This is a genomic window from Roseateles agri, assembly GCF_034043675.1.
Taxonomy (GTDB): domain Bacteria; phylum Pseudomonadota; class Gammaproteobacteria; order Burkholderiales; family Burkholderiaceae_C; genus KK5.
This window is the reverse complement of the sequence record NZ_JAXCLA010000004.1, coordinates 115344-565449: the sequence shown is the minus strand read 5'-3', so window position 1 is coordinate 565449 and position 450106 is coordinate 115344. Positions and strand designations below refer to the sequence as shown.

405 protein-coding genes, 2 tRNA genes, 1 other RNA gene, 4 pseudogenes and 1 riboswitch (1 of these 413 running past the window's edge) are annotated in these 450106 nt (G+C 68.2%); of the genes and pseudogenes, 166 read left to right on the top strand and 246 right to left on the bottom strand.

What is annotated here, in order from left to right:
- Positions 1-174: the final stretch of a GAF domain-containing protein gene (locus SNE35_RS14590; RefSeq protein ID WP_320423640.1), read on the top strand. It extends 519 nt beyond the left edge of the window; only the last 174 of its 693 coding nucleotides appear in the window; its start codon lies beyond the left edge, outside the window; its stop codon occupies positions 172-174.
- Between the two features lie 13 nt (positions 175-187).
- On the opposite strand, the gene SNE35_RS14585 is transcribed toward SNE35_RS14590, so the two are convergent.
- From SNE35_RS14585 to SNE35_RS14575, 3 genes are all read right to left on the bottom strand, one after another.
- On the bottom strand, positions 188-955 hold the full coding sequence (locus tag SNE35_RS14585) for a class I SAM-dependent methyltransferase (protein WP_320423639.1): 768 nt from the start codon (positions 953-955) through the stop codon (positions 188-190).
- 105 nt (positions 956-1060) lie between these two features.
- Positions 1061-1927 (bottom strand): type 1 glutamine amidotransferase domain-containing protein, encoded by an 867-nt coding sequence (locus tag SNE35_RS14580; protein ID WP_320423638.1) that lies wholly within the window; start codon positions 1925-1927, stop codon positions 1061-1063.
- A 38-nt stretch (positions 1928-1965) separates the two neighbouring features.
- Positions 1966-2781, bottom strand: a complete 816-nt coding sequence (locus SNE35_RS14575) for an SDR family NAD(P)-dependent oxidoreductase (RefSeq protein ID WP_320423637.1) — start codon at positions 2779-2781, stop codon at positions 1966-1968.
- 204 nt (positions 2782-2985) lie between these two features.
- On the opposite strand from SNE35_RS14575, the gene SNE35_RS14570 reads away from it, so the two are divergent.
- Positions 2986-3933 (top strand): GlxA family transcriptional regulator, encoded by a 948-nt coding sequence (locus tag SNE35_RS14570; protein WP_320423636.1) that lies wholly within the window; start codon positions 2986-2988, stop codon positions 3931-3933.
- A gap of 7 nt (positions 3934-3940) precedes the next feature.
- Here SNE35_RS14570 and SNE35_RS14565 read toward each other — a convergent pair whose 3' ends face one another.
- Both SNE35_RS14565 and SNE35_RS14560 read right to left on the bottom strand, forming a co-directional pair.
- On the bottom strand, positions 3941-4336 hold the full coding sequence (locus SNE35_RS14565; RefSeq protein WP_320423635.1) for a tautomerase family protein: 396 nt from the start codon (positions 4334-4336) through the stop codon (positions 3941-3943).
- 468 nt (positions 4337-4804) lie between these two features.
- Positions 4805-5491 carry a choice-of-anchor J family PEP-CTERM protein gene (locus tag SNE35_RS14560; protein WP_320423634.1) on the bottom strand — a complete coding sequence of 229 codons (687 nt, stop codon included), beginning with the start codon at positions 5489-5491 and terminating at the stop codon, positions 4805-4807.
- A 761-nt stretch (positions 5492-6252) separates the two neighbouring features.
- On the opposite strand from SNE35_RS14560, the pseudogene SNE35_RS32090 reads away from it, so the two are divergent.
- Positions 6253-6354: pseudogene (locus SNE35_RS32090) on the top strand (PEP-CTERM sorting domain-containing protein); the annotation flags it as partial.
- Between the two features lie 30 nt (positions 6355-6384).
- On the opposite strand, the gene SNE35_RS14550 reads toward SNE35_RS32090, so the two are convergent.
- From SNE35_RS14550 to SNE35_RS14530, 5 genes are all read right to left on the bottom strand, one after another.
- On the bottom strand, positions 6385-9141 hold the full coding sequence (locus tag SNE35_RS14550; RefSeq protein WP_320423632.1) for an ATP-binding protein: 2757 nt from the start codon (positions 9139-9141) through the stop codon (positions 6385-6387).
- Between the two features lie 41 nt (positions 9142-9182).
- On the bottom strand, positions 9183-10538 hold the full coding sequence (locus SNE35_RS14545; protein WP_320423631.1) for an ATP-binding protein: 1356 nt from the start codon (positions 10536-10538) through the stop codon (positions 9183-9185).
- A gap of 407 nt (positions 10539-10945) precedes the next feature.
- Positions 10946-11569: a hypothetical protein gene (locus SNE35_RS14540; protein ID WP_320423630.1), complete on the bottom strand. Its 624-nt coding sequence runs from the start codon at positions 11567-11569 to the stop codon at positions 10946-10948.
- Between the two features lie 206 nt (positions 11570-11775).
- Positions 11776-13317 carry a methyl-accepting chemotaxis protein gene (locus SNE35_RS14535; protein ID WP_320423629.1) on the bottom strand — a complete coding sequence of 514 codons (1542 nt, stop codon included), beginning with the start codon at positions 13315-13317 and terminating at the stop codon, positions 11776-11778.
- A gap of 16 nt (positions 13318-13333) precedes the next feature.
- Entirely contained in the window at positions 13334-14074 is a 741-nt protein-coding gene (locus SNE35_RS14530) for a transporter (protein WP_320423628.1), read from the bottom strand.
- Between the two features lie 227 nt (positions 14075-14301).
- Here SNE35_RS14530 and SNE35_RS14525 point away from each other — a divergent pair, with 227 nt between their 5' ends.
- Positions 14302-14976: a glutathione S-transferase gene (locus SNE35_RS14525; protein ID WP_320423627.1), complete on the top strand. Its 675-nt coding sequence runs from the start codon at positions 14302-14304 to the stop codon at positions 14974-14976.
- A gap of 26 nt (positions 14977-15002) precedes the next feature.
- On the opposite strand, the gene nadC is transcribed toward SNE35_RS14525, so the two are convergent.
- The 3 genes from nadC to SNE35_RS14510 all read right to left on the bottom strand — a co-directional run bounded on the left by nadC (position 15003) and on the right by SNE35_RS14510 (position 17925).
- The gene (nadC, locus tag SNE35_RS14520) at positions 15003-15860 is read right to left on the bottom strand and encodes a carboxylating nicotinate-nucleotide diphosphorylase (protein WP_320423626.1); all 858 of its coding nucleotides are present in this window, start codon (positions 15858-15860) and stop codon (positions 15003-15005) included.
- Between the two features lie 64 nt (positions 15861-15924).
- Positions 15925-16860 carry an MBL fold metallo-hydrolase gene (locus SNE35_RS14515; protein WP_320423625.1) on the bottom strand — a complete coding sequence of 312 codons (936 nt, stop codon included), beginning with the start codon at positions 16858-16860 and terminating at the stop codon, positions 15925-15927.
- 18 nt (positions 16861-16878) lie between these two features.
- Positions 16879-17925, bottom strand: a complete 1047-nt coding sequence (locus SNE35_RS14510) for a YeiH family protein (RefSeq protein ID WP_320423624.1) — start codon at positions 17923-17925, stop codon at positions 16879-16881.
- An 88-nt stretch (positions 17926-18013) separates the two neighbouring features.
- Between SNE35_RS14510 and SNE35_RS14505 the strand changes: the two genes are divergently transcribed.
- Entirely contained in the window at positions 18014-18904 is an 891-nt protein-coding gene (locus SNE35_RS14505; RefSeq protein ID WP_431312751.1) for a LysR family transcriptional regulator, read from the top strand.
- Positions 18905-18916: 12 nt separating this feature from the next.
- On the opposite strand, the gene SNE35_RS14500 is transcribed toward SNE35_RS14505, so the two are convergent.
- Positions 18917-19312, bottom strand: a complete 396-nt coding sequence (locus SNE35_RS14500) for a c-type cytochrome (RefSeq protein WP_320423622.1) — start codon at positions 19310-19312, stop codon at positions 18917-18919.
- 61 nt (positions 19313-19373) lie between these two features.
- Here SNE35_RS14500 and SNE35_RS14495 point away from each other — a divergent pair, with 61 nt between their 5' ends.
- Entirely contained in the window at positions 19374-20108 is a 735-nt protein-coding gene (locus tag SNE35_RS14495) for an SDR family oxidoreductase (RefSeq protein WP_320423621.1), read from the top strand.
- Between the two features lie 5 nt (positions 20109-20113).
- On the opposite strand, the gene SNE35_RS14490 is transcribed toward SNE35_RS14495, so the two are convergent.
- The 15 genes from SNE35_RS14490 to araD form a co-directional block, all read right to left on the bottom strand.
- Positions 20114-20875 carry a sulfite exporter TauE/SafE family protein gene (locus SNE35_RS14490; RefSeq protein ID WP_320423620.1) on the bottom strand — a complete coding sequence of 254 codons (762 nt, stop codon included), beginning with the start codon at positions 20873-20875 and terminating at the stop codon, positions 20114-20116.
- Positions 20872-22353 (bottom strand): glycerol kinase GlpK, encoded by a 1482-nt coding sequence (gene glpK, locus SNE35_RS14485; RefSeq protein ID WP_320423619.1) that lies wholly within the window; start codon positions 22351-22353, stop codon positions 20872-20874. Before glpK ends, SNE35_RS14490 begins: the two co-directional genes overlap by 4 nt.
- Positions 22350-23828: an NAD-dependent succinate-semialdehyde dehydrogenase gene (locus SNE35_RS14480; protein WP_320423618.1), complete on the bottom strand. Its 1479-nt coding sequence runs from the start codon at positions 23826-23828 to the stop codon at positions 22350-22352. Before SNE35_RS14480 ends, glpK begins: the two co-directional genes overlap by 4 nt.
- Complete coding sequence (locus SNE35_RS14475; RefSeq protein ID WP_320423617.1) at positions 23825-25456, bottom strand: glycerol-3-phosphate dehydrogenase/oxidase; 1632 nt, start codon at positions 25454-25456, stop codon at positions 23825-23827. Before SNE35_RS14475 ends, SNE35_RS14480 begins: the two co-directional genes overlap by 4 nt.
- A gap of 4 nt (positions 25457-25460) precedes the next feature.
- Entirely contained in the window at positions 25461-26246 is a 786-nt protein-coding gene (locus SNE35_RS14470; protein ID WP_320423616.1) for an SDR family NAD(P)-dependent oxidoreductase, read from the bottom strand.
- Positions 26247-26253: 7 nt separating this feature from the next.
- Positions 26254-27117, bottom strand: a complete 864-nt coding sequence (locus SNE35_RS14465) for an SMP-30/gluconolactonase/LRE family protein (RefSeq protein WP_320423615.1) — start codon at positions 27115-27117, stop codon at positions 26254-26256.
- Positions 27114-27932 carry an aldose 1-epimerase gene (locus SNE35_RS14460; RefSeq protein WP_320423614.1) on the bottom strand — a complete coding sequence of 273 codons (819 nt, stop codon included), beginning with the start codon at positions 27930-27932 and terminating at the stop codon, positions 27114-27116. The genes SNE35_RS14465 and SNE35_RS14460 overlap by 4 nt, the downstream gene beginning before the upstream one ends.
- A gap of 13 nt (positions 27933-27945) precedes the next feature.
- Positions 27946-29067 carry a Gfo/Idh/MocA family protein gene (locus SNE35_RS14455; protein WP_320423613.1) on the bottom strand — a complete coding sequence of 374 codons (1122 nt, stop codon included), beginning with the start codon at positions 29065-29067 and terminating at the stop codon, positions 27946-27948.
- 39 nt (positions 29068-29106) lie between these two features.
- Positions 29107-30240, bottom strand: a complete 1134-nt coding sequence (locus SNE35_RS14450; RefSeq protein ID WP_320423612.1) for a porin — start codon at positions 30238-30240, stop codon at positions 29107-29109.
- Between the two features lie 128 nt (positions 30241-30368).
- The gene (locus SNE35_RS14445; RefSeq protein WP_320423611.1) at positions 30369-31199 is read right to left on the bottom strand and encodes a carbohydrate ABC transporter permease; all 831 of its coding nucleotides are present in this window, start codon (positions 31197-31199) and stop codon (positions 30369-30371) included.
- Between the two features lies 1 nt (position 31200).
- Positions 31201-32082, bottom strand: a complete 882-nt coding sequence (locus SNE35_RS14440) for a carbohydrate ABC transporter permease (RefSeq protein ID WP_320423610.1) — start codon at positions 32080-32082, stop codon at positions 31201-31203.
- Positions 32083-32250: 168 nt separating this feature from the next.
- On the bottom strand, positions 32251-33510 hold the full coding sequence (locus SNE35_RS14435; RefSeq protein ID WP_320423609.1) for an ABC transporter substrate-binding protein: 1260 nt from the start codon (positions 33508-33510) through the stop codon (positions 32251-32253).
- A 31-nt stretch (positions 33511-33541) separates the two neighbouring features.
- A complete protein-coding gene (locus tag SNE35_RS14430) occupies positions 33542-34609 on the bottom strand; it encodes an ABC transporter ATP-binding protein (RefSeq protein WP_320423608.1) in 1068 nt (355 codons plus the stop codon).
- Position 34610: 1 nt separating this feature from the next.
- Complete coding sequence (locus SNE35_RS14425; RefSeq protein WP_320423607.1) at positions 34611-35405, bottom strand: HpcH/HpaI aldolase family protein; 795 nt, start codon at positions 35403-35405, stop codon at positions 34611-34613.
- 13 nt (positions 35406-35418) lie between these two features.
- Positions 35419-37155 (bottom strand): L-arabinonate dehydratase, encoded by a 1737-nt coding sequence (gene araD, locus SNE35_RS14420; RefSeq protein WP_320423606.1) that lies wholly within the window; start codon positions 37153-37155, stop codon positions 35419-35421.
- 86 nt (positions 37156-37241) lie between these two features.
- On the opposite strand from araD, the gene SNE35_RS14415 reads away from it, so the two are divergent.
- Positions 37242-38309 carry a LacI family DNA-binding transcriptional regulator gene (locus SNE35_RS14415; protein WP_320423605.1) on the top strand — a complete coding sequence of 356 codons (1068 nt, stop codon included), beginning with the start codon at positions 37242-37244 and terminating at the stop codon, positions 38307-38309.
- On the opposite strand, the gene glxR is transcribed toward SNE35_RS14415, so the two are convergent.
- From glxR to gcl, 3 genes are read right to left on the bottom strand one after another with little or no spacing between them, the layout of a single operon-like run.
- Positions 38306-39220 (bottom strand): 2-hydroxy-3-oxopropionate reductase, encoded by a 915-nt coding sequence (glxR, locus tag SNE35_RS14410; RefSeq protein WP_320423604.1) that lies wholly within the window; start codon positions 39218-39220, stop codon positions 38306-38308. The genes SNE35_RS14415 and glxR overlap by 4 nt on opposite strands.
- Positions 39221-39247: 27 nt before the next feature.
- Positions 39248-40027, bottom strand: coding sequence for a hydroxypyruvate isomerase (gene hyi, locus SNE35_RS14405; RefSeq protein ID WP_320423603.1), 780 nt, complete (start codon positions 40025-40027; stop codon positions 39248-39250).
- Positions 40028-40047: 20 nt separating this feature from the next.
- Positions 40048-41844, bottom strand: coding sequence for a glyoxylate carboligase (gene gcl, locus SNE35_RS14400; RefSeq protein WP_320423602.1), 1797 nt, complete (start codon positions 41842-41844; stop codon positions 40048-40050).
- A gap of 106 nt (positions 41845-41950) precedes the next feature.
- Between gcl and SNE35_RS14395 the strand changes: the two genes are divergently transcribed.
- Both SNE35_RS14395 and SNE35_RS14390 read left to right on the top strand, forming a co-directional pair.
- Positions 41951-42856: a LysR family transcriptional regulator gene (locus SNE35_RS14395; RefSeq protein WP_320423601.1), complete on the top strand. Its 906-nt coding sequence runs from the start codon at positions 41951-41953 to the stop codon at positions 42854-42856.
- Between the two features lie 161 nt (positions 42857-43017).
- Positions 43018-43173, top strand: a complete 156-nt coding sequence (locus SNE35_RS14390; RefSeq protein WP_320423600.1) for a hypothetical protein — start codon at positions 43018-43020, stop codon at positions 43171-43173.
- A gap of 20 nt (positions 43174-43193) precedes the next feature.
- Here SNE35_RS14390 and SNE35_RS14385 read toward each other — a convergent pair whose 3' ends face one another.
- From SNE35_RS14385 to SNE35_RS14365, 5 genes are all read right to left on the bottom strand, one after another.
- The gene (locus SNE35_RS14385) at positions 43194-44120 is read right to left on the bottom strand and encodes a LysR family transcriptional regulator (RefSeq protein WP_320423599.1); all 927 of its coding nucleotides are present in this window, start codon (positions 44118-44120) and stop codon (positions 43194-43196) included.
- Between the two features lie 40 nt (positions 44121-44160).
- Positions 44161-45177, bottom strand: a complete 1017-nt coding sequence (locus SNE35_RS14380; protein ID WP_320423598.1) for a 2-dehydropantoate 2-reductase — start codon at positions 45175-45177, stop codon at positions 44161-44163.
- Positions 45178-45214: 37 nt separating this feature from the next.
- Positions 45215-45994, bottom strand: a complete 780-nt coding sequence (locus SNE35_RS14375; protein ID WP_320423597.1) for a fumarylacetoacetate hydrolase family protein — start codon at positions 45992-45994, stop codon at positions 45215-45217.
- A complete protein-coding gene (locus tag SNE35_RS14370) occupies positions 45991-46317 on the bottom strand; it encodes a hypothetical protein (RefSeq protein ID WP_320423596.1) in 327 nt (108 codons plus the stop codon). The genes SNE35_RS14375 and SNE35_RS14370 overlap by 4 nt, the downstream gene beginning before the upstream one ends.
- Positions 46318-46428: 111 nt before the next feature.
- A complete protein-coding gene (locus tag SNE35_RS14365) occupies positions 46429-46836 on the bottom strand; it encodes an OsmC family protein (RefSeq protein WP_320423595.1) in 408 nt (135 codons plus the stop codon).
- A 354-nt stretch (positions 46837-47190) separates the two neighbouring features.
- Here SNE35_RS14365 and oxlT point away from each other — a divergent pair, with 354 nt between their 5' ends.
- Complete coding sequence (oxlT, locus tag SNE35_RS14360; RefSeq protein ID WP_320423594.1) at positions 47191-48498, top strand: oxalate/formate MFS antiporter; 1308 nt, start codon at positions 47191-47193, stop codon at positions 48496-48498.
- A gap of 29 nt (positions 48499-48527) precedes the next feature.
- Here oxlT and SNE35_RS14355 read toward each other — a convergent pair whose 3' ends face one another.
- On the bottom strand, positions 48528-49148 hold the full coding sequence (locus tag SNE35_RS14355) for a Crp/Fnr family transcriptional regulator (protein ID WP_320423593.1): 621 nt from the start codon (positions 49146-49148) through the stop codon (positions 48528-48530).
- A gap of 136 nt (positions 49149-49284) precedes the next feature.
- Between SNE35_RS14355 and oxc the strand changes: the two genes are divergently transcribed.
- From oxc to frc (SNE35_RS14335), 4 genes are read left to right on the top strand one after another with little or no spacing between them, the layout of a single operon-like run.
- On the top strand, positions 49285-51048 hold the full coding sequence (gene oxc / locus SNE35_RS14350) for an oxalyl-CoA decarboxylase (RefSeq protein WP_320423592.1): 1764 nt from the start codon (positions 49285-49287) through the stop codon (positions 51046-51048).
- Positions 51049-51080: 32 nt separating this feature from the next.
- Positions 51081-52331 (top strand): formyl-CoA transferase, encoded by a 1251-nt coding sequence (frc, locus tag SNE35_RS14345; protein ID WP_320423591.1) that lies wholly within the window; start codon positions 51081-51083, stop codon positions 52329-52331.
- 24 nt (positions 52332-52355) lie between these two features.
- The gene (locus SNE35_RS14340) at positions 52356-52787 is read left to right on the top strand and encodes a PAS domain-containing protein (protein ID WP_320423590.1); all 432 of its coding nucleotides are present in this window, start codon (positions 52356-52358) and stop codon (positions 52785-52787) included.
- A complete protein-coding gene (gene frc, locus SNE35_RS14335; protein WP_320423589.1) occupies positions 52784-54040 on the top strand; it encodes a formyl-CoA transferase in 1257 nt (418 codons plus the stop codon). The genes SNE35_RS14340 and frc (SNE35_RS14335) overlap by 4 nt, the downstream gene beginning before the upstream one ends.
- A gap of 7 nt (positions 54041-54047) precedes the next feature.
- Here frc (SNE35_RS14335) and SNE35_RS14330 read toward each other — a convergent pair whose 3' ends face one another.
- On the bottom strand, positions 54048-54962 hold the full coding sequence (locus SNE35_RS14330; protein WP_431312741.1) for an inositol monophosphatase family protein: 915 nt from the start codon (positions 54960-54962) through the stop codon (positions 54048-54050).
- Positions 54963-55112: 150 nt separating this feature from the next.
- Here SNE35_RS14330 and SNE35_RS14325 point away from each other — a divergent pair, with 150 nt between their 5' ends.
- On the top strand, positions 55113-55841 hold the full coding sequence (locus SNE35_RS14325) for an RNA methyltransferase (RefSeq protein ID WP_320423587.1): 729 nt from the start codon (positions 55113-55115) through the stop codon (positions 55839-55841).
- Between the two features lie 41 nt (positions 55842-55882).
- On the top strand, positions 55883-56650 hold the full coding sequence (gene cysE / locus SNE35_RS14320) for a serine O-acetyltransferase (RefSeq protein ID WP_320423586.1): 768 nt from the start codon (positions 55883-55885) through the stop codon (positions 56648-56650).
- 19 nt (positions 56651-56669) lie between these two features.
- Here the strand turns inward: cysE and SNE35_RS14315 are convergent, their stop codons facing one another.
- From SNE35_RS14315 to yjgA, 3 genes are read right to left on the bottom strand one after another with little or no spacing between them, the layout of a single operon-like run.
- Complete coding sequence (locus SNE35_RS14315) at positions 56670-57161, bottom strand: FKBP-type peptidyl-prolyl cis-trans isomerase (protein ID WP_320423585.1); 492 nt, start codon at positions 57159-57161, stop codon at positions 56670-56672.
- Positions 57158-57733 (bottom strand): molybdopterin adenylyltransferase, encoded by a 576-nt coding sequence (gene mog / locus SNE35_RS14310; protein WP_320423584.1) that lies wholly within the window; start codon positions 57731-57733, stop codon positions 57158-57160. Before mog ends, SNE35_RS14315 begins: the two co-directional genes overlap by 4 nt.
- A complete protein-coding gene (gene yjgA / locus SNE35_RS14305; RefSeq protein WP_320423583.1) occupies positions 57726-58292 on the bottom strand; it encodes a ribosome biogenesis factor YjgA in 567 nt (188 codons plus the stop codon). The genes mog and yjgA overlap by 8 nt, the downstream gene beginning before the upstream one ends.
- A gap of 47 nt (positions 58293-58339) precedes the next feature.
- On the opposite strand from yjgA, the gene pmbA reads away from it, so the two are divergent.
- The 3 genes from pmbA (at position 58340) to SNE35_RS14290 (ending at position 61808) form a co-directional block, all read left to right on the top strand.
- Positions 58340-59716, top strand: a complete 1377-nt coding sequence (gene pmbA, locus SNE35_RS14300; protein ID WP_320423582.1) for a metalloprotease PmbA — start codon at positions 58340-58342, stop codon at positions 59714-59716.
- 86 nt (positions 59717-59802) lie between these two features.
- A complete protein-coding gene (locus SNE35_RS14295) occupies positions 59803-60885 on the top strand; it encodes a TRAP transporter substrate-binding protein (RefSeq protein WP_320423843.1) in 1083 nt (360 codons plus the stop codon).
- 104 nt (positions 60886-60989) lie between these two features.
- Positions 60990-61808, top strand: a complete 819-nt coding sequence (locus SNE35_RS14290) for a PEP-CTERM sorting domain-containing protein (protein WP_320423581.1) — start codon at positions 60990-60992, stop codon at positions 61806-61808.
- 15 nt (positions 61809-61823) lie between these two features.
- On the opposite strand, the gene SNE35_RS14285 is transcribed toward SNE35_RS14290, so the two are convergent.
- From SNE35_RS14285 to SNE35_RS14260, 6 genes are all read right to left on the bottom strand, one after another.
- A complete protein-coding gene (locus tag SNE35_RS14285) occupies positions 61824-63320 on the bottom strand; it encodes a TRAP transporter large permease (protein WP_320423580.1) in 1497 nt (498 codons plus the stop codon).
- Positions 63317-63925, bottom strand: coding sequence for a TRAP transporter small permease subunit (locus SNE35_RS14280; RefSeq protein ID WP_320423579.1), 609 nt, complete (start codon positions 63923-63925; stop codon positions 63317-63319). Before SNE35_RS14280 ends, SNE35_RS14285 begins: the two co-directional genes overlap by 4 nt.
- An 80-nt stretch (positions 63926-64005) precedes the next feature.
- On the bottom strand, positions 64006-64338 hold the full coding sequence (locus SNE35_RS14275) for a protein tyrosine phosphatase family protein (RefSeq protein ID WP_320423578.1): 333 nt from the start codon (positions 64336-64338) through the stop codon (positions 64006-64008).
- 17 nt (positions 64339-64355) lie between these two features.
- A complete protein-coding gene (locus tag SNE35_RS14270; RefSeq protein WP_320423577.1) occupies positions 64356-64802 on the bottom strand; it encodes a GatB/YqeY domain-containing protein in 447 nt (148 codons plus the stop codon).
- Positions 64803-64915: 113 nt separating this feature from the next.
- A complete protein-coding gene (rpsU, locus tag SNE35_RS14265; RefSeq protein ID WP_007833691.1) occupies positions 64916-65128 on the bottom strand; it encodes a 30S ribosomal protein S21 in 213 nt (70 codons plus the stop codon).
- Between the two features lie 159 nt (positions 65129-65287).
- Positions 65288-66505: a BaiN/RdsA family NAD(P)/FAD-dependent oxidoreductase gene (locus SNE35_RS14260; RefSeq protein ID WP_320423576.1), complete on the bottom strand. Its 1218-nt coding sequence runs from the start codon at positions 66503-66505 to the stop codon at positions 65288-65290.
- Positions 66506-66643: 138 nt separating this feature from the next.
- On the opposite strand from SNE35_RS14260, the gene SNE35_RS14255 reads away from it, so the two are divergent.
- The gene (locus SNE35_RS14255) at positions 66644-67663 is read left to right on the top strand and encodes a GGDEF domain-containing protein (RefSeq protein ID WP_320423575.1); all 1020 of its coding nucleotides are present in this window, start codon (positions 66644-66646) and stop codon (positions 67661-67663) included.
- Position 67664: 1 nt separating this feature from the next.
- Here the strand turns inward: SNE35_RS14255 and SNE35_RS14250 are convergent, their stop codons facing one another.
- On the bottom strand, positions 67665-68123 hold the full coding sequence (locus SNE35_RS14250; protein WP_320423574.1) for an EVE domain-containing protein: 459 nt from the start codon (positions 68121-68123) through the stop codon (positions 67665-67667).
- Between the two features lie 836 nt (positions 68124-68959).
- Complete coding sequence (locus SNE35_RS14245) at positions 68960-69187, bottom strand: helix-turn-helix transcriptional regulator (protein ID WP_320423573.1); 228 nt, start codon at positions 69185-69187, stop codon at positions 68960-68962.
- Positions 69188-69671: 484 nt separating this feature from the next.
- Between SNE35_RS14245 and SNE35_RS14240 the strand changes: the two genes are divergently transcribed.
- A complete protein-coding gene (locus tag SNE35_RS14240; protein ID WP_263568800.1) occupies positions 69672-69926 on the top strand; it encodes a hypothetical protein in 255 nt (84 codons plus the stop codon).
- A 157-nt stretch (positions 69927-70083) separates the two neighbouring features.
- The gene (locus SNE35_RS14235) at positions 70084-70734 is read left to right on the top strand and encodes an ATPase (protein WP_320423572.1); all 651 of its coding nucleotides are present in this window, start codon (positions 70084-70086) and stop codon (positions 70732-70734) included.
- 380 nt (positions 70735-71114) lie between these two features.
- Here SNE35_RS14235 and SNE35_RS14230 read toward each other — a convergent pair whose 3' ends face one another.
- The 12 genes and pseudogenes from SNE35_RS14230 to SNE35_RS14180 all read right to left on the bottom strand — a co-directional run bounded on the left by SNE35_RS14230 (position 71115) and on the right by SNE35_RS14180 (position 84271).
- A complete protein-coding gene (locus tag SNE35_RS14230) occupies positions 71115-72389 on the bottom strand; it encodes an HD-GYP domain-containing protein (protein WP_320423571.1) in 1275 nt (424 codons plus the stop codon).
- Positions 72390-72521: 132 nt separating this feature from the next.
- Positions 72522-72740 carry a hypothetical protein gene (locus SNE35_RS14225; RefSeq protein ID WP_320423570.1) on the bottom strand — a complete coding sequence of 73 codons (219 nt, stop codon included), beginning with the start codon at positions 72738-72740 and terminating at the stop codon, positions 72522-72524.
- 135 nt (positions 72741-72875) lie between these two features.
- Positions 72876-74285: an amidohydrolase family protein gene (locus tag SNE35_RS14220; RefSeq protein WP_320423569.1), complete on the bottom strand. Its 1410-nt coding sequence runs from the start codon at positions 74283-74285 to the stop codon at positions 72876-72878.
- 159 nt (positions 74286-74444) lie between these two features.
- A pseudogene (locus SNE35_RS14215) lies at positions 74445-74891 on the bottom strand (methyl-accepting chemotaxis protein); the annotation flags it as partial.
- A gap of 89 nt (positions 74892-74980) precedes the next feature.
- Complete coding sequence (locus SNE35_RS14210) at positions 74981-76306, bottom strand: type II toxin-antitoxin system HipA family toxin (protein WP_320423568.1); 1326 nt, start codon at positions 76304-76306, stop codon at positions 74981-74983.
- A 4-nt stretch (positions 76307-76310) separates the two neighbouring features.
- Complete coding sequence (locus tag SNE35_RS32085) at positions 76311-76655, bottom strand: helix-turn-helix domain-containing protein (RefSeq protein ID WP_431312740.1); 345 nt, start codon at positions 76653-76655, stop codon at positions 76311-76313.
- 636 nt (positions 76656-77291) lie between these two features.
- Entirely contained in the window at positions 77292-78590 is a 1299-nt protein-coding gene (locus SNE35_RS14205) for a tyrosine-type recombinase/integrase (RefSeq protein WP_320423567.1), read from the bottom strand.
- A 193-nt stretch (positions 78591-78783) separates the two neighbouring features.
- Positions 78784-79154: a transfer-messenger RNA gene (gene ssrA / locus SNE35_RS14200) on the bottom strand.
- Positions 79155-79167: 13 nt separating this feature from the next.
- Complete coding sequence (locus SNE35_RS14195) at positions 79168-79815, bottom strand: HAD-IA family hydrolase (RefSeq protein ID WP_320423566.1); 648 nt, start codon at positions 79813-79815, stop codon at positions 79168-79170.
- Positions 79815-80516: a bifunctional 2-polyprenyl-6-hydroxyphenol methylase/3-demethylubiquinol 3-O-methyltransferase UbiG gene (gene ubiG / locus SNE35_RS14190; RefSeq protein WP_320423565.1), complete on the bottom strand. Its 702-nt coding sequence runs from the start codon at positions 80514-80516 to the stop codon at positions 79815-79817. Before ubiG ends, SNE35_RS14195 begins: the two co-directional genes overlap by 1 nt.
- A 40-nt stretch (positions 80517-80556) precedes the next feature.
- Entirely contained in the window at positions 80557-83538 is a 2982-nt protein-coding gene (locus tag SNE35_RS14185) for a two-component regulator propeller domain-containing protein (protein ID WP_320423564.1), read from the bottom strand.
- A gap of 136 nt (positions 83539-83674) precedes the next feature.
- Positions 83675-84271, bottom strand: a complete 597-nt coding sequence (locus SNE35_RS14180) for a hypothetical protein (RefSeq protein WP_320423563.1) — start codon at positions 84269-84271, stop codon at positions 83675-83677.
- Between the two features lie 40 nt (positions 84272-84311).
- Between SNE35_RS14180 and SNE35_RS14175 the strand changes: the two genes are divergently transcribed.
- On the top strand, positions 84312-84842 hold the full coding sequence (locus SNE35_RS14175; protein WP_320423562.1) for an HU family DNA-binding protein: 531 nt from the start codon (positions 84312-84314) through the stop codon (positions 84840-84842).
- A 73-nt stretch (positions 84843-84915) separates the two neighbouring features.
- Here the strand turns inward: SNE35_RS14175 and SNE35_RS14170 are convergent, their stop codons facing one another.
- A complete protein-coding gene (locus SNE35_RS14170) occupies positions 84916-86070 on the bottom strand; it encodes an iron-containing alcohol dehydrogenase (protein ID WP_320423561.1) in 1155 nt (384 codons plus the stop codon).
- Positions 86071-86167: 97 nt separating this feature from the next.
- Here SNE35_RS14170 and SNE35_RS14165 point away from each other — a divergent pair, with 97 nt between their 5' ends.
- Positions 86168-87076 (top strand): alpha/beta hydrolase, encoded by a 909-nt coding sequence (locus tag SNE35_RS14165; RefSeq protein ID WP_320423842.1) that lies wholly within the window; start codon positions 86168-86170, stop codon positions 87074-87076.
- 4 nt (positions 87077-87080) lie between these two features.
- Positions 87081-87938 (top strand): YbgC/FadM family acyl-CoA thioesterase, encoded by an 858-nt coding sequence (locus tag SNE35_RS14160; protein WP_320423560.1) that lies wholly within the window; start codon positions 87081-87083, stop codon positions 87936-87938.
- Here the strand turns inward: SNE35_RS14160 and SNE35_RS14155 are convergent.
- A complete protein-coding gene (locus tag SNE35_RS14155; protein ID WP_320423559.1) occupies positions 87925-88173 on the bottom strand; it encodes a DUF4936 family protein in 249 nt (82 codons plus the stop codon). The two genes, SNE35_RS14160 and SNE35_RS14155, sit on opposite strands and share 14 nt — an antisense overlap.
- Positions 88170-89072, bottom strand: coding sequence for a CAF17-like 4Fe-4S cluster assembly/insertion protein YgfZ (ygfZ, locus tag SNE35_RS14150; RefSeq protein ID WP_320423558.1), 903 nt, complete (start codon positions 89070-89072; stop codon positions 88170-88172). The genes SNE35_RS14155 and ygfZ overlap by 4 nt, the downstream gene beginning before the upstream one ends.
- Positions 89073-89129: 57 nt before the next feature.
- Here ygfZ and mltG point away from each other — a divergent pair, with 57 nt between their 5' ends.
- The 6 genes from mltG (at position 89130) to SNE35_RS14120 (ending at position 93624) form a co-directional block, all read left to right on the top strand.
- Positions 89130-90131 (top strand): endolytic transglycosylase MltG, encoded by a 1002-nt coding sequence (gene mltG, locus SNE35_RS14145; protein ID WP_320423557.1) that lies wholly within the window; start codon positions 89130-89132, stop codon positions 90129-90131.
- Entirely contained in the window at positions 90113-90736 is a 624-nt protein-coding gene (tmk, locus tag SNE35_RS14140; RefSeq protein WP_431312750.1) for a dTMP kinase, read from the top strand. The genes mltG and tmk overlap by 19 nt, the downstream gene beginning before the upstream one ends.
- Positions 90730-91767, top strand: a complete 1038-nt coding sequence (holB, locus tag SNE35_RS14135; RefSeq protein WP_320423555.1) for a DNA polymerase III subunit delta' — start codon at positions 90730-90732, stop codon at positions 91765-91767. Before tmk ends, holB begins: the two co-directional genes overlap by 7 nt.
- A 77-nt stretch (positions 91768-91844) precedes the next feature.
- Positions 91845-92222: a PilZ domain-containing protein gene (locus tag SNE35_RS14130; protein WP_320423841.1), complete on the top strand. Its 378-nt coding sequence runs from the start codon at positions 91845-91847 to the stop codon at positions 92220-92222.
- Entirely contained in the window at positions 92222-92995 is a 774-nt protein-coding gene (locus SNE35_RS14125) for a TatD family hydrolase (RefSeq protein ID WP_320423554.1), read from the top strand. Before SNE35_RS14130 ends, SNE35_RS14125 begins: the two co-directional genes overlap by 1 nt.
- Positions 92992-93624, top strand: a complete 633-nt coding sequence (locus SNE35_RS14120; protein WP_320423553.1) for an ankyrin repeat domain-containing protein — start codon at positions 92992-92994, stop codon at positions 93622-93624. The genes SNE35_RS14125 and SNE35_RS14120 overlap by 4 nt, the downstream gene beginning before the upstream one ends.
- 3 nt (positions 93625-93627) lie before the next feature.
- Here SNE35_RS14120 and SNE35_RS14115 read toward each other — a convergent pair whose 3' ends face one another.
- Positions 93628-94371 (bottom strand): SDR family oxidoreductase, encoded by a 744-nt coding sequence (locus SNE35_RS14115; RefSeq protein ID WP_320423552.1) that lies wholly within the window; start codon positions 94369-94371, stop codon positions 93628-93630.
- Positions 94372-94536: 165 nt separating this feature from the next.
- Here SNE35_RS14115 and SNE35_RS14110 point away from each other — a divergent pair, with 165 nt between their 5' ends.
- Positions 94537-94794: a hypothetical protein gene (locus SNE35_RS14110; protein ID WP_320423551.1), complete on the top strand. Its 258-nt coding sequence runs from the start codon at positions 94537-94539 to the stop codon at positions 94792-94794.
- Between the two features lie 7 nt (positions 94795-94801).
- On the opposite strand, the gene SNE35_RS14105 is transcribed toward SNE35_RS14110, so the two are convergent.
- The 5 genes from SNE35_RS14105 to SNE35_RS14085 are packed head-to-tail and all read right to left on the bottom strand — an operon-like array spanning position 94802 to position 104389.
- Positions 94802-95143, bottom strand: coding sequence for a thioredoxin family protein (locus SNE35_RS14105; RefSeq protein ID WP_320423550.1), 342 nt, complete (start codon positions 95141-95143; stop codon positions 94802-94804).
- Positions 95143-96558, bottom strand: coding sequence for an efflux transporter outer membrane subunit (locus SNE35_RS14100; RefSeq protein ID WP_320423549.1), 1416 nt, complete (start codon positions 96556-96558; stop codon positions 95143-95145). Before SNE35_RS14100 ends, SNE35_RS14105 begins: the two co-directional genes overlap by 1 nt.
- Positions 96559-96560: 2 nt before the next feature.
- Entirely contained in the window at positions 96561-99683 is a 3123-nt protein-coding gene (locus SNE35_RS14095; protein ID WP_320423548.1) for a multidrug efflux RND transporter permease subunit, read from the bottom strand.
- A complete protein-coding gene (locus SNE35_RS14090) occupies positions 99680-102811 on the bottom strand; it encodes an MdtB/MuxB family multidrug efflux RND transporter permease subunit (protein WP_320423840.1) in 3132 nt (1043 codons plus the stop codon). Before SNE35_RS14090 ends, SNE35_RS14095 begins: the two co-directional genes overlap by 4 nt.
- A gap of 21 nt (positions 102812-102832) precedes the next feature.
- Positions 102833-104389 (bottom strand): MdtA/MuxA family multidrug efflux RND transporter periplasmic adaptor subunit, encoded by a 1557-nt coding sequence (locus tag SNE35_RS14085; RefSeq protein ID WP_320423547.1) that lies wholly within the window; start codon positions 104387-104389, stop codon positions 102833-102835.
- 233 nt (positions 104390-104622) lie between these two features.
- Between SNE35_RS14085 and SNE35_RS14080 the strand changes: the two genes are divergently transcribed.
- On the top strand, positions 104623-105084 hold the full coding sequence (locus SNE35_RS14080) for a YidB family protein (RefSeq protein ID WP_320423546.1): 462 nt from the start codon (positions 104623-104625) through the stop codon (positions 105082-105084).
- Positions 105085-105099: 15 nt separating this feature from the next.
- Here the strand turns inward: SNE35_RS14080 and SNE35_RS14075 are convergent, their stop codons facing one another.
- Positions 105100-105393, bottom strand: a complete 294-nt coding sequence (locus SNE35_RS14075) for a helix-hairpin-helix domain-containing protein (protein WP_320423839.1) — start codon at positions 105391-105393, stop codon at positions 105100-105102.
- 2 nt (positions 105394-105395) lie between these two features.
- On the bottom strand, positions 105396-106094 hold the full coding sequence (gene lexA, locus SNE35_RS14070; RefSeq protein WP_320423545.1) for a transcriptional repressor LexA: 699 nt from the start codon (positions 106092-106094) through the stop codon (positions 105396-105398).
- Between the two features lie 85 nt (positions 106095-106179).
- Here lexA and SNE35_RS14065 point away from each other — a divergent pair, with 85 nt between their 5' ends.
- On the top strand, positions 106180-107112 hold the full coding sequence (locus SNE35_RS14065) for an asparaginase (protein ID WP_320423544.1): 933 nt from the start codon (positions 106180-106182) through the stop codon (positions 107110-107112).
- On the opposite strand, the gene SNE35_RS14060 is transcribed toward SNE35_RS14065, so the two are convergent.
- Both SNE35_RS14060 and SNE35_RS14055 read right to left on the bottom strand, forming a co-directional pair.
- Entirely contained in the window at positions 107109-107534 is a 426-nt protein-coding gene (locus SNE35_RS14060; RefSeq protein ID WP_320423543.1) for an organic hydroperoxide resistance protein, read from the bottom strand. The two genes, SNE35_RS14065 and SNE35_RS14060, sit on opposite strands and share 4 nt — an antisense overlap.
- Before the next feature lie 26 nt (positions 107535-107560).
- Complete coding sequence (locus SNE35_RS14055) at positions 107561-108067, bottom strand: MarR family winged helix-turn-helix transcriptional regulator (protein WP_320423542.1); 507 nt, start codon at positions 108065-108067, stop codon at positions 107561-107563.
- A 67-nt stretch (positions 108068-108134) separates the two neighbouring features.
- Here SNE35_RS14055 and SNE35_RS14050 point away from each other — a divergent pair, with 67 nt between their 5' ends.
- Positions 108135-108491 carry a DUF1304 domain-containing protein gene (locus tag SNE35_RS14050; RefSeq protein ID WP_320423541.1) on the top strand — a complete coding sequence of 119 codons (357 nt, stop codon included), beginning with the start codon at positions 108135-108137 and terminating at the stop codon, positions 108489-108491.
- A 593-nt stretch (positions 108492-109084) separates the two neighbouring features.
- Here SNE35_RS14050 and SNE35_RS14045 read toward each other — a convergent pair.
- The 10 genes from SNE35_RS14045 to queF all read right to left on the bottom strand — a co-directional run bounded on the left by SNE35_RS14045 (position 109085) and on the right by queF (position 120429).
- A complete protein-coding gene (locus SNE35_RS14045) occupies positions 109085-111055 on the bottom strand; it encodes an ATP-binding cassette domain-containing protein (RefSeq protein ID WP_320423540.1) in 1971 nt (656 codons plus the stop codon).
- The gene (prmB, locus tag SNE35_RS14040) at positions 111052-111921 is read right to left on the bottom strand and encodes a 50S ribosomal protein L3 N(5)-glutamine methyltransferase (RefSeq protein WP_320423539.1); all 870 of its coding nucleotides are present in this window, start codon (positions 111919-111921) and stop codon (positions 111052-111054) included. Before prmB ends, SNE35_RS14045 begins: the two co-directional genes overlap by 4 nt.
- 38 nt (positions 111922-111959) lie before the next feature.
- The gene (locus SNE35_RS14035) at positions 111960-113687 is read right to left on the bottom strand and encodes an aspartyl protease family protein (protein ID WP_320423538.1); all 1728 of its coding nucleotides are present in this window, start codon (positions 113685-113687) and stop codon (positions 111960-111962) included.
- Between the two features lie 161 nt (positions 113688-113848).
- Positions 113849-114961: an S-(hydroxymethyl)glutathione dehydrogenase/class III alcohol dehydrogenase gene (locus SNE35_RS14030; RefSeq protein ID WP_320423537.1), complete on the bottom strand. Its 1113-nt coding sequence runs from the start codon at positions 114959-114961 to the stop codon at positions 113849-113851.
- Positions 114962-114980: 19 nt separating this feature from the next.
- Positions 114981-116144: a succinyl-diaminopimelate desuccinylase gene (dapE, locus tag SNE35_RS14025; RefSeq protein WP_320423536.1), complete on the bottom strand. Its 1164-nt coding sequence runs from the start codon at positions 116142-116144 to the stop codon at positions 114981-114983.
- Between the two features lie 163 nt (positions 116145-116307).
- Positions 116308-117465 carry a PilT/PilU family type 4a pilus ATPase gene (locus SNE35_RS14020; protein ID WP_320423535.1) on the bottom strand — a complete coding sequence of 386 codons (1158 nt, stop codon included), beginning with the start codon at positions 117463-117465 and terminating at the stop codon, positions 116308-116310.
- Positions 117466-117506: 41 nt separating this feature from the next.
- The gene (dapD, locus tag SNE35_RS14015; protein WP_320423534.1) at positions 117507-118334 is read right to left on the bottom strand and encodes a 2,3,4,5-tetrahydropyridine-2,6-dicarboxylate N-succinyltransferase; all 828 of its coding nucleotides are present in this window, start codon (positions 118332-118334) and stop codon (positions 117507-117509) included.
- A complete protein-coding gene (dapC, locus tag SNE35_RS14010) occupies positions 118331-119548 on the bottom strand; it encodes a succinyldiaminopimelate transaminase (RefSeq protein WP_320423533.1) in 1218 nt (405 codons plus the stop codon). The genes dapD and dapC overlap by 4 nt, the downstream gene beginning before the upstream one ends.
- A gap of 10 nt (positions 119549-119558) precedes the next feature.
- A complete protein-coding gene (locus SNE35_RS14005; protein ID WP_320423532.1) occupies positions 119559-119984 on the bottom strand; it encodes an SET domain-containing protein in 426 nt (141 codons plus the stop codon).
- Between the two features lie 13 nt (positions 119985-119997).
- Positions 119998-120429 (bottom strand): preQ(1) synthase, encoded by a 432-nt coding sequence (queF, locus tag SNE35_RS14000; protein ID WP_320423838.1) that lies wholly within the window; start codon positions 120427-120429, stop codon positions 119998-120000.
- A 187-nt stretch (positions 120430-120616) separates the two neighbouring features.
- On the opposite strand from queF, the gene smc reads away from it, so the two are divergent.
- Genes smc through SNE35_RS13985 form a run of 3 tightly spaced genes read left to right on the top strand, consistent with a single transcriptional unit; the run spans position 120617 to position 125795 of the window.
- Complete coding sequence (gene smc, locus SNE35_RS13995) at positions 120617-124132, top strand: chromosome segregation protein SMC (RefSeq protein ID WP_320423531.1); 3516 nt, start codon at positions 120617-120619, stop codon at positions 124130-124132.
- Positions 124129-125199 carry a cell division protein FtsZ gene (locus SNE35_RS13990; protein WP_320423530.1) on the top strand — a complete coding sequence of 357 codons (1071 nt, stop codon included), beginning with the start codon at positions 124129-124131 and terminating at the stop codon, positions 125197-125199. The genes smc and SNE35_RS13990 overlap by 4 nt, the downstream gene beginning before the upstream one ends.
- 20 nt (positions 125200-125219) lie before the next feature.
- Complete coding sequence (locus tag SNE35_RS13985; RefSeq protein WP_320423837.1) at positions 125220-125795, top strand: TMEM175 family protein; 576 nt, start codon at positions 125220-125222, stop codon at positions 125793-125795.
- A 5-nt stretch (positions 125796-125800) separates the two neighbouring features.
- On the opposite strand, the gene SNE35_RS13980 is transcribed toward SNE35_RS13985, so the two are convergent.
- Both SNE35_RS13980 and SNE35_RS13975 read right to left on the bottom strand, forming a co-directional pair.
- The gene (locus SNE35_RS13980; RefSeq protein ID WP_320423529.1) at positions 125801-126955 is read right to left on the bottom strand and encodes an FAD-dependent oxidoreductase; all 1155 of its coding nucleotides are present in this window, start codon (positions 126953-126955) and stop codon (positions 125801-125803) included.
- Between the two features lie 49 nt (positions 126956-127004).
- Positions 127005-127619: a 2OG-Fe(II) oxygenase gene (locus tag SNE35_RS13975; RefSeq protein ID WP_320423528.1), complete on the bottom strand. Its 615-nt coding sequence runs from the start codon at positions 127617-127619 to the stop codon at positions 127005-127007.
- A 99-nt stretch (positions 127620-127718) separates the two neighbouring features.
- Between SNE35_RS13975 and SNE35_RS13970 the strand changes: the two genes are divergently transcribed.
- Both SNE35_RS13970 and SNE35_RS13965 read left to right on the top strand, forming a co-directional pair.
- Positions 127719-128555 carry an isocitrate lyase/PEP mutase family protein gene (locus SNE35_RS13970; protein WP_320423527.1) on the top strand — a complete coding sequence of 279 codons (837 nt, stop codon included), beginning with the start codon at positions 127719-127721 and terminating at the stop codon, positions 128553-128555.
- Between the two features lie 112 nt (positions 128556-128667).
- Complete coding sequence (locus SNE35_RS13965; protein ID WP_320423526.1) at positions 128668-129975, top strand: toll/interleukin-1 receptor domain-containing protein; 1308 nt, start codon at positions 128668-128670, stop codon at positions 129973-129975.
- Positions 129976-129977: 2 nt separating this feature from the next.
- On the opposite strand, the gene SNE35_RS13960 is transcribed toward SNE35_RS13965, so the two are convergent.
- Entirely contained in the window at positions 129978-131531 is a 1554-nt protein-coding gene (locus SNE35_RS13960) for a methyl-accepting chemotaxis protein (protein ID WP_320423525.1), read from the bottom strand.
- A gap of 148 nt (positions 131532-131679) precedes the next feature.
- On the opposite strand from SNE35_RS13960, the gene paeA reads away from it, so the two are divergent.
- Complete coding sequence (gene paeA, locus SNE35_RS13955; protein ID WP_320423524.1) at positions 131680-132966, top strand: polyamine export protein PaeA; 1287 nt, start codon at positions 131680-131682, stop codon at positions 132964-132966.
- A gap of 6 nt (positions 132967-132972) precedes the next feature.
- Here the strand turns inward: paeA and SNE35_RS13950 are convergent, their stop codons facing one another.
- Positions 132973-133347: a GFA family protein gene (locus tag SNE35_RS13950; RefSeq protein WP_320423523.1), complete on the bottom strand. Its 375-nt coding sequence runs from the start codon at positions 133345-133347 to the stop codon at positions 132973-132975.
- Positions 133348-133396: 49 nt separating this feature from the next.
- A complete protein-coding gene (locus SNE35_RS13945) occupies positions 133397-134164 on the bottom strand; it encodes an SDR family NAD(P)-dependent oxidoreductase (RefSeq protein WP_320423522.1) in 768 nt (255 codons plus the stop codon).
- Positions 134165-134265: 101 nt separating this feature from the next.
- Here SNE35_RS13945 and SNE35_RS13940 point away from each other — a divergent pair, with 101 nt between their 5' ends.
- Positions 134266-135225 (top strand): LysR family transcriptional regulator, encoded by a 960-nt coding sequence (locus SNE35_RS13940; protein WP_320423521.1) that lies wholly within the window; start codon positions 134266-134268, stop codon positions 135223-135225.
- Here the strand turns inward: SNE35_RS13940 and SNE35_RS13935 are convergent.
- Positions 135131-136360: a multidrug effflux MFS transporter gene (locus tag SNE35_RS13935; protein ID WP_320423520.1), complete on the bottom strand. Its 1230-nt coding sequence runs from the start codon at positions 136358-136360 to the stop codon at positions 135131-135133. The genes SNE35_RS13940 and SNE35_RS13935 overlap by 95 nt on opposite strands.
- Positions 136361-136391: 31 nt before the next feature.
- Here SNE35_RS13935 and ligA point away from each other — a divergent pair, with 31 nt between their 5' ends.
- Both ligA and SNE35_RS13925 read left to right on the top strand, forming a co-directional pair.
- Positions 136392-138431: an NAD-dependent DNA ligase LigA gene (ligA, locus tag SNE35_RS13930; protein ID WP_320423519.1), complete on the top strand. Its 2040-nt coding sequence runs from the start codon at positions 136392-136394 to the stop codon at positions 138429-138431.
- A gap of 161 nt (positions 138432-138592) precedes the next feature.
- A complete protein-coding gene (locus tag SNE35_RS13925) occupies positions 138593-139405 on the top strand; it encodes a hypothetical protein (RefSeq protein ID WP_320423518.1) in 813 nt (270 codons plus the stop codon).
- A gap of 4 nt (positions 139406-139409) precedes the next feature.
- Here SNE35_RS13925 and SNE35_RS13920 read toward each other — a convergent pair whose 3' ends face one another.
- Complete coding sequence (locus SNE35_RS13920) at positions 139410-140330, bottom strand: LysR family transcriptional regulator (protein WP_320423517.1); 921 nt, start codon at positions 140328-140330, stop codon at positions 139410-139412.
- A gap of 65 nt (positions 140331-140395) precedes the next feature.
- Between SNE35_RS13920 and SNE35_RS13915 the strand changes: the two genes are divergently transcribed.
- Positions 140396-141373, top strand: a complete 978-nt coding sequence (locus SNE35_RS13915; protein WP_320423516.1) for a DMT family transporter — start codon at positions 140396-140398, stop codon at positions 141371-141373.
- 56 nt (positions 141374-141429) lie between these two features.
- Positions 141430-141909 (top strand): hypothetical protein, encoded by a 480-nt coding sequence (locus SNE35_RS13910; protein WP_320423515.1) that lies wholly within the window; start codon positions 141430-141432, stop codon positions 141907-141909.
- Here the strand turns inward: SNE35_RS13910 and SNE35_RS13905 are convergent.
- The 3 genes from SNE35_RS13905 to SNE35_RS13895 all read right to left on the bottom strand — a co-directional run bounded on the left by SNE35_RS13905 (position 141894) and on the right by SNE35_RS13895 (position 148084).
- Positions 141894-146195, bottom strand: a complete 4302-nt coding sequence (locus SNE35_RS13905; protein WP_320423514.1) for a DEAD/DEAH box helicase — start codon at positions 146193-146195, stop codon at positions 141894-141896. The two genes, SNE35_RS13910 and SNE35_RS13905, sit on opposite strands and share 16 nt — an antisense overlap.
- Before the next feature lie 78 nt (positions 146196-146273).
- Positions 146274-147695, bottom strand: coding sequence for a peptide MFS transporter (locus tag SNE35_RS13900; protein ID WP_320423513.1), 1422 nt, complete (start codon positions 147693-147695; stop codon positions 146274-146276).
- 89 nt (positions 147696-147784) lie between these two features.
- The gene (locus tag SNE35_RS13895) at positions 147785-148084 is read right to left on the bottom strand and encodes a hypothetical protein (RefSeq protein ID WP_320423512.1); all 300 of its coding nucleotides are present in this window, start codon (positions 148082-148084) and stop codon (positions 147785-147787) included.
- A 250-nt stretch (positions 148085-148334) separates the two neighbouring features.
- On the opposite strand from SNE35_RS13895, the gene SNE35_RS13890 reads away from it, so the two are divergent.
- Positions 148335-149090 carry a response regulator gene (locus SNE35_RS13890; protein WP_320423511.1) on the top strand — a complete coding sequence of 252 codons (756 nt, stop codon included), beginning with the start codon at positions 148335-148337 and terminating at the stop codon, positions 149088-149090.
- Complete coding sequence (locus SNE35_RS13885) at positions 149087-151090, top strand: hybrid sensor histidine kinase/response regulator (protein WP_320423510.1); 2004 nt, start codon at positions 149087-149089, stop codon at positions 151088-151090. Before SNE35_RS13890 ends, SNE35_RS13885 begins: the two co-directional genes overlap by 4 nt.
- A 6-nt stretch (positions 151091-151096) precedes the next feature.
- Here the strand turns inward: SNE35_RS13885 and SNE35_RS13880 are convergent, their stop codons facing one another.
- From SNE35_RS13880 to SNE35_RS13870, 3 genes are all read right to left on the bottom strand, one after another.
- On the bottom strand, positions 151097-151534 hold the full coding sequence (locus SNE35_RS13880) for a globin family protein (protein WP_320423509.1): 438 nt from the start codon (positions 151532-151534) through the stop codon (positions 151097-151099).
- Positions 151535-151647: 113 nt separating this feature from the next.
- The gene (locus SNE35_RS13875) at positions 151648-152928 is read right to left on the bottom strand and encodes a 3-deoxy-D-manno-octulosonic acid transferase (protein ID WP_320423508.1); all 1281 of its coding nucleotides are present in this window, start codon (positions 152926-152928) and stop codon (positions 151648-151650) included.
- 3 nt (positions 152929-152931) lie between these two features.
- The gene (locus tag SNE35_RS13870; protein WP_320423507.1) at positions 152932-154317 is read right to left on the bottom strand and encodes a phosphomannomutase/phosphoglucomutase; all 1386 of its coding nucleotides are present in this window, start codon (positions 154315-154317) and stop codon (positions 152932-152934) included.
- 109 nt (positions 154318-154426) lie between these two features.
- On the opposite strand from SNE35_RS13870, the gene SNE35_RS13865 reads away from it, so the two are divergent.
- Positions 154427-155905 carry an Ada metal-binding domain-containing protein gene (locus tag SNE35_RS13865; RefSeq protein ID WP_320423506.1) on the top strand — a complete coding sequence of 493 codons (1479 nt, stop codon included), beginning with the start codon at positions 154427-154429 and terminating at the stop codon, positions 155903-155905.
- Complete coding sequence (locus tag SNE35_RS13860; protein ID WP_320423505.1) at positions 155905-156414, top strand: methylated-DNA--[protein]-cysteine S-methyltransferase; 510 nt, start codon at positions 155905-155907, stop codon at positions 156412-156414. The genes SNE35_RS13865 and SNE35_RS13860 overlap by 1 nt, the downstream gene beginning before the upstream one ends.
- A 1-nt stretch (position 156415) precedes the next feature.
- Here SNE35_RS13860 and selD read toward each other — a convergent pair whose 3' ends face one another.
- The 3 genes from selD to SNE35_RS13845 all read right to left on the bottom strand — a co-directional run bounded on the left by selD (position 156416) and on the right by SNE35_RS13845 (position 161354).
- Positions 156416-157486, bottom strand: coding sequence for a selenide, water dikinase SelD (selD, locus tag SNE35_RS13855; protein ID WP_320423504.1), 1071 nt, complete (start codon positions 157484-157486; stop codon positions 156416-156418).
- Positions 157479-158645 carry a GAF domain-containing protein gene (locus tag SNE35_RS13850; RefSeq protein ID WP_320423503.1) on the bottom strand — a complete coding sequence of 389 codons (1167 nt, stop codon included), beginning with the start codon at positions 158643-158645 and terminating at the stop codon, positions 157479-157481. Before SNE35_RS13850 ends, selD begins: the two co-directional genes overlap by 8 nt.
- Before the next feature lie 144 nt (positions 158646-158789).
- Entirely contained in the window at positions 158790-161354 is a 2565-nt protein-coding gene (locus SNE35_RS13845) for a GspE/PulE family protein (RefSeq protein ID WP_320423502.1), read from the bottom strand.
- 52 nt (positions 161355-161406) lie between these two features.
- On the opposite strand from SNE35_RS13845, the gene pcp reads away from it, so the two are divergent.
- The gene (gene pcp, locus SNE35_RS13840) at positions 161407-162093 is read left to right on the top strand and encodes a pyroglutamyl-peptidase I (protein ID WP_320423501.1); all 687 of its coding nucleotides are present in this window, start codon (positions 161407-161409) and stop codon (positions 162091-162093) included.
- Between the two features lie 12 nt (positions 162094-162105).
- Here the strand turns inward: pcp and SNE35_RS13835 are convergent, their stop codons facing one another.
- Both SNE35_RS13835 and SNE35_RS13830 read right to left on the bottom strand, forming a co-directional pair.
- Entirely contained in the window at positions 162106-162294 is a 189-nt protein-coding gene (locus SNE35_RS13835) for an anti-sigma factor family protein (RefSeq protein ID WP_320423500.1), read from the bottom strand.
- Positions 162294-162869 (bottom strand): sigma-70 family RNA polymerase sigma factor, encoded by a 576-nt coding sequence (locus SNE35_RS13830; protein WP_320423499.1) that lies wholly within the window; start codon positions 162867-162869, stop codon positions 162294-162296. The genes SNE35_RS13835 and SNE35_RS13830 overlap by 1 nt, the downstream gene beginning before the upstream one ends.
- A gap of 94 nt (positions 162870-162963) precedes the next feature.
- Between SNE35_RS13830 and SNE35_RS13825 the strand changes: the two genes are divergently transcribed.
- The 6 genes from SNE35_RS13825 to SNE35_RS13800 all read left to right on the top strand — a co-directional run bounded on the left by SNE35_RS13825 (position 162964) and on the right by SNE35_RS13800 (position 168108).
- Positions 162964-163248, top strand: a complete 285-nt coding sequence (locus SNE35_RS13825; RefSeq protein WP_320423498.1) for a BufA1 family periplasmic bufferin-type metallophore — start codon at positions 162964-162966, stop codon at positions 163246-163248.
- 34 nt (positions 163249-163282) lie between these two features.
- Positions 163283-164119 carry an MbnB/TglH/ChrH family RiPP precursor modification enzyme gene (locus SNE35_RS13820; protein WP_320423497.1) on the top strand — a complete coding sequence of 279 codons (837 nt, stop codon included), beginning with the start codon at positions 163283-163285 and terminating at the stop codon, positions 164117-164119.
- Complete coding sequence (locus SNE35_RS13815) at positions 164116-164820, top strand: DNA-binding domain-containing protein (protein WP_320423496.1); 705 nt, start codon at positions 164116-164118, stop codon at positions 164818-164820. Before SNE35_RS13820 ends, SNE35_RS13815 begins: the two co-directional genes overlap by 4 nt.
- Positions 164821-164849: 29 nt before the next feature.
- On the top strand, positions 164850-165332 hold the full coding sequence (locus tag SNE35_RS13810) for a DoxX family protein (RefSeq protein WP_320423495.1): 483 nt from the start codon (positions 164850-164852) through the stop codon (positions 165330-165332).
- Positions 165333-165572: 240 nt separating this feature from the next.
- A complete protein-coding gene (locus SNE35_RS13805; protein ID WP_320423494.1) occupies positions 165573-167201 on the top strand; it encodes a caspase family protein in 1629 nt (542 codons plus the stop codon).
- Between the two features lie 109 nt (positions 167202-167310).
- Positions 167311-168108: a hypothetical protein gene (locus SNE35_RS13800; RefSeq protein ID WP_320423493.1), complete on the top strand. Its 798-nt coding sequence runs from the start codon at positions 167311-167313 to the stop codon at positions 168106-168108.
- Position 168109: 1 nt separating this feature from the next.
- Here the strand turns inward: SNE35_RS13800 and tolA are convergent, their stop codons facing one another.
- The 9 genes from tolA to ribD all read right to left on the bottom strand — a co-directional run bounded on the left by tolA (position 168110) and on the right by ribD (position 175072).
- Positions 168110-169024 (bottom strand): cell envelope integrity protein TolA, encoded by a 915-nt coding sequence (tolA, locus tag SNE35_RS13795; protein ID WP_320423492.1) that lies wholly within the window; start codon positions 169022-169024, stop codon positions 168110-168112.
- On the bottom strand, positions 169021-169464 hold the full coding sequence (locus SNE35_RS13790; protein WP_320423491.1) for an ExbD/TolR family protein: 444 nt from the start codon (positions 169462-169464) through the stop codon (positions 169021-169023). Before SNE35_RS13790 ends, tolA begins: the two co-directional genes overlap by 4 nt.
- 85 nt (positions 169465-169549) lie before the next feature.
- A complete protein-coding gene (gene tolQ / locus SNE35_RS13785) occupies positions 169550-170245 on the bottom strand; it encodes a protein TolQ (RefSeq protein WP_320423490.1) in 696 nt (231 codons plus the stop codon).
- Positions 170242-170652 (bottom strand): tol-pal system-associated acyl-CoA thioesterase, encoded by a 411-nt coding sequence (ybgC, locus tag SNE35_RS13780; protein ID WP_320423489.1) that lies wholly within the window; start codon positions 170650-170652, stop codon positions 170242-170244. Before ybgC ends, tolQ begins: the two co-directional genes overlap by 4 nt.
- Entirely contained in the window at positions 170649-171836 is a 1188-nt protein-coding gene (locus SNE35_RS13775) for a pyridoxal phosphate-dependent aminotransferase (RefSeq protein WP_320423488.1), read from the bottom strand. Before SNE35_RS13775 ends, ybgC begins: the two co-directional genes overlap by 4 nt.
- 24 nt (positions 171837-171860) lie before the next feature.
- The gene (gene nusB, locus SNE35_RS13770; RefSeq protein ID WP_431312749.1) at positions 171861-172364 is read right to left on the bottom strand and encodes a transcription antitermination factor NusB; all 504 of its coding nucleotides are present in this window, start codon (positions 172362-172364) and stop codon (positions 171861-171863) included.
- Entirely contained in the window at positions 172355-172819 is a 465-nt protein-coding gene (gene ribH, locus SNE35_RS13765; RefSeq protein WP_320423486.1) for a 6,7-dimethyl-8-ribityllumazine synthase, read from the bottom strand. Before ribH ends, nusB begins: the two co-directional genes overlap by 10 nt.
- Positions 172820-172838: 19 nt before the next feature.
- On the bottom strand, positions 172839-173933 hold the full coding sequence (ribBA, locus tag SNE35_RS13760; protein WP_320423485.1) for a bifunctional 3,4-dihydroxy-2-butanone-4-phosphate synthase/GTP cyclohydrolase II: 1095 nt from the start codon (positions 173931-173933) through the stop codon (positions 172839-172841).
- A 32-nt stretch (positions 173934-173965) separates the two neighbouring features.
- The gene (gene ribD / locus SNE35_RS13755; protein WP_320423484.1) at positions 173966-175072 is read right to left on the bottom strand and encodes a bifunctional diaminohydroxyphosphoribosylaminopyrimidine deaminase/5-amino-6-(5-phosphoribosylamino)uracil reductase RibD; all 1107 of its coding nucleotides are present in this window, start codon (positions 175070-175072) and stop codon (positions 173966-173968) included.
- Between the two features lie 177 nt (positions 175073-175249).
- Between ribD and dusA the strand changes: the two genes are divergently transcribed.
- From dusA to SNE35_RS13675, 16 genes are all read left to right on the top strand, one after another.
- A complete protein-coding gene (dusA, locus tag SNE35_RS13750; protein ID WP_431312739.1) occupies positions 175250-176221 on the top strand; it encodes a tRNA dihydrouridine(20/20a) synthase DusA in 972 nt (323 codons plus the stop codon).
- A gap of 7 nt (positions 176222-176228) precedes the next feature.
- The gene (locus SNE35_RS13745) at positions 176229-176798 is read left to right on the top strand and encodes a methylated-DNA--[protein]-cysteine S-methyltransferase (protein WP_320423482.1); all 570 of its coding nucleotides are present in this window, start codon (positions 176229-176231) and stop codon (positions 176796-176798) included.
- A gap of 8 nt (positions 176799-176806) precedes the next feature.
- Positions 176807-178054 carry a DEAD/DEAH box helicase gene (locus tag SNE35_RS13740; protein WP_320423481.1) on the top strand — a complete coding sequence of 416 codons (1248 nt, stop codon included), beginning with the start codon at positions 176807-176809 and terminating at the stop codon, positions 178052-178054.
- Positions 178055-178197: 143 nt separating this feature from the next.
- Positions 178198-179163 carry a PEPxxWA-CTERM sorting domain-containing protein gene (locus SNE35_RS13735; RefSeq protein WP_320423480.1) on the top strand — a complete coding sequence of 322 codons (966 nt, stop codon included), beginning with the start codon at positions 178198-178200 and terminating at the stop codon, positions 179161-179163.
- A gap of 22 nt (positions 179164-179185) precedes the next feature.
- Positions 179186-179431: riboswitch (cobalamin riboswitch) on the top strand.
- Positions 179432-179534: 103 nt separating this feature from the next.
- Complete coding sequence (gene cobO / locus SNE35_RS13730; protein ID WP_320423479.1) at positions 179535-180104, top strand: cob(I)yrinic acid a,c-diamide adenosyltransferase; 570 nt, start codon at positions 179535-179537, stop codon at positions 180102-180104.
- 16 nt (positions 180105-180120) lie between these two features.
- Entirely contained in the window at positions 180121-182238 is a 2118-nt protein-coding gene (locus tag SNE35_RS13725; protein WP_320423478.1) for a TonB-dependent receptor, read from the top strand.
- 7 nt (positions 182239-182245) lie between these two features.
- Positions 182246-183079 carry an ABC transporter substrate-binding protein gene (locus SNE35_RS13720; protein ID WP_320423477.1) on the top strand — a complete coding sequence of 278 codons (834 nt, stop codon included), beginning with the start codon at positions 182246-182248 and terminating at the stop codon, positions 183077-183079.
- Positions 183076-183861, top strand: coding sequence for an ABC transporter ATP-binding protein (locus tag SNE35_RS13715; protein ID WP_320423476.1), 786 nt, complete (start codon positions 183076-183078; stop codon positions 183859-183861). The genes SNE35_RS13720 and SNE35_RS13715 overlap by 4 nt, the downstream gene beginning before the upstream one ends.
- Positions 183858-184808: an ABC transporter substrate-binding protein gene (locus SNE35_RS13710; protein WP_320423475.1), complete on the top strand. Its 951-nt coding sequence runs from the start codon at positions 183858-183860 to the stop codon at positions 184806-184808. The genes SNE35_RS13715 and SNE35_RS13710 overlap by 4 nt, the downstream gene beginning before the upstream one ends.
- Positions 184809-184810: 2 nt before the next feature.
- Positions 184811-185824, top strand: coding sequence for a FecCD family ABC transporter permease (locus SNE35_RS13705; RefSeq protein WP_320423836.1), 1014 nt, complete (start codon positions 184811-184813; stop codon positions 185822-185824).
- Positions 185825-185833: 9 nt separating this feature from the next.
- A complete protein-coding gene (cobW, locus tag SNE35_RS13700) occupies positions 185834-186880 on the top strand; it encodes a cobalamin biosynthesis protein CobW (RefSeq protein WP_320423474.1) in 1047 nt (348 codons plus the stop codon).
- On the top strand, positions 186880-190638 hold the full coding sequence (cobN, locus tag SNE35_RS13695) for a cobaltochelatase subunit CobN (RefSeq protein ID WP_320423473.1): 3759 nt from the start codon (positions 186880-186882) through the stop codon (positions 190636-190638). The genes cobW and cobN overlap by 1 nt, the downstream gene beginning before the upstream one ends.
- Before the next feature lie 2 nt (positions 190639-190640).
- Complete coding sequence (locus SNE35_RS13690; RefSeq protein WP_320423472.1) at positions 190641-191645, top strand: magnesium chelatase ATPase subunit I; 1005 nt, start codon at positions 190641-190643, stop codon at positions 191643-191645.
- Positions 191567-192289 (top strand): vWA domain-containing protein, encoded by a 723-nt coding sequence (locus SNE35_RS13685; protein ID WP_320423471.1) that lies wholly within the window; start codon positions 191567-191569, stop codon positions 192287-192289. Before SNE35_RS13690 ends, SNE35_RS13685 begins: the two co-directional genes overlap by 79 nt.
- Positions 192286-192672: a DUF1636 domain-containing protein gene (locus tag SNE35_RS13680; RefSeq protein WP_320423470.1), complete on the top strand. Its 387-nt coding sequence runs from the start codon at positions 192286-192288 to the stop codon at positions 192670-192672. The genes SNE35_RS13685 and SNE35_RS13680 overlap by 4 nt, the downstream gene beginning before the upstream one ends.
- 1 nt (position 192673) lies before the next feature.
- Positions 192674-194005 carry a cobyrinic acid a,c-diamide synthase CobB gene (locus SNE35_RS13675; protein ID WP_320423469.1) on the top strand — a complete coding sequence of 444 codons (1332 nt, stop codon included), beginning with the start codon at positions 192674-192676 and terminating at the stop codon, positions 194003-194005.
- Here the strand turns inward: SNE35_RS13675 and mgrA are convergent.
- Positions 193976-195025, bottom strand: a complete 1050-nt coding sequence (gene mgrA / locus SNE35_RS13670; RefSeq protein ID WP_320423468.1) for an L-glyceraldehyde 3-phosphate reductase — start codon at positions 195023-195025, stop codon at positions 193976-193978. The two genes, SNE35_RS13675 and mgrA, sit on opposite strands and share 30 nt — an antisense overlap.
- Before the next feature lie 88 nt (positions 195026-195113).
- On the opposite strand from mgrA, the gene SNE35_RS13665 reads away from it, so the two are divergent.
- A complete protein-coding gene (locus SNE35_RS13665; RefSeq protein ID WP_320423467.1) occupies positions 195114-196037 on the top strand; it encodes a LysR family transcriptional regulator in 924 nt (307 codons plus the stop codon).
- A 10-nt stretch (positions 196038-196047) separates the two neighbouring features.
- On the opposite strand, the gene SNE35_RS13660 is transcribed toward SNE35_RS13665, so the two are convergent.
- The 5 genes from SNE35_RS13660 to SNE35_RS13640 all read right to left on the bottom strand — a co-directional run bounded on the left by SNE35_RS13660 (position 196048) and on the right by SNE35_RS13640 (position 200565).
- A complete protein-coding gene (locus SNE35_RS13660) occupies positions 196048-197046 on the bottom strand; it encodes a recombination-associated protein RdgC (protein ID WP_320423466.1) in 999 nt (332 codons plus the stop codon).
- Positions 197047-197086: 40 nt separating this feature from the next.
- Entirely contained in the window at positions 197087-197734 is a 648-nt protein-coding gene (locus tag SNE35_RS13655) for a DsbA family oxidoreductase (protein WP_320423465.1), read from the bottom strand.
- An 11-nt stretch (positions 197735-197745) separates the two neighbouring features.
- Positions 197746-198726 carry a succinylglutamate desuccinylase/aspartoacylase family protein gene (locus tag SNE35_RS13650; RefSeq protein ID WP_320423464.1) on the bottom strand — a complete coding sequence of 327 codons (981 nt, stop codon included), beginning with the start codon at positions 198724-198726 and terminating at the stop codon, positions 197746-197748.
- Positions 198727-198728: 2 nt separating this feature from the next.
- Positions 198729-199604, bottom strand: a complete 876-nt coding sequence (locus tag SNE35_RS13645) for a PIG-L deacetylase family protein (RefSeq protein WP_320423463.1) — start codon at positions 199602-199604, stop codon at positions 198729-198731.
- Between the two features lie 64 nt (positions 199605-199668).
- Positions 199669-200565, bottom strand: a complete 897-nt coding sequence (locus tag SNE35_RS13640; protein ID WP_320423462.1) for a DMT family transporter — start codon at positions 200563-200565, stop codon at positions 199669-199671.
- 111 nt (positions 200566-200676) lie between these two features.
- Between SNE35_RS13640 and SNE35_RS13635 the strand changes: the two genes are divergently transcribed.
- Genes SNE35_RS13635 through SNE35_RS13615 form a run of 5 tightly spaced genes read left to right on the top strand, consistent with a single transcriptional unit; the run spans position 200677 to position 205201 of the window.
- Complete coding sequence (locus SNE35_RS13635; protein ID WP_320423461.1) at positions 200677-201435, top strand: ABC transporter ATP-binding protein; 759 nt, start codon at positions 200677-200679, stop codon at positions 201433-201435.
- On the top strand, positions 201432-202154 hold the full coding sequence (locus SNE35_RS13630) for an ABC transporter ATP-binding protein (RefSeq protein WP_320423460.1): 723 nt from the start codon (positions 201432-201434) through the stop codon (positions 202152-202154). Before SNE35_RS13635 ends, SNE35_RS13630 begins: the two co-directional genes overlap by 4 nt.
- Before the next feature lie 5 nt (positions 202155-202159).
- Complete coding sequence (locus SNE35_RS13625; protein WP_320423459.1) at positions 202160-203032, top strand: branched-chain amino acid ABC transporter permease; 873 nt, start codon at positions 202160-202162, stop codon at positions 203030-203032.
- A gap of 1 nt (position 203033) precedes the next feature.
- Positions 203034-203993, top strand: coding sequence for a branched-chain amino acid ABC transporter permease (locus SNE35_RS13620; protein WP_320423458.1), 960 nt, complete (start codon positions 203034-203036; stop codon positions 203991-203993).
- On the top strand, positions 203993-205201 hold the full coding sequence (locus SNE35_RS13615; RefSeq protein WP_320423457.1) for an ABC transporter substrate-binding protein: 1209 nt from the start codon (positions 203993-203995) through the stop codon (positions 205199-205201). The genes SNE35_RS13620 and SNE35_RS13615 overlap by 1 nt, the downstream gene beginning before the upstream one ends.
- Before the next feature lie 4 nt (positions 205202-205205).
- Here the strand turns inward: SNE35_RS13615 and SNE35_RS13610 are convergent, their stop codons facing one another.
- From SNE35_RS13610 to SNE35_RS13585, 6 genes are read right to left on the bottom strand one after another with little or no spacing between them, the layout of a single operon-like run.
- Positions 205206-206366 (bottom strand): phytanoyl-CoA dioxygenase family protein, encoded by a 1161-nt coding sequence (locus SNE35_RS13610; RefSeq protein ID WP_320423456.1) that lies wholly within the window; start codon positions 206364-206366, stop codon positions 205206-205208.
- A 4-nt stretch (positions 206367-206370) separates the two neighbouring features.
- Positions 206371-207549 (bottom strand): Gfo/Idh/MocA family protein, encoded by a 1179-nt coding sequence (locus tag SNE35_RS13605; protein WP_320423455.1) that lies wholly within the window; start codon positions 207547-207549, stop codon positions 206371-206373.
- Positions 207546-208406 carry a sugar phosphate isomerase/epimerase family protein gene (locus tag SNE35_RS13600; protein WP_320423454.1) on the bottom strand — a complete coding sequence of 287 codons (861 nt, stop codon included), beginning with the start codon at positions 208404-208406 and terminating at the stop codon, positions 207546-207548. Before SNE35_RS13600 ends, SNE35_RS13605 begins: the two co-directional genes overlap by 4 nt.
- A gap of 31 nt (positions 208407-208437) precedes the next feature.
- Positions 208438-209232, bottom strand: a complete 795-nt coding sequence (locus SNE35_RS13595; RefSeq protein ID WP_320423453.1) for an ATP-binding cassette domain-containing protein — start codon at positions 209230-209232, stop codon at positions 208438-208440.
- Positions 209229-210365, bottom strand: a complete 1137-nt coding sequence (locus tag SNE35_RS13590) for an ABC transporter permease (RefSeq protein WP_320423452.1) — start codon at positions 210363-210365, stop codon at positions 209229-209231. Before SNE35_RS13590 ends, SNE35_RS13595 begins: the two co-directional genes overlap by 4 nt.
- 34 nt (positions 210366-210399) lie before the next feature.
- Complete coding sequence (locus SNE35_RS13585) at positions 210400-211437, bottom strand: sugar ABC transporter substrate-binding protein (RefSeq protein ID WP_320423451.1); 1038 nt, start codon at positions 211435-211437, stop codon at positions 210400-210402.
- Between the two features lie 197 nt (positions 211438-211634).
- On the opposite strand from SNE35_RS13585, the gene SNE35_RS13580 reads away from it, so the two are divergent.
- Complete coding sequence (locus SNE35_RS13580; RefSeq protein ID WP_320423450.1) at positions 211635-212513, top strand: MurR/RpiR family transcriptional regulator; 879 nt, start codon at positions 211635-211637, stop codon at positions 212511-212513.
- Here SNE35_RS13580 and SNE35_RS13575 read toward each other — a convergent pair.
- Positions 212461-213444, bottom strand: a complete 984-nt coding sequence (locus SNE35_RS13575) for an AraC family transcriptional regulator (RefSeq protein WP_320423449.1) — start codon at positions 213442-213444, stop codon at positions 212461-212463. The two genes, SNE35_RS13580 and SNE35_RS13575, sit on opposite strands and share 53 nt — an antisense overlap.
- A gap of 116 nt (positions 213445-213560) precedes the next feature.
- Between SNE35_RS13575 and SNE35_RS13570 the strand changes: the two genes are divergently transcribed.
- From SNE35_RS13570 to SNE35_RS13560, 3 genes and pseudogenes are all read left to right on the top strand, one after another.
- Positions 213561-214091: a carboxymuconolactone decarboxylase family protein gene (locus SNE35_RS13570; protein WP_320423448.1), complete on the top strand. Its 531-nt coding sequence runs from the start codon at positions 213561-213563 to the stop codon at positions 214089-214091.
- A gap of 141 nt (positions 214092-214232) precedes the next feature.
- Positions 214233-214691: pseudogene (locus SNE35_RS13565) on the top strand (MCP four helix bundle domain-containing protein); the annotation flags it as partial.
- Between the two features lie 304 nt (positions 214692-214995).
- The gene (locus tag SNE35_RS13560) at positions 214996-215787 is read left to right on the top strand and encodes a methyl-accepting chemotaxis protein (RefSeq protein WP_320423447.1); all 792 of its coding nucleotides are present in this window, start codon (positions 214996-214998) and stop codon (positions 215785-215787) included.
- Position 215788: 1 nt separating this feature from the next.
- Here SNE35_RS13560 and SNE35_RS13555 read toward each other — a convergent pair whose 3' ends face one another.
- Positions 215789-216805 carry a zinc-dependent alcohol dehydrogenase family protein gene (locus SNE35_RS13555; RefSeq protein WP_431312738.1) on the bottom strand — a complete coding sequence of 339 codons (1017 nt, stop codon included), beginning with the start codon at positions 216803-216805 and terminating at the stop codon, positions 215789-215791.
- Between the two features lie 106 nt (positions 216806-216911).
- Between SNE35_RS13555 and SNE35_RS13550 the strand changes: the two genes are divergently transcribed.
- Positions 216912-217784 (top strand): LysR family transcriptional regulator, encoded by an 873-nt coding sequence (locus tag SNE35_RS13550; protein ID WP_320423446.1) that lies wholly within the window; start codon positions 216912-216914, stop codon positions 217782-217784.
- On the opposite strand, the gene SNE35_RS13545 is transcribed toward SNE35_RS13550, so the two are convergent.
- Positions 217773-218981 (bottom strand): MFS transporter, encoded by a 1209-nt coding sequence (locus SNE35_RS13545; protein WP_320423445.1) that lies wholly within the window; start codon positions 218979-218981, stop codon positions 217773-217775. The genes SNE35_RS13550 and SNE35_RS13545 overlap by 12 nt on opposite strands.
- 176 nt (positions 218982-219157) lie before the next feature.
- Positions 219158-220645 (bottom strand): 3-hydroxybutyrate oligomer hydrolase family protein, encoded by a 1488-nt coding sequence (locus SNE35_RS13540; RefSeq protein WP_320423444.1) that lies wholly within the window; start codon positions 220643-220645, stop codon positions 219158-219160.
- A 210-nt stretch (positions 220646-220855) separates the two neighbouring features.
- Here SNE35_RS13540 and iolG point away from each other — a divergent pair, with 210 nt between their 5' ends.
- Positions 220856-221848 (top strand): inositol 2-dehydrogenase, encoded by a 993-nt coding sequence (iolG, locus tag SNE35_RS13535; protein WP_320423443.1) that lies wholly within the window; start codon positions 220856-220858, stop codon positions 221846-221848.
- 2 nt (positions 221849-221850) lie between these two features.
- Positions 221851-222900, top strand: a complete 1050-nt coding sequence (locus tag SNE35_RS13530; protein WP_320423442.1) for a Gfo/Idh/MocA family oxidoreductase — start codon at positions 221851-221853, stop codon at positions 222898-222900.
- On the opposite strand, the gene SNE35_RS13525 is transcribed toward SNE35_RS13530, so the two are convergent.
- Positions 222857-223261, bottom strand: a complete 405-nt coding sequence (locus tag SNE35_RS13525; protein WP_320423441.1) for a hypothetical protein — start codon at positions 223259-223261, stop codon at positions 222857-222859. The two genes, SNE35_RS13530 and SNE35_RS13525, sit on opposite strands and share 44 nt — an antisense overlap.
- 203 nt (positions 223262-223464) lie before the next feature.
- Between SNE35_RS13525 and SNE35_RS13520 the strand changes: the two genes are divergently transcribed.
- The 6 genes from SNE35_RS13520 to SNE35_RS13495 are packed head-to-tail and all read left to right on the top strand — an operon-like array spanning position 223465 to position 230791.
- The gene (locus tag SNE35_RS13520) at positions 223465-225432 is read left to right on the top strand and encodes a bifunctional 5-dehydro-2-deoxygluconokinase/5-dehydro-2-deoxyphosphogluconate aldolase (RefSeq protein WP_320423440.1); all 1968 of its coding nucleotides are present in this window, start codon (positions 223465-223467) and stop codon (positions 225430-225432) included.
- On the top strand, positions 225429-227291 hold the full coding sequence (iolD, locus tag SNE35_RS13515; RefSeq protein WP_320423439.1) for a 3D-(3,5/4)-trihydroxycyclohexane-1,2-dione acylhydrolase (decyclizing): 1863 nt from the start codon (positions 225429-225431) through the stop codon (positions 227289-227291). The genes SNE35_RS13520 and iolD overlap by 4 nt, the downstream gene beginning before the upstream one ends.
- Before the next feature lie 16 nt (positions 227292-227307).
- Positions 227308-228243 (top strand): myo-inosose-2 dehydratase, encoded by a 936-nt coding sequence (iolE, locus tag SNE35_RS13510; RefSeq protein WP_320423438.1) that lies wholly within the window; start codon positions 227308-227310, stop codon positions 228241-228243.
- Positions 228244-228245: 2 nt separating this feature from the next.
- Positions 228246-229055: a 5-deoxy-glucuronate isomerase gene (iolB, locus tag SNE35_RS13505; protein WP_320423437.1), complete on the top strand. Its 810-nt coding sequence runs from the start codon at positions 228246-228248 to the stop codon at positions 229053-229055.
- Positions 229056-229103: 48 nt separating this feature from the next.
- Entirely contained in the window at positions 229104-229850 is a 747-nt protein-coding gene (locus SNE35_RS13500) for a class I SAM-dependent methyltransferase (RefSeq protein ID WP_320423436.1), read from the top strand.
- Positions 229847-230791 carry a hypothetical protein gene (locus tag SNE35_RS13495; protein ID WP_320423435.1) on the top strand — a complete coding sequence of 315 codons (945 nt, stop codon included), beginning with the start codon at positions 229847-229849 and terminating at the stop codon, positions 230789-230791. The genes SNE35_RS13500 and SNE35_RS13495 overlap by 4 nt, the downstream gene beginning before the upstream one ends.
- A 16-nt stretch (positions 230792-230807) precedes the next feature.
- Here the strand turns inward: SNE35_RS13495 and SNE35_RS13490 are convergent, their stop codons facing one another.
- Genes SNE35_RS13490 through SNE35_RS13460 form a run of 7 tightly spaced genes read right to left on the bottom strand, consistent with a single transcriptional unit; the run spans position 230808 to position 236683 of the window.
- Positions 230808-231578, bottom strand: a complete 771-nt coding sequence (locus SNE35_RS13490) for an ABC transporter ATP-binding protein (protein ID WP_320423434.1) — start codon at positions 231576-231578, stop codon at positions 230808-230810.
- Positions 231579-231583: 5 nt separating this feature from the next.
- On the bottom strand, positions 231584-232696 hold the full coding sequence (locus SNE35_RS13485) for a succinylglutamate desuccinylase/aspartoacylase family protein (RefSeq protein WP_320423433.1): 1113 nt from the start codon (positions 232694-232696) through the stop codon (positions 231584-231586).
- A gap of 5 nt (positions 232697-232701) precedes the next feature.
- A complete protein-coding gene (locus tag SNE35_RS13480; protein ID WP_320423432.1) occupies positions 232702-233391 on the bottom strand; it encodes an ABC transporter permease in 690 nt (229 codons plus the stop codon).
- A 1-nt stretch (position 233392) separates the two neighbouring features.
- The gene (locus SNE35_RS13475; protein ID WP_320423431.1) at positions 233393-234082 is read right to left on the bottom strand and encodes an ABC transporter permease; all 690 of its coding nucleotides are present in this window, start codon (positions 234080-234082) and stop codon (positions 233393-233395) included.
- A gap of 3 nt (positions 234083-234085) precedes the next feature.
- Entirely contained in the window at positions 234086-234895 is an 810-nt protein-coding gene (locus SNE35_RS13470; RefSeq protein ID WP_320423430.1) for an ABC transporter substrate-binding protein, read from the bottom strand.
- Between the two features lie 19 nt (positions 234896-234914).
- Complete coding sequence (locus tag SNE35_RS13465) at positions 234915-235877, bottom strand: alpha/beta fold hydrolase (RefSeq protein ID WP_320423429.1); 963 nt, start codon at positions 235875-235877, stop codon at positions 234915-234917.
- Positions 235877-236683, bottom strand: a complete 807-nt coding sequence (locus tag SNE35_RS13460) for a sulfurtransferase (protein WP_320423428.1) — start codon at positions 236681-236683, stop codon at positions 235877-235879. Before SNE35_RS13460 ends, SNE35_RS13465 begins: the two co-directional genes overlap by 1 nt.
- 48 nt (positions 236684-236731) lie before the next feature.
- On the opposite strand from SNE35_RS13460, the gene SNE35_RS13455 reads away from it, so the two are divergent.
- The gene (locus SNE35_RS13455) at positions 236732-236950 is read left to right on the top strand and encodes a SlyX family protein (RefSeq protein ID WP_320423427.1); all 219 of its coding nucleotides are present in this window, start codon (positions 236732-236734) and stop codon (positions 236948-236950) included.
- Between the two features lie 10 nt (positions 236951-236960).
- On the opposite strand, the gene SNE35_RS13450 is transcribed toward SNE35_RS13455, so the two are convergent.
- From SNE35_RS13450 to SNE35_RS13430, 5 genes are all read right to left on the bottom strand, one after another.
- Complete coding sequence (locus tag SNE35_RS13450; RefSeq protein WP_320423426.1) at positions 236961-238139, bottom strand: hypothetical protein; 1179 nt, start codon at positions 238137-238139, stop codon at positions 236961-236963.
- Positions 238136-239671, bottom strand: a complete 1536-nt coding sequence (locus SNE35_RS13445) for a class I adenylate-forming enzyme family protein (RefSeq protein WP_320423425.1) — start codon at positions 239669-239671, stop codon at positions 238136-238138. Before SNE35_RS13445 ends, SNE35_RS13450 begins: the two co-directional genes overlap by 4 nt.
- A 36-nt stretch (positions 239672-239707) precedes the next feature.
- Positions 239708-240034: a c-type cytochrome gene (locus tag SNE35_RS13440; RefSeq protein ID WP_320423424.1), complete on the bottom strand. Its 327-nt coding sequence runs from the start codon at positions 240032-240034 to the stop codon at positions 239708-239710.
- Positions 240031-241311, bottom strand: a complete 1281-nt coding sequence (locus SNE35_RS13435; RefSeq protein WP_320423423.1) for a PQQ-dependent sugar dehydrogenase — start codon at positions 241309-241311, stop codon at positions 240031-240033. The genes SNE35_RS13440 and SNE35_RS13435 overlap by 4 nt, the downstream gene beginning before the upstream one ends.
- 337 nt (positions 241312-241648) lie before the next feature.
- Positions 241649-242578 carry a peptidylprolyl isomerase gene (locus tag SNE35_RS13430; protein WP_320423422.1) on the bottom strand — a complete coding sequence of 310 codons (930 nt, stop codon included), beginning with the start codon at positions 242576-242578 and terminating at the stop codon, positions 241649-241651.
- A 53-nt stretch (positions 242579-242631) separates the two neighbouring features.
- Here SNE35_RS13430 and dnaE point away from each other — a divergent pair, with 53 nt between their 5' ends.
- Both dnaE and SNE35_RS13420 read left to right on the top strand, forming a co-directional pair.
- Positions 242632-246183, top strand: a complete 3552-nt coding sequence (dnaE, locus tag SNE35_RS13425) for a DNA polymerase III subunit alpha (RefSeq protein WP_320423421.1) — start codon at positions 242632-242634, stop codon at positions 246181-246183.
- Positions 246184-246226: 43 nt separating this feature from the next.
- On the top strand, positions 246227-247510 hold the full coding sequence (locus tag SNE35_RS13420; protein WP_320423420.1) for a patatin-like phospholipase family protein: 1284 nt from the start codon (positions 246227-246229) through the stop codon (positions 247508-247510).
- Here SNE35_RS13420 and SNE35_RS13415 read toward each other — a convergent pair.
- Together SNE35_RS13415 and msbA are read right to left on the bottom strand one after the other, a co-directional pair.
- On the bottom strand, positions 247499-247777 hold the full coding sequence (locus SNE35_RS13415) for a ComEA family DNA-binding protein (RefSeq protein ID WP_320423419.1): 279 nt from the start codon (positions 247775-247777) through the stop codon (positions 247499-247501). The two genes, SNE35_RS13420 and SNE35_RS13415, sit on opposite strands and share 12 nt — an antisense overlap.
- 2 nt (positions 247778-247779) lie before the next feature.
- A complete protein-coding gene (gene msbA / locus SNE35_RS13410) occupies positions 247780-249528 on the bottom strand; it encodes a lipid A export permease/ATP-binding protein MsbA (RefSeq protein ID WP_320423418.1) in 1749 nt (582 codons plus the stop codon).
- A 41-nt stretch (positions 249529-249569) separates the two neighbouring features.
- Here msbA and SNE35_RS13405 point away from each other — a divergent pair, with 41 nt between their 5' ends.
- The 6 genes from SNE35_RS13405 to SNE35_RS13380 all read left to right on the top strand — a co-directional run bounded on the left by SNE35_RS13405 (position 249570) and on the right by SNE35_RS13380 (position 254503).
- Positions 249570-250142 (top strand): D-sedoheptulose-7-phosphate isomerase, encoded by a 573-nt coding sequence (locus tag SNE35_RS13405; protein ID WP_320423417.1) that lies wholly within the window; start codon positions 249570-249572, stop codon positions 250140-250142.
- Between the two features lie 73 nt (positions 250143-250215).
- Positions 250216-251151 (top strand): D-glycero-beta-D-manno-heptose-7-phosphate kinase, encoded by a 936-nt coding sequence (rfaE1, locus tag SNE35_RS13400; protein ID WP_320423416.1) that lies wholly within the window; start codon positions 250216-250218, stop codon positions 251149-251151.
- Positions 251148-252161: an ADP-glyceromanno-heptose 6-epimerase gene (gene rfaD / locus SNE35_RS13395; protein ID WP_320423415.1), complete on the top strand. Its 1014-nt coding sequence runs from the start codon at positions 251148-251150 to the stop codon at positions 252159-252161. Before rfaE1 ends, rfaD begins: the two co-directional genes overlap by 4 nt.
- A complete protein-coding gene (locus SNE35_RS13390) occupies positions 252158-252646 on the top strand; it encodes an adenylyltransferase/cytidyltransferase family protein (RefSeq protein WP_320423414.1) in 489 nt (162 codons plus the stop codon). The genes rfaD and SNE35_RS13390 overlap by 4 nt, the downstream gene beginning before the upstream one ends.
- On the top strand, positions 252643-253185 hold the full coding sequence (gmhB, locus tag SNE35_RS13385; RefSeq protein ID WP_320423413.1) for a D-glycero-beta-D-manno-heptose 1,7-bisphosphate 7-phosphatase: 543 nt from the start codon (positions 252643-252645) through the stop codon (positions 253183-253185). The genes SNE35_RS13390 and gmhB overlap by 4 nt, the downstream gene beginning before the upstream one ends.
- A gap of 1 nt (position 253186) precedes the next feature.
- Entirely contained in the window at positions 253187-254503 is a 1317-nt protein-coding gene (locus SNE35_RS13380) for a glycosyltransferase family 4 protein (protein ID WP_320423412.1), read from the top strand.
- On the opposite strand, the gene SNE35_RS13375 is transcribed toward SNE35_RS13380, so the two are convergent.
- Both SNE35_RS13375 and SNE35_RS13370 read right to left on the bottom strand, forming a co-directional pair.
- Positions 254500-255507 carry a glycosyltransferase family 9 protein gene (locus tag SNE35_RS13375; RefSeq protein ID WP_320423411.1) on the bottom strand — a complete coding sequence of 336 codons (1008 nt, stop codon included), beginning with the start codon at positions 255505-255507 and terminating at the stop codon, positions 254500-254502. The genes SNE35_RS13380 and SNE35_RS13375 overlap by 4 nt on opposite strands.
- 2 nt (positions 255508-255509) lie before the next feature.
- Positions 255510-256529: a glycosyltransferase family 9 protein gene (locus SNE35_RS13370; protein WP_320423410.1), complete on the bottom strand. Its 1020-nt coding sequence runs from the start codon at positions 256527-256529 to the stop codon at positions 255510-255512.
- Positions 256530-256572: 43 nt separating this feature from the next.
- On the opposite strand from SNE35_RS13370, the gene kdoO reads away from it, so the two are divergent.
- Positions 256573-257442, top strand: coding sequence for a Kdo hydroxylase KdoO (gene kdoO, locus SNE35_RS13365; protein ID WP_320423409.1), 870 nt, complete (start codon positions 256573-256575; stop codon positions 257440-257442).
- Here kdoO and SNE35_RS13360 read toward each other — a convergent pair whose 3' ends face one another.
- A complete protein-coding gene (locus SNE35_RS13360; RefSeq protein WP_320423408.1) occupies positions 257443-258333 on the bottom strand; it encodes a LysR family transcriptional regulator in 891 nt (296 codons plus the stop codon).
- Between the two features lie 133 nt (positions 258334-258466).
- On the opposite strand from SNE35_RS13360, the gene SNE35_RS13355 reads away from it, so the two are divergent.
- Positions 258467-259984: an MFS transporter gene (locus tag SNE35_RS13355; protein ID WP_320423407.1), complete on the top strand. Its 1518-nt coding sequence runs from the start codon at positions 258467-258469 to the stop codon at positions 259982-259984.
- Between the two features lie 14 nt (positions 259985-259998).
- Here the strand turns inward: SNE35_RS13355 and SNE35_RS13350 are convergent, their stop codons facing one another.
- From SNE35_RS13350 to gyrA, 11 genes are all read right to left on the bottom strand, one after another.
- Complete coding sequence (locus SNE35_RS13350) at positions 259999-260721, bottom strand: glycosyltransferase (protein WP_320423406.1); 723 nt, start codon at positions 260719-260721, stop codon at positions 259999-260001.
- On the bottom strand, positions 260721-261869 hold the full coding sequence (gene lapB, locus SNE35_RS13345; RefSeq protein WP_320423405.1) for a lipopolysaccharide assembly protein LapB: 1149 nt from the start codon (positions 261867-261869) through the stop codon (positions 260721-260723). The genes SNE35_RS13350 and lapB overlap by 1 nt, the downstream gene beginning before the upstream one ends.
- Positions 261859-262161 carry a LapA family protein gene (locus tag SNE35_RS13340; protein WP_320423404.1) on the bottom strand — a complete coding sequence of 101 codons (303 nt, stop codon included), beginning with the start codon at positions 262159-262161 and terminating at the stop codon, positions 261859-261861. Before SNE35_RS13340 ends, lapB begins: the two co-directional genes overlap by 11 nt.
- 25 nt (positions 262162-262186) lie before the next feature.
- Positions 262187-262495, bottom strand: a complete 309-nt coding sequence (locus SNE35_RS13335; protein WP_320423403.1) for an integration host factor subunit beta — start codon at positions 262493-262495, stop codon at positions 262187-262189.
- Between the two features lie 98 nt (positions 262496-262593).
- On the bottom strand, positions 262594-264303 hold the full coding sequence (rpsA, locus tag SNE35_RS13330; RefSeq protein WP_320423402.1) for a 30S ribosomal protein S1: 1710 nt from the start codon (positions 264301-264303) through the stop codon (positions 262594-262596).
- A gap of 142 nt (positions 264304-264445) precedes the next feature.
- Positions 264446-266461, bottom strand: a complete 2016-nt coding sequence (locus SNE35_RS13325; protein ID WP_320423401.1) for a bifunctional 3-phosphoshikimate 1-carboxyvinyltransferase/cytidylate kinase — start codon at positions 266459-266461, stop codon at positions 264446-264448.
- A 32-nt stretch (positions 266462-266493) separates the two neighbouring features.
- Positions 266494-267366 carry a prephenate dehydrogenase gene (locus SNE35_RS13320; protein ID WP_320423400.1) on the bottom strand — a complete coding sequence of 291 codons (873 nt, stop codon included), beginning with the start codon at positions 267364-267366 and terminating at the stop codon, positions 266494-266496.
- Positions 267367-267379: 13 nt separating this feature from the next.
- Positions 267380-268507, bottom strand: a complete 1128-nt coding sequence (gene pheA / locus SNE35_RS13315) for a prephenate dehydratase (RefSeq protein WP_320423399.1) — start codon at positions 268505-268507, stop codon at positions 267380-267382.
- Positions 268500-269579: a 3-phosphoserine/phosphohydroxythreonine transaminase gene (gene serC, locus SNE35_RS13310; protein ID WP_320423398.1), complete on the bottom strand. Its 1080-nt coding sequence runs from the start codon at positions 269577-269579 to the stop codon at positions 268500-268502. The genes pheA and serC overlap by 8 nt, the downstream gene beginning before the upstream one ends.
- A 13-nt stretch (positions 269580-269592) precedes the next feature.
- A complete protein-coding gene (locus SNE35_RS13305; RefSeq protein WP_320423397.1) occupies positions 269593-270222 on the bottom strand; it encodes a DUF2059 domain-containing protein in 630 nt (209 codons plus the stop codon).
- Positions 270223-270231: 9 nt separating this feature from the next.
- Complete coding sequence (gene gyrA / locus SNE35_RS13300; RefSeq protein ID WP_320423396.1) at positions 270232-272868, bottom strand: DNA gyrase subunit A; 2637 nt, start codon at positions 272866-272868, stop codon at positions 270232-270234.
- A gap of 272 nt (positions 272869-273140) precedes the next feature.
- On the opposite strand from gyrA, the gene ompA reads away from it, so the two are divergent.
- From ompA to SNE35_RS13280, 4 genes are all read left to right on the top strand, one after another.
- A complete protein-coding gene (ompA, locus tag SNE35_RS13295; RefSeq protein WP_320423395.1) occupies positions 273141-273803 on the top strand; it encodes an outer membrane protein OmpA in 663 nt (220 codons plus the stop codon).
- Positions 273804-273980: 177 nt separating this feature from the next.
- The gene (locus SNE35_RS13290) at positions 273981-274814 is read left to right on the top strand and encodes a DNA ligase (protein WP_320423394.1); all 834 of its coding nucleotides are present in this window, start codon (positions 273981-273983) and stop codon (positions 274812-274814) included.
- An 82-nt stretch (positions 274815-274896) separates the two neighbouring features.
- A complete protein-coding gene (locus SNE35_RS13285; protein ID WP_320423393.1) occupies positions 274897-275859 on the top strand; it encodes a GGDEF domain-containing protein in 963 nt (320 codons plus the stop codon).
- Between the two features lie 91 nt (positions 275860-275950).
- On the top strand, positions 275951-276250 hold the full coding sequence (locus SNE35_RS13280; RefSeq protein ID WP_320423392.1) for a flagellar basal body rod protein: 300 nt from the start codon (positions 275951-275953) through the stop codon (positions 276248-276250).
- A gap of 18 nt (positions 276251-276268) precedes the next feature.
- On the opposite strand, the gene SNE35_RS13275 is transcribed toward SNE35_RS13280, so the two are convergent.
- From SNE35_RS13275 to SNE35_RS13250, 6 genes are all read right to left on the bottom strand, one after another.
- Positions 276269-276910 (bottom strand): sensor histidine kinase, encoded by a 642-nt coding sequence (locus SNE35_RS13275; protein ID WP_320423391.1) that lies wholly within the window; start codon positions 276908-276910, stop codon positions 276269-276271.
- Positions 276910-278526, bottom strand: a complete 1617-nt coding sequence (locus tag SNE35_RS13270) for a response regulator (RefSeq protein WP_320423390.1) — start codon at positions 278524-278526, stop codon at positions 276910-276912. Before SNE35_RS13270 ends, SNE35_RS13275 begins: the two co-directional genes overlap by 1 nt.
- Before the next feature lie 79 nt (positions 278527-278605).
- Entirely contained in the window at positions 278606-279697 is a 1092-nt protein-coding gene (mltB, locus tag SNE35_RS13265) for a lytic murein transglycosylase B (RefSeq protein ID WP_320423389.1), read from the bottom strand.
- A gap of 14 nt (positions 279698-279711) precedes the next feature.
- Positions 279712-281754: a transglutaminase TgpA family protein gene (locus SNE35_RS13260; RefSeq protein ID WP_320423388.1), complete on the bottom strand. Its 2043-nt coding sequence runs from the start codon at positions 281752-281754 to the stop codon at positions 279712-279714.
- A complete protein-coding gene (locus SNE35_RS13255; protein WP_320423387.1) occupies positions 281751-282743 on the bottom strand; it encodes a DUF58 domain-containing protein in 993 nt (330 codons plus the stop codon). The genes SNE35_RS13260 and SNE35_RS13255 overlap by 4 nt, the downstream gene beginning before the upstream one ends.
- A complete protein-coding gene (locus SNE35_RS13250; RefSeq protein WP_320423386.1) occupies positions 282740-283678 on the bottom strand; it encodes an AAA family ATPase in 939 nt (312 codons plus the stop codon). Before SNE35_RS13250 ends, SNE35_RS13255 begins: the two co-directional genes overlap by 4 nt.
- 47 nt (positions 283679-283725) lie before the next feature.
- Between SNE35_RS13250 and SNE35_RS13245 the strand changes: the two genes are divergently transcribed.
- The 4 genes from SNE35_RS13245 to SNE35_RS13230 all read left to right on the top strand — a co-directional run bounded on the left by SNE35_RS13245 (position 283726) and on the right by SNE35_RS13230 (position 289774).
- Complete coding sequence (locus tag SNE35_RS13245) at positions 283726-284661, top strand: histone deacetylase family protein (RefSeq protein ID WP_320423385.1); 936 nt, start codon at positions 283726-283728, stop codon at positions 284659-284661.
- 50 nt (positions 284662-284711) lie between these two features.
- Complete coding sequence (locus SNE35_RS13240; protein ID WP_320423384.1) at positions 284712-286034, top strand: mechanosensitive ion channel family protein; 1323 nt, start codon at positions 284712-284714, stop codon at positions 286032-286034.
- A 71-nt stretch (positions 286035-286105) separates the two neighbouring features.
- Positions 286106-288154 (top strand): SPFH domain-containing protein, encoded by a 2049-nt coding sequence (locus SNE35_RS13235; RefSeq protein WP_320423383.1) that lies wholly within the window; start codon positions 286106-286108, stop codon positions 288152-288154.
- Positions 288155-288247: 93 nt separating this feature from the next.
- On the top strand, positions 288248-289774 hold the full coding sequence (locus SNE35_RS13230) for a methyl-accepting chemotaxis protein (RefSeq protein WP_320423382.1): 1527 nt from the start codon (positions 288248-288250) through the stop codon (positions 289772-289774).
- Here SNE35_RS13230 and aptA read toward each other — a convergent pair.
- Genes aptA through SNE35_RS13215 form a run of 3 tightly spaced genes read right to left on the bottom strand, consistent with a single transcriptional unit; the run spans position 289761 to position 292807 of the window.
- Positions 289761-291065, bottom strand: a complete 1305-nt coding sequence (aptA, locus tag SNE35_RS13225; RefSeq protein ID WP_320423381.1) for an omega-aminotransferase AptA — start codon at positions 291063-291065, stop codon at positions 289761-289763. The two genes, SNE35_RS13230 and aptA, sit on opposite strands and share 14 nt — an antisense overlap.
- Before the next feature lie 18 nt (positions 291066-291083).
- Entirely contained in the window at positions 291084-291983 is a 900-nt protein-coding gene (locus SNE35_RS13220; RefSeq protein WP_320423380.1) for a DMT family transporter, read from the bottom strand.
- A 35-nt stretch (positions 291984-292018) separates the two neighbouring features.
- Positions 292019-292807, bottom strand: coding sequence for a ferritin-like domain-containing protein (locus tag SNE35_RS13215; RefSeq protein WP_320423379.1), 789 nt, complete (start codon positions 292805-292807; stop codon positions 292019-292021).
- Between the two features lie 63 nt (positions 292808-292870).
- On the opposite strand from SNE35_RS13215, the gene SNE35_RS13210 reads away from it, so the two are divergent.
- Entirely contained in the window at positions 292871-294655 is a 1785-nt protein-coding gene (locus SNE35_RS13210; protein WP_320423378.1) for a putative bifunctional diguanylate cyclase/phosphodiesterase, read from the top strand.
- 4 nt (positions 294656-294659) lie between these two features.
- Here the strand turns inward: SNE35_RS13210 and SNE35_RS13205 are convergent, their stop codons facing one another.
- The gene (locus tag SNE35_RS13205) at positions 294660-296201 is read right to left on the bottom strand and encodes a fumarate hydratase (protein ID WP_320423377.1); all 1542 of its coding nucleotides are present in this window, start codon (positions 296199-296201) and stop codon (positions 294660-294662) included.
- Positions 296202-296401: 200 nt separating this feature from the next.
- Between SNE35_RS13205 and SNE35_RS13200 the strand changes: the two genes are divergently transcribed.
- From SNE35_RS13200 to SNE35_RS13190, 3 genes are read left to right on the top strand one after another with little or no spacing between them, the layout of a single operon-like run.
- Positions 296402-296713 carry a hypothetical protein gene (locus SNE35_RS13200; protein WP_320423376.1) on the top strand — a complete coding sequence of 104 codons (312 nt, stop codon included), beginning with the start codon at positions 296402-296404 and terminating at the stop codon, positions 296711-296713.
- Between the two features lie 28 nt (positions 296714-296741).
- Positions 296742-297491: an SDR family oxidoreductase gene (locus SNE35_RS13195; protein ID WP_320423375.1), complete on the top strand. Its 750-nt coding sequence runs from the start codon at positions 296742-296744 to the stop codon at positions 297489-297491.
- 37 nt (positions 297492-297528) lie between these two features.
- Complete coding sequence (locus SNE35_RS13190; protein WP_320423374.1) at positions 297529-297825, top strand: hypothetical protein; 297 nt, start codon at positions 297529-297531, stop codon at positions 297823-297825.
- Positions 297826-297831: 6 nt separating this feature from the next.
- Here SNE35_RS13190 and rsgA read toward each other — a convergent pair whose 3' ends face one another.
- The 3 genes from rsgA to SNE35_RS13175 are packed head-to-tail and all read right to left on the bottom strand — an operon-like array spanning position 297832 to position 300352.
- The gene (gene rsgA / locus SNE35_RS13185) at positions 297832-298746 is read right to left on the bottom strand and encodes a ribosome small subunit-dependent GTPase A (RefSeq protein ID WP_320423373.1); all 915 of its coding nucleotides are present in this window, start codon (positions 298744-298746) and stop codon (positions 297832-297834) included.
- Complete coding sequence (locus tag SNE35_RS13180) at positions 298743-299069, bottom strand: 4a-hydroxytetrahydrobiopterin dehydratase (protein WP_320423372.1); 327 nt, start codon at positions 299067-299069, stop codon at positions 298743-298745. Before SNE35_RS13180 ends, rsgA begins: the two co-directional genes overlap by 4 nt.
- Before the next feature lie 2 nt (positions 299070-299071).
- Positions 299072-300352, bottom strand: coding sequence for a M48 family metallopeptidase (locus SNE35_RS13175; protein WP_320423371.1), 1281 nt, complete (start codon positions 300350-300352; stop codon positions 299072-299074).
- Positions 300353-300410: 58 nt separating this feature from the next.
- Between SNE35_RS13175 and orn the strand changes: the two genes are divergently transcribed.
- From orn to SNE35_RS13160, 3 genes are all read left to right on the top strand, one after another.
- The gene (gene orn, locus SNE35_RS13170) at positions 300411-300965 is read left to right on the top strand and encodes an oligoribonuclease (protein ID WP_320423370.1); all 555 of its coding nucleotides are present in this window, start codon (positions 300411-300413) and stop codon (positions 300963-300965) included.
- Between the two features lie 6 nt (positions 300966-300971).
- Positions 300972-302756 carry a chorismate-binding protein gene (locus SNE35_RS13165; protein WP_320423369.1) on the top strand — a complete coding sequence of 595 codons (1785 nt, stop codon included), beginning with the start codon at positions 300972-300974 and terminating at the stop codon, positions 302754-302756.
- Between the two features lie 359 nt (positions 302757-303115).
- Positions 303116-304804, top strand: coding sequence for a DEAD/DEAH box helicase (locus SNE35_RS13160; RefSeq protein ID WP_320423368.1), 1689 nt, complete (start codon positions 303116-303118; stop codon positions 304802-304804).
- Between the two features lie 29 nt (positions 304805-304833).
- Here the strand turns inward: SNE35_RS13160 and SNE35_RS13155 are convergent, their stop codons facing one another.
- Together SNE35_RS13155 and SNE35_RS13150 are read right to left on the bottom strand one after the other, a co-directional pair.
- Entirely contained in the window at positions 304834-306024 is a 1191-nt protein-coding gene (locus tag SNE35_RS13155; RefSeq protein ID WP_320423367.1) for an MFS transporter, read from the bottom strand.
- 90 nt (positions 306025-306114) lie between these two features.
- Positions 306115-306318 carry a heavy-metal-associated domain-containing protein gene (locus SNE35_RS13150; RefSeq protein WP_320423366.1) on the bottom strand — a complete coding sequence of 68 codons (204 nt, stop codon included), beginning with the start codon at positions 306316-306318 and terminating at the stop codon, positions 306115-306117.
- 80 nt (positions 306319-306398) lie between these two features.
- On the opposite strand from SNE35_RS13150, the gene SNE35_RS13145 reads away from it, so the two are divergent.
- The 4 genes from SNE35_RS13145 (at position 306399) to SNE35_RS13130 (ending at position 310126) form a co-directional block, all read left to right on the top strand.
- A complete protein-coding gene (locus SNE35_RS13145) occupies positions 306399-308567 on the top strand; it encodes a heavy metal translocating P-type ATPase (protein WP_320423365.1) in 2169 nt (722 codons plus the stop codon).
- On the top strand, positions 308564-308956 hold the full coding sequence (cueR, locus tag SNE35_RS13140) for a Cu(I)-responsive transcriptional regulator (protein WP_320423364.1): 393 nt from the start codon (positions 308564-308566) through the stop codon (positions 308954-308956). The genes SNE35_RS13145 and cueR overlap by 4 nt, the downstream gene beginning before the upstream one ends.
- 63 nt (positions 308957-309019) lie before the next feature.
- Positions 309020-309496: a hypothetical protein gene (locus SNE35_RS13135; protein WP_320423363.1), complete on the top strand. Its 477-nt coding sequence runs from the start codon at positions 309020-309022 to the stop codon at positions 309494-309496.
- Positions 309497-309538: 42 nt separating this feature from the next.
- The gene (locus SNE35_RS13130) at positions 309539-310126 is read left to right on the top strand and encodes a cold shock and DUF1294 domain-containing protein (RefSeq protein ID WP_320423362.1); all 588 of its coding nucleotides are present in this window, start codon (positions 309539-309541) and stop codon (positions 310124-310126) included.
- A 10-nt stretch (positions 310127-310136) separates the two neighbouring features.
- On the opposite strand, the gene SNE35_RS13125 is transcribed toward SNE35_RS13130, so the two are convergent.
- Together SNE35_RS13125 and SNE35_RS13120 are read right to left on the bottom strand one after the other, a co-directional pair.
- Positions 310137-311102 (bottom strand): AraC family transcriptional regulator, encoded by a 966-nt coding sequence (locus SNE35_RS13125; RefSeq protein WP_320423361.1) that lies wholly within the window; start codon positions 311100-311102, stop codon positions 310137-310139.
- A gap of 208 nt (positions 311103-311310) precedes the next feature.
- Positions 311311-311955, bottom strand: a complete 645-nt coding sequence (locus tag SNE35_RS13120) for a TetR/AcrR family transcriptional regulator (RefSeq protein WP_320423360.1) — start codon at positions 311953-311955, stop codon at positions 311311-311313.
- A gap of 265 nt (positions 311956-312220) precedes the next feature.
- Between SNE35_RS13120 and SNE35_RS13115 the strand changes: the two genes are divergently transcribed.
- From SNE35_RS13115 to SNE35_RS13105, 3 genes are read left to right on the top strand one after another with little or no spacing between them, the layout of a single operon-like run.
- On the top strand, positions 312221-313426 hold the full coding sequence (locus SNE35_RS13115; RefSeq protein WP_320423359.1) for an efflux RND transporter periplasmic adaptor subunit: 1206 nt from the start codon (positions 312221-312223) through the stop codon (positions 313424-313426).
- 12 nt (positions 313427-313438) lie between these two features.
- On the top strand, positions 313439-316687 hold the full coding sequence (locus SNE35_RS13110; RefSeq protein WP_320423358.1) for an efflux RND transporter permease subunit: 3249 nt from the start codon (positions 313439-313441) through the stop codon (positions 316685-316687).
- A 22-nt stretch (positions 316688-316709) separates the two neighbouring features.
- Positions 316710-318086, top strand: coding sequence for an efflux transporter outer membrane subunit (locus tag SNE35_RS13105; RefSeq protein ID WP_320423357.1), 1377 nt, complete (start codon positions 316710-316712; stop codon positions 318084-318086).
- A 9-nt stretch (positions 318087-318095) separates the two neighbouring features.
- On the opposite strand, the gene SNE35_RS13100 is transcribed toward SNE35_RS13105, so the two are convergent.
- From SNE35_RS13100 to SNE35_RS13070, 7 genes are all read right to left on the bottom strand, one after another.
- Positions 318096-318926 (bottom strand): DODA-type extradiol aromatic ring-opening family dioxygenase, encoded by an 831-nt coding sequence (locus tag SNE35_RS13100; RefSeq protein ID WP_320423356.1) that lies wholly within the window; start codon positions 318924-318926, stop codon positions 318096-318098.
- 118 nt (positions 318927-319044) lie between these two features.
- Entirely contained in the window at positions 319045-319443 is a 399-nt protein-coding gene (locus SNE35_RS13095) for a hypothetical protein (RefSeq protein WP_320423355.1), read from the bottom strand.
- 129 nt (positions 319444-319572) lie between these two features.
- Positions 319573-320292, bottom strand: coding sequence for an ethanolamine ammonia-lyase subunit EutC (eutC, locus tag SNE35_RS13090; RefSeq protein ID WP_320423354.1), 720 nt, complete (start codon positions 320290-320292; stop codon positions 319573-319575).
- Complete coding sequence (locus SNE35_RS13085; protein ID WP_320423353.1) at positions 320289-321665, bottom strand: ethanolamine ammonia-lyase subunit EutB; 1377 nt, start codon at positions 321663-321665, stop codon at positions 320289-320291. The genes eutC and SNE35_RS13085 overlap by 4 nt, the downstream gene beginning before the upstream one ends.
- Positions 321666-323054 (bottom strand): FAD-containing oxidoreductase, encoded by a 1389-nt coding sequence (locus tag SNE35_RS13080; RefSeq protein ID WP_320423352.1) that lies wholly within the window; start codon positions 323052-323054, stop codon positions 321666-321668.
- A 37-nt stretch (positions 323055-323091) separates the two neighbouring features.
- Positions 323092-323835, bottom strand: coding sequence for a hypothetical protein (locus SNE35_RS13075; protein WP_320423351.1), 744 nt, complete (start codon positions 323833-323835; stop codon positions 323092-323094).
- 55 nt (positions 323836-323890) lie between these two features.
- Complete coding sequence (locus tag SNE35_RS13070) at positions 323891-324274, bottom strand: hypothetical protein (protein WP_320423350.1); 384 nt, start codon at positions 324272-324274, stop codon at positions 323891-323893.
- An 87-nt stretch (positions 324275-324361) separates the two neighbouring features.
- On the opposite strand from SNE35_RS13070, the gene SNE35_RS13065 reads away from it, so the two are divergent.
- The 4 genes from SNE35_RS13065 to SNE35_RS13050 are packed head-to-tail and all read left to right on the top strand — an operon-like array spanning position 324362 to position 329997.
- Positions 324362-325699, top strand: coding sequence for a hypothetical protein (locus SNE35_RS13065; protein WP_320423349.1), 1338 nt, complete (start codon positions 324362-324364; stop codon positions 325697-325699).
- A complete protein-coding gene (locus SNE35_RS13060) occupies positions 325696-326421 on the top strand; it encodes a hypothetical protein (protein WP_320423348.1) in 726 nt (241 codons plus the stop codon). Before SNE35_RS13065 ends, SNE35_RS13060 begins: the two co-directional genes overlap by 4 nt.
- Positions 326421-329240, top strand: a complete 2820-nt coding sequence (locus SNE35_RS13055) for an ATP-binding protein (RefSeq protein ID WP_320423347.1) — start codon at positions 326421-326423, stop codon at positions 329238-329240. The genes SNE35_RS13060 and SNE35_RS13055 overlap by 1 nt, the downstream gene beginning before the upstream one ends.
- Positions 329233-329997 (top strand): glutaminyl-peptide cyclotransferase, encoded by a 765-nt coding sequence (locus SNE35_RS13050; RefSeq protein WP_320423346.1) that lies wholly within the window; start codon positions 329233-329235, stop codon positions 329995-329997. The genes SNE35_RS13055 and SNE35_RS13050 overlap by 8 nt, the downstream gene beginning before the upstream one ends.
- Before the next feature lie 7 nt (positions 329998-330004).
- Here SNE35_RS13050 and SNE35_RS13045 read toward each other — a convergent pair whose 3' ends face one another.
- From SNE35_RS13045 to uvrC, 15 genes and pseudogenes are all read right to left on the bottom strand, one after another.
- Complete coding sequence (locus SNE35_RS13045) at positions 330005-331060, bottom strand: tetratricopeptide repeat protein (RefSeq protein ID WP_320423345.1); 1056 nt, start codon at positions 331058-331060, stop codon at positions 330005-330007.
- Complete coding sequence (locus tag SNE35_RS13040) at positions 331060-332973, bottom strand: bifunctional metallophosphatase/5'-nucleotidase (RefSeq protein WP_320423344.1); 1914 nt, start codon at positions 332971-332973, stop codon at positions 331060-331062. Before SNE35_RS13040 ends, SNE35_RS13045 begins: the two co-directional genes overlap by 1 nt.
- Before the next feature lie 14 nt (positions 332974-332987).
- Positions 332988-333566 carry an FxDxF family PEP-CTERM protein gene (locus SNE35_RS13035; protein ID WP_320423343.1) on the bottom strand — a complete coding sequence of 193 codons (579 nt, stop codon included), beginning with the start codon at positions 333564-333566 and terminating at the stop codon, positions 332988-332990.
- A 116-nt stretch (positions 333567-333682) separates the two neighbouring features.
- Positions 333683-334435: an MgtC/SapB family protein gene (locus SNE35_RS13030; protein WP_320423342.1), complete on the bottom strand. Its 753-nt coding sequence runs from the start codon at positions 334433-334435 to the stop codon at positions 333683-333685.
- A 93-nt stretch (positions 334436-334528) separates the two neighbouring features.
- Positions 334529-334876, bottom strand: a complete 348-nt coding sequence (locus SNE35_RS13025; protein ID WP_431312748.1) for an FKBP-type peptidyl-prolyl cis-trans isomerase — start codon at positions 334874-334876, stop codon at positions 334529-334531.
- Between the two features lie 30 nt (positions 334877-334906).
- Positions 334907-335257: pseudogene (locus SNE35_RS13020) on the bottom strand (FKBP-type peptidyl-prolyl cis-trans isomerase); the annotation flags it as partial.
- Between the two features lie 29 nt (positions 335258-335286).
- Positions 335287-336186, bottom strand: coding sequence for a tRNA glutamyl-Q(34) synthetase GluQRS (gene gluQRS / locus SNE35_RS13015; protein WP_320423341.1), 900 nt, complete (start codon positions 336184-336186; stop codon positions 335287-335289).
- A gap of 63 nt (positions 336187-336249) precedes the next feature.
- Positions 336250-336325, bottom strand: a tRNA-His gene (locus SNE35_RS13010).
- An 83-nt stretch (positions 336326-336408) separates the two neighbouring features.
- Positions 336409-338328: a SurA N-terminal domain-containing protein gene (locus SNE35_RS13005; protein ID WP_320423340.1), complete on the bottom strand. Its 1920-nt coding sequence runs from the start codon at positions 338326-338328 to the stop codon at positions 336409-336411.
- Between the two features lie 88 nt (positions 338329-338416).
- A tRNA-Val gene (locus SNE35_RS13000) sits at positions 338417-338492 on the bottom strand.
- Between the two features lie 11 nt (positions 338493-338503).
- A complete protein-coding gene (locus SNE35_RS12995) occupies positions 338504-338776 on the bottom strand; it encodes an HU family DNA-binding protein (protein ID WP_320423339.1) in 273 nt (90 codons plus the stop codon).
- A gap of 227 nt (positions 338777-339003) precedes the next feature.
- On the bottom strand, positions 339004-339894 hold the full coding sequence (locus SNE35_RS12990) for a DMT family transporter (RefSeq protein ID WP_320423338.1): 891 nt from the start codon (positions 339892-339894) through the stop codon (positions 339004-339006).
- A complete protein-coding gene (pgsA, locus tag SNE35_RS12985; RefSeq protein ID WP_320423337.1) occupies positions 339891-340460 on the bottom strand; it encodes a CDP-diacylglycerol--glycerol-3-phosphate 3-phosphatidyltransferase in 570 nt (189 codons plus the stop codon). The genes SNE35_RS12990 and pgsA overlap by 4 nt, the downstream gene beginning before the upstream one ends.
- Positions 340461-340483: 23 nt before the next feature.
- Positions 340484-340990 carry a hypothetical protein gene (locus tag SNE35_RS12980; RefSeq protein WP_320423336.1) on the bottom strand — a complete coding sequence of 169 codons (507 nt, stop codon included), beginning with the start codon at positions 340988-340990 and terminating at the stop codon, positions 340484-340486.
- Positions 340991-341033: 43 nt separating this feature from the next.
- Positions 341034-342953 carry an excinuclease ABC subunit UvrC gene (uvrC, locus tag SNE35_RS12975; protein ID WP_320423335.1) on the bottom strand — a complete coding sequence of 640 codons (1920 nt, stop codon included), beginning with the start codon at positions 342951-342953 and terminating at the stop codon, positions 341034-341036.
- A 31-nt stretch (positions 342954-342984) separates the two neighbouring features.
- On the opposite strand from uvrC, the gene earP reads away from it, so the two are divergent.
- Together earP and efp are read left to right on the top strand one after the other, a co-directional pair.
- Positions 342985-343992, top strand: a complete 1008-nt coding sequence (gene earP / locus SNE35_RS12970; protein ID WP_320423334.1) for an elongation factor P maturation arginine rhamnosyltransferase EarP — start codon at positions 342985-342987, stop codon at positions 343990-343992.
- Between the two features lie 67 nt (positions 343993-344059).
- Positions 344060-344614 (top strand): elongation factor P, encoded by a 555-nt coding sequence (gene efp, locus SNE35_RS12965; RefSeq protein ID WP_320423333.1) that lies wholly within the window; start codon positions 344060-344062, stop codon positions 344612-344614.
- 63 nt (positions 344615-344677) lie between these two features.
- On the opposite strand, the gene SNE35_RS12960 is transcribed toward efp, so the two are convergent.
- From SNE35_RS12960 to SNE35_RS12935, 6 genes are all read right to left on the bottom strand, one after another.
- The gene (locus SNE35_RS12960) at positions 344678-345400 is read right to left on the bottom strand and encodes an ABC transporter ATP-binding protein (protein ID WP_320423332.1); all 723 of its coding nucleotides are present in this window, start codon (positions 345398-345400) and stop codon (positions 344678-344680) included.
- Complete coding sequence (locus tag SNE35_RS12955; protein WP_320423331.1) at positions 345397-346137, bottom strand: ABC transporter ATP-binding protein; 741 nt, start codon at positions 346135-346137, stop codon at positions 345397-345399. Before SNE35_RS12955 ends, SNE35_RS12960 begins: the two co-directional genes overlap by 4 nt.
- Entirely contained in the window at positions 346134-347093 is a 960-nt protein-coding gene (locus tag SNE35_RS12950; protein ID WP_320423330.1) for a branched-chain amino acid ABC transporter permease, read from the bottom strand. Before SNE35_RS12950 ends, SNE35_RS12955 begins: the two co-directional genes overlap by 4 nt.
- Positions 347090-347953 (bottom strand): branched-chain amino acid ABC transporter permease, encoded by an 864-nt coding sequence (locus tag SNE35_RS12945; RefSeq protein ID WP_320423329.1) that lies wholly within the window; start codon positions 347951-347953, stop codon positions 347090-347092. The genes SNE35_RS12950 and SNE35_RS12945 overlap by 4 nt, the downstream gene beginning before the upstream one ends.
- A gap of 29 nt (positions 347954-347982) precedes the next feature.
- Positions 347983-349206, bottom strand: coding sequence for an amino acid ABC transporter substrate-binding protein (locus tag SNE35_RS12940; RefSeq protein WP_320423328.1), 1224 nt, complete (start codon positions 349204-349206; stop codon positions 347983-347985).
- A 137-nt stretch (positions 349207-349343) separates the two neighbouring features.
- On the bottom strand, positions 349344-350321 hold the full coding sequence (locus SNE35_RS12935) for a LysR family transcriptional regulator (RefSeq protein ID WP_320423327.1): 978 nt from the start codon (positions 350319-350321) through the stop codon (positions 349344-349346).
- A gap of 101 nt (positions 350322-350422) precedes the next feature.
- Between SNE35_RS12935 and SNE35_RS12930 the strand changes: the two genes are divergently transcribed.
- Complete coding sequence (locus tag SNE35_RS12930) at positions 350423-351145, top strand: pirin family protein (protein WP_320423326.1); 723 nt, start codon at positions 350423-350425, stop codon at positions 351143-351145.
- Between the two features lie 173 nt (positions 351146-351318).
- On the opposite strand, the gene SNE35_RS12925 is transcribed toward SNE35_RS12930, so the two are convergent.
- The 3 genes from SNE35_RS12925 to SNE35_RS12915 are packed head-to-tail and all read right to left on the bottom strand — an operon-like array spanning position 351319 to position 353491.
- Positions 351319-352245, bottom strand: coding sequence for a hypothetical protein (locus SNE35_RS12925; protein ID WP_320423325.1), 927 nt, complete (start codon positions 352243-352245; stop codon positions 351319-351321).
- A gap of 50 nt (positions 352246-352295) precedes the next feature.
- Positions 352296-353306, bottom strand: a complete 1011-nt coding sequence (locus tag SNE35_RS12920) for a DNA topoisomerase IB (RefSeq protein WP_431312747.1) — start codon at positions 353304-353306, stop codon at positions 352296-352298.
- Entirely contained in the window at positions 353306-353491 is a 186-nt protein-coding gene (locus tag SNE35_RS12915; RefSeq protein ID WP_320423324.1) for a hypothetical protein, read from the bottom strand. Before SNE35_RS12915 ends, SNE35_RS12920 begins: the two co-directional genes overlap by 1 nt.
- Before the next feature lie 191 nt (positions 353492-353682).
- Between SNE35_RS12915 and SNE35_RS12910 the strand changes: the two genes are divergently transcribed.
- Positions 353683-354600 (top strand): CheR family methyltransferase, encoded by a 918-nt coding sequence (locus SNE35_RS12910; RefSeq protein WP_320423832.1) that lies wholly within the window; start codon positions 353683-353685, stop codon positions 354598-354600.
- Positions 354585-355772, top strand: coding sequence for a hybrid sensor histidine kinase/response regulator (locus SNE35_RS12905; RefSeq protein ID WP_320423323.1), 1188 nt, complete (start codon positions 354585-354587; stop codon positions 355770-355772). Before SNE35_RS12910 ends, SNE35_RS12905 begins: the two co-directional genes overlap by 16 nt.
- A gap of 13 nt (positions 355773-355785) precedes the next feature.
- On the opposite strand, the gene SNE35_RS12900 is transcribed toward SNE35_RS12905, so the two are convergent.
- The 4 genes from SNE35_RS12900 to SNE35_RS12885 all read right to left on the bottom strand — a co-directional run bounded on the left by SNE35_RS12900 (position 355786) and on the right by SNE35_RS12885 (position 360407).
- The gene (locus SNE35_RS12900; RefSeq protein WP_320423322.1) at positions 355786-356193 is read right to left on the bottom strand and encodes a cupin domain-containing protein; all 408 of its coding nucleotides are present in this window, start codon (positions 356191-356193) and stop codon (positions 355786-355788) included.
- Between the two features lie 80 nt (positions 356194-356273).
- Entirely contained in the window at positions 356274-357719 is a 1446-nt protein-coding gene (locus tag SNE35_RS12895) for a CHASE3 domain-containing protein (protein WP_320423321.1), read from the bottom strand.
- Between the two features lie 7 nt (positions 357720-357726).
- Positions 357727-358143, bottom strand: a complete 417-nt coding sequence (locus tag SNE35_RS12890) for a response regulator (RefSeq protein ID WP_320423320.1) — start codon at positions 358141-358143, stop codon at positions 357727-357729.
- A gap of 128 nt (positions 358144-358271) precedes the next feature.
- On the bottom strand, positions 358272-360407 hold the full coding sequence (locus SNE35_RS12885) for an AsmA family protein (protein WP_320423319.1): 2136 nt from the start codon (positions 360405-360407) through the stop codon (positions 358272-358274).
- Between the two features lie 189 nt (positions 360408-360596).
- Here SNE35_RS12885 and SNE35_RS12880 point away from each other — a divergent pair, with 189 nt between their 5' ends.
- The 4 genes from SNE35_RS12880 to SNE35_RS12865 all read left to right on the top strand — a co-directional run bounded on the left by SNE35_RS12880 (position 360597) and on the right by SNE35_RS12865 (position 365376).
- Entirely contained in the window at positions 360597-361169 is a 573-nt protein-coding gene (locus SNE35_RS12880; protein ID WP_320423318.1) for an outer membrane beta-barrel protein, read from the top strand.
- Positions 361170-361171: 2 nt separating this feature from the next.
- A complete protein-coding gene (locus SNE35_RS12875; protein ID WP_320423317.1) occupies positions 361172-361324 on the top strand; it encodes a hypothetical protein in 153 nt (50 codons plus the stop codon).
- A gap of 127 nt (positions 361325-361451) precedes the next feature.
- A complete protein-coding gene (locus SNE35_RS12870; RefSeq protein WP_320423316.1) occupies positions 361452-364913 on the top strand; it encodes a response regulator in 3462 nt (1153 codons plus the stop codon).
- Between the two features lie 85 nt (positions 364914-364998).
- Positions 364999-365376: a DUF4148 domain-containing protein gene (locus SNE35_RS12865; RefSeq protein WP_320423315.1), complete on the top strand. Its 378-nt coding sequence runs from the start codon at positions 364999-365001 to the stop codon at positions 365374-365376.
- Between the two features lie 180 nt (positions 365377-365556).
- Here the strand turns inward: SNE35_RS12865 and SNE35_RS12860 are convergent, their stop codons facing one another.
- Positions 365557-365922 carry a response regulator gene (locus SNE35_RS12860; RefSeq protein ID WP_320423314.1) on the bottom strand — a complete coding sequence of 122 codons (366 nt, stop codon included), beginning with the start codon at positions 365920-365922 and terminating at the stop codon, positions 365557-365559.
- A 182-nt stretch (positions 365923-366104) separates the two neighbouring features.
- On the opposite strand from SNE35_RS12860, the gene SNE35_RS12855 reads away from it, so the two are divergent.
- From SNE35_RS12855 to SNE35_RS12825, 7 genes are all read left to right on the top strand, one after another.
- Complete coding sequence (locus SNE35_RS12855) at positions 366105-371876, top strand: HAMP domain-containing protein (RefSeq protein ID WP_320423313.1); 5772 nt, start codon at positions 366105-366107, stop codon at positions 371874-371876.
- Positions 371867-374047, top strand: coding sequence for a hybrid sensor histidine kinase/response regulator (locus SNE35_RS12850; RefSeq protein WP_320423312.1), 2181 nt, complete (start codon positions 371867-371869; stop codon positions 374045-374047). Before SNE35_RS12855 ends, SNE35_RS12850 begins: the two co-directional genes overlap by 10 nt.
- 71 nt (positions 374048-374118) lie before the next feature.
- The gene (locus SNE35_RS12845) at positions 374119-374802 is read left to right on the top strand and encodes a hypothetical protein (RefSeq protein ID WP_320423311.1); all 684 of its coding nucleotides are present in this window, start codon (positions 374119-374121) and stop codon (positions 374800-374802) included.
- Positions 374803-374818: 16 nt separating this feature from the next.
- Positions 374819-375226, top strand: a complete 408-nt coding sequence (locus tag SNE35_RS12840; RefSeq protein WP_320423310.1) for a VOC family protein — start codon at positions 374819-374821, stop codon at positions 375224-375226.
- 57 nt (positions 375227-375283) lie between these two features.
- Positions 375284-376099, top strand: coding sequence for a PEP-CTERM sorting domain-containing protein (locus SNE35_RS12835; RefSeq protein ID WP_320423309.1), 816 nt, complete (start codon positions 375284-375286; stop codon positions 376097-376099).
- Positions 376100-376165: 66 nt separating this feature from the next.
- A complete protein-coding gene (locus SNE35_RS12830) occupies positions 376166-376894 on the top strand; it encodes a hypothetical protein (RefSeq protein ID WP_320423308.1) in 729 nt (242 codons plus the stop codon).
- On the top strand, positions 376891-377142 hold the full coding sequence (locus SNE35_RS12825; RefSeq protein ID WP_320423307.1) for a hypothetical protein: 252 nt from the start codon (positions 376891-376893) through the stop codon (positions 377140-377142). Before SNE35_RS12830 ends, SNE35_RS12825 begins: the two co-directional genes overlap by 4 nt.
- Here the strand turns inward: SNE35_RS12825 and SNE35_RS12820 are convergent.
- Positions 377133-378026: a LysR family transcriptional regulator gene (locus tag SNE35_RS12820; protein ID WP_320423306.1), complete on the bottom strand. Its 894-nt coding sequence runs from the start codon at positions 378024-378026 to the stop codon at positions 377133-377135. The genes SNE35_RS12825 and SNE35_RS12820 overlap by 10 nt on opposite strands.
- A gap of 98 nt (positions 378027-378124) precedes the next feature.
- Here SNE35_RS12820 and SNE35_RS12815 point away from each other — a divergent pair, with 98 nt between their 5' ends.
- Positions 378125-379360, top strand: a complete 1236-nt coding sequence (locus SNE35_RS12815; protein ID WP_320423305.1) for an MFS transporter — start codon at positions 378125-378127, stop codon at positions 379358-379360.
- A 1-nt stretch (position 379361) separates the two neighbouring features.
- Here the strand turns inward: SNE35_RS12815 and SNE35_RS12810 are convergent, their stop codons facing one another.
- From SNE35_RS12810 to SNE35_RS12775, 8 genes are all read right to left on the bottom strand, one after another.
- Entirely contained in the window at positions 379362-388040 is an 8679-nt protein-coding gene (locus tag SNE35_RS12810; protein ID WP_320423304.1) for a GH36-type glycosyl hydrolase domain-containing protein, read from the bottom strand.
- On the bottom strand, positions 388031-388246 hold the full coding sequence (locus SNE35_RS12805) for a hypothetical protein (RefSeq protein WP_320423303.1): 216 nt from the start codon (positions 388244-388246) through the stop codon (positions 388031-388033). Before SNE35_RS12805 ends, SNE35_RS12810 begins: the two co-directional genes overlap by 10 nt.
- Positions 388243-388440 (bottom strand): hypothetical protein, encoded by a 198-nt coding sequence (locus SNE35_RS12800; protein WP_320423302.1) that lies wholly within the window; start codon positions 388438-388440, stop codon positions 388243-388245. The genes SNE35_RS12805 and SNE35_RS12800 overlap by 4 nt, the downstream gene beginning before the upstream one ends.
- A gap of 130 nt (positions 388441-388570) precedes the next feature.
- Positions 388571-389173, bottom strand: coding sequence for a PqiC family protein (locus SNE35_RS12795; RefSeq protein ID WP_320423301.1), 603 nt, complete (start codon positions 389171-389173; stop codon positions 388571-388573).
- A complete protein-coding gene (locus SNE35_RS12790; RefSeq protein WP_320423300.1) occupies positions 389170-390243 on the bottom strand; it encodes an MlaD family protein in 1074 nt (357 codons plus the stop codon). Before SNE35_RS12790 ends, SNE35_RS12795 begins: the two co-directional genes overlap by 4 nt.
- Positions 390240-391004 carry an ABC transporter ATP-binding protein gene (locus SNE35_RS12785; protein WP_320423299.1) on the bottom strand — a complete coding sequence of 255 codons (765 nt, stop codon included), beginning with the start codon at positions 391002-391004 and terminating at the stop codon, positions 390240-390242. The genes SNE35_RS12790 and SNE35_RS12785 overlap by 4 nt, the downstream gene beginning before the upstream one ends.
- Positions 391004-391849 (bottom strand): MlaE family ABC transporter permease, encoded by an 846-nt coding sequence (locus SNE35_RS12780; RefSeq protein WP_320423298.1) that lies wholly within the window; start codon positions 391847-391849, stop codon positions 391004-391006. Before SNE35_RS12780 ends, SNE35_RS12785 begins: the two co-directional genes overlap by 1 nt.
- Positions 391850-391851: 2 nt before the next feature.
- Positions 391852-392304 (bottom strand): BON domain-containing protein, encoded by a 453-nt coding sequence (locus SNE35_RS12775; RefSeq protein WP_320423297.1) that lies wholly within the window; start codon positions 392302-392304, stop codon positions 391852-391854.
- Between the two features lie 216 nt (positions 392305-392520).
- Here SNE35_RS12775 and SNE35_RS12770 point away from each other — a divergent pair, with 216 nt between their 5' ends.
- A complete protein-coding gene (locus SNE35_RS12770) occupies positions 392521-393057 on the top strand; it encodes a PTS sugar transporter subunit IIA (RefSeq protein ID WP_320423831.1) in 537 nt (178 codons plus the stop codon).
- 3 nt (positions 393058-393060) lie between these two features.
- On the opposite strand, the gene SNE35_RS12765 is transcribed toward SNE35_RS12770, so the two are convergent.
- The 5 genes from SNE35_RS12765 to SNE35_RS12745 form a co-directional block, all read right to left on the bottom strand.
- Positions 393061-393783, bottom strand: a complete 723-nt coding sequence (locus tag SNE35_RS12765) for a PEP-CTERM sorting domain-containing protein (RefSeq protein ID WP_320423296.1) — start codon at positions 393781-393783, stop codon at positions 393061-393063.
- 138 nt (positions 393784-393921) lie between these two features.
- Positions 393922-394509 (bottom strand): hypothetical protein, encoded by a 588-nt coding sequence (locus tag SNE35_RS12760; protein WP_320423295.1) that lies wholly within the window; start codon positions 394507-394509, stop codon positions 393922-393924.
- Positions 394506-394889, bottom strand: a complete 384-nt coding sequence (locus SNE35_RS12755; protein WP_320423294.1) for a hypothetical protein — start codon at positions 394887-394889, stop codon at positions 394506-394508. The genes SNE35_RS12760 and SNE35_RS12755 overlap by 4 nt, the downstream gene beginning before the upstream one ends.
- A gap of 31 nt (positions 394890-394920) precedes the next feature.
- Positions 394921-395256, bottom strand: coding sequence for a hypothetical protein (locus tag SNE35_RS12750; RefSeq protein WP_320423293.1), 336 nt, complete (start codon positions 395254-395256; stop codon positions 394921-394923).
- Positions 395257-395303: 47 nt separating this feature from the next.
- Entirely contained in the window at positions 395304-395465 is a 162-nt protein-coding gene (locus SNE35_RS12745; RefSeq protein ID WP_320423292.1) for a DUF1328 domain-containing protein, read from the bottom strand.
- A 198-nt stretch (positions 395466-395663) separates the two neighbouring features.
- On the opposite strand from SNE35_RS12745, the gene SNE35_RS12740 reads away from it, so the two are divergent.
- Positions 395664-396296 carry a response regulator transcription factor gene (locus tag SNE35_RS12740; protein ID WP_320423291.1) on the top strand — a complete coding sequence of 211 codons (633 nt, stop codon included), beginning with the start codon at positions 395664-395666 and terminating at the stop codon, positions 396294-396296.
- Positions 396293-397399, top strand: coding sequence for a glycoside hydrolase family 5 protein (locus SNE35_RS12735; RefSeq protein WP_320423290.1), 1107 nt, complete (start codon positions 396293-396295; stop codon positions 397397-397399). The genes SNE35_RS12740 and SNE35_RS12735 overlap by 4 nt, the downstream gene beginning before the upstream one ends.
- 9 nt (positions 397400-397408) lie before the next feature.
- On the opposite strand, the gene SNE35_RS12730 is transcribed toward SNE35_RS12735, so the two are convergent.
- The 5 genes from SNE35_RS12730 to SNE35_RS12710 form a co-directional block, all read right to left on the bottom strand.
- On the bottom strand, positions 397409-400021 hold the full coding sequence (locus SNE35_RS12730; RefSeq protein WP_320423289.1) for a chemotaxis protein CheW: 2613 nt from the start codon (positions 400019-400021) through the stop codon (positions 397409-397411).
- A gap of 338 nt (positions 400022-400359) precedes the next feature.
- Positions 400360-400686: a BON domain-containing protein gene (locus SNE35_RS12725; RefSeq protein WP_320423288.1), complete on the bottom strand. Its 327-nt coding sequence runs from the start codon at positions 400684-400686 to the stop codon at positions 400360-400362.
- Positions 400687-400856: 170 nt separating this feature from the next.
- Entirely contained in the window at positions 400857-402287 is a 1431-nt protein-coding gene (locus SNE35_RS12720) for a phospholipase D-like domain-containing protein (RefSeq protein ID WP_320423287.1), read from the bottom strand.
- Positions 402288-402291: 4 nt separating this feature from the next.
- Positions 402292-402825 carry a ferritin-like domain-containing protein gene (locus SNE35_RS12715; protein ID WP_320423286.1) on the bottom strand — a complete coding sequence of 178 codons (534 nt, stop codon included), beginning with the start codon at positions 402823-402825 and terminating at the stop codon, positions 402292-402294.
- 27 nt (positions 402826-402852) lie between these two features.
- The gene (locus SNE35_RS12710; protein WP_320423285.1) at positions 402853-403029 is read right to left on the bottom strand and encodes a DUF1328 family protein; all 177 of its coding nucleotides are present in this window, start codon (positions 403027-403029) and stop codon (positions 402853-402855) included.
- A 241-nt stretch (positions 403030-403270) separates the two neighbouring features.
- Between SNE35_RS12710 and SNE35_RS12705 the strand changes: the two genes are divergently transcribed.
- Positions 403271-404047, top strand: coding sequence for a hypothetical protein (locus SNE35_RS12705; RefSeq protein WP_320423284.1), 777 nt, complete (start codon positions 403271-403273; stop codon positions 404045-404047).
- 20 nt (positions 404048-404067) lie between these two features.
- Here SNE35_RS12705 and SNE35_RS12700 read toward each other — a convergent pair whose 3' ends face one another.
- The 3 genes from SNE35_RS12700 to SNE35_RS12690 all read right to left on the bottom strand — a co-directional run bounded on the left by SNE35_RS12700 (position 404068) and on the right by SNE35_RS12690 (position 407925).
- Positions 404068-406317 (bottom strand): phosphocholine-specific phospholipase C, encoded by a 2250-nt coding sequence (locus tag SNE35_RS12700; protein ID WP_320423283.1) that lies wholly within the window; start codon positions 406315-406317, stop codon positions 404068-404070.
- A 35-nt stretch (positions 406318-406352) separates the two neighbouring features.
- Entirely contained in the window at positions 406353-406922 is a 570-nt protein-coding gene (locus tag SNE35_RS12695) for a PEP-CTERM sorting domain-containing protein (protein WP_320423282.1), read from the bottom strand.
- Between the two features lie 103 nt (positions 406923-407025).
- Positions 407026-407925 carry a YihY/virulence factor BrkB family protein gene (locus SNE35_RS12690; protein WP_320423281.1) on the bottom strand — a complete coding sequence of 300 codons (900 nt, stop codon included), beginning with the start codon at positions 407923-407925 and terminating at the stop codon, positions 407026-407028.
- 159 nt (positions 407926-408084) lie between these two features.
- Here SNE35_RS12690 and SNE35_RS12685 point away from each other — a divergent pair, with 159 nt between their 5' ends.
- Together SNE35_RS12685 and SNE35_RS12680 are read left to right on the top strand one after the other, a co-directional pair.
- Positions 408085-409299 (top strand): AI-2E family transporter, encoded by a 1215-nt coding sequence (locus SNE35_RS12685; protein ID WP_320423280.1) that lies wholly within the window; start codon positions 408085-408087, stop codon positions 409297-409299.
- A 39-nt stretch (positions 409300-409338) separates the two neighbouring features.
- Positions 409339-409932 carry a YdeI/OmpD-associated family protein gene (locus SNE35_RS12680; RefSeq protein ID WP_320423279.1) on the top strand — a complete coding sequence of 198 codons (594 nt, stop codon included), beginning with the start codon at positions 409339-409341 and terminating at the stop codon, positions 409930-409932.
- 1 nt (position 409933) lies between these two features.
- On the opposite strand, the gene SNE35_RS12675 is transcribed toward SNE35_RS12680, so the two are convergent.
- Positions 409934-410143 (bottom strand): hypothetical protein, encoded by a 210-nt coding sequence (locus SNE35_RS12675; RefSeq protein ID WP_320423278.1) that lies wholly within the window; start codon positions 410141-410143, stop codon positions 409934-409936.
- Between the two features lie 225 nt (positions 410144-410368).
- Between SNE35_RS12675 and SNE35_RS12670 the strand changes: the two genes are divergently transcribed.
- From SNE35_RS12670 to SNE35_RS12640, 7 genes are all read left to right on the top strand, one after another.
- Complete coding sequence (locus SNE35_RS12670) at positions 410369-410578, top strand: hypothetical protein (protein ID WP_320423277.1); 210 nt, start codon at positions 410369-410371, stop codon at positions 410576-410578.
- 223 nt (positions 410579-410801) lie between these two features.
- A complete protein-coding gene (locus tag SNE35_RS12665; protein WP_320423276.1) occupies positions 410802-412586 on the top strand; it encodes a ShlB/FhaC/HecB family hemolysin secretion/activation protein in 1785 nt (594 codons plus the stop codon).
- 66 nt (positions 412587-412652) lie between these two features.
- Complete coding sequence (locus SNE35_RS12660; protein WP_320423275.1) at positions 412653-427178, top strand: two-partner secretion domain-containing protein; 14526 nt, start codon at positions 412653-412655, stop codon at positions 427176-427178.
- Entirely contained in the window at positions 427175-427918 is a 744-nt protein-coding gene (locus SNE35_RS12655; protein ID WP_320423274.1) for a hypothetical protein, read from the top strand. Before SNE35_RS12660 ends, SNE35_RS12655 begins: the two co-directional genes overlap by 4 nt.
- A gap of 12 nt (positions 427919-427930) precedes the next feature.
- Positions 427931-428434 (top strand): hypothetical protein, encoded by a 504-nt coding sequence (locus SNE35_RS12650; protein ID WP_320423273.1) that lies wholly within the window; start codon positions 427931-427933, stop codon positions 428432-428434.
- A complete protein-coding gene (locus SNE35_RS12645) occupies positions 428431-429243 on the top strand; it encodes an Imm49 family immunity protein (protein ID WP_320423272.1) in 813 nt (270 codons plus the stop codon). Before SNE35_RS12650 ends, SNE35_RS12645 begins: the two co-directional genes overlap by 4 nt.
- A 211-nt stretch (positions 429244-429454) precedes the next feature.
- Positions 429455-429778, top strand: coding sequence for a hypothetical protein (locus SNE35_RS12640; RefSeq protein WP_320423271.1), 324 nt, complete (start codon positions 429455-429457; stop codon positions 429776-429778).
- Between the two features lie 228 nt (positions 429779-430006).
- Here SNE35_RS12640 and SNE35_RS12635 read toward each other — a convergent pair whose 3' ends face one another.
- Complete coding sequence (locus SNE35_RS12635; protein ID WP_320423270.1) at positions 430007-431020, bottom strand: alpha/beta hydrolase; 1014 nt, start codon at positions 431018-431020, stop codon at positions 430007-430009.
- A 100-nt stretch (positions 431021-431120) separates the two neighbouring features.
- Here SNE35_RS12635 and SNE35_RS12630 point away from each other — a divergent pair, with 100 nt between their 5' ends.
- Positions 431121-431981: an AraC family transcriptional regulator gene (locus SNE35_RS12630; protein WP_320423269.1), complete on the top strand. Its 861-nt coding sequence runs from the start codon at positions 431121-431123 to the stop codon at positions 431979-431981.
- Between the two features lie 4 nt (positions 431982-431985).
- Here the strand turns inward: SNE35_RS12630 and SNE35_RS12625 are convergent, their stop codons facing one another.
- Complete coding sequence (locus tag SNE35_RS12625; RefSeq protein ID WP_320423268.1) at positions 431986-433425, bottom strand: sigma-54-dependent transcriptional regulator; 1440 nt, start codon at positions 433423-433425, stop codon at positions 431986-431988.
- 98 nt (positions 433426-433523) lie between these two features.
- Here SNE35_RS12625 and SNE35_RS12620 point away from each other — a divergent pair, with 98 nt between their 5' ends.
- Positions 433524-433817, top strand: coding sequence for a GlsB/YeaQ/YmgE family stress response membrane protein (locus tag SNE35_RS12620; RefSeq protein ID WP_320423267.1), 294 nt, complete (start codon positions 433524-433526; stop codon positions 433815-433817).
- A 35-nt stretch (positions 433818-433852) separates the two neighbouring features.
- Here SNE35_RS12620 and SNE35_RS12615 read toward each other — a convergent pair whose 3' ends face one another.
- From SNE35_RS12615 to SNE35_RS12605, 3 genes are all read right to left on the bottom strand, one after another.
- On the bottom strand, positions 433853-436369 hold the full coding sequence (locus SNE35_RS12615; RefSeq protein ID WP_320423266.1) for a hybrid sensor histidine kinase/response regulator: 2517 nt from the start codon (positions 436367-436369) through the stop codon (positions 433853-433855).
- A 102-nt stretch (positions 436370-436471) separates the two neighbouring features.
- A complete protein-coding gene (locus tag SNE35_RS12610) occupies positions 436472-437767 on the bottom strand; it encodes a cation:proton antiporter domain-containing protein (protein WP_320423265.1) in 1296 nt (431 codons plus the stop codon).
- Positions 437764-439002, bottom strand: coding sequence for a phospholipase D-like domain-containing protein (locus tag SNE35_RS12605; RefSeq protein WP_320423264.1), 1239 nt, complete (start codon positions 439000-439002; stop codon positions 437764-437766). Before SNE35_RS12605 ends, SNE35_RS12610 begins: the two co-directional genes overlap by 4 nt.
- 307 nt (positions 439003-439309) lie before the next feature.
- Between SNE35_RS12605 and rpoN the strand changes: the two genes are divergently transcribed.
- Positions 439310-440755, top strand: coding sequence for an RNA polymerase factor sigma-54 (gene rpoN / locus SNE35_RS12600; protein ID WP_320423263.1), 1446 nt, complete (start codon positions 439310-439312; stop codon positions 440753-440755).
- On the opposite strand, the gene SNE35_RS12595 is transcribed toward rpoN, so the two are convergent.
- Together SNE35_RS12595 and SNE35_RS12590 are read right to left on the bottom strand one after the other, a co-directional pair.
- Positions 440752-441777, bottom strand: a complete 1026-nt coding sequence (locus SNE35_RS12595) for a GGDEF domain-containing protein (protein ID WP_320423262.1) — start codon at positions 441775-441777, stop codon at positions 440752-440754. The two genes, rpoN and SNE35_RS12595, sit on opposite strands and share 4 nt — an antisense overlap.
- 158 nt (positions 441778-441935) lie before the next feature.
- Positions 441936-442106, bottom strand: a complete 171-nt coding sequence (locus SNE35_RS12590) for a hypothetical protein (protein ID WP_320423261.1) — start codon at positions 442104-442106, stop codon at positions 441936-441938.
- A 111-nt stretch (positions 442107-442217) separates the two neighbouring features.
- Between SNE35_RS12590 and SNE35_RS12585 the strand changes: the two genes are divergently transcribed.
- On the top strand, positions 442218-442679 hold the full coding sequence (locus tag SNE35_RS12585; RefSeq protein ID WP_320423260.1) for a PRC-barrel domain-containing protein: 462 nt from the start codon (positions 442218-442220) through the stop codon (positions 442677-442679).
- Between the two features lie 96 nt (positions 442680-442775).
- Here SNE35_RS12585 and SNE35_RS12580 read toward each other — a convergent pair whose 3' ends face one another.
- The 3 genes from SNE35_RS12580 to SNE35_RS12570 all read right to left on the bottom strand — a co-directional run bounded on the left by SNE35_RS12580 (position 442776) and on the right by SNE35_RS12570 (position 444716).
- Positions 442776-443336 (bottom strand): NADPH-dependent FMN reductase, encoded by a 561-nt coding sequence (locus SNE35_RS12580; RefSeq protein ID WP_320423259.1) that lies wholly within the window; start codon positions 443334-443336, stop codon positions 442776-442778.
- Positions 443333-444463, bottom strand: coding sequence for a zinc-binding metallopeptidase family protein (locus tag SNE35_RS12575; protein ID WP_320423258.1), 1131 nt, complete (start codon positions 444461-444463; stop codon positions 443333-443335). The genes SNE35_RS12580 and SNE35_RS12575 overlap by 4 nt, the downstream gene beginning before the upstream one ends.
- Positions 444464-444533: 70 nt before the next feature.
- Positions 444534-444716: a CsbD family protein gene (locus tag SNE35_RS12570; protein WP_320423257.1), complete on the bottom strand. Its 183-nt coding sequence runs from the start codon at positions 444714-444716 to the stop codon at positions 444534-444536.
- A 183-nt stretch (positions 444717-444899) separates the two neighbouring features.
- Here SNE35_RS12570 and SNE35_RS12565 point away from each other — a divergent pair, with 183 nt between their 5' ends.
- Positions 444900-446204: an NRAMP family divalent metal transporter gene (locus tag SNE35_RS12565; RefSeq protein ID WP_320423256.1), complete on the top strand. Its 1305-nt coding sequence runs from the start codon at positions 444900-444902 to the stop codon at positions 446202-446204.
- Here the strand turns inward: SNE35_RS12565 and SNE35_RS12560 are convergent.
- The gene (locus SNE35_RS12560; RefSeq protein WP_320423255.1) at positions 446197-446430 is read right to left on the bottom strand and encodes a hypothetical protein; all 234 of its coding nucleotides are present in this window, start codon (positions 446428-446430) and stop codon (positions 446197-446199) included. The genes SNE35_RS12565 and SNE35_RS12560 overlap by 8 nt on opposite strands.
- A 177-nt stretch (positions 446431-446607) precedes the next feature.
- On the opposite strand from SNE35_RS12560, the gene SNE35_RS12555 reads away from it, so the two are divergent.
- Positions 446608-447381 (top strand): PRC-barrel domain-containing protein, encoded by a 774-nt coding sequence (locus tag SNE35_RS12555; RefSeq protein WP_320423254.1) that lies wholly within the window; start codon positions 446608-446610, stop codon positions 447379-447381.
- Between the two features lie 15 nt (positions 447382-447396).
- On the opposite strand, the gene SNE35_RS12550 is transcribed toward SNE35_RS12555, so the two are convergent.
- Positions 447397-448743 (bottom strand): glucoamylase family protein, encoded by a 1347-nt coding sequence (locus SNE35_RS12550; protein ID WP_320423253.1) that lies wholly within the window; start codon positions 448741-448743, stop codon positions 447397-447399.
- Positions 448744-448892: 149 nt separating this feature from the next.
- Here SNE35_RS12550 and SNE35_RS12545 point away from each other — a divergent pair, with 149 nt between their 5' ends.
- Positions 448893-449144: a hypothetical protein gene (locus SNE35_RS12545; RefSeq protein WP_320423252.1), complete on the top strand. Its 252-nt coding sequence runs from the start codon at positions 448893-448895 to the stop codon at positions 449142-449144.
- A 2-nt stretch (positions 449145-449146) separates the two neighbouring features.
- Here SNE35_RS12545 and SNE35_RS12540 read toward each other — a convergent pair whose 3' ends face one another.
- A complete protein-coding gene (locus SNE35_RS12540; RefSeq protein ID WP_320423251.1) occupies positions 449147-450091 on the bottom strand; it encodes a LysR substrate-binding domain-containing protein in 945 nt (314 codons plus the stop codon).
- Positions 450092-450106: the final 15 nt, after the last annotated feature.

Below are 450106 nucleotides of genomic sequence, written 5' to 3'. Positions count from 1 at the left end.
ACCTGCGATCCCAAGGTGAAGTCCGAAGCCTGCCTGCCGCTGTTCAACGAGCGCCGCGAGGTCATCGGCATCGTCGACGCCGAAGCCTTCGAAGCCCATGTGTTCGAGGGCGAGGAACTCGCGCTCCTGCTGGCCGTGACCTCGGTGCTGTCCGGCGGGCTGATCGCCGCCTGACGGCGATCCGGTCTTACTGAGCCGGTTTCCTGAAGCGGAACACGAAGCGGTCGGTCTTGCCGCGAATCGCCGGGTCGAACACCTTCAGGGCGTGGTCGTCGTCGGGATTGGCCAGCGCCTTGATTTCGCCATCGAAGATGAAGCCGGCCTTCTCGACTTCGGCCTTGACCTCCTCGGGGTCGATCCGGTGCAGGTCTTCGGTGTTCTTCAGCTTCGACCCAGCCGCCGCGGCATGGTCGCCAATGATGAAGTAGCCGCCGGGCTTCAGCACGCTGAAGACCGCCTGGTTGAACGCGCCCACGTCGGCGCCCTTCATGAAGCTGTCGTGGAAGTCGTGATAGTTCTCGAAGGTCCAGACGATGTCGACGGTGCTGTTGATCGACGCGGGCCACTGCTGCGCCAGCGGCAGCGTGATCTGCTCGACATTGCCGCGCCCGGGCTCGGACGCGATGGCCTTGGCCGTGGCGACAGGATCGGACTTGAACCCGGCGAACTCTCCCGGAACGTAGGCGTAGACCTTGCCTTTCGGCCCCACGGCCGTGGAGAAGAGTCGCGACCAGTAGCCACCGCCCGGCACAACGTCCACGACGGTGTCGCCCGCCTTCACCTTCGAGAAGGCGACCAACTCGGCGGGGTGGCGTGACGCGTCCTGTCGGGTATCCGCTTCGGGCCGAGCCGGGTCGCTGAACGCGGCCTTCATGACTGCCGGCTGCACCTGGGCCATGCTCTGCGTGGACAGCAGAGCCCCGACGGTCGCGAGCGCAAAGGCGAGATGTTTCATGGAACCGGTCCTTCGTTGAGCGTTGTGGCACTGGATGATGCACGAGGCTACAGAGGATCTGTTGCTTCTGGATTGCTGGAGCGAAGGGCCGGTACGTTGGCGAGTTCAGTGCCTGGCTGCTTCCAGCCGATCCACGAGTGCATCACCCAGCGCGGCCGCGGAGAACGGCTGCTGCCCGGTGATCAGCTCCCGATCCACGACGACGTTGGAATGCCAGTTGGCGACCGTGTCGACGTGGGCTCCGGCCTCGGCCAGCGCATTGACGGGATAGAACTGCACGTTGCCACCCAGGCCGCCCGCGCCTTCCAGCGCCTGTTCCTCACCGGTGGAGAACACGGTGACGCGGTAGCCGGCGTACGGCCAGCCCTGGGCCAGCGCGTTGGCCTTGCCGTCGCCCGCGATCATCGACTTCACGAAGCCGTCGGCATCGTCCAGCGCCGCGAGCAGCACGATCGGGCCATGACAGACGATGGCGGTGGGGCGGTCGCTGGCGTGGAAGCTGCGCAGGATCTGGCCGAGGTTCTTGTCGGTCAGCAGATCCGACATCGGCGCGTGACCGCCTGGCACGAACACGCCGACGTAGCCCGCCGTGCCTTCCCGCACGACCGCGGCGAGGGTCTTGGGCTTCTTCAACTGCTCGATGCCTTGCGCGTAGTTCAGCGCATCGAGCCGGGCCTGGTCGTCGCCGCCGAAGAACATCTTGTTGTTGGAGGCGGCATCCATGACGGGCAGGTCGCCCTTGGGATTGGCGATCACGGGTTCGTAGCCGGCCTCCACGAGCTTGCGGTAGGGAACGATGAACTCGTTCAGGTAGTAGCCGGTGGCGTAGGTCTTGCCGTCCTTCAGGTCCAGCGAGTTGGCGCTGGACATCACGACGAGGACCTTGCCTTTGGAGGCTGCGGTGGCGGACAGGGGCAGAGCGAATGTGGTGGCCGTCGCGAGGATGGCAGCGCCGAGCTTGAGCATGTTCATGATGAGGTGATTCCTGTGAAGAGATGCGGAGGGGCGGGTCAGGCTTCGACCGCAGCCAGATAGCGCGGCGCGGGCTTGGCGTTGGAGAACTTGAAGCTGCGGCGATCGGCCTCCCAGCGGGTCCAGTCCTCGCCCTCGTGCAGGGTCGGGATCGTGACGAGCTCGCCCTGGTCCAGGCCGGCCAGCGCGGCGTCGACGAGGTCCTGCGCGCTCATCGTCGTGGGCGAAGCCTTCTGCGCGGCGTAGCCGGCGACATCCCAGAACTCAGTGGCCGTGGCGGCCGGCAGCACGGTCTGGATGCGCACGCCCTTGCTCGCCAGATCGCGCTGCAGCGAATGGCCGAAGGCCAGCACATAGGCCTTGGAGGCGCTGTACACGCCGTTGAGCACCTCGGCCGCGATGCCGACCACCGAGGAGATGTTGATGATCGTGCCGGAGCCCTTGGCGGAGAACACCGGGCCGATGGCGTAGGTCAGGCGGGTCAGCGCCGTGACGTTCAGGTCGATCATCGATTCCATCTCGTCGACATTGGCGGCCTGCAGCGGGGCGACCGCGCCGACGCCGGCGTTGTTGACCAGCACCGTGATGCTGTCGTCCTGCTTCAGCAGCGCTTCGATCCGGGCGAGATCGCTCTTGGACGAGAGGTCGGCGGCAAGCGGGGTGACGGTGCGGCCGGTCTCGGCACGCAGGCGTTCGGCCAGCGTGTCGAGGCGAGACTGGTTGCGTGCCACGAGGATCAGGTCGTAGCCGCGTCGGGCCAGGCGGTCGGCATAGATCGCGCCGATGCCGGTGGAGGCGCCGGTCACCAGGGCCGTGCCTTTGGAGGAGATGGGGGCGGGGGCGGAAGTGGTCATGGTCGGAGTCCTTGAGGAGAGTGGTTGGGGTGTTCGCTTCGGGCTTTTGTGATGGCCTGGAATGAATTCTGGTGACCGGCAGTCGTTTCCTCAATGTCGTATATGCAATGATTTAAGCCATTGGCTGCGAGAGGGCTTGGAGCGCTGCGACCCCGAAGACGCGGGCTTCAAATACAGTGGCCGCTTCGCTCTATCTGCTCGCCTATGCATTCCGTCGGGCTGGTCGTCTACCCCAATTTCCAGGTCCTGGGCCTGTCGGTGGCCACGGTCTTCGAGTACGCCAACCTGCTGAACGGCAAGCCGGCCTATGAGTTCACGCCGGTGTCCGAACGCGGCGGCGCGGTGACCTGTTCGCAGGGCTTCTCCATCAACACGGAGCGCCTCAAGGACCGCCGCTTCGACACGCTCATCGTCACCGGCGACAACGAGTGCAGGCTGCCGCCGAAGAGCCTGCTGGCGTTCATCGCGAGCGCGCCGGAGCAGTCGCGGCGGGTGGCTTCCGTCTGCACGGGCTCCTTCGTGCTGGCGGCGGCGGGCCTGCTCGACGGCAAGCGCGCGACGACGCACTGGTACCACGCGCAGGCTTTCCGCCAGCAGTTCCCCGAGGTGACGCTGGAGGAGGACCGCATCTTCATCGTCGACGGTCAGATCTGGACCTCCGCGGGCATGAGCGCCGGCGTCGACCTCGCGCTGGCGATCGTCGAGAAGGATCTGGGTTCAGAGCTGGCGCGCGCCGTGGCGCGAAAGCTCGTGGTCTATCACCGCCGGGGCGGCGGGCAGTCGCAGTTCTCGGCGCTGCTGGAGCTCGATGCCAAGTCGGACCGCGTGCAGCTGGCGCTGAATTTCGCGCGCGAACACCTCGCCGGTGATCTGTCCGTGGAGGCGCTGGCCGAGGCCGCGCGACTGAGCCCGCGCCAGTTCAGCCGCGTGTTCCGCGAGGAGACCGGGCAGTCGCCCGCCAAGGCCGTGGAGCGGCTGCGTGTGGAGGCAGCCCGCCTGATGATGGAGACGAGCCGGCACCCGATCGAGGTGATCGCCCGCGAGACCGGCTTCGGCGATCGCGAGCGCATGCGGCAGGCCTTCCTGCGCGCCTTCGGCCAGCCGCCGCAGGCGATCCAGCGACTGTCGGCGCCGCCGGAAGTAGTGGCCTGATCGCCGATCAGGCTTCGTCGGGCGACCAGTCGGGGCTGTAGCCGCCCAAGGTCGGGTGGTACATCTCGTCGCCCGTGTGCTGGGTGAACTCGACGTTGAGCCGGTCTTCGCGAATGTCGAGGATCTCGATGCAGTGCGCGCACAGCGCCTGGGCCACCTCCATCCGCAACTCGGGCGGGCGGCCCTTGCGGATGTCCAGCATCATCAGCGCCACCGGCACCGGCTCACCGCCCACCTCCGGAATACGCCAGACGCCGCCTTCGCCGAGCTCGCGGATGGCCACGCTGATGCGGCGGATGTCCACCGACATCATCCGTGCATAGGTCTCGCTCATGCGCTGAGCGAGAAGCCGCTTGGTGGTGACCGGGTAGGTCTGCGTCACGTCGAGTTGCAGATAGGGCATGTGCGCTCTCCTTCTTCATGGCCTCCACGATATGGATGGCCACCGTACGCGTCCATGTCGGATAGGCGGCGGTTTTCAGCCAACTCCAGGCAGCGCGGCGGGCTCCGAGCATCTGCGGGATGTCGTCTGTCGACCCGTTGCGGTCCTAGGGCGGCTTGAGCCGGGCGCCCGAGACCTGACGTTTAACGCTGACGTTGTGGGGCTGCGAAGCCGTCCCACGCGAACGACCAGTTACCCCGCAGCATCATTGGGTGATTGAAGGCGCCATCCGGGTGCTGGGACAGTTCGAGTCGTCGACGAACACATCGACGCGATGAAGGCGCTGCCGCTGGATCGCGGCGAAGAAATGGCCTTGGCCAGCGCGGCGCTGGCACTGCGCTTTGGCGAGCGAACCGACGAGGGTCAGGCGCCCGAAATGAAAAACAGACGCGCAAAGCGTCTGTTTGGTGACGGAGCTGTCGGGCGGTCTCAGATTCGCGCGGCGCCCGGGCGGAGCCGGCGCGACACCAGCAGGCCGCCGATGCCCAGTGCGAGCAGCAACGCGGACGCTGGTTCGGGCACGGCGGTGACGGGCGGGCTGCCGGAGGTGAGGCCGTTCCCGGAGACGCTGACCTCGTCCAGGCCGATGTAGTTGGAGTAGGTGAAGGAGCCGTAGTATTCGAACGCGATCCGGATCGAGTCGTCGGCGGTTGGCGGCAGGCCAAGCGTGAACTCGGTCCACTCGTCGGGCATCCCTGAGATGTTGAAGAGTGTCGTCTTGAAGTCGCTCCGTGCGGTGGCGGAGCCGTCCCCGACCAGCACGCGAAGGCTGTCAACCCATGGCGCATCCGGCACGCCCTGGAGGTAGAAGCTGAGCGTGTCGCCGCCGGTCAACGTGATCGCGGGCGTGATGAGCCAGTTGTCGATCGTGCCCACCACCGTGGTGAGGTAGTTCGTCGCGATGTAGCTACCGTCCGAGCCGCCCACCCCCGTGAACTCGCCCACGCCCTGGAACCAGGCGTCGCCGAACGGGTCCCGGCTGTAGTTCAGGTTCGACCAGCCCTTCGCTTGGAGGGACGAGACGTCGTCGAATCCCTCGTAGAAGTTGGTCGCCGCGTTGACGCTGCCGATAGCCGTTATCGCTATCGCACCGGCAATGGTCCGAATCAGTTTCATGAGTTTCCTTGTCGGTTGGAAATGAACGGTATGCGCATTAGCGCCGTGCTGAAAAGTTAACACATCTGCTTGCTGCCGAGGGGTATCTTGATCCCCGTCGGTATGCCGATTAACTTCATTTAACGTCGGCGTGACTTACTAATATCTGGCGGCGCCGCGCGCTGATTTAACAGTATTTGATATCACTGGGGGAATCCCTGTGCTGTGCGGTAGTGTGCGGTGCCGTCCCTGGCGTCGCGACCCATTTATCTCCAAACAGGTCTTGCCTTCGTTGGTGTCTGTAAATACTATCGGCGCACTCATTTAATCCCTCAGAGGAAACTCCCATGAAACTCAGTAGGATGGTCGCCGGACTGGTCGCAGCGACCGTTATTTCATTCGCCACGAGCGCGGCGCAGGCGTCGACATACCAATTTACCCTGACCGGCGATTACTCGGCCACCTGGGAGTTGCCGTCGACGCTGAGCCCGGGTCAATTTAATGCCCTGGATGGCGTGTTCTTCTACCTGTTCGGTGTCGATGGCACCTTCCAAGGCATCGACGGGCCCGCCAATCTCGAGTTCTACAACGACAGCGTGCACGGCGGCCTCGACATCGCCGGCGCCGTTATCGCGCCGACCTTGCTGTCGACGACGGGCGCCCAGCTCTACACGGGCACCGAGACGGACACGGTCACGTTCAACCTGGGCACCTTCGTCCTCGACGACTTCTATGCCACGGGCAAGACCTACAGCCTGACGGTGACCGACCTGAACGCCGCTCCCGTCCCGGAACCGGGCTCCATGGCGATGCTGTTGGGTGGCCTCGGCCTGGTAGGTGCCGCATCGGCACGTCGTCGCAACGGCCGCGTCGCCACCGCGTAATTCGGTGGCTCACCCGGGGCAACCGGCACCTCAGTGCCGCGCGTCCTTGGGAACGCGGAGCTCGAGCGCCGCCGCGCCGACCCCCCTGGGCATCGCGTCGGCATCGAGCGGCAGCGACGCTTGTCGCACCAGGATCTCCCAGGTCGCCGCGCCCTGTCTCGCGGCCGTAGAGGCGGCTTCGGACAGCAGTGCCCGGCGGATGGCGGGCGTCGCCGGGAGGCCGGCCGCCACCGGATGCAGGGCTGCCGCCCGGAGGATCTCCGCACTGCTCCAGCCCGATCGGCCGCGGCGGGCGCGATCGACCGACACGGCGTCCACCAGATCGGGTGCGATCGTGATGAGCAACTCCTTGTGGAACTGGTGCTGACGGGCGAACGCCGAGCGCGCCCGCGCCAGCATCGCGGGGGAGGGATCCTGGCGCACCTGCAGGGCCAGGGCGTGGGCCTGCGCCAGATCGCTGTAGAACGGGAACCCGTGCTCATGGGCCGTCTCGGCCAGGCGCTCGATGCGTGACCGGGCCAGGGCCAGGTCTCCTGCCCAGACGGCGAGGGGGACGGCGTTGTCGGCCAGGACGTAGCACAGGCTAGCGGGGTTGCGCATCGACGACAGGCCGGCCAGCGCGGCGTCGAGCGCATCGCGCGATTCGGCGATCCGCCCGCAGACGAACAGCGTCAGCGCCTGATTGGCCATCGTCGCGGCGTGCGGGTTGTAGCCGAGGCGCGCGCGGTGGATGCTTGCCTGCGCGCGCGCGTACCGGATGGCCTCCTTGCCGAACATCAACGACTGCCTCAGCCGCCCGCAGCGCGACTCGGCGAGTGCCCTCAGTCGGAAGATCAGGGCGGTCTCGAATTCGTCATTGGTATCGGCGAGGGCGACGATCTGGTCGATGTAGCCGGTCATTGCGTCGTAGTTGCCCAGGATGTTCTCGACGCGCATCATGTTCCAGAGCGCAGTCATCTCGACGCCGCGCGCACCGCGTTCGCGAGCGATGAATAGCGCTCGACGCAGCGCCCACGTCCGCTCGGGGCTGGTCGCGACGACGTTGAACTCGAGCGCGGCCTTGAGCATCCGCAGCTTCATCTCCTGCTCGCCGCCCGCCAGTCCCTCATCCGCGAGCCGCCGCAGGGCCGACTCTACGCGTGCGGCGAACTGACCCAGCCGCGCCGCGCCCGACCACAGCGGTGCGGAGGCGATGGTGAGCTCGGCGACCAGAGCGCTGTCGCCCGGTTGGTTGGTAAACCAGTCGAGCGCCGCGCGGACATCATCGATGGCGACCGCCTGGATCGCCCAGGACGGCGTGGCGTCCTCCGGCAGCGCCGAGTTGGACTCGCAAGCCTGCAGCCGCGAGCACAGATGGATCGCGTGGTCGCGCCGCGCCCGCAGTTCGGTGCCATGCGCCCGCAGTCGGGTCAACGCATGCAGGCGCGTGGTCCTCAGCATCCGGTACTGCCACGGGGCGTGCTGCCGCTCGGCGACGATCCACGAGCCGTCCACCAATTCCTCCAGCAGCGCCACCGTGTCGCCCAGGGCCAGGTCGAGTGGGCGGGCGAGGGCGGCCACGCCCTCGAGGTCGAACAAGCCCTCGAAGACGGCCAGTCGCGCCAGCAGTTCGGTGGCCTGGCTGCGCAGAAGGCCCCAGCCGCGATCCAGCAGTGCGCCCAGCGATGTGTGGCGTGCGTTGGTGCGGGGGCCCAGGGGCAGGCGCAGGATGCGATCGTGCGGCCCATCTCGTAGGGCTGCGAATCCGAGGGTCCGCGCATAGGTCGCCGCGAGCTCGATGGCCAGCGGGAGGCCGTCGAGCCGACGGCAGACGTCGACTATCTCGCCAAGGAACTGCGGCTGCCACTGGCCCGGCGGGAGCGAGTCCAGGGCCCGCTCGATGAAGAGCTGTACTGCGGGACTGGAAAGCGCCTCGGCGGGCGTCGGCGCCATCACGTCCGAGCGGGGAAGCTCCAGCGGCGCCAGGCGCCACCCACGCGCGCCGTGGACGCGGACACCGCACCGGCTCGTGACGAGCAGCCTGACACCGGCGCACGTGGCCAGCAGCAGATCGCCAAGGCGCGCCACCTCCAGGGCCAGATGCTCGCAGTTGTCGAGCAGGAGCAGGAGCTGCAAGGGCTGCAGCGCGTCGAGGAGCTGGGGTTCGGCGTTGTCTCCGGCGCTGGGCAGGCCCAGCGCGGCGGCCACCGCGCGCGCGAGTCCACGACCGTCGTCCGCTCCAGACACGTCGACGAGGCAGACCCCGTCCCGGAAGTCGGGCGCCAGGCGCTCGGCCAGCGCCACGGCGATCGACGTCTTTCCTGTGCCGCCCGCACCGGAGATGACCAGAGCGCGTGCCGAGGCGAAGGCGTCGACCATCGAGTCGATGGTCTTGCCGCGTGCGACGAGCCGGGTCACGCGCGCCGGCAGCTGCGACCTCCTTGCGCCCCGGGCCGCCGGTGCGGTGGCCGCCTGCGGGGGCGGAACGTCCGAGGACACGACGTCCTGGACGAACCGATAACCCTGGCCCGGCTGGTTGATGATGCGCGGGCGGCCATCGGCGGCGAGTCCGAGGGTCTTCTGCAGCGCGTGGACGTGCACCCGCAGATTGCCCTTCCCGACGTCGCCGGCTGGCCAGACCTTTCGCAGCAGGTCCTCGTGGCTCACCAGGCATCCGGCGGCCTCGGCCAGCACGCGCAGGATGCGCAGTGCCTTGTTTCCGAGGGCGCAGGGCGCGCCGTCCTTGAATAAGCTTAGTGGCTCGTCGTGGAGTTCGAAAGCATCGAATCTCAGTAGGGTGCTGGACATGTCATGAAGTTCTGCTCTTCGGATCCAGTCGGTCCGCCGAACTATGGAAACCGAAGCGAAGCATGCGTGCGCACCACCTCCTCGAGCCGGTAGCGTGGCGACTCTGTGCCGGGCACTGCCACCAGGATCGACTTTGAGGCCAAGGTGTAGAGGTGTCCATCCGCCAAAACACTAGCCTCGTCGGCAGCGTCGGGAAAGAGATGCTGGCAGGCGCGCCGCGCTGCCGCCAGGTCGAACGTTCCATCGATCCCGGACAGGCAGCCCAGGACGCCGCGTGTCGTGGCGGTGAGCAGCGCGAGATCCCGATCCAGCGATTCGCGCAGCATGTGATGCAGGTTGGCCTCGATGCGCGCGAGCGGCTGGTCGCGCAGGCTCGCCGCGGCCAGGCGAATGGCCAGGGGGTTTCCTTCGAGGCGACGGCAGAGGCTGCAGATGGATCCCAGCTCGGCGAGATCGGGTGCAAAGCGGGCGTCGGTCTCGCGCGCCTGCTCGATGAACAGCCGGACCGCGTCGAACGCCATGGCCAACGCCAAGCCTGGCGGATCATCCTCTCCGGGTGCGGTCAGGCCTGCCAGCCGATGCACCCATTCGCCGGCGATGCGCAGCGGCTCGCGGCTCGTCGCGACGACCTGAATGCGCGCGGCGCCGGCGAGGATCCGCTCCGCGCACTGCGCCGCCGCATCGATCACGTGCTCGCAATTGTCGAGGACAAGGACGAACTCCGCGTCGCGCAGTTGCTCCACGAGTGCCGCGACGCCATCGAACCCCGCCACCTGCAGCCCGCACGCCTCGGTGATGGCGTGGGGCACGTCGTCGGGGCGTTCGACGGACGCCAGGTCGACGACCCGAGGCGCCCGGCCCTGATCGCGGGTGCTCTGGATCATTGCGCGCACCACGGTGCTCTTGCCGACCCCGCCCGGGCCGGTAACCGTGACGCAGCGGTGTCGGCGAACGAGCGTCTGCAATTCGGCGAGCACGGTGGCGCGTCCGAGCAGTCCTGCTCGGTCGGTGTCGGATCCTGCGCCGTGGGCCTCGCGGTCGGCATGTGGCTGGCCGGCGGCAAAAGCCTGGGGCAGCAGGCTGCTGCGCACGGGTGCGGCGAATCGGTAGCCCTTGGAGGGCGTCGTCAGGATGTAGCAGGGCCGCCGGCGATCGTCCTGAAGCGTCTTGCGCAGCGCGGCGACGTGGACCCGCAACGCACCCGGATGCACCACGCTGTGCTTCCAGACCCGGGCGATCAGGTCGGCCGAGCTGATCGGATGGCCGGGCTGCTCGACCAGGGCCAGGAGGATGTCGAACGCACGGCTGCCCACTGGCAGGATGACCCCCTCTTTCAGAAGCCTTCGCCTTGAGGGAAGGAGCTCGAATGGTCCAAAGGTGATGGAGACGTCGATCATTTGTCCTGCCGCGGACGCCGCTGTATCGCTCGGGATCCGACATGTTGGTGGGCCGGGCCGTGGGGCCGTCGATGAAGAGTCGACGCGATCTGGAGCAAGAAGCGTACCGGTGTGACGTGGGGCGTCGCATCGCATCGCGCGGGAAAGTCGAGCCCGAGGGCGTCCCGGGTGGGCGGTCGGCTTGGTCTTCGAGTCGACACCCAATTCCATCTCAGCAGGGAGCGCCTGCTCGACTCGCTTGCTCTCAAGTCGAGCCCGCATGTCGTTGAGCTTTGGATGATCCATCCGGACCGATAGCTCATCTGGCTAGCACTGCAGTCGGCGGCGGGTGATGACGGGCATTGCTGTCGGTCGCCGACGTCTGGAGATGGCCGATAGAGAGTGCAGATCGGAGCACCCTTCGATGGTCACTTACCTCCGCGTAAGAGGAGCCAGCGACCGGCCAGGGCGGTCCAGATCGGATACGCCGTGCAACCGATCAAAGTGCCAATCGCGAGCGCGGCGTGGACGATTCCGTCTGCTGTCTCAGTCCCAGGCGGAGCGGGATCGTCGTCCGAAATGGGGCCGTGAAGGATCGCCGAATCGACGAACAGAGCGTAGCCGAGGGGAAAAATGCTGATCAACATGAGACCGACGCCTGCCACGATGCCCAGCCTTCGCAGGCCCTTCGGCAGATCAGTGGCGAACTTCCAGCAGACGACGATGAGCCACGCTCCAACAGCGCCCTGCGGGATCATGTACAGCACGTCCGCGGCGACGTTGGCGAAGCTCAGCAGCATGAGGACAACGACCAGGGCAAGAAAGCTAACGGCCGTGGCAGCCATCACTCGACTTGAGCCGTGCGAATGCCTGCGAACGATGGCGGCGAGCGCAAGCGCGAACGGGATTAAGCAGAGACATTGGACAATGACTCCGACGTCATGGCCTCTGAGCAAAATCTGCGCGATCCGCTGGTCTGACGGTCTCATCACCAGGAACACGATCAGGCATGCGAACGCCGCGAGTCCGAAGGCGCCGCTGATGATCGCCAACCGACCCGCCAGTCGATCTGTTGATCCTGGGGCTACGTTTGGAGATTGGATTGTCATTTTGGCCTTGGTGTGTGCACTGAGAGCCTATCCGGAAGCCATCGGCCGCGACAGTTAGCAGCTAGCCGTGTGCCCCAGCCGAATTGCAGCGATCCAGGTAGTGGACTAACTCGACTGGCTGCGGTGCTGAGCGACAGGTCGGCCGCTGCTCAGCCCAGCTTGAACTGTCCGACGACGGAAGCCAGTCTCGCCGCCTGGTCCTTCAGGCTTTCTGCAGCGGCGGCGGACTCTTCCACTAGCGCGGCGTTCTGCTGGGTCATCTGGTCAAGCTGCGACATCGCCTGGCCGACTTGGCCGATGCCTTGGCTTTGCTCCTGGCTGGCCGTGTTGATCTCGTTGATCAACGCGCTGACCTTGTTCACCTCGGAAACGAGGTCGGCAATCGTGGCGCCGGCGACGTCGACCTGGCTGCTGCCCGCCTCGACCTTGCCGACGCTGTCGCCGATCAGAACCTTGATCTCCCGCGCGGCACTGGCGCTGCGTTGGGCCAGCGTGCGCACTTCGGCGGCGACGACAGCGAAGCCCCGGCCTTGCTCGCCGGCCCGAGCCGCTTCCACCGCAGCGTTCAGGGCAAGGATGTTGGTCTGAAAGGCAATGCCATCAATCACCCCGATGATGTCCGAGATCTTGCGTGCGCTGGCCGAGATGTCGGCCATGGTCTGCACGACCTTGTCGACTGCCGAGCCGCCTTGCGCCGCCACCGCCGCGGCATTGCCCGCAAGCGCTGCCGCACGGCGAGAGGTGTCGGCGTTGTTCCGCACCGTCGCGGTCAACTGCTCCATCGAGGCAGCGGTCTGCTCCAGACTGCTGGCCTGTTCCTCGGTACGCTGGCTGAGGTTGAGGCTACCGCTTGCGATTTCGGAGGAGCCGTCGGCGATGGCATTCGCGCTCTCGCGCACCTGCCTGACGATGTGGCCCAGGTCCTGGTTCATTCGGTGCAGGGCGCTGAAGAGCTGCCCGGTCTCGTCTGCGCCGCCGCTTTCGATGTGGGTGCTCAAATCGCCCGAGGCCACGACCTCGGTCACCGCCACCGCGCGCGAAAGCGGCACGGTGATGCCGCGGCCGACGACAGCGTTGACCCCGACCAGGATCGCGGCAATGACCCCCGCGGCGCCCAGCAGTGTCGTGCGCGCTCGGCTCTCGGTCTTCGCGCCCTGGCTCTGCACCTCCTTGGCCTGCGATTCGATCAGGTCGCTCATTGCGGCCATCTGCGTTTCCAGGGTCTTGAAGGCGTTGTTGAACGAGGCCATTCGAGCCTGCGCGGCGGCCGGGTCGCTGAAGGCCAGGCGGACGACTTCGCTGGCGCTGGCGATGTAGCCGTTCAAGGGCTCCTCGGCGTTGGCGATGCTGGTCTTGATGGTCTCGCCCAGCGGCATGGCTTTGAGCTCACCGATCTGCGCGCGGAATTCCTTCACATGCGCGTCCAACTCCTGTTGGATCGCCGCTCGCTCGTCCTTGCGCTCCTGCGTGGCCGCCAGCAGGGCGCTCAGCACGTCGCCCCGCAATGCGTCGTGTATCTGGTCTGCCGCCATCTGCGCCTTCAGTGCCGAGCCGGAAAGGTTCAGCGCCTCGTTGGTGGCAGCAAGGCGGTTGATCGCGAAGTAGCCCACTGCGCCTACGGCCAACACAAAGGCCAGGCTCAGCAGGCTCAAGGCAAGCATGCGTTGCTTGATCGTCTTGAAGAGATTCATGGGGTGAAGCCCTGGCTCAGAATTTGGCGGAAATGCCGATCGTCCATCCGACGTCGGGACTGGTCTTGTTCAAGCCGAAGAAGAGTGCGCTGTCCACTTGAACCGACTCGCTCAACAGGTAGCTGGCGCCCGTGTCGAAGGTCACGACGCTGCCGCCATTGCGGGCCGAGGTGATCTGCTGGCCCGCCAGTTCCACGAAGCCGTGCAACTTCTCGGTGAAGGATTTGCCGAAGGTGGCGGCCAAGATGCCGCCGGTGAAGCTGCGCCCGGCATCGTTGCGTTCGCGGTAGGCACCGGTCATGACACCCAGCCCGTAGCCGTCCGGTAGATCCCATTCGGCTGTCAACCGCAGCGAGGGGCGTGTGCCCTGGCCTCTGAATGCGCGCGATCCGGTCGCCAGGTCGAAATGCAGGAGCCAGGCCACCGAGGGGCGATTGCTGGACTCATCGCCGTCCAGCACATGCCACTTCGTGCCAACGGAGATGTCGTTCATGCCATGTTCGCTGACGCCGCTGCTGGTCTCGCGCATCCAGCCGTCGGTTTCCATGCGCAGCTCCAGGGTGTCGCCGACGCCCAATCTCAGCAGCGTGGGCGTCGAGATGCTTCGTACATGAAGGCCATCGACCTTGCTGCGCTCGGCGGAGACGCTGGTCTCGAGCTGGAATCGGCCCTTGCCGACGACATCACTGGACTCGACGAAGTCCGGTCGGTCCGTGACGATGCCTTCGTCCGCGTGAGAGCAGAAGGCATACAGCAAGCAGAGTCCGGGACAGAGCGACCGCAGAACGCGAAACATCGGCATGAGAGTCCCCCCACGAGATGCGGGATGCTAGCAAGTCGCCGGGCGAGCTTGGGTCCGATTCAGAAGAAACGCTGGAAATGTCGCGCGCCGCGGAGTCGGGATGGCAGAAGGCCTCACACCGAAGTTCTTGGCAAACGAGCCGCGGTCCCGAGCCCACTACGGAATCGACAACGACCAGCTCGTTGAAAATCCTGCCCATGCTTTCCAGTTCCACCCCGAGCGGCTTGCCGGTCCTCTACTCGTTTCGCCGCTGCCCCTACGCTATCCGTGCCAGGCTTGCCATCAAGGTGTCGGGCGTGCGGGTGGCTTTGCGTGAGGTGGTGCTGCGCGACAAGCCTGCCGCGCTGCTGCAGGCATCGAGCAAGGCGACGGTGCCCGTTCTGCAACTGCCCGACGGCCGCGTGCTGGAGCAGAGCCTGGACATCATGCGCTGGGCGCTTGAGCAGCATGACCCGCAAGGATGGCTTCGTCTGCAAGAGCAGGAGGAGGTGCTCGCGTTGATCGATCTCAACGACGGGCCCTTCAAGCAGGCGCTCGACCGCTACAAGTACGCGCCCCGCCATCCTGAACGCCCGGCAAGCGCCTGGCGCGACGAAGCGGCCGAACTGATGCTTGCGCCGTTGAACGCGCGTCTGGCGGATCGTCCTTTTCTGCTGCGTGACACGCCCTCGCTGGCTGACATGGCCATCGCGCCATTCATACGGCAGTTCGCGGCGGTCGAGCCAGGCTGGTTCGAGAGCGCGCCGTTCGAGTCGCTGCGCGCCTGGCTGAACCGTATCGTGTCCTCCGAGCTGTTCGACGCGGTGATGACGAAGTTCACCCCGTGGCAACCGGGCGATACCGAAACGACTTTCTGAACGAAGCGTCGCCCAGCACAGATTCGTCACACCAGTTCGAAATCCAGCCCGATATCCGCCGCGGGCGCGCTTTGCATCAGCCGCCCGACGGAGACGTAATCCACGCCGCTCGCAGCAACCGCGCCGATGTTGTCGAGCCGCACGCCGCCGCTGGCCTCGGTTGCCGCCCGGCCCGCCACCAGCGCCACGGCCTCGGCCAGCATCGCTGGCGTCATGTTGTCGAGCAGGATTTGCGTGGCGCCGGCCAGGATCGCCGGCTCGATCTGGTCGATCCGGTCGACCTCGCAGATGATCCGCTCGACGCCCGCCGCCTTGGCCCGCGCCACCGCCGGTCCGACGCCGCCCGCCACGGCGACGTGGTTGTCCTTGATCATCACCGCGTCCCAGAGGCCCATGCGGTAGTTGGTCGCGCCGCCCATCTTCGTCGCGTATTTCTCCAGCGCGCGCAGGCCGGGAATGGTCTTGCGGGTGTCGAGCAGCGTGGCGTGGCCGTGCATCGCCTCGACATAGGCGCGCGTCATCGTCGCGATGCCGGAGAGGTGCTGGACGGTGTTGAGCGCACTGCGCTCGGCGGTGAGCAGGGCACGGGCGTTGCCGGCGAGCCGAATCAGCACGGTCCCGGGAGTGACGCTCTGGCCATCCTGCACGAGCAGTTCGATCTCGCACGCCGGGTCGAGATGGCGAAAGAACACGGCCGCCAATGGCAGCCCTGCGACGGTGATCGCTTCGCGGCTGTCCATCACCCCGGCAAAGCGCGCATCCGCCGGGATGACGCTCTCCGAGGTGATGTCGCGCCCGCCACCGGGAAGGCCAATGCCGAGGTCTTCAGATAGCGTGGCGGTGACAAAGGCAGTGAGGTCGAAGCCGGGGAGGGTGAAAGACATGGGCGCGCTTTAAGAGGGGTTCGCAGCTTTATTGCGCAGAGTCTAGTAGCTGCGCGATGACTCGCTAAAGCCCGACGTAGACCATCCTCGTGAACTGATCGCCGTTGAACACGAAGTTGCCCCACTTGGCATCGAAGGCAGCCGTGGGCTTGGCGGCAATGATCTCGTCGAGCGACTTGCCCTGCTGCTTCAGGGTCGCGACCTTGTCGCGCACCGTGACCAGCATGTCGCGGAACTCGATCAACTGGGCCCGCGTGCCCACCGCGCCGTGACCGGGCACCACGATCGTGTGCTCGGTGCTGCGGGCAACGGCCTTCTCGGCCCAGCGGATCGCGCTGTCGATGCTGCCGCCGTCCTCGTTGTCGATGTACGGATAGATGCCGTTCCAGAAGGTGTCGCCCAGGGCCAGCACATCCGCGTCCTTGAAGTAGACCCACAGGTCTCCGTCGGTATGGCCGCCCCCGAAGTTCTCCACCTCGATGCGGCTGCCCGCGAAGTCGAAGATCTTCTCGCTGTCGACGAGCAGGGTAGGGCGTGCAGCCGGCGGCACGGGATCGAAGGTCCAGTTCCACGCGTCGACATGGGTGGTCTCGGTCAGGTGCTTGGCGGTATTCCGGTGCGCCACGATCGTGGCGCCGGCCTCGTGCAGCCAGGCATTGCCGTCGGTGTGGTCCCAGTGCCAATGGGTGTCGACCACGTACTTCACCTGCGCCGCACCGAGCTTGCCGAGTGCCGCCTGCAGCTTGTCCTGCGACTTGCTGATGCCCGCATCGACCAGGAACTTGCCCTCCTGGCCCGAGAACACGGTGATGTTGCCGCCGGATCCCGTCAGCACCGTGATGCCGCCTCGCAGCGGGGTGGCGACGATGTCCGCATCGGCACGGCGCAGATAACGCGCGCCGGCGCCGGTGTGAAAGTAGTCATCCTGCGCCGAAGCGAGCAGCGGTGCCGCCAGGAGGGCGAGCGACAGGATCCATTGGGTTCTGGGGCGTGTGGTCATTTCCGTTCTTTCGGAGTTTCAAAACAAGGCGTCGATGCAGGCATTGATCGCCAGGCCGCCGGCGATCAGCCAGGCGAACAGCAGGCCGGCCAGGGCCAGCGGCTTGAGGCCGGCCTGGCGGATCGCGGAGAAGTGGGTTGTCAGGCCGAGCGCGGCCATGGCCATGGCGAGCATCGCGTTGTCGATATCCGTGGCGATGGCGATCGCCGGCTTCGGGAGCAGGGCCAGCGAGTTGAGCCCCGCCACGGCGATGAAGCCGAAGGCGAACCAGGGCATGGTGATGCGGCTGGGGCCCGTGTTGCCCCGCACGCGGGACATGCCGGCGGACAAGGCGACCAGGAAGGGCGCCAGCATCATCACCCGCACCATCTTCGCGATGACGGCGGTATTGCCTGCATCGCTGCCCACGGCATTGCCGGCGGCGACCACCTGCGCGACCTCATGGATGGTCGATCCGGCGAACAGGCCGTAGGCATGCGGCGTGATCGCGAGCCATGGGTAGAGCAGCGGGTAGAGGAAGATCGCCAAGGTGCCGAACACGACCACGGTCGAGACGGCGACGGTCACCTGCTCGGGCCGGCCGCGCACCACCGGCTCCGTCGCCATCACCGCGGCTGCGCCGCAAAAGGAACTGCCCACGCCGATCAGCAGCACGGTCTTGCGGTCCAGCCCGAACAGGCGCGTGCCGGCGAACCATGCGAGCGCGAGCGTGCTGCACACCACGGTGGCGTCGATCAGCACGCCGCCGAAACCGACCTGGGCGATGTCCCGGAAGCTCAGCCGCAGCCCGTACAGGACCACGCCCAGGCGCAGCAGGTTCTGCTTCGAGAACGCCACGCCCTGGGCGCTCGCCGCGGCGAAGCGACCGTAGACGGTATTGCCGACGAGCATGCCGAGCGCGATGGCCACCGTCAGCGCGCCGATGCCGTGGGCCTGCAGCCATGGGTTCCGGCCCAGTTCGATGGCGGCGCAGGCCAGGGCGCCGGTGAGGGCCAGGCCGGGCAGCAGGCCGGCGGCGGGCAGGATGAACTGCTGGGTGGCGGAGATGGGATTGGAGGAGCGCATGGCCACACTTTGGCCTTCTCCAATCAATCAGACAAACGGATAATTTCTGTATAACCTACCGGCAATTCAGGTAAACATGACTTTCCGCATGCGACTCACCTTGCGCCAGCTGCAGATCTTCGCAGCGGTGGCCGAGACCGGCAGCACGACGGCCGCGGGGCTGCAGGTCGCGCTGTCCCAGTCCGCCACCAGCGGCGCGCTGAACGAACTGGAGGCGCTGCTGGGCGCACGGCTCTTCGATCGAGTCGGCAAGCGCCTGGTGCTCAACGACACGGGCCGCGCCTTGCTGCCGCAGGCGCGTGCGCTGCTGGACGGCGCGCAGGGCATCGAGGACCAGTTCGGGGCCGGCCAGGGCATTGCCATGCAGCTGCGCATCGGCGCCAGCACGACGATCGGCAACTACCTGCTGCCGGCGCTGGTGGCGAGCTACATGAACGGCGCGCCGGGCACCACCATCGACCTGACCATTGGCAACACCAGCGAGGTGGCGTCGGCCGTGGCGCGGCTGGAGGTGGACATGGGCTTCATCGAAGGCCCCTGCCACGAGCCCGAGGTCATCGCGCAGCCCTGGCTCGAGGACGAGATGGTCATCGTCTGTGCACCCTCGCACCCGCTCGTGCAGGGAAGCCCAGGCGCGCGGGTCGGCCTGAAGGCCTTGAGGCAGCAGCGCTGGCTGCTGCGGGAGCCGGGCTCCGGCACGCGCGAGGCGGTCGAGCATGCCCTGCTGCCGCACCTTCACCAGTGGGTGCAGCCGATGCAGCTCGGCAGCACCGAGGCGATCAAGCAGGCCGCCGCGCAGGGGCTGGGGCTCACCTGCCTGTCACGCTGCGCGGTGGAAGACCTGCTGACCTTGCAGCGGCTGACGGTGGTGGGCACCACCTTGCCGCGCCTGAGCCGGCGCTTCTACCTGATCCATCACCGGCAGAAGCAGTTCTCGGCCAGCCTGCAGCGCTTCAGCGCGCATTGCCAGCCGGCTTGATGCTCCGTTGGTTCAGTTCGCGGGCGGCTGCGTTCGCAGGTAGGCGATCAGCTGGGCGATCCGCTTCTCGTCGTAGCCGAGGCTGAAGAAGCGCATCTTCGTACCCGGCACGGTCTTGCCCGGGTCGAGGATGAAGGCGGTGAGCGAGGCCTCGGTCCAGACGAGCTTCGAACTCGCCATCGCCGCCGAGTATCTGTAGTCGGGCGAAGACCCGGCCTTCCTGCCCAGGATGCCGTTCAGTTGCGGCCCGAAGCCGCCCCGCGCCTGCGGCCCGACCTGATGGCAGGAGGCGCAGGCCGCGAATGCCACCTTGCCGGCGGCGATGTCCGCGGCCGAATCGGCGGCGCGGGCGTGGCCCATGATCAAGCTCATCCAGGCCAGCGCCAGGCATCGTGTTCTCACGTTCATCGTTCGGCATTGTCCAGCGAGCAGAATGCCCGCATTCCCAATCGCTCTGGAGCACTCATTCATGTCCACAGGCATCACGAACAAAGTCATCGTCATCACCGGCGCCAGCAGCGGCCTCGGCGAAGCCGCCGCGCGGCTGCTGGCGGAGAAGGGCGCCAAGCTCGCGCTCGGCGCGCGTCGCATCGACCGCCTGCATGCGCTGGCCCAGGAGCTGGGTGGCGACGTGGTCGTGCAGGCCACCGACGTCACCGACGCGGCCCAGGTCCAGGCGCTGGCCGACGCGGCGCTGGCGCGCTTCGGCCGCATCGACGTGATGGTCAACAACGCCGGCCTGATGCCGCACTCGCCGCTGGAGCGGCTGAAGATCGCCGACTGGGACCAGATGATCGACGTCAACATCAAGGGCGTGCTCTACGGCATCGCCGCGGTGCTGCCGACGATGCAGGCGCAGAAGTCCGGCCACATCGTCAACGTCGCCTCCGTCGCGGGGCTGAAGGTGCGGGGCGGCGCCACCGTCTACGCGGCGACCAAGCACGCCGTGCGCGCGCTCTCCGAAGGCCTGCGGCTGGAGGTGAAGCCCCACAACATCCGCACCACGGTGATCTCGCCCGGCGCGCTGGACACCGAGCTGATCGATCACATCACCGAGCCCGACGTGCTCGAAGGCGTGAAGAAGACCTACTCGAATGCGATCTCCTCGGACGTGTTTGCCCGCGCGCTCGTCTATGCGCTGGAGCAGCCGCCCGAGGTGGACGTCAACGAGGTGGTGTTCCGGCCGACGGTGCAGGAATTCTGAGAGCCTCAGGCGCGCAGGAAGGACAGCAGCAGCGATCCGCCCGACAGCAGCAGCAGCACGCAGACCACGCGCCGCACCGCCGCGGCGCTGACGGGCGGCATGTAGCGGTGCTGCAGCCAGCCCACGCCATGCACGACCGGTAGCGCGCCGGCGCTCAGCAGCGCCGACTTCCAGGAGAAGTGGCCGGACAGCAGCACCAGCAGCAGCCGCAGCACCTGGTTGATCGCGAACATCAGGATCAGGCACTGCTTGACCAACTCGCGCGGCAGCGGCTGGCGGTACATGTGATAGACCATCGGCGGGCCGGCGCTGGAGAACAGTCCGCCCATCAGGCCCGATGCCAGGCCGACGGCCGCGAAGGCCGGAGCGCCGGAGACGCTGCGGCGCGGCTTCGCATCGAGCATCAGCAGCACGGCGCAGCCGACGATCGCCAGGCCCAGCAGGCCGCGCAACACCTGCACCGCGTTGCCGCTGAGCCAGGCCAGCAGCGCCACGCCGATCGCCACGCCCACGAGGCTGGGCAGCAGCGAGGGCTTGATCACCCGCCACTCGGGCTGCAGCCGGTTCATGCGGAAGAAGGATGCGGCGTTGACCAGGGTCAGCACGGTGGCGGCATTGGCCGCGTCGATCACGGGCACCAGGTCGAACAGTGCCACCAGGCCCAGCAGCACCAGGCTGAAGGCGAAGCCCGTCAGGTTCTGGATGCAGGTGGCCAGCGCCACGCAGGCGATGAAACCGCCGTAGATGCCAAGCTCATGGAGGCTCATGGCGCGATTGTCTGGCGCACCGCGCGCTCCCACTGCGCCATGCGGGCTGCACGCTCGTCGGCATCGATGCTCGGCTCGAAGCGCTGGCCGGGCCGCCACAGCGCGGCCAGCTCGGCGGTGCCGCGGTAGACGCCGCAGGACAGGCCGGCCAGGAAGGCGGCGCCGAGCGCCGTCGTCTCGATGCTCTCCGGCCGCACGACCGGGATGCCCAGCAGGTCGGCCTGCACCTGCATCAGCAGGTCGTTCACCGAGGCACCGCCGTCCACGCGCAGTTCGTGGATCGGCTGCGCGTCACGGCTCATCGCCTGCAGCAGCGCGGCGCTCTGGAAGGCGATGGCCTCGACGGCAGCGCGGGCGATGTGCGCCGCCGTCGTGCCGCGGGTGAGGCCCACGATGCTGCCGCGCGCCTCGGCCTGCCAGTAGGGCGCGCCGAGGCCGGTGAAAGCCGGCACCAGCATCACGCCGCCGCTGTCGGGCACGCTGGCCGCGAGCGCCTGCACGTCGCCGCTGCTGCTGATGATGCCGAGGCCGTCGCGCAGCCACTGCACGACCGCGCCGCCGACGAAGACGCTGCCTTCCAGCGCGAACTGCGGCGTGGCCGAGGGCTGAGCGGCGTTGCTCGCCAGCAGGCCGTTCTCCGATGGGCGGAAGGCCTCGCCGGTATGCATCAGCATGAAGCAGCCGGTGCCGTAGGTGTTCTTCGCCAGGCCCGGCTCGAAGCAGGCCTGGCCGAACAGCGCGCTCTGCTGGTCGCCCGCCATGCCGCCGATCGGTATCGAGCGCCCGCCCAGCAGCGTCGTCTCGCCGAAGACATGGCTGGACGGATGGACGGCGGGCAGCAGCGAACGCGGGATGCCCAGCGCGTCGAGCAGCTCCTCGTCCCAGCGCTGGCGGGCGATGTCGAACAGCATCGTGCGCGAAGCATTGCTGACGTCGGTGGCGTGGACGCGGCCCTCGGTCAGTTGCCACAGCAGCCAGCTGTCCACCGTGCCGAAGGCCAGCTCGCCACGCTCTGCGGCGGCCTGCGCGCCGGGCACGTGGTCCAGCAGCCAGCGCAGCTTGGGGCCGGAGAAATAGGCGTCGATGCGCAGGCCGGTGCGCTGCAGCACGAGCGCCTCGAGCCCGCGTTCGCGCAACCGCGCGCAGATCGGCTCGGCGCGCCGGTCCTGCCAGACGATGGCGTTATGCAGCGGCTCGCCGGTGCGGCGGTTCCACAGCAGCGTGGTCTCGCGCTGGTTGGTGATGCCGATGGAGGCGATGTCGGCCGGCGTGGCGCCGGCACGGTCCAGCGCCTCGCGGGCGGTGGTCAACTGGTCGGCCCAGATGCGACGCGGATCGTGCTCGACCCAGCCGGCCTGCGGATAGTGCTGCGGCAGCTCGCGCTGCGCCATCGCGACGATGCGGGCCTCATGGTCGAACACGATGCTGCGCGAGCTGGACGTGCCCTGGTCCAGCGCCAGCAGCAGGCCACGGCTCACGATGTGACACCCGCCAGGCAGAGGTACTTCACCTCCACATAGTCCTCGATGCCGTGGCGCGAACCCTCGCGGCCGAGACCCGACTGCTTGACGCCGCCAAACGGCACCTCGGCCGTCGAGATCAGGCCGGTGTTGACGCCCACCATGCCGTACTCCAGCGCCTCGCCGACGCGGAAGATCCGGCCCACATCGCGGCTGTAGAAATAGCTGGCCAGACCGAACTCGGTGTCGTTGGCCAGGCGGATGGCTTCTTCCTCGGTCTCGAAGCGGAACACCGGCGCCATCGGGCCGAAGGTCTCCTCGCGGGCGCAGAGCATGTCGGGCGTAGCATCGGCCAGCAGCGTCGGCGCGTAGAAGCGGTCGTCGATGCGGTGGCCGCCTTCGACCAGTCGCGCGCCCTTGGCCTGCGCGTCGGCCACATGGCGCTCGATCTTCAGGATCGCGTCCTCGTCGATCATCGGCCCCTGCGTCGTGCCGGCCTCGAAGGGGTTGCCCACCTTGATCGCGCGGACCTTTTCGGCCAGCTTGGCGACGAAGGCGTCGTACACGCCGGATTGCACGTAGAGCCGGTTCGCGCAGACGCAGGTCTGGCCGGCATTGCGGTACTTGCTGATCAGCGCACCCTCGGCGGCGGCGTCGAGGTCGGCGTCGTCGAACACGATGAACGGGGCATTGCCGCCGAGTTCCAGCGACAGCTTCTTGATCGTCGGCGCGCACTGGCGCATCAGGATGCGGCCGACCTCGGTCGAGCCGGTGAAGGACAGGTGTCGCACCACATCGCTCTCGCACAAGGTCTTGCCGATCGAGATCGACTGCGGCCCGTCGCCGGTAACGACATTCAACACGCCTGGCGGCAGTCCGGCCTCGCGGGCCAGCGCGGCCACGGCCAGCGCGCTCAGCGGCGTCTGCTCGGCCGGCTTGACGACGACCGTGCAGCCGGCCGCGATGGCGGGCGCGACCTTGCGCGTGATCATCGCGATCGGGAAGTTCCAGGGCGTGATCGCCGCGCAGACGCCCACCGGCTCGCGCAGCACCAGGTAGCGCTTGTCCTTGTCGGTGGTCGGAATCGTCTCGCCGTAGACGCGGCGGCCTTCCTCGGCGAACCATTCGATGAAGCTGGCGCCGAAGCCGACCTCGCCGCGCGCCTCGGCCAGCGGCTTGCCCTGCTCGGCGGACATGATCGTGGCCAGGTCATCGGCATGTGCGTTCAGCAGCTGGAACCACTTCAGCATCACGGCGGCGCGCTGCTTCGCGGGCGTGGCGCGCCAGGCCTTGCCGGCGTTGTTCGCCGCGGCGATGGCGGCCTCGGTCTCGGCGGCGCCGAGATTGGCGACGTTTGCCAGCACGGCGCCGGTCGTCGGGTCGGTGACGTCGAAGCGTGCGTTGCCCGTGACCCAGGCATCGCCGATCAGGGCATCGGTGCGCAGCAGTTCGGGGCGGGCGAGACGGTCGAGAGGTGAAGGTGCAGTGCTCATGCGGCTTTCAATTCGTTCGATGGGGGAAGGCCGCGATAGCGGCGGGCCAGGGCCTCGAAGGCCCGGATCTCGGCCTCGGGCACCGGGCGACCCAGTTCCTCGGCCAGCAGCGCGGCGACCGGGCGGGCCAGCGCGCCGGCGCGGGCGGCGTCGAGGAACAGCAGGCGGCTGCGGCGGGCCAGCAGGTCTTCGACGGTGCGGGCCATCTCGTGGCGCACGGCGAAGCGCAGCATCGCTTCGCTGAGGCCTCCCGTACGTCCACCACTTTCATCACGCCAGAGCCAGCGGCCGGCGCCGGGCAGTGCGCGCAGCGTGGCGGCATCGGTGCCGTAGAGGTGTTCGCCCGGTGGCAGGTCCAGCGTGCCGGCGGCGCGCTCGGGCGCGCCGGCCAGGCGCAGCGCGGACGTGGCGTCGGCCCCGCCGCGGCGCGGCAGCAGGCCGGCATCGAAGCAGCGCGCCATCACGTCTTCGGCCATCGCGCGGTAGGTGGTCCATTTGCCGCCGGTGACCGTGACCAGCCCCGAGCGGCCGACGAGCACCGTGTGCTCGCGCGAGATCTTCTTGGTTGTGCCGCCGTCTTCGTCGCTGGGCTTGACCAGCGGGCGCAGGCCGGCCCAGACCGACAGCACGTCCTCGCGGCGCGGCGCGCGGGCGAGATAGCGGCCGGCCTCGGCGAGGATGAAGCCGATCTCTTCCTCGGTGGCCATCGGTTCGCGCGGCAGGTCGCTGCGCGGTGCGTCGGTCGTACCCAGCAGTGTCTTGCCCAGCCAGGGCACGGCGAACAGCACGCGGCCATCGGCAGTCTTCGGCACGATCAGCGCGTCGCTGCCGGGCAGGAAGGCGCGGTCGACGACGACGTGGACGCCCTGGCTCGGCGCCACCATCGGCGGACGGGCGGCCGCGCCGGGCTCGCGGTCCATGTCGCGCACCGCATCGACCCAGACGCCGGCCGCGTTGACGACCGCATGGCTGCGCAGCGTGAAGGTCTCGCCGGTCTCGGCATCGCGCGCCATCACGCCGCGGATCTTGCCGTCCTCGCGCAGCAGCCCGGTGGCCGGGCAGTGGTTCAGCACCACCGCACCCTGGGCGACGGCGGTGCGCGCGATCGTCACGGCCAGGCGCGCGTCGTCGAACTGGCCGTCCCAGTAGCGCACGCCGCCTGCGAGCCGCGGCTGGCGCAAGGTTGGCAGTCGTGCCAGCGCCTTGGCCTTGGACAGCAGCTGCGTCGCGCCGAGGCCGCGGCGACCGGCCAGCGCGTCGTACAGCTTCAGGCCGATGCCGTAGAAGGCCGGTTCCCACCAGCGATAGGCCGGCAGCACGAAGGCCAAGGGCTGTGCCAGGTGCGGCGCGTTGGCCAGCAAGGTGGCCCGCTCGTGCAGCGCCTCGCGCACCAGCGAGACATTGCCCTGGGCGAGATAGCGCACGCCGCCATGGACCAGCTTGGTGGCGCGTGAGGACGTGCCCTTGGCGAAATCCTCGGCCTCCACCAGCGCAACGGCGAAGCCGCGCGCCGCGGCGTCCAGCGCCACGCCGAGTCCCGTGGCGCCGCCGCCGATGACGACGAGGTCCCAGGTCCGTTCCTCGCGCAGCCGGGCCAGTTGGGCCGCGCGGTCGATGCTTGCGGTCATGGCTTCAGCTGACCACCGATTGCTGCGCGATGCCGGCGTCCACCAGCACGTGCTGGCCGGTCATGCCGTCGCTGTCGTCGGCGGCGAGGAAGAGCGTGGGCCGCGCGACGTGGCCCGGGTCGAGGCGGATCTTCAGGCACTGGGCGTCGAGGAACTGCTGGTCGGCCACCGGGTCGCGGTGCAGCGTGGTCTGCCGCTCGGTGACGATGGCACCGGGCACGACCGCGTTGACGCGGATGTTGCGTGCGCCCAGCTCGCGCGCCAGCGTGCGGGTGAGGCCCAGGATGCCGGCCTTGGCCGTGGTGTAGCCCACCAGGTTGGGCCGGCCGCGCATCCATGAGACCGAACCCATGTTGATGATCGAGCCTCCGCCGGCCGCCGCCATGCCGGGCGCCACCGCCTGGATGGCGAAGAAGTAGTGCTTCAGGTTCAGCGCCACGCGGTCGTCCCAGTACTCGGAGGTGACGTCTTCCATCGCATGGCGGTCGTCGCGGCCGGCGTTGTTGACCAGCACGCGGACCGGGCCGAGCTTCTCGCCGACGCGGCCCAGCAGCGCCTGGTAGGCGGCCACGTCGCGCACGTCGCAGGGCTCGAAGTAGGGCGCCGGGTGGCCGGCCGCGACGACCTGCTCGACCACGGCGGGCCCACCATCGGCGCTCAGGCCGCAGAAGGCCACGCGCGCGCCTTGGGCGGCGAAGCTGCGCACCAGCTCGGCGCCGATGCCGGAGCTGCCGCCGGAGATGAAGACGGTGCGGTCCTTCAGCGAGGGATAGATCGTTGTCATGTTCATGGTGAAGTCACTTCACGAAATGGGCGGGCAGGCCCGGAATGTCGACGCGCAGCGCGAGCACGCGGCCGGAGAGCGGCATCGCGGCCAGCTCCTCGGGCGGGCGCTTCTCGCTGGCGCTGGTGATGTAGAGCGTGCGCAGATCGGCGCCGCCGAAGCAGGGCATCGTCGGGCAGCGCAGGGGCAGTTCGATCGTGCGCAGGATCTCACCGGTGGGCGACAGGCGCAGCAGGCGCGCGCCCTCGAACATCGCGACCCACAGGCAGCCTTCGGCATCCATCGCGGCGCCGTCGGGCCGGCCGCCGTAGCTGTCCAGCGATGCACCGGGCTCGCGGCGCGGGAAGGTCTTGAAGACGCGGCGCTCGCCGCCCTGCACGGCGTAGATCGTGTGGCCCCAGGTGTCGGACCAGTACATCGTCGCGCCGTCCGGGCTCCAGGCCAGGCCGTTGCTAACGGTGACCTCGCCGGCGACGCGTTCGAGCACGCCGCCGTGCCAGCGATACAGCGATGCCGCCGGCTTGTCGCGCGGCTCGTAGATCGTGCCGACCCAGAAGGCGCCGTCGGGGCCGGCCTTGCCGTCGTTGAAGCGCTCGACGGCCGGGTCGTAGGGCGGCTCGGCGAGCTTCGAGGCGGAGCCGGTGGCCAGGTCGAAGGTCCACAGCCCGTCGCGGCGAGCCAGCATTAGGCCGCCTTCCGCGCGCGGTGCGCAGCAGGCGACATCGCTGTCGAAGTCCCACTGGCGGTGCGCCTGCGTGGCCGGGTCGAAGCGATGCAGCCGGCGGCCGACGATGTCGCACCAGTAGAGCGCCTGCTCGGCGGGATGCCACAGCGGCGATTCGCCGACGATGCAACTGGGGACGGGAAGTGCGTTCATGCGATGTCGAGCCTCATCGAAGCTGCCAGCGAGGCACCGGGCGCCAGCGCGACCAGGCCGTGGGCGAGCGGGTCCGCCTGGTGGATCGCGTCGTTGAGATGGCTGACCGGCTCCACGCAGAAGAAGTCGCGGCCGGGCGGCGTGAAGACGACGGCGCGGCCGAGCGTGGAGGTGAGCCGCAGGCGCATGCACTCGTCCTCGATCAGCGCCGCGCCCCGCCAGCCGGTGAAGCAGTGGTCCCAGGCCAGCTCGGCCACGGCGGCGTCCATGCCGTCGAGCGCGACGGGGTGCGTGGGGATCTGCCGCGCATCGGCCTCCCAGCGCTCGGCCAAACTCATCCGCAGGTGGCTGCGTTCGCGGCGGGGGAAGTAGGGGTGCCAGCCGAGGCCGGCCGGCTGTTCGCGGTGGTCGGTGTTGGTCAGCCGCAGCGTCATCGCCAGCGCGCCGGCGCTTAGCTCGAAGCGCTGCTCGGCGACGAAGGCGAAGGGCCAGTGCTCGTCGGGCCGGTGGATGTAGGACAGCGTCGCGGCGTCTTCATCGATGGCGGTGACCGACCACTCGCGCAGCCAGCCGACGCCGTGCAGCGAATGCGGGCTGCCGTCGAAGTTCGGCGCGGTCGTGTGGTCCACGCCCTGCCAGCGGAAACGCCGGTCGCCGAGCCGGTTCGAGTAGGGCACGAGCGGGAAGCAGGCCGAGCCGCGCGGGCCGGTCGTCAGCACCGGCAGTCCGGCTCGCCAGAGCCCGCCGATGCTGCCGCCGAGCGCGGGCTGCAGCGTCATGCGCAGCTCGCCGGCTTTCAGTTCGATCGCTTCCATGCCCGCGACTTGTTTACCAACCGGAAGGCAGCACTTCGCTCAGCTCGACCGCACGGCCCAGCTCGATGCTGCGGTGCGCGGCCAGGCCGGTGGCCACGCTGCGCAGGCCTTCTTCCAGCGTGATCTGCGCAGGCTTGCCGTTGCGCACCGCGTCGAGGAAGTGCTGGTGTTCGATGTAGGAGGCGCCGAAGTGCTGGCCGGCGTACTTGATGTTGGTGTCCCAGACGCGGCGCACCGACACGCCCTTGCCGCTGCCCGAGGGCTGGCCCCACACCTCGCGGCGACCCCAGTCCTCGCGCCGGCCGTAGCGCAGCGTGAGGGAGGGCAGCAGCGACTCGAGCTTGCCCTCGTCGCCGACGATGACGATCTGCTCGTTGTCCACCGAGTTCTCGGCGAACATGCACAGGTCCAGGCTGGCCCGGGCGCCGCTGGGGTACTCGACGATCACGAAGGCGCTGTCGAGGATGTCGGGGCGCTTGCCGCCGTAGCTCTCGTCGAGATGGTTGACGCGCTGGCCGCCGCTGGCGAACACGCGCTTGGGCTTCTCCTGCAGGATCAGGTCCATCAGGTTGAAGTAGTGGCAGCACTTCTCGACCAAGGTGCCGCCGGTGTTGGCGCTGAAGCGGTTCCAGTCGCCCACCTTCGGATAGAAGGGCTCGCGGTGCTCGCGGATGGCGACCTGGTGCATCGTGCCGACGGCGCCCTGGTGCGCCATGCGGATCATCTCCGCCACCGGCGGCATGTAGCGGTACTCCTGCGCCACCCACACGAGGCCCTTGCGGCCCTCGGCCAGGCGCATCATCTCCACGCCGTCCTCGATCTTCGTCACCAGCGGCTTCTCGACCAGGATATGCAGGTCGGTCGCAAGCGCGTCGCGCATCATCTGGATGTGCGTGAAGTTCGGCGTGGCGATCACGACCGCGTCGCACAAGCCGCTGGCCAGCAGTTCGCGGTGGTCCGCGAAAGCCTTGGGCGGCGAGAACGGCAGCAGCGCCAGCGCCGCGTCGATGCTCGGCTGGTGGGTGTCGGCGACCGCCGTCACCAGCGCGCCGGGCAGCGCCTTGATGTTCTCGATGTGCTCGCGGCCCATGCTGCCGCAGCCGATGATGCCGTAGCGGGTGATCGTGGTGTTCATGATGCTCGTGTCAGGTGGTGGGTGGGCAGGTGTGCGGCCTCAGAAGGTGGTCGCGATGCCCACCGAGGTGGCGCGGACCTTGAGGCCGAAATTGTCCGGCGCGAAGCCGTTCAGCGTGTTCGCCGAATTGGCGTCGTTGCTGACCTGGGCGATCGACGCGTACAGCTCGGTGCGCTTGGACAGGAAGTAGTGGTAGCCGATGCCCCAGCCGGACGAATCGCAGTCCGTGCAGTTCTTCAGCTTTTTGCTCGCGAAGTTGATCCACAGCTCGCTCTGCGGGAACCAGTAGGAGGCGCCGAGCATCCAGTCGTTGCCCTTCAGCTCGGTGCTGGCCACCGACTTCATCTGCCAGGGGTGGATGTTGCCCCAGAGCTTGAAGCCGGGGACCACTTCGTACATCGCGCTGGCGAGCTGTTCGCTGACCCTCTGCTTCAGGCCGCCGCCGGCCGGCACCGCGCCTTGCTTGGTGGTGGCGGCGACGGAGGCGTACAGCGGGCCGTTGCGGTACTCGACATTGCCGCTGAACAGCTTGCCGCTGCCGGCCGCGTAGCCTTCGGGTGCCTCGGCCGAGATCATCGCGGTGAAGCCGCCGCCGAAGGTGGGCGTCTTGTAGACGATCTGGTTGTCCTCGAAGGCGGAGGTGATGCCCAGCGAATAGACGCCGCCGGAGATCGTGTCCAGCGAGCCGGCCGACTTGATCGGCGAGGCACTGGCGCGGATGCGCGCGAAGTTGCTGCGCTGAACGGACTGCAGCGCGCTGTAGCCGTGCAGCTTCATCGGGCCGGTGTCGTCGGCGAACAGGAAGGACCAGAAGATCGGCGTGTACTGGCGGCCCAGCGTGATCGTGCCCCAGTCCTTGCTGGACAGGCCCACGTAGGAGCCGGCGTTCCAGAACTTGGCCGCGCTCTGCGCCGCGCCGGTGTCGGCATTGAAGCGGTGCTCCAGGTAGAACTGGGCGGACAGGCCGTCACCGAGATCCTCGTTGCCGCGCAGGATCAGGCGCGAGGCGGTGTAGGTGCCGCTGTCCACGCGGGTCGTCTTGTTGACGCCGGTGTCCACGTACTGCGGCCCCATGTCCACGCGGCCGGCGATCGTGACGCTGCTCGTCTGCGCGAATGCGGCGGTGCCGGTCAGCAGCGCCAGCGCGGCGAGGGTCGGTGCGGTCTTCTTCATGTTGTCTGTCTCCGTCTTTCTTATCGAGGTTGGTGGTGGTGAGAAAACTTCGGGCAAAGCGCTGCCCAAGCCGCCCGTTTTTCGACGGGCGGAGCGGCGGGGCTTGGGGTGTCAGCGGGGGCGGCCGGTCAGCCTTTGAGGCCTCCCTGGGTGAGGCCGCCGACCACGCGTTCCTGGAACACGGCGATCAGCACGGCCACCGGCACGATTGCGACGATCAGCGCGGCCGAGATCGTCGGCCAGGGGAAGGTGAACTCGCCCTGGTACAGCGAGATGCCGACCGGCAGCGTGCGCATCGAGGCGCTGGAGTTCAGCGACAGCGCCAGCAGGAACTCGTCCCAGGCGTTGACGAAGCCGAGGATGCCGGCGGTGAACACGCCCGGCGCGGCCAGCGGCACGACGATCTTGAACAGCGCGCCCAGGCGCGTGCAGCCATCGATCATCGCGGCGTTCTCCAGGTCCTTCGGGATGCTCTGGAAGAAGCTCACCAGCACGAGGGTGCAGACCGGCAGGTTCAGCACCGTGTAGGGCAGCACCAGCGCGGTGTAGGTGTTCAGCAGGTCGAGCTGGCGCATGGTCTCGAAGATCGGCACCAGCAATGTCACCAGCGGGAACATGCTGGACGCGACGATGCAGGTCAGGATCAGCTGCCGGCGCTTCAGGTTCAGCCGCGCGATCGCATAGGCGGCACCGGAGGCCACCAGCAGCGACAGCGCCGTGGACATCAGCGCCACCGCGAAGCTGTTGCCGAGGTACTTCAGGAGCGGCTGGTCGGTGAACGCGCGGACGTAGTTCTCCAGCACCGGGTTGTGCGGCCAGTAGGTGATGGGCTTGCTGACCAGCTCACCCTCGGTTTTCAGCGAGGTGAGCAGGATCCACACGGCGGGGAAGAATCCGTTCACCACCACCATCGTGGCGGCGATGAAGCGGAGCCATTTCGATCCGAAGAAAGTGTTCATGTCATGCGCTCCTGCCGATGCGCTTCAGGTAGAAGCCGGTGACGACCATCGAGATGAGGAACATCAGCACGGCCAGCGTGGAGCCGTAGCCGACGTCGAGGTAGTCGATCGTCGTGGCATGGATCAGCATCGCCAGCGTCTGCGTGGAGTTGCCAGGGCCGCCGTGGGTCATCGTCTGCGGGATGTCGAAGGTCTGCAGCGCGGTGATGGTGCGGAAGATCAGGGCCACGATGATCGAGGGCATCAGCATCGGCACGGTGATGTGCCAGAACTGGTTCCACTTGCTGGCGCCGTCCACCTCGGCCGCTTCGTACAGCGACTTCGGAATCATCTGCAGGCCGGCCAGCAGGATCAGCGCCATGAAGGACGAGGTCTTCCAGATGATGGCCAGGCAGATCGCGGCGAAGGCCAGCTTCGGAGACAGCAGCCACATCGTCGGCTCGCTGGCGCCGAGGCGCCGCAGCACGTCGTTGACCACGCCGAACTCGGTGTGGAAGAACCACGCGAAGATCAGGCCGACGAAGGCCAGCGGCAGCGCCCAGGGCAGCAGCAGCGCCAGGCGCACCGGCCAGCGGCGGCGGAAGGGCAGGTTGGCCAGCATCGCCAGGCCCAGGCCCACGACCAGCGCGCCGGGCACGGTGATGACGGTGATCAGCAGCGTGTTCCAGGCCGCGTTCCAGAAGTCGGGGTCCTGGAGGGCGATGGTGTAGTTCTCGATGCCGACGAACTTGGCCGCGCCGCCGGAGAGGCGAAGGTCGAAGAAGCTGTTCCAGATCAGCCGGCCGATCGGGTAGACCACGATCAGCGCCAGCAGCAGGAAGGCCGGCGCCAGCAGCAGGAAGGCCAGCGTCTTCTCGCCCGGGTCCTTGAGTTTTTCGAGCATGGTGATGTGTCCTGAGACCGGGGCGTTTGGGCCGAGCGCCGGGCCGCCCCAAGCCGGCCCACTTGAGGCCGTTTGCGGCTCGATGCCGCGAGCGGCCTCGTCCCCTCGGGGGACCGACCGGGCGCGCCCGCGTTCAGCGGGGCGAGACTGGGCGAGGGGCTCCATGGTTTAGCGCATGATCCGGCGCAGGCGGCTTTCGATTTCCGCGACGCCTTCTTCCGGCTTCTTCGTGCGGGCGAGCACGGCGCTGGTGGTGGTGCGGATCGCATCGCTGACCTGGCCGTAGTCGCGCGACATCGGGCGGCTGCGGCCGGAGATGACGACGGTGCCGGCATCCTTGAACCAGGGCACGGCCTTGACCACGTCCGCGTCGTTGTAGACGCCGGCGTAGGTCGGCAGCAGCGAGCCTTCGACCGCGAGGAACTTGCTCGCCTCCGGGCTGGCGAGGAACTTCACCAGCTTGGCGCTCTCGGCCTTCGACTTCGAGAAGGCGCTGACGGCCCACTGCCAGCCGCCGACACAGGTGGCGCTCTTGCCGCCGGCCATCGCCGGCAGCGGCATCACGCCGATCTTGCCCTGCACCTTGCTGTCCTTGTCGTCCTGGAAGCGGTCCCAGGCGAAGCCCCAGTTGACGGCGAACACGACCTGACCGGCCTTGAATTCGTTGACCGTGTCGGGCGTCTTCACCTCGGCCACGTTCTTCTTGATGACGCCGGCGTCGACCATGCCGAGCCAGTTGCTCAGGCCCTTGGCGGCGGCGGCCTTGTCCAGCGTCAGCTTGCCGGCAGCGTCGTTGAAGTCCTTGCCCTGACTCCAATACGGCAGCAGGAACGTGCAGACGGCGCCTTCGATCGGCGCGCCCTGGATCGACAGGCCCTGCAGGTTGGCATTGCCTTCGCCGGCCTGGATCTTCTTGGCGGCGGCGCTCAGCTCGTCCCAGGTCTTCGGTTCTGCGATCTTGTACTTCTCCAGCAGGTCCTTGCGGTAGTACATGAACAGGGCGTCCGCGAAGGCGGGCATCGCGGCCAGCTTGCCGTCGACGACGTCGGCGCTGGCGTAGAAGGGCAGGTAGGGCTTCAGCGCGGCGGCCGGTGCGCCCAGGTAGGCGTCCAGCGGCTCCAGCCAACCGGCGCCGTAGTACTGGGCCGGGTTGACGATGTCGATCATGTAGACGTCGATCGCCGGGTCCTTGGCGTTGAGCACCGTGCTGAGGTACTGGCGCTGCAGCTCCGAGGTGGCGCCGCCGGTTTCCATCTCGACGGCGACGCCCGGATTCTTCTGCTGGTACTGGTCGAACAGCTTGCGCATCAGGTCGGGGCGCTGGCCCGAGCCGCCGGCGAACACGCGCAGCTTGGTCTGCGCAAAGGCCGGCGCGGCGGTGCCGAGGGCCAGCAGCAGCGTGGCGGCGAGCAGGGTGCGTTTTTGCATGGGATGTCTCCGTCAGTTAGTTGTTGTGTCTTCAGGCCAGGGCCACGCCGCTTTGCGGATCGAACAGGTGCAGATGGGCCGGGTTCAGGTGCAGGTTCACCGTGGTGCCCGGGGGCTCGCGGAAGCTGGCGGCCAGCCGTGCGATCACCTCGCTGGCGCCGAGCTTCAGGCTCACCAGCGTCTCGGAGCCCAGCGGCTCCAGTAGCGAGACCTGGGCCGGCACCGTGATGTCGCCGGCCTCGGGGGCCAGGCGCAGGTTCTCGGGCCGCACGCCCAGCTTGCCCGGGCCGCTCTTGCCGGCCAGCGCCGGCGGCAGCGCCACGCGGATGCCGGCGCCCACGTCGGCCTGGCCGCCGCTGACGGTGGCGTCCACCAGGTTCATCGGCGGCGCGCCGGTGAAGCCGGCGACGAACAGCGCAGCGGGGCGGTTGTAGATCGCGTCCGGCGTGTCGTACTGCATCTTGTGTCCGGCGCTGAGCACGGCGATGCGGTCCGCCAGGGTCATCGCTTCCACCTGGTCGTGGGTCACATAGATCATCGTGGCGCCCAGGCGCTCGTGCAGGCGCTTGATCTCGCTGCGCATCTCCTGGCGCAGCTGTGCGTCGAGGTTGGACAGCGGCTCGTCGAACAGGAACACCTTGGGCTGGCGCACGATCGCGCGGCCGATGGCCACGCGCTGGCGCTGGCCGCCGGACAGGGCCGCCGGCTTGCGCTCCAGCATGTGGTCGATGCGCAGCAGCCTGGCCGCGTCCATCACGCGCTTCTTGATCTCGTCCTCGGGCGTCTTGCGCAGGCGCAGGCCGAAGGCCATGTTGTCGTACAGGCTCTTGTGCGGGTAGAGCGCGTAGTCCTGGAAGACCATGGCGATGTCGCGGGCGCGTGGCGGCTTGTCGTTGACCTTGTCGCCGCCGATGCGCAGTTCGCCGCTGCTGATCGTCTCCAGGCCCGCGATCATCCGCAGCAAGGTGCTCTTGCCGCAGCCCGAGGGGCCGACGAAGACGACGAACTCGCCGTCTTTGATCTCCAGGTCGATGCCGTGGATGATGGGGATCTTCCCGTCGTAGCTCTTGGCCACGTTCTTCAGTTCGACGGCGGCCATCTCAGTACGCTCCTTGCGGTTTCACGGGGGCGACATTCTCGTTGCGCAATGCGGCGAGGGCAGCTTGCGCGCTGCGCATCAGCAGGCCCAGGTCGGAGGCGATGGCGACGAAGTCGAAGCCCATCTCGCGGTACAGCGCGCAGACCTCCGGCGTGCCGCCGACGGTGCCGATCGGCTTGCCCGCGGCCTTGGCGCGCGCCACCGCGTGGCGGGTGCGCTCCAGCACGGCCGGGTGCGTCAGCTGGCCGATGTGGCCCATCGTGCCGGAGAGATCACCCGGGCCGACGAACAGCGCGTCGATGCCTTCCACGGCGGCGATCTCGTCCACGTTGGCGATCGACTCTTCCGTCTCCAGCTGCACGATCACGCTGATCGTCTCGTTGGCGGTGCCGAGGAAGTTCGGCGTGGTGCCGAAGCGCGAGGCGCGGCTCATGCCGGCCATGCCGCGCACGCCCTGCGGCGGATAGCGGCAGGCAGATGCGGCGGCGCGGGCCTCTTCGGCGTTCTGCACGAAGGGCACCAAGAGCGTCGTCGCGCCGGCGTCCATCACGCGCTTGAGGCTGACGCTGTCGTTCCAGGGCACGCGCACGATGGGCAGCATCGGGGTGCCGGCGACGGCCTGCAGCATGTGCACCAGGGTCATCAGGTCGATCGGCGTGTGCTCCATGTCGACCACGCCCCAGTCGTAGCCGGCGCAGCCGATGGCCTCGGCGACCAGCGGGCTGGCGGACATGATCCAGGTGCCGGCGGGCGGCTTGCCGGCCGCGGCCGACATCATTTGCCGGAAGGCATTCATCGCTGTTGTCTCCTTAGAAGATCGCAGGTTCCGGCGAACTGTCGTCGCCTTGCAGGAAATCGAAATCGCAGCCCTCGTGGGCCTGCAGCACATGGTCTTGGTAGAGCCGCGTGAAGCCGCGCGTGACCGGCCGCGGCGGCGGCGTCCAGTCGGCGCGGCGGCGGGCCAGTTCGTCGTTGCTAACCTTCAGTTCGAGCGTACGCGCCTCGACGTCCAGCGCGATCAGATCGCCGGTCCGGACCAGGGCCAGCGGGCCGCCGACAGCCGCCTCCGGGCTGATGTGCAGGATGCAGCTGCCGTAGTGGGTGCCGCTCATGCGGGCGTCGGACAGGCGCACCATGTCGCGCACGCCGCGGTCCAGCAGCTTCTTGGGGATCGGCAGGCCGCCCCACTCGGGCATGCCCGGCGCGCCGACCGGGCCGGCGTTGCGCAGCACCAGCACGGTGTTCTCGTCCACGTCCAGCTCGGGGTCGGCGCAGACCTTGTTCATCTCGGCCGGCGAGTCGAACACCAGTGCGCGGCCGGTGTGGCGGAAGTACTTGGGGCTGGCGGCGCTGGACTTCATCACCGCGCCCTCGGGAGCGAGGTTGCCGCGCAGCACGGCCAGAGCGCCGGCCGCGCTGACCGGGCGCTCGAGCGGGCGGATCACCTCGTCGTCGAGACTCTCGCGGCCTTCGATGTTCTCGCCGATCGTCCTGCCGGTGACGGTCATCTCGCCGAGCGACAGGTGCGGGCGGATGCGGTTCATCAGCGCGGGCAGGCCGCCGGCGTAGTGGAAGTCTTCCATCAGCCGGTCGCCGCTGGGGAACAGGTTGGCCAGCACCGGCACCTGGCGGCCCATCGCGTCGAGGTCGGCCAGGCTCAGGTCCACGCCGGCGCGGCGTGCCATCGCGATGATGTGGACGGCGGCGTTGGTGGAGCCGCCCAGCGCCATCTGCACGGCGGCGGCGTTGAGGAAGGCGCCGCGGGTCAGCAGCTTGGCCGGCGTCAGGTCGTCCCAGATCATCGAGACGATGCGCTCGCCGCAGTTCGTCGCCATGCGCACGTGGCCGGCGTCCATCGCGGGGATGGCGGTGGCGCCAGGCAGGGCGAGGCCCAGTGCCTCGACCATCGAGGTCATCGTGCTGGCGGTGCCCATCACGTTGCAGGTGCCGGGCGAGCGGGTCATCTTCGCTTCGAGCTTGATCCACTCGGGCTCGGGGATCTGGCCGGCCTGGTACTCGTCCCAGAACATGCGCGTGTGTGTGCCGGCGCCGATCGAGCGGGCGGGCTCGCCGCGCTTGAGGTGGCGGTCGCTGAGCATGCCGCCGGCAGGGCAGAAGATCGTCGGCAGGCCGGCGCTGACGGCGCCCATCACGGTGGCCGGCGTGGTCTTGTCGCAGCCGGCCAGCAGCACCACGCCGTCGATCGGCAGCGAGCGCAGCAGCTCCTCGACTTCCATCGCGAGGAAGTTGCGGTAGAGCATGGTGGTGGGCTTCACCATCACCTCGCCGAGGCTCATCGCGGGCAGCTCGAAGGGCATGCCGCCGGCCATCAGCACGCCGCGCTTGACGCTCTCGGCGCGCTCGCGCAGGTGGGCGTGGCAGGGCGAGAGATCGCTCCAGGTGTTGATGATCGCGACGATGGGCTTGTCCAGCACATCCTCGCGACGCAGCCCCATCTGCTGGATGCGCTGGCGGTGCGCGAAGCCGCGCATGTCGCTGGCGGCGAACCAGCGGCGGCTGCGAAGTGCGTCAAGCGAACGGGTCATGGCAAATGCCTTCTTGTCTCCTGTCGTGTTACCGGTAACATTAAGGCATCATGTTAGCGGTAAACATTGGTGGAAACCCTAGACCCATGAAAGCGACCGAGGATCCAGCGAAACGCCAGCGGCGTGGCCACGGCCGTCCGACCTTGCATGAGGTGGCCGACGCGGCGGGTGTGACCCGCATCACCGTCTCGCGCTTCATCCGCGAGCCGGGCAAGGTGGCGCCGGAGACGGCGGCCCGCATCCAGGCCGCCATCCAGCAGACGGGTTATGTGCCGAACCACCAGGCGGGCCAGCTCGCCAGCGGGGCCTCAAGAATCGTGGCGGCGCTGATCCCGAACGTGGGCCACTCGATCTTCGCGGAGACGATCCAGGGCCTCACCGAAGGCCTGCGCGACAGCGGCCGCGAGCTGCTGCTGATGGCGACCGGCTATTCGCTGGAGCACGAGGAGTCGCAGCTGCGCGCGTTGCTCGGCTGGGCGCCGGGCGCGCTGATCGTCACCGGCCGCCAGCACACGCCGGCGGCGCTGCGGATGCTGCGCGACGCGCAGGACGGTGGCACTGCGGTGATCGAGATCTGGGACCACCCGGAGGACGAGGACAGCGAGGATGGCTTCGCCCGCATCGGCTTCGACCACAAGGCGATCGGCCGCACGATGGCGAGGCATCTGCTGGACCAGGGCCACCGCGCGCTGGCCTATGTGGACAGCGGCGTGGCCGAGGACTATCGCGCCCACGAGCGGGGCGAGGGCTTTGCCGCCGAGTGCGAGGCGCGCGGCGCGAAGGTGCATGCGCTGACGGCCGGGACCGGCGATGCCTTCGATGCCGGACGTGCTGTATTGATGGCGCTGGGCAGCGATGCGAAGCGGCCGGTCACCGCGGCGGCCTTCGCCAACGATCACCTGGCCTGTGGTGCGCTGATGCAGGCGCAGTCGCTGGGTATCTCGGTGCCGGGGCAGCTCGCGCTGCTGGGCTTCGGCGATTTCCCGATCGGCCGCCAGTTGCTGCCGGCGCTGACGACGATGCGCCCGCCACGCGCCGGCATCGGCCAGGCCGCGGCGGAAGCCGTGCTGGCCGCGATGGCGACTGGCGACGAGCCGGTGAGCCGGACGATGCCTTGCGAGCTGATCGTCCGGGCCAGCACGGTGCCGGCTTAGGCTGCGTTCGGCTTCTGGCCGATCTCGAAATTCGCCATCGTCTCCAGCGCACGCACCATCGCGGAGTGGTCCCAGGTCGAGCCGCCGTGCGCGGCGCAGGCGTTGAACAGCTGCTGCGCGGTGGAGGTGTTCGGCAGCGAGACGCCCAGCGTCTTGGCGGTGTCCAGCGCGAGGTTCAGGTCCTTCTGGTGCAGCGCGATGCGGAAGCCCGGGTCGAAGGTGCGCTTGATCATGCGCTCGCCATGGACCTCGAGGATCTTCGACGAGGCGAAGCCGCCCATCAGCGCCTGGCGCACGCGGGCCGGATCGGCACCGGCTTTGGCGGCGAGCAGCAGCGCCTCGCCCACGGCCTCGATCGTCAGTGCGACGATCACCTGGTTCGCGACCTTGGCGGTCTGGCCGTCGCCGTTGGCGCCGACGTGGGTGATGTTCTTGCCCATCAGCTCGAACAGCGGCTTGGCGCGCTCGAAGGCCGCCTCAGGGCCGCCGACCATGATGGACAGCGTGGCGTTCTTCGCGCCGACCTCGCCGCCGGAGACTGGCGCGTCGAGGTAGTCGCAGCCGATGGCGGCGATGCGCTTGGCGAAGGCCTGCGTGGCGATCGGCGAGATCGAGCTCATGTCGATCACCAGCTTGCCCTGGGTGAGGCCTGAGGCGACGCCCTGTTCGCTGAACAGCACCGCTTCGACGTCCGGCGTGTCCGGCACCATGATGATGACGATGTCGGCCCGCTCGGCCACGCCGCGCTGCGTGGTGCAGACGGTGGCGGAGCTGTCGGCCAGGGCCGGCGGCAGCTTGCCCAGCGTGTTGACGAAGAGCTGATGGCCGGCCTTGATCAGGTGGCCCGCCATTGGCGCGCCCATGATGCCCAGGCCGATGAAGCCGATCTTGAGGGGAGTGGTGGTGGTCATGGATGAATGCTCCGTGGAATTTGAGAGTTAGCTGGCCAAACGTTGACGCCACCCGAGCCCGAGCTCCGTCTGCGCAGCGGGCTTGTATTCGCAACCGATCCAACCGGTGTAGCCGATGCGATCGATGTGCTTGAACAGGAACTCGTAGTTGATCTCGCCGCTGCCGGGCTCGTTGCGGCCGGGGTTGTCGGCCAACTGGATGTGGCCGATGCGGGCAAGGTGCTTCTGCATCGTGACCGCCAGCTCGCCTTCCGTCCGCTGTGCGTGGTAGATGTCGTACTGGACGAAGGCGTTGTCGGCGCCGACCTCGTCGAGGATGGCCAGCGCCTGGTCGGTGCGGCTCACGAAGAAGCCGGGGATATCGTAGGTGTTGATCGGCTCGATCAGCAGCTTGAGGCCGTGGACCTGCAGGCCCTTGGCGGCGCAGCGCAGGTTCTCGACCAGCGTGTGCTTCAGCTCAGCGCTGGAGACGCCGGCCGGTGCCTTGCCAGCCAGGCAGTTCAGCTGCGGCACGCCCAAAGCACTGGCGTACTCGATCGCGCGGCCGATGCCGTCGCGGAACTCCTTCTCGCGGCCGGGCAGGCAGGCGATGCCGCGCTCGCCGCCGGCCCAGTCGCCGGCGGGCAGGTTGTGCAGCACCAGTTCCTGGCCGTTGGCATCGAGGCGGGCCTTGATCTCCTCGGCCGGGAAGTCGTAGGGGAACAGGAACTCGACGGCCTTGAAGCCGGCCTTGGCGGCGCGCTCGAAGCGATCGAGGAAGGGCACCTCGTTGAACAGCATCGTGAGGTTGGCGGCGAAGCGGGGCATGGTTGTCTCCTTGATGCGGTTCAGTCCAGCAGGCCGGCCAGTTCCAGGCCCTGCGTGCCTTGTGGGTGCTTGCAGTCGATCGCTTCGAACTCGTTGATCTTGTCGATCTCGGTGCCCATCGAGATGTTGGTCACCCGCTCCAGGATGCATTCGACGACGACCGGCACGCGGTACTTCTGGGCCAGTTCCTGCGCGTCGAGCAGTGCGCGCTCGATCTTCTCGGGGTCGGTCACGCGCAGCGCCTTGCAGCCCAGGCCTTCGACGACGGCGATGTGGTCGACGCCGTAGCCTTGCAGGCCGTTGGCATCCGGCGGCAGGTTCTGGTTCTCGAAGCCCAGTTGCACGCAGTAGTCCATCTCGAAGCCGCGCTGCGCCTGGCGGATCAGCCCGAGGTAGGCGTTGTTCACCAGCACATGCACATAGGGCAGGCGGAACTGGGCGCCAACGGCCAGCTCCTCGATCAGGAACTGGAAGTCGTAGTCGCCCGAGAGGCCCACCACCTTGCGCGACGGGTCGGCGGCCACCACGCCCAGCGCAGCGGGAATCGTCCAGCCCAGCGGACCGGCCTGGCCGCAGTTGATCCACTGGCGCGGGCCGTAGACGTGCAGGAACTGCGCGCCGGCGATCTGGCTGAGGCCGATCGTGGTGACGTAGGTGGTATCGCGGCCGAAGACCTTGTTCATCTCCTCGTACACGCGGAAGGGCTTCATCGGCTTCTCTTCGTAGTGCGTCTTGCGGCCCATCAGGCGCTTGCGCTCGGCGCAGCGGAACTGCCAGTCGGCGTAGTCGCGCAGCGTGCCGGCGGCCTTGCGCTCGCGCGCCGCCTCGACGAAGAGCTGCAGCGCTGCCTTGGCGTCGGAGACGATGCCGAGGTCGGGCGAGAACACGCGGCCGATCTGCGTGGGCTCGATGTCCACGTGGACGAACTTGCGGCCCTTGCAATAGACCTCGGTGGAGCCGGTGTGGCGGTTGGCCCAGCGGTTGCCGATACCCAGCACGAAGTCGCTGGCCAGCATCGTGGCGTTGCCGTAGCGGTGGCTGGTCTGCAGGCCGCACATGCCGGCCATCAGCGGGTGGTCGTCGGGGATGGTGCCCCAGCCCATCAGCGTGGGGATCACCGGCACGCCGGTCAGTTCGGCGAATTCGACCAGCAGCTCGCTGGCGTCCGCATTGATGATGCCGCCGCCGGCGACGATCAGCGGCTTCTCGGCGGCCAGCAGCATGTCCAGCGCGCGGTCGATTTGCTTCTTCGTCGCCGCGGGCTTGTAGACGGGCAGCGGCTCGTAGGTGTCGATGTCGAACTCGATCTCGGCCATCTGCACGTCGAAGGGCAGGTCGATCAGCACCGGGCCCGGGCGGCCCGAGCGCATCAGGTGGAAGGCCTGCTGGAAGCTGCGCGGCACCTGGGCCGGTTCGCGGACCGTGACGCTCCACTTGGTTACCGGCTTGGAGATCGATTCGATGTCGACCGCCTGGAAGTCTTCCTTGTACAGCCGGGCGCGCGGTGCCTGGCCGGTGATGCAGAGGATGGGGATGCTGTCGGCCTGGGCGGAGTAGAGGCCGGTGATCATGTCGGTGCCGGCCGGGCCCGAGGTGCCGATGCACACGCCGATGTTGCCGGCCTTGGCGCGGGTGTAGCCCTCGGCCATGTGCGAGGCGGCCTCGACGTGGCGGGCCAGCACGTGGGCGATGCCGCCGCGCTTGCGCAGCGCCGAGTACAGCGGGTTGATCGCCGCGCCGGGGATGCCGAAGGCCTGCGTCACGCCTTCCTTCTCCATCACCAGCACCGCTGCGTCGACGGCTCTCATCAATGCCATGGTCATCTCCTTTTGTTGATGACGCGATGGTGTCTTTTGCGTCGCGCAGTGTGAATCGAAGGCCGCCGATAACAGATATTCCACCGTGGAATGCCAGGAGGGCTCCATGGACCGCATGCTCGGAATGCAACTCTTCATCCGCGTCGTCGAAACCGGCTCGTTCAGCAAGGCCTCGGTCGACCTCGGCATCACGCAGCCGACGGCGACCAAGCACGTCGCCGCGCTGGAGAAGCGCCTGGGCGCGCGCTTGTTCCATCGCAGCACGCGCGGCGTGACGCCGACCGAGATCGGCGCGCTGTACTACGAGAAGTGCCTGCTGATCGTGCGCGAGATGGAGGAGGCGGACAACATCGCCACGCTGCAGCAGTCGCAGACGCGCGGCACCTTGCGGATCAGCACCTCGGTGGCCTTCGGCCGGCGCGTGATGGTGCCGCTGATGATCGAGTTCATGCGCGAGCACCCGGCGCTGCAGATCGACCTGGGCTTCGACGACCGCTACGTGAACCTGGTGGAGCAGGGCGTGGACCTGGCCATCCGGATGGGGCAGTTGGCCGATTCCTCGCTGGGCGCGTCCTACCTCGGCGTGAACCCCTGGGTGCTGGTCGCGTCGCCCACCTACCTCGGTGCGCATGGCACGCCGGCGCACCCGAGCGAGCTGGCCGGCCACGCCGCGCTGATCTATAGCACCGTTCAGGGCGATGAGCGCTGGCGCTTCGCCGGCCGGGGCGAGACGGTGCAGGTGCCGGTTCAGGGGCCGCTGCGTTCGAACAATCTGTCGGCGCTGCTGGCGGCGGCGCGCGCGGGCCTGGGCGTGGCGGCGCTGCCCTGGTACGTGGCCCACGCCTCGGTCAAGGACGGCACGGTGCTGCCGCTGCTGGCCGACTGGTCCTTGCCCTCGCAGGCGATCCATGTGGTGTTCCCGTCGCCGCGCCTCGTGCCGGCCAAGGTCACGCGGCTGATGAGCTGGCTGCAAGGCCAGTTCGAGGAGGGCTGGTGGGGGCGCGAAATATGAAGCCCACTCAGTTTCGGGCTGAAAACTTGACCTGGGTCAAGAAACTCGAAATCAATTGCTGCGCCGCACAATATTCGCTTGTCATAAATCGGGGGTTAACCCTAAACTTCGTTTCAATCCTTCTCTCGCAGATTCATTAACTTAAACGTCTGGAAAACATCATGATCATCAGCACTCTGAATACCCCGGCCGCCAAGTCCCTGATCGCCAACATGCCGATCGTCATCCTCTTCAAGGCCGTGCGTGGCCTGTTCGCCGGTAACGGCCGCCGCGCGTCGCTGCCGCAAGGCAACCTGCCGAGCGCTTCGTTCCGCTGAATTGAATATTCCCGCCCGGCTCAGAACCGGTAGGGGACGAATCGATCGATCAAGGTCGCACCGTCCGTCAGCAGAAAATCCTTGAACGCCTGGGCCACTGGTGCCAGGCGTTTGTTTTTGCGGTGCACCACAAACCAGTTGCGCACCATCGGAAACCCCTGAACCTTCAGCACCTTGAGGCTGCCCGCCGCCAGTTCCTGGCTGATCGTGTGGACCGACAGGAAGGCCAGGCCCATGCCGGCGATCACCGCCTGCTTGATCGTCTCGGTGCTGCGGATCTCCATCGCGATCGGCAGCTCGGCCATGTGCGGGCCGAAGGCGTCTGCCATCGAGTTCCAGGTGTCGGAGCCCTTTTCGCGGGCGACGAAGCGTTCGCGTTTCAAGGCGTCGATCGTCAGCGCCGTGCGCCGGTTGGCCAGCGGATGGCCGGCGGCGGCGACGATCACGTAGGGGTGGGGCGCGAAGGGCACGGATTCGGTATCCATGCCCACCGGCGGGCGCACCATCACCGCCAGGTCGGTGAGGTTGTCGGCGATGTGGGTCAGCAGGCCCTCGCGGTTGTGCACCGTGAAGTTCAGCGCCACGCCGCGATGCCGGCCGGCGAACTCCACCAGCAGCCGCGGGAAGAAATAGTCGCCGGCGCTGATCACGCCGACATTGAGCCGCCCGCCGCTGACGCCGCGGTACTGCGTCATCGCATGCTCGGCGTTCTCGAACTGCTGGATGATCGTGCGGCTGATCTGCAGCAGTTCGGTGCCGGCCGCGGTGAGGTAGATCTTCTTGCCGAACTGCTCGAACAGCGCATTGCCCGCGTGCTCTTCCAGCTTGCGCACCTGCGTGGAGACGGCCGGCTGCGTGAGGCACAACTCCTCGGCGGCGCGCGAATAGCTCAGCAGCCGGGCGACTGCCTCGAAGACTTTGAGCTGGCGCAGGGTGGCGTGTTTCACCCGGCCGATTCTGGCCGGCCGGGCTTTTCGCGCACTTGTCTCAGGTCAAGGGCTGCAAACTCAGCTGAGCCTTCTGTTCGCCCATCGTCTTCTCGAGCAGCTTGACCAGCGCATAGACGGTGTCGATGTGCGGCGTCGGCGTGTTGGTCAGCCGCGCCAGCTCGACGACCGATCCAACCAGCGCATCGATCTCCGGCGCGCGGCCGGCCTCGATGTCCTGCAGCATCGAGGTCTTGTGCTTGCCGACCTTCTCGGCGCCGGCGATGCGCTTCTCCAGCGACACACGGAACTCGATGCCCAGCTTGTGCGCCACCGCCTGCGCCTCGGTCATCATCGCGGCGGCCAGTTCGCGGCTCAGCGGGTACTGGCAGATGTCCACCAGGGTCGAGTGGCTGAGGCTGCTGATCGGGTTGAAGGTGAGGTTGCCCCACAGCTTCAGCCAGATCTCGGCGCGGATGTTGTCCAGCACCGGCGCCTTGAAGCCGGCATGGGCCAGCAGCGCGGCGACCTGCTGGACGCGCTCGCTGGTCGAACCATCCAGTTCGCCGACCGGGAAGCGATCGCCCTCGATGTGCTGGATCACGCCGGGCCGCAGCAGCTCCGAGGCCGGATAGACCACGCAGCCGATGATGCGTTCGGCTGGGAGCGCCGCCATGACGGTGCCGCCGGGGTCGGCGCTGCGCACCGGTGTGCCGGCGTATTCGCCGCCGTGCTTCTGGAAGTACCAGAACGGGATGCCGTTCTGCATCGTCACGATCACGCCGGTGGGCGAGAGCAGGGCGGGCACCTGGGCGGCGACCGCCTCCAGCTGGTGCGCCTTCATCGCGAGGATGACGAGGTCGAACTGCCCGGCGTGGCCGGCGTAGTCGTCGGTGGCATGCACGCGCTTGGTGGCGCGCGCACTGCCGTCGTGCTCGATCAGCTCGATGCCGTTCTCGCGGATCGCCGTGAGGTTGGCGCCGCGCACGAAGAAGGTGACGTCGCTGCCGGCCAGCGCGAGCCGGGCGCCTACGAGTCCACCAATGGCCCCCGCGCCGATGATTGCGATCTTCTGCATGAAAGTTCCTTGGACATAGTCAAAAAAATCTTTGGCGCTAGACGTAGCGATTGACCAGCCGGCCGATGCCGTCGATCGCCACCTCGACCAGGCTGTCCGGCTTCATCGAGCCGACGCCGACCGAGGTGCCGCACAGGATCACGTCGCCGGGATGGAGGGTCAGGTCTTGCGAAATCAGGCTGACGAGCTGCGGCACCGCGAAGCGCATGTCGCTGATCGGGTAGTGCTGGCGCTGCTCGCCGTTGAGGATCGTGGTCACGGTCAACGTTGCAGGATCCAGGCCGGTCGCCACCACCGGCCCCATCGGGCAGAAGGTGTCGAAACCCTTGGCACGGTCCCACTGCGTGAACGAAGTGTCGCGGTTCAGGATGTCAGCCACCGTCACGTCGTTGGCACAGGTGTAGCCGAATACATGGTCCAGCGCCTGCTCGACGGAGACGCCCGAGGCGGTCTTGCCGATCACGATGCCCAGTTCGCCTTCGTAGACCACCTTGCCTTCGCAGCGCGGCCGGCGGATCGTCTGGCCGGCCGGCAGCCAGGAGTTCGGCGCCTTCAGCAGGTACAGCGGCTCGGCCGGATCGGCCAGCTTCAGCTTGGCGGCCAGCGCGTGGAAGTTGTTCCACATCGCGATGACCTTGGTCGGCTGCGTCGGCGTCAGCAGCTTGATCCGCGACAGCTCGTAGCGCAGGCCCGTGGGCTCCGGCGCGTTGAACATGTCGCCGGCATGCTCGTGGACGATGTCGCCGTCACCGAGAACGCCGAAACCGACGCGACCGTCATGCTCGAAGCGCAGCCAGCGCTTGACCGGCCCGCTCACGCACCCACCTCGCGCCCGATCACTTGCGACCAGTCCACCGGCCGCGAGGCCAGGTGCGCGACGCTTTCGGCATCGCGGCGGCAGGCGGCCTGCTTCTCGACGATCACGCGCAGCAGGAAGGCGGCGTCGTAGGCGCGCAGCAGGTGGGCGTGCTCGCTGCGGATGTAGTGCAGCAGGCGCTCGACCGGGTCGTCGCAGTGGGACTGCAGCGCGCGGTACGTGGCCTCGTCCCAGTACCAGCGGAAACCGAGTTCGTAGAAGGCGGCGTTATAGGCGCGCAGTTCGAGTTCGTCGCGCTGGAGATTCTGCAGATCGTTGAACATTCACAGCCTCGTTTTGTTGCGGTGGGATGTCCAAAAATGTAGAGAGCCGCATCGATAAAGAACAATCAATCTTTTCTTTGCGAACCATTCACGAGCAGTTATGTATTGGCGCTATGCATCGGCGACCAGCTCGGTCGTGATCTCGGTGGTGACCTGCGCCATCAGCTTGTGGACCGGGCATTTCTTCGCCACGTTCAGGAGTTCCTGCCGCTGCTCCTCGCTGAGCGGGCCGCCGAGCTTCATCGTCGTCGCGAGCCGGTAGACGCCCTGGCGCTCCTCGCTGGCGTCGCGCTCGACGGTCACCTCAATGTCTTCCACCGGGATCTGCTTGCGGTTGGCGTACCACAGCACCGTCATCGCCTTGCAGGCGCCCAGCGCGCTGTCGTAGAGATCGTGCGGGTTGGGGCCGAGGTCATCGCCGCCGTTGGCCACGGGCTCGTCCGCAATGATTTCGTGCTGGTTCACCGCGATGCGGTGCTTCATCTTGCCGCTGCGGTCGCGGGTGACGGTGATGGTCATGGATCGTGTCCTGTTTCGTGTCGTGGAAGGCCCGATTGCAGCTCGCCCGCATGCCGTCGAAGATCGGCGTTAGGGGCTGCCGCGGTGACTGAAGGTTAGCGCATCGCCGGCCGCGCTCATCCGGGTGAACCAGCAGAAGGCTTTTCAAAAAACTTGCTTCGGATCAAGAGTTTTTCGGCCGTGCAGTCCGACATTGAATCCGCCTCCGACGCGCCGGGATTCCGGTCTGATCAGCCGTTGTTCATGACGCCGGTCCGAGGAGAGAAATAAGAGAAAGCCCGTAGGCGCCAAGAGGGCGATGCGCGGATTTCGACGACGAATGACGAGACAAACTTCCGCAAAGGAATCGCCATCATGATTCGACCGCCCGTAGCCGTCGCCACGGCCCATGAAACTCATGCGGGGGCCAATGCCGCCGCGCCAAGCACTTCCTACCGATGGGGCCAGCTCTTGCTGGGCATTCTTTGCATGGCGATGATCGCCAACCTGCAGTACGGCTGGACCCTCTTCGTCAACCCGATTTCCGAGAAGCACGGTTGGAGCCGTGCCGCGATCCAGGTCGCCTTCACCATCTTCGTGCTCACCGAAACCTGGCTCGTGCCGATCGAGGGCTACCTCGTTGACCGCTTCGGCCCGCGTCCGGTGGTGATGGGCGGCGGCATCCTCTGCGCCGTCGGCTGGGTGATGAACTCCTTTGCCGACACGCTGCCGATGCTCTACTTTGCAGCCGCTGTTGCCGGTGTCGGCGCGGGCGCCGTCTACGGCACCTGCGTGGGCAACGCGCTGAAGTGGTTCCCCGATCGCCGCGGCCTCGCCGCCGGCTTGACGGCGGCCGGCTTCGGTGCCGGCTCGGCGCTGACGATCGTGCCGATCTCCAACTTCATCAAGTCCAACGGCTACGAGGATGCCTTCCTGTACTTCGGCATCGGCCAGGGCCTGATCGTGTTCCTGGCCTCCTGGGCCCTGACGCGTGCGCCGGAACAGCTCAAGCAGCTGGCCCCGTCGACGCTGCAGCAGAGCAAGCGCAGCTACAGCCCGGGCGAAGTGGTCAAGACGCCGGTGTTCTGGGTCATGTACCTGATGTTCGTGATGGTGGCAGCCGGCGGCCTGATGGCTACCGCGCAGCTGGGCCCGATCGCCAAGGACTTCAAGATCGACGGTATTCCGGTCAACATCATGGGCCTGGTGCTGCCGGCGCTGACCTTCGCCCTGGCGATCGACCGCGTGCTCAACGGCCTGACCCGCCCGTTCTTCGGCTGGGTGTCCGACCAGATCGGCCGCGAGCTGACGATGTTCATCGCCTTCGCGATCGAAGCGGTGGGCATCCTGGCGCTGTACAAGTTCGGTCAGAACCCGGTGGCCTTCGTGATCCTGACGGGCATCGTGTTCTTCGCCTGGGGCGAGATCTACAGCCTGTTCCCGTCGACCTGCGCCGACACCTTCGGCTCCAAGTTCGCGGCATCGAACGCCGGCATGCTCTACACCGCCAAGGGCACGGCCTCGCTGCTGGTGCCGCTGTCCAGCGTGCTGGCGGCCAGCACGGGCAGCTGGCATGCGGTGTTCATCGTGGCCAGCATCATGAACGCTGCGGCAGCGCTGCTCGCCTGGTTCGTGCTGCGCCCGATGCGCCGGGCGCAAATGGAGAAGAGCGCACAGGGCTGAGCCGGCCCCGCGCTACTCCAACACAAGGCTCACGGCGGATTGGTGATCTTTCCGCTGTGACGCAGACGACTCAAGGTTTCCGCAGACAGGTTCAGGTATGACGCCAGTTCCTTCTGCGGAATCCGGTCCACCAGATCGGGATGCTTGCGCATGAAGCGCTGGACGCGCCCCGGCGCATCGAGCAGATGCAGCGTGATCACGTGGGCCATGATGTCGCTCATCACCTTCATCACGTCGTACTCGAAGGCCTGCTTGAACTCCGGGCGCGCATCGAGGAAGGCGCCCCAGTCCTTCATCGGCAGGCTCGCGATGCGGAACTTGCTGACGCCGACGATGCCGTACGGCGTCGGAGTGCCCAGCCGCCAGGCCGCGTACACGGTCTCCATGTCGCGCTCGCAAGCGAAGCGCAGGATCATTTCCTTGCCTTCGGGGTTCGACACCACGCGCTTGAGGATGCCGTCCACGATGAAGTACTGCGACATCTCGCGCATGCCCTGCTGCTGCAGGAATTCCGCCTTGCCGCCATCGGCGATCAGCAGCTGCGATTCGAGCTCTTTCAGGTCCTCTTCGCTGAGCTTGGCGAGCGCAGTGTTCTGCTTCAGCTGAAGCCGAATCACGTTGCGCTCGGAGTGGTTCACCAGGAAGGTCATGACAGGGTTTGTCTCGGTTTTTTCAGATTCTTGACTGCCGTCAACAGCCGCTTTTCCAGTCGCCCATCATAGTCAACACACGCCACTGAGAGGGCACCTAACGCAGATCGCGAGCGGTGCCGAGAAAAGGAGAGACATGTCCACCGTACTCGAATCCAAGACCGCCGCCGACTCGGCAATCCAGGCCGCAGCACAGGCCTCGGCCACGCCCGAATTGACCGATGGTTTCCATCTCGTCATCGACGCGTTGAAGCTCAACGACCTCGACACCATCTTCGGCCTGGTCGGCATTCCGATCACCGACCTGGCCCGCCTGGCGCAAGCCGAGGGCCTGCGCTTCATCGGCTTCCGCCATGAGCAGCACGCCGGCAACGCCGCCGCCATCGCCGGCTACATGACCGGCAAGCCCGGCATCTGCATGACCGTCTCCGCGCCCGGCTTCCTGAACGGCCTGACGGCGCTGGCGAACGCCACGACGAACTGCTTCCCGATGATCCTGATCTCCGGCTCCAGCGAGCGCGAGATCGTCGACCTGCAACAGGGCGACTACGAGGAGATGGACCAACTGGCCATCGCCCGCCCGCACTGCAAGGCGGCCTTCCGCGTGCTGCATGCCGAGGACATCGGCGTCGGCTTCGCCCGTGCGATCCGCGCCGCCGTCTCGGGCCGCCCGGGCGGCGTCTACCTGGACCTGCCGGCCAAGCTGCTGGCGCAGACGATGGACGCAGCCAAGGGCAAGGCCTCGCTGATCAAGGTTGTCGATGCAGCGCCGCGCCAACTGCCCGCGCCGGACACGGTGGCCAAGGCACTCGACGTGCTGAAGACCGCCAAGCGTCCGCTGATCCTGCTGGGCAAGGGCGCCGCCTACGCCCAGGCCGATGAAGACATCCGCGCGTTCATCGAGAAGACCGGCGTTCCCTATCTGCCGATGTCCATGGCCAAGGGCCTGCTGCCCGACACCCACGCCCAGTGCGCCTCCGCCGCTCGCTCCTACGTTCTGGCCGAGGCCGACGTGGTGATGTTGGTGGGCGCGCGCCTGAATTGGCTGCTCTCGCACGGCAAGGGCAAGACCTGGGGTTCGGAGAAGGGCGCCAAGCGCTTCATCCAGATCGACATCTCGCCGACCGAGATCGACAGCAACGTGCCAATCGAGGCGCCGCTGATCGGCGACATCGGCTCCTGCATCGGCGAAATGCTGAAGGGCGTCGACGCCAGCTTCCCGAAGCCCTCGGCCGAGTGGCTGGCCAACATCGCGTCGAAGAAGGACAAGAACCTGACCTCGATGGCGCAGAAGCTGGCGCAAAGCCCCAGCCCGATGAACTTCCACAGCGCGCTTGGCTCGATCCGCGAGGTGCTGAAGGACCACCAGGACATCAACCTCGTCAATGAAGGTGCCAACACGCTGGACTTCTGCCGCGCGATCATCGAGCAGTACCAGCCGCGCAAGCGCTTCGACTCCGGCACCTGGGGCGTGATGGGCATCGGCATGGGCTATGCGATCGGTGCGGCCGTCACCAGCGGCAAGCCGGTCGTCGCGATCGAGGGCGACAGCGCCTTCGGCTTCAGCGGCATGGAACTCGAGACGATCTGCCGCTACGACCTGCCCGTGACAACGATCATCTTCAACAACAACGGCGTCTACCGCGGCACCGACGTCAATCCGACCGGCGGCAAGGACGTGGCGCCGACGGTGTTCGTCAAGGACGCCCGCTACGACAAGATGATCGAAGCCTTCGGCGGCATCGGCCGTCACGTCACCACGCCCGAGGAACTCGCTGCTGCGCTGCGCGAGGGCATCGCCTCCGGCAAGCCGACGCTGATCAATGCGGTCATCGACGAATCGGCCGGCACCGAGAGCGGACGCCTGACGAACCTGAACCCGCAAAGCGGCAAGAAGTAACCGACCCCCAGCACTGACAAGGAGATAAGAGCATGACCAAAGCACTCGACGACATCAAGATCATCGACTTCACCCACGTCCAGGCGGGCCCCGCCTGCACGCAGATGCTGGCCTGGTTCGGCGCGGACGTGATCAAGGTGGAGCGCCCCGGCTCGGGCGACGTGACCCGCAGCCAGCTGCGCGACATCCCCGATGTGGACGCCCTGTACTTCACGCAGCTCAACGGCAACAAGCGCTCGCTGACCCTGGACACCAAGACGGCCGCCGGCAAGGAAGTGCTGGAGAAGCTGATCAAGGTCTCGGACGTGATGGTCGAGAACTTCGGCCCCGGCGCGCTGGACCGCATGGGCTTCACCTGGGAGCGCATCCTCGAACTGAACCCGAAGATGATCCTGGCCTCGGTCAAGGGCTTCTCGGACGGCCACCACTACGAAGACCTGAAGGTCTACGAAAACGTGGCTCAGTGCGCTGGCGGCGCCGCCTCCACCACCGGCTTCTGGGACGGCCCGCCGACCGTGTCGGCCGCAGCGCTGGGCGACAGCAACACCGGCATGCATTTGGCAATCGGCATCCTGACCGCGCTGCGCCAGCGCGACAAGACCGGCAAGGGCCAGAAGGTCGCCTGCTCGATGCAGGACGCCGTCATCAATCTGTGCCGCGTCAAGCTGCGTGACCAGCTGCGCCTGGACCGCCTGGGCTACCTGGAAGAGTACCCGCAGTACCCGCACGGCACCTTCACCGACGTGGTGCCCCGCGGTGGCAATGCCGGCGGCGGTGGCCAGCCGGGCTGGGTGCTGAAGTGCAAGGGCTGGGAGACCGACCCGAACGCCTACATCTACTTCACGATCCAGGGCCATGCCTGGGGCCCGATCTGCGACGCGATCGGCAAGCCCGAGTGGAAGACCGATCCGCTGTACATGACCCCGAAGGCCCGTCAGCCGCACATCACCGAGATCTTCGCGACGATCGAGGACTGGCTGAAGGACAAGACCAAGTTCGAGGCGGTGGACATCCTGCGCAAGTTCGACATCCCCTGCGCCCCGGTGCACTCGATGAAGGAAATCGCCAACGATCCGTCGCTGCGCGCCAGCGGCACGATCGTCGAGGTGGACCACAAGGCCCGCGGCAAGTACCTGACGGTCGGCAGCCCGATCAAGTTCTCGGACATGAAGGTGGAAGTCAAGCCCTCGCCGCTGCTCGGGGAACATACGGACGAGGTGCTGGCCGAACTGGGGTACAACTCGGACAACATCGCAACGCTGCATGCGTTGAAGGCTGTCTGATCAAGTAAGGAGTTAGCCGTCGCCGTGAACATCGACTTCCAGCAACTGGTCGCCGGCGCTGGCGACGGCATCATGGTCTGTAACGCGTCCGGGGCGATCACGCTCTGGAACGCGGCCTGCGAGCGCATCTTCGGCTTCACCGCCGAGGAAGCGCTGGGCAAGAACCTCGACATCATCATCCCGGAGCGCCAACGAGGCCGCCACTGGGAAGGCTACGCCCACACGATGGCGACGGCCGTCACGAAATACGGCGCAGATCTCTTGCGCGTTCCGGCCCTGCACAAGGAGCCGGGCAAGACCCTTTCGATCGCCTTCACCGTCTCGCTGCTGCTGGACGATGCGGGCAAGGTGGAAGGCATCGTCGCGATCGTCCGCGACGAGACGGCGCGCTTCGCCGAAATGCGCGAGCTGCGCAAACGTCTGACGGAACTCGAATCTCAAAAGGTGGCAACGTGAGTAGCGGTAGCAAGGCACTGGAGGGCGTGCGCGTCCTCGACTTCACCCATGTCCAATCGGGCCCGACCTGCACGCAGCTGCTGGCCTGGTTCGGCGCCGACGTGATCAAGGTCGAGCGCGCCGGGGAGGGCGACGCCACGCGCGGCCAATTGCGCGACATCCCCGGTGCGGACAGCCTCTACTTCACGATGCTGAACCACAACAAGCGCTCGATCACCCTGGACACCAAGAAGCCCAAGGGCAAGCAGGTGCTCGACGAGCTGATCAAGACCTGCGACGTGCTGGTGGAGAACTTCGCCCCCGGCGCGCTCGACCGCATGGGCATCACCTGGGATCACATCCAGAAGCTGAACCCGCGCATGATCGTCGCCTCGGTCAAGGGTTTCGGCCCCGGCCAGTATGCCGAGTGCAAGGTGTACGAGAACGTCGCGCAGTGCGCCGGCGGCTCGGCCTCCACCACCGGCTTCGACGATGGCCCGCCGATGGTCACCGGTGCGCAGATCGGCGACAGCGGCACGGGCCTGCACCTGGCGCTGGGCATCGTCACCGCGCTCTATCAGCGCACGCACAGCGGCCGTGGTCAGAAGGTGCTGGCGCCGATGCAGGACGCGGTCCTGAACCTGTGCCGCGTCAAGCTGCGTGACCAGCAGCGCCTGGAGCGCACCGGCACCCTGCACGAGTACCCGCAATACCCGGACGGCAGCTTCGAGGACGCGGTGCCGCGTGCCGGCAATGCCTCCGGCGGCGGCCAGCCCGGATCGATCCTGAAGTGCAAGGGCTGGGAGACCGACCCGAACGCCTACATCTACTTCATCACGCAGGGCGCGGTCTGGCCGGCCATCTGCAAGGTGATCGGGGAGGAGCGCTGGATCGACGACGAGGCCTACAAGACCCCGGCCGCCCGGCTGCTGCACCTGAAGCCGATCTTCGCGCGCATCGAGAAGTGGACGATGACGAAGACGAAGTTCGAGGCGATGGAGATCCTGAACCAGTACGACATCCCCTGCGGCCCGATCCTGTCGATGAAGGAGATCGCCGCCGACGAGTCGCTGCGCGCCAGCGGCACGATCGTCGAGGTGGACCACCCGGTGCGCGGCAAGCACCTGACGGTGGGCAATCCGATCAAGATGAGCGACAGCCCGACCGAGGTCACGCGCGCGCCGCTGCTGGGTGAGCACACCGACGAGGTGCTCGCCGAGCTGGGCTACAGCGCCGGCGATCTGGCGGCGCTGCGCGAAGAGAAGGTGATCTGAACGCGGATCAGGCCGCGTCGGCTTCGCCTTTCTTGAGCCGCACCGGGCCGCGCTTCTTGGCGGGCTCGGCGGCCTTGGCCACCACTTCCGCGGCCGTCGCTTGCTTCTCCTCGGCGACGGCCCTTTCTTCTTCCTTGATCACGCGGGTGAACGGCGCCAGGATCGGCACCATCTGGCCGTAGATCTTCGGGCTGCCGGCCAGCACTTCGCGCTGGTGCAGGAAGTCGCTCTCGCCGGTGAAGTTGCCGATCAGGCCACCGGCCTCGGTGATGATCAGCGAGCCGGCCGCCACGTCCCAGGGCTGCAGGCCGGTCTCGAAGAAGGCGTCGTAGTAGCCGGCCGCCACGTAGCAGAGGTCCAGCGCGGCAGCGCCCGGACGGCGCACGCCGGCGACCTCGGTCATCACCGCCTCGAACATCTTCAGGTAGCGCTTCGGGTTGTCGCCGCGGCGGTAGGGGAAGCCGGTGCCGACCAGCGAGTCCGACAGGCGCGTGCGCTTGGAGACGCGCAGGCGCTTGTCGTTCAGGAAGGCGCCGCGGCCCTTGGTGGCGTAGAACAGGTCGTTGCGGGTCGGGTCGTAGACGACCGCCTGCTGGACCACGCCGCGGTGCGTCAGCGCGATCGACACGCAGTACATCGGCAGGCCGTGGATGAAGTTGGTCGTGCCGTCCAGCGGATCGATGATCCAGATGAATTCGGAGTGCTTGGCGCCGTGGGTGCGGCCGGTCTCTTCGGCCAGGATGCCGTGGTCGGGGTAGGCACCGAGCAGGGTCTCGATGATCGCCTGCTCCGCCGCGTGGTCCACCTCCGTTACGAAGTCGTTGGGCGCCTTCGTGTTGACCTTCAGCGCATCGAGATCCAGCGAGGCGCGATTGATGATGGCGCCGGCCGCACGTGCCGCCTTGACGGCGATGTTGAGCATCGGATGGAGATTGGCTTGCTGCGACGACATAGGGCGCTGAACCTCTTCGTTAGGGCTTGGGGGTGGACTGGCGGGGAGAAAGAGCGAGCGACCCGGGGTGACCGGGCCGCGATAATCCGCAAGTTTAACCGAGCCAAGGGATTTCCCGAAGTGGAAACCACACGATTCATCCTGATCAACACCAGCCATCCGGGCAATGTCGGCGCCACCGCGCGGGCGATGAAGGTGATGGGCTTCCGCGATCTGGTGCTGGTCGCGCCGCGCTTCGCCGACGTGCTGAGCCAGGAGGAAACCGTCGCGATGGCCAGCGGCGCGGCGGACATCCTGGTCCGCGCGCGCATCGTCGACACGCTGGAAGAGGCGCTCGACGGCGTCAGCTTCGCCTGTGCCACCGCGATGACGCCGCGCGACTTCGGCCCACCCACGCGGGAGCCGCGCTCGCTGTTCGCCGAGCTGGCGGCGTCGCAGCACAAGGTGGGGCTGGTGTTCGGCTCCGAGCGCTACGGCATGTCCAACGAGGACGTGTACCGCTGCCATGCGGTGCTCTCGATCCCGACAGATCCGGACTACGGGTCGCTGAACCTCGCCCAGGCCGTGCAGCTGCTGGCCTACGACTGGCGCCAGGCACTGGGCGGCTTTGCCGTCGAGCCGCGCACCGTCGACTCCGATCTGGCGGACGCGCAGGCGGTGCAGGGCATGCTCGCGCATCTGCAGGCCTCGCTGGAGCAGATCGGCTTCCTCGACCCGAAGGCGCCGCGCAAGCTGATGCCACGCCTGAACCAGCTCTTCAATCGCGCGCAGCTCACCAGCGAGGAAGTCCACATCCTGCGCGGCATTGCACGCCAGATGGCGAAGACCGCACCCCTCAGCGAGGATTGAGCAATCTCGCTAGACTGACTGCCCACTTTCGATTCCACCTCATGTTCCAACGTCTGCGCGAAGACATCGACTGCATCCTCGAGCGCGACCCGGCCGCCCGCACGGCCTGGGAAGTGCTGACGCTGTATCCGGGCCTGCATGCCCTGCTGCTGCATCGCCGCGCGCACTGGTGTTGGAACCATGGCTTCAAGTGGATGGGCCGCGCGATCTCGCAGTTCTCGCGCTGGTGGACCGGCATCGAGATCCACCCGGGCGCCAAGATCGGCCACAAGGTCTTCATCGACCACGGCATGGGCATCGTCATCGGCGAGATGGCCGAGATCGGCGAGGGCTGCACGATCTACCAGGGCGTGACCCTGGGCGGCACCTCGCTGGTGAAGGGCGCCAAGCGGCATCCGACCTTGGGCCCCGGCGTGATCGTCGGCGCCAATGCCTGCGTGCTGGGCGGCTTCACCGTCGGCGCTGGCGCGCGCGTGGGCTCGGGTGCGGTGGTGACGAAGCCGGTGCCGGCCGGCGCTACGGCCGTCGGCAACCCGGCACGCATCATCGAGGCCAAGTCGGACGCGGTGCGCGAAGAGGCTGCGGCACGGATGGGCTTCTCGGCCTACGGCGTCACGCAGGGCGACGACCCGGTGGCGCAGGCGATGAAGGGCCTGATCGACAACGCCTCGACGCAAGAGCACCAGATCGCGCTGCTGTGGCAGGCGGTTGCTCAGCTCAGTGCGACGACCAAGGCCGACTGCGTACCCAAGGGCGCGCAGCAGGACGAGAACTTCGACGCCGACGAGCTGACGCGCCTGGTCAAGTAGCGCTCAAGTAACGAGTTACTTAGTGGTGGTGCCCGTGGTCGCCATGCGCGTGGCCATGGGCGACTTCCTCGGCCGAGGCCGCGCGCACCGACACCACCTTCAGCGAGATCTTCAGGCTCATGCCGGCCAGCGGGTGGTTGGCGTCGAGCATGACGGTGTCGCCCTTGATCTTGGTGACGTTGTAGAGCTGGAACTCGCCGCTTCCTCCCTCGCCATTGCCCTCGCGCAGCTCGAGCTGGCCGCCGACCTTGACGCCGGGCGGGAAGTCCTTCTTCGCCAGCGTGCGGACCTTGCTCTCGTCGCGCTCGCCGAAGCCCTTCTCGGGCGACAGGTCCAAGGTCGTCGCGAATCCCTTCTCCTGGCCTTCCAAGGCCTCTTCGATCGCCGGCAGCGTGTTGCCGTAGCCGCCGATCAGCAGCGCCATCGGTTCCTTGGAGGCCTCGATCAGGCGGCCGAGGTGGTCCGCCACCTTCAGGGTCAGCGTGACGACAGTGTCTTTTTGAATCTTCATTGTTCGGGCTTGGGTCGGATTGCGGATTTGGGTCGGAAGACCTTGCAGACTTCGTCCCGGGTTTCGAGGTACGGGCCGCCGATCAGGTCGATGCAATAGGGCACGGCGGCGAAGATGCCGCTGGCATTCGCATGACCTGCCAGCGTCTCGGCGATCGCCTTCGGCTGGCCGGGCAGGTTGATGATCAGCGCCTTGCCGCGGATGACGGCGACCTGGCGCGACAGGATCGCCGTGGGCACGAAGTGCAGCGAGATCTGCCGCATCTGCTCGCCGAAGCCGGGCATCTCCTTGTCGGCCACGTCCAGGGTGGCCTCGGGCGTCACGTCGCGCGGTGAGGGGCCGGTGCCGCCGGTGGTCAACACCAGATCGCAGCGGGCCTCATCGACGAGTTCGCGCAGCGTCTGTGCGATCAGCGGGCGTTCGTCGGGGATCAGCTTCGCGACGAACTCGATCGGGTTCAGCAGGGCGGCCGACAGCCATTCCTGCAGGGCGGGCAGGCCCTTGTCCTCGTAGACGCCGGTCGAGGCGCGGTCGCTGATCGATACGATGCCGATCCGGACCGGCTCATTCATCGTCGCCGTCCTCGACGCGAAGCTGCTCGGCCTTGATGAACTGGAACAGCTCGCGGAAGGCGCGGCCGCTGCGCTGTTCGGGCGCGGCCGATGCGTCCTTGCGCGCCGCGCGCACGAGGCTGCGCAGTTGCTGGACGTCGATGCCTTCGTGCTGCTCGATGAACTCGTGCAGCGCACCGTCCTCGGTCAGCAGGCGTTCGCGCCAGCGCTCGCTCTGATGCAGGGCCAAACTGTCCTTCGCATGGCCCAGTTTGAAGGCGGCGACTGCTTCCTTGATCGGCTCGGGGTCGACCTTGCGCATCAGCTTGCCGATGTATTGCATCTGGCGGCGCTTGCCTTCGAAGTTGGTGATCTTCTTGGCGGCCTGGATCGCGTCGATCAGGATCTCGGGCAGGTTCAGCGGCTCGACACGGTTCATCGGCAGCGTCAGCAGGTCTTCGCCGAGCGATTGCAGCTCGTGCATTTCCTTCTTCTTCTGCGTCTTGCTCGGACGGTCGTAGCCGCTGTCATCGAAGTGACCCTCGGGGTCTTGGTCGGTGTCGTCGTGCGGTGTGCTCATAGAACTTATGATTGTCGCCCACATCAGGATCAACGCTCAAAGCCCCAATGCCCACACCCGATCGCGCCGATTCCGGCTTTGCCTACAGCCCGGATCGCTTCCGTGAACTCGTTGAACAGGTGCTGGACGAGGCCAAGAAGCTGGGCGCGACGGACGCCGGCGCCGAAGTGTCGGAAGGCTGCGGCCTGTCTGTCTCCACGCGGCTGGGCAAGCTCGAGAACGTCGAACGCAACCGCGACAAGTCGCTGGGCGTGTCGGTCTACATCGGCCAGCGCCGTGGCAACGCGAGCACCTCCGACTTCTCGACCAAGGCGCTGCAGGACACGGTTCGCGCCGCCTTCGACATCGCCCGCTTCACCGCCGAGGATTCCTTCGCCGGCCTGCCGGACGAGCAAGACCTGGCCCTCGACACAGCGGCCCGCCCCGAGCTGGACCTGTTCCACCCCTGGACGATCGACGCCGCCGCCGCTGCCGAGCTGGCGCTGCGCTGCGAGGCGGCCACTTTCGCGGTGGACAAGCGCATCACGAACAGCGAGGGCGCGGCGGTGTCGGCCCAGCAATCGCATTTCTTCAGCGGCAACACGCGCGGCTTCCGTGGCGGCTATGCCAGCTCACGCCATTCGATCTCGGTGGCGCCGATCGCCGGCCGTGGCGCCGGCATGCAGCGCGACTCCTGGTACAGCTCGATGCGCGACGCGTCCGAGCTGGCCTCGGCCGAGCAGGTGGGCCGCTATGCGGCCGAACGAGCGCTGTCGCGCCTGAAGGCCCGCAAGGTGAAGACGGCCGAGGTGCCGGTGCTGTTCGAGAACACGATCGCCGCCGGCATGCTGGGCAGCCTTGTGCAGGCCACCAGCGGCGGCGCGCTGTACCGGCGCGCCAGCTTCCTGCTGGACAGCCTGGGCACACCGGTGATCGCCTCGCACATCGACGTGGACGAGGATCCGCACGTACTCAAGGGCAAGGGCAGCTCGCCCTTCGACGACGAGGGCGTGACGACGCACGCGCGCAAGGTCGTGGATGCGGGCGTTCTCCAGGGCTATTTCCTGTCCACCTATTCGGCGCGCAAGCTGGGCATGCGCACCACCGGTCACGCCGGCGGCTCGCACAACCTGCGCATGAGCAGCCGCGCGACGGCACCCGGCGACGACTTGCCGACGATGCTGCGCCGCATGGGCCGTGGCCTCTTCGTGACCGAGCTGATGGGGCAGGGCGTCAACTACGTGACCGGCGACTATTCGCGTGGCGCCAGTGGCTACTGGGTCGAGAACGGCGAGATCGCGTTCCCGGTGCACGAGGTGACGATCGCGGGCAACCTGAAGGACATGCTGCGCGACATCGTGGGCATCGGTACCGACACCTACACGATGGGCACGAAGACGGTCGGCTCGATGCTCATCGCGAGGATGAAGCTGGCCGGAAGCTGACGGGGTTTGCCCCGGTCGCTGACCGGGGACTCGCTCCTAGAATCGATTGGCCCTATCGACTCATACAAAGAGGAGACGAATCCATGATCGAGCGACGTTCCTTCGTCCGCGGCGCAGGCCTCGCCGGCGTGCTGGCTGCCGGTGCTGCACCGGCCATCGTCCACGCGCAGGCCAATGTCCGCTGGCGCCTCGCGTCGAGCTTCCCGAAGTCGCTGGACACGCTGTACGGGGCGGCCGAGCTGTTCGCCAAGAAGGTCGGCGAGATGAGCGGCGGCAAGTTCCAGATCTCGGTCCATGGCGCGGGCGAGATCGTGCCGGCGCTGGGCGTGGTCGATGGCGTGCAGGCCGGCACGGTCGAGATGGCGCACACGGCGCCCTACTACTTCTTCGGCAAGGATCCGACCTTCGCGCTGGGCTGCGCGATCCCCTTCGGTCTGAACAGCCGCCAGATGACCTCGTGGATGGTCGAAGGCAACGGCCTGAAGCTGATGCGCGAGTTCTATCGCAACTACAACATCATCAACTTCCTCGGCGGCAACACCGGCGCGCAGATGGGCGGCTGGTACCGCAAGGAGATCAAGTCCGCGGCCGACATCAAGGGCCTGAAGATGCGCATCGCCGGCTTGGCCGGCCGCATCTTCGAGCGCATGGGCGGCGTGCCGCAGAACCTGCCTGGCGGCGAGATCTACTCGGCGCTGGAGAAGGGTACGATCGACGCGGCCGAGTTCGTCGGCCCCTACGACGACCTGAAGCTCGGCTTCAACAAGGTGGCGCAGAACTACTACTACCCGGCCTGGTGGGAAGGCGGCCCGCAGGTGGACTTCTACGTCAACACCAAGGCCTACGAAGGCCTGTCGGCCGAGTACAAGGCGATCGTCGAGGCCGCCACCGCGATGGGTCACATCGAGCTGCAGGCCAAGTACGACGCCAAGAACCCGGCGGCGCTGAAGCAACTGGTCGGCTCCGGTACCAAGCTGTTCCGCTTCCCTAAGGACGTGATGGACGCGGCCTTCAAGGAATCGATGGCCTACTACGCCGAGCTGTCCGCCAGCAACCCGGCGTGGAAGAAGGTCTACGAGGACTTCAACGTCTTCCGCCGCGATGCCAACCTCTGGTTCCGCTTCACCGAGGCCGGTTTCGACGACTTCATGCAGTCGCAGAAGCTCTGATCACTGCGATTCGACGGCTTCAGGCTGTCGCAACATAGGGGGGGCATGCCAGAACGTGCAGTATGCACACCCGTGGGCAAGGGGGCGGCTCGTCAGATCAATCGGTGAAGGTGGAACACTCCGGCCACCTTTTCAGGAGTGATCCGATGACCCGTTCCAATTGCCTTACTGCCGTTTTCAGCGCCGTGCTGATCGGATGCGCCGCCAATGCTTCCGCGCAGACGCTCAGCAGCATCGACTTCAGCGCCGCAAGCGCTGCCGCATGGAATGGCGCGAACACTGCGCCGGTGCATTTCGACTTCGGCTCGGGCTACGGCTTTGGCACGATCACCTTCACCTCGGTCAATGGCGGCTCGTTCGCCAATGCAGCGACACCGTACGCCTACAACGCGGCGCCTTACAGCAGCTACAACGGCTCGACGACGCTTGGCAGCGGCGCCTTATTCGCTCCGACTCAGGAGTCGGTGTTCACCATTGCGAACGGCACGTCCGGTGGCTTGAGCGGCTTCACCATGACGGTCACGCTGGATGCCGGTACTTTCGCCGCCAATTCGGTCTTCAGCGTACGCAGCCTGGGCCGCTCGGGCGATTCCTACCAATACCTGCAGACGGGTGCCGGCGTCGGCGCGATGGACTCGGCCGTGCTGCCGACTGATGGCGGTGGCAATGTCGCCATCGGTGCACTGGGCGCGAACCTGTATGGCGCGCTGGCCAACACCTCGGCTTCGAAGGGCGCTGCTTTCGACATCGGTGGCAGCAACAGCTTCACCGTTTCGCTGCTGACGACGGACAGCTACCAGCCCGGCGGCGTGGCGTTCACGATTGCGGCTGCGCCGGTACCGGAACCCTCCAGCCTCGCGTTGCTGATGGCGGGCCTCGGTGCGTTCGGATTCATTGCTCGTCGACGCCGCGTCATCCGGTAATCACGAACGCAGCCGTTATTTCTTTTTCGGGGCCTGTTCCATCACGGCGTTGAGATCCTCAGGCTCGCTCGCGGCGGGGGACCGTTCTGGTGCACCGAGGCTCTGCAGCATCTCGGTTGCCTTGTCCATGTCCACCGCCTTCTCCTTCTCCAGGAACATCGTCACCGAGCCGGGGAAGAAGATCACGACGCCGACCAGCAGCAACTGCATCAGTACCCAGGGAATCGCGCCCATGTAGATGTCGCTGGACTCGACCTTGCGCGGGATGGAGCCGCTCTTGAACAGCGTGTCCGAGATGCCGCGCAGGTAGAAGAGGGCGAAGCCGAAGGGCGGGTGCATGAAGCTGGTCTGCATGTTCACGCACAGCATCACGCCGAACCAGACCAGGTCGATGCCCATCTTGCTGGCTACCGGCCCGAGCAGCGGCAGGATGATGAAGGCGATCTCGAAGAAGTCGAGGAAGAAGGCCAGGAAGAAGATGAACACGTTGACGGCGATCAGAAAGCCGACCTGGCCGCCCGGCAGGTTCGACAGCATGTGCTCGATCCACGTGCCGCCCTCGACGCCCTGGAACACCAGCGAGAAGGTGCGCGAGCCGATCAGGATGAAGACCACCATCGCGGTGATGCGCATCGTGCCGGCCATCGCTTCCTTGACGAGCGGCCAGCTGAGGCGCCGGTGCAATGCGGCCAGGATGAAGGCGCCGACGGCGCCCATCGCGCCGGCCTCGGTGGGCGTGCAGACGGCCGTGTCGATGCCAGGCAGGCCGCCCATGCTGCCTAGAACGGCGAAGATCAGGACGGCCGACGGGATGATGCCGCGCAGGCACTTGGCCCACAGCGCCCAGCCCTGCAGCGTGCGCGCTTCCTTGGGCACGCCAGGCACGTCCTGCGGGCGCAGTCGGCTCAGGATGAAGGTGTAGAGCGCGAAGATCAGCACCTGCAGGATCGATGGCCCCCAGGCGCCCTTGTACATGTCGCCGACCGAGCGGCCGAGCTGGTCGGCCAGCACGACCAGCACCAGCGAGGGCGGCACGAGCTGGGTGATCGTGCCCGAGGCGGCCAGCACTCCGGTGGCGTAGCGCATGCTGTAGCCCCAGCGCATCATCACCGGCAGCGAAATCATCGCCATCGCGATGACCTGGCCGGCTACGGTGCCGGTAATCGCGCCGAGGATGAAGCCGACGATGATCACCGAGTAGCCGAGCCCGCCGCGCATCGGGCCGAAGAGCTGGCCCATCGAGTCGAGCATGTCTTCTGCGAGGCCGCAGCGCTCCAGCAGCGAGCCCATCAGCGTGAAGAACGGAATCGCCAGCAGCAGGTCGTTGGACAGGATGCCGAACACGTTCTGCGGCAGTGCCGTCATGAACTCCGGCGGGAACCAGCCCTGCGAGACGGCGAAGAAGCCGCAGGCCAACCCCAGCGCGGCTAGCGAGAAGGCGACCGGGAAGCCGATCAGCATGATGATCACGAGGCCCGCGAACATCAGCGGCGGGAACTGGTCCATCGTCATTGCAATGGCCTCTCGTAGTGCGTCTCCATCTCGTAGCGATGCATCAGCCAGGCGACGCGCTTGATCAGCTCGGCGACGCCCTGCAGCCAGACCATCGCGAAGCCCACGGGCATCAGCAGGGCGGCGGGCCAAAGGATCAGGCCGCCGGCATTGCCGGACAGCTCGCCGCTGGTCAGCAGCTTGGAGAGGTAGCCGACGAGGCCGAGGCTGGCGACGCTGTCGCTCGCCGCCATGCCGGTGGTCAGCTTGACGATGAAGAAGTGCCAGGACAGCACGGCCATGTAGCCGATCACCGGCAGCAGGAAGACGAGCAGGCCGAACAGGTCTACGAAGACCTTGCCGCGGCCGCCGAGCCGGCTGTAGAACAGGTCGACGCGGACGTGTTCATTGACGCGCAGCACCTGCGCCGCGCCGAGCATCACGCAGGCGGCGAACAGATACCACTGGATTTCGAGGAAGGCGTTGGAGCTGTAGTCCAGCGCGTAGCGGACGACGGCATTGGCCGCGCTGATCAGGCAGGACAGCAGCACGGCCCAGCGGGCCAGCGCGCCGAAGCGATCGTTCAGGCGGTCAATGCCCCCGGCGAGTGCAAGGAGACCATTCATGGGCAGCGACTGTATCGAGTCGCTGCCTCAGTCCGGCCCGCTTTGGTGCGTGACCCGGGAAAGTCCGGATCAGCGAGTCATCACAGTGCCATGGCCTGCGCGAACAGGTTCGTCGAACGGGCACCCGAACGGCAGAAGGCCAGCACCGGCTTGGGCAGGCTGTCCAGCAGTTCGCGCATCGCCGCGATCTGCTCGGGCGACTGGTAGGCACCGTTCACTGGCAGGTGCCGGTACTCGAGACCGGCCGCCACGGCCGCGGCTTCCATCACAGCACTGGTCGGCTGATCGGGGCCGCCTTCGAAGTCGGGCCGGTTGTTGATGACGCTCTTGTAGCCGGCGGCGGCGGCCTGGGCCATCGCTTCCGGTGCGAGCTGCGGGGATACGCTGAAATCAGGCGTTAGGGCTTGGACCATGACGATGCTCCGGTCGATCAGTTGCTCAATGCTTTCTTGACGGCGGCGGAAACGAGGCCCATGTCGGCCTTACCGGCCAGCTGTGCCTTGACTGCGCCCATCACCTTGCCCATGTCGCCCGGGCCCTTGGCGCCCAGTTCGGCCACGATGGCGTTCACGGCGGCGGCGATCTCGTCGGCCGACAGACGCTGCGGCAAATAGGCCTCCAGCACCTTCAGTTCGGCGGCTTCCTTGTCGGCGAGGTCGGTGCGGCCGGCGGCCTGGAACTGGCTCAGCGAGTCCTTGCGCTGCTTGATGAGCTTGTCGACGATGGCGATCGTGTCGGTATCTTCGAGGGCGATGCGTTCGTCCACTTCCTTCTGCTTGATCGCGGCCAGCAGCATGCGGATGGTCAGCAGGCGATCGGCTTCCTTGGCGCGCATCGCGGCCTTCATGTCTTCGTTGATGCGGTCTTTCAGGCTCATGGGTCGGTCCTTGCTCGAATCAAAGGGCACAAAAACGAAAAAGCCCGTCGCAGCGTCCTGCACGGGCTTTTGCCGTGGGGTTTCAGACCCACGCGAAACTCAAGATCCGGAGATCAGTAGAGCTTCTTCGGCAGCTGCATGCTGCGGACGCGCTTGTAGTGGCGCTTGACGGCCGCAGCCTTCTTGCGCTTGCGTTCGGCGGTCGGCTTCTCGTAGAACTCGCGGGCGCGCAGGTCGGTGAGCAGGCCCAGCTTTTCGATGGTGCGCTTGAAGCGGCGCAGTGCGACGTCGAACGGCTCGTTCTCTTTGACGCGGATCGTGGTCATGTAACGGTATTTCCTATGAATGCGGTCGGTGTTCGACAGCCGCCTTATTCAGGATTGAATTCGGTGACTGAAGCAGATGGCTTTTGCAAATTTCCGGGAGCTCTGCTACCGAATCGACACGCAAGTTTGCCAGCAAAGACCGCGAGTATAGCCTGGAAATCAAGGGTTTGCCACGGTTCCATCAAGAGATCGCGCGCAGGCCGCCGCGCTGGCCCAGGCCCACTGGAAGTTGTAGCCGCCCAGCCAGCCGGTCACATCCACCACCTCGCCGATGAAATACAGCCCCGGCCGGCGCTTGCTTTCCATGGTCTGCGAGCTCAGTTCGCGGGTATCGACGCCGCCGCGCATCACCTCGGCCTTGCGCCAGCCTTCGCTGCCATTGGGCGTCAACTGCCAACGCTGGAGCTGCTCGGCCAGCGTCTGCAGATCCTTGTCCTTGCATTCGGGCATGGCGCGCGTGCCGTCGATCTTGAGTCGCTCCAGCCAGGCCTGGGCGAGGCGCTGGGGGAACAGTTCGGCCAGTTCGTTGCCGAGCTGGCGGCGCGATTGGGCCTTGGCTTCGCGCAGCTTCTCCGCCAGATCGACCTCGGGCGCCAGATCGATCTGCAGGCTTTGCCCTTCGGTCCAGAAACTGGAGATCTGCAGGATCGCCGGGCCGCTGAGGCCGCGGTGGGTCAGCAGCAGATCCTCGACGAAGCGGCCCGCCGTCTTGCCCTTGCCGGTGCTGACGACGACCGGCAGCGAGAGGCCCGACAGCGCCGCGAACGGCGCCCAGTCGGCGGCATCGAAGGTCAGCGGCACCAAGGCCGGTCGAGGCTCGACGATCGCGTGCCCCAGGCGCCGCGCCAGCCGCAGGCCCCAGTCGCTGGCGCCGATCTTCGGGATCGAAAGGCCGCCGGTGGCGACGACGAGGCGCGCCGCCTTCACCGGGCCGCGTGTCGTGTCCAGTTCGAAGCCACCATCGGCCGCGTCACGCACGTCCTGCACGGTGCAGGGCTGCCAGCGCGTGACGCCGCCAGCCTCGCACTCGGCCAGCAGCATGCGGATGATCTGCTCGGCCGAGTCGTCGCAGAACAGCTGGCCCTTGTGCTTCTCGTGGAAGGCGATGCCATGCTTTTGCACCAGCGCGATGAAGTCCTGGCTGCTGTAGCGGGCCAGGGCCGAGCGGCAGAAGTTCGGGTTCTCGGACAGAAAGTTGGCCGGCCCGGCGTCGCGATTCGTGAAATTGCAGCGACCGCCGCCGGAGATGCGGATCTTCTCGGCCACCTTCTCGGCGTGATCGATCAGCAGCACCTTCAGCCCGCGCTGGCCGGCAATGCCGGCGCAGAACAGGCCGGCGGCACCGGCGCCGACGACGACCAGATCGAATGTTTGCATGGAAGGGAGAGCAGGAACGGAGCGCGCATTGTCCAGATATTTGCTGACACTCACCGTCGTCGGCAGCGTTCTTCGCTACCATCCAGCTACATAAGGACAATGACGCGGCCCTGCCGGCCCGGTTTTTACCGAGGATTCATGGACAACGCACAGCACACCGACGCATCGCCCCAACCCGGTAGCCTAGCCCAGTGGCTCGCAGCGCATCCGGACCTGGGTTCCGAGTTCGGTGCGGTGCTGCTGAAGCTGGTCGAGCCGCAGAACAGTTTCGTGACGATCAAGTCCCTGGCGACCGGTCGTTACGTCTATGCCAGCAGCGGCCTGTCCGTGTGGTTCGAGCGCAGCTCGGTCCTGGGCAGCAACGACAACGAGTTGGTGCGCGCCGACGAGGCGATCGCGATGCGCCGCATCGAGCAGTCGGTGATGGCGCAAGGGCAGATGATCATCAGCGAGCATCGGCTGGAGCTGTCGGGCCGTCGGCGCGAATTCACGGTGACGCGTTCGCCGCTAGGCCCCGAGCACCTCTTGGCCGTCTGGCACGAGCGCACCGAAGAACGCCACCGCGAGACGCATCTGCAACGCGCGCTGCAGCAGATCGAGCAGCAGCAGCAGGCACTGGAGCAGGCGCGGCGCGAAGTGCAGCGCGGCACCGGGCGTGACGACACCTCGGGCCTCTACCTGCGCGGCCAGTTCGACGACCAGTTGCTGCGCGAGATCGATCTGTCCACCCGCGAGCATCGCGAGTTCGCGCTGGTGATGATTGCGCTGGACCCGGCGCCGGCAGCCGCACAGGCGCTGGGCGAGGAGGGCCGGCAGCGGATGCTCGAAGGCGTCGGCCGCATGCTGCGGGCTAACACGCGGGCCATGGATGCGGCCTGCCGCGTCGGCGAGACGCGCTTCGCCGTGCTGCTCTCCGGCGTCGGGCTGGCCACGGCGCATGCGCGCATGGAACAGCTGCGCCGCCAGTGCACGGCCCAGATCGTCGTGCTGAATGGCCAGGATCTGGGCCTGTCGCTGTCGATGGGGGTGTCGAGCTTCCCGCACACCGCATCCAAGCAGGACGAGCTTCTGAAGGCGGCTGAGGCTGCGGTGGAAGAAGCGATGCGCCGGGGCGGCAACCAGGTGGTGCTGGCCTCGATCGCGTTCGGGAACAGCTGATTCAGCCGAGCAATTCGGCGATCCGTTCCCATTCCACCGGACTTACCGGTGTGATCGAGAGCCGGTTGCCCGGCTGCAAGGTGCGCATCGTCACAAGCGCGGGATCGGAGCGCATTTCCGGCAGCGGCAGCAGCCGCGTTTTCCTGACCAGCTTGACGTCCACATGCAGCCAGCGCGGTTCCTCGCGACGGGCTTTGGCATCGTGATACGGGCTATCCGGGTCGAACTGCGTCTCGTCCGGATAGGCGCTGCTCGCCACTTCGGCGAAACCGGCAATGCCTGGCTCGGGGCAGGACGAGTGATAGAAGAGCACACCGTCGCCGACCTGCATCGCGTCGCGCATGAAGTTGCGCGCCTGGTAGTTGCGCACGCCAACCCAGGGAACCGTCTGGCCCGGAGCATCGGCAAGGTCGTCGATCGAGCACTCGTCGGGCTCGGATTTCATCAGCCAGTAGTTCATGCGCGATCGAACGGAATAGGGTGTCCACCGCCTGCCGGGCGGGCCGCATTCCTGAATCCAAGGATAGGTTATCAATGGTTATCGTGGTTGTCTCGGGTTTGGGGACACCCCTGTCCCCAAGACGTTTTAGCGATTTTCAGCCGTCCAAAGGCCTGAAGTGTCTGACCTAAGTGACGAATTGTGCGATATGCGGATGGATCGATGGGTGGCGCATGCCTGTCGCAGGGGGATGCGGTGCTCGCGGGTTTATGACGTCATCGCTACAGCGCGTACCTGTTGCGCGGCTTGCCCCCGCGCTTACTTCGTCCTTCCGTGTGGGAGTTGATCCAGTCCAAGATGTCCCGGCGGCGCCACCGAGGGTGGCTCCTGCGTTTCTCGGGCCCGGTCAGTCGTAGTGGCTTGGGGAATACCGGTGTCCTCATGTACTCCTCGAGGACATATCGCGCTGAGCATTTGAGCAACGCCCCGACGTCTTGTGCATCGAGCAGGGCGTCGGGGTCCATGCGGACGGCAATTTCGCGAGCGAGCGCTTGGATGTCGACGTTCTGTTCGACAGGTACGACTTCAGCGCGCATAGGACAACTGCTGCTTTGGGGTGACAGCCTTCACCGACCGAGGTTCAAGCAGGCGCGAGGTTTCGCTGGTCAGAGCCACTTCACCGCGAGCTGCTCGCGAATAATTGGAGCCCACTAGGCAGATCTTGAATGCTATCGGGCCAGTGATGATTGCCTGCTGCGTTTACCGGATGTGCGGCGTGACGGGGGCGGCTTGCGTTCGCTTCTTCCGAACTGGCAAGCAAAGGTACCGAGGCACTGGCCGCGTCACAGAGGAGATGGTTATCCGACTCGGCGTGAGACAGCCCGGGTCTTGCTCCAGTTGTCGAGATCTGACCGCCTCCATGCCACGGCTCGTGCGGAAAGATGAACTTGCTTTGGGAACTTATCGTCAGCGATCAACTGATAGATCGTTGACCGACCCAGATTGGTGAAGCGCAGGACACCGGGCAAGCGCAGGAACGCGGTCGGGGGCTCTGCTTCCGTACTGTCGTGAACGTCAGTCTGCATAGAACCTCCTGCGATGTGTGTGCTCAACTCTATATGTGGCCTGTCGCGTTGAGGCGATGAATTTCGACTGAAATCTTGCATTGGTTTGCAGCGCCCGCTTCACCAGCCAATACTGAGTCCCCAGGCGGAGAGGGCGCAAGATCGAGTCCGCCTTCGGATGGCCGAAAGATGGTCCCGCTGAAGCGTGAGGTCTGAAGTCTGCCGCACGAGAAACGTCGTTGTCGTACCGGCGTAGTTGGGGGGGACTTGCAGGCGTTTGGGCCGATACGAGAGGCCAGTAGGGATCCCGGTCGCACAAGATCCGTAGCGAGCGGCGCCATTCGACCCACAGCAGAAGTTGGCGAGCCCAGATCCGGTGCCGGAAAGCAGTCATGTGGGGCCGCTCCACACCAGCACCGCATGCTGACAGGGGGACATCAACCGGCCGCCACATCCAACAGGGCTTCCGCTGGTAGACTCACGTAAACCGTTCCAGCGCCTCAGCATGTCTTCCCGTACCAGCCGTAACACCCTCACCGAACGCGGTATGCAGATCGTCGAGCGACGCATTCCAGCGCTGGCGGCGAAGGCTGGTCATGAGGCCTACCGGACCACGCTGCAGCAGACTGGTGCAGTGACCGTGAAGACCAGTAATGGTCAGGTCGTGAAGCGCGCGCTCGATGGGAGCGTGACGGTCATCAAGAGTTTGCCGGTCGGCAAGCGCGTCAAGACCGGCACCGTCCTCAGGCGTGTCAAATAAGCCGGCCGGCGCGGATGCAGCGGCCAAGGCCGCAAAACCACCTCAAGCGCCAGCGGCACAGCCCGCGCAGCCTCGACTCCGGGTTCTCGCCGGTCCGAACGGATCGGGCAAGAGCACCATCAAACCAGACCTGAAGCCCCAGTGGATTGGCGTCTTCGTGAATGCCGACGAGATGGAGCGCGACCTGGTCGCCTCTGCGGGCTTCCTTAGCTTGCGCAGCCTCGGCGTCAGCGGCGAGCGAGCTGTGGTTCTCAAGCGCATCAAGAAGAGCCTGAAGACCTTCGGGCTGGAGAAGCGGCTGGATCTACAGGCCCTGTTGTTGGGCATGACACTCGATGACGCACTGAGGCTGTGGGTGCCGGGGCCGTACGACTCCTATCTCGCGGCGTCGCTTGCCGATGCCGTCCGCCAAGAGTTGCTGGAGGAAGGCCAGACGTTCACGTTCGAGACCGTGATGTCGCACCCGTCCAAGATCAACTTCATGCGGCAGGCGAGGGAACGCGGCTACCGCGTGTACCTCTACTTCGTGGCCACCGACGACCCGACGATCAACATCGACCGCGTGCACCGGCGCGTCCTGCAGGGTGGGCATCCCGTGAAAGATGAGCTCGTGGTCAGCAGGTACCACCGCTCCATCGCCCTGATGACCGAGGCATGCAAGGTGGCCCACCGGGCCTACATCTTTGACAACTCGGGCACAAAGCACAAGTTGCTGGCCGAGGTGACCGACTTCGAGGAAATCCGGCTCGAGGCCAGCCGGATCAGCCCGTGGTTTCTCGAAACCGAGCTCTGGAAGCAGTTCTCCTGAGTTTTCCGAGGGCGCCAGGCCGTGGCGCCCACCTCACTCGCTGTTCCCAACCCTCCTGCGTGCCGCGCGGTTGCAGTCGAAGGGTACGCTTGATCTGGCGCACGCGTGGGTCGCCAATGCCGCTCGAGTGGAGCTCTGCATCCAAACGGCGCACGAATCGGGTGAAGTTGGTATCCAGGATGACCGTGCGCTCGCTGTCATTGCATTGGGCTTGGCTTCGAGCCAGACGACGATGCGAGTGCAGCCGCCATTCTTTGACACGCCGTAGCAGCGGCCACGTCAACACTTGGTCGTCGGGATGCAGACCTTCGTCCACGACCGCTTGTGGGCGGCAAGAGTCGACCAGGTGTGCACCGGTGCATCGTGATTCGGCGCCGAAATCAGCTGAGGCCGAGGATCTCCGTGAGGTGCTCCCGGGGAAGCCCAAAACGGCTCGGTTCGGCGAACTCCACGATCCGGTCCTGCGATTGATCCAGCCGCAGGTCGTACGGGACGATGGGGAGGTTGCTCGATAGCGAGAAGAAGACGCGCACGACCGGCGCCGTGAGGTTGCCTGTCGCGGCCTGCTCCTTCACGACGGCCAGCTTGCCGCTTTGGAGCTTGACCAGTGAGCCGTTCGGATAGAGGCCGATGGTCTGCACGAAGGCGTTCACCACGGCGGAGTCGAAGTGTCCCTCCTTGGACGACTTCATCAGCATTTGCAAAGCAGCTGTTGGTGAGATCGCTCGGTGATAGACACGCTGCGAAGTGACAGCGTCGTACACATCAGTCACCGCGCCCATGCGAGCCAGCTGGGAGATCTGAGACGACTGAAGCCCGTCGGGGTAGCCGCGACCGTCCATCCGCTCGTGATGGTGGCGCACGACGTCCAGCGACGCGTCGTCCTCATAGCCCGCATCGCGCAGCAGCTGCTCACCCACCTGGGGATGGAGCTTGATGCTCGCGTACTCGTCATCAGTGAGCTTGCCGGGCTTGTTCAGAACGGCATCCTCGATGCCGGCCTTTCCAACATCGTGCAGGAGACCCGCTGTGCCCGCATGCTTGAGGGCCAGGCTGTCCAGCCCGAGCGTGCGGCCTAGCGAGATCATGAAGGCGCCGACCGCCACGCAATGCGTGAAGGTGTAGTCGTCCGCGGACTTCAGGAGCACGAGCGACTGCAGCGCGCCGGGATTGCGGGTGGTCGACTCCACCATCTCCTCCGCCACTTCGCGGATTTCTCCCAGGTTCTTGATGTCCCCAGTCCGCCCGGCGCGCATGGCGTCCTCGATGGCACGCCGTGCGCGAGACACGATCCGCTTTGCGCGGTCGAGCTCACTCTCCAGCGAAGCGAGCTTCGCTGCGCCGCCACTGGCAGTTGTTCGACGCGGCCGTGCCGCCGCGTTCGGGGAATTGCCGCCAGCATTCGACGGCGAGGAGGCTTCGGTCGATGCAGCGGCAGACGTATTCGATGGCTGCGAGATCGATGGCTCGGAGGCCGTGCCGGCCCCGACGGCCTTGGCGGTCGGCAGCACCAAGACCACGTGATCGGGGCCTAGGCGTTGGAGCTTGGCCAGGACCTGCTCGTCCACGATGTCAACACGGGACCGCATGAACTCATGCTTCCACCAGGGCGCCCGTAGATCCGCCACGATCATGCCGATGGAGAGGTCGCGCACGGGAAGGCGCAGGAGTTCGGGCTCTGAGGGGGGCGGGCGTGAAGACGACATGAACAACCTAACGGAAGAACACGGCCTGCCACCCGACTTTGTGCATCAGCCACGCATTGCGTTCACCGGACATGGCGATACTCAGTTGGCAATCGCTGTGTCAATGAGGTTCTCGACGGAGAGCCTTGCGTCCGCCAGGGCGAGTTCAACGGTGGCAAAGGAGCCGTCCTTACATTCAAGAGCCCTAAGGTCGTCCAACAGCGCGCCCCAGACCCAGCCCTGGCGCTTTAGCGCCGCGATGACGCTAGCGCTTCGACCTTGATAGTTCAGGACGAGCTGATGTGGACGCGCGACGATCATTGCAGCCTCCAGGTAGAGAGCGGGAGCCAGAGAGCCGTGACGTTACACGTGCTTACTCTGTGACCGCGTAGGACAACGTCGCGCCGTCTCGGCCAACGGCCGTCCCATGTGCGGCGGGCGAAAGGTGCGGGGTGGTTAAAAGTCGATGATGTCGCCCTCCCGGAGCGGAACGAAATCCCTTCGCTCGAAGCGGCGCCCGCGTTTGACCGTCATCTCGATGCTCTTCAGGTTGTCGATCGATGCCAATGGATCTGACGTGAGCACGACCAGGTTGGCGAGCTTTCCGGGCTCGATACTGCCCATGCTCTTCTCCTGCCCCGCGGAGCGCGCCCCAATCAGCGTTGCCGACTGGATCACCGCCGACAGCGGCATGCCCGCGTTTTCAACAAGTGCCGACAGCTCGTGGAACAAATCCGGCCATGGATCGTCGGATGGCGCCACGTTGTCAGTGCCAGCTGCAATCTGCACGCCGGCACGATAGGCCTGTCCGGTTATTGCGCCGCCGATGACATCGTCGCAGCCGCCTGGCATCAAAGGTGGGGTGCTTCCGGGCCCGGGTGGTGGCGCGCCATAGGTCCAGACCGTGGCATCGAGCACGACTCCGCGCCGAGCCATCTCCAGGAAGAGCCGGGCGAGGACGGGGTTGCTGCCCGACCTGAAGCGTTCCAGATCGACTGGACCTTTCGGCGATGCCAGGCGAGGCACGCGGGCTGCCTGCTCGCGAACCAGCAGGCAGGCGTGCGAGATGGTGTCCACGCCGGCCGACACGACCTCAGACGGTCGAGCCGGGTACAGGGTGGCATGAGCCCATACGCGGAGATGCTGGCGGTGCGCCTCCGCTGTGATCCGGCGCGCCAGCGCAGCGTCGAGGTCAGCGTAGAGCTTGATCGCGGTCGCGTAGGTTCCGCGCGCCTGCGCGACGGCGATTGGCAAGTCGGTCGCGCCCGTCACGGCCTGCATCCACGGCACGTGCCCGGGCCTGCCGCCGGCAGAGGTCTGGGCCGTTCTCTCATCGGAGAAGAAGTCAGGGCCGGCCATCAGCGCGGCGTAGTAGACGTCCGGGCCGGCCAGTTCGCCGACGAGGCTGGCCCGGGCAATGTCTCCCACCGCACGAAGATCATCGGCCATGTCGCGCACGGCCGTCACTCCGCCATACAGATCGCGGCGAAGAATCGCTTCAGCCTGCCGACGGTTCGGGGGCGTGGCAAGGTGAACGTGCGAGTCGATCAGGCCGGGAAGCAAAAAACGTCCGCGAAGATCCACGACCGTTGCCTTGGCGGCAAGGTCGTCCGACAGCGCCACATCCGGAAATACGCGTTCGATCCGTTCACCGGCCACCAGCACGTCCATGTGCATCCGAGGGGGCGCCCCCGTGCCATCAATCAGCGTCGCGTCCCGATAGAGCACCCGCTCGCTATCCGCAGCGGGAGCGAATGGCACAGGCGCACCCGCCGCCGCGACGGTCCAGTGGAGCAAACCGAAGAGGCCCGGCACACCGAGCCGGAGCAGAGCTGCAAACGCGACCGAAGTCTTATGGTGCTGCATGGTCCTCCCAAGGTCCTGAGGCGATCGTACCGAAGCAGGACTGCCGTAAAGCTGCGGCTGGTGAGCGGCGGCAAGTGATCGTGTACGGCCAGCCGGGTCACAGGGGAATTGGTAGTCCTGGACTACCTCGGCCGGCTGCCGTTCTGCGCTACCGGCTGCTCAGCCCAGCTTGAACTGTCCGACCACGGAAGCCAGTCTTGCCGCCTGGTCCTTCAGGCTTTCTGCAGCGGCGGCGGACTCTTCCACTAGCGCGGCGTTCTGCTGGGTCATCTGGTCAAGCTGCGACATCGCCTGGCCGACTTGGCCGATGCCTTGGCTTTGCTCCTGGCTGGCCGTGTTGATCTCGTTGATCAACGCGCTGACCTTGTTCACCTCGGAAACGAGGTCGGCAATCGTGGCGCCGGCGACGTCGACCTGGCTGCTGCCCGCCTCGACCGTGCCGACGCTGTCGCCGATCAGAACCTTGATCTCCCGCGCGGCACTGGCGCTGCGTTGGGCCAGCGTGCGCACTTCGGCGGCGACGACAGCGAAGCCCCGGCCTTGCTCGCCGGCCCGAGCCGCCTCCACCGCAGCGTTCAGGGCAAGGATATTGATCTGAAAGGCAATAGCCTGGGTCCGATTCGGAGGAAACGCTGCAAATGTTGCGCACCGCTGAGCCGGAATAGCCATTGCAGCTTGACTTATCCCGTATCAGATCAAAACCGAATTTGCTTTGATGTGATTGTTGCGACGATCGACTCGGGTACTCCTGCATCCGCTGCGAAGCTTGGCCATTCCGCGATGGCCGAGCTGACCTGGGCAATGACATCTCTCGCGGTGCCGATACCGAAGCGCTCGGCTTCGGCTATCAGATCCCCGATTTCGAAGCCATCTGATTTGCCGTTCACCGACATGAGGTGTTGCTTTGTCCAGTAGCTGTTCGGGTCGTGGGCAAAGGTGATGTCATATGCCGGGGACAGGGCCCATGGCTCGCCCGTACGCAAGATGAACGCGAAGTTCTTGCTGTGGTCATCGCAGTTACGGGCCATGACATTGAAGGCCATGCGCCTGAATGCTTCCTCAAATTGCAGGTAGGGAAGGTCCAGCGCCCGCATCGTCAGGAACAACTGTGAATAGGCATTGGTCCCTATCGAGTTGAAGTCCAGGTGAGCCATTGCACATAGGGATTGCACGTGGTGCTTACCGTTGCCGTCGAAGCGGTCGAAGCGCCTGGTCATGAAGTGCGCCCGATCGTTTTCTTCAAGCAACTGACATTCCGTCATTTCTATGCCGGCTGCCCGCGCCATGAGGTAGTGCGCGAACTCGATCCGACCATAGTTGCCGGGCGTGCCTAGTGCCTCGTCTTTGCCGACGCCGTCGAACTTCAGAAGCCAGTGCTGGAAGCCTGGCGGCGCCGCGAGTTGACCGGAAACCATGTCGTGGGTTTCCGGATTGATCGCGATCACAGCCTTCGCACGAGCTCCGCCTGCGGACGTACCGACCTCGATGATGTTCCGCAACGCTTGATGAGTCTCGTCGTCGCTGTCGAGCTGTCCGTGTACTGCAGCACGTGCGGTGGAGACGAGTTCAGCCAGGTTGATGGCCGTTGGTTTGCGGGTCGATAGACCACGTGCAGGTCGAAACTCGAGCGCACCCATGGCTCTGTTGCCAAGGTATGCCAGGCGATCCAGCGCGGTGATCGCCTCGGTGCGAATACCTCTGTCCGCCATGTATCGATTCACCAGCGCGTTGCCAAACTTGTCGGGGAGCGCGTCGGCCAGGAGTGCGGGCAAGCGGCGATATGTGCCTTCGGGGATGTCGGTGAAAACGAACGGCGATCCGCCCGCGCGCACGGGCATTTGCAGAGGTGCCAGTTCGATGGAGTTGCGAAGCCATTGCGGGTAGTACTGAAATGCGTAGAAGCCAAGACTCTTGTCGAGTGCGGCGGCGCCGACCTTTTGACCTTGATACAGGACCTCGATGGCTTCGACCGCCCGATAGGGGGCGGGCCTTCCTGACTTCTTGGGGGACGCTGTGGCCATGGTCTTAGGTCGCTTTGGGCTTGCGTGGAGCGATCGGTGCGGTGCTTGTTCGGTCGCCAGAGGCTCGCTGGCGCCGGTGGCCTAGCTTCATCAAGTCGATGGGGCTGACGGACACCTGGGGCGCCAAGGTCGCCAACCAAGCTTCTCGACCAAGTACTCGGAGAGCCCTCACCAGGGTGTTGAGGGTTGCTCCAACGCCTGTCTCAAGGTTGACCAGTGCCTTACGGGAGATTCCAGCCTGCTTTGCCAATTCCAACTGGGAGATGTTTTGGTCTAGCCGTAAGCGTTTGACGTCCTCGCCTAACCGCGTGATCAGTTCCTCCGCTGTTGACTGGTTTATTGTGTTCATTTGAAGTCACTAAATCTCGTAGGCTGAAATTTTGACTCTATTTGAACTCGTTGTCTAATTTCATTTTTAATGAATTCATTTTTATTCAATGACCCTAAAAAGAGCTTTTGTGTGTATGTTTTATTGTTTTTGTATCTTTATGAAGTCAAAAATAAGATTAAATTAAGAGCCCACTTCTGCACGGCAGGTCCTCCTGTTGGCATGAGTTGACTCAACAGGTTGCTCACCCGGAAGGTGCCTCGCAGCCAGGCGATATCGCCACACATTCCGACTGTGTCGCGGGAGGCTGAAGCTACCCATGCATAGCGAGAGGCCAGTTGCTGCCGTCTGACGTGTCAAGGTGATCGCCAAGCCTGTCGGAGTCTTTGTAAGACTGCGTTACGGTGCTGTAGTCGCCTTCCCACTTGAGCGAGAGGCAAGCGCCGATCCTCGAGACGGCCCGCAGAAGGTGAAATAAACCCAGCTCTTTCCCGTTACGAATTTCAGGAGGCGCTATGAAAACTCAGATCGGCGCATTCCCTGGCCAGCAGACGGGTCACCACAGGCGCTGCCCCTGGTATCTGCGAATCTGGCGTGCCCTGCATCACAACCTGCGTTGAGGGGCCCCTCGCCTGATCACGGAACTCGAGATGAGGCTCATCCCACCGCACCAGCTACTCCTGCCGCACCCGTGCGCAAGCGATCAAGGTAGTCAGCCCATGCCTGCATCATGCTGCGCCGCTGATCCAGGAACTGTGCGCGGTTGTAGGCACGGCCGAGTGGATCGAGGGGGGCGTGGGCGAGCTGGGCTTCAATGACCTCTGCCGCGATGTTCAATCGCTCTGCCATCATCGTGCGAGCCATTGCCCGGAACCCGTGCGCGGTCATCTCGTCGTTTGCGTAGCCAAGGCGGCGAAGAGCACTGCGCACGGTGTTTTCGCTCATGCAACGCTGTCGCGAAGTCAACGCGGGGAAGACGTAGATCCCGTCGCCTGTCAACGGCCGGAGCTCTTGGAGCAGGGCCACTGCTTGACGAGCCAAAGGCACGAGGTGCGGCGGCCCTTCTTCCTTGTCCGCCTTCGTGCGTTTCATGACGCTGCCTGGCAAGGCCACCATGGCGCCGTCTAGATCGACCCAGGCCCACTCCAGTTTGCGGTGTTCGCCTGGCCTCAGCAGTAGGAGCGGGGAGAGCAGCAGCGCAGTTCGAGTAACGGGTTGGCCGTTGTAGTCGAACGAATCGCGCAGCAGTTTCGCAACATCTTCGGGGTTGGTCAGCGCTGCATGGTGACGCGTCTGCACCGGGCGCAGAGCGTCGCGCAAGTCCGCTGCTGGATTACGCGAACAAGCTCCGATGGCGATGCCGTAGCGGAACACCTGTCCGCATGCGTCCTTGATCCGGTGGGCGGTCTCGATTGCACCTCTCGCCTCGACGCGGCGAAGCGCCGTTAGCAACTCGGGGGCTTCAATCTCGGAAATCGGGCGGCGGCCGAGCCATGGAAAGACGTCCTGCTCAAGTCGAATGCGGGTTCTGGCGTTATGTCCCTCGCTGACTTTTGCCGCATGGATGATGGAAAGCCATTCGCGGGCAACTGCCTCGAACGACCCCTCTGGTGGCAAGCCTGCTTCATCCCGGGCGTTGGCCTTAGCCGCGGCTTGCTGTACAGCCTTCTGGGCTTTGCGGTCCTCGCTGGGGTCGACGCCCGCCTGAACTTTGCGGCGTGCCTCATCGCGCTTAACTCGCGCCTGGGCGAGGGATGTCTCGGGGTAGGTTCCGAGTGAAAGCATTCCCTCCTTGCCGCCGAACCAGTAGCGCTGCCGCCACCAGCCGACACCCGTCGGCCGTACGTTCAGTACCAGTCCGGCACCATCGCTGACTTTGCTTGGCTTCCCGGCCTTCTGCGCCGCCTTGAGCTCCGCTCTAATCGCCTTGTCTGAAAGTAGGTCGACTGCAGCCATCGTGCTCTCCCGTCCCGGGTGACCGGGTAACTCTGAGCCCATGTTACCCGGTTTGAGAGAGTTACCCGGAAAGTTACCCGGTCGAGAGCTGGAAGTCGGTGGACTTCCACGGATGGTACGGGCAAGAAAAAAGACCCAAGTCGTTGATTTACTTGGGTCTTTGGACTCTAGCGGACTTTGCTGGACGGGTAACTGGTGGAGCCGGGGGGAATTGAACCCCCGTCCGCAAGCCATCACCGGGCAGTTCTACATGCGTAGCCGTCTGATTTGAATCTCGCGTTCAGGTCGCGCAGCGGCACGCTACCTTTCCCGCCAGTCACTTGATCTTATTGCCCGACGAGTGACCCGCCTGGCAACCAGCTGATGTGAATGACTTCTCCACCTTCTCCTTGCGGATCAGGCCCGGCCCATCAGCGAACCGGTGAGAAGCTCAACCGCAATTAAGCGGCGAGTGCGAACGTAGAGTCGTTTGCAGTTACTTTGTTTCCAGTGGTTTTACGAGCGGACTGGTGCTCGGCATGCCCTACTCCGGATCCGCACCCACGTCGAAACCAGGTCGGCCCCAGAACTCGGTAGTTTAAGGCACGCGGCAGAGCTTCAAGAGCTCGGCGGGGGAAGAAAGAAGAAAGTCTGCGCCCCAGGTCTCGATGGGCTTGCCTCGGCCGAGGTAGCCCCAGCTCACGGCGGCCGTCTTCATGCCTGCGGCATGGCCGGCGATCACGTCGCGCTCGTCGTCGCCGACGTAGATGCATGCGCCTGCCTCGACGCCGATGCGCCGAGCGGCTTCGAGCAGCGGCGCGGGATGCGGCTTGGTGTGCGGCGTGGTGTCGCCACCGACGACGACCTTTGTTTGCAGGCGCAGCGCCTCGGCCAGCGGCAGTGCGAAGCGCTCGGCCTTGTTGGTGACGATGCCCCAGGGCAACTGCAGTTCGCTCAGCATCACGGCGACGTCGGTGAACACGCGGGTGAGCCGCAGCATGCGGGCCTCGTAGATGTCGAGGAACTCGCGCTTGAGTGCCTCGAAGCGTTCATCGCCCGGCGCGATGCCGAAGGCGCCGCCGATCATGCCGCGCGCGCCCGAGCCGCACAGCGGCCGCAGCGACTCATAGGGCACGGGCGGCAGGTCGCGCGCGGCGAGCATGTCGTTGGCGGCACCGGCCAGGTCGGGGGCGCTGTCGATCAGCGTGCCGTCCAGATCGAACAGCACGGCACGCAAGCCCTGCATCACAGCGGGCGGCGGCAGGCCAGCAGGTAGTTGACGTCGGTGTCGCTGCCCAGGCTGTAGCGCTGCGTCAGCGGGTTGTAGGTCAGGCCCTTGCTCGAATGCAGCTCCAGGCCGGCATCGCGGCAGAACTGGGCCAGCTCCGAGGGCTTCAGGAAACGTGCGTACTCGTGCGTGCCGGCCGGCAGCATCTTCAGCACGTACTCGGCGCCGACGATGGCGAGCATGAAGGATTTGAAGTTGCGGTTCAGCGTGGACAGGAATACCCAGCCGCCCGGCTTCACCAGCGTGCCCAGCGCGCGCACGACCGAGGACGGATCGGGCACGTGCTCCAGCATCTCCATGCAGGTGACGACGTCGAAGGAGGCCGGCCGTTCGGCCGCCAGCGCCTCGACGGCGATCTCGCGGTATTCGACGTTCTCGGTGCCGGCTTCCATCGCATGGAGCTGGGCCACCTTCAGCGGCTTCGTCGACAGATCGATGCCCAGCGCGTTCGCGCCCTTGCGCGCCATCGAATCGGTCAGGATGCCGCCGCCGCAGCCGACGTCCAGCACCGTCTTGCCCTTGAGCGGGCAGAGGCCATCGATCCAGGCCAGGCGCAGCGGGTTGATCTGGTGCAGCGGCTTGAATTCGCTTTCGGGGTCCCACCAGCGGTGGGCCAGCTCGCCGAACTTGGCGAGCTCCTGGGGATCGGCGTTCGTCATAGGCCGGGATGGTAGCGGATGTGGGGTGCGCGGGCCGGCCTCAGCGAGCCTGCGGACCGTCGCCCACCGTCCTGTTCCGGCCTTCCTTCTTGGCGCGGTAGAGCGCTGCGTCGGCGGCCGAGATCAGCGATTCGATCGCCACGCCATCGCCCGGCACGCAGCAGGCCACGCCCAGGCTCAGCGTGACGACGGCGCCGGCCGGCGACTCGGGATGCGGGATCGCCAGCGCCTCGCAGGCGGCCCGGAGGTCTTCGGCAACGCCGAGCGCGTCCGCGTAGTCCACATTGGGCAGCAGCACGACGAACTCCTCGCCGCCGTAGCGCGCCGCCAGGTCGCCGGCCCGCCGCACGGCGTGGGCGAAGACGGCAGCCACCTCCACCAGGCAGCGGTCGCCTTCGAGATGCCCGAGCAGGTCGTTGTAGCGCTTGAAGGCATCGATGTCGGCCATCACCAGCGCCAGGGGTTTGCGCTGGCGGTGGGCGCGGCGCCATTCGTCGTGCAGCGCTTCATTGAAGCGGCGCCGGTTCGCCAGGCCCGTGAGCGCGTCGCTGAAGGACAGCCGCGACAGGTGCTGGTTGGCCTCCCGCAACTCGTCGGTGCGCTGGGCGACCAGGCGCTCCATGTCCCGCTGGCGGGCGAGCAGCCTGCGCGTGCGCCAGCGCTCGCCGGCAGCGATCAGCGAGGCGAAGGCGATGACCGCGAGGCAGTAGAACCAGATCGTCTGGAAGAAGCGCGGCTTGACCGTGATGGACAGCGGGGCGGCCGGCTGCCAGCGGATGCCGTCGGTCGAAGCCTCCACCTCGAACTGGTAGCGGCCGTGGGGCAGCTCGGGGAAGTTCACCTCGCGGCTGGAACCGGCATCCACCCAGTCGCGCGTCGGACCCTTCATGCGGTAGTGGAAGCGCATCCGGTCGGCGAGCAGCAGGGTGGTCGCGGCGTAGCGGATGGTCAGTGCCGTCGTGCCCGGCTCCAGCACCACGGGTGCATCCGCTGCCTGGCTGGCGCCGTCCACGACGATGTCTTCGATCCGCACGCCCGGCGGCGTCCCCAGGCCCGGCAGGTGCCGCGGGTCCACGATCACCAGGCCGTTGGAGGAGGGCAGCCACAGCCGGCCAGCGGCATCGACGGCACCGGCGGATTGCAGCCCGCCCGCGAAGGTCGTGCTGCGCAGGGCGTCACCCGGGCCGAAGCCGGCCGAATGCACCTGCTCCAGGCGACCCTGGGCAAACGCATCAAGGTCGGCGCGAGCCACGCGATAGAAGCCGCGGTTGCAGGTCATCCAGAGATAGCCCTGGCGATCTTCCAGGATGGTTTGCGAGAGGCCGTCCCAGAGCCCGTCGCGAGTGCGGATGCTGGCGATCTTGCCGTCCTTGCCCAGGCGGTTCATGCCCTCGCCATTGGTGCCGATCCACAGGGTCGAGTCCTTGTCCTCGTAGAGGGCCATGATCCAGTTCGACACCAGGCCGTCCTTGCTGGTGAGCGTCTTGAAGACACCGTCGCGCAGTTGGACCAGGCCCTGGCCCGTGGTGCCGAACCACAGCGTTCCACTGCGGTCTTCGAGGATCGCGGAGATGCCTTCCTGCGGCAGGCCAGGGGCGGTCACGGGAACGAAGCCCGAGCCTTCGAAGCGCGCCAGGCCCGAGCGCGTGCCGACCCACAGCACGCCCTTGCTGTCGCGGTAGACCGAGCGCACCTCGTTGCCCGGTAAGCCCTCCGCCACGCCGAAGGTCTCGATCTGGCCTTGCTGGCCCGGCTTCAGGCTGACCACGCCGGAGGTGTAGGTCCCGATCCACAGTGTGCCGTCCGCGTCCTCGTGAAGGCTGGAGATCTCGTCCGTCGGCAGGCCTTCTTTCCTGCCCAGGGGGGTGATGTGCCCATCGGCGATGCGATTGAGACCGCCGCCTGCGGTGCCCACCCACATGACGTTCGAGCGGCCCACCAGCACGGAGCGCACGTTGTCGTGCACCAGGCCCTCGGCCGAGCCGATCAGCACGAACGCGCGGTTGCGCAGCCGGTTCAGCCCGCCGACCCAGGTGCCGACCCAGACGCTGCCTTCCCGGTCTACCTGCAAGGACCAGATCTGGCTGCCCGCCAGGCCTTCCGGGCTGGACACCGAACTGAAGTGCACGCCATCGCCGTCTTGACGCATCCGGAGGACGCCGGAGCCCCAGGTGCCGATCCACAAATCGCCGCGGGCATCGAGGGTCAAGGCCGTCAACTGGTCGGTGGGCAGGCCTTCCGCCAGGCCGTAGACCTTGATCTCGTCCCCGTCGACATGGGCGAGGCCGCCGCCCGCGGTCGCGGCCCAGACGCCGCCCTTGGGGTCGGCCAGCACCGAGCGCACCTGCAGGTGCGGGAAGCCGTTGGCGGGGTTCAGCACCTTGAAGTGCCCGTCGGCGAAGGAGACCAGGCCGTTCGTCGTCGCGATCCACAGCACGCCCTTGCGGTCGAAGGCCAGTGCGCGCAGGCGGTCGGTCGGCAGGCCGTCGGCCTGCTGGTAGAGCTTGGTCGCGTCCTTGGTCCAGCGCAGCAGGCCGTGCTCGGTGGCCATCCAGATGGCGCCGTCGGCGGCCTGCGCGAAGGCCCAGACCCGCCGGCTGGCCGTCATCTCGCTGGTGATGACCGTCTCGAACCGGCCGTCCCGGTAGACAGCCGCGCCCTTGCTGTGCCCGATCCAGAGTGCGCCGTCCCGGTCCTGCATCAGGCCGAACACCGGCTCGGAGGCCATGAACGGTGCTTCGGTGCCGCTGAAGGTCTTGAAGCGCACGCCGTCGAAGCGGGCCAGCCCACCGGCGGTGCCGACCCAGAGCTTGCCGTCGCGGGTCTGCAGCAGGGTCTGGACGGTGTTGAGCGGCAGGCCTTGCTCGGTCTGCCAGAGGTCGATCTTGTACTGCGAGAGAAAGTGGGTGGGGTCGTCCAGCGGCGGCGCGTCAGCGGCTCTTGCCGGGACCACGGCCAGCGCGGACATCAGCGCCAGGAAACCGAGAGACAGCCAACGGAGGATCAGGAGCAAGCGATTCATCGAGAAGGACTGCCGCACAAGGTGCGGCGCCCGGCATCATCGTTCTGCGAATTGCCTGGAGATCCTGCATTTCAGGCGGTAGGAGAACGAGTGTACAGGCGGCCCGCAGGGCGCCTCGGGCAGGGATCTCAGGTGCTCAGGCGTCGGTCGAGAGCGAGCCGGGATAGCTCAGCGAACTCGAATCCGGCGAGACGGAAAACACCACGTTGGAGGCCGCCGAGCGATCCATCATCGACGCGTACAGCGACAGGACGCCGCTGGAGGACTTCGCGTACTTGGCGGCCTGCGAGATGGCCGCGCTCTGCTGGATCGTGGACGAGAGCTTCTGCGCGTCCTGCGCCTGGGTGGCGATGCGCGTGGCGAAGCTCGGCGTGCTGGTGTCGGCATTCAGGAAACTCTTGACGGCGGCCTTGTCGCTGTCCGAGCCCTTGGTCTCCAGGGTACCGTCGCTGTCCACGGAGAAGTCCACGGCCCCGCTGAGCTTGGCGCCGGCCTTGCTCATGGCGGCGCGCAGGTCGGTGGCGAGCGTCTTCTGGGAGTCGTCCAGCGCGTGCGTCGCCTTGGAGGTCTTGACCCCGCCGGCGGCTTGCTGGATGGCCGTCTGCATCGCGGTCTCGGCGATGCCCTTGCGTCCCGTCGTCTTGCCGGCCGGCGTGCTGCCGTCGGTGGACGTGCTGTCGGCCGTTTGCTGGGCCATGTAGCCGATCAGGGGTTTGCCGATGGTGGAGAGCATGGTGGCGTCCGTGGAGTCGTTCGGGGCCGGTCCATGATGCATGCCCAAGGGCCTCGGCAATGCCTGCAAGAGAGCCCGCTTTACCCGGCTTCTTCGTCGCAAGCTGCTCACGGTACACTGCGGCCGCTATTCAGCGCAGCGGGTACGCCTACAGGGGCGCGCGGCGCAGAGATGCAGTACTCGCACGGGACACAGCGTTCCCGGTTCGCCTGGCGAACACAACACGGGCCCAAGGCCGCATCGGCCTGGGTCATTTCTTTTTCGACTGAAGAGACAGAGAAACCAAACCATGAACAAGACTGAACTGATCGACAGCATCGCCGGCAAGAGCGGCGTGACCAAGGTCGTGGCTGCACAGGTGCTGGACGCCGCGCTGGGCTCGATCACCGAGGCGCTGGTCGCCGGCGACACCGTGGCCCTGATTGGCTTCGGCAACTTCAAGGTCAGCGAGCGCGCTGCCCGCACCGGCAAGAACCCCGCCACCGGCGAGCCGCTGGAAATCGCCGCCGCCAAGGTTGCCAAGTTCACGCCGGGCAAGGCACTGAAGGATTCGGTGAACGGCGCCAAGTAAGCCGCTTCTCGCCGCGATCAGACTGATCGGAAGGGCGTCCACCGCAAGGTGGGCGCCCTTCGTCTTTGCGGGCTCACATCGATGCGGCCAGCATCGCGTGGTAGTCCTCGCGGCTGGCCAGCCGCGGGTTGGTCTTGTGGCAGTGGTCGAGCATCGCGCCGTCGATGATCCGGTCGAACATCTCGGGCTTCACGCCCATCGCGGCCAGGCCCGAAGGCAGGCCCAGCCTTGCGTTCATGTCCTGGATGGCCGCGGCCACCGTGTCGCCGCGCTCGTCGCTGCCGCCCAGGCCCATCGCATGGGCCATGCGGGCCAGCCGGCGATCGCGCCGCATGCTCTCGGCGCCGGCGTTGAAGCGCACCACCGCCGGCAGGAACACCGCATTGAGCGTGCCGTGATGCAGACGCGGGTCCGCGCCGCCCAGGCTGTGGCTCAGCGAGTGCACGCAGCCCAGGCCCTTCTGGAAGGCCATCGCGCCCTGCATGCTCGTGCTCATCATCTGCCAGCGGGCTTCGCGGTCGTGCCGGCCATCGCGGGTGGCGCGTTCGATATGCGCCCAGCCGCGTTCCAGTCCGTCCAGCGCGATGCCGTCCGCTGGCGGGTTGACGGCGGCGGACATGAAGGTCTCCATGCAGTGCGCGATCGCGTCCATGCCGGTCGCCGCGGTCAGCGCCGGCGGCAGGTCCAGGGTCAGCGCCGGGTCGCAGATGGCGGCGCGGGGCATCAGCGCGCCGTTGTGGAAGCCGAGCTTGCGGCCGTCGTCGACGATGAGGATCGCGCCGCGCGCCACCTCGCTGCCGGTGCCCGCGGTGGTCGGCACGGCGATCACCGGCGCGGCCGCCGCCGTGATCAGCGCGCTGCCGCCTTCGATCGTCGCGTAGGTCTTCAGCGGCCCTGAGTGCGTGGCCGCGATCGCCACGCCCTTGGCCAGGTCGATGCTGGAGCCGCCGCCCACGGCGACGAGCCCGTCGCACTGGCCCATCTGGTAGAGCTTCACCGCCTGGCGCACCGCGGCCTCGGTCGGGTTGGAGGGCGTCTGGTCGAAGACCGGTGGCGCCCGGCCCGGCTCCCAGGCGGACAGCGCCATGGCCAGCACGCCGGCGGCGCGCACGCCCTCGTCGGTGATGACCAGTGGCCGCTGCATGCCAACCCGCGCGCATTCCTGCGGCAGCAGCGCGACGGCGCCGAAATCGATGTGGATCTGGGTCAGGTACTGGATCAAGGCCATGCAAAGCTCCCTCGGGGCCGGTGGTGCTCGTCTGGCACACTGCCCGTTTCATAGTGTCGTGGAGTTCCGGGTGAGTCGCACCTTGTTGACACCGCGGATGGCCAGCGTGCTGGAACGCATCCATCGCGCGGGCCGTCCGCCGTTTTACACGCTGAGCCCGAAGGAAGCACGCATCGCGTACAAGATGGGTGCGGAAATCCTCGATTTGCCGCGCGCACCGCTGCCTCGCGTCGAGGACATCGAATTGCCGGGGGCCGGCGGCACCTTGCCGGCGCGGCTCTACGTGCCCAGCACGGAGGCCGGGCTGCCGGTGCTGCTGTACTTCCACGGCGGCGGCTTCACGATCGGCGGGCTGGAGACGCACGACAGCCTGTGCCGCCAGTTCGCGCTGCGCAGCGGCGCGGCCGTGCTGGCGCTGGACTACCGCTTGGCGCCCGAGCATCGCTTCCCCGCAGCGGTGGACGACTGCTTCGCCGCCATGCACTGGCTGGCCGGCCATGCGCAGACGCTGGGGCTCGACGCCGCACGCATCGCCGTCGGCGGCGACAGCGCCGGCGGCACGCTGGCCGCCGCCTGCGCGCTGCATGCGCGCGATGCCGGCCTGCCGCTGGCGCTGCAACTGCTGATCACGCCCGGCACCACGGCGCACGCCGACACGCCTTCGCACCGGCAGTTCGCCGAAGGCTTCCTGCTCGATGCGGCCTCGATCCGCTGGTTCTTCGACCACTACATCGACGAGGCGCAGAAGACCGATTGGCGCTTCGCCCCGCTGGAGGCCGAGGACCACGCCGGCCTCGCGCCGGCCTGCGTCGTGCTGGCCGAGTGCGATCCGCTGGTGGATGAGGGCATCGCCTACGCCGACCTGCTGCGCGCCAACGGCGTGGCCGTGCAGCTGGAACTGGTCCGCGGCGTCACCCACGACTTCATCAAGATGGGTCGCAGCATTCCCGAGGCGGTGACGACCATCGAAGCCAGCGCCCAGGCACTCAAGCAAGCCCTCTTCTGACACCATGAAACGAACCGACTTCCGCTTCGCCGAGCGCCTGCGCGTGCGCTGGGCCGAGATCGACGCGCAGCAGATCGTCTTCAACGGCCACTACCTGGCCTACTTCGACACGGCCGTCGGCGGCTGGTGGCGCGCATTGGCGCTGCCGTACCACGAGACGATGAAGTCACTGAATGGTGACTTGTTCGTTCGCAAGGCGACGTTGGAGTACGTGGGTTCGGCCCGTTACGACGAACTGCTGGACGTCGGCGTGCGCTGCCAGCGCATCGGCAGCAGCTCGATGACCGTGCTCTGCGCCGTGTTCCATGGTGACGAGCTGCTGGTCCATGGCGAACTGGTCTACGTGTTCGCCGATCCGGCCACGAAGACGCCGAAGCCCATTCCGTCCGCGCTGCGCGCCGTCATCGAAGGCTTCGAAGCCGGCGAGCCGGTGATCGAGGTGCGCATCGGCGGCTGGGACGAACTCGGCGCGCAGGCCGGCGCGATCCGCCAGGCGGTGTTCGTCGACGAGCAGAAGATTCCGGCCGAGATGGAATGGGACGCCGCGGACGCGAGCTGCGTGCACGCGGTGGCCTTCAATCGTTTCGGTATGCCGCTGGCCACCGGCCGGCTGCTGGAGCACGTGCCCGGCGTGGCCAAGATCGGGCGCATGGCGGTGGCGCGCAGCATGCGCGGCGGGAGAGTCGGCCGCGCCGTGCTCGACGCGCTGATGCGCGAGGGCCGTGCACTCGGCTACGGCGAGGCGGTGCTGCATGCGCAGCTTTCAGCGCAGGGCTTCTACACCCGCGCGGGCTTCGTGCAGCGCGGCGCTTCCTTCGAGGAGGCCGGCATCGGGCACGTGGAGATGGTCAGGGCGCTGTGAGGACGACCGGCTCGAAGCGCTCGACGTGGCGCGGGCCGGTAATGTGCGGCGCCAGCAGCGCCGCCAGTGCCTGAACGGAGGCTTCGGCATCGGGGCCGGTGTGGATCTCCATCCACGTTTCCGGCTCACCAGCGCGGCGCAGCAGCCGCACCTGCGGCCAGGCCTGCAAGACCGCCTTGATCGCCCTGGCTTGCGCCGGCGCCACCTTGTAGTAGACGTACAGCTCCGTCGTCACTGCGGTTCCGTGAGCGGGTAGGGCAGCGCGCGCGGCAGCAGCAGCGGGCCGTCCGCCGAGCCCAGGTGCAGGCTGCCCGAGGTCAGTGCGGCGATCTTGGTCTCGGCCAGGATCAGGCTCTGGCCATCGCGCGCAGCTGCCGTGGCGACGAGACCGGCCGGCTGGCCCGGGTCTTCGCTGTGGAAGATCTCCTGGCCCGGCGCGGCCGCGCCTTGCAGTTCGTACAGGTAGGTGCGGCGCTTCAGCGTGCCTCGGTACTGGCTGCGGGCCACGACTTCCTGGCCCGGGTAGCAGCCCTTCTGGAAGTTGACGCCGCCCAGCAGCTCCAGGTTCAGCATCTGCGGCACGAACTGCTCGCTGGTCGCGGCAACGATCCAGGGCAGGCCGCTTTCGAGTTCCAGCCATTGCCAATCGGCTTCGGCCATCGCAGGCAGTGCGGGCGCGGCGGCATCGGCAGGCTGGGCCAGCAGCCAGCGCGCCGGGCCGCCGGCGGGCGAGGGCAGGCGGATCTTCACGGCCGCGTCCTCGCGGGTCAGCGTCCAGTTCGATGCCGCTTCCCCAGTCGGCGCCGTGAGGCCCCAGAGCTGCCAGTCGGCCGTCGCATCCGTGATCTTGCACTTGGCGCGCAGCACGAACATGGACAGGCGCTTCTGGATTGCCGGCAGCAGTTCGGCCGGCAGGGCGAGCAGGATTTCCGTCTCGCTGTTCTTCCAGCCGATCATCGTCGCCAGCAGCCGGCCCTTGGCCGAGCAGAAGCCGGCGAGGCGGGCCTCATGCAGGCCCAGCAGCGCGAAATCCTGGGTGAGCTGGCTGTGCAGGAACTTGGCGGCGTCTTCGCCTTGGGCGCGCAGGATGCCCAGCGTGGTGAGGCGCGTCGCGCAGGAGGTCGTCGAGGTCATGGCGCGATTATCATCAGCGCCCCGCATCCGGCCCGACCTCATGGGTATTTGTCAGTCATGAAATTGCTGGGCAGAACGCTGCTCGTTTTGATCCTCATGGGGCTGGCCGCCGGCGCGGCGGCCTGGTGGTGGCTGAATGCGCCGCTGCGGCTGGCCACGCCTTCGGTGGAGGTGTCGATCGAAGCCGGCACGCCGCCGGGCGCGGTGGCGCAGGCCTGGGTGGCGGCCGGCGTGCAGACCGATGCGCGCCTGCTCTACGAGTGGTTCCGTTGGTCCGGCCAGGCGCGGCAGATCCGCGCCGGCAGCTACGAGATCCACCAGGGCGATTCGCCGCGCGAACTGCTGGGCAAGATGGTGCGCGGCGACGAGGTGCTGGAGCAGCTGCGCATCATCGACGGCTGGAGCTTCCGTCAGGTGCGCGCCGCGCTGGCGAAGTCCCCGTCGCTGAAGCTCACCACCGCGGCCATGAGCGATGCCGAGATCATGACCGGCCTCGGCGCGCCGGCCGGCCAGGCGCCGGAGGGGCGCTTCTTTCCCGATACCTATGCCTACAGCCGCGGCGTCAGCGACCTGACCGTGCTCAAGCGTGCCTACAAGGCGATGCAGAAGAAGCTCGATGCCGCCTGGGCCTCACGGGAGCAGGGCCTGCCGCTGAAGAGCGCCGACGACGCGCTGACCCTGGCCTCCATCATCGAGAAGGAGACCGGCACCGCGTCGGACCGCCATCTCGTGTCCGCCGTGTTCGTCAACCGGCTGCGGCTGGGCATGCCGTTGCAGACCGACCCGACGGTGATCTACGGCCTGGGCGAGAACTACGACGGCAACCTGCACAAGCGCGACCTGCAGGCCGACAGCGACTTCAATACCTACCTGCGCACCGGCCTGCCGCCCACGCCGATCGCGATGCCCGGCGCCGCGGCGCTGGAGGCGGCCGTGCATCCGGCGCACAGCAAGGCGCTGTACTTCGTTGCGCGCGGCGATGGCTCGGGCAGCAGTGAATTCAGCGAAGACCTCGCCACGCATAATCGCGCCGTCAACAAATACGTGCGCGGCAAGTGAGTTCTCGTTTCATCACCTTCGAAGGCATCGACGGCGCCGGCAAGTCCACGCACATCGCATCGCTCACGGCGCGCCTGGCCGCGCAGGGCGAGGTCGTCAGCACCCGTGAGCCCGGCGGCACGCCGCTGGCCGAAACGCTGCGCGGCCTGTTCCTGCACAGCGGCATGGATCCGCTGACCGAGCTGCTGCTCGTGTTCGCCGCGCGGCGCGACCATCTGCAGAAAGTCATCGAGCCCGCGCTGGCCGCCGGCAAGACCGTGCTATGCGATCGCTTCACCGACGCCAGCTTCGCCTACCAGGGTGGCGGCCGTGGCATGGACCTGGCCGTGCTGTCCACCTTGGAGCAATGGGTGCAGCAGGGCCGCCAGCCGGACCTGACCCTGTGGTTCGACCTGCCCGCCGAGGTGGCCGCGCAGCGCCGCGCCGCCGCACGCGAGGCCGACCGCTTCGAGCAGCAGGACCTGGAGTTCTTCGAGCGCGTGCGCGCCGGCTATGCGGCCCGCGCCGCGGCGGCGCCGCAGCGCTTTGCCCGCATCGACGCCAGCCTCTCGGTGGCCGAGGTGGCCGCGCAGATCCTCGCCGTGATGGAGCAGCGCGGATGGTGACGACCGAGCTGCCCTGGCTGGCCGAACCGCTGACCCGCGCGCTGGCCACCGCGCGCTCGCACGCGCTGCTGGTGCAGGGGCCGGCGGGCGTCGGCCAGTTCGACCTGGCCCTGCTGCTGGCCCAGGCCTGGCTGTGCGAGAGCCCCCGCCCGGACCACACGGCCTGCGGCGAATGCGCCAGCTGCAAGCTGTTCCATTCGCGCACGCACCCGGACTTCCAGGTGCTGATCCCCGAGGCGCTGCGCGAGTCGCTGGGCTTCGGCGCGCCGGAAGGCGAGGGCGGCAGTGCGGAAGCCAAGGCCAGCAAGACCAAGCCCAGCCGCGAGATCAAGATCGACGCGGTGCGCGCGATGCTGTCCTTCGCGCTGAGCACCTCGGCACGCGGGCGGGCGAAGGTCGTCGTCGTCTACCCGGCCGAGGCGCTGAACACGGTGGCGGCCAATGCGCTGCTGAAGACGTTGGAAGAGCCGGCCGGGCAACTGCGCTTCGCGCTCGCCAGCACTTCGCCCGAGGCGCTACTGCCAACGATCCGCAGCCGCTGCCAACCGGTGCCGCTGGCGCTGCCCGCACGCGAGCCGGCATTGCAGTGGCTGGCGGCCCAGGGTGTCGAGTCGCCCGAGGTGCTGCTCGATGCCGCCGGCGGCCGCCCGCAGGAGGCGCGCGACTGGTTCGAGGCCGGCCTGCGCGCCGCGGCCTGGACGCAGTTGCCGCGCCGCGTGGCCCAGGGCGATGCGACGGCGCTGGCCGATCTCTCGCAGCCTCGCGCGATCGATGCGTTGCAGCGCCTGTGCCACGACCTGCTGCGCCGCGCGCATGGCGCGCCCGGTTCCTTCTTCCCCGCCGATGCGCTGCCCAAGACGATCGAGCGTGCCGCGCCGCTGCATGAATGGGAAGCCACGCTCCGCCGCGCAGCACGCCATGCCGAACATCCGCTGAACCAGGGCCTGCTGATGGAATCGCTCGTCTCGCAAGGCCAGCAGGCCATGCGCGAAGCGATGCCCGCTACGCCCCGCCGTACACTCGAACGATGAGCGATACGCCCTCCAGCAAGAGCCCGCCGACCTTCGGCGCGATGTCGACCTTCGGCCCCCAGTCGCCCGGTGCGGCAATGGGTGGCGTGGGCGCGCCGCCGGCCGGTGCCGCGGCCTCGCGGGCCGGCGTGATCCAGCTGGTGTTCCGCGAGAAGGGCGCGCTCTACGCCGCCTACATCCCGAGCTTCACCGATGGGGGGCTCTTCGTGCCGACGCCGCGCGACTACCGCCTCGGCGACGACGTCTACCTGCTGATCTCGCTGCCCGAAGACAACCAGCGCTACCCGGTGGCCGGCAAGGTCGCCTGGCTGACACCGGCCAATGCCTCCGGCGGCCGCACCCAGGGCGTGGGCGTGCGCTTTCCGTCCGACGAGAAGACGCGCCTGATCAAGCTGAAAATCGAAGAAATCCTGGGCACGAGCATTTCGTCTTCGAAGCCCACGCAAACCATCTGATGTTTATCGATTCCCACTGCCACCTCAGCTTCCCGGAACTGCAGGCGCAACTGCCCAAGATCCTCGACGAGATGCAAGCGGCGCAGGTCGACCAGGCCATCTGCGTCTGCACGACGATGGAGGAGTTCCCGACGGTACAAGGCATCGCCGCCGCACACGCGAACCTCTGGGCCACCGTCGGCGTCCACCCGGACAGCGAGGACGGCGTCCATGAGCCCAGCGTCGACGAACTGGTGCGGGCAGCGCAGGATGCCAAGGTCGTCGCCATCGGCGAGACTGGCCTCGACTACTACCGGCTCAACGGCCGCACGATCGAGGAGATGGAGTGGCAGCGCGAGCGTTTCCGCACGCACATCCGCGCCTCGAAGCAGACTGGCAAGCCCCTCGTGATCCACACGCGCAGCAGCGCCGACGACACGCTGCGTGTGCTGCGCGAGGAGGGCGGTTCGCACGGCGTGTTCCATTGCTTCACCGAGAGCGCCGAGGTCGCGCACGCGGCGATCGAACTGGGCTTCTACGTGTCCTTCTCCGGCATCCTGACCTTCAAGAATGCCCAGGCGCTGCGCGACGTGGCGCAGCAACTGCCGATGGACCGTCTGCTGATCGAGACCGACAGCCCCTACCTCGCGCCCATCCCCTACCGCGGCAAGACCAACTCGCCCGCCTACGTGCCGCACGTGGCCAAGGCCCTGGCCGAACTGAAAGGCGTGCCGGTCGACGAACTGGCCGCACGCACCACCGCCAACTGCAAGACGCTGTTCAACCTGCCATGACGAAGAAGTACCTCCTGCCCCTGTTGCTGCTCGGCGCAACGCTCACGGCCAGCGCCGCGCCGATCGACGACCTGACGACTGCCGTCGAGCTGGACAACGGCCGCGAGGTGCTGGCCCTGCTGGTCAAGGGCGTGGATGCCAATGGCACCGACCAGCGCGGGCGCAAGCCGCTGGGCGTGGCGCTGCGCGAGGGTTCGGAGCAGGCCTTCGATGCGCTGCTGGCCGATCCGCGGGTGGACGTCGTCAGTGCCAACGACAAGGGCGAGACGCCGCTGATGCTGGCCGCCATCAAGGGCCGCCTCGATTGGGCGAAGAAGCTCGTCGCCCGTGGCGCCAAGATCAACCAGCCCGGCTGGACGCCGCTGCACTACGCCTGCACCGGCCCGGACGGCGGCGTTGCCGCCTGGCTGCTGACGCAGGGTGCGGACGTCAACGCCCGCTCGCCCAACGGCACGACGCCGCTGATGATGGCCTCGCGCTATGGCGCCTCGGAGAACGTGGCGATCCTGCTGAAGGCCGGTGCCGATGTCTCGCTGAAGAACGAGCAGGACCTGACGGCCGTGGACTTCGCGAAGAAGGCCGGCCGCGACCTCACGGTCAAACAGTTGCTGGCGGCCACGCCCCGCTGATCGTCAGGCCAGCGTCCGGCCGCCATTGACTGAGAAGGTCTGGCCGGTGATGAAGTCCGCCGCCGGCGAGGCGAGGAAGCGCACCATCCCGGCGACGTCCGCCGGCGAACCCTGGCGGCGCAGCGGCGTCAGCGAGCGGTAGGTGGCGTACTCCTGTTCCGGCGTGCCGGCATGGCGCTCGACCGGGATCCAGCCTGGCGCCACCAGGTTCACGCAGATGCCTTCAGGGCCCAGCTCGCTGGCCCAGGAACGCGTCAGCCCCAGCATCGCGCCCTTGGCCGACACGTAGTGGGCGAAGTTCGAGTTGCCGATGTCGATCACCTCGCTGCCGATGTGGATCACGCGGCCGACCTTGCGGGCGCGCCAGTCCGGCAACACGGCATGGAGCAGCAGCAACGGCGCCTTGACGAAGAAGCGCAGCTGGTCGAGGTGATGCTCCCAGGACTGCTCCATGATCGGCATCATCGGCTGCGGGCCGGTGGCGTTGTTGACGATCAGGTCGACCGGACCCAGCTGGGCCGCGATCGTTGCCAGGCCGTCGCGCACCGAGGCTTCGTCGGTGACGTCGAAGCGCGCCGCCACCGCGCGTCCGCCTGCAGCGTGGATCGAGGCGACCACGGCCTCGGCACCGGCGGTGTCGGCGTGGTAGTTGACGGCCACGGCCCAACCATCGGCGGCGAGGCCGCGGGCGATTTCAGCACCGAGCCCACGCGAGGCACCGGTCACGAGGGCAATCTTCTCTGTCATGGGAATCTCGGCGTTAGGTGGGCGTAACCGGCGATTAGAGCGCGGCGGCCGGATGGCATGCAAGTAGGAATCTGTCCGACATGGGCAATGGCCGCACACCGACTGGGCGGCCGGGGCTGGGCGCGTACATTGCGTTCACGTTCCGCAACGAATGGGAGTGACGCAATGAACGGCAAGACCCCTCAAGCGAGCCCGCGCATCGATCCCTTTGCCATGCTGCTCGACCCCGACCGCGTCGTCAGCGACATGGAACATTCCGAGCGCCTGCAGCGGCTGCAACGGCGCGTGGTGCATCCGCTGGACCTGCCTTCGCGCAACGGCCGCACGACGCAGGCCGCACAGGCGGCGGAGTTCGACCGGATGGTGGATGAGGCGCCGGAAGAACCGATGGACGATCCGCAGGACGGGGCCGTCCTGTCCTGACAGCGCTTTACGCGCCGCGCATCAGGCGCGCCGCGAAGGCCGTCACCTCGGCCGGCACCGGCGCGATGGTCGTGCCGTCCAGCGCGACCTGGATCACGCGGCGCAGCGTCTGCGCTTGCGGCGTCAGCGGGCCGGCGAAGCGTACGGCACCGTCGGTGGCGATGACGACGATCGTCGGGAAGGTCTCGACGTCAACATCGCCGACCAGGTCGGCCTCGTCCTCGATGTCGATCCACTCGACGCGCAGGCCCTCGAACTCCGCGCCCACGGCGCGCAGCACCGGCGCGTAGTCGTCGCAGAGCCGGCACCAGGCGGCACACAGGCAGGCGACGATCACGCCTTGGTGCATCACGCCTTCTCCCAACGCCCCGCGATGTTCTTCAGCAGGGTGTTCACCGCCGCAAGCTGCTGGTTGCGCAGGCTCAGGAGGCTGGTCTCGCTGCTCAGCACGGCCGCCTGCGCGGTGGTCACGTTCAGGTAGCTGACGGTGCCGGCCTTGTATTGGTCGGTGACGATCTCCAGATTGCGCTGCGCGGCCTGCAGCGCCTCCTGCTGCAGCTGCGCCGCGCGTTGGGTCTGATCGGTGACGCTCAGGTTGTCCTCGACCTCCTGCAGCGCGGTGAGCACCGCCTGCCGGTAGGTGGCGGTGGCCTGGTCGGCGCTGGCACGGGCCTGGGCGCTGGCGAGCTTGCGCTGGCCGCCATCGAAGATGGCCTCGGTCAGCGCCGGGCCGAGCGACCAGAACAGGTTCGGCGCGCTGACCAGGTTCGACAGCCTGGAGCTGCGGTAGCCGGCACTGGCCGACAAGGTCAGGTCGGGGAACCAGGCCGCGTCCGCGATGCCGATCTGCGCGTAGGCGGCGGCCACGCGCTGCTGGGCGGCGGCGATGTCGGGCCGGCGCTGCAGCAAGGTGGCGGGCAGCAGCTCGGGCACGGCCGGCACGACCGGCAGCGCCTCGGTGCTCGCCAAGGTCAGCTCGGAGGGCGGAATGCCCAGCAGCACGGCGATTGCATGCTCCATCTGCGCGCGGGTGGACGCCGCCTCGAGTTCCTGCGCCTGCGCCTGCTTCAAGGTGGTCTGCGCCTGCAGCACGTCGCTGAGCGCAGCGACGCCGCCCTGGTAGCGCACCTGCGTCAGATCCAGCGAGCGCTGGTAGGCGCTAACGGTACGGGCGTAGAGGGCAGCCTGGGCCTCGGCGGCACGCATCGAGAAATAGGTCTGCGCGAGCAGGGCCTGGGCCGAGAGGCGGGCGGCGGCAAGGTCGTCGACGCTGGCCTGCAGCGAGGCGCGGGCGCCGGTCGTGGCGAGCGACAAACGGCCCCACAGGTCCAGCTCCCAGCTGGCATTGGCGCTGAGGCTGTAGCTGTTCTGCGGCCGGCCCGAGCTGCTGACGACGTTGCCGTTGGTCGTGCCCGAGGGGCTGGCGCTGCGTGTGCCGGCACCGCTGACGGACAGGGTCGGGAACAGCGCCTCGCGGCTGGCCTCCACGGCGGCACGCGCGGCGCGCACCTGGGCGACGGCGGACTTCAGGTTCTCGTTGCCGATGACGAGCTTGTCCTGCAGCTCGTTGAGCACCGGGTCCTTGAACAGCGTCCACCAGGCATCGGGCGCGGCTTGCGTCGCCGTCGAGGCAGCTCCCTGGCGCCAGATGCCCGTCTCCTTGAACGAGGCCGGGGCGGCCACCGGCGCCGGCGGCTCGACCTTCGTGACCGCGCAGGCGCTCAGCAGGACCGCGCTGAAAATAATGGTTAGCTTCTTGTTCATCATCATGTCGAGGCGGCGGGTAGGGCGGGCGAGCGGGCGGCTTGGCGCGCGGCTTTGGCGGCCTTGTTCTTGCGGCGGCGCTCCAGGCGCAGGCGGTCCATCACCACGAAGACGACCGGCGTCGTGTACAGCGTCAGGAGCTGCGACAGGATCAGGCCGCCGACGATCGCGATGCCCAGCGGCTGGCGCAGCTCGGCGCCGTCGCCGCTGCCGAGGGCCAGCGGCACCGCGCCGAAGATCGCGGCCACCGTGGTCATCAGGATCGGCCGCACCCGCAGATTGGCCGCACGGTAGATCGCCGCGCCGGGGCTGGTGCCGTGGCGCTCCCGCGAGATGGCGAAGTCGATCATCATGATCGCGTTCTTCTTGACGATGCCGATCAGCAGGATCACGCCGATCAGCGCAATGATCGAGAACTCGGTGTTGAACAGCATCAGCGCCAGCAGCGCGCCGACGCCGGCGGAGGGCAGGGTGGAGAGGATCGTCACCGGATGCACGAGGCTCTCGTACAGCATGCCCAGCACCAGGTAGATCGTGACGATGGCCGCCAGGATCAGGATCGGCTGCGAGGACAGCGACTGCTGGAACGCATTGGCCGTGCCCGCGAACACGCCGCGCACCGAGACCGGCACGCCCAGCTCGGCCATCGCGTTGTTGATCGCGTCGGTGGCCTGCGACAGCGAGACGCCTTCCGGCAGGTTGAAGCTGATCGTCGAAGCCGGCGCGCCGCCCTGGTGGTTCACCGACAGCGCCGTGTTGGTCGTCTCCACCCGCGCGAACGAGGCCAGCGGCACCTGCGTGCCGTTCGGGCCCAGCACGTACAGGCCCTTCAGCGACTCGGGGCCGGTGAGGTACTGCGGCGCCAGCTCCATCACGACTCTGTACTGGTTCAGCGGGTTGTAGATCACGCCGACCTGGCGCTGGCCGTAGGCGTTGTTCAAGGTCGTGTCGATCGTGCTGATGCTGACGCCCAGGCGTGCTGCGGCGTCGCGGTCGATCACCAGCGTGGTCTGCACGCCCTTGTCTTCCTGGTCGGTGTTGACGTCGGTCAGCTCGTTCAGGTTGGACAGCGCGTTGCGCACGCGCGGCTCCCAGGTGCGCAGGTCGTTCAGGTCGTCGGCCTGCAGCGTGAACTGATACTGCGCGTTGGCCTGGCGGCCGCCGATGCGGATGTCCTGCACCGGCACCAGGAACAGGTTGGCGCCGGCCTCGTGGGCGAGCTTGTCGCGCAGCCGGTTGACGACGGCGGTGGCGGACACCTTGCGCTCCTCCAGCGGCTTCAAGGTCACGTAGAAGTTGGCCGAATTGCTGCGGCCGCCACCCGTGAAGCCGTTGACGTTGTCCACCGCCGGGTCGGCCTTGATGATGGACATGAAGCGGTCGACCCGGGCGCGCATCATCTGGAAGGAGCTGCCCTGGTCGGCCTGCGCGCCGCCGACGATGACGCCGGTGTCCTGCTGCGGGAAGAAGGTCTTGGGGATCACCGAGTACAGATGCACGTTCAGCACCACCACGCCGACCAGGATCACCAGCGCCACCGGCTGGTGCCGCAGGGTCCAGATGAGCGACTTGCGGTAGCCGCGCAGGATCAGCTTGGGCAGCGCATCGAACCAGCGCACCCACTTCGACTTCGTCCGCCGCGGCGCATGCTGCTTCAGCAAGGTGGCGGCCATCATCGGCGTGGTCGTCAGCGAGACGACCATCGAGACCAGGATTGCCGCCGACAGCACGACGGCGAACTCGCGGAACAGCCGGCCGACGACGCCGCCCATCATCAGGATCGGGATGAACACCGCTATCAGCGAGAGGCTGATCGAGACGACCGTGAAGCCGATCTCGCGGGCGCCTTTCAGCGCGGCGTCGACCGGCTTCATGCCCTGCTCCATGTAGCGGGTGATGTTCTCCAGCACGACGATCGCATCGTCGACGACGAAGCCGGTCGCCACCGTCAGCGCCATCGCCGAGAGGTTGTCCAGCGAGTAGCCGCACAGGTACATCACGCCGAAGGTGCCGGCCAGGCTCACCGGCACGGCCACCGCCGGCAGCAGGGTCGCACGCCAGGAGCGCAGGAACAGCAGCACGACGAGGATCACCAGGCCCACCGAGATCGCCATCGCGCGCTCGACCTCGCGCAGCGAGGCTCGGATCGTCGGCGTGCGGTCGCTGACCACCTGCATCGCAATGGCCGGCGGGATCTGCGCCTGCAGGCGCGGCAGGATCTCGCGCACGCGCTCGACCGTCTCGATGATGTTTGCGCCCGGCTCCTTCTGCAGGAACATCAGGATCGCCGCCTTGCCGTTGGTGGCGCCGTAGTTGCGCGTGTCCTGCACGGAATCGACGACGTCGGCCACGTCGCGCAGGCGCACGGCGGCGCCGTTGACGTAGCTGAGCACGACGGGCGCGTACTCGGCCGCGGTGCGCGCCTGGTCGTTGGCGCCGACCTGCCAGTAGCGCGCGCCTTCCTCCAGCACGCCCTTGGGTCGGTTGGCATTGGTGTTGGTGATCGCGGTACGCACCGTGTCCAGCGGAATGCCCTTGGCGGCCAGCTTGTCCGGATTCATCTCCACGCGCACGGCGGGCAGCGCGCCGCCGCCGACGGTGACCTGGCCGATGCCGGCCACCTGCGCCAGCCGCTGCGCCAGCACGGTGGACGCGGCGTCGTACATCTGGCCGCGGGTCAGCGTGTCGGACGTCAGCGCCAGGATCATGATCGGCGCGTCGGCCGGGTTCACCTTGCGGTAGGTCGGGTTGCTGGGCATGCCCGTGGGCAGCAGGGTGCGGGCGGCGTTGATCGCAGCCTGCACGTCGCGGGCGGCGCCGTCGATGTCGCGGCTCAGGTCGAACTGCAGCGTGATGTTGCTGGAGCCCAGCGCCGAGCGCGAGGTGATCTCGTTGACGCCGGCGATGGAGCCGAGCGCGCGCTCCAGCGGCGTGGCGACTGTGGCGGCCATCGTTTCCGGCGCGGCGCCCGGCAACGAGGCCGAGACCGAGATGGTCGGGAAATCCACCTGCGGCAGCGGCGCGATCGGCAGCAGCTGGAAACCCAGCACGCCGGCCAGCGCGACGCCCAGCGTGATCAGCGTCGTCGCGACCGGCCGGGCGATGAAAGGTGCGGAGATGTTCACGTGGCCGCCGCCTCCCGTGCGGCCGCCTTGCGCTCACGCCGCTCGCGCAGCTTGTTCGCCCAGTTCGCGAAGCCGAGGTAGATCACCGGCGTCGTGAACAGGGTCAGCATCTGGCTGACGATCAGCCCGCCGACCATCGTGACGCCCAGCGGGTGGCGCATCTCATGGCCCGCGCCGGTGCCCAGCATCAGCGGCAGGGCGCCCAGCAGCGCGGCCATCGTCGTCATCAGGATCGGGCGGAAGCGCAGGAGCGCGGCCTGGTGGATGGCCTCGCGCGGCGGCTTGTGTTCGTCGCGTTCGGCATCGAGCGCGAAGTCGATCATCATGATCGCGTTCTTCTTGACGATGCCGATCAGGAGCACGATGCCGATGATGCCGACGATGCCCAGCTCCTGCCCCGCCACGATCAGCGCCAGCAGCGCGCCGACGCCGGCCGAGGGCAGGGTCGAGAGGATCGTCACCGGGTGGATGTAGCTCTCGTAGAGCACGCCCAGCACGATGTACATCGTGACCACGGCCGCCAGGATCAGCAGCAGGGTGCTGGACAGCGAGTTGCGGAAGGCCTCGGCCGCGCCCTGGAAGCTGGTCTCCACCGACAGCGGCAGGTCCAGCTTGGCTTCTTCGGCGCGGATCGCGTCGACCGCGTCGCCGAGCGCGTGGCCCTTGCCGAGGTTGAACGAGATCGTCGCGGCCGGGAACTGGGCCACGTGGTTGATCGCCAGCGGCGCCGGCTGCTCCACCAGCTGCGCCACGGCCGAGATCGGCACCTGGACGGTCGTCGTGACGCCGTTGACGACGCTGCTGCCGGGCACGTACAGGTCTTCCAGCGCACGCGGGCCACGGCGGAACTCGGGCGCGGCCTCCAGCACGACGCGGTACTGGCTGCTCTGCGTGTAGATCGTGGAGATCAGGCGCTGGCCGTAGGCGTTGTAGAGGGCGGTGTCGATCGCGGCGATCGTCACGCCCAGCCGGCCGGCGGCCTCGCGGTCGATCTTCAGGAAGGCCTGCAGGCCCTGGTTCTGCAGGTCGCTGGCGACGTCGGCGAGCTGGGGCAGGGTCTTCAGCCGGGCCATCAGCGCATTGGTCGCGGTGGCCAGGTCGTTGGCATCGGGCGAGCTGAGCAGGAACTGGTACTGCGTCTTCGAGACACGGTCCTCGATCGTCAAGTCCTGCACCGGCTGCATGTAGGCGGCGATGCCGGGGATGTTGGCCGTGCGCTCGTTCAGGTGCTGGATGATTTCGCTGGCCGAGGCGCTGCGCTGCGAGAAGGGCTTCAGCGTCAGCTGCATGCGGCCGGTGTTGAGCGTCGCGTTGGCGCCGTCCACGCCGATGAAGGAGGTGAGGTGGTCGACGTCCGGGTCCTGCAGGATCGCGTCGGCCAGCTTCTGCTGGCGCTCGCTCATCGCCTCGAAAGAGGTGTCCTGCGTCGCCTCGGTGATCACCTGCACGAGGCCGGTGTCCTGCACCGGGAAGAAGCCCTTGGGCACGGCGATGTAGAGCACGGCCGTCAGCGCCAATGTGCCCAGGAACACGACCATCGTCAGGAACGAATGGTCCAGCACCCAGTCCAGCGCGCGGCCGTAGCGCTCGATCAGCTTGTCGAAGGCGCGGATGCTCCAGTCGCCGAGCTTGGTGCGCTTGTGGTCCTTCTCGGCCTTGAGCAGGCGGGCACTCATCATCGGCGTCAGGGTCAGCGAGACGACGGCCGAGATCAGGATGGACACGGCCAGCGTGATCGCGAACTCGTGGAACAGCCGGCCGACCACGTCGCCCATGAACAGCAGCGGGATCAGCACGGCGATCAGGCTCACCGTCAGCGAGATGATCGTGAAGCCGATCTGCTTGCTGCCCTTCAGCGCCGCTTCCATCGGCGGGTCGCCCTCCTCGATGAAGCGGGCGATGTTCTCGATCATCACGATCGCGTCGTCGACGACGAAGCCGGTCGAGATCGTCAGCGCCATCAAGGTGAGGTTGTTGATCGAGAAGCCGGCCAGATACATCACGCCGAAGGTGCCGACCAGCGAAAGCGGCACGGCCACGCTGGGGATCAGCGTGGCGCTGCCGCTGTGCAGGAACACGAAGATGACGGCCACCACGAGCGCGATCGCCAGCAGCAGCTCGAGCTGCGTGTCATCGACCGAGGCGCGGATCGTCGTCGTGCGGTCGGCGATCACCTGCACGTCGATCGAGGCGGGCAGCGTGGCCTGCAGCTTGGGCAGCAGCGCCTTGACGCGGTCCACCGTCTCGATCACGTTGGCGCCGGGTTGGCGCTGCACGTTCAGGATCACACCGGGCGTGCGGTCGGACCAGGCGGCCAGGCGCAGGTTCTCGGCGTCGTCGACGATGGTGGCCACGTCCTGCAGGCGCAGCGGGTTGCCGTTCTTCCAGGCGATGACGAGATTCTGGTATTCGGCGGCCGACTTCAGCTGGTCGTTCGCGTCGATGGTGGACGCGCGCTGCGAGCCGTCGAAGCTGCCCTTGGCCTGGTTGACGTTGGCGGCGGCGATGGCCGTGCGCACGTCGTCCAGCGACATGCCCAGCGAGGCCAGCACGGTGGGGTTCGCCTGGATGCGCACGGCAGGGCGGCGCCCGCCGGCGATGCTGACGAGGCCCACGCCGTCGACCTGCGAGAGCTTGGGCGCCAGGCGGTTCTCCACCAGGTCATGGATTTTGATGACCGGCAGCGAGGGCGAGGTGACGGCCACCGTCAGCACCGGCGCGTCGGCCGGGTTGACCTTGCTGTAGACCGGCGGCATCGGCAGGTCGGAGGGCAGCAGGTTGGAGCCGGCGTTGATCGCGGCCTGCACCTCCTGCTCGGCCACGTCCAGCGACAGGCCCAGCGAGAAGCGCAAGGTGATCACCGAGGCGCCGCCCGAGCTGCTGCTGGTCATCTGCGACAGGCCCGGCATCTGGCCGAACTGGCGCTCCAGCGGCGCGGTGACGGTGGTGGAGATCACGTCCGGGCTGGCGCCCGGGTAGAGCGCGGTGACCTGGATGGTCGGATAGTCGACCTCGGGCAGGGCCGAGAGCGGCAGCAGCCGGTAGGCCAGCAGGCCCGCCAGCAGGATCGCCAGCATCAGCAGCGAGGTGGCGACCGGTCGTTCGATGAACGGGCGGGAAGGGTTCAGCGCCATCGGGAGGAGTCCGCGTCAGTTGCCGTTGCCGCTGGCCGCGCGCTCGGCGCGGCGCTTCGCGATCCAGGCCTCGCGTTCCTCGGGGCTCATCTTCATGACCTTCTCCTGCACGTCGGGCGGCAGGCGGTCGAGCCAGCGCGGGCGCTCCTGGGCGTCGGCGGAGGCAGCCTCGGAGGCTGTATGGTGGGCACCGGATGCGGCGCCCGATGCCGCACCACTGGCAGCACCTGCCGCGCCAGCGCCACGGTTGCGGCGGCCGCCGGGCGTTGCGGCGCCGGCGCGCTTCTGCGGATCGGAGGCGATGATCTCGACCTTCGCGCCCTCGCGCAGCCGGTCGACGCCGTCGATCACGACCTTCTCGCCGGCCTCCACCTTGCCGTCGACGGCCATCCAGTCACCATCGACCGGGCCCGGCTTGACGACGCGCGTGGCCACCGAGTTGTCGGCGTTGACAACGTAGACGTAGAAGCCCTGAGAGCCGCGCTGGACGGCGGCGGTGGGCACGGCGAGATGGTTGGCTAGCACGTCGAGCTGCAGCTTGGCGCCGACCGACTGGTTGGGGAACAGTGCGTCGTCCTCGTTGGCGAAGGTGGCCTTCAGCTTGACGGTGTCGGTGGTCGTGTCGATGCTGTTGTCCAAGGTCGCGACGCGGCCGGTGGCGAGGCGTGTCGCGCCGGTGCGGTCCCAGGCCTCGACGGCCAGCGGCTCGTTCGCACGCAGCTTCTTTGTGATCTGCGGCAGCAGGGTCGAGGGCACGGCGAAGACCATCGCGATCGGGTGGTTCTGCGTGATCGTGACGATGCCGTTGGCGTCGCTGGGCGAGACGACGTTGCCGAGGTCGGCCTGCTTCAGGCCGACACGGCCGCTGATCGGCGCGGTGACGCGGGCATAGGAGAGCTGCAGCCGTGCGCTGTCGACGGCGGCCTGATCGAGCTTGATCGTGCCTTCGAGCTGGCGCAGCAGCGCCTCCTGCGTGTCGAGCTGCTGCTTCGGGATCGCGTCCTTGGCGGCGAGATCACGGTAGCGGGCGAGGTCGAGGCGGGCGTTCTCCAGGCTCGCCTTGTCGCGCACCAGTGCACCTTCGGCCTGGCCCAGCGCCGCCTGGAAGGCGCGCGGGTCGATCTGCGCGAGCTGCTGGCCGGCCTTGACCTGCTGGCCTTCCTTGAACTGGATCGATTGCAGCACGCCGCTGACCTGCGCATGCACGATCGCGGTGTTGGACGCGGTGATCGTGCCGATCGCGCTGGCGCTGACGCGGATGTTCTGCTCGCGCACCTGGTCGACCGAGACCGGCTGCGTGCGGTTCGCGCCGCCAGGGCCGCCGCCGGCGAATCGGCGTCCGCCGCCGTTGCCGCCACCCGGCGCGCTTGCCCCGGCACCGGGGCCGCCGTTCGCGTCGCTGGCGGGGCGTGTCTTCCACCAGACCCCCACGCCGCCGGCGATCACCGCCGCGACGAGAAGCCACGGCCAGACCTTGCCCTGTTGACGGCGACGGCGCGGATGGAGCGTTGGGGAGGCGGTGGCTGGCGTCGTGCTGGCTGTGGATTCGGGCGAAGGCGGGAGGCTGGACATGATGGTCTTCGAGTTTTCCTTGTCGCAGGGCGTGAAGAGCGGCGCTGCAAAATCGCCGCCAATTGGATCATCGCAGCTTGGACGATATTGATGGCCGAGGTAAAGAAAACTTAAGGCCGGGGCATTTATCGTGCCGCGTCCGCAAGACCTCGATACAAGGGATTCGGCTTCCTGCTCGATCCGGCCAATACTCCGCCCCTCGCCGCAAGGCTTTCACCTGGAGCATCGACAACATGGGACTTCTGGATCAACTCGCGAACGAGGCGCTGAGCGCGCTGGCCAACCCGGGTAGCGGCCAGAGCGGCGCAGGCCGCGACCCGGCCGCGGCGGCAGCCCATCCGGGGATGATGGATGTGCTCACGGGCCTGCTGGGCGGGCAGGGAGGCCAGGGCGGTGGCCTGGGTGGCCTTGTGGCCATGGCGCAGCAGGCGGGCCTGGGCAACGTCGTCGCCTCGTGGATCGGCACCGGCCAGAACCTGCCGATCTCGGCCGACCAATTGCAGAGCCTGCTCGGCTCGGATCAGGTCGCGGCCATCGCGCAGAAGCTGAGCCTCTCGCCCGACGTCGCGACGCAGATGCTGTCGCAGGTGCTGCCCCATGCGGTGGACCACCTGACGCCGGACGGCCAGGTGCCTCACAACGATCTGGTGGAGCAGGGCCTGGCGATCTTCAGGAGCCTGTCGGCCGGGCGTTGATGCCCTCGGCGCAGATCAGTCGTCGATCTGCCCGTAGGCGGCCTTGCGCTGCGCCGTGTAGTGCCACCACGGCGTGGCCGCCGCACCTTGCATGAAATCGATGGCGGCCATGAAGGTGTCGAGCACGCAGGGGTCCTGCCGCTGGCCGCTGAGCTTGCAGAGCTGCCTGTAGAGCGCCAGCGCGTCGCGGCCCCGCAGGTCGGCCGGCCGCACGATGCCCATGACCCGCAGATCCCCGGCCATCGCGGGGCCGATGTTGGGGATCTGCTCCAGCACCTGGCAGTCGTCCGCGTGGGCCGCCTTCTTCACGCTCAAGAGAACATCTGATTGCGGATCAGGCCCACGGCGAGGCCCTCGACCGCGAAGCTTTCATCGCCCTCGGCAACGAGGATGGGCTCGAAGTCTTCGTTCTCCGGCAGCAGTTCGATGCCCGAGCGGCCGCGCTTGAAGCGCTTCACCGTGACCTCGTCGCCGATGCGCGCGACGACGACCTGCCCGTTGCGGGCTTCGGAGGCCTTGGCGACGGCGAGCAGGTCACCGTCCATGATGCCGATGTCCTTCATGCTCATGCCTTTGACCTTCAGCAGGAAGTCGGGCTTCTTGGCGAACATGCTGGCCTCGACCGTGTAGCTCTGCTCGATGTGCTCCTGCGCCAGGATGGGCTGGCCGGCGGCCACGCGGCCGACCAGCGGCAGGGTCAGCTGGGCTAGGCTCGCCAGCGGCAGCATGAACTGCTGGACCGATTCGCGCGCCCGGCCTCGGGCCTCGTTCAGCGCGCGCAATGTGTCAGACTTCAGCCGGATGCCGCGGGACGTGCCGCCGACCAGCTCGATCACGCCCTTGCGGGCGAGCGCCTGGAGGTGTTCCTCGGCTGCGTTGGCGGAACGGAAGCCGAGCTCGGCGGCGATCTCGGCGCGGGTGGGCGGGGCGCCGGTCTGCTCGATGGCGTCGCGCACCAGATCGAGAATCTGCTGCTGGCGGGCCGTCAGTTTGGGGCTGCTGTCTTCCATGGTGCTCCTGGGTTGGCCGCTGGATATCTGAGTATCTATCCAGTGGCTGTATTTTCATCCAGTTTTGAAGAAAAACAAGCAAGACATGACGCGTGACCTCATCGTTATCCTCGGAACGGGCGGAACCATCGCCGGGACTGCCACGGACGCAGCCGACAACGTCGGCTACACCGCAGCTCAGATCGGCGTCGATCAACTGATCGCTGCTGTGCCGCAACTGGCCTCGCGCCGCCTGGAGCACGAGCAGGTCGCCCAGCTCGACAGCAAGGACATGGACTTCGCCACCTGGCAGCGGATCGCCGAGGCGGCAGCGCGGCACCTGGCGCGGCCGGAGGTGTCAGGTCTTGTCATCACGCACGGCACCGACACCTTGGAGGAAACCGCCTGGTTCCTGCAGCGCGTGCTGGCACCGACGAAGCCGGTGGTGATCACCGCCGCGATGCGGCCGGCCACGGCGCTGCTGAAGGACGGGTCGCAGAACCTGCTCGATGCGGTGACGGTCGCGGCGGACCGCGAGGTGGCGGGCGTCGTGGTTGCCTTCGCTGGCCAGATCCATTCGGCGGAGCAGGTGCGCAAGGTGCACAGCTACAAGGTCAACGCGTTCGCGTCGGCGGAAGGCGCGCAACTGGGCGTGGTGGAGGAGGGGATCGTGCGCTGGTTCGGCCGGTCGGCTCCTGCTGCACAGGCGCTGGGCATGGCACGCATCTCGCGCCCAGCGGCGCAGTGGCCGCGTGTGCAGATCGTGATGAACCACGTCGGCGCGGATGGAGCGATCGTCGACGCGCTACTGGCGCAGGGCGTCGACGGCATCGTCGTCGCCGGCACCGGCAACGGCACGCTGTCAGCGGCGCTGGAGCGTTCGCTGGAAGGCGCCCAGGCTGGCGGTGTGAAGGTGCTGCGCAGCACGCGCTGCGATGCCGGGCCGGTGATGGCGGCCGGCGATCTGCCCAGCGCGGGAGCGCTGAGCCCGGTGAAGTCGAGGATCGAGCTGATCCTCGAGCTTCTCGCTAGGTCTTAGAGGACGTTCAGCGTCACGTCGATGTTGCCGCGGGTGGCGTTCGAGTACGGGCACACCTGGTGCGCGGCCTCGACCAGCGCTTCAGCGGCGCTGCGCTCCATGCCCGGGATCGTGATGTTCAGCGTCGCCTGGATGCCGAAGCCGGCCGGGATCGGGCCGATGCCGATGTCGGCAGTGATCGAGGTGTCGGCCGGCAGGGCGACCTTCTTCTGGCCGGCGACGAACTTCATCGCGCCCAGGAAGCAGGCCGAGTAGCCGGCGGCAAACAGCTGCTCGGGGTTCGTACCTTCGCCGCCGGGGCCGCCCATTTCCTTGGGCACGGTCAGCTTGACCTTGAGGTTGCCGTCGCTCGATTGCGAGGAGCCGTCGCGGCCGCCGGTGGACGTGGCATGGGCGGTGTAGAGAACTTTGTCGAGTGCCATGGTGAGTACCTTTCAGTGAGTGAGGGTCAAACGGTAGGGGACAGGGGCAAGGAGGCGGCCTGGATTTGCGTGCGCAGCTCGTGCAGGCGCCGGGTCAGGGAACTCAGTTCTTCGATGGAGCAGGCGCTGGCGCAGGCGACCTGTTCCGGGATGCCGGCCGCCTTCTTCTTCAGCGCGCGGCCAGTCTTGCTCAGATGGATGTGGACGCGCCGCTCGTCATCGGCGGCACGTTCGCGGGTGATCAGCTCGGCGGCTTCGAGCCGCTTCAAGAGCGGCGTCAGCGTGCCGGAGTCCAGCGACAGCTTCTGTCCCAGCGCCGAGACGCTGATGCCGTCCTGCTCCCACAGCACCAGCATCGCCAGGTATTGCGGATAGGTCAGGCCCAGCGGGTCCAGCAGCGGTTTGTAGAACTTGGTCATCGCCAGCGAACTGGAGTACAAGGCGAAACATAACTGGACATCCAGACGCAGCCATTCCTCGTTCGGCGAGGTCGCGGCTGCGGCGTTTGGCGGAGATGTCTTGCTGCGTTGCATGTCGATAATGTAGAGTGCAATTCAATTGCACACAATTTAAATGGTTATTCGAAAGGGTGAGGACTGAATGGCAATGCTGGCAACGATCCTGGTGGCACTGGTCGCCGCGCTGCACCTGTACTTCCTGGTGCTGGAGATGTTCCTGTGGACGAAGCCGATGGGCTTGAAGACCTTCCGGCTGGATCCGGTGTTCGCGGAGGCGAGCAAGACGCTGGCGGCGAATCAGGGGCTGTACAACGGGTTCCTGGCGGCGGGGCTTGTGTTCGGGTTGGCGCGGGGGGATGTGGCGACGGTGTTGTTCTTCTTGGCCTGCGTGGTCGTCGCGGGTGTTTATGGGGCGGCGACGGTTGGTCGCAAGATCTTGTTTGTGCAGGCGGTGCCGGCTGTCGTGGCGGCTGTTGTTGTTTTGCTTGCCTGGGGGTGAGGCTGGTCTTGTGGGGCGGTGCCGGGTCTCGCCCCGGCGGGCGACTCACTTTCTTGGGCGCCCAAGAAAGTAAGCAAAGAAACCGCCCCTGCTGCGCCGTCCTCCGCTTCGCTACGGATCCCCTGCGATGCTCGAAGCCCGGGGCCGCGCCAAACTCGCTGCGCTACGCTCCGCTCAGACAGACGGCGCGAAGCTGGTTGTGGATGCTCGCTGCGCTCGCGCCCCGGACTCCTGCGCTTCTCGGCGGTGCAGAAGGGGAAATCGATACGGCTCGCTACGCATCGCCGCGGGAGGCGATGCGTAGCGAGCCGACTAGTCTTCGGGCCCCTTGTGCAGCCGCCGAGAAGCACAGCGGCTTGGGACCGTGAGCGCAGCGAACCTCGTGAACTGACTTCGCGCCGTCTGTCTGAGCGGAGCGTAGCGCAGCGAGTTTGGCGCGGGGCCCAAGTCGCGAGCATCGCAGTGCACCCGACCGAAGGGAGGGCGGCGGAAGCAGGGTCGCCTTTCTTTGCTTACTTTCTTTGGCGAAGCAAAGAAAGTGAGTCGCCCGCCGGGGCGAGTCCCGGCACCGTGGCGACAGTCAAGCGCAACAGTTAAGCCCCCTGCATCGCCTCAATCTGCTCACTCAATTCCAACCACCGCTGCTCCGCGGCCTCCAACTCATCATGGATGCCCTTTAACCGTTTGCCCACCTCGACAATCCGCGCCGGCGCGGCCGAACCTGAGGCCAGCTCGCCCTCCAGTGCGCTGCGCTCGTCCGCCAGCTTGTTCAGCTTGAGATCGATCGCCTCCATCTCCTTGCGCATCGGCTTGGTCTGCTCCGCCAGCCGCATGCGAGCCTGCCCGGAAGCCTTGCGGTCTTCGCGGGGAGCGATCGGCGCCGGAGGCGGTGCCGCGACAACGACAACAGCGGGAGCCGGCGCCAAAGAAGCCTTCTTCGCCGCTTCCTTCGCCGCCTTCGCAGCCTCCTTGCTCTGATCGAGCAGCCACTTCTGGTAGTCGTCCAGGTCGCCGTCGAAGGGGCCGACCTTGCCGCCGGTCACCAGCCAGAACTCGTCGCATACCTCACGCAGCAGCGCGCGATCGTGGCTTACCAGCATGACCGTGCCTTCGAACTCGTTCAGCGCCATCGACAGCGCCTCGCGGGTGTTCAGGTCCAGGTGGTTGGTCGGTTCGTCCAGCAGCAGCAGGTTGGGGCGCTGCCACACCAGCATGGCCAGCACCAGACGGGCCTTCTCGCCGCCGGAAAGGCTGCCGACCTGCTGGTTCACCATGTCGCCAACGAAGCGGAACTGGCCCAGGAAGTCGCGCAGTTCCTGCTCGCGGGCGCTGGGGCTGACTTCCTTGGCCAGCCGCACCATGTGCATCAGCGGCCCTTCGTCGGGCCGCAGCACGTCCATCTCCTGCTGGGCGAAGTAGCCGATCGACAGGCCCTTGCCTTCGGTGATCTTGCCGCCCATCGCGCGCTGCATGCGGGCGACCGTTTTCACCAGCGTGGACTTGCCCTGGCCGTTGGCGCCCAGGATGCCGATGCGCTGGCCGGCCAGCACCGAGCGATCGATGCCGCGGACGATGATGTTGTCTTCTCCGTCGACCGTGTAGCCGCAGGCAACCTCGTCGAACATCAGCATCGGGTTCGGCAGGCTCACCGGCTCGCGGAACTCGAACGAGAAGTCGGACGCCGTCAGCACCGGCGCCAGCTTCTCCATCCGCTCCAGCGCCTTCACGCGGCTCTGCGCCTGCTTGGCCTTGCTGGCCTTGGCCTTGAAGCGGTCGATGAACTTCTGCAGGTGAGCCATGCGGTCCTGCTGCTTCTCGAACGCGGCCTGCTGCAGCACCAGGCGTTCGGCGCGCATCGATTCGAAGGCGGTGTAGTTGCCGCCGTAGCGGTGCAGCTTGGCCTCGTCTAGGTGGATCGTCACCTTGGTGATCGCGTCGAGGAATTCGCGGTCGTGGCTGATGATGATCAGCGTGCCTTCGTAGCGTTGCAGCCAGGCTTCGAGCCAGACGAGCGCGTCCAGGTCCAAGTGGTTGGTCGGCTCATCCAGCAGCATCAGCTCGGCCGGGCACATCAGCGCGCGGGCCAGCTGCAGGCGCATGCGCCAGCCGCCCGAGAAGCTGTTGACCGGGGCATCGACCTGCGCGCCCTTGAAGCCCAGGCCCATCAGCAGCGCCTGGGCGCGCGGGCGGGCGTCGAAGGCGCCAGCGTCCATCAGCATGCCGTGGGCGTCGGCCATCGCGTGGCCGTCCTCGGCGGCCTCGGCTTCGGCCAGCGCCTTCTGGGCGGCCATCAGGCGGATGTCGCCTTCCAGCACGAAATCGGTAGCCGGCATGTCCGTCTCGGGCATGTTCTGCGCGACCTCGCCGACGGCCCACTGGCGCGGGATCTCGACGTCGCCTTTGTCGCTCTGCAGGCGGTCGGTCAGCAGGGCGAAGAGGCTGGACTTGCCGGCGCCGTTGCGGCCGACCAGGCCGATCTTCTCGCCCGGCTGCAGGGTGACGGAGGCGTCGTCGAGGACGACCTTGGTGCCGCGGCGCAGCGTGATGTTGCGAAGAGTGATCATGCTTGTTGCAGGGCCTCGGCCGTGACCAGCAGGACCTGGTCCTCGCCGGAAGAAGTGTCCATCCAGGTGACGGGAAGCGTGGGGAAGGCGGCTTCGAAGAAGGCGCGCTCGTTGCCGATCTCCAGCACCAGCACGCCGTGCTCGCTAAGGTGCGCCGGCGCGTCGGCCAGCAACTGGCGGATGAAGTCCATGCCGTCGGCGCCGCCGGCCAGGGCCAGTTCGGGCTCGGCGCGGTACTCGGCCGGCAACTGGTCCATCGAGCCGCTGTTGACGTAGGGCGGGTTGCAGAGGATCAGGTCGTAGCGGCGGCCCGCGGCGGGCTTCAGGCCGTCGCCCTGCAGCAGCGCGATGCGATCCTGCAGTGCGTGACGGTCCACGTTGATGCGCGCCACTTCGAGCGCCTCGGGGCTCAGGTCGATGGCGTCCACCGACACCTCGGGCCAGGCCATCGCCGCCAGCACGGCCAGCGAGCCGTTGCCGGTGCACAGGTCCAGCACCTGCGTCGTCTGCTCGGACAGCCAGGGATCGATGCTGGCATCGGCGATCAGCTCGGCGATGAAGGAGCGCGGCACGATGGCGCGCTCATCCACGTAGAAGGGCACGCCTTGCAACCAGGCTTCCTTCGTCAGGTAGGCGGCGGGCTTGCGCGTGGCGATGCGCTCGCCGACCAGGGCCTCCGCCTTGGCGAGTTGCGCCGGGGTCAGTGCCTGCTGCTCGTGCTCGTCCAGCGAGTCCAGCGGCAGGCCGGCGCTCCATAGCACCAGCCAGGCGGCTTCGTCGAAGGCGTTCGTCGTTCCGTGCCCAAACGAAACGCCCGCTTGGGTCAAGCGGGCGGCCTGGGCTTCGATGCAATCAATCAGTTTCATGGGATCGGTCTTGGCGATCCCGGATTGTCGCCGATGGTTCAGCCGGGGTTGGCGGCCAGTCCCCAGCGCTTCACCCGCTCATCGATCGTCGGCAACACCTTGCGGGCCGCTTCCAGATCGGCGTCACCATCCCCGGGCTTGCCCAGGCGGCCGCGCACGAGGCCGCGACCGTAGCGGGCCCAGGCCAGGTCGTCCTTGACCTTCAGCGCGTGGTCGAAGTCGGACAGCGCCTTGTTCAGCTCGCCCCGGCGCAGACGCACCCAGGCGCGGCTGTCGCGGAAGCTGGCGTTGTCCGGCTCGAAATCGATCGCCTTGTCGCAGTCCTTCAGCGCCTGATCCAGCCCGGTGTTGAGCAGCATTCGCGCCCAGCAGCGGCTGTTGAGCGCGCCGGCCATCTCGATGTCTTGGTCACGCGCGGCGATCCACTGGTCGAGCTGCGGAATCACGCGGTCTTGCAGACCCATCCGTTCGTAGAGTCGGGCCAGTTGCAAGCGCTGGTGCGCCTGGGGCGGCAGCAGGCGGTCCAGCGCCTCGATGTCCAGTAGCGCGCCGTCGCGGTTGCGCTGGCTCTCGCGAAACCAGGCGCGGCGCAGCAGCGCGTCGGGCTGCGTGGGCACGAGCTTCAGCGCGGACTCGTAGTCGGCGATGGCCTCGGGGCCCTGGTGCAGCGCCTCGTGGACCTCGCCGCGCTGTACGAGCACGGCGGCGTTGCCGGGCTCCATCTCCAGGGCACGATCCAGGTCGGCCAGCGCGGCGCGGTAGTCGTGGCGAGAGGCGGCACCGGCTCCGCGGCGCGCATAGGCGTCCGCATCGGCCAACTCCGGCGCGGAGGCGCCGTCTTCCGCCGCTGCGGCGACTTCGCTGAGTGCGAACACGCGGCCGCCGTTGTAGGTGAAGTACATCTTGCGCTGGCTCTTGGAAACGTAGATCCGGTGCGACAGGAAGAAGTCGATGCCCAGCAGCATGTCCGTCTTCATGCCGTCGAAGTCGACGATCGGGATGCGCACGTTCGAGGTCTTCTCGCCACCGACGACGAAGCTGTCGAACGCTGCGGTCCAGCGCTTCGCGTAGCCGAGCCCGGCGCCACCGGAAAGGCCCGCAGGCTTCATCGCTGTCTCGGGGATGCCCAGGCTCTTGGCGGCGGACAGCGAGACCAGTGAACTGGCGCCTGTGTCGAACAAGGCGCGCAGCTTCTTGCCATTGAGCTCGACGACGGCTTGCATCGCCGGCAGTTTCGACCGCGAATCGTCGCGCAGCAGTCGCAGCTCCGACACGGGCTTGTCTGCGGCCCAGTAGGCCATGCCCATGTCGCTGCAATCGCCCTTCGGGAACATCAGGCGGATCGCGCCGTGGGCGAGGTCGTACTCGATGTCGGTGATGGCCAGGAAGTTGCGGCCGAGGATGCCCATCGTGCCGGCGCCCGGCTCGTTGCCGCCGACGATGAAGTCCATGTCCGGCAGCTTGCCGCCGACCAGGTTCATTTCCTTGACGTTGGTCAGGCCGGCGTCCACCTCACCGGTCAGCCCCTCGATGCGCAGACCCCATGGGAGGGGGCCGACCCTGAGCTTCAGTTGCTGCGCCACGGCCGGCGTCAGGAAGCTGAAGAAGGCGCCGCTGTCCACCGTCAGCGGTACCTCCGTGCCATTGATGGTGACGGTGGCGACAGCGCGCGAGCCCCTCATCGCGATCGGGATCTCCAGCGCCTGGAGGCTGCATTTCTCGGCTGCCGCGGCTGGCGGCGCCTGCAAGGCGGCGATGAGTGACATCGCCAACGCCCCGCATGCCATGCGCACGCTGCGCCTGGCCATCGTTCCGATTCTTGTGGACACCTGTTGTTCTCCCCGGGATCTCCCCGGGACTTTAGGGCAGCCATGTAAGGCGCCCATGTCCGGGCATTCCCGGGGATGATGTCCCTTCTTCTACTTCGTTAGTAGCCGATCACCGTGCGGATCGACTTGCCTTCATGCATCAGGTCGAAGGCTTCGTTGATGCCTTCCAGCGGGCGCGTGTGGGTGACGAACGGAGCCAGGTCGATCTCGCCCTTCATCGCGTCCTCCACCATGCCGGGCAACTGGCTGCGGCCCTTGACGCCGCCGAAGGCCGTGCCCATCCACTTGCGGCCGGTGACCAGCTGGAACGGCCGGGTGGAAATCTCCTGTCCCGCGCCGGCCACGCCGATGATGATGGACTGCCCCCAGCCGCGGTGCGCGCATTCGAGCGCCGCGCGCATCACCTTGACGTTGCCGATGCACTCGAAGGAATGGTCGACGCCCCAGCCCGTCATCTCGACGATCACCTGCTGGATCGGCTTGTCGCCGAAGTCCTTCGGGTTGATGCAGTCGGTGGCGCCGAAGACCTTGGCCAGTTCGAATTTCTCCGGGTTCATGTCGATCGCGATGATGCGGCCGGCCTTGGCCTGGCGCGCGCCCTGGACGACGGCCAGGCCGATGCCGCCGAGGCCGAACACGGCGACCGTGTCGCCGGGCTGGACCTTGGCCGTGTTGTGCACGGCGCCGATGCCGGTCGTCACGCCGCAGCCCAGCAGACAGACCTGCTCGGGATTGGCGTCGGGGTTGATCTTGGCCAGCGACACCTCGGCCACGACGGTGTACTCGCTGAAGGTCGAGCAGCCCATGTAGTGGTAGATCGGCTTGCCTTCGTAGGAGAAGCGCGTCGTGCCGTCGGGCATCACGCCCTTGCCCTGGGTGGCGCGCACGGCCACGCAGAGGTTGGTCTTGCCGGACTTGCAGAACAGGCACTCGCCGCACTCGGCGGTGTAGAGCGGGATCACGTGGTCGCCGGGCTTGACGCTGGTGACGCCTTCGCCGACCTCGACGACGATGCCTGCGCCCTCATGGCCCAGCACCGCGGGGAAGAGGCCTTCCGGATCGTCGCCCGACAGCGTGAACGCATCGGTGTGGCAGACGCCGGTGTGGGTGATCTTGACGAGCACCTCGCCCTTGCGCGGCGGTTCGACATCGATCTCGACGATCTGCAGGGGCTGGCCGGCTGCGAAGGCCACGGCGGCGCGGGATTTCATCGGGAATTCCTTTCTGGTTTCAGGATGCGTTCGGGGACAGCAGCAGCGCTTCGAGCGTGCGGCGGTAGATGTTCTTCAGCGGCTCCAGGCTGTCCGCGGGCAGGTTCTCGTCGATCTTGTGGATCGTCGCGTTGACCGGGCCCAACTCGATCACCTGCGGGCAGATCTTCGCGATGAAGCGACCGTCGGAGGTGCCGCCGGTGGTGGACAGCTGCGTGCCGATGCCCAGCTCGGCATGGATCGCCGCGGCGATGGCCTCGCTGAGCGTGCCCACCGGCGTCAGGAAGGGCTCGCCGCCGAGCGTCCAGTCCAGCGTGCACTCCAGGCCGTGGCGGTCCAGCAGTTCGTGGACGCGGGCCTTCAGGCCCTCCGGCGTGGACTCGGTGCAGAAGCGGAAGTTGAAGTCCACCGTCATGTCGCCGGGGATCACGTTGGTGGCGCGGGTGCCGGCGGCCACGTTGCTGATCTGGAAGGTGGTGGCGGGGAAGTAGTCGTTGCCGGTGTCCCATTGCACGGCCACCAGCTCGGCCAGCGCAGCGGCAGCCTGGTGCACCGGATTGCGGGCGAGCTGCGGATAGGCGACGTGGCCCTGGATGCCGATCACGCGCAGCCGGCCGCTCAGCGTGCCGCGGCGGCCGTTCTTGACCATGTCGCCGACGGTCTCCACGGCCGTCGGCTCGCCGACGATGCAGTAGTCCAGCCGCTGCTGCCGCGCCTTCAGCACTTCGCAGCAGACCTTCGTGCCATCGACCGACGGGCCTTCCTCATCGCTGGTCAGCAGGAAGGCGAGGCTGCCCGTGTGCCCCGGATGCGCGGCGACGAATTCCTCGGCCGCGATGACCATTGCCGCCACCGAGCCCTTCATGTCCGCCGCGCCACGGCCGTAGATGCGCCCATCGCGATAGCTGGGCACGAAAGGGTCGCTGGCCCAGGCATCGAGCCGACCGGGCGGGACGACGTCGGTATGGCCGGCGAACATCAGCACCGGGCCGTTCGCATCAGTCCCACGGCGCAGTGCCCATAGATTGCTGACGCGAAAGCTCGACGGACCGCTGTCCATCCGCTCGATCTCGAAGCCCAGCGGCGCGAGGCGCGCGGCGATCAGGTCCTGGCAGCCGGCGTCATCGGGCGTGACCGAGGGCCGGGCGATCAGTTGCTCCAGCAACGCAAGGACCCCGTTCATCGGCCCTCCGGTGGCCAGGTATTTCGGGCCGAGCGCCGGGCCGTCCCAAGCCGGCCCGGTTGGCGATGTGCTTGCGGCTCGATGCCGCAAGCATCGCCGTCCCCTCGGGGGACCGACCGGGCTCGCCTGCGTTCAGCAAGGCGAGATTGGGCGAGGGGCTCAATCACTCGCGGACGTCCAGCGTGATCTCGGTGAAGCTCGCCTCGTCGCTGGCCTTCTCCTCGACCTTGGGTGCATTCGCCTTCGCGCCGGGCTGGTCGTTCTGCAGACGCCACAGCAGGTTGGTCGGCGAGTCGGCGAAGGCCAGGCCCTCCTCGCGGGTGATCACGCCGTCGGTGATCAGCTTGGCGAAGTGTTCCTCGTAGGTCTGCGAGCCCTCGGCGATGGACTTTTCCATCGCTTCCTTGACGCCGCCGAAGTCGCCTTGCTCGATCAGCTCGGAGATCAGCTTGGTGTTCAGCAGGATCTCGATCACCGGCACGCGGCCGCTGCTGACCGATTTCACCAGCCGCTGCGAGATGATGGACTTCAGGCCCGCGGCCAGGTCGTTCAGCAGGGCGGGGCGCGATTCGGGCGTGTAGAACGAGAGGATCCGGTTCAGCGCGTGATAGGTGTTGTTACCGTGCAGGGTGGCCAGCACCAGGTGGCCCGACAGCGCATAGGAGATCGCGGCGGTCATCGTCTCGCGGTCGCGGATTTCGCCGATCAGGATGCAATCGGGCGCCTGGCGCAGCGCGTTCTTCAATGCGATCTGCAGCGAGGCGGTGTCGCGCCCGACCTCGCGCTGGTTGACGACCGAGCGCTTGTTGCTGAACAGGTATTCCAGCGGATCCTCGATCGTCAGGATGTGGCCCGACATCGTCTGGTTGCGATGCTCCAGCATCGACGCGAGCGTCGTGCTCTTGCCGGTGCCGGTGGCGCCCACCATCAGGATCAGGCCGCGCTTCTCGGTCACCATGCGGCCGAGGATGTCCGGCAGGTTCAGGCTCTGCAGCGAAGGGATGCTGTGCGGGATGTGGCGGAACACGCCGGCGATCGTGCCGCGCTGGCGAAAGCCCGAAAGCCGGAAGCTGCCGACTCTTGGCACCGACACGGCCATGTTCAGCTCGCCCACCTGGTCCAGCTCGGCCAGGTGCGCGGGCTCCACCACCTCGGAGATCAGCTGCCGCGGCTGGCCCGGACCGAGCAGTTGGTCGGACAGCTGGACGATCTGGCCGTTGATCCGCATCAGCACCGGCATATTGGCCGAGAGGTAGACGTCGGACGCCCCCTTGTCGGCCATCAGCCGCAGGATCCGTTCCATGTTTCCGCTGGTGGCCATGCCGGTTCTCCCTCCGCTCGGCTAACTCGTTATTTGCCTGGTCAGGCGCGCAGCAGGTCGTTGATGCTGGTCTTGGCGCGGGTGCCGGCGTCGACCTTCTTGACGATGATGGCGGCGTAGAGGCTGTACTTGTCGCGCGGCAGGCTGCCGCTGATGACGACCGAGCCGGCCGGCACGCGGCCGTAGCTGACGGTGTCGGTCTCGCGGTCGTAGATCGGGGTGCTCTGGCCGATGTAGACGCCCATCGAGATGACCGAGTTCTCCTCGACGATCACGCCTTCGACGACTTCCGAGCGGGCGCCGACGAAGCAGTTGTCTTCGATGATGGTCGGGTTGGCCTGCAGCGGCTCCAGCACGCCGCCAATGCCGACGCCGCCGGACAGGTGCACGTTCTTGCCGATCTGCGCGCAGGAACCGACGGTGGCCCAGGTGTCCACCATCGTGCCTTCATCCACATAGGCGCCGATGTTCACGTAGGAGGGCATCAGCACGACGTTCTTCGCCTGGTAGCTGCCGCGGCGGGCCACGGCCGGCGGCACGACGCGCACGCCGGAGGCGCGGATCTGCTCTTCGCTTAGGCTGCCGTACTTGCTGGGCACCTTGTCGAAGAAGGTCATGTCGCCGGCGCCCATCAGCTTGTTGTCGTTCAGGCGGAAGGACAGCAGCACGGCCTTCTTGACCCACTGGTGCACGGTCCACTGGCCGACGCTCTGGCGCTCGGCCACGCGCAAGGTGCCTGCGTCCAGCGCGGCGATCACTTCCTCGACGGCGGCGCGCACCTCGGGGGCGTTGGTCGGGTTGATGTTGGCGCGGCCTTCCCAGGCGAGGTCGATCGTGGGTTGCAGGCGGGCGATGTCGGGAGTGCTCATGGGACGGCTTTGAAGGATTGAGTGAAGGAAGCGATTCGGTGCGCGGCTTCCAGGCATTCGGCCGTCTCGGCCACCAGGGCCATGCGGAAACGGCCCGCGCCGGGATTGACGCCGTGGGCCGTGCGCGCCAGCAGGCTGCCCGGCAGGACGGTCACATTGTATTGAGCGAGCAGCTGCTGGGCGAAGGCGATGTCGTCACCGCCGTGGATGTGCTTCGGTACGGCGGCCCAGAGGTAGAAGCTCGCGTCGGGCAGGGCGACGTCCAGGTGCGGCGTCAGCACCGGCATCACCTGCGCGAACTTGGCGCGGTACTGCTCGCGGTTGGCGATCACGTGGGCCTCGTCGTTCCAGGCGGCGATGCTGGCCGCCTGCACCATCGGGTTCATCGCGCTGCCGTGGTAGGTTCGGTAGAGCAGGAAGTTCTTGATGATGGCCGCGTCGCCGGCGACGAAGCCGGAGCGCATGCCGGGCACGTTGGAGCGCTTGGACAGGCTGGTCAGGATGATCAGGTTCTTGTAGTCCGTGCGGCCCAGCTTGGCCGCGGCTTCCAGGCCGCCGAGCGGCGCGTCCTCGCGGAAGTAGATCTCCGAGTAGCACTCGTCCGACGCGATCACGAAGCCGTGCCGGTCGCTCAGCTCGAACAGGGTCTTCCACTCCGACAGCGGCATCACCGCGCCGGTCGGGTTGCCGGGCGAGCAGACGTAGAGCAACTGCGTGCGCGCCCAGGTGGCCTCGTCGATCTGGCCCCAGTCGGCAGCGAAGTTGCGGGCCGGGTCGGAGTTGGCGAAGGCCGTCTCGGCGCCGGCCAGCAGGGCCGCGCCTTCGTAGATTTGATAGAACGGATTCGGGCAGACGACGGTGGCGCCGGGCTGGCTCGGGTCGATCACCGTCTGCGCCAGCGCGAACAGCGCCTCCCGCGAACCATTGACCGGCAGCACCTGCGTGGCGGCATCCAGCTTCAGGCCGTAGCGGCGCTCCAGCCAGCCGGCGCAGGCCTGGCGCAGCAGCGGCTGGCCGGCGGTGGCCGGGTAGGCGGCCAGCGATTTCAGGCTGCCGACCAGCGCGTCTTCCACCAGCTTGGGCGCCGGGTGCTTGGGCTCGCCGATGCCCAGGCTGATGTGGCGCAGGGCGGGGTTCGGCGTGATGTCCTTCGTCAGCGCGGCCATGCGCTCGAAGGGATACGGGTGGAGCTTCTGGAGCAGCGGATTCGTCATGGTTATCGAATCATAGCCAGCCGATGCAGCCCGGCTGACCACAGCGGCAGGCGAGCCGCCCTTCGTGATGGGTCTGGCCGTAGTCCACGGTCAGCTCTTCGCCGGCCTCGATGTCGCGCAGGGCGAAGAACTCGATCGCACCGGCCTCGACGCCGATGCGTGCGTTCGGCTGGCAGGAATGGTTGGTGAAGCGCAGCGGGTCGGCCGAGCGAGTCGCGTCGACGGCGCGGCTGGCCGACAGCTCCACCATCATGATCCGCTGCCGGCCCTGGGCCCGCCGCCGCGCCTCGGCCACGGTGATGGCCTCGCCAGTCAGCTCACCTAACTTGCGATCTGCACTGACCGCCTCGGCCGCGAACACGCCGTAGCCATCGATGCGGCTGCGCGCGATGCGCAGGGCGACAAGCGTGTTGGCAAAGTCGGCGTCGATCGGCAAGTGGCCTGCTTGCTTACTTGATCAGGCCGGTTTCCATCGCGAACGAAGGCAGGTCCACCTTCGGTGCCGGCTTCCATCCCTTCTTGCGGTGCTCGGTGACGATGTTGGTGTAGATGCCGCCGCGCACGTACCACTTGGCGGTGATGCGGATGTAGCGCGGGTCGGTGACCTTGATGATGTCTTCCATGATGGTGTTGGTCACCTTCTCGTGGAAAGCGCCTTCGTTGCGATAGCTCCAGAAGTACATCTTCAGGCTCTTCAGCTCGATGCAGCGCTGGTCCGCGATCATGTCGATCACGAAGTGGGCGAAGTCGGGCTGGCCGGTCAGCGGGCAGTGGCAGGTGAACTCGGGCACCTGGAACTGGATCAGGTAGTCGCGCTCGGGCGCCGGGTTGGGGAAGACGTGCAGTTCCTTGCTCGGCGCCGAGGGCGGGTTCGGCGGCATTTCGCGCATCTTGGGTGCGGCGGCCTTCGAGGCAGTCTTGGATGCGGTCTTGGTGGTTTTTGTAGGGGTGGACTTGGCCATGATGGTGCTCAATTTCAGAGGGCGCGAATGTTATCATCCGGCCAGTCACGAAGCCCCTGCGAAGGGGCTTTTTTGCAGATAAATCAATGGCTTAGATGCGCCACTAATGCGGCTTAACTCGATCAAGCTCTCCGGCTTCAAGTCCTTCGCCGAACACACCGTGTTTCAGTTGCCCGGGCAATTGGTCGGCGTCGTGGGCCCGAATGGCTGCGGCAAGTCCAACATCATGGACGCCGTTCGTTGGGTGCTGGGCGAGAGTAAGGCGAGCGAGCTGCGCGGCGAATCGATGCAGGACGTCATCTTCAATGGCTCCGGCAACCGCAAGCCCGCCAGCCGTGCCAGCGTGGAACTGGTCTTCAGCAACGAGGACGCCCGCGCCGGTGGCCAGTGGAACCAGTTCAGCGAGATCGCCGTCAGGCGCGTGCTGACGCGCGACGGCTCCAGCAGCTACTTCATCAACAACCAGCCGGTGCGCCGCCGCGACGTGCAGGACGTGTTCCTCGGCACGGGCCTGGGCCCGCGCGCCTACGCGATCATCGGCCAGGGCACGATCAGCCGCATCATCGAGAGCAAGCCGGAAGAGATGCGCATGTTCCTCGAGGAGGCCGCCGGCGTCTCCAAGTACAAGGAACGCCGCCGTGAGACCGAGAACCGGCTGAAGGACACGCGCGAGAACCTGACCCGCGTCGACGACATCCTGCGCGAGCTGAACAACAACCTCGAGAAGCTGGAGAAGCAGGCCGAGGTGGCAGCCAGCTACCGCAACCTGCAGGACGCCGGCACCTTGAAGCTGCATCAGCTCTGGTTCCTGAAGCACCGCGACGCGACCGGCGAGGCTGCGCGCGTGAAGGCCGAGCACCTGGAGGCCGTCAACGCGCTGGAGTCGCGCGTGGCGGATCTGCGCCAGGTGGAGGCCGAGCTGGAGACGATCCGCCAGGCCCACTACGCCGCCGGCGACGAGCTGCACGCCTCGCAGGGCCGCTATGCCGAGGCGCAGCTCGAGGTGAGCCGCCTGGAGGAGCGCATCCGCTACGTGGTCGAAGGCCGCCAGCGCGTCGAGGCGCGGCTGGTGGAGCTGAAGGCGCAGAACGAGCAGTGGCAGGAGCGCTCGCTGGCCGCGCAGGCCGAGATGGAGACGATCGCCGAGCTGATCGCCACCGCCGAGGAGCAGAGCGAGATCCTCGCGGCCCAGGCCGAAGAGCAGGCGATGAACCTGCCCAACGCGGAAGACGCCGTGCGCGCCGCCCAGGCGAGGGCGAACGAACAGCGCGCGATGGTCACCCAGGTGCAGCAGCAGATCCAGGTGCTGGCCGCCGACAGCCGCAATATCGACGAACAGTCGCGCCAGCTCCGCACGCGCCGCGAGCGCCTGGCCACCGAGCGCCAGGGCCTGGCCGCGCCTGAGGCCGAACGCCTGGCCGAGCTGAAGCAGCAGAGCGAGGCCGCCGACGAGGCACGCGACATGGCCGACGCGCGGCTCGCCGAACTGTCCGAGCAGGTGCCGGCGATGGAGGACGCCCGCCGCGCCGCGCAGGACGATGCCAACGCTCAATTGGGCAAGCAATCCGCGCTGAGCGCCCGGCTCGACGCGCTGCGCGCGCTGCAGGAAAAGGTCCAGACCGAAGGCAAGCTCAAGCCCTGGCTGGCCAAGCACGGGCTCGACGGCCTGCAGGGCCTGTGGACCCGGCTGCACGTCAAGACCGGCTGGGAGAACGCGCTGGAGGCCGCGCTGCGCGAGCGGATGGGCGCGCTGGAAGTCGGCCGCCTGGAGACGGTGCGCGCCTTCGCGCAGGACGCACCGCCCGCGCGCCTGGCCTTCTACTCGCCGCCGCCGGCCGGCATCGTCAACACGCACGAAACGCTGGAGAAGCTCAGCGACCTGCTGCTGCTCAACGACGCCGGCCTGAAGGCCCTGCTGAACGACTGGCTCGAAGGCGTGTACACCGCGCCCTCGATGGACGCCGCGCTGGCCGACCGCGCCAAGCTGACCCATGGCGAGCTGATCATGACGCCCGAGGGCCATGCGGTGAGCCAGTTCGCCGTCAGCTTCTACGCGCCCGACTCCGAGCAGGCCGGCATGCTGGCCCGCGCGCAGGAGATCGAACACCTGGTGCTGGAGCTCCGCGCCCAGCAACTGATTGCCGAAGAAGCGAAGAGCCAGCTGATCCGCACCGAGGCCGGCTACACCGAGGCCTCGCAGCGCCTCGTGGCATTGCGCCGCGAGGCCGGTGAGACGCAGACCCGCGCGCATCAGCTCCACGTCGAGCTGCTGCGCCTGTCCCAGCAGGCCGAAGCCGCGTCCAGCCGCCGCACGCAGCTCGAAGAGGAACTGGCCGAGATCGATGCCCAGGCCGAGGAACTGCAGGAACGCCGCACCACCGGCGAGGCCCGCTTCGAGGAACTCGACATCCAGCTCGGCAACACGCAGGAGCGCCATGCGGAGCTGGAAGACGGCGTGATCGCCGCCGAGCGCAAGCTCGCCGAGGCCCGCGAGCAGCTCCGCGCGCTGGAGCGCCGCGCCCAGGAATCGCAGTTCAGCGCCCGTGAGCGCGCCGCGCGCCGCGGCGAACTGCAGCGCTCGATCGAGACGGCCGTCCAGCAGCAGCAGACCAACGCCGCGTCCGCGGAGAGCCTGCAGCGCGAGATGGAGACGCTGAACGATGCCGCCGCCCAGGCCGGCCTGCAGGACGCGCTGGCGATGAAGATGGAGCGCGAGCAGGCGCTGGCCGCCGTGCGCAGCGGCTACGACGACCTGACGATGCGACTGCGCAAGGCCGACGAGCAGCGCCTGACGTTCGAGCGCAGCCTCGACCCGCTGCGCGAGCGCCTGACCAAGCTGCAGCTGGAAGAGCAGGCGGCCCAGCTCGGCGGTGCGCAGTACATGGAACAGCTCGTCGCGGCCGAGGTGGACCTCGAAGCGCTGGCGAAGTCGATCGAGGAGGGCGCGGTGAAGCTCTACGGCCTGCAGGGCGAGATCGACCGCATCAACCGCGAGATCGCCGCGCTCGGTGCCGTCAACCTCGCCGCGCTGGACGAACTGACCGCCTCGCGCGAGCGCAAAAATTTCCTCGACGCGCAGTGCGCCGACCTCAGCTCCGCGATGAAGACGCTGGAGGACGCGATCCACAAGATCGACCTGGAAACGCGCGACCTGCTTGCCGCCACCTTCAACCAGGTGAACGAGCACTTCGGCCGCATGTTCCCGGTGCTGTTCGGCGGCGGGCAGGCCAAGCTGACGATGGTGGGCGACGAGATCCTCGACGCCGGCGTGCAGGTGATGGCGCAGCCGCCGGGCAAGAAGAACTCGACGATCCACCTGCTCTCGGGCGGCGAGAAGGCGCTGACGGCGATCGCACTGGTGTTCGCGATCTTCCAGCTGAACCCGGCGCCGTTCTGCCTGCTCGACGAGGTGGACGCGCCGCTGGACGACGCCAACACCGAGCGCTACGCGAAGCTGGTGGCCGAGATGAGCGCGGGAACGCAGTTCCTCTTCATCTCGCACAACAAGATCGCCATGGAAATGGCACAACAACTGATTGGGGTGACGATGCAGGAACAGGGTGTGTCGCGGATCGTGGCGGTGGACATGGACAAGGCCTTGAGCATGGCGGAGCTGGCATGACCCTTACTGTGATGCTGGCGATTCTTGGCGGCTTGGTGCTGGCTGCGGTGATCGGCCACGGCGCCTGGACGGCGCGCAAGGCCGGGCCGCGGCAGGCCGTGCAGCAGCCGCAGGTCGAGCCGCAGCTCGACGGGCAGGGCGAGCGGGTGGAGCCGGGGCTGGCGCCCGAACTGGATGGCAGCGAGCCGCCCGTTGCGGCCGAACCCGGTGCACCGCCGGCCGCTCCGCGCCTGCCGCGCAAGCCCTCGGCCCGCATCGATGCGCTGATCGATGCGATCGCGATGGTCACGCTCGAATCGCCGGTCAGCGGCGAGATGGCGCTGCAGCACCTGCCGCCGAGCCGTCGTGCCGGCACCAAGCCCTTCCACATCGAGGGCCTGAATGCCGAGAGCGGCGACTGGGAACTGCCTTCGCCGGGCCAGCGCTACGGCGAGTTCCAGGCCGGCGTGCAGATCGCCAACCGCAGTGGCGCGCTGAACGAGATCGAGTACTCGGAGTTCGTGCAGAAGATCCAGGCCTTTGCCGAAGGCATCGGCGCGTTCGCGCAGTTCCCGGATATGTTGGAAGTGGTGGCCGGCGCTCGCGAGCTGGACCAGTTCGCCGGTGCGCACGACGCGCAGCTCGCCATGGTGCTGCGCCCGCGCACGGTGGCCTGGACGCTCGGCTTCGTACTGCAGATGGCCGCCAAGCACGGTTTCGTGCCCGGCGCCATTCCCGGCCGGCTGGTGCTGCCGGCGGCCGAGGAGGGCGCGCCGCCGATCCTGATCCTGTCGTTCGACGCGCAGGCCGCGCTGGCCGAGAACCCGCAGCAGTCGCCGCTGCGCGAGCTGGTGCTGTCGCTGGACGTGCCGCAGACGCCGGCCACGCTGGAGCCCTTCGCAGCCTGGCAGGAGGCCGCGCGTGGCCTCTCGCGCGACATTGAAGCTGAAATCTGTGACGACCGGGGCCATGTCTTGTCTCTGCACGCCTTCGCAGCGATCGGCCAGGAACTGAACGGGCTTTACGATGCCCTGGCCGCACGCGATGTGCCGGCCGGCTCGCTGGCAGCGAGGCGCTTGTTCAGCTGATCGGGAGCACGGCGATGGCGATGGGCGAAGGCAGGCTGGAGGCGTTCAGCGATGGCGTGATCGCGATCATCATCACGATCATGGTGCTCGAGATGAAGGTGCCGCACGGCGACTCGATCGAGGCGCTGGCGCCGCTGATCCCGGTGTTCCTCAGCTACGTGCTGAGCTTCGTCTACGTCGGCATCTACTGGAACAACCACCACCACCTGCTGCACGCCTGTACGAGCGTGAACGGCGGCATCCTGTGGGCCAACCTGCACCTGCTGTTCTGGCTCTCGCTGCTGCCCTTCGTCACCGGCTGGATGGGCGAGAACCACTTCGCCGCCTTGCCTTCGGCGATGTATGGCGGCGTGCTGCTGGCCAGCGCCGTGGCCTACTGGCTCCTGCAGCGCGCGATCGTCAATGCGCAGGGGGCGGAGTCGGCGCTGAAGACGGCGCTCGGCGGCGATTGGAAGGGCAAGATCTCGCCAGTGCTGTACGTCGGCGGCATCGTGCTGAGCTGCTACTGGAACGTGGGCGGGATGCTGCTGTACGGCCTGGCCGCGCTGCTGTGGCTGGTGCCGGACCGCCGCATCGAGCGGTCCCTGCACGAATGAGCACGTCAGCCGAACAACTCGGCTAGTCGCTCGACTGCCGCCACCGACTGCGCGCGGTCGATGCTCGCATCGGCATTGCCAAAGTCGTGCTCGCCTTGCGACTGCACCAGCAGGCCGTCCGAGCGCGGCACCATCGACAGGTTGTGGCCGCGCCAGAACACCATGTAGTCCACCTCCGGCTGCGGGATTAGCCGGGCGGTCTGGCCGCGCACGGGCACCAGCGTCTCGTCGCCGAAGAGTGCCCGCGCGCCATAGCCGGTGCAGTTGACGATCGTGCGCTCCGGCAGCCGCGCCAGTTCGCGCGCGTTGGCGAATTCCTGGTGGACGATCTCGCCGCCGTTGCGCAGGAAGTCTTCCAGCAGCAGACGCTGGTAGCTCGCCAGGTTGAACACCATCTGCGTGATGCGCCGCGCGTGCTGCACCTTGAACGGATGCTCGTGCGGCTGCAGGTTCACCGGGCGCGGGCGTAGGTCGGGGATCTGCGTGTAGAGGTCCGGGTAGTCGGGCTCGCCAGGCGGTTCGCTGCCGGGCTGGTCGTCGTTCCACAGCACGTAGCCGTCGCGCCATTGCACCGGCTCGCCGGCGATACCCAGCAGGCTCTGGTAGGTGCGGAAGCCGCTGCGCGCCATCCACTCCCAGCGTTGGCGGAAGGCCGGCGTGGCGTGCTCGGCGGCGCAGATGCGCGAGTCCGGCGTCCACAGGCCGGTGGCGCGCGAGGAGGCCACCTCGGGCGGCCGTTCCTTGCAGTAGATGCGCACCTTCAGACCGGCGTCCTGCGCCACGCGCGCCGTCGTCAGGCCGATCGCGCCGCAGCCGATCACGGCGATGCGCCGCGGCTTGTCGGCCAGGATCAGCGGCAGCGCCACGCGCGCGGAGCCCCAGGACAGCGACCAGCCGCTGCCGCCGTGGCCGTAGTGGTGGACGACATGCTTGCCGTGCAGCTGCTGTGCCTCGATGCGCGGTCCCTGCGGGCGGAACGGGCGGGTGCAGACCTCGATGTCGATCAGCCGGTCGGCGCTGGCGCGCACGGGCGCGAGCGTGGCGGACCGCGAGGGCGCGAAGCGGACTGGTTGCTGCGGCGACTCGGTGTCGGCCTGGGCGAGGGCGGAGGCACCGGCCAGCAGGGCCGGCGCAGCGCGAAGCAGGTGGCGTCGTTTCATTGAGGCCGTTTTATACGCGAGCGCGCGCGGCCGGTCCCATTCCGATGTGTCAGGGGCCCATGCTCGCCATCGATGCCCCGGAGGAGCCGGGTTTCGGCGGCGCAGCCATCGGCGGCGCCGGGCGCGGCAGGAACAACTGCAAGGTCAGCCGTGCCGGCGCGTTGCTCGTCGTCGCGGTGACGCAATGCCACTCGGTGTCGGTCATCAGCGCATAGGCGTTGTGGCGCGGCCGGATCATCTGGCTCTGCACCGGCGGGCCCGACCAGTCGTGTCGCTCGATGCCCACGCCCCAGTCCTGCCAGCAGAAGGCGCCGCCGTGGTCGGGGTTCCACTCGCGGTTCAGGTAGACCGTCATCGAGTACTTGTCGACGAAGTCGCTGTGCCAGGGGATGTAGCTGCCCGGCGGCCAGGCATAGAACATCACCGTCTCGCCCTGGTGCAGGTAGGGCAGCTTGCCGCGCGCATGCAGCTCGGCCAGCAGGTCGTTCGAGAAGCTCTGCTCGATCGGATGCACCAGCACCGGCGCGCTGGCGTGGACGATGCCCTGGTCCCAGAGGTTGATATTGGTGTTCCAGACCGGCTGCTTGCGCCGTTCCTCGAGGTACTGGAGCAACCGCTCCAACGTGCTCTCGCTGAGCGCATCGCGCCCGTGAATGACAGCCACCGCTTCCGTCCTTGCAGATGAAATGTTTCGAGGCTAGCCGAAGGGTTTGACGCCGCCATGACGCTAAGCTGTCTTCGACAAGGACAGGAGACCCTAACGATGAACCTCATCAGCGTCAAGGACAGGCGCGAGCGCTTCCACCAGCTCCACCAGCAGGGCTGCTTCGTCATCCCGAACCCCTGGGACATCGGCAGCGCGAAGCTGCTGCAGGGCCTGGGCTTCCAGGCGCTGGCCAGCACCAGTTCGGGCTTCGCCTGGTCGCGCGGCCATGCGGACGGGCAGATGGGGCGCGACGCCGTGCTGGCCCACCTGCGCGAGCTGGCCGAGGCGACGGACCTGCCCGTCAACGCCGATTTCGAGAGCGGCTATGCCGATACGCCCGAGGGCGTGGCCGAGAGCGTGCGCATGGCCGTCGCCACCGGCGTGGCCGGCCTGTCGATCGAGGATGCCAGCGGCGACCCCGCCGCGCCGATCCGCAGCTTGGACGACGCGCTCGCCCGGCTGCGCGCCGCCCGCGCGGCGATCGACGGCGAGGCTGCCGCGAGTGGCGCCGTGCTGCTGGTCGGCCGGGCCGAGAACTTCCTGCACGGCCGGCCCGACCTTGACGACACGATCGCCCGCCTGAAGGCCTATGCCGCGGCCGGTGCCGACTGCCTCTACGCCCCCGGCCTGCGCACCCGCGCGCATATCGAGGCCGTGGTCGCCGCGGTGGCGCCTAAGCCGGTGAACCTGCTGATCGGCACGACCAGCGAGTTCAGCGTGGCCGACGTCGCGGCGATGGGCGTGCGCCGCATCAGCGTCGGCGGCGCGCTGGCGCGTTCTGCCTGGGGCGGCTTCCTGCGCGCAGCCAAGGGACTGGCCGAGACGGGGCGCTTCGATGCCTTCGATGGCGCGGCGGCGGGTGGTGAACTGAACCGCCTGCTCGGAGGTGATTAGTCACCGCTATCCGCTGAAGTGACGAGTTATGTGAACGTGCTGGCTGGAACTGCCGAAACCCGCTTCCTATAGTCATTGCCAGCGGCGATTTCCGTCGCCAAGGGAGGCGGCGATGGACCTGAAGCTGTTCCTGAGCCACAACAGCAAGTACGTCGACCTGGCGCACAAGCTGAAGCTGTCGCTGCAGTCGCTGGAGCGCGATGAGCACCACATCGACGTGCGGCTGAGCGCCGACATGCCCGGCGGCACCGATTGGCGCAAGTGGATCGAGACCAATGTGCGCGCCGCGGACCTGTTCCTGCTGCTCTATCCGCACGAGGGCATGGACATGGGCTGGTGCAACTACGAGCTGGGCCGTTTTCACGCCACGGAGAAGCCCGCCGTCTGTCTGATGAACACCGACATCCAGCGCCCGCCGCCGGCCTTCCAGCCGGACCAGGCCTACCGGGCCGATGAAGGCGGCCTGTTCAAGATGTTGCGCGAGTTCTTCGTCGAGGGGCGGTTCAGCGACCACCTCGCCCTGAATCCCGAGGTCGGCAACCCCGCGTCGGACTTCCATGCCCGTGCCCGCGATGTCTGCAAGGTGCTGGCCGGGCAGTTCGCCAAGGCGCGCGTGCGCGAGATGTTCTACGACCGGCGCATCGTCTTCTCGCTCAGCTATGGCGCGGACGGCCTGGTCGACCTCGACCGCTCGACGATCCAGGGCAATGCCGAAGGCCTCGGCCTGGTCGGGCTCAGCGATGCCTCGGTTGCGTCCTGGGCGACGCTGCGGCGCACGGTCTCCGAGCATGCCGAGTGGCTCGACGAGTTGCGCGCCGCGCTGCCGGGCATGCCCACCGGCGCCTTGCCGCCGGCGCTGCCGCCGTTTCGCGCCGCCAGCGGCGTGCACCTGCCGATCATCGTGCGCGCGGCGGTGACCGATGGCCGGATCCAGGAGCTATCGGTGATCTTCGTGTCGGCCGGCATCGAGCGGCTGCGGCCGATGCTCGGCTGGACCTTTCCGCAGGCGGCGCCGCCGGACCTGGCCTACCTGGTGCAACTGGTGCGGCACATCTTCGTGGCGCGCTGGGAGATCCTGGAGCCGCGCTACCAGGAGGCCGCCTTCCGGCAGCCTACGGCCGAGCGCCGCGCACAGCTGGTGCAGGAGGTACTTGCCGGCTACCAGCGCATGCAGGAAGACTTCGAGCGCAGCGGCGATGCAGGACTGGGCCGCTTCTACGGCGCCTTCCAGCGCGGCCTGCGGGACGAGGTGAATGCCTGCAGCCAGGAGTACCAGGAGCTGACCGCCAGGCTGCGCGAGCTGGCGCAGCCGCAGGGCGGAGAGCCCGCTGCCACCTTGAAGGGCCTGCTCGTCAACAACGCGCGCTGGCTGAGCCTGATCGCGCGCCAGTTCGACTTCGCGGTGGGCGACCTGTACTGAGCTCAGGCCCCCTGCAGCCGGAACCGGCCCACCACCTCCGTCAGCCGCGCCGCCTGGTCGCGCAGCGATTCGGAAGCGGCGGCGGATTCCTCCACCAGCGCCGCGTTCTGCTGCGTCATGCCGTCGAGATGGCCGATCGCGGTGTTGACCTCGCCCAGGCTCTGCGTCTGCTGCTGGATCGCGCGGGACATCTCGCCGATCAGGCCGCCGACGCGCCGCACGGCGCCGACGACTTCCTCCATCGTCGCGCCGGCATCGGCAACCAGGTGCACGCCGCCGTCCACCTCCTCGACCGAGCGTGAGATCAGCGCCTTGATCTCGCGCGCCGCCTGGGCGCTGCGCTGGGCCAGCGTGCGCACCTCGGAGGCGACGACGGCGAAGCCGCGGCCCTGCTCACCGGCGCGGGCGGCCTCGACGGCCGCGTTCAAGGCGAGGATGTTGGTCTGGAACGCGATGCCGTCGATCACGCCGATGATGTCGCCGATGCGGCGCGAGGTGGCCTGGATGCCTTCCATCGTCGTCACCACGCGCGCCACCACCTCGCCGCCGCGCACCGCCACGCCGCTGGCGGCATCGGCCAAGGTGTGGGCCTGGCGGGCCGCGTCGGCGCTCTGGCGCACGGTGTCGGTGACCTGCTGCATCGCGGCCGAGGTCTGCTGCAGGCTGGAGGCGGCCTGCTCGGTGCGCGTCGACAGGTCATGCCCGCCGCTGGACACCTCGGCGCTGGCCGAGGCGATGCTGTCGGCGCTGAGCTTGACCGTGCCCACCGACAGGTTCAGGGCTTCCTGCATCCGGCCCAGCGCGCGTAGGAGGTCGCCCAGCTCGTCGCCACGGCTGGTCTGGACCCGCGCGCTGAGGTCGCCGCCGGCGATGCGGTGGGCCGCCGCCGCGGCCAGGCCCAGCGGCACCGTCATCGAACGCGTCAGCAGCGCGGCGATCACGCCGCCCAGCGCCACGGCAATGCCCGCCGTCAGCCAGATGCCCCACAGCACCGAGCGGTAGCTCGCGCTGGCGTCGGCATCAGCGCGGGCGACGCCCTGGTCATTGAGATCCTTCAGCGCGGCCATGGCGTCGGTGGTGGAGCGGAAGGCCTTGCGCGAATCGCCGCGCAGGTAGGCCAGCGCGTCCTCGGCCTTGCCTTCGTGCACCAGGGCGAGCAGCCTGGGCTGCGTGGTGCGGTAGCTCTCGATGGCGGCCTTCAGCTCGCTGGCCTTCTGCTCCAGCGCCGAGTCGACCAGCGTCGCCTCGTAGTCCTTCTGCAGCCCGGGCATCAGTTCCCATTGGCGGGCGATGCGGGCGCTTTCGTCGGCGTAGGCCTTCTCGCCGCCGCCCAGCATCAGCTGCAACTCGGCCCGGCGCATCTGGTTCAGCGCCTCGTTCATCGCCGCCAGTTGCTGCGTGCCGGGCAGCCAGCGCTGGGAGAGGGCGCTGACGCTGCCCTGCACCTGGTCGACGCGATCCGCGGCGAACAGGCCCATGCCCAGTACCAGCAGGAGCAAGGCTCCGAAGCCCAGGCCCAGTCGGGGGCCAACGCGCAGGTTCGAAAGAAATGACATGTCTATTCCCTCCCTTTGTCGTATCCGGCGTGAGGAAAATAGCATGGCGCTGGGAAAAACATAACGCCTTTTTTCAGCGGATTGTCGGCAGGCAGGGGCCTGCGCGGCCGGGGCCTAAACTCCGTGGTCCACCACTCCGAGGTCGCTTTTGAGCACAAGCCTGCTGCTGATCTTCCTGCTGATCGCCCTCAGCGCCTTCTTCTCCACCGCCGAGCTGTCGCTGGCCGCCTCGCGCCGCCTGAAGCTGCGGCAGATGGCCGACGAGGGCGATGCGCGCGCCGACCAGGTGATGGCCGTGCAGGAGCAGCCGGGCCATTACTTCACGGTGATCCAGATCGGCATCAACACCCTGGCCATCCTGGCCGGCGTGGTCGGCGAGGGCGCGCTGACGCCGAGCTTCGAGGCGCTGCTGCTGCGCTTTCTGCCGGTGCAGCAGGCGCAGGACGCGGCGTTCGCGCTGTCCTTCATCAGCATCACCACGCTGTTCATCGTGCTGGCGGACCTGGTGCCTAAGCGGCTGTCGATGAATGAACCGGAGCGGATGGCCGTCGTCGTCGTCGGGCCGATGCTGGGCCTGGTGCTGGTGCTGAAGCCACTGGCCTGGGCGCTCTCGGCGCTGACCGGCGCGCTGATCCGCCTGATGGGCCGCCCGGCCGAGCGCGACAACACGATCACGCACCATGACATCCTCGCGCTGGCCGAGGCAGGGAACGAGGCCGGTGTGGTCGACGACGCCGAGCAGCAGGCGATCGAGAACATCTTCGAGCTGGACACGCGGCGCGTGGAGAGCGCCATGACCACGCGCGAGCGCATCGTCTACTTCGCGCAGGACGACGACGACGCGCTGATCCGCACCCGCATCGCCGCGGAGCCGCATTCCACCTACCTCGTCTGCGCCGGCGAGATCGACCAGGTCACCGGCTATGTGGACGCCACCGACCTGTTCCAGCGCGTGCTGCGCGAGGAGCCGATCGACCTGCGCGCGCCGGGCCTGGTGAAGAAGGTGCTGATCGTGCCCGACCGTCTGACCCTGTCCGAAGTGCTGGGCCAGTTCCGCCACGCCCACGAGGACTTCGCGGTGATCGTCAACGAGTACAGCCTGGTGGTGGGCGTGATCACGCTGAACGACGTGATGAGCACCGTGATGGGCAGCCTCGTCGCCACCGATGACGAGGAACAGCAGATCGTCCGCCGCGAGGATGGATCTTTCCTCGCCGACGGCATCACGCCGATCCCCGACGTGAAGCGAGCGCTGGAACTCGAGGCGCTGCCCCATCCCGGCCAGTACGACACCCTGGCCGGCTTCCTGATGGTGATGCTCCGCCGCATCCCCAAGCGCACCGATCAGGTCGTGTGGGAAGGCTGGCGCTTCGAGGTGGTGGACGTCGACCAGTACCGCGTCGACCAGGTCATGATTACCAGAGTGCCGACGTAGGCGAGGCTAGTCCAGGAAGGTCCAGGTATCCGCGCCGTCGAAGCGCCGCACCCGCACCGCTTCCAGCAGCTTCGGATCGAAGTTGTTCAGGTTCACCCCATGCCGAGCCCCGGCCTCGGACTCCATCGGTTCCCAATGCGTGACGACGCCGCAGGTCTTGCAGCGGATCGTGCGCAAGGTCCGGTCGCCCTGGACGTACTCCGCCGTGTTCTGCGGGTGGCCCTCGATCCGTACGCTGCCGAAGCCGTAGTAGGCCCAGGTGCCTCCGACCCGGCGGCACAGCGAGCAGTTGCAGCGCGTTGCCGTCTCGGGCAAGTCGGGCAGTGTCAGGCGGACGGCGCCGCAGTGGCAACTGCCTTGGAGGATGGCTTCGTCGTTCACTGAATGCTCCTGGCTGGTGGTGTCCAGCCCGGAGCATAAGTTCAGTAGGTCAGAGGAACATCCCGCCAGACGCCTCGATGCGCTGCGCATTGATCCAGCCATTGGCCGGCTGCAGCAGCGAGGCGATCACGCCGCCGATGTCGTCGGGCTTGCCGGCGCGGCCCAGGGCGGTGATGCCGGCGACGAAGGCGTTCAGGTCGGCGTTGTCGCGGACGCGCCCGCCGCCGAAGTCGGTCTCGATGGCACCGGGGGCGACCACGTTGACGGCGATGCCGCGAGGGCCCAGTTCCTTGGCCATGTAGCGCGTCAGCACCTCGACGGCACCCTTCAGCGCGCCGTAGGCGGCGTAGCCGGGCAGGGCGAAGCGGGCCAGGCCCGACGAGATGTTGATGATGCGGCCTCCGTCGTTGATCAGCGGCAGCAGCTTCTGGGTCAGGAAGAACACGCCCTTGAAGTGGATGTTCACCAGTTCGTCGAAGACCTGCTCGGTCGTCTCGGCGATGCTGGCGTGCATGCCGATGCCGGCGTTGTTGACGAGGTGGTCGAAGCGCTCGCGCTGCCAGGTCTCGGCCAGCGCCTTCTTCAGGCTTTCCGCGAAGGCGGCGAAGCTGGCGCTGTCGCCGGTGTCCAGTTGCAGGGCCACGGCCTTGCGGCCCAGCTTCTCGATCTCGGCCACGGCGCTCTCGGCGTCGCCGCGGTGGCTGCGATAGGTCAGGATCACGTCGCCGCCGCCGCGTGCGACATGCAGCGCGGCATTGCGGCCCAGGCCGCGGCTGCCGCCGGTGATCAGGGTGATGGTGGAAGTTGCTTGGCTCACGGTGATCTCCTCGTTGCGATGGACCGAACTTTATTGATCGATCCAGAACTGATAAAGAACGAGAATTCGATTTATCTGTTCTGGAATTCAAGACCAATGCCATGAGCCTGATCACACAGATCCAGACCTTCCACCGCGTCGCGGAGCTGGCCAGCTTCACCCAGGCAGCCACCAGCCTCGGGCTGCCGAAGGCGGCGGCCTCCACCGCCGTGCAGGCGCTGGAGGCGCACCTGGGCACGCGGCTGCTGCACCGCACGACGCGCAAGGTACAGCTGACGCAGGACGGCCAGGCCTTCTACGAGCGCAGCAAGGACCTGCTGGACGACATCGACGAGCTGACGACGATGTTCCAGCAGCAGGGCGGTCTGGCCGGCCGCGTGCGGGTGGACATGACGACCGGCCTGGCCAGAAACGCGGTGCTGCCGCGCCTGCCCGAGCTGCTGGCCGAGCATCCGCTGCTGGAGCTGGAAGTGAGCAGCACCGAGCGCCGCGTGGACTTGGTGCGCGAGGGCTTCGACTGCGTGGTGCGCGCCGGCCCGGTGGGCGATGCCAGCTTGATCGCGCGGCCGCTGGCCCAGATGCGCATGGCCAACTGCGCCAGCCCCGCCTACCTGAAGCGCCATGGCGTGCCGAAGGCGCTGGGCGATCTGTCAAGTCACCTGTTGGTGCATTACGCCGGCACGCTGGGCGCGCGACCCGTCGGTTTCGAGCGTGAGGACGGCCCGGCCATTGCGATGACCGGTGCGGTGACGGTCAACAACGCCGATGCCTACCAGGCCGCCTGCCTGGCCGGGCTGGGCCTGATCCAGGTGCCCGTGGCCGGCGTGGCGGAACTGCTGGCACAGGGGCAACTGGTGGAAGTGCTGCCGCAGCACCCGGCGCCGGCGATGCCGCTGAATCTGGTCTACGCCAACCGGCGCAACCTCTCGCGGCGGGTGCGGGTGGTGATGGACTGGCTGGCCGCCGTCATTTCGCAGCACCTGGAAGCGGCTTCGACCCTGCCACCCGCGCCGCCGCGGCCGGCCCGCTCAAGGTCAGCCAGGTCAGCACGAGCGCGATGAGCGCGCCGGCGAACATGCCCATCACCATCGGCAGCGGCTTGCCCTGGATGAAGGGGCCGCTGGCCGCCATCAGCACCGCGCCGGTCAGCATCTGCACGGTGCCGAGCAGGGCGGAGGCGGTGCCGGCCAGCTCGCCGTGCTCCTCCAGCGAGAGCACCGAGGTCAGCGGAATCACCAGGCCCATGAAGGCGCTGGCCACCAGGTAGCCGACGATCAGCACGGCCAGGCTGTCGCCGCCGGCCAGGAAGTAGCCCAGCAGCGCCAGCACCACCAGCGCACAGGCGCTGGCCGCGACCTTGACGACGGGCACCATGCCGAAGCGCTCGCCCAGCTTGCCGCACAGCTGCGAGACGCCGATGAAGGAGGCCGCGTTCAGCGCGAAGGCGAGGCTGTATTGCGTGGGCGTCAGGCCGTAGTGGCCGATCATCACGAAGGGCGAGTTGGCCAGATAGATGAAGAAGCCGCTGATCGCGAAGCTGCCGATCAGCACCAGACCCATGAAGTGGCGGTCACGCAGCAGCAGCCAGTAGCCGCGCAGTGCGCCGCCGAGGCTGCTTTCCTGCCGCTCCTCGGGGCCGCGGGTCTCGGCCAGCACGGTGGCCATCATCACGATGCCCGCCGCGGCGGCGATCGTCACTGCCCAGAACACGCCGCGCCACGAGAAGGCGGCGATCACCGCGCTGCCGGTCAGCGGCGCCAGGATCGGCGAGACGCTGAACACCAGCATCAGCAGCGACATCAGCTTCGCCGCCTCGGTGCCCGTGTGCAGGTCGCGCACGATCGCACGCGGGATCACCATGCCGGCCGCCGCGCCCATGCCCTGGAAGAAGCGCAGCGTGATCAGCAGGTGCACGTCCGAGGTCAGCGCGCAGCCGATGGAGCAGGCCGCGAACAGCAGCAGGCCGAAGTACAGCGGCGGCTTGCGGCCCACCATGTCCGACACCGGGCCGTACAGCAGCTGGCCGAGGCCGATGGCGATGAAGAAGGCCGTCAGGCTCATCTGCACGCTGGCGCCGTCGGCGTTCAGCGCCTGGCCGATCGCCGGCAGCGCCGGCAGGTACATGTCGATGGCGAAGGGGCCGATGGCGGAGAGCAGGCCCAGCACGAGGGCCATCTTGAATAGGCGTGAGGTCATGCAGGCATTCTCCCAGGCCACAATTGCACTCATGAGTCCGACGTCCATCCAAGACCGCGCCGCCGAGTTGCGCGAACTGCTAAACCACCACGCCCACCTGTATTACGTGCTCGACCAACCGGCCCTGCCCGATGCCGAGTACGACAAGCTGTTCCAGGAGCTGCAGGCCATCGAGGCCGCGCAGCCGGAGCTGCTGACGCCCGATTCGCCGACGCAGCGCGTGATCGGCCAGATCCTGCCCGGCTTCACGCCGGTGCGGCATGTGGTGCCGATGCTGAGTATCCGCACCGAGACCGACACCACGGCCAACGGCGCTGTCGCCTTCGACGCGCGGGTGCGCAAGGAACTCGCGCTGGGCGAGGGCGAGCCGCCAGTCGAGTACGCGGCGGAGCTGAAGTTCGACGGCCTGGCGATGAACCTGCGCTACGAGAACGGCCGGCTGGTGCAGGCCGCCACCCGCGGCGACGGCGAGACCGGCGAGGACGTGACGCAGAACATCCGCACGATCGGCCAGATCCCGCTGCGCCTGAAGGGCGTAACGGCACCGATGCTGGAAGTGCGCGGCGAGGTCTACATGCGCCGCGACGATTTCGAGGCGCTCAACGAGCGGCAACTCGCCGCCAACGAGAAGACCTTCGTCAACCCGCGCAACACGGCGGCCGGCGCGGTGCGCCAGCTCGACCCGGCTCAGGCGAAGAAGAAGCCGCTGTCCTTCTTCGCCTACGGCCTGGGCGATGTGCAGGGCTGGGACATCCCGGCCACGCACAGCGCCATGCTCGATGCGTTCGCGGCGATGGGCCTGCCGGTGAGCGATGACCGCGCGGTGGTGCAAGGCGCCGAAGGGCTCGTCGCCTTTCACAAGGCCATGGGCGAGAAGCGCGACTCGCTGCCCTTCGACATCGACGGCATCGTCTACAAGGTCAACAGCCGCGAGCTGCAACAGAAGCTCGGCTTCGTCACTCGCGAGCCGCGCTGGGCGGTGGCGCACAAGTACCCGGCGCAGGAGCAACTGACGCGGCTCAACGGCATCGAGATCCAGGTCGGCCGCACCGGCAAGCTGACGCCGGTGGCCAAGCTGGAGCCGGTGTTCGTCGGCGGCACGACGGTCAGCAACGCGACCCTGCACAACGTGTTCGAGCTGCGCCGCAAGGGCGTGCGCATCGGCGACACGGTGATCGTGCGCCGCGCCGGCGACGTGATCCCGGAGATCGTCGGCAAGGTCGCCACCGAACACGCGGCCTACGTGCCGAACTTCCACATGCCCCGCACCTGCCCCATCTGCGGCAGCAAGGCCGAGCGCGAGAAGGGCGGCATCGACTACCGCTGTACCGGCGGCCTGTTCTGCCCGGCGCAGCGCAAGCAGGCGATGCTGCACTTCGCCGGCCGCCGCGCGCTGGACATCGAAGGCCTGGGCGACAAGCTGGTGGACCAGCTCGTGGACGGCGGCATCGTGACCAGCCTGCCGGGCCTCTACAAGCTGGGCGTGGCCAAGCTCGCCGCGCTGGAGCGCATGGCCGAGAAGAGCGCGCAGAACATCGTCGACGCGCTGGAGGAGAGCAAGAGCACGACCCTGGCACGCTTCCTCTACGGCCTGGGCATCCGCCAGGTCGGCGAGACCACGGCCAAAGACCTGGCGCGCCACTTCGGCTCGATGGACAAGCTGATGAAGGCCAGCATCGAGGAACTGCTGGAGGTCAACGACGTCGGCCCCATCGTCGCGGCCAGCATCCACACCTTCTTCGCGCAGCCGCACAACGTCGAGGTCGTCGAGCAGCTGCGCGCGGCCGGCCTGCACTGGGCGGAAGGCGAGGGCGCCAATGCCAACGTCGGCCCGCGCCCGCTGCTGGGCAAGACGCTGGTGCTGACCGGCACCTTGCCGACCCTGTCGCGCGACGAGGCCAAGGAGCTGATCGAGGCGGCGGGCGGCAAGGTCAGCGGCTCGGTGTCCAAGAAGACGACGTACGTGATCGCCGGCGAGGAGGCCGGCTCCAAGCTCGACAAGGCGCGCGAGCTGGGCGTGGCGGTGCTGGACGAGGCGGGGCTGCGCGAGCTGCTGCAGGCGCTCTCCTGACGAAGCTCGTAACAAGGCTCGTAGCAAAAGTTCACAACTTTGCTGGCAAGTAGCAGCGGGTGGCTGCCGATAAACGAGACAGGTGCCGCCGTTGCCGATGCGAGGCGTGACGGCCGGCCTCTGTCTTCGTTCGATCAACAGCCTCGCCAGGAGCGTCCACCATGATGCTGCTCGATGTGGGACAACGGCTGGATTCGTTCATGCCGATTCGACAGACCACCGATGCCTCCGGCGCGTCCTCGGAGCGCCGCCGGGCCTACGACGATGGTGACAACTCGGTGCAGGGCGGGCATTCGCACGGCCACCGCCGCGACCGCGCCGGCGGCCTGGGGCAGGCGCTGCGGCAGACGCTGGACCAGCTCGGCATCAGCGTCGGCGGCCGGCGGGATGGTGGTTCGTCGGGCGGCACGTCGACCGGTACCACGACGACGACCACCATCACGATCACCATCACGACGAGCACCGGCGCCAACCCGGCCGTGAACACGACGACGGGCGGCTCCGCGCCGACCACCACCACGCCGGTGACCACCCAGCCGGTTGCCACCACCGACGAGCCGGAGACGACGACTCCGATCAAGACTCCCGCGGCATCGACGTCGCCCGTCCCCAATACCGATGGCGACACCGACACCGCTCCGTCCGCCTCCCGCGCCGACCTGCATGCGCTGATGCACGCGCTGTTCCAGGCGGTGCGCAGCGAGGCCCGGCACGGCAGCGGGCACGGCCTGTCCGACGCGCTGGGCAGCCTGGCCGCCGACGCGGCGAACGGCACGGCGCCGTCCGCGTTGCAGGATGCCTTTGATCGCCTGACCGGGGGCGATTCTTCGGATTCGACCTCGGCCGACGGCAGCACCCCGACGCTGCAGCAGTTCCTGCTGGCCCTGCAGCAGAACCTCGGCGGCAGCGACTCGGGCACTGGCCACACCTTGCCCTACCAGCCCACCGGCAACCTGCTGGCGATCCTGGCCTGACCGTTCAGATCCGGCCAGCCTCGCAGGCTGCCACCACCTCGTCGACCCACGCCCGCACCTTGGCCGGCAGGAAGCGGTTGGAGGGATAGAGCAGCCAGCACAGGCCGGCGTAGTCGGTCAGGTGCTCCCAGTCGGACAGCACCTCCACCAGCGCGCCGCTGGCCAGTGCCGCGCGCGCGGTGAATTCGGGCAGGCTGGCGATGCCGAGGTCGGCCAGGGCTGCCTCCAGCCGCACTTCGCTGTGGTTGGCCACGTAGCGCCCGCTGACCTTGATGCTGGCCTGCTCGCCCCCGCGCCGGAAGCGCCATTGCCGGTCTGAATCTACCTCGCCCAGGTACAGGCAGCTGTGGTCGGCGAGGTCTTGCGGGTGCGCGGGCCTGCCACGCCGGGCCAGGTAGCGCGGCGAGGCGCAGACCAGGTGCCGCATCCGCATCAGCGGCCGCCCGGCCAGGCCGGCAGGCGGGGTCTCGGTGATGCGCAGCGCGAGGTCGACGGATTCCTCGAACAGGTCGACCTGCCGGTCGGTGATGACCAACTGCACATCCACCTCGGGATACTTGGCGAGGAAATCGGCCATCAGCGGATGGATCACCTGGCGGCCGATGGCCTTGGGCATGCTCACGCGCACCAGTCCGCGAGGCGTCGCCGCTTGGCTGTCGCTCAAGGCCATCACCTCGCGCGCCGCGCCCATCATGGCCTGGCAGCGGCTGTAGGCCGCTGTGCCGGCTTCCGTCAGGCGCAGCTTGCGGGTGGTGCGCTCCAGCAGCCGCACGCGCAGCACGCCCTCCAACCGCGCCACCTGCCGGCTGGCCGCCGAAGGCGCAATGCCCAGCTCCCGCGCTGCCGCCGAGAAACTGCCCGCTTCCACGACACGGGCGAACACGGCCATGTCGGTCAGGGAGTTCAAGGCGGTATTGATGCTCATGGCGCACAAGTGCTGGATAGATTCTATGGATTATCAATAGCAGCGGTTGAATGAACAATGCCGTCATGTCTGCATCACACCGCCTTCTTCGCCTGTCCGACCTGACCCTGCTGGCCGTGGCGGCGGTCTGGGGCACCAGCTATGGCGTGGCCAAGCTGGCCCTGAGCTTCTATCCGGTGCTGGGCTTCCTGGCGCTGCGCTTCGGCATCACCTTCGTCCTGCTGATGCCTGCGCTGCTGCGGGCAAGCGCTGCCCAGCGGCGCGATGCGCTGCGCATCGGCCTGCCGCTGGGGGCGCTGATGCTGGGCATCTTCCTGTGCGAGACCTTCGGCGTCGCGCACACGCAGGCCAGCAACGCGGCCTTCCTGATCAGCCTGTGCGTGGTGTTCACGCCGTTCGCCGAATGGGCGCTGCTTGGCCGGCGGCCGGTGCTGGCCTTGTTCGGCTTCGCCGGAGTCTCGTTCGCGGGCGTGGCGTTGCTGTGCGGCGGCTTCGGTCGGCTGAATGGGGGTGATGGCCTGATGCTGCTCGCCGCCGTGCTGCGGGCCGTGACCGTCTGCCAGACGGCCCGGCTCACCCGCCGCCGCGAGGTGTCGGCGCTGGCTTTGACCGCGGTGCAGTCGGGTGTGATCGCGCTGGGCTGCCTGCTGCTCGCCTTGGCCACGCCGAGCGGCTTGCCGAAGCTGCCCGAACTGCCCGGGGCTGGCGCGTTCTGGATCGCCACGGTCTACCTGGTGGCTGGTTGCACGGTGTTCGCCTTCTTCGCGCAGAACTGGGCGCTCAAGCACAGCGCGCCCAGCCGTGTGGCCCTGCTGATGGGAAGCGAGCCGGCCTTCGGTGCGCTGTTCGCGGTCCTGTGGCTGGGTGAACGCCTGAGCGCCATAGGCTGGCTGGGCGGCGGCCTGATCGTGCTGGCGGCGCTCTGGGCGACGCTGCGGCCTGAAATGGGCAGCCAGGACGGCAAGGACCTGAGCGAAGCGGCGCTTACAGCTTCGCACTCATCTTTACCTGACGGCCGCCACCGGACTCCCGATTTGTGCTGAACTAAGCGCACGCGCGCCCGGAGCTTCCGGGAATGCGCTCAACGGAGTCGATGATCATGAAGTTCCAACGCAATCTTTCCCTGCGCGCGCTCGCTGCAGCCGCGCTCGCCGTGGCGATGGCCGCGGCGCCTGGTCTCAGCCAGGCCTATGGCCGTGGGTACCACGGTGGATATCACGGCGGCTACCACGGCGGCGGCTGGGGTTGGGGTCCCGTCTTCGGCCTGGCGCTGGGCGTGGACCTGGCGCTGGCCTCGCGACCGTACTACGGCTACTACGACTATCCGAGCACGGTAGTCGTCCAGGCGCCGCCGCCACCGGTCATCGCCTATGAAAGCCGCCCGGCACCGCCGCCCGTCAGCAGCGCGCCGGAACCGGTCATCTACCCGCGCAACGGCCAGTCCGCCGCGCAGACCGAGACCGACATGCGCGAGTGCAACACCTGGGCCACCCGCCAGCCGAAGGCGATGGCCGACGGCAGCGTGTTCCAGCGCGCGACGGCCGCCTGCATGGACGGCCGCGGTTACTCCATCCGCTGAAGTACTGCGTTAGCCACTGACGGCAGCACCGCCGCCGGGCCCAGCAACAGGGCCCGCGCGGCGGTTTGCTTTTGGGCCGGCGTCATCTCCACCAGCGGCGCGAAGTCCCCGGCCACCTGTGTCGCCACCGGCAGGCCGTCGCGGTACAGCACACGGTTGCCGGCGGTGCGCGGCAGCCTGGGCCCAGGCAGCAAGGTGCCGAGCAGGTTGGCCGGATCGGCGGCGGCGAGGCAGATCCACGGCGCGTCCTCGGCCAGCGGCCGGCGGCGGATCTCCCGCATCCGCGCCACCGCCTCCGGCAGCGCGAATTGCTCGCCCGACAAGCCGGCGATGAAGCGTCCGCCGCGCAGGTCTCCGCGTGCCTCCAGCCGTCGGCAGACGCGCACCAGCTCCCGCCACGGCGGCAGCCAGGCCGCCTCGCGCTCCAGCAGGCGCCAGGCGATCACGCCGTAGCGGCGCAGCAGCGTGCGCACCAGGTGCTCGATGTCTTCGGCCGCGGCGTCCTGGTGCTGAGGGCGGATCAAGGACCAGCGGCCGGCGTCCTCGATGCCCACCAGCGGCCGGCGCGAGCGATGCCGCGAGGCTGATTTGCTGACGCTGCGCTTGGACGGCGGCACCATCAGCGCCCGCAGCCCGGCAAAGCTGTCGCAACTGGCGCGCCCGCGCACGACCAGTTCGGCCAGCGCGTCCTCCAGCTCCGAGGGCAGCAGCCGCGTGCCCTGCAGCATCTCATCGAAGAAGGAGGCGCCGTGCATGGCCAGGTAGTCGCCCAGGCGCCGCGCCTTGTGGCCGAACTCTGTCTCGTCGGCCGGCGCCGGCGCGATGCGCGCCCACAACGCGGCACTGCGCCGTGGCAGCAGCAGCACTGGTGTGCCGCGCAGCGAGGTTCCGACGTTGCCGCTTGAACTGGACGTCAGCGGCCGCAGTCGCGTCCAGGTCGTGCGGCCGGCGGTGCACAGCTCATCCAGCCAGGCGCTCGAATAGTCGCGCAGCCGCGCCGGCAGGATCTCGGCCTCCCAGAGCTGGGCCGGCGCCTCGTAGCCCTCCAGCGCGGCCAGCACGGCGGGCAGGGCCTCGGCGCCTTCGAGCTGGCTGCCGGGGCCGATCTGCTGCCAGTCGAACAGGAAGCGCATGAAGTCGCGCGGCTCCACCGGCTCGATCTCGCGGCGCAGCCGCTGCAAGGTGTAGCGGTGGATGCGCGCGAGCAGATGGCGCTCGCACCATTCGACTTCTACGGCGCCTGGCGTGAAGCGTCCGTGCATCACCGTGCCTTCGGCCTGCAGTGCCAGCAGTGCGGCTTCGATAGCGGCGGGCGGGTGCTGCAACTGGGTAGCCAACGCCAATGCGGTGACCGGGCCGAGGCCCCCCAGGCGTGCCCGCAGCAACTCACGCAGCGGGTCTTCCGGCACCGCGGTGTAGCCGGCGGGCGCGTCGATCGGTGGTGCGATCGTCGTCTGCGAATACAGCGCCCGCACGCCGGCCAGCCGCTCCGCCACGGTCCAGAGGCCCATCTGTTCAAGCCGCGTGGCCCGCTGTGCGCCAGCGAGCGCCTGCAGCCAGCCGGCCCAGCCCTCGTTCGCGGCAACCTCGGCATCGGTGACCACGCCCAGCATCTCCACCGCCTCATGCATCTCGTCGGCCGTGCGCGGCTGCGGCCAGGCCTCGTCGCGCACGGCCTGGATCGCCTCGGCATCGAGCCGGCCCAGGTCGTCGCCGCTCTCCGGATCGGCATAACGGCGATTCTGGACGGCCTGCGTGCGGCGCTCCTCGATGGGCGCGTCGTCCAGGTAGGCGTAGGGCTTAGCCGTCAGCGCCTCGGCGGCGAGCGGCGAGGGCGCGGGCAGGTCGCGCGCGATCACCTCGATGCGGCCGGCTTCCAGCTCGCGCAGCAGCGCCAGCCAACCCTCGGCGTCCATCGCCTCGTGCAGGCAGTCGTCCAGTGTCTGCGCGACCAGCGGATGTTCGGGGATCTCGCGCTCGCCGGCGATGTTTTCCAGGCAGGCGACCTGGTCGGGGAATACCGAGGCCAGCAGGTCTTCGGACTTCATCCGCTGGAGCTGCGGCGCCACCTTGCGCCCGCCCTGCATGCGCGGCAGCGCCAGCGCCGTGGTCGCGTTCCAGCGCCAGCGCACGCCGAACAGCGGCGAATCCAGCAGCGCCTGCACCAGCACGTGCTCGGCCGTGGCGCTGTTCAGGTAGCGCGCGACCTCGGCCAGCTCGAAGCTGTGCGCGGTGGACAGCGAGAGCTGGATCGCGTCCTCGGTGGCCGCGGCCTGCAGCTCGAAGTTGAACTGGCGGCAGAAGCGCTTCCGCAGCGCCAGGCCCCAGGCACGGTTCAGGCGGCTGCCGCGCGGCGAATGGACGATCAGCTGCATGCCGCCCGACTCGTCGAAGAAGCGTTCCAGCACGATGCGGTCCTGCGTGGGCAGCACGCCGAGATCCTTCAGCGCGCGGCCCAGGTAGTCGACCAACTGCTGCGCCGCGGCCTCGGGCAGGCCCAAGGTGCCGACGGCCCAGGCGAGCGGGTCGCCCTGGTGCCGCTCGAACTCGGCGCGCAGCCGGGAGACGGCGAACGACAGCTCGTCGCTGCGCCCCGGCGCTTCGCCGAGCCAGAACGGGATGTTCGGCGCCGCGCCCTTGGCGTCTTCCACGCGGACGATGCCGGGCTGCACGCGCAGGATCTTGTAGCTGGTGTTGCCGAGCTGGAACACGTCGCCGGCCAGGCTCTCGACGGCGAAGTCCTCGTTGACGGTGCCGACCTTCTCGGCCTGCGGCTCCAGCATCACCGTGTAGTCGGCCGCCTCGGGGATCGTGCCGCCGGAGGTGAGCGCGGTCATGCGCGCGCCGCGCCGCTCGCGCAGGTGCCCGTGGACCGCGTCGCGGTGCACATAGCTGCCGCGTGGGCCCTGGCGAGTCGAGAAGCCGTCGCTGACCATGCGCACGACCTCGTCGAAGCGTTCGCGATCCAGCGCGCGGTAGGGCCAGGCGCGGCGCACCAGCGCGAAGAGCGCGTCCTCGTCCCACTCGCGGCAGGCGACCTCGGCGATCAACTGCTGGGCCAGCACGTCCAGCGGCGCATCGGGCACTTTCAGCGCGTCGAGCTCGCCCCGGTTCACGGCATCGAGCAGCGCGGCGCATTCGACCAGTTCGTCGCGCGTCTGCGGGAACAGCCGCGCCTTCGGCGTGCCGCCCACCGCATGGCCCGAACGGCCGGCGCGCTGCAGGAAGGTGGCAATCGAGCGCGGCGAGCCGAGCTGCACGACCAGGTCCACGTCGCCGATGTCCAGACCCAGCTCCAGCGAGGCGGTGGCCACCAGCAGTTTCAGCTCGCCGCGCTTGAGCCGCTGCTCGGCCGACAGCCGCGCCTCCTTCGACAGGCTGCCGTGGTGCGCCGCCACGGCCTCCTTGCCGAGCCGCTCGCCCAGGTGCCGGGCCGCGCGTTCGGCCATGCGCCGCGTGTTGACGAAGACCAAGGTCGTGCGGTGCTGGACCGCGAGTTCGACAACGCGGTCGTAGACCTGCTCCCACTGGTCGTTGGACATCACTGCGACAAGCGGCGTCGGCGGCACCTCGAGCGCCAGGTCGCGCTTGCGGGAATAGCCGATATCGACGATCTCGCAGGGCTCGTCCGCATTGCCGGTGAGGAAGCGCGCGACCAGCTCGATGGGCTTCTGTGTGGCCGACAAGCCGATCCGTACCAACGGCCGCGAGCACAGCGCCTGCAACCGCTCCAAGGTCAGCGCCAGGTGGCTGCCGCGCTTCGTCGCCGCTACCGCATGGATCTCGTCGACGATCACCGTGCGCACCGTCGACAGCAGCCGCCGGCCCGATGCCGACCCGGTCAGCACGTACAGCGATTCGGGTGTCGTCACGAACACATGCGGCGGCCGGCGCAGGGCCTGCGCGCGCTCGTTGGCCGGGGTGTCGCCGGTGCGCACGGCGGTACGGATCTCGACGTCGGGCAGGCCCATGGCCTTCAGGTCGGCGCGGATGCCGGCCAGTGGCGCTTCCAGGTTCAGCCGGATGTCGTTGGACAGGGCCTTCAGCGGCGACACATAGACGATCGCGCACTCGTCCGGCAGACCTTCAGGCGTCTCCAGGCCCTTGCGCACCAGCGCGTCGAGCGCCGCGAGGAAAGCCGTCAGCGTCTTGCCGGATCCCGTCGGTGCCGCCACCAGCGTGTGCCGCCCCGCCTGGATCGCCGGCCAGGCGGCAGCCTGCGCCGGCGTGGGCGCAGGGAAGGTCCGGTCGAACCAGGCCTGGACGGCGGGGTGGAAGCTGTGCATGGCAGGAGCTTGCCACGTCGGGGCGCGGGCGGCGGGTTCAAGGGCCCGCGCCCGCGTCACGAACCCCGCCGAGGCGGATCAGGCCGCGACGGCCTCATCCTTCGCCGTCGGCAGCAGAACCCTGCCGAACAGCATCTTCGCCGCCAGCAGCAGCACGCCCGCGGCGCCCACCAGCACCGCATGCAGGCCCCAGAACTGCTGACCAGGCAGCACGTCCAGCAGGCCCGCGAGCCAGCCGACGAAGATGTTGCCGGCGAACAGATGCAGGTAGTAGACGCCGATCAGCAGGCCTTCCATGCGGCGCGGCGCGGCGCGCGAGTAGAGCGCGAGGCCCACCGGCAGGATGTTGGCGAAGCCGAGGTCGTTGACGATCGTGTAGCCCAGGGTCCAGACGAAGCTGACCTTCTCGTGCTGCGCGATGCCGGCGGCGATCACCATCAGCGCAGGCGCGCCGGCGGCGAGCAGCGAGCCGATGGCCATCTTGGTCAGCTCATCGGGCTCCTGGCGGCGGGTGGACCACCACTTCCAGAAGCCGATCGACAGCAGCATCGTCGCCGTGCTGATGAAGGCGTCGACGGCCTGCAGCCAGGTCACCGGCACCTGCCAGCCGAACAGCACCAGGTCCATGTTCTTCTCGGACCACAGCGGGAAGGCGTTGTTGAACTGCTGGTTGCCGACGATGGACAGCATCAGCACCGGCAGCAGCGCCACCAGCAGCACGATAGCGGCCACCTCGCGGCCGCTCATCGGCGCGCGCTTTTCCTTGGCGGCGACGCTGCGCGCGGGTTCCGGCGGTAGGTACTTGCGGCCGGCCAGATAGACGAACAGGCCGATCACCATGCCGACGCCGGCAGCGCCGAAGCCCCAGTGCCAGGCGACCTTCTCGCCCAGCGTGCCGCAGACGATCGGTGCGGCGATGACGGCGATCTGCACCGCCAGCATGAAGATCTGGAAGGCGCTGGCGCGGCGGGTGTCGCCGGGCGCGTAGAGGTCGCCCACCTGCGCGGCGATATTGCCCTTGAAGCAGCCCACGCCCAGCAGCAGGCACAGCAGCGCGATCAGGAAGCTGTATTCGAAGGCCATCAGGAAGTGACCCAGCGCCATCAGCACTGCGCCGATGACGATCGTCTTCGTGCGGCCGAGCAGGCGGTCGGCCACCATGCCGCCGAACAGTGGCGTCAGGTAGACGAAGCCGGCGTACAGGCCGAACACTGCCGAGGCCAGCTGCTGCGGCGAGCGCGGGCCGGTAACGCCCTCGATGACGCCTCGCAACGCATCCATGCCGGCGACGTTGCCGATGTTCTCGGGCTTGAACAGCCAGTTGCTGAGGTACAGCACCAGCAGCGCCTGCATGCCGTAGTAGGAGAAACGCTCCCACAGCTCGCAGAAGGAAAGCCAGCCGAGGCCGACGGGGTGGCCCAGGAAGGCGCGATCGTTGCGCGCGTTCCGGGCATCAGGAGCCAGCGCCGCGGCGCCGACGGAGGGAAGGACAGAGGACACGGGACAACTCGTTCTTGAAACAAAAGTGCCGCGACTGTCCCGGAAAAGGACAGTCGCGGCTACTCGCATTGTCCCGTATCGCTCGGGCCTTACTTCAGGACCGGGGCCGGCGCCGTACGTTCGGCGGCTGCCATCCGCACCGGGCTGGCTTCAGCGTCGGTGCGCAGCAGTGCGGTCAGGGTGCCGGGCGGCAACTGCTTCAGTTGCGAGGCGTCGAGCTTGCCAATGAACTTCCAGCCAGTGGGCAGCTTGATGTAGGCGAAGGCGGTCGGCAGGTCGACGTAGACGTCGAAGTCCTTCACCGGCACCGGGGTCGAGACCGGCTCCTGCGCTTGGGCGAAGGCGGTGGCGGTCAGCAGGGCGGCGATGGCGAGCGAGCGGCGGATCATGATGAAGAACTCCGGAAGAAAGATGTTGCGGTGAAGGCAGTGTCGGCAGCGGCTGATTCAATGGCGCTTCAGTTCGGCCCCCGCTTGTTTCATCTGTTAGCCCGGAGCGGTAATCCTGACCCACCCTATGCCCTCGGGTTATGGCTTTATTTCGTTAGACAGAAGGACCCGGCGTGCCCCGTGAGGCCGTGCGCATGGCGTACTGACCGATAAACTCGCCGCAGTCACGGGGCTCACACGAGGTTTTTCGATGGCGGGGACGGAAGACAGGCGCAAGCGGGCGATTCTGGTCGTTGACGACGAGCCCGAGCTGCGTTCGCTGCTGGCCGAATACCTCGAGCGCTACGAATACGAAGTGCGCACCGCCGCCGATGCCGCAGCCGCCCGGCTGGCTGTCGCCGAGGCGGCGCCGGACCTGGCCATCCTCGACATCCACATGCCTGGCGAAGACGGGCTCTCCCTCTCTCGCTGGCTGCGCGCGGCGCACCCGACGATGGGGCAACTGATGCTGACGACGGCCGGCGAGCCCGTGGACCGCGTCGTGGGCCTGGAGGTGGGCGCGGACGACTACGTCAGCAAGCCCTTCGAGCTGCGCGAACTGCTGGCCCGCGTGCGTGCGCTGCTGCGCCGCGGTGAGGCGATCGCAGCGGCGGCAGCAACGACGGCCGAGGCGCCCCCGCCGCTGCCGGTTCATCGCGTCGCGTTCGGCCACTGCCAGCTGGATCTGGAAGAGCGCCGCCTGTTCGACGCCAATGGCCTGGATATCGAGATCACCGCTGCGGAGTTCGAACTGCTGGCCCTGTTCGCACGCCACCCGAACCGGCCGCTGAACCGAGACCAGATCATGGAGCAGGCCCACAAGCGCGGCTGGGACGTGTTCGATCGTTCGATCGACCTTCGCGTGATGCGCCTGCGCCGCAAGATCGAGGTGCATCCCGACAAGCCGGCGCTGATCCGCACGGTGCGCAACGTCGGCTACGTCTTCGTGCCGGCGGGCAATCCATGAGCACCCGGCGGCGCCCGAAGCTGGTGTCGCTGGGCCAGGCCGAGTGGGGCTTGTCGGAGGCTGCGAAAGGGCTCGATCCGAAGCTGGCCGCGCTGCTGCTGGAGCACAACAGCTGCGGCATCGGCGTTCTGGACCTGGACGGCTACTACCTCTTCCTGAACCGCGAGATGTGCCGCTTCTTCCACCGGCCGGGCGAGCAACTGATCGGCCGGCACGTATCGGAGCTGATCGGGGAGCAGAGCTACGCGCTGTACGCGCCTTTGATCCCGCGCCTGCTCGCCGGCGAGTCGCTGCATGTGGAAGGCTGGATCGACTACGACGGCCATGGCTCGCAGTACCTCAGCGAATCGCTGGTGCCCTACGGCCCGCCGGGCGGTCCGGTGCAGTGCACCGTCGTCTTCGCCCGCGACAGCACCGAGCTGAAGCTGCGAGAGCAGGAGCTGACCGACAAGCTGGCCGAGCTGCACATGGCCGAGGCGCTGAAGTCGGCCATCGTCGACCACGCGCTGGCCGCACTGGTGAGCACCGATGCCAGCGGCGCGATCGTCGAGTTCAACCCCGCGGCCGAGACGATGTTCGGCCGCAGCCGCGCCGCGGTGCTGGGCCTGCAGGTCGGCGACATCATGATCCCCGAGCGCTACCGCCAGGCGCACGACGCCGGCATGTGGCGCGTGCAGCAGGGCGAGCCGGGCCGCGTGATGGGCCGGCGCATGGAACTGGCCGCGCTGCGCGCCGATGGCAGCGAGTTCCCGATCGAGATGGTGCTGTGGCGCACCGACGTGCGCGATACCGCGTTCTACACCGCCTCCATCATCGACATCTCCGAGCGCCGCGATGCCGCCGCGCAGATCGAGCGCCAGCGCGAGGCACTGCGCCAGAGCGAGAAGCTGACGGCGATGGGCAGCCTGCTGGCCGGCGTGGCGCACGAGCTGAACAACCCGCTCTCGATCGTGATGGGCCGCGCCAGCCTGCTCGACGAAAAGTGCCGCGACTTCCCGGAACTGCAGGCCGACGCACGCCGCATCCACGACGCTGCCGAGCGCTGCGGCCGCATCGTGCGCACCTTCATGAACATGGCGCGCAGCCGCCCCGCGCAGCGCGAGCCGGTGGCCTTCAACGAGCTGGTGCGTGCCGCCGCCGAAATGCTCGGCTACGGCTACCGCTCACATGGCATCGCGCTGGAGCTGAACCTGGCCCAGGCCCTGCCGCCGATCAGCGCCGACGGCGACCAGATCGGCCAGATCGTGATGAACCTGCTGGTCAACGCGCAGCAGGCGCTGGCCGGCGTGGACGGACCGCGGCGCGTGCGCGTGCAGACGGGCGTGGAGGCGCGCCGCGAGGGTCGCGAGCCGAGAGTCTGGCTGCGCGTGACTGACAACGGACCGGGTATCTCGCCCACGGCGCGCGAGCACGTCTTCGAACCCTTCTTCACGACCAAGCCGGAAGGCCTGGGCACGGGCCTGGGCCTGTCGGTCTCGCGCTCGCTGGCGCGCGATCATGGCGGCGAACTGGCGCTGGAGCCGGAAGGCCCTTACGGCGGCGCCAGCTTCCGGCTGAGCCTGCCCACCAGCGGCACGGCCGCGGCGGCGGCCGACAGCGCGCCGATGCCGCTGATGGACGAGCGCGGCGCGCATCAGTCGCGGGTGCTGGTCGTCGACGACGAGCCCGAGCTGGCCGACGTGATGCGCGCGATGCTGGAGAGCGAGGGCTACGAAGTCGCCACGGCCGACTCCGGCCTGCTGGCGCTGGAAATGCTCGCCACCGCGCGCTTCGATGCGATCGTGTCCGACCTGCGCATGCCGCAGATGGACGGCGCGGCGCTGTGGCGCGAGATCTGCGAACGCCATCCGGCGATGGCGCGCCGCATCGTCTTCGTCACCGGCGACACCCTGTCGCCGGATGCTTCAGCCTTCCTCAAGCGCTCTCGCTGCGCCTCGCTGGACAAGCCCTTCGCGAAGACGGACCTGCTGGAGCGGATCGAGGCGCTGGTCCGGCAGTAAGGCCGTTCAGGCCAGCGCTTCTTCCCAGGCGTTCATCGCGCCTTCCTTCATGGTCGCGCTGATCAGGCCGTAGGCGGCGATCCAGGCCTTGCGCACCTCGGCACTGAAATCCTCCGCCAGTGCCTGCTCCAGCGTTTCGAGTAGCACGGCGCCGACGATGTCGTAGTGCTCGTCGCGCACGCCGTAGCGCACGTGGCGGGCGCCGAGCTGGCGCAGCACCGGCAGCAGCGCATCGGCGCGGTCCAGCATCGCCACGCCGTTGCCGATCATCGCCATCAGCCGCTCGCCCTGCTGGGCCATGTCGCCCTTGAACATGTGGCGCAGGCTCGGGTCGTTCGCGAACAGCTTGGCGTAGAAGATGGCCCCGGCGGCCGAGGTGACCGGCTGGAGGGTCGAGAAGAGCTTGAAGCTGCTGCGAACGAGGGTGATCTGCTGCGGGGTCATGGGCGGTCCTTTTGAGCTTTCGGAGATGGAGCCCGTCTTGTCGGGCATGGCGTCATCTTCGAAAGCCGGCGTTGCATCGCCGTTTCGTCCGCAGGATCCGCTTGTTTCGTTTGTTAGGGCAGGATTGCCGAAATGGCTTGCGCCATGCGCTCTGCTGCGCCGCGGTGCTGTGCGGCGAAGGCCATCGCGCGGCGCGCCATTGCCTGCTGCTCGGACGGCGCCTCGCACAGGCGCAGCGCCTGGGTCAGCGCCTGCTCGATGTCGGCGGCGCGTAGCGCGGCTCCGGCCGACTCGGCCAGCGTTGAAGCCTCGGCGAAGTTGAAGGTGTGCGGGCCCATCACCATCGGGCAGCCGCAGGCTGCCGCCTCGATCAGGTTTTGGCCGCCGAGCTTGGCGTAGCTGCCGCCCAGCAGGGCGGCGTCGGCCAGGCCATAGTAGAGCGGCATCTCGCGCATCGAGTCGCCCAGCCAGCAGTCGGCGGCCAGCGCCTCGTCGGGGGGCAGGTCTTGCCAAGTGCTGCGGCGGGCCAGCGTCAGCCCGGCGGCCTGGACCAAGGCGGCGACTTCGTCGAAACGCTGCGGGTGGCGCGGCACGATGACGAGCAGCGGCCGTTGACCGTAGACGCGCAGCTTCTTCCACGCATCGAGCAGCATCTGTTCCTCGCCCTCGCGGAACACGGCGGCCAGCAGGACCGGCCGGCCGAGCCGCTCGCGCCAGGCGCGGCCGCGCTCGATCAGGGCCGAGTCGGGCTGCATGTCGTACTTCAGGTTGCCCATCACCTCGACACGCGGCGTGCCCATCGCGCGGATGCGTTCGGCATCGGGCTCGCTCTGCGCCAAGGCCAGGGTCAGGCGCCGAGCCGCCGGCTGCAGCAGGGCGGCGAAGCGGCGGCCCTGGCGCAGGCTCTTCTCCGAGAGCCGCGCATTGGCCAGCACCATCGGCAGTCGGAAGCGCGCGGCCTCGGCCTGCAGGTTGGGCCAGATCTCGGTCTCCATCAGCACGCCGACAGCGGGCTGCCAGTGCAGCAGAAAGCGCCGCACGGCGTCCCCGCGGTCATAGGGCAGCCAGGCCTGGGCGTCACCCTCGCGCAGCAGTTCGCGCCCGGCCTCGCGGCCGGTGGCGGTGCTGTGCGTCAGCAGGATGCGGGAACCGGGTCGCAGCGCGCGCAGGCGCTCGACCAGCGCGGCGGCCGCGCGCGTCTCGCCCAGCGACACGGCATGGATCCAGATCCAGCCGTGCGCCGGTGCCGCCTGCTTGTAGACACCCAGCCGCTCGCCGATGAACTGGCGGTACAGCGGCTCGGCCCGGCCACGCCGCCACAGCCGCAGCAGGTAGAAGGGCGTCAGCAGGCGCAGCAGCGCGCCGTACAGCGCGAGTGCAATACGCTCTTTCAACGATCAGTGACCAGCGGCGAAGGTCGCATCGGGCTTCACGCGCTTGAGCTGCTCGAGCACGTCGTGCTGGATGCGCTCCAGCGCCTCGGGCGTGTGGCCCTCGAAGCGCAGCACGAGCACCGGCGTCGTGTTGGACGGACGCACGAGGCCGAAGCCGTCTGCATATTCCACGCGCAGGCCGTCGATCGTCACCAGTTCGGCACCGGGGAACTCGGCGATCTCCTTGAGCTTCTTCACGACCTCGTGGTGCTCGCCCTCGGCGCAGGGCACGTTGATCTCGGGCGTGTTGAAGCTGGTGGGCAGGGCCTGCAGCACGGCGCTCGGGTCGGCGCTGCGTGACAGGATCTCCAGCAGGCGCGCGGCCGTGTACATCGCGTCGTCGAAGCCGTACCAGCGCTCGGCGAAGAAGATGTGGCCCGACAGTTCGCCGGCCAGCGGCGCACCGGTTTCCTTCAGCTTGGCCTTGGCCAGCGAGTGGCCGGTCATCCACATCGTCGGCTTGCCGCCGTGTTCAAGGATCCACGGGGCCAGGCGCTGCGTGCACTTGACGTCGAAGATGATCTCGCTGCCAGGCTTGCGCTTGAGGATGTCGGCGGCGAACAGCATGATCTGGCGGTCCGGCATGATCATCTCGCCGTCCTTGGTGACGACGCCCAGGCGGTCGCCGTCGCCGTCGAAGGCCAGGCCCAGTTCGGCGCCGGTCGCGTGGACGATCTTCTTCAGGTCTTCCAGGTTCTCGGGGCGCGAGGGATCGGGGTGGTGGTTGGGGAAATCGCCGTCCACCTTCGAGTAGATGTCGATCACTTCGCAACCCAGGGCGCGCAGGATGGCCGGCGAGGAACTGCCGGGGATGCCGTTGCCGGAGTCGACGACGATCTTCATCGGGCGCTTGAGCTTGCAGTCGCGCACGATGCGGGCCTTGTATTCCTCGAACACGTCCATCGTGCCGAGGCGACCGCTACCTTGCGCGTAGTCTTCTGCCTCGATGCGCGCGCGCAGGCCCTGGATCTGCTCGCCGTAGACGGCGGCGCCCTTCAGGACCATCTTGAAGCCGTTGTAGTCCTTCGGGTTGTGGCTGCCGGTGATCATGATGCCGGACGAGCAGCCGTGCTTCTTGCGCGTGGCGGCCACGTAATACAGCATCGGCGTCGTCACCGGGCCAATGTCGACGACGTCGATGCCGGTCGAGCGCAGGCCGCGGATCAAGGCGGCGGCGAGGCCGGGGCCGGAGAGGCGGCCATCGCGGCCGACGGCGACGGCCTTCTCGCGCAATTTCAGCGCCTCGGTACCGAAGGCGCGGCCGAGGTGTTCGGCCATCTCCCCGGTCAGCGTCGTGCCGACGACGCCGCGGATGTCGTAGGCCTTGAAGATCGATGCGTGCACTTGCATGAGGCGGGGTTCCCTGGGTTCGGATTGGAAAAACTGGGCGGATTGTAGGCACCCGGGAACGTGTCCGAAAACGGCGAGTTCGCGGCCGGCGAATGCCTATCATGAGCACATGGCCACCCTGAATACGACCACCGGAACGCTCGATGCCGACGCCTGCTATCCCGCCTTGCTGGCGCGCGACGCGCGTTTCGACGGGCGTTGGTTCGTCGGCGTCACGTCCACCGGCGTCTATTGCCGGCCGATCTGCAGAGTCCGCACGCCCAAGCGCGAGAACTGCCGCTTCTTCGGCTCCGCTGCGCAGGCGGAGGCGCGGGCCTTCCGGCCCTGCCTGAAGTGCCGGCCCGAATTGGCGCCGAAGTCGGATGAGACGCGCTGGTCGGCGATGGACGCCTCGCGCACCCTGGCCCGCCAGGCGGCGGCATGGCTCGATGCCTGCGACGACGCGGAGGCCTCGGTCGAGCAACTGGCCGCCGTCATCGGCGTCAGCAGCCGGCACCTGCGCCGCATCTTCGCGGCCGAGCATGGCGTGACGCCGCTGCAGTACCTGCAGACGCGCCGCCTGCTGCTCGCCAAGCAGTTGCTGACCGACAGCGCCTTGCCGATCGGCGATGTCGCCCATGCGGCCGGCTTCGCGAGCCTGCGCCGCTTCAATGCGGCCTTCGCCGAACACTACCGGATGCAGCCGACGGCCTTGCGCAAGGAGGGCCGCGCGCAGCCCGATGAGGGCACGACCGTCTTGCGCCTGGCCTTTCGCGAACCGTACGACGTTGGCGGCGTGCTGGCCTTCCTGCAAGCGCGCGCCGTTCCCGGCGTCGAGACGGTGGACGTGGCGAACGCCGTCGTGCAGCGCACCGTCTCGGTCGTCCACGCCGGCAAGGTCTGCAGCGGCTGGCTGCGCGCCGATTTCGGGCGGCGGCCGGGCCAGGTCTGGGTCGAGCCGAGCCCCTCGCTGTGGCCGGCCGTTGGCACCTTGCTGCCGCTCTTGCGGCGCTGGCTCGATCTGGATGCCGACCCCCAGGGCATCGCGCTGGCGCTGGGCGAGGGCGCCACGCCGGGCCAGCGCCTGCCCGGCTGTACGGACCGCTTCGAATTGGCCGTGCGCGCCGTCCTGGGCCAGCAGGTGACGGTCGCGGCTGCGCGCACACTGGCGGCCCGTTTCGTCGAGCGCTTCGGCGCGCCGCTGGCCGATGCGCCGCCCGGGGCCGACCGGCTGTTCCCGTCGGCGGCCCGGATGAGCGCGGAGCCGTCGGAGCGGATCGCCGAGCTGGGCATCATCCGCCGCCGTGCCGACAGCATTCTCGAGATCGCCCGCCGCTGGCCCGAATTGCGCTATGCCTCGGGCCTGGGCTCGGCCGACGACGCCGTGGCCGAACTGCAGGGCATCGCTGGCATAGGCCCCTGGACGGCCCACTACATGCTGATGCGCGGCTGGAGCTGGCCCGACACCTTCCCGCCGGGCGACGTGGCCTTACGCAAGGCGCTGGGCCACAGCGAGGAAACGCCGCTCTCGCCCAAGGCCTACCTGGCCGCCGCCGAACGCTACCGGCCCTACCGCAGCTACGCCGTGCTGCACCTCTGGAGAACCTGATGACGACGAGCAAACACGTGGCCCGGGCGAGGGTGCACACGCCGCTGGGCTGGGTCACGCTGACGCGCAGCGCGCGCGGCCTCTCGGGCCTGTGGTTCGACGGGCAGAAGCACTTTCCCGCCGGCCTGGATGCCGTACCGCTGAACGAGACCGACGCGCTGCTGCTGCGTGCCGGGAAGGCGCTGCTCGCCTACTTCGAGGGCAAGCCGTTTCCGGCGGACCTGCTGAAGCAACTGGACCCGCAGGGCACGCCGTTCCAGCAGGAGGTCTGGCGCGCGCTGCTGGAGATCGAGCCCGGCGAATCGGACAGCTACGGCGCACTGGCGCGCAAGCTGGGCCGGCCGCTGGCGGTGCGCGCGCTGGGCGCCGCCGTGGGCCGCAATCCGATCTCGATCCTGATTCCTTGCCACCGGGTGTTGGGCGCCGGTGGCGAGCTGACCGGCTATGCCGGCGGCATCGACCGCAAAACGGCGCTGCTGACGCTGGAGGGCGCCAGCTTCCGGGCTTGAATCAGGCCCTGATGTCGAGGCCCGGTGCGCCTGCCTCGATGCGGCCGATCACGGCCGCGTCGGCGAAGCCATGACGCGCGAAGGTGGCGAGCACGGCGGGCAGGGTCTCGGGATCGCAGGAGACGAGCAGGCCGCCGCTGGTCTGCGGGTCGGACAGCAGGGCCGCGTCTTCGGCCGCGAAGCCGTCGGGCAGGAGCACCTCGCGCCCATAGCTGTCCCAGTTGCGGCCGGAGGCGCCGGTGATGAAGCCCTGCGAGGCCAGCGCCCGGGCGCCGTCGAGCAGCGGCACCTGCTGCCAGTCGACGACCACTCGGGCCTTGGCGCCGCGCGCCAGTTCCAGGCCGTGGCCGGCGAGGCCGAAGCCGGTGACGTCGGTCAGCGCATGGACGCCGTCGATGGCGGCCAGGTCCGGCCCGGGCGTGTTCAGCCGGGTCGTGCACTCGATCATGCGGGCGTAGCCGGCGGCGTCGAGCGCGTTCTTCTTCAGCGCGGCGGACAGCACGCCCACGCCCAGCGGCTTGCCGAGCACGAGCACGTCGCCGGGCCTGGCATCGGCGTTGCGCTTGACGCGCTTCGGGTGCACGAGGCCCAGGGCGACGAGGCCGTAGATCGGCTCCACCGAATCGATCGTGTGGCCGCCGGCGATCGGGATGCCGGCCGCCGCGCAGACCGACTGGCCGCCGGCCAGGATGCGCCCGATCGTCTGCGGCGACAGCACCTTGACCGGCATGCCCACCAGGGCCAGCGCGAGGATGGGCTTGCCACCCATCGCGTAGACGTCGCTGATCGCATTGGTGGCGGCGATGCGGCCGAAGTCGAACGGATCGTCGACGATGGGCATGAAGAAATCGGTCGTCGCGACCAGGGCTTGCTCGTCGTTGAGCTGGTAGACGGCAGCGTCGTCGGCGGTCTCGATGCCGACCAGCAACTGCGGCGGGATCACGCTGCTGGCGCCGCTGTTCTTCAGGATCTCCGACAGCACCGCCGGCGCGATCTTGCAGCCGCAACCGCCGCCGTGCGAGAGGGAACTGAGCCGGGGTTCCGGCGAGGAGGGAGTCGTCGTATCAGCCATGCGGCGATGATACGAGCCCGCCCCCTTTCAGTTTGCGGTAGAGAGTACTGCGGCCGATGCCCAATTGGCGCGCGGCCAGCGAGAGATTGCCGCCGCAGGAGTTGAGCGCGGCCTGGATCGTCTTCAGCTCGGTGTCGCGCAGCGAGAGGACGGTCGAGGCTGACTGGATAGGCGCCGGCGCGGGCACGACGATCGGCAGCGGCTCTGCCTCGGGCTCGGGCGCGACGGCGCCGTTCATCGCCATGCGGTTGAAGCTCAGCTTGGCATGGATCTGCAGTGCGGGCATGCCGTTGCGCAGCAGGGTGAGCGGCAGGCCTTGCGCATCCTGCTGGCGGCTGCGGTCAGCGATGCGGCCCAGCGGCAGGCCGAACAGGCTCTGCACGCTTTCGCGGCGCAGGTGCGGCGCGGTGGCGCCGAGCAGTTCGATCGCGCGGCGGTTCGCGCCCAGCACGCCGCCGGCTTCGTCCAGGGCCAGCACGCATTCGTGCAGGGTGCCCAGGCTCGCCGGGCTCGGGTGGAAGTGCAGGCGCAGGTGCTGGCGGAACTTGTCGGCGAACCACTGCGCCTCGATCAGGCGCGCCGCCATGCCGGCCAGTGCCAGCGTGTGCGGGTGGTAGGAGCGGCGGTCGCCGGAGACGTCGATGACGCCCAGCAGCGCGCCCTTGTGGTCGAAGATCGGCGCGGCGGAACAGGTCAGGAAATGCATGGCCTTCAGGAAATGCTCCTGGCCGTGGACGAGGGTGGGGCGCTCGGTCATCAGCGCGGTGCCGACGGCGTTCGTGCCCTTGCGGGCTTCCGACCACAGCGCGCCGGGCGCCAGCGCCACCGTCTGCGCCTTCTGCAGGAAGCCGGCATCGCCCAGCGCGTGCAGCACGACGCCGCTGGCATCGGTCAACAGCACCATGCTCTGCGCGTGGGTGAGCTGCTCGTGCAGCATCTCCATCACCGGCAGCGCCTGCGCGCACAGGCGTGCGTTGCGGTGCTGGAGTTCCTGCAGCGCGGCGGGCTCCAGGCGGGTGAGATCGGCGGGGTGCTGGGGCAGCAGGCCGAACGCGAGGCTGCGTTCATGCGAGCTGAGGATGGTCTGCGGGTGGGCGGCGTCCTGCGCCTGGATCGGGCCGGCGGCTGCCGCGGGCCGATAGCTGTTTGGCAACTCCAAGACCGTCTCCCCCTTTGCTGTTCTGTGTCGAGCGACCGACTATCTGTGAAGCTCGGCCCGCTGGCAATAGGCATTGAGATGAGCTGACGGCATGCCGGTCATTCCGGCGGCGGGAATCTTCACCGCCGCCGTCCCGGCGCCCGTTCAGGCGTTGCTGGTGGCGCGCACCTCGGCCATGGAGGTATTGCCCTGAAGCACCTTGACGATGCCGTCCTGGCGCAGGGTGCGCATACCCTCGGCCATCCCCGTGTGCAGCAGCTCCTCGGCGCGTGCGCCGGTCTGGATCTGGCGGCGCAGTGCGCGGGTGACGACCAGCAACTCGTGCAGGCCCACGCGGCCCTTGTAGCCGCTGCCGCCGCACTCGCCGCAGCCGCGGCTGTGATAGTGGACGAGGCGGCCGTTCTTGCCGTGGCGCTGGACCCAGCTGGCGAGCAGTTCGTCGCGGTCCGGGCGGGCGTCGTCGGGGAAGCTGCCCAGGAAATCGTCCAGGTACTCGGTCTGGGCCGCTGCCGGCAGCGGCTCGGCCGTCTTGCACGCGCCGCACAGCTTGCGCACCAGGCGCTGGGCCAGCACGGCCAGCAGCGAGTCTGCGAAGTTGAACGGGTCCATGCCCATGTCCAGCAGCCGGGTGACGGTCTCGGGCGCACTGTTTGTGTGCAGCGTGGACATCACCAGGTGGCCGGTCAGCGAGGCTTCGACGGCGATCTCGGCGGTTTCCTTGTCGCGGATTTCACCCACCATGATCACGTCCGGGTCGGCACGCAGGAAGGCGCGCAGTGCCTTGGCGAAGGTCCAGTCGATACGCGCGTTCACCTGCACCTGGCGCAGACCCATCTGCGTGATTTCGACCGGGTCCTCGGCCGTCCAGATCTTGCGCTCGGGCTTGTTGATCTCGGCCAGCGCGGAGTGCAGCGTGGTCGTCTTGCCCGAGCCGGTCGGGCCCACGCACAGCACCATGCCGTAGGGCCGCTCGATGGCCTGGCGCAGTTGCGAGAGGTTGCTCTCCGTCAGGCCGAGCCGCTCCAGCGGGATCGGCTTGGCCGAGGACAGCAGGCGCATCACCACGTCTTCGAGGCCGTTGTTGGTCGGGATCGTGGCGACGCGCAGCTCCAGCTTGTGCTGGGCCGAATACTTGGCGAAGTTGATCTTGCCGTCCTGCGGCTTGCGGCGCTCGGAGATGTCGAGGTCGCACATGATCTTGATGCGCGCGATCATCGCGTTGCGGTAGGTGTGCGGCAGCTCCAGATAGGGTTGCAGCACGCCGTCGCGGCGGAAGCGGATCTTCAGCTTCTCGCGGCCCGGGTGGGTCTCGATGTGGATGTCGGACACGCCCTGCTGGTAGGCCTCGATGATCATCGAGTTGATCAGCCGCACCAGCGAGTTGTCGCTCTGCTCGATCTGCTGCTCTTCCTCGCGCTGGTGGCGCTCGCTGCTGTCGCGCTCCAGCGATTCGATCAGCTTGTCGGCGTTGTCGAAGCTGAAGTCAGGCGTGAAGTCGGGCAGCACCGACTCGGGAGAGAGCTTCTCACCGCCGAAGCGTTCGTAGGCGCGCGGGATCGCGAACTGCAGCGTGCCGATCTTGGTCAGCGTGGGCGTGACCTTGAGCTGCGAGATGAACTCGGCCTCGTCGATGGCGACGCGCCGCGTCGGGTCTTCCATCGCCACGATGAGCCGCCCGTCGCGCACCACCAGCGGCAGGATCTCCAGCCGCCGTGCCACGGCCTGCGGCATCTTGGCGATGGCGTCCGGCTCGACCGGGAAGGTCTCGATGTCCACCAGCGGATAGCCCATCTTGCGCGCCAGCGCCGACTGCAGCTGCTGCCGCGTGACGATGCCCTTGCGCACCAGCAGTTCGCCCAGCGGCACCGAGCGGTCCTGTTGCTGCTGTTCCAGCGCCTGCGCGAGCTGGTCTTCGGAAATCAGGTCCAGCGCCAGCAGGGCCTCGCCGATGCGCACCATCGGCATCTTGGCCTGCTGGGCGATCGCGTGCATCAGCTGGTCGGCCGAGACGACCTGGCGGGCGACGAGGATGTCGCCGACGCGGCGATGGCGCAGGTCGTTCTGCTCGTTCGCCACGGACTCGACCTGCTCGGTCGTGGCCGCCTGGTCGCGCACCAGCACATCGCCGATGCGCTCGCCGATCTCGAAGCGCTCCAGCACCTCGCGCGGCACGAACACGCGCAGCACGGCGTCATCGGTCTCCGAGATGGGCGGGAACAGGAACAGGCCCAGTTCGTCCTCGTGGTGGCCGATCGTCGAGCCCTTCATCTCGCCGCCGCCGATGAAATGCAGGGTGAAGCCGACGCGCGGGCGCTGGTCCAGCTCGCCCTCGGCACTGCCACGCGGCTGGGCGGCGATCGGGCGCAGCAGCTTCAGTGCGCGGAACTGGCTGAACTTCAGCGGCACGGCGCTGCGCGCCGGCGGCACATTGATCTGCGCGACGCGCTCGTGCGCCGCGACCAGGATCACGTGGCCGGTGCTGCGGCTGTTGTTCAGCCCGAGGATCTCGCAGGGTTCGGGCGCCGTCTGCGCTTGCGGCCGGGGGTAGGGCGCGTAGGGCGGTGTGGGCCACTGGAAGCCGTCACCGCCGCGTGATGCGGGAGCGGGTGCGGCGGACGACGGCGCGGGCGCATTGCCGCGCGGCGGCGTGGGGGCTGGGTCCTCAAGGCTCCAGGCCAGCGGTACGGACAGGTCGGGCAGATCGGGCATTCAGCAATTCTCCGGGTGCGGGCCAGCGTGTCGCGCCACTTGCTGCGCCATCATGCACACTTCCGTGATGGACAACGCAAGAATTCTGGTCACCGGCTTCGAGCCCTTCGGTGGAGAGACGGTCAATCCCTCCTGGGAAGTAGCACGTTACCTCAACGGAGTGGCATTTTCCGACGGCGCCGTCATCCATGTGCGTAAGTTGCCCTGCATTTTCGGCGTCGCACTGACGCGGCTGAAGGCCTATCTGGACGAACTGGATCCGGTGCTGGTGCTGGCCCTCGGGCAGGCCGGCGGGCGCAGCGAGCTGTCGCTGGAACGGGTGGCCATCAACGTGGACGATGCCCGCATCCCCGACAACGCGGGCGCTCAGCCCGTCGACGAACCGGTCGTCGCTGGCGGTCCGGCGGCCTACTTCAGCACCTTGCCCATCAAGGCGATGGCGGCCGGCCTGCGGGCGGCGGGTCATCCGGCCGGGGTCTCCCAGACCGCCGGCACCTTTGTCTGCAACCATGTGTTCTACGGGCTCCAGCACCTGCTGCGGGACCGGCCGCAGGTGCGCAGCGGCTTCATGCACATTCCCTACCTGCCGGAGCAATCGGCGCGCCTGCCCGGCGGCCCGTTCGGCGCGGCGCCGAGCCTGGGGCTGGAGGCGATGCGCGAGGGTGTGCGCCTGGCGCTGGAGCTGGCCCTGGCGAACGCCGGCGGCGACCTGCGCGAGGCGGCCGGGGCGATTTCCTGAGCCGGTGCGAAGCTACTCTTCGCTGTAGCGGCGCCAGCGCGCGCTGGCGCGCCGCATCAGCGCCAACTGCTCGGCGAAGGTGGGGCAGGCCTTGCAGATCAGCATGTGGAAGCGCACACCCAGGCGCTCGCGCAGAGAGAGTCGCGTCTCCTCCGCCAGCAGCACCCGCCTCGTCACTTCCCGGCAGTTCGGGCCCAACATCACTTCGCACCTCCCGTCGCCGCGGCGCCGCCAAACCAGTTCAGCTGCAGGCATTCGCGCAGCCTCAGGCGTGCGCGGTGCAGCATGACCCACAGATTGGTCGGGCTGATCGCCAGTTCCTTACAGATCTCTTCGGTCTCCAGCTCCAGCCATTCGCGCATCATGAAAAGGCGGCCCTGCTGGCCGGGCAGGTGCTCGACGCAGGCCTCCAGTACGCGCATGAAGTCCAGCTGGCGCAGCACGTGTTCGGGGTCGCCCCAGTCCTGCGGCTGTTCGCGCCAATGGCCGTCGGCGGCGAAGAGATCGTCGTCGAGGTCCACGCCGTCTTCGGCGCTCGTCGTCGACATTTCCTTGCTGTTGCGGCGGATCTGGTCGATCAGCTTGTGCTTGAGAATGCCCACCAGCCAGGTCTTCAACTGCGACTGTCCGGCGAAGCTCTGCGGCTTCTCGATCGCCGCCAGCAAGGTCTCGGACACCGCGTCCTCGGCCCAGGCCGTGTTGCGCAGTTGCAGTCGCGCGTATTTCAGCAGTTGCGGGCGCAGCGATTCGAGCCGCGAGGCAATGTCGTCATTCATGGTGCGCGCAGTGTAAGGAGTGATGCATGACGCACGACAGAGCCTCGTCTTCCAGACATTTCGAATTCTTTCCACCACCCTCAAGGAGATCATGATGAGCAAGTCTTCCCAACAGCAGATCGTCGCCTCGGCCTTCGCCGCCGTCCTCGCACTGGGCCTGGCCGGCACCGCTTCGGCCGCCGACCAGCCGAAGGAAAAGTGCTACGGCATCGCCAAGGCCGGCCAGAACGATTGCGCCAACCTGAGCGGTTCGCACTCCTGCGCCGGCCAGGCCAAGATGGACATGGCGGCCGACGACTGGAAGTACGTGGAGAAGGGCACCTGCAAGAGCGCCGGTGGCATGAGCGCCGCGGAAGCGAAGGCCAAGGCCAAGAAGTAAACGGACCGAAGCAGGACTCGCAGGGCTTTCAGCGGTGGAATCCATCGGCATCGGCTGGCGCCAGCCGCACTACGAGGCCCTGCTCGAGCGCCGGCCGCCGCTAGGTTTCATCGAGGTCCACTCGGAGAACTTCTTCGCCGAAGGCGGTGCCGTGCTGGCGGTGCTGGCGGCTGGACGCGAACACTATGCGGTGAGCCTGCACGGCGTGGGCCTGTCGCTGGGGTCGGCCAGCGGGCTCGATCCCTGGCACCTGGAGCGGCTGGCCGCGCTGGTCGAGTGGATCGAGCCGGTGCGGGTGTCGGACCACGCCTCTTTCGCTCGAGTGGGTTCCGGTCTGCATGCCAACGACCTGCTGCCGGTGCCTTTCAGCGAGGCCGGCCTGCGCACCATGGTGCGCAACGTCCAGCAGGTGCAGGAGCGGCTGCGCCGGCCGCTGCTGGTCGAGAACCTCAGCGCCTACCTGGCCTGGAGTGATGACACGCTGGCCGAGCCGGAGTTCTTCAACGAGCTGACGCGGCGCAGCGGCTGCGCGCTGCTGCTGGACGTCAACAACCTCGTCGTCAATGCACGCAACGGCGGTGCGGCGCCTGGCGAGGAAGCCGTCCGCCGGGCCTGCGCCTGGATCGACGCGCTGCGCGACGGCATCGAGGTCGGCGAGATCCACCTGGCCGGCCACGCGGAACTGCCCGGCATCGTCATCGACGACCATGGCAGCCGCGTGTCCGACCCGGTCTGGGAGGTGCACGCCCATGCGCTGCGGCGCTTCGGGCGCGTGCCGGGCCTGATCGAGTGGGACACCGATGTGCCGGCGCTCGACGTGCTGCTGGACGAGGCCGCACGCGCTGCCTCGCAACTGGGACAGGGCACATGAGCGACGAACAGGATCTCGCGGCCCGGCAGCAGGCGCTGGTGCAGGCGGTGCTCGCGAGGCAGGGCGATGTTCCGGGTCTTGCTCCACTGGCCAGCATCGAAGGCGGCGTCGCGCGCGGTCTCGACGCTTACCGGCTCAACGCACGGGCGCTGTCCGCGAAGGCGCTCGCCGCCGTGTTCCCGCAATTGCGTGAATGGCTCGGCGCCGACTCCTTCGGCGGCATGGCCTGGGCCTTCTGGCGCCAGGCGCCGCCGGTGCATGGCGACCTCGCGCTGTGGGGGGCAGGTCTTGCCACCTTCCTTGCGGCCCAGCCGGGCGTCGAGGAAGCGCCGCTGGATCTGGCGCGACTCGAATGGGCACTGCACGAAGCGGAGCGCGCGGCTGACACCGCGCTCGATGCAGCGTCCCTGCAGTTGCTGGCCACAGCCGATCCATCGCGGGTGGGCCTGCGACTGCGGCCGGGCTTGCAAGTGCTGGGCGCGCAATCCGCCGGGCCGCTGCTCGTTTGGCGCCAGGGCTGGCGCGGTGCGTCGCGGCCACTCGGCGATGGCGAAGCGGCGTTGCTGCAGGCGCTGCAGTCCGGCATCGATCTGGCGGCGGCGCTGGATGCGGCCCTCGCGGCGCAAGCCGATTTCGACTTCGGCGCCTGGTTGCAGACCGCGTTGCGCGAAGACCTGCTGCAGGCCGCATACCTGCTCTGAACGATCACAACGAACAAGGACACCATGCCATGAACTTCATCGGCGGCATCGCCCGCTTCTTCATCGATCCCGGCCTCGACGAGCCACTGCGCCTGCCGCGCTGGATCCGCCTGGCGCTGAGCCATGTGCAATCGCTCGCGCTGCTGGGCGCGCGCCTCTACGTCGCCCAGGTCTTCATGCTCTCGGGCCTGACGAAGATCCGTGACTGGTCTGTGACACTGGCGCTGTTTCAAGACGAATACCACGTGCCGCTGCTGCCGCCCGAGCTGGCGGCCTATATGGGCACGGCTGGCGAACTGGGCCTGTCGTCGCTGCTGATCGTCGGCCTGGCTTCGCGCTTCGCTGCGGCCGGGCTCAGCGTCGTCAACGTGATGGCCGTATTGAGCCTGGAGGAAATCGCCCCGGCGGCGCTGGCCGGGCATCATTTGTGGGGCGTGTTGATCGCGTGCGTGCTGCTGTGGGGTGGGGGGCGATGGTCGGTGGATGCGGGGCTGCGTCTTTGGACGAAGTGATGACCTGGCTCTCGGCGCTATTCACCGTCCAGGGTTTGCCTGGGTTGCCGACCTGTTGCCTCGTGTTACATAAATTGGGCCTTGATCTAGGGATGTGCAAAGCCGTTCATGAAGCCCCGCAAGCTCCACCTGAAACAGCAGTTATGCGGCGTCGCGGCGTTGCTGCTCGGGTGTCTGGGCTTCGCGCGGACCGGAGTCGCGCAATCGGTTGACGCATCGCGGGCGGTGGTCAGGAACGTGGTGGCAGACGCGCGTGCCGTCCAGGGCAAGGTGGACCTGCGGAGTCCCGACATCGCCTCCACCCGCAAGTTCGCGCTGGTCATCGGCAACGCTGCCTATGCCAATATTCCGCAGCTGAAGAACTCGGTCAACGACGCGCGGGATATGTGCAAGTCGCTGCGCGAGCTGGACTTCGAGGTCAGTTGCTTTTACGACCTGGCGACCAAGGCCGAGTTCCGCCAGGCCGTCAGGAATTTCGCTGTGCAGTTGAACCCGCACACGGCCAGCTTCATCTACTACGCCGGCCACGGCGTGCAGATCAACGGCGAGAACTTCCTGCTGCCGACCTCGGTCAGCGCCGAAGCGTCGCTGGACATGGAAGACGACAGCCTGAACCTCGGCTACCTGCTGCGCAGCCTGGCGAGCGCCAAGAGTTCGCCGAACATCGTCGTGCTCGACGCGTGCCGCGACAACCCATTCGCCGCCTCGGGCAATATGAGCGAAGGCTTGGCGCGCGTCGATCCGCCGCTGGGGACGGTGCTCGTCTATGCCACGGCGCCGAACAGCCGCGCGCTTGACGGCCGCGATAGCAACGGCCTGTTCACCAAGCACCTGCTGGCCCACATCGGTGAGCCCGGGCGCAAGCTGGACGAACTGTTCCGCGTGGTGGCGCTGGGTGTCGAGGACGAGGCGCGCAATCAATACAAATACCTGCAGGTGCCCTATCGCAGTTCGTCGTTCTCGGGTGACTACTGCTTGGCGGGTTGTGAGAACCCGGCTGTGCTCGCCAAGATGGAAGAGATCGCGCGGCAGAGCGCCGAAGCCGTGAGGCGGATTGAGGTGCTCAACGAGGAGAATGCCCGGCTCAAGCGCCAGACCGAAGAGCGGGAGCGCAACATTGCGTCGCTCGAATCGAAGATCGGCCTGCTGAACAAGGACGTGGCTGCTGCCGGCGACAAGACCAGTGGTGACCGCGCCGACCTGGAGCGGCTGAAGGCGGCGTTGGCGGCGGCGCTGAAGGAGCAGAAGGAAGCCGAGGGCCTGAAGGCGGAGGTTGCCCGAAGGAATGCGGAAGTCGATGGCCTGCACCGGCAGATCGAGTCGTTCAAGAGCCAGACGGCCGAACTTGAGAACTACCGCCAGCGCATCGCCGTGCTCGAACGCGAGAACGCCGACCGGCTGCGCGTGACGAAGGAGATCGACGAGGTCCGGCGCCAGAGCCTGGATGCGGAACAGCGTGTCAAGGCGCTGAGCGACGAGAACGCGCGGCTGCGCACCCAGGCCGCTAGCCGTGACGCCAACATCACGGCGTTGGAGCGTCGGATCGAGGCTGCCACGAGCAGTGCCAGCTCGGCTGGCAACGAGTCGGCGAAGGCCAATGCCGAACTGGCGCGGCTGCGCCAGGCGCTGCAGCAGGCCCGGGATGAGCGCAACACTGCGGAGCTGATGGACCGCTCGTCTGACCGGGAGCAGGAAATCGCCGGCCTGAAGGCCCAGATCTCCACCTTCCAGGCCAAGACCTCGGAACTCGAGCAGTTGAGGCAGCGGATCATTGCGCTGGAGAAGACGAACGCCGATCAGAAGAAGATGCTGAAGGACAGGGATTCCGCCGAGAGTAAGGTTCGCCCGGCCATCATCCCGTCCTTCTGACAGGACCATTTCAGCAACGGGGAACGAGGGAGGGATGATGGGACAGGGACAACTGTGTGCGTCGAAAATCCTGCTGGCGGCATGTTCGCTGGCCTCCTGCGGGGCCGCCATGGCGCAAGACGCGCCGGCCGAGGACGCGAAGCCGACCGTGAACTTCTTCATCGGCGAGCGGCTGTGGGTCTCGACTTGGCAGGAATCGATGGCCGATGCCAAGATCGTGATACCGAACCCGGCCAATCCGGTGCCGGTCGTCCAGTCTTCGCTGGCCACGCCGGTGTCGGGTACGACAGTGATGCCGCTGACCGTGTTCGGCCTGCGCTATGGCGCGTTCACGCTGGCGACGACCTTCGCGCCGAGCACCGGCTACTCGAGCCAAGGACTGGCGGTCGGCGACAAGATCCACCGAAAGGAACTGGACGTCAACTTCGCTTACGCGCTGTCGCCGAATTTCGCGGCTTCGCTGGTCTACAAGCACGGCACGATCGACCAGGGCGCCACCGCGGAGGCAACGGCGCTGACGGGCCTGAAGGGCTCGTACAAGCTTGACGGCCTGCTGATCGGCCTGAGCGCTTCATCGCAGTTGCAGGGGCCGCTGGCGCTCTACGGCAACCTGGCCTACGGCCCGCTGAGGGAAACGGCCGACCTGGGAAGCTCGAAGAGCAAGTACCACGGCAGCTATCGCGTCGCAGAGCTCGGCCTGGCCTACAAGCTCGACGGCGAGCAGAAGATGCTCGGCCTCAGCGGCTTGTCCATGCAGTTCGGTTACCGGATCCAGGTGGTGGATATCAACTCGATCGAGTTGCAGACCTTGTCGACCACCACGCCGCCGACGCTGATTTCCTCGCAGAGCGTGAGGGCCCAGAGCACGACGCAGGGCCCGGTCGTCGGCCTGATCGCGTCGTTCTGACTCAATCGCGCGGCCTGAAGCTGATCACGAGCACCGAGGGCACCGTGCCGTCCGTGTCGCGCGGCAGGGTTTCGGTCTTGTCGATCGCGCGCAGCACGGCGCTGTCCCAGTCGGGCAGGCCGCTGGCCTTGATGATCTTGCGGCCGATGATCGTGCCGTCCGGCGCCACGCGCACCTCGACCTCGGCGGCCGGGTTGCCGGCCGGGACGTCGCCGTAGACGATGTTGGGCTTCACGCGGGCGACGACGCGACCGCCGTAGGTTGCCGATGGGCCTGAGCTCTTCTGCGCGGTGCCGCGAGCGTTCTCGCCGCCGCTGGCGCCGGCCATGCCCATGATCCGCTTCAGATTGTCCTGGCGCTGCGCCTCGCGCTTGGCGTCTGCGTCCTTCTGGGCTTTGGCGTCCTTGGCCTTGTCCTGCTGCGCTTGCTGCTGCTGGGCCTTGAGCTTGTCGGCCTTGTCCTTCTCCAGGCGTTCCTTGTCCGCCTTGTCTTTCTCGGCCTTGTCCTTCAGCGCCTTCTGCTTCTTCAGTTCTTCCTGCTCGGCCAGGCGCTTCTTCGCCTCGTCGTCCTCGCGTTGCTTCTTCTGCTTGGCGATGGCGATATCGGCGTCGCGCTGGGCCTTGATCTCTTCGGCGCTGGGCGGCTGCGGCTCGGGCGGTTTCGGGGTGGGCTTGACCTCCGGTTCCGGCTCGGGCGGCGGCAGCACCTCCTTCGGCGCGGCGGCCTGCGGCACGGCGGACCACAGCTCGGCCTCGGCGGTCGGCAGCGTCTTCGTGCGCCACTGGATGTTGGCGCTGATCGCGACCACCAGCAGCACGTGCGCGACCAGCGCGAAGACCATGCCGCGGCCCAGGCCCGGGGCCTCGGGCGGGCGGAACGGATCGCGCCCGCGGCGTTGGAATGCGGCGGCGGTCACAGCTTCTCGGCGGGCGCCCCGGAATTGCGCACCGCCAAGCCGACGCGCGGGATGCCCGCCGTCTGCAGCACGTCCATCACCTTGACGACGGCCTCGTACTTGACGGCCTTGTCGGCCGAGATGACCACCGGCGTCTGGTCGTCGCCGGCCTGCGCGGCCTTGACGCGCTCAGCCAGCACCTTCAACGTGACGCCGGCCTCGTCGCCTTCGTCGACCTTCAGCTTGAGCTTCTCATCGGTGCCGACTGTGATGTGCACCACATGCGCCGGCTGCGCCTTGCTGCGGCCGACGCTGGGCAGGTCGACGACGCCCGTCGTGATCAGCGGCGCGCTGACCATGAAGATGATCAGCAGCACCAGCATCACGTCGATGAAGGGCACCATGTTGATCTCGTTGATCGTGCGGCGGCGGCCCCGGCCGCGGGAGGCGATTGCGGCCATGTCAGGACTCCCGCAGGGCCGCCCCAAGGGAGGCCTGCGCCCCCTCGGGGGGCAGTGAACGAAGTGAGCGTGGGGGCTTCATGTTTTAGTGGTTCGCGCCAGCGGGTGCCGGGGTGCCGGCGTTGCGCTGCAGGATGTTGGAGAACTCCTCGATGAAGGTCTCCAGCGTGATTGCGCTGCGGTCGATCTGGCGGGCGAAGCGGTTGTAGGCGAGCACCGCGGGGATCGCGGCGAACAGGCCGATCGCGGTGGCCACCAGCGCTTCCGCGATGCCCGGCGCCACGGTGGCGAGCGTCACCTGCGTGAGGTTGGACAGGCCGACGAAGGCGTGCATGATGCCCCAGATGGTGCCGAACAGGCCCACGTACGGGCTCACCGAGCCCACCGAGGCGAGGAAGGAGAGGTTGCTCTCCATCGCATCCAGTTCGCGCTGGAAGCTGGCGCGCATCGCGCGGCGCGATGCATCGAGCAGGGCGGTGGCGTCGGACACGCGGCGCTCGCGCAGCTTCAGGAATTCGCGCATGCCCGAGGCGAAGATGCGCTCCAGCGGCGAGCCGTTGTTCTTGCCGGCGACGCCGTTGTACAGCTCGTTGAGGTTCTTGCCGGACCAGAACTCCTGCTCGAAGGCGGCGTTGCTGTTGCTGATCTTCGACAGCGAGATCAGCTTGCCGAAGATCACGCTCCAGCTGGCCAGCGAGACCAGCAGCAGCATGCCGATCACCAGCTGCACGGTGAAGCTGGCATGCGCGATCAGCGCGACGATGGAAAGGTCTTGGTTCATGGACTCTTCTTCTTCAGAGCGTCGAGGATGGGCGCGGGGATGCGCACGGGTTTCAGGTTAGCAGGGGAAACGCAGCCGATGCGGATCGTGCCTTCGGCAAGAAGGGTGCCGTCGAGGCTGGCCTGCTGGAAAAGGGTCATGCTCGCACGGCCCGCTTCGCGGACCTCGACGCTGACCTGTAAAAGATCGTCAAGCCGGGCCGGGCTCAGGTAGCGGATGCTGGTCTCGCTGACGACGAACATCGCGCCGAGTTCCTGCTTCATGCGCTCCTGGCCGAGATCGATCAGGCCGCGCAGCCATTCGGTGCGCGCGCGCTCGAAGAACTTCAGGTAGTTCGCATAGAAGACGATGCCGCCGGCATCGGTGTCTTCCCAATAGACGCGGATCGGGTGGATGAAAGCGCTCATCGCCGCTGCAGGACTCCGGCCAGCCGGGCGATGGCTTCCTGCAGGTGCTCCATGCTGCTGGCGAAAGACAGGCGCAGCCAGCGCTCGGAACCCGCGCGGCCGAAGTCGCGGCCCGGCGTCAGCGCGATCTGCGCGCTCTCCATCAGCTCGAAGGCGAAGTCCCAGGAGCTGTCGGTGAAGGCGGAGCAGTCGATCCAGGCGTAGAACGCGCCGTCGGGCATCACGGGAACCTTCAGGCCCAGGGCCTGAAGGGCCGGCACCACGTAGTCCCTGCGGGCACGGAAGGCCTCGTGGCGGCGCTCGTACTCGGCGATCGCCGTCGGTTCGAAGCAGGCCAGTGCTGCGTGCTGAGCGATGCTCGACGCGCAGATGAAGAGGTTCTGCGCCAGCTTCTCCACCGGCGCCACCAGCGCGGGCGGCAGCACCAGCCAGCCCAGGCGCCAGCCGGTCATGCCGAAGTACTTGCTGAAGCTGTTGACGGAGATCACGTCGTCGCCGAAGGCCAGCGCGCTGTGGCTGAAGCGCTCGTCGTAGCTGAGGCCCAGGTAGATCTCGTCGACGATCGTCACGCCGCCGCGCTCGCGCACCGCCTCGACGATCGCACGCATCTCGTCGGGCTCGATCGAGGTGCCGGTCGGGTTGCTGGGCGAGGCCAGCAGCACGCCGCGGGTCGATTCGGTCCACGCATCGCGCACCTGCGCGGCGCTGGGCTGGAAACGCTGCGCCGCGCCGGCCTGCAGCAGCACGGCCTCGGCATCCGCAGCGGCGACGAAATGCCGGTTGCACGGATAGCAGGGGTCTGGCATCAGCACCTGGTCGCCGCGCTGGAACAAGGCCAGGCAGGCCAGTTGCAGCCCCGCCGAGGCACCGGCCGTGATGACGATGCGCTCGGGTGCGATGTCGAGGCCAAAGTGCTCGCGGTACCAGGCCGAGAGCTTGTCGCGCAGCGCCGGCAGGCCGGTGGCGGGCGTGTACTGCGTGCGGCCGCTCTCGATGCAGGCGGCGGCAGCCTGCTGAACGCCCTCGGGCGCACCGAAGTCCGGTTCACCGATGTTCAGGTAGATCATCGGCCGGCCACCCAGGGCCGGGTCGCACAAGGGACCGCGCGCGATCTCCGCCGCGGCCTTGGCGCACTCCATCACGTAGAAGGGCTCGATGTGGTCGAGCCGGTCGGCCAGCTTCATCCGGTCTGCGTGGGCGTTGCGTGATCAGCGTTTATTCGCTGCGACTTCCTGCGGGCGCAGGTCGGCGGCGGCGCGGTCCAGCACGCCGTTGACGTACTTGTGGCCGTCGGTGCCGCCGAAGGACTTGGCGAGTTCCACCGCCTCGTTGATCGCGACGCGGTAGGGGATGTCGACGCAGTGCTTCAGCTCGTAGGCGCCGATCATCAGCACGCCGTGCTCGATCGGGCTCAGCTCGGTGGTCTTGCGGTCGACGTGGCGGGCCAGCACGGCGTCGAGGTCAGCGGCTTCGGTGATGCAGCCGTTCAGCAGCGCGTCGTAGTGCGCCTTGTCGATCTTGCCGAAGCCTTCCTGTTCGCGCGTGTGGGCGTCGATCGCGCCGACTTCGTCGCCGGTCAGCAGCCACTGGTAGAGGCCCTGCAATGCGGCCTCGCGCGAGCGGCGGCGGGCGGACTTGGCCGGGGCCCGTTTTGCAGCGGGTTTCGCGCCGGTTTTGGCGGCCGGCTTCTGGGTGTTCTCGCTCACTGCAATGCTTCCATCAGGTTGGCCATCTCGACGGCCACGCGGGCGGCCTCGCGGCCGTTGACCTCGGCGCGGACGCGCGCCTGCTCTTCGTTCTCCACCGTCAGGATCGCGTTGGCGATCGGCAACTGGTTGTCCAGCGACACCCGGGTGACCGCAGCGCCGCTCTCGTTGGACACCAGCTCGAAGTGGTAGGTCTCGCCGCGGATGATGCAGCCCAGGGCGATCAGCGCGTCGTACTGGTCGCTGGTGGCCATCACGTCGAGCGCGACGCCCACTTCCAGCGCGCCCGGCACGGTGACGTGACGGATGTTGTTCTCGGCCACGCCGAGCGCCTTCAGTTCGGCGATGCAGGTCTCGGCCAGCCGGCCGGTGATCTCTGCGTTGAAACGCGCCTGGACGATGCCGATCGCGAGGCTGCTGCCGTCCAGCGACGCGGCCTGACCTTTGTCGGAACCTTGCATGGTGTGCCGATCCTTCTAGTTATTGTTCGTTGGGGGAGAAGAAGCCGGTGACCTCGAGGCCGTAGCCGGTCATGCTGGGCATGCGGCGCGGGCTGCCCATCAGGCGCATCCGGTGCACGCCCAGCTCGCGCAGGATCTGCGCGCCGACGCCGTAGGTGCGCAGGTCCATCGTGGCCTTGGGCGGCTCGGACGGCGTGGACTGCAGGCGGCCGACGATGCCGTCGGCGTCTTCGCCGCAGTTCATCAGCACGGCGACGCCGGCGCTGCTCTTGCGGATCTCGGCCAGCGCGGCGGGCAGCGGCCAGGAGTGCGAGCAGGGGCCGGCTTCCAGCAGATCCAGCATCGACAGCGGCTCGTGCACGCGCACCAGCACGTCGTCGGCGGTGGTCCAGGCGCCGTGCGTCAGCGCCAGGTGGACGGCGCCGGTGCGGTCGCGGAAGACCTGGCAGTCGAACTCGCCCTGGGCCGTCTGCAGCTTGCGCTGCGCGACCTTGCGGATCAGCGATTCGTTGCGGCTGCGGTGCTCGATCAGGTCGGCGATGGTGCCGATCTTCAGGCCGTGCTCCGCGGCGAACTTCTCCAGGTCCGGCAGGCGGGCCATCGTGCCGTCGTCGTTCATCACCTCGCAGATCACCGCGGCAGGCTCCAGGCCGGCCATGCGGGCGAAGTCGCAGCCGGCCTCGGTATGGCCGGCGCGCATCAGCACGCCGCCGTCCTGCGCGCGCAGCGGGAAGATGTGGCCGGGCTGGACAAGGTCTGCGGCGACGGCGTTGCGCGCCACGGCAGCCTGCACGGTGCGGGCGCGGTCGGCGGCGGAGATGCCGGTGCTGACGCCGGTGGCGGCCTCGATCGAGACGGTGAAGGCCGTGCCGTGCTTGGTGCCGTTGCGGGTGGCCATCGGCGGCAGCTGCAGGCGATCGCAGCGCTCGTTGGTCATTGTCAGGCAGATCAGGCCACGGCCGTACTTGGCCATGAAGTTGATCGCTTCGGGGGTGACGTGATCGGCGGCGATGACGAGGTCACCTTCGTTCTCGCGGTCTTCCTCGTCGACCAGAATGATCATGCGGCCGGCCGCCAGTTCGGCGACCAGCTCGGAAACGGGTGATATGGGCATGGGGCGGGATTGTAAGTGGCCCGCGCAAACCCTTAGATCTTGCGAGCCCTCAGCCGCAAGTCGGTGCCGACGGGCGTGCAGTCGACGAATTGCCAGTCGTCGATCGCGTCGGCCAGTGTCGTGAACGGCCCGAGCGCCGCCATGCCGCGGCCATCGCCGATCAGCTTGGGCGCGAGGTAGACCAGCAACTCGTCGACCAGGCCCTCGCGCAGCAGCGAACCGTTGAGCTTGTGGCCGGCTTCGACGTGCAGTTCGTTGATGCCCCGCCGGCCCAGGTCCTCCAGCACCGGCAGCAGGTCGACCTTGCCGCTGGCGTTGGGCAGGGTGACGATCTCGTTGTGCAGATCGGGGCGCGCCGCGCGGTCCACGGCGGCGTAGAGCAGCACCTCGCCGGGCGGCGCGAGGATCTTGGCCGCGGCATCGATCTCCAGTCGCGAATCGATGACGACGCGCAGCGGCTGCCGCGCGGTCTCCACCAGGCGCACATCCAGCCGCGGGTCGTCCTCGCGCACGGTGCCGATGCCGGTCAGCACGGCGCCGGCGCGTTTGCGCCAGGCGTGTCCATCGGCCCGCGCGGCCGGGCCGGTGATCCATTGGCTGACGCCGTTGTCCAGGGCCGTGCGGCCATCCAGCGAGGCGGCAACCTTCATCCGCACGAAGGGCCGCGCGCGCTGCATCCGCGAGAAGAAGCCGATGTTCAGCTCGCGCGACTCCTCGGCCAGCAGGCCCATCTCGGTCGCGATGCCGGCGGCAGCCAGGCGCGCCATGCCCTGGCCGGCCACCTGCGGGTTCGGATCGCCGACGGCCGCGACGACGCGCCCCAGGCCCGCTGCAATCAACGCGTCGCAGCAAGGTGGCGTGCGGCCGTGGTGGGAGCAGGGCTCCAGCGTCACGTAGGCGGTGGCGCCACGGACGTCGGTCCCGCGGGCCGCCGCATCGCGCAGTGCCATCACCTCTGCATGCGCCTGCCCAGCCGGCTGCGTGTGGCCGGCACCGAGCAAGCGGCCATCGGGCGCCACGATCACGCAGCCGACGCGCGGGTTGGGATCGGTCAAGCCGATGGCCTGTTCCGCCAGCGCGAGCGCGTGGCGCATGGCGGCGAGGTCGTCAGGGAAAAGGGTGGACTGCGGCTCGGACATGTCCGGCAGTCTAGAGCCTGTTGGCGCGAGGGCTGGGATAATGCCTACCCTTGATCTTGCCCGGGAAAAGTGCGCGCGCCACTGCGATGCGAAGCGCGCGAATGTGAAATGTCCGATCCGTTGTCCTCCCTGTCGAACCCAAGCACCGCCAGTCCGTGGAGGCTCAGCGTCGCGCCCATGCTCGACTGGACCGACCGCCACTGCCGCTACTTCCACCGCCTGCTGACCCGCCACACCTTGCTCTACACCGAGATGGTGACGACCGGCGCGCTGCTGCATGGCGACAAGCCGCGGCATCTGGATTTCAACGACGAGGAGCATCCGGTTGCGCTTCAGCTGGGCGGCTCGGAGCCGGCCGATCTGGCGGCCTGCGCGAAGCTGGCAGAGCAGTGGGGATACGACGAGGTCAACCTGAACTGCGGCTGCCCCAGCGAGCGGGTGCAGAAGGGCGCGTTCGGCGCCTGCCTGATGGCCGAGCCGGCCCTGGTGGCTGACGGCGTGAAGGCGATGCGCGATGCCTGTTCGATTCCGGTGACGGTCAAGCACCGCATCGGCATCGACCGCATCGAGAGCTACGACTTCGTGCGTGACTTCGTGGGCCAGATCGCGGAGGCCGGCTGCGAGGTCTTCATCGTCCATGCTCGCAATGCCTGGCTGCAGGGCCTGTCGCCGAAGGAGAACCGCGAGATCCCGCCGCTGCGCTACGAACTTGTGCACCGGCTCAAGCAGGAGTTCCCGGCGCTGACGATCGTGCTGAACGGCGGCGTCAAGGGCGACGATGAGATTGCCGAGCAGCTGCAGCACGTCGATGGCGTGATGGTCGGCCGCCAGGCCTATCACGAGCCCTGGCAGATGACCGGCTGGGACGAACGCTTCTTCGGCACTGCCGGTCCCGCCCTCAGTCGTGAGCAGGTCGAAGCCGCCTGGGTGGCTTACCTGGAGCGCCAGGGCGAGCGCTGGCCGCAGGCGGTGCGCCATTCGCTGGGCCTGTGGAACGGCCAGCCCGGTGCGCGGCGCTGGCGGCAGGTGTGGTCGGACCACAGGCTGAAGACGCTGGCGCCCGCGGCGGTGGCCGCGCTGGCGACGAAGGCGCGGCTGGAGCAGGTCGAGCGCGTGGCGGCCGAGCCGTCACGCGAGCTGGTGGCCTGAAGCAAGCTTGAGCGCCACCATCGAATTCCACTGCTATGACACGCCGCTGGGCGCCTGCGGCATCGCCTGGGACGCGCGCGGCGTGATCGTGGGCTCGCAGCTGCCTGAAGCCACGCCCGGCGAGACGCGCGACCGCATGCGTGGCCGCTTCCCAATGGCCCGCGAATCGGCCGCGCCGCCGCCCAGCGTGCTGCGCGCGATGATCGCCGTGCGCCGCCTGCTGGCCGGCGAGACCAACGACATCGACGAGCTGCTTGCCGTCGAGCTGGACGACAGCGGCGTGCCCGAGTTCAATCGCCAGGTCCTCGCGTTGACGCGCCGCATCCCGGTCGGCCAGACGCTCACCTACGGCGAGGTCGCCGCGCGCCTGGGCCAGCCCGGCGCGGCGCGCGCGGTGGGTCAGGCCGAGGGCCACAATCCGTTTGCACCGATCGTGCCCTGCCACCGCGTGATGGGCAGTGGTGGCGTCGGCACCGGTTTCTCCGCACACGGCGGCATAACGACCAAGCTGAAGCTGCTGGGCATCGAAGCCCGCGCCGCCGGCCAGATGGCCGGCGAGCAGACCGATCTTTTCTGAAAGCAACGATGTCATTCCACACGCTGGGCCTTGCGCCCGCACTCGTGCGCGCCGTGCGCGAGCAGCAGGGCTATCACGCCCCCACGTCGATCCAGGAGGCCGCCATCCCGGCGATCCTGCGCGGCGCCGACGTGCTCGGTCTGGCCCAGACAGGCTCGGGCAAGACGGCCGCCTTCGCGCTGCCGCTGCTGCAGCGGGTGATCGAGCGCCAGGGCCTGCGGCAGCTGACTGCCATCGTGCTGGCGCCGACGCGCGAACTGGCGGTGCAGACCGGCGAGGTGCTGCGTGAGCTGGCGCGTTCGTTGCCGCAGCGCCTGAAGATTGCCGTCGCCTTCGGCGGCGTGTCGATCAACCCGCAGCTGATGGGTCTGCGCGGCGGCTGCGACATCGTCGTCGCGACGCCGGGCCGCTTCCTCGACCTGGTGGACCATAACGCGCTGCGCCTGGACGGCGTGCAGATGCTGGTGCTCGACGAGGCCGACCGCCTGCTCGACCTCGGCTTCAGCGAGGAACTGCAGCGCATCCTCGCGCTGCTGCCGGCGCGGCGCCAGAACCTGTTCTTCTCGGCCACCTTCGCGCCGGCCGTGCGCAGCTTGGCCGATGGCCTGCTGCACGAGCCCGAGCGCATCGAGATCGCGCCGGAGCCGGTGCGCACCGACGCGATCCAGCAGCGCGCGATCCATGTGGACACGGCCGACCGCACGCCGCTGCTGCGCCACCTGCTGGAGACCGAGGGCTGGACCCGCGCGCTGGTCTTCGTCGCCACCAAGTACGCCACCGAACACGTTGCTGACAAGCTGTGGGCCAAGGGCATCAAGGCCGCGTCGTTGCACGGCGAGCTGAGCCAGGGCGCCCGCACCAAGGTGCTGGCCGCGCTGAAGAGCGGCGAGGTGGCCGTGCTGGTGGCGACCGACCTCGCGGCCCGCGGCCTGGACATTCCCGAGCTGCCAGCCGTCGTCAACTACGACCTGCCGCGCGCCGCTGCCGACTACACGCACCGCATCGGCCGAACCGGCCGCGCTGGCGCCACCGGCGTCGCGGTGAGCTTCGTCCCGGCCGACGCCGAAGCCCACTTTCGCCTGATCGAGAAGCGCCAGGGCCAGCGCGTGCCGCGCGAGCAGGTGGCCGGCTTCGAGCCGAAGGAAGTCGCCAGCGAGGCGCTGGCCACCGGCGGCGTGAAGGGCAAGCGACCGAGCAAGAAGGACAAGCTGCGGGCCGCGGCTGCTGCAGCTGGGGCGGCCGGTCGGGAACTCTAAGGCCGCCGCAGATTCGCTTGGGGGGTTGTCCATCCGGCGCGGACGCATGCGCCGGATGGATGCGGTGCGTCATGGACCTGACGCTTCCCGCCGGTAGTTTCAGGCGCAGGCATCCCGCCTGCATCACTCCCCAAGAGACTCCCATGAACGCAAAAGCAGTTTTCAAACCCCACCTGTCCAAGGCGCTCTGCGTCGCCGCTATCGCCGTGATGGCGGGTAACGCGCTCGCCGAGACCTGGGTGCAGACCGGTGTGGACCGTTTCACCGGCTCGGCCGCCAGCGCCAAGGGCCAGGGCCTGGTCTGGACCGGGTCGTCGTGGATCTTTTCCTCGAGCAACGGCCTGGAGCGCACGGACGCCGCGTTCAACCGCGTCCAGAACGTCAATCCGGCGATTCCGGCCGAGCTGTTCAACCCGTCTGCAGCGGCGCCGAAGGGCTTGAACCACATCGGTGACCTGGACGTCGCAGGCAACACGCTGTACATCGCACTCGACTCTTCGACCGCCGACCAGCCAGGCGGCGGCAAGTACAACACGCCGGTCATCGCGCTGTATGACGCGACCACCTTGACCTATACCGGCCAGTCCTACGCGCTGACCGCGCCCGGCGGCGTGCAGGACATTGCCAGCTGGGTCGCCGTGGATGCGGCTGCCGGCCTGGGCTACGGCATGGCGTACGACAACGCAACGCAGTTGAGCGTCTACAACCTGGCCGACTGGAGCTTCAAGGAATACGTGCCGCTCTCGCACAACCTCGATCAGGTGCAGGGCGGCAAGCTGTTCGGCGACTGGATGTACATGTCGTCGGACGGCGCCGAGAAGGAGATCTATCGCACCAACGTGAAGACGGGTGCGGTCGAAGACTTGTTCAGCATCAACCTTGGCGCGCCGCAGGAGATCGAGGGCCTTTCGTTCGCGCAGGACGCCAGCGGCAACGTCACGCTCAATGTGCTCAACCGCGAGGCCGTCGACGGGGTCAGCGGCGTGGCGCTCTATCACTTCAGCATCGCGGCCGTGCCGGAGCCGGCCACCTTTGTGCTGATGTTGACGGGCTTCGCGCTCGTCGGCGGTGCGGCCCGGCGCTCGCGGAGCAGGGCGCGGCAGGCCTGACGCGGCCGGGAGTCTTTCGCACCGTAGAATCCGCCCCGTTGGTGCTCGCGGCGTGGTTCACGCGCCGCAGTTCAACGGGAATCAGGGAGGACCGGGCCGCATCGCTGGCGAGGTCCCAACCTGAGCTGCCCCCGCAACGGTAAGTGGACGAATCCTCGCGGATTCAACTTTCCATCACACAGCCACTGGGCGTTCTGAACACGCGCCTGGGAAGGCTTTGGCAAGTCTGTCCACCAGCCCGGATACCGGCCAACGAGGCGCCGCGCGTTCGCGCGCGGCACGTACGCCCACAGGCCGTCGGGGAAGACGGTGAGGGCATGGAGGCTGGTCGGTCGTTCTCGGCAGCCGGCCTCTGCAGAAGAGACTCTCCGATGGAAATCGAAACTCCGCCGGTCCTGCGCGATACCCCGAAGCCGCAGGGCGAACGCCGTGGCCTGGTCATCGTGCACACCGGTACCGGCAAGGGCAAGAGCACGGCCGCCTTCGGCCTGGCGCTGCGCGCGCACGGCCGCGGCAAGAAGGTCAAGGTCTACCAGTTCATGAAGGTGCCGTCGGCCCGCTTCGGCGAGCACCGGCTGTTCGAGCAACTGGGCATTCCGATCGAGGGCCTGGGCGATGGCTTCAGCTGGAAGAGCCGCGATCTGGACCACTCCGCCGAACTGGCGCTGGCCGGCTGGACCAAGGCCGAGGCCACGATCCGCGCCGGCGAACACTTCATGGTGGTGCTGGACGAGATCATGTACCCGCTGCGCTATGGCTGGGTGCCGCTGGAGCCCGTGCTGGCCTGCCTGCGCGAGCGCCCCGCCCACGTGCATGTGGTGCTGACCGGCCGTGGTGCGCCGCAGGAGCTGGTGGACCTGGCCGACACGGTCACCGAGATGACGCTGATCAAGCATCACTTCAAGGCCGGTGTGCCCGCGCAACGCGGCATCGAAGACTGATCGATAGAGAGTTCCCATGAAGACCCAACTGACAGCCCTTGGCATGGCCATCGGCACGCTGGGCGCGAGCCTGCCCGCCTGCGCGCAAAACAACAACACCCTGCCCACCGTCTCCGTCACCGCAACGAGCCTGGGTAGCCTGGGCCTGGACCAGCCTTCGGCCACCGGCTCACGCCTGGGCCTGACGCCGATGGAAACGCCGGCGAGCATCGCCACGCTGGACGCCGACGCCATCGCCGAGCGCAGCATCACGCGCGCGCAAGACGCGGCTGTGCAACTGCCCGGCCTCAGCCAGGCGCCCGAGCCCGGCAACGGCGGCAGCTCGCTGAGCGCACGCGGCTTCGCCGGCCACAGCTCGGTGGCGCAGATGATCGACGGCACGCGGCTGGTCGTCGCCTTCGGCACGGTGACCTATCCGTTCTCGACCTGGCCGCTGGCCTCGGTCGACGTGCTCTCGGGCCCGGCCTCGGTGCTGTACGGCGACGGCGCGATCGGCGCGGCCGTCAACTACGTGACCAAGCGCCCGGTGTTCGACCGCACCGAGCGTGAGGCCTTCCTCAGCTACGGCTCCTTCAACACGGTGCAGGGCGGCGTCGGCCTGCGCGGGCCGATCAACGAGGTGGCGGCCTATTCGGTCTACGTGGATGCGAGCAAGAGCGACGGCGAGCGCCGCGACAGCGCCTATGAGCGGCAGAACTACGCGCTGGCGCTGAGCCTGCGGCCGAGCCGTGACCTGAACGTCACGCTCTCGCTGGACGGCGGCCGCAACAACGATGCCCGCTACTACGGCACGCCGCTGCTGCCCGACGGCAGCGTGGACAAGCGCCTGATCGACACCAGCTTCAACGTCGGCAACGCGCTGGTCCGCTACAAGGACGATATGTGGCGCGCCAAGGTCGAGTACCGCGTCAACGACGACGTGCAGCTGCACAACGAGACCTACTACCTGACGGCCAAGCGCCACTGGCGCAACAGCGAGGACTACTACTTCGACGACAGCGGCACGCAGGTCGTGCGCGACTCCTTCCTGGAGATCCTGCACGACCAGAAGCAGACCGGCAATCGCACCGACCTCAGCATCAGCGGCACGCTCGGCGGGCTGAAGAACCAACTGGTCGCCGGCCTGGACTGGTACCGCACGACCTTGCTGCACACGAACAACTCGCCCTATGTGGACGGCGACAGCGTCGTCGACCCGTACAAGGTTGTGCCCGGCGTGTTCGACAGCCTGTCGCCGACGGCGCCGGGCCGCCACTCGGCGCTCAGCAACACCGCCGTGTTCGCCGAAGACGTGCTGAGCCTGAACCCCCAGTGGAAGCTGGTGGCCGGGCTGCGCCGCGAGTCGATGTCGCTGGAGTACGACAACCTGCGCACGAAGGTCAACCAGCACCAGAAGTACTCGCCGACCACCGGCCGCCTCGGTGCCGTCTGGTCGCCGAGCAGCGCGCTGTCCGTCTACGGCCAGTTCAGCACCGGCACCGACCCGCTGACCGGTTCGTTGACCTTGCCGGCCGGCGCCACGAATGTCGAGCTGACCCGCGGCCGCCAGGTGGAGGTCGGCGCCAAGGGCGCGCTACCCGCCATTCGCGGCCAGTGGACCGTGGCGGCGTACCGGATCGTCAAGGACCACCTGTACTCGCAGGATCCGCTGAACCCCGACCTCACGCAGCAGATCGGCAAGCAGTCGTCCACCGGCATCGAGCTGGCCGTCGGCGCGGAGCCGGTGCGCGGCTGGACCATCGACGCCAACCTCGCCGCGCTGCGCGCCCGCTACGACCGTTTCGACGAGCAGCAGGACGACGGCAGCTTGATCTCCCGCGCCGGCAACACGCCCTACGGCGTGCCCGAGCGCACCGCCAATGTCTGGTCGACGGTGCGCGTGGCGTCGCAGTGGAAGCTGGGGCTGGGGGCGCGCTACGTCGGCAAGGTCCAGTACGACGCCGCCAACGAGGGCCATCTGCCGTCCTACACGGTGCTGAACGGCTCGGTCGCGTTCGCGTACTCGCCGGCCACCAGCGTCACGTTGAGCGTCAACAACCTCGCCAACAAGGTCTACGCGACCTCCGGCTACAGCTACCTGTGGCTGCTGGGCGAGCGGCGCAACGCGCAACTGACGGTTCGTTCGTCCTTCTGAGCGCGCGATGAGGCCCTCCATGTTCGCGCTCGGGCTGCTCGGCAGCCTGGCCGGCGCGCCGCTCCAGGCGGCGCCGCAGCGCATCGTCACGCTGTCGCCCTCGCTGACCGATGCGGTCTGCGCGCTGGGCCATTGCGAGCAACTGGTCGGTACCGACCGCTACTCCACCGGGCCCGGCGGCGTGGCCGCCTTGCCCAAGGTGGGCGGGCTGGAAGACGTGCAGATCGAGCGCATCGTGACCCTGCGGCCGGACATGGTGCTGCTGGGCCCGCGCAGCCGCGCGGCCGATCGGCTCGGCGCGCTGGGTGTGCCGTTTCAGGTCTTCGACGCCCGCACCCATGCCGACCTGAAGCGCATGCTGCTGGCCCTGGGCCAGTCGCTGGGCGAGGACGCGCGGGCGGCCGAGCTGGTGCGCCGCATCGACGAGCAGATCGACGCCCAGGCGCGCCGCATCTCCACGGCGCTGCGCGGCCGCAGCGTCTTCATCGAGGTGGCTTCCGGCCCCTATGCGGCCAGCGACAAGAGCTTCATCGGCGAGACCGTGGCGCGGCTGGGCCTGGTCAACATCGTCGGCGGCGAGATGGGCCTGTTCCCGAAGATCAATCCGGAGATGGTCGTGCGGCGCGCGCCGGAGCTGATCATCGGCCCCCGTTCCAGTCTTGCGAGCCTTTCCAACCTGGCGGACCGCCCCGGCTGGGCGGCGCTGCCCGCCGTGCGCCGGCAGCAGGTCTGCATGTTGGAGCCCGAGCAGTGGGAGCTGATCGCCAGCCCCGGCCCGCGCCTGGGCGAGGCGGCGAAGCTGCTGGCCGACTGCCTGCTGGCGCTGCCGACGGCGAAATGACGATGAAGCCCGCGCTTGACCTCCACTCGGCCTCCCTGCAGCTGCAGGGCAGGGCGGTGCTGGACGAGGTCTCGGTGTCGGTGCCCTTCGGCACGCACTTGGCCGTGGTCGGCCGCAACGGCGCCGGCAAGAGCAGCCTGCTGCGGCTGATGGCCGGGCGGTTGAAGCCCACGCGGGGCCAGGTCTTGCTCGGCGGGCTCGACCTCGCCGCGCTGCCGGGGCCGCAGCGGGCGCGGCAGATCGCCGTGGTCCACCAGCACGAGCAGGCGCACGGCCAGCTGCGCGTGCGCGACTACGTGGCGTTGGGCCGCATCCCGCATGCGGCGGCCCCGCCCTGCGAGAGCGCACAGGTGGTGGACGCATCGCTGGCGCATTGCCGCCTCACGGCGCTGCAGGACCGCCGCGTCGGCACCTTGTCGGGCGGCGAGCTGCAACGCGCCGTCATCGCCCGCGTGATCGCCCAGCAGCCGCGCGTGCTGCTGCTGGACGAGCCCACCAACCATCTCGACCTGCGCACCCGCGCCGACATGCTGGACCTGCTCGCCGCGCTGGACGTGACCGTGATCGCCGCGCTGCACGAGCTGAGCCTGGTGCAGCGCTTCGCTCACCGCGTGCTGCTGCTGGACGCGGGCAGGGTCGCGGCCGACGACGCGCCGGCCCGGGTGTTCACGCCGGAGCTGGTGCGCGGCCATTTCGACATCGACGTGTTCCACCTGCCGCTGCCGGATCGCGCGCGGCCCGTGGCCGTCTTCGAAGCCCCCGAACCGGTTCGATCGTCATGAAGCAACTCTTCGCACTGCTGCTGGGGCTGGCCATGTTCGCTGCCGCGCAGGCCCAGACCTTCCCGGTTACCGTGGACAGCTGCGGCGCCAAGCTCACCTTCGCCGCGCCGCCCAAGCGCGCGCTGATCCACGACCTCAACATGACCGAGATGGCGCTCTCGCTGGGCTTGCAGAAGCAGATGGTGGGCGTCAGCGGGATCACCGGCTGGTACAAGTCGCGCCCCGGGCTGCGGCAGGCGCTGGGCAGCATCCCCGAGATCGCCGCCAAGCAGCCGAGCCTTGAAAATGTGCTGGCCGCCAATCCGGACTTCTTCTTCGCCGGCTGGAACTACGGCATGAGCGTCGGCGGCGACCTGACGCCGGCCATCCTGCAGCGCTACGGCATCCCGACCCTGGTGCTCAGCGAAAGCTGCAACCACGTGGACAAGAGCCGTCCGCGCGCCTCGCTGGAGCTGCTGTACGGCGACTACATCAAGCTCGGCACCATCTTCGGCAAGGAGGCGCAGGCGCGCGCTCAGGTGGCGGAATGGAAGGCGCGCGTGGCCCGGCTGGCGAAGCCCGCCGGCGGCCCGGCGCTGCGGATGTTCCTGTACGACTCGGGCGAGGACAAGCCGCTCACGGCCGGCAAGTTCGCGATGCCCACCGCGATGATGGAAGCCGTCGGCGGCCGCAACATCATGGACGACGTCGACTCCAGCTGGACCAGCGTCTCCTGGGAGGCCGTGGCCGCGCGCAATCCGCAGTTCCTCGTGCTGCTGGACTACCAGAACGACGGCGGCGCCGCCCGCCTGATGCAGTTCCTGCGCCAGCACCCGCTGATGCAGCACACCGATGCCGTGCGCAACAGCCGTTATGTGGCGCTGCGCTACGAGGAGCTGACGCCCGGGCCGGCCAATATCGAGGCGATGGAGAAGATGGCCGCGGCCATGGCTGGGGCTAAGCCGTGACGATGCAGCTCCGCGCGCTCGCCCCCGGCCTGCTGCTGGCGCTGGCCTGCGTCGCCACCGCCTCGGTCGTCGTCGGCGCCACGCCGGTGAGCCTGGCGCAACTGGGCCACAGCCTGCAGGTGCTGCTGGCTCATGCCGACCCCACGGGCTGGTCGATGACGGACCGCATCGTGCTGGACCTGCGGATGCCGCGCACGCTGCTGGCCGTGCTGGTGGGCGCCGGCCTGGCCCTGGTCGGCGCGCTGTTGCAGACGACGACGCGCAACGAGCTGTCCGATCCCTTCCTGTTCGGCCTTTCGTCCGGCTCCGCCGCCGGCGCGGTGGCGGTGATCACCTTGAGCGGTGAACTGGCCTCCGCGATGGGCATCTGGGCACTGCCGCTGGCCGCCTTCGCCGGCGGCATGACCTCGGCGGCCGTGGTCCTGCTGCTGCTGCGCCGCTTCCGCAGCCATGCGCCGGAGCAGATGATCCTGGCGGGCCTGTCGGTCTCCTTCCTGTTCACCGCGCTGACCTACTACTTCATCTTCCTGGGCGACCAGCGCGCCGCGCAGTCGGTGCTGCACTGGACGATGGGCGGCCTCGGCGCCGCGCGCTGGGACAGCCTCTTCGTGCCGCTGGCCGGCCTGCTGGCACTGGCCGTCTTCGCCTGGCGCCGGCTGCCGGCGCTGGACGCGATGCTGGCCGGCGAGAACACCGCCCACAGCTTGGGCATCGATCCGCAGCGCCTGCGCGTGCAGGTCTTCATCGCCTGCGCCTTCGCCACGGCCTGCTTCGTCGCCGTGTCCGGTGTCATCGGCTTCGTCGGGCTGATGGTGCCGCACCTGGCCCGCCGCCTGGCCGGCGCGCTGCACCGCGGCGTGCTGCTGCTGTCCGCGCTGATGGGCGCCACCCTGCTGCTGCTGAGCGACCTGCTCAGCCGCACGGTGCTGGCGCCGCAGGAGCTGCCGGTGGGCATCGTCACCGCCGGCGTCGGCGCGCTGTTCGTGATGCGCAACCTCTTCGTTCACGCTGAATAAGGAACTCTCATGCAAACCCGCAAGATCCCCGCCACCATCGTCACCGGCTTCCTGGGCAGCGGCAAGACGACCCTGCTGCGCCACCTGCTGACCAACGCCAAGGGACGCCGCATCGCCGTCATCGTCAACGAGTTCGGCGAGCTGGGCATCGACGGCGAGCTGCTGAAGGGCTGCGGCATCGGCTGCGACGAAGAGGGCGAGGAGAACGGCCAGCTGTTCGAGCTGGCCAACGGCTGCCTCTGCTGCACGGTGCAGGAGGAGTTCGCGCCGGTGATGGAACAGCTCGCCGCGCGCCGCGACCAGATCGACCATCTGGTGATCGAGACCTCCGGCCTGGCCCTGCCCAAGCCGCTGGTGCAGGCCTTCCAGTGGCCGGCGCTGCGCAGCGTGTTCACCGTCGATTCGGTGATCACGGTGGTCGATGCGCCGGCCGTGGCCGCCGGCGATTTCGCGGACGACCCGGTGGCCGTCGACGCGCAGCGCCGCGCCGACGACAACCTCGACCACGACTCGCCGCTGCACGAGCTGTTCGAAGACCAGCTCGCCACGGCCGATCTCGTGATCGTGCACAAGACCGATGGCATGGACGCCGCCGCGCTGCAGGGCGTGGAGGCCGCGATCCGCGCCGAGACGCCGGCCGGCGTGAAGCTGGTCCATGCGCAGCATGGGCGCATCGACCCGGAGGTGCTGCTGGGCCTGGAGCGCGCGGTCGAGGACGTGATCGACCAGCGCAAGACGCATCACGACGAAGAAGAGGACCATGACCACGACGCCTTCGACTCGGTCTCGGTGACGCTGGACGTCAGCGACCGCGAGAAGCTGCAGCGCGCACTGGTCGCCCTGGTGCAGCGCCACGAGATCTACCGCGCCAAGGGCTTCGTGGCGCTGCCGGGCGCGGCGATGCGCCTGGTGGTGCAGGGCGTGGGCCAGCGCTTCGACAGCTACTTCGACCGCGCCTGGCGGGCCGGCGAGGCGCGCAGCACGCGCCTGGTGCTGATCGGCGATCACCTGGACGGCGCCGTGCTGCAGCGCGAACTCTCCGAAGCGCTGGCCTGATGCATCTGCTGTCGACTCGACCCGGAGGCCACGTCGAGGACGACGGCCAGGGCGTCGTGCGTATCGAGCAGACGCCGGGCGACATCGTCGTGCTCAGCGCGGCCGACACCACGCTGTCGCTGCTGGCCGAGGTGGCGGCGGGGCTCGATGCCGACTACCCCGCGGTGCGCCTGGCCAACCTGATGTGGTTGCGCCAGCCCGCCAGCACCGACCTGTACGTGGACGACGTGCTGCGCCATGCCCGCGTCGTCATCATCGACCACCTCGGCGCGCCCAGCGACTGGGCCTACCTGGTCGAGCAGGCGATGAGCCTGGCCGGTGCGCGCGGCCAGTGGCTGGCGATGTTCTCCGGCGACTTCGGCGAGGACCTGCAACTGCTGATGCGCAGCACCGCGCCGGCCGAGGACTGCCGCCACCTGTGGCACTGCCTGCGGGAAGGCGGCCGCGCCAATGCAGAGAACTTCTTCGCGCTGATTGGCCACGCCGCGTTCGGCCGCGGCGCCCGGCCGGCTGCACCGGTGCCGCTGCCGCCGGCGCTGCAGTACCAGCCGAAGGAAGCCCCGCCCTGGAAGACCGGCGCCCCCACGGCGCTGCTGGTGTTCTACCGCGCCCATCTGCAGGCCGGCAACACGGCGGTGTTCGACGCGATGCTGGCGGCGCTGGCCGAGGCCGGCCTGAACGCGCTGGCGCTGGCCGTCGATTCGCTGAAGACCCCGGCCAGCCTGGCGCTGCTGCAGGCGCTGGCGCGCGAACACGGTGTGGCCGTGGTGCTCAACGCCACGAGCTTCGCGGTCTCCTCGCTGGAAGGTGGAGACGAGGCGCCGTTCGCCCTGGCCGGCGACGCCCCCGTGCTGCAGCTCATCACGGCCGGATGCGCCCAGGACCAATGGTTGGCGGACCCACACGGCCTCGCGCCGCGGGACCTGGCCATGCAGGTCGTGCTGCCCGAGGTCGACGGCCGCATCGGTACCCGCGCGATCAGCTTCAAGGGCCTGGAGCGGCGCTGCGAGCGCACCGAGGTGGACGTGGTGCGCTACCAGCCCGAGCCCGAGCGCATCGCCTTCGTCGCCGAGCTGGCGCGCCGCTGGTGCCTGCTGCGCGACAAGCCCGCCGCGGACAAGCGCGTGGCCCTGGTGCTGGCCAACTATCCGAACGACGACTCGCGCCTGGCCAACGGCGTCGGGCTGGACACGCCGGCCTCCACGGTGCTGATCCTGCAGGCGCTGCGCGAGGCGGGCTATCCCACCGGCGCCGTGCCGCCCGACAGCGACGCGCTGATGGCCGACCTGACGCGCGGCATCACCAACAACCTCGACGCCAACGACGAGCGCGCCGCGGCGCAGAGCTTGTCGATGGCCGACTACCTGGCCGACTTCAGCGCCTTGCCCGTGGAGAACCAACAGGCCGTCAACACGCTATGGGGCCGGCCCGAGCAGGACCCGATGGTGCGCGCCGGTCGCTTCATGATCTCCGGCCAGCGCTACGGCCAGGTCTTCGTCGGCAACCAGCCCGCGCGCGGACGTGACCTGGACCTCGTCGCCAGCTACCACGATGCCGACCTGGTGCCGGCCCACAACTACCTGGCCTTCTACTTCTGGCTGCGCCGCGTCTTCGCGGTGGACGCGGTGGTGCACGTGGGCAAGCACGGCAATCTCGAATGGCTGCCCGGCAAGAGCGTGGCACTGGGCGCCGCCTGCTGGCCCGATGCCATCCTCGGCCCGCTGCCGCACTTGTACCCCTTCATCGTCAACGACCCGGGCGAGGGCAGCCAGGCCAAGCGGCGCACGCAGGCGGTGATCATCGACCACCTGATGCCCGCGCTGACCCGCGCCGAGACCTACGGCCCGCTGCAGGCGCTGGAGCGCCAGATGGACGAGTACTACGAGGCGCTGTCGCTGGACCCGCGCCGCGCGAGGCGCCTGCGGGCCGACATCCTCGATCGCGTGCTGAAGGAGAACCTGCACCAGGAGCTGGGCTTCGTACGGCCGGCCGACGACGCCGCCCGCGAAGCCATGCTGCAGCGCCTGGACGCCTACCTCTGCGAGATCAAGGAATCGCAGATCCGCGACGGGCTGCACATCCTCGGCCGCTCGCCGCAGGGCCGGCAGCGCACCGACACGCTGGTGGCGCTGGCGCGCTTCCCGGGCGGCAAGGGAGCAGGTCAGCAGAGCCTGCTGGCGGCGCTGGCGCAGGACCTGCAGCTCGGCGAGGTCGACGTGCTGAGCCCGGACTGGGCCCAGCCCTGGACCGGCCCGCGCCCGCCGGCGCTGCAGGCGATGGGCGACGAGCCCTGGCGCCACCTGGGCCATCTGCGCGAGCGGCTCGAACGGCTGGCCGCGCGTCTGGTGGATGAGTGGCAGGACCTAGCCCCCGATGACTGGCCGCACACGGCGCCGGTGCTGCAGCGCATCCGCCGGACGCTGGCCCCGCGCCTGGATGCCTGCGGCCCGAACGAGGTCGAACAGCTCTTGCGCGGCCTGGCCGGGCGCTTCGTGCCCGCCGGCCCGAGCGGCGCACCCTCGCGCGGCCGGCCCGACGTGCTGCCCACCGGGCGCAACTTCTATTCGGTGGACACGCGCGCCGTGCCCACGCCCACGGCCTACTCGATGGGCAGCGCCGCCGCCGAGCGCGTGATCGAGCGCCACCTGCAGGACCACGGCAGCTTCCCCGCCTCGGTGGGCTTGTCGGTCTGGGGCACCAGCACGATGCGCACCGGCGGCGAGGACATCGCCCAGGCCTTCGCGCTGCTGGGCGTGCGGCCCAAGTGGGCGGCCGGCAGCACGCGGGTGGTGGACATCGAGCTGCTGCCGATGTCGATCCGCAACCGGCCGCGGGTGGACGTCACCTTGCGCGTATCCGGCTTCTTCCGCGATGCCTTCCCGAACGTGATCGACCTGTTCGACACCGCGGTGCGCGCCGTGGCCGCTATTCCCGAGGAAGACGAGCCCGACGAGGTGAACCCGATCCGCGCGCGGGTGCGGCGCGAGGCGGCCGAAGCCCAGGCGCAAGGTCTGACCCCCGAGGACGCCGAACGCCAGGCCAGCTGGCGCGTGTTCGGCCCGCGGCCCGGCGGCTACGGCGCCGGCTTACAGGAGCTGATGGCCAGCGGACGCTGGAGCGGCGGGGCCGACCTGGCCCAGGCCTATCTGCGCGCCGGCGCCTTCGCCTACGGGCAGGACGAGCACGGCAAGGCCGCGCGCGGCGCCTTCGAGCAGCGCCTGAGCGGACTGGACGCGGTGCTGCACAACCAGGACAACCGCGAGCACGACATCCTCGACTCCGACGACTACTACCAGTTCCAGGGCGGCATGGCGGTGGCGGTCGAGCAGCTGGCCGGCCGTCCGGCGGCGCTGTACCACGGCGACTTCAGCGTGCCCGGCGCGCCGCGCATCCGCACGCTGGGCGAGGAACTGGCCCGCGTCGTGCGCTCGCGTGCCGTCAATCCGAAGTGGCTGGAGGGCGTCAAGCGCCACGGCTACAAGGGCGCCTTCGAGATCGCCGCGACGGTGGACTACCTGTTCGCCTTCGACGCCACCACCGGCACCGTGGCCGACCACCAGTACGCGATGGTGGCCGATGCCTATCTGCACGATCCGGCAACGCGGGAGTTCATGCAGCAGCACAACCCGCTGGCGCTGAAGAGCGTCGGCGAGCGCCTGCTGGAAGCGATGGACCGCGGCCTGTGGGCCGAGCCGGGCGATCACCGCGAACGCATCGAAGAACACCTGCTGGCGCTGGAACAGCGCCTGGAGTCTTGAGCATGACATTCCCCTTCACCGCCCTGGTCGGCCAGCCGGAACTGCAGCGCGCGCTGCTGCTGGCGGCCGTTGATCCCGCCATTGGCGGCGTGCTGGTCAGCGGGCCGCGCGGCACTGCCAAGTCCACCGCCGCTCGCGCCTTGGCCGCGATGCTGCCGCAGGCGCCTTTCGTGACCCTGCCGCTGGCGGCCAGCCTGGAGCAACTTGTGGGCACGCTTGATCTGGAAGACGCGCTGCGCGACGGCCGCGTGCGGCTGAAGCCCGGCCTGCTGGCGCGGGCGCACGGCGGCGTGCTCTACGTCGACGAGGTGAACCTGCTGCCCGATGCGCTGGTCGATGCGCTGCTGGACGTGGCGGCCAGCGGCGTCAACACGATCGAGCGCGACGGCATCTCGCAGCAGCACGCGGCGCGCTTCGTGCTCGTCGGCACGATGAACCCGGAGGAGGGCGAGCTGAGGCCGCAGTTGCTGGACCGCTTCGGCCTCTCGGTGGTGCTGGAGAACCCGCGCGACGCGGCCCTGCGCCAGGCCATCCTGCGCACGCGTCTGGCCTTCGACGAAGACCCGCAGGCGCTGCTGGATCGGCACGCGCCGGAGCTGGCGCGCCTGGGCGAGCAGGTGGTGGCCGCGCGCGCGGCGCTGCCAGGCCTGGGCTGGTCCGACGAGGTGCTGGCGCGCGCCGCCGAGGCCGCGCTGGCGGCCGGGGTCGACGGCATGCGCGCCGACCTCGTGATGCTGCGCGCGGCACGCGCGCTGGCTGCGCTGCAAGGGCAGGGCGCCGTGACGCCCGCCGACGTGGATGCGGTGGCGGAGCTGGCGCTGGCCCATCGGCGCAGCGAACGCGCCGCCCCCGCGCCGCAGGCCGCGAAACCGCCGATGCCTGCGCCGGCCCCCTCCAGCAAGCCCGCCCCGGCCGACGATGACGGCGATTGGGGCGCGCTGCCGCCCGAGCCGGTGGGCACGACCCGCGTGCTCTCGACCGGAGCCTGGCCACCAAAAAAAGCCTGAGCCACCCCGGCCGCCAACTCCAACCCGGACGCGGCGGCCGGCGGTGGCGCCAGCCGGCCGCGGGCGCCGCCATCGCGTGGCTGCCCACGCTCGTCGCGAAGGGGCCGAGCCAGCTGCGGCGCGAGCACCTGCGCCATCGCCCGGTGAACGAGCAGCCGCCGCACCTGCACCTGATCGTGCTGGACACCTCCGGCTCGATGCGCCAGGGCGGCCGCCTGGCCCTGGCCAAGGGCTATGCCGCCCGCCTGATCGAGCAGGCGGCGCGGGCGGGCGAACAGGTGGCGCTGCTGTGCTTCGGCGGCAGCGGCGTCGAGCTGCTCCTGGCGCCGTCGCCGGCGCGCGCGGCCGGCGGCCAGCGCGTCCGGCAACTGGGCGGCGGTGGCGGCACGCCGCTGGCGGCCGGCCTGCGTGAGGCGGAGCGCCTGCTGTTGCGGGCCCAGCGCCGCGATCCCCGGCTCGGCGCGCAGCACTGCTGGCTCTGGTTGCTCAGCGACGGCCGCACGCTGGAGCAGCCCGCCGCCCCGGCTGCCGCCGGGAACATCGTCATCGTCGACTTCGAACCGTCCACCCGATCCTTCGGCCGCTGCGCCGCCTGGGCCCGCCAATGGGGCGCCCGCCATCTTCACGCGCCAAGACAAGCATGACCACAACCACCACCGAACTCATCATCTGCACCAGCTGCCGCCCGGCCGGCACCGACCGCTCGCAAGCGACACCCGGCGAGCAACTGCTCGAAGCCGCGCAGGTAGCGCAGCTGCAGGACGACGAAGGGCGCTACGCCCAGGTCCGCGTGCGCGGCGTCGACTGCTTGAGCATCTGCACCCGCGTCTGCTCGGTGGCCTTCCAGGCCGCGGGCAAGCACAGCTACCTCTTCGGCGATCTGGCGCACGACGAGGTCACTGCCGAACAACTGCTCGATTGCGCCGCGCTGCACGCCCGCAGCCCCGATGGCACCTTGCTGCGCAACGAACGCCCGGAGCGCCTGCGCAGCGGCATCCTCGCGCGCCTGCCGCCGCTGGGTACCTGAGATGGCTGCCCGCGCCCTGATGATCAGCGCCCCGGCCTCCGGCCAGGGCAAGACCAGCGTCACCGCGGCCATCGCCCGTTCCGCGCGGCGGCGTGGCGAGCGGGTGCGCGTCTTCAAGACGGGGCCGGACTTCCTCGACCCGATGGTGCTGGAGCGTGCCAGCGGCCGGCCGGTCTACCAGCTCGACCTGTTCATGGTGGGGCTCGAAGGCTGCCGCGCGCTGCTGGCGGAAGCTGCGGCCGAGGCGGACCTGATCCTGGTCGAAGGGGTGATGGGCCTGTTCGACGGCGCGCCGAGCAGCGCCGACCTCGCCGCCGCCTTCGGCCTGCCGGTGCTGGTGGTGATCGATGGCTCGGCGATGGCGCAGACCCTGGCCGCCGTGGCGACCGGGCTGCAGCGTTTTCGCGATGACATTGCGGTGCGTGCGGTCGTCGCCAATCGCATCGCCGGGGCGGCCCATGCGCGCATGGTGGCCGAGGCGCTACCGGCCACGCTGCCGCTGCTGGCGGCCTTGCCGCGCGCCGAGGCGCTGCGCCTGCCGGCGCGCCATCTGGGGCTGGTGCAGGCGATGGAGCTGCCCGGCATCGACGCGCTGCTGGATGGCTGGGCCGACGCATGGGATGCGGCCACGAGCGAGACCGGCGTGGGCCTGGACAGCCTCGACCTGGCCCGCATCGAGCCGGCTCCCGTCGAGTCTCCCGGCGCGACGCCGCTGGCCGGCCGCCGCGTGGCCGTGGCGCGGGATGCCTGCTTCTCCTTCATCTATCCCGCCAACCTGGACTGCCTGCGCCGCCTCGGTGCCGAGCTGCTGACCTTCTCACCGCTGGCTGGTGAGCCGCTGCCGCCCTGCGATGCGCTGTGGCTGCCGGGCGGCTACCCGGAGCTGCATGCGCAGGCGTTGGCCTCGAACGAGAGCTTCTTCGCAGCCCTGGTCGCGCACCTGGAAGCGGGCCGGCCGCTGCTGGCCGAGTGCGGCGGCATGCTGGCCCTGCTGGACAGCCTCACCGACCTGGAGGGCCGCACGCACCGCATGGCCGGGCTGATCCCGGGCGAGGGCCGGATGCAGACGCGACTGGCGGCGCTGGGCCTGCAGCAGATCGACTGGCCCGAGGGACCGCTGCGCGGCCACAGCTTCCACCATTCGACGATGCAGACGCCGTTGCAGCCCGTTGCCCGCGCCACCCATCCGAGCGGCGGGTCCACGGCCGAGGCGCTGTACACCCACGGCAGCCTGCGGGCCAGCTATGTGCACCACTACTTCCCGTCGAACCCGGCCGCCATCGCGGCCTTCCTCGGGAGCAACTCAGCCGGGCAGGCCGGTCAGGTCCTGTGAGACGGCCCAGAGGTCGACGCTGCCTTCCTTGGCATGGAGGTCGATCTCGGCCAGCTCTTCGGCGCTGAAGTCCAGGCGCTTCAGCGCGTCCAGCGAGTTGTCGAGCTGCTCGACGGTGCGCGCGCCGATCAGCGATGAACTGACGCGCGGATCGCGCAGCGTCCAGGCGATGGCCATCTGCGCCAGCGTCTGGCCGCGACGTTCGGCGATCGCGTTGAGGGCGCGCACGCGGGCGAGGTTCTCTTCGCTGATCATCGTCGTGGGCAGCGAGCCGGCGCGGGTCGCGCGGCTGCCGTCGGGCAGGGTCGGCTGCAGGTACTTGTTGCTCAGCAGGCCCTGGGCCAGCGGCGAGAAGGCGATGCAGCCGACGCCCAGGCCGCCCAGCACTTCCAGCAGGCCGTGCTCGATGCGGCGGTTGAGCATCGAGTAGTTCGGCTGGTGGATCAGCAGCGGCACGCCCTCGGCCTTCAGCATGGCCGCGGCCAGGCGCGTCAGCTCCGGCGAGTACGAGGAGATGCCGATGTAGAGCGCCTTGCCTTCGCGGTGCAACTGGGCCAGCGCGCCCATGGTCTCGTCCATCGGCGTGTTCGGATCGACGCGGTGCGAGTAGAAGATGTCCACGTAGTCCAGGCCCATCTTGCGCAGGCTGTTGTTGCAGCTGGCGATCAAGTGCTTGCGCGAGCCGGTCGGGCCGCCGTAGGGGCCGGGCCACATGTCCCAGCCAGCCTTGCTGGAGATGATCAGCTCGTCGCGGTGGGGCTTGAAGTCCTGCGCGAACCAGCGGCCGAAGTTCTCCTCGGCCGAGCCCTTGGGCGGGCCGTAGTTGTCGGCCAGGTCGAAGTGGGTGACGCCGCGGTCGAAGGCGCGGCGCAGCATCGCGCGGCCGGTCTCGAAGACGTCGGTGCCGCCGAAGTTCTGCCAGAGGCCCAGCGAGATCGCCGGCAGGGTGAGGCCGCTGCGGCCAACGCGGCGGTAGGGCATGCGGCCGTCGTAGCGGGCGGGGTCGGCGAAGTAATCCATCGGTGTTGTTCTCGGGTGGTCGTTTGACATCGTTGATTGTTCAACGGACAGTGTTGAGCTGCATTCAACGAACCATTGAGCGCCGCACATGCCCCTGCCGAGCCGCAGTGAATTGGCCGACCTGAACGTATTCCTGACCATCGTGCGCCGCCGCAGCTTCCGCCTGGCCGCGCTGGACCTGGGGCTGACCACCTCCGCCGTGAGCCATGCGATGCGCAAGCTGGAGGCACGGCTCGAAGTGCGGCTGCTGCACCGGACGAGCCGCTCCGTGTCGGTGACCGCGGCCGGCGAGGATCTGGCCGAGGCGCTGGCGCGCGGCTTCGACACCATCGGCGCGGCGCTGGACGCGCTCGATTCGCACCGCAGCGAGCCGGTCGGCCGGCTGCGCATCAACGTGCCGCGCGATGCCTCGCTGCTGCTGGTGAGCCCCGCGCTGCCGGACTTCTTCGCCGGCTCGCCGCAGGTGCATCTGGAGGTGGTGGTGGAGGACCGGATGGTGGACATCGTCGCCGAGGGCTTCGATGCCGGCATCCGCTACGGGGCGACGGTACCCAAGGACATGGTGGCCGTGCCGCTGACGCCGCCGCTGCGCTGGGTGGTGGTGGGCTCGCCGGCCTACTTCTCTGCGCACGGCCGGCCGACAACGCCGGACGAGCTGTACCGGCACTCCTGCATCCAGGTGCGTATCGGCGACAACTCGACCTATGCCTGGGAGCTGGGCAACGAGCCGGGGCAGGTGCGTATCGACGTGCCCGGCCCGATGCGGGTCAACGACAGCGATGCGCAGGTCGACGCGGCGCTGCGCGGCATCGGCCTGGCCTACTGCCTGGAGGCGCGGGTGGTGGCGCAGCTGGCCTCCGGCGCGCTGGAACTGGCGCTGCCGGACTGGGTCTGCGTCGGCGCGCCGCTGTGCATGTACTACGCGAGCCGGCGCCAATCGACACCGGGGCTGCGCCCGCTGGTCGATGCGATGCGGCGGGTCGCGCAGACCCTGGGTGGGAAGCCCGAGTAAGGGGGCTGAATCAGTCCCAGGGCGCGGCTTCGGCCAGCACCGGGGCTTCGCCGGCCGGCGCGTCCACTGCAGGCGCGGGTGCCGCTGTCGCGGCGAGCGCCGCACCGGCAGCGAAGAAGTCGTGCTCGCCGCCCAGGCCTTCGATCAGCGCCGGGATCAGCTCGCCCAGCTCGCCGCTGGCGATGACCGCGTCGGCGTCGAACTGCTCGTCCTTCTCGACCTTCTCGTGGCCTTCGAACACCAGGTCCAGGAAGGCGATCTTCTTGAGCTGCAAGGTGTCGGTCAGCATGAAGCTGACGCGGTCCTTGTAGCTCATGGCCAGGCGGGTCGGGCGCTTGCCGGCCTGCAGATGCTGGCGCACCTCGTCGATGTCCAGCGCGTGGCGGGCGTAGCGCACGGCGGACTTCATCTCGTCTTCGCTCTTCAGCTCGCACTCGCGGTCGATCGTGAAACCCTCGGGCGGCACGCCGTCCATCAGCCAGGCGGCCATGCAGGTGGAGGGCGCCTCGGCCGTCTGCACCAGGTGCAGGGCCATGCCGTCGAGCGTCTTCACCAGCAGGCTCACGACCTCCTCGCAGCGCGCGGGGCTGGAGGCGTCGATCATCAGCAGGCGCTGGGCCGGCGCGATCCAGATGCGCACGGCGCTGCGCTTCTTGAAGCACAGCGGCAGCAGCTCGTGCGTCGCCTGCTCCTTCAGGTCCTTCATCGCCTTCTTGCCGGGCTTGCGGCCGGTCTGCTCCTCGATCTCGGCGGCGATCTCGTCCACGCGCTCCTTGACGACGGAACCGGGCAGCACCTTGGACTCGATCTGCAGTTTCAGGTGCAGGTGGCCGTCGATCACCTCGACGAGCGGCGCATGCTCGATGCCGCGCGGCGGCACCCAGCCCACGGCCAGCGGCTCGCTGGGGCCGCAGGGCAGGAACTGGCCCTTGGCCAGTGCGGTTTCAACATCCTCGCGGCTGGGCTGCCAGTCGGCGCCCAGGCGGTAAACGGTCAGGTTCTTGAACATCCGGGTCAGTCGCGCATCAAAACAAGGGCGCGATTGTGACTCAGGCTGTCTCTTGTTCCGCCAGTTGACGCAGCGCGCGTTCGAACACCTCGGGCGGCTGGCCGCCCTGGATCAGGTGGCGGTCGTTGATGATGATCGCCGGCACGGAGTTGATGCCGTTCTGCTGCCAGAAGGCCTCGGCCTCGCGCACGTCGCTGGCGTAGGCCTGGCTGTCGTCCAGCACCGCTTGTGCTGCCGTCATGTCGAGGCCGGCTTCACCGGCCATCTTCACCAGCACCGCGTGGTCCGACGGATCCAGGCCACGGCTGAAGTAGGCATCGAACAGCGCCAGCTTCAGCGCGCGCTGCTGCGCGGCGCCCAGCGTGCCGGCCCAGTGCAGCAGGCGGTGCGCGTCGAAGGTGTTGTAGATGCGGCTGCGGGCGCCCATGTCGAAGCGGAAGCCCAGCGCCTCGCCGCGCTGGCGGATGTTCTCGCGCGAGGCCTGCGTCTGCGCGGCGCTGGCGCCGTACTTCTGCGCCAGGTGCTCTTCGATGTCCTGGCCCTCGGGGCCCATCTTCGGGTTCAGCTCGAAGGGCTGGAAGTGCAGCTCGGCCTTCAGCTCGGGCAAGCGCTCGAGCGCCTGCTCCAGGGACTTCAGGCCGATGATGCACCAGGGGCAGGAAACGTCGGAAACGAAATCGATCTTCATGAGGCAGGACCTTAGCCGATTTGTCGATCGCTTGCCCGCGCCAGGTAAAACCACTCCGAGCCCGGTGTGGCATTGGCGGCGGGGAAGACGATGCGGCCATCGTCCGGCGCGAGCACCGGCTCGCCGCTGGCGCGGGTGCCGATGCGCTGGCCCTTGGTGACTTCGTCGAAGCTGGCCCAGGCGTGCTCGAAGCTGTCGCCCTCGTGCTCGCGGTCGATCACTTCGTAGAGCTGCAGCAGTTCGGGCTTGCCGGCCGGCCGCGGCGTCGCGGCCTCGGGGGCGATCAGGCCCAGCAGGGCCATCACGCGCAGGATCGCCTGGTAGGCGAACTCGGGCGCCTCGGGGTCGGCATGCTGGCCGCACTCGAGCGTGATGCCGTAGCCGCGCTGCGAGCGCTTGTACTCGGTCGTGCCGACGCCGTAGTGCGGGTCCTGCTGCAGGCTGGCGCGGCGCGAGCCATCGCCGGTGCGCTCCGCGCGCCGCGCAAGGCCCAGGGCGTAGGTCGACAGCCAGCCCTCGACGATGCGCTCGGTGCCCACGCTCAGCGCCAGCCGGCCTTCGGCCTCGGCGTGCATGAAGGGTTCCAGCGCGCCGTCGTTGTTGCGCGGGCCCAGCATCGCGAAGGGCTTGCCCTGGCCCTGGAACGAGTGCAGGTCCAGCAGCACGTCGCAAGCGGCCAGTTGCGGGCACAGCTGCGTGTTGATGCGGTCCTCGAAATCCTGCGGGATCACCGGCGGCCGCATGTTGCGGTTCAGGTTGCGGTCACCTTCGCGGCGGCCGAGCCGGTTCGCCAGTTCGTTGACGACGGGGATGAAGGTGACGCTGCCCTTGAGCAAGGTCAGCGCGCCGCTGTCGAGCTGCTCGATCACGCGGCGGATCGCGGCGATGCCACTGACCTCGTTGCCGTGCACGGCGGCCGAGACGAGCAGCTTCGGGCCAGGTTGGAAGCCGGCGAATTGGTGCAGGCGCAGGTGGGTGGGGTGAGTCGTCATGTTCACAGGAACCAGGAGGTTTGCAATGCGAGGCTGGCCGGGCACAGGCGTGCCGGCAGCTCATGCTCGCGGCCGTCGCGCCACAGGCTCAGGCGGTACAGCGTGGCGAAGGCGTAGTCGGGCACCGCGCTGCCGGCGCCGGCGATCAGCTCGCCGCCGCGGCGAACGTTGTCGGCCATGAAGGCGGGGAGGCGGTGGTGGTACGGGTTGCGCTGCACTTCACCGACGTGACGCGCCAGGGCCTGGATCAGGCGTGCGGTGTCGGCGGCGGAGGTCTCGACCATCCAGTTCGGCGCCGGCTGGGTGCTCCAGAACTCGGTCTGGGCGACCACTGTTTGAACGCCTGCGGCTGCCAGCGCATCCATCACCAGCTGATGCACGCCGATGTGCGTCGCGTTGCCGTCGTGCTCGTGCGGCAGCAGGATCAGCGCCGGCCGTTCGGCCTTCAGCAGCGCGGCGACGGCCTGGACCTGCTCGGCCCACAGCGCGGGCTGCTGCGCGGCGGTCTCGGGCTTGACGGTCTCGAAGCCGTCCTCGCGCAGGCGGATGTTGGCGAAGCCCAGCACGGCGCAGGCGGCTTCCAGCTCGGCCCAGCGCTCGGCCCGGCGGGCCTTGTTGCTGCCCAGGGTGACGGCGACGTTGGTGACGCGCCAGCCGGCCTCGCGCTGCAGGCGCAGCGGCAGGGCGCCGACGATGCATTCGTCGTCCGGATGCGGGGCGAAGACGAGGCAATGGCCGCCGGTCTGCGGCTCCAGCTTGGGCGGTGCGGTGGCCGGCGCGCCGAGCATCTCGGCGAAGCGGGCGACCCAGGCCTGCCAGCGGGCCAGGTCTTCGGCATCGCTCAGCGGGTGGTCGGGAATCAGTGGGGGAGGGAGCATCGCGAGATCGTAGGTCAAGGGGTCGGGCGGCCGGCGCCGCGGGCCATAGCTTTTCGTTCTGAAGTTATGCCGTGGTGGCCAGCACGACGCCGGCCAGCGCCATCGCATAGGCCAGCGCCTGCGTGAGGCTCAGCGTCTCGCCGAGCAGCAGGCCGACGAGGCCGGTGGCGATCGGCAGGAAGACCATGAACACGCCGGCCCGCGCCGCGGGCACGCGCTTCAGGCCGGTCATCCAGAGCCAGACGGTCAGCATGCTGGCTGCGCCGGCGTAGAACAGCAGCAGCGCCCACATCGGGGCGTGCACGGCGGCGTAGTCGAAGCTGATGCCCTGCCAGATGGCAAAAGGCGCGACCAGCACCAGGCCCCATAGATTGATCAGCGCGCTGATGCGCTTCGGGCTCAGATGCGCGGTGAGCTTCTTGCCGATGACGACGTAGCTGGCCTCGCAGAACACCGCGCCGACCAGCAGCAGCGCGCCCAGCGGCGTCGTGCCGCCGCCGGAGGCGCCGTCGGCCTTGTGCAGCGCCACCAGCGCGATGCCGGCCACGCCCAGCGCGATGCCCAGCAGCACGCGTGGTGCGATCCGCTCGCGCAGCAGCACGAAGCTCAATAGCGCCACCGCTGCCGGGATGCCGGCCATGATCACGCCGGCCGCCACGGCCGAGCATTGCCTGACCCCGAACAGCAGGCAGATCGAGAACAGGAAGTTGCCGAGGAAGGACTCCACGAACAGTAGCCAGCGCGAGCGCGCGTCGAGAGGTGCCTCCTCCGGGCCCTTGCGCAGCCAGCCCAGCATCATCAGCGCGGCGATGCCGAAGCGCAGGCCGGCCAGCAGGAAGACCGGGAACACCAGCACCAGCAGCTTGGACAGACCCAGGTAGCTGCCGACGATGGTGGTGCTCAGCGCCAGGCAGCCATAGGCGAGCAGCGGAGGGTGGGGCTTGGTGAGGGCTTCGGACATCGGGCAGGGATCATAGGGAAAGGACCGATAGGAAGCGTCGGCGGTCGCGTTAACGTTGCTTTACAAAAGAACGAGCTGGAGGAGACGGCCATCGACACGCATCCTGCCCCGATGCTGGAGGTGCGCGACCTGACGGTGCGCTTCGGTGGCATCACTGCGCTGGATCGGGTCTCGTTCAGCGCGGCGGCGGGCCGCATCGTGGGCTTGATCGGCCCCAACGGCGCGGGCAAGACGACCTTGTTCAACTGCCTCTCTCGCCTGTATCGCTGCGACGAGGGCGACATTCTCTTCGAAGGCCGCTCGCTGCTGCGCACGCCGGCTCACGGCATCGCCGCGCTGGGCATCGCACGCACCTTCCAGAACCTGGCGCTGTTCCGCACGATGAGCGTGCGGCAGAACATCCTGCTGGGCGCGCACAGCCGCGCGGCCGGCGGCTTCGTCGCCCATGCGCTGCGCCTGCCGCGGGTGAGGGCGCAGGAGCGCGCGCTGGCGGCGCAGGCGGACGAAATCGTCGAGCTGCTGGAGCTGGGGCCGGTGGCCGGGCGCCGCGTGGCGGACCTGCCCTTCGGCACGCTCAAGCGCGTGGAACTCGGCCGCGCGCTGGCCAGCCGGCCGAAGCTGCTGCTGCTGGACGAGCCGGCCGGCGGGCTGAATCACGAGGAGGTGGGCGGCCTGATGGAGCTGCTGCGCGGCATCCGCGAGCGCCTCTCGCTGAGCCTGCTGCTGGTCGAGCACCACATGAACCTGGTGATGCGGATCTCGGACCAGGTCGTGGCGCTGAATTTCGGACGCAAGATTGCCGATGGCACGCCCGATGAGGTGCGGCATGACGCCGAGCTGGTGAAGGCCTATCTGGGGAACGCGCCATGAACGAGGCGCCGCTGCTCGAAGTGCGCGGCCTGCATGCGCAGTACGGCGCCACGCAGGTGCTGCACGGCATCGACTTCAAGGTCGAGCGCGGCGGCGTGACGACCCTGCTCGGCGCCAACGGGGCCGGCAAGACGACGACCTTGCGGGCCGTCTGCGGCATGCTCGCTCGCACGCGCGGCGAGATCACGCTGGACGGCTGCCGCATCGAGGCGCTGCCGACCGAAAGCATCGTGCGCCTGGGCGTAGCCCACGTGCCCGACGGGCGCGGCACCTTCGCCGAGCTGAGCGTCGACGAGAACCTGCGCCTGGGCGCCTACACGCGGCGCGACAAGGCGCAGGTGGCGCAGGACTACGAGCGCGTGTTCGGCTACTTCCCGCGGCTGAAGGAGCGCCGGCGCCAGCAGGCCGGCACCCTGTCGGGCGGCGAGCAGCAGATGCTGGCGGTGTCGCGCGCGCTGATGCTGCGGCCGCGCCTGCTGCTGCTGGACGAGCCTTCGTTCGGCCTCGCGCCGCTGATCGTGCAGGAGCTGTTCGAGATCCTCGCGAGCATCAACAGGACGGAGGGCATGGCCATGCTGCTGGTCGAGCAGAACGCGGCGCTGGCCCTGCGCCTGGCGCAGCAGGCCTGCCTGCTGGAGACGGGCCGGGTCGTGATGACTGGCACGGCGACGCAGGTCGCGGGCGACGAGGCGGTGCGCCGCGCCTACCTGGGGAGCTGATGGCGATGGGCAACGTGCTCCTGCATCAGGTCATCGCGGGCCTTGCCACCGGCGGCATCTATGCCAGCATGGCGCTGGCCCTGGTGATGATCTACCAGGCCACGCATCTGGTGAACTTCGCGCAGGGCGAGCTCGCCATGTTCGCCACCTACATCTGCTGGAGCCTGCTGCAGGCCGGCGTGCCGTACTGGGCGGCCTTCTTCATCACAGCGGCCGGCGCCTTCGTGCTGGGCGTGCTGGTCGAGCGGCTGATCGTGCGCCTGGTGGACGACGCGCCCATCCTGGCCGTGGTGATCGTCTTCATCGGCCTGCTGGTGATCTTCAACAGCATCGCGGGCTGGATCTTCGGCTACGCGATCCAGCCCTTTCCGAGCCCGTTTCCGGCCGAGCCGCCGTTCGGCAACTCCTACGTGTCCTCGCACGAGCTGGGCTCGATCGCGATCACGCTCGTCGTGCTGGCGCTGCTGTTCGTGTTCTTCCGCTTCACGCCGCTGGGCCTGGCGATGCGCGCCGCGGCGCAGAACCCGCAGTCGAGCCGGCTTGTGGGCATCCGCGTCGGCTGGATGCTGGCGCTGGGCTGGGGCCTGGCCGGTGCGATCGGGGCGGTGGCCGGGATGATGATCGCACCGACGGTGTTCCTGGAGCCGAACATGATGTCCGGCATCCTGCTGTACGCGTTCGCGGCGGCGCTGCTGGGCGGCATCGACAGCCCCGGCGGCGCGGTGCTGGGGGGCTTCATCGTCGGCGTGCTGGAGAACGTCGTCGGCATGCTGCTGGGCACCGAGCTGAAGCTGACGGTGGCGCTGGTGCTGATCGTCGGCGTGCTGGTGATCCGGCCGCAAGGCCTGTTCGGCCGCGTGCACGTGACCAGGGTCTGAGATGAAGCTGCAGCGCTTCCTACCGATCCTCTTCATCGCGCTGGCTTGCGTGCTGCCCTTCCTTGTCAGCAACTACCGCGTGTTCCAGCTGACGATGGTGCTGGTCTACGCCATCGCGCTGCTGGGGCTGAACATGCTGACCGGCTTCAACGGCCAGATCTCCCTGGGCCACGGCGCCTTCTATGCGATCGGTGCCTACACGGCGGCGGTGCTGATGGACCGGTTCGGCCTGCCGTACTGGGCCGTGGTGCCGGTGGCCGGCGCCGTGTGTGGCATCGCCGGCTTCCTGTTCGGCCTGCCGGCGCTGCGGCTGGAGGGCTTGTACCTGTCGCTCGCCACCTTCGCGCTGGGCGTGGCGATGCCGCAGATCCTGAAGTACAAGGGCCTGGAGCCCTGGACCGGCGGCGCGATGGGCGTGACCTTGACCAAGCCCGACCCGCCGGAAGGCCTGCCGCTGAGCCAGGACCAGTGGCTGTACTTCGTCGTGCTGGCCTGGCTGGTCGTGCTGTTCCAGCTGGCCGCCAACCTGCTGGACGGGCGCATCGGCCGCGCGATGGTGGCCATCCGCGACCAGCCGATCGCCGCGCGGGCGATGGGTGTGGACACGGCGATGGTGAAGACGCTGACCTTCGGCGTATCGGCGCTCTACACGGGCATCGCCGGCGCGCTGGGCGCCGTCGCCGTGCAGTTCGTGGCGCCGGATTCCTTCGGCGTCTTCCTGTCGATCAGCCTGCTGGTGGGTGTCGTCATCGGCGGCCTGGCCTCGGTCTCAGGTGCCATCTACGGCGCGCTGTTCATCCAGTTCGTGCCCAGCGTGGCCGAGAGCGTCTCCAAGTCGGCGCCCTGGGCCATCTACGGGCTGCTGCTTATCGTGTTCATGGTGCTGATGCCGGGCGGCGTGGCCGGCGGGGTGCGCGCGCTGCTTGCGCGCGTGGTTGTCGATGGCAAAAGGAGACGATGATGAAACGCAGAACCCTCTTGCTGGGCGCGACAGCGCTGGGCGGCAGCACGGCCTGGGCGCAGGGCGCGAAGAAGTACGGCCCCGGCGCCACCGACGCCGAGATCAAGCTCGGACAGACCATGGCCTACAGCGGCCCGGCCTCGGCCTACGGCACGATCGGCAAGCTGCACATGGCCTATTTCCGCATGCTCAACGAGCAGGGCGGCATCAACGGCCGCCGCATCAACCTGATCAGCCTGGACGACGGCTACAGCCCGCCCAAGACGGTGGAGCAGGTACGCCGGCTGGTGGAGCAGGACGAGGTGCTCGCGTTGTTCCAGACCTTGGGCACGGCGGGCAACAGCGCGATCCACAAGTACGTCAATGCGAAGAAGGTGCCGCACCTGCTGGTGGCCAGCGGCGCCAGCAAGTGGGCCGACCCGAAGAACTTCCCGTGGACCCTGGGCTTCAACCTCAGCTACCGCGCCGAGGGCCAGATCTACGCGCGCTACCTGCTGAAGAACAAGCCCGCCGCGAAGATCGCCGTGCTCTACCAGAACGACGACTTCGGCAAGGACATGCTGAACGGCCTCAAGGAAGGCCTGGGCGCACCCGGGGCGAAGATGATCGTGGCCGAGGCCAGCTACGAGGTCACCGATCCGACCATCGACTCGCAGGTGCTGAGCTTGCAGGGCTCCGGCGCCGATACCTTCATCAACATCTCGACGCCGAAGTTCGCCGCCCAGGCGATCCGCAAGGCCTGGGACTCGGGCTGGAAGCCGCTGCACATCGTCAACAACGTCGGCACCTCGGTCGGCGCGGTGCTGACGCCGGCCGGCCTGGACAAATCGGTGGGCCTGCTGACGCTGCAGTACTACCGCGACCCCAACGATCCGCAGTGGAAGGACGACCCGCACATGCTGGAGTGGCGCGCCTTCATGGGACGCCACTACCGCGAGGGCGATCCGCGCGACGCCTCCAACCTCTACGCCTACCTGACGGCGCAGACGATGGTCCACATCCTGAAGGCCTGTGGCAACGAGTTGACGCGCGAGAACCTGATGCGCCAGGCCACCAGCATCAAGGCGCTGAAGCTGCCGCTGATGCTGCCCGGCCTGATGCTCAACAGCTCGCCGAGCGACTACGTGCTCGTCAAGCAGGCGCAGCTCTCGCGCTTCAACGGCAAGCTGTGGGAGGGCTTCGGCGACGTGCTGTCGACGGTGGGTTGAGTGCTCAGGCTTCGCGCAGGGAGACGCGGGAGTGCAGTTCGGCTTCGAAGCGCTCCGGCGTCCAGCCCTCGTCCAGCGCCTGGTTCATCAGGCCCTGCTGGCTCTGCGGCGCGAGGCCGCCGATCGGCGGGTCGCGGTCGAGATTGGTCGGGAAGGCGTAGCCCTCGGCGCAGCATTTGATCGCGAGTGTGGCCTGCGCGCGGGTCAGGCGGCCCGTGGCGATGCTGTCCTGCAGGGCGGGGTAGAGGGCGAGGCTCATCCTTGCGCGGTCCACCGATTCCATCGCGCGGCCGAAGGCGGAGGAGACCTGCAGCAGATTGGCCAGGCGCAGGATGTCGGCGGAGCGGTTGTGGCCGGCGGCGTGCATCAGGGCGGGGTTGAAGAACACCGCGTCGCCCTTGGCGAGCGGGAGCTGGACGTGGTGCTGGTCGAAGAAGGCCTGGAAGTCGGGGCGGCCGGGCGCCATGTAACCGTTGGGATACTTTTGCGAATGCGGCAGGTACAGGGTCGGGCCGCTGACCAGGGGCATGTCCACGTGGGCGACGGCGCCCTGCAAGGTCAGCATCGGCGACAGGGCCGTGTGTACGTGGGCGGGGAACAGGGCGGCCTGCTGCGGCGACATGAAACCGAGGTGGTAGTCGCGATGGGCCATCTGCGCGGCGCCGCCGGGGTTCACGCAGTTGACCTGGGCGGTCATCTGGTAGTGCGGGCCCAGCCAGGCTTCGCTGACGAGGTCGATGATGCCGTTGGCGTAATAGGCGGCGAAGAGGGCCGGATCGCGCAGGCACATCTTCTGCAAGGCGTTCCAGACGCGGTCGTTCGCGCCGGGCTTGGCGAAGTGATCGCCGCCGCCGGTGCCGGCCTTGCGTTCGGCTTCGATCAGTGCGCGGAAGAGGGCGGTGGCGGCGTCGAGGAGACCTGCGTCGGCGTAGGCGCCGCGCAGCGCGAGCACGCCGGCACCGTCGGCGAAGACCTCGGCCCATTCGGCTTGCAGGCGGTGGCGGAAGGCCGGATCCGCGGCAAGCCGCGGGCGCAGGGCCGCGCAGTCGTAGATGGGCACGCCGCGCAGTTGCTCGGCCGCCAGCGGGGTGGGCGGCGGTGTGGCGTCCAGCACCAGCCTGGACAGGTCGTCGACCCGGCAGTCGTCGGGATTCAGGAAGCTCATGGGGCTACACCTCCGCGCGTGCGTCCGTCCATTGCCCGGACTTCGTGCTCTGCACCGCGGCCTCGATCAGGCGCAGGCCGCGCACGCCGTCCAGCGCGCCGGGGAAGTCCAGCGCCAGCGGGTTGCAGGGCTGGCCGCTGATCCTGGCCGTCACCGCCTCGGCGAAATCGCGGTAGAGGTTGGCGAAGGCCTCCTGGTAGCCCTCGGGATGACCGATCTCGATGCGCGAGGCCCACTCGGCGGCGGGCGCCAGCGCACCGTGCAGGCGGCGGGTCAGCGTCTGCTCGAAGCCGTCGAGGCGGCGGTGCTTAAGCTCGTTCGGATACTCCTGGTGCCATTCGAGGCCGCCCTGGCTGCCGAAGATGCGCACGGCCAGGCCGTGCTCCGAGCCCGCGGCCGAGTTGGTGACCCAGATCGTGCCGCGCGCGCCGTTGGACCAGCGGGTCAGCAGCGCGCCGTAGTCGTCCACCGTGCGGCCGGGCACGGTGGGGCCGACGTCGGCCATCACCTGCGTCAGCTCCAGCCCGGAGATGTAGGCGCCGAGGTGATGGGCGTGGGTGCCGATGTCTCCGATGACCAGGGATTCGGTCGTGCCGGGGCGGGTGTCGAAGCGCCAGGTGCGGTTCTTCTCATCGGCCTCGACCAAGGTGGCGAAGTAGCCTTGCACATAGGTGGCGTGGATCTGCCGCACTTCGCCGATCACGCCGGCCTCCACCATGGCGCGCGCCTGCTTGACCATCGGGTAGGCGGCGTAGCAGTGCGTCAGGCAGAAGACCAGGCCGGTGGCTTCGACCGTGTTCATGATCTCGACGGCGTCGGCCACGGTGGTCGTGACCGGCTTGTCGCAGATCACGTGCAGGCCGGCGCGCAGCGCTGCCATCACGGCGGCGTGATGCTGCACATTGGGCGTCATGATCGCGACGGCATCGATGCCGTCGGGCCGGGCCTTCTCGGCGGCGATCATCGCCTCGACGGTGGCGTAGCTTCGCTCGGCCGGCAGGCCGATGGCGGTGGCCGCGGCGAGGCCGCGTTCGGCATCGGAGGAGAGCACGCCGGCGCAGAGTTCGAAGCGGTCGTCGAGCCGCGCCGCGGTGCGGTGGACCGGGCCGATGAAGCCATGGCTGCCGCCGATCAGGCCGAGCCGGAGCCGACGGCCGAGCCGCTGGAGTGTCGTGTTGCTCATGCGCTTTTCTCGTGTGCTTTCCGTTGAATCTGCAGGTCCTGCCAGAGATCGCGGATCCAGTCGCGCATCAGCAGCGATTCGGCCCAGCGGTCGGTCGTGTCGTTGCCGTCGCGGCCGATGATGGCGTAGGGCTTGGGGCCCAGCTCGCAGGTGAAGGTCAGCGAATCGTCCGGTCCGGCGCGGCGCTGCCAGGATTCGAAGCCGTAGCGCCACCAGCCCATCGACAGGTCGACCCAGGGCTTGTGCGGCGGGAAGGAGATCTCGATCTGTACCTGCTCGCGGGTGGCCACACGGCCGTGGAAAGCCCAGGAGCTGTCGAGGATGCGGTGCATCAGCGCGTGGTTCTCCTCGCTGACCGGCCAGGCGAACTCGCGGCCGACGAGATAGTGCGAGATGTCGCCGAGCAGCTTCAGCTCGGGCCGCGCGTCGAGCAGGTCCAAGGTGAAGTACAGGTCGGTCGTCATCCGGTCGCGATGCGTCTCGATGTAGACCGGAAAGTCGACCTGCTCGGCCAGTCGCGTCCAACCGTCCAGCAGTTCCAGCGATTCCTTCAGGGTGCGCGGGCGAACGTCGGGCTGCAGATCGATGTGATGGACGCCGAACTCGGTGGCGATGTCGAGGATCGGCTTCAGCTCGTCGACCGTGCGCGGCACGCACTGGCCTTCGGCGCGCAGCCCCAGCGGCTTCAGCAGTTCGGCGATGCGGCGCACCCGGCCGCGATCGTTCCAGAGCGTGCTGATGCCGTCGAAGCCGGCCTCGTGGATCATCGAGATGTTCTCTTCGATGCTGCGCTCGAAGCCATCGGTATGGCGGCGTTCCATCGCCCACAGCGATTGGTAGATTTCCAGTGTTTGCATGGGCTGAGGCCGCCGCTAGGAGGCCTAGGTTTCAGGCGGCGATGCGGCCTTCGAGTCGGTCGACCAGGTTCTGGATCTCCACGCCGCCGGCCATCATGTCGAGGACCTTTTCCTTCGTGATGTCGCTCTTGGCGAAGGTGCCCATCGACTGGCCGCGGTTCAGCAAGGTGAAGCTGTCGCCGATCGGGTAGGCGTGGTGGACGTTGTGGGTGATGAAGATCACCGAGATGCCGCGCTGCCGCGCCGTGTGGATCAGCTCCAGCACCTTGCAGCTCTGCTTGACGCCCAGTGCCGCGGTGGGCTCGTCCAGGATCAGCACCTTGGCGCCGAAGTGGATCGCGCGGGCGATCGCCAGGCATTGACGCTCGCCGCCGCTCATCGTGCCGACCGGCTGGTGCGCCGAGCGCACCTTGATGCCCATTTCGGCCAGCTTCTCGGCGGCCACGCTGGCGGCCAGCTCGGTGTCCATCACCGGCACCAGGCCCATCAGCTTGCGGCGCGGCTCGCGGCCGGCGAAGAAGTTGCGCGCCACGCTCATCAGCGGCACCAGGGCCAGGTCTTGATAGACGGTGGCGATGCCCATGTCCAGCGCCTCGCGCGGCGACTTGAAGCGGACCTCGCTGCCTTCGACAAGGTAGCGGCCGCGGCTCGGCATGTGCACGCCGGCCAGCGTCTTGATCAGCGTGGACTTGCCGGCGCCGTTGTCGCCCAGCAGGCAGTGCACCTCGCCGCGGCGCAGGCGCAAGGTGACGTCCTGCAGCGCGATGGCGGTGCCGAAGAACTTGCTGACGCCGTCGAGTTCGAGGATGAATTCGGGACTGCTCATTTCGCGCGGCTTCGGATGTAGTGGTTGAACAGCACCGCGAGCAGGAGCATCGCGCCGAGGAAGATCCGGTAGAAGTCCGAATCGAAGTTCGTGTAGGAGATGCCGATCTGCACGACGCCGAAGATCAGCGCGCCGAAGCAGGCACCGAGCACCGAGCCGAAGCCGCCGGTCAGCAGCGCGCCGCCGATGACCGCGGCGATGATGGCCTCGAACTCCTTCTGGATGCCGCGGTCGGCGGCGGCGGAGCCGACGTCGGCCACCTGCAGCACGCCGAACAGGCAGGCGGTGAAGGCGGTGAAGACGAAGAGACTGATCTTCACGCCGTTGACCGGCACGCCGACGTTCTTGGCCGCGTTTGCGTCGCCGCCGACGAGGAAGATCCAGTTGCCCATGCGGGTACGCGACAGCACGAAGCCGGCCGCCAGCGCCACGCCCGTCCACCACAGGATCACCTTCGGCAGGCCGGAGACGACCGGCGAGCCATCGGGCAGCTTGTCGATCAGGCCGGCATCGGCCAGCGAGCGGAACACGCCGGGGAAGGCGTTGCCCTGGAACAGCAGGTGGGTGAGGCCGTCCTTGGCGATCGGCTCGGCCAGGCCAGAGACGATCGTGCTGTTGGAGAAGTGCGTGGACAGCACGATGGTGGCGCCGCGCAGGATGAACATGAAGGCCAGGGTGACGATGAAGCTGGGCAGCTTCGTCCTCACCACCAGCCAGCCGTTCAGCCAGCCCAGCGCCATGCAGGCCGCGAAGGCGAACAGCACGGCCGCCCACATCGGCCAGCCCATGAACATCGACGGCACGCTCATCATCATGCCGGCGAAGCCGATCATCGAGCCGATGGACAGGTCGAACTCGCCGCCGATCATCAGCACGCAGGCGCCCACGGCGATGATGCCGAGGTAGGCCGTCACCTGGCTCCAGTTCATCACCCCGTCGAGGTTGAACATGCCCGAGCCGCGGGCCAGCACGCCGAACAGCGCGAAGACCAGCAGCGTGCCGGCGATGGAGCCGAACTCCGGCCGGTTGACGAAGGCGCGCCAGGGCGAGATGGCCCTGACTCTTTCATCGGTGGCAGGGGCGGCGGGAGGAGATATGACGGCCATCGTCGGCGTACTGCTGATCGTGTTCATCGGTGTTCGACTTCCTGTCCTTTGACTACCAGGATCAGCGGTACTGGCCCGCGTACTTCTCGACCTTCTCGATGTTGTCCTTGGTCACGAAGCCCGGGCCGGAGCTGACGCCGGCGGCCGTGTAGACCGGGGCCAGGCCGTATTCGTTCAGGCGGGCCTGGAACTTCGGGTTGGCCTTGAGCTTGGCGATGATGGCTTGCGGATCTTGCGTCTTGTCCTCGTGCGCGATGACCAGGGCGGCGATGCCCATATAGCCTTGCAGGTAGGGCTGCTGGTCGATCGCGAAGTTGATCGTGCCCTTCTTGATCGCGGCGACGATGTCCTTGGACAGGTCGAAAGTGCCGAAGTACATCTTGCCGGCCAGGTTCATCTTCTCCAGCGCCTTGATCGTCGGCTCGGCGGCGTTGGGGCCCAGCGCCAGCACGGCCTGCGTCGTCGGGTTGCTGCGCAGGTAGGCGGTGACCTTGCTCTCGACGACGGTCGGGTCCTGGCCCGAGTCGATCATCGTCTTCTTCGCATCGACGCCCAGCGCGTCGGCGAAGCCGCGGCAGCGCTCGAACGAGACCGCGTTGGTGGCGTAGTGGTTCACGCAGACGAAGCTCTTGATGCCCGCCGCCTTGGCGCGCTCGCCCGCGCCCTTGCCGGCCTCATATTCGGGCTGGCCGATGTGCATGATGGCGCCGACCTGCTTGCTCTGCTCGGCGGTGCCGGAGTTGACGGTGACGATAGGGATGCCCTTGGCCTTGACCAGCGCGGCCGGCTTGGCCAGCACGTTGATGTCGGCGATGGTGAAGGCGACGCCGTCGTAGCCGCGTGCGGCGGACTGCTCGATCAGGCGGGCCATGCCGGCCAGGTCGCCGTCCGGCGGGTTGCGGTAGTCCACGGTCACGTTGAAGTCTTCGCCGACCTGCTTCAGCGAGTTCTTGATCGTGTTCCACCACGAGTCCGCATCGGGGGCGTGGCTGACAAAGGCATAACGTCCCTCTGCATGGGCGCTCGTCATGGGCAGCAGGGCCGCGGCCGTGCCGATCAGGGCGGTCAACAGGGCTGACTGCTTGGTGGTCACTCGCATGTTTGTCGTCTCCGGTATGTTGATTCGTGGGCGCCGCGCGGCCGTACACCGCAAGCCTGGCGTGAGACGACTATAGGATTTCGGCTGCCTGTTGTGGAAAATATTTTCTACGGGCTTGCACTAAGAGAAACCAAATTTCTGAGTCGGGCCGAGACGCCGATAGAATGGAATTTCCAAACTCCAGCAGAAAAAGAACCATGACGGAGCAGAGCAGCAGCACCAGTGCCGGCGCGCCCCGGCCGACCGCCGATCAACTGATCAAGCGCATCTCGGCCGAGTACGAGAACCTCAGCAAGCAGCTGAAGGTGATCGCGCTGCACGTCGAGAAGAACCGCGACCACATCGGCATCGAGGGCATCCAGGAGCTGGCGCGGCAGTGCGAGGTCCAGCCCTCGGCGGTGGTGCGCTTCGCCAAGCACTTCGGCTTCTCGGGCTTCTCGGAACTGCAGGCGATCTTCCGCGACAGCCTTTCCCGACAGCTGGCGCCGGGCCGCAACTACAAGTCGCGCATCCGCGACCTGATCGTGTCGGGGCAGAAGAAGCTGTCCAGCGTGGACATCGCGCGCGAGTTCCTGGCCGGCAGCGTGGCGGGCATGCACGAACTCGAAGGCAGCCTCGACGCGGCGGCGTTCAAGAAGGCGGTGGACCTGCTGGTGGGCGCCGACTGCATCTGGATCGCGGCCTCGCGCCGCTCCTTCCCGATCGCCGCCTACCTGGACTACGCGCTGCAGCACACCGACAAGCGCATCGGCCTCGTCACCGCGATGGGCAGCATGCACGCCGGGCAGATGCGCTCGGTACGCAAGGGCGACGTGATGATCGCGATCTCGTTCGCGCCCTATGCCGAGGAGACGCTCGCCGTGGCCAAGCTGGCCGAAGACCGCGGCGCCAAGCTGCTGGCGCTGACCGACAGCCGCATGAGCCCGCTGGCCAAGTTCGCGGAGGTGTCGCTGGTCGTGCAGGACAACTCGACCTTGGGCTTCCGCTCGCTCAGCAGCACGATGGGCCTGGCGCAGAGCCTGTTCATTGCGCTGGCTTATGCGCTGGAGCTGCCGTCGGCGGTGGCGGCGGGTTGAGTGACTGATTGAGGGCCGCGGCGCGCTGAGCCGCGCGCCAGCGCGCCGGCGTCACGCCCACATGGCGCTTGAACGCGCGCTGGAACGCGGCCTCGGACTGGTAGCCGGCCGCTTCGCCGATCGCGGCGACGGAATCCTGCGACGCGGCGAGTTCGCGCAGCGCCTGTGCCATCCGGATTTCATTGAGCAACTCGGCCGGCGAGCGGCCGGTGGCGTCGAGGAACTGGCGCACGAAGGTGGCGCGCGACAGGTGGCACAGCGCGGCCAGCGCGGGCAAGGTCCAGTCGCGGCCGGGGCTGTCGAACATGGCCGTCAGCGCCGGCTGCAGGCGCGGCTTCGAGGCCAGCGCGAGCAGGCTGCGCTGGCCGGCATTGGCCTCGGTCTCGCTGGCAGCGGTGCGCAGGCTCAGCGAGAAGAGGGCGGCCGATAGGTGACCGATCAGCGCGGCGCTGCCGGGACCCTGCTCGAGCGACTCCTCGCGCATCAGCGCGACGACCCGGCCCAGCCGCCCGGCCGCCTCCGCGGCGGAAACGATCAGGCGCCGCGGCAGGAAATCGCGCAGCAGCCGCTCGGCCGGCGCGGCGAAGACGAAGCGCCCGCACAGCACCTCGGCCGGCGCGCCGCGGCCGCCGTTGGTCACCACCGTCAGCGCGGCGCCCGGGGCCGCGCGTAGCGGGCGCGGCTTGGCGCCGCCACCGTCGTGCAACCGGTGCGCGCCGCCGGCGGGGAACAGCACGATGTCGCCGGCTTTCATTGGCGTATGGCCGTCCGCGTCCTCCAGCACCGCCTCGCCGTCCAGCAGCGCGTGATAGCGGATCACCAACGGCGCGGCCGGCGGCTCATCCAGCAGCCAGGGCGCGCCGAAGTGGCAGCGGATGTCCAGGTGCCCGGTCACCGGTGTCAGTGCCAGCAGTTGGCTCAGCAGGTCCATGGTGTTTGCGTTGTGAGTCGAATGAGCATGTTTTTGAGAATATACGGCATTCAAAGTCTCGCCGTGCGGCAATACAGTGAACCCCGTCGATTCAACTTGTTGCCAAGGAGCACACCATGTCCCGCATCCAGAACCCCGTCGAAGTTTCCGAATCCGCCACCGCGCTGTTCGAGCAGATCCGCCGCGCCGCCGGCAAGGTGCCGAACGCCTACGCCACCATCGGCGGCTACAGCCCTGCCGTGCTCGCCACGGTGCTGGGCGCCGACGCCGCGCTCGCCAAGGGCGCGCTGAGCCGCCAGGAGATCGAGGCGATCCGACTCGCTGTCAGCGAGATCAACGATTGCGACTACTGCGTCGCCGCGCACAGCTTCATCGGCGGCAAGGCCGGCCTCTCGGCCGACGCGATGCACCAGATCCGCGAGGGTGTGGACACCGGCGAAGCCAAGCGTGATGCGCTGCTGCGCTTCGTCCACACGGTGCACACCACCCGCGGCACCACGCCCGCCCCGGTGCTGGAAGCGGTGCTCGCTGCCGGCTACACGCCGCAACAGGTGATCGAGGCGCTGCTGGTCGTCGCGATGATCGGCTTCACGAACCTGTTCAACCGCGTGAACGACACCGACGTGGACTTTCCGCGCCCGGCCTGAGTCGTTTTAGTTGGGGGAAACACGGAATCCAGCACGGTTCCGGTTTCCTGCCCCCTGTGAGCGAAGGTGTCTGCTGCATAAAATTTTTGCTAGAGGCCGGAGGACCAGCGGGCCCGCTGGCGGCATGACCAAAGCAAAGCGATGAAACTGAACGACCTGAAACTCTCCACCCGACTCGGCCTTGGATTCGGCGCGCTGGCCGCGCTGATGGCGCTGCTCGGGGCCCTGAGCATCGTCAAGCTCTTCGAGCTGCGCGACGAGTTCGACACGGTCATGAACGACCGTTACGTCAAGATCGGGTTGGCCACGGGCATCCGCGGGGTGAATGCGGACGTTTCCGTCGCCCTGCGCAATCTGTTCATCGTCACCAACCCGGCCGAGGTGAAGGCGCAGTTCGACTTGATCGAGTCGGGCAGCAAGCGCACGCAGACGGCCTTCGAGACGCTGAAGAACACCGTGCACAAGCCGCGCGGCGTGGCGGCGCTGGCGGCGCTGACCGAAGCGCGTGCGGCCTACCGCGGCCCGCGCGACAAGCTGATGAAGCTGCTGCGCACCGGCGATTTCGACGAGGCCAAGGACTTGCTGATCCGCGAGGTGATGCCGACGCAGGCGGTCTACATGGCCCGGGTCGACGACTTCGTCAAGCTGCAGGAAGAGCAGATGATCGAGGCCGCCGGTGACGTGCGCGGTTCGGTCACCAGCACCGCCACCCAGGTGGCCGTCCTGCTGCTGGCCAGCTTCGTGCTGGCCGGCGTGCTCGCCTGGCAACTGATCCGCTCGACGACCAAGCCGCTGAACCAGGCGGTCGACGTGGCTCGCGCCGTGGCGGCCGGGGGATCTGGCGATCGAGTTCAATGCCGAAGGTACGAACGAGACCGCACGCCTGCTGCGCGCGCTGCACGACATGAAGACCCGGCTGGCCCAACTGGTCGGCCAGGTGCGCTCGAGCGCCGAGGGCGTGGCCACGGCCAGCATGCAGATCGCCCAGGGCAACAACGACCTGTCGGGCCGCACCGAAACCCAGGCCAGCGCGCTGCAGGAGACCGCCGCGGCGATGGACGAGCTGGGCAGCACCGTGCAGCAGAACGCCGACAACGCCTCGCAGGCCAACCAGCTCGCGCTGCAGGCTTCGAAGGTGGCGGTCGAGGGTGGCGAAGCGGTCGGCCGCATGGTCGACACGATGCGCGGCATCCACGACAGCTCGCGCCGCATCGGCGACATCATCGCGGTGATCGACGGCATCGCCTTCCAGACCAACATCCTGGCGCTGAACGCGGCCGTCGAGGCGGCGCGGGCCGGCGAATCGGGCCGCGGCTTTGCCGTCGTGGCCTCCGAGGTGCGCAGCCTCGCGCAGCGCAGCGCTGAAGCTGCGCGCGAGATCAAGACGCTGATTCTGGCCAGCAACGAACGGGTGGAGCAGGGCAGCGCGCTGGCCGATGCAGCCGGCACGACGATGGGCCAGGTCGTCGATTCGATCCGCCGCGTCAGCGACATCGTCGGCGAGATCAGCTCGGCCAGCACCGAGCAGGCGGGAGGCGTCGGCCAGATCGGCGCAGCCGTCGTTCAGATGGACCAGGCCACGCAGCAGAACGCTGCGCTGGTCGAGGAGAGCGCCGCCGCCGCGCAGAGCCTGCAGCAGCAGGCGGCGGACCTGGTGTCGGTGGTTTCGCAGTTCCGGCTGGCGACCACCCGATAGTTCAGACGGCGGTGATCTCCACGGCGATTTTGCCGCGCGCCGTCCCGCTGCCCATCAGCGCGTAGGCCTGCTCGGCCTCGTCGAGGCCGAATCGATGCGTATCGAGCCAGGGGCGCAGCAGCCCCTGGTCGGCGAGGCGAGCCGCCTCGGCCAGGATCTTGCCGTGATGCGCCAGGCCTTCGCCGGTCAGCAGCGGCAGCAAGGTGAACACGCCGGAATACGTGGCCCCGCGGAATGACAGCGGCGCCAGCGAATGCGAGCCCCAGCCGAGGCTCGTGAGCACATGGCCGGTGTAGCGGCGCACGGCCTGGAAGGACTGGTCCAGCGTCGCGCCGCCTACGGTGTCGTAGACGATGTCGAAGCCCACGCCTCCAGTGGCATCGGCGACGTAGCGCTCCAGCGTCGTGGCGCGGTAGTCGATCGGTGTGGCGCCCAACGCGGCGATCGCGTCGAGGCTGTCGGCACGGCCGGTCGCCCAGACATGCGCGCCGCGTGCGCGCGCCAGTTGCACCGCCATCTGGCCGACACCGCCCGCGCCGCCATGCACCAGCACCTTGTGGCCGGCGCCGACGCGGGCGCGGTCCACCAAACCCTCCCACGCGGTGATGAAGGCCAGCGGCAGCACCGCCGCCTCACGCGGCGCCAGCGCCACCGGGCGACGCGCCAGCAGCCGCGCATCGGCGGCGACGAACTCCGCCAAGGTGCCCGGGTGCCCGCCGACGCCACCCACCATGCCGAACACCTCGTCGCCGATCCGCCACTGCGTGACACCGGCGCCGACGGCGCGCACCGTGCCGGCCATGTCCAGGCCCAGCACCGCGGGCAGTGGCTGCTTCGCATGAGCGGCCTGACCGGCGCGGATCTTGGCGTCCAGCGGGTTCAAACCGGCGGCCTCGATCTGGACTAGCACCTGGCCGGGGCCCGCTACGGGCAGCGGGAGGCGGCGCGATGCGAATGCGGCACCGGCGGTCTCGACGAATGCGGCCCTCATCGTGTCGTGGGTGGAAAGCTGGGTCATGTTGAACTCCTGTCGTTGCGTATGCCTTCAGTGTTGGTCATGCACAAACGATGTTCAATCGACAAGAATGATCGCCTTACAAACAAAAATGAATGGGTAGCCGGTCATGGAGTGGAGCGACCTGAAGATCTTCCTGGCGGTGGCGCGCGCTGGCACGCTGGGCGGCGCCGCGCGGCTGACCGGCCAGACGCAGCCGACGATGGGCCGGCGGCTGCGCGCGCTGGAGTCGGCGCTGGGCCAGGCGCTGTTCCAGCGCGGCACCAGCACCGGCTTCGTGCTGACGGAGGAGGGGCAGGCGATGCTGGCCCACGCCGAGCGCGTCGAGGAAGAAGCGCTGGCGATCGAACGGCGCCTGCTCGGCGGTGCGCAGCCGGGCCTGGCCGGGCTGCTGCGGATCTCGTCGTCGGACTGGTTCGGCGTGCACGTGCTGGCGCCGTGGTGCGCGGCCTTCATCAAGAAGCACCCGGATGTCGGGATCGAGCTGATCACCGATGTGCGTCAGTTCAGCCTCGCGCGCCGCGAGGCCGACGTGGCCTTCCGCATCGCGCCGTTCCGCGAGTCCGAGGTGGTGCAGCGGCGCTTCATGCGCTTGAGCTATGGGCTCTACGTCGCGCGCACGCGGCGCGGCGCACTGCCGCCGCGCGGTCGGGGCCTTGGTCTGGTGACGATGGACAGCGCCTTCGAGGAACTGCCTGACGTCGCCTGGCTGCGCGCCGCCTTCCCGGAGGCGCGCACCGTCTTCGGCAGCAACAGCCGTGAGGCGCAGGCCCGGCTATGCGCGGCCGGCGCCGGCGCGGCCGTGCTGCCGGATGCGCTGGCCGGCGCGATCAGCGGCCTGCGCCGCGTGGCACGCAGTCCCGAGCCGCCGGGCCGTGAGGTCTGGGTCGGCTACCACCAGGACCTGCGCAGCAACGCGCGGCTGCGGGCCTTCCTGGAATTCGCGCTGGAGCAGGCGGAATCTGTGACCTCAATGACCTGACCGCGGGCTGCGCGGAATCCAGTAGGCCAGTTGAGCCGCCGCCGCGAAGGCCAACAGCCCGGTGGCGCCGATGGCCGCGCCCAGGGTCAGCGAGGCGGTGATGAAGGACAGCAGCGCCGGGCCGGCGGTGGAGCCCAGGTCCGCCATCAGCCGCCAGACGCCGAGGAAGTGCGCGCGCCCGTGGCGGGGCGAGTGGTCGGCGCCCAGGGTCATGATCAGCCCCGAGCCCATGCCGTTGCCGAAGCCCACCACGGCCGCCGCCAGCAGCAAGGTGTGGCTGCCGGTCGTGAACGGCATCAGCAGCAGCGGGATGCCCATCGTGATCAGCGAGGGGATGGCGACCCACAGTCGGCCCTTCTTGTCCATCACCTTGCCGGCCGGGTAGAAGACCAGCATCTCGACGCCGCCGGCGATGCCGTAGATCAGCGCAGCCACCGAGGGCGCCAGCGCCAGGTGATCGGCCCACAGCGGGATCACCGCCTGCCGCGTCGTGCGCACCGCGCTGACCAAGAGCACGCCGATGCCCAGCGTGTAGAACAGATGCTTGTGCTCGCCGACGACGCCCAGCAGAGAAGGCTTGGCCACCGGCGCGTCGCCGGCCGGGTGCGGCGCATGCACGAGATCCGGAATGCGCGCGCCGAGCAGCGCCGCGCAGATCAATGCCGCGATGCCCACCGCGTAGGCCGCGCCGATGCCGTACTGGTGGATCGCCGCTGCCGCCAGGAAGGGGCCGATGAACAGGCCTACACGCATCGAGCCGCCCAAGGTGGACAGGGCCCGTGCGCGGTGCTCGGGCGGCACCGCCTCGGTCAGGTAGCTCTGGCGTGCCAGGCTGTAGACCGCCTGCGACATGCCCACCATGAAGGCGCCCGCCGCGAACAGGCCCAGGTGCCCGGTCAGCGCGCACATGGCCAGCGCCGCGATCGACCACAGCGCCGCCGCGACGATCGCCCAGCGCTCGCCGCGCTTCATCGTGATCAACGACGCCGGGATGTTGCTGACCAGCGAGCCCACGCCGATCAAGGTAACGATCAGCGCCGCCGTCGGCACCGAGGCCCCGAGATCCCGTGCCGTCAGCGGCGCCACCGGCAGGATCGCGCCTTCGCCGATGCCGAACAGCAGCGAGGGGCCGAAGGCGGAGACGGCGATGCGGCGCAGCGAAAAGGGTTCGGCGGAGGCGACGGAGGACGAGGACATGGACCGGAAGTACGAAAGATGGCGACGAACGCGCCATCATCGTTGCATATGGTTAACCCTCGATTTTCGGTGTGCGGAAACCGCCCGGATCGACGAAAAGACCCTTCGGATCTCGTTCATCGAGGCCCGCTTGCCCGGCGAAGGGAGCGCGTACGCAGCTCGCGAGAGGCGCTCCCTCAGGGCTCGAACAGATTCGCGCAATGCCCGGCCGCCGCCGGCGCGTCCTCGATCACCCCACCGCGCCGCACGCACTGGCTCGCTGGCAGCGGCGCGCGCTGCTCCACGTGGCGCACCAGCAGGTCGAAGGCCCGCTGCGCATGGGGCTCGATCAGTTCCAGCTGCGGGAAGGTGTCCTTGTAGGTCTCGATGTGGTTGCCGTTCTGGATTTCGTACAGGCGGTAGGCGGGATCGCGGTCGCGGTGGCCGCCGTGATGGCGGCCGTGGTCGTCGTTGTTGTTGTCGTCGTCTTCAGCCACGCGGCGCGCGTAGGCGCGGGCGTGGTGGTCGATCGGCAGCAGGCCGTCCATCGTGCCGGCGACGGTGATCAGCGGGCGCTTGATCTTGCCGGTGGTGGCGAAGGCGGCGAGCTTGTCGTCGACGCTGGAGGCCGCGCGGCGAGCGACGTAGTTGTAGGTGCCGGTGCCTGCGCCGTAGGTGTCGTAGCCGGGGTCCAGGCGCTTCTGCCACTGGCACTGCGTGACTTCCCAGAATGAGGCGGAGTAGCTACCCCACAGCGAGGCTGTGCCGGCGACGATGTCGGGCGGGTAGCCGGCGGCGACGATGTTCCTGGCTGCAGTGCTGGTCGGCGAGAAGCTGGCGGCGACGTAGTCGGGGAAGTTGCGGATCGCGGCGGGCAGGTCGGTCAAGAGGTTGGGCGTGTCGGGGTCGACGAAGGTGCCTTCCCAGTCGACGCCGCCGTCGAAGTAGTCGGGCGCGGTCTCGATCGCCCGGCGCACCTGGTAGCCGCCGTTGGAGGTGCCGACCGCGTACGTGTTGCGCGGCGCCTTGCCGTAGCGGGCCTGGATGCCGCGGCGGGCGGTATCGGCGGCCAGCACCATGAAGTCGCGCCAGCGGGTGAATTCCTGGCCCGGGTCGTTGTCGTAGAAGTGCACGAACAGTGGCGAGTCGGGGTTCAGCCGGCAGGCCAGTGGATCGGCCGCGGTGCTGAACTGCAGGTTCAGCACGCCCTTGTTCTGCGAGGCGTAGGCGTAGCCCTTCTGGATCACGTAGTCGCTCCAGGCGAAGTCGCCGTTGAACTCGCTGCGCGTGCCGGAAGCGCCGGCGACGACGAGGCTGCCGTTCCAGTCGTTGGGCAGCCGCAGCAGGAAGCGGCCCTGGCCCAGCGGGTCGCTGGCGAAGCGGGCATTGATCTGCAGGCCCGGCACGGCCTTGGTGATCGGCGTCTTGCTGGCGGCGTTTGGCGCGATCGTGGCGCGGTCGGTCTGCGGCGTGAAGGCGAAGGCGGGCAGGCCCGGCAGCGAGTTGTTCTGCGGCGTGGTGTTCGGGTTGTTGGTCGTGAGGTCGGGGCTTTCGGTGCAGGTGGCGTCGGCCAGGCGATTGCCGAGCAGGCGCAGCACGCGGTCGCAGGGGCTTTCTGCAGCGCTGGCGGCGCCGGCCAGGGTGAGCAGCAAGAGCGCGCCGAACGTGATCGTCTTCTTTCGCATGGGTCTGTCTCCTTGAGTCCGATGGACGGCGGGGCAAATTGGACGCCGGCCCGAGCGCCCGGGTGCGGTCTCCATCCTCAAATGGACTACGCACCGAGTGAAATTTGTTTCTACTTTAATTTCACATGAAAAATGCTTTTCAAATGATGAGGCCGCCCCTATAGTCGGCCGGACCCCTACAACGCCCCGTCAGACGGAGACAAGTCCCCCATGAAGAACGTCGCCCTTTTCGGCGCCGGCCGCATCGGCCGCATCCATGCCTCGAACCTGGCCGCGCTGCCGGGCGTCAAGCTGAAGTACGTCAGCGATCCGATGGAAGGCCCGGCGCGGGAGCTGGCCCAGCAGCTCGGCGCCGAGGTGGCGAGCGTCGAGGCGATCTTTGCCGACAAGAGCGTGGACGCGGTGGCGATCTGCTCGTCGACGACGACGCACAGCGACCTGATCCTGCGCGCCGCCGCGGCCGGCAAGAACATCTTCTGCGAGAAGCCGGTCGACCTGTCCGTGCAGCGCGCCAAGGCCTGCGCCGATGCGGTCAAGGCGGCGGGCGTGGCCTGCATGATCGGCTTCCAGCGCCGTTTCGACCCGACCTTCAACGAGGCCTCGCGCCGCCTGGCCGCCGGCGAGATCGGCAAGCCGGAAATGCTGGTGATCACCAGCCGCGACCCGGGCGCGCCGCCGGTCGATTACATCAAGGCCTCGGGCGGCGTGTTCCGCGACATGCTGATCCACGATTTCGACGTGTTCCGCTGGATCCTCTGCGCCGACGGCGACGAGGCCGCCTGGATCAGCGCCACCGGCTCGGTGCTGACCGAACCGGCGCTGGAGGGGCTGGACTTCGACAGCGCGGCCGTCACCATCCGCACTCGCCGCGGGCGCATATGCCAAATCGGTGCCAGCCGCCGTGCGGCTTACGGTTATGACCAACGTTTCGAGGTGCTGGGGTCGGAGGGGTTGCTGCAGTGCGCGAACCAGACGCCGACCAACGTCGTGCAATGGAACGGCAGCGGCATCCACACCGACAAGCCCGAGCACTTCTTCCTGCAGCGCTACGCCGCCGCCTACAAGCTGGAGATCACGCACTTCTTCGACTGCCTGCAATCGGGCCAGCCCTTCCGCACGACGGTGGCGGACGGCGTCGCCGCCCAGATGCTCGCCGACGCGGCGACCGAGAGCGCCAGGACCGGCCAGCCGGTGGCGTTCTGATCATGGAGTCCCATCAGAGCAAGAAGCAGGGCGGCCAGCCGCTGCGCGTCGGCATCGCCGGCCTCGGCCGGCTCGGCGCGCGCCATGCGCAGGCACTGGCCTACGGCACGCGCCACTGCACGCTGGTGGCGGCCTGCAGCCCGGTGGCCGCGGAGCGGGCCTATGCGGCCGAGCACTGCGGCGTCCAGCAACTGTACGAGAACCTCGACGACATGCTGGCGAATCCGGACATCGACGCGGTCGCCTTGGTCACGCCGACTTCGATGCACGCGGGCCAGACGATCGCCGCGCTGCGTGCCGGCAAGCATGTCTTCGTCGAGAAGCCGCTGGCGCTGAACGTCGAGGATTGCGAGGCGGTGCTGAAGGTGGCCGAGCAGCACCTGCAGCAAGTCGCGATGGTCGGCTTCGTGCGCCGCTTCGATCCGCACTACCAGGCGGCGCAGCGGGTCATCGCGCAGGGCGAGATCGGCCGGCCCTTCATCGTCAATTCGCAGACCTGCGACCTGAACGACCCGGAGGGCTTCTTCGTGCGCTTCGCGCCGACCTCGGGCGGCATCTTCATGGACTGCAGCATCCACGACATCGACCTCGCTCGCTGGATGCTCGGCAAGCCGCGCGCGCTGCGGGTGTTCGCCTCGGGCACCAATGCGCTGCACCCGGCGCTGGCCGAGCACGGCGACGTGGACAACGGCCTGGCGATGATCGAGTTCGAGGGCGGCGCCCGCGCGGTGCTCTATGCCTCGCGCACGATGGCGCACGGCCATGAGACCAGCACAGAGATCATCGGCACCGCCGGCAAGCTGCAGATCGGCGAGCATGGCGCCAAGGACCGCATCCTGCGCAGCGACGGTCATGGCGTGCGCCACGCGGTGCTGCGCGATTTCTACGAGCGCTTCGAGGCCGCCTTCCAGGCCGAGATGGCGGCCTTCGTCGCCGCATGTCGCGGCGAGAAGGCGCTGGAACTGGAGTTGGCCGATGCCGTCGAGGCGACGCGCATCGGCCTGGCGATCACGAAGGCCTATCGGACGGGGCAGGTGGTCGAGGTCGGTTGAGCAGATCGTCTTCGTCCTGCTCCTCGGCGCGGCGCGAATCGAATTCACTGACCGGCCACAGCGAGGAGGCTTCGAACGAGGTCTCCTGCGCATCCTGCTCCCGCAGCGTCTTGCAGCCGTCGCAGAAGAAGCGGCGCGAGCCCGCCTTCCAGGCTTCGCGCGTGCGGATGCCGTGTAGCGTGCGCGTGGCGCAGTGCGCGCAGTAGTAGTAGGCGTTGATCGGCGCGGCACGGCGGCGCTGGATGCGCCTCCTGCGGCGCCCGCGGCGCGTGCGCTTCTTGACCATCATGTAGAGCAGGGTCAGCAGCACCGCGATCGTGATCGCGGCGAACACCTGGGTGAGCAAGGTTTCGTAAGTCATGGACGGCACCTGCGGGACGCAAGGCCACAGGATGCCGGCCCTCGCGGCCCAGCCGGCTCCTCAAGATAGGGATCTGCCGGCGCTCCGTCCTCCTGTAGAAAAGAGAAAAACTTTTCTACGTGAATACCCAAAGAGAAAATCATGTCCGATTGGATTACAGTGCCTGCATCGCACCAGCGGTGCCTTCATAAGTGGCCCTGCGCATGACAGCCCCAGCTCTCTCATTCCCTGCCGGACGGCGCATCGACCTGGCCTGCCTCGGCCGCATCGGCGTCGATTTCTACGCCCAGCAGTTCGGCAGCCGGCTCGAGGACGCGCGCAGCCTGGCGATGTATCTGGGCGGTAGCTCCGCCAACCAGGCCTTCGGCGTGGCGCGGCTGGGCCTCAGGAGCGCGATGCTTTCGCGCGTCGGCAACGAGCAGATGGGCCGCTTCCTCACCGAGACGCTGCAGCGCGAGGGCTGCGACGTCAGCCAGCTCCAGGTCGACCCCGAGCGGCTCACCGCGATGGTGGTGCTGGGCCTGAAGGATCGCGACACCTTCCCGCTGCTGTTCGTGCGCGAGAACTGCGCGGACATGGCGATCGACGCCGAGCAGATCAGCGAGTCCTTCATCGCCGACTGCCGTGCCCTGGCGATCACCGGCACGCACCTCTCTACCGACAAGACGCGCCACGCCGCGCGCACCGCGCTGGCCTATGCCCGCCAGCACGGCGTGACGACGGTCTTGGACATCGACTACCGACCGGTGCTGTGGGGCCTGACCTCGCGCGGCGCCGGCGAGAACCGCTATGTGCCCGATGAGCGGGTCAGCGCGCAGCTGCGCGAGATGCTGCCGGCCTTCGATCTGCTGGTCGGCACCGAGGAGGAGTTCTTCATCGCCGGCGGCGTGCCGAACGACCTGATCGGCAGCCTGCGTGCGGTGCGTGCGGTGTCGAGTGCGACCTTGGTCGTCAAGCGCGGCGCGCTCGGCTGCTGCGTGATCGAAGGCGCGATCCCCGATGCGATCGAGGATGCGCCGACCTTCCTCGGCGAACGCGTCGAGGTGCTGAACGTGCTCGGCGCCGGCGACGCCTTCCTGGCCGGCCTGATGGCGAGCCTGCTTCAGGGCAAGGACTGGACCGAGTCGACCAAGATCGCGAACGCCTGCGGCGCCATCGTCGTCTCGCGCCATGCCTGCTCCGCCGCCATGCCCACGCCGGCCGAGCTGGCGCACTGGTTCGGCGGCAGCCGCAACCCGAAGGTCGATGCCGACGAGCAACTCGCCCATCTGCACCGCGTCACCGTGCCGCGGCCGGACTGGAACGAGCTGTGCGTGATGGCCTTCGACCACCGCAGCCAGTTCTACGACATGGCGCGCGAAGCCCGTGCCGACGAGGCCCGCATCCCGAAGCTGAAAAGCCTGCTGGTGCGCGCCGCCGAGCAGGTGGAGCGGAGCCACGGCTTGCAAGGCCATACCGGCGTACTGATCGACGGTGGCGACTACGGCAGTGCGGCGCTGGCCAATGCCACCGGCCGCGGCTGGTGGGTGGGCCGGCCGGTCGAGCTGCCCGGCTCGCGGCCGTTGCAATTCGACGGCGTCCGCTCGATCGGCAGCGCGCTGATTCACTGGCCGACCGAGCAGGTCGTCAAGTGCCTGGTGCACTACAGCCCGGACGATGCGGTGGACCTGCGCCTGGCCCAGGAGCAGTCGCTGCTGGAGCTGTGGGAAGCCACGCGCGAGAGCGGCAACGAACTGCTGCTCGAAGTGATACCGCCGCGCGCGATGACGCCCGTGGGCGGCGAAGACGAAGCGGTGCTGCGCGCGATCACGCGCTTCTACAACCTGGGCCTGAAGCCCGAGTGGTGGAAGATCCCGCCGATGCTGCCGGAGGGCTGGGTGGCGCTCGCGCAGCTGCTGCAGGATCGCGACCCGCATTGCCGCGGCGCGGTGATCCTCGGCCTGAACCAGCCGCTGGAGTACCTGGTGGAGAGCTTCAGCCAGGCGACGAACCCGGTGGTCAAGGGCTTCATGGTCGGCCGCTCGCTGTGGGGCGATGCCTCGCTGCGCTGGTTCAAGGGCCTGATCGACGATGGCGAACTGGTCGAGGCGGTGGCGCGCAACTACGCGACGCTGGTGGAAGCCTGGCAATCGCGGCACGGAAAAATGGATCTGGAACGGAGGGTGGCATGACGAGGAAAACCCAACGCCTGACGATGGCCCAGGCGCTGGTGCGCCGGCTGGCTGCGCAGCAGGTGGAAACGGCCGCGGGATCGATCGAGCCCTACTGCGCCGGCGTGTTCGCGATCTTCGGCCACGGCAATGTGGCCGGCCTCGGCGAGGCGCTGTGGGCCGAGCGCTCGCGCCTGCCGACCTATCGCGCGCACAACGAGCAGGGCATGGCCCACGCCGCCGTCGCCTACGCCAAGGCGCAGATGCGCGAGCGCGTGATGGCCGTGACCAGCTCGATCGGCCCCGGTGCTACGAACCTGCTGACCGCGGCGGCCGTGGCCCACGTCGACCGGCTGCCGGTACTGCTGCTGCCCTCCGACACTTTCATCAGCCGCGCGCCGGATCCGGTGCTGCAGCAGATCGAGAACTTCGGCCAGGGCGACATGAATGCCAATGACGCGTTCCGCCCGCTGGTGCGCTACTTCGACCGCATCTCGCGGCCCGAGCAGATCCTGACCGCGCTGCCGCGCGCGATCCAGGTGATGACCGATGCCGCGCTGTGCGGCCCCGTCTGCCTCGCGCTGCCGCAGGACGTGCAGGCCGAAGCCTTCGACTGCCCGGAAGACTTCCTGCAGCCGGATGTGATCCGCTTCCGCCGCCTGGCGCCCGATGCCGGCGAACTGGCCCGCGCCGCGGCGCTGCTGCGCACCGCCAGGCGGCCGCTGCTGGTGGCCGGCGGCGGTGTGCTGTACAGCCACGCGAGCGAGGCGCTGCGCGCCTTTGCCGAGGCGCACGGCATCCCGGTGGCCGAATCGCACGGCGGCAAGAGCAGCCTGGCCTGGGACCATCCGCTGAACGCCGGCGCGATCGGTGTCGACGGCGGCCCCGCCGCGAACGAGCTGGCGCGCGAAGCAGACCTGGTGATCGCCGTCGGCACGCGGCTGCAGGACTTCACGACCGGCTCCAACGCGCTGTTCCCGCAGGCGGCGCTGCTGTGCATCAATGTTCAGCCCTTTGACACGATCAAGGGCCGCGCCACCGGCCTCGTCAGCGATGCGCGACTGGGCCTGCAGCAGCTCGGCGCTGCGGCGGCCGGCTGGCATGCCGACGCAGCCTGGACCGAGCGCTCCAGGAAAGTTGCGGCCGGATGGAATGCACGGGTCACTGAGATCACGACGGCGACGGTTGCTGCCGGTGCGCGGCCCTATGACGGCGAGGTGATCGGCGCGGTGCGCGATTCCGCGGCGGACAGCGCGGCGAAGGACATCGCCGTCTGCGCCGCCGGCACCTTGCCGGCCGAGCTGCACAAGCTGTGGCGTGCCTCGGCGCCCGGCGGCTATCACGTCGAGTACGGCTACTCCTGCATGGGCTACGAGATCGCCGGCGGCGTCGGCATCAAGCTGGCGCAGCCGGAGCGAGAGGTGATCGTCTTCGTCGGCGACGGCTCCTACATGATGATGAATTCGGAGATCTCGACCTCGCTGCTGCTGGGCACGAAGCTGATCGTCGTCGTGCTCGACAACCAGGGCTATGGCTGCATCGAGCGGCTGCAGGGTGCCACCGGCTCGGCTCAGTACAACAACATGCTGGAGACCAGCGTGGCCGAGGGCGGCGTCCACGTGCCCATCGACTTCGCCGCTCACGCCCGCGCGATGGGCGCCGAGGCGGTCCACGTGAAGAGCCTCGGCGAACTGAAGAGCGAGATGACACGCGCCCGCAAGGCCACGCGCACGCAGGTGCTCGTCATCGACACCACTCACAAGCGCACGACCGAGGGCGGCTGCTGGTGGGAGGTCGGCGTGCCCGAAGTATCCACCCGGCCCGAGGTCCAGGCGGCCCACGAACAATGGCAGCAAGGCAAGCTGCAGCAACGCATCTGAAGCGAGAGACAAAGACATGAACTGGAACGTTCGCATCGGCATCAACCCCATCGGCTGGATGAACGACGACCTGCCCGAGCTGGGCGGCGACACGCCGCTGGACACCGCGCTGCGCGAGGGCGCGGAGATCGGCTACGAGGGCTTCGAGCTCGGCAACAAGTTCCCCAAGACCGGCCCGGCGCTGAAGGCCAAGCTCGACGAGTTCGGCATCGCCTGCGTGTCCGGCTGGTATTCCGGCATGCTGGCCGAACTGCCGGAAGGCATGAGCAACGGGCAACTGCTCGATGTCGAGATGGCCAACTGCGTCGCCCACATGGAGAAGCTGGCCTACAACGGCGCCAAGGTCGTCGTCTACGGCGAATGCGCCGGCACCGTGCAGGGCCAGATCAACACGCCGGTCGGCCGCCGCCCGCGCTTCGCGAATGACGCTGAATGGCAGGGTTATGCGCAGCGGTTGAACGCCTTTGGCGAGCACATCCAGAAGCAGTACGGCATTACGCTGGCCTACCACCACCACATGGGCGCCTACGTCGAATCGCCGGAGGAAGTGGACCGGCTGATGGCGCTGACCGATCCGAAGCACGTGGGCCTGCTGTTCGACACCGGCCATGCCTTCTTCGGCGGCGCCGGCGATCCGCTGGTGCCGCTGAAGAAGCACCTGTCGCGCGTTGTCCACGTGCATTGCAAGGACGTGCGGCCGGCCGTGATCGCGCAGGCTCGAAACGATGGCTGGAGCTTCCTGACCAGCGTGCTGAACGGCGCCTTCACCGTGCCGGGCGACGGCGCCATCGATTTCGGCGGCATGCTGCGCACCTTGAAGGCGGGCGGCTACGAAGGCTGGCTGGTCGTCGAGGCCGAGCAGGATCCTGCCGTGGCGCCCAGCTATGCCTACGGCAAGAAGGGCTACGAGACCTTGCGCGGCATCGTCGACCAGATCAACAAGGGAGCCTGAACATGGTGAGCCCGCTGCTGGCCAAGGCCGCGAAGACCGGCCGCGAGATCGTCGACGTCACGCCCGAGCGCGCCGGCTGGACGCACGTGGGCTTCCGCGCGCTTCGCCTCGCCGAAGGCGAGAGCGAGACCGTGCAGACGGGCTCGCGCGAGCTGTGCCTGGTCGTGCTGACCGGCACGGTGGACGTCACCATCGACGGAACGCGCCACGCGGGCCTCGGCGCCCGTGCCAGCGTGTTCGAACCCGTCTCGCCGGCGGCGGTCTACGTCGGTGCCGGCAAGACGCTGAGCATCCAGGCGCGCGGCAATGCCGAGGTGGCGCTGTGCACGGCGCCCAGTGATGGCGCCGACCGGCCGGTCAAGGTGCTGGATTCCACGGCAATGAAGCGCAGCGTCCGCGGCGCCGGCACCAACACTCGCTACGTGTGCGACGTCCTGCCACACGACGACCCGACCGCGGCGCACCTGCTGGTTGTCGAAGTGCTGACCCCGGCCAGCCACTCGTCCAGCTACCCGCCGCACAAGCACGACGTCGAGCAGCCGCCGGTCGAGACCCAGCTCGAAGAAACCTACTACCACCGGCTGAACCCGCCCCAGGGCTTCGCCTTCCAGCGCGTCTACACCGATGACCGCAGCCTCGACGAGGCCTGCGCCGTCGAGGACCACGACGTCGTGATGGTGCCCCGTGGCTACCACCCGGTCGTCGCCCCGCACGGCTACGAGCTGTACTACCTGAACGTGATGGCCGGGCCTCATCGCTTCTGGGTCTTCAAGAACGACCCGGCGCATGAGTGGATGCTGGCGAAGAAGTAGACGAGCGCAGCGTTTGAACCCTGCGCGTGCCGGGCGGAACCTACCGGCATGCCCCCGACCTCGAATGAATGGCTTGACCCGGCCGCAGCGGCGCCTGACGCCACAGCGCGCTTCTACGATGCCGTCGCGCCGGGCTACGACGCGCAGGTGGACGGGCGGACGGATGTCGACAACCTGAGGCTGCGCGAGGCGTTCTGCCAGCGTGTCGCCGCCGCGGCTGGCCCCGGCGCTTCGATCCTGGATTTCGGTTGCGGCACCGGGATCGACGCGGCCTGGTACGCGGCGCGTGGGCACCGGGTCCATGCCTATGACCTCTCGCCCGGCATGATGGCCGTGCTGCGGGAGCGCTGCAGCGGCGAGATCGCCGCCGGCCGCATCACGACCGCGGCCGGGCCATTGGAGGCCATGGAGCGCGCGCTCGGTGCTGGCGACCCGGTGGCGGCCATCGCGGCCAACTTCGCCGTCCTGAACCACGTGCAGGATCCCGGCCCCTTGCTGCAGCGGCTCGCCGTCCATCTGCAGCCGGGCAGCGCTCTGGTCGCCAACGTCCTCAACCCCTTCTACGGCCGCGACATGCGGCACGGCTGGTGGTGGCGCAGCGCCTTGCGGTCGCTGGGGCAGGGCGCGATCCGCATGGAAGGCCGGGTGACGACCTACCGCCATTTCATCGGCAGCCTGCGCCGGGCCGCGGCGCCCGCGTTCGCCATCGAGAGCGTTTGCACTGCCGATGGCCGCTCGCTGTTCGGATCGCTGGGCGCCAATCACCTGTTCGTCCAGTTCCGCAGGCGGTCGTGAGGCGACTGCTGTCCCTGCTGCGCATCGGCAAGGGTCTGCGCCATGCGCCGGTGGTGCACGACGAGGTGTCGAAGCTGCAGCTCCGCGTGCTGCTGTGCGGACTGCCCGGCGGCCCGATCGACGTCAGCGACGATCACTGCCTGGTCTCGCTGCGGCCGTTGGTGCTGGGTGTGGCGGGCTCTTTCGTTGTGCAGCGTTCTCTCTGGCTGGAGATTTGCGTTGCCGATGAAGAGGCGACACCGCTGGCCCGCCTGGCCTTGAAGCCGATGGGCACGGTGCCGCTGGGGCAGGGCGCGCTGCATCTCTTCGGCGTGGATCGCACGATCAACCGCTGCCTGCCGCCCGCAGTGCTGGGGTGGCGCTACCTGCTCGCCTGGCAGAACGCGCGCACCGCCGCGCGCCGGCACGATGCGTTGTGCATGTCCGCGGCCGACCTGCGCGCGCTAAATGCGTACTACATCGTGGCGCGACCGGTTTTTCTCGTCGGCGTGGGTCACGGGGACCCGCGGAACATCTTCCCGATGGACCTCGTGGCCCGGCTGTCCTCCGGTGAACAAGTGCTGGCCTTGCGCGCCACCAGTCCGAGCGTGGCGCTGATGGAGGCCTCGCGACGCATCGTCATGAGTAGCGCGCCCGCGCAAAGCCTGGAGGCGGTCTACGCGCTGGGTCGCCAGCATCGGCAGGCTTCGCTCGATCAGGCCAGCTTGCCGCTGCAGCTCTCGCGCTCGCCGCTGTTCGGGCTCCCTGCGCTGGACCCGCCCCAGCTCGTCCGCGAGCTTTCCGTCGAGCAGGTCGAGCGCATCGGCTCGCACGTGCTGTTCCATTGCCGCGTCGTGCACGAGACCGGCCGGGCCGAGCAACAGCTCGCCCACGTCAGCGGAATGTATGTGGAGTGGCTGCGGCGTCATCGCCACGGCTGCGACGTGCTCGCGCCGCTTTAGCGGCGGACGCCGTCGACTACTTCAAGCCACCGCTCAGGAACTGCTGCAACCGCGCGCTCTGCGGGCGCACCAGCACTTCCTTCGGATCGCCGGCTTCCTCGACCACGCCCTGATGCAGGAACAGCGTGTGGTTGGAGACCTCACGGGCGAAGCCCATTTCGTGGGTGACGACGATCATCGTGCGGCCTTCGGCGGCGAGGTCGCGCATCACCTTCAGCACTTCGCCGACCAGCTCCGGGTCCAGCGCGGAGGTGGGCTCATCGAACAGCATCACTTCCGGTTCCACGGCCAGCGCGCGGGCGATCGCGACGCGCTGCTGTTCGCCGCCAGAGAGCTGGGCGGGGTAGACGTCCTTGCGGTGCGATACGCCGACGCGCGCTAGCAGCGCCTCGGCCTTGGCGATGGCCTCGGCCTTGGGCACGCCCAGCACGTGGATCGGCGCCTCGGTGACGTTCTCGATCACGGTGCGGTGGGCCCAGAGGTTGAAGTTCTGGAACACGAAGGCCAGGCGCGCGCGCCAGTGCTGCAACTGCTTCGCATCGGCCGCCTTCAGGCTGCCGTCGCGGTCGCGGGCCAGCTTCAGTGTCTCGCTGCCGAGCGAGAGCGAACCCTCGTGCGGCTGCTCCAGCAGATTCAGGCAGCGCAGGAAGGTGCTCTTGCCGGAGCCGCTCGAGCCGATCAGCGTGATCACGTCGCCGGGTTGCGCGGTCAGCGACACGCCCTTGAGCACCTCGCGCTCGCCGTAGCGCTTGTGCAGGTTGTCGACGACGAGGCTTGCGTGGCTCATCGCGCTCAGGCTCCCAGCAGCTTGCCGGTGCGTGTCGCCTCGACGCCGGCCACCTTAGCGACGCGCATGCCGGCCGTCGTGAAGCGCAGCGAATCGCGGGCGTAGAGCAGGCCGTCGACGGGGCTGGTGAGGTCGGTGACCGCGGCGCTGATCGGGTCGATCACCTGGGCGAGCACGTCGCTGGCCTTCACCGTGTCGCCGGCCTGGCGCAGGAAGGTCAGCACGCCGGCCACCGGCGACTTGATCGGCATGCTGCCGGCCAGCGGGCGGGCATCGCCGACGGCCTCTGGCATGGCAGGTGCTTCACCCGAGACAAGGCCGCGATGCGTCAGGTAGTCGATCAGGCGCTGCGCATCGGCCTCGGCCATCTCGTGCTCGACGTCCACATAACCGCGCAGCTCGACGGTCACCGCCAGGCAGGCCTGCGGGATCGGGAAGCGGTCGCCGAAGTGGCGCTTCCACTTCCACCAGACCTGCGAGCAGGCTTCGTCGAAGGGGTTGTCGCCGGAGTCCTGGGCCAGCAGCGTGACGCGGGCGCCGAGGTAGCGCGCCAGCGGCTCGCACTGCGGCCAGCAGGGCGTCTCGGTGTAGAGGTGCAGCACGGCCTGGGCGTCGCAGTGCAGGTCCAGCACGACGTCGGCGTCGCAGGACAGACCCATCAACGTGCGTCGCAGCGATTGCAGCTCGGTGTCGACCGCTTGCGCGTCCACGGCCTTCTTCAGCTCGCGCCGCAGCACCTGGACGTTGTGCGCCGCGTCCTGCGTCAGTTGCGGCTCGGCCGCGGCGGCCGCGGTATTGATCTGGTCCGGGTAGTGGCGGTTGAAGTTCTCACCGCTGGTCAACTCGAAGCGGCCCTGGTGGCCGTGCAGCAGGTGCTGCGAAAGGCCGATCGGATTGGCCATCGGCACCAGCACGATCTGGCCGGTGATGCGGCCGGCGGCTTCCAGCGCATCGAGCTTCAGCCGGAGGTGGTGTGCCACGAGCATGCCGGGCAGTTCATCGGCGTGCAGCGAGGCCTGGATGTAGGCCTTCAGCGGCCCCTGGCCGTAGTGCAGCGAGACGAGTTCGCGCTGCGTGCCGGGCGCGGGAGAGAGCAGGGCGTGGTGTCGGATTTGCATGAGAGTCACCTGGGCATCAGCGGTTTGAGCCACTTCGCCTCGGCCTTGTGGAACAGGCCCACCAGCGTCGTCGTCATCAGGAAGTAGAAGACGCCGGCGGTGATGAAGGCCTCGAAGGGGATGTAGTTGGTGGCGTTGACGGTGCGCGCGGCGCCGGTCAGGTCCATGATCGTGACGATGCTGGCCAGCGCTGTGCCGTGCAGCATGAAGATCGCCTCGTTGCTGTAGGCCGGCAGCGAGCGGCGCAGCGCGGAGGGCAGCACGATGCGGCGGAACATCACCGCGCGGCTCATGCCCATGGCCTTGGCCGCCTCGATCTCGCCGTGCGGTAGCGCGCGGATGGAGCCGGCGATGATCTCGGTCGTGTAGGCCGCGGTATTCAGCACGAAGCTCAGGCAGGCGCAGAACCAGGCGGAGCTGAGCCAGGGCCAGGCGAAGCTGTCGCGCACCGCGTCGAACTGCGCCAGGCCGTAGTAGATGAGGAAGAGCTGCACCAGCATCGGCGTGCCGCGGAACACATAGGTGTAGCACCACACAGCCCGCGAGACCCAACTGCCGCGCAGGCTGCGCAGCACCGCCAGCGGAACCGCCAGGGCCAGGCCCAGCGCCAGCGAGATCAGCAGCAACTGCAGGGTCTTCAACGCGCCCTCCCAGTAGAGAGGCAGGTTGTCCTGGATGGCCTGGAAATCGAACATCTCAGAGATTCCCCACGCGCACGCCGATCGCCAGCCGCCGCTGCAGCCAGCTGAACATCAGTTCGGAAAGGCTGGTGAAGGCCAGGTAGAACGCAGCCACGGCCAGGTAGAACGAGAAAGGCTCGCGCGTCGTGCCGGCGGCCTGCTGACCGCGGGTCATCAGGTCCGACAGGCCGATCACCGAGACGATGGCCGTGCTCTTGATCAGTACCAGCCAGTTGTTCGACAGGCCCGGCAGCGCATGGCGCAGCATCTGGGGCAGGGTGATGCGCCGGGCGATCTGCCAGGGCGTCATGCCGAAGGCCAGACCCGCTTCGCGCTGGCCAGGCGGCACGGCCAGGAAGGCACCGCGGAAAGCCTCGGTCAGGTAGGCGCCGAAGATGAAGCCGATGACCAGCACGCCGGTCACGTAGGGATCCATATCGACCGGATCTTCATAGCCCAGCTGCAGCGCGATCGCGTTGACCGCCACCTGCCCGCCGAAGAACAGCAGCAGCATCAGCACCAGGTCCGGCACACCGCGGATCAGCGTCGTGTAGACCTGCGCCACGCCACGTGCCGCGCGCCATTTCGACAGCTTGGCCAGCGCGCCCAGCAGGCCCAGCACGACGGCCAGCGCCATCGCGCTGAGCGCCAGGCTCAGCGTGACGGCGGCGCCTTGCAGCAAGCTGGGCAGGAAGCCGTGCAGCATCGATCAGTGCTTGGGCGAAATGTCGTAGGGGAAGTATTTCGCGGCCATCTTCTTGAAGGTGCCGTCCGCCTGCAGTGCCTCGATGGCCGCGTTGAACTTGGCGGCCAGAGTCTTCTCGTCGGCCTTGCGCATGGCCACGCCGGTGCCCGTGCCGAAGTACTTCGGGTCGTCGAAGACGGGGCCGACCATCGCGTAGCCCTTGCCCTCGGGCTTGCTGAGGAAGCCCTGGTCGATGGCTGGGGAGTCGGCCATGGTCATGTCGATGCGGCCGGCTTTCAGGTCCAGGAAGATCTGGTCCTGCGTGGCGTAGCGAACGATCTCGCTCTGCTTGAACTCGCCGTTGACGCAGGCCTCGAAGATGGTGGCGCGCTGCACGCCGATCTTCTTGCCCTTCAGGCCCGCGGCGGTGAAATCGAACTTGGCGCCTTCCTTGGCGACCATGCGGGCCGGCGTAGCGTAGTAGGGCCGGGAGAAGGCGACGACCTTCTTGCGCGCCTCGGTGATCGAAACGGAGGCGATGATCGCGTCGATCTTGCGCGTCTGCAGCGCGGGGATCAGGCCGTCGAAGTCCTGTTGCACCAAGGTGCATTCGGCCTTCATCTGCGCGCAGTAGGCCTGGGCCAGTTCGATCTCGAAGCCCTTGAGCTTGCCGTCCGGGCCGATCTCGGAGAAGGGCGGGTAGGCGCCTTCGACGCCGATGCGGATCTTCTTCCACTCGGGGGCCTGGGCATGGGCCGTGACGGCGAATAAGCCCAGCAGGCCCAGCAGGCCCAATAGACCCACGGCGATCAGGTGTCGTCGTCCTTCTTGCATGCTGTGTACTCCTTGAGGGTCAGGTCTTGTCTTTGATCGATTCGAGGAAGGTCTTCACCGGCACCAGCGTCGCCTGCGGGTCTTCCTCTTGCGGCACATGGCCGAGTGTCTCGAATGTAACCAGCCGGCTGCCCGGAATCTCCTGCGCGAAAACCCTGGCCGCGGCGATCGGGATCAGCCGGTCGCGCGCACCCCACAGGATCAAGGTCGGCTGCCTGATCTTCGGCAGCAGGGCGATGAACTTGCCCGGCGTGCGCTGGTCCATGCGCCGGCCCAGAGCCTCGCGGTTGCCCTCGCGCACCGTCATCTCGAAGTAGCGATCCACCAGCGCGCCGTCGACCTTGGACGGATCGCCGTAGACGTTCTTCACGCTGCGTTCGATGAAGGAGCGGGGCAGCACGTACTGGGCGATGTGGCGCACGAGCGGCATCTGCGCGAGCTTGAAGCCGTCCGGCACCGATTGCGCCTCGACCGCCTGGCCACCCGCGTCCACCAGGATCAGCGCGCTGACGCGCTCCGGATGCAGCGCGGCCAGTTGCCAGGCGATCTGCCCGCCCAGCGAGTTGCCGGCGAGCACCACGTGCTGCAGCTTCAGCCGGTCCAGCATCGCCAGCACGAAGGCCTGGTAGGCCTCGTCGCGGTAGTCGCCGCTGACGGCCGGTCCGGTCAGGCCGAAGCCGGGCAGGTCGAAGCTGATGACGCGGCGGGTCTTCTTCAGCTCCTCAGCCCAGCCTTCCCAGGTGTGCAGACTGGACGAGGTGCCGTGCAGCAGCACCAGCGGCGTCGGATCGGTCTGCTGGCCTTCGTCGCGCAGGTGCACGACCTGGTCACCCAGCTCGATGAATTCGGAGGGCGGCGGCGCCCAGCGCGGCACCAGGCTCTCCAGCGTGCGATCCGGCGCCCGGATCGCCGCGTAGCCGAGCGAAGACAGCATCAGCAATACGCCGAACAGGCGCACGGCCCATCCCGCGAGTCCGCCCATCAGGCCGGTTCCTTGTGATCCGGTGCTCGGTGCGCCTCGCTGGCGGGGCGGACGATGTCGGCATCCGGCGCCAGCCCGGCGTCCAGCGACTCGCGCTGGTCGAAGACGAAGCAGCCGCCGTGGTAGTGCGGCGCGCCCTTCGTTTCCTCGAAATACTTCAGGATGCCGCCTTCCAGCTGGTAGACCGGCGCGCCGAGATCCTGCTGCTGCAGGTAGATGGCAGCTTTCTCGCAGCGGATGCCGCCGGTGCAGTAGCTGACGACGGTTTTGCCCTGCAGCTCGGCGCGGTGCTGCTGCACGGCCTCGGGGAACTCGCTGAACTTGGCGATGCGCCAGTCGATCGCGCCGTCGAAGGCGCCGTAGTCGACCTCGAAGGCATTGCGCGTGTCCAGCATCACGACGGGCCGGCCGGCGTCGTCATGGCCCTGGTTCAGCCAGCGGGCCAGGGTCGTGGCGGTGACGGCCGGCGCGCGCTCCAGCGCATCGGGCCGGATCGCCGGATGGTTCATGCGGATGATCTCGGGCTTGACCTTGACCAGCAGCTTCTTGAACGGGACCGCTTCGCTCCAGCTCTCCTTGGGCGCCAGATCGGCGAAGCGGGCATCGTCCTTCAGCGCCACGACCCAGGCGCGGACAGCCTCGGCGGGGCCGGCCAGGAACAGATTGATGCCTTCTTCGGCCAGCAGCACCGTGCCCTTGAGGGCCAGCGCCTCGGCGCGTTCGTGCAGGGTGTCGCGCAGCGCCTGCGCGTCGGGCAGGCGCACGAACTTGTAGGCCGAGATGTTGAGGATGGATGCGGTCGTCATGGGAAGCGGCAGATTGTAGGTGCGGCCCTGGTGTCCAATAGCGCTCCTATGGATACCGAACACGATGTGGACGCCCGCCTGACCGAGCTGGAGATCAAGGCCAGCTTCGCCGAGGACCTGGTCGAGCAGCTCAACCAGATCGTGATCCGCCAGCAGGAGCAGATCGATCTGCTGATGCGGGAATTGGTGGAGCTGAAGCGGCAGGCGCCGGCCGAAGGCGGCCCGGCGTTTCGGAGCTTGCGGGACGAGTTGCCGCCCCACTATTGAGGCGTTCGGCTCACCATTTGCAACCCTTGTCCCGCGCGGTGTCCACCGCCAGCGGGACCACGGCCAGCAGCCCGTTGGCCGCATGCTCGTCGCGGCAGTCGCCGCGGCCGGCCTTCTTCATGTCCTCGCCGAGCTTGGCCTTGGCGTCGGGCGGGTGGGGCATCAGGTTCAGCATGCTGTCGCCGCCCTGGCGCGCGACCGGGCGGTTGACGGGCATGCGCAGGTCCAGCGGCGTGCGTGGCGAGCTGGCTGAGGCCGAGGGCGATGTCGCGACGTCGTGGCCGCGCTGCGTGCCGGCGTCGGGCGCGCCGACCGGAGGCAGGGCCGGGACGAGGCTGGGGGCCGCCGGCTGGCTGGTGTTTGCCGAGGGCGCGGCTCCGGGCGCGACTTGCGGCGTCACGCCCGGATTGATCGGCGCCACCGGCGCGGTGACCTGGGGCTGGGCCTTGGGCGCGCTCAAGGGCTGCGATTGAAGGGCGGGCGGCGTGATCGTCTGAGGCAGCTCCGCGGGCGCGCGGCGGGCGGGGATGGCCTCTGGCTCGGGCAACGTGCGCAGGTCGGGTGGAGCGGGCACCGGCGCCGGCGGGGCTTCCACCGGTGCTGCGGCGGGTAGCGGCTTCAGCAGGTCGGGGGCGGACTTGTTGTCGGTGCTGCTGCGTGACGGGGCGGGCAAGGCCGGCTTCTGCAGCCGCTGCACGGTGACGGGCGCCGCTTCCTGGGTGCGGATCGTCGGTTCGGGTTCGGGCGCCGCAGCCGGTACAGGCGCAGGTGCTTCAGGTTCGGGCGCCGGGCCATTCAGCTGCTCGGCGGGCGTGGCGTTCCAGCGCCCCAACTCAGCGGCGCCCGGGCTCGGCGCCGGGCGCTGGACGGGCCGCACGCTGCCGCCCTGGCGGCGCTTCGGCGCGGCGCCGGTGGGGCCGGAATCGACGGGGATCGGTGCGGCTTGCGGCGGCGTTTCCACCGCCGGGCTGGGCGGGCCGGTCAGCGTGATGCTCAGCGCCGTGTTTAGCCGGCCCCACACACCTTCGCCCGGCGCTGCGCTGCCGCCCGGCGCGGTGCCGATGGTCAGCACCAGCCACAGGTGCAGCAGCAGCGCCAGCGCCAGGCACTGCCCCAGGCGCGTCCGCGGCAGCGGCAGCGGGGGCCAGACGCTGATGGTCGGCCCGCGGCGGGGCAGGGCCAGGATCACGCGCCGGGTGCTCCTGGCGACTCCGCGGCGTGGCGATCACGCAGCTCGCGCTTGAGCACCTTGCCGATCGCGCTGCGCGGCAGTTCGTCGATGCTGCGCAGCTCGGAGAGCCGCTGCGTCTTGCCGACGCGCTCGTTGAGCCACAGCCGCAGCGCGCTGTCCGTCGTCTCTTCGTGGCCTGAGCGGCGCACCACGTAGGCCACCGGCGTCTCGCCCCAGATGTCGCTGGGCACGCCGACCACGGCCACGTCCGCCACGGCCGGGTGCTCGCGCAGCAGTGCCTCGAGGTCGCTCGGGTAGATGTTGAAGCCGCCGGAGATGATCATGTCCTTCTTGCGGTCGGACAGGATCAGGAAGCCGTCGGCGTCGAAGCGGCCGACGTCGCCGGTGCGGATGAAGCGCTTGCCGTCCGGCGCGAACCACTCGGCCTCGCGGGTCTTGGCGGGTTGGCCGTGATAGCCGCTCATCATGCCGGCCGAGTGGCCGACCACCTCGCCGGTCTGGCCGGGCTCGGTCAGCTCGCGGCCCTCGTCGTCGATCAGCCGGATGTCGTGGCCGTCCGCCGGCTGGCCGACCGTGTGCAGCTTGTTCGGGTTGGCGCGGGCATCGAGGATGCAGGTGCCGCCGCCTTCGGTCATGCCGTAGAACTCGACCAGCGCGCCGGGCCAGCGGCTCAGCACGTCGGCCTTCAGCTTGGCCGAGAAGGGTGCGCTGGTGCAGAACTTGGCGAGGTAGCTGCCGAGGTCATGAGCGTCGAAATCGGGCCGCGCCATGATGCGCTGGTACTGCACCGGCACCAGCATCGTGTGCGTGATGCGCTTCGCCTGGGCGAGCGCCAGGTAGGCGCCCGCCTCGAAGCGCGGCATCAGGTAAACCGTGCCGCCGAAGGCCAGCACCGGGAAGAAGACCACCAGCGTGGTGTTCGAGTACAGCGGCGTGGCGAGCAGCGCGCGGGAGTCTGCGTTGTAGCCGTAGCGGGCACCGCGCGCCACGTGCGTCCAGCGCATGCCGTGCGGCTGGACGATGCCCTTGGGCGTGCCGGTCGTGCCGGAGGAATAGATGATGTTGAACGCATCGCCCGGCGCTGGCGAGACCGGCTCGGGTTGCGCGCCCGGCGGGGCGAGCCAGGCTTCCAGCTCGGCGGTGTCGATGCGGATCGTGCGCACGTCCGCCGGCGCCAGCGCGGCGGCCGATTCGTCGACGAACAGCAGCCGCGCCTGCGCATCGGCCAGCATGCCGTCGAAGGAGGCCGGCGTCACCGAAGCGGCCAGCGGCGCGACGACCGCGCCTGCCCGCAGCGCGCCAAGGAACAGCGCGCCCTGCATCGGCGTGGACATGCCGGACACGGCCACCGCGTCACCGGGGCGGACGTCATCTCTCTGCAGCGCGGCCGCGATGCGATCCATCAGCGCGTCCAGCGCGGCATAGCTCAGCGATTCGCCGCCGTCCTGAACGATCGCCGGCTGCTCGGGCCGCGCGCGGGCGTGCTCGCGGATCAGGTCGGCGATCAGGTGGAAGTCGGCTTCGTTCATCGGGCGGCTCGTGGGTGGACGAGCCGCCTTTTTACCTCAGCGCGGCGCTTGTGCTTCGACCTTGATGGAAGCGAACCAGGCGGCGAGGTTCGCGATGTCCGCATCGCTCAACGGCTTGGCCATCACGCTCATGATCTCGTGCTTGCGCGTGCCATCGCGATACGCACGCAGCTGAGCGGTGAGATAGACCTCGGGCTGGCCGGCCAGGTTGGGCGCGTCCGGCGCGGTCGCGATGCCCTGCGGGCCGTGGCAGACCGCGCAGGCCTGCGCCTTCTGGCGCCCGACCTGCGCGTCCTGGGCCTGGGCGGGAAGGCCCCCCCAGGCCAGGGCTGCTGCTGCGAACAGGAGCAGGCTCTGCCTCATGGGGCGGTGTAGGTGACGCGGTAGATGGCGCCGGCAAAGTCGTCGCTGATCAGCAGCGAGCCGTCCTTGGCCACGGCCACGTCCACCGGGCGGCCACGGTACAGGCCGGTATCGTCCAGCCAACCTTCGGCGAAGACCTCGGTCTTGTCGGCCGTGCCGTCAGGCTTCAGCGAGGTGAACAGCACCTGCGCGCCGACCGGCTTGGTGCGGTTCCAGGAGCCGTGCTGGGCCGAGAAGATGCCGCCCTGGTACTTCGCCGGGAAGGACTTGCCGGTGTAGAAGACCATGCCCAGGTCGGCCGCATGGGCGATGGTGTAGACCTGCGGGTCGACGATGTTGGCCGGCAGCGGGTCCTTGTCGTAGCCGAATTCGGTGATGCGGGTCTTGCCCTGTTTCCAGGGGTAACCGAAGAACTGACCGGCCTTGGTGGCGCGGTTGATCTCGCCGGCGGGGATGTCGTCGCCCATGCCGTCGGTCTGGTTGTCGGTGAACCAGAGCGTGCCGTCCTTGGGGTTGAAGTCCATGCCCACGGAGTTGCGGACGCCGGTGGCGTAGACCTCGCGCTTGCTGCCGTCGAGGTTCATGCGCACGATGCCGCCGATGCCCCACTGCTTGTACAGGTCGAGCTTGTCGCGCGGCGGCACGTTGAAGGGCTGGCCCATCGTGATGTAGAGCATGCCGTCCGGCCCGATGCGGCAGGTGCGCGCGCCGTGGTTGAAGGACTCTTCCTCGGGCGGGATCAGCTTGCCCTGCGGCAGGATCTCGCCGACGGCCACGTCCGGGCCTTCATAGAAGAACTCCGCGGCCGGGAAGCTCAGCACGCGGTTGTGCTCGGCGACGATCAGCACGCCGTCCTTGGTCCAGCAGACCCCGTTCGGGTTGCTGAACTTCAGGCTCGGCGCGAAGGACTTCACCTCCGTCGCCGCGTCGCCGCTGTTGCGGTTGGTGACGGCCCAGACGGTGGTCTTGCGGGTGCCGACGAAGAGCATGTTCGTGCTGGGCGCCACGGCCATGTGGCGCGCATCGGGCACGACGGCGTAGAGGCTGATCTGGAAACCCGGCGGCAGCTTGATCCGCTTCAGGTTGGCCTTGATGGCATCGGCGTTCGCACCTGTCTGGGGCACCAACGGGATGTTGAGGTCAGTGCTCGCGACCTTCATGCCCTTGAGCTTTTCCATATTGGGCTGGGCAGAGGCGGGAACAGCGAAGCAGGCGAGGGCGGCGGCAAGGGCAACTGCATGAGCCGCGGACGTCTGCCGTGGGGAATCGATTCGCATGGCAAGTCTCCGGTCGGTGCGTTATTGGTCTAACCCTGAGCCTCGACGGGCTCCTGGCTTTTCAATTCTTAACGTCCGGAGTGCGAAGTCTCAAGGGATTTCTTCCCGGGGACTTTCCTGGGGGCCTGCGTACCACTGCAGCGCGGCAGGGTGGGTTGCCACGCTTGCGGTGCAACGATGCTTGTGCTGGCTGGGCTTCCGCGGGCCGAGCGCCGGGCCGCTCCCAAGCCGGCCCACATGGCGATGTGCTTGCGGCTCGATGCCGCAAGCATCGCCGTCCCCTCGGGGGACCGACTGGGCCCGCCCGCGTTCAGCGAGGCGAGACCAGGCGAGGGGCTTACTTCCCTGGGCGGGTGGGTACCGTTGCGCTGCAGACGTCGATGTGCTTCGGGTTGTAGACGAACCAGCCGGTGCGGTTGCGCCGAGCGTCCAGCAACTGGGGCCAGGTCTTGCTGTCCGTGCGCAGCACCTGCAGGTGCGGGCGCTCGGCCTCGGGCATGTCGGCCAGCAGGCGCACGCGCTTGATCGCGGTGCGTTGCTCGGCCTGGTCGTAGAAGCCCATGTTCGGGCCGCCGCGTGGCAGGCTGGAGAGCAGTTCGATGCCCGACAGCACGCGGCCGACGACGGTGATGTTCAGATCCAGCCCACGCGGCGCCTGGCCGATCACGGCATAGAGCTCGCCACCGGTGCTGGAATCAGCCTCGTTGCCGCGGCCGGCGCCGACCATCCCGTAGCAGTGGGCCAGCCAGGCCTGGCCGGTCTTCGGGTTGGCGGCGACCGGGAAGCCGTCGACGAAGCCGGTGACCGGCGCCCAGCCGTCCACGTCGGGCAGCTTCTTCAGCGGCAGGCCCTTCAGCGGGATCGAGAATTCGGCCGGCAGGTGCGCCTCGGCCTTGCCCAGCGACCGGGCCTTGGCCGGGTCGTCGCCGTCCGGGTCGCCCCACTGGGCGACGAAGTTGTCCTGCACGCGCACGACGGCCAGGCCGTCGTAGAAGCCGGTGTGGGCCATCTCGCGGATGTTGGCGGCGTGCTTCGGTGCGAAGCGCGGTGCCAGTTCGATCAAGACCTGACCCTGGGCGAATTCCATCAGGATCGTGTTGTCGGGGTCGAGCTCACGCCAGTCGCCGTCGGGCGAGTCCTTGATGATGTCGGCGCTGCTCTTGGTCGGGACGGCGGGCTTCTTCGCCGCCGGGTGCTTCGCGGCAAAAGCCGGAAGGGCGGCGATCAGCAGGGCGGCCAGCAGGGTGGCGAGTGGGGCTTTCTTCATGGGAAGTCTCCTTGTCGGGCGGCAGCATACCCGCGGCCTCCTAAAATCCAGGGATGTCTTTCGTTCACCTGCGCACCCATACCGAGTTCTCCGTCGTCGACGGCACCCTTCGCGTCGACGACGCTGCCGCCGCGGCGGCCAAGGACGGGCAGGTCGCCCTGGGCCTGAGCGACCTCGCCAACCTGTTCGGCGGCGTCAAGTTCTACAACGCCTGCCGCAAGAAGGGCGTGAAGCCCATCCTCGGCGCCGACTGCTGGCTGGAGCCCGAGGGCTCCGACAAGAACCCGAGCCGCATCCTGCTGCTGGTGCAGAACACGCAGGGCTACCTGAACATCTCCGAACTGCTGTCGCGCGCCTGGATTCAGAACGTGATCCGCAACCAGGCCTGCCTGAAGTGGGAATGGCTGCAGGAGCTGGGCGAGGGGCTGATCTGCCTCTCCGGCGCGCAGCACGGCGGCCTGGGCCAGGCGCTGCTGATGGGCGACAAGGCGCGGGCGAAGGACTGGGCGGCGCGGCTTTCGGCGGCCTTCCCGGGCCGCTTCTACATCGAGCTGCAGCGTGCGGGCCTGCCGGGGCAGGAGGCGCTGGTGCAGTCCAGCGTGCCGCTGGCGGCTGAACTGGGCCTGCCGGTCGTCGCCACCCACCCGATCCAGTTCCTGACCGAGGACGAATACGGCGCGCACGAGGCGCGCGTCTGCATCGCCGACGGCGAGACGTTGGCCAACCCGAAGCGCATCAAACGCTTCCTGCCGGGCCAGTATTTCCGCGACCAGGCGACGATGGAGAAGCTGTTCGCCGACATCCCGAGCGCGATCACCAACACGGTGGAGATCGCGCGGCGCTGCAGTCTCTCGCTGGTGCTGGGCAAGCCGCAGCTGCCGGACTTCCCGACGCCGATCCTCGACGACGGCAAGCCGATGCCGATGGACCAGTACTTCCGCCAGTTGTCCTTCGAAGGCCTGGAAGAACGGTTGCATTTGCTGTACCCGGACGAGGCCAAGCGCGACGCCCAGCGCCCGCGCTATGTCGAGCGGCTGGAGTTCGAGCTGGAGACCATCATCAAGATGGGCTTCCCGGGCTACTTCCTGATCGTGTCGGACTTCATCCGCTGGGCCAAGAACAACGGCTGCCCGGTCGGCCCGGGCCGGGGGTCGGGCGCGGGCTCGCTGGTCGCCTACGCGCTGTCGATCACCGACCTGGATCCGCTGGAATACAACCTGCTGTTCGAGCGTTTCCTGAACCCCGAGCGGGTCTCGATGCCCGACTTCGACATCGACTTCTGCCAGGGCAACCGCGACCGCGTCATCGACTACGTGAAGGAAAAGTATGGCCGCCCGGCGGTGAGCCAGATCGCCACCTTCGGCACGATGGCGGCCAAGGGCGCGCTGCGAGACATCGGCCGCGTGCTGGGCATGGGCTTCGGCCACGTGGACTCGATCGCCAAGCTGGTTCCGGCGCCGCCGGGCAAGACGGTGACCCTGGCGCCGCTGCCGGACGACTTCGACCCCAACAAGGCCAAGATGATCTACGCCCGCCACGAGGCGCCGGAGATCAACGACCGCGAGCAGGCCGACGAGGAAGTCGCCGCGCTGCTGGCCCTGGCCACGCAGGTGGAGGGCACGGTGCGCTCGATCGGCATGCACGCCGGCGGCGTGCTGATCGCGCCCGGCAAGATCACCGACTTCTGCCCGCAGTACCAGCAGCCTGGCTCGACCAGCGCGGTGAGCCAGTACGACAAGGACGACGTCGAGGCGATCGGCCTCGTGAAGTTCGACTTTTTGGGCCTGGCCACCTTGACCATCATGGAGATGGCCAAGGAGTTCATCGTCGCTCGCTATCCCGAGCAGAAGGACTTCGCCTTCGAGAAGATCCCGCTCGACGACCGCCGCACCTACAAGCTCTTCTCCGACGGCCTGACCGAATCGGTGTTCCAGTTCGAATCCCCCGGCATGCAGAAGATGCTGAAGGAGGCGAAGCCCTCGCGCCTGGAAGACCTGATCGCGCTGAACGCGCTGTACCGGCCGGGCCCGATGGACCTGATCCCCACCTTCGTCGCGCGCAAGCACGGCAAGGAGAAGGTCGAGTACCCGCACCCGCTGGCCGAGGCCGTGCTGTCCGAGACCTACGGCATCATGGTCTACCAGGAGCAGGTGATGCAGACCGCCCAGGTGCTGGGCGGCTACACGCTGGGTGGCGCGGACATGCTGCGCCGCGCGATGGGCAAGAAGAAGGCCGAGGAAATGGCCGCCCACCGCGAGCTGTTCCGCAAGGGCGCGGCCGAGAAGGGCCTCGACACGGCCAAGGCCGACGAGGTCTTCGACCTGATGGAGAAGTTCGCGGGGTACGGCTTCAACAAGTCGCACGCCGCCGCCTACTCGCTGCTGGCCTATCACACCGGCTGGCTGAAGGTCCATTTCACCGCGGAGTTCTACGCGGCGAACATGACCATCGAGTCGGACGACACCGACAAGCTGAAGGTGCTGCTGAACGATGCCAAGCTGTTCGGCATCGAGTTCGAGCCGCCCAACGTCAACCTGGGCGTGCACCGCTTCGAGCCGCTGTCCAAGACGAAGATCAACTACAGCCTCGGCGCGATCAAGGGCTCGGGCCAGAACGCGATCCACGCGATCGTGGCGGCGCGCAATGCCGGCGGGCCGTTCAAGAGCTTCTTCGACTTCTGCGCGCGCGTGGACCGCAAGCAGGTCAACAAGCGCGTGACCGAGGCGTTGATCAAGGCCGGCGCCTTCGACTCGCTGGAGCCCAACCGGGCGCGCCTGCTGGCGAGCGTCGGCCTGGGCTACACCTTCGCCGACAACCTGACGCAGAACGCCGACCAGGGCGGCCTGTTCGATTTCGACGACAGCGCGCACGGCTCCTCCACCGCCGAGCCGCCGCTGGTCGAGGCCGCCGAATGGAGCATCAAGGAGAAGCTGAGCCTGGAGAAGACGGCGATCGGCTTCTTCCTCTCCGGCCACCTGTTCGACCAGAGCGGCGAGGAAGTGCGCCGCATGGTCAAGCGCCGCATCGGCGACGCGCAGGACAGCCGCGAACCGCAGATGCTGGCCGGCATCGTCGGCGACATGCGCATCATCAACGGCAGCCGCGGCCGCGTGGCGATCTTCAAGCTCGACGACAAGAGCGACGCGATCGAGGCGGTGGCCAACGAGGAGCTGATCAACGCGAACAAGGAACTGCTGGCGGAAGACGAGCTGATCATCGTCTCCGGCAAGGTGCAGAACGACCGCTTCTCCGGCGGCCTGCGGCTGACGATCCAGCAGGTCTGGTCGCTCACGGCGGCCCGCGCGCGCTTCGGCAAGTATTTCTACGTGCCGGTGCGCGGCAAGATGCCGCCGCTGAAGGAAATCGTCGCCGGCTTCCCGCCCAAGCAGATCGAGACCGACCAGGGCACGGCGCGCCAGGGCCTGCGGGTGATGACGCACCATTTCCTGAACGGCGCCAGCGGGGTCGATGGCCAGGCCGAGTTCAAGATCGAGCTGGGCGAGGCGAGCAAGTTCTGGCCTTGCGACGAGGCGCTGGAGAAGCTGCGGACGGTCGTGGCTGCAGGGGATGCGAAGCAGGTGGCGCAGATCGTGTACGGTGAGTGACGGCGATGAATTCGGCGATGATTGATCGCCCGCTGCCATCGCCATGCAAGACGCCTCCGCGCCGAATCCCAGCACAACGTCACCGTCCACCGGCCTGATCCTCTCCGGCGGCGGTGCCCGCGCCGCCTACCAGGTCGGCGTGCTGGCCGCGCTGGCGCAGTTGCGGCGCGATGCGGGTGTGGCAACGGCGACCAATCCGTTTCCGATCATCTGCGGCACCTCGGCCGGCGCGATCAATGCGGCCACCTTGGCCAGCCATGCGGACGACTTCGATTCCGCCGTCGATGGCCTGGTCTACCTCTGGCAGAACATCCACGTCGACCAGGTCTACGCGGCCGACTCCTTCGGCGTGATCCGCACCGGCGCGCGCTGGATGACGATGATGAGCCTGGGCTGGGCGCTGACGCGCTGGCGGCGCTCCCATCCGAAGAGCCTGCTGAACAACGAGCCGCTGGGTGACCTGCTGCGCCAGTGGGTGCGGCTCGAGCGGCTCGGCGAGATGCTGGAGGCCGGCCACCTGAGCGCGCTGGCAATCAGTGGCTCCAGCTACACCTCGGGCCAGCACGTCACCTTCTTCCAGACCGGCCACGAGGTGAAGCCCTGGCTGCGTTCGCAGCGGCTCGCGGTGCGGACCGAGCTGACGATCGGACACCTGCTGGCGTCATCGGCGATCCCCTTCATCTTTCCGGCGCAGCTGCTGGACCTGGACGGCCAGGCCGAATGGTTCGGCGACGGCTCGATGCGCCAGAGCGCGCCGATCTCGCCGGCGGTGCACCTCGGCGCGGAACGGGTTCTCGTGATCGGCGCGGGCCGGATGAGCGAGCCGCCGGGTCGCCGCGTGCCGCTGGCCGAGGGGCATCCGAGCATGGCGCAGATCGCCGGCCATGCCTTGTCCAGCATCTTCCTGGACGCGCTGGCGGTGGACGTGGAGCGGCTGCAGCGGGTCAACAACACCTTGTCGCTGCTGCCGCCGGAGGTGCGCAGCAAGACGCCGCTGCGGCCGATCGACGTGCTGGTGATCGCGCCGAGCCGGCGCATCGACGACCTGGCCGCCGAGCACCAGGGCAGCCTGCCGGCGCCGATCCGTGCGCTGCTGCGGGGCGTGGGCGCCACCGGCCAGGGGCAGGGCGCCAGCGGCTCGGCGCTGACCAGCTACCTGCTGTTCGAGCCCTCGTTCACCAACGAGCTGATCAACCTGGGCATGAGCGACACGCTGGCGCGCCGGGACGATGTGCAGCGCTTTTTCGGCTGGCCCTCGGCGACGCCGACGACAGACCCGGCAGCGATGCGCAGGCGCCGCGGCGGCTTTGCTGAATCAGGCATCTGAGAAGGCCTGGCCCTCGACGCGCAAGCCCTGGTCGGACAGCTTGCGCGCGAGCTTTGGCCCCATGCCGGAAACCCGGCGGCGCAGGTCGCTCCAGCCGCTGAACGGCGCCTTGGCCCGCGCGGCGAGGATGCGTTCCGCCAGCCCCGGGCCAATGCCGTCCAACTGTTCGAGCTGAGCCTGGCTGGCAGTGTTGATTTCCAGCGTGGTGTCGCCGGCGAGCGCCGTGAGCGGCAGCGCCGCAATCAGCAAGGCGCGCCGCTTAAGCATCTCTATTCGCCGTTCTGTGCCCGCACCATCGCGGCGTAGGCGCCGTCGCGCGCCAGCAGCTCGTCGTGCGAGCCGCTCTCGATCACGCGGCCGTTGCCCATCACGTGGATCGCGTCGGCCGAGCGGATCGTCGAGAGCCGGTGGGCGATGACGATCAGCGTCTTGCGGCCCTGCCACTGCTCCAGCGCCTGCTGGACCGCGCGCTCGCTCTCGGTGTCCAGCGCCGAAGTCGCTTCGTCGAAGACCCAGATCGGCGCGTCCTTGTACAGCGCGCGGGCGATCGCCAGGCGCTGGCGCTGGCCGCCGGAGAGCTTGCTGCCGTTGGCGCCGACCATGGTGTCCACGCCCTGCGGCAAGGTCTGCGCGAAGTCCCACAGGTGGGCGGCACGCAGTGCCTGCTCCAACCGTGCCTCGTCGCGCGGCTGGGCGTAGGCGATGTTGTCGGCCACCGAGGCGTCGAACAGCACGATGTCCTGCGAGACAACGGCGAACTGGCGGCGCAGGCTGGCCTTCTTCAGGCTGTGCGTATCGGTGCCGTCCATCAGGATGCGGCCGGCATCCGGCTGGCCGAAGGCGAGCAGCAGGTGGACGATCGAGCTCTTGCCGGCGCCGGAGGAACCGACCAGCGCGGTCGTCTGCCCGGCCTTGAAATCCAGCGTCAGTCCGTCCAGCGCCGGGCGCTCGGCGCCGGGGTAGCGCAGGGTCACGTCCTGCATCTCCACGTGTCCGTGGCAGTTGACCATCTCGCCGGTGCCGGTGTCGACTTCCTGCGGCATGTCCATCAGGCTCAGGCAGCCGCGTGCCACTACCAGTGCGGTGTTGATCGGCTGAGTCAGATCGCTCAGGTGGCGAAGCCGCGAGCTCAATAGCCCCAACGCAAAGACGAAAGCGGCGAACTCGCCAACGCCGGTGTTTGCGTCGCGCGCCTGTACCAGCGCCAGGCAGATGATCACCGAAAGGCCGATGCTCATGATGAACTGCGACAGCGGCTGCGTCAGCGCGCCAGCGGCCGTGGTCTTCAGCGAGTTGCGCTGTACTTCCTTGGCGAGCTGGCCGAAGGATTCGCGCTCGTGCTCGGCGGCGTCGAAGCTGCGCACGACGCGCCACGCGCGGGTGACGTCGTCGACCTTGTTGACCAGGTGCAGTTGCGCGTCGTAGGTGCGGCTGCCCATCTGGCGCACGCGCTGGTTGAGCTTGCGCACAACCACCGCCATCACCGGCGTCGTGATCATCGACAGCAGCGTCAACTGCCAATTCAGATAGAAGAGGTAGACCAGCATCGCTATGGCGGGCAGGCCGTCGCGCAGCAAGTTGATCACCGTATTGCCGAGCAGTTGCAGGATCTGCTGCGGGTCGTTGACGACCTTGGTGACGGCCGTGCCCGGCTGCAGGCTCGTGAACACGCGTGCGTCCGCGCGCAGCAGCGAATCGAGCAGCGCGGCGCGGAAGTCCATCACGGTGCGCGATAAGGTCCAGTTGAACAGGTACTGGCCGAGGAAGGAGAACAGCCCGCGCAGCGCGTACAGGCCGATCAGCACCACTGGCACCCACCAGACCGCAAACGATTCTTTGCCGAAGCCTTTGCCGAACACGGTCTCGATCAGCTTCGGGATCAGCGGCTCTGTGGCCGCCGCGCCGATGTAGGCCAGCACGGTCAGGACCAGACCCCAGCGATGGGGTTTGACGAAATGCGCGAGGCGCAGCGCGATCTGGCGCAGCGGGGTCTCGGAGACGGGGGGCAGCGAGGTCATAACCCGCCATTGTCGCCGTAACGTCATCGATAATCCCCGCCATGAATTCCCTGTTCCTGCGCAACCTCGAAGAACACCAGCAACTGATGGCCGCCTTGCCGGCGCTGGACGACGCCATCGGCGCCGCCGGCCGCCAGCTCGCGGCGCTGCTGGCCGGTGGCGGCAAGCTGATGTTCTGCGGCAATGGCGGCTCTGCCGCCGACAGCCAGCATCTGGCCTCCGAGCTGACCGGCCGCTTCATCAACGACCGCCGGCCGCTCGCCGGCCTGGCGCTGAGCACCGACAGCTCGGCCCTGACCTGCATCGGCAACGACTACTCGTTCGACGAGGTGTTCGCCCGCCAGGTCGCCGGCCTCGGCCGCGCGGGCGACGGCCTGATCGCCATTTCCACCTCCGGCAACTCGCGCAACGTGCTGCGCGCGGTGGCCGTGGCGCGCGAGGCGGGCATCTGGACGCTGGGCCTGCTCGGCCGTGACGGCGGCAAGCTGCGCGAGGCCTGCGATGCGGCCATCGTCGTGCCCAGTCAGGTGACGGCGCGCATCCAGGAAGCCCACATCCTGATCGGCCACACGCTGTGCGGCGTGATCGAGGCGGAACTGGGCATCGCAGGATGAGCGCCGCGCCGGGCCGCCCCAAGCAAGCTCGCTCCCCCTTGGGGGGACAGGCCGCAGGCCGAAGGGGGCATCAATGAGCGCGCTTCCGACAGCAGCGGCGCTGGCGCAGCGCCGCATCCTCGTCGTCGGTGACGTGATGCTGGACCGCTACTGGCACGGCGCCGTCGACCGCATCTCGCCTGAGGCGCCGGTGCCGGTCGTGCGCGTGCAGCGCGAGGAAGAGCGCCTGGGCGGCGCGGCCAACGTGGCCTTGAACGTCAAGACCCTGGGCGCCCGCGCGACTTTGCTGACCGTCGTCGGCGCCGACCACGCGGCCGAATCGCTCGGCCGGCTGCTGGCGGCGCGCGGTATCGAGGCCGTGCTGCGTACCGATCCGCAGCTGTCGACGATCGTCAAGCTGCGCGTGATCGGCCGCGCGCAGCAGCTGATCCGCATCGATTTCGAGAACGAGCCCGACCACGAGGTGCTGGGCCAGATGGTCGATGCCTTCGCCGAGCAACTGCCGCTGCACGACGTGGTGCTGTTCTCCGACTACGGCAAGGGCGGCCTGGCCCACATCCCGCGGATGATCGAGCTGGCCCGTGCGGCGGGCAAGCCGGTGCTGGTCGACCCCAAGGGCAGCGACTACCGCCGCTACGCCGGCGCCACCGTCATCACGCCGAATCGGAGCGAGCTGGCGCAGGTCGTCGGCACCTGGCGCGACGAAGCGGAACTGCAAGGCAAGGTCGACGCACTGCGCGCCGACATCGACGTCTCCGCCGTGCTGCTGACGCGCTCGGAGGAGGGTATGACGCTGTTCGAGGCGGGCGGCGCGACGCACGAGCCCGCGCGCGCCTACGAGGTCTTCGACGTGACCGGCGCGGGCGACACCGTCATTGCCACCCTCGCCGCGATGCTGGGCAGCGGCATGGCGCTGCGCGACGCGGTGCCCATCGCCAACCGCGCCGGCGGCATCGTCGTCGGCAAGTTCGGCACCGCCACCGTGAGTTACGAGGAGCTGTTCGCGTGAGAGTCGTCGTCACCGGAGCCGCCGGTTTCATCGGCGCCAACATCATCCGCGGCCTGAACGCGCTGGGCATCGACGATGTGATCGCCGTCGACAACCTGAGCGACGGCCCGAAGTACCGCAACCTGCTGGGCGCGCAGATCTCCGACTACTTCGACAAGACCGAGTTCTACGAGCGCTTCGCGCGCGGCGAGTTCGGGCACGTCGATGCCGTCATGCACGAAGGCGCCTGCTCCGACACGATGGAGCACGATGGCCGCTTCATGATGGAGACCAACTACCGCTGCTCCAAGGGCCTGCTCGATGCCTGCATGGCCCAGGGCACGCGGCTGCTGTATGCCTCCTCGGCCGCCACCTACGGCGCGAGCGAGACCTTCCGCGAGGAGCCCCGGTTCGAGCGTCCGCTGAACGTCTACGGCTACTCCAAGCTGCTGTTCGACAACGTCGTGCGCCGCATGCTGGCCCAGGCGCCGCACCAGGTGGCGGGCTTCCGCTACTTCAACGTCTACGGCCCGCGCGAGCAGCACAAGGGTCGCATGGCCTCGGTGGCCTACCACCACTACCAACAGTTCAAGACCAACGGCCAGGTCAAGCTGTTCGGCGAGTACGGCGGCTACGGGCCGGGCCAGCAGGCGCGCGACTTCGTCTTCGTGGACGATATCGTGGCGGTGAAGCTCTGGTTCCTCCAGCACCCGGAAGCACGCGGCATCTTCAACCTGGGCACGGGTCGGGCACAGCCGTTCAACGACGTCGCGCTGGCCAGCGTCAACGCGGCGCTGTCGCTGCGCGGCGAGCCGACGCGGCCGATGGCCGACCTGGTCCGCGACGGCCTGGTCGAATACATCGCCTTCCCCGATGCGCTGGTGGGCAAGTACCAGTGCCACACGCAGGCCGACCTGAGCCGGCTGCGCGCCGCCGGCTGCGACCATGTGTTCACCGATGTCGCCGCCGGCGTGGACCGCTACGTGCGCTGGCTGCATGCCAGCGAGTCGGACCCGGTGGGTGTGGCATGAGCCAGGCGCTGCTGGACAAGATTGTCCTGGACGACGCGGCGATCGAGGCGCGTGTCGCCGCGCTGCCGGGCCCCGTCGTGTTCACCAATGGTGTGTTCGACATCCTGCATCGGGGCCACGTCGGCTACCTGCAGGCCGCGCGCGAGCTGGGCGGCTCGCTGGTGCTGGGCCTCAACAGCGACGCCTCCGCGCGCCAGCTCGGCAAGGGGCCGGACCGGCCGCTGAACGCGGAGCTGGACCGTGCCTTCGTGCTGGCCGGCCTGGCCTCGGTGTCGCTGGTGCTGTTCTTCGATGAACGCACGCCGGTGTCGCTGCTGCGCCGCGTGCACGCCGACATCTACGTCAAGGGTGGCGACTACGACATGGAAGCGCTGGAGGAAACGACCGTCGTCCGTTCCTGGGGCGGCCGATCGCTGGCGATCCCCTTCGTGGACGGCTACTCGACCACCTCGCTGGTGCGGCGCATCCGGGGCGACGGCGCGTGAGGCCGGCCGCCTTTCTCGACCGCGACGGCGTCATCAACCTCGACCACGGCTACGTGTCGCGCTGGGAGGACTTCGAGTTCGTGCCCGGCGCGGTCGAGGCGATGCGGCGCCTGCAGGCCGCTGGCTATGCGCTCGTCATCGTCACCAACCAGTCGGGCATTGCCCGCGGCTACTACGACGAGGCGGCGGTGCTGCGCCTGCACGAAGCGCTGAGCGTGCATCTCGCGCAACAGGGCGTGACGCTCGCGGCCATCGAGTACTGCCCCCATCTGCCCGATGGCAGCGTGGCGCGCTACGCCGTGGAGTGCGACTGCCGCAAGCCTGCGCCGGGCATGATCCTGCGCAGCGCCGCGGCGCTGGGCGTCGACCTTGCGCGCTCGCTGATGTTCGGCGACAAGCCGTCGGACGTCGAGGCGGGTACGCGCGCGGGTGTCGGTCGCTGCGTGCGGCTAGCGACGAATGGCAATGCGCTAGACAGCGATCCGGACATCGATTTTCCTGACCTGCCACGGGCGCTCGATGCGCTGGGAATCGCCTGAAATGGAAGCGTCTAAGCCGACGATCTACCTTGACGTGACCGACCTGCTGATGTGGGTCCGGCAGCACGCGACCGTCACCGGCATCCAGCGCGTCCACCTGAACTACGCCCTTCATGCCCTGGGCAAGGGCGTCAAGTTCATCATGTTCCACGGCCGGGCCTGCGAGCATGTGGGCCTGGTGGACGATGCGGTGATCGAATACATGGGTCGGCTGCTGTCCGGCCGGATCGAGCCCGACCCCGCCCAGCTCTACAAGCTGTGCCCGAATGCGCGGCTGAAGCCGTGGCGGGACTACCGCGAGAAGTATCTCGGCCAGCCGGCCAAATACATGTGGCACACCTTCGCCGGCGGCGTGGTGTTCCACCTCACCCATCTGCTGTTCCAGCGCCGCATGCCGGCGCCGCCGTTCAAGCCGGGGGACGTGCTGCTCAACGTCGGGCGCAGCTGGATCATCGGCGGCTACGTCGAGAACATCGAGCGGCTGAAGCGCAAGCACGGCATCTCGGCCCAGTTGCTGCTGCACGACGTCATTCCGATCGAGCACGGCCAGAAGCCTGCGGAAAGCCTGCTGTTCACGCAGTTCATCAAGGAGAGCTTCCAGGCCTTCGATCGCTTCTTCACCAGCTCGGAATACAACCGGCGCGAGATCCTGCGGTTCATGCACCAGTTCATCGGTACGGAGAAGCCGATCGAGAAGTGCCTGTTCGGGCAGAACATCAACTCGCAGGGTGCGGCAACCGCGACCCTGCCTTACGGGCTGTCGCAGGGCCAGTACCTGCTATCGGTCGGACGGGTCACCGCGTACAAGAACCAGCTGCGCCTGCTGCAGAGCTGGGCCCAGGTGATCGCAGCCGGGCAGGACGCGGGCCTGCGGCTGGTGATCGTCGGCAAGACCAGCAAGGCCTACCGGGCGCTCGACGAACTGCTGGAGGCCGATGCGGCCCTGCGCGAACGCGTGTTGTTCCTGGGCGATGTGTCCGACGCGGAACTCGACGCGCTGTACCGCGGCTGCCGCTTCACGGTGTTCCCATCGCTGATCGAAGGCTACGGACTGCCGGCGGCCGAATCGATCAGCTATGGCAAGTTCTGCCTGGCCTCCCATGCGACCTCCATCCCGGAGGCAGCCGGCGAGCATGCCGGCTACTTCGACCCGCTGGACGTGAACGACATCCGCGCCCAACTCGCACGCTTCATCCAGGACGAAGCACTGTTGCATGAACGCGAGGCCCTGATCCGGGCCATGCCCCGCATCTCGTGGGCCGAGGCCACGGCCGATCTGCTGGAGAAGGCGAGCCGGCCGATCTTGGCCCAGCCTTAGGCCAGCCCTGCCAGCACCTGCGCCTCGACCGCGGCCGGGCTGATGTCGGCCAGGCTCGCGCCCTCCAGCATCTTCATCCTGCTGGGGTCGTGCATCAGCGGCGGGCGCGCGCCCATCAGCACCCAAGCCGGCGTGCCGACGGCGGCGGCGATATTGGTGGCGCCGGTGTCGTTACCGATGCAGGCCCGCATCAGCGACATGGCAGCCACCGTGTCGGCCACCGGGGCGTCGGTGAGGCTCAGCACCTGCGGACGCAACTCGGATGCAATGCCGGCGGTGATGGCCTGCGCCAGCGCCGTTTCGGACGGACCGCCGACCAGCAGCACCCCGGCGCCTGTCCGGGCCAGCCGCGCGGCCAGTTCGGCGAAGTTCTCCGCCCCCCATTGCTTGAAGGGCTCCGACGAGCCGATGGACAGCGCGAAGCCGGGCTGGGACCACGCGGCCAGCCGCTCGCGCATGCGTGCCAGCGCGTCGGGCCGTACGTTGATGTGGGGCACGAGGGGCGCGCTGCAGAAGCCCTGCGCGATCGCAAAGGCCGTCGCGTCCAGGTAGGTGCCGGTGACGGGCGGGCCGTCGTACATCGCGATGCGCGGTGCCTTGGTCAGCAGCAGTCGCTGCAGCCAGGTCGCGCCATAGCCCAGCTTCGTGCGGATGCCGGCTCGCCAGCAGACGATGACGGCGCGGCCCGGGTGGTCGGAGAACATCACCATGCGGTCCAGGCGCTTCGGTGCCAGTTCGGCGCCCATACGCATCAGGCCGTCCAGCCCGCTGTGCCGGCCGCGGCGGCCGTTGCGCGGGCGGCGGTCGAAGTCGATGACCTCGCGCAGCCAGGGCTCGTGACCGATCAGGTCGCGCGCCATCGTCGTCGGCGCGGCGATCACGGTGACCTGCCCGCCCTGGCTCTGCTCGGCGATGCAGCGGAAGTACTCGGCATGCCAGACGAGGTCGCCCATGCCGTTGGTCTGCAGTTGCACCGCGGTGCGCGGGCGCGTGTCGGTCGTCATCGTCATGCGTTCAATACGGTCTGGGCCACGGCTTCCGGCCGGATGGCCTCCAGGCTCGGAGCGGCGATGTTGTGCAGCGTCTTCGGGTCGTGCTCCAGCAGCGGACGCGGCCCGAGCACTACCCAGGTCGGCGTGCCGACGGCGGCGGCGATCTGGATGACGCCGGTGTCGTTGCCGGTGCAGCTGTCGGCCAGCGCGCAGGCGGCCACGCTGTCGGCGACGCTGCCGTCCACCATCGCGGCAACGCGTGCGCGCAGCGCGGGCTTGATGCGCGCGAGGATGGCGTCGGCGAAGGCCCGCTCGGCCGGTCCGCCCAGCATCAGCACGCCGTGGCCGGCCTGGGCGAGTTCGGTTGCGAGGGCAGCGAAGTTCGCGTCGCCCCATTGCTTGTACGGCTCGGAGCAGCCGATCGCCAGCACGTGCAGCGGGCGCGGCAGGTGGGCGAAGCGTGTCTGCATCCGCGCCAGTGCGTCCGGTCGCACGACGAGGCTGGGCACGATGGGTTCGGCGCACCAGCCCTGCGCGATGGCGAACGCAGTGGCGTCCTTGTAGGCACTGACGGCCGGGCCGCGGTAGCGCTCGATGAAGGGCCCATGGCTCAGAAACCGGCGTTGCAGCCAGCTGGTGCCGTAGCCCAGGCGCTCGGGAATCTTCGCGGCCACGGCCACCAGCGAGCGGTTGCCATGGTTGGTGAACAGCACGATGCGCTCGAAGCCCAGCGGCCGCAGTTCGACGCCCATGCGCCACAGGCCCGCCACGCCGGCATGGCGGCCCTTGCGACCTTCATGGCGGCGCGGGTGGCGGTCGAAGTCGATGATCTCGCGCACCCAGGGCTCATGGCCGATCAACTGCGGCGCGAACACGGTGGGCGATGCGATCACCGAGACCTGGCCATCGCGGCTGGTCTGCGCGACGCTGCGGAAGTAGGGCACGTGCCAGACCAGGTCGCCCATGCCCACCCATTGCAGCAGGACGGCGGTGCGGGGGCGGGTGTCGGGAGCGGGAGAGGCGTCGAGAGGCATGGCGCGCGATTCTAGGGCGGCCCCGGTGGTCGATAATTTCCCGATGCATACAAGAATCATCGAGCTACCCGGCAGCGACTGGGCACACATCGGCAGCGATCCGTCCTGGATCGCCGCGCTCGAGGCCGGCAAGGTGCTGTACTTCCCCCATCTGGCCTTCCAGCCGACCGCGGCCGAGCGCTCGCTGCTGCGCCCGGACATCCGCGATCCCAAGTCGCGCAACATCAGCCTCAATGCCGATGGCACGCTGAAGGGCGCCACCGGCGACGCGGCCACCCAGGCAGCGCTGGCCGCGATGGTCGGGCGCTTCCGCACGCAGGCGCGCGGCCTCATCGACGCGCTGCTGCCCAAGTATGGCCCGGCACTGCGGATGGCGCCGACCAGCTACCGGCCCACGCAGGTCGAATCGCGCGTGCAGAGCTGGCGTGCGGACGACCGGCGCCTGCATGTGGATGCCTTCCCTTCGCGGCCGAACTATGGCGAGCGGATCCTGCGCGTGTTCGCCAACGTCAACCCGGACGGGCAGCCGCGGGTGTGGCGCGTCGGCGAGTCGTTCGAGGCGATCGCGCAGCGCTTCGTGCCGCGCGCCAAGCCCTATTCGGCCTGGCAGGCGAGGGCGCTGAAGGTGCTGCATGTCACCAAGTCACTGCGCAGTGAATACGACCACCTGATGCTGCAGTTGCACGACGGCATGAAGAGCGACATGGACTACCAGCGCGATTGCGAGCAGGTCACGATGCCCTTCGCCGCGGGTTCAGTCTGGGTCTGTTTCTCGGACCAGACCGCGCATGCGGTGATGGCCGGCCAGTACATGATGGAGCAGACGCTGCACCTGGCCGCCGACAAGCAGTACGACCCGGCGGCCAGCCCGCTGGGCATCCTTCAGAAGCAGACCGGGCGAGCGTTGGTTTAGTCAGCCGCCCGCCAGCTTCGCGCCCAGGTGATCGACGAACACGCGCACCTTGGGCGACAGCTGCCGGCTCGATGGCCACAGCGCGCTGAAGCGGCCGCCGGCGCCCATGCGATCGTCCAGCACCGCGACGACGCGGCCCTCGGCGAGGGCGGTGCGCACCAGGAAGTCGGGCATGCAGGCGATGCCCAGGCCGGCCGTGGTGGCGGCCAACAGCGCTTCCATATTGTTGAAGACGACGGCGGCGCGCGGCCGTGGTTCGGGCTCGCCTTCGGCCAGACGCAGCGGCCATTCGAGCAGCTTGCCGGAGTTCGGGTAGCGGAAGCGGATCGCGGCGTGGCGGTCGAGATCGCAGGGGCGCTGCGGCGTGCCATGGCGGGCGAGATAGTCCGGCGAGGCGCACAGCATGAAGCGGTAGACGTGCAGCGGACGCGAGACCAGGCCGGAGTCCGGCAGGTCGCCGCTGCGGATCACCACATCGATGCCTTCCTCGATCAGGTCGACGATCTGGTCGTTGAAGTCGACGTCCAGATCGACCTGCGGATAGCGCGCGAGGAAGTCCGGGATCAGCGGCATCAGGAAGTGGTAGCCGATGATGGGCGCGCTCACGCGCAGCCGACCGCGCGGTGCTTCCAGGGTCTGCGACATCATTGCGTGGGCGTCGTCCAGATCGTCCAGGATGCGCCGGCAGCGCTCGTGGAACAGCCGGCCTTCCTCGGTGAGCTGGATGCGGCGGGTACTGCGCTGCAGCAGGCGCACACCGAGCTGCTGCTCCAGTCGCGCCACCGCCTTGCCGACGGCCGAGGCGGAGATCTCCAGCACGCGCCCGGCAGCCACGAAGCTGCCGAGGTCGACCGTTTTCACGAAGGCGGTCAGGCCGCTCAGTCGGTCCATCGGGTGAAGCCTATTGCGGACATTTATTCCTGCAAGAACGATCTGACGCCTTGTTTATCGAAGATTGAAGCGAGTCTAACGTGAGTGGACGGGGCTGCTGATCTGCCGGCCCCATCCTCTCGGACGACTCGATATGACTCCATTGCAAGATTTTTCGGCCGGCCGACGCTGGCGCGTGCTCGCCGGCGTGTGCCTGGCCTCGGCGGCGATGCCCATGACCTTCACCGGCCCCGCGGTCGCCCTGCGCGAGATCGCTGCCGGCCTGGGCGATTCGCCGGTGGCGCTGGCCTGGGTGACCAATGCTTTCATGCTGGCCTTCGGCAGCTTTCTGATGGTGGCGGGCGCGCTGGCGGATCGACATGGGCGGCGCCGCGTGTTCGTCTGCGGCGTCGTTGGCTTCATCGGGACATCAATGGCGCTGCTCGCGGCACCGGGCATCGTCGTCTTCGATCTGTTGCGCGGCCTGCAGGGGCTTGCCAGCGCCGCGGTGTTCGCCGGCGGCGCTGCGACACTGGCACAGGAGTTTGACGGCCCGGTGCGCCTGCGTGCCTTCAGCATGCTGGGAACGAGCTTCGGCATCGGCCTCACGCTGGGCCCGCTGGCGGCCGGCTGGCTCACCGCCGCCTGGGGCTGGCGCGCGATCTTCCTGCTCGTGATCGGTTGCGCCACCGTCGCGCTGCTGATTGCGCGGCCGGCCATGCGCGAATCTCGAGATCCGGCGGCCCATGCGCTCGACTGGCCCGGCGCGCTCACGTTCACGCTGACGCTGTCCATCTTCACTTGGGGCGTGCTGCAGGCGCCGGAGCGCGGCTGGAGCAGCGCCTCGACGATCGGCAGCCTGGGTGCTGCCGCGGTGTTCCTGGCGTGGTTCGTGCGCATCGAGCGCCGAACGGCACGCCCGATGCTGGATCTCGACCTGTTCCGTTACCCGCACTTCGTTGGCGTCCAGTTGCTGGCCGCTGCTCCCGCCTATGGCTTCGTGGTGCTGCTGGTGTTGCTGCCGATCCGCTTCGTCGGCATCGAAGGGATGGGCAGCGCGCAGGCCGGCCTCGCGATGATGGCCTTGTCGGCACCGCTGGTCGTGCTGCCGCTCGTGGCCGGCCTGCTCGCGCAGCGCGTGCGTCCGGGCATGCTCTGCGGTGGCGGACTGCTGGCGGCGGCAGCGGGCCTGGTCTGGCTGGCCGGCGCCCACGATGCGCACGCGGCACTGGCGCCGATGCTGCTGATCGGTGCCGGCATCAGCCTGCCTTGGGGATTGATGGATGGCCTGGCCGTCAGCGTCGTGCCGCGGGAGCGGGCCGGCATGGCGACCGGCATCTTCAGCACGACGCGTGTGGCCGGCGAAGGTCTTGCGCTGGCGATCGTGGGCGCCGGCCTCTCCGCACTTGCGGCGCTGCGGCTGGCACCCCTGGGCTGTCCGGTGCCCACATCGCTCATCGCCCAGCGACTGGTTGCGGGTGACCTGGCCGGTGCTGCGGCGCAATGCCCGACGGTGCCGGCGCAGATCCTCGCGCACGCGTTCCAGGACGCGTTCTCGACGCTGGCCCTGGTGCTGGCCGCCGTCACGACGCTGACAGCGCTCGTGGTGTTCGTGTTCCTGGCGCGCGGTGCCGAAACCGGGGCCTCTTCGACGCTCGCGCAGCCGAGCTAGGCCTCAGCGGCGATTCATTCGCGCCAGTGCTCGGCGATCCACGGCGCCGGGCGCATCTTGCGCCAGACGCTGTTCGAGCGGCCGACCAGCGCGTCCGGCGGATTGGCCGGGCCGTGGAAGATCAGGATGCGCGAGCCCTTGGGGATGATCGGATCCTTGACGTAGCTCAGCGGCCAGGCGGGCACGCAGTGGTACTTCCAGCTGGCGCACCAGGCATCGTCCCAGTACTGCAGCAGGCCCTGCTTGTGCAGTTCGTCCGACAAGTAGGCCTGCTCGTTGCGGAACTCGCGGCGCAGCGCCTCGTGTTCCTTGCGGAACTTGGCCAGCACGTCGGCATGGGCGCCCAGCTCGAAGCGGTAGACCGAGGAGTTGCCGGTGACGCGCCAGGGGCGCTTCCAGTCGTGGATGATGAGGAACTTGCCCGGCACCTCGAAGAAGGGCGTGATGTCGTCGACGATGACGACGTCGAGGTCCAGGAACAGGGCCGTGCCGCGCAGGCCGTAGAGATCGGCCTCGAAGGTGGTGAGCTTCTTCCAGGCGCCATCGCGCTTGGCCTCGGCGATGTTCATCTCCGGGATCGGGAAGCACTGCACCTCGGCACGGATGCCTTCGGTGCGATCGGTCAGGCAGACGAACTTGAACTCGCCCTTCAGATGCCGGCGCACCATCGCGTACAGACGATTGACGTACTCGGGGCCGTATTTCGTGCCCCACTTCATGCAGAGGATGTGTCGCATCAGAGCTCTTCTACGTGGCGAGGCGGGTAGCTGTCCCAGTTGAGGCAGCCGGGGCATTGCCAGAAGTAGTGGCCGGCCTCGAAGCCGCAGGCGGCGCAGCGGTAGCGCTGCAGCGGGCGGGCGGCGCGGTCGATCGCGGCGCTGACGAGAGGCTTTTCTTCCTCGTTGAGCTTGGCGCCACTGAAGGCCACCAAGCCGCGGACGGCCGAGAGGGTCGGATGTGCGCCGAGGTGGCGGATCCATCGAGCACGCTGCTGAGCGCTGTCCGGCTCCAGCTTGCCGATCGCGAGCATCAGGTCGACGCCCGGAGCGCGCTGGTAGCGGCTGTCCAGCACCGCCAGTGCCCGCTCGGCCTGGCCGGCGGCCAGCGCGGCGTCCGCATAGTCGCCGGCGACCAGATTGAAGGCCTCCGGGTTCAGGGCCAGCAGCTCGGCATAGGCCGCCATCGCCGCGTCGGGCTGCTGGCGGCGGGCCAGCATCTGGCCGGTCAGCACGTGGGCGCGGGCTGCTTGCGGGGCGGTAGCGCGGGCCTCGGTGAGCAGCGCCAGCGCGAGGTCGTCGTCGTGCCGGGTCTGGGCCTCGAGGGCCAGTTCGCACAGGTAATGGGCGATCCGCGAGGCGAACGAGCCGGTGCCGCGCTGCTCCAGGCGGCGCGCCACGTCGACGGCCTTGCGCCACTCGCGCGAGCGCTCGAACAGCGACAGCAGCGCCATCTCGGCCTCGTTCTCGAAGGGCGTGCCGCGCAGCTGGGCATAGGCTTCCTCGGCATGGTCGAACAGGCCGGCCTTGAAGAAGTCCTGGGCCAGCGCGTACTGGGCCCGTTCACGTTCGGCCTTGGGCAGGTCGCCGCGCTGCAGCAGGTGGCGGTGCACGCGCACCGCGCGTTCGTACTCACCGCGGCGGCGGAACAGATTGCCGAGCGCGAAGTGCAACTCGGAGGTGTCGGCGTCGTTCTGGACGGCTTCGATGAAGGCGTCGATGGCCTTGTCCTGCTGCTCGTTCAGCAGCAGGTTCAGGCCCTTGAAATAGGCCTTCGGCGCGTCGTGCTGTTCGCGCTTCCACTGCCGGGTGTCGAGCTTCGATGCGAGCCAGCCGAGCGCGAAGGCCACCGGCAGCACGATCAGCAGCCAGCGGGGATCAAATTCCATCGTAGGGCATCGGAACGTTGGGGGTGGCGGGCGTGGTGGCCGGCGCGACGTCGTGCGCCTCGTCGGGCACGGCGCGGCGCGCGATGCGGCGGTGCTTCCACCAGGCCGGCACCATCGCCAGCACGCCAAGGGCACAGCCCGAACCGAAGGCGACCAGCACGACGATCACCAGCGGCGCGCGCCAGGCGTGGCCGAAGAACCAGCGCACGATCACCTCGTGGCTGTTGTTCAGCGCGAAGGCGAACAACGTGAAAAACAGGAAGGCCCGGAAGGCCCAGACGAGGATTCGCATGAGGGCGAATTCTAGGCGGGTGCGTTCACTCTTCCGCGGAGGAGTCGGCCGGTGCGCGGGCGTCCACCGCTTCGCGCAGCGCCTTGCCTGGCTTGAAGTGCGGTACCAGCTTTTCGGGGATCAGCACCTGCTCGCCGCTGCGCGGGTTGCGGCCCATGCGGGGCGGGCGGCGGTTGACCTGGAAGCTGCCGAAGCCGCGGATCTCGATGCGGTGGCCCTTGGCGAGCGCATCGGACATCGCGTCCAGGATCGTCTTGACGGCGAACTCGGTGTCGCGCTGAGTGAGCTGCGGGAAACGGTCCGCGAGCAGGGCGACGAGATCGGATCGGGTCATGTTGGTCTTGGCATGAGAAGTGAAAAGGCTCGCCCTCGGGACGAGTGGCGAGCCTCTGTTCCGGCAGGCCCGAAGGCCCACCGCAGGATAACAACGATTTAGTTGTTGCCCTGGTCCAGCTTGGCGCGCAGCAGGGCGCCCAGGCTGGTCGTGCCGGCGTTTTCGCGCTCGGACTGGGCCGACAGGCGCTGCATGGCTTCCTGGTTGTCGGCGTTGTCCTTGGCCTTGATGGACAGCTGGATGTTGCGGGTCTTGCGGTCGATGTTGACGATGACCGAGGTGACTTCGTCGCCTTCCTTCAGCACATTGCGGGCATCTTCCACGCGGTCGCGGGAGATTTCCGAAGCGCGCAGGTAGCCGATGATGTCTTCGCCCAGGTCGATCTCGGCGCCACGCGCGTCAACCGTCTTGACCTTGCCGGTCACCGACATGCCGCGGTCGTTGACCGAGGTGTAGGTGGTGAACGGGTCGCTGTCCAGCTGCTTGATGCCCAGCGAGATGCGCTCGCGCTCGACGTCCACGGCCAGAACGATGGCTTCGACTTCCTGGCCCTTCTTGAAGTTGCGCACGGCAGCTTCGCCAGTTTCGTTCCACGACAGGTCGGACAGGTGCACCAGACCGTCGATGCCTTGAGCCAGGCCAACGAACACGCCGAAGTCGGTGATCGACTTGACGGGGCCCTTGACGCGGTCGCCGCGCTTGACGTTCTCGGCGAACTCTTCCCACGGGTTGGCCTTGCACTGCTTCATGCCCAGCGAGATGCGACGCTTGTCTTCGTCGATCTCCAGGACCATGACTTCGACTTCGTCGCCCAGGGAGACGATCTTCGAAGGAGCGACGTTCTTGTTGGTCCAGTCCATTTCGGAGACGTGCACCAGGCCTTCGATGCCCGGCTCGATCTCGACGAACGCGCCGTAGTCGGCGATGTTCGTGACCTTGCCGAACAGGCGCGTGCCGGTCGGGTAGCGGCGCGAAACGCCGAACCACGGGTCGTCGCCCAGCTGCTTCAGGCCCAGCGAGACGCGGTTCTTCTCGGCGTCGAACTTCAGGACCTTGGCGGTCAGTTCCTGGCCGACCTGAACGACTTCGCTCGGGTGGCGGACACGGCGCCATGCCATGTCGGTGATGTGCAGCAGGCCGTCGATGCCGCCGAGGTCAACGAAGGCACCGTATTCGGTGATGTTCTTGACCACGCCGTTGACGATGGCGCCTTCCGACAGCGTTTCCAGCAGCTTGGCGCGCTCTTCGCCCATCGAAGCTTCGACCACAGCGCGGCGCGACAACACGACGTTGTTGCGCTTGCGGTCCAGCTTGATGACCTTGAACTCCATGGTCTTGCCTTCGAACGGGCTCATGTCCTTGACCGGACGCGTGTCCAGCAGGGAACCCGGCAGGAAGGCGCGGATGCCGTTGACCAGGACGGTCAGGCCGCCCTTGACCTTGCCCGACACGGTACCGGTCACGAAGTCGCCCGACTCCAGTGCGGTTTCCAGGCTCAGCCACGAGGCCAGGCGCTTGGCCTTGTCGCGCGACAGGATCGTGTCGCCGTAGCCGTTCTCGATGGCGTCGATCGCCACGGAGACGAAGTCGCCGACCTGGACTTCGATCTCGCCCTGGTCGTTCTTGAATTCCTCGACCGGCACGTAGGCTTCAGACTTCAGGCCAGCGTTGACGACGACGAAGTTGTGCTCGATGCGAACGACCTCGGCGGAGATCACTTCGCCGGCGCGCATGTCGGACTTCTGCAGCGACTCTTCGAACATCGCGGCGAAGGAGTCCATGCCGGCTGCGGTTTGGTTCTGGGACATTGTGTTTCCTGTGCGTCGGACCTGGGCGTCAGGTCAAGCGCGGTTGTTTGCAGGTTGCCCTGCGGTTAGGTTGTCGGAATCGCCGCCCTCGATGAACTGACGTTCGGAGGGAAGGGCGGCGGGCCCTGGCCAAAACTCGGTTTTAACGCGATACCTTGAATGGCCGGCGCCGAGCCCACCAATCCAGCACCAGTTCAACCGATTCTTCGATCGTCTGGGCCGAGTTGTCGAGCATCAACGCATCCTGCGCCGGATGCAGTGGCGAGGCCGACCGGTTCTTGTCCCGGGCGTCCCGCGCTTCCAAATCCGCGCGCAAGCTCTCGATATTAGCCGAAATTCCCTTGGCAATCAATTGCTTATGCCGTCGCTCGGCCCGCGTGGCGGCGCTGGCGGTGAGGAAAACCTTCAGGCCGGCGTCAGGGAAGACGTCCGTGCCCATGTCGCGGCCATCGGCCACCAGGCCCGGGGCGCGGCGGAAATCGAGCTGGAGCTGGTTCAGCGCACGGCGCACCGGCGGGTGGGCGGCCACGCGAGACGCGTTCTGGCCGCTGGTTTCAAGGCGCAGCGCATCGCTGATGTCCTCGCCGGCAAGGTAGACGCGGCCCTGGGCGAAACGCAGGTCCAGCGCGCGGGCCACCGCCGCCACTTCCTTGCCGTCGTCCAGGTCGATGCCGGCGCGGCTGGCCGCCAGGCCGGCGGCGCGGTACAGCGCGCCGGAGTCCAGCACGGCATAGCCGAGCTTGTGGGCGATCTCGTCGGCCAAGGTGCCCTTGCCGGACGCGGTCGGACCGTCGATCGTGATGACCGGGATGTCGCTGACGCTGGCGGAGACCGTGTCGAACAGGGTTTCGAAATACTCCGGGAAGGTCTTGGCGACGCAGGCCGGGTCCTCGATCCGTACCGGCACCGGATGCTCGGTGACGAGCCCGTTGAAGGCCGCCAGCGAGAAGCACATGGCGATGCGGTGGTCGTCGTAGGTGTGGATGGAGGCGGGCTTCCAGTCCTGCAGCGGCTGCACGCGGAGCCAGTCCGGGCCTTCATCCACCGTGGCGCCGAGCTTGCGCAACTCGGTCGCCATCGCGCTCAGGCGGTCGGTCTCCTTGACTCTCCAGCTGGCGATATTGGTCAGCGTCGTCGGGCCGTCGGCGTAGAGCGCCATCACGGCCAAGGTCATCGCCGCATCGGGGATGTGGTTGCAGTCGAGCGTGATGCCCTTCAGCGGCCAGGCGCCGCGGCGCACTTCCAGCCAGTTCGGGCCGGACTTGACCTCGGCGCCCATCTGCTGCGCGGCTTCGACGAAGCGGACATCGCCTTGCATCGATTCGCTGCCGACGCCTTCGATGCGCACCGGCTGGTCGACAGCAGCGATCGCGCCCAGGCCGACGAAATACGAGGCGGAGGAGGCGTCGCCCTCGACGTGCACCGCGCCCGGCGAGCGGTAGCGGCTGCCGGCCGGGATCGTGAAGCGCTCCCAGCCGTCGCGCTTCACCGCGATGCCGAAGCGTTCCAGCAAAGTCAACGTGATCTGGATGTAGGGCTTGGAGATCAGCTCGCCGACGACCTCGATCTGCACGTCATCGGTGGCGACCAGCGGCAGCGCCATCAGCAAGGCGGTCAGGAACTGGCTCGACACGTCGCCGCGCACCTTGACCGGTGCATCCAGCTTCAGTGCCGACGGGCCCGTCAGCTTCAGCGGCGGGTAGCCTTCGTTGCCGAGGCAGGCGATCTCGCAGCCGAGCGCGCGCAGCGCATCGACCAAGTCGCCGATCGGCCGCTCGTGCATCCGCGGCACGCCGCTCAGCTCGAAGCTGCCACCCTGCGTCGCGGTCAGCAGGGCCAGCGCGGCGGCCAACGGGCGCATCGCCGTGCCGGCATTGCCGAGAAACAGTTGCGCGGCCTGTGTGCCCAGCTTGCCGCCGATGCCGGTGACGTTCAACACGCCATCGGCCTGCGCTTCGATCTGGCCACCCAGCGTCTTCAGCGCGGCCAGCATCACGGCCGTGTCGTCGGAATCCAGCAGGTCGTGGACGGCGGTCGTGCCTTCGGAGAGGCCGGCCAGCAGCAGCACGCGGTTGGAGATGCTCTTGGAGCCCGGCAGGCGCACGGTGCCTGCTGCCGCCCGCAGCGGGGGCAGGTCGAGAAAGGGGATCTTGTACATAGCGGTGGGGTTCAGCGGCAGATCGCTGCCGGTCAACGGCGCGGGGCGCCCATCTGCCAGTTCGCGCGCCCGTCGGAAATCTGGCGGATGCGATCCTCCAGTTCGGTGGCGTCGCCGGACTTGAGCAGGGCTTCCAGTCCGTCCAGCGCCTGGCGGAACAGTCGTGACTGGGCCAGCACCTCGGTCTTGTTGGCCATCAGGATGTCGCGCCAGACCGAGGGCTCGCTGGCGGCGATCCGCGTGAAGTCGCGGAAACCGGGGCCGGCGAGGCTCAGGTAGTCGCGGCCGGCCGGCTGCGCGGCCACCGACTGGAAGAAGGCATAGGCGAGCAGGTGCGGGAAATGGCTGACGGCGGCGAAGGCCGCGTCATGGTTCGCGGCGGACATCTTCAGCACCTGCGCGCCGAGTGCGGACCAGACGTCCGTCGCTTTCTGCACGAGGCCGGGCGTCGTCTCGGGCAGCGGCGTCAGGATCACCTGGCGGCCCTTGTAGAGCTCGGCTTCGGCATGCTGGACGCCGCCGCTCTCCTTGCCTGCGATCGGGTGCGCCGGCACGAAGCCGGGCAGGGCCTTGCCGAGCGAGCGGCGCGCCGCCTCGACGACATCGCATTTGGTCGAGCCGACGTCCATGAAAAGCACGTCGGCCTTGAGGATGTGCCGCACGGCCTTCATTGTCGACTCGGTCGCAGCGACCGGCACGGCCAGCAGCACGATGTCCGAGCCGGACACGGCCAGCAGCGCCGATTCGGCGATCACGTCGATCACACCGAGCTTCTTGGCTGTCTCGGTGGTGGACGGAGACTTGCTGTAGCCGACGACACGCCGGACCAGGCCGGCCTTCTTCATCGCCAGCGCGAAGGAGCCGCCCATCAGGCCGCATCCGATCACGCCGAGTTGCTGGTACATCTGGAAATCCTTGTCAGGCCTTCACGGGGTAGGCGCCGATGACCTTGTAGAACGCGCAGATCTGCTTCAGCTCGGCCAGCGCGGCCGCCACATGGGGCTGGCCCGGGTGGCCGTCCAGGTCGATGTAGAAGTAGTACTCCCACTGGCCGTTGCGGGCCGGGCGCGATTCGAGGCGCGTCATCGAGACGCCGTGCGTCTTCAGCGGCACCAGCAGGTCGTGCATCGCGCCGGGACGGTTCGCCACGGAGACGACGATGCTCGTGCGGTCGTTGCCGCTGGCCGGCGGCAGTTCCATCGTCTGCGGCAGCGTGATGATCGCGAAGCGGGTGCGGTTGTAGGCCTCGTCCTGGATCGCGTGGGCCACGATGTGCAGGCCGAACAGCGTGGCCGCGCGCTCGCTGGCGAGCGCCGTCCAGGCCGGGTTCGTTGCGGCCAGCCGCGCACCTTCGGCATTGCTGGAAACGGCGCGCCGTTCGGCGTTTGGCAGGTGCTTGTTCAGCCAGTTCTGGCACTGGGCCAGCGCCTGCGGATGCGCGAGCACGGCCTCGATGTCTTCCAGCGAGTCTTCCTTGCGTAGCAGGTTGTGGCGGATCAGCAGGCTCACCTCGCCGACGACATGCGTGGGCGTGTGCAGGAACAGGTCCATCGAGCGCGTGACCACGCCTTCGGTCATGTTCTCGACGCCGACGACGCCATACTGGGCGCTGCCGCCGGCGGTGGCGTGGAAGACCTCGTCGAAGCTGGAGCAGTAGATCAGGTCGGCGGCGCCGCCGAAGTATTCGATCGCAGCCTGCTCGCAGAAGGTGCCGACCGGGCCCAGCACGGCCACGCGCTGCGGCGATTCCAGCGCCAGGCAGGCGGACATGATTTCGCGCCAGATCGCCGCCACATGCTCGCTCTTCAGCGGGCCGGGGTTGGCGTTCTTAATCTTGGCGATGACCTGGGCGACGCGGTCGGGGCGGAAGAAGGGCGTGCCGTCGCGGCGCTTGAGTTCGCCGACCTGCTCGGCGACGTGGGCGCGCTCGTTCAGCAGCGTCAGCAGTTGCTTGTCCAGCGCGTCGATCTGCTGGCGCAGGCTCAGCAACTCCGGCGTGGCGACGGGTTCAGGGAGTGGGGTTGTCGGGGTGGCGTCTTCAGCCATGTTGCTTCTCGAAGTCCTGAAGGTAGCTCACGAGCGCTTTCACGCCCTCCAGCGGCATCGCGTTGTAGATCGATGCCCGCATGCCGCCCACCGACTTGTGGCCCTTGAGTTGCAGCAGACCGCGTTCCTTGGCGCCGGCCAGGAACGCATCGTTCAAGCGTTCGTCACGCAGGTAGAACGGAATATTCATGCGCGAGCGGCAGTTCGCCGGCACGCGGTTGTCGTAGAAACCGGAAGCGTCGAGCGCTCCGTACAGCAGTGCGGCCTTGTCGATGTTGCGCTGCTCGATCGCGGCCACGCCGGTCTTGCCGGCATAGCTGAAATCCTTCAGCCACTGGAACACCAGGCCGGCGATGTAGATGCCGTAGGTGGGTGGCGTGTTGAACATCGAGTCCGCTGCCGCCACCGTGGCGTAGTTGAACGCGCTGGGGCAGATCGGGAGCGCTCGACCCAGCAGATCCTCGCGGACGAAGACCAAGGTGACGCCGGCCGGGCCGACGTTCTTTTGCGCACCGGCGAAGGCCAAGCCCACGCGCGACCAGTCGATGAAGCGCGACAGCACGTGCGACGAGCAGTCGACGACCAGCGGCACGCTGCCGCTCAGTTGCGGCAGTTCGTGGAATTCGATGCCGTCGATCGTCTCGTTCGAGCAGATGTGCAGGTAGTCCGCGTCGTCGCGCCGTTGCCATTGCTCGACCGGGGCAAAGCCTTCGGCGACGACCTTGACGTCGGCATAACGCGCCGCCTCGACGGCGCTCTTCTTCGACCACGAGCCGCTGACGACGACGTCGACGCGGCCGGTGCGCGCCAGGTTCATCGGCACGATGGCGTTCTCGCCGAGACCGCCGCCCTGCATGAACAGGATGCGGAAGTTCGGCGGTACGGCCAGCAACTCGCGCAGGTCGCGCTCCGCCGCTTCGTAGATCGAAATGAATTCCCGTCCGCGATGGCTCATCTCCATCACGCTCATGCCGCTGCCGTGCCAGTCCAGCATCTCGGCGGCCGCTCGCGCCAGCACTTCTTCGGGCAGGGCGGCGGGGCCGGCGGAGAAATTGAACGGACGGGAACTCATTCGATCGACGGAATTACTTCTTGGCGGGGGCCTTGGCGGGAGCCGTGGAGGCGGGTGCCGAGGCTGCGTTGGCCGGGCGCGGCTGGATGCCCAACTGCTTGGCGACCGAGGCTTCCAGTGCGCGGTACTTGGGTTCCAGGATCGACTTCGTGTCGTTGAACATCTTCGGCGGCAGCGCATTGCCCATCTCGATGGCCGATTGCTGGTACTTCTTGCTGACTGGCGACTCCAGCCACGAGATGATGGCCTTCAGTTCGTCTTCGCTGAAGCGCTCGTCGATGACGGGCGTCCAGGTCGGGGCGGCGACCTTCTGACCGCGATCCTTCAGCGTCGCGACGGCCTCTTCGGCGAACTTGTCCATCTCGGCCTTGATCGACTTGGCCAATGCCTCGCGCTTGTCGGCCGGCTGCTGCGACAGCGCCTGATTCGCTGCCTGGGCGACACCCGACAGCATCTGCTGGACGATGCCCTTGGCGATGGTTTCGATGCCGGGCTGCTGGATCTGGATCAGCTTGTTGATCAGCGCCAGCTTGGCCGGCGCGATCGCCGGGGCCGATGCAGCCTGAGCCAGCGCGCTGCCGGCAGCGACGATCAGCGCGGCGGCGATCAGGCTCTTCTTCATCATCATCTTCGCTTGAATCATGGTCGAGGTTTATTCCTGGTTCGAGGAGTCTTCATCGGCGGAGCCAGGAGCGGCACCGTCGTCGGAGGCAGAGTCCGCCGCATCGTTCTCGACGATGCGCTGCAGGCCCGAGAGCTTGGCACCGTCGTCCAGCGCGATCAGCGTCACGCCCTGCGTGGCGCGGCCGAGTTCGCGGATCTCCGACACGCGGGTGCGTACCAGCACGCCCTTGTCGGTGATCAGCATGATCTCGTCGTCGGCGTGAACCAGCGTGGCCGCGACGACGCGGCCATTGCGCTCGCTCTGCTGGATCGCGATCATGCCCTTGGTTCCGCGACCATGTCGTGTGTATTCTGTGATGGCCGTGCGCTTGCCGAACCCGTTCTCGGTGGCGGTCAGCACGCTCTGGTTCTCGTCCTCGGCCACCAGCATCGCGATCAGGCGCTGGTGTTCTTCCAGCATCATGCCGCGCACGCCGCGCGCGGTGCGGCCCATCGGGCGCACATCGTCCTCATCGAAGCGCACCGCCTTGCCGCCATCGCTGAACAGCATCACGTCGTGCTTGCCGTCGGTCAGCGCGGCGCCGATCAGGTGGTCGCCCTCGTCGAGGTCCACGGCGATGATGCCGGCCTTGCGCGGGTTGCTGAAGTCCTTCAGCGAGGTCTTCTTGACCGTGCCCATGGCGGTGGCCATGAAGATGAAGTGATCTTCGGGGAAGGTGCGGAATTCACCGGTCAGCGGCAGCACGACGGTGATCTTCTCTTCCTGCTGCAGCGGGAACATGTTGACGATCGGCTTGCCGCGCGAGTTGCGCGAGCCCTGCGGCACCTCCCAGACCTTCAGCCAGTAGACGCGGCCGCGGTTGGAGAAGCACAAGATCCAGTCGTGCGTGTTGGCGATGAAGAGCTGGTCGATCCAGTCGTCTTCCTTGGTCTGCGTGGCCTGCTTGCCGCGGCCGCCGCGCTTCTGCGCGCGGTACTCGCCGAGCGCCTGGCTCTTGATGTAGCCGGTGTGGCTCAGCGTGACGACCATGTCGGTCGGCGTGATCAGGTCCTCTGTGCCGAGTTCCTGCGCGTTGTGCTCGATCACCGAGCGGCGCGCGCCGAGCTTGGTCTGGCCGAACTCCTGGCGCACGGCGATCAGTTCCTCGCCGATGATGACGGTGACGCGCTCGGGCTTGGCCAGGATGTCCAGCAGGTCGGCGATGACGGACATCACTTCCTTGTACTCGCCGACGATCTTGTCCTGCTCCAGGCCGGTCAGGCGCTGCAGACGCATTTGCAGGATCTCGCTGGCCTGGTCGTCGGAGAGGCGATAGAGGCCGTCTTCCTGCATGCCGTAGATGGCCGGCAGGCCTTCGGGGCGGTAGGCCTCGCGGCCGCCTTCGACGCGGCTCAGCATCTCGCGCACCAGACCCGAGTCCCAGCTCTTGCTCATCAGCGCCGCCTTGGCGACCGGTGGTGTGGGCGACTGCTTGATCGTCTCGATGAACTCGTCGATGTTGGCCAGCGCCACGGCCAGACCTTCCAGCACGTGGCCGCGATCGCGCGCCTTGCGCAGCTCGAACACCGTGCGACGGGTCACGACCTCGCGGCGGTGTTCCAGGAAGACGGTGATCAGGTCCTTCAGGTTGCAGAGCTTGGGCTGGCCGTCGATCAGCGCCACCATGTTCATGCCGAAGCTGTCCTGCAGCTGCGTCTGCTTGTACAGGTTGTTCAGCACCACTTCGGGCACTTCGCCGCGCTTCAGCTCGATCACCACGCGCATGCCGGACTTGTCCGACTCGTCCTGGATATGGCTGATGCCCTCGATCTTCTTCTCGTGAACCAGCTCGGCGATGCGTTCCAGCAGCGTCTTCTTGTTCACCTGGTAGGGGATCTCGTCGACGATGATCGCCTGGCGCGCGCCCTTGTCGATGTCCTCGAAGTGGACCTTGGCGCGCATCACGACCTTGCCGCGGCCGGTGCGGTAGCCGTCGCGCACGCCGGCCAGGCCGTAGATGATGCCGGCCGTCGGGAAATCGGGCGCCGGCACGATTTCCATCAACTCGTCGATCGAGCAATCGGGATTCTTCAGCGCATGCAGGCAGGCATCGACAACCTCGTTCAGGTTGTGCGGCGGGATATTCGTGGCCATACCCACGGCAATACCCGACGAGCCATTGACCAGCAGATTCGGCAGGCGCGCCGGCAATACCAGCGGTTCCTGATGGCTGCCGTCGTAGTTCGGCCCGAAATCGACGGTTTCCTTGTCGATATCGGCCAGCATTTCGTGGGCGATCTTGTCGAGGCGGATTTCGGTATATCGCATCGCCGCGGCGTTATCGCCGTCGATCGAACCGAAATTGCCCTGGCCATCGATCAGCATGTGCCGCAGGCTGAATGGCTGCGCCATGCGGACGATCGTGTCGTAAATCGCCGAGTCGCCGTGCGGGTGGTACTTACCCATGGTTTCACCGACCGCCTGTGCCGACTTGCGGTACTTGGCGTTGTAGGTGTTGCCCATCTCGTTCATCGCGAACAGCACGCGGCGATGGACCGGCTTCAGGCCGTCACGGGCATCGGGGAGGGCGCGGCCCACGATCACGCTCATCGCGTAGTCGAGGTATGACCGCCGCATTTCCTCCTCGAGGCTGATGGGCAAGGTTTCTTTGGCGAACTGGGTCATGCGATCGTGCGAGGTTCGCGCGGTTGCGGGCGCAACTGCGTCGTTTAGGGCAAGCTCGTCATTCTAGGGCCACGCTGCTGTAGCAGCCGAGCAACAGCCGCCGCAAGAGCGTCACGCTGCACCGCCACAATGCAAGCCGCTCCGTGCCCCCGTGGCACAATCGATGAGTCCCTAGGAGAAACCCGTATGAAAATGTTTCGTCGGAAGTCTCCGAAGGTTTTGGTACCTGGACACTCGCAGGGCAACTGCAGCCATCCTTGAGAGGAGAATCAATGAAGAAACTGACCCGCGTGGCGACGCTTGCTTCCGTCGCTGCCGCCGCTGCTCTCGCAGCGTCGGGCGCATTTGCGCAGCAGACTATCGATAACTGGCGCTCGACCGATGGCACCGTCTGGAAGAACGGTACCAACGAACTGTGCTGGCGCGACGCCTTCTGGACGCCGGCCACGGCTGCTCCGGGTTGCGACGGCGAGATCAAGCCGGCTCCGAAGGCCGAGCCGGCACCGACTCCGGTCGCTCCGCCGCCGGCCGCTCCGGTCGAAGCTCCGAAGCCCCCGCCGCCGCCCCCGGCGCCGGTCAGCGAGAAGGTTACCTTCGCCGCTGATGCGTTCTTCGACTTCGACAAGTCTGTTCTGAAGCCCGAAGGCATCGCCAAGCTGGATGACCTGGTCTCCAAGACCGGTGGCATCGCTCTGGAAGTCATCATTGCCGTGGGTCACACCGACTCCGTTGGCACGGATGCCTACAACCAGAAGCTGTCGGTGCGTCGCGCTGAAGCCGTCAAGGCCTATCTGGTGAGCAAGGGCGTCGAGAAGAATCGCGTCTACACCGAAGGCAAGGGCGAGAAGCAGCCGGTCGCCGACAACAAGACCGCCGAAGGCCGCGCGAAGAACCGTCGCGTCGAGATCGAGGTGGTTGGTACGCGCAACAAGTAAGTTGCGCAAGACGCCGGGCGGCCTTACCGCCGCCCGTTCGTCAAGCCCCGTTCTGGCGATGCCGGACGGGGTTTTTTACGCCCGTACGCGCCGCACGCTGCACAGAATTCCTCGCATCCAGCACAGATGTCGAGGAGCTTCAATATGCGCAAACGCCAGTTCACAAGCGCGGCAGCATTGCTGACGGCCGGCGCCTTCGCGGCGTCGCTGTTTTCACGGAGCGCGCTGGCCAAAAAGGGCGCCGAGCCCGCGCTGCTTCTGGCGCAGAAGGCACCCGATGACCTGGACGTGAGCCGCTACCTCGTCAGCGAGAAGTTCGACGGCGTGCGTGCTTACTGGGATGGCCAGCACATGTGGACGCGCCAGGGGCAGCCCATCGCGGTGCCGGCGGATATTGCCGCGCAGTTGCCGGCAAAGGCGCTGGACGGCGAGCTCTGGATGGGCCGTGGCCGCTTCGAAGAAACCTCCGCCGCCGTGCGCCGCGCCGAGCCGCGGGCGGCCGAGTGGGCGCAATTGCACTACATGGTCTTCGAGCTGCCCGCGGCGCCTGGCAGCTTCGAGCAACGCTACGCCGCGCTGCGCGAACTGCTGGCGAGCCCGATCTGGCCGGGCCTGCGCGTGGTCGAGCAGGTACGCGTCGGTGATCGTCATCAGCTCGATGCGCGCCTCGCCGACACGGTGCGCGGCGGCGGCGAAGGACTAGTGCTTCACGAGGCCTCCGCACCCTATCTCAGCGGACGCAGTCCGGCGTTGCTGAAGCTGAAACCGCAGGATGACGACGAGGCGGTCGTCATCGCGCATGAACCGGGCGAAGGACGCTTCCACGGCCTGATGGGCGCCTTGCTGGTGCGCAACGCTGCTGGCAGGACCTTCCGGATCGGCACCGGTTTCAGCGAGGCGCAGCGCCGCTCGCCGCCGCCGGTAGGGGCAACCATCACCTACCGCTATCGCGGACTGACGAGCAGCGGACTGCCGCGCTTCGCAAGCTTCCTGCGGCAGTCCGAGTCCTGACGCGCGAGACGTCGTTTCGGGTTTTCTGTGTAGCCTTAGTCTTGGACACCTGCCATAGTCGCAACTGTCCCAGGAGAAGCTGATGCAGCAAGCAATGCCGCCCGAACCGAACGAGACCGCGGAGTCGGTACAGACCAAGATGCAGGACCGCATGCAGGCCGTGCTGACCCGAGCGCCGACCGCCATGGGCTTCGTCCGCGAGGGGCGTTTCGCGCTGGTCAGCGATCCTCTGAACCACCTGTTCGGTCATGGCGATGAAGAGGGCGGGGGCGAACTGGTTGGCCGCGAGATTCGCAGCGTGCTTGTCTCCGATGCCGCGCATGCTGGATTGCTGGAGCGCACGGCTGCCGCCTTCGCGGCCGGTCGTCCTTTCGACGAGGAAATCGAATGCGTGCGCAGTGACCGTTTCCGTTTCTGGGGCCGCTTGCAGATCAGCCCGCTGGACTGGAACGAGCCGGCCGGCGAAACCTTCTGGATCGTCGACGACGTGACCGTTGCCCGCCAGGCCCGGCTCGCGCCGACCTGGACCGCCAAGCATGACGCGCTGACCGAGTTGGCCAACCGCCGCGAATTCGAACGGCGCCTGTCCACTCACGTCGGCAGCCGGCGCCTGGAACCGGTGTCGGTGCTGTGGGTGGATGTGGACAAGTTCGGCGAGGTGATCCGCGCGATGGGCACCGAGGTCGGCGACCATTTCCTCTACGGGCTGGGCCAGTTGCTGATCACCAAGGTCCGCGCGTCCGACCTGGTCTCGCGGCTGGAAGAAGATCGCTTCGCCGTGCTGCTGCCGAACTGCGATCTGCACTATGCGCAGATCGTCGCCGAGAAGATGCGCTCGGCCGTGGCCGGCTACCGGCTGCGCTGGGGCCTGCACCGCACGCGCGTCAAGGCCTGCATCGGCGTCGTTCAGCTGCAGGAGACGCTGGAGACCGTCGACGCCGTGATGGGCGCCGCCGAACTGGCCTGCGCTGAGGCGAAAGCGGCCGGCGGCGACAGCGTGCGGGTGTTCGTTTCCTCGGGCGGATACGAGGAATTGGCCGGTTAGGCAGGTATCCAGCCGGTTCTGGTGCGAAGAATTGACGGATTTTTCTCCCCCAGTTCCCCCGTTTGAAGCTGATTTAGGCGATAGTCGGGGCATGTCTCCCGACCTGTCCACCGCGCTTTCCGGCATTTCGGCCGCCAACGAGCGTCTGCGCGCGTCGGCGAGCAATATCGCGCGGCTGTCGACCGGCAATAACGCGCAGCGTGAGCAGGTCGACCAGAGCAGCGTGCTCGGCGGCGGCGTCAGCACCACGACCCAGGTCGTGAACCAGCCGGTAGAAGCCTCGAACGAGATCGTCGAGCAGCAGTCCGCCACCTACGCCTACGTTGCGAACCTCCGCGTGCTGCAGACCCAGTTGCACACCGAAGGCTCGATGCTCGACATTCACGCCTGACGGCACCGCGCTGCCCGTTCAGGGCAGGTGCAACTCGAACACCGCTCCGCCATCGCGCTCGCTGCGAAGCGTGCAATGGCCCTTGAGGCCTCGATTTCGGTGCGCCGCGGCCACCGCTTCGCAGACGCGCAGGCCCAGCCCCGTCGAACTGGCGCCTGGCATGGCCTGGACGCCCGGCCCGTCGTCGCGGATGGAAAAGCAGATGCCGCCGGCCGTGGCGCTCGCGCCCAGCGTGATTCGGCTGCGGGCGAAGCGCAGTGCGTTGTACAGCGCCGAGTCGAGCGCCAGCAGCACCAGGTAACGGTCGTAGAACCAGAAGCCCGGCGCGCCCGCGGCATCCACCAGCACCTCGACGCGACCGCCGGCCAGCGAGAGCGCATCGGCCTGCAGTTCCTCAAGTAGCAGCGCCGGCGTGTCCTCCTGCGTATCGGCGCGCAGGCCCCCGGGCGCGGCGGCGCGGCGCAAGGTCAGGTACTCGACCAGCTTGTGAGTGACGGTGCTGGCCTGTTCCCGCGCGGACAGCGCGTGGCGGCGAGCCTCGGGCGGCAGATCCTGCTCGTTCAAGGTCGCCAGTTCGCTGTCGAGTATGGCGAGGCGGTTCTTCAGGTCGTGGATCACCGCGGCATCGAGCTGCGCCGCGAGCATGGACTCGTCGGCCATCAGAGCGCGCCCACTCGCTCGCGGAAGAAGCGGCGCGCAGCGGCCACCCGATCATGGTCGGGGTTGATGCCTTCCAGCCGGGTCAGCAACTCGCGAGCGCGGTCCGCGTGTGTACCGTCATCGCTGCGCTTCATCGCGATCAGGTGCAGCGTGCACAGTTCGATCTGCACCGTGAAGTGCTGCGGCGACATCGACAGCGCTTCCTCGCCCACGGTGAGCGCCCTGGCCAGATCGCCGCTGCGCTTGGCCGCCTGCAACTGTTGCAGCGTGCCCTCCAGCACCTTGCCGGCGGCGGCCACCTGGTCACGGCATTCGGCTTCCTTCGCCGAGCCCGCGGCGGCGCGCATCGCGGCGGCCAGCATCATCGGCCGGTCGCTGTTGTTGCGCGCCACCTCGATGATCAGCTGCTGGCCGAACTCATCCTGACCGGCCGCCAAAGCCGCCTTCGCCAGCACCAGCTTGCCGTTCTCATCCAGATTCACCTCGTCCGCGTGGCTCTTCAGCTCGTCCATCAGTGCGGTCGCGGCGGCCTCGTTGCCGAGCTTGCTCTGCGCTTGCGCGCTCAGCGCCTTGGTGAGGAACTGAGTGCTCGTCTGGTCCGGAAAACGCTTGGCGGTTTCACCGGCGAGCGTCAGGGCCCTCTGGGCCTCTCCGCCGTTGACCAGCGCCTGGCTCAGCAGCAGCGGCTCGTTCGGCGTCGGGGTGACGGCATACCGGCTCTTGGCGACGGCCGTCTCCAGCGCCTTGATCGCCAGTTCGTTCTCGCCGACGACCAGGGCCACCGCGCCGAGCTTGAGCTTGCGCTTCGCGTTTGGCACGAGGTCAGCGATCTTGCGCGCCAGGTCCAGCGTCTGGGCCTCGTCGCCGGCGTCTTCGGTGATTTCCATCAGCGTGTCGTAGGCCGCGGCGTAGGAGGGCTGGTCGATCGTCAATCGCTTCAGCAGCTTCTGCGCCTCGGCTGCCTGGCCCTGCGCTCGCAGCGCCTGCGCGCGGCCGAGCTGCGCCCAGGCCAGCTCGGAATTCATCGAGAGCATCTGCTCGTAGAGGGCGTGTGCCTCCTCGAAACGAGCCAGGCGCATCAGCGCGTGCGCCTTCTGGCGGTGCCCTTCCACGCTGAGCGCGTCGCTGCGTTGCGAATATGCATCCGCCACTGCCAGCACATAGTCCCAGCGCCGCGAGTCGACGGCCATCAGCAGCGGCGCCAGCGCCTGCTTGCGGGCCGACAGCGACTCGATGTAGCGCGACAGCAGCTGGTCGGTGAACGGCTTGACGATGTAGCCGTCCGGCATGTAGTCGCCGGCGGCCAGGATGTCGGCCTTCAGCGAGTTGGCCGTGATGAAGATCCAGGGCACGACCGGCGTCAGCAGGCGGCCGCTGCGCGCGGCCTCCAGCAGTTGCTGGCCATCCGTGCCCTCGCCGAGGTTGTAATCGCTGAGGACGAGGTCGATCTGGTCGCTCTTCATCGCGCGGATCGCGTCCGCTGCATTCGCCGCCATCACGACGCTCTTGATGCCGAGCCGATACAGCGACTCGCGAATGATCTGCCGCACCTGCTGCTGATCGTCGACGACGAGGACCTTCAGGGCCGAAGTGGGCTTCGGCTGAACTGCCGCCATGCGCTAGCTCCCCACTGCGCTCGCCTGGAGCGTTAGCGCCGACTGTAAGGCAATCCGGGCGGGCTTCGGCCGTGACCGTTCAGCGGGCCGCGCGCAACGCCGCCAGGCTGCGGCCGAGCTCGACGACGGCCATCGCGTAGTAGGCCGACCAGTTGTAACGCGTCAGGGTGTAGAAGTTCTCGGTGCCGAGCACGTAGGTCGGCCGCTGTTTGGCGCCGTTCTGCAGCTCGACGACGGCCAGCGGGCCGAGGTGCTCGCGCGCCACGTCGGGCAGCGCCAGTCCCGCTGCCTGCAGCTCGGCGCTGCCGAAAGTGGGCTTGATGTCCGGCAGCAGTAACTGCGCCGGCATGCCGCCGGTGGGCGCCGAGATCGTGTAGCTCACCGGCATGTCGCGCTTCCAACCATGCTCGGCCAGGTAGTTCGCCACGCTGCCGATCGCATCGGCCGGCTCGGCGACCAGGTCGACGTGGCCGTCGCCGTTGAAGTCGATCGCATAGCGGTTCCAGCTGCCCGGCATGAACTGCGGCAGGCCCATCGCGCCGGCGTAGGAGCCCTTGACTGAGAACGGATCAAGGTGCTCGCGCCGGCACAGCTTCAGGAACTCCGTCAGCTCGCCGCGGAAGAACTCGCTGCGGTCGCTGCGGCCCGTGGGGAAATCGAAGGCCAGCGTGGCCAGCGCGTCGACGACGCGGAAGCCGCCCATGATGCGGCCGTAGAAGGTCTCGACGCCGATCAGGCCGGCAATCACCTCGGCCGGCACGCCGAATCGCTGCTCGGCCTGCGCGAGCGCCGCCTCGTTCTCGGCCCAGAAGGCCAGGCCCGCCTGCAGCCGCCGCGGCTCGACGAAACGGGCGCGGTAGGCCGCCCAGTCCTTCGCCGCGCCGCTGGGTGCCGGCATGATCAGCCGCTGCACGACCGGCAGCGACTGCGCCTGCGCCAGTTGCCCCTGCAACTCGGCCGCGTCCCAGCCCTGCGCTGCGGCGAGTTCGGCCGCGTAGCGCATCATGTCCTCGCGCGGGCCGAAGGCGTGGCCGGGCTTGTCGCGCGGCGCAGCGCTTGCGGCCTTCTTTGCGGGCGTGCGATGGGTCTTGCGGTGTTCGGCAGCCTGGACGGGCAGCGAGATGGCTGCGGAGAGGAGGAGTAGGGTGGCGATTCGAGACGGGAACGGCATCGAGGCGGCGGCAACTACGGTGGATTCCTGCGCAGCATACGTCCTGCGCTGCGGAACTCCCGCAGCCAGCGGCGGCGCTCGCGCCAGCCCGGCGCGGTGGTGGCTTGTGCTGGTGCGTAACGCTGAAGTTCCAGAGATCGCAGCAGCGAGCCGGCCGGTGCCGCCCGTGCGCCGAAGCGCTCATCCAGCAACGCCGCCCAGCGCGCGGGCGCCTGATGCGCGGCGGCCGGCACGCCGAGCGCGCGCAGCTCCCGCAGCACCGTCGCGCGCTGGCGCGACCAGGCGTCGTGCGGGCGCGCCTGCCGCAGCGTCCAGGCGCTGCCGATCAGTGTCAGCACTGCGATCACGCCGGCACCCACCTGGCCGAGCGCGCTCCAGTCCGGCTGCGAGAAGCCCAGCCGCTTCAGCAGGTCAAACTGGTCCTGCCGCGAGTAGTTCAGCACCAGCTGCTGCCAGCGGTTGTCCAGGATCTCCCAACCCTGGCGCAGCTGCGTCCACAGTGCTGGGCTCAGTTGCTCCAACGCGCTGGGCGCCGGGCGCAGCGCGCGGCTGAATTCCACCCGTTCCGGCGCGACGGCAGCCGTCGGATCCGCGCGCAGCCAGCCGCGGCCTTCGACCCAGTACTCGGCCCAGGCGTGGGCATTGCTGTTGCGCACGATCCACCAGCCATCCTGCTCGAGCGGGTCGACGCCCTGGAAGCCGGTGACGATGCGCGCCGGCACACCCATCGCGCGCATCACCACGACGAAGGCGGCGGCGAAGTGCTCGCAGAAGCCCAGGCGCCGGTCGATCCAGAACTCGTCGATCACATCCGGCGAGGTCTCGCCATAGCGGCCCGGCGACAAGGTGTAGGTGAAGTCGCCGGCAGCGATGTGCTGCATCACGGCCTGAGCCAGCGCGGGCGGGCGGGCGTCGTCGGCGAGCTCGGCGAAGCGCGGCTCCGCACGCAGCGCCGCGGCCCAGGCCAGCGTACGCGGGTTGCGGCCGCGCGGCAGGTCGAGGTTGGCGGCGCGCGTCGATGGCGGCAGCGAGGTGCCGACGCGATAGTCGGCATAGGCCTCGGCATTCAGGCGCAGCCGCTCGGTGATCGGCCGCGGCGCGGACCAGCGCAGGTCGGCCTCGCGGCGCAGCGTCAGCGCGTCGATGGACAGTTGCGTACCGACCGCCTGCGGGCTCATCTCCAGCAGCGGCAGCACGCGGATGCGCAGCGGCTCCATCGTCACCTCGTAACGGATTGCCGTGCCGCGCGGCTCGATCGCCGGCGGCCGTGCCGGCGTCTCGTCCGCCGGGCGCCAGGTGCGTCCGTCGAAGCGCGACAACACCGGCCCGCGGAAGTACAGCGTCTTCAGCGGCGGGCGCGCGCCGCCATTGAAGCGCAGCCGCATCGCGATGCTGTCGTCGTTGGCGATCTCGGACATGCCGCCGAAGTCCAGCTGGTTCGACAGCCCGGTGCGCCCGACGATGTCCGATGGCACGCCCCACAGCGGCGCGATGCGCGGGAACAGCGCGAACAGCAGCAGCATCGCCGGCAGGCCCAGCGTCGTGGTGCGTGCTGCCTGTCGGGCGGCCAGCGCCAGGCTCGGCAGGCCCACCGGCATCTGCGCCAGCACGACCGAGGTCAGCAGCGCCCACACGGCGCCCAGCATCCACAGCGCCGACAGCAGCGACTGCGAATACAGGAAGTGCGTCAGCACCAGGAAGAAGCCGAGGAAGAACACGACGAAGGCGTCGCGCCGCGCGCGCAGCTCCAGCGTCTTCAGCGCCAGCAGCATCACGACCAGGGTGATGCCGGCCTCGCGCGTGATCAGGCTGCGGTAGGTCAGCGCCGTCAGCGCGATGCAGGCCGCCACCACGGCGACGACGATGATCCGCCCCGGCAGCGGATCGCCACGCCAGGCCAGCAGGCCGCGCCAGCCCAGCACCAGCACGACGATCGCGCTGGCCCACAGCGGCAGGTGCTGCGCGTGGGGCAGGGCGATCGCGGCAATGGCGGCCAGCAGGAACAGCGTGTCCCGCGCCTCGCGCCCGAGCTGCCGAAGACTGCTGCCGAATTTCACGACAAGGACTCCGATGCCAGCGCCAACTGCTCCAGGCATAGCTGCTGCTGCGCAGCGCCCAGGCCGGGTTCCCACGACGCACCGCCGAGCCGCAAGCCGTAGGGTTGCTGCAGCCGCTCGGCAGCTAGCACCCAGGCCGCCAGCCGCGACAGGCGGGTTTCCCAGTCTGCGAGGCCGGCGGTGGCGCGCGCATCGAGCCACAGCGTCTGGGATGCCGGCGCCTGCGTCTCGCGCACCCAGGGCGGGGTGCCCTGGTCCAGGCTCAGCGCCGCCTTCTTCCACACGACCTGGCGCAGCGTGTCGCCGCGCCGGTACAGGCGTACACCCTCGAAGTCCTGGCCCTGCTGTGCGAGGCCGGCCGGGATGGCGGAAACGGCCTCGTCGCCCTCGTCTGCCGCCTGCATCGGGAAGGGCGCGGCCGGCACCTCGGGCTGCGGATAGACCCAGACCTTGGCGGCCGGTCGCCAGATGCTCCAGGCACGGAACAGACCCAGCGGAAAGCGGGTGATGATCTGCAAGGTCGGGATCGGCTGGTGCCCGCGGGCCGCAGACGGGTAGCGCAGCGCGAGCAGCGCATGGCCCTGCGCCGGCACATCGGTCCAGGCGATCTCGTCCGCCTTGCCGCCGAGCACATGAATGCCGATACCGAAGCGCGCCCGGCCGGGGTTGTGCAGGCGTACCTCCAGCTGCACATCGTCGCCGGCGTAGACCGGCACCGGCTCCCGCAGGTCCAGGTTCAGGCCGCGCAGGTTGCCGTGCGTGGTCTGCATCGAGGCAAGACCTGCCCCCGCGAGCAGGAAGGTGAGCATGTAGCCCAGACTCAGCTGGTCGTTGATCGAGGCAAGCAGCAGCACGGCCAGCACCAGGCAGAAGAAGAAGCCCGGGCGACTGGGCACGATGTAGATGTTGCGCTGGCCCATCTCGTGGACGTCGCTCGGCTTGTGCCGGGCGTCGAGCCAGGCCTGCCAGCGGGCCCGCGGACCTTTCATGGAAGCGGGATGGCTTCGATCATCGCGCGCACCTGCTCACGCGAGCCGCGGCCAGCGCCAGCCCTCGGCCGCAGGCGGTGCGCGATCGTCTGCGGCAGGATCGCCTGCACGTCGTCCGGCGAGACGAAATCGCGGCCCTGCAGCAGCGCCAGCGCCCGCGCGGCACGCAGCACGGCCAGGCCGGCACGCGGGCTCAGGCCCTCGACGAACCACTGGCCCGAGCGCGTTGCCGCGATCAGCGCCTGCAGGTAGTCCAGCAGCGCGGCTGAGGCATGGATGCCGCGCACCGCCTGCTGCGCGGCCAGCAGTTCGCCCGCCTGCATCACCGGCTGCAGCTCGCGCAACGCCTCCCGGCTGTCCTGGCCCGCCAGCAACTCGCGCTCGGCCACGGCATCCGGGTAGCCGAGCGAGATCCGCATCAGAAAGCGGTCCAACTGCGATTCGGGCAGCGGGTAGGTGCCGAGCTGCTCGCTGGGGTTCTGCGTCGCGATCACGAAGAAGGGTTGCGGCAGCGCGTGGCTCACGCCGTCGATGCTGACCTGGTTCTCCTCCATCGCTTCCAGCAGCGCGCTCTGCGTCTTCGGGCCGGCGCGGTTGATCTCGTCGGCCAGCAGCACCTGGGCGAACACGGGGCCCGGGTGGAAGACGAAGCCCGCCTGCTCGCGCTCGTAGACGGACACGCCCACCAGGTCGGAAGGCATCAGGTCCGCGGTGAACTGCAGCCGCGAGAACTTCAGTCCCATCGAGATCGCCAGCGCGTGCGCCAGCGTGGTCTTGCCGACGCCGGGCAGGTCCTCGATCAGCAGGTGGCCGCCGGCGATCAGGCAGGCGACGCAGTCGCGGATCTGCGCCGGCTTGCCCTTGATGATCGTGCTAATCTGGCGCTGCAGGTCCGCCAGCTGCCGCGTCAATATGCCGTGATGTTGCTGCTCCATCCGGCGACCATAGCGCAAAACGACAGCCCGTCCCCCCGGAGCGAGACATGCCCACCGCCTACATCAGCCATCCCGACTGCCATCAGCACGACATGGGCCGCGGCCACCCCGAGTGCCCGCAGCGCCTGGCAGCGATCGAGGACTGGCTGATCGCCAGCGGCATCGACGTGGCGCTGGAGCGGCACGAGGCGCCGCTGGTGGACTTGGCCGACGTGGAGCGCGCGCACAGCAAGCTCTACATCGACAGCATCTCCGGGCTGATGCACGAATGCGCCGACTTCGGCGAGACCCGCGCGATCGATCCCGACACCTTCGCCTCCCCAGGTACGCAGGCGGCCGTGATGCGCGCCGCCGGCGCCGCCGTGAAGGCGACTGACCTGGTGCTCGACGGCAAGGCGGAGAACGCCTTCTGCGCCGTGCGCCCGCCGGGCCACCACGCCACGCGCGACCAGGCGATGGGCTTTTGCTTCTTCAACAACGTGGCCGTCGCGGCGCGTCACGCGCTGGACGTGCGCGGGCTCAAGCGTGTGGCGATCATCGATTTCGACGTCCACCACGGCAACGGCACCGAGGACATCATCGCCAACGACGAGCGGGTGCTGATGGTCAGCATCTTCCAGAACCCGCTCTACCCGTACTCGGGCACGCGGCCGCTGGGCGACAACATGGTCAACGTGCCGGTCCCGCCCTACACGCGCGGCGGCGAAATCCGCGAAATGATCGAGGCCGAGTGGATGCCGGCGCTGGAGGCCTTCAAGCCCGAGATGATCTTCATCTCCGCCGGCTTCGACGCGCACCGCGACGACGATCTCGGCCAGTTGGGCCTCGTCGAAGCCGATTACGAGTGGATCACCTGGCGCATCAAGGACGTGGCGCAGCGCCATGCCAAGGGCCGTATCGTCTCCTCGCTCGAAGGCGGCTACAACCTGGCCGCGCTGGCCCGCAGCGTCGGCGTGCACCTACGCGTACTCGCGGGAATCTGAACGTGCGCGTCTGGTAAGGTCTGCCTCACCCGCAGTACCTCACAGGACGAATGGACAAGCCGCTCAACCAGGATGAACTCGAGGCGCTCGGCGCCGCTCTGCTGAAACCCGCCGCGCTGACCGAGATCGGTCTGTTGCTGGTCGTGATGGGCCTGGCCTGGCTGATCGTCTGGCGCCTGAAGCGCGCGACCGAGGCGCACAACGGTGCGCACCCGATGCCGGTGATGTTCGGCCGCAATGTCTTCGACGGCGTGCTGTTCCCGGTGCTCTCGCTGCTGCTGGCGCTGGCCGCGCGGCCGGTGCTGCCGCGGCTGGGCGTGGCGCCGGCGGTCTTCAAGCTGGTGATCCCGGTGCTGATCGCGCTGGTCGTGATCCGGCTGACGGTGCGCGTGCTGCGCGCGGGGCTGCCCAGCTCCAAGATCATCAAGCTTGTCGAGCGCAGCGTCTCCTGGATCGCGTGGATCGGCTCCATCCTGTGGGTCACCGGCGTGCTGCCGGTCCTGATGGACAGCCTGGACGACGTGCGCTTCAAGGTCGGCAATGCGCACGTCACCGTGCTGGACCTGCTGCAGGGCGCGTTGACCGCGCTGGTTGTGCTGGTGCTGGCGCTGTGGGTCTCCTCCGCGGTCGAGGCGCGCCTGCTGCGCAGCAATGCGCTGGACCTGTCGCTGCGCAAGATCGCCGTCAACGTGACGCGGGCCTCGCTGCTGTTCATCGGCCTGATGTTCTCGCTCTCGGCCGCCGGCGTGGACCTCACGGCGCTGGGCGTGCTGGGCGGCGCGGTGGGCGTGGGCATCGGCTTCGGCCTGCAGAAGCTGGCCTCGAACTACGTGTCGGGCTTCGTGATCCTGGCCGAGCGCTCGCTGCGCATCGGCGACATGGTCAAGGTGGACAACTTCGAGGGCCGCATCAGCGACATCAAGACCCGCTACACGGTGATCCGCTCGCTGGGCGGCAAGGAGTCGGTGGTACCCAACGAGATGCTGATCACGCAGCGGGTGGAGAACAGCTCGCTGGCCGATCCGCGCGTGTCGGTGAGCACCGTCGTGCAGGTGGCCTATGGCACCGACCTGGACGTGCTGATCCCCCAGCTCGTAGACGTGGTCAAGACCTGCAAGCGCGTGCTGGCCGATCCGGGCCCCTCGGTGCAACTCAGCAACTTCGCAGCCGACGGGCTGGAGCTGACCGTCTACTTCTGGATCGCCGATCCCGAGAACGGTACCGGCGGCGTCAAGTCGGACGTGAACCTGGCGATTCTGCGCACGCTCAACGGGCTGGGCATCGACATCCCGTTCCCGCAGCGGGTGATGCACCACATCACCGAGGCCGTGCCGCCCGAAGCCAAGGTCGAGGCGGCGCCGCCGGCATCCTGATGCTTTCCTAACGAGGCGCTGGATAGGCTGACCGCACCTCAACAGGCAAGCGGACCCGGCTCCGCCTCCCCATGGATACAGCGTCAGTCTTCATCGGCAGCTACTTCGGCTGGTTCATCGATTTCTTCGTCCTCGTCCTGCTGATCGTCTTCTACAAGCGGGTGCTGAGGCTCTTGGGCATCTACATCGTGCCGGACGACTCGATCGGCACCGTGGTCAAGAAGTTCGTGCTGTTCGGCGAGCATCGCCAGCTGCCGCCGGGCAAGATCGTCGCGCTACGCGGCGAGGCCGGCATCCAGGCCGCCACCTTGGCGCCGGGGCTCTACATGGGCCTGTGGCCCTGGCAGTACGAGATCAACATCGTGCCGCAGCTGGTGATCCCGACCGGTGAGGTCGGCGTGGTGGAAAGCTGTGATGGCCGCGTGCTGCCGGACGGCCGAATCCTCGGCCGTCAGGTCGCGTGCGACGACTTCCAGGATGCCGTCGCCTTCCTCGAAGGCCATGGCGAGCGCGGCGCGCAGATGGCGCTGATCCCGCCGGGCACCTGGCGTATCAACCCGCTGGTGTTCAAGGTGAGCACGGTGGCGATGACGGTGATCGGCGCAGGCAAGATCGGCATCGTCGAGGCACGCGATGGCCGCCCGCTGGCCGAGGGCCGCGTGATCGGCCGCCAGGTCGACTGCGATTCCTTCCAGGATGCCCGCGCCTTCATCGACGGCGGCGGCGAGCGCGGCCCACAGATGGCCATCGTCCCGCAGGGCACCTACCGCATCAACCCGATGCTGTTCAAGATCGAGTTGGCGGACGTCACCGACGTGCCCGAAGGCCGCATCGGCATCGTGACCACGCGCGAGGGCCGGCCGCTGGCCACCGGCGAGATCGCCGGCCCCGAAGTGCCCGGCCACAACCTGTTCCAGGATCCACAGCGCTTCGTCGACAACGGCGGCAACAAGGGCCTGCAGGAGCAGGTGCTGCTGTCCGGCCGCTACTTCATCAACCCGAAGTTCGCCGTCGTCGAGATGGTGGAGCAGACGAACGTGCCGATCGCCAATGTCGGCGTCGTCGTCGCCTATGTCGGCCGCGAGGGCCGCGACGTGACCGGCGAGGACTTCCGCCACGGCAACCTGGTGGCGCGCGGCGAGAAAGGCGTCTGGGTCGAACCGCTGGACCCCGGCATGTACCCGATCAATCCGCACACGCACAAGGTCAAGATCGTGCCGACGGCCAATGTCGTGCTGAACTGGGCCACCGGCCGCACCGAGGCCCACAACCTGGATGCCAAGCTCTGCACGATCAAGGTCCGCTCGTCCGACGGCTTCTCGTACAACCTCGACGTCTCGCAGATCATCCACATCCCGCGCAACGACGCGCCGCGCGTGATCGCGCGCTTCGGCAGCATGGATGCCCTGGTCACGCAGGTGCTGGAGCCGACGATCGGCAACTACTTCCGCAACGCCGCGCAGAAGTCCGACGTGATCGACTTCCTCAGCAGCCGCTCCGAGCGCCAGGCTCAGGCCAAGGCCGCGATCGCTGCGGCGCTGGCGCAGTACAACGTCGGCGCGGTGGAGACGCTGATCGGCGACATCAACCCGCCGGAAGAACTGATGAAGCCGCTGACCGACCGCAAGGTTGCCGAGACGCAGAAGGCCACCTTCGTCACCCAGCAGCAGGCGCAGACCGAGCGGCAGAAGCTGGAGCAGGCCAAGGCGCTGGCGGACACACAGCCGCAGGTCGTCGCCGCCGAGCGCAAGGTGGCCATCGCCCGCTTCGATGCCGAAGCCTCGGTCCACGCGGCCGAGGGCATGGCACGCTCGAAGACGATCAATGCCGATGCCGATGCCCGCGTGACGCGCGTCAACGGCGAGGCCGAGGCGACGGTGATCCGCCAGGTCGGCGAGGCCGAGGCTGTGGTCGTGCAGCTGAAGACCAACGCGGTCGGCGCCGGCAACTACGCGAGCATCCAGGTTGCCGAGGCCTTCGGCCGCGCCGGGCTGAAGCTGGTGCCGGAGGTGATGGTGGCGGGCGGTGGAAGCTCCGGCGGCACCTTGGTCGACGCACTGCTCGGTTCGATGCTGGCCTCGAAGGCGACGGGCACGAATACATCCGGAAATATGCCCTGAACTCCGCGGCCGCGTTGCCCTAACTCCTGATTCAAGCGGTATCGGGACCCTTAGCATCGGCTCGAACAATCGACAAGGCTCAGGGGAGGGCATATGAGGTTCACGCAGAGGGTGATGGTTTCGCTGGCCGTGCCGGCCGTGCTGGCGGCGGTCCTGGGAACGGTGGTCTGCCTGGGCACCGTCGGCATGGACCGCCAGCTCGGCGACTACTTCGCCCACGAGGATTCACTGGCCGCCGCCACCAACGAGATGTACGCCCAGGGCCTGCAGATGGGCCAGGCACTGCGCAACACGGTGCTGGACCCGTCCAACAAGAAGGCCTACGAGAACCTCGAGAACGCCATCAAAGGCTACGACAAGGCCGCCGAGGAAGCCCGCGCCGCCGCCACACCGGCCCAGCAGGAACAGCTGCGTGCGATGGAAGCGGCGCGCGGCAAGCTGGCCGAGGCACAGGACGCAGTGCTGAAGTTCGTCAAGGCCGGCGACACCGCGGGCGCGACCGAGGCGGTGAACAAGAAGGAGACGCCGACCTGGCGCGACCTGCGGGCCCAACTGCTCGACATGAAGAAGGCCACCAATGCCGAGAAGGACGTCGCGCGCGCCCGCGCCGGCGCGGCGATGAGCACGGCGCGCGGCTGGGTGATCGTGCTGGTGCTGGCGACGATCGTGGTCTGCATCGGCTTCGTCATCAACCTGCGCGCGACGATGCGGCGCGAGCTGGGCGGCGACCCCGCGCTGGCCCGCGACGTGCTCGAACGCGTGGCGGCCGGCGACCTGGTCGTGGCCGTGCCGGTGCAGCAGGGCGATGGCGGCAGCCTGATGTCGGCGCTGCTGCGCACTCGCGATTCGCTGCGCTTGCTGGTGGCCGACGTCAACGGCGCGGCCGGCTCGATCGCGATGGCTTCCGGCGAGATTGCTGCCGGCAACCACGACCTGTCCAACCGCACCGAGAGCCAGGCGGCGAGCCTGCAGCAAACGGCCGCGTCGATGGCGCAGCTGACCTCCACCGTCCAGCAGAACGCCGAGGCCGCGCAGCAGGCGACGCAGCTAGCGAGTGCTGCCAGCAGCGCCGCGGCGCAGGGCGGCCGGGCCGTCGGCGATGTCGTGCAGACGATGGAGTCGATCAGCGCGCAGAGCAGCAAGATCGCGGACATCACGTCCGTCATCGACGGCATCGCCTTCCAGACCAACATCCTCGCGCTGAACGCCGCGGTGGAGGCGGCGCGTGCCGGCGAGCAGGGACGCGGCTTCGCGGTCGTGGCCAGCGAAGTCCGCTCGCTGGCCCAGCGCAGCGCGCAGGCGGCGCGCGAGATCAAGCAACTGATCGCCGAGAACGTCGAGAAGGTGGACAGCGGCACCCGCCAGGTCCAGCAGGCCGGCCAGACGATGAGCTCGCTGGTGGCGGAGGTGCAGCGCGTCTCAGGGCTGATCCACGACATCTCCAACGCCACGCAGGAGCAGAGCGGTGGCCTGCAGCAGGTCTCTCAAGCCGTGGGTCAGCTCGACGAGGTGACGCAGCAGAACGCCGCGCTGGTGGAGGAGAGCACCGCCGCCGCACAGAGCCTGAACACTCAGGCCGAGCGCCTCACGGCACTCGTCCGCGTCTTCAAAGTCGCCTGAGAGCCGTCCGGATCGCGCCGATCAACTGGTCGATCTGGTCGCGGGCGATGATCAGCGGTGGCGACAGTGCGATCGTGTCGCCGGTGGTGCGGATCAGCACGCCCTGGTTCCAGCAGTCGAGGAAGGCGGCGAAGCCGCGCTTGGCCGGCTCGCCAGCGATGGGCGTGAGTTCCACGCCGCCGACCAGGCCGACGTTGCGCACGTCGATCACGTTCGGCTCGCCCTTCAGCGAGTGCAACTGCTCGGCGAAGTAGCCTTCCATCTCGGCGGCGCGGGTCAGCAACCCGTCTTCCTCGTAGGTGTCCAGCGTGCCCAGCGCGGCGGCGCAGGCCAGCGGGTGGGCCGAGTAGGTGTAGCCGTGGAAGAACTCGATCAGGTGCTCGGGCCCGTTCATGAACACGTCGTGCACCGATTGGCGCGCGAACACGGCGCCCATCGGCACGCAGCCGTTCGTGAGGCCCTTGGCTACCGTCATCAGGTCCGGTACGACGCCGAAGGTCTGCGCCGCGAACGGCGAGCCGGTGCGGCCGAAGCCGGTGATGACCTCGTCGAAGATCAAGAGGATGCCGTGGCGGTCACAGATCTCGCGCAGGCGCTGCAGATAGCCTTGCGGCGGGATCAGCACGCCGGTGGAGCCGGCGACCGGCTCGACGATGACGGCGGCGATGGTCGAGGCGTCGTGCAGCGCGATCACGCGCTCCAGGTCGTCGGCGAACTCGGCGCCGTACGCGGGCAGGCCGATCGAGAAGGCGTTGCGTGCCAGGTCATGCGTGTGGCGGATGTGGTCGACGCCGCCGAGCATCGTGCCGAACATCTTGCGGTTGGTGCTGATGCCGCCGACCGAGATGCCGCCGAAGTTCACGCCGTGGTAGCCACGCTCGCGGCCGATCAGCCGGGTGCGCTGGCCCTCGCCGCGCGCGCGGTGGTAGGCGATGGCCATCTTCAGCGCGGTCTCCACCGCTTCGGAGCCGGAGTTCGTGTAGAAGACCTTGGTCAGTTCCTCGGGCAGCAGCTTTACCAGGCGCTCGGCCAGCTCGAAAGCCTTCGGGTGGCCCATCTGGAACGGCGGCGCGTAGTCGAGTTCGGCCGCCTGCTGCTGGATCGCCTGGACGATCTTCGGCCGGTTGTGGCCGGCGTTGACGCACCACAGGCCGGCGGCGCCGTCGAGCACCTGGCGGCCCTGGTCGTCGATGTAGTGCATGCCCTCGGCGCGGGTCAGCAGGCGCGGCGACTGCTTGAACTGGCGGTTCGCCGTGAAGGGCATCCAATAGGCGTCGAGTGCGGTGCTCACGGGCGGTCTCCTGATTCGCTATGAAGCCTGCAGTCTACGGCCGGGCAGCAGCGGCAGAAGCTGGACTGCGAGCATCGCAGCCAGGATCAGGCTACAGCCGAACAGGCCGGCGTCGTCGAGCCGGTCGCCCATCAGCAGGTAGCCGAACACGGCGGTGAAGAGTGTCTCGGAGGACAGGATGATGGCCGCGTCGGCCGCCTGCGCGTAACGCTGCGCAATGACCTGACCGGTGTACGCGATGGCCACCGACATCACGCCGGTGTAGACGATGGGCCAAGCGGCGCCGCGCAGACCGGCCAGGCTCAGCGGCTCGGTGCCCAACGCGATCGCCATCGACACGAGGCCGCAGACGAGGAACTGCCCGCAGGCGACGGTGAACGGCGCAGCCATCCGGTCGGCCACGCGGCCGACGACCAGCACGTGCAGCGCCCAGGGCAGAGCGGAGGCGATCACCCACAGGTCGCCCGGGCCGATGTTCAGTTCCTGCGCGCCCGACAACAGAAAGGCGCCGACCAGGCAGGCCAGTGCACCAGGCCACACCGACCAGTGCGGCAGCTGATTCAGCAGCAGCCAGGACAGCACGGGCACCAGCGGCACGTACAGCGCCGTCAGGAAGCCGGCGTTGGTGATCGAGGTGGAGACGAGCCCGATCTGCTGCATGGCCGCGCCCGCGGTGATCAGGAGGCCCAGGCCGGCGATCGTCAGGCCGTCGCGGCGCGTGAGCGTGCGGCCGTGGCCGGCGAGCTTGCGACGCTCGGCCCACGCGAGCGGCGCCACTACGGCGGCGCCGAGCAGGAAGCGTACGCCGGTGAACAGCATCGGGCCGACGTCGGCCATGCCGTGGCTCTGGGCGACGAAGGCCGAGCCCCAGATCAGCGAGATGGCGAGCAGCAGCAGGTTGGCTTGGATGCGGGTCACGGAATGCGGCTTTCAGGAGAGCCCGCGATTGTCCTTCAAGCGCCGAGGTAGGCGAGTTCCTCGGGGCTGAAGCCCGCCAGCTCGCGCGCCTCGAGATTGAACGGCGGCCGCAGCCGCGGCGCTTCGTAGCGGGCCACCAGTTCCGGATAGAGCGCGATCGGGTCGAGGCCGCGCTGCCTGCACAGCTCCCGGTACCAGCGATTGCCGATCCGCACATGGCCGACCTCGTCACGCAGGATGATGTCGAGGATCTCCACCGCCCGCGTGTCGCCGGCCCGCGCCAGCTTGGCCTGCAGCGGCGGCGTCGCGTCCAGGCCGCGCGCCTCCAGCGTGCGCGGCACCAGGGCCATGCGGGCGAGCACGTCGCCGGCGGTGCGTTCGGCCATGGTCCAGAGGCCGTCGTGCGCGTCGAAGTCGCCGTAGCGGAAGCCTAGACCTTGCAGGTGCTCGTGCAGCAGCGTGAAGTGCAGCGCCTCCTCGCCGGCGACGCGGATCCAGTCGAGATAGAACTCGGCGGGCATGCCTTCGAAACGCCAGACGGCATCGAGCGCCAGGTTAATCGCGTTGAACTCGATGTGCGCGATCGCATGCAGCAGCGCCGCGCGGCCCTCGGTCGTGAACGGCGAGCGCTTGGGCACCTGCAGCGTGGGTACCAGACGCGGGCGCTCGGGCCGGCCCGGCACGCCGCTCGGCCGCTCGATGTGGCGGCCTGCATCCAGCGGCAGATCGGCCGCCGCCGCATGGAGCGCGCGTGCCTGTTCGGCCTTGGCGGAGGGCTCCGCTTCGCACAGCGCGGCCAGGGCCTGGAGTCGCAGATCGTTCATGGACGCGATTGTCCCGCAGCAGGCTTTGCTGCCAGAATCGTTCGCACAGCGAAGGCGGGGACGATGACAGCAGACGGCGCGGACGAAGACGAGTTCCTGGTCCTCGCGGACGACGACGAGGCACCGGAGCCGGAAGCGCCCGGCGATCCCTGGTCCGTGTTGATCGTCGACGACGACCCGACCATCCACCTCGCGACCCAGTTCGCGCTGCGCGACTTCCGCTTCACCGGCCGCGCCGTCGCCTTCCTGAATGCGTACACCGCCGCCGAGGCCCAGGAGGTGCTGGCCCGTCATCCCGGCATCGCCTGCGTGCTGCTCGACGTGGTGATGGAGACCGAGTCCGCCGGGCTGGATCTGGTGGCCCACATCCGCGGCGAACTGAAGAACGGCGAGATCCGGCTGATCCTGCGCACCGGCCAGCCCGGCTATGTGCCCGACATCAGCGTGATCCAGGACTACGACATCAACGACTACAAGGAAAAGTCGTACACGACCGGCGAGCAGTTGCAGACCTCGCTGAGCGCCGCGCTGCGCGCGTACCAGCAGATCATGGCGCTGCGCGAGAGCCGGCAAGGCCTCGCGTTCGTCGACCCGCTCACCGGCTTGCCGAACGTCCTCACGCTGGTTCGCCACATGTCCGATGGTTTGGACCCGGCGCGCAGCCATGTGCTGGGCCTGGTGGATATCGATAACTTCGAATCGGTCAACGAGAGCCTGGGCCGCGAGATCGGTGACCAGTTGCTGCGCCACGTCGGCCGCGAGCTGAGCCGCTTTGACGGCATCGACTTCGTGGCCCGGGCCGGCGGCAACGTGTTCGGCGTGCTGATGTCGGTCGCGGACAGCGCCGCGGCGCTCGACAGGCTGCAACGCGTCTGCGCCGACTTGAAGAGCACGCTTCCTGTCGGCGGCGCCTATGTCGCCGTCGGCGCCACGATGGGCGCCACCCTGTTCCAGGCGGGCGCGATCAACCCGAGCACCGTCATCGGCAATGCGGGCATCGCGCTGAAGAAGGCCAGGCAGGACCGGCCCGGCGGGGTCATGCTGTTCGAGGACTCGATGAGCGCTTCGCTGAGGCTGCGTCAGCATCTCGGCGCAAGGGTGCATCGAGCGATCGAGGAGCAGGCTTTCTTCCTGCTGTACCAGCCGCAGCTCAGCCTGGCCACCGGGCGCGTGGTGGGCGTCGAGGCGCTGCTGCGCTGGCGCGATGGCGAGCAGGTTGTGGCGCCGGAGCAGTTCATCGACGTGGCCGACAGCGCCGGCCTGATGCAGCCGCTGGGCCGATGGGTGCTGGACACGGCGCTCGCGCAGCAGCGGCGGTGGCGCGAGCAGGGCTGGCGCGTGCGGATGGCGGTGAATCTATCGACGCGCCAGATCATCGAGGACGACAGCTTTGTCGACTTCGTCCGCAGGTCGCTGCTGCAGCACGGCGCGGCGCCGGGTGAGCTGGAGCTGGAGGTCACCGAGACGATGGTGACCGAGGACATGGCGTCCGGCAGCGGCCGGCTGCGCCAGCTGCGGGACATGGGCGTGCAGATCGCGATCGACGACTTCGGCACCGGCTATTCGTCGTTGGGTCAGTTGCGCCATCTGCCGGTCAACCGGCTGAAGATCGACCGGGTGTTCATCCAGGGCCTGGACACCGACCCGCAGGATCGGCACATCGCCGAGATGATCATCCGCATGGGCCATGCGGTCTGGCTCGGCGTGCTGGCCGAGGGCGTGGAGACCACGGCGCAGCGTGAGGTCCTGAAGGAACTGCACTGCGATGAAGCGCAGGGCTCCCTGTATGCCGAGCCGCTGGACGCCGACGAACTGCCGGCGCTGTTCCAGCGGCTGGGTGTGGCTTAGTTGATCAAGCCGCGGCGACCGGGATCTTCACCGCCTTGCCCGAAGCGATGCGCTCCTTCCACTCGGCCGGGCCGGTGGTGTGGGCGTTGGTGCCGCTGGAGTCCACGGCCACGGTGACGGGCATGTCGACGACGTCGAACTCGTAGATCGCTTCCATGCCCAGGTCTTCGAAGGCCAGGACCGGCGCGGCCTTGATAGCCTTGGACACCAGGTAGGCGGCGCCGCCGACGGCCATCAGGTAAGCGGCCTTGTTGTCGCGTATCGCTTCGACGGCGACCGGACCGCGCTCGGACTTGCCGATCATCACGGTCAGGCCGGTCTTCTCCAGCATCATGCGGGTGAAGCCGTCCATGCGGGTGGCCGTCGTTGGGCCGGCCGGGCCCACCACTTCATCGCGCACCGGATCGACCGGGCCGACGTAGTAGATCGCGCGATTGGTGAAGTCCACCGGCAGCTTCTCGCCCTTGGCGAGCATGTCGGCGATGCGCTTGTGCGCGGCATCGCGGCCGGTCAGCATCTTGCCGTTCAGCAGCAGCGTGTCGCCGGCCTTCCAGCCGGCGATCTCTTCGCGGGTCAGCGTGTTCAGGTCGACGCGCTTGCTCTTGTTGTAGTCGGGCGCCCACTTCACGTCCGGCCACAGGTCCAGGCTCGGCGCTTCGAGATAGCTCGGGCCGGAGCCGTCGAGCACGAAGTGCGCGTGGCGGGTGGCGGCGCAGTTGGGGATCATGGCCACGGGCTTGGAAGCCGCGTGGGTCGGGTAGGTCTTGATCTTGACGTCGAGCACCGTCGTCAGGCCGCCCAGGCCCTGGGCGCCGATGCCCAGCGCGTTGACCTTTTCGTACAACTCGATGCGCAGCTCTTCCAGCTTGTTCTGCGGGCCGCGGTCCAGCAGCTCGTACATGTCGATGTCGTCCATCAAGGACTCCTTCGCCATCAGCATCGCCTTCTCGGCCGTGCCGCCGACGCCGATGCCCAGCATGCCCGGCGGACACCAGCCGGCGCCCATCGTCGGCACCGTCTTCAGCACCCAGTCCACCAGCGAATCGTTCGGATTCATCATCACGAACTTGCTCTTGTTCTCGGAGCCGCCGCCCTTGGCCGCGACCATCACGTCCACCGTGTTGCCCGGCACCAGGTTCATGCTGATGACGGCGGGTGTGTTGTCCTTGGTGTTCTTGCGGGTGAACAGCGGATCGTCCAGCACCGAGGCACGCAGCTTGTTGTCCGGATGGTTGTACGCCTGGCGCACACCTTCGTTGACGGCCTCCTCGATCGAGCCGGGGAAGTCCGGGAAGCGGCAATCCATGCCGATCTTCAGGAACACGTTGACGATGCCGGTGTCCTGGCAGATCGGACGGCGGCCTTCGGCGCACATCTTCGAGTTGGTCAGGATCTGCGCGATCGCATCCTTGGCGGCGGCGCTCTGCTCGCGCTCGTAGGCACGGGCCAGGTGCTGGATGTAGTCAGCGGGGTGGTAGTAGCTGATGTACTGGAGGGCGCCGGCAATGCTGTCGACGAAATCGGCGTAGCGGATCGTGGTGCTCATGGAATTCACGGGTTGACGCGGGACGGGCGGGATTATCCCGCAAGGCCAAAACCCCCGTCGCGCTTCGTCGCCGCGGATTGCGATTCATCGGCTGTTCCCAGCAGCTTGTCGCAATCCGCTCGGCTAACGAGTTATGCCGACGCACATTCACGTCCATGCAGCGGGCAGCGTTCTTGTCCGCGACACCCGAGGAGGTCGACATGAGCAACGCCACTACCGTCTACTGCTATGACCGCTACACCGCCCACAAGCGCTTCGGCGCGGTGGCGTTCGCATCCCTGCTGCTTGGCGCCGGCGCGCTGCTGGCGGCCGGCAAGGCCGAAGCGGCGCCGATGAAGGTGGAGCGGCTGCCCAGCGTCGTTGTGACCGGCAAGGCGGTGAAGGCCGTGAAGCTGCCGACGGTCGTTGTCGAAGGCCGCCGCGCACCGGATGCTCCGATGGTGGCTGCGGCCGAGGGCAAGGCGGCGCAGCTCAAGCGCGTCGCCTACGTCGTCCCCGCGCTGCAGTATTGAGCCCCTCCGGCTTGTCTATGATGAACGGATGACGAACGCCAGGAAATTCGCTCTCGTGACCGGTGCCGGCACCGGCATCGGCCGTGCCGCCGCCCAGGCGCTGATGAAGGCCGACTATCTGGTCGCGCTGGTCGGCCGCCGCGAGGAGCCGCTGATGCAGACGGCCGCCGCGCGCCCGGACCGCGCGCTGGTGCTGCCCTGCGACGTGACGAAGCCCGAGGCGGTGGCCACGCTATTCGACCGGGTGAAGGCCGCCTTCGGGCGCCTCGATGTGCTGTTCAACAATGCCGGCAGTAGCGCGCCGCCGGTGCCGTTCGACGAACTGACCCCGGCCCAGTGGCAGAACGTCGTCGACGTGAACCTGACGGCCAGCTTCCTGTGCGCCCAGGGGGCGTTCCGGATGATGAAGAACCAGTCGCCACGCGGCGGCCGCATCATCAACAACGGCTCGATCTCGGCCCACGCGCCGCGGCCGAACTCGGCACCGTACACGGCCACCAAGCATGCGATCACCGGGCTGACGAAGACCTTGTCGCTGGACGGCCGGCCCTTCGATATCGCCTGCGGCCAGATCGACATCGGCAATGCGCTCACCGAGATGGCGCTGCCGATGACCCAGGGCGTGCGCCAGGCCAATGGCGAGATCGCCGTCGAGGCGACGATGGACGTGGCGCACGTGGCGAGCTCGGTGCTCTACATGGCCGAGCTGCCGTTGTCGGCCAATGTGCAGTTCATGACCGTGATGGCGACCAAGATGCCGTTCGTGGGCCGAGGCTAGGCTTGAAATCCAGAGACCCGACAGAAAGTAGTACCGAATGATCTCCGCACTCGTTTCCTTCGTCGTCCGCATCGTGCTGGGCGTGATCGGCCTGTTCTTCGTGCTGGGCCTGCTGGCCGTGGCGCTGATGACGGTGCTGGGCCTGACGCTTTGGAGCCTGCTGCGCGGGCGCCGGCCGACCGTCAACATGGCATCCCGGTTCGCGCAGGCCTACGGCGGCGGTGCCCGCTTCAATGCCGGCCGGCGGGCGAACATCCGGCCGCGTGACGCGGGCGAGGTGGTCGACGTCGAGGTGCGCGAGGTGCCTGACACCCGCGCGCGCCTGGATCACTGAGCGCAGTCACCAGCGCTTCGGTGCAGTCAACTGGGCCAGGATCTCTCCGTAGATCCGGTAGCGCGTGGGGCTGATCAGGCCCTGCTCAACCGCTTCGCGCACGCCGCAGCCCGGCTCGTGCTGGTGGGTGCAGTTGTAGAACTTGCAGTGGTCCGCATGGGCGCGCAAGTCAGGCATCAGCAGCGGCAGCTCCTGCGGGCCGATCTGGTGCAGGCCGAATTCCTGGAAGCCGGGTGAATCGATCAGCGCCGTCTCGCGCGCGGCCGGGTCCACCCAGTACCACTGGGTCGTCGTCGTCGTGTGGCGGCCGGAGTTCAGCGCCACGGAGATGTCGCCGACCTGGGCCTTGGCATCGGGCACCAGCAGGTTGATCAGCGTGCTCTTGCCCGTGCCGCTGGGGCCGAGGACCAGGGTGCGCTTGCCCGACAACCAGGGCAGCAACTGCGCGCGGGATGCCTGCGGATCGGCCTTCAGCGCCAGCTCCATCAGATGCATGCCCATTGCGCGGTACGGCGCCAGACGTTCGCGTGCGGCGTTGGCGCCGGGCAGGTCGGTCTTGTTCAGCGCGATCGTCGTGGCGATGCCGGCCTGCTCGGCGGCGATCAGCGATCGGGTCAGCTGGCTCTCGCTGAAGACCGGTTCGACGGCCACCAGCACCATCAACTGGTCCAGGTTGGCGGCGAAGCTCTTGGTCTTCCACTCGTCCTGGCGGAACAGCAGGTTGCGGCGCGGCTCGACCGCTTCGATCACGCCTTCGCCGTCACCCGCAGGTGCCCAGCGGACCTGATCGCCGACGACGCAATCGCTCTTCTTGCCGCGCGGATGGCAGACGAAGCGCCGGCCGTCGCTGTCCTCGACGATGTAGTGGCGGCCGTGGCCGCGGACGACGAGTCCCAGGTCCAGCGCATTGAACTTCGTCATTCAGCGGCCGCTTCGGGCAGGGCGCTGACCTGTGCGGCGCAGATGAAGTCGTTGATCGTCAGGCCGCCGGCGCTGTGGGTCGTGAAGCTGACGGTGCAGGCGTCGAAGCTCACCATCATCTCGGGGTGATGGTCTTGCGCATGGGCGATGTCGGCGACCGCGTCGACGAAGGCCATCGTCTGGTAGAAGTTGGCGAAGGCGAAGCGGCGGGCGATCAGCTTGTTTTCCGGATCAGGTAACCAGCCAGGCACTTGCGCCAGCCAATCGTCGGGGTTCGACAGTGCCTCGCGTTGCGGCGAGCACTGGGCGATCAGCAGGTTCATCGTCATAGGGCCTGGATGGCAGCCAGCCGTTCGCTGGCAGGTGGGTGCGAGTAGTAGAAGCGGGCGTAGACCGGGTCGGGCGTCAGCGTGCCCGCGTTGTCCTCATGCAGCTTCAAGAGCGCGGCGGCCAGGTCGGCGCCGCTCGATTGGGCGCAGGCGTAGGCGTCGGCCTGGAACTCGTCCTTGCGCGACATGCGGCTGGCCAGCGGCGTGAAGAAGAAGCCAAAGGCCGGCACGACCAGCATGAACAGCAGCAGCGCCAGCGCGTCGTTCGGCGCCGCCATGTTCGGCCGCACCGAGAACGCAGCATAGAAGCCGACCTGGCTCGACAGCCAGCCCAGCAGCGCGAAGCCCGCCAGGCTGATCGCGAACATCGTGACCATGCGCTTGAGCACGTGCTTGTGCTTGAAGTGGCCCAGCTCGTGGGCCAACACCGCTTCGACTTCGGCGCCGTTCAGGCGCTCCAGCAAGGTGTCGAAGAAGACGACACGCTTGGCCGGGCCGAAGCCGGTGAAGTAGGCGTTGCCGTGTGCCGAGCGCCGGCTGCCATCCATCACGAACAGGCCCTTGGCGGCGAAGCCGCAGCGCTGCATCAGGCCTTCGACGCGTGCCTTCAGGCCCTCGTCGGGCAGCGGCTCGAACTTGTTGAACAGCGGTGCGATCACGGTCGGGTATAGCACCAGGATCAGCAGGTTGAACGCCATCCAGGCGCCCCAGGCCCACAGCCACCAGGTGCTGCCGGCGCTGCCCATCAGCCACAGGATCAGCGCGGCGATCGGCAGGCCGATGACGGCGCCGACGACGAGGCCCTTCAGGGTGTCCATCAGGTAGAGCCTGGGCGTCATCTTGTTGAAGCCGAAGCGCTGCTCGATGCGGAAGGTGCTGTACAACTCGAAGGGCAGGTCCAGCAGGCCACCGATCAGCGCGAACGCAGTCAGCAGGCAGAGCTGGTAGGCCATCGCGCCCCAGGGCAGCGTGGCATTGAGCACCCATTGGTTCAGCGCATCCAGCCCGCCGAGCAGGGTCCAGCCGAGCAGCACGGCGGAGCTGAAGGCCAGGCTGAGCATGCCGAAGCGGCCGCGGGCGATCGTGTAGTCGGCCGCTTTCTGGTGGGCGGTGAGCGGGACGGTGCCGGCGAAGGCCGGTGGCACGTCGCCGCGGTGCTGCGCGACGTGGCGGATCTGCCGGCTGCTCAGCCAGAACTTGGCCAGCAGCGACAGCAGCAGCGCGGCGGCGAAGGCCAGACTCAGCACGCTCGGATTGACGGGGGGCAGGAAACTCATCCGCGAAGTGTAGGGCTGCGACAATCGCACCGATTCATTTCTCCCGAAAGCCTGACCCATGACGACACTCGCGCCGAGCCCCGACAACCTGATCTGGATCGACCTGGAAATGACCGGCCTGTACCCGGAGACCGACCGCATCATCGAGATCGGTGTCGTCGTCACCGATCCGCAGCTGACGGTCCGTATCGAAGGCCCCGTGTTCGCCATCCACCAGAGCGACGAGACGCTGGACAAGATGGACGCGTGGAACAAGGGCACCCACGGCAAGAGCGGCCTGATCGATCGCGTCAAGGCCTCCACGGTCAACGAAGATGAGGCCGTCGAGGCGACGATCGCCTTCCTGAAGCAGTACGTGCCGGCCGGCAAGTCGCCGATGTGCGGCAACAGCATCTGCCAGGACCGCCGCTTCCTCGCCAACTACATGCCCAAGCTGGAGTCCTTCTTCCACTACCGCAACCTCGACGTGTCCACGCTGAAGGAACTGGCCAAGCGCTGGAAGCCCGGCATCATGGCCGGCTTCAAGAAGGCGCAGGCACACACGGCGATGGCTGACATCCACGAGTCGATCGACGAGCTGGCCTACTACCGCGAGCACTTCCTCTCCCTGTAAAAAAAGATGCTCTGGGCGGCCTTCGACTTTCCTCGTCATCCGCTGGCCCGCGAGGACGGCGAGCGTGTCCGCGGTGCCTACTACGAGCCGCCGGCATGCTGGCTGCGGGCGCATCGTGCCGATGAACTGCGGGCGGTGATCGACGAGGCACAGCAGGCCAGTCGTGCCGGCGCCTGGGTGCTGGGCGGTCTGCGCTACGAGGCAGCCCATGCATTCGATCCGGCGTTGGCGGGCCACGCGAGCATGCTGCCGCTGGCCGAATTCGCCGTCTACGAGAAGCCGCCGGAAGCCTGGCCGGTATCTGTATCTGCTAACGCTTCGGCTCAGCTGACCAGCGATTGGCGCGACGTGCAGTCCGACGCGCGTGAATGCGCCCAGATCGAACGCATCCGCGAGTACATCCGCGCCGGCGACTGCTATCAGGTGAACCTGACGACCCGGCTGCGCGCCGACTTGCAGGCGGCCGACCCGGCCGAGCTGTTCCTCGCGCTGCACCAGAACCAGCCGGGCGGCTTCTCGCTGTTCCTGCGCGAGGCCGGTGCGCTGAGCGTCTCGCCCGAGCTGTTCTTCGACTGGCGCCCGCTGCCCGACACCGAGCGCACCTGGCTGCTCGCCGCCCAGCCGATGAAGGGCACGGCGGCTCGCGGGCGCGACCGGGTCGAGGACGAGGCTGCCCAGGCTTATCTGCGCACCAGCATCAAGGAGCGGGCCGAGAACCTGATGATCGTCGACCTGCTGCGCAACGACATCGGCCGGGTCGCGAAGATCGGCTCGGTGCGCGTGCCGCGGCTGTTCGAGTTGCACGCGCTGCCGACGGTCTGGCAGATGACCTCTACCGTCACCGCGGTCGGCCAGCCCGGCCTGCGGCTCAGCGACGTGTTCGCCGCGCTGTTCCCCTGCGGCTCGGTGACTGGTGCGCCGAAGGTGAGGGCGATGCAGATCATCGAGGAACTGGAACCCGAGGCGCGCGGCTGGTATTGCGGTGCCTTGGGCGTTTTGCAGCCGGGCGGCATCGCGACCTTCAACGTGCCGATCCGCACGGTGGAGATGGAAGAGGGTGCCGCCCTGCGCTGCGGCATCGGCAGCGCGATCACGCTCGATTCCGCGCCGGCCGCCGAGGTGGCTGAATGGCGCGCGAAGACGCGATTCCTGTTGCGCGCGCAGCAGCCGATCGCAGCGCTGGAAACGTTGCGACTGCAGGATGGTGACTTCATCCGCCTGGCCGGGCACCTGGGGCGGCTGCAGCGCACCGCCCGGCACTTCGGCCTCAAGCTGCAGCTCGGCGCGGTGCGCGACGCGCTGGCCGAACTCGCACTGCAGCATCCGGACGGCCAGCACCGGGTCCGGCTCACCGTCTCCGCCACCGGCGAAATCGCGCTGCAATGCCTGCCCTCGCCCGCGACGCCGAGCGTCGTGCGGCTCGCGCTGGCGAAGAAGCCGATCGACACCGAAGGCCCCGCCGCCGAATTCCTGCAGCACAAGACGACCCGGCGCAAGATCTATCAGCCCTTCGCCGATGCCAAGCCCGAAGGCGCTTTCGATGTGCTGCTGTGGAACCAGGCCGGCGAGCTGACCGAATGCACGTTCGGCAACATCGCCGTCAAGCTGAACGGCTGGTGGATCACGCCGCCGGCAAGCTGCGGCTTGCTGCCGGGCGTGCTGCGTGACGAATTGCTGGCGCAGGGCCGGCTGCGCCAGGGTCGGATTCTTGTTCGCGACCTGGAACGCGCCGAGGGCCTGGCCTTCATCAACAGCCTGCGCGGCTGGGTCGACGCCGAACTGCTGCACTGACTCAATATGAAAATATTGAGACAAAGCTTGCTAGTAAAAACCCTAGAGTGCTAGAATCGCAGCTTCGGTGGAAATGAACCACCGTTTCGTTCGTCTCCTCTGACCTCGTTCATGCCCACCTCTTTCGGGCAATCTGAACATCCCTCGTGGTTCGGTCGGCGGCGATGCCGTCGCTTTGACTGAAGTTCCACCGGCGCCGCGCCTAGCTTAGAGCTTGGCATTCCTGGCGCGCGATAAGGGCCTTAGATCTCCCAGCGACTTTACTGACTCGTTCTCGCAGCGATCCTGCGAGGCGGGTGCGTGTCTTCGTCTCCCGTTTTCCGGGCGACGGGGCATGGCTTCACTGAAAGAAAATTGAAATGAGTTTCGAGAATCTGGGCCTGCACGAAGCCCTCGTCCGCTCCGTCAAGGACGCTGGTTATGAGACCGCCACCGAAATCCAGGCGCAAGCCATTCCCGCCGCGCTGAAGGGCGTGGACCTGATGGGTTCCTCGCGCACCGGCTCCGGCAAGACCGCTGCCTTCGTGCTGCCCGCGCTGGACAAGATCCTGGCCGCCCGCCAGGCCGACGCCGCCCGTCCGCGCGGCAAGAACTACGGCCCGCGCGTGCTCGTGCTGGCCCCGACCCGCGAACTTGCCCAGCAGGTCGCCAAGGCCGCGCAGACCTACGGCCGCCATGTGCCGGGCCTGCGCATCTGCACGGTGCTGGGCGGCATGCCTTACCCGCTGCAGATCAAGCAGCTCACCGCGCCGCTGGACATCCTGATCGCCACGCCGGGCCGCCTGATGGACCACATCCAGTCCGGCAAGTGCGTGCTCGACAACGTGCAGATGCTGGTGCTCGACGAAGCCGACCGCATGCTGGACATGGGCTTCATCGACGACATCAAGTTCATCGCCGACAAGACCCCGGCCGAACGCCAGACCGTGATGTTCAGCGCCACCTTCGCGGGCCACGTCGGCCGCCTGGCGCAAGACCTGCTGCGCGATCCGCTGCGCGTTGACGTCTCGGGTCACACCGACACGCACGAGAACATCACCCAGCGCCTGCACTGGGCCGACAACTACAACCACCGCGACCAGCTGCTGGAAAGCATCCTGGCCGGCGGCGATGTCGACCAGGCCGTCGTCTTCACCAGCACGCAGCGCGATGCCGACTGGCTGGCCGAGCGCCTGCAGGACATCGGCCACGCTGTGGCTCCGCTGCACGGCGGCATGCCGCAAGGCCGCCGCAACCGCGTGCTGATGGCACTGCGCCGCAAGGAAGTGAAGGTGCTGGTCGCCACCGACGTCGCAGCCCGCGGCATCGACGTGCCGACGATCTCGCACGTCGTCAACTACGGCCTGCCGATGAAGGCCGAGGACTACGTTCACCGCATCGGCCGCACCGGCCGCGCGGGCCGCGAAGGCCTGGCGATCACGATCGCCTGCCGCGAAGACGTGTCGATGATCCGCCGCATCCAGCAGTTCACGACGCAGCAGATCCCGGTGGCCCAGGTCGCCGGCCTCGAGCCGAAGACGCAGGAACCGCGCATCTTCCCGCCGCGCCCCGCGGGCCAGGGTTTCGATGACCGCCGTGGCGGTGGCTTCGGTGGTGGCGGCTTCAAGCGTGGCGGCGGCTTCGGCGGCGGCAACAGCAAGTTCCAGGGCGGTGGCAACCGCTTCAACGGCGACGGCGAGCGCTTCAACCGCGATGCCGGCAAGCCCTTCGCCCGCGAAGGCGGCAACAACGAAGGCTTCGCGCCGCGCGGCGGCAACGAGCCGCGTGGTGGTGCTTTCGAAGGCCGTCCGCAGCACTTCGAGCGCAAGCCGCACGGCCATCACCACGAGAACCGTGGCTTCGCGCCGCGCCAGGATCGTCCGGCCTTCGGCGATCGCCCGCGTTTCGAAGGCCAGGGCGACCGCCCGCGCTTCGAGAACAACGGCAACGGCGGCGATCGCCGTCCGTCCTTCAGCGACCGTCCGCGCTTCGACAACGGCAACGACCGTGGTCCCAAGCGCAGCGGCCCGCCGACCGGCGGCCCGCGCCGCAGCGGTTTCGGCCGCTGATCAGAAAGAGCCCGCGTCAGCGGGCTTTTTTACGTCTTCACGCGCCAGTTCCACGCCGCACCGCCGGCCATCAGCAGGCAGGTGCCCCAGAACACCGCGCGCATGCCGATGTGGCCGCCGACGAAGCCGCCCAGCAGCGGCCCGACGACCTGGCCCGTGTACTGCGCGGACGTCGACCAGCCGAGCATCTGGCCAGCCATGCCCTCCGGCACGCGGTGCCGGATCACGCTGGCGACGCAAGGCAGCAGCCCGCCCAGCGCCAGACCCATCAGGAAGCGAAGCGCGACCAGTTGCCAGCCGGCCGTGACCAGCGCCTGCGGCACCAGCAGCAATGCGGCAGCGGCCAGGCAGATGACGATCACGTTCCAGTGGCCGACCCGGTCCGCCAGCTTGCCCAGGCGCGAGGCCGAAAGGATGCTGCCCAGCGCGGCGGCCGACATGACGACGCCCGCCGTCATCGTCACCTGCGCCGGATCGGGCACCAACTGCGCCACGTAGACGGTGATGATCGGCTCGATCGACATGTTCGCCAGCATCAGCAGCATGCCGGTCAGGAGCATGGCGGTCAGCGGCCGCGTGTCCGGGATGGATGCCCAACCCACGGCTTCGCCCTTTGCCTTGGGCGCTGGCGGCCGATGGTCCTCGCGAATGAGCAGGGCGGTGGCGAGGAAGGCGACGAAGATCACCGCGCCCGCCGCGAAGAAGGTGGCGCGGATGCCGATCAGCGGCGGCATCACGCCGCCCAGCAGCGGGCCGACCAGGTTGCCCGCCATCACGGCCGAGGCCAGCGTGCCCAGCGCCCAGCCGGTGCGGTCCTTGGGCGTCTGCGTTGCGACCAGCACCGTCGAGCCCGAGGCGTAGCCGCCCAGCAGTCCCGCCAGCAGCCGCAGCGCCACCAATTGCCAGGCGCTCTGCGCCACGCCGATCAGCGCCATCGCCACCGACATGCCCAGGCTCGCCCGGATCAGCATCAGCTTGCGGCCGTAGCGGTCCGCCAGCCGCCCCCACAGTGGCGCGCACAGCGCGGCACTGAAGAAGGTGGCGCCGAAGGCTGCGCCCGACCATTGGACGATCGCCGCCGGATCCTTGACGCCCAGCTGCTCGACATAAAGCGGCAGAAAGGGCAGCAGCAAGGTCATCGCCACGATGGTCGTGAACGAACCGACCATGCAGACCGCGAGATTGCGCCGCCAGTAGGGGTTGTGGGTTGTCGTCGTCATGCCCGCATTCTGGGAGCGGGCAGGGCGGCCGAGCCTTGGGCGTTGGTGGAGGCTGGCATCGTCAAGCCAGCCTGGAACATCGGCGAAGGATCAGGCCGGGACCGGCGTGTAGCCCGCCTCGCGGATCGCGTCGCCCACAGCATCAGGTTGGGCGGCGGCGGTCTCGATCTGCACCCGCTTCGTGCCGAGGTCCACGGCGACCTGGGCGGCCGGGTCGAGCGCCTTCACGGCTTCGGTGATCGCGCGCACGCAGTGGCCACAGCTCATGTCCTGGATTTCAAAGGCGATCGTCATGATGGTTTCCGGAGGTTCGAAAGAAGAAGGGATGACCTCATTGTGGACCTTGCCATGATGTCAAGGTTGACAATGAGGCCATGACAATCGAACTGCAGATCGAAGGCATGACCTGCGCCGCTTGCGCCGGCCGTGTCGAGAAAGCCTTGCGCAAGGTGCCCGGCGTCAGCGAGGCAGCGGTGAACCTCGCGACCGAGCGAGCGAGCATCGAGGCGCCACCGGGCGTGGCCGTCGGCACCTTGATCGGCGCCGTCGAGAAGGCGGGCTATCAGGCGAGCGAGCCGCAGGCGGAGCGGCTGCCGCCCCGCCTGCCCTCGGGCTGGCCCGTGCTGGCGGGTGCGCTGCTCAGCGCGCCCTTGTTGTTGCCGATGCTGGCCGAGCTTTTCGGGCGGATGTGGATGCTGCCCGGCGGGCTGCAGTGGCTGCTCGCCACGCCGGTGCAGTTCTGGCTCGGCGCGCGTTTTTACAGGGCGGGCTGGGCGGCGTTGAAGGCGCGCAGCGGCAATATGGACCTGCTGGTGGCGCTGGGCACCTCGGCGGCCTACGGGCTCTCGGTCTATGAGCTGCTGGTGCGCGGCGCCGATCACAAGCTCTATTTCGAGGCCTCGTCTGTCGTCATCACGCTGGTGCTGCTGGGCAAGTGGCTGGAGGCGCGCGCCAAGCGCCAGGCCGGCGATGCGATCCGCGCGCTGAATGCCTTGCGGCCCAGCACGGCACGGGTGCGTCGCGAGGATGGCAGCGAGCAGGATGTCCCGCTGGCCCAGTTGCGGTTGGGTGATCGGATCGTTGTCCGCCCGGGCGACCGGATCGCCGTCGACGGCGAGATCGTCGAAGGCGCCAGCCATGTCGATGAGTCGCTGATCACCGGCGAGAGCCTGCCGGTGGCGAAGGCGGTCGGCGAACGGGTGATCGGCGGAGCGCTGAACGCCGAGGGGCTGCTGGTCGTTCGCGCGACCGCGCTCGGCGCGCTAAGCTCGCTGGAGCGGATCATCCGGCTGGTCGAGTCCGCGCAGGCCGGCAAGGCGCCGATCCAGCGCTTGGTCGACCAGGTCAGTGCAGTCTTTGTGCCTGTCGTCCTGGTGATCGCGTTGCTGACCTTCGCCGCCTGGATGCTCGCCCGCAGCCCACTGGAGACGGCGCTGGTCAACGCGGTGGCGGTGCTGGTGATCGCCTGCCCCTGCGCGCTGGGCCTGGCGACGCCGGCGGCGCTGCTGGCTGGCACCGGCGTCGCCGCCCGCCGCGGCATCCTGATCCGCGACGCCGAAGCGCTGGAGATCGCGCACGGCCTGAAGCTCATCGCTTTCGACAAGACCGGCACGCTGACCGAAGGGCGGCCGACGCTGCAAGCCCTGGTTCCCGCGGCCGGTGTCGAGCGCCTCGCGCTGTTGGCCGATGCGGCCGCCCTGCAGCAGCACAGCAGCCATCCGCTCGCGCTGGCGCTGCTTGCCCAGGCTCGGGTCGAATCGCTGGTCATCCCGTCGGCGCAGGAGACCAGGGCCTTGCCGGGTCGAGGCGTCGAGGCGCGGGTCGATGGTCGGCGGCTCGCCCTGGGCAGCACGCGACTGCTGGAAGAGGCGTCCATCGAGCCGGATCCGGCGCTGTCCGCCGAAGCCCGTCGTCTGGAGGGCGAGGGCATGACCATTTCCTGGCTGCTGCGCGAAGGTTCGGCGGTTCTCGGCCTGCTGGCCTTTGGCGACACCCTCAAGCCCTCGGCCAAGCCGGCACTGGAGCAACTGCACGCGCTGGGCGTCCGCACGCTGATGCTGACTGGCGACAACGAGGGCGCCGCCCGCGCCGTGGCCGCGACGCTGGGCATCACGGAATGGCGAGCCCGGCTGCTGCCCGCCGACAAGGCCGCAGCGATCGGCAAGCTGCGCGAGGCCGGTGAACGGATCGGCTTCGTCGGCGACGGCCTGAACGACGGCCCGGCGCTGGCGGCGGCATCCTGCGGTATCGCAATGGCCGGCGGCGCCGACGTGGCGACCGAGGCGGCCGGCATCAGCCTGATGCGCGGCGACCTGCAACTGGTGGCCGAGGCGATCGAGATCTCCCGCCGGACGACGGCCAAGATCCGCCAGAACCTCGTCTGGGCCTTCGCGTACAACGTACTGGGCATCCCGCTGGCCGCCTTCGGCCTGCTGAGCCCGGTGGTGGCCGGCGCGGCGATGGCGTTCAGCAGCGTCAGCGTCGTGGCCAATGCGCTGCTGCTGAGGCGTTCGGTCGAAACGAGGACGAGGAGTGAGCGATGAACATTGGCGAGGCATCCCTGATGACCGGCGTTTCCGCCAAGATGATCCGGCACTACGAAGGCGTGGGCCTGTTTCCGGGGCCGGCGCGGACCGATTCGGGCTACCGGCAGTACGGCGAGCGGGAGCTGAGCACGCTGCGCTTCATCCGCCAGTCGCGCGAGCTGGGCTTCTCGATCGAGCAGATCCGCGACCTGCTGGCCCTCTGGCAGGACCGCGAACGCCCGAGCCGGCAGGTCAAGGCGCTGGCCGAGGCCCATATGGCCCGCCTGGACGCCAAGCTGCGCGAACTCCAGCAGATGAAGGCGACGCTGGCCCATCTGGTCGAGGGTTGCCACGGCGACGAGCGGCCCGATTGCCCGATCCTTGAGGGGCTCGCCAAAAATCTGTAAAAAAAGTGCTCAAGTCTGCAGGCGAGCTGACGAAAACACGATCAAGGAGAAGTCAAGGCCGCCATGTTCAGCGCCATCAGCACCTCGACGACGATCGCGATCACCCCGGTCACGCCCGTGAGCGCGCCTGCGCCCGCGGCGCCGGTGGTCGTGCCGTCGTCGTCTGTGGGTGATGCATCGATCGGCGGCGGCTTCGGGGGCGGCGACACGACCCAGTTCACGCCCTCCGGCGCCAATCCGGACGATCCGAACGCCGCGGCCGCCGCGCTGGCCACGACGACGGCAGGCAAGGCCGGCTCCGCCAAGGCGGCCATCGCCCGGATTCCCGTGACCCTGGACGCCCAGCTGATGCAGATCGAGAACAAGCTGGCCGATTGCGTCAACTGCCCGTCGGCAAAGACGCTCGCCGGCCAGTCGCAGATCGATGCGCTTTCCAGCCAGATCCGCCAGATCCGCCAGCGCATGCTGGGCGGCGAGGCTGATTCCGCCTACAGCGTCGTGTCGTCGCCGGTCGGCCTGAACCTCGACATCTGCGTCTGAAGCGCTGTGGCACAGTCCGGTCCCATGCGAGAGCAGGGACGATTGAGCCAATGGGACGAGGGCAAGGGCTACGGCTTCATCACGCCGGATGAGGGCGGGGCGAGGATCTTCGTCCACATCAAGGCCTTTGCGCTGAGCACCGGCCGGCCGCGGGCGGGTGAGGTCTTCAGCTATGAGCCGGGCACTGACCGGCAGGGCAAGCGCCGGGCGCTGGAGGTGCGGCGGGTCGCACCGGTGGTCGTTCCACCGAGCGCACCGGTCCGACCCAAGGGCAAGGGCAGTGCAACGCTCTGGCTGATCCCCGCCTTCGCGGCCTTCTACCTGGGGGTGGACATGCTGTGGCCAATGCGGCCGGCGGTCTGGGGCGCCTATTCGGCGATGAGCCTGGCGACCTTCATCGTCTACTGGGGCGACAAGCGCGCCGCGCGCCGCAATGCACAGCGGGTCTCCGAGCGCACGCTGCACCTGCTGGCACTGGCCTGCGGATGGCCCGGCGCTTTGGCCGCGCGGCAACTGCTGCGGCACAAGTCGAGCAAAGTGACGTTCACGCGGATCTTCTGGCTGACCGTCGCGCTGAACCTGCTCGGTTTCATCATGATCTTCACGCCGCTGCGGGGCTACCTCTACTAGCCCCTCTTCTTCAGCTCAGTCCGAGCTGCTCATCACGCAGTCGCCGGATGTCGCGCGCCGGCGGGTTGCCGAAGAAGCGTGCGTACTCGCGGTTGAACTGCGACTGGCTCTCGTAGCCCACGCGGTGGCCGGCCATGCCGGCGTCCAGGTGCTCGGCCAGCATCAGCCGGCGCGCCTCCTGCAGGCGCAACTGCTTCTGGAACTGCAGCGGGCTCATCGCCGTGACCGCCTTGAAGTGCGCGTGCAGCGAGGAAACGCTCATGTGCGCCTCGCGCGCCAGTTCCTCGACCACCAGCGCCTGGTCGAAGCGCTGGTGCAGCCGGCCGATCACGTGGCTGATGCGCTGGCTGTGGCTGTCGGTGATCGCCATCTGCGCAAGCTGCCAGCCTTGCGGCGCACGCAGCAGGCGGTAGAGGATCTCGCGCTTGCACAGCGGTGCCAGGGTCGGGATGTCCTCGGGCGTGTCCAGCAGCTTCATCAGACGCAGCACGGCGTCGAGCAGGGTGTCGGACAGCTCGCCGGTGAACATGCCGCGCTGGGCACGGCGGGCGGCGGGAGTGTCGTCCAGCCCGCGCAACTCCAGCACCAGCGAGGCGATGTCGCGGGCATCGAATTCAAGCTTCAGGCCAAGGTAGGGCACGTCCTGCGAGGCCGAAATCACGTGGCCGGCCACCGGCAGGTTCTGCGAGACGACCAGGTAGTGGCCGCTGTCGTAGATGAAGACTTCGTCGTTGAGCATCAGCCGCTTGCTGCCCTGGGCCAGGATGCACAGCGCGGGCTGGTGGAGGGCATGGCCCATCGGCGGCGCCTGGGTCAGGCGGGCCAGGCTGAATTGCGGAATGGCCGTGCCGCAGATGCCGTCGACCCCGCCGCTGTGGCGCTCGATCTGCGCGGCCAGTTCGGCGCGCATCACGGTGATCTGCATCTGCTCGGCCGAACGATCACCGGGTTCGGGGCGCTTGAAGGCGGTCAGCATGGGCGTCACCTTAGCGGCAGGCGGCCGCAATTGCAGCATTCGCGCAGCGGCGCCGGAGGAATGTGCAAACAGTCGAGAGAATCGCGCAACGCATTCCGCCGCGCCTGAAAGCTCTGTCGAGAATCAGGCAAAGACGGGCGACGATCGCTCTAACGCCCGATGCGCATCGACACCTACAGTAGCGTCAATGGAGCAGCGAGCATTTCGGTCAGTTGTTCTTCGGTACTTCGCCCGGCCAGGCACGCATCGCCGCCTCGGCCACGCCGATCAAGGTTTCGCGGGTGGCGCCATCGGTGGCTTGCAGGGCCATGCCGCGGTAGACGGTGGCGTAGAAATTGGCAAGCGCGGCAGCGTCGGTGGCCGCCGGCAGCTCATCGCGGCTGATGCCGCATTCGATACGGCAACGGATGCCGGTCATGCCGGCCTCGCGGCGCTTGGCCAGTGCGGCCTGGATGTGGGCGGAGGCCTCGGTGCAGTTGGTGGCGGCCATCGCGATCATGCAACCGCGGGGGTGGCAGTCGCGGGTGTGTTCCTCGGCTGCTTCGAGCAGCAGGCGGCGGATGGCCGCGTAGGCGGTGGGTTCTTCTTCGAGAGCGAGCGGGAAACCAGCGGCCGGGCCGTTGGCGTAGCGCTCGATGGCGGCGAGGAACAGGCGTTCCTTGTCACCGAAGGCGGTGTAGAGGCTCGGTGCGGTGATGCCCATCGCGCTCGTCAGCTCGGCGATCGAGGCGGCCTCGTAGCCGCGCTGCCAGAAGACGTGCATGGCCTGCTCAAGCGCCTTGTCTCGGTCGAAGGACAGTGGCCGGCCACGCGCTCTGGCGGGCTTGAAGGCCTCGGCCTGATCTATTTTCATAATGGTCGATAATAAATGTCTTGACGACGTCACGCAAGCCCACTACATTCGCATTCCGTAACGGTCATTACGAAAAAATGAGGAGTTCGATATGGCCCCGTCTGTCTCGTTGTCGAAGTATCGCCGCTGTCGGCGCTGACGCCGTGTAGGCGCTAGCCGCGCCGCACCGCCTTTTCCTTCTTACCGCTTCTTCCTGCCTTGCCGTTCGCGGCCTGGGTTGAGCCGCGCTTTTGTCTTCAGAAATCCAACCGGGAGTTCCTACATCATGTCGCACACGATCACTCCGCAAACGAGCCGCCGCCTTTGGGTCGCCGGCACCGCACTGACGGCAGCCATGGCCGCTGCCGGCTATGCGCTCTTCGCCACCGAGCCGGCCGAGGCTGGTCCGCCCGCCACGCCGCCGGCTACGCCGGTTTCCGTCGCCACCGTGCAGTCCAGCGACGTGCAGACCTGGGAGGAGTTCTCCGGCCGGCTGGAAGCGGTCGAACGCGTGGAACTGCGTCCGCGCGTGCCGGGCACCGTGCAGGGCGTGCACTTCCGTGAAGGCGCGTTGGTCAAGCAGGGCGACCTGCTGATCAGCCTGGATCCCGCGCCCTACCAGGCCGAGGTGGACCGAGCCGAAGCGCAGGTTGCCGCCGCCAAGGCGCGCGCTGCCTACACCGGCAGCGACGTCGCCCGCGCCCAGCGCCTGATGAACGAGCAGGCGATCGCCCAGCGCGAGTTCGACGAGCGCAGCAACGCCCAGCGCGAGGCCGATGCCAACCTGCGTGCCGCGCAAGCAAGCCTGCAGGCCGCCAAGTTGAACCTGAGCTACACGCAGCTGCGCGCACCGGTCTCCGGCCGCGCCGGCAAGCTGGAGATCACCGTCGGCAACCAGGTGGCCGCCGGTCCCACGGCGCCGCTGCTGACGACGCTGGTCTCGGTCAGCCCGATCTACGCCAGCTTCGATGCCGACGAGCAGGTCGTCGCCCGAGCGCTGGCCGAGCGCAGCAAGCTGGACCGCGTGCCGGTGCAGATGGGCACCTTGGGCCAGGACGGCACGCCGCTGGAAGGCCGGCTGCAGCTGATCGACAACCAAGTCAACGCCAAGAGCGGCACGGTGCGCGTGCGCGCGGTGTTCGACAACAAGGACGGCTCGCTGATGCCCGGCCAGTTCGCCCGCCTGCGCATGGGCGAGGTGAACAAGCACGCCGCGCTGCTGATCAACGAGCGCGCGGTCGGCACCGACCAGAGCAAGCGCTTCGTGATGGTCGTCGGCAACGACAACCACGCCGAGTACCGCGAGGTGAAGCTGGGTGCCTCGGTGAACGGCCTGCGCGTCGTCACCGCGGGCCTGAAGCCGTCCGAGCGCATCGTCGTGAACGGCCTGCAGCGTGTGCAGCCCGGTGCCTTGCTGGCACCGAGCTCGGTCGCGATGGACGCCAAGCCTGAAGTCCAGGCCGCCAAGGCCAAGGCGGACGACAAGATCTAAAGAGAGATCGCCATGAATCTATCCAAATTCTTCATCGACCGCCCGATCTTCGCCGGCGTGATCTCGGTGCTGATGGTGCTGGCCGGCCTGATCGCCGTGCAGGGCCTGCCCATTTCGGAGTACCCCGAGGTCGTGCCGCCGTCGGTGGTCGTTCGCGCCAACTACCCTGGCGCCAATCCGAAGGTGATCGCCGAGACGGTGGCCACGCCGCTCGAGGAGTCGCTCAACGGCGTCGAAGGCATGCTCTACATGAGCAGCCAGGCGACCACCGACGGCCTGATGACCCTGACCGTCACCTTCAAGCTCGGCACCGACCCCGACAAGGCGCAGCAGCTCGTGCAGAACCGCGTCTCGCAAGCCGAGCCGCGCCTGCCGGAGGAGGTGAGAACCCTCGGCGTCACGACGATCAAGAGCTCGCCCGACCTGACCATGGTCGTGCACTTGCTCTCGCCGAACGGTCGCTACGACATGACCTACCTACGCAACTACGCGGTGCTCAACGTCAAGGACCGTCTCGCGCGGCTCCAGGGCGTGGGCGACGTGCAGCTGTTCGGCTCGGGCGACTATGCGATGCGCATCTGGCTGGACCCGCAAAAGGTGGCGCAGCACGGCCTCTCGGCCGATGACGTGGTCAACGCGATCCGCAGCCAGAACATTCAGGCCGCGGCCGGTGTCGTCGGCGCTTCGCCGGGCCTGCAAGGTGTGGACCTGCAACTGTCCGTCAACGCGCAAGGCCGCCTGACGACCGAGGAAGAGTTCGCCGACATCATCGTCAAGACCGATGCCGGCGGTGCCGTCACGCGCCTGGGCGACCTGGGCCGCATCGAGCTGGGTGCTTCTGGCTATGCGCTGCGTTCGCTGCTGGACAACAAGGACGCCGTCGCCGTGCCGATCTTCGCCGCGCCGGGCTCCAACGCGATCCAGATCTCCGACCAGGTTCGCGCCACGATGGCCGAGCTGAAGGCCGGCATGCCCGAGGGCGTGGACTACAGCATCGTGTACGACCCGACGCAGTTCGTGCGTGCCTCGATCGAATCGGTCATCCACACGCTGCTGGAAGCCATCGCGCTGGTCGTCGTCGTCGTGATCCTGTTCCTGCAGACCTGGCGCGCGTCGATCATCCCGCTGCTGGCCGTGCCGGTGTCGGTGGTCGGCACCTTCGCGGTGATGCACCTGTTCGGCTTCTCGATCAACGCGCTGAGCCTGTTCGGCCTGGTGCTGGCGATCGGTATCGTCGTGGACGATGCGATCGTGGTGGTCGAGAACGTCGAGCGCAACATCGAAGCGGGCCTGACGCCGCGTGAAGCCACCTACCGTGCGATGCGCGAAGTGTCCGGCCCGATCATCGCGATCGCGCTGGTGCTCGTCGCCGTGTTCGTGCCGTTGGCCTTTATCACCGGCCTGACGGGCCAGTTCTATCGCCAGTTCGCGCTGACGATCGCGATGTCCACGGTGATCTCCGCCGTCAACTCGCTGACCCTGTCGCCCGCGCTCGCCGCGCTGCTGCTGAAGGGCCATGACGCACCCAAGGACGCGCTGACGCGTGGCATGGACTTGGTGCTCGGCCGCTTCTTCGCCGGCTTCAACCGCGTGTTCAAGCGCGGCTCCGAGGCCTATGGCGGCGGCGTGCAGGGCGCGATCCGTCGCAAGACGCCGATGCTGGTGCTCTATGCCGGCCTGATCGTGCTGACCTTCGGCCTCTTCAAGGCCGTGCCCGGCGGCTTCGTGCCCGCGCAGGACAAGCAGTACCTGATCGGCTTCGCGCAGCTGCCTGACGGCGCTACCTTGGATCGCACCGAGGACGTGATCCGCCGCATGACCGACATCACGACGAAGACGCCGGGCGTGGAGCACGCCATCGCCTTCCCGGGCCTGTCGATCAACGGCTTCACCAACAGCTCCAACTCCGGCATCGTCTTCGTGGCGCTGAAGGACTTCGACAAGCGCACGGGCAAGGGCTTGTCCGCGGGCGAGATCGCCGGTTCGCTGAACCAGCAGTACGGCGCGATCCAGGATGCCTTCATCGTCATGTTCCCGCCCCCGCCGGTGCAGGGCCTCGGCACGACCGGTGGCTTCAAGCTGCAGTTGGAAGACCGCGGCGGCCTCGGCTACGAGGCGCTGGACCAGGCCGTGAAAGCCTTCATGGCCAAGGCCTACAAGACGCCGGAACTGGCGGGCATGTTCAGCAGCTACCAGGTCAACACGCCGCAGCTGTACGCCGACATCGACCGCACCAAGGCGCGCCAACTGGGCGTGGCGGTGACCGACGTGTTCGACACGATGCAGATCTACCTCGGCAGCCTGTACGTGAACGACTTCAACAAGTTCGGCCGCACGTACTCCGTGCGCGTCCAGGCCGATGCGCCGTTCCGCGCCCGTGCCGAGGACATCGGCCAGCTGAAGGTGCGCTCGGCCTCGGGCGAGATGGTGCCGCTGTCCGCGCTGATGACGGTGCAGAACTCGGTCGGCCCGGAACGCGCGATGCGCTACAACGGCTTCCTGTCCGCCGACATCAACGGCGGCCCGGCCCCGGGCTTCAGCTCGGGCCAGGCGCAGGACGCGATCAAGCGCATCGCCGCGGAGACGCTGCCCAAGGGCATCAGCTACGAGTGGACCGAGCTGACCTACCAGGAGATCCTGGCCGGCAATTCCGCGCTGTGGGTCTTCCCGCTGGCGATCCTGCTGGTGTTCCTGGTGCTGGCCGCGCAGTACGAGAGCCTGACTCTGCCGCTGGCGATCCTGCTGATCGTGCCGATGGGTCTGATGGCGGCGATGGCCGGCGTGTGGCTCACCAAGGGTGACAACAACGTCTTCACCCAGATCGGGCTGATGGTGCTGGTGGGACTCTCGGCGAAGAACGCGATCCTGATCGTCGAGTTCGCCCGTGAGCTGGAGTTCGCCGGCCGCAAGCCGCTGGAGGCCGCGATCGAGGCCGCCCGCCTGCGCCTGCGTCCGATCCTGATGACCTCGATGGCTTTCATCATGGGCGTGATCCCGCTGGTGGTGTCGCACGGTGCCGGCTCGGAGATGCGTGCCGCGATGGGCGTGGCCGTGTTCGCCGGGATGATCGGCGTGACCGCCTTCGGCCTGTTCCTGACGCCGGTGTTCTACGTGCTGCTGCGCGCGCTGACCGGCAACCGGGCGCTGAAGCTGCATGGCGCGGAGCCGCACGTCGAGGCCTTTGCCGGTGCCGATGCGCTGCACGGCGCCGGTGGAGATGCCCGCCCGCTGCCCGCGGCACCGCGTCACAACCACGAATGATTCAAGAAGGAGTCAACAAATCATGAAGCTCCATGCATTGATCCCCCTGGCCGCGGCACTCGTGCTGGCCGGCTGCGCCAACATCGCGGTGCCCGAGCCGCATCCGATGCCCGCCGTGCCCGCCGCCTTCAAGGGCCCGCAGACCGAAAGCCCGGCCGCCGTTTCGCGCACGCAGTGGTGGAAGGCCTTCGCCGATCCGCAGCTCGACGCGCTGACCGAGCAGGCGCTGGAACACAACACCAGCATCCAGCAGGCCGGCGCCCGCCTGGCCGAGGCTCGCGCACTGCTCCACAACACCGATGCGGCTCGCATGCCGCAGCTGGGCATCAGCGCCGCCTCGGGCCGCCAGGGCGGCGACTACTACCGCTCGCAGGCCCTGGCCGGCACCTTGCACCAGCTGCGCCTGGACGCGTCCTATGAGGTCGACGTGGTCGGCCGCTTGAGCGGCGCCACCAACGCCGCAGCGCTGGATGCCCAGGCCCGCGAGGCCTTGCTGCAGTCGACCCGGCTGCTGGTGCAATCCGACGTGGCGCAGAGCTACTTCGAGTTGCGCGCGCTGGATGCCGAACGCGCGCTGATGCAGGAAACCGTGGCCGCCTACCAGGACACGCTGAAGCTGACCGAGCGCCGCTACGCCGCCGGCGACATCGCCGAGCTGGACCTGGCGCGTCTGCGCACCGAGGTCGCAACTACGCAATCGCAGTCACTGGAACTGGACCGCCGCCGCGCGGTGCTGGAACACGTGCTGGCGCTGCTGGTCGGTGACTTCCCGAGCGGCCTCAGCGTCGCCGAGGGCCGCTGGAGCGAAACGCTGCCGTCCGTGCCCGCCGGCGTACCCAGCCAGATGCTGGAACGTCGGCCCGACGTGGCCGCCGCGCAGGCGAGCCTGAAGGCCGCGCAGGCGCGCCTCGGCGTCGCACAGAAGGCTTGGTTCCCGACCTTGTCGTTGACCGCCGCCGGCGGCGGTGCCACTCCGGAACTGTCCGACCTGTTCAAGACCTCGGCGGGCCTCTGGGGCATCAACGCGCTGCTGAACCTGCCGCTGCTCGACGGCGGTCGCCGCGAGGCGGGCGTGCAGGGCGCGGCGGCGCAGCTGGATGGCGCCGCCGCGGCCTACCGCGAGCAGGTGCTGGGCGCGTTCAAGGAGGTGGAGGACCAGTTGTCCTCGCTGCGCCTGCTGGACGAGCAGGCCAAGGTGCAGGCGCAGGCGGTGGCCTCGGCCGAGCGAGCGCTGGCCCTGTCCGACTCGCGCTATCGCAACGGCCTGGTGAGTCAGCTGGAGCTGCTCGACGCGCGCCGCAGCGAGCTGGCCCTGCGCCGGCAGGCGTTGCAGGTCCGCTCGGCCCAGTACCAGTCGACGATCGCGCTGATCAAGGCGTTGGGCGGCGGCTGGGCCTGAATCCCGGGATCAGGCTGGTAGCGCTCCGAACCGGAAGCTCGATGCCGTCACGCCGCCCATGAAATCGGGCTCGTGATAGATGCAGGTGGCGGCTTCCGATTCGGCAGCGCCCACGGCGACCATCAGCGGGATCAGGTGATCCTCGCGGGGATGGGCCTGGCGGGCGGCCGGCGCGTCGCTCCAGTGGCGCAGCAGTTCGCTGCGTTCGGCGGGCGAGGCCTTTAGCAGCGCATCCTGCAGCCAGGCATCGAACTGGCTCGATGCCGATTTCGCGCCGGGCCCGAAGGCGCGCAGGTTGTGATAGCTGAGGCCGCTGCCGACGATCAGCACGCCTTCGTCGCGCAGCGGCGCCAGGGCGCGGCCAAGCGCGAGATGCGTCTCGGGGTCGTAGTTCGACAGCATCGACAACTGCACCACCGGCACGTCCGCGTCCGGGTACATCGGGAACATCGTCGTGAACGCGCCGTGGTCGTAGCCGCGTTCGGCGTCGAGGCTGGCCGGCAGGCCGGCAGCGGCGATCAGGCCGCGCACACGCTCGGCCAGCGCCGGGTCGCCCGGGGCCGGGTAGACCACGCTGTAAGTGTGTGCCGGGAAGCCGCCGTAGTCGTACACCATCGGCGGCTTGGCCGAGGCCATCGCGGCAAAGCTGTCGCGCTCTTCCCAGTGGCCGGAGATCATCAGCACCGCCTTGGGCTTCACGCCCAGTTCCTGCGGGATCGCCTTCAGCGAGGCTTCGAGCTGCGTGAAGTGGGCGCGGAACGGGCCGTCCATGTACGGCCAGGGGCCGCCGCCGTGCGAGAGGAAGTAGGCGGGGAGACGGGAGGTGGTGTTCGTGCTCATGAATCACAGCTTAGGACGGCCGGCGCGCCTGAAAGACGCGTGGGCTTGAGCGCTGCGTTCAAAAGCTTGCAAGGGTCGGCGCGGCCGACCCTGCACTCAAATACCGCTCAGGCGCCGCTTACTTGCGGTTGAGCGTCATCGTCCGGCCATCCTTCAGCGTGCTCTGCACGGTCTTGGCGTCGATGATCTTCAGCGTGGCGGACTCGTTGATGCAGCCCTTCAGGACCGAGTCGCCCTTGATGTCGACCGTCAGTTCGCTGGCGCTCTGTGCGGTCACGACGACCGGGATGTCACGGTCCAGGCACTCGTCGCGGGTGACATAGCCGCCCGATTGACCCAGGCGCAGGATGCCGTGGGTGGCATCGGTGACGGTCATTTGGACCTGGACCGGCTCGCCCTTGGCGTTGTTGATCGTACCGGTCCATTTGCCCTTCAACGAAGGCGCATCCGCTGCATGGGCGGCGAGGGCGGCGAAGAGAACCAGGGTGGAGGCAAGGACTTTGGACGAAGTTCGCATTTGGTTGTCTCTCTCTTCTTGGCTGACGGGGTTGTAGTGGATGCACCGGGCCCGGACGGTCCTGCGCGCGGGCTCGTCGCCAGCCGATTCTGACACCGAGATGACGCCGCGGTGCGCCCTGCTGAGGCGTCAGGACAACAGTGCGCTGGCGCTGTCGTCCTTCAGCGCCACGCCGCTGAGCCCCCTGCGCAGCGACTGCTCGACCAGCCAGGCCAGGCGCCGCGCCGCATCGTCCGCGGGCAGGCCGGCCGGGCGGATATTGCTGACGCAGTTGCGCTCGGCATCGCTGCGGCCCGGCCGCGGCGCCCAGGTCAGGTAGGCGCCCAGGCTGTCCGGTGAACTGAGACCGGGCCGTTCGCCGATCAGCACCAGCACGAGTCGAGCACCGAGTTGCTCGCCGATCTCGTCGCCGAGCGCGACGCGGGCCTGCGTGGCGATGATCGGTGGCGCCAGGGTCAACGAGGGCAGGGTGGCGCGCAAGGCCTGTGCGACTTCAACGGCATGGGCCTGCACGGCGGCGGCCGAGAGGCCATCGGCCAGGATTAATGCGAGATCGACCTCGCCGGCAGGCAACGTGCAGGTCGGATCGAGCCGCCGACCCAGGTCCGGGCGGCGCAGGTACTCGGCCCGGCTGGTGGCGCGGCTGCGCACGATCAGCGGCGCGGGCCAGCCGGCTGCGCTCAATTCGCGCGTTAGCAGATCGACATCCAGCGGCGTATGCACCGCGTCCCGCGCCTGCGCATGAGCGGCAGCGAAGCGCAGCCACTCGGCCGTCGGCAAGCCGGCTTCGCCGCTGCGGCCCAACCCTATGCGGGCGGGAGTGAGGCCACGCAGGCGCTCCCAGATCACGGCAGCACCTGCTGCTGGAACTCCAGCGCGAAGCGCTGCGCACCGGGCAGGAGCCGGCCCGCGGTGTCGGCGATGCCCACGCGCTGCAGCCAGTCCTCGAATTCCGGCGCGCGCCGCAGGCCCAGTACCTGGCGCACGAAGAGCTGGTCGTGGAACGAGGTGCTCTGATAGTTCAGCATCACGTCGTCCGCACCGGGCACGCCCATCATGAAGTTCAGGCCCGCCGCGCCGAGCAGCACGACGAGGTTGTCCATGTCGTCCTGGTCGGCCTCGGCATGGTTCGTGTAGCAGATGTCGCAGCCCATCGGCAGGCCCAGCAGCTTGCCGCAGAAGTGGTCCTCCAGCCCGGCGCGGGTGATCTGCTTGCCGTCGTACAGGTACTCCGGCCCGATGAAGCCGACTACGGTGTTCACCAGCAGCGGCCGGTAGCGCCGCGCGACCGCGTAGGCGCGTGCCTCCAGCGTCTGCTGGTCCACGCCGTGATGCGCGTTGGCCGACAGGGCGCTGCCCTGGCCGGTCTCGAAATACATCAGGTGCTCGCCGCCACGGCCCAGCGACTGCACGGCCGCATGTGCCTCATCGAGCAGCGCGAGGCCCATGCCGAAGCCGCGGTTGGCAGCCTCGGTGCCGGCGATCGACTGGAACACCAGGTCCACCGGCGCGCCCAGCTCGATCGCCTGCAGTGTGTTCGTCACATGGGCCAGCACGCAGGACTGCGTGGGGATGTCGTGCCTTTGAATCAGTTCATCGAGCAGCGTCAGCAGCCGGCACAGCGCCGGCACGCTGTCGTTGGCCGGGTTGATGCCGATCACCGCGTCGCCGGCGCCCATCAGCAGGCCGTCGAGCAGGCTGGCGGCGATGCCGGCCGGCGCATCGGTCGGATGGTTGGGCTGCAGGCGAGTGGCGAGACGCCCCTGTAAGCCCAAGGTGGAGCGGAAGCGGGTCACGACGCGGCAGCGGCTGGCGACGAGGATCAGATCCTGGTTGCGCATCAGCTTGGAGACGGCGGCGACGATCTCGGGCGTCAGGCCCGGCGCGAGTGCGGCCAGCGCCTCGGGCGTGGCGGCGAGCAGCCAGTCGCGCAGGCCGCCGACGGTGAGGTGCGCGATCGGCGCGAAGGCGGCGGTATCGTGGCCGTCGACGATCAGCCGCGTGACCTCGTCCTCTTCGTAGGGAATCAGCGCTTCGTTCAGGAAGTGCTTCAGCGGCAGATCGGCCAGCGCCATGCAGGCGGCGACCCGCTCGGCCGCGCTGTCGGCGGCGATGCCGGCAAGCTGGTCACCGGAGCGGATCGGTGAGGCCTTGGCGAGTAGCTCGCGCAGGCCGTCGAAGGCATGAGTCTGCAGGCCGACGGCAGCGCGATGGATCGCCATTCAGCTTGCGCCGCCGATCACCGTCGGAATCAGCTCGGCGACGGTCGGATGAATGAGCACCGTGTGCGCGAGGCCGGTCGCCGTCTGCCGCGCCGCCATCGCGGCGAGCACGCTGTGCACCGCCTCGTCGCCGCCGACACCGAGGATCGCAGCGCCGAGCAACGCGTCGCTGTCCGCATCGATGACGACCTTCATCAGCCCCAGCGTCTCGCCTTTCTCGACCGCCCGGCCGACGCGGCTCATCGGCCGGCTTCCGACGCGCACCTTGTGCCCGGCCTTGCGCGCCTGCGCCTCGGTCATGCCGACGCGGCCCAGCGGCGGGTCGATGAAGAGGGCGTAGCAGTCGATCCGGTCGCTGACCCGCCGCGGCGCCTCGCCGAGCAGGTTCGCCGCGACGATCTCGAAGTCGTTCCAGGACGTGTGCGTGAACGCGCCGCGGCCATTGCAGTCGCCCAGCGCCCAGATGCCGGGGACGGCCGTGGCCAGCTCGTCGTTGACCGGGATGTAGCCGCGCTCGTCGAGCGTGATGCCGGCCTTCTCCAGCCGCAGGTCGTCGGTGTTCGGCCGGCGGCCGACGGCCAACAGCACGTCGCTGCCGATCACTTCCGGCGCGCCGTTCTCGCAGTTGACGCCGACCCCGATCTGCTCGCCGTGCGGCCTGAAGCTGATGCACTCCGCCGAGAGCCGGAAGGCGATGCCCTCGGCCTCCAGAATCGCCTGGATCGCGGCCGACACTTCCTCGTCTTCCCGGCCCAGCAGGCGCGGCGATTTCTCCACGACCGTGACTCGCGCGCCGAAGCGCCGCCAGATCTGCGCGAACTCCAGCCCGATATAGCTGCCGCCGACGATGACCAGGTGCTCCGGCACGCGGTCCAGTTCCAGCACCGAGACGTTGTCCAAGGTCTTCACCGCGGCTATGCCGGGCATGTCCGGCCGCAGCGCCCGGCCGCCTGCGTTGATGAAGATCTTCGGTGCCGTCAGCCGCAGCTCGCCTGACGCGGTGGCGACCGACAGCTCGGTCGGCGACTCGAAGCGCGCATGGCCCTGGATCACCGTGCAGCCCTTCATGCCGCGCAGCCACTTCTCGACATTGCCGCGCGCCGTCAGCGCCACCTTGTCCTTGCGCGCCTTCACCGCCGGCATGTCGATGCCGACCTCGCCGCCGATGCTGACGCCGAAGTCCGACGCGCGCCGCGCCAGGTGGGCCGCATAGGCGCTGGCGACCAGGGCCTTGGTCGGCATGCAGCCGGTGTTGACGCAGGTGCCGCCGAAATGCTTGCGCTCGATCACGGCCACCTTCATGCCGGCGGCACCGAGTTTTTCAGCCAGTGCGGAACCAGCCTGGCCGGCACCGATGATGATTGCGTCGAAGGCTTGGGCAGTGCTCATGCCCCATCCTAGACGCTTGTCGTGTCAGCGACGCGACTCAGTTCATCTTCAGGATGTCGCAGTGCTTCTCGCGGCCGGGGGCGGGATCCTCGCCGAAGCTCTCGTTGGCGCAGCGCATGCCGTCGTAGCCTTCTTCGTAGAAGAAGCGCTCGGTGACGCCGTAGCGCACGATGGCCGGGCCGCGGAACTCGCAGCGTTCGCCCTCGCGGGCGCAGGGTGCCCAGGGCAGGCTGCGGCGCTTGTTGGAGGCTTCGCGGGGCGGCGCGGCGGCGACACGCTTGAACGCGCACTGCTTGGCCGCGCCTTCCATCGGGTCGCCGAACATCGCGTTGTTGCAGCCGAGGTCGCGGTCGGTGTTGCGCTCCGCGTAGCGCCCGTCTGCGCCGTAGCGCACGACGGCGTTGCCGGGCACGCGGCAGACGTCGCCCTCGTTGGCGCAGACGGTCCATTCGCCCTGCGTCGTGCCGGCTGCCTGCCAGCCGCGGTAGCGGTCGTTGCGGCGCCAGTTCACGGACACGTCGCAGTGCTTGCGCGCATCGGGCGCCGGGTCCACGCCGAAGGCGTTGGCCGTGCAGGCCTGCTGGTCGTCGCGGGTGATGCGGAAGGCGTAGTGGCCATTGGCGCCGAAGCGCAGCATCAGCTCCGCACCCCCGCTGAATCGGCAGACATCACCCTCCTGGCCGCACAAGGCCCAGTCTTCCGGCTGCGCGGAAGCGGTGAAGGGCGAGCTGGCCAGCGCGAGTAGGACCAGCAGCATCGAAGAGAGGCGGTTCCATGGCATGAGACGCGGACTCCGTCGAAATTTGCAGTTAGCAGTACATCCCAGGCCGCCGGTTCTAGCAACCCTCGATCGTGTGACCCATTACACGTTCGCCCTTGTCATCGAGCACGTAGCGCACCACGCAGCGGAAATCGATCGGCCCGGTCGGGCCGTTGAGCTTGGTGCTCTTGGAGTAGACGTAGACCGCATGGCCGTCCGCCTGGTGTGCCTTCAGCGTCGGCTGGCCGAGCTTGGCGACCAGCTCCTTCACCGGCGCGCCGTGCCAGCGGTCCTGGCTGCGGTCGAACTCGGACTGGCGCTTGGCGTCGACCGAGGCCTGCGGCTCGGGGCGCGGGGCGGACGAGGGCGGGCGAGCGGGCGGCTGGGTCGCGGAACAGGCGGCAAGCAGGGCGAGTACGGCCAGCGAGCTGAGAGGATGCATCCTTCGGGTGTGATTCATGCCGTCAGCTTAGTGCCGGCGCAGGTGCCGCCCGAGGCGGCTTTGTGTCGAATTGCGTCGCCGCCGCCCCGGGGATAATCGCCGCCCATGACCGAACAAGAGGCCATCGCAGCGCCCGGCTCCGAGCAGGATGCCGAGCTGCGATTCGAAGACTATTTCCGCGAGGGCTCCGCGCCCACCGAGGCGCTGCTGTGGTGGCAGCTGGAGCGCAACGAGCCGCTGCTGAACGCGCTGCGCGCGCTGTGCCACGGCCCGGCCGCGCTGGTGCGCCTGCGCACCTGGGTATTCATGGAGCTGATGGCGCTGCCCGACTCGCGCGTGCCGCGCGACGCGCTGAACCGCCACTTCCACGTGCTGCGCGAGGAAGCCCTGGAGCTGGTGCTGAAGCGCCTGCGCGAGGCAGACCTGCTGGCCTGGGATGCCGGCAACCAGCAGTACAGCGTGACGCCGCTGGCCCAGCGGGTGATGGGCGTGCTGTCGCCGCTGACCCAGGCCGTGGAGCAGGACTCGGATCTTGCTGCGCTGCTCGCCAACGTGGCCGGTGCCCACCAGATGGGCACGCTGGACCCGGCGCAGCTGCATCACCTGCAGGCGCAGCTCTCGCGGCTGTACGACGAGTTCGCCGACGCGATCGCCAGTGGCAGCGAGTTCCACCTGCGGCGCGCGCGCCAGCGCTTCGGCCGTGCGCTGAAGCTGGTCGAACGGGCCAGCGAGGTGCTGCGCGCGGTGATCGAGCAGGCGCAGACCGACGGCAATGCGCGGCTGGAGCGCCTGGCCCGCGAGCTGGGCCTGGCCCAGGCGCGGCTGCTGGCGATGGCGAGCCAGTTCAACCGCGCGCTGCAGCAGGTCGACCGCCAGCGCGTCACCCTGGGCTCGACCGGCATCACGACGACCGACGTGCGCCGCTGGCTGCAGGGCGTGCATTTCCTGGAGAACCTGTCGCTGGGCGCGCTCTCCCGGCCCGTGCATCCGGTGCTGGTGGCGCAGCACGAACTGCTGGACAGCACCGAGGCCGAGTTCGAACGCGACCGCCCCGCGCCGCCGCAGCAGGAGGCGCTGCCGGTGCCGCAGGCGGCGCCGGACGGCGAGCTGGCCGTGATGTCGCTGCCGCCCGAGATGGACCTGATGCAGGCGCTGCTGTCGCGCTGGAGCGAGGCCGGCGAAGTCGAGCAGGACCTGGCTCCTGCCGTGCTGGGCGGCAGCTATGCCCGTGCGTCCTACCGCGCGCAGCTACTGCCGCTGCTGGGCGACCCGCAGGCCCAGCATCTGGCCGGTGCCACCGGCGACATGGCGCGCCAACCCTGGCGCGTGCAGTGGTCGGCCGAGCAGGGCGAGGTGGACGACGAACACATCAAGTGGATGAGCCGTGGCGTGCTGCGCGCGACCAGCGCCGAGCACGAAGAGCGAGAGGACCAAGACCAATGAATTCCGGATTTGACGAGGCTGCGCAGCTCGCGGCGCAGCTTCTGGCCCGCCGCTGGCTGCCGCGCAACCACTCGCTGGTGCGCCGCGCGCTGATCGACCAGGACATCTGGCAGCGCCTGAACGAGCGGCTCGCGGCCGTGGGCATGCGCGTGGTCGACAACCTCTACGCCGACCACATCACCCTGGCGATGCTGCGCCCGGCCGAGGTGGCCGTGTTCGGCGAGACGGGCCTGGCGGCCAACAACAACCTCGACCTGCCGCGCGACGGCGTGGCGCTGCTGGTGGTGCTGTGGTCGCTGATCGTGCTGCCCAAGCGCCAGCGCCAGCTGGCCCGTGCCGATGCGGCCGAGGAAGGGCAGGGCGAGATGTTCGCCACCGACAAGCCGCTGCCGCTGGCCGCCAGCGTCTCGCCGACGATCTCCTACCGCAGCCTGCTGGCCGACTTCGGCAACCAGCTCGGCAAGAAGATGCGGCTGGACACCAACCTGAAGCTCTTGGAGCGGAACGGCTTCATCGTGCGCCGCGGCGAGGACATCGCCGAGGGGCCGCTCTTGGACCTGCTGCTGGACTACGACACGCTGGCGCCGCGCATTCTCGACGGCGCGCTGGGCGACGTGCTCGCCCGCTCGACCGACCCGGTCGCCTCGGCCGCGATCGCGCGGCTGCGCGAGGCCGAGCAAGAACACATAGAAGAACACATAGAAGATAGCGAAACGCTCTGATGTTCCATCTCCAATCTCTCGAACTGCTGCACTGGGACTACTGCCAGCGCGTGACGATGCCGCTGGACGGTGCCATCATCACCATCGCCGGCCCCAACGGTTCCGGCAAGACGACGCTGCTGGACGCGATGCGCACCCTGCTGGGCCTCGAATGCTCGGGCGGCCGCACCTACAAGACCTACGCCCGCCACGCCAATGCCGAGACCGCCTGGCTGCGCGCGCTGGTGGACAACCGCCCGCGCGGCCGCCAGAACTCCTCGCGCCCTTTCGCCAGCTCGCTGCTCTACGGCGACCAGGTGACCCTGGCCTGTCGCATCGAGCGCCACGGCGGCGACTGGCAGCGCCGCTATGCGATGGTGGACGGCGCGATGACCATCGAGCAGCTGATGGAGCGCGGCGACAAGGACTGGATGGGTATCGAGGCCTGGCGCCGCCGCCTCGAAGCCGCGGGCCTGACCCGCGCGATCGGCCGCGTGCTGGCGCTGGAGCAGGGCCAGACCGACCGGCTCTGCGAGCTCTCGCCGAAGGAACTGCTGCGCCTGGTATTCGAGGTCTTCGGCGACCAGGAGGTGCTGGACCGCTACGACCAGGCCCGCAGCCACCAGCAGCAGTTGATGAAGGAAGTGGAGCAGGCGACGCACGAGCTATCGCACACGCAGGCTCAGCTCTCCGACCTGGCCAACCGCGTCAACAGCTACCAGCAGTACCAGTTGCGGCAGAAGGAGCGGGAGCGACTGGCGGCCGAGGTGGTGCCGGTGCTGCAGTGGGCCGAGCAGCGCCAGCGCACCGCGCAGCAGTTGCGCGAACTGCACCGCCAGCGCCTGTTCGCCTCCGGCGACAAGCGGCAGATGGCCGCGCGGCGGGCCGAGCTGCATGCGCTGTTCCAGGCGCACGAGGCGGCCAAGCAGAAGCTGGTCGACCTGGAGGCGCAGCGCAAGCAGGCACGCGCCGCCTTCGACGCGAACCGCGAGGCCGAGCGCCCGATGGAGCTGCTCGCCAAGCGCGAGGAAGAGTTGAAGGCGCTGGCCGCCGTCGAGACCGACGGCGCCGAGCTGACGCAGCGCCTGGCCGAGCTGGCCTCGCGCCAGCACGCGCTGCGCGAGAGCTACACCCGCACCAACGACCAGGCCCGCAAGGCGCAGGCGGCGATGGACGCGCTGTCCGGCCAGCGCCTGCCGCCGCCGCCGGCCGAGGTGACGCGCTTCCGCCGCGCGCTGGACGACGCCGGCATCGTCCACCACGTGCTGGCCGACTGCATCGACATTGCCGACGAAGCCTGGCGCGGCGCCGCCGAAGGCCTGCTGCGGCCTTCGCGCTGGGTCGTTGTACTGGCGCATTCGAGCGACGAGGGACGCGCCTTCGGCCTCGCGGCCAAGGAGCGCTACCGGCACTACGTCGTCGCCGACGCCGAGCAGGCGCCGACCAACGCACCGAAGGATTCGCTGCTGGCCGCGCTGAAGATCAACGCCAAGATCCCCGGCTGGCTGCTGCGCCAGCTCGGCTCGATCCGCTGCGTGGCAGATACCGCGGCCGGCAGCCAGGCCGGCGGCGAATGGATCACGCCCGATGCCTACTACCGCGACGGGCGCGGTGGCCGCAGCCTCTGGGTCGAGCCGCGCGACCATCAGTTCGGCGCCTCCGCGCTGGACTCGCGTCGCGCCTCGCTGGAGAAGGAGCTGAGCCGCTACGACGTGGAGCTGGGCCGCATCGCCAAGGAACAGGCCGAGGCCGAGCGCCAGCTGAAGGACGCGCAGCGCGCCGCCCAGGGCCACAAGGCTGCGCAGGAGCTGAGCGAGCGCGCTGCCGAGTTCGCCGAGGGCCGCGCACGCCTGCCGGCGCTGAAGCAGGCGCGCACCGAAGCCGCCACGCGCATGAGCGCGCTGGAAGCCGAGCACGACCGCGCGCTGACCCACAGCACCCGCACCGAGCGCGACTACGAGGCCGCCCAGGGCGGGCTGAAGAACAGCGAGGACAACGTGCAACGCGTGCTGCGCGAGCACGAGGGCCGGCGACAAGACCTCGCTCAGTCCGCCCGCGCCTCGCACGAGGCCCGCGCCAAGTTCCCGGCCGGCTGGGTGCAGCCCTCGCGCATCCAGGCGATGCGCGACGAGTTCGAGAACGCCAAGCAGGCCGAGATCGCATTGCGCCATGTGCAGGCCGAACTGGAGACCGGCCACTGGGAAACCGACGCCGCGGTGCAGGACCGCCACGCGCGCATGCACGTCGCCGTGCTGGAGCAGAGCACCCAGCTCGACGACCGCCGCGCCAGCAACGAGATGGCTCGTATCGCCGCGTTCAATGCACGTGAGCGCTACATCGACGTGCTGCGCGCCACCGTGCGCCGCTACAAGAAGAACGTGGCCGAGCTGGGTGAGCTGGCCGGCGTGCTGGCCCAGGCCGACCTGCCGCACCTGGACAACGACGACATGGTGCTGGCCCAGGCGGGCCTGCTCGTGCGCTTCAACTTCGACGGCAAGGGCGAGGTGGGCCTCAACGACGGCGAGGCCTCCGGCGGCCAGCAGGTGCTGAAGAGCCTGATCCTGCTGGTGGGGCTGATGAAGGACGACGACAGCCCCGGCGGCTTCGTCTTCATCGACGAGCCCTTCGCCCACCTGGACGTGCGCAACATCCAGCTGGTCGGCCACTTCCTGCGCTCGACCCGCGCACAGTACCTGCTGACGACGCCGATCACGCACAACGTCGAGGTCTTCGAGCCCTCGGAAATCACGCTGGTCACCAGCAAGAAGGCGCGCGGCGCGCGCTGGGCACCGCCGATCGCCGTGCTGGCCCGCCGCCCGGAGGTATCGGTCTATGGTTAAGAGAATCGCGAGCCTGCTGGTCACGCTGCTGCTGGCCGGCGCGGCGCATGCGGCGGACATCCCCGTCTACGGCTTCGAGATCGTGCGCAGCTATCCGCACGACCCGCAGGCCTTCACCGAGGGCCTTTTCTTCAAGGACGGCTTCCTCTACGAGAGCACCGGGCTGGAGGGGCGCTCCTCTGTGCGCAAGGTGCGGCTGGAGACGGGCGAAGTGCTGCAGGGCACGACCCTGCCATCGGACCTGTTCGGCGAGGGCATCGTCGACTGGGGCGACCAGATCATCGGCCTGACCTGGCAGACCCAGCTCGGCTTCGTGCTGAAGCTCGGCGACTTCTCCTTCGTCAAGAAGTTCAGCTACGCCGGCGAGGGCTGGGGCCTGACGAAGAACAAGACCGAGCTGATCCAGAGCGACGGCACGGCCGAACTGCGCTTCATCGACCCGGCCACGTTGAAGGAGAAGCGCCGCGTCAAGGTCACCGCCGACGGCAAGCCTGTGACGCAGCTCAACGAGCTCGAATGGGTGGATGGCGAGATCTACGCCAACATCTGGCAGACCGACCGCATCGCCCGCATCGACCCGGCCAGCGGCAAGGTGCTCGGCTGGATCGACCTCACCGGCCTGCTCTCGCCGATGTTCCGCACCGGTCAGGTCGACGTGCTCAACGGCATCGCTTATGACGCGGCGACCAAGCGGCTGTTCGTCACCGGCAAGCTGTGGCCGAAGCTGTTCCAGATCAAGCTGATCCGGAAGAAGTGACGCCGCCTCAGCGCTGCAGAACCTGCAGCGCGAGGCGCATCCCGAGTTCGTAGGCTTGGTCGGGTGACATCAGGCTCTTCTGCGGCGGTGCCGCGTCTTCGGGGGCGGCGGGCGCGCCGGGCCAGCGTGCCAGCGGCAGCCACAGCGGATCGCTTCCGGCCGGTGCGCTGACGACGATGCCGGCCAGCCGGCCCTGGCGATCAAGCACCGGCGCGCCTCGCGAGGAGCCGGCCAGGGCGAAGCCCAGCCGCCGCAGCGGCCCGGCCTGCGCGCCGAGAAAGCCTTGCGACAGGATGGGCCAGCCCGGCTCGGTGCCGGGCGAGAACTGCAGCGCGAAGCCCGGGCCGCCGGCGAAGGGTTCGCGCGCGGCCGAGACGGCAGCGCCGGTGCCCAGCGGTGTCTGCAGGCGCAGCAGCACGAGGCCGGCCGCCTGCAAGGCAGCGTCGCTGCGGTCCACGGTGGCGGCGCTCGCCTGGCCGAGGCCGTTGCGGACCCAGACCGTGTCGCCGTCGACGGCCGGCGCCAGCGCCAGCGAGCCGTCGCCGATCAGCACGCCATTGCTGGCGAAGCGCGCATCGGCGGGCGGCCGGTCGCCGACGGCCCATGGCGCATAGCGATGGGGCGACTGCAGCAGCACGCCGCCGACCGCCGGAATATCCTGCGCGAAGGCACGAGCGACCTCGGCGAGCATGGCGTCGTCCGGTGCCCGTTCCTGCCAATGGGCGAGGGTGCGCCGGGCCAGCTCCTGCTGCCCGCCGACGTAGAGCAGCCAGGCGTACAGCGCGCCGGCGTCCACATGGTCCAGGTGCACACCGGCCGTGTGCGCGACGAAGGCCAATGCGCGGCGGTACTGCCCGTCTTGCATCGCCGCACGGATCACGCCGATTTCCGCATCGGCCTCGTGGCGCATCATCGATGCGCGTTCGAAGTCGTCGAGCGCGGCGGTGTTCTCGCCGCGCTGGAGTTCGGCCTCGCCGCGAGCGAGGAAGTCGGTCCGCGCGTCGGCGTGCGCGAGGCCGGCGCAGGCCAGCGCCAGCCCCGCGAGCAGGAGACCCTTCAGCATCAAGGCAGCTGCGTGATGCGCGGGATCGCCAGTGCCGGCTGCGCCGGGTCGTAGGCCGCGGCGGGAGCCTTGTAGCCGCTCAGGTAGGCGGTCAGCGCGTCGATGTCCTGGGCGCCGCCGAGCTGGTTGGTGCCGCCGATCAGCACCGTGAAACCGTCGCCGCCGGTGGCCATGAAGTTGTTGACCGTCACGCGGTAGGTCTTCGTCGGGTTCAGCACGACGCCGTTGGCGACGATGACTTCCGCTGCGCCGGTGGCCTGCGGCGGCACCGTGCTCACGTCAGTCGGGGTCAGCGAGACGTCGACGATTTTCGAGCAGGCCGGGGCCGATGCCTTCCAGCTGTACTTGAAGCCGTTGGAGATCTGCATCACGCGGTTGGCCGTCTGGCCCATGCAGCCGTTGAACTGCTGCTCCAGCACGTTCTTGATCTGCTGGGCGGTCAGGGTCATCGTGACCAGCGTGTTGCCGAAGGGCTGGACCGTGAAAGCGTCGCCGTAGGTCAGGTTGTACGGGTAGCTGACACCGGCCGGGGCGAAGCCGGGGTTGCGCACGCCGCCGGCGTTCATGAACGCGATCTGCGAGCCGCCCAGGTTGGCGGGCTGCGTGGCCTGCAGCTGCGCGTCGGCGATCAGGTCGCCGGCGGGCATTTCGCCGGCACCGTTGGCGCTGTTGGGCAGGGCGCGGCTGATCGTCGCGATGACGCGGCCGGACAGCGGCGAGACCAGCGCGTTGTAGCCGTTGACGATGTTCTGCACCGTCGGGTCCGTCGCGATGGCCTGCTTGATGGCCGGATCGGTCTCGTCGACGAGGCGGTTGGTCGGCGCGACGGCGAGCACCTGGCGGGTCTTCGGATCGAGCGTCACGTCCACATCGGTGACGATGCGGCCGAAGGCGCTGGCGCTGGTGACGGGGATCAGGCGGCCGGTCTTGTTCGGCAGGCCGGTCGGGCGCGCGGTGATCTTGGCGGTGCCGCCGTTGTTGACCACGTCGACCGTGTTGGCGGAGCAGTTGTAGGCGGCGTGGGTATGGGCGCTGATGACGAGGTCCACCGCGTCGTCCAGGCGGCTGACGATGTTGGCGATGTCGGAAGCGGTGCCGTCGGCGTTCTTCAGGTTGCCGTCGCAGCCGTTGATGTCGCCGACGTTGGGGCTGGTCTGGAAGCCACCCTGGTGGACCAGCACGACGATCGCCTCGATGCCCTGGGTGCGCAGCCGCGGCACCAGCGCATTGACGGTGTCGGCTTCGTCGTTGAACTGCAGGCCGGCCACACCGGTGGGCGTGACGATGCCGGGCGTGCCCTTCAAGGTCATACCGATGAAGGCGATCTTGACGCCGTTGAAGGACTTGATGCCGTAGGGCGCGAGCAGCGTCTTGCCGGTGGCCGTCTCGATCACGTTGGCCGACAGGTACTGGAACTTGGCGCCGTCGAAGGTGCCGGGCGCGCGGGAGCCGAGGCCCTTGCAGCTGTTCGGGTCGGGCTGGCCGTTGGTGATCTTGCAGCCGCCGTTCTGCAGGCGCTTCAGCTCGGTCGAGCCGTGGTCGAACTCGTGGTTGCCGACCGAGGTGAACTCCAGGCCTACGTGGTTCAGCGCCTCGACCGTCGGTTCGTCGAAGAACAGGGCAGAGATCAGCGGCGAGGCGCTGACCATGTCACCGGCGCCGACGACGACGTTCAGCGGGTTCTGCGCCTTCAGCCGCGCGACGTAGGCGGCCAGGTATTCGGCGCCACCGACCAGCGGGCGCTGGGCCGCCGGTACGATCGTGTTGACGCCGAAGGTGCCCGGTGTCTGCAGATTGCCGTGGAAATCGTTGAAGCCGATGATCTTGACGGTGATCGGCGCGGTCTGAGCAGCAGCGATGCCGGCGCAGGCGAGGGCGGCGCTGGCTGCCAGCGTGCGGAGGATGTTCTTCATGGTGATGGCTCCTCTCAGTTGCGGCGGGCGCGGGCGGACAGGAAACCGACGACGCCGAGGCCGGCGAGCAGCAGGGCGATGCTGGCGGGCTCGGGCACGGCGCTGACATTGAGCTTCAGCGCGCCGCTGGTCGAGTTCAGCGGCTGGCCGCCGTCGTCCAGCACCGACTGCAGCAGCGAGCCGTTGATGCTGTAGCTGCCGGCGCCGAGCGTGAAGACGCCGCGGCTGTAGGCCGGGTTGGCCAGTGCTTCGTCGAAGTCGAAGACCGTGTCGCCGGCGATCGTGCCGGTCGCCACCGAGGAGGTCGCGCCCAGCATCATCGCGCCGTTGCGCACGGTGAAGGTGTCGCCGGCGAAGCCGTTGTCGACGACCGTCAGCGTGGCGACAAAGCCGGCCGGGACGGTGAAGTCGAAGTGCAGGGCAGAGCCGTCGGTGTAGTCGATCCAGTCGGTGCCGAAGGAGGGCGCGACGAAGTTGTCGACGGTGAATTCCTGCCAGTTGCCGTCGGCCGGCAGCGCGATCGTCGTGGCCTGGGCCGAGGCGGCGGCAGCAAGCGCCAGTGCCAGTGCGGCGAGGAGGGCGGTCGTTTTCATCGTGACTCCTTGATGGTTTTCGGACGGCGGCACCGCGTGGTGCCGACCCGAGAACTATCGAAGTCGCCGATGACGATGAGATGACCGGGCTGTCATGGTCCGGTCTACGCGTGTCGCTAGTTCCTGGCGTGCGTGACCTTGAAATAGGCCAGGCCGTGAAGCTCGTTCAGGCGGCTGGAGAAGCGCGTCAGCGTCTGGCCCTTGTAGTTCTCCATCGCGGTGCAGACGAAGCGCCATTCCTCGCATTGCTCGCGGTACTCGATGTTCAGCGAGCCCGGTGCGAAGCGGTAGCCGAGCTTGATGGCGAAAGCGGCCAGTTCCGCCTGCTCGAAGTGCCGCTGCGGCACGCCGCGGATCGTGACGGCGATGGCCGGGTGCGAAGGCAGCTTCGATTCGAGCTTGGCACCCCACATCATCAGGCTGGCGCACAGCAGGGTCAGCACGAAGGCGGTGAGGTAGAAGCCCATGCCGACGACGATGCCCAGCGCGGCCGCCACCCACAGCGAGGCGGCGGTGGTGAGGCCGCTGATGTTCATGCCCTCGCGCATGATGACGCCCGCGCCGAGGAAGCCGACGCCGGTCAGCACGCCCTGCATCACGCGGGTGGGATCGGTGAACGGCGGCGTACCCGAGAGGCCGAGGTGGCCACCGAACCACTGGTGCGGATAGGCCACCAGCACGGTGACCGCGCAGGAGGCCATGCAGACCAGCGCGTAGGTGCGCATGCCGGCGGCGCGGCCGTGGTAGGTGCGTTCGTAGCCAAGCGCCAGGCCCAGCAGCATCGCGCCGAGCAAGTGCATGAACATCAGCACGTTGGCTGCCCATTGGTCGGCAAGCCAGTAGTGCAACAGTTGGTCGAGTGCAAGCATGTCCGTCTCGCCTCCGCCGTTCGTTCTTGTGTCGTGTCAGCTTAATGAAAAAAGGCCCGCTGAGCGGGCCCTTGTTACGTACCTTGAATGAAATCAGACAGCGAGCAGTTCCACCTCGAACAGCAGCGTCGCGTTGGGCGGGATCACGCCGCCGGCGCCGCGTGCGCCGTAGCCCAACTCGGCCGGGATCACCAGCATGCGCGTGCCGCCGACCTTCATGCCCTGCACGCCTTCGTCCCAGCCCTTGATGACTTCGCCGCCGGCCAGCTTGAAGCGGAACGGATCGCGGCGGTCCTTGCTCGAATCGAACTTCTTGCCGCGCGAACCGTCCTTGTAGAGCCAGCCGGTGTAGTGGACGGTGACGCGCTGGCCGGCCTTGGCCTCGTCGCCGCTGCCGACGACCGTGTCTTCGTACTGCAGGCCGCTGCCGGTCGTGTGCAGGTTCAGCTCGATCGGCTCGTCGCCGCCGGCCAGGGCCAGCAGCTGCACTTCGAACAGCAGGGTCGCGTTCGGCGGGATCACGCCGCCGGCGCCGCGCGCGCCGTAGCCGAGTTCGGGCGGGATGACCAGCGTGCGCTTGCCGCCGATCTTCATGCCCTGCACGCCTTCATCCCAGCCGCCGATGACCATGCCGGCATCGAGTTCGAACTGGAAGGGCTCGCCGCGGTCGAGGCTGGAATCGAACTTCTCGCCCTTGGCGCCGTCCTTGAAAAGCCAGCCGGTGTAGTGCACGGTGACGTCGTGGCCGGACTTGGCCACGGCGCCGTCGCCGACGACGGTATCTTCGTACTGCAGGCCGCTGGCCGTGGTGCTCGTGTTCATGAGGTCCTTCTTCTCTTCAGGTGAAATATTCAGTGGGCGGCATCATGCCACCGCTTGAGCTGCGCCGGCCACGCGGCCACGGCTTCGGAAAGGAGTTCCGGCAAACCGCGCGCCTGCAAGGTCAGGCCCAGGTGCATCGCCGCCTGGCGCAGCGCCTCCTCCGGGCTGCTCAGATCGAGCGCCGCGGCACCGTTCTGCTTGGACAGCTTCTCGCCGTCGGCACCGAGCACCAGCGGCGTGTGCAGAGAGCGCAGCAGCGGCAGGCCGAGCAGTTGCTGCAGGCGGATCTGGCGTGGCGTGTTGTCGGCGAGGTCCTCGCCGCGGACGATGTCGGTGATGCCCTGGTCCGCGTCGTCGACGACGACGGCGAGCTGGTAGGCCCAGAGGCCGTCGGCACGCTTGAGCACGAAGTCGCCGACAGCGGTGCTGAGGCACTGGCGCTGCGCGCCGAGGCGGCGGTCGTGCCAGTCGATCGAGAGCGGCTGCGTATGAGCCTGGTCGGCCGTGGTGAGCAGGCGCCAGGCGCGGGCCTGCTTGCCGTGCAGGCCGTCGCGGCAGGTGCCGGGGTAGACCAGCTCGCCGTGGCGCTCGTGCGGCGCGGCGGCCAGTGCGGCGATGTCCTTGCGCGAGCAGCCGCAGGGGTAGGCCCAGCCTTGCAGCTTCAGCTGCTCCAGCACTTCGGCATAACGCTCAGTTCGAGCGGACTGCCAGAGCGGCGCTTCGTCTGGCAGCAGGCCGCAGCGGGCGAGCTGGTCGAGGATCAGGCGGTCGGTGCCCGGCGGACAGCGCGGCGTGTCCACGTCCTCGATGCGCACCAGCCAGCGACCACCCTGCGCGCGAGCATCCAGCCAGCTCGCAAGCGCGGCGACCAGCGAACCCGCATGCAGCGGGCCGGTGGGTGAGGGCGCGAATCTTCCGATGTAGGCCATGCGGGTGGCTGCCGCAAATGACGAGAGCCCGGGGTCTTGCGACTCCGGGCTCTCTGATTTACTTGGGGTGGCTGATGGGACTCGAACCCACGACAACAGGAATCACAATCCTGGACTCTACCAACTGAGCTACAACCACCGCTGTGTTGAGCCTGCCATTCTAGCCGGAGTTTTTGGTCACTTTCGGAAAATCATGAAGATTTTGCGAAGATTCCTGGTCGATCAGGGTGCTGTGCCCGTTGTGGAGGGCGTTTGCACCTTCACCGTCGCCTTGAAGCGCGTCTTCAGAGCGTTGTAGTAGGCGAGCGTCTCGGCGGAGGCCCAGGCCTGGCCGTACTGCTGGGCGGCGCGCTTGGCATCGATGATGGCGGGATCGCGCGGCTCGACCTTGTCGATCTGGGCGACCACGTAGTTGCCGTCACCGGCATCCACGCCGACGTAGGCCGGCAGCTTGGATGCATCGGCGGCCATCACCGCTTCCATCAGCTTCTGCGACAGCTCGCCCGGCTTGGCGCGCGAGACGGTGGCCGGCGCTTCGAGGCCGGCGGCGTCGGCGCCGCCTTTCTGCAGCGCGGCCAGGCGCTCCTGGCCGGCCTTGACCGCCTGCGCGGCGGCCAGCTTGGCCACCAGCATTTCGCGGACCTTGGGCTTGATGTCGGCCAGGGCCGGCACGCGGGCCGGGTTGTACTGCGTGACGTGGGCGGCAGCCATCTGGTTGGCGCCGGTCTCGATCGCGTTGGTGTTGTGCTTGCTCTGCAGCGAGTCGTTCGCGAACACGGCTTCCAGCAGCTTGGGCGAGGCCAGCACGCCGACGGCGCCGGGCGCGGGCGTGCGCTGGACGGTGGCGGTCTGGATCGGCAGCTTCAGCTTGTCGGCGGCGGGCTGCAGGCTGTCGGGTTGCTCGTAGACGGTGTTGTTGAACTGCTCGGCCACTTCGCTGAAGCGCTTCTGCGCCAGCTGCTTGCGGACTTCGGCTTCGATCTCGGGCCGCACTTCGGCGAAGCTCTTCTTGTCGCCGCCGCGGATGCCGGTCAGCTGGATGATGTGATAGCCGAAGTCGGACTCGACGAGATTGCTGATCTCGCCCTGCTGCTTCATCGCGAAGGTGGCGTCTTCGAAGGGCTTGACCATCGTGCCGTTGTGCGCGAACCAGTCGAGGTCGCCGCCGTTCGGGGCCGAGCCTTCGTCCTGCGAGTTCTTCTTGGCCAGGTCGGCGAAACCGGCCGGGTTCTTGCGGGCTTCGGCCAGCAGTTCCTCGGCGCGGGCCTTGGCCTTGGCGCGATCGGCGGAGGGTGCGCTCTTGTCGGCCTTGATCAGGATGTGGCTGGCGCGGCGCTGTTCAGCGACGTTGAAGCGCGAGGCGTTCTCGTCGTAGTACTTCTTCAGGTCGTCTTCGTTGACCGTGACGTCCTTCTTCAGCGCGTCGAGGTCGAGCACCAGGTACTGGATCTGCGCGGTCTCGGGCAGCTTGAAGGCGTTCGCGTTCTTCTCGTCCTTGTAGAAGGCCTCGATCTCCGCGTCGCTCGGTTCGATCTTGGCGGCGAAATCCTTGGCGCCGAAGTGCTGCAGGCGCACCGAGCGCTGCTGCAGCAGCGCGTCGAAGGCGACGGCCGAATTGCTGTTCGCGGCGGTGGCCGAGCGCTGGATCGGCTGGGTGACCTGCTGCGTCGCCATCTCGCGGCGCAGGCGGTCGGCGAAGCCGGCGAAGCTCATGCCCTGGGCGACCAGCACGGCGTCGTTGACCTTGCCGTCTTCGGTGCGCAGCATGGCGAACTGAGGGTCGGTCCAGAAGGTGCGGTTCAGCTGCTCGTCGCTGATGTTGAAGTGGGCTTGGGTCGCGGCGGCCTGGATCACGCGCTGGCGCACGAGCAGGTCCAGCGCTTCCTTCTTCGCCTCGGGCGTGTCGAACAGCTTGGGGTCGACGTTGGGGTTCTGGTTGCGGATGCGCGCGGACTGCTCGCTGAGCGTCTGGTCCCAGTCGGCCTGCGTGATCTTCTGACCGTCCACGCTGGCGACGGTGGCGTTGGCGCCGCTCATCATGCTGGTGTAGCCCTGCATGCCGACGAGGGCGAACGAGGGCAGGATCAGGATCAGCAGCAGGAACTGGAACAGGCGCGTATTGCGACGAACGAATTCAAACATCAAAACCTCAGGCGATCACAGGCTCGCTGCAGACATGACAAAGGCGAACCGGAGTTTGTCGACTCCTGTTCGCCTTCTCGTGGGAATCTGGTGGGTGCTAACGGGCTCGAACCGCTGACATGCTGCGTGTAAGGCAGCTGCTCTACCAACTGAGCTAAGCACCCGGGAAAGTCGATCAGTTTACCGCGTCTTTCAACGCCTTCCCGGGGCGGAACTTCGGCACCTTGGCCGACTTGATCTTGATGGTGTCGCCGGTGCGGGGATTGCGGCCCGAACGGGCTGCGCGCTTGGTGACCGTGAACGTGCCGAAACCGACCAGCGAGACACTGCCGTTCTTCTTCAGCGTCTGCTTGACGCCGCCGATCACTGCTTCCAATGCGCGACCCGCCGCTGCCTTGGAGATATCGGCCTGCTTGGCGATGTGCTCGATCAGTTCGGATTTGTTCACGTAGATATCCCCTCAACTGGTTGCGGTGGGTTCGCGGTGTGCCGCGATGCAGGATTTGTCGGGCCGCGAGCTCTCTGCAGGGGGCTCAGCCCCTCTTGGGCCGGCCTCGCGAATCACGCGGGGAAGCGGATTCTATGCCCATTCACCAGAGGGTCCTGGAGGGGAAAAGTCCGGATACAAAAGCGCTCGCGAAGCCGCCCGCGCGTGCCGTTCCGGGGCACTGAAACTCAGCGTCGGACGACCCAGTAGACGCCCAGCGCGCTCATCGCCATGCCCAGCCAGAAGACCGCGCCGACCGGATCGCCGAACAGCGCCCAGGCCAGCAGCGCGGCCGCCGGCGGCACCAGGTACATCAGGCTCGTGACGCGCGTCGCCGCGCCCCGTTGCAGCATCAGGAAAAGCAGCGAGCTGCCGCCCAAGGTCAGCACCAGCACCGACCAGCCGAGCGCGATGAAAAGCTCGTGATGCCAGACGATGGGCTCGTGCTCCAGCAGCGCCAGCGGAGCGCTGATGAGTGCCGCGACAGCCATCTGTACGAACATCGCCGTGCGCGCATCGTTCGGCTTGACGAAACGCTTCTGGTAGAGCCCGCCGAAGGTGATCGTCAGCAGCGCGCCCGCGCCCAGGCCCATGTTCAGCGCATTCAATTCGCCCGCACCGAGCTTGTGCAGCACGACCAGCACCAGGCCGGCCAGGCCCAGCAGCAGGCCGGTCCACTGCAGCGGCTTCAGGCGCTCCCCCTGCGTGTGCAGCCACAGGGCGGTGAGCAAGGGCTGCAGGCCGGCGATCAGCGCCATCGTGCCGGCGCCCATGCCGTACTTGACGGCGGCCCAGCCGCAGATCAGGTAGCCGGCCTGGGTCGTGAGGCCCAGTACCGCGAGATGTCCCCACTGCGCCGGCTCGCTCGGCCAGCGCGCGCCCGAGGCGAACACCCAGGCGCCGAAGCACAGCGCCGACAGCGCGAAGCGGATGGACAGGAAACTGATCGGCGGCGCATGCGGCATGGCCAGCCGCGCCACGACGAAGCCGGTGCACCAGATCGCGACGAAGACCGCCGGCATCGCGGCGATCCAGCGCGAGTCGCCGGCCGCCCCCTGACCAGTCACTTGGCCGGTCACTTCGTCTTGGCGCGAATCTCGGGAATCGCCTTGCGCAGGTAGTACACCATCGACCAGATCGTCAGCACGGCGGCCAGGTAGATCAGGACCGTGCCCCAGATGTGCGTGTTGATGATCTCGAATAGCTTGCCATCGAACAGCAGGAAGGGAATCGCGATCATCTGCACGGTGGTCTTCAGCTTGCCCACCATGTGCACGGCCACGCTGCGCGAAGCGCCGATCTGCGCCATCCATTCGCGCAGCGCGGAGATCGTGATCTCCCGGCCGACGATCACCAGCGCCACCAGCGTGTCCACGCGGCCCAGTTCCAGCAGCACCAGCAGGGCGGCGCACACCATCAGCTTGTCCGCCACCGGATCGAGGAAGGCGCCGAAGGCCGAGGTCTGGTTCAGCTTGCGGGCCAGGTAGCCGTCGAGCCAATCGGTCAGCGCGACGACGATGAACAGTACCGTGGCGATCAGGTTCTGGGTCCCGTCCTGCAGCTGGTCCAGCTGGAAGACGCCGACGATCAGCGGGATGGCGACGATGCGGGCCCAGGTGAGCAGGGTGGGAAGCGTCAGGAACATGGGCTGGGATTGTGCACTGCTGATCAGTCCAAGGTCCGCGGCTTGAAGCGCAGCGTTTCGTCGAACAGGAAGGTCTCGGAGAACTTGTGCGGCTCGGGCAGTCGCGACACGTCGCCGAAAGGCGCGGCACGGTGGACCGCATCGATCGCGATCTGCACCGATTCCGGCGCCTGGCCGGGCTTGCGCAGCACGTTGATCCGCTTGACGGCGCCGTTGTTGTACAGCTCGATCTCCAGCACCGGAATCGCCAGCAGTATGGCGGGCGGATCGGTCATGTAGGTGCGGTCCGGATTGGCGGCGACCAGGCGCAGCGCCGCCTGGCGACGCAGCTCATCCACCGTCTTGTTTGGCGTGGGCGGCGTCAGCTTGGGCACGTCGGCGGCCGCCGGCGCTGGTGCCGGCGGCGGGGCCGGCTGCTGCGGCGCTACGGGCTCGGCCGGACGGACCGGGATGACCGGGGGCTTGGGCGCCGCCGGTGGGGCGCTTGCGCAGCCGGCCAGCAGACCACCAAGAAGTGCTGCCAGACCCAAGCTGGATAAGCTGGACAACGATGTTCGACGGCATTCACGCCGTTCAGTGCAGGACACGATAAATCTCCTCAGCCAGTTCCTTGCCAATTCCCTTGACGCTGGCGATCTCGTCGACGCTGGCCTGGGCCACGCCGCGCACGCCGCCGAAGCGTTGCAATAGTTGAGCGCGTTTCTTCGGGCCGATGCCGGCCACATCCTCCAGCTTGGAGCTGCCGGTGCGCACCTTGGCGCGCCGCGCTCGCATGCCGGTGATCGCGAAGCGGTGCGCCTCGTCGCGGATCTGCGCGACCAGCATCAGCGCGGCCGAGTCGCGGCCGAGGTACACCTTCTCGCGCCCGTCCGCGAACACCAGTTCCTCCAGCCCGACCTTGCGCCCTTCGCCCTTTTCGACGCCGATGATCAGCGACAGGTCCAGCCCCAGTTCCTCGAACACGCTGCGCGCCATCGAGACCTGACCCTTGCCGCCGTCCACCAGCACGATGTCCGGCAGCCGGCCGGTGCCGAGCTGTGCCGCCTCGGCCAGCTTCGAGTAGCGGCGCGTCAGCACTTGGCGCATCGCCGCGTAATCGTCGCCGCCGGTGATGCCCTCGATGTTGTAGCGGCGGTACTCGCTGCTCTGCATCTGGTGGTTCTGGAACACAACGCAGGAGGCCTGCGTCGATTCGCCGGCCGTGTGGCTGATGTCGAAGCATTCGATGCGGAAGGTGGCGATGTCCTCGCAGTTGACGTCCAGCGCGTCGAGCAGCGCACGCGTGCGGGCCTGCTGCGAGCCTTCTTCCGAAAGCAGGCGCGCCAGCGCCAGGTCCGCGCCCTTGCAGGCCATCTCCAGCCAGATGCGGCGCTGGCCGCGGGGCTGCGCCTGCGTCGTCACCTTGCCGCCCGATTGCGCGCTCAGCGCCTCGGCCAGCAGCGGGTCCACCTCTTCGCTGACGATCAGCAGCGAAGGCACCTGCGCGTCGAGGTAGTGCTGCGTCATAAACGCTTCCAGCACCTGGCGCTCGGGTGAAGCCTGCGGTGACGGGCCGTCCGCCTCGTCGTCCAGCAGCACCGCGGTCGCTTCCTCGACGTGCTTGGGGAAGTAGGCGCGGTCGCCCAGGTGGCGGCCGCCGCGCACCATCGCCAGATTCACGCAGGCGCGGCCGCCCTGCACGCGCACGGCGAGGATGTCGACGTCACGGTCGCGGCCGGTGGCGCTGTTCTCGTCCACGGCCTGCTGCTGCAGCACCTTGGCCAGCGAGGTGATCTGGTTGCGGATCTCCGCCGCCTGCTCGAACTGCAGCCGCTCCGCGTGAGCCATCATCTGCGCCTGCAGGCCGTCCATCACCTCTTGCGTCTCGCCCAGCAGGAAGCGCTCGGCGTGGCGCACGTCGCGCGCGTACTCGGGCGTGCGGCCCTCGGGCACGCAGGGCGCGGAGCAGCGGCGGATCTGGTGCAGCAGGCAGGGGCGGCTGCGGTTGTTGAAGACGGTGTCCTCGCAGGTGCGCAGCTGGAACACCTTCTGGATCAGCTGGATCGATTCCTTCACCGCCCAGGCGTTCGGGAAGGGGCCGAAGTAGCGGTGCCGCCGGTCCACCGCACCGCGGTAGTAGCTGACGCGCGGGTACTCGTGGCCGCTGATCTTCAGATAGGGGTAGCTCTTGTCGTCGCGGAACAGGATGTTGAACTTCGGGTTCAACGCCTTGATCAGGTTGTTCTCGAGCAGCAGCGCCTCGGCCTCGGTGCGCACGACGGTAGTTTCCATCCGCGCGATCCGGCCGACCATCAGCCCGATGCGCGTGCCGCCGTGGTCCTTCTGGAAGTAGCTGGAGACGCGGCGCTTCAGGTTCTTCGCCTTGCCGACATAGAGCACCTGGTCCTGCGCATCGAAATAGCGGTAGACGCCGGGCAGCAGCGGCAGCGCGGCAACTTCGGCGAGCAGGCGCTCGCGGGGATCGATGGTTTCGGCGGGAATCGCTTCGGACATGGGGCGAGATTGTGCCGTCGATAATTTCGAGATGAATCAGCAGTGGGATCTGTTCTGCCGGGTGATCGACAACTTCGGTGACATCGGCGTCGCCTGGCGCCTGGCACGCGACCTGGCAGCGCGGGGGCGATTGGTGCGGCTCTTCATCGACGATGCGAGCGCGCTACGCTGGATGGCGCCGACCGGTGTGCCGCCAGGCATCGAGGTGCTGCCGTGGGGCGCATCGCTCGCAGCCGAATCAAGCGGCGACGTCGTCGTCGAAACCTTCGGCTGCGAACTGCCCGAGCCCTTCGTCGCGCGGATGGCCCAGCGGCGTCCGCTGTGGCTGAACCTGGAATACCTCAGCGCCGAAAGCTACGTCGAGCGCAGCCACGGCCTGCGCTCGCCGCAGTCCAGCGGGCCTGGCGTCGGCCTGGACAAGCGCTTCTTCTATCCTGGCTTTACACCAAAGACCGGCGGCCTGCTGCGCGAGCCGGGCCTGCTGGCGGCGCGCGAACGTTTCGACGCCGCCGCCTGGCTCGCAGGGCGGGGCATCGAGCGGAGGACCGGCGAGCGGCTCGTCAGCCTGTTCGCCTACCCGAACGAGCGGCTGCCGCAATTGCTGGACGACCTGGCCTGCGAACCGACGCTGCTGCTCGTCTGCGGCGGCATGGCCGTGCCGGCACCCCGCGGCGGGCTGCGCTGCCAGGCCGTGCCCTTCATGGGCCAGGACGATTACGACCGGCTGCTGTGGTCTTGCGAGCTGAACTTCGTCCGCGGCGAGGATTCTTTCGTGCGGGCGCACTGGGCCGGCCGGCCCTTCGTCTGGCACATCTACCCGCAGGACGACGGCGCCCACGGCCCGAAGCTGGAGGCCTACATGTCGCTCGCCGGACTCGATGCGCCGACCCGAGCGCTCTGGCGCGCCTGGAACGGTCTCGGCGACTGGCCGCCGGCCTGGCCCGAGCCGGCGGAATGGACCGCGCAAGTGCTGCGCTGGCGTGACCGATTGGCGGCCCAGACCAACCTGACGACGGGCCTGCTGGCCGTTTCAGGCTAGAATGCCGGGCTTTGCTGGCGCGCTCGCTCAGCTTTCCAAATACCCTTCCGGAAATCCAGGAACTCCTATGAAGATCGCTCAAGAAATCCGCGCCGGCAACGTGATCATGCAGGGCAAGGACCCGATGGTCGTGCTGAAGACCGAATACAGCCGCGGCGGCCGTGGCGCGGCTACCGTCCGCATGAAGATGAAGAGCCTGCTGAACGGCTTCGGTCAGGAAACCGTCTTCAAGGCCGACGACAAGATGGAACAGATCATCCTGGACAAGAAGGAGTGCACGTACACGTACTTCGCCGATCCGATGTATGTATTCATGGACGCCGACTACAACCAGTTCGAGGTCGAAGCCGAGAACATGGGCGACGCGATCTCCTACCTCGAAGACAACATGGCCGTCGAAGTCGTGTTCTACGACGGCAAGGCCATCTCGGTCGAACTGCCCACCACCGTCGTCCGCGAAATCGAAACCGAGCCGGCCGCCAAGGGCGACACCTCCGGCAAGGTCATGAAGCCCGCCCGCGTGGTCGGCACCGGCTTCGAAATCTCGGTCCCGTCCTTCGTCGAAAACGGCGACAAGATCGAAATCGACACCCGCACGCACGAATACCGCAAGCGCGTCTGATTCGTCAGCACGCCAACGCAAAAGGGCAGCCTCGGCTGCCCTTTGTCGTTTCTGGTTGCCGCTTCAGAGCCCCAGATAGGCCTGCCGCACCGCCGGATCGTTGCGCAGCTGCTCAGCCGTGCCGGTGATCGTGATCCGGCCGGTTTCCATCACGTAGCCGCGGTCGGCCACGGCCAGTGCGAGCTGCACGTCCTGCTCGACCAGCAGCACCGTCACGCCCTCGTCGCGGATGCTGGTCAGCACGCCCATCAGCTGCTCGCAGACGACCGGCGCGAGGCCCAGGCTCATCTCGTCGACCATCATCAGCTTCGGCGCCGCCATCAGCGCCCGCGCCAGCGCGCACATCTGCTGCTCGCCGCCGGACATGCTGCCGGCCAGCTGCTTCTGCCGCTCCTGCAGCCGGGGGAACATGGCGTAGACGCGATCCAGGTCGCGAGCGACAGCGGCGGCGTCCTTGCGCAGGTGGGCGCCCATCAGCAGGTTGTCGCGCACCGTCATCCGGTCGAACAGTTGCCGGCCTTCGGGCACCTGCACGAGGCCGAGGCCGAAGACCTCGTCGGAGGTCAGCGCGCCGAGATCCTGGCCGTCGAACGCGATGCGCCCGCTGCCGATCCCGATCACGCGCGACAAGGCGCGCAGCAGCGTCGTCTTGCCGGCGCCATTGCTGCCGACCAGGGCGACGATCTCGGCCTTGCGGATCTCCATCGTCGCGTCGTGCAGCGCCAGCAATTCGCCGTAGCCCGCGCTCAGCGACTCGATCTTCAGCAAAACATCGCTCGTCGTCATGCCTCGCGCCTCTTGCCCAGATAGGCCTCGACAACGGTCGCATCGGCCAGCACCTCGTCCGGCTTGCCGTCGGCGATCTTCTCGCCGTGGTGCAGCACCAGGAGCCGGTCCGACAGGCTCTTGATCGCCTTGATCACGTGCTCGATCACCAGCACCGCAATGCCCTGGTCGCGCACCTTGCGGATCACATCGATCACCTCGTCAATCTCCACGTGGTTCAGCCCGGCCATCACCTCGTCGCACAGCAGCAGCTTGGGCTTCATCGCCAGCGTCTTGGCCAGCTCCAGCCGCTTGCGGCCCGGGCCGCTGAGCGAATCGGCGCGCTGGTCGGCGGTGGAGCCCAGGCCGACGAAGTCCAGGCACTCGCGCGCCTGCTCGCGCGCCAGCGCCAGCTTGGCCTGCCCGCCGCCCTGGCCGAACAGCGCGCCGACAGCGACGTTGTCCAGCACCGAGAGGCCGGGGAAGGGCCGCATGATCTGGAAGGTGCGGCCGATGCCCAGGCGCGCGCGGCGGAAGGCCGGCAACTGGTGGATGTCCTGGCCCTCGAAGCGGATCTGCCCTTCGGACGGCGGCAGGGTGCCGCTGATCAGGCTGATCAGTGTCGTCTTGCCGGCGCCGTTGGGGCCGATCAGGCCGAGGATCTCGCCCGGCGCCAGGGTGAAGCTGACGTCGTTGACGGCGGTCAGCCCGGCAAAGCGCCGCGTCGCATGGCTGACCTCAAGAATCGGTCCGCTCATAGCTTGTGTGCCCGGATGTTCTGCATGAAATAGCGCCAGCCCGTGCGCCGCACGTTGCGCATGATGTCGGCCAGGCCTCGCGGCATCAGCACGACGGCCGCGACGATCACCGCGCCGAAGAACAGGCCGGCGATGTTGGTGACCTCGCTGGACAGGAACTCCGACACGCCCGACAGCACGAAGGCGCCGACGATCGGCCCGAAGACCGTGCCCGGCCCGCCGAACACGGCCATGATGATCATCTGCACGTTCAGCGTGATGTCGAAGGCACTGGCCGGGTCGATGAAGGTGATCCAGTAGGCGTGGATGCCGCCGGCCAGTGCGCTGAAGATGCCGGCCAGCGTGAAGGCCAGCACCTTGTACAGCGTGGTGTTGACGCCCATCACCGCCGCGCCTTCCTCGTTCTCGCGGATCGCGATCAGGCCGAAGCCGAAGCGGCTGCGCGTCAGCCAGAACACGGTCAAGGTCACCGCAGCCAGCAGCGCCAGCGCCAGCCCGTAGAACAGGCGATCGTTGTTCAGCGGCGGCAGCACCAGGCCGATGTTCTGGCCGGCGATGCCGATGTTGGAGACGATCGCCGTCATCACCTGCGACATCGCCAGGGTCGCGATCGCGAAGTAGTGGCCGCGCAGCCGCAGCACCGCCACGCCCAGCGAGCAGGCGAAGATCACGGCCAGGCCCGCGCCCATCGCCATGCCGACGCCGAAGGGCAGTTGCCACTGCACCATCGCGATGCCGACGCCATAGCTGCCCAGGCCGTAGAACACCGAGTTGCCGAAGGAGGCATAGCCGGCGTAGCCGCCGATGATGTTCCAGGCCTGCGCCAGCGAGGCCAGCAGCAAGGTGTTGATGCCGAACTGGATCAGTGAGTCCGAGCCGACGAAGGGCAGGGCGACCAGGGCGGCAGCGGCGACCAGCACCGCGATCGGCGCGAGCTTGTTGGTGGCGGTCGTCATGCTGTCTTCCCCAGCAGGCCGCTGGGCCGCACGATCAGCACCAGCAGCAGGATGCCGAAGCTGGCTACGTCAGGGAAGGTCGGGCCGATGTACAGCGCCGTCATCGATTCGACGATGCCCAGGAACAGGCCGCCGACGATCACGCCCAACGGGTTGTCGAGCCCGCCGATGATCGAAATCGCAAAGCACTTGCCGGTTAGCGAGGCGCCGATGTACGGGTTGACCTGCGACACCGTGCCGTACAGCCCGCCCGCCGCGCCGGCCAGCGCCAGGCCGATCGCGAAGGTCATCGCATACAGGTGCCGCGGCTCCACGCCGTAGAGCCGTGCTGCGACGAGGTTCTGTGCCGTGGCCCGAATCGAGCGGCCCAGCCGCGTGTGCAGCAGGAACAGCCACATGCCCACCGTCAGCACGATCGCGATGACGAAGGCCACCGCACGCGCCAGCGGCAGGGTCACCGGCCCGATCTGCCAACTGTTGCCGGCATAGGGCGGGTTGATCGTGCGGAAATCGGCCGAGAAGGCCAGCTGCGCCAGGTAGGTCAACACCACCTCGATGCCGAAGGTGATCAGGAGCGTGTTGAACATCGGCGCCTTGACGACCAGATTCAGCAGCCCGCGCTGCAGCGCGTAGCCGAGCACGAACAGCACCGCCGCCGTGATCGGCAGGCCGAGGAAGGGGTCGATGTGAGCGTCGTTGTACAGATACCAGGAACAGTAGGCGCCCAGCATGATGAAGGCGCCGTGAGCCAGGTTGACGATGTTCAGCACGCCCCACACCAGCGCCAGCCCCAGCGCCATCACCGCATAGAGGCCGCCGAGCAGGACGCCGTTGACGAGGACTTGCGCGAAGAGATCCACGGTCGGATATCGCTGTTGCTAGCCGCGCTTCAGCGCGCGTTCCACGCGGGCATCGGGTACTTCGCGGGCTTCACGGGCCCATTGCTGTCGTAGATCTCGACCAGCTCCGAGCCCTGCACCTGGATCACGATCTGCGGCAGGTCGATCTGGCCTTGCGCGTTGAACGCGATCGGGCCGTAGATGCTCGGGAAGCGCACGGCGGCCAGCGCGTCACGGACCTTCTTCGGATCGGTGCTGCCGGCCTTCTCCATCGCCTCGACCAGCGCCTCGACGTCGGCGACGCCGGAGGCCGCGTGGTAGTCGGGCTCGTAGCCGAACTTGGCCTTGTACTCGGCGGCGAAGGCGGCGGCGTCGCCGAACCAGCGGTCCTTCAGCGTGGCCGTGGGCAGCCAGGCGGTCATGCCGAAGGCGTAGTCGGCGTCCTTGCCGAGCGCCTTGCGGAAGTCCTCGCTGGGCACACCGACGGTGAACGAATACATCTTCGGCGCGACGGCCAGGCTCTTGGCCTGGCGCACGAAGTTCAGGATCTCGGTCTCGTGGCCGGCGACCAGCACCACGTCCACGTTTTTGCTCTTGATCTGCGACAGCAGCGAGTTGAAGTCGGTGGCGTTGGTGCTGTAGCGCTCGTCCATCACGACGTTCAGGCCGGCCGCCTTCAGCTTGGGCCGCGTGCCGTCGGCCACCGAGACGTCGAAGGCGTCGTCGGCGTACAGCAGCGCCACCGAGGCCGGCACCGGCTTCAGCTTCTTCAGCATCTCGATCGTGCTGCCGTAGTAGTTGCTGGCCGGAGCCAGCGTGCCGAAGATGTACTTGAAGCCGCGCGAGAAGATCTGGTCCGAAGCGCCGCCGCCCTGGACCATCGGGATCTGGTATTTCTCGGAGACGGCCGAATCGGCCAGCGCGAAATTGCTGGCGAAGGGGCCCAGCAGCAGATTGACCTTGTCCTGCGTCACCAGCTGCGTGTACTGGCGCACGCTCAGGTTCACATCGGACTGGTTGTCGTAGACCTTCAGCGCCAGCTTGTGCGACTGGCCGCCGATCTTGGCGCCGCCGGCGGCATTGATCTTGTCGACGGCGAGCTGGTAGGCATCGCGGTAGTAGCGGCCGGTGTTGGCCACCGGGCCGGTGATCTGGACCGAGGCGCCCAGCACGATGTCCTGGGCGGATGCCGAGGTTGCGGCGCCTGCCAAAGCCGAAGCTACAACAGCGGCGAGGACGGTGGGGGCGAACAGGGCGTCTTGCCAACGATTCATGACGGTCTCCTTCCAGTTCTTCTGATGAACATGTGTGGACACATCTTCCTCCCGCTACTGGCGTGCGAGGCTTGTGGGACCTACGTAAGGGCAAACGCCGAAGTTGCGCGCTCTGCGCACGGCGCGTTCACGGCAGGCTACAGAAGCAGGCCTTCGTGCTGTTCGATCAGCGCCCGCCGCGTCGCCGCGCTCTGCAATTGCTGCAGCCACCAGGCCAGTGCGCGGCCGGGCGGCTGGCCCGTGTTGCGCCAGGCGTAGTTGCTCGGGAACACGCGCGGGCCCTGGAAGGTCTGAAGCTGCACCAGGCGGCCGGCCTCGATGTGGCGGCGCACCATCGGCGCGGGCAGCGAGCCGCAACCCAGGCCGCGCATCAGCGCCTCCAGCTTTGCCGCCATCGACGGCATCGTCAGCACATCCTGCCCGGGCACCACGCCCATCGTCACCGGCGCCAGGCTGCGTGCCGTGTCGGCCACGGTGATGATGCGGTGCTCGGCGATCAGCGCGGCCGCCAGCGGCTGGGCCTGCGCGGCCAGCGGGTGGTGCGGTGCCACGCAGAAGACGAACTCCATGTCGCCCAGCAACTCGCAATGCACCGAGGCGCCCGGCGGCTGCGTGGAGACGCCGATGGCCAGGTCCGCATGGCCGGTCGTCAGCGCCTCCCAGGTGCCGGACAGGACCTCGACGCGTAGCTTCAGCCGCGTCGGCGGCCCGCCGGGAATGTCGATGCCCGCCGGCTGCTGGTAGAAGGCCTCCATCAGGTCGAACACCGCACGGCGGGCGATCGCATCGTCGATGCAGATCGTCAGCTCGCTTTCCCAGCCGGTGGCGATGCGGCGCACGCGGTTGGCCACGGCGTCCATCTCCAGCAGCAGCCGCCGGCCTTCGACCAGCAGCTCCTGGCCCGCAGCCGTCAGCTCGGCCTGGCGCGAGCGGCGGTCGAACAGCAGCACGTCCAGCGCGTCCTCCAGCTGGCGCACGCTGTAGGTCAGCGCGGAGGGCACCTTGCCCATCTCGCGGGCGGCCGCGGCGAAGCTGCCGGTGCGGGCGATCGTGTCCATCATCGCCAGGGCCTCGGGGGTCAGGACGCGGCGCTTGTCTTGCGGAGTGCTGTGCATCGCTTCATCTTATTTGAACGATCTCTTCAGCAGCGGCTGATGGGTGGCGCGGGGTCGCGAACCTACATTCTTCCTATCGAAGACAACAAGGAAACGACGCCATGCTTGAACTGATCAAATCCTCCGACCGCGGCTACGCTGACCATGGCTGGCTGAAGTCCTTCCACAGCTTCTCGTTCGCCGAGTACCACGACCCGCGCCGCATGGGCTTCGGCTCGCTGCGCGTGATCAACGAGGACCGCATCGCCGCCGGCACCGGCTTCGGCACGCACGGCCACCGCGACATGGAAATCATCAGCTACGTGCTGGACGGCGAGCTGGCCCACAAGGACAGCATGGGCAACGGCACGGCCGGCGGCGCGCACGCCGGCGTGATCCGCCCGGGCGACGTGCAGCGCATGAGCGCCGGCACCGGCGTGATGCACAGCGAGTTCAATCACTCGAAGGCCAACCCGACGCATTTCCTGCAGATCTGGATCGTGCCCGACCAGCGCGGCATCGCGCCGGGCTACGAGCAGAAGCATTTCGCCGAAGGCGAGAAGCGCGGCAAGCTGCGCCTGGTCGCGTCGCCCGATGGTGCGGAAGGATCGGTGCTGATCCATACCGATGCGAAGCTGTATGCGGGCTTGTTCGATGGAGCCGAATCGGCGGAGCTGCCGCTGGCGACAGGGCGCCAGACTTATGTGCACCTGATCCGCGGCAAGCTGACGGTGAACGGACAGCAGCTCAGTGGCGGTGATGCGCTGCAGGTCTCCAAGGAGGCCGGCCTGAAGCTGGAAGCAGGTGAGGGCGCCGAGGTTTTGGTGTTTGACCTGGCGGCTTGATGCTGTTGGAGTTCGCTTCACTCACTCCAACCTACGGATGTTGTAGCTACGTAGGTTGGAGTGAGCCTGGCGAACTCCAACAACCATCAGTGGTAGAGCAGCGCGATCAGGATGATCACCGGAATCGGCACGCCGAGGAACCAGAGCAGTAGTGAACGCATGATCGTTTCTCCTCAAGAAAGGTTGGTGTTCAGCAGACTCTCGTCGCGGTCGCGCTGGCGGCCGCCGAAGGTCGCGGCCAGGCTGGCCGTGAAGGCGCCCAGCAGCAGCGAGACGAACAGCCACAGCGCGCCATAGGCGCCGGCCTTGCGCGCGTCATCGGCAGCCAGCTGCGCGCGCTGCAAGGTGGTCTGCACCGCGGCATAGGTGTCGGCGACGCGCTTCTCCGCATCCTGCTGGCTGATGCCGTCATGCTGGGCCACCAGCTGCGCCACGTAGGTCTGGTCCGCCGGCGGCAAGGTCGGCGAGCGGCCGGCGTTGCGGAAGATGTCGGCGATCTCGGTCAGCGTGCCGGCCGGTACCGGCTCGCCGGAAGCCTGCATGTTCGGAGCCGGGCGGAACAACGCGGCTTCGAAGTAGCGGCTCGGCGTGCCCGTCGATGCTGCGGTGGCGGCCGTGGCCGCTGCACCGCCCAGCAAGGCTCCGCCGGTCTGCGCGCTGGTACCCAGCACCGAACCGATCGCCGTCGTCAGGCACGCGGCGGTGGCCAGCGTCGCCACGGACCAGGCGAGGAAGCCATGCGCGGTATCGCGGAAGTGCGTCTCGTCGAGCGAGGCGCGCTGCCAGCCTCGGCGCAGGCGGCCGGCCAGGTAGCCACCCAGGCCCGATGCAGCGACCTGCGTCAGCGTGATCCACAGGATGGTCGCGAGGCCGAAGGTCCCCGCGGTGATGCCCACCTGCTGCCACGGTGACACCGCCGACAGTCCCAGGCCCATGCCCAGCACCAGCAGGATCAGCGACAGGGCCGCCGCACCCGCGGCGCCGGCGAGCACGGCCCGCCAGCACACGGGATGTTCATGGTGGTGAAGCGTCGAGGCGACCGGTGCGTCGAGCACGGGCACGTCCTGCGGCCGCAGGCGTTCCGGAATGGTGAAGTTCATGGTGGCTGTCTCCATCGAAAAGTGGGATGGGGCCATCATGGAACCCGCCGCTACGCGCGCTTGTGGGACCGGGTCGGAATGGGCCGTAGGAATCGAAGCAGGCGCTGCTCCGCCGATCTTGCAGCCATGGCTTCGACGAGGCTGCCGGCCTCGTCGGCCGACGCCGCGGCCAGTTGCTGCCACAGTGACAGCACCTTCGGATGGATGTAGGAGCTGCGGCAGACGGCGGGCGTGTTGCGCAAGCGGCTTGCCACCTCGCTCAACGCCGGTTTGATCAGGAAGCCTTGTCCGCCGTTGCAATGCCGGGCCTTGCACGCCAGCTCCAGCGCCAGCGCACTGCCATGCCAGGTGCGGAAGTCCTTGGCGGTGAAGCGCGCACCGGCGGCCGCGGCGATGTAGTCGTTGACGTCGGCGGAGCCGATCCGCCGCACCTCGCCGTCCTCGTCCTGGTACTGGAAGAGATCCTGGCCCGGCAAGTCCTGGCACCGACGCACGACGCGCGCCAGGCGCGGATCCTCGATCGTGATGTCGTGCATCACGCCGCTCTTGCCGCGAAAGCTCAGCCGCAGCCGCCGACCCTTCACCTTGGCGTGCGGATTGCGCAGCGTCGTCAGGCCGAAGGAACCGTTCTCGCGCGTGTACTCGTCGTTGCCGACGCGCACGAGCGTCGTGTCCAGCAATCGAACCAGCGTCGCCAGCACGAGGTTCTGGCTCAAGGTGGCCGTGCCCTGACGCAGATCGCGCGCGACCCGGGCGCGGATGCGGGGCAGCGCGTGGCCGAAGGCCAGCAGGCGCTCGAACTTGGCCTCGCCCTGCGCGGCCATCCAGTCGGGGTGATAGCGGTACTGCTTGCGCCCGCGCGCATCGCGGCCGGTGGCCTGCAGGTGGCCGTTGGGCAGCGGGCAGATCCAGACTTCGGAATAGGCCGGTGGAATGGCCAGCCGCCGGATGCGCGCGATCTCCTCGGGATCGTTCAGCCAGCGGCCCTGGCTGCCGCGGTAGGCGAAGCCGCGGCCTCGGCGCACGCGCCGGATGCCGGGCATCGCATCGCTGACATGGATCAGGTCCACAGCCTCGATTGCGGGTTGGGGTCCATCGCGCCGATCGACGCCAGCAGGCGCTCGTCCGGGAAGGTGTCGCCGATGCCGGCGGTCGGAATCGCGGTCCAGACCATCGCGGCCAGGGCACCGACGGGCAGTGCGACCAGGGCCAGCATGAGCATGGCGAGCAGTGCGGACAGTGTCATGACGCTTCTCCTTCGATGGCTCCCTTTCGATGGCTGCGATCATCCGTCGAGGCGCGGCCCGCACACAGCGGTTCGCGCCGCGCCCATTTGTAGGCGTCGGCCTACACGGGACGTCGCAATCCCTTGGCAGAATCATCGGCGCCCCCCACACCACGATGAGCCGCAGCACGCCCGCCCCGATGATCGACACGATGCCCTCCGCTGCGACGGAACCCGCCGACACGGACGCCGAGATCCTGGCCGACGTGGAGATCCGCGTGCTGATGGAAGCGATCTACCTGCGCTACCAGCACGACTTCCGCGCCTACGCGCCGGGGCTGCTGCGCCGGCGCATGGTGCAGGCGATGGCGCAGATGGGCTACCGCCGCATGGCCGACCTGCAGCACGCGCTGCTGCGCGAGCCCGCGGTGTTCGGGCGGCTGCTGCAGTACCTGACCGTGCAGGTCAGCGAGATGTTCCGCGACCCCGCCTACTTCCGCGCGCTGCGCGAGGAGGTGCTGCCGCAGCTCTCCACCTGGCCCTCGCTGAAGGTCTGGGTGGCCGGCTGCAGCCATGGCGAGGAGGTCTGGTCGATGGCCATCCTGCTGCACGAGGCCGGCCTGCTCGACCGCACGATCATCTACGCCACCGACATCAACCCCCAGGCGCTGCAGCGCGCCGAGGACGGCGTGTTCCCGCGCGACCGCGCCGCGCTGTTCAGCCGCAACTATCTCGCCTCGGGCGGGAAGGGCTCGCTGTCCGACTACTACACCTGCGCGTACGACGCGATCGCGTTCGACCGCTCGCTGCGCCGCCAGATCACCTTCGCCGACCACAGCCTCGCCACCGATGCGGTGTTCTCCGAGGTGCACCTGGTGTCCTGCCGCAACGTGCTGATCTACTTCACGCCGGCGCTGCAGGACCGCAGCATCGGCCTGTTCCGGGATGCACTGGTGCGTGGCGGCTTCCTGGGACTGGGCAGCCGCGAGACATTGCAGTTCAGCGCGCATGCCGGGGCCTTCGAGCCCCTGCACGCGCAGGCCGACGTGAAGCTGTACCGGCGCCTGCCGGACGCCATGGTCGCAAGCACAAGCCGGAGGAGGACGTCGTCATCATGGACCAGACAATGAGCCGCGCCAATGAAGCGCCGGCTTTCGCATCGCCGAACACGCCGAACACATCCGAAGGCGGCCGAGCCGGCTCGGACGAGCGCCTGAGCATCCTCGTCGTCGACGACAACCCGCAGAGCCTGCTCGCGATGGAGGCGGCGCTGGCCGAATCCGGCCTGCGCGTGCTGGCCGCCGATTCGGGCCAGGCGGCGCTGGAGTTGCTGCTGGAGCATGACGACATCGCCCTGGCGCTGCTGGACGTGCAGATGCCGGTGATGGACGGCTACTCGCTGGCCGAGCTGATGCGCGGCAGCGAACGCACGCGCCACGTGCCGATCATCTTTTTGACCGCCGGCGCACGCGAGGCCCAGCGCGTGTTCCGCGGCTACGAGGCGGGCGCGGTGGACTTCCTCTACAAGCCGGTCGACCCGCGCGTGCTGGACAGCAAGATCCGCGTCTTCGTCGACCTGCACCGCCAGCGCGCGTTGCTCGCCGCCCGCGTGGCCGAGCACGAGCGCCTGGCGCGCACGAACGCGCTGATGCTGGCGGCCCTGTCGCACGACATCCGCGAGCCGCTGACCGTGCTGATGCTGAACGCCGAGATGATGGTCCGCCGCAGCGAGGTGCCGAGCCTGCAGAAGGCGGCCGAGCGCATGAAGGCCGCCACGACGATGCTGGGCCGCCAGGTGGAGCACCTGGTCAACCTCGGGCGCATGCCGGAAACCGAGGTGTCGCCGGTGCTCGCGCGCGGGGATCTTGCGCGCCTGGTGGAGCAGCGGCTGCAGATCGGCGCCAACCAGGCGCTGATGTGGTCGCCCTCCCGGTTCGACAGCGAGGGCGATACCGTCGGCGACTTCGACGCGCGCCTGATCGCCGAGGCGGTGGACCACCTGCTGCTGCAGGCTGCCACCCACGCCCGTGACGCTCAAATAACGATCCACCTGGACGGCACCGCGCGCCGCGCGATGCGCCTGAGCCTGGACTTCGACCGGGTGCTCAGCGAAGCGGCGGCGCGCTACCTGTTCGGCGCCGGCAAGCCGATCGAAGGCATGTCCGCCTCGCAGGTCGGCGCCGGCCTGCAAGGCCCGCAGGACATCGCCCGCGCCCACGGCGGCTCGCTGATCGGCAGTTCCCGCCAGGGGCACGGCACCCGTTTTGAAATGATGCTGCCCCGGGGCTGGTCGGACCTGTAGTCCCCGCTGGGCACTACGGCGCCGGTGTCGCCAGCGGCTTGCCCTTCTCCAGCACGTACACGCCCACCAGCTTCACCGGCGCACTGCCGGGGTTGTGGGCCTCGTGCACGGTACCGGCCGGAACCACGAAGGATTCGCCGGCCTTGACGATGCGGGGCGGCTGCCCGTCGACGATCAGTTCGACCTCGCCCTCGGCGACGTAGCTGATCTCGTCGCCCGGGTGCGTGTGGCGCGCGGCGCGGGCGCCGGCGGCGATCTCCACGCGGGCGACGATGGCCTCGCGGCCCGGCACCGAGACGTCGGCGCGGCCGACGATGGTCCGGGTCAGCCCGTTGGCCTGGGCGTGGACCGCCCCGGCGGCGAGCAGCAGGGCGGATGCGAGCGCGAGGCGCGTGAGACCGGTGTGCAGCTTCGTGTTCATCGGAGCGTCCCTTCGTGAATGGGACGCCTCTTGTACGCCGAACGCCGCCGGGCGGGGAGGCGGGCTTGCCCAGGGGCCGTTCAGGCCACCGTGCCGGGCTGTGTCATCCCTGCGGCCGGATCGCCCGCGGCATCCGCTTCCTCGGGCACCTCGCTCGTGGCGGGGGGCACGTGGCTCGGGAACACGGCCTCGACCGTCGTGCCCAGTCCCGGCGCCGAGCGCACGCGCAGCTCGCCCTGCTCGGCCTCGACGCGGAAGCGCATGCCCAGCAGGCCGTGGGTCGCCCGGCCGACCTGGGCGACGTCGAAGCCGCGGCCGTTGTCGGTCACGCGTATCAGCACTTCGTCCGTGCCCTCGGGCCGCAGCAGGACCTTGACCTCGGTGGCCTGGGCGTACTTGGCGATGTTGGTCAGCGATTCCTGCACCAGGCGGAACACGCTCAGCTGGCCGCTCTGCGACAGGCTCACCGGCGTCAGCTCGGAGGCGACGTCCAGGCCCAGCTGCTTGGCCATGTCGCGGCACAGGATCTCCAGCGCCGGCACCAGGCCCAGCTGGTCCAGCGTGGAGGGGCGCAGGTCTTCGATGATGCGGCGCTTCAATGCGATGCCGGCGTTCAGCGTCTCGACCAGGTGGGCCACGCGCGGCTGCACATCGGGCAGGTGCTGCAGCTTCGGGCGCATGCGGGCCACGTCGAGCTTGGCGGCCGTCAGCAGCGCGCCGAGTTCGTCGTGCAGGTCGCGGGCCAGGCGCGCGCGTTCGTCCTCGCGGGCGGTCTGCAGGTGGCGGGCCAGCTCGGTCAGCTCGGCCGTGCGGCGCAGCACCTCGCGTTCCAGCCGTTCCCGTTCGGCCTGCAGCATTTCCTGCTGCAGCTCGCGCTGGCGTTCCAGCTGGCGGCCCTGGCGCAGGAACATGGTGACGACCAGCAGGCTGATCGCCGTCATCGCCGCCACGCCCACGCGGTTCAGCAGCAGCGTGTCGAACACATTGGCGGTGGCCGCGGCGATCAACCGGTTCTCGTTGGCGAGCAGCGCCTCGGCGCTGGTGCGGATCGCCTCCATGTGGTTGCGGCCGATGTCCGTCATCAGCAGTTCCTGCGCGCCCTCGACCTTGCCTTCGTCGTACAGACGCAACTCTTCCTTCAGCTCGCTGAGCTTCGTCTGCGCGGATTCGGCGATCTTGGCGCGCAGCGCCTCGGACTCCTTGTGACCCAGCTTCGCGTACAGCACGCGCAGCGACTCCAGCCCCTCGACGGTGTCCACCGCCGCGAAGCGGTAGGGCTCCAGATACTCGGGCCGGCCGGTCAGCAGGTAGCCGCGCTGGCCGGCCTCGGCATCGGTGACGCGGCTGATCACTGCGATCAGCTTCATCTTGGCCTGGTTCATCTCGACCAGGGTGTTCAGCTGCGAGTCGGCGCCGTAGTAGGCCGATTCGCTGATGGCCAGCATCAGCCCGGCCACCACGATCGCCAGCGGCAGCGCGAAGGCGCTGCGCTGCAGTTTGAGAGTCAGTCCCGCAAGTTTCACCATGCCTCGCTCAACGTTGGTCCGGCACGGTTTCGCAGTAGGCCAGCAGTTCTTCCAGCTCGGCCGACTTGTCGAACACGCGGTCCGCGCCGAGCATCATGCAACGCCGCCGCATCTCGGTCGTGGCGTAGTTCGTCAGCACGACGAGCTTGAGCTCCGGGCGCAGCGCCTTAGCGCGCGCCAGCACTTCCAGGCCGGTGCCGGTCTTCAGGAAGATGTCGATGATCATCAGGTCGCAGGCGCTGTCGGGATGTTGCAGCCAGCGCAGCGCCGCATGCTCGTCCTCGGCCACGCCGACGACCTGCATGCCCAGCATCTCCTCGAAAGTGGCGATCAGGTTCTCGCGAATGACGGGGCTGTCTTCGACGAGAAAACAGCTGAGGCCGGGGCGGGCTGCGGACACGTGATCGATGGAATGCGGGTTCATGGTCGTGGTCGCGGCCATCATAGGATCGCCGCGGGCTCCCGGCCACACGCTGGGTGCGGAGGCTTGTTTCATGCGATTGTCACCAGGGAGCTGCCCATGGTCGTGTACGTCAAACACCTGGGTCCTTGTCAGCGCTGTCCTACAGCGGCGGTTGAGTTGCGGGCCTCGGCTTCGTAGCGCGCCAGGCCCGCGCGGCATTGCTCGGCATCGACCTGGGCGGTCTTGTCGCCCAGGTCGATCAGCGGCAGCAGCGCGGCCAGCGGGGTGACCACGGCGCCGAGCGCCACGGCCGGCACCAGGCGCTTGGCCATCGGCCCTTTCTGCAGCGAGATGTCGGGCTTGCCGAAGGTACCGTTCACGTCCACCGGCGTGCGCAGCGCCAGCGGGCTGATGTCTTTGGGCGCCACGTGCAGCACCAGGCCCAGGCGCTCGGTCGCCAGCGACAGGCCGCCTTCCACGCGCAGCGCCGAGTCCGGCGTGTCGACGACGAAGTACTGCGGCCGGATCATGCCGTCGGTGGCGCGCATGTCGGCAATGGCGCAGGTGACGGGCAGGGCGTCGTCACCCTTCACCCAGATGCCCAGCGCCTGCGCGATGTCGATGCCGGCGCCCTCGACCAGCAGGTGCGAGACCGTGCCCTTGTTCCAGAACAGCTGGGCGCGGCCGTTGGCCGAAGCGAGGAACTGCGCCGTCGAGCGGCCGCGGCCCTCGATGTCGAGCTTGGCGCCGATACGGCCGGTGGCGTAGGGCGCGGCGTTGGTACCGCTGCCCTTGCGCAGCAGCAGCCACTGCTCCAGCAGCATGCCGCGCAGGCCCAGCTGCGCGCGCCACACGGCGGCGGCCTCGCGTCCGTCGATGGTGACGCGGCCGGTGATCAGGCCTTGTGCCAGGCGGGCGTCGATGTCGTCCAAGGTCAGCACGCCGTCCCGCAGGATCAGGTGGGTGCGCAGCGGCTGGATGGACTGCAGCTGTGCGTTGCCGGAGTCGAGCCGGGCGATGTCCATCCGCACGTCGGCATTCATCGCGCGCAGCGAGGGCAGGTCGAAGGCACGATCCGGCAGCACCCGCCCCGGGCCCGCGGTGCGCGCGGGCGTGGTCGTGGCAGCGACGCGCACCGCCCGCGCCGGGCCCATGCCCTGGCGCGGCGCCTCGGCAGCCTGCGTGGCGGCGCCCGAGGTGCCGATCGCCGGACCCAGGTCGGCCAGCCACAGCTCGGGGCTGCGCAACTCGCCGCTGAGCTTGGGCACGGCGGCCGAGCGGTCGAAGACGAAGTCGCCATTCATCGAACTCTTGCCGATGGTGGCCTGACGCACGTGCGTCTTCCAGCGCGGGCCTTCGCGCACCAGGCTGCCGTTCATCGCGAAGGGCGGCGTGGTCGGCAGGGTGATGCCCAGCGGCTGGCCCACGGCCGCCAGCGAGGGGCCGCGCAGCGAGTAGTCGCCGCTCAGGCCCTGGCTGGCCAGCAGGTCGCGCACCTGGCCCTTGAAGTCCAGCCCGGCTTGGCCGGACTCGAGCTTGAAGACCACGTCCACCGCCGGGGCCTTCGGGTCCGAGGACAGCCAGGGCAGGGTGGAGCCGCTGCGCAGGCTGGCCTTCAGCGGCGCGTTGCGAAAGCGCCCCTCGGCGTCGGCGCGGATGCCGATGTCTTCCTTGCTGCCGTCCGGCGCCATGCCGTCCAGCACCGCGAAGTTCGCGACCATCGACAGGGCGCTCAAGCGATCGTCGACGATGGCCATGCCCTTCTTGACGCGCAGGCTCTCGAACTCGACGGCGCTGCGCTCGGAGGGCTCGCGCGTCGGGCCGAATTGCCAGCTCGCGCGGCCGTCAGCCAGGCGCTGCGCGCGCAGGGACAGGTCTTGCGCTTCGAGTGAGGCGATCTTCAGCGGCTCGCCGCGGCGGTAGGCAAACACGTCGCGGTAGCGCAGCGCGAGCTTGACCTCGCTGGCGACCAGCGTCGCACCGACGGTGCCCCAATCGGGACCGCCAACCTCCAGATGGCCCAGGTTCAGGCGGATGCCACCCAGCAGATGCAGCTGCCAGCGGGTGCCGCTGCCAGCAAAGCTCACTTCGCGCTGCAGGCGTTCGCTGGCCCAGTTCTCGGCCGGGCGGCGCAGCATCGGCCAGCCCTGCCATTCACAGACGGCGGCGGCGCCGATCACGGCGAGCAGGAACAGACCGGTGCTGATCAGGGCCGTGTGGCGCCGACGGGGCAGCTTGTGGGGCGGCTGATGTGGCGGCTGATGTGGCGGTTCAGCGGCGCTCATGGTGCGGTCGTGGGCGGAATACACATGCAGCCATGCTCCCCCGCCCGGCCGCCGAAGGCCATCGGCCCAGGGCCACTCTGCCTGTGGGGAGCGTCCTACGCTGGGTACACAAAGTGAAACCTTGGATGCACCGCTTGCGGGCATAGGGCTTGCCGCCGCAGGAAGAGTTCATCTTCTTGAGGTACTGATATGAAACACCGATCGTTCGCCGCACTGGCATTCATCACACTGGCCGCAGCCGCCACATCCGCCGCCCAGGCCGAGCCCTGGTCGCTGAGCGGCGGCTACATGGGCCTGAACGTCGGCAAGCCCAGCTACAAGACCGATTGCGGCACCGGCTTCAGCTGCGACAACCCCAACGTCTCGTTCAACCTCTACGGCGGCGCGATGTTCAACCCCTACCTGGGTGCGGAGCTGGGCTACCTGAACATGGGCGAGGCCGATCGCGGCGGCGGCCATACAAGGGCCCAGGGCATCAACCTGAGCCTGGTCGGCCGCGTGCCCTTCGGCGACAGCCGCTTCGGCGCCTTCGCCAAGGGCGGCGCGACCTATGGCCGCACGCGCGTGGACGCGCAGACCACCTCGGGCATTGCCACCGGCCATGAGACCGGCTGGGGTGGCTCCTATGGCGCGGGCGTGGACTACGCACTGAACCCGACCTCCAGCGTCGTGCTCGAGTGGCAGCACCACGACTTCCGCTTCCCGGGCGGTAGCCGCGACGGCGTCGCTTCGACGAGCATCGGCTTCGTCAAGAGGTTCTGACCATGGCAAAAGATCAGAAGCCGAAGCCACCGGCACCCAGCAAGCCGGCCCAGCCGGCCTCGCCCGCGGACGACCCGCCGATCGCGCCGCCCGAGGGCGGCCGCCGCAGCGATCTCGACGGCAAGTTCGAGGCGGACCACCGGCCGTCGCGCTGATTCGCCGGGTTCGTCAGACTAGTTCGTCCGCCTATCGCCCTTTCGTCAGCCGTACAAGCCCTGCCGGGCCGCATGATGCCGCCGACATAAACTTTTATCTCGACGGCAGATTCAGGTAAAGGCAGCAATGCAGCAGACGGAACAACTGGGAATCGGGCATGACTCGACAGGCGGCGACTCGAAACTGCCGGAGCGTCAGCGCGGTCTCGCGAGCTTCCTGCCACTGAGTCTGCTGGCGAGTTTCGGCATCGCGGTGGTGGCCGTGCTTGCGATCGGCGTGTTCTCGCTCTCATCGCAGAGGGACCGCACCGCGGCGGCCGATGCGCTCGTCCACACGCAGGAGGTGATCGAGCAGGCCGGCACCACCTTGTCGCTGCTCAAGGATGCGGAAACCGGTCAGCGCGGCTTCGTGCTGACCGGCACCGAGACCTACCTGCAGCCCTTCACGAACGCCAAGACTTCGATGGACGGCGCGCTCCGCTCGCTGCAGGCCTTGACCGCCGACAACCCGCGCCAGCAGCGCCGCATCTCGCAACTGGGCCAGCTCTGGGTGGAGAAGCTCAACGAACTGGAGCAGACGATCACGCTGAAGCGGCAGGGCAAGGAAGCGGCCGTGCTGGAGCTGGTGCGCAGCGACCGCGGCCGCGTGCTGATGGACCGGATCCGCAGTCTCGTCACCGAGATCACCCGCGAGGAGCAGGATCTCGCAACTGACCGCCGCCTCGCCTGGGATCGCACCGCAGAAGCCTCGCTGGCGGTGACGCTGATCGGCTCGGCCCTGCTGCTGGTGCTGATTGCCGCGGCTGCTGTGATGACCTCGCGCAACTACCGGGCGCGCGAGCAGGAGGCCTGGCTGCGCGCCGTGCACGCAGGCATGGGCGAGACCCTGCAGGGCGATCGCAGCGTGGCCAGCCTCGCGGACAAGGCGCTCTCCTATCTGGCGCAGCGGTTGGATGCACAGGCCGGCGCGCTCTACATGGCGCAGGGCACGGAGCAGGGCAACAGCGGCTTCGAAAGAGTCGCCGGCTATGCACTGCCGGCCGGGCGGCTGACGCAGGTGGCCGCCGGCGAGGGCCTGGTGGGCCAGGCGGCACGCGATGGGCGGCCGCTGCATGTGCGCGAGGTGCCGGCCGGCTACTGGGTCGTCGGCTCCGGCCTGGGCGAGGCGGCGCCGACGGAGCTGCTGCTGCTGCCGGTGACCGTCGACGGCATCGTCCAGTGCGTGCTGGAACTCGGCTTCTTCCGCCGCACCTTGCCGGTTGAGCTGCAGGCGCTTGGGCGCGTGTCGGAGTCGCTCGGCATGGCGCTGCGCGCGGCGATCGACCGCAGCCGCCTGGAAGAGCTGCTGGAGGAGACGCGCCGCCAGGCCGAGGAGCTGCAGCACCAACAGGAGGAGCTGCAGTCCAGCAACGAGGAGCTCGAGGAGCAGAGCCGCGCGCTGCGCGAATCGCAGCTGCGCCTGGAGGCCCAGCATGCGGAGCTGGAGCAGACCAATGTCCAGCTGGAAGAACAGTCGCAGCGGCTGGAGACGCAGCGCGAGGACCTGGCGCGGGCGCAGGTGGCGCTAACCGAGAAGGCCGAGCAGCTGGAGCGGACCAGCCAGTACAAGAGCGAGTTCCTGGCGAACATGAGCCACGAGCTGCGCACGCCGCTGAACTCGACCCTGATCCTGGCCAAGCTGCTGGCCGACAACCGCGGCGGCAACCTGAGCGAGGAGCAGGTGCGCTTCGCGCGCACCATCTCGGCCGCCGGCAACGATCTGCTGGCCCTGGTCAACGACATCCTGGATATCTCGAAGATCGAGGCCGGCAAGCTGGACATCAGCATCGAGGACGTGCCGCTGCAGCGCGTTGCGCAGTCGATCGAGACCGGCTTCGCGCCGATGGCCCGCCAGCGCGGGCTGGCCTTCTCGGTCGAGTGCGCGCCGGACCTGCCGGCCAGCCTCGACACCGACGAGGCGCGCCTGGGCCAGATCCTGAAGAACCTGATCTCGAACGCGCTGAAGTTCACCGAGGCCGGCAGCGTGACCTTGAAGATCGATGCCATCGAGGGCGGCCGCCAGCTGCGCTTCGCGGTGCGCGACACCGGCATCGGCATCGCCGAGGCGCAGCAGCAGATGATCTTCGAGGCCTTCCGCCAGGCCGACGGCAGCACGCACCGCAAGTACGGCGGCACGGGCCTGGGCCTGTCGATCTCGCGCACCTTGGCGCAGCTGCTCGGTGGCGACATCGCGCTGCGCAGCAACCTGGGCGAGGGCAGCACGTTCACCCTGACCTTGCCCGCCCGCCAGGATGCACATGAGCCGGCGCCGATGCCGCAGCAGTCGCTGCCGCTGCATCATCATCATCCTGCTGCTGTCGTGCCGCCCGTTGCCGCGCTGGAGGACGACCGCGAGCAGCTCGCGCTGCAGCCCGACCCGCGCACCATCCTCGTCATCGAGGACGACCCGCACTTCGCCGCCGTACTGCGCGACCTGGTGCGCGAGATGGGCTTCCCCGTCGTGCTGGCCGACCGTGCCCTCGACGGCCTGCGCGCCGCCGAGCAGTACCGACCCAGCGCGATCGTGCTGGACATGAAGCTGCCCGACATGTCGGGCTTCGGCGTGCTGGAGCAGCTCAAGCGCACGCCCACGCTGCGCCACATTCCTGTCCATGTGATCTCGGTCAGCGACTACTCGCAGGAAGTGCTGGAGATGGGCGCCGTGGGCTACGGACTGAAGCCGGTCAAGCGCGACGAGCTGGAGCAGGCGCTGAACCGCCTGCAGGCCAAGGTGGCGCAGGGCCTGCGGCGCGTGCTGGTGGTCGAGGACGACATGCGCCAGCGCGAGGCCATCGAGCAGCTGCTGGGCAGCGACGAGGTGCAGATCGTCGGCGTCAGCACCGCCGAGGAGGCGCTGGGGGCGCTGAAGGCCGGCACCTTCGATTGCATGGTGATGGACCTGCACCTGCCCGACGTCAGCGGCTTCGAGCTGCTGGAGCGGATGGCCGGGCAGGAGGACCTCGCGTTCCCGCCGGTCATCGTTTACACCGGCCGGGCGCTGAGCCGGGCAGAGGAGGACGCGCTGCGCCGTTTCTCCAAGAGCATCATCGTCAAGGGCGCGCGCTCGCCGGAGCGGCTGCTGGACGAGGTGACGCTGTTCCTGCACCAGGTGGAATCCAAGCTGCCGCCGGAGCGCCAGCGCATGCTGGTGGTGGCGCGCGAGCGCGAGGCGCTGCTGGAGGGCCGGCGCGTGCTGATCGTCGAGGACGACGTGCGCAACATCTTCGCGCTGTCGGCCGCGCTGGAGCCCAAGGGCATGAAGATCGAGATCGCCCGCAACGGCCGCGAAGCGCTGGAAGTGCTGGCGCGCCAGCCCATCGACATGGTGCTGATGGACGTGATGATGCCGGAGATGGACGGCATCGCCGCGACACGCGAGATCCGCAAGCAGCCGCAGTTCCAGCGCCTGCCGGTGATCGCGCTGACCGCCAAGGCGATGAAGGACGACCACGAACGCTGCCTCGCCGCCGGCGCCAACGACTACATTGCCAAGCCGCTGGACGTGGGCAAGCTCTTGTCGCTGATGCGTGTGTGGATGCAGCGGGCGTAACGGCAAGTCTCAGCGGCGTCCGTGGGCATGGGCATTGCCGAACTGCAGCACCGGGTTTGTCCCGCTTTGCAGTAAAGGAAGTCCCATGAAACGACTGATCAAACACGGTGCCCTCGTCCTGTGCGCCGCGCTGGCCTGCGGGGCCGCGCAGGCCCAGGGCCAGGCGACGACCAGCGCCAGTTCGTACGAGGATGCCGGCCCATCGCTGACGCGCGCCCAGGTCCTCGAGGAGCTGGAGATCGCCAAGACGAACGGCCTGTTCGCGGCGCTGAACAGCGAGGATTCCTCGGAGGTCACCCGCTGGCAGCAGAACATGACGAGCGAGCCCGCCAAGACCCGTGCCGAGGTCAAGGACGAGTTGCGCCAGGCCCAGGCCAGCGGCGAGCTGAGGCTCTACAACAGCGAGGACCCGGCCGACCAGTTGCGGCTGGATACCCGGCGGCCGACACTGATCGCCGGCTGATCGCCATTCGTTCGCTGGAGGCCTTGTAGGACAACGCGCCACGGCCTTGTCAGACGGTGGCGCAACCTTCGTGGGTGACACCTTCGGTGCGGGAAAGCCGCGCTACGCTGCCGCATCCCCCAGCGAACGGATTCCATGGCTTCCCAGCATCGCGTCATCAGCGCCGCAGGATCGGCGTCGTCAGGCCGTGACGGGCGGCAGCACCTTGCGCAGCAGGTCGGGATCGAAGGGCTTGCGGATGTAGTGGTCGAAGCGCGAGAAGGTGTCCGAGACGCGGTCGCCCGGATCGCCCCAGCCGGTCACGGCGATCAGCACGACCTCGTCGCCGTAGAGCTCGCGCAGCCGGTCGGACAGTTCGCAGCCCCCCATGCCGGGCATGTTGATGTCCAGCAGCACGCAGTGCGGCCGGTACGCCTCGATCACCTCCAGCGCCTGCGTGCCATTGCTGGCGGTCTTGACCGAGTAGCCATCCAGTTCCAGCGAGAGGGCCAGCGTCTCCGCCATGTCGGCGACGTCGTCGACCACGACCACGCGCACCTCATCCATGGAGGCCTCCGTTGAATGCCATGCCCGTGCTTCCGGTCCGTTCCATGTTTCTCCCTGCATGCCCGCTATCAATGTGCAGCCAAAGCCGGCCCTGTGCAAGCCGTCGATATAACGAGTTACCTGGCCGCAATCTTCGCTGAAATTACAAAGCAACCGGGAAACCGGTAGAGGGACATATCACCATGAAGGTCATCGACGAGGTCCTGGAATCCGTTGAGTCCATTGAGTCCGCCAAGCCGACCGAGCAGCTGGGCACCTTGCTGGTCGCGCTGAACGGCCTGCGGCGCGGCGACGCCAGCGTGCGCATGCCGCTGCACTGGAACGGCGTGGCCGGCAAGGTGGCGGACGTGTTCAACGACGTCGTCGAGCAGAACGCCGCGATGGCCGAGGAGCTCTCGCGGCTGCGCCAGGTGGTCGGCAAGCAGGGGCAGCTGAAGCAGCGCGCCTCGCTGAGCGAGCAGCGCGGCTTCTGGGGCCAGAGCATCGAGTGCATCAATGCGCTGATCGACGACCTGGTGCACCCGACCTCCGAGGTGGCCCGCGTGATCGGCGCGGTGGCCCAGGGCGACCTGACCAAGTCGATGGCGCTGGAGGTGGAAAACCGGCCGCTGGAAGGCGAGTTCCTCAGCACCGCCAAGACGATCAACAAGATGGTGGAGCAGCTCGGCAATTTCTCGGCCGAGGTGACGCGGGTGGCGCGCGAGGTGGGCACCGAGGGCAAGCTCGGTGGCCAGGCCAAGGTGAAGGGCGTGGCCGGTACCTGGAAGGACCTGACCGACTCGGTCAACTCGATGGCCGGCAACCTGACCGACCAGGTGCGCAACATTGCCGACGTGACGACGGCCGTGGCGCAGGGCGACCTCTCCAAGAAGATCGACGTGGACGTCAAGGGCGAGTTCCTGACCCTGAAGAACACAATCAACACGATGGTGGACCAGCTGCGCTCCTTCGCGTCGGAGGTGACGCGGGTGGCGCGCGAGGTGGGCACCGAGGGCTCGCTGGGCGGACAGGCGCGGGTGGAAGGCGTGTCCGGCACCTGGAAGGATTTGACCGATTCCGTCAACTCGATGGCCGGCAACCTCACCGCGCAGGTGCGCAATATCGCGGACGTGACCAAGGCGGTGGCGGCCGGCGACCTGTCCAAGAAGATCACCGTGGACGTGAAGGGCGAGATCTCCGAGCTGAAGAACACGATCAACACGATGGTGGACCAGCTGCGCTCCTTCGCCGCCGAAGTGACGCGGGTTGCCCGTGAAGTGGGTACCGAAGGCAAGTTGGGCGGCCAGGCCGATGTGCAGGGTGTGGCCGGTACCTGGAAGGACCTGACCGAGTCGGTCAACTTCATGGCCGGCAATCTGACGAGCCAGGTGCGGAACATCGCCGAAGTGACCACGGCCGTGGCCGCGGGTGACCTGTCCAAGAAGATCACCGTGGACGTGAAGGGCGAGATCTCGGAGCTGAAGAACACGATCAACACGATGGTGGACCAGTTGCGATCGTTCGCCGCGGAAGTGACCCGCGTGGCGCGCGAGGTGGGCACCGAAGGCAAGCTGGGTGGCCAGGCCGACGTGCAGGGCGTGGCTGGCACCTGGAAGGACCTGACCGACTCGGTCAACTCGATGGCCTCGAACCTGACGAGCCAGGTGCGCAATATCGCCGACGTGACCAAGGCGGTGGCCGCCGGTGACCTGTCCAAGAAGATCACGGTGGACGTGAAGGGCGAGATCCTGGAGCTGAAGGCCACCATCAACACGATGGTGGACCAGCTCTCGTCCTTCGCCGCCGAAGTGACCCGCGTCGCGCGCGAGGTGGGTACCGAAGGGCGGCTCGGCGGCCAGGCGGAAGTGGGCGGCGTCTCGGGCACCTGGAAGGACCTGACCGACTCGGTCAACTCGATGGCCGGCAACCTGACGAGTCAGGTGCGCAATATCGCGGACGTGACCAAGGCCGTGGCCGCCGGCGACCTGTCCAAGAAGATCACCGTGGACGTGAAGGGCGAGATCCTGGAGCTGAAAGCCACGATCAACACGATGGTGGACCAGCTCCGATCGTTCGCCGCGGAAGTGACCCGTGTGGCGCGCGAGGTGGGCACCGAAGGCAAGCTCGGCGGCCAGGCCGACGTGCAGGGCGTGGCCGGTACCTGGAAGGACCTGACCGAGTCGGTCAACTTCATGGCCGGCAACCTGACGAGCCAGGTGCGCAACATCGCCGAGGTGACGACGGCCGTGGCGGCGGGCGACCTCTCCAAGAAGATCACCGTGGACGTGAAGGGCGAGATCTCCGAGCTGAAGAACACGATCAACACGATGGTGGACCAGCTTCGATCGTTCGCCGCGGAAGTGACCCGTGTGGCGCGCGAGGTGGGCACCGAAGGCAAGCTGGGCGGCCAAGCCGACGTGCAGGGCGTGGCCGGTACCTGGAAGGACCTGACCGAATCGGTCAACTTCATGGCCGGCAACCTGACGAGCCAGGTGCGCAACATCGCGGACGTGACCAAGGCGGTGGCGGCCGGTGACCTGTCCAAGAAGATCACGGTGGACGTCAAGGGCGAGATCCTGGAGCTGAAGACTACGATCAACACGATGGTGGACCAGCTCTCGTCCTTCGCCGCGGAAGTGACGCGCGTCGCGCGCGAGGTGGGCACCGAAGGCAAGCTGGGCGGCCAGGCCGACGTGCAGGGCGTGTCGGGCACCTGGAAGGACCTGACCGACAACGTGAACTTCATGGCCGGTAATCTCACGAGCCAGGTGCGCGGCATCGCCAAGGTGGTGACCGCGGTGGCGGGCGGCGACCTGAAGCAGAAGCTGATGGTGGACGCCAAGGGCGAGATCGCCGAACTGGCCGACACGATCAACTCGATGACCGACACGCTGGCCATCTTCGCGGATCAGGTGACGACGGTGGCGCGCGAGGTGGGCGTCGAAGGCAAGCTGGGTGGCCAGGCCAAGGTGCCGGGCGCCTCGGGCACTTGGAAGGGCCTGACCGAGAACGTCAACGAACTCGCGGCCAACCTGACGACGCAGGTGCGCGCGATCGCCGAGGTGGCCACCGCCGTGACCCAGGGCGACCTGACGCGCTCGATCACGGTGGAGACGCAGGGCGAGGTGGCGTCCTTGAAGGACACCATCAACGAGATGATCCGCAACCTGAAGGACACCACGCAGAAGAACACCGAGCAGGACTGGCTGAAGACCAACCTCGCCAAGTTCAGTCGCATGCTGCAGGGCCAGAAGGACCTGGTGACGGTGGGCCAGCTGATCCTGTCGGAACTGGCGCCGGTGGTCGGCGCGCAGCAGGCCGAGTTCTACGTGCTGCGCACGGCCGGAGAGGCGCCCAAGCTGCGCCTGTTCGCCAGCTACGCCTCCGGCGGCCAGAGCACGCACGGCAAGGAGGTGGACCTGGGCCAGGGCCTGGTCGGCCAGTGCGCGCTGGACAAGGAGAAGCTGCTGCTGTCCAACATCCCGAACGCGGCCTTCCGCATCGCCTCGGGCCTCTCGGACAGCGCGGCGATGGACGTGCTGGTGCTGCCCATCGTGTTCGAAGGCCAGGTGCGCGGCGTGCTGGAACTGGCCTCGCTGGACCGCTTCAACCCGGCGCACCAGGCCTTCCTGGACCAGTTGACCGAGTCCATCGGCATCGTGATTAACACGATCGAGGCGAACATGCGCACGGAGGATCTGCTGGCCCAGTCGCAGTCTCTCGCGCAGGAGCTGCAGAACCGGCAGCAGGAACTCCAGCAGACCAATGAGGAACTGCAGGAGAAGGCACGCCTGCTGGCCCACCAGAACCAGGAGGTGGAGCGCAAGAACACCGAGGTGGAGCAGGCCCGCCAGGCGTTGGAGGAGAAGGCCGAGCAGCTCGCGCTGACCTCCAAGTACAAGAGCGAGTTCCTCGCCAACATGAGCCACGAGCTGCGCACGCCGCTGAACTCGCTCTTGATCCTGTCCGACCAGCTCTGCAAGAACCCGCAGGGCAACCTGGTGCCCAAGCAGGTGGAGTTCGCGAAGACCATCCACGCCTCCGGCAACGACCTGCTGATGCTGATCAACGACATCCTGGACCTGTCCAAGATCGAGTCGGGCACGGTGGCGGTGGATGTATCCGAGCTGCGGCTGGACGATGTGCAGCGCTCGGTGGAGCGCGGCTTCCGCCACTTCGCCGAGAGCAAGCACGTGGACTTCCTCGTCGAGTCGCGCCAGCCGCTGCCCAAGAGCATGGTCACCGACGTCAAGCGCCTGCAGCAGATCATCAAGAACCTGCTGTCCAACGCCTTCAAGTTCACGCACCAGGGCCACGTCAGCTTCAGCATCGGCCTGGCGGACGGCGGCTGGAGCCCCGACAACGACGAGCTGAACCACGCCGCGCAGGTGCTCGCCTTCTCGGTGGCGGACACCGGCATCGGCATCTCTTCGGACAAGCAGCAGATCATCTTCGAGGCCTTCCAGCAGGCCGACGGCTCGACTTCGCGCAAGTACGGTGGCACCGGCCTGGGCCTGGCGATCAGCCGGGAGCTGGCGCGGCTGCTGGGCGGCGAGATCCGCCTCGTCAGCGCGCCGGGCCGCGGCTCCACCTTCACGCTGTACCTGCCGCAGGCCTACAACCCTTCGCGCATCGGCCGCCATGCGCGCCCGCAGGATGCCGTCGAGGCGCGGGCGCCGCGCAAGCATGTCGAACCGCTCGTGCCTGTGGCGCCGGCCTTCCGGCCCGAGCCGCCGATCGAGATCGACAGCAACAGCGACAGCCCCGTGTTCGCCAACGTGGCCGACGACGACCGCGACGAGATCGCCACCGGCGACCGCGTGCTGCTGATCGTCGAGAACGACCTGGCCTTCGCCCGCGTGCTGCTGGAGGCCGCGCGCCAGGCCGGCATGAAGGGCCTGGTGGCCACCACCGGTGCCGGCGCGCTGACGATGACGCGCGAGTACCACCCCTCGCTGATGACCCTGGACATCTTCCTGCCCGACATGCAGGGCTGGCGCATCCTCGACCGGCTGAAGACGGACGCGCAGACGCGGCACATCCCCGTCTGCGTCGTCTCCACCGACGAATCGCGCGAGCGCGCGTTGCAGGCCGGTGCGATCGGCTTCCTGGCCAAGCCGCTGCAGTCCAAGGACGCGGTGGACCAGGCGATCGCCGATCTCGGCAAGTACCTGGACCGCAGCGCCAAGCGCGTACTGGTGGCGCTGCCGGACAGCGCGCTGCGCCAGGACTTCCTGGCCGCGCTGGACGCGGAGATCGAGCCCATCGTCGTCGAGCAGGCCGCCGCCGCGCGGCAGGCGCTGGAGAGCGTGGACGCCGTCGTCGCCGACGAGAGCCTGCAGCTGATCGGCCCCGAGGACGTGCTCGACGCGCTGGAGCATCGCCGCAGCACCTGCCAACTGCCGGTGGTGCTGTTCGCGCCCAACGAGGCGGCGCCCATCGGCCCCTGGCAGCGCACGATGCGCGCCTTCTCCGCGCACCGCGCCGAGACCTTGGACCGGCTGATCGCTCAGGTGGCCGTCTCGCTGCACCGCAACCCGGCCACAATGAGCGACCGCGAGCGCCACGTCGTCGAGGCCAACCACGGCGCGCACCGCGCGCTGGAGGGCAAGAAGGCGCTGATCGTCGACGACGACGTGCGCAACATCTTCGCGCTCGCCACCGTGCTGGACGACCAGGGCATGGTCATCGTCAGCGCCGACAACGGCCGCGAGGCGATCCGCCTGGTGCAGAGTGATCCGTCGATCGACATCGTGCTGATGGACATCATGATGCCGGAAATGGACGGCATCACGACGATGCAGGAGATCCGCAAATTGCCGCGCGGCCGCGAGCTGCCGATGGTGGCGGTGACGGCCAAGGCGATGAAGGGCGACCGCCAGAAATGCATCGAGGCCGGCGCCTGGGACTACCTGGCCAAGCCGGTCGACCCGACCAACCTGCTGGCGGTGCTGCGGGGCTGGCTGTGCCGCTGACGACGGGTTTTGGCGATCTGCCGGAGGACGGTGCGGACGTCGGCCGCGCCAACGTCCTGATCGTCGACGACCTGCCGGAGAAGCTGCTGGTCATCGAGACCATCCTCGAGGAGCTGGGCCAGAACCTGGTGATCGCCCGCTCCGGTACCGAGGCGCTGAAGGAGGTGCTGAAGCAGGAGTTCGCGGTGATCCTGCTGGACGTCAACATGCCCGGCATGGACGGCCTGGAGACCGCGCGCCTGCTGCGCACCTACCGCCGCTCGGCCCACACGCCGATCATCTTCATCACCGCCTATGCCGATGAACTGCAGACCACGCAGGGCTACGAGCTGGGCGCGGTGGACTACATCCTCTCGCCGGTCGTCGCCGAGGTGCTGCGCAGCAAGGTGCGCGTGTTCGTGGAGCTCTACATCTCGCAGCGGCGGCTGAAGCTGCAGGCGCTGGAGCGCATCGCGCTGGCCACCGCCGAGGCGGCCCAGCGCGCGGCGGAGGAGAGCACCCGCCGCTCGAACTTCCTCGCCCACGCCAGCCGCGTGCTGACCAGTTCGCTGGACGCCGACGTAGCAATGCAGCGGCTGCTGGAGCTGGTCGTGCCGGGCATGACCTCGCAGGCCTGGCTGGCGATGCTGGGCGATGCGCAGTCGCCCGGCCGGCTGCTGGGCTGCAGCGCCGTCGACGGCGTGCCCAGCTTCGCCGAGGCCGGGCTGGACCAGTTGCCGCAGCCGCTGCACGACGCGCTCCTGATGCTGGACGAATCGCCGGCGCGCTTCGGCATCGGCGGCTTCGTCGTGCTGCCCATCGTCAGCGCCGCCGCGGGCCGTGGCGCCCGGCCGCTCGGCGCGCTGCTGGTGGAAGACGGCGCCGCGCGCCTGGACGGTGCCTTGCTGGAGGAGCTGGTGGACCGCGCGGGTCTGGCCTTCGAGAACGCGCGCCTGTATCGCAACCTGCAGATCGAGATCGTCGAGCGCCGCCAGGCGCAGCAGCAGCTGCAGGACGCCAACCAGCGCAAGGACGAATTCCTGGCGATGCTGTCGCACGAGCTGCGCAACCCGCTGGCGCCGATCCGCAACGCCGTCGAGGTGATCCGCCGCCTCACGCCCGGCGCCGACAAGCGCATCGCCTGGGCCACCGACGTGACCGAGCGCCAGGTGCGGCAGCTGACCCGCCTCGTCGAGGAGCTGCTGGACGTCGCCCGCATCAGCCAGGGCAAGATCGTGCTGCGCACCGCGCCGCTGGACCTGTGCGCCGTCGTCGCCCACGGCGTGGAGACGGTGCGCGAGTTGATCGACAAGCGCGGCCACACCTTGCGGCTGAGCTTGCCGCACGAACCGGTCTCGCTGCAGGGCGATTTCGCGCGGCTGGCCCAGGTGGTGGCCAACCTGCTGAACAACGCCGCCAAGTACACCGAGGACGGCGGCGAGATCGAGGTGGCGCTGGAAGTGCAGGGCACGCGCGCGCAGATCCGCGTGCGCGACAACGGCCTGGGCATCGATGCCGAGCTGCTGCCCTATGTGTTCGAGCTGTTCGAGCAGGGCAAGCGCTCGTTGGACCGCAGCCAGGGCGGCCTCGGCGTCGGCCTGACCCTGGTGCAGCGGCTGGTCCACCTGCATGGCGGCGAGGTCGTCGCGCTGAGCGGCGGCATGGGCCTGGGTTCCGAGTTCATCGTGACGCTGCCCGGCGTCACGATGGGCACGACGGGCAGTGCGTCGCCGGATGCCGACGGTGCCGTGGCCGGCACGGTCTCGCGCAGCGGCTGCCGCGTGCTGGTCGTCGACGACAACCCGGACATCACCCACACGATCGCCGCCTACCTGGAGCTGAACGGCTACGAGGTGCAGAGCGCCGCCGACGGCATGGAGGCGATCGCGCTGGCGGCGAGCTTCGCGCCCGACGTCGTACTGCTGGACATCGGCCTGCCGCTGATGGACGGCTATCAGGTGGCGCGCCAGCTCTATGCGCTGCCGCAGACGGCGCGGTCCTTCCTGGTCGCGCTGACCGGCTACGGCCAGTCCGAGGATCGGCGCCGCGCGCAGGAGGCCGGCTTCGGCGCCCACATCGTCAAGCCGGCCGATCCGCAGGCGCTGATGCGGCTGATCGAGGACTGGCTGGCGACCCGTCGCTCAGGGGGGCCGAACGGGTTGACACCGAGCGTCAAGGAAGCCACTGTGTAGGCGGACACCGCAGCGTTTTTCGAGTTCGGTGCCGACACCGTCGAGCTTCCAGGATGCATAGCATCGATCCCATGGAACAGACCACGCGCTCACACAGGCAAGCCGCCTCCGGCGACGGCAGGACGATGGTCTGTGGTCTGGCCCTGCTGCTGATGGCGGCAGCAGCTCCGCAAGCCCTGGCCCAGACCTCGATGGGCGAGCGGATCCAGCTCAACGGCACCGCAGCGCGCAACACACCGTCGAGCAGCCTGCGCGTCACCCAGAGCATGGTCGAGCCGCTGGCCACCGCCGGCCCGCTCGCGCCGCAGGACCCGCTGCGCGCGGACCGTACGAACAGCGCCCGCCAGACCATGCTGTGGGCCGAACATGCCCGCAGCGGCCTCGGAGTGGGTATCGGTGTCGAGCAGCGTCAGGCCTATGGCCCGGCCGCCGCCGGACTGAGCGGCAGCGGCAGCCAGCCGCAGATGGAGGGCGGCGTGCTCGTCGGCGCATCGCTCGCCACCGGCCCGCGTTCCCACCTGATCGTGCAGACGCCGCTGCAGTCCTCGTCGGCGAACCCGCGCAGCCAACTGGCCGATGACCCGCAGTTCTCGCAGGATCAGCAGCGCCAGGTGCGCGTCGGTCTGGTCTTCAACAGCAAGAAGCCGCTGGCCGACTTCAAGAAGGGCTTCCAGATGGAGCTGAGCGGCCAGAGCACCTTGGCCGTCAAGCCGCGCGGCGGCAAGATCGGCGTGGCCTTCCAGCGGGTCTGGTGAGCGTTAAGCTCCCCGCATGTTCTCGCACATCTTCATCGGCATCTCCGACTTCGACCGCGCACTGCGCTTCTACCGACCGGTGCTCGAAGAGGGCCTCGGCCTCAAGCTGCGCTTCATCGAGACCGACCGTCCCTGGGCGGGCTGGCAGTCCGAGGGCGTCGCCCGCCCGCTGCTCCTGATCGGCTCGCCCTACGACGGCGCCGCCCATTCACCCGGCAACGGCCAGATGACGGCCCTGCTGGCCGAGAGCCGCGCCGCCGTGGATCGAAGTTATGAACTGGCGCTGGCCCACGGCGGCCGCAACGACGGCGCGCCGGGCCTTCGGCCCGAGTACCACGAGCACTACTACGGCGCCTACTTCCGCGATCCGGACGGGAACAAGCTTTGTGTGGCCTGCCATGCCGAGCGGACCATGGGCGACTGACTTCGCCTCGTCACCTCGGCGCTGCATCGTGAGGCCCTTTCAACAGGAGCCTTTCTCATGCAACAAGCAGTCCGCACCGTTCTCGCCCTGGCCGTGCTGGCCTCGGCCTCGCTCGCCGCGCAAGCCCACGTCTCGCTGGGCTCGGATTCGGCCACCTACACGCAGAACTTCAACAGCCTGACGACGTCGACCTCGTCGCAGACCTTCATCAACGACACGACGCTGGCCGGCTGGTCGCTGTTCAACGCCTCGGGCGCCGCCATCGGCACCTACGCCGCCGACACCGGCGGCAGCAATGCCGGCAGCTTCCGCAGCTACGGTGCGACCGGTTCCACCGACCGTGCCTTCGGCGCCGTGACCTCCGGCGGCACTTACTTCGGCTCGCCCGCCTCGGGCGCCGTGGCCGGCTACATGGCCCTTGCGCTGGACAACAGCAGCGGCAAGGTGCTGGACAGCCTGACGCTCAGCTTCTCCAGCGAGCAATGGCGCAACGGCGGCAACACCAGCACGCAGACCGCAGTGCTGCAGTACGGCTTCGGCTCCAGCTTCGGTGCCGTCGCCAGCTGGACCGCCGCCGGCAGCAGCTTCAACCTCAGCTCGCCGGTGACCGGCAGCACTGCGGCTACGGTCGACGGCAATGGCGCCGGCCACATCGGCGGCCTCGGCGGCACACTGAGCGATCTGGACTGGGCCTCGGGCCAGACGCTGTGGCTGCGCTGGCAGTACACGAACAACGTCGGCAACGATCATGGCCTGGCGATCGACGATCTGAGCCTGCAGGTGGCAGCGGCGCCGGTGCCGGAGCCAGCGACCGTGCTGCTGATGCTTGGCGGCCTGGGCGTCGTCGCTGGACTGCGTCGTCGCAATCGTTGAGGCCCCTTAAGCCGGTGCGTCGGAAGGTGCGCCGGCTATCACGCTGCTCGGCGACAATCCGGCTGCATGAGCAAAAGTCAACTCGACAAGCTGGGCGTGCGGCTTGCGCGCATGGAGTACAGCGCGGACGAGTTGCGCATGCTTGACGAATACCGCCGGTCCTTTGCACCGGCGAGCGATGCTGTCCTGCAGGTGTTGCGCTCCGAATTTTCCCTGTCACCGACGGCGCGGCCTGCAAAGTCCACAGCGGCCATTGTCGAAAAGCTGGTGCGACAGCGCACGCGATTGACTCAGATCCAGGACATTGCAGGCTGCCGAATCGTCGTGTCGACGATCAGCGAGCAGAAGCGTGTTGCCAAGATGCTTGTCGGAAGATTTCCGGGTGCGCAGATGTTCGATCGAGTCACCGAACCCAACCATGGATATCGGGCGATCCATGTCGTTGTGCAAACCGAGAGGCGCGCTGTCGAGATTCAGATACGCACCGAGCTTCAGCACATGTGGGCCGCGCTGTCCGAGAAAGCAGCGGACCGTTTCGACCACGCCCTCAAGTACGGTGGTGGGCCGGAGCGTATCCGCGAGGCACTATCGCGGCTGTCGACCTGGGCACACGATGTCGATTGGAAAATCGACTTGGTGCAGGTGATCGGTCCCGGCGTCGAGAAGACGGGTGATACCGATCTGCAGAAGCTCTATCGTCAGACCAGCGCGGAACTGGCCGAGGATCGGCGCATACTGAGCGAAGCTTTTGCGGCCCTCGCCGAGGACCCGGACGAACTGTTGGATACGGAATGATCTATTTGATCGACTACGACCGCCAGAGCGGGAAGTTGCGCGAGATGCGCACCTATCCGGACGAAATGCGGGCGACTGCGGAATACGAACGACTCCAATTGGAGCTAGGCCTCCTTGTCGAGCGTCTGACGCGAGAAGTAGTCCTCTTCGAGGCCACCGATGAGGCAAGCTTGCGGCACACACACAGCCGCTATTTCGAGAGCCTCGAAGATCTCGCCGCGCGCGGCGCTGAACTGGCTCAGAGCTGATCTGCGGACGCTACCGCGCCGACGAAATTAGCCACGAAGGGTGACGTGTCGATACGTCGCCAGACGAGCACGAGCCGGACGGTCCCGACGATGTCGGGCAGTTCCCTGAAGACAACGCCGTCCACCTGCAACCGGCGGATGGAGTCGGGCACGAGCGAAACCCCCGCGCCCGCGGCGATCAGGCTTACGACCGAACCCAGCTGCGGCGCGGTCTGACGCACCCGGGCCTCGAATCCTGCGGCGCGGCAGGCGTCGAGCACCGCGTCGTGGACGGACGACCCGACCTCCCGCGGCGTCACGATGAAGGATTCCCCCTTCAGGTCGCTTAGCCGCAGGCCACGCTTCTTCGCCAGCGGATTCTTGGCCGGCAGCGCCGCGATCAGCGGCTCCTCCGCGACCAGCCGCGTCTGCAGGCCCGCATCCATGCCCGGCCAGGGGCGCAGGAAGGCCAGGTCCAGCATGCCGGAGGAAACGGCCGCCCCGAGTGCGGCCGAATTGCCCTCGGTCAGCGTCAATTCGACATCCGGATAGCGGGTGCTGAAGCGGCCGATCGATGCCAGCGCGCCATTGAAATGGGCCGAGGCCGTGAAGCCGATGCGCAGCGCACCCAGTTCACCGCGGTCGGCCCGCTGTGCCGAGCGGATCGCCAGTTCCACCTGCTGCGGAATCTGCGCCACCTGCTCGTGGAAGGCTCGTCCGGCCGCCGTCAGCTCGGCGCCGTGGGGATGGCGGTGGAACAGCCGGGCACCCACCTCGCGCTCCAGGTCCTTGATCTGCAGGCTCAGCGGCGGCTGGCCGATGCCGACCTTTTCCGCGGCGCGGGTGAAGCTGCCTTCACCCGCGATGGCCAGAAAGTAGCGGATATGCCTGAGCTCCATCTCCATACTTTATGTAAATGGAGAAAGCCGGCGGCGGCCAATGGTCTTTCATGGGGGTGAGCTCTAAGCTGCCCGGCGTTGAATAGCCAGCGGCTCCACGCGTCATGACCATTTCCGAACCAAGCCCAGGCTGGACCCAGCCGGGCACTGCCGAATACTGGCGGATGAACCTGGGCCTGTTCCTGGCCGGCTTCGCCAGCTTCTCGCTGATGTACTGCGTCCAGCCCCTGCTGGTCCAGTTCACCCAGGAGTTCGGCATCGACGCGGCGACGAGTTCCCTGGCGCTCTCGTCGACGACGGCCGCCGTGGCGATCACCATCGTCTGCATGGGCATCGTCTCGGAGCGCTTCGGCCGGCGCGGCCTGATGGCCGGCTCGATGTGCCTGGCCGCCGTGTTGAACCTCCTGGCGGGGCTCGCGCCGGGCTGGCACACGCTGGTGGTCCTGCGGGCGCTGGAGGGTGTGGCGCTCGGCGGCGTGCCCGCGCTGGCGATGACCTATCTCGCGGAGGAGACCGACCCCAAGGGCCTGGGCTTCTCGATGGGGCTCTACGTGGCCGGCACCGCGTTCGGCGGCATGATCGGCCGAGTCGGCATGGGCGTGCTGACCGACTTCGGCTCCTGGCGCACGGCGATGGTTACCATCGCCATCATCGATCTGGTCGCCGCGCTGGGTTTCGCGGCGCTGCTGCCCCGCTCGCGCCGATTCGTCGCCCGGCGCGGCTGGGACATGCAGTTCCACGCCAAGTCCTGGAAGGCCCACCTGGGCAACGCTTCGCTGCGGCGCCTGTTCATGCTCGCCTTCCTGTTCATGGGCGTCTTCGTAGCGGTCTACAACTACACCGGCTTCCGGCTGAGCGGGCCGGAGTTCGGCCTCGACCAGACGCGCATCGGCATGATCTTCCTGTCGTACATCCTCGGGATGATCGCCTCGCCCGTCGCAGGCATGGCGTCCACCCGCTTCGGGCGCGCCCGGGTGCTGAAGACCGGCCTGACGATCATGATCCTCGGCCTGCTGCTGACCTTGCTGCACAGCCTGATCGCGGTGATCCTGGGCATCGCCATGATCACCGTCGGCTTCTTCACCTCGCACTCGCTGGCGAGCGCCTGGGTCGGGAGCCTCGGGGCGAACCGCAAGGGCCACGCGGCCGCGCTGTACCTGCTGTCCTACTACCTCGGCTCGAGCATCCTCGGATCGATCGCCGGCCACTTCTGGCAGTCCGGCGGCTGGCCCGGCATCGCTGCCTTCGGCGGCGCCGCGATCCTCATCGCCCTGTGGATCGCCGCATCGCTGCCGAAGACAAAAAGCCTGACCGTTACCGAATTGCAGGGCGCTGCTTGACCTAGCGCGCCAGCGGCAGGTCGCCCTGTTCGTACTGCGGCTCCCTCGGCGCGGCAGCCGGCGCCACCGGGCTGGCCAGCACCACCTGGACGCTGCCCTCGGGCCAGTTGCTCAGCTCGATCGCCTCGCCGACGCGGCCGATGACCGCGGAGCGCTCCTCGCCGAGCACCGAGTCCATCGTCAGCTGGTCGGCGCAAACGATCACGCGGTGCGGCTGGCCCTTGTGGCGGATCGTCACCTCGGCCAAGGCCCAATGCGCGGGCAGGCAAGGCTTCACGTGGATGCGCCCATCGCATAGCGTGACGCCGCAGATCGACTCCACACCGGCGCGCAGTAGCCAGCCGGCCGAACCGGTGTACCAGCTCCAGCCGCCGCGGCCGACCCAGGGCGGGGCCGTGTAGACGTCGCCCGCCATCACGTAAGGCTCGATCGCGTAGACGCTGCCGCGGCGGCGCTCCATCCAGCGGTGGGCCGGGCTCAGTGCGGTGAACATCTGCCACATCGGCTCGCGTTGGCCCAGCTGCGCCATCGCCATCAGCGCCCAGACGGCACCGTGGTTGTACTGGCCGCCGTTCTCGCGCACGCCAGGCGGGTAGGACTGGATGTAGCCGGCATAGGGCAGCTCGTGCTGCAGCGGCGGATCGAGCAGGCGCACCAGCGGCGCGGTGGGCGAGCCGCCGTCCAGCAGGTGGGAACAGGCGCTGGCCATGGCCTGGCGTGCGCGGGCCGGCTCGCCGGCCTTGGACAGCACGGCCCAGGCCTGTGCGATCAGGTCGATGCTGCACTCGGTGCGGCTGGCGGAGCCCATCGGCGTGCCGTCGTCGAAGAAGGCGCGCAGGTACCAACGGCCGTCCCAGGCCTTGGCGTCCAGCGCCTGCGCCCAGCCCAGCCGCGCGGCCTGCCAGCTGCGCACGCGCACCGCGTCGTGGCGGGCCATCGCCAGCGGCAGGAAGTCGTCGACCACCTTGCACAGGAACCAGGCCAGCCACACCGATTCGCCCTTGCCCTCGTGGCCGACGCGGTTCATGCCGTCGTTCCAGTCGCCGGTACCGAACAGGGGCAGGCCGTGGACGCCGTTGGCCAGGCTGCGATCGATCGCGCGCGCCGCGTGCTCGTAGAGGCTCGCCGTCTGCTCGCTGATGCCCGGCGTCTCGTAGACGTCCTCGGCCCCGGGCGGCACCTCGCGGCCCACCAGGAAGGGATGGGGCTCGTCCAGCAGGGCCAGGTCGCCGGTGCGCTGCACGTAGAGCGCCACGGCAAAGGGCAGCCAGAGCCGGTCGTCCGAGAAATGCGTGCGCACGCCGGCGCCGCCGGGCTCGTGCCACCAATGCTGCACGTCGCCCTCGGGGAACTGGCGCGCGGCATTGCGGCGGATCTGCTCGGCCAGCAATTGCGGCGCGTGGGTGACGAGCGCCATCGCGTCCTGCAACTGGTCGCGGTAGCCGAAGGCGCCGCCGGCCTGGTAGAAGCCGGCGCGGGCCCACATCCGGCAGACCAGGGTCTGGTAGGGCAGCCAGTGGTTGATCAGCGCATCGAAGCGCGGATCGGGTGTGTGCACCTTCACGGCGCCCAGCAGCTCCGGCCACTGCTCGCGCTGCTGCTTCAGGCGCTGCGCCGGGTCGACGTTCCAGGCCTCGGCCGCCAGTGCCTGCGCGGCGGCGGGATCGGCGCCATGGCCCAGCAGCATCGTCACGCCAGCCTCCTGGCCGGGCTGCGGCGTCATCGACGCGGCCAGCGCCGCGCAGGGGTCCAGGCCCGAGCCGGCGTGCTGGCCCATCTGGCCCGGCAGCACCAGCTGGCCGGAGGCGTCGAAGAACTCGCGCCGGTCGCAGGTCCAGTCCTGCAGCAGCGGCCGGGTCGTCGCCTGCGCGGCGCCGGCCTCCAGGCCTTGCGGCGGGCGCAGCATCAGGAAGGCGGTGGCATTGCCGAAGCCACCCAGATGGTCCAGCTGCGTGCACAGCAGCGCCAAGCTGCGTGCCGGCTGCGGCAGGCCGGCGCCCTCGGGCCCGGTGCTGAGCCACATGGAGCGCGTCGCCAGCGAGAGCCGCTCCTGCCGCGCGCTGCCCATCTGCCATTCGGCCATGGCGACGAGGCGCAGCCGGCGCGGCTTGGTCGCGCCGTCTTCCAGCGCGACCTGGATCTGCACCTGCTTGACGGCGGCCTTCACGTCCACGCACCAGGTGAGCGTGACCACCAAGTCATCGACGCGCTGCGTGATCCGTGTGAAGCCCATGCCGTGCTCCACGTCGCTGGCCAGTGCCTCGTTCAGGCGCCGGCCCAGCGCCCAGACGCGGCCGCGGTCCAGATCGTGCAGCAGCAGCCATTCGCCGGGCGGGTCGATCAGCGGGTCGTTGGACCATGGCGTCACCTGGTGCATGCGGCTGTTGCCCGCCCAGGTGTAGCCGCCGGCCAGCTCGGAGACGTGGCAGCCGAAGTCCGGGTTGGCCAGCACGTTGATCCAGGGCTTCGAGGGCCGGCGCGTCGGCGACAGCTGGAACGAGAACGCGCCGTGCTCGGGGTGGAATTGGCCGTCCGGCGGCAGGGCCGTGCCGCGTGGGCGGTCCTGCAGCACCTCGGCCACCGGCCATTGCTGGGCACGCCCGTCGTCCGTGCCGCGCTGCTGCTCATCGGCCAGGCGCTCGATCTGCTGGGCCAGCGCGCGGCCGTCGGCCAGCAGCTTCAGCCGGGCCAGCGTCTGCAGGGTGAAGCGCTCGTCGGGCGTCAGGTCTTGCTCGCGCAGCAGGTGCAGCTTGCAGCGGAGGTTCTCCGGCAGATCGTGATGCTGCTGCGCCTCCTGGCGCGCCTGCAGCTGCTGCAGCTGGTTCTGCACCGGCGACAGGTAGGAGGCCGGCTCGCCGTTGGTGATGACGAGGTCGACGCCCAGGCCCGCGGCGGTCCACCAGCGCAGCGCCTTCTTGAGCGTCTGCACCAGGTCCAGCCCTTCCTCGCCACTGATGACGACCCAGATCAGCGGCCGCTCGCCCGAGATGCCGTGGCGCCACAGCAGGCGCCGGTCGCAGCGGGCCGCGGCGGAGGCGGCCATGCGCTGTGCGCTGTCGCGCGAGGCCTGCGCCGTGATCATCGTGTTGATCGTCAGCATCGCGTTCCAGGTCTCGGCGTCGAACTGCAGCTCGCGCAGGCGGATGCCGGCCATCGTGTACGACATGCTCGCCGCCCGCTCCACATGGCTCGGCTGGCGGTACTTGTCGACCAGCGCGTCCAGCGCCTCGGCGTCCTGGGATGCAGCGGTGCAGAAGGTCAGCTTCACGGTGGCGCCCGGCGGCAGCTGCAGGGTGACGATCAGGCCGGCCAGCGGGTCGAGCCCGTTGTCCAGCGCCACGCCGGGGCCGTTCTGCCAGTTGGGGCCTTCCAGCGGATCGCAGCCGGCATCGCCCAGCGGCCGCGCGGGGCTGCCGCTGCGGCCGATCCAGCGGGCGCGGTCGGTGCAGGGGGCGATGTCGTCGATCCGGCCCTCGACGGCGGCGAGGAAATGCACCGCGCGCATCACCGGCTCGTCGGGCAGGCGCGGGCGGCGCTCCAAGGTCATTAGCCGCTCCGCCGCGATCCAGCGCTGCTGGATGAACATGTTCGAGAAAGCGGGGTGGGACTCGTCCGCCCGCTGCGGGGCCAAGGTGGCCTCGAACACGGCGGCCAGACGCAGCGACTGGCGCGAGCCGCTGAGGTTGGTCAGCTCGATCTGGCGCAGCTCGCAGTCGTCCTCGGGGCTGACCCAGGTGGTGCAGCGCGCGTGCAACTGCGGCCAGCGCGCCTCGAAGACGACGCGGTCCGCCTGCATCCGGCATTCGTAGCGGGCCGTGCGGTCGGGCGCGGGGTGAGCGGTGATCGAGTGCCACGGGGCAGCATCCCCCTCGCGCTCCTGCCGCTGCAGGTAGAAGAAGCTGCCGTGCGCGCCGCGCAGCAGGTCGTCGCGCCAGCGCGTCAGGCCCACGCCGCGCCAGGCGCTGTAGCCGGCACCATCGCTGCGCAGCACGGTGGCGTGGCGGCCATTCGTCAGCAGTTGCGTCAGCGGCACGCCGCCGGTCTCGCGCAGCGGCTGCAGCTCGCGCAGCAGGCGCACGGCGCGCGGGCTGCGCGGCTGCGGTGGGGGCTCGGCGATGGGCAGCCGCGCCACCTCGCGCGGCGCGCGCTCGTGCAGCAGGCTGGTCACCGCGCGGATGTGCGGATCGCTCATCGCCCAGCGGCGCGGCGCGTTGTCGGCCAGCAGGTTGGTGATCGCCACCAGGCTCATCGACTGGTGGTGAGTCATGAAGGTCTCCACCAGGGTGAAGATGCTGCCCGCCGCCTGGCGCTGTGGCGTGTAGTCCAGCGCCTCGATGAAGCCCAGCGACTGGCGCGCGCCCAGCGTCTGCAGCGCGCGCAGGTTGGCCACCGCCGCGGTGGGCGAGACCATCGCGGCCATGGCGGTGGCATAGGGCGCCAGCACCCGCTCGTCGGCCGGGATGCGGCGCAGCGCGAGTCGGGCCGTGCCCTGCGGGCCGTACTGGTAGGCCAGCGTGTGGTCCTGGCCGGCGATGGCCGACTCGCTCATGCCCCAGGGCGTGTGGTGCTCGCGGCCCTCGCGCCGCTGCTCGGACACCGCGCTGCGGCAGACCTGGCCCAGCACGCTGCCGTGAGGCTCGTCCAGCACCAGCGAAGGCATCAGGTACTCGAACATCGAGCCCGACCAGGAGCGCAGGCCCACCTCGGTGCCCTCGGCGAAGAAAGGCCGGCCCAGCGCCGCCCAGTGCTCCACCGGCGCATCGCCCTTGGCGATGGCGAGCAGGCTGGTCAGCCGCGCCTCGCTGGCGAGCAGGTCGTAGTGGTTCTCGTCGACCTGGCTCGGCTGCATCTGCGGGTCGAACCGGTAGCCGATATGCAGCAGCCGGCGCTCGCGGTCGTACAGCGGCGTGAAGTCGGCCTGCAGGGCCAGCGCGTGGCAGCGGCGGCCGAGGGCCAACAGGCGCTGCTGCAGCGCTGCAAGGTCCTCTAGCGGGTCGCGCAGCGCCGATTCGATCGAGCCGACCATGTCATGCATCAGCCACAGCGCGCCACGGTCGGCGCCTGCCAGCGTCGGATGCATGGCGTCCAGTTCGGCGCGGCCGCGGCTCACCTGCGCCTGCACGTCGCGGGCCTCTTCCCCATTCGTCGGCCACTGCCATTGGCCTTCGGCCAGTTGGGCCAGCGCCTTCAGCGCCGGCGCGCCGGCCAGCACGGGCTGCAGCGCACGCACACGCTGCAGCGAAAGCTTCAGTGCCGAGCGGGCCGGCAGGCTGTCGATGCCGCCGGCCGCGGCCAGCTCGCAGGCGCGCGCCACGGCCAGCAGGTGGGCCGAGCAGTTGCCGCTGTCCACCGAGGAGACGTAGGCTGGCTGCAGCACTTCCAGCGTCTGCGTGTCGTACCAGTTGTAGAAGTGGCCGCGCCAGCGGGGCAGGCGGTCCAGCGTCTCCAGCGTGGCCTCGAGCCGGTCGGCCATCGACGCGAGGCCGATGAATCCCATCTCGCGGGCGCAGGCCACGGCCAGCAGGTACAGGCCGATATTGGTCGGCGAGGTGCGGTGGGCCACCATCTGGTGCGGCAGCTGCTGCACGTTGTCGGGCGGCAGGCAGTGGTCCTCGGCGCCGATGTGCTGCTCGTAGAAGCGCCAGGTGTCGCGTGCCAGGCCGTGCAGGTAGAGCCGCGTGTCCTCGTCCATCGCATCCTGCGGCGGATCGCGCCGCGGGCGGCTGGCCAGCCAGGTCCACAGCGGCGAGGCGGCCCAGATCAGCAGCAGCGGCACGGCGGCGCTCCACAGCACCGGCGCACCGAAGGCCTGTGCCGCGCCCAGCACGGCCAGCAGCACGAGAGCAGCCAGCGGCACGCGGCGGTGCTGGTGCAGCAGCGCCGGCAGCTCGGTGCGCGCGGCGGCTTGTGCCTGGGCGGCGGTCGTCCACTCCAGCAACTGGCGGCGCGAGACGAGCTGGCGGTACAGCGCGCGCACGATCGCGTCGCCGTACATCAGGCTCAGCTGCAGCAGCTGCACGCCGTGCCAGACGGCCAGCATCAGCGCGCGCAGCACGTCGGCACCGGCATGGCGGTAGAACAGGCCCAGGGCCACGTCGTCGCGGTTCGGCGCGAGGCCGGCCACGGCACCCAGCAGCGGCCCGGCGCTGAATGCCGCGGCGATGACCAGCAAGGTCCACGACAGCGGCAGCACGCCGGTGGCCAGCACCAGCAGCAGCAGGGCCAGCGAGCTGGGCGCCACCAGCGAGCGGCGCAGGTTGTCCAGCATCTTCCAGCGGTTGATCGCCGCCAGGCCGTAGCGCGAGGCGCGGGCCAGGAAGGGCAGCAGCTGCCAGTCGCCGCGGGTCCAGCGGTGCTGGCGGGCGGCGGCCACGTCGGCGTGGAAGGGCGAGTCTTCCATCAAGGTGATGTCGCTGACGCCGGCGCAGCGGGCGATCGAGCCTTCCAGCAGGTCATGGCTCAAGACCTGACCCTCGGGCAATCGGCCCGACAGCACCGCGTGCAGCGCCTGCACGTTCAAGAGGCCCTTGCCGGTGAAGGTGCCTTCGCCGAACAGGTCCTGGTAGATCTCGGAGCTGGCGGCGCTGTAGGGGTCGATGCCGCCCTGGCCGGAGAAAAGCCGGTGGAAGGGCGTGGCCTCCTCGGGCCGCGGCAGCGGCGTGGTGACACGCGGCTGCAGGATCGCGTAGCCGCCGATCACGCGGCGCGTGCGCGGGTCGATGCGCGGCAGGTTCAGCGGGTGGGCGGCCATGCCCACGAGCGCGCGCAGGCGGCCGGGCGGCATGTCGGTGTCGGCGTCCAGCGTGATCACGTGGCGCGTGTCTTCGACCGGCCGGGACAGCGCGTCGAAATCGATGAAGGGCGATTGCGAAGCTGGCACCGCCAGCAGCTCGACCAACTGCTCCAGCTTGCCGCGCTTGCGCTCCCAGCCGATGAAGCGCTGCTCGGACTCGCTCCACTGGCGCCGCCGGTGCAGCAGCAGGAAGCGCAGGCCCTGCTCGGGTGGCTGCGGGTAGCGCTGGTTCAGCGCGGTCAGCGCCTCGCGCGCAGCGGCGAGCAGCGACTCGTCCTCGGGCGCGTCGGCGGTCGGTGCATCGGCGAAATCGGTCAGCAGCGCGAACTGGCAGTGCTGCTCGGGGTTGGCCAGATGGTGCTGCTCCAGCTGGGCGGCCAGCGTCGCGGCGTCGCCTGTGCGAGCCAGCATCGCCGGCATCACGACCAGCGTGCGCTGCTCTGCCGTCAGGCCTTGCGCGAGCCCGAGCCGTGGCAGGGTGCGCGGCCGCACCGATTCGCTGATCAGCCGGCTGACGAAGGCAACCGCCGCCTCGCTGGCCGGTCCCAGCAGCAGCAGCGCGGTGAGCGCGATCAGCCAGCCGGGCTGGTCGGCCGCGGCCTCATGGTTCAGCAGCCAGGCGACGCCGCTCAAGGTCAGCACGGCCAGGCCGCCGAAGTAGGCCCAGCTCATCAGCGCACGGCGGCCGGCGCTGCCTTCCGGCGGCCACCATGGCGCGGCAAGGCCCAGGCCTTCGTACAGGCGCGACTTGCCGGGGCCGCGCCACCAGTAGGCCGGCGCACCGCCGTGGCCGGGCTCGGCGCTGCCACCGGCACGGGTGAGATCGACGATCAGCTGCGCGACGGTCGCCTCGCTGCGGCCCGAGCGGCGGGCCAGGCTCTCCACCGCGTGCAGCGTCTGGTCTTGCGTCTCCTTGGACTCGGCCGCATGGACCGGCGCCGTCTGCAGGATCTGCATCACCTGGCTGGTGGCGCCGATCAGCTCGCGCCAGTCGACCCGGTCCAGATGGCGCAAGGTGACGATGGCGTTGCGCACGCTCTGCTGGTCTTCGGTCGATTCGTTCTGCTGGCGGGCCAGAGTGGCCGCGGGCTCGGGCAGCCGGGTGCTGAGCCAGGCGTCCAGCGCGCGCAGCACCTCGGGGCGCAATTCTTCCTGGCGATGTTCCAGCTGCAGGTAGAAGGCGTCCTCGACGCCGCGCGCCTTGATGCCGGGCTCCAGCGCCTCCAGCTCGGAGATCTGGGCGGGATCGGTCGGATCCTTGTCGAACCAGTGGTGTGCGGCATCACGCGCGGCCTGCTGCGTGGCCGAGCGCTCGGCCAGCCGGCGCAGGTTCTCGACCAGCACGACGCGCAAGGTGGTCGGCAGCGCCCACAGTTCGGCCAGCGACAGCGGGCGCTCGGCCTGGTAGGCGCTCAGGTAGCTGTGCAGCAGCGCGGGGTCGAAACCGCTGTCGGTGTGGGCCACCCAGGCCCAGGCGATGCCGTAGATGCGCGGGAGGCCGGCCAGCGGCTCGTCGCGCAGGCGCGGCAGCAGGCGGAAGAAGCTGCGCGGCAGGCCGCGGCGGATCTCGTGGAGCTGCTCGTCGATCAGCGTCGCGTTGTCGAGCAGCCAGTGGGCGGCGGGACCGAGGTGGCGGCCTTCGGCGACGCGGCGTTCCAGCTGCGCGCGCGAGCGCTTGAGCATCTCGATATTGCCGCGCAGCCGTGGGAAGAACTGCGGTGCGCCGCTGCGCTGGCCGCTGATGACCTCGTTGGCGATGGCCAGGCTGTGGCCGTGCTGCTCGAAGCGAGCGGGCCCGAACAGCACCGAGCGGATCGGCGGCTCCAGCGGGCCGGCGGCGGCATCGAGCAGGGTGGCGGCATCGTCGGCCGGCTTCGTCACAGCCATGCGCAAGCCAGCAGCAGGACGACGGCCGAGACGGCTACCGTCGTCGCGAAGCGGGGCGCCACGAGCCGGTGGATCTCTTCCGCCAGCATCGCGGCGCCGAACCATCGGCCGCGAGCCAGATGGCATTGCTGCAGGTGGCGGCACAGGTCGGTGGCGGCGTCATGGGTGGGCTTGAGGCGGGTGGGGAGAAGGGTGGCGGTGCTCATGGCGTGGGCTTCGTGTCTTTGAATTCAGGGGATGAATCGGCACTCCAGCTATCTGCCAGGGCCACGGCCACGGTTTCCGGCGCTACCGACGACGAGGGCTGGGCGCCGGCAAACAGCACCGAAGCCAGCGCCACCATCAGGTAGGGCAAGGAAGAGGCCAGACGGCGGCGAGACGGGGACGGAGAGCGTTTCATGGCGTGGACTCCTGGATCTGGAGCGATCTGGATCCACTCTATCGACGGGGTCGTCTCCTGGCTTTCGGACGCCTGCGCGAGGCCTTGTCAGCGTTGTCCGACGACATGTAGGACAAGTGTTTCTGCTGCGTCAACGTGTTACCAATTTGGCCGTCAATTGCTGGGCCAGCCGCCACAGCGCCAGGCGGTGCGCGGCCACCAGCGCATCGGGCTCGGGCCCTGCCGCGGGGGCGCTCACATCGAGATCGAGGACGCTCAACGGTTGCCCGCCCGCCGGCGCGGCGACGGTGCAGCGCGCGACGATGCGCACGGTGCCGCGGTCCGGCGCCACGCTGAAATCGAGGATCTGCAGCCGCAGCTGGCGCGCTACCGCGAGGCCGGCCGGCAAGGTGCCGCTGACGACGTTGCCGGCGCCGTGCAGTTGCGCCAGGTCGTGCAGCAGGATGCGCGGCACCGCCTCGTCCAGCGGCTCGGCCCAGCGATGGTTGGGCAGCGGCTGCATGCCGGAGGCGCCGACCGGCAGCCACAGCACGTCACGCTCCAGGTACTCGGGCAGCTTGACCGGCGCGACCAGTTGCCAGACCTCGGCTGGCGCGCCGGGCTGGGCAGGAGCGGCGGCCTCCGGTGCCTGCAGCCGCAACTGGTAGTACTGCGGCGGTGGTGCCTGCGGGCCGGAGGAGCAGGCGGCGAGGGCCATCGCGGCGAGCAGCGTTGCCAGGGGCTTGACGTTCATGGCGGTGACTTCGGCTTGAGGGTCTTGTCGGCGGCCAGCGGATCGGCCGGGCGGCCGCGCAGCAGCGCGTCGGGATGGCGGCTCAGCAGGTCGGCCAGCTCGCGCACGGCGCGGGCGGCGCGCGACACGTCTTCCAGCGCGCGGTCGGCATGCTGCAGCGTCGGCGAATCCTCGCCGACGTCCTCGCGCAGCGAGGCGGCGGTCTGGGCCAGCTCGTCGGCCGTGCGCTGCAGGCTGGTGATCAGCGGCGAGCCGGGCGCCACCAGCTCCTTGTAGCGGTCGGCCGCGCTGCCCAGGCGCGCGGCGCTGTTGCCGACGTTGTCGGCCGCGCCGCCGACCTTGGCCAGCGCCTTGTCCGCGCCGTCGAAGGCATGCTGGGCGGAGGTGGCCAGCGGCGGCACGCGCTTCTCCAGCGCCTCGGTCAGCTGTCGCACATTGCCGGTGATCGCCACCAGGTCCGCCATCGCCTGCTTCAGCTGCGGGCCGGCAACGACGGTGCGGGCCGATTCGGCGATGGCCGAGACGTCGTCCAGCAGCCGGCGCAGATCCAGGCCATCGAGCTGGTTCTTCAACTGCTGGATGGTGGTCGTCGTGGTGGGGATCTCGAGTTCGCGATCGTCGGTGCCGCGCAGCACGGCGGGCTTGGCGGGGCGCAGGTCGAGGTCGACGTAGAGCTGGCCGGTCAGCAGGCTCTGCATCGAGAGCTGCGCCTTCAGCCCGCGTGCCACCATCTGCTCCAGCACCGTGCGGTTGCCGTCCTTGCTGGCCCGCGCGGCCATGCCGCGGATCGCATCGGGCTCCAGATCGGCCTGGACCGGGATGATGAATTCGTCCTTGCCCGGTTCGTACACCAGGCCGATCGAGCTGACGCTGCCCAGCCGCACGCCGCGGAACACCACCGGCGCGCCGACCGCCAGGCCGTAGATCGAGCCGCTGAAGTGCATCACCACGCGCTCCTTGCGCGCGAACAGCTTGCCGCCGCCGGCGGCGATCACCGCGGCGATGACAAGGATGAGGCCACCGACGGCGAAGGCGCCGATCAAGGTGGCGTTGGCCTTGTTCTTTTTCATTCGGGCTTTCCGCGGCGCAGGAATTCCTGCACCTTCTCCGGTCCGTGATCGAGCAGGGCTTGCGGCGAATCGAGCGCCGTCATCGTCTTGGCCTCGGCGTCGAGGAACAGCACGCGATCGGCCACGGCGAAGATGCTGGCCAGCTCATGGGTGACCAGCGTGATCGTGTTGCCCTGGTCGCGCAGTTGCAGGATCAGCTCGTCCAGGCGGGCGGCCGTCAGCGGGTCGAGCCCGGCGGAGGGCTCGTCCAGGTAGAGCAGCGGCGGCTCCAGCGCCAGGGCACGGGCGATCGCTGCGCGCTTCTTCATGCCGCCGGACAGCGAGGATGGCTCCGCGTCGAACTGATCGGCCAGGCCCACCAGGGCCAGCTTGTCGCGTGCCTTCTGCTCGCGCGCGTCGGCATCCAGGCGGGTGAACATCTCCAGCGGCAGCATCACGTTCTCGCCGACGCTCATCGAGCTCCACAGCGCACCGCCCTGGAAGCTGACGCCGAAGCGGCGGCGCAACTGGGCCAGCGCCACGTCGTCCGCGGCGTGGAGGTCTTCCGCGCCGTAGCAGATGCGGCCGGCGGCCGGCGCCTGCAGGCCGATCAGGTGGCGCAGCAAGGTGCTCTTGCCGCAGCCGCTGGCGCCGATGATGGCCAGCACCTCGCCGGCGCGGATGTCGAAGTCGAGATTGCGCTGCACGACGTGGCTGCCGTAGGCCATCTTCAGGCCCTGCACCCGCACGAGGGTCTTCAGCGCGACTTCGGCCTCTGCCATCACCAGTCCAGCCTCTGCAACGCCACGGTGGTGAGGGAGGCAGCGACCACGATCCACACCATCGCCTGCACGACGCTGGCCGTCACCGCCTGGCCCACCGCCTGCGCGCTACGGCCCGAGCACAGGCCTTGCCGGCAGCCGGCCAGGGCCACCAGCAGGCAGTAGAGCGTGCCCTTGCCGAGGCCGATCAGCACGTGGGGCAGGGTCAGCGCGTGCACGCTCTTCCAGGCGTATTCGAGCGGGGCGAGGCCGAAGATGGTCACCGCCACCAGCCAGCCGCACAGCATCGCGACCAGCGCGGCGAAGGCCGTCAGCACGGGTGCGACGAGCAGCATGGCCAGCACGCGCGGCAGCACCAGGTGTTCGATCGGGTCCACGCCCAGCGCGCGCAGGGCATCGATCTCTTCGTTGGCCTGCATGCTGCCCAGCTGGGCCGCGTAGGCCGCGCCGATACGGCCCGACAGGATCACGCCGGTCATCAGCGCCGCGACCTCGCGCACGCCGCCGATCGTGACCAGGTCAGCGATGTAGCTCTGCGCGCCGAAGCGCTGCAGCTGCACGGCGCCCATGTAGGCGAGGATCACGCCGACCAGGCCGCTGACGAGACAGACGATGCCCAGGCTGCGCGGGCCCGCCTGATCGAGCTGCCACAGCAGATCGGCGCCGCGCATCGCCGTCTTGCCGCGCACCAGGCGCGACAGGGACAGCAGCACGTCGCCGATGAATTTGAAGGTGATGAGGGCATCGGCCCAGAACGCTGTCGTTCTCAGGCCGATGCCTTCAAGCCAAAGAGGGGGGCGCTTCCTGTTGTTCGAGTTCTCGGAAGCACCGAGGACCAGGCTCATGTTCAGGCGGTCTTGACCACGAGGTGGTTGTCGACGCTCAGCACGCCCTTGATGCCCGCGGCCAGCTTGGTGGCGCGGTCCTTGGCGGCGTCGCTCGGCGCGGTGCCGTTCAGCTCAACCAAGCCGTCACGGGTGTCCACGTTGATCTGCAGTGCGGACAGGTCCGGGTCGCGGGCCAGTTCGGACTTGATGCTGGCGGTGATCGTCGCGTCGGCCATCTTGGCCTCGGCCTTGTCGGCCGTCTGCGACATCTTGTCGCCCAGCTTGCCGGCCTCGGCTTCGGTCTTCGCCTTGGCTTCGTCGGTCTTCTGGTCGACCTTGGCGATCGTGTCGTCAAGCTTCTGGCCGGCCGTGCGGGTGTCGTCCTGCTTGCTGCAAGCCGCCATCGTCAGCGCCGCAGCGCAGGCCGCAACCAGCAAGGACATTCGATAGGTGGAAGTGGTTTGCGTGTTCATCGGTCTGCCTTTCATTCCAGTGGAATCAGATTTGGGGCTGGACAACGTGCACTGAAGCTCGTGATCCATGCCTTCAGCTTAAGAAAGGGGACGGGGCCGACCTATCGGCCTGGGGCGGGTTCGGCTGTGGGAACACGCTGACAGGGCGTCCTGATGAAATCTTTATGCGCGGCGCACTAATCTTTGCGGGCGATTGATACACGCGGTCCTAGAGTGATGCCCATGACAAGAGTCCTCGCAACGCAAAGCCCCAGCGGGGCTCACGACATCTGGAAGATCGCCGCCTGGCTGCAGCCGCGCGAGATCCTGCTCGACGTGGACTTGCGCGACCGCGCCCACGCCTGCGAATTCCTGGGCGCGGAAATCGCGCGGACCCATGGCCTCGAAGCCGGGCCGGTCGCGCGTGCCCTGTGGCGGCGCGAGCAGGCTGCGTCCACCGGACTCGGCCACGGGTTTGCGATCCCGCATGCGCGGATCGGCGGCATCGAGCGGCCGATCACGCTGTTCGCACGCACGGTGCGTGGGATCGATTTCAAGGCGCCCGATGGAGCGCCCGTGTCGCAGCTGCTGGCCATCATCGTTCCCGAGCAGGGCGCGCGGGACGATCACCTGAGGATGCTCGCGCTGATCGCCCGGTTGCTGTCCGACGGAGCGTTCAGGGAGCGGCTCGCTCGTGCGCTTCAGCCGGCGGAGGTGGCGGTGACCTTCCGATCGGGCATCACGCACGCGGCCGATTCGCTGGCCGATTCTTGAGGTTCAGCTGGATTTCTTGCGGCGCGAAGCGCACAGCGTCATGCCCAGGCCGCCGGCCAGCATCAGGGCCAGGCTCGAGGGTTCGGGCACGGCGCTGATCGACTTCTCCGTCACCATGCCCAGCGATTGGTAGCTGGAGTCGGACTCTGTCAGGAACTGCACGTTGTACTGGGCCGAGCGGTAGCTGGCCGGGATGGCGTCGAAGTTCTGGCGCAGGTCGTTGATGATGGTGGTGTAGAGGGCGGTGTCGTAGGCCGGGTCGGTGTCGCCGGCATAGCTGAAGCCCTTCGTGGTGTCGAGGCTGCTGAGCTTGCCGTTGAAGTCGCCCGTCAGTTCCCACACCGCTTCGTTGAAGCCGTAGCCGGAGTACGCGCCGTAGGCGCCGCTCATCAGCGGGGCGTAGTAGTGGTCCACCACGTAGTTCAGCAGCCCGGTGGCCTTGTCGGCGCCGGCGGCATGATCGACGAAGGGGGCGAAGGAATCACCGAGGTCGTACTGGTGCGTGGCGCCCGCGCCGGCCCAGTGGGCCCAGCCCACGACGCAGAAGACGAAGGCGCTGTCCGGAACCGACGCCGAACCGGACAGGGCCTGGATGTTGGTCATCTCTCCCATGTAGCCATTGAACGAGTTCTGGCTGGTCAGCGTGCCCTGGACGGGCGTCGCGGCGCAGGGGGCCGCAATGCTGGCGGCAAGGAGGGTCGTGCAGAGCAGGGTGGCAAGCTTCACGGGATGACTTCCATGGTTTGATTGAACGAATTGTTCAATATGAACAAATTGTATGAATCAAGCCATGGTTGGCCATGTGCAGCAATGCACACGGCGACGGCCAAGCGCGAGGCGGGCCGTGAAGAATTCCGCAGCGGATCAGCTCCTGCCTTGCTCTACCGACTCCGCCGGGGCCTCCGGCGGTGCGGGCGGGGGCGGCGGAGGAGGTGCCTGCCGCGCCATCATGACCAGCAGGGTGCTCAGCAAGGCCTGGCCGGGCGCCTGGCCCAGCTGGTGGAAGGCCCAGCGCACCAGCCGGCCGGGCAGCGGCTGCACGTGCCGGCGGACCGCCGGCCAGCGCCAGGGCTTGCTGGTCATGACCGCCAGGCCCAGGGCGCCGGAGACGAGCACCGCCGCCAGCGGATGGCGGCGCACCACCGGCCTCAGGCTGGCGTGGAGTTCCCCGGCCACCAGTTCGCTGGTCGCGCGCCAGGGATGGCCGTGCCACCACTCCTGCAGCGCCGTCATCGCCACGGCCGCCACCGGCGAGCCGCGCACGCCGCGGCGCAGGCTGCGCCACAGGGCGCGCAGGCGGCGTGGAATGTTGAAGCCCTTGCGGGCCGGCTGGCCGGTGTCGTCGACCGGTTCCTCGATCAGCTCTTGGCGAAGCTGCAGGCGCGATGCGGCCAGGCGCTGCAGGGCAGCTTCACGCTTGCGTTCGCGTTCGTCGGGAGCGGGGGCGCTCATCCCTCGCTCGCTTCGCGGAGCAGGGCGGTGTCGAGCGCGACCTGCTCACGCACGAGGTCGAAGGAGCAGTTCAGGGGGCGGCTGCGCATGCGGAACACGCAGAAGCCTGCCAGTGCATAGGGCACAGCGGGCACGATCAGCAGCAGCCAGGGGTAGGGCATGTCGATCACGGGCACGATGGCCAGCAACAGCAGCGCCGTGCCGGCGAGGCCCGTGCCCAGCGCAATGCCCAGCATCGCGCCGACGGCCCAGAGCGCGTGATTGCGCAGCTGGGCCGTCGTCTCGCTGGCCTCGACCGAGACCAGTTGCGCATAGGCGCCCAGGTGCTCGGCCAACAGTTCCGGCCGGGTGGCCAGGGTACGGAACAGCGGATGGATCATGGGCGCCTAAATCGTCCAGTTTAGGCTGGGATCAATAGCGGTTCGAACGCGAGCGCGACAGCCAGCTGAGCACCAGCGCGGTGACGGCGCCGGTGGCGGCGGCGATCATCACCGCCTTGACCGGCTCGTCCTTGATGTAGCCGACGGTGGCGTCGCCGGCGCGGCCGATGCGCTCCCGCACCTGGGTGCTGGTTTCGCGGGCGCGGTCCAGCGTGCGGCGGGCGATGTCTTCCGCCTGTCCCGCGACGCGGCCCAGGGCCGAGGCGGCCTGGTCGCCTGCGTCATGGATCTTGTCCTGCAGCTTGCTGACGGCCTCATCGGCCTTGGCGCTCAGGTCGGTGCTGTCGGATTGCTTGTTGGTGGCCATGGTGTGGTCCTTTCGCTTTGTGAATCGTCTGTGGATGGAAGGGGAAGCTACTTGCGCACCAGGCCAACGAGGAAGGTGGCCACGGCCATGACCACGAAGACCAGGAACAGGATCTTGGCGATGCCCGCCGCGCCGGCCGCGAGGCCGCCGAAACCGAACAACGCTGCGATCAGCGCAATGACGAAGAAAACGACCGCGTAGTGAAGCATCTTGTTTCTCCTGTGCGGCTGAAGAAGTGCCGCGTCGATGGACTCACTGTACGGAGGGCCTGTAGGGCAAGCGGCAGTCCCGGACGCCGATACCTTGTCAGCGGCACCGGACATGAGACGTAGGCGTGGTCCTACGTGGTCCCATTGCTTTGCTCGTTATGCTCCGTCACCAGTAGAGGACAACAACAGGGGCCCGTCATGATCCGCATTGCCATCGTCGACGACCACGCCATCGTGCGCGCCGGTCTGCGGCAGTATTTCTCCGACCAGACGGACCTGCGCGTGACCGGCGAAGCCAGCAACGGCCGCGAGGCGCTGGACATCGTTCGCGGCGGCGACGTCGACGTGATCCTGATGGACCTCTCGATGCCCGACCAGGGCGGCGTCGAGGTGCTTGCCGCGATCAAGGCGCGCGAGCCCGACCTGCCGGTGCTGATCCTCAGCGGCTTCCCCGAGACCCATTACGCGACGACCCTGCTGCGCCAGGGCGCCTCCGGCTACCTGAACAAGGAATGCGACCCGGAGGACATCGTCAAGGCGATCCGCACCGTCTATCGCGGCCGCAAGTACATCACCCCCGCCGTGGCCGAGTTGCTGGCCGATGGCCTCTCCGGCGACGTCGACGCGCTGCCGCACGAGCAACTCTCCGAACGCGAACTGCAGGTCTTCCTGCGCCTGGCGCGCGGCGAGACCATCGGCCACATGGCCGACAGCATGTCGCTCTCGGTCAAGACCGTGAGCACCTACCGCTCGCGTGTGATGGAGAAGCTCAAGCTCGCCTCCAACAGCGACCTGACCTACTACGCGCTGAAGAACGGGCTGATCCAGTGAGTTCGCGGCGCCGGGCGCTCGCGCTGATCGGCGCGGCGCTGGCGGGCGGCTGCGCGCTGCCCGAGGTCGCTGCGCCCTCGCTCGACGAGCTGTACCCACCGATGCCCGCCGGCCCCGCGCCGGGCGCCTCGGCGCGCATGCGCGAGCTGTGCGCCGGCCTTGGGCGCGGCATCAACTTCGGCAACATGCTGGAGGCGCCGCTGGAGGGCGAGTGGGGCCTGCGGGCCAGCGACGAGTTCATCGATTTGGTCGGCAGCGAAGGCTTCTGCCGCAGCGTCCGCCTGCCGGTGCGCTGGAGCAACCACGCCAGCCGCGATGCGGCGGCCGTCATCGACCCGGCCTTCTTCGCCCGCGTGGACGAGGTGCTGGACAAGCTGCTCGCCCGCGGCTGCACGGTGATCCTGAACATGCACCACTATCGCCAGCTCGACGGCGATCCGCTGGACAGCGACCTGTCGGTGCCACATGCGTTGCTGCGCGTGCGCTTCCTGGCGATGTGGCGCCAGATCGCCGAACGCTATGCGAGCCGCAGCGAAGACCGGCTGCTGTTCGAGCCCTACAACGAGCCGCACGGCCTGCAGGACGAGCAGGGCGGCGTGTCCTGGAACGACCTGCTGTCGCGCGCGGTGCGCGTGATCCGGCGCAGCAACCCGACGCGCGCCATCGTCATCGGCCCCGGCCGCTGGAACAGCGTCGACGCCTTGCCGCACCTGCTGCTGCCGCCGGACCCGAACCTGATCCTGACCGTGCACAGCTACGAGCCCTTCGATTTCACGCACCAGGGCGCGAGCTGGGTTAAGCCCTACAAGCCCACCGGCCAGGACTGCTGCAGCACCGACCAGCTCGCGCGCATGACGGCCGTGCTCGACAAGGCCCAGCGCGAATGCAAGCGCCTGGGCTATCCCTTCTTCGTCGGCGAGTTCGGCGCCTACGAGCGCGCCGCGATGCCGGCCCGCGCCCGCTATGCACGGGCGATGCGCGAGGCGATGGAAGCGCGCGGCCTGCCCTGGTTCTGGTGGGAGCTGGCCTCGGGCTTCGGCGTCTACGACCCGAAGGCGCACGCGTTCCGCCAGCCCTTGTTCGACGCGCTTTACGGCGCCTGAAGGCCAGGCCTACTGCGGCAGCAGCAACACGCCGGCTTCGTCCTCCTGGTCGAGCAGAGGCGCAGCGGCTGCGGTCCCTGCCCACAAGCTCTCCATGTCCAACAGGCTCAGCATGCCCGCGCCACTGCCGCGCACGAGCCGGGTCGGCCCGGCCGCGCCCGTGCGCGTCGGGCTGGGGTGGATCTGCTCGGGCGCCACGCTGAACACCTGACCCAGCGCCTGCACCCGCAGCGCCATGGCCTGGTCGGACGGTGTGCGGCAGACCAGCACCAGCGAGTCGCCGCCGCAGGCGGGCTCGCCGAGCAGCAGGCCGATGTCGATCACGGGCAGCATCCGGTCGCGGTGTTCGATCATGCCGACGAGCGCGCCCGGCGCGTTGGGCAAGGCGACGAGGCGCGGCGCCATCAGCGCTTCCAGCACGGCATCGGCCGGCAGGCCCAGCGCACGGCCGGCCACGCTGAAGCTGGCGATGTCGATGTGCTTGCCCCCTTTGACCTGCGCCTGCGGAGCGAGGAAGCCGGAGGCATCGTCGTCCTGCGCCGACGCCGGCAGGCGCGGCCCCAGCGCCTGCAGCACGACGGCGATCACGTCCTCGGCCGCCGGTGCCGCGCCGCGCCGGTACTCGCGGTAGCCAGCCGACAACGACAGGCCGGCCGCGTGGACGGTCCCGTCGATCGCCAGCTCGATCGAGCGCGATTCGCCCGCCACCAGCTTGCCCAGCAGCTCCGCCGACAACGGCCCCGTCGCGCCGACAGGCCAGCGCTCCTCGTCGCTGCTGGAGACGATGCGGCCCGAGCGGGTGAGGAACAGGCCGGTCGCGCCGCTGCGCTGCGGTAGCGCATCGCCCAGCATCGCGGCGAACTGCGCCTGGCCATCGAACACGATGGCCAGGCCGCCGACGACGGCGTTCGCATCGCCGGGTGAGGGCAGCGATGTGGCGTAGACGTAGCTCGGCCGGCCGGCATAGAGCCCGCTGGCCTCATGCGGCGAGACGACGTAGCGCTCGCGGTCGCGCAGGGCCAGCGCCTTGGCGACCCAGGCTTCGTCAAGCTGGCGGCCGAGGTGATGCGGCGCCTGCGCGGGATCGGAGACGGCGACGACGCGGCCGGTCCTGTCGAACACGAGCAGCAGCGAATAGACGGTGTAGAGACCGTTGATGCGGCGGAGCACGAGTTCGGCCTCCCGCTGGGCGGCGGCGGCATCGCCCTGCGAGGCCTTCTGTAGCGCCTGCTGCAGGCTGGCATCGAGCGCCCACCAGCGGACATCGTTGGCGCGCTCGTAGAGGTTGCGGTCCATGATGTCGATGGCCAGGCGCGCATGGAACAGCACTTCGTCGAAAACGGCGGCCAGCGCCGAGTTCTGCAGATTGCCGATGGCCTGCTCGAACACCTGGCGCAACTGCTGGCCGGTGCGCTCCACCTCGTTGAGCAAGGTCACGGCGAATTCGCCGTTGCCGTCGGGCTGCAGGCGGCTGCGCAGCTTGCCGTTCCACAGCGAGCGTTGCAGGTCGCGCTGGATGCGCGCGGCCTCCAGCGGAATGCCGCGCAGTTCGGCGTCGAACAGCTCGCGGGTGTCGAGGCCCGCCGCCAGCGCGGCGAAGTCCTGCTGCAGTTCGTCGTCCTCATGCGCCGCCGTGCCGAAGGCATGCTCGACCGGCAGCAAGGCCAGCGCCGACCAGCCCGGCCCGCAGTAGCCCTCGTAGCCGGTGGCCTCGGTGGCCACGGCCAGGTAGTCGCGGCCTGCGAACACCAGGCGCTGGTTCCTGTCGACCGGCGGCAGCTCGGCACCGAGCGGGATCTGCCAGCGATCGGAGCTCTGCAACACGCGCCCCTCCTTGTCGCGCAGCACCAGCACCGTGCGATCGCCGGTCTCCTGCTGCCGCAGCAACTGGCGGAACACGCCGCGCATCTCGTCGGCCAGGCGGAACGACAGGCACAGCACGCCGCCGGCGCCGGAGGCGCTCCCGACGGCGCTGGCATAGACGAGGCTCGTGCGTCCGCCGAGTACGTCCAGCGCGCCATGGCTTTCGACGAAAGGCGTGCCGGGGCGCAGCGCGGCGGCGATCAGCGGGTCGCTGCAGGGCGCGGCGTCGGCCACGCTGCGATCCAGGCGTGCCAGCACGCGGCCTTGCGGGGAGAGCACGACGATGTCGTCGTACACCGAATACTTGGCGACATAGGCACGGAAGCGCGCTTCGAGCGCTGCGCGGCTGGCGGCCTGCTGCTCGGGCGTGGCCTGCGGGTCGGCGCAGAGCGTCACGTGCTCGCGCAACGGGCCGTCGGCGGCGAGGAAGCCCACGTCGGCCGTGCGTTCGAACAGGTTGCGCACGAGGATGTCGATCGCCACCTGCGCCTTGCCGCGCAGGCGGCTCACGCAGTTGTCCAGCAGGCGGCGGGCCAGGCTGTCGAGCAAGGTGCCGCTGAGCGCCTGGAAGGCGCTGCGGGTACCGCCCATGTCGGCGGCGGCGCCGCTCATCTGACCCAGCAGGGCCAGGCTGTCCCAGACGCCCTGCAAGCGCAGCAGGCTCTCCCGGTGGTCGTCCACCAGGCTCATTCTGGATACGAAGGGCGCCACCTCCGCCGAAAACTGCACGCCCTTGTGCCAGACCTTCTTGCTCTTCATCGTTCGCCCGCTGTGTCAGTCGAGAAAAGTAGTTAGGGGCTTTTGACCCCCTTGGGGACGATAGCGCAGCGGGTCGTTCGGCCAGCGGGCGGCACGGCTCACCGACGCGAAAAGCATCACGTTACGAGGCGGGTACATGACCTGTTGCCGTACAAAAGAAAAGCCGCGCCTGCTTTCGCAGCAAGGCGCGGCATCAAAAGGGCCGGAGGCGGCCCAGGGGAGGGACTCTGTGGAGATCCGGGAGGCGAATCGGAAAATTCGTCCGCCGCCCGTTCGTCGTTCTGTGCTCTTGCAGCTACCGGGCAAGCAGCGTGCCCGGCAGTGCTGGGGGAGGCTCGTTAGCCGCGCACCACGATCTCGTTGCGGACGCGCTTGACGCCGTCGGTGTTGCGAGCGATGGCCTCGGCGTTGGCCTTCTCGGTGCTGTTCTTGGCGAAGCCGGACAGCAGGACCTCGCCGTTCAGCGTCTCGATCTTGATCGAGGTGCCGTCGACGGTCTTGTCGGCCAGCATCTTGGTCTTCACGGAGGCGGTGATCGAGCTGTCGTCGATGTAGGCGCCGACCTTTTCCTGGCCGCGGGTGACGGCACAGCCGGGCAGCACGGCCAGCGTGGCCAGGCCCAGAACGCAGGCAGCGAGGGTCTTGCGGGTGAGGGTGGTGGTCATGATGGTCATCTCCTGATGGATCGAGGTTGAATGGTGTTGTCCGACTTTCTTGCCGAAGCGTTGTGTTGCTTTCGTTTCGGCATGACTGAAGTCTAGGAACAGGCGCTTTTGCGAGGGATCGGCGCAGGCCACCTTGCGCTGTAGGACGGCAGGCCGGGCCGTTGTCGTATTCACCACAGGCGCTCGAAGAGCCGCGCGAAGAACTCCTTGCTGCGCTGCCACGGCGAGCGCGCCGCCCAGGCTTCTCGCGTGATCTCGCGCGAGGCCTGGATGTCCTGTGCAAACATGCGGTCCATCTCGGCACCGAAGTCCTCGCCGATGACCACCGCATTGACCTCGTTGTTGCTGGTGAAGCTGCGCTGGTCGAGGTTGCTGGAGCCTACCGACGAGACGACGCCGTCGATGACCTCCGTCTTCGCATGCAGCACCGCATCCTGCAGTTCGTAGATGCGCACGCCAGCGGCGAGCAGGCGCTCGTAGTAGCTGCGCCCGGCATGCAGCACCGGCGAGAAGTCGCTGCGCGAGGGCAGGATCAGCTCCACGGCCACGCCGCGCTGCGCGGCATCGCAGAGGGCCTGGATCATGTCCTCGCCCGGCGCGAAGTAGGCCATGGTCATCCGCACGCTCTGGCGGGCCGCGCCGATGGAAGTCATCATCAGCGCATAGAAGCGATTGATCGTGTCGTCCGGCGTGGACGAGATGATGCGCATCAGCTGTTCGCCCGCGGCCTTCTTGCCTGCGGCCGGCTGAGCATCAGGCACCGGCGGCAGCGCGCCTTTGCAGCCCTGGGCCTGCCAGGTCTCGCGCACCAGGTCGTCGAGCGCGCCGACGGCGGGGCCGCGCAGCTGCACCTGGGTGTCGCGCCAGCCTTCGCGGTTGCTTTCGGTCTCTTGCCGCAGCGGCTTGCGATGCGTGCGGCCGAAGGAGCCGGAGGCATAGACGGCGCTCAAGTTGATGCCGCCGGTGAAGCCGATCTCGCGATCCACGCTGAGGATCTTGCGGTGGTCGCGGTGGGCGAGGTCGTCGATCTTGCTCAGCGGGTTGAAGGCGCAGGTGGCCACGCCGGCCTCGCGCAGCGCCTCGAAGAAGGCGTCGTGCGTGCCGATGGAACCGACCGCGTCGTAGATCACGTATACGCCGACCCCCTGCGCGCGCTTCTCGGCGAGCAAGCGCGCGAGCTGCCGCGAGATATCGGCGTCTTCGATGATGTAGCTCTCCAGCAGCACCGTGCGGCGGGCCTGGCGGATCGCCTCGGCCATCGCCTTGAAGGTGGCGGGGCCGTCGATCAGCAGCTTCGCATCATTGCCGGCATAGAGGCCGACGGCGCCGAAAGCGGCCATCGCACCGAGCTGGCGCTTGATCGCCTCGGCCTTGCCCTGGGCCTGCACCTGCTGCAGCAACTGCTCGCGCTGATGGCGGCTGAGCAACTCGCCCTGTGGGCTGGTGACGCTCACCTGGCTCGCCACCGCGGCGACGCTGGGCGCCTTCGCGGCGGGTGCCGGTGGCGCGGGCGGCAGTTGGGGTGCCTGCGCGCAGGCACCGATCATGGCGGCCGTGAGGCTCGCCGCCGCGATCGTCAAAGCGCGACGACGGGCCCTCACGGGCTCACTCCTTCAGCATGTCGAGCAGATCCTCGGCGTGCTCCTCTTCCTGCTCGAGGATCTCCTCGATCAGGCGGCGCGTCGTCGGATCCTTGTCGCCGACCAGCTTGATCATCTGGCGGTAGGCCTCGACGGCGATGCGCTCGGCCACGAGATTGGCGCGCACCATGGCCTTCAGGTCGGGCGACGCGTCGTAGTCCGCATGGCTGCGCTGCAGCAGCGAGTCGGGCGAGAAATCCGGCTCGCCGCCGAGCTGCACGATGCGTTCGGCAATGCGGTCACCGTGCGCGCTCTCCTCGTTGGCGTGCGCCAGGAATTCGGCAGCGATCGCCGGCGCCGACATGCCGGTGGCGGTGAAGTAATGGCGCTTGTAGCGCATCACGCAGACCAGTTCCGTGGCCAGCGAATCGTTCAGCAGCTTGACGATCTGCTCGCGCCACGGCCCGTAGCTGGGCGTGACGGCGCCATCGTCCAGGTCCTTGCGGGCGCGATCCAGTGCGGATTGATCGAGTTCCAGGCGTTCACTCTTTTGCGACATGGTTGGGTTTCCTTCAGTCAGGGATGCCTACTTCCGCAGCGCGTTGGCGCCCATCAGGGCAAGCGCCAGCAGCACCAGGAAGACCAGCAGGAAGACAACGAACAGCGCCTTGGCGATGCCGGCCGCCCCGGCCGCCAGGCCGGTGAAGCCGAGCAGACCCGCGATCAGCGAGATGACGGCAAAGATAAGAGCCCACTTCAACATGGTGATGTCCTTTCTTGCGAGCCGGTGTGGCGGCGGGAAGGCCCTTGATGGGCGTTGGAATCACTCTAGGGCCGGGGTCTCGCGCAGGGCATCGGCGTGCGCTTCGTTGCTCTGTAGGACGCGGCGCCGGACCGGTTCGGCTGGCCTGGCTGGTCGCTTGGACGATCGCGGCGGCGTCCTACACGGACGCAGACCGGGCCCTGACACCTGCCACCCACCCCGGCTGCCTAGCATCCTTCTCATGGACCAGATCGCAACGCCCCACACCTATTCCCTCACCGAAGACGCGCCGCAGGACGCGGAACTGCTGCTCTGCACGCACATGACCGTGGTCGTGCGCGCACGCTGCATCGGTGCCGACATGATGCCGCGCGAACTCGGCGTGGTGGTGGCCCGCCAGCACTGCGACGGTGATCGTCCGCAGCTGCGGGCCTTGATGGAAGCTGCCAGGCGCGCCGCAGCGCGGGCTCGTGCGAGCTGCATCGAAGCGCGCATCGGTGGCCGGTGGGTGACGCTGCTGGAAGAGGAAGAAATGGATGAAGAGGACGCCGATGACATCGACGTCGGGGAGGACGCAAGCCTGAAAGGAATCTCGACCATGAATGCATCGAAGACCCCGATCGCCTCCCGCTTCGGCGCTGCCGCGGCCGCCAGTCTGCTCGCCCTCACGGGCGCCAGCCAGGCGCTGGCCGGCACGCCCCAGCAGAACTACCAGCAGGAGCGTGCGAACTGCATGAACGGCAACACCACGCAGGACCGCGCCACCTGCCTGCGCGAAGCCGGCGCGGCGCTGCAGGAAGCGCGCCGCAACGGGCTCGTCACGCCGAGCCCGCGAATGATGACGCAGAACGCTGTGCAGCGCTGCCAGCGCCAACCCGACAAGGAAGACCGCGCCGACTGCGAGCGCCTGGCGCTGGGCCAGGGCACGCAGGAAGGCTCGGTCGGCGAGGGCGCGATCGTGCGAGAGATCGCGACCCTGCAGACGCAGCCGACCGGCGCAGGAAACCGCGGCAAATAAGCCGCGGGTCAGACCGCCGTTTAGACCGCCGGGACCTGGTACTGATCGCCCAGCGCGGTGCCGTGCATCGCCGGGTCGCTGATCGAGTCCACACCGGTCTCCATGCGGCCGGCGACGCGGCGGCTGTAGTCCGCCTGTCCGTTCACCTTGACACTGAAGTCGTACCAGCCGCTGCTCGGTGCGAGATCGAAGGTCAGGTTGGTCTCTCCGCGTGCCACTACCGTGTAGCTGTTGTTCAGACCGGTGAAGTAGGCATTGGCGCGCAGCGTGAACGTGGCCGGCACCGGGCCGGTATTGGCCAGCTTCACCAGCAGGCGCTGGCCCGAGCGGTCGTAGGTGATGACGACCGACGGGTTGGGCTGAGCCGCCGCGGCGACGCGCTTGGCGTTGCCGGTGAAGTGGCGGTGGAAGCCGTTCGGCGCGATCACCCACAGGTCGTAGGAGCCGCTCGTTGCCGGCGTCCACTTGTCGCTCAGGTCCTTGCCCGCTTCGACCGTGTAGCGGCGCGGGATGGCCGTCAGGTTCAGGCGGTCGTACACATGGAACACGGCGGCCTGCGAGCCCGTGTTGGAGAAGGTGAGCTGCACCTGCGTCGCGCCGAGCACGCTGGTGTTCGGCGTCACGGTGGCGTTGACGTGCAGCTCGTAGGGCAGGGCGCGCGAGGGCTTGGTGCCGGCGTCCTGCACCGGCAGCACCGGCATCTTCGCCACGGTCGGCGTCGTCGTCTTGCCCAGCGCACGGCTGGCCGTGTCGCGAGTGGCGGTCTCGGGCAGCGTGCTGACCACGTCGGTGTCGTTGGGCGAGGCGAAGTTGAAGCAGCTCGTCAGGTCGCCCACCACGGCGCGGCGCCACGGGCTGATGTTCGTCTCCATCACGCCGAAGCGCTTCTCGATGAAGCGGATCGTCGAGGTCTGGTCGAACACCTGCGAGTTGACCCAGCCGCCCTTGCTCCAGGGCGAGATCACGTACATCGGCACGCGCGGGCCGAGGCCGAACGGGCGGTGCTTGTACGGGTCGACGCTGGTGATGCCGCCGTCGGCGTCGCCCAGGAATTCGTCGCGCAGGTCCACCGTGCTCGCGCCGGCCATCTGGGCCAGGGCCGGGTCGGCGTTGTAGCTCGTGTACGACGGCGGGGCCGGCGGCGCCATGTGGTCGAAGAAGCCGTCGTTCTCGTCGAAGTTGAGGATCAGGACGGTCTTGCTCCACACGTCCGGATTGGCTGTCAGCGCGTCCAGCACCTTGGCGATGTAGGCCGCGCCCTGGGCGGGGCTGGAGGCGCTCGGGTGCTCGGAGCCCGATGAAGTGGCGCAGATCCACGACACCTGCGGCAAGGTGCCGGCGATGACGTCGGCCTTCAGCTTGTCGAGGTCACGCGTCTTGATGCCCTTCTCGTACAGCGCCTGCTGGCGCGGCGTGCGCGTGGGCGACACGGTGGGGACGCTGGCTGCGTTGGCATCGCGGAAGGCCTTGAAGCCGAGCAGCGAGTTCAGTGCGTAGAACTCGACCTCTTCGTTCTGGTAGACCTGCCAGCTGATGCCGGCGTCCTGCAGGCGTTCGGCATAGGTCATCCAGGTGTAGCCGGACTTGACGGTGCCGTTGGTCAGCGCGTTGTAGCTGTTGTCCACGGCCGGGCCGTTGAAGATGCCGGGCTGGTTCGGATCGTCGTTGCCGTGGTTCGTGCCGGTGTAGAAGTAGCAGCGGTTCGGGTTGGTGCCGCCGGTGAACGAGCAGTGGTTCGCATCGCACAGCGTGAAGGCATCGGCCAGCGCGAACTGGAAGGGGATGTCCGCCTGCGCGTAGTACACCATCGAGGCGTTGTTCTTGTACTGCGGCCAATTGGACAGGCGGCCGTGGTCCCAGGCGTTCTGCGCGTCGGGGTACAGGTGGGGCGTGTCGGCGGTGCGGATCAGCGCGAAGTTGGTCGTCGTGTCGTTGCGCTGCACCGAGAGGATCTTCGGGTTCGTGCCCGTGGCGGTGTCGAAGCGCTGGTACCAGACGGTCTTGTTCTGCAGGCCGGTCGTGTTGGGCACCGGGATCGGGAACGGGTCGGCGAAGCCGCGCACGCCGGGCATCGTGCCGAAGTAGTGGTCGAACGAGCGGTTCTCCTGCATGAAGCAGACGATGTGCTCGACGTCCTGGATCGTACCGGTGCGGTTGTTGGCGCGGATGGCCAGCGCACGGGCAATGGCGGGCGGGAATGCGGCTGCAGCGGCGGTGGAACCTGCGGCGGCGGCGATGTTGCGCAGGAAGCTGCGGCGATCGGTGGTCATGGAATTCGACTCCAGTTTGTTTTTAGTGGAAAGGCTCAGCGGCGGTTGCGCACGCGGGCGATGCCGCTGACGAAGCACAGGCCGGCCAGCATCAGCGCCACCGTCTGCGGCTCCGGCACGGCGGCCGTGAAGGTGAAGTCGTCCATCGCATAGGAGCCCTGGGCCGGGCTGGCGACGACGATCTGGTCGACGAGGCCCGAATAGCCGGAGGCCAGGAAGCTCGGCGTGCTGCTGGGGTCCAGCGTGGCCGAGGTCGCTACCAGCGCGCCCTGGTAGTAGAGGTTGAAGGTCACCGTCGCGCCGTCGAGGCCGGAGAACCAGGCGCCGTCGAAGTGGATCGGCGTTGCCGAGCGGATCGTCGTGGCGGCGTCGGCATCGAGGAAGCCGGAGGCGACGCGGTAGTCGCCCGAATGTGCGGTGTACGGATCCTGCGCGCCGCCGAAGTTGAACCAGTCGCCCTGCGACCAGTCGAGACCGCCGTAGTTGGCGGGGACGAAGCCGTCGGCACCGATGTCGTCGAAGGTGAGCGTGGTGGCCGACGCGGCGGCGGCGAAGGACAGGGCCAGCACAGGGGCCAGGGCCAGGGCAAGAAGCTGTTGTTTCATGAGCACTCGCTTGAGGGGTTTCAGGAGAGGCGCGAGATGTGCCACTCGCGCGCTGCCCAAACACCTTAGGAGCGCCCCGTGTCGACGCCGTGACCGGGAGAAGTCATCCGGCAGGGGGTGTTTCCCCCTGTCGGTCTTGGCGGCATGAGCCCAGCGTCTTCGCATAGACCCAGGTGAACTCGGCACCGAGCAGGAAGATCTGCGCCGAGTAGTAGATCCAGATCAGCAGCACCACCATCGAGCCGGCCGCGCCGAACTGCGTGGCCACGGCGCTGTGGCCGATGTAGAGGCCCGTGAGGCTGGGGCCCACGCTGAAGAGCATCGCCGTCACCAGCGCGCCCAGCCAGACGTCGCGCCACGCGACCTTGGCCGTGGGCATCAGCTTGTAAATCATTGCAAAGAGCAAGGTCATCGAGGCGAAGCTGATGCTGACGTTGGCCAGCTGCGCCCACAGCTGCCATTCGCCGAACCACGGCGCCCAGGCCTTCTCGATGGCCGAGAACGCGGCGCTGAACACCAGCGAGACGATCAGCAGAAAGCCCACGCCCAGGATCAGCCCGAAGGACATCAGCCGCGTGCGCAAGAGCAGCCACCAGGCCTTGCCGTGCAGATGCTCCGGCGTGGGCAGGCGCCAGATCATGTCCAGCGTGTTCTGCAGTTCGGCGAACACCGAGGTGGCGCCCACCAGCATCAGCACCAGGCCGATGCCGGAGGTGAGCAGGCCGCCTTGTGTGGGCCAGTTCGCGTTCTTCAGCAACTGCTCGATCGCGCCCGCGCCGGAGTCTCCGATCACTGCGCGCAGTTGGCCGACGATCTCTTCCCGCGCCGCGTCGGCACCGAACCAGAGGCCTGCCACCGAGGTCACGATCAGCAGCAGCGGCGCCATCGAGAACAGCGTGTAGTAGGCCAGCGCGGCGCCGCGGCTGGAGGCACGATCGTCGATCCAGGCCTCCACCGCCTGGCGGGTGAGGGTGTAGAGATCCTTCAGGTACATGCGGAACATTGCAAGGCCTCGCGCGGGACCTTCGCATCGGGGAGCGTGCCGTTCGCCTGTAGGACGGCGTCGCGCGGTAGGAATGGGACTACCGCCGCTCCCGCCGCCGTCCGCTGACGCGCAAGTAACACCTTGTTCACACTGACTCCCATCATCTGGGAGAAGACCATGAACGCCCCGTCAAGCCTGCTGGCCCCTTGCGATCACGTGCAGCGTTGGTCCGTGCTCCTGCTGGCGGGGCTCGCAGGCGTGGCGGCCTTGTGGGTGGGCCGCGATTTCTTCACGCCGATCGCGATGTCCTGCGTGCTGGCCGTGCTGCTGTGGCCCTTCGTCAAGCTGCTGGACCGGGCGCTGCGCGTGCGGCCGCTGTCGGCCCTGGTGGCGGTGCTGGTGACGCTGTTCGTCGTCGGCACGCTGGGCGCCACGGTCGGCAACAAGCTGACCAGCGCGGTCGACCAGGTGCCCAGCGCCCTGCGCCTCGCGGCGCGCGACATCGCCAGCCTCAACACCGATGGCGGCCGCGCAATGCAGCGCACGCGCTCGGCGCTGACCGAACTGGACCGCAGCGTCGCCCGCGCTACCGGCACGCCGGCCGACCGGCCCGCGCCGGTGCCGTCGGCGGCCGACGGGAGTGCGCATCCGCGCTCGATCGTCGCGCAGATGGTCGACGGCATCACCGCGCTGGCCATTGCCGCCTCCAAGTCCTTCGCGAGCGTGCTGCTGCAGGTCGGCATGATGGCGCTGCTGACCTTCTTCATGCTGTGCAGCGGCGAGGCGCTGGCGGAGAAGCTTGCCGACCTGTGCCGTACCGGCGTGACCGGCCCGGCGCGCTGCCAGCCGATGCTGGACAAGCTCTGCTACCAGACGCGGATGTTCGCCGGCGTCACCGTCGTCACCAATGTGGCGATCGGCGTCGGCGTGGGCATCGGCTTCTCGCTGTTCGGCGTGCCCGATGCGTGGCTGTGGGGCGTGGTCGCCGCGGCGCTGCACTTCCTGCCGTATGCGGGCCTGGGCCTCATCATGCTGCTGGCCTCGCTGGAGGTCTATGTGGTCCATGCCTCGCTGCTGGTGGCGCTGGGCGCGGCGCTGTACGTGATGATGATCGGCATCGTCATCGGCACGGCGATGGCCGTCTGGCTGCAGGGGCGCGTCGCGCGGATCGACAGCGCGATGCTGTTCGTCGGCACGATCTTCTGGAGTGCCGTCTGGGGCGGCTGGGGCCTGGCCCTCGGGCCGCTGCTGGTCGTCGTGGGCCAGCTCGTCTGGCGCGAGGCGCCGCTGCTGGGCAGCGAAGCGCCGCAGCCGGAGCCCGAGGCCGACGAAGAGCAGATGCACCTGTTCGAGGAGAAACCCGACGGGGCGGTGAGCATGCATGGCCTGTGATCCGGCACACAATCGCCGGATCATTGGAGGCATGCATCGATGACGACGACGAACCGGAACCCAAAAGTCGACGAACTGTTCGCCAAGAGCAAGACCTGGCACGAGGAGATGAGCCGGCTGCGCGAACTGGTGCTGGGCACCGAACTCACCGAAGAGGTCAAGTGGGGCCAGCCTTGCTACACGCTGGCAGATGCCAACGTGCTGATCATCCACGGCTTCAAGGAGTATTGCGCGCTACTGTTCTTCAAGGGCGCGCTGATGAAGGATCCGAAGGGCCTGCTGATCCAGCAGACGAAGAACGTGCAGGCCGGCCGGCAGATGCGCTTCACGAGCCTGGACGAGATCAAGCCCGCGGTGGTGAAGGCCTACCTGAAGGAAGCGATCGCGGTGGAGAAATCCGGCGCCAAGGTAGAGATGAAGAAGACCGAGGATTTCGAGATGCCGGCGGAGTTCGCCCGCAGCCTGAAGCAGCTACCGGCCTTGAAGGACGCCTTCGAGGCGCTGACGCCGGGTCGCCAGCGTGCCTACCTGCTGCACTTCGCGGGAGCGAAGCAATCGAAGACGCGCGAGGCGCGGATCGAGAAGTGCGTGCCGATGATCCTCGACGGGATCGGGCTGAACGACATCAAGTGATTTAGAAGCTGCCGCTGCAGCAGAGGGCCGGAGGCGAGAAGTCTTTGCCGACCATCGCGCGGGCGAAGTAGTAGTTTTGCTTGGCGCGGGTCGGCAGCGAGTCCAGGTCCACATGGCCGTGGTCGTCGCAGGGGAAGGACAGGGCGCGGCCGGGGTTGAACAGGGATTCGAAGCGGATCTCGAAATGCTGTTGCTGCAAGCTCGTGTTCATGATGGATCACTCCTGAGGCATCGAGGATCTTGTCCTCTTGTCTCAATGATCGGCACCGCGGCGGCTTGTCACCATCGGTGAGGAGCGAGTCGGGACGTCGGTGGCGGCAACGCTCGGCGGCTGCGGCCGTCCGACGGAGATTTCCTACGAGAACTTGGTGCAGCCATCCCAACTGCCAGGCTGCCTCCGCGCGCAACATCGGAGCAAACAGTCGAGGAGTCCACCATGTCCGCCCCCCGCATCAGCCTGCTCACCGCCCTCGTCGCCGGCTTCGCCCTCTACCAGTGGCAAGCCCGCCGCTTCGAACAATCCCAATGGCGCAAGCTCGGCCAGAGCAAGCCCAAGCCTCACGAAGAATCGACCTGGGAAGGCGAGGGCGGTGCGCTGAAGTACACCGGCGCGCACATGGGGCCGGATCCGAAGGTGCCGAACTAGGCGCCGAACCAGCGCCGAACCACGCGCTATCGGCCTCTGTTGACCCGGGAGGGTCACAGCCGCGCCTCCTGGCCGAATCGTGCCGAGCGCTTTGTAAACGCCCAAGACGTAAAGTCGAACAAATTGTTCAAAGTCGTCTATGACTTTTTCACGCCAGAAACATTTGACTCGTTGATAGAATTGTTCACATTGAACATTTTGATCAACTTCTGGTGGTATCTACATGATGTTGCGTCAATGGCAGCGCCGCTATGGGCGTTCGCTGGCGGTTATCGGGCTCGACCTGGCGGTATCTGCAATGTGCGTTGCGCCAGCACATGCGCAGACCCGCGATACGGAGGCCGCCGAGTATCAGCGCCAGCAGGCCCGTGAGCGAGCGTTGCGGGAACAACTGGCGCCGCAGCCGCAGGTTCACCTTGAAGCGCCGCCTTCGCAAGCAGCCGGACCCCTGAGCTTCCCGGTCGAAACGCCCTGTTTCCCGATCGCGCGTGTCCGCATCGAAGGTCTGCCGATCGAGGCTGCGGATGGTTGGCCCTGGCTGTTGTACGGCCTGCCCCAACAGGGCTGGTGGGAGGCCGAGCCGCGGTGTCTTGGCGTTCAAAGCGCGCAGCGCGTGGTCGATAGCGTGCAGAGCGCGCTGATCGCGCGCGGCTATGTCACGTCCCGCGCGCTCGTTGGCGCACAGGACCTGAGCCGCGGCGTGCTCGTGGTGAGCATCATCCCGGGGCGCGTGCGCCGCGTCGTGCTGGATGAGGAGGACAGTGGCGCCTCCCCAGCCCTGTCGTTGCGCAACGCGCTGCCGATACGCGCGGGCGAACTGCTGAACCTGCGCGACATCGAGCAGGGCCTGGAAAACCTCAAGCGACCGCCCACGGCCGACGCAGACATCCAGATCGCGCCCGGCGATGAGCCGGGCCAAAGCGACCTGCACATCCGCTGGCACCAGTCGTCACGCGTCCGGCTTAACGCCAGCATCGACGACAGCGGATCCAAGAGCACCGGCAAGCTGCAAGGCAGCGCCACGATCTCCTGCGACAACTGCCTGGGCGTCAGCGACCTGGCCTATCTCACCGTCAACCACGATCTCGGCAGCATCGGAGACGGCCAACAAGGCAATCCGCACGGCTCACGTGGTCTGAGTGCCTACGCCGCCGTCCCCTGGGGCTACGAGCTGTTCAGCCTCAGCGGCAGCCGCAACACCTACCGGCAAAGCGTTGCGGGCGCCTCGCAGACTTACGTCTACAGCGGCACCAGCAGTCAGATCGAAGCCACGGCGTCGCGCCTCGTCTACCGCGACGCGCGCCAGAAGCTAACACTCTCGGCCAAGGTCTTCCGTCGCCACAGCGAGAACTTCATCGACGACACCGAGGTGTTGGTGCAGCGCCGCACCGTCGGCGGCTGGGGTGCGAGTGTCAACCATCGCCTCAATGCGGGCGAGGCCACAGTCGACACCACGCTGGCCTACCGCCGCGGCACCGGCGCCTTCGGCGCGCTGCCTGCGCCGGAAGAGGCCTTCGGTGAAGGGACGTCGCGCTTTGGCGTGATCACGGCAGAACTTTCCGGCGGCACGCCTTTCAAGCTTGCCGGCCAGGCCTTCAGCTACGGCGTCAACTGGCGCTGGCAAGGCAATCGCACGCCGCTGACGCCGCAGGACCGTTTCTCGATCGGCGGACGCTTCACCGTGCGTGGTTTCGACGGCGAGCAGCAGCTCTCGGCCGAGCACGGCTGGCTGCTGCGCCAGGACCTCGCCTGGCAAGTCCCTGAAGCGCCATGGACCCACGCCATCGGCCTGCGTCAGATCTACCTCGCCCTGGACTACGGCCACGTCGGCGGCCCCACGGCGGCGCAGTTGCTGGGCAGCTCGCTGAGCGGCGCCGTGTTAGGCGCACGTTGGCAGCTCGGCTCCTTCAGCGCGGACCTGTTCGCCGGCGGTCCGCTGTCGCGCCCGCAGGGCTTCAGGACGCCGGACTTCGTCTCCGGTTTCAGTCTCGCCTACAGCTTCCCCTGAGCCCTCCCAAAGCCCTCCCAGAAGCATCCCTGTCCTTCATCCGATCTTCCCAAACCGAGCCGTACCATGAACAAGCAGTGCCATCGCATCGTCTTCAACCGTCGTCGAGGCCAGTTGATGGCCGTGGCGGAATGTGCGACGGCGCATGGCTCGGGGGGCGACGGAAGCACGCGCAGCCGCTCGCGCGGGTCTCTCGCAACGGCGGTGTCCCTGGCCTTCGGACTGGGCAGCTTGATCGGGCCCAACGTCTCATCGGCACAGATCGCTGCCGACAAGAGCGCACCGGGCCAGCAGCGCCCGACCGTGCTCACCGCGCCGAACAACGTGGCGCTGGTGAACATCCAGACGCCCAGCGCCGCGGGCGTCTCGCGCAACAGCTATTCGCAGTTCGACGTGCAGAAGAACGGCGCGATCCTGAACAACAGCCGCGCCAATGTGCAGACCCAGCTGGGTGGCTGGGTGCAAGGCAACCCGTGGCTCGCCACCGGCAGCGCCCGGCTGATCGTCAATGAAGTCAACAGCAACGCCGCGAGCCAGCTGCAGGGCTACATCGAGGTGGCCGGCCAGAAGGCCGACCTCGTCATCGCCAACCCCTCGGGCCTCGTCGTCAACGGCGCCGGTTTCATCAATGCCGGCGGCGTGACGCTCACCACGGGCACGCCGCAGTATGGCAGCGCCGGCAGCCTCACCGGTTACCAGGTCCGCCAGGGCAGCATTGTCGTCAACGGCGCGGGGCTGGACGCGTCCAGCACCGATTACGCACGGCTGCTTGCCCGCGCGATCGAGCTCAATGCCGGCGTCTGGGCGCCGCAGATCCAGGCCATCACCGGCAGCAACGACATCGCCGCCGACCTCGACAGCAGGCCGGCCCCGGCGGCAGCCGACCCGGGCACGGCGCCCCGCTTCGCACTCGACGTTTCGGCGTTGGGCGGCATGTACGCCGGCAAGATCGTGCTGATCGGCACGGAGTTGGGTCTGGGCGTCAACAACGCCGGCACCTTGAGTGCGACGGACCGCGGTGGCCTGACGCTCAGCACGTCGGGCTGGCTCGCCAACAGCGGCACTGTTGCCAGCAGCGGCGCGGATCAGGACCTGTCGATCCAGGCGCGCGGCGTGGCCAACAGCGGAACGCTGAGCAGCCAGCACGACCTGCAACTCCATGACACGTCGACGGCTGGAGCACCGGATACCGGAACCGTCAACAGCGGCCAGATCACTGCGGCGCGCCAGGTGCTGGCCCAGGCCGATCAGTTCGACAACCGCGGCACCATCACCGCACCCCGGCTCGAGCTGAGCGCACGGCGGCTCGGCAACAGCGGCAAGCTGGAACAGACCGGCGGCCAGGACCTGCAGATCCAGGCCGATCAACTGGGCAACGTGGGCGTCGACGCGCGCATCGGCACGCCGCCTTCCGTGGCTGTGATTCCACCCACGCCTGGCACACCGGACACGCCCGACGCGCCTGTTGCCGCCGTGCCGCCCAGCACGGCCGCCGGCGGCGGCCAGCTCGTGGCCGTGGGGGCTCCCGCCCCCGTCGAAGTGCTGGCACCCGGGCGCATCAGCGCCAGCCAGCTGGACAACACCGGACGCATCGCCGCCAACGGTGCCACCGACCTGGCGACCACCCAGGGCCTGACCAACAGCGGCCTGCTGCAACTGCGCTCGCTCGACGCTGCAGGCAGCGTCGACAACAGCCAAGGCACGATCCAGGTCCAGCACTGGCAAGGCCAGCAAGACCAGATCGTCAACCGCGGCGGCAGCCTGAGCAGCAGCAGTTCCTTGAACCTCAAGGCTCGGGGCCTGGACAACGCCGGCGGGCAGATCGCCAGCGCGGCGGATGTGAGCATCGAGCTCAGTGCGGGCCTGGACAACCGGGCCGGCGTCCTGAGCGCCGCGGCAGCGATGACGCTCAGCAGCGGTGATGCCAACAACGGGGGCGGCGTCTTTGTCAGCGGCGGCCCGATGCAGCTCGCGCTGGCTCGCCTGGACAACACGGCGGGCCTGGTTCAAAGCGCCGGCCCGCTCACCGCAGTGCTGGCCCAGGATCTGGATAACAGGGGCGGCAAGCTCTATGGAGACGCCGGCGTCGCGATCAGCAGCGCCTCGCTGCGCAACGACGACCAGGGTCGCATTGCTGCGACGGCGGGCGCCGTGCGGATACAGACGGGCCTGCTCAGCAACCGCGGCGGCTCCGTGGGCGCCACCGGTGCCACGACCATCACGAGCCAGGCACTGGACAACACGCAAGGCAGTGTCAGCGGCAGCGAGCTGGTGCTCAATACCCAGGGGCAAGCCCTCGGCAACGATGGTGGCGAGTTGATCGCCACGGCGGGCGCGTTGAGCGTGAATGCCGGTCGGCTGAGCAATGCCGCCGGATTGCTGCAGGCAGCCACCGACCTGAACCTCAGAACCCAGTCCACGGGTGGTGCACAGGGGACGTATCTCTCCGGCGGCACGCTGGCCCTGTCGGCGCAGCACGCAGTTGATGGAAGCAATGGCAGCGATGGCAGCCTCGATCTGGCCGGCGCCCACCTGCAGGCCCGGCAACTGATCCTGGAGGCCGGCGACACGATCAGCACGCAGGCCGCGCAGCTGAGTGCGACCGACACGCTGCACCTGCAGGCCCGGCAGCTCGACAACACCGCCGGCGCGCTCGTGGCGCAGGTCCTCGACCTCAAGACCCAGGCGCTGAACAACAGCCACGGCCAGATCGTCCAGACCGGTACGACCGACCTGGCGATCACGCCGGCCCAGTCGCTGGACAACACCGCTGGCACCCTGGCAACCGGCGGCAACTTGTCGCTCGATACGCAGACGCTCGTCAACCAGGCGGGTGCCATCCAGGCGGGCGGTGCGCTAGGCGTCAAGACCTCGACCCTGGACAACCGCCGGGGTCAACTGACCGGCAACCAGTCGCTGACTGTGACGGCCGGGGCGGTCGACAACGCCGGCGGTGAACTCGGCAGCAGCGCTGGCGCGGCGACCCTTGCGCTTGGATCGCTGGCGAACGGTCTGGTCCACGACGATGCCGGCGCCCATGCCGGCCTGCTCAGCAGCCATGGTGCGTTGCAGCTGAGTGTCAGCGGCGCGGTCAGCAATGCCGGCACGATCGGCAGCGACACGCGCTTGCAACTCGCCGCCGGCAGCCTGGACAACACCGGTACGCTGCAAAGTGGCGGTGCCTTGGACGCCCAGGTGAGCGGGGCGGCCCGCAACATCGGTGGCCGCATCGTCGCGCAGGGCAATGCCAGCCTCGCGGCCGCGAGCCTCGCGCAGGACCAGGGCGCGGTGCTCTCCAGCGGCGGCACGCTGCAGATCTCGACCCGCGCAGACATCGCCAACAACGGCGGCAGCGCCATCCAGTCGCTCGGCGACATGAGCGTGCGCGCCCAGAACGTCGACAACGCCGCGGGCAGCCTGGCCACCAACGGCTCGCTGGCCCTAACGGCCCTGGCGGCCGACGCTCGCAGCGGCACGCTGAACAACCACGCCGGCAGCATCCAGGCGCAAGGCGCACTGCTGCTGGACGGCGCCCGCTTCGACAACAGCGCCGGCAGCCTGATCGCGGGCCAGTCCCTGCAACTCGTGGCCAGCGACGCAGCAGCCCGCAACAGCAACGCCGCGGGCCGCATTGTCGCCACGGGCCCGCTGACGATGCAGGCCGGTGCCCTGGACAATAGCGCCGGCCAACTCGGCAGCAGCGCCGACACCACGACGCTCGCGCTGACCAGCCTCGACAACGGCGCAGCCGGCTTCATCAGCAGCCACGGCGACCTGAAGCTCAGCACGACCGGTGCCATCAGCAATGCCGGAACGATCAGTGGCGATGCCGACACGCGGATCACCGCGGCCAGCCTGAGCAATGCCGGCGCGCTTCAAAGCGCGGGCAACCTGAACGCCGAGATCGCCGGCGCTGCAACGAACACCGCGGGCCAGATCGTGGCCGGGCGAGACCTGACCCTGACCGCCGCCAGCGTGGCCCAGGGCCAGCAGGCCCTGCTTGCCGGTGGCGGCGCCGTGAGCCTCACAGCCCCGGGCGCCATCGCCAACCATGGCGGCAGCGCCATCCAGGCGCAAGGGGCATTGACGCTGAGCTCGACCGATCTGGACAACGCGGGCGGCCAGCTGGATGCCAACGGCGCGCTGATGCTCACCCACACGGGCAGCCTCGGCAACCAAGGCGGGCGCATCCAGACGCTTGACGCCGCCACCCTCCGAGCCGGTCGCCTGGACAACACGGCTGGCCTGATCGCCACTGGCGCTGGGCTCGACCTTAACAGCGTCAGCGTCACCAACACCCGTGGCCGCATCGTCGCTACCGGGCCGCTGCACGTGAACAGCGGTGCGCTCGACAACAGCGGCGGCCAACTGGGCAGCACCGCCAGCACCGTCACCTTGCAGTTGGACAGCCTGAACAACGGGACCGCTGCAGACGAATCGGGCCACACGGTCAGCGGCACCGTCAGCAGTCAACTGGACCTGACGATCACGGGTTCGGCCAACATAGGCACCCAGGTCGCCAATACGGGCCTGATCGCCAGCAATGCCAGGCTTGTCCTCAACGCCGCGGATCTGCGCAATGCAGGGCAAATTCAGTCGGTGGGCGATGCCTCGCTGACTGTGGCGGGCAGCCTGGACAACGATGGCGGCACCGTGCAGTCCCTGGGCGCGCTGACAGTTCATGCGGGCGCACTGTCCAACCGGCAAGGCCGGTTGCTCGCAGGCAACGCTGTTGCGATCGACGCCGGTGACCTTGACAACAGCGGCGGAGAAATCAGCGGCAGCGCAGGCAATGTCGCCCTGCACGTTCAGGCGCTGACCAACGATGTGAGTGCCGGCAAGGTCGGACTGATCTACGCGCAGGCCGGAACACAATCCGGAGCCAGCGGCGGCGATCTGGCCATCACGGCCACGACGGTCCACAACGCGGGCAATATCGGTGCGCAGGGCCAGCTCACGCTCACGGCTTCGCAGTTGGCCAACAGCGGCCTGCTGCAGGGCGACCAGGCGGTCGCCCTGAACATCGGCGGCACGCTCGCGAACCAGGGCGGTGCCCTGACGGCCGGGAGCGCGCTCACGATCGCCGCACAGGATATCCAGCAAAGCCTGGGCGCCCGCATGCTGGCCGGCGGCAACATCGATCTCCAGGTTGCGCAGGCCCTGGACAACGACGCCAGCCAGATCGCGGCCAGCGGCAACCTGAATCTGACGGCAACCCGCTTCAAGCAGACGGGCACGGCCAGTACCGTCGGCAACGGGGACGTCACGCTGAACCTGAGCGGCGAACTGGCCAACGGTGCCGGTTCGTCGCTCGGCAGCCAGGGCCAGGTGCAGCTGAACGCCGCCAGCCTCACGAACCAGGGCAACATCGTCGGCCTGGGCCGGCTGCAGGCCCAGGTGGACGGCATGCTCAACGATCGCGGAGGCCAGATCCAGGCGCACGACCTGACCCTGCAGGCAGCGGCCATCGCAAACGCCGGTGGCACCGTCAGTGCCGTAGGCACCGCCGACCTCGCCGTGACGGGCACGCTGGACAACAGCGCCGGCCGCATCGTCGCCGGCAATGCGCTGACCACCCGCAGCGCTGTGCTGAGCAACTCCGCAGGCCTGCTCGCCGCGACCGGCACGGTCAGCATCACCGCCACCCAGCTCGACAACACCGCCGGCGTGCTCAGCAGCGACACCGGCGCACTCCAGGCCACCGTGTCGCAGGGGCTGACCAACAACCAGGGCCAGATCTATGCAGCGAAGGATGCGACGCTGGCCGTGGGCAGCCTGACCGGCAATGCGCAGGGCCGTATTGCCAGCGACGCACAACTCAGCCTGCAGAGCCTGGGAGCCGTCGACACCCGTCAGGGCCTACTGCAGTCCCGCGGGGACCTGGTTCTGGGCGCCACGACGCTGAACGTCGACCAAGGCGCGGTGCTGGCCGGCCAGGCGCTGCGCGTCACGGCTGTCGACGTGAATGCGGGCGCGGGTGCCCTTCAGGCAACGGGCTCGCTGACGATGCAGGCCCAGGGCGTTTCCGTGGGCAGCGGCGGCAGCGTGGTCAGCGACGGCGCGATGAAGATCGACACCGCCACGCTGGGCAACGCCGGCAGCGTGGGCACCCGTGCGTCGGCAGCCCCCGCCGACGTTCACCTCCAGGCTACCCAGCTGAGCAACACCGGCGTGTTGCAGAGCGCTGGCGCGCTGGTGCTCGGCGGCCTGAACGGCAGCACCGACCTCGCGCTGACCAACAGCGCCGGGCAGATCGTTGCCGCGACGGACCTGAGCATCGAGGCCAGCAGCGTGGCCCAGGACCGTGCGGCCTCGCTGCAGGCCGGCGGCAGGCTCGACCTCACCCTTGGCGGCGTGCTGAACAACACCGACCGAAGCAGCATCGTGGCCCAGCGCGACCTGAGCCTGGTCGCGAAGGCCGTCAGCAACACGCAGGGTGGCCGTATCGCCAGCGATGGCGCGCTGAGCGCAACCGTCACGACACTGGACAACAACACCGGCTCGCTGACCAGCCGCAGCGACATGGACCTCCAGGTGGGCGATGCCCTGAGCAATGTGGGCGGCGGCATCCAGAGCCTGGCCCAGACCCGTGTTCAGGCGGCCAGCCTGGACAACACCGGTGGACAGATCCTGGGAGACACTGGCCTGAAGATCGATGTGAACATTGGTGGATCGGCATCCACGAGCCTGGATCGATTGGGCAATGCGGGCGGGGTGCTCGCCAGCCGCAACGGCGCCGTCGCCGTCCAGGTCGCCGGCGATATCGACAACAGCGCCGGAACGATCACCGGCACGAGCACCCAGATCCACGCGGCCGGGATCGACAACCGCGGCGGCGGCATCGGCGCCAGCGCCAGTGCGCTGGATCTGGTGGCCTCTGCCAGCATCAGCAACGCAGGTGGCCAGCTCGTCGGCTCCGGACCGGTGACGCTCCATGCGGCCGGCCTGGACAACAGTGCCGGCACGATTGCCAGCACCACGAGCAGCCTGCAGCTCACGAGCTCGCGCCCCGTGGTCAACGATGCGGGCAGCCTGCTGGCGGCGACGAGCCTGGAACTCAGCGGCAGCGCCGTGAGCAACCAGGCCAGCGGCGGCGTGGCCGGCGTCATCCGCGCGGGCGATGTCAGCATCGTCACCGGTGCGCTGAACAACCAGGGCGGCGTGATCGCTGCCATGGGCACCAATGCCAGCGCGCACAGCCAGGGCAGCGGCTCGCTGAGCCTCACGGCCGGCAGCGTGGACAACCACAACACCGGCCTGATGCAGGCCAGCGGCGATATCGCGCTGCAGGCCGATTCGCTGGACAACAGCGGCACCACGGGCAACCGCGACGGCCTGGTGGCCGGCGGCAACCTGGCGGCCACCATCGCCGGCGGCGTCAACAACCAGGCCGGCTACATCGGCGCGGGCAATGGCCTCGCGCTGAGCGTGGGCCAAGACCTGGCCAATGCCGGCGGCACGCTGCTCAATCAAGGCGGCGCCGCGCACGGTGCCGTGATCAGCGCGGCCCGCATCGACAACAGCGGCGGCAGCATCGGCAGCCATGGCGATCTCGTTCTCAGCGCCACGGGTCTCGTCGAGAACGCCGGTGGCCGCATCGTCACCGACGCGCAGCTCACACTCAAGGCCGACACGCTGCACAACACCGCCTCGGGCACGACACCCGGCACGATAGACGCCCTGGATGCCCGCATCGACGCACGGCAGATCGACAACAGCGGCGGCGCCATCACGGCCGGCCACGACCTGGCGATCAACGCCGCCGAGGCCGTGAAGAACGCCAACGGCCTGCTGCAGGCCGCCAATGCGCTGACGCTCACGGCGCCCAGTTTCGACAACACAGGCGGGCGCGTCATCGCCAACAAGCAGCTCAGCGTCACCACGCAGAGCCAGCAACTGGGCGGCAGCCTGAGCAGCGGCAGCGATCTCACGCTCAACCTGGCCGGCGACTACACCAACGACGCCGTGCTGACCGCGCAGCGCAGCCTTGCACTCAGCGCCGCGAACATCACCAACCACGGCACCCTGCATGCCAACGAGAACCTCGTTCTGACGACCCCGGGCGCCATCGTCAACACGGGCGAGCTGAGCGCTGGCGGCAACACAACCCTCACGGCGCAGAGCATCTCCAACAGCGGCCCCGGCGCCATCATCGATGCCTCCAACGGCACCACCACGCTGAATGCCGGCACGATCAGCAACAGCGCCAGCATCTACGGCAACGACGTGCTCGTCCGGGCCAGCACGAGCCTGAGCAACAGCGGCGCGGCCTCGTTGATGGCTCGCCAGGACATGTGGCTCGCCGCACCCACCATCAGCAACACCGGCGGTGCGCTGATCTATGCGGACAGGAACTTGGTGGTCGGCGACAGCGCCACGATCGGCAGCCAGGCCCTGACGAACTCGGCCAGCCGCATCGAGGCGGGCGGCAACATCAGCTTCGACGGCGTGGCGATCCAGAACCTCAACGTCGGCCTGCAGACCAGCACGACGACGAGCACCCAGAACGTGGATCTGACGCTCGTCCACAGCACCTTCGGCGCCGTTCCCGATCTCTGCGGCCAGACCTGGTGCAGCAGCACCGAGCTAGGCTTCGCGAACCGATCGTTCTGGAACGACCACCGCATCTACGGCTGGGTGAAGGACAGTACGCGCTATCCCATTGCCGTTTTCGGGGCGAACTTCGACAACACGGTGATCATCGACCTGGCGGCCTATTGCCCCAGCGAAGGGAACTGCCCCAACGTCTACCTGGTCGATCGCAGCGACCCGATCTGGGCCAAGTACGGCGTGGCGCCACCGACCACGGACGCTGAGGCCGATGCGCAGTACGACGCCCTGTCGAATGCGATCACGGCCTTTAACCTCGATCTGGATTCCCGTGCGACGCACGCCTGGATCGAGCGCCATGTAACCCAGGAGGAGGTCACCGCCACCACCATCACCGATCCCGGCCAGGCCGGAGAAATCCTGGCCGGCGGCACGATCGCGCTGAATCATGGAACCAGCGTGCTCAACAGCAGCAGCCGCATCGTTGCCGGCGGAGCGCTGGTGGGCGATGCGGGCGCAATCACCAACGTGGGCGTGCAAGGTAGCCAAACCGTCACCGAACAGGGCCAGCAGCGCACGGGCCAGACCACCTTCGGGGGCGGCGGCAGCAACCTGGGCCTCTCCTATGGCAGCTGGGCGGCCTACTCGGAAGCGCCTGTCACTACGACCACCACCCTGTCCAGCTACGAGGTGATCACGAACGCGAACCAGGCGGTGAACCGGAATGTCGGCAGCGGCAGCGCCACGGGCAGCAGTGCTGCGGCAGGTGCGGCGGCCAGCGCTGGCGGCACGTTGCAGGCGCAGCATGACGACGGCCGCCAGGCGCAGACCCAGGGCGGCGCTGGCGCGCAACTCGGCGGGGCCTCCTCCACGAACCCGGGCGCGCTGGGCACCCAGTCGCAGGAGACGGTTGCTGGCACGGGCGTCAGCATCAGCGATGCGGCGCTCACCGGCGCTGCCGGTCCTGGCGCCTCGGGTCTCGCCTCCAGCAGCAGCCATGTCGGCACCGGTGGCCAGTCCTCGTCGATCCAGGGCGGCGCCGCGGGCGCTACCGCTGTGGCCGTGACCTCGGCCACGGCGCGCGGCAACGCTTCGGCCGTCAACCCGAGCTCGCAGAACGCCGCATCCGTGGATGGCAGCGGAGCGGCCTCCGCCGTGGCACAGGCCGCGGCCAACACCCGGCCGGTCATCACCGTGCAGCCGCAGGCGCCGCAAGAGGGCCAGGCCCACAGCGTGGTCCTGTCCACCGCCCCTTCGATGCAGTTGCCGGCCAACTCGGTCTTCAGCATCCACGCAGCGCCCGGCAGCAACTACCTGGTCGAAACCGACCCGCGCTTCACCAACTACCGCAGCTTCCTCTCCAGCGACTACATGCTGGCCCAGCTCAGCACGAACCCGGACACGATCCTCAAGCGACTGGGCGACGGCTACTATGAGCAACGCCTGATCGGCGACCAGATCCTCGCCCTGACCGGCCAGCGCTTCCTGGGCGGCTATGGCGACGCCCAGAGCGAATACCAGGCGCTGATGGCCGCGGGCGTAACGTTCGCCAAGAGCTACCACCTGACCCCGGGCGTGAGCCTCACGCCCGAGCAGATGGCCACGCTCACCACCGACATCGTCTGGCTGACCACGCAGACCGTCACCCTGGCCGACGGCAGCACCCAGCAGGTGCTGGTGCCGCAGGTCTACCTGCGGCGCACCGACGCCGGCGACCTGCAAGCCTCGGGCGCGCTGATCGCCGCCGGCAGCATCGCGCTCAAGTCCTCCAGCGACATCGTCAACGACAACGCCACGATCCAGGCCGCGGGCAGCATGAGCCTGGTCGCCGCCAACAACCTCACCAACCAGGGCGGCCAGTTGCGCGGCCAGGACGTGATGCTCAGCGCCGAGCGGGACCTGAACAACATCGGCGGCAGCATCACGGCCACAGGAGACGGCAACGCCGACAACGGCCTGCTGATCATGAACGCCGGCCGGGACATCCTGCTGCAGACCACCACGCAAAGCAGCGCCAACACCTTCGGCACACGCACCAACGTCGACCGTGTGGCCACCGTGCAGGGCGGCGACGTCAGCCTGGCGGCGGCACGGGATCTGCTGGTCCAGGGCGCACAACTGAGCGCCAACGGCTCCGGCGCCACGCTCGTCGCCAGCGCCGGCGGTGATCTCAGGGTCACGGCCGTGCAGACGGCCAGTACCTTCAACGCCAGCCTCGGCGGCTCGGGCGGCGTCAACAACCGCGGCAGTTACTTCCAGGAGAGCACCCAGACCCTGACAGGCAGCAGTCTGCACAGCGATGGCAACGCGACACTCATGGCCGGCAAGCAGCTTGACCTGACCGCCAGCCAGCTCACGGCCGTCGGCAGCGTCGCGCTCACCGGCGCGAACGTCAGCATCGAGGCCGGCATCAACAGCCAGGCGAGCGACGCTCAAGTCTTAAAGCGCGGCGGCTACAACCAGCTCGCCCTCAGCTCGCAGACGCTGACCGGCGGCACCGTGCAGGCCGGCACCGGCCTGATCGTGTCAGCCACCGGCAAGGACGGCGACCTCAAGCTCAGCGGCGCCAACCTCGCCACCACCACCGGCGCCACCGTGCTCAGCGCCACGCGCGACGTGACGATCACGAGCCTGGCGACCTCCGAAACGATGCAGTCCGCCAGCAAGTCCACCAGCAGCGGCTTGCTGAGCAGCAAGACCACCACGACGCAGTCCAGCAGCAGCGCGACGACGCAGAACGCCAGCACCGTCGGCGGCGAGACGGTGGCGATCTCGGCGGGGCGGGACATCACGGTGGCGGGCAGCCAGGTCGTCTCCGACCAAGGCACGGCACTCACGGCCGGCCGCGACGTCAACATCATCTCCACCGTCAACAACCAGACCGAGCACACGCAAAGCCAGACCACCAAGTCCGGCCTGCTGGGCGGCGGCGGCATCGGCGTGACCATCGGCACGCGAGACCTGAAGCAGACGACCGACCACGCAGGGGATACGGCAGCCGCCAGCACAGTGGCCAGCATTGGCGGCAATGTCTCCATCTCCGCCGGCCGCAACTACGAGCAGGTGGGCTCCAACGTCCTCACGCCGCAAGGCAACATCGACGTTACCGCCCAGTTCATCGCCGTGACCGAGGCACGGGAGAAAGCGTCCACGACGTCCAGTACCGAGTTCCACCAGTCCGGGCTCTCGCTGGCCTTGTCCGCACCGGGTATCGGTTCGGCGATGAACGCGCAGGCCGCCGCCAAGATGGCCGAGCAGGCCGAAGACCCGCGCATGAAGGCGCTGGCCGTCGCCACCGCTGCCGCCCAGGCGATCGACGCCGCGAAGGAACTCGGCGCCGCGGCGCAAGCGGCCAGCCAGGGCCAGAACAGCGGCGTCAGCGTGAGCATCAGCATCGGCAGTTCGCAGGCCACCAGCAAGCAGACGCAGACCAGCGATGCCGGTGCTGCGAGCAGCTTGAGCGCGGGCGGCAACATCAGGCTCAATGCCACCGGTGCCGCCGAGAACTCCAACATCACCGTGCGCGGCAGCGACTTGCAAGCCGGCGGCAACATCCAGCTGAAGGCCGACAACCAGGTGAACCTGCTGGCCGTCGCAGACAAGAGCGAGCAGCACAGTAGCAACCAGAGCAGCAGTGCCAGCGTCGGCCTGTCCATCGGCATCGGCCAGGGCCAGACCACCGGCATCTTCGCCAGCGCCAGCCTCGCCCGTGGCAATCAGGACGGTTCCGACCAGAGCCAGCGCAATACCCACGTCAGCGCCAACGACACCGTCAGCATCGTTTCCGGCGGCGACACGACGCTCAAGGGCGCCGTCGTCTCGGGCCAGCAGGTGACGGGCGACATCGGCGGCAACCTGAACATCCAGAGCCTGCAGGACACGGCCAAGTTCGACAGCAAGAGCCAGAGCGCGAGCGGCACGGTCGCGTACCAGGGCGCAAGTGTCAGTGCCAGCGTCAGCCTGGCGCAGACCAAGGTCAGCGCGGACTACCTGAGCGTTGGCGAGCAGAGCGGCATCAAGGCGGGCGACAACGGCTTCCAGCTGAACGTGAAGGGCAACACCGCCCTCGATGGCAGCGTGATCAGTTCGAGCCAGACGGCGGTCGATGCGCACAGGAACACGCTCACCACCGGCACGCTCTCCAGCAGCGACCTGCAGAACCACAGCCAGTACGACGCGCAGTCGATCAGCGTGACGGTCGGCACGAACGGCGGCAGCGCGGGCGCATTCCAGAGCAGCGGGAACATGCAGAGCACGACCAAGGCGGGACTCGGCGGTGCCGACGTTACCTTGACAAAGGCAGACGCGACCTCCCAGCAGACCCTGGGCAAGCTCGACCGCAGCGTGACCGGCCAGAGCACGGGCAGTGGCATCAAGCAGAACTGGAATGGGCAGAAGCTCGCGGAGCAGACGCAACTAAGCGCGCAGGTCGTGCAGGCGTTCGGGGCCGAGGCAAGCAAAGTCGCGGCGCAGCAGCTAGACGCGAAGCGCGATGAGCTCCAAAAGAACGCTGACAACACGACGGATCTGGTGCAGAAGCAGGCACTGTTGGATGAGGTGCAGAAGTACGACGAGGGTGGGGCGTATCGCGTCGCTGCCCATGCGGTCATCGGCGGTCTGTCGGGCGGCGTGGGCGGTGCCGTGGGTGCAGCGACGTCGGCCTCGCTAGCACCGGACTTGAACAAGTTGCAGAACAAGCTCGAACTGTCGCTGCTGTCCGCAGGGCTCAGCGACGAAGCGGCACACTCGATCGCCCAGTTGACAGCGGGAGGTGCGGCAACGCTGGCGGGCGGCATCAGCGGTGCTGTCAATGGCGCCTCGGCATCACTGAACCAGGATTTCAACAACCGGCAACTGGAACCTTCGGAACTGTCTCTGGGTACCAAACTCTCCGCCAAGAGCAACGGGCAATTCACTGAAGCCCAGATCAACAACGCCCTGCGTCTGGCGGACTACTACGACAGCAACGGGCAGTTGCATAGAGGTTCAGACACGCTGGCCAAGCTCAATAGCAACAGCACCTACGACTATCCACCACCGACGGACTTCGCAGCGGGATCGAGCTGGACACCGAAGCCGGATGACGGTGTGCTTGTGCAGAATCTGCCGGCCTCGATATCTCCAGCGCTGGCGTACTTCATTCGCAAGAACACGGGTGGGGACAACTCACGGTATTCGTGGGACCAGCGAGTGCTCGCCACGGTGACGCCGACGTCGAGTTCGGATGATCTGGCACCGGCTCCAGTGGGAACGCAGCGAGTGCCGGTTCAAGTGGGCGGAACAGCCTACTACCCGCTGGTGGCGGACTGCCCCGCGGCCGCCTGCCAGACGGGCAGCCCCATCGCAGCTGCGCTGGGAGATCCGGCAACGACAGCCTATCTGAAGGCGCTGGAGAAGCAGCAGGAGAAAGAACTGACGATCGCCGGCACGCTGCTCGATATCGGGAAGATCGGGGTCGATGCGTTGGCGGGAGGCGCGAAGCTGGTCACGGGATCAGGGGCTGCGACTGAAGCGACGACAACGCTGACTTCAAGCGTCCCACGTACTGTCGACAATCTCCCCAATGTGGACACCATCGTGTACACGGAGGCGCAGGCTCGAAACCTGAGCGGTGAGAATCGTGGTCTGATCTACGTGACTGATCCCCTGCGGGGCAGCGAGGTAGCGCAGGACTTCCAAGCTGGCACAACGGGGGCATTTAGCGACCTGGCAACGGGTAAGAATGCTGTACCGGCACTGCGCTATGACAATTCCAACCTCAACGGGGTCAACTACGTCAAGTTCGACGGTGCCGAAGCGGGGGCTGACGGCAGCACGGTGCTGCTCATTGATGCGAAGACCAAGATGGCGATTTTTAACAACGGCGCTTCAAGAGACACGCTTGTGTCTCTGAACCGAGTGAAGGCTGCCGTGGAGCAGAACCCGGGCTATACCGTGATGTACGAATTCCCGAATCAGGCGGCGGCGGATGCGGCTGCAACGTTCATTCGGGACAACGGGTTCGCGAAATTCGTCAAGACACGCGTAAGGACAGGTCCATGAAGGGCGTAGAAATTCGACTACAGGTTCAGTACCGGGCTCGCGTTGACGAGTCCATCGAGGCATGCCACGCTCGGTTCACGGCCGGTATGCAGCAGTTCGGCCCACCATTCGGCTGGCAGGACTTGGAACCCCCTCCAGCGCCTTACATCAAGCCGGCCTCTGGCGACATGATTGGTGTGGAGTGGTTCCGCTACCCCATCAAAGGGCTCAAGCTTCAAATAACAGCCCAGCATCGGCACGAACTGTCGATCGGGACGGACAAGGATACCAGCGACGACCGTCTCAGCATCGAATTCAAGACCTCCAACAAGGCGCTGGACTATCGAGCCATTTTGCGTGAGCACTTTCCCAAGCTGATCGAGGCTTATCGGGGCTATCGTGCTTGGGCGGTGTTCGACTACTACGGCGGAAGGTACACGGATTGGAACTGGGGGCCCTGGCTAGGCCGTGAAGCCACGAACCCAAGCTACCAACGCCTTTGCAAGGAGCCCGGAGTCGACATTGACGGCCGCAACAACATCTTCACCCTCGAGCCTGCCGTTTTCTGGGATAACGAGTTGTGCCGCCGCGCACTGGGTTACGGGCCTGAAGAGGTGATGCGCCGACTGCAGGGGCATGCGTTGTCTGTTCAGCCATTGCTCGACGGCGTCTATGTCGTCTTTGATGATGACCCGGCGCTGACTTATGAGAGGTTCTTGGAGATCAACAAGCAGTTCAAGGAATTGCTGGGCATTGCCTGAGGGCGACGATTGATGTCGTCATCACCCGGCACCGCTTGGGCAGATCATGACCGCCGGCAGCCTCCATCTCTCCGCCGAGCAAGACCTGTTCATCCGTGCCGGGCAGCTCAGCGCCGGCGGTGCGCAGACAGCGAACGCCGGCCGGGACGTGTTCGTCGAAGCCGGCCAGGACAGCCAGAGCGGAATGGTTACATCAAGCTCGACGGCAAGTGCGGTAGCAACTGCTTCGACGGGGTCTATCTCAAGGATGGCAACATCGTCATCAGCGAAGTCAAGCCGCTCAATGCAGATGGGTCCATCCAGCTCAACGGACCGAGTCAGAGGCTGCCGACGCAGATGGAAATGGCATGGATTGAAAGTCGAGCGAAGCAACTGGCAAAAGGAACACCGAGCCAGAAAGAAACCGGCGATCTCATTCTGAAGGCGATCGGGGATGGCGGTAATGCAGTCACCCGAGTCGTGACGGGCGTCAACTCCGGCGGCATGACGCTGGTCAAGTTGCCTGCAAAGCCATGAAGCAAGACAAGGCTCTAGAAGGTTTGCAGAAGCTAACTACCTATGCAGACGATGCAGTGCCAGGCCTGATCGAATTGATCCGATTCAAGCGCAGGACCGCGAATCTGTCGTTCTGCCACTTGCGTCTAGCAGGGGTACATGAGATCTACGCAATGAAAGCAAAGTATGTCCAAGGGGACGATCAACAGTTCCGACAGCATATGCATGTGGCCTGCAAACTCAAGATCGAATCCATTCGACTGGACAAGATGGACATTCCATTCCAGACGAGCGTCGAAATGTGGTTGGCACTTCTCTCGGACAGTCCAGATGTAATCGACACAGTATCGCGCCTGGAGCCCGCCCACTTCGCCCATCTTCGCGACGGCGTGAGGAATCCTCAGTTCGGAACTCACATGTGGCAACTTGCCATACGGGGTGACTACGAGGCGCTGGAGGCCAAGGTTCAGAGGGTGGCGAAGAGCGGCGGCAAACAGCAGCGCCTGCTGTCGGCCGAAGGACGGGATTTCTTCACACTGCTGATGCGCGCCGACAAGGCTGGACTGGAGGAGCGAATCACCAAGGACGCCAGACTCCGCAACGACGACCCGACCACGCAGGACTTTTTCACCTATCTCGCAACCCTTGAGGCCAAGCTGTGCTGGTATCGGGGGATCGAGGTGCAGATCGACAGCGACCGAGTACCGATGGACCTGATGCCCGTCCGTCCGCTGGCCCGCTACGACGACCTGTATGACTTCCTCAAGCCCGGATGGGTGCCTCCGAGGCAAGGATGGTTGGGAAAAATTGAACGGCTGTTTACGAAATGACGGGAGTCACTCCTGCAACTCCGGCGGCGCAGGCGCGCAGATAGATGTGGCACTCGACATGGTTTTGGAACTGGAAGGCCATCGCCCCGACTGGAGGCCTACCTGGAAGCTGCGCGCCTGACCGGCGTCTTGACTTTGGAAAGCGATGGCGTGCGCCTGATCGATGGTGTCTTTGCGCGCTCAGGGGTCTATTTCTGGCGAGGGATAAACCGTGAACGACTACCAAGCTTTTGCAGCGAAAGAGGCTGAGCATTTACTAACGTTGATGGAGCAGGTCGCCAAGCAAGACCCTGGTGTCGAGAAATTGCTAAATGCCATGCGACCTGATGTTGAAAAGCTCATACATGGGCTCGAACCGTTGCCTTCTAGAGTGCTCGATGGCTGGAGCTATTACTTCTCGCCAGACGGGCCGCACAACATATTCGACGGACATCGCGAGCTTGCGCAAGCTGAGGCCGATCTAGCATTTGCGGTCCGGCGAGGCAGCTTCGAGGCCTACGACGCAGCCGTGCGGATGTTCGAGTCGTTCCGATAGGAAGGCACCGAGTCGGGCAAGACTCTGACCCGTCTCATTGACCGCGGCGCGAGTCATGCGACCTATAACCTCAATGGCTAGGCATGTCGGAAACGCGAGTTGGCAGGCCGCGCTGATGGCTGGCTCGCGCTAGCGAATGCTGCGGGGCGGTAGTCGTTGTTGCGCTCATGCTCGAACATGTGAGCCGGGCCCGAAGGTGCCGAACTAGCACCCTCGGCGGCATCCTCGTTACTTCAAACTCGCCTTCAGCGTCTCGCTCGCCTGGTGGAGGGCAGCGCGCGTAGCCGGCACATCGGCGAGGACGTTCAGCAGCCCGAAGTCGTGGATCATGCCGCCGTAGCGGGTGACGACCGTTGGCACGCCCGCGGCGTCCAGCTTGCGGCCGTAAGCTTCGCCTTCGTCACGTAGCACGTCCTTCTCGGCCGTGATGACCAAGGCCGGCGGCAGGCCCTTCAGCTGCTCGGGCGTTGCCAGCAGCGGCGAGGCGTAGATCTCCTGGCGTTGCTTGGCGTCGGTGGTGTAGGCGTCCCAGAACCACTTCATCATCGGGCGGGTCAGGAAGTGGCCGTCCTCGAAGGCGTCGTAGGAGGCGTTCTCGAAGCTCGCGTTGGTCACGGGCCAGAAGAGCACCTGGGCCTTGATGGCCGGGCCGTTCTTGGCCTTGGCCATCAGCGCCGTGACGGCAGCCATATTGCCGCCCACGCTGTTGCCCACCACGGCCAGGCGCTTGCCATCGAGGTTGATCTCGCTGCCATGTTCCGCCACCCACTTCGTGGCGCCGTAGATCTCGTTGATCGCCACCGGATAGTGCGCTTCGGGCGAGGGCGTGTAGTTCACGAAGACGGCGGCGGCGCCGGAGTCGGCCACCAGGTCGCGGACGAAGCGCTCGTGCGTCGGGAAGTCGCCGAGGATCCAGCCGCCGCCGTGGACGAAGACGAACACCGGCAGCACACCCTTGGCACCGACCGGGCGGACGATGTTCAGCTTGACGGGCTTGCCGTCGACCTGGATGGTCTTCTCGCTGACGTCGGCGGGAGGCAGCTTGGCGCCGGCCTGCGCGCCAACCAGCACCTGGCGGGCGTCCGCGGGCGACAGGGTTTCCAACGGCTGCCCGCCGGACTTGGCCAGCGCTTCCAGGAAGGCCTGGGTGTTGTGTTCCACGCCGGGACTGCCGGCAGCGGCGGCGATGCCCACGGCGAGGGTGGCGGCGGCGGAAGCAATCAGGTTGCGAGCGGTTTTCATGGAGAGCCTTTCGACGGTGTGGATGAGGAGAGACTCAACTTTGCGCGCCAGGATTGAACTGGTGATATCTTCCAGTCCGCAAAACATAGCAATTCGTACAATGGACCGTCTCGCAGCCCTGTTCAACCGATTCACCGTGTCGGCGCGCACCTTCCGCGCTGGCGGGCTCTGCGGCGTCAACGCCATCGGCGAAGACGAGCCCCGCGGGCAGCTGCACGTGGTGCGCGAGGGGCCGCTGCAGATCGAGCACCTCGGGCCCTGCAAGCCGAAGAAGCTGAAGGTCGGCGAACCGAGCCTGCTGCTCTACCCGCGGCCGATGCCGCGGCGCTTCATCACCGATCCCGAGCGCGGGGCGAACCTCGTCTGCGCGCACATCGAGTTCCAGGGCGGCGCGGCCAACCCGATCGCGGCCGCGCTGCCGGACGTGATGCAGCTGCCGCTGTCCAGCGTGCCGGAGGTGGAACCGGTGCTCTCGCTGCTGTTCGCCGAAGCCGATGCGCACAACTGCGGCCGCCAGGCCATGCTGGATCGGCTGTTCGAGGTTCTGCTGATCCAGGTCTTGCGCGCGCTGATGGAAGGCAGCCTGGTTCGTTCGGGGATGCTGGCGGGCCTGGCGGACAGCCGCCTGCGCAACGCGCTCGTCTCCATCCACGAGAAGCCGCAGCGCAACTGGTCGCTGGAGGAACTGGCCGCGGTGGCCGGCATGTCAAGGACAGCGTTCGCCAACGCCTTCCGGGAGACCGTCGGCGTGACACCCGGCGCCTACCTGCAGACCTGGCGCGTCGGCCTTGCCCAGGAACTGCTGGACGAGGGGCACAAGCTCAAGCACATCGCCGCGGCGGTGGGCTACAGCGGCGAGGCGGCGCTGTCGCGCGCGTTCCGGGCCCACACGGGCACGAGCCCGGGCCAGTGGCAGCGCGCCCGCGCCGGTGAGCCGGCGCAGAGCGCTCAGGCCGCGTGACAGGTCACTGCAGGCTGCTGCCCAGCTCCACCGTCCGCTTGCCTTCGGCGGGATCGTCCTCAGCGTACTCCCGCAGCCGGTTGTAGAGCGTCTTCAGGCTGATGCCCAAGACGGAGGCCGTGCGCTCGCGCTGCTGCTTGTAGTGGGCGAAGGTGGCCAGGATCAGCTGGCGTTCGGCCTGGGCCATGGTGCTGCCGATCGGAATAGTGACGCAGTCCTGCGCGGGTCGGGCTTCGGCGGTCGGCACCGGCGACAGCGCCGCGCCGTCGGCATCGGGCGGCAGTTGCAGTTCGTCGCTGGGCAGCCATTCCTCGGTGATGTGGGCGCCATCGCTCATCACGTAGCTGCGCTGGACGACGTTCCTCAGCTCGCGCACATTGCCCGGCCAGCGGTAGGCCGTCAGCTTGGCGAGCGCGGCGGGCGTGAAGCGCTTGGTCGTGCCTTCGCTCTGGCAGATCGGCACCAGCAGCTGCTCGGCCAGCAGGGCCACGTCCTCGCGCCGGGCGCGCAGCGGGGGCAGGGCGATCGGGAACACATTGAGGCGGTACAGCAGGTCCTCGCGCAGCTTGCCGTCGGTCACGGCCTGCTCGGGCACGCGGTTGGTGGCGGCGACGATGCGCACATCCGCCTCCTGCACCTGGGTGGAGCCCACGCGCATGTAGGTGCCGGTCTCCAGCACGCGCAGCAGCTTGACCTGCAGCTCCGCGGGCATCTCGGTGATCTCGTCCAGGAACAGCGTGCCGCCGGCGGCGCGTTCGAAGAATCCCTGGTGCTGGCGGTCGGCGCCGGTGAAGCTTCCCTTCTCGTGGCCGAACACCTCGCTCTCGATCAGGTGGGGCGAGATCGCGCCGCAGTTGACGGCCAGGAAGGGCTTGTTGCGGCGGCGGCTGAGGTCGTGGATCGTGCGTGCCACGACTTCCTTGCCGGTGCCGCTCTCGCCGGTGACCAGCACCGACACGGCCGTGCCCGCCACCCGGGCGATCTGCTGGTAGATGCGCTCCATGGCCGGCGCGCGGCCCCACAGGTGGCCGAAGCGGCCGCTCTTCTGCCATTCGGCCATCGCGCCGTCCAGCTCGGCGCGGGCCACCGAGGGCTTGACCACGCGCGAGAGGATGCCGCGCAGCTGTGTCTGCTTCAGCGGCTTGATCAGGTAATCGACGACGCCCAGGCGCAGCGCCTGGATGCTGGTGTCGAGGCTGGCCTGGCCGGTGATCAGCACCACCTGCGAGTTGGCGAGCAGGCCGCCCTCGTCGAACAGGCTCATGCCGTTGCCGTCGGGCAGGTGCAGGTCGAGCAACACCAGGTCGGGCGGCTGCATCGCCAGGCTGGCTCGGGCATCGCGCAAGGTGTGCGCACAGGCGACGGTGAAACCCTCAGCGGCCACCAGCGCGGCGAGCATGGTGGCGGCGTCGACGTCGTCGTCAACGATCAGGGCATGGCTCATGTCCGGTCCTCCTCATTTCCTTCTTTCATGGTCTCGTGAAGCCGACGGGCACGCTGATTGCCAAACCGCTGCATGCAGTACGCGGAGGCACGCCAACGATGCTCGTCTTCAATCTCCTGATCTGGCTTGCGGTCGGCGCCTTGATGGGCTGGCTGGTCAGCCGGCTCGCCCGCGTACGCCGGCGCTCGACGATGCTGCTGAACTTCGGCGTCGGCGTGCTCGGTGCCGTGCTGGCGGGGCTGTGGATCGCCCCACTGGTGGCCTTGCCCGAGGACGCGTTGCGCGCATTGCCGAGCCTCGACGCGATGGCGGTGACATCGCTCGGCGCGGCGGCGGTGCTCATCGTGGTGAACGCCATACCGGTCCTGTTCAGGCGTCGCCACCTGCGCTGATCGTTCGCTCGATGTCCGCGCATCCATCGCCGTCGTCACCCGTGTGCCGCCAGCAGGTCGCGCAGGCGCTGCGGATCGACCGGCTTGGCGAGATGGGCATCGAAGCCATGTCGCAGCGCCTGCGCCACGTCGGCATCGCTGCCGTAGCCCGAGAGGGCCAGCAGCCGCCCGGCATAGCCCGAGCGCCGGCTCTCGCGGGCCAGCTCGAAGCCGGAGAGGCCCGGCAGCCCGATGTCCACCACCGCCACGTCCGGCTTCTCGCCGAGCAGCAGGGACAGGCCCTGGCGCCCGTCCGCCGCGGTGCTGACGCTGTGGCCGTCCAGCTCCAGCATCGTGCACAGGGTCGTGCGGGCATCCTCGTTGTCTTCGATCACCAGCACCCGGCAGGGCGGCACACCGTGCGCCGATGCGTGGTACTGAACGTTCTGCTCGTCGGGCGTGCCCGCCGCTGGCTGGTCCAGCGCCGCCGGCAGCCGCACGGTGAAGATGCTGCCCTGCGGCGAGCTCTCGACGGTCACCGTGCCGGCATGCATCTCCACCAGCCGGCGCACCAGGGTCAGCCCGACGCCGAGGCCGCCCGCGCTGCGGTCCAGCAGGCGCTCGCCCTGCACGAACAGGTCGAAGATGTGCGGCAGCAGCAGTGGCGAAATGCCGTCGCCATGGTCGATCACACGCAGCACCGCCTGGTGCTGGCCCTCGACGTTCAGTTGCAGCTCGATGCGCCGGCCCGCGGGCGTGTACTTCAGCGCATTGCCGAGCAGGTTGTTGATGACCTGCTCGATGCGTGTCGCGTCGGCCTCGATCCAGGCCGGCGCGAGCCGCTGCACGAGCTCGTGGCGATCGGCGCTGCCGGTCAGCCGGAAATTCTCGACCGCACGGTTCACCAGCGCGGCCATGTCGAAGCGCTGCCGCGACATCGTCACCTTGCCGGAGATCACGCGGCCGATGTCCAGCAGGTCGTCGACGAGCCGGGCCAACTGACGGGTCTGCCGCGCGATGATCGCGCGGGCGCTCTCGCCCAGCGCGGCGGCCTTGGCCGGTGGCGCGCTGCCCAGCTGGGCCAGCACCTCGGAAGCGGAGGCGATGGCGCCGAGCGGGTTGCGCAACTCGTGCCCCAGCATCGCGAGGAATTCGTCCTTGGCGCGGTTCGCGTCCTCGGCCTCGATGCGCGCGCGCCGCTCCATTTGCGCCAGCGCCAGGCGCTCCAGTTCCAGCGCCTTCTGCTCGTTGACGTTCAAGGTGGCGCCGATCAGGCGCAGCGGCCGGCCGCCCGGCCCGAAGCCCATCTGCACGCGGCTGGACAGCCAGCGGGTGGCGGGCGGCTCGCCGGCCGGGCCGTTGCTGTCAGTCAAGGTAACTCGGTATTCGAGCGTACCGCGCTCTCGCAGCCCGGCGGCCATGTCGCGCAGGCCTTGCTCCACGGCATCGCGATCGTCCTCATGCACGCGCTCCAGCAGTTCGGCCAGCTGCAGCGCGGGCGGCACGCTGCCGTCGAAGCCGAACAGGCGCGACAGGCCTGGCGTCCAGCCGGCGCCGCGCTCGTCGATGTGGAAGAAGCCGACCTCGCCAGCCTCCTGCGCCAGGTCGATCAGGCGCTGGGTCTCCTGCAGCTGCCGGTCGGTCTCCTGCATTCGTTGCTCGGCCTGCTTGCGTTCGGTGATGTCCACGGCGCTGGCCAGCGCGGCGGGGCCGTCCACGTGACCTTCCAGCGGCACTGCCTGCACCAGCAGGTGGCGCACGCCGCCGTCCGGCAGGCGCAGCGCCAGTTCCGCCGGCTGCGCGCCGGCCTGCCAGAGCTTGCCCGCGGCAGCGTCCGCGGGCGTGCCGATCAGCCGGTCCATGGCCGCGTTGTGCATCGTTTCGCCACCGCGCAGAAAGGCCAGGCCGATCGGCGTGCTGGCAAACAGCATCTCGAACTCGGCCGCCTTGCGCTGCAGCTCGGCCTGGGCGCGGGCCAGGGCCTCGCGCAGGCCGGCGATCTCGGTCACCTTGTCGGGCTGCGCCATCGCGCCGCCCGGGCCCTGGGTGGCCAGTTCGCGCAGCGGATCGGTGACGCGGCGTGCCGCCAGCGTCGCCAGCGCGAGGCCCAGCAGCAGGCAGGCGGTGATCGTGGCCAGCGCGGCCAGCAGCATGCGGCGCTCGACCTCGTCGATCTGCGCCCGCGGCAAGGTGACGCCGACCTGCCAGCCCTTGCCGGGCACGGTGCCGGCGGCGGTGTAGCTGTCCTCATCCACCTGCGAGCCGGCGCGGGCCAGCAGCTGCCCACCGGCATCGCTCACGGTGATCGCGCCCCCGGCCGGTGCATTGCGCGCCAGCAGGGCCTGCAGGCCGGCCGCGTCATTGCGCTCGTTCGCCAAGGTGGCGCTGAGCAGGTCCGCGGTGTGCTGCAACTCGCCCCGCATGCGCTGATGCTGGCTCTGCAGCGTGTTGAACACGTGATAGGCCACCAGCAGCGCCAGCGGTACGGTCGCCACCAGCATCACGGCGGACAGGTAGGTCTGCAGCGACACCAGCGAAGGGACTCGTAACAGCGAGGCAAGGGGCGGCTTCATGCTGCTTGAGAGGCTAGCAGTCCGAGGGTTCTCCCCGTGTAGGACTGCGCCTCATCGCTTGCCCCTCGCCGGGGCGCAGAGGCCCGAAACGCCAGCGTTTGCTCATCCCACAGGCCTCCGGCGGGCACTGCGCCTTTTTTGGTAAGCATTCATTAATGGCGTTGCGGAAATGCCATGTAACGCGATGGACAAGGCGATGCAGGCCAGACAGGCCGAGACCAGCGACTGAGCCGCGGCACCCTTGATGCCGTGGTCCAGCGCCAGCGCCAGATAGAACATTGAGCCGACGCCGCGAATGCCGAACCAGGCGATCAGCCCGTGCTGGATCCGCGGCAACTGGGCCCGGGGCAGGCTCAGCAGCACGCTCAGCGGCCGCACCGCGACGATCATCAGCAGCGCGAACAGCAGCACCGCCGCGCTCCAGCTCACATGCACCAGAGCGGCGCCGATCAGCAGCACCATCAGCACCTCCACCAGCCGCTCGCAACGCGCACCGAAGGCCTGCAACTGCTGGCCGTATTCCTGCGCCTCGCCCTCGGGCCGGGTGGCGGGATGCTGGCGCATCAAGGTGGCGCCGGCCAGGAACACCGCCATGAAGGGCGAGGCCTCGGCCAGCATCGCCAGGGCGTAGGTCAGGCCGATCGCGCCGATGTAGAGCAGCTCGTCCCAGTCGCGCACCGAGCCGGCCGCGAGCTTGCGCTGCATCGCCCAGCCCAGGCCCCGGCCGCAGGCGATGCCCAGCAACGCGCCGGCGCTGACCGACCACAGCAGGTCGACGAGCAGCCAGCGCGCGCCGGCGAAGGGCTCGTCGCCCAGTTCGTGCAGGCCCAGCAGGCCCAGCGCCAGCATCACGACCGGATAGGCGGTGGCGTCGTTCAGCGCACCCTCGGCGCTGAGCGAGACGCGTACGCCGTCGCGGTCATGCTCGCCGTGCACCTGCACGTCCGAAGCCAGCACCGGGTCGGTCGGCGCCAGCATCGCCGCCAGCAGGAAGGCCAGCGGCCAGGAGAGCGGCAGCAGCAGCCAGGCGACGAGCGTCGCCAATGCCGCCGACCACAGCACACCGGCGCTGGCCAGCAGCACCGGCACGCGCCAGGCGGCCCAGCTCGCGGCGATGCGGATCTTCATGCCGATCGCGAACAACGACAGCAGCACCGCGCTCTCGCTGAGCATGCTCAGAAGGCTCACCTGGCCCTGCTGATGCAGGTTCATCAGGTCCGGCAGCGGCGGCGTGGCGAGCGAGCCGGCGATCCAGCCGCACAGCAGGTACACCAGCGCCGGCGACAAAGGCAGCCGCTTCACCAGCGGCTCGGCCAGCGCCATGGTCACGAGCACGCCGCCGATCAGCAGCACGCCGGCGGTCAGCGCAGGGCCGTCGGCGAGTTCGGACAGGGTCACAGCAGGAACTCGAAACGACGCGCGGTCCATTCCTTCATGCGGTCGAGCCCCCCGCGTCCGAGCCAGCGCTGCAGCAGCACCTCGCGGCACTGGGCCACGTCCTGGCGGAACATCGCTTCCATCTGTTGTGCGAAGTCGCGGTCGAGCACGACGACGTTGGCCTCGGCGTTGTGCACGAGGCTGCGCCAGTCGAGGTTGCTGGAACCGACCGTGGCCCACACACCGTCGATCACGGCCGTCTTGGCGTGCAGCAGCCGGTCATGGCGCTCATGGATGCGCACGCCGGCGCGCAGCAGGGTGCCGAAGTGCCAGCGTCCGGCATGGATCGGTGCCCAGAAGTCGCTGCGGCCGGGCAGCACGAGCTGCACGTCCACGCCGCGGCGCGCCGACTCTGTCAGCGCGCGCATCAGGCGGCGCGGCGGCACAAAATAGGCGGTGGTGATGTAGACCTTGCTGCGTGCCGCGTTCACGGCGGCCAGCAGCGCCCGGTAGAAATCGTTGTGGCCGGGCCCGCACTCGGCCGCCGCGAGGCCCGCGCGCTGCGCGCCGGCGGCGTGTGGAATCGGGAAGTAGTGCGCTTCGCCGGCCGGCGCGCGGCCGGTGTGCTGCTTCCACTGGTCGATGAAGAGCTGCTGCAGCTCGTTGACGATCGGGCCGCGCACGCGCACATGCGTGTCACGCCAGTCGGCCTGGGCGAAGGCATCGGCGTCGGCGCCGACGTCGACATGAGCGCTCTTGTGCTTCGTCAGCGGCGAGGAGCCCGAGTAGACGCCGCTGATGTTGAGCCCGCCGATGAAGCCGGTGCGGCCGTCGACGATCATCAGCTTGCGATGGTTGCGCCGCTGCAGGGCCTGGCTCAGCCAGGTCCGCAGCTGGCCGACCGGGTGGTGCTCCAGCAGGCTGATGCCGTCGCGGCGCAGCGCCTCGAAGACGCGGCGCGAGGTGCCCCAGCAGCCAGCGCTGTCGAAGGCGAGGTTCACCCGCACGCCGCGGCGGCGCTGCGCGACCAGCCGGGTCAGCAGTTCCTCGCCGGGGCCCTGGTCCTCGACGATGTAGCTGGCGACGTTGATGTGATCGCGCGCGCCGTCCACCGCCTCGAACATCGAGGCGAAGGTTTCGGGGCCGTCGCGCAGCAGGTCGATCCGGTTGCCGCCGAGCACGGGCCGGCTGAGGCTGCGCGTCAAGGCCTGGTGCTGCAGCCATTCGAGCGATGGGGCGGTTTTGGATGTGCTCATGCCGCTCGTCGTGCAAGTCGCGCGCCACGGCCGGCGGGCGGTGCGGCCTTGTCCGACAAGCCGCTCTGTAACACGGTGCCGAGCCGGGTATGCCGATTGCTCCCGCCAGGCGGTCCGCGCAGCAGTTCTTGCGGCAAGCCTGACGCGCCGCGGCACTTTTTCGTGTCCATAACGCCCAATTTCGACGGACCCGGCCAGGCCGGTCGAGCAGCCTTGGTGGCCAGTTTCCGGGCCTTCCTACGGGACACACTTCTTCCCGTCCTACACGACGCGCCAAACCGGCACGCGGCTTGCGGCAAGGGCCGGCATGAATGCATCCAGCCCCACGGGCCACCGACTGGCCCTTCATGCCGACGCCTCGCAGCGTCAAACCCTGTCGCCCCGCCTGCAGCACGCCGTCCGGCTGCTGCAGCTGTCGTCCATGGAATTCACGCAGGAACTGCAGACCTTGCAGGGCCGCAACCCCTTCCTCGATTTCGAGGATGAGGACGGGCCGAGCGCGGGCAGCGCCGAATCGATGTCGGCCGACGACGGCGGCTCCGGCGGCCTGGACGACGACCGCGAGCCCTGGCTCGGCGAGCCGGCGCGTGCGACGCGCCAGCACGAGTCCGGCGACGCCAGCGCCCTGGATTTCGTGCCCAACGTCCGCAGCCTGGCCGAGCACCTGCACTTCCAGCTCTCGCTGCTGCGCCTGTCGCAGCGCGACCTGGCGCTGGCCCATGCGATCGTCGATTCGCTCGACGACGACGGCTACCTGCGCATGGAGCTGGCGGAGCTGCTGTCGATCTTCGCGCCGGGCGAGGGCATCGACGGCGTGACCGAGGACGAGCTGCTGATCGCGCTGCGCCGTGTGCAGTCGCTGGAGCCGCTGGGCGTCGGCGCGCGCGACCTGAAGGAGTGCCTGGGCCTGCAGCTGGTGAACATCGCCTGCCCGCACGAGCGCGCGCTGGCCGCCGCCGTGATCGAGACCGAGCTGGAGCCGCTGGCCAAGCACCAGTGGGCCAGCATGGCGCGGCGCCTGGCCTGCAGCTCCGAGGCGCTGGATGCCGCGGTGCGCCGGATCCGCCAGATGGACCCGCGGCCGGGCTGGCGCCATGGTGCTGCGCAGACGCGCTACATCACGCCGGACGTGATCGTGCGCAAGAAGCGCGGTCGCTGGGTGGCCACGCTGAACGGCAACGTCGTGCCCAAGGTCAGCCTCAACAAGGGCTATGCGGACATGCTGCAGCAGCAGGGCGGCGCGGCCGGCACCGAGCTGTCCAGCCATCTGCAGGAAGCGCGCTGGACGATGCGCAACATCGAGCAGCGCTTCTCGACGATCGAGAGCGTGGCCCAGGCCATCGTCGACCGCCAGGCCCACTTCCTCGACTACGGTCCGATGGCGATGAAGCCGATGGGCCTGCGCGAGATCGCCGAGGCCCTGGGCATGCACGAATCCACCGTGTCGCGGGTGACGAGCAACAAGTACATGGCCACGCCGGCGGGCGTGTTCGAGCTGAAGCACTTCTTCTCGCGCGCCCACGTCAACAGCAACGGCAGCGCCTGCTCGCCGACGGCGATCCGCGGCCTGGTGCAGCGCATGCTGGAGTCGGAGCAGGCCGGCGTTGCGCAGTCCGATGCGGAGATCGCCCGCCGCCTGCGCGCGCAGGGCCTGGACGTGGCGCGTCGCACGGTCACCAAATACCGCCAGATGCTGCGCATCGAGCCCTGCGACCAGCGGCGCAAGGCGGCTGCGGCGAGCCTGGCCAGTTAGAAGAGGTCCACGCTGCCGGCGTTCACGGCCTTGATCGTGCCGGCGGCCACGAGTTTTTCGTACTCGCAGAAGCGGTTGCGGCCCAGGTTCTTGGACTCGTACAGCGCACGGTCCGCCCGGTTGATCACCTCCTGCGGCAGCACCGAGGGATCGGCCCGGCTGAAGCCGCCGCTGATCGTGATGCGGCCCACGCGCGGGAACTTGAAGGCCTCGATCTTGCGGCGCGCCCGCTCGAAGGTCTGCATGGCGGCCTCGGCATCGCTGGCCGCAATGATCGCGATGAACTCCTCGCCGCCGTAGCGGTAGAGCAGGTCGGAGCTGCGGAAGGCCGACTCCAGCAGGCGCCCGATGATGATCAGCACCTCGTCGCCGATCATGTGGCCGTGCGTGTCGTTGATGGTCTTGAAGTAATCGACGTCCATCACGCCCAGCCAGTAGACCTGCGGTGCCGCCTGCTCGCGGCGCAGCTCGTTGTCGCCGCGAGGGACCTGGCGGCGCGCGTGCAGCAGGTTCCAGAGCCGGTCGAGGTTCAGTTCCAGCGAATAGCGGTTGAACAGGCCCGTGAGCCGGTCGCGCTGGCTGGTGTCGAGCAGGCCGTAGAAGTTGTTGAAGACCTCCAGCACGCCCTGCACGGTGGCGACCTCGGGGCCGCTCAGTTCCCGCTCGCGACGCAGCAGGAAGAAGCCGCAGATGGCGCGGCCGCCGTAGATCGGGTGGCAGATTAGGTGCTGGTTGTCGTCCAGCTTCTCGGTGCAGGCCTTGTTGAGGATGCGCACGCTGTCGAAGATGGCCTCGACCTCGGGCGGGATGTCCATCGGGTGAGCCATCTCCTCCTCGAGCTGCTCCTCGACCCGCTGGCCGCCCTCGGGCGCCGATTCGACATGGCGCGAATGGCGCAGGGTCCTGACCAGGTTGCCGGCGCTGTCCAGGCGGTACAGCCAAGTCTCGGCCACGCCGAGCATCGGTCCCAGGGTTCTCAGCAGGCTTTGTTCGACGAGATAGGTGTCACGGATGGCCGTCATCTCGCCCAATTGCTTCAGAACGCTGGGCAAGCCATTGGAATTACGTGTGTAAGGCATTTATCTCTTTGTCATCAGCTGCTGCTACTCGCATCTGCATGATGCTCGCCCCGCGGGGCCGGACTATAAGCCTCGAAATACTGGAAAACCCTCGGTACTCGTTACGTAATGTCACGGCCCGGCGGGTGCGGCTTGCGCAACTCTTCGTCCGCGCTGCCGGGATCTTCCTCGCCGGCCACCGACTCATCGGGGTCGTGCGTGCGGGTGCTGTCTTCGCGCGGCAGCGTCGGGTGGGGTGGCGGCTGGCGCGGGGGCGGCTGTTTCGGGTTCATGGCAGCTCCTGAAGTGGGCGCTGTCCGGCGGCAATCGAAGTGCCGATCCGACGGAGAAGGGCACGGGGATTGCCGGATGGAGCGCATCCGCATCCTCACAGGAGCAAGACCATGATGATCAACACGCTCAACACCTATCCGTCCGACGTCAGCCTCAGCACGCTGGACGACCCGGCCCGCATCGCCAGCTATCCCGAGACGACGATGGGCAACAAGGGTCCCGGCCCGCGCCTGCTGACGGCCAGCACCTTGAAGGGCGACCGGGTCATCAACCACCTCGACGAGACCCTGGGCCATATCGACGAGATCATGCTGGACATGTTGCAGGGCCGCATCGCCTATGCCGTGATGAGCAGCGGCGGCTTCCTGGGCCTGGGCGAGCGCTTGTTCGCGATCCCGTGGAACGCGCTGGTGCTGGACCCGGACCGCGAATGCTTCGTGCTGAAGGCCAGCAAGGACCGCTTCGAGAACGCGCCAGGCTTCGACAAGTCGCATTGGCCGAGCCTGGCGGACCGCAGCTGGCACGAGGACGTGCACCACTACTACGGCGTTGATCCGTATTGGGAAAAGTGACGGGAGAGTGTTGGAGTTCGCGTTGCTCACTCCAACCTACGGCTAGGAAGAGGATCGTAGGTTGGAGTAAGCGCAGCGAACTCCAACACCGCAGGCTCAACCTGCCTGGTGCGTCTTCACCCAGGAGATGAACTTGTCCATCCAGCCTTGCAGGAACTTGCGGCTGGCTTCGCCGATCTCGCCGTTGGCGTCGATCAGGCCGTCCTTCCACTGGATGAAGGCCTCGGGCTGGCCCAGGGTGGGCATGTCCAGGTAGGCGAGGATCGGCCGCAGGTGGGCCTGCGACAGCGCCGCGCCCATCGCGCCGGGCGACACGCCCAGGATGCCGGCCGGCTTGCCGGACCATGCGCTCTGGCCGTAGGGGCGCGAGCAGTTGTCCAGCGCGTTCTTCAGCACGCCGGGCACCGACCGGTTGTACTCGGGCGTCACGAACATCACGCCGTTCGAGGCGGCGATGTCGGCCTTCATCTGCTGCACGGCAGGCGCCTGGTTGGCGTCGTCGTCCTGGTTGTAGAGGGGCAGGGCGCCGATATCCAGGTGCTTGAAGGTGACGCCGGCCGGTGCCAGCTTCTGCAGTGCGTTCGCCAGCTTGCGATTCATCGAATCGCGGCGCAGGCTGCCGACGACGACGGCGATCTGGAGATTGCTGTTGCTCATGCGGAAGTTCCTTGGGTTGGTGCGGAAGGTAAAGGTAATGGTGAAGCTTGGGGCCGGGCCAGTATGCCGCGCCGCCGGCGCGTCTGCGAGGCCACCAGGCGATGGATGAAGTCCAGCTTGGCGACGACCGGCGTCGGCAGCACAAAGGGGTAGCTGTCGCGGGTGCCGAGGCAGCGATCCATCGCGTTGACGAACTGCGACAGCGGCAGCCACTGCTCGATCAACTGCGGTGCCAGCGGCGCCTTCAGGTCCAGCGGCCGCGGCGCCACCGGGGAGCAGGGTGCTGGCAGCGCGTCGGCCATGGACAGGCCCCAGCCGGCGGCGGTCTCCAGCGCGTCCTGCATGTGCAGGTAGTGGGCGAAGCACTCGGCCCAGTCCTCCCAGGGGTGGGAACTGGCGTAGGCGCTGACATGGCGCTGTGACCAGTCGGCGGCCGGCGCGGCGTAGTGGCGCTGCAGCGCCTGGGCGTAGTCCGCGCGCTCGTTGCCGAACAGCTGCCGGAACTCGCCGAGCCAGCGCCGGCTGCCGCGCACCAGCCGGTCCCAGTAGTAGTGGCCCACCTCGTGCCGGAAGTGGCCCAGCAGCGTGCGGTAGGGCTCGCCGAGGCTCGTGCGCGCCTGTTCGCGCTGCGCGTCGTCGGCCTCGGCGATGTTCAGCGTGATCGTGCCCTGTGCGTGGCCGGTGAGCACCGACTCGGTCGGCGTCAGTGCCTCCAGGAATTCGAAGGACAGGCCGGCCTCGGCATCGTCCTGCTTGTTGGGCACGGGCAGGCGCAGGCTCAGCAGGCCGTGGAACAGCCGGCGCTTGGCCTGCTCGATGCGGGCCCAGGCCAGGCGGTTCTCGGGTTTGTCCAGCGCCGGGATCACGGCGGTCGTGCGGCAGCTCAGGCACAGCTCCTCGCCGGAATCGGCGGGCAGCATCCAGTTGCAGACGGGCAGGACCGGGTCGTCGTAGTTGCAGCAGGGCTTCTGCGCCGGGCCCGCGGGGCCGAGGCGCTGCCAGCCTTCGTCGAAGGCGATCAGGGTCATCTCGGCCGGCACGAAGCCGAGCCGCGCGCCACAGCGCTCGCAGGCGGTGTTGTCGAAGAAGACGCGGGCGCCGCAGCGGCCGCAATGCATCATCCGCATCGGGTGACCTTCCAGACGTGAGAAAGCCCCATCCTGGCACGGATGGGGCTCTCGGGTTCAGGGGGCAGGCTTAGCGGCGCTGAATGTCCTTGGCGGCTTCGCGCGCATCACCGTAGCTCTTCTGGACCTTGCCTTCGACCTGCTTCTCCAGGCCCTTGGCCTGCTGGCTGGTGCTGCCCACGACCTCGCCGGCCTTCTGCTGCAGCTTGCCCGCGGCGTCCTTGGCGGCGCCCTTGATCTGGTCCTTGTTCATGATCGAACTCCTTCGAAATTGGAAGACGTATCCAGCGTAAGCCGCATCGATCGTCTTGACTGCGGGACGCAGCCGGGCATGAACGTGGGCATCGTCCTACCCGTCGCCTTACCGTTCGCGTCCTACGCCGCTTCGCGCGCCGGGCCCACACGCTTGCGTGGCCGCGCTGCCCAGAATCAGTGCATGTCGACGATCCCCGCCGAGTCCGCATCCGAGGTACAGCAACGCTGGTGGCGCAAGCTCGGTCCGGGCCTGATCACCGGCGCGGCGGATGACGACCCGAGCGGCATCGCCACCTATTCGCAGGCCGGTGCGCAGTTCGGCTACGGCACCTGCTGGACCCTGCTGCTGACATTCCCGCTGATGGTGGGCATCCAGCTCGCGAGCGCGCGCATCGGCAGAGTCACCGGCAAGGGCCTGGCGAGCAACTTCGCGCTGATCTGCCCCGGCTGGCTGGTGCGCGGGCTCGTCGGCCTGCTCCTGCTGGCCAACGTGATCAATCTCGGCGCCGACCTGAACGCGATGGGCGACGCCGCCACCTTGCTGCTGCGCGGCGCGTCCAGCCATGCGGGCACGGTGCTGTTCGTGGTGGCTTTCGGTGCGCTGTCGCTGCTGCTGCAGGTGTGGCTGCCGTACCGGCGCTACGTGAACGTGCTGAAGTGGCTGACCTTGCCGCTGCTGGCTTACGTGGGTCTCGCCTTCGCCGTGCACGTGGATTGGGGCCAGGCCTTGCGCGGCGCCGTAACGCCCCACATCGACGGCAAGGACGGGCTCACCACCGTCGTCGCCATCCTCGGCACGACGATCAGCCCCTACCTGTTCTTCTGGCAGGCCTCGCAGGAGGTGGAGGAGATCGCCCGCGTGCCGGCCGACAGGGCGCTGTGCGACGCGCCGGCGCAGGTGCGCGAGCAGACCCGGCGGATGAAGCTGGACACCTGGGTAGGCATGGCCTTCTCGAACGGCACCGCCTTCTTCATGATCGTGGCAAGCGCGGCGACCCTGCATGCGCAGGGCATCACCTACATCGACAGCAGCGTGCAGGCCGCCAGCGCGCTGAAGCCGATCGCGGGCGAGGCCGCCTTCGCGCTGTTCGCGCTGGGCATCATCGGCACGGGCATGCTGGCCCTGCCGGTGCTGGCCGGCTCGGCCGCCTACGCGATGGCCGATCTGTTCGGCTGGCGCGCCGGGCTGGACCGCCCGCTGAAGCGCGCACGGGCGTTCTACGGCGTGATCGCCGCGGCGATGGTCGTGGGCGCTCTGATCGGCAGCGCCGGCTGGAACCCGATCAGCGCGCTGTTCTGGTCGGCCGTGATCAACGCCGTGATCTCGGTGCCGGTCATGGCCGCGGTGATGCTCGCCGCTGGCGATGCGCGCGTGATGGGCAAGCTGACCTTGTCGCCCCGCTGGCGCCGGCTTGGCTGGGGCGCGACGGCCGTGATGGCCGCCGCCACGCTCGCGATGCTGGCGCTTTCGATGACGGCTATTTGAGCGAACTGCGGCGCGGCTCACCGTGATGGTGCGCGCGCTGCGGCAGCGAGTCGTCCGGATCGTGATGCCGCAGCCAGGCTGCCTTGCCGGCATTGCGGCGGCGGCGCTGCTCGTTCTGCTCGTCGCGCAATTCACTGATGAACAGCGAATCGTCGTCGTCCATGTCCTCGGCCGCGATGCCGCGGAACAGCGTGTGGTTCACGCCTTGGTGGAGCCTCTGACCCATCATCGATCCTCAAGGGAGAAAGTGACGGTGCCAAGGCGGGCAAACGGTGTGCCGTGCGACCAGCGCAAGATTGACCGATGGCAATCCGATGCCGACGCTCATTCGCTCGCTCGTCCTACAGGGCCGGCAAAGCACCGGCACCACACTGGATGTAACACGAACTCAGGAGAAGCCATCATGCTGAACAGTGTCAGCCGCATCCGCGGCACTGCGATCAACGCTCTCGACGGCGACATCGGCAAGGTCAGTGAGGCCTACTTCGACGACCAGAAATGGGTGATCCGCTACCTGGTGGTCGACACCGGTTCCTGGCTGGCCGAGCGCAAGGTGCTGATCTCGCCGTATTCGGTGCGGCATCCGGTGGAGACGGGCGAGGCGCTGCACGTGAGCCTCACCCGCGAGCAGGTCAAGAACAGCCCCGACATCGACACCCACCAGCCGATCTCGCGCCGCCTGGAGCGCGAATACCTCGGCTACTACGCCTACCCCGACTACTGGGACGGTGCGGACCTGTGGGCGATGGGCGGCTATCCCTTCCTGCCGCTGATGCCGGTCGTGCCGGTGGCGGGGCAACTGGCGCCGCCGGTGGAGATACCGCCGGAGGACGTTCACCTGCGCAGCTCCGCCCACGTTGACGGCTACGACATCCAGGCCACCGACGGCAGCATCGGCCATGTGAAGGACTTCGTCTTCGACGACGAATCCTGGCTGATCCGCTACCTGGTGGTGGACACGCGCAACTGGTGGCCGGGCGGCAAGAAGGTGTTGATCGCACCGGGCTGGATCCGCGAGATCAGCTGGACCGAGGGCAGCGTGTCGGTGAACCTGACCCGCGAGCAGGTCAAGGCCAGCCCGGAGTTCGACGAGAGCATGGTGGTCGACCGCGACTACGAGCGGCGTCTGTATGCCTCGTACGGCCAACCCGGCTATTGGGACGAGCACGAGCCCTGAGCGCGGTCTTGGCGTTCAGTCCAGCCAGCCGCCGGAGAAGCCGGCGGCATTGAGCCCCGCGCGCAGCGGGGCGCAATGCCGCATCAACTGCCAGATCATCCCGCTGCGGTAGTTCTCGATCATCAGCACCGTCGGCCCTTCGTTGATGCCGAAATGGAAGGGCGAGACCCAGCCGACCGGGTCGTCGCGCTCGCCGTGGAACACCGGATTGAACGAGGCCTTGAAACCGTAGGGGTTGGGCACCGACAGGTGCAGGTGGGTCATGGCGGAGATCGTCGGTGCGACGATCTCCGGCGCGAAGGGCAGGGAGGCCGCCACCGCCCAGGGCGCGATCGTGCCGTCGTCCGGGCCGTAGGGCGCGCCGCGGGCGATGTAGTCGTAGAAGGTGCGCTCGATGCCGTCGATCTTCTTCGTGACGTTGCCGGGGCCGTCGCTGGCGGTGATGCCCCAGTTCATCTCGTCCAGATGGCGGAAGCCCTGCGGGTTGCGGATCGCGTACTGCTGCTGCACCAGGGTCGCGCGGCGGCTGTTCTCGAAGTAGTCGCAGTCGTGCTCGCGCATGAAGGCATCGCGGATGCCGCGGAAGTCGCACCAGATGTGCGACATCTGGTGGATGAACAGCGGGCCGGCGTACAGGTGCTCGATGCCGTAGATCGTCTTCCACTCGTAGGTGGTGGCCCAGGCCGGGTAGCACTCGGGCGGGATCGGGTGCGTGGGCGAGCCCAGGGCCAGCAGGTACAGGATCAGCGCCTCGTCGTAGCCTTCCCAGCGGTAGGGCAGGAACCCTGTCTCCGGCTTCCAGCCGTGGCGCAAGGTGGTGCCGCCGTCGAGCATCCATTCCCAGTCGACGCGCTCGTAGAGCTGCCTTGCGAGCCGGCGCAGCTCGATCTCGTCGGGCAGCGGCCGATCGAAGTATTCGAAAGCGGCCAGCGCGCCGGCGATCAGCAGCGCCGTGTCCACGCTGGACAGCTCGCAGCGCCAGGCGCGCGCGCCGGTCTTCAGGTCGAGGAAGTGGTAGTAGAAGCCGCGGTAGCCGGTGGCGGATTCGCCTTCGCCCTGTTCGCTGGCGGCCAGGAAGCGCAGCATCGTCAGGCTGCGCTGCAGCGCTTCCTCGCGGGTGATGAAGTGGCGGCGCGCGCCGACCAGCCAGACCGTCAGCGCCATGCCCATCGCGGCGATGCTGGCGGGCCAGTCGTCCGCGGTCTTATCCAGCACCAGGCCGTTCTCGGGGTTGGTCTCCTCGATGAAGTAGTTGAACGAGTTCATCTGGAGCCGACGCAGCGTGCGTGCGTTCAGCGAATCGCCGAGGCGATCAGGCTCGTGCGGCAGCGATGCCACGGGAGGCAGTTCGTCGATGGCCATGCGGGTCCCCGATATTTGCCCGAGATGATCGCGAGCTGCCGCGCGTCGCTCTGTAGGACTGCGCCTGCTTTGCGAGGTGCAACATTCCCCCGACGTGGGCATGCAGGTTGCCGCATCCGGCTTTCATCAGCGACAGGCGGAGAGAGCTCATGAGCCATTGCTACCGGGACCATGCCTACGTGGTCGAGGCGCTGCAGGACGGCGGCGTCTGGACCGGCCGCTTCCGCCTGCTGGGCGACCCGGCCGCCGTGCCGCCCGACCACGCGCAGAAGTTCACCTGGGTCTCGATGGAGCGCGGCTGGGCCACCCAGGCCGAGGCCGAGACCAATGCGGAGGAGGCCGCCCATGCGGCCATCGATGCGGTCTACGGCGTGACGACGCGGCTGGCTGTAGAACCCTAGCCTTAGCTCGTCCGGCACGCCGCCCAGTGCGCACCCTCCGCGATCACGAAGTCGCGGAAGGCGGCGGGCACGCCGCTGAGCACCGTGTCGCGGCGCTGGACGAAGCACCAGTCGATCGTCTTGGGCATGTCGATCACGTCGAGCACGACCATCATCCCGGCCTGCAACTCGACCTGGAAGGTGTGGGCCGACAGGAAGCTGATGCCCATGCCGCACATCACGGCCTGCTTGATCGTCTCGTTGCCGGCCAGCTCCAACCCGGCGCGCACCTGGATGGCCTGCGACTGCAGCAACTGCTCCAGGAACTGGCGCGTGGCCGAGCCCGGCTCGCGAAAGATGAAGTGCTCGTCGCGCAGGTCGGCCCAGCGCAGGCGCTGGCGTGCCGCCAGCGGGTTGTCCGGGTGGGCGACGATGCAGTGCGGGTGGCGAGCGAAGCTGGTGGCCTCCAGGTCGCTCTCCGAGGGCGGATAGCCGCTGATCGCGATGTCGAGCTGATGCTCGCCCAGCATCGCCAGTACCTCGCCCCGCTTGGCCACGGTGAGCTTCAGCCGTACGTCCGGATGCAGCTGGTTGAACGCATGCATCAGCCGCGGCGCGAAGTAGTGGGCGGTGGAGACAACGCCCAGGTGCAGCAGGCCGCGCTGGCCCCGTCGGCCGCCCTCCGGTTCGACGGCGTAACCGCCCAGCGCCTCCTCGGCCGCGCGCACCTGCGCCGCGATGATGCGGGCGTGCTGCAGCAGTTCGCGGCCGGCGTCGCTCAGGCGGCTGCGCTGCGGGCCGGTGAACAGGGTGACGCCCAGCTCGGTCTCCAGCTGCCGGATCTGCAGCGAGACGGCCGGCTGGCTCATCGATAGCACCTCGGCAGCGCGCGAGAAGCTGCCGTGCTGGGCCACGGCCTCGAAGACGCGCAGCATGCGCAGGTTCAGCGGGCCGGTGGCCTGGCTCATCAGGACTTTCCCTTG

Excerpts from the sequence above, each read along its gene's own strand:
- SNE35_RS13445 (WP_320423425.1), bottom strand. The coding sequence starts at position 239,671 with ATGAACGAAGCCGACTTCCACCTGATCGCCGACCTGATCCGCGAGCAC.
- SNE35_RS13145 (WP_320423365.1), top strand. The coding sequence starts at position 306,399 with ATGACAATCGAACTGCAGATCGAAGGCATGACCTGCGCCGCTTGCGCC.
- SNE35_RS13845 (WP_320423502.1), bottom strand. The coding sequence starts at position 161,354 with ATGCCCGATCTGCCCGACCTGTCCGTACCGCTGGCCTGGAGCCTTGAG.
- SNE35_RS13180 (WP_320423372.1), bottom strand. The coding sequence starts at position 299,069 with ATGAACCTGCTGATCGCCCAGTGCTCGCCGCAACGCGAGGCACTGTCG.
- SNE35_RS13645 (WP_320423463.1), bottom strand. The coding sequence starts at position 199,604 with ATGCTCCCTCCCCCACTGATTCCCGACCACCCGCTGAGCGATGCCGAA.
- SNE35_RS14205 (WP_320423567.1), bottom strand. The coding sequence starts at position 78,590 with ATGGCTGCAGTCGACCTACTTTCAGACAAGGCGATTAGAGCGGAGCTC.
- SNE35_RS13940 (WP_320423521.1), top strand. The coding sequence starts at position 134,266 with ATGAGCCTGATCACACAGATCCAGACCTTCCACCGCGTCGCGGAGCTG.
- SNE35_RS13620 (WP_320423458.1), top strand. The coding sequence starts at position 203,034 with ATGAAGCTGCAGCGCTTCCTACCGATCCTCTTCATCGCGCTGGCTTGC.
- SNE35_RS13590 (WP_320423452.1), bottom strand. The coding sequence starts at position 210,365 with ATGAACACGATCAGCAGTACGCCGACGATGGCCGTCATATCTCCTCCC.
- SNE35_RS14535 (WP_320423629.1), bottom strand. The coding sequence starts at position 13,317 with ATGAATCTCTTCAAGACGATCAAGCAACGCATGCTTGCCTTGAGCCTG.
- SNE35_RS12710 (WP_320423285.1), bottom strand. The coding sequence starts at position 403,029 with ATGTTGAAGTGGGCTCTTATCTTTGCCGTCATCTCGCTGATCGCGGGT.
- pmbA (WP_320423582.1), top strand. The coding sequence starts at position 58,340 with ATGCCCACACCCGATCGCGCCGATTCCGGCTTTGCCTACAGCCCGGAT.
- SNE35_RS13630 (WP_320423460.1), top strand. The coding sequence starts at position 201,432 with ATGAACGAGGCGCCGCTGCTCGAAGTGCGCGGCCTGCATGCGCAGTAC.
- SNE35_RS13370 (WP_320423410.1), bottom strand. The coding sequence starts at position 256,529 with ATGCCTCTCGACGCCTCTCCCGCTCCCGACACCCGCCCCCGCACCGCC.
- SNE35_RS13250 (WP_320423386.1), bottom strand. The coding sequence starts at position 283,678 with ATGGAGCAGCAACATCACGGCATATTGACGCGGCAGCTGGCGGACCTG.
- SNE35_RS13150 (WP_320423366.1), bottom strand. The coding sequence starts at position 306,318 with ATGACGATCGCCTTTGAAATCCAGGACATGAGCTGTGGCCACTGCGTG.
- SNE35_RS13625 (WP_320423459.1), top strand. The coding sequence starts at position 202,160 with ATGGGCAACGTGCTCCTGCATCAGGTCATCGCGGGCCTTGCCACCGGC.
- SNE35_RS13280 (WP_320423392.1), top strand. The coding sequence starts at position 275,951 with ATGTCTCCCGACCTGTCCACCGCGCTTTCCGGCATTTCGGCCGCCAAC.
- SNE35_RS14030 (WP_320423537.1), bottom strand. The coding sequence starts at position 114,961 with ATGAAATCCCGCGCCGCCGTGGCCTTCGCAGCCGGCCAGCCCCTGCAG.
- SNE35_RS13825 (WP_320423498.1), top strand. The coding sequence starts at position 162,964 with ATGAGCAAGTCTTCCCAACAGCAGATCGTCGCCTCGGCCTTCGCCGCC.
- orn (WP_320423370.1), top strand. The coding sequence starts at position 300,411 with ATGACGACACTCGCGCCGAGCCCCGACAACCTGATCTGGATCGACCTG.
- SNE35_RS12670 (WP_320423277.1), top strand. The coding sequence starts at position 410,369 with ATGTCCGCCCCCCGCATCAGCCTGCTCACCGCCCTCGTCGCCGGCTTC.
- SNE35_RS13165 (WP_320423369.1), top strand. The coding sequence starts at position 300,972 with ATGCTCTGGGCGGCCTTCGACTTTCCTCGTCATCCGCTGGCCCGCGAG.
- SNE35_RS13895 (WP_320423512.1), bottom strand. The coding sequence starts at position 148,084 with ATGATCCGCCGCTCGCTCGCCATCGCCGCCCTGCTGACCGCCACCGCC.
- SNE35_RS13640 (WP_320423462.1), bottom strand. The coding sequence starts at position 200,565 with ATGTCCGAAGCCCTCACCAAGCCCCACCCTCCGCTGCTCGCCTATGGC.
- SNE35_RS14245 (WP_320423573.1), bottom strand. The coding sequence starts at position 69,187 with ATGCAGACTGACGTTCACGACAGTACGGAAGCAGAGCCCCCGACCGCG.
- queF (WP_320423838.1), bottom strand. The coding sequence starts at position 120,429 with ATGCCGCCGAACCCGCCCTCGGCGCCGAGCAAGGAACTGCACGTCTTC.
- SNE35_RS13650 (WP_320423464.1), bottom strand. The coding sequence starts at position 198,726 with ATGACGACTCACCCCACCCACCTGCGCCTGCACCAATTCGCCGGCTTC.
- SNE35_RS13430 (WP_320423422.1), bottom strand. The coding sequence starts at position 242,578 with ATGAAGAAAGCCCCACTCGCCACCCTGCTGGCCGCCCTGCTGATCGCC.
- SNE35_RS12830 (WP_320423308.1), top strand. The coding sequence starts at position 376,166 with ATGAGCAAAAGTCAACTCGACAAGCTGGGCGTGCGGCTTGCGCGCATG.
- efp (WP_320423333.1), top strand. The coding sequence starts at position 344,060 with ATGAAGATCGCTCAAGAAATCCGCGCCGGCAACGTGATCATGCAGGGC.
- SNE35_RS12615 (WP_320423266.1), bottom strand. The coding sequence starts at position 436,369 with ATGAAGCCGCCCCTTGCCTCGCTGTTACGAGTCCCTTCGCTGGTGTCG.
- SNE35_RS13925 (WP_320423518.1), top strand. The coding sequence starts at position 138,593 with ATGATGCTGCTCGATGTGGGACAACGGCTGGATTCGTTCATGCCGATT.
- oxc (WP_320423592.1), top strand. The coding sequence starts at position 49,285 with ATGTCCACCGTACTCGAATCCAAGACCGCCGCCGACTCGGCAATCCAG.
- SNE35_RS13215 (WP_320423379.1), bottom strand. The coding sequence starts at position 292,807 with ATGAACGATCTGCGACTCCAGGCCCTGGCCGCGCTGTGCGAAGCGGAG.
- SNE35_RS13595 (WP_320423453.1), bottom strand. The coding sequence starts at position 209,232 with ATGAGCAGTCCCGAATTCATCCTCGAACTCGACGGCGTCAGCAAGTTC.
- SNE35_RS12770 (WP_320423831.1), top strand. The coding sequence starts at position 392,521 with ATGCCCATGACAAGAGTCCTCGCAACGCAAAGCCCCAGCGGGGCTCAC.
- SNE35_RS13095 (WP_320423355.1), bottom strand. The coding sequence starts at position 319,443 with ATGCGAACTTCGTCCAAAGTCCTTGCCTCCACCCTGGTTCTCTTCGCC.
- SNE35_RS13435 (WP_320423423.1), bottom strand. The coding sequence starts at position 241,311 with ATGCGAATCGATTCCCCACGGCAGACGTCCGCGGCTCATGCAGTTGCC.
- SNE35_RS13455 (WP_320423427.1), top strand. The coding sequence starts at position 236,732 with ATGGATACCGAACACGATGTGGACGCCCGCCTGACCGAGCTGGAGATC.
- SNE35_RS12635 (WP_320423270.1), bottom strand. The coding sequence starts at position 431,020 with ATGAAAACCGCTCGCAACCTGATTGCTTCCGCCGCCGCCACCCTCGCC.
- SNE35_RS12885 (WP_320423319.1), bottom strand. The coding sequence starts at position 360,407 with ATGAGCGCCGCTGAACCGCCACATCAGCCGCCACATCAGCCGCCCCAC.
- SNE35_RS12880 (WP_320423318.1), top strand. The coding sequence starts at position 360,597 with ATGAAACACCGATCGTTCGCCGCACTGGCATTCATCACACTGGCCGCA.
- SNE35_RS12860 (WP_320423314.1), bottom strand. The coding sequence starts at position 365,922 with ATGGATGAGGTGCGCGTGGTCGTGGTCGACGACGTCGCCGACATGGCG.
- SNE35_RS13715 (WP_320423476.1), top strand. The coding sequence starts at position 183,076 with ATGACGATGAAGCCCGCGCTTGACCTCCACTCGGCCTCCCTGCAGCTG.
- SNE35_RS14165 (WP_320423842.1), top strand. The coding sequence starts at position 86,168 with ATGGCCAGCGTGCTGGAACGCATCCATCGCGCGGGCCGTCCGCCGTTT.
- SNE35_RS13475 (WP_320423431.1), bottom strand. The coding sequence starts at position 234,082 with ATGCTGCACGGCTTCCTGCCCAGCTTGCTGCAAGGCGCCGCCGTCACG.
- SNE35_RS14055 (WP_320423542.1), bottom strand. The coding sequence starts at position 108,067 with ATGCAACGCAGCAAGACATCTCCGCCAAACGCCGCAGCCGCGACCTCG.
- pheA (WP_320423399.1), bottom strand. The coding sequence starts at position 268,507 with ATGGCTGAAGACGCCACCCCGACAACCCCACTCCCTGAACCCGTCGCC.
- SNE35_RS13710 (WP_320423475.1), top strand. The coding sequence starts at position 183,858 with ATGAAGCAACTCTTCGCACTGCTGCTGGGGCTGGCCATGTTCGCTGCC.
- SNE35_RS14080 (WP_320423546.1), top strand. The coding sequence starts at position 104,623 with ATGGGACTTCTGGATCAACTCGCGAACGAGGCGCTGAGCGCGCTGGCC.
- SNE35_RS14505 (WP_431312751.1), top strand. The coding sequence starts at position 18,014 with ATGCGACTCACCTTGCGCCAGCTGCAGATCTTCGCAGCGGTGGCCGAG.
- SNE35_RS13125 (WP_320423361.1), bottom strand. The coding sequence starts at position 311,102 with ATGCTGACCGCCTTCAAGCGCCCCGAACCCGGTGATCGTTCGGCCGAG.
- SNE35_RS13235 (WP_320423383.1), top strand. The coding sequence starts at position 286,106 with ATGGATACAGCGTCAGTCTTCATCGGCAGCTACTTCGGCTGGTTCATC.
- pcp (WP_320423501.1), top strand. The coding sequence starts at position 161,407 with ATGCACACTTCCGTGATGGACAACGCAAGAATTCTGGTCACCGGCTTC.
- SNE35_RS14100 (WP_320423549.1), bottom strand. The coding sequence starts at position 96,558 with ATGAACAAGAAGCTAACCATTATTTTCAGCGCGGTCCTGCTGAGCGCC.
- prmB (WP_320423539.1), bottom strand. The coding sequence starts at position 111,921 with ATGAAACTGATTGATTGCATCGAAGCCCAGGCCGCCCGCTTGACCCAA.
- SNE35_RS12675 (WP_320423278.1), bottom strand. The coding sequence starts at position 410,143 with ATGAACACGAGCTTGCAGCAACAGCATTTCGAGATCCGCTTCGAATCC.
- SNE35_RS14565 (WP_320423635.1), bottom strand. The coding sequence starts at position 4,336 with ATGCCCTATCTGCAACTCGACGTGACGCAGACCTACCCGGTCACCACC.
- holB (WP_320423555.1), top strand. The coding sequence starts at position 90,730 with ATGGTGACGACCGAGCTGCCCTGGCTGGCCGAACCGCTGACCCGCGCG.
- serC (WP_320423398.1), bottom strand. The coding sequence starts at position 269,579 with ATGAGTTCCCGTCCGTTCAATTTCTCCGCCGGCCCCGCCGCCCTGCCC.
- SNE35_RS13560 (WP_320423447.1), top strand. The coding sequence starts at position 214,996 with ATGAAGACCCGGCTGGCCCAACTGGTCGGCCAGGTGCGCTCGAGCGCC.
- SNE35_RS13775 (WP_320423488.1), bottom strand. The coding sequence starts at position 171,836 with ATGAAGCTGGCCGACCGGCTCGACCACATCGAGCCCTTCTACGTGATG.
- SNE35_RS12550 (WP_320423253.1), bottom strand. The coding sequence starts at position 448,743 with ATGGCCATCGACGAACTGCCTCCCGTGGCATCGCTGCCGCACGAGCCT.
- SNE35_RS12950 (WP_320423330.1), bottom strand. The coding sequence starts at position 347,093 with ATGACGACCGCCACCAACAAGCTCGCGCCGATCGCGGTGCTGGTCGCC.
- SNE35_RS13865 (WP_320423506.1), top strand. The coding sequence starts at position 154,427 with ATGGCCACCCTGAATACGACCACCGGAACGCTCGATGCCGACGCCTGC.
- SNE35_RS14380 (WP_320423598.1), bottom strand. The coding sequence starts at position 45,177 with ATGCAGAAGATCGCAATCATCGGCGCGGGGGCCATTGGTGGACTCGTA.
- SNE35_RS13230 (WP_320423382.1), top strand. The coding sequence starts at position 288,248 with ATGAGGTTCACGCAGAGGGTGATGGTTTCGCTGGCCGTGCCGGCCGTG.
- SNE35_RS32085 (WP_431312740.1), bottom strand. The coding sequence starts at position 76,655 with ATGAACACAATAAACCAGTCAACAGCGGAGGAACTGATCACGCGGTTA.
- kdoO (WP_320423409.1), top strand. The coding sequence starts at position 256,573 with ATGCATACAAGAATCATCGAGCTACCCGGCAGCGACTGGGCACACATC.
- SNE35_RS13550 (WP_320423446.1), top strand. The coding sequence starts at position 216,912 with ATGGAGTGGAGCGACCTGAAGATCTTCCTGGCGGTGGCGCGCGCTGGC.
- SNE35_RS14130 (WP_320423841.1), top strand. The coding sequence starts at position 91,845 with ATGGGTGGCGTGGGCGCGCCGCCGGCCGGTGCCGCGGCCTCGCGGGCC.
- SNE35_RS14175 (WP_320423562.1), top strand. The coding sequence starts at position 84,312 with ATGCCCAAGGGCCTCGGCAATGCCTGCAAGAGAGCCCGCTTTACCCGG.
- SNE35_RS13600 (WP_320423454.1), bottom strand. The coding sequence starts at position 208,406 with ATGCAAACACTGGAAATCTACCAATCGCTGTGGGCGATGGAACGCCGC.
- SNE35_RS14330 (WP_431312741.1), bottom strand. The coding sequence starts at position 54,962 with ATGCTCAACATCGCCGTCAAGGCGGCACGTGCGGCCGGCGCCATCATC.
- SNE35_RS12605 (WP_320423264.1), bottom strand. The coding sequence starts at position 439,002 with ATGAGCACATCCAAAACCGCCCCATCGCTCGAATGGCTGCAGCACCAG.
- ubiG (WP_320423565.1), bottom strand. The coding sequence starts at position 80,516 with ATGACGAACGCCGATCCCCAGGAGCTCGCCAAGTTCGGCGAGCTGGCC.
- SNE35_RS13935 (WP_320423520.1), bottom strand. The coding sequence starts at position 136,360 with ATGACCTCACGCCTATTCAAGATGGCCCTCGTGCTGGGCCTGCTCTCC.
- SNE35_RS13340 (WP_320423404.1), bottom strand. The coding sequence starts at position 262,161 with ATGCGAATCCTCGTCTGGGCCTTCCGGGCCTTCCTGTTTTTCACGTTG.
- SNE35_RS12680 (WP_320423279.1), top strand. The coding sequence starts at position 409,339 with ATGACGACGACGAACCGGAACCCAAAAGTCGACGAACTGTTCGCCAAG.
- SNE35_RS13740 (WP_320423481.1), top strand. The coding sequence starts at position 176,807 with ATGTCATTCCACACGCTGGGCCTTGCGCCCGCACTCGTGCGCGCCGTG.
- yjgA (WP_320423583.1), bottom strand. The coding sequence starts at position 58,292 with ATGAGCACACCGCACGACGACACCGACCAAGACCCCGAGGGTCACTTC.
- SNE35_RS12570 (WP_320423257.1), bottom strand. The coding sequence starts at position 444,716 with ATGAACAAGGACCAGATCAAGGGCGCCGCCAAGGACGCCGCGGGCAAG.
- SNE35_RS12940 (WP_320423328.1), bottom strand. The coding sequence starts at position 349,206 with ATGAATCGTTGGCAAGACGCCCTGTTCGCCCCCACCGTCCTCGCCGCT.
- SNE35_RS13110 (WP_320423358.1), top strand. The coding sequence starts at position 313,439 with ATGAATCTATCCAAATTCTTCATCGACCGCCCGATCTTCGCCGGCGTG.
- SNE35_RS13980 (WP_320423529.1), bottom strand. The coding sequence starts at position 126,955 with ATGAAACGACGCCACCTGCTTCGCGCTGCGCCGGCCCTGCTGGCCGGT.
- iolE (WP_320423438.1), top strand. The coding sequence starts at position 227,308 with ATGAACTGGAACGTTCGCATCGGCATCAACCCCATCGGCTGGATGAAC.
- ribBA (WP_320423485.1), bottom strand. The coding sequence starts at position 173,933 with ATGCCCATATCACCCGTTTCCGAGCTGGTCGCCGAACTGGCGGCCGGC.
- SNE35_RS13420 (WP_320423420.1), top strand. The coding sequence starts at position 246,227 with ATGCAAGACGCCTCCGCGCCGAATCCCAGCACAACGTCACCGTCCACC.
- SNE35_RS14515 (WP_320423625.1), bottom strand. The coding sequence starts at position 16,860 with ATGACCACACGCCCCAGAACCCAATGGATCCTGTCGCTCGCCCTCCTG.
- SNE35_RS13305 (WP_320423397.1), bottom strand. The coding sequence starts at position 270,222 with ATGATTCAAGCGAAGATGATGATGAAGAAGAGCCTGATCGCCGCCGCG.
- SNE35_RS13555 (WP_431312738.1), bottom strand. The coding sequence starts at position 216,805 with ATGACCCAGCTTTCCACCCACGACACGATGAGGGCCGCATTCGTCGAG.
- SNE35_RS13460 (WP_320423428.1), bottom strand. The coding sequence starts at position 236,683 with ATGACGACCGCATCCATCCTCAACATCTCGGCCTACAAGTTCGTGCGC.
- SNE35_RS13390 (WP_320423414.1), top strand. The coding sequence starts at position 252,158 with ATGAGCCAGGCGCTGCTGGACAAGATTGTCCTGGACGACGCGGCGATC.
- SNE35_RS12870 (WP_320423316.1), top strand. The coding sequence starts at position 361,452 with ATGCAGCAGACGGAACAACTGGGAATCGGGCATGACTCGACAGGCGGC.
- SNE35_RS14490 (WP_320423620.1), bottom strand. The coding sequence starts at position 20,875 with ATGAGCCTCCATGAGCTTGGCATCTACGGCGGTTTCATCGCCTGCGTG.
- SNE35_RS14250 (WP_320423574.1), bottom strand. The coding sequence starts at position 68,123 with ATGAACTACTGGCTGATGAAATCCGAGCCCGACGAGTGCTCGATCGAC.
- SNE35_RS13965 (WP_320423526.1), top strand. The coding sequence starts at position 128,668 with ATGGACCTGAAGCTGTTCCTGAGCCACAACAGCAAGTACGTCGACCTG.
- mgrA (WP_320423468.1), bottom strand. The coding sequence starts at position 195,025 with ATGGATTACTTCGCCGACCCCGCCCGCTACGACGGCCGCATGCCCTAC.
- SNE35_RS14475 (WP_320423617.1), bottom strand. The coding sequence starts at position 25,456 with ATGACCGCAAGCATCGACCGCGCGGCCCAACTGGCCCGGCTGCGCGAG.
- dapC (WP_320423533.1), bottom strand. The coding sequence starts at position 119,548 with ATGACGAATCCGCTGCTCCAGAAGCTCCACCCGTATCCCTTCGAGCGC.
- SNE35_RS14495 (WP_320423621.1), top strand. The coding sequence starts at position 19,374 with ATGTCCACAGGCATCACGAACAAAGTCATCGTCATCACCGGCGCCAGC.
- rpsA (WP_320423402.1), bottom strand. The coding sequence starts at position 264,303 with ATGTCCCAGAACCAAACCGCAGCCGGCATGGACTCCTTCGCCGCGATG.
- nadC (WP_320423626.1), bottom strand. The coding sequence starts at position 15,860 with ATGTCTTTCACCCTCCCCGGCTTCGACCTCACTGCCTTTGTCACCGCC.
- SNE35_RS13665 (WP_320423467.1), top strand. The coding sequence starts at position 195,114 with ATGCCCCTGCCGAGCCGCAGTGAATTGGCCGACCTGAACGTATTCCTG.
- SNE35_RS12955 (WP_320423331.1), bottom strand. The coding sequence starts at position 346,137 with ATGAGCGGACCGATTCTTGAGGTCAGCCATGCGACGCGGCGCTTTGCC.
- SNE35_RS13360 (WP_320423408.1), bottom strand. The coding sequence starts at position 258,333 with ATGGACCGACTGAGCGGCCTGACCGCCTTCGTGAAAACGGTCGACCTC.
- SNE35_RS13465 (WP_320423429.1), bottom strand. The coding sequence starts at position 235,877 with ATGGGCGGACTCGCGGGATGGGCCGTGCGCCTGTTCGGCGTATTGCTG.
- SNE35_RS13335 (WP_320423403.1), bottom strand. The coding sequence starts at position 262,495 with ATGACCCGATCCGATCTCGTCGCCCTGCTCGCGGACCGTTTCCCGCAG.
- SNE35_RS12585 (WP_320423260.1), top strand. The coding sequence starts at position 442,218 with ATGATGATCAACACGCTCAACACCTATCCGTCCGACGTCAGCCTCAGC.
- SNE35_RS14355 (WP_320423593.1), bottom strand. The coding sequence starts at position 49,148 with ATGACCTTCCTGGTGAACCACTCCGAGCGCAACGTGATTCGGCTTCAG.
- SNE35_RS13660 (WP_320423466.1), bottom strand. The coding sequence starts at position 197,046 with ATGTTCAAGAACCTGACCGTTTACCGCCTGGGCGCCGACTGGCAGCCC.
- cueR (WP_320423364.1), top strand. The coding sequence starts at position 308,564 with ATGAACATTGGCGAGGCATCCCTGATGACCGGCGTTTCCGCCAAGATG.
- mltG (WP_320423557.1), top strand. The coding sequence starts at position 89,130 with ATGAAATTGCTGGGCAGAACGCTGCTCGTTTTGATCCTCATGGGGCTG.
- SNE35_RS14580 (WP_320423638.1), bottom strand. The coding sequence starts at position 1,927 with ATGAACATGCTCAAGCTCGGCGCTGCCATCCTCGCGACGGCCACCACA.
- SNE35_RS14480 (WP_320423618.1), bottom strand. The coding sequence starts at position 23,828 with ATGAGCACTGCACCTTCACCTCTCGACCGTCTCGCCCGCCCCGAACTG.
- SNE35_RS13045 (WP_320423345.1), bottom strand. The coding sequence starts at position 331,060 with ATGCTGAAGGGTCTCCTGCTCGCGGGGCTGGCGCTGGCCTGCGCCGGC.
- earP (WP_320423334.1), top strand. The coding sequence starts at position 342,985 with ATGAATCAGCAGTGGGATCTGTTCTGCCGGGTGATCGACAACTTCGGT.
- SNE35_RS14550 (WP_320423632.1), bottom strand. The coding sequence starts at position 9,141 with ATGTCCAGCACCCTACTGAGATTCGATGCTTTCGAACTCCACGACGAG.
- SNE35_RS13275 (WP_320423391.1), bottom strand. The coding sequence starts at position 276,910 with ATGGCCGACGAGTCCATGCTCGCGGCGCAGCTCGATGCCGCGGTGATC.
- lexA (WP_320423545.1), bottom strand. The coding sequence starts at position 106,094 with ATGGAAGACAGCAGCCCCAAACTGACGGCCCGCCAGCAGCAGATTCTC.
- SNE35_RS12795 (WP_320423301.1), bottom strand. The coding sequence starts at position 389,173 with ATGAACGTCAAGCCCCTGGCAACGCTGCTCGCCGCGATGGCCCTCGCC.
- SNE35_RS13545 (WP_320423445.1), bottom strand. The coding sequence starts at position 218,981 with ATGTCCTCGTCCTCCGTCGCCTCCGCCGAACCCTTTTCGCTGCGCCGC.
- SNE35_RS13520 (WP_320423440.1), top strand. The coding sequence starts at position 223,465 with ATGACAGCCCCAGCTCTCTCATTCCCTGCCGGACGGCGCATCGACCTG.
- gluQRS (WP_320423341.1), bottom strand. The coding sequence starts at position 336,186 with ATGGCCTACATCGGAAGATTCGCGCCCTCACCCACCGGCCCGCTGCAT.
- SNE35_RS13915 (WP_320423516.1), top strand. The coding sequence starts at position 140,396 with ATGTCTGCATCACACCGCCTTCTTCGCCTGTCCGACCTGACCCTGCTG.
- SNE35_RS13725 (WP_320423478.1), top strand. The coding sequence starts at position 180,121 with ATGAAGACCCAACTGACAGCCCTTGGCATGGCCATCGGCACGCTGGGC.
- SNE35_RS12845 (WP_320423311.1), top strand. The coding sequence starts at position 374,119 with ATGGAACAGACCACGCGCTCACACAGGCAAGCCGCCTCCGGCGACGGC.
- SNE35_RS12560 (WP_320423255.1), bottom strand. The coding sequence starts at position 446,430 with ATGGGTCAGAGGCTCCACCAAGGCGTGAACCACACGCTGTTCCGCGGC.
- ribH (WP_320423486.1), bottom strand. The coding sequence starts at position 172,819 with ATGCAAGGTTCCGACAAAGGTCAGGCCGCGTCGCTGGACGGCAGCAGC.
- SNE35_RS12730 (WP_320423289.1), bottom strand. The coding sequence starts at position 400,021 with ATGAAGAGCAAGAAGGTCTGGCACAAGGGCGTGCAGTTTTCGGCGGAG.
- SNE35_RS12695 (WP_320423282.1), bottom strand. The coding sequence starts at position 406,922 with ATGAAACAACAGCTTCTTGCCCTGGCCCTGGCCCCTGTGCTGGCCCTG.
- SNE35_RS14560 (WP_320423634.1), bottom strand. The coding sequence starts at position 5,491 with ATGAAACTGATTCGGACCATTGCCGGTGCGATAGCGATAACGGCTATC.
- SNE35_RS14430 (WP_320423608.1), bottom strand. The coding sequence starts at position 34,609 with ATGGCCGCCGTCGAACTGAAGAACGTGGCCAAGAGCTACGACGGGAAG.
- SNE35_RS12650 (WP_320423273.1), top strand. The coding sequence starts at position 427,931 with ATGTCGTCATCACCCGGCACCGCTTGGGCAGATCATGACCGCCGGCAG.
- SNE35_RS14575 (WP_320423637.1), bottom strand. The coding sequence starts at position 2,781 with ATGACCACTTCCGCCCCCGCCCCCATCTCCTCCAAAGGCACGGCCCTG.
- SNE35_RS13035 (WP_320423343.1), bottom strand. The coding sequence starts at position 333,566 with ATGAAAACGACCGCCCTCCTCGCCGCACTGGCACTGGCGCTTGCTGCC.
- SNE35_RS13500 (WP_320423436.1), top strand. The coding sequence starts at position 229,104 with ATGCCCCCGACCTCGAATGAATGGCTTGACCCGGCCGCAGCGGCGCCT.
- SNE35_RS13030 (WP_320423342.1), bottom strand. The coding sequence starts at position 334,435 with ATGCTTGCACTCGACCAACTGTTGCACTACTGGCTTGCCGACCAATGG.
- SNE35_RS13375 (WP_320423411.1), bottom strand. The coding sequence starts at position 255,507 with ATGACGACCGACACGCGCCCGCGCACCGCGGTGCAACTGCAGACCAAC.
- SNE35_RS13575 (WP_320423449.1), bottom strand. The coding sequence starts at position 213,444 with ATGGACCTGCTGAGCCAACTGCTGGCACTGACACCGGTGACCGGGCAC.
- dapD (WP_320423534.1), bottom strand. The coding sequence starts at position 118,334 with ATGAGCACTCCCGACATCGCCCGCCTGCAACCCACGATCGACCTCGCC.
- SNE35_RS13615 (WP_320423457.1), top strand. The coding sequence starts at position 203,993 with ATGAAACGCAGAACCCTCTTGCTGGGCGCGACAGCGCTGGGCGGCAGC.
- SNE35_RS12595 (WP_320423262.1), bottom strand. The coding sequence starts at position 441,777 with ATGACGGCCATCCGTGACACCTATCTCGTCGAACAAAGCCTGCTGAGA.
- SNE35_RS13380 (WP_320423412.1), top strand. The coding sequence starts at position 253,187 with ATGGAAGCGTCTAAGCCGACGATCTACCTTGACGTGACCGACCTGCTG.
- SNE35_RS13470 (WP_320423430.1), bottom strand. The coding sequence starts at position 234,895 with ATGCAAGAAGGACGACGACACCTGATCGCCGTGGGTCTATTGGGCCTG.
- SNE35_RS14285 (WP_320423580.1), bottom strand. The coding sequence starts at position 63,320 with ATGACGATGGACCAGTTCCCGCCGCTGATGTTCGCGGGCCTCGTGATC.
- SNE35_RS13060 (WP_320423348.1), top strand. The coding sequence starts at position 325,696 with ATGAATTCCGGATTTGACGAGGCTGCGCAGCTCGCGGCGCAGCTTCTG.
- SNE35_RS13240 (WP_320423384.1), top strand. The coding sequence starts at position 284,712 with ATGGACAAGCCGCTCAACCAGGATGAACTCGAGGCGCTCGGCGCCGCT.
- SNE35_RS13065 (WP_320423349.1), top strand. The coding sequence starts at position 324,362 with ATGACCGAACAAGAGGCCATCGCAGCGCCCGGCTCCGAGCAGGATGCC.
- SNE35_RS14315 (WP_320423585.1), bottom strand. The coding sequence starts at position 57,161 with ATGAAGATTCAAAAAGACACTGTCGTCACGCTGACCCTGAAGGTGGCG.
- SNE35_RS14545 (WP_320423631.1), bottom strand. The coding sequence starts at position 10,538 with ATGATCGACGTCTCCATCACCTTTGGACCATTCGAGCTCCTTCCCTCA.
- SNE35_RS12900 (WP_320423322.1), bottom strand. The coding sequence starts at position 356,193 with ATGAACACGAAGCTGCACACCGGTCTCACGCGCCTCGCGCTCGCATCC.
- SNE35_RS12905 (WP_320423323.1), top strand. The coding sequence starts at position 354,585 with ATGGACCAGACAATGAGCCGCGCCAATGAAGCGCCGGCTTTCGCATCG.
- SNE35_RS14035 (WP_320423538.1), bottom strand. The coding sequence starts at position 113,687 with ATGTCACTCATCGCCGCCTTGCAGGCGCCGCCAGCCGCGGCAGCCGAG.
- SNE35_RS12630 (WP_320423269.1), top strand. The coding sequence starts at position 431,121 with ATGGACCGTCTCGCAGCCCTGTTCAACCGATTCACCGTGTCGGCGCGC.
- selD (WP_320423504.1), bottom strand. The coding sequence starts at position 157,486 with ATGGCTGATACGACGACTCCCTCCTCGCCGGAACCCCGGCTCAGTTCC.
- SNE35_RS14120 (WP_320423553.1), top strand. The coding sequence starts at position 92,992 with ATGACGAAGAAGTACCTCCTGCCCCTGTTGCTGCTCGGCGCAACGCTC.
- SNE35_RS13690 (WP_320423472.1), top strand. The coding sequence starts at position 190,641 with ATGACATTCCCCTTCACCGCCCTGGTCGGCCAGCCGGAACTGCAGCGC.
- SNE35_RS14455 (WP_320423613.1), bottom strand. The coding sequence starts at position 29,067 with ATGAACACCACGATCACCCGCTACGGCATCATCGGCTGCGGCAGCATG.
- iolG (WP_320423443.1), top strand. The coding sequence starts at position 220,856 with ATGAAGAACGTCGCCCTTTTCGGCGCCGGCCGCATCGGCCGCATCCAT.
- rfaE1 (WP_320423416.1), top strand. The coding sequence starts at position 250,216 with ATGAGCGCGCTTCCGACAGCAGCGGCGCTGGCGCAGCGCCGCATCCTC.
- SNE35_RS14460 (WP_320423614.1), bottom strand. The coding sequence starts at position 27,932 with ATGGAAGCGATCGAACTGAAAGCCGGCGAGCTGCGCATGACGCTGCAG.
- araD (WP_320423606.1), bottom strand. The coding sequence starts at position 37,155 with ATGACCCGTTCGCTTGACGCACTTCGCAGCCGCCGCTGGTTCGCCGCC.
- SNE35_RS12895 (WP_320423321.1), bottom strand. The coding sequence starts at position 357,719 with ATGGTGAAACTTGCGGGACTGACTCTCAAACTGCAGCGCAGCGCCTTC.
- SNE35_RS12685 (WP_320423280.1), top strand. The coding sequence starts at position 408,085 with ATGAACGCCCCGTCAAGCCTGCTGGCCCCTTGCGATCACGTGCAGCGT.
- SNE35_RS13070 (WP_320423350.1), bottom strand. The coding sequence starts at position 324,274 with ATGAATCACACCCGAAGGATGCATCCTCTCAGCTCGCTGGCCGTACTC.
- SNE35_RS13440 (WP_320423424.1), bottom strand. The coding sequence starts at position 240,034 with ATGAGGCAGAGCCTGCTCCTGTTCGCAGCAGCAGCCCTGGCCTGGGGG.
- SNE35_RS12910 (WP_320423832.1), top strand. The coding sequence starts at position 353,683 with ATGCCCTCCGCTGCGACGGAACCCGCCGACACGGACGCCGAGATCCTG.
- SNE35_RS13815 (WP_320423496.1), top strand. The coding sequence starts at position 164,116 with ATGAGCGACGAACAGGATCTCGCGGCCCGGCAGCAGGCGCTGGTGCAG.
- SNE35_RS13635 (WP_320423461.1), top strand. The coding sequence starts at position 200,677 with ATGCTGGAGGTGCGCGACCTGACGGTGCGCTTCGGTGGCATCACTGCG.
- tolQ (WP_320423490.1), bottom strand. The coding sequence starts at position 170,245 with ATGAACCAAGACCTTTCCATCGTCGCGCTGATCGCGCATGCCAGCTTC.
- msbA (WP_320423418.1), bottom strand. The coding sequence starts at position 249,528 with ATGACCTCGCTGCCCCCCGTCTCCGAGACCCCGCTGCGCCAGATCGCG.
- SNE35_RS12620 (WP_320423267.1), top strand. The coding sequence starts at position 433,524 with ATGCTCGTCTTCAATCTCCTGATCTGGCTTGCGGTCGGCGCCTTGATG.
- SNE35_RS13890 (WP_320423511.1), top strand. The coding sequence starts at position 148,335 with ATGGCGGGGACGGAAGACAGGCGCAAGCGGGCGATTCTGGTCGTTGAC.
- SNE35_RS13990 (WP_320423530.1), top strand. The coding sequence starts at position 124,129 with ATGACCCTTACTGTGATGCTGGCGATTCTTGGCGGCTTGGTGCTGGCT.
- SNE35_RS12660 (WP_320423275.1), top strand. The coding sequence starts at position 412,653 with ATGAACAAGCAGTGCCATCGCATCGTCTTCAACCGTCGTCGAGGCCAG.
- SNE35_RS13485 (WP_320423433.1), bottom strand. The coding sequence starts at position 232,696 with ATGCAAATCCGACACCACGCCCTGCTCTCTCCCGCGCCCGGCACGCAG.
- SNE35_RS12835 (WP_320423309.1), top strand. The coding sequence starts at position 375,284 with ATGCAACAAGCAGTCCGCACCGTTCTCGCCCTGGCCGTGCTGGCCTCG.
- lapB (WP_320423405.1), bottom strand. The coding sequence starts at position 261,869 with ATGGAATTTGATCCCCGCTGGCTGCTGATCGTGCTGCCGGTGGCCTTC.
- SNE35_RS13830 (WP_320423499.1), bottom strand. The coding sequence starts at position 162,869 with ATGAATGACGACATTGCCTCGCGGCTCGAATCGCTGCGCCCGCAACTG.
- SNE35_RS13860 (WP_320423505.1), top strand. The coding sequence starts at position 155,905 with ATGACGACGAGCAAACACGTGGCCCGGGCGAGGGTGCACACGCCGCTG.
- SNE35_RS13270 (WP_320423390.1), bottom strand. The coding sequence starts at position 278,526 with ATGGCGGCAGTTCAGCCGAAGCCCACTTCGGCCCTGAAGGTCCTCGTC.
- SNE35_RS13585 (WP_320423451.1), bottom strand. The coding sequence starts at position 211,437 with ATGCGAGTGACCACCAAGCAGTCAGCCCTGTTGACCGCCCTGATCGGC.
- SNE35_RS13525 (WP_320423441.1), bottom strand. The coding sequence starts at position 223,261 with ATGACTTACGAAACCTTGCTCACCCAGGTGTTCGCCGCGATCACGATC.
- SNE35_RS14395 (WP_320423601.1), top strand. The coding sequence starts at position 41,951 with ATGGACCGCATGCTCGGAATGCAACTCTTCATCCGCGTCGTCGAAACC.
- SNE35_RS14370 (WP_320423596.1), bottom strand. The coding sequence starts at position 46,317 with ATGTTCAACGATCTGCAGAATCTCCAGCGCGACGAACTCGAACTGCGC.
- SNE35_RS14160 (WP_320423560.1), top strand. The coding sequence starts at position 87,081 with ATGAAACGAACCGACTTCCGCTTCGCCGAGCGCCTGCGCGTGCGCTGG.
- SNE35_RS12745 (WP_320423292.1), bottom strand. The coding sequence starts at position 395,465 with ATGCTTCACTACGCGGTCGTTTTCTTCGTCATTGCGCTGATCGCAGCG.
- SNE35_RS13255 (WP_320423387.1), bottom strand. The coding sequence starts at position 282,743 with ATGAAAGGTCCGCGGGCCCGCTGGCAGGCCTGGCTCGACGCCCGGCAC.
- rpsU (WP_007833691.1), bottom strand. The coding sequence starts at position 65,128 with ATGACCACGATCCGCGTCAAAGAGAACGAGCCGTTCGACGTCGCACTG.
- SNE35_RS12930 (WP_320423326.1), top strand. The coding sequence starts at position 350,423 with ATGCTTGAACTGATCAAATCCTCCGACCGCGGCTACGCTGACCATGGC.
- cysE (WP_320423586.1), top strand. The coding sequence starts at position 55,883 with ATGTTCCAACGTCTGCGCGAAGACATCGACTGCATCCTCGAGCGCGAC.
- SNE35_RS12915 (WP_320423324.1), bottom strand. The coding sequence starts at position 353,491 with ATGACACTGTCCGCACTGCTCGCCATGCTCATGCTGGCCCTGGTCGCA.
- SNE35_RS14225 (WP_320423570.1), bottom strand. The coding sequence starts at position 72,740 with ATGATCGTCGCGCGTCCACATCAGCTCGTCCTGAACTATCAAGGTCGA.
- SNE35_RS13905 (WP_320423514.1), bottom strand. The coding sequence starts at position 146,195 with ATGCACAGCTTCCACCCCGCCGTCCAGGCCTGGTTCGACCGGACCTTC.
- SNE35_RS14270 (WP_320423577.1), bottom strand. The coding sequence starts at position 64,802 with ATGAGCCTGAAAGACCGCATCAACGAAGACATGAAGGCCGCGATGCGC.
- SNE35_RS13245 (WP_320423385.1), top strand. The coding sequence starts at position 283,726 with ATGCCCACCGCCTACATCAGCCATCCCGACTGCCATCAGCACGACATG.
- frc (WP_320423591.1), top strand. The coding sequence starts at position 51,081 with ATGACCAAAGCACTCGACGACATCAAGATCATCGACTTCACCCACGTC.
- SNE35_RS12800 (WP_320423302.1), bottom strand. The coding sequence starts at position 388,440 with ATGAAACGCTCTCCGTCCCCGTCTCGCCGCCGTCTGGCCTCTTCCTTG.
- SNE35_RS13350 (WP_320423406.1), bottom strand. The coding sequence starts at position 260,721 with ATGCGACACATCCTCTGCATGAAGTGGGGCACGAAATACGGCCCCGAG.
- SNE35_RS13705 (WP_320423836.1), top strand. The coding sequence starts at position 184,811 with ATGCAGCTCCGCGCGCTCGCCCCCGGCCTGCTGCTGGCGCTGGCCTGC.
- dnaE (WP_320423421.1), top strand. The coding sequence starts at position 242,632 with ATGTCTTTCGTTCACCTGCGCACCCATACCGAGTTCTCCGTCGTCGAC.
- SNE35_RS14060 (WP_320423543.1), bottom strand. The coding sequence starts at position 107,534 with ATGGCACTCGACAAAGTTCTCTACACCGCCCATGCCACGTCCACCGGC.
- SNE35_RS12855 (WP_320423313.1), top strand. The coding sequence starts at position 366,105 with ATGAAGGTCATCGACGAGGTCCTGGAATCCGTTGAGTCCATTGAGTCC.
- SNE35_RS13540 (WP_320423444.1), bottom strand. The coding sequence starts at position 220,645 with ATGCGAAAGAAGACGATCACGTTCGGCGCGCTCTTGCTGCTCACCCTG.
- SNE35_RS12785 (WP_320423299.1), bottom strand. The coding sequence starts at position 391,004 with ATGGCAGAGGCCGAAGTCGCGCTGAAGACCCTCGTGCGGGTGCAGGGC.
- SNE35_RS14220 (WP_320423569.1), bottom strand. The coding sequence starts at position 74,285 with ATGCAGCACCATAAGACTTCGGTCGCGTTTGCAGCTCTGCTCCGGCTC.
- SNE35_RS13960 (WP_320423525.1), bottom strand. The coding sequence starts at position 131,531 with ATGTCATTTCTTTCGAACCTGCGCGTTGGCCCCCGACTGGGCCTGGGC.
- SNE35_RS14240 (WP_263568800.1), top strand. The coding sequence starts at position 69,672 with ATGTCTTCCCGTACCAGCCGTAACACCCTCACCGAACGCGGTATGCAG.
- SNE35_RS12545 (WP_320423252.1), top strand. The coding sequence starts at position 448,893 with ATGAGCCATTGCTACCGGGACCATGCCTACGTGGTCGAGGCGCTGCAG.
- gyrA (WP_320423396.1), bottom strand. The coding sequence starts at position 272,868 with ATGACCCAGTTCGCCAAAGAAACCTTGCCCATCAGCCTCGAGGAGGAA.
- SNE35_RS13085 (WP_320423353.1), bottom strand. The coding sequence starts at position 321,665 with ATGGCGATCCATCGCGCTGCCGTCGGCCTGCAGACTCATGCCTTCGAC.
- SNE35_RS13050 (WP_320423346.1), top strand. The coding sequence starts at position 329,233 with ATGGTTAAGAGAATCGCGAGCCTGCTGGTCACGCTGCTGCTGGCCGGC.
- SNE35_RS12555 (WP_320423254.1), top strand. The coding sequence starts at position 446,608 with ATGCTGAACAGTGTCAGCCGCATCCGCGGCACTGCGATCAACGCTCTC.
- SNE35_RS13580 (WP_320423450.1), top strand. The coding sequence starts at position 211,635 with ATGACGGAGCAGAGCAGCAGCACCAGTGCCGGCGCGCCCCGGCCGACC.
- SNE35_RS13075 (WP_320423351.1), bottom strand. The coding sequence starts at position 323,835 with ATGCCATGGAACCGCCTCTCTTCGATGCTGCTGGTCCTACTCGCGCTG.
- SNE35_RS13680 (WP_320423470.1), top strand. The coding sequence starts at position 192,286 with ATGACCACAACCACCACCGAACTCATCATCTGCACCAGCTGCCGCCCG.
- SNE35_RS13880 (WP_320423509.1), bottom strand. The coding sequence starts at position 151,534 with ATGACCCCGCAGCAGATCACCCTCGTTCGCAGCAGCTTCAAGCTCTTC.
- SNE35_RS13870 (WP_320423507.1), bottom strand. The coding sequence starts at position 154,317 with ATGCAAGTGCACGCATCGATCTTCAAGGCCTACGACATCCGCGGCGTC.
- SNE35_RS13405 (WP_320423417.1), top strand. The coding sequence starts at position 249,570 with ATGAATTCCCTGTTCCTGCGCAACCTCGAAGAACACCAGCAACTGATG.
- SNE35_RS14470 (WP_320423616.1), bottom strand. The coding sequence starts at position 26,246 with ATGAACATGACAACGATCTATCCCTCGCTGAAGGACCGCACCGTCTTC.
- mog (WP_320423584.1), bottom strand. The coding sequence starts at position 57,733 with ATGAATGAGCCGGTCCGGATCGGCATCGTATCGATCAGCGACCGCGCC.
- SNE35_RS13655 (WP_320423465.1), bottom strand. The coding sequence starts at position 197,734 with ATGAAGATCGATTTCGTTTCCGACGTTTCCTGCCCCTGGTGCATCATC.
- pgsA (WP_320423337.1), bottom strand. The coding sequence starts at position 340,460 with ATGTTCCTGACGCTTCCCACCCTGCTCACCTGGGCCCGCATCGTCGCC.
- SNE35_RS14500 (WP_320423622.1), bottom strand. The coding sequence starts at position 19,312 with ATGAACGTGAGAACACGATGCCTGGCGCTGGCCTGGATGAGCTTGATC.
- mltB (WP_320423389.1), bottom strand. The coding sequence starts at position 279,697 with ATGCCGTTCCCGTCTCGAATCGCCACCCTACTCCTCCTCTCCGCAGCC.
- SNE35_RS13675 (WP_320423469.1), top strand. The coding sequence starts at position 192,674 with ATGGCTGCCCGCGCCCTGATGATCAGCGCCCCGGCCTCCGGCCAGGGC.
- SNE35_RS12875 (WP_320423317.1), top strand. The coding sequence starts at position 361,172 with ATGGCAAAAGATCAGAAGCCGAAGCCACCGGCACCCAGCAAGCCGGCC.
- SNE35_RS12665 (WP_320423276.1), top strand. The coding sequence starts at position 410,802 with ATGATGTTGCGTCAATGGCAGCGCCGCTATGGGCGTTCGCTGGCGGTT.
- SNE35_RS14450 (WP_320423612.1), bottom strand. The coding sequence starts at position 30,240 with ATGAAGAAGACCGCACCGACCCTCGCCGCGCTGGCGCTGCTGACCGGC.
- SNE35_RS13195 (WP_320423375.1), top strand. The coding sequence starts at position 296,742 with ATGACGAACGCCAGGAAATTCGCTCTCGTGACCGGTGCCGGCACCGGC.
- SNE35_RS12750 (WP_320423293.1), bottom strand. The coding sequence starts at position 395,256 with ATGGCCACCAACAAGCAATCCGACAGCACCGACCTGAGCGCCAAGGCC.
- SNE35_RS14465 (WP_320423615.1), bottom strand. The coding sequence starts at position 27,117 with ATGAACGCACTTCCCGTCCCCAGTTGCATCGTCGGCGAATCGCCGCTG.
- SNE35_RS13080 (WP_320423352.1), bottom strand. The coding sequence starts at position 323,054 with ATGAGCACTGCCCAAGCCTTCGACGCAATCATCATCGGTGCCGGCCAG.
- SNE35_RS12740 (WP_320423291.1), top strand. The coding sequence starts at position 395,664 with ATGATCCGCATTGCCATCGTCGACGACCACGCCATCGTGCGCGCCGGT.
- SNE35_RS14210 (WP_320423568.1), bottom strand. The coding sequence starts at position 76,306 with ATGGCCACAGCGTCCCCCAAGAAGTCAGGAAGGCCCGCCCCCTATCGG.
- SNE35_RS12565 (WP_320423256.1), top strand. The coding sequence starts at position 444,900 with ATGTCGACGATCCCCGCCGAGTCCGCATCCGAGGTACAGCAACGCTGG.
- SNE35_RS12890 (WP_320423320.1), bottom strand. The coding sequence starts at position 358,143 with ATGAACCCGCATTCCATCGATCACGTGTCCGCAGCCCGCCCCGGCCTC.
- iolD (WP_320423439.1), top strand. The coding sequence starts at position 225,429 with ATGACGAGGAAAACCCAACGCCTGACGATGGCCCAGGCGCTGGTGCGC.
- SNE35_RS14020 (WP_320423535.1), bottom strand. The coding sequence starts at position 117,465 with ATGGCCACCAGCGGAAACATGGAACGGATCCTGCGGCTGATGGCCGAC.
- SNE35_RS14185 (WP_320423564.1), bottom strand. The coding sequence starts at position 83,538 with ATGAATCGCTTGCTCCTGATCCTCCGTTGGCTGTCTCTCGGTTTCCTG.
- SNE35_RS13325 (WP_320423401.1), bottom strand. The coding sequence starts at position 266,461 with ATGTACAAGATCCCCTTTCTCGACCTGCCCCCGCTGCGGGCGGCAGCA.
- glxR (WP_320423604.1), bottom strand. The coding sequence starts at position 39,220 with ATGACCACCACCACTCCCCTCAAGATCGGCTTCATCGGCCTGGGCATC.
- uvrC (WP_320423335.1), bottom strand. The coding sequence starts at position 342,953 with ATGTCCGAAGCGATTCCCGCCGAAACCATCGATCCCCGCGAGCGCCTG.
- ligA (WP_320423519.1), top strand. The coding sequence starts at position 136,392 with ATGAGTCCGACGTCCATCCAAGACCGCGCCGCCGAGTTGCGCGAACTG.
- SNE35_RS12825 (WP_320423307.1), top strand. The coding sequence starts at position 376,891 with ATGATCTATTTGATCGACTACGACCGCCAGAGCGGGAAGTTGCGCGAG.
- gcl (WP_320423602.1), bottom strand. The coding sequence starts at position 41,844 with ATGGCATTGATGAGAGCCGTCGACGCAGCGGTGCTGGTGATGGAGAAG.
- SNE35_RS12655 (WP_320423274.1), top strand. The coding sequence starts at position 427,175 with ATGAAGGGCGTAGAAATTCGACTACAGGTTCAGTACCGGGCTCGCGTT.
- SNE35_RS14440 (WP_320423610.1), bottom strand. The coding sequence starts at position 32,082 with ATGCTCGAAAAACTCAAGGACCCGGGCGAGAAGACGCTGGCCTTCCTG.
- cobW (WP_320423474.1), top strand. The coding sequence starts at position 185,834 with ATGCAAACCCGCAAGATCCCCGCCACCATCGTCACCGGCTTCCTGGGC.
- hyi (WP_320423603.1), bottom strand. The coding sequence starts at position 40,027 with ATGCCCCGCTTCGCCGCCAACCTCACGATGCTGTTCAACGAGGTGCCC.
- SNE35_RS12590 (WP_320423261.1), bottom strand. The coding sequence starts at position 442,106 with ATGAACCCGAAACAGCCGCCCCCGCGCCAGCCGCCACCCCACCCGACG.
- SNE35_RS12840 (WP_320423310.1), top strand. The coding sequence starts at position 374,819 with ATGTTCTCGCACATCTTCATCGGCATCTCCGACTTCGACCGCGCACTG.
- SNE35_RS13155 (WP_320423367.1), bottom strand. The coding sequence starts at position 306,024 with ATGACGACGACAACCCACAACCCCTACTGGCGGCGCAATCTCGCGGTC.
- ribD (WP_320423484.1), bottom strand. The coding sequence starts at position 175,072 with ATGTCCGAGCCGCAGTCCACCCTTTTCCCTGACGACCTCGCCGCCATG.
- SNE35_RS12625 (WP_320423268.1), bottom strand. The coding sequence starts at position 433,425 with ATGAGCCATGCCCTGATCGTTGACGACGACGTCGACGCCGCCACCATG.
- smc (WP_320423531.1), top strand. The coding sequence starts at position 120,617 with ATGCGGCTTAACTCGATCAAGCTCTCCGGCTTCAAGTCCTTCGCCGAA.
- SNE35_RS13285 (WP_320423393.1), top strand. The coding sequence starts at position 274,897 with ATGCAGCAAGCAATGCCGCCCGAACCGAACGAGACCGCGGAGTCGGTA.
- SNE35_RS14105 (WP_320423550.1), bottom strand. The coding sequence starts at position 95,143 with ATGCACCAAGGCGTGATCGTCGCCTGCCTGTGTGCCGCCTGGTGCCGG.
- SNE35_RS12815 (WP_320423305.1), top strand. The coding sequence starts at position 378,125 with ATGACCATTTCCGAACCAAGCCCAGGCTGGACCCAGCCGGGCACTGCC.
- SNE35_RS14415 (WP_320423605.1), top strand. The coding sequence starts at position 37,242 with ATGAAAGCGACCGAGGATCCAGCGAAACGCCAGCGGCGTGGCCACGGC.
- SNE35_RS13210 (WP_320423378.1), top strand. The coding sequence starts at position 292,871 with ATGACAGCAGACGGCGCGGACGAAGACGAGTTCCTGGTCCTCGCGGAC.
- ygfZ (WP_320423558.1), bottom strand. The coding sequence starts at position 89,072 with ATGACCTCGACGACCTCCTGCGCGACGCGCCTCACCACGCTGGGCATC.
- SNE35_RS12755 (WP_320423294.1), bottom strand. The coding sequence starts at position 394,889 with ATGATCCATCCGCTGTTCCGTACCCTGGCCACCCGGCCGGAACTGTTG.
- SNE35_RS13415 (WP_320423419.1), bottom strand. The coding sequence starts at position 247,777 with ATGCTTAAGCGGCGCGCCTTGCTGATTGCGGCGCTGCCGCTCACGGCG.
- SNE35_RS13055 (WP_320423347.1), top strand. The coding sequence starts at position 326,421 with ATGTTCCATCTCCAATCTCTCGAACTGCTGCACTGGGACTACTGCCAG.
- SNE35_RS12580 (WP_320423259.1), bottom strand. The coding sequence starts at position 443,336 with ATGAGCAACAGCAATCTCCAGATCGCCGTCGTCGTCGGCAGCCTGCGC.
- SNE35_RS14255 (WP_320423575.1), top strand. The coding sequence starts at position 66,644 with ATGGACAACGCACAGCACACCGACGCATCGCCCCAACCCGGTAGCCTA.
- SNE35_RS12760 (WP_320423295.1), bottom strand. The coding sequence starts at position 394,509 with ATGAGCGCCCCCGCTCCCGACGAACGCGAACGCAAGCGTGAAGCTGCC.
- SNE35_RS12540 (WP_320423251.1), bottom strand. The coding sequence starts at position 450,091 with ATGAGCCAGGCCACCGGCCCGCTGAACCTGCGCATGCTGCGCGTCTTC.
- SNE35_RS12960 (WP_320423332.1), bottom strand. The coding sequence starts at position 345,400 with ATGACGACGAGCGATGTTTTGCTGAAGATCGAGTCGCTGAGCGCGGGC.
- SNE35_RS13735 (WP_320423480.1), top strand. The coding sequence starts at position 178,198 with ATGAACGCAAAAGCAGTTTTCAAACCCCACCTGTCCAAGGCGCTCTGC.
- SNE35_RS13115 (WP_320423359.1), top strand. The coding sequence starts at position 312,221 with ATGTCGCACACGATCACTCCGCAAACGAGCCGCCGCCTTTGGGTCGCC.
- SNE35_RS13910 (WP_320423515.1), top strand. The coding sequence starts at position 141,430 with ATGAAGTTCCAACGCAATCTTTCCCTGCGCGCGCTCGCTGCAGCCGCG.
- SNE35_RS13100 (WP_320423356.1), bottom strand. The coding sequence starts at position 318,926 with ATGAGCACGAACACCACCTCCCGTCTCCCCGCCTACTTCCTCTCGCAC.
- SNE35_RS13720 (WP_320423477.1), top strand. The coding sequence starts at position 182,246 with ATGAGGCCCTCCATGTTCGCGCTCGGGCTGCTCGGCAGCCTGGCCGGC.
- oxlT (WP_320423594.1), top strand. The coding sequence starts at position 47,191 with ATGATTCGACCGCCCGTAGCCGTCGCCACGGCCCATGAAACTCATGCG.
- SNE35_RS12645 (WP_320423272.1), top strand. The coding sequence starts at position 428,431 with ATGAAGCAAGACAAGGCTCTAGAAGGTTTGCAGAAGCTAACTACCTAT.
- ompA (WP_320423395.1), top strand. The coding sequence starts at position 273,141 with ATGAAGAAACTGACCCGCGTGGCGACGCTTGCTTCCGTCGCTGCCGCC.
- SNE35_RS14435 (WP_320423609.1), bottom strand. The coding sequence starts at position 33,510 with ATGCAAAAACGCACCCTGCTCGCCGCCACGCTGCTGCTGGCCCTCGGC.
- SNE35_RS13800 (WP_320423493.1), top strand. The coding sequence starts at position 167,311 with ATGGCGCAAGACGCGCCGGCCGAGGACGCGAAGCCGACCGTGAACTTC.
- SNE35_RS13355 (WP_320423407.1), top strand. The coding sequence starts at position 258,467 with ATGACTCCATTGCAAGATTTTTCGGCCGGCCGACGCTGGCGCGTGCTC.
- SNE35_RS13160 (WP_320423368.1), top strand. The coding sequence starts at position 303,116 with ATGAGTTTCGAGAATCTGGGCCTGCACGAAGCCCTCGTCCGCTCCGTC.
- SNE35_RS14510 (WP_320423624.1), bottom strand. The coding sequence starts at position 17,925 with ATGCGCTCCTCCAATCCCATCTCCGCCACCCAGCAGTTCATCCTGCCC.
- SNE35_RS13530 (WP_320423442.1), top strand. The coding sequence starts at position 221,851 with ATGGAGTCCCATCAGAGCAAGAAGCAGGGCGGCCAGCCGCTGCGCGTC.
- SNE35_RS13985 (WP_320423837.1), top strand. The coding sequence starts at position 125,220 with ATGGGCGAAGGCAGGCTGGAGGCGTTCAGCGATGGCGTGATCGCGATC.
- SNE35_RS13605 (WP_320423455.1), bottom strand. The coding sequence starts at position 207,549 with ATGAGCAACACGACACTCCAGCGGCTCGGCCGTCGGCTCCGGCTCGGC.
- SNE35_RS14425 (WP_320423607.1), bottom strand. The coding sequence starts at position 35,405 with ATGAATGCCTTCCGGCAAATGATGTCGGCCGCGGCCGGCAAGCCGCCC.
- SNE35_RS14125 (WP_320423554.1), top strand. The coding sequence starts at position 92,222 with ATGTTTATCGATTCCCACTGCCACCTCAGCTTCCCGGAACTGCAGGCG.
- SNE35_RS14180 (WP_320423563.1), bottom strand. The coding sequence starts at position 84,271 with ATGCTCTCCACCATCGGCAAACCCCTGATCGGCTACATGGCCCAGCAA.
- SNE35_RS12775 (WP_320423297.1), bottom strand. The coding sequence starts at position 392,304 with ATGAACACGCAAACCACTTCCACCTATCGAATGTCCTTGCTGGTTGCG.
- SNE35_RS13490 (WP_320423434.1), bottom strand. The coding sequence starts at position 231,578 with ATGAGCCACGCAAGCCTCGTCGTCGACAACCTGCACAAGCGCTACGGC.
- SNE35_RS13205 (WP_320423377.1), bottom strand. The coding sequence starts at position 296,201 with ATGAGCACCACGATCCGCTACGCCGATTTCGTCGACAGCATTGCCGGC.
- ybgC (WP_320423489.1), bottom strand. The coding sequence starts at position 170,652 with ATGAGCGCTTTCATCCACCCGATCCGCGTCTATTGGGAAGACACCGAT.
- dapE (WP_320423536.1), bottom strand. The coding sequence starts at position 116,144 with ATGAACGGGGTCCTTGCGTTGCTGGAGCAACTGATCGCCCGGCCCTCG.
- iolB (WP_320423437.1), top strand. The coding sequence starts at position 228,246 with ATGGTGAGCCCGCTGCTGGCCAAGGCCGCGAAGACCGGCCGCGAGATC.
- SNE35_RS13480 (WP_320423432.1), bottom strand. The coding sequence starts at position 233,391 with ATGTTCGATTTCCAGGCCATCCAGGACAACCTGCCTCTCTACTGGGAG.
- cobO (WP_320423479.1), top strand. The coding sequence starts at position 179,535 with ATGGAAATCGAAACTCCGCCGGTCCTGCGCGATACCCCGAAGCCGCAG.
- SNE35_RS12715 (WP_320423286.1), bottom strand. The coding sequence starts at position 402,825 with ATGTCGCAAAAGAGTGAACGCCTGGAACTCGATCAATCCGCACTGGAT.
- SNE35_RS12690 (WP_320423281.1), bottom strand. The coding sequence starts at position 407,925 with ATGTTCCGCATGTACCTGAAGGATCTCTACACCCTCACCCGCCAGGCG.
- SNE35_RS14110 (WP_320423551.1), top strand. The coding sequence starts at position 94,537 with ATGAACGGCAAGACCCCTCAAGCGAGCCCGCGCATCGATCCCTTTGCC.
- SNE35_RS12575 (WP_320423258.1), bottom strand. The coding sequence starts at position 444,463 with ATGCGGATGATGCATTGCGGCCGCTGCGGCGCCCGCGTCTTCTTCGAC.
- SNE35_RS13120 (WP_320423360.1), bottom strand. The coding sequence starts at position 311,955 with ATGAAAATAGATCAGGCCGAGGCCTTCAAGCCCGCCAGAGCGCGTGGC.
- SNE35_RS13040 (WP_320423344.1), bottom strand. The coding sequence starts at position 332,973 with ATGAAGAACATCCTCCGCACGCTGGCAGCCAGCGCCGCCCTCGCCTGC.
- SNE35_RS13790 (WP_320423491.1), bottom strand. The coding sequence starts at position 169,464 with ATGGCCGCAATCGCCTCCCGCGGCCGGGGCCGCCGCCGCACGATCAAC.
- SNE35_RS12810 (WP_320423304.1), bottom strand. The coding sequence starts at position 388,040 with ATGGCTGTGACGAAGCCGGCCGACGATGCCGCCACCCTGCTCGATGCC.
- SNE35_RS14085 (WP_320423547.1), bottom strand. The coding sequence starts at position 104,389 with ATGTCCAGCCTCCCGCCTTCGCCCGAATCCACAGCCAGCACGACGCCA.
- cobN (WP_320423473.1), top strand. The coding sequence starts at position 186,880 with ATGCATCTGCTGTCGACTCGACCCGGAGGCCACGTCGAGGACGACGGC.
- SNE35_RS13885 (WP_320423510.1), top strand. The coding sequence starts at position 149,087 with ATGAGCACCCGGCGGCGCCCGAAGCTGGTGTCGCTGGGCCAGGCCGAG.
- SNE35_RS13810 (WP_320423495.1), top strand. The coding sequence starts at position 164,850 with ATGAACTTCATCGGCGGCATCGCCCGCTTCTTCATCGATCCCGGCCTC.
- SNE35_RS13200 (WP_320423376.1), top strand. The coding sequence starts at position 296,402 with ATGAGCAACGCCACTACCGTCTACTGCTATGACCGCTACACCGCCCAC.
- SNE35_RS14280 (WP_320423579.1), bottom strand. The coding sequence starts at position 63,925 with ATGAATGGTCTCCTTGCACTCGCCGGGGGCATTGACCGCCTGAACGAT.
- SNE35_RS14045 (WP_320423540.1), bottom strand. The coding sequence starts at position 111,055 with ATGATCACTCTTCGCAACATCACGCTGCGCCGCGGCACCAAGGTCGTC.
- SNE35_RS14275 (WP_320423578.1), bottom strand. The coding sequence starts at position 64,338 with ATGGTCCAAGCCCTAACGCCTGATTTCAGCGTATCCCCGCAGCTCGCA.
- SNE35_RS13135 (WP_320423363.1), top strand. The coding sequence starts at position 309,020 with ATGTTCAGCGCCATCAGCACCTCGACGACGATCGCGATCACCCCGGTC.
- SNE35_RS14390 (WP_320423600.1), top strand. The coding sequence starts at position 43,018 with ATGATCATCAGCACTCTGAATACCCCGGCCGCCAAGTCCCTGATCGCC.
- SNE35_RS14585 (WP_320423639.1), bottom strand. The coding sequence starts at position 955 with ATGAAACATCTCGCCTTTGCGCTCGCGACCGTCGGGGCTCTGCTGTCC.
- SNE35_RS14365 (WP_320423595.1), bottom strand. The coding sequence starts at position 46,836 with ATGACCATCACCGTCACCCGCGACCGCAGCGGCAAGATGAAGCACCGC.
- SNE35_RS12700 (WP_320423283.1), bottom strand. The coding sequence starts at position 406,317 with ATGACCACCGATCGCCGCAGCTTCCTGCGCAACATCGCCGCCGCCGCA.
- SNE35_RS13190 (WP_320423374.1), top strand. The coding sequence starts at position 297,529 with ATGATCTCCGCACTCGTTTCCTTCGTCGTCCGCATCGTGCTGGGCGTG.
- SNE35_RS12725 (WP_320423288.1), bottom strand. The coding sequence starts at position 400,686 with ATGACCACCACCCTCACCCGCAAGACCCTCGCTGCCTGCGTTCTGGGC.
- SNE35_RS14050 (WP_320423541.1), top strand. The coding sequence starts at position 108,135 with ATGGCAATGCTGGCAACGATCCTGGTGGCACTGGTCGCCGCGCTGCAC.
- SNE35_RS13920 (WP_320423517.1), bottom strand. The coding sequence starts at position 140,330 with ATGAGCATCAATACCGCCTTGAACTCCCTGACCGACATGGCCGTGTTC.
- SNE35_RS14170 (WP_320423561.1), bottom strand. The coding sequence starts at position 86,070 with ATGGCCTTGATCCAGTACCTGACCCAGATCCACATCGATTTCGGCGCC.
- SNE35_RS13320 (WP_320423400.1), bottom strand. The coding sequence starts at position 267,366 with ATGTACCAGCAACTCGGCGTGATCGGATGCGGCCTGATGGGCGGCTCC.
- SNE35_RS12820 (WP_320423306.1), bottom strand. The coding sequence starts at position 378,026 with ATGGAGATGGAGCTCAGGCATATCCGCTACTTTCTGGCCATCGCGGGT.
- SNE35_RS14115 (WP_320423552.1), bottom strand. The coding sequence starts at position 94,371 with ATGACAGAGAAGATTGCCCTCGTGACCGGTGCCTCGCGTGGGCTCGGT.
- SNE35_RS12865 (WP_320423315.1), top strand. The coding sequence starts at position 364,999 with ATGAAACGACTGATCAAACACGGTGCCCTCGTCCTGTGCGCCGCGCTG.
- SNE35_RS13835 (WP_320423500.1), bottom strand. The coding sequence starts at position 162,294 with ATGTTGGGCCCGAACTGCCGGGAAGTGACGAGGCGGGTGCTGCTGGCG.
- rpoN (WP_320423263.1), top strand. The coding sequence starts at position 439,310 with ATGAATGCATCCAGCCCCACGGGCCACCGACTGGCCCTTCATGCCGAC.
- SNE35_RS13175 (WP_320423371.1), bottom strand. The coding sequence starts at position 300,352 with ATGAGTTTCCTGCCCCCCGTCAATCCGAGCGTGCTGAGTCTGGCCTTC.
- SNE35_RS12805 (WP_320423303.1), bottom strand. The coding sequence starts at position 388,246 with ATGAGCACCGCCACCCTTCTCCCCACCCGCCTCAAGCCCACCCATGAC.
- rsgA (WP_320423373.1), bottom strand. The coding sequence starts at position 298,746 with ATGACGAAGTTCAATGCGCTGGACCTGGGACTCGTCGTCCGCGGCCAC.
- SNE35_RS13970 (WP_320423527.1), top strand. The coding sequence starts at position 127,719 with ATGAACCTCATCAGCGTCAAGGACAGGCGCGAGCGCTTCCACCAGCTC.
- SNE35_RS14445 (WP_320423611.1), bottom strand. The coding sequence starts at position 31,199 with ATGAACACTTTCTTCGGATCGAAATGGCTCCGCTTCATCGCCGCCACG.
- SNE35_RS14065 (WP_320423544.1), top strand. The coding sequence starts at position 106,180 with ATGACGCGTGACCTCATCGTTATCCTCGGAACGGGCGGAACCATCGCC.
- SNE35_RS14570 (WP_320423636.1), top strand. The coding sequence starts at position 2,986 with ATGCATTCCGTCGGGCTGGTCGTCTACCCCAATTTCCAGGTCCTGGGC.
- SNE35_RS12705 (WP_320423284.1), top strand. The coding sequence starts at position 403,271 with ATGGACCAGATCGCAACGCCCCACACCTATTCCCTCACCGAAGACGCG.
- SNE35_RS12925 (WP_320423325.1), bottom strand. The coding sequence starts at position 352,245 with ATGAACTTCACCATTCCGGAACGCCTGCGGCCGCAGGACGTGCCCGTG.
- dusA (WP_431312739.1), top strand. The coding sequence starts at position 175,250 with ATGCTCGACTGGACCGACCGCCACTGCCGCTACTTCCACCGCCTGCTG.
- SNE35_RS13610 (WP_320423456.1), bottom strand. The coding sequence starts at position 206,366 with ATGAGCTTCCTGAATCCCGACGACTGCCGGGTCGACGACCTGTCCAGG.
- SNE35_RS14195 (WP_320423566.1), bottom strand. The coding sequence starts at position 79,815 with ATGCAGGGCTTGCGTGCCGTGCTGTTCGATCTGGACGGCACGCTGATC.
- SNE35_RS12935 (WP_320423327.1), bottom strand. The coding sequence starts at position 350,321 with ATGCACAGCACTCCGCAAGACAAGCGCCGCGTCCTGACCCCCGAGGCC.
- SNE35_RS12790 (WP_320423300.1), bottom strand. The coding sequence starts at position 390,243 with ATGAAAAAGAACAAGGCCAACGCCACCTTGATCGGCGCCTTCGCCGTC.
- SNE35_RS13570 (WP_320423448.1), top strand. The coding sequence starts at position 213,561 with ATGTCCCGCATCCAGAACCCCGTCGAAGTTTCCGAATCCGCCACCGCG.
- SNE35_RS13105 (WP_320423357.1), top strand. The coding sequence starts at position 316,710 with ATGAAGCTCCATGCATTGATCCCCCTGGCCGCGGCACTCGTGCTGGCC.
- SNE35_RS12780 (WP_320423298.1), bottom strand. The coding sequence starts at position 391,849 with ATGAGCCTGGTCCTCGGTGCTTCCGAGAACTCGAACAACAGGAAGCGC.
- SNE35_RS13005 (WP_320423340.1), bottom strand. The coding sequence starts at position 338,328 with ATGTTTGAATTCGTTCGTCGCAATACGCGCCTGTTCCAGTTCCTGCTG.
- SNE35_RS14260 (WP_320423576.1), bottom strand. The coding sequence starts at position 66,505 with ATGCAAACATTCGATCTGGTCGTCGTCGGCGCCGGTGCCGCCGGCCTG.